The organism is Pseudomonas sp. SWRI68 (assembly GCF_014269165.1).
GTDB classification, from domain to species: domain Bacteria; phylum Pseudomonadota; class Gammaproteobacteria; order Pseudomonadales; family Pseudomonadaceae; genus Aquipseudomonas; species Aquipseudomonas capeferrum.
Genome location: NZ_JABWRU010000001.1, coordinates 399,312 through 795,868, shown reverse-complemented (window position 1 = coordinate 795,868; position 396,557 = coordinate 399,312). Strand labels below are relative to the sequence as shown.

The following is a 396,557-nucleotide window of genomic DNA, read 5'->3' as shown; positions in this document are numbered from 1 at the left end:
GTCGTGCTCTACCAACTGAGCTATTCCCGCAAATGGCGTCCCCTAGGGGACTCGAACCCCTGTTACCGCCGTGAAAGGGCGGTGTCCTAGGCCACTAGACGAAGGGGACACACAACACTTTTCAGTGCGCCAGGTATTGAACCTCACGATTCAGCCTGGGCTTTCTTTTCCTGCCCCGCCGTTAAGCGTTGCCGGAGAAACTGGAGCGGGAAACGAGACTCGAACTCGCGACCCCGACCTTGGCAAGGTCGTGCTCTACCAACTGAGCTATTCCCGCAAATGGCGTCCCCTAGGGGACTCGAACCCCTGTTACCGCCGTGAAAGGGCGGTGTCCTAGGCCACTAGACGAAGGGGACACGCTGCAAGCATTTACATGCTGCTTTCACTTCCTGCCGCGTTCCGCTGTGTGCTTTACGCTGCAAGTGGCGCGCATTCTATGGATGCGACGGGGAGCCGTCAACCCCTTTGTAGAAATTTATTTAAATCAATGACTTCGGTCCATCTGAGTGCCCCTGCCAAGGAGTACCCGAGGTTTGGCGTTGATTTTCTGACGGCACCTCGGCAAGCTCGGTATCAATGTGCCGGCATCCGGTAGCGCTATTGTAGTTATAGGGCACGTGGCCGATATAAAAAGAGATTTGCCTGCCAGGGCCTCTCGCGGGCAAGCCTGCTCCTACACTGATGCATAACTTCTTCATGAGGCATTAACGGTGACACCACTTCTGATCACCCTGCTCATCGTGGCGGGTATCGCGTTACTGATCGTGATCGGCTACCTCAACAATGTAGTCGAAAACAGCAAGCTCGAACGCGCGCGGCTGAAAGTCGAGCTGGCCGATCGCTTGCGTCGCTGTGGCGAAATCACCGAGACCTTTCCCGGCCAGTTCATGACCCCGGCGCTCAAACTGCTGCTGACCCGCCTGGAGCTGAACCTCAACCAGCGTCAGCTGGCGGTGGACAAGCACAACGCCGAGCTCAAGGCGCGAATTGCCGAACTCGAAGGCCTGATTGCCCTGGGCGAAAAGATCCCGGTGAACAACCCCCCCAACCCGATCCAGGCCGAGGCCAAGGCCAAGGACGTGCGTTTTCTGCTTGAAGCGTTGCACAACCAGGTAGCCCGCGCCGCCCAGGAAGGCTTCCTGCCCGCCAGCGAGGCCAAGCAATGGGTCAAGGAAGTCCGTCATATCCTGGTGCTGTTGCACATCGAGTTCTTCAACAACCTTGGCCAGCAGGCCCTGCAGAAGGGCCAGCCGGGCCAGGCGCGCCTGGCTTTCGAGCGTGGTGTGCAGTACCTGCGCAAGCAGCCGGAGCCGAAAGTGTATGAAGAGCAGTTGACCTACCTGGAGAAACTGCTGGCCCGCGCCAATGCGCAGGTGCTGGACCAGATGGAGCCGGCACAGAACGAGCAAAATGAATTGAATGAAGGTCTCAAGACCGATGAGGAAGAGACCTGGAAGAAAAAAGCAATGTACGACTGATTCGGTAATCCTGTACCGCTCCCACAGGGGCCGGTACAGGCAAACACACTCAGCAGTCGGTCAATTCCAGGAAGATCGCCACCAGGCGCTCCACACCTTGCTGATCACCCTCACTGAAACGCCCAAGCTTCGGGCTGTCCAGGTCCAGCACGCCAATCAACCGCCCCTCTTTCACCAACGGGATCACCAGCTCGCTGTTGGACGCACTGTCACAGGCAATGTGCCCCGGGAACGCGTGCACATCCTCGATCCGCTGGGTTTGCCGCGTAGCCGCCGCTGCACCGCACACACCCTTGCCGAACGGAATCCGCACACAGGCCACCTGCCCCTGGAACGGCCCGAGCACCAGCTCATCGTTACGGTTGAGGTAGAACCCCGCCCAGTTCAGGTCATCCACCTGGTTATACAAGAACGCCGAAAACTGCGCGGCGTTGGCGATGAAGTCACGCTCGTCGGCAAACAGCGCCTGCACTTGCGCAGCCAGCAGGCGGTAGCCGTCAAGGCCGGTACCACTGGCATTGAGGTCGATCATTTATTTCTGCTCCAGCAATTGCAGCCCGACCCAGTAGCGGGCGAACTGATAGGCACAACGGCCATTACGGTTGCCGCGGCCGGTGGCCCAACGCACGGCGAGGATGTCCAAGGCTTCGTCACGCTGCCAACTCAGCCCGGCAGGGCGCGCCAACTGGCCGATCCAGTGTTCGACCACGTTGAGGAAGTGGTCTTGGGTGAAGGGGTAGAACGACAGCCACAGGCCAAAACGGTCAGACAAGGCGATCTTGTCTTCCACCGCCTCGCTGGGGTGGAGCTCGCCATCGACCCGCTTCCAGTTCTCGTTGTCGCTCTCTTTCTCGGGCACCAGGTGGCGGCGGTTGGAGGTGGCGTACAACAGGACATTGTCCGGAGCCTGCTCCAGCGAGCCGTCGAGCACGCTCTTGAGCACCCGGTAGTCGCCCTCACCGGCTTCGAACGACAGGTCGTCGCAGAACAGGATGAAGCGTTGCGGCAGTTTCTGCAGTTGCTCGACTACCCGCGGCAGGTCGGCCAAATGGTCACGTTCGATTTCGATCAGGCGCAGGCCGGCACCTGCGTGCTCGGCCAGCAGGGCGCGCACCAGCGACGACTTGCCGGTGCCGCGCGAGCCCCACAGCAGCGCGTGGTTGGCCGGCAGGCCGTTGATGAACTGGTGGGTGTTACGGCCCAACTGGTCACGCTGCTGGTCGACACCAATCAGGTCGGACAGGCGAATGTCCAGGCTGACTTCCAGCGGCATCAGGTAACCGCTGCGGCCATCGCGCTGCCAGCGGGCGGCCAGAGTGGTGTGCCAGTCGATGTCCGGGCGCAGTGCCGGCAACAGGGGTTCGAGGCGCGCCAATACCGATTCGGCGCGGTCCAGGAAAGCAATCAAGCGGGCGTCCATGACGACTCCTACACATTCAGATTCGGGGCGGCAATAGCCGCCAGCAGCCGGGGTTGATCGGCTATGCTTGCGCAGCGCAAGGGACGAGAAACCGGCTCGGGACTCATGGATATAAAGTTCACCAATCGCCTGTCATACAAGCAAGCCCGGTTGACAGTCCTGGTCGGCTTCATCCTGGGAACATTGCTCAGTCTCATCCAGATCGGCATCGATTATGCCAGCGAAGACGCGTCCATCAACCGCGAAGTGCGTGCACTGCTGCAAATCAGCCACAACCCGGCTTCACGCATCGCCTACAACATCGATGCGGAACTGGCCCTGGAGCTGACCCGCGGCCTGCTGCAATCGCCGGCGGTGGTCCGCGCGCGGCTGATCGACAACAACGACACCGTGCTGGCCGACGTCGAGCGCCCGCGCCTGGAAGACCGCTACCGGCCGCTGAGCGACTTTCTGTTCGGCGAACAGCGCCAGCTGCAGGACCGCCTGTTCCTTGCCCACATGCCCGAAGAATACCTTGGCACCCTGTACCTGGATGTCGACACTTATGCCTTCGGCAGCCGCTTCCTCGACCGCGCCGGCGTCACCCTGCTCACCGGTTTTGCCCGCAGCCTGGTGCTGACCGGCATTCTGCTGGCGCTGTTCTACATGATGCTGACCAAGCCGCTGGTGAACGTAATCGGTGCGCTCAGCGCCAGCGACCCGCGCAAGCCACGGCAAACCCGGCTGGAATGCCCCCACGGCCACGAGCACGATGAAATCGGCGTGCTGGTCAAGGTCGCCAACCAGCAGTTCGTCAGCATGGCCACCGAGATCGAGCAGCGGCGCACCGCCGAGAACCGCCTGACCCAGTACCTCAACGAGCTGGAAGACATCGTTTCGGCGCGCACCGACCAGCTCAAGGCCAGCAACAGCAGCCTGAGCCAATCCAATCAAGAGCTCGAAGAAGCCCGCCGTCGCGCCCTCGACATGGCCCAGGCGCGGGCGGCCTTCCTGGCCAACATGAGCCATGAGATCCGCACCCCGCTCAACGGCATGCTCGGCATGATCGCACTGGCCCTGGACAGCCCGCTGCCCAACGAGCAGCGCCAGCAGATGACCATCGCCCACGACTCAGGCAAGGTGCTGGTGGAGCTGCTCAACGATATTCTCGACCTGTCCAAGTTCGATGCCGGCCAGCTGGAACTGGAGCGTATCGCCTTCGACATGGGCTCGATGGTCGAGGACACCGCCAACCTGCTGTCACAGAACACCGCACAAAGCGTCGAACTGACCTGCCTGATCGCCCGCGACTTCCCCAGCAGCGTGCTCGGCGACCCGACACGGGTGCGCCAGGTGGTCAGCAACTTGTTGTCCAACGCGCTCAAGTTCACCCGTTTCGGCCGCGTCGACATACGTTTGGCAAAGATCGTCGGCGGTGTGCGCCTGGAGGTGCGCGATACCGGCATAGGCATCCCGGAAGAGGCCCAGGCGCGGATCTTTCAGCCGTTCACCCAGGCAGGCGCCGGCATTACCCGCCAGTACGGCGGCACCGGCCTGGGCCTGGCCCTGACGCGCAACCTGTGCAAGGCCATGCACGGCCATCTGCATATTCAGTCCGAGCCGGGCTTTGGCAGCCGGTTCAGCGCAGAGTTGCCGCTGACCGCCCACACCGAGGCTATCCCGCCCGCGCCGCTGCAGGGGCGTGTGGTGGCCTTGAGCAATGCCGGAAGCGGGCTGCATGAACTGTTGCAAGACCTGTTACCCGCCTGGGGCCTGGCGTACCAGCGCCATGACAGCAACGCAGGCCTGGATGCCACGCAGATCGACCTGCTGATCACCGATGACCTGGAGCATCTGTTCGAGCTGCGCCCGGCGATGAAAACGCCGCTCCTGCTGGTGACCGCCTATGGTAATTTCCTCTCCAGCGAGCAGTCCGTCAGCCTGGCGCCTTTGCATCAACTGGCCCGGCCACTGGCCCGCAACGCCCTGTACCAGACCCTGCGGCGCACCCTTCAAGGCCATGAGCCCGAGCACCCGCTGGCCAACCCGAGCACGGCTGTGGAACAAGGCCGCGCGCGGATTCTGCTGGTGGAGGACAACCCGGTGAACCAGCTGGTGGCCAAGGGCATGCTGGCCAAGCTCGGCTGCCAGGTGCAAGTGGCCAGCCAGGGTGCCGAGGCCTTGGAATGCCTGGAGCAGGACGAGTTCGACCTGGTGCTGATGGATTGCAACATGCCGGTGATGGATGGCTACGAAGCCAGCCGACGCATTCGCCAGAGCGGCCGCTGGCCTGAGCTGCCGATCGTCGCGCTGACCGCCAATGCCATGCCCGAGGAGCGTGAGCGCTGCCGCGCCGCAGGCATGAACGACTACCTGGCCAAGCCGTTTCGCCGCGAAGAGCTACTGGCACTGGTCGATCACTGGGTGCCCGTCAGCGGCTGAGCAGGCGCTCGATATCCGCTTCCAGGGCCTGCGGCTTGGTGGTCGGCGCATAGCGCGTGACCTGGCCGCTGGCCGGGTCGAGCAGGAACTTGGTGAAGTTCCACTTGATCTTCTGGCTGCCCAGCAGGCCCGGGGCACGTTGCTTGAGCTCGACGAACAGCGGGTGCGCACCGGGCCCGTTGACCTCGACCTTGCGAAACAACGGGAAGCTCACGCCAAAATTGCGCTCGCAGAACTGCGCGATTTCCCTCGCTTCGCCCGGCTCCTGCTTGCCGAACTGGTTGCAGGGAAAGCCCAGTACCACCAGGCCACGCTCGCGATAGTGCTGCCACAGCTGCTCCAGGCCCTTGTATTGAGGGGTGAAGCCGCACTGGCTGGCGGTGTTGACCACCAGCAGGGCCTTGCCTGGGAAGTCACCGAGTTTCTTGTACTCGCCGCTCAATGTCACGCAGGGGATATCCAGCATCGATCCAGCCATGTTCGGGCTCCGGTCAGTCGCGCGGTTGCAGGTCGATGCACACCGAGTTGATGCAGTAACGCAGGCCGGTCGGCGGTGGGCCGTCGGGGAACACGTGGCCCAGGTGGGCATCACAGCGGGCGCAGGTGACTTCGGTGCGGATCATGCCGTGGGTAGTGTCGCGGATTTCGATCATCGCGCGGTCTTCGATCGGCGCGTAGAAGCTCGGCCAGCCGCAGCCGGAATCGAACTTGGTCTGGGCATCGAACAGCGGCAGGTTGCAGCAGATGCAGTGGTAGATGCCGTCGCGGCGCTCGCTGTTGTACTTGCCACTGAACGGGCGCTCGGTACCTTTCAGGCGGCACACCTGGTACTGCTCGGGGTCGAGCATCGACTGCCATTGTTCAAGTGTCTTGTCGATCTTTTGCATGTAGGGACCTCGGCAGGCTTAATTTCACCCCGCGCCGTCTTTTCCGTAACGCGGGTGGCACGTATATTAGTTGGCTTCGTGTGCCAGGCGTTCAGTCTGGCACCCGCGCCCTGCCCTTTCAAACCTTTCGACGGGGCGTTGCGCGTATTCTCAACCGGGACCCCATCATGCAGTTCAGCAAATCGAACAAGCTCGCCAATGTCTGCTACGACATTCGCGGCCCAGTGCTCAAGCACGCCAAACGCCTGGAGGAGGAAGGCCACCGCATCCTCAAGCTGAACATCGGCAACCCGGCGCCGTTTGGCTTCGAGGCGCCGGACGAAATCCTTCAGGATGTGATCCGCAACCTGCCCACCGCGCAGGGCTACAGCGACTCCAAGGGGTTGTTCAGCGCGCGCAAGGCGGTGATGCAGTACTGCCAGCAAAAAGAAATCGAAGGCGTCACCATCGAGGACATCTACCTGGGCAACGGTGTGTCCGAGCTGATCGTCATGTCGATGCAGGCACTGCTCAATAACGGCGACGAAGTGCTGATTCCGGCCCCGGACTACCCACTGTGGACCGCTGCGGTGAGCCTGGCTGGCGGCAAGCCGGTGCACTACCTGTGCGACGAGCAGGCCGACTGGTTCCCTGACCTTGAGGACATCAAGGCCAAGATCACGCCGAACACCAAGGCCCTGGTGATCATCAACCCGAACAACCCGACCGGCGCGGTTTACTCCAAAGAGCTGCTGCTGGGCATGCTGGAGCTGGCACGCCAGCACAACCTGGTGGTGTTCTCCGACGAGATCTACGACAAGATCCTCTACGACGAAGCCGTGCACATCAGCACCGCCTCGCTGGCGCCAGACCTGCTGTGCCTGACCTTCAACGGTCTGTCCAAGTCGTACCGGGTGGCGGGCTTCCGCTCCGGCTGGCTGATCATTTCCGGGCCTAAACACCACGCCCAGAGCTACATCGAAGGCATCGACATGCTGGCCAACATGCGCCTGTGCGCCAACGTGCCGGCCCAGCACGCCATCCAGACCGCCCTGGGCGGCTACCAGAGCATCAATGACCTGGTTCTGCCACAAGGCCGCCTGCTGGAGCAGCGCAACCGCACTTACGAGCTGCTCAATTCGATCCCCGGCGTGAGCTGCGTGAAGCCGATGGGCGCGCTGTATGCGTTCCCGAAGATCGACCCGAAAGTGTGCCCGATTCACAACGACGAGAAGTTCGTGCTCGACCTGCTGCTGTCAGAGAAGCTGCTGATCGTACAGGGCACGGCGTTCAACTGGCCGTGGCCGGACCACTTCCGTGTGGTGACCTTGCCACGGGTAGATGACCTGGAGCAGGCAATCGGGCGGATCGGGAACTTCCTAAAGGGTTATTCGCAGTAAATTCCGGCGCGTTCCGGGGCAAGCACGCTCCCACAGATGCAACCCCGTACCTGAGGGTTGTGGAATTACTGTGGGAGCGGCGGTGCGGCGATCCGACTTGCCCCGCGAATGGGCTGCAAAGCAGCCCCCGCAATCCCATATGATGTCTCTTACATCCTGCAACGCTCTGCCTCACAGCCCTAGCCTTTTCCTCTGCCATACTCCGCCGTACACAGTTTGAAATAGTCGCCCGATTGAATCGGCACGGCTTGCCCCTTATATACCCCGCAGTAAGCAACACACTCATCCGTCAGGAGAACGTAACAACCATGATGCGCATTCTGTTGTTTGTAGCCACCAACCTCGCGGTGGTGCTGGTTGCAAGCATTACCCTGAGCCTGTTCGGTTTCAACGGGTTCATGGCCGCCAACGGGGTCGACCTCAACCTCAGCAGCCTGCTGGTGTTCTGCGCCGTGTTCGGTTTTGCCGGCTCCCTCGTCTCGCTGTTCATCTCCAAGTGGATGGCGAAGATGAGCACCGGTACCCAGATCATCTCCCAGCCGCGCACCCGCCACGAGCAGTGGCTGTTGCAAACGGTCGAAGAGCTGTCGCGCGAGGCCGGCATCAAGATGCCCGAGGTGGGTATCTTCCCCGCGTACGAGGCCAATGCCTTTGCCACCGGCTGGAACCGTAACGACGCCCTAGTGGCCGTGTCCCAGGGCCTGCTCGAGCGCTTCTCGCCCGATGAGGTGCGTGCGGTGCTGGCCCACGAAATCGGCCACGTGGCCAACGGTGACATGGTCACCCTGGCACTGGTGCAGGGCGTGGTGAACACCTTCGTGATGTTCTTCGCCCGCATCATCGGCAACTTCGTCGACAAGGTCATCTTCAAGAACGAAGAAGGCCAGGGCATCGCCTACTACGTGGCGACCATCGTTGCCGAATTGATCCTGGGCATCCTGGCCAGCATGATCGTCATGTGGTTCTCGCGCCGCCGCGAGTACCGCGCCGACGAAGCCGGTGCGCAACTGGCCGGCACGGCCGCGATGATCGGCGCCCTGCAGCGCTTGCGCGTGGAGCAAGGCCTGCCGGTGCACATGCCGGACACCATGAAGGCCTTTGGCATCAATGGCGGCCTCAAGCACGGCCTGGCAGGCCTGCTGATGAGCCACCCGCCACTGGAAGACCGCATCGAGGCGCTGCGTCGCCGCGGTTGAGCCACCCGCTAAAAACAAAGGGCGACTTCGGTCGCCCTTTTTTTTACACGGCTACCCCATCAGAGCTGTATGCGATACACCCGCTCAAGCAGGCTCGTCGCACCCGCCTGAACGAACTTTTCGCTCTGCTCGATAATTTCCACGGCTTCCAGCGCCTGCACCTCGCCACACGCAAACCCCTGCCGAACCTCAGCGTCCGCCACTGAAAACGGCGGGCCGGGCAACAGCGCCTGGTCATAACCCAGCGTCACCAACAGCCCTTGACTACCCGACGGCAACCCTTCAGCCAGCAACTGCATGTACCGCAAGCGCATCTCGGGCGGCAAGGCAATCAACGCCGCGCGGTCATAGAACCCCGCGCAATCGGCCAGGTCCTGCACCTGCAAGGCAAAGAAATCGCCGCACCACACTTCTACCCCGCCACTGCGCCAAACCTCGAAGTCGCCCCTGTGCAGCACCTCGGGCTCAAGCCTGTGCTCACGGAAAAAGCCCTCTACCGCCCGCCGCGACAGCTCCACGCCCAGCACGCGATAGCCCTGCCCTGCCAACCAGGCCAGGTCCAGGCTCTTACCGCACAACGGCACCAGCACTTGGCTGCCAGGCGCCAACGCCAGCGCTGGCCAGTGCGCCTGCAAGTAGGGATTGACCTGCGCTTGATGGAAGCCGATCTGGTTGTCGGCCCACCGCTTGTGCCAGAACGCTGGCTCCATGACTGCTCCTATACTGATCGAGCGCTTCGATAGAAAGCGCAGAAAACTTGGTTTGGATTTCGATCGGTAACTGATCGAAGATGACAGCATCTTAACCCTCAGGACCTCACCATGCTGCCCAGCCTGTTCATTTCCCATGGTTCCCCCATGCTGGCCCTGCACCCGGGCGCCAGCGGGCCGGCGCTGACCGGGCTGGCCAATGCCTTGGCGCAGCCCAAGGCAATCGTGGTGGTGTCGGCGCACTGGGAAAGCCGCGAGCTGGTGGTGACCGGCAGCAAGCAGCCCGAGACCTGGCACGACTTCCACGGCTTCCCCCCGGCGCTGTACGCCGTGCAGTACCCAGCACCCGGCGAGCCTGCACTGGCCGAACAGGTGTGTGCGTTACTGGGCGCTGCTGGCCTGCCAGCACGTACCGATACGCACCGCCTCTTCGACCATGGCGCCTGGGTACCGCTGAGCTTGATGTACCCGAGCGCCAACATCCCAGTGATTCAGGTTTCGCTGCCCAGCCAACAGGGGCCTGCCTTGCAGTTACAGGTCGGCCAGGCGCTGGCCGAGATGCGCCAGCAGGGCGTGCTGCTGATTGGTTCGGGCAGTATCACTCACAACCTCGGCGAGTTGGACTGGCATGCCGGGCCGGACGCGATCGAGCCTTGGGCGTTGGCGTTTCGGGATTGGGTAGTGCAGCGGCTGGCCGAGGATGACCGTGCGGCGTTACTGGATTACCGACGCCAGGCGCCGTTTGCAGTGCGTAACCACCCCAGCGATGAGCATTTGTTGCCGCTGTTTTTTGCGCTGGGGGCTGGGGGCGGGTTCGGCGTGGTGCACCAGGGGTTCACCTTGGGCGCACTGGGGATGGATATCTATCGGTTCGACTGACGAGCCTCTTCGCGGGACAAGCCCGCACCCACAGATGGATAGTGCTTTCAAGCCCAATGCCATACCTGTGGGAGCGGGCTTGCCCCGCGAAGCAGCCGGCACAGGCAAAAAAAATCCCCAGCGCATGCCGGGGATTTTTTTATTACGCCAGGATCAATCCTCGCGGTAGCGACGCAGCTTCAGCTGCTTGCCAGCCACACGGGTATCCTTGAGCTTGGTCAGCAAACGCTCCAGGCCGTCTTCCGGCAGCTCGACCAGGCTGAAGCTGTCGCGTACCTGGATACGGCCGATAGCGTCACGGGCCAGGCCGCCTTCGTTGAGGATCGCACCCAACAGGTTCTTGGCAGCGATGCCGTCACGGGCACCCAGGGCAGTACGGCAACGCACGCGGCCTTCGGCCAGCGGCATTGGCGCGCGACGCTCACGGTCACCGCGGTCACCACGGTCACTGCGCTCGGCACGTTCACCGGTACGCTCACGCGGAGCACCAACGCCCGGTACCAGCGGCTGTTCACGCTCTACCGCAGCCAGGTCCAGCGCCTGACCATTGGTTGCTTTGCGCAGCAAGGCCGAAGCCAGGGCACGCGGGCTGCAACCCAGGTCGGCGGTCAGACGGTCGAGCAGGTCGCCATGAGTGGCTTCCGATTCGGCCACCAGCGGCGCCAGGCTCGAGGTCAGCTTCTTGATGCGTGCATCCAGAACGGCCTGGCCATTGGGCAGGCGAGCTTCGGCAACCTTCTGCCCGGTAACACGCTCGATCACCTGCAGCATGCGGCGCTCACGCGGGGTTACCAGCAGCAGCGCACGGCCTTCGCGACCGGCACGGCCAGTACGGCCGATACGGTGTACGTAGGACTCTGGGTCGTACGGCATGTCAACGTTGAACACGTGAGTGATGCGAGGTACGTCCAGGCCACGGGCAGCAACGTCGGTAGCGACGACGATGTCCAGGCGGCCATCCTTGAGCGAGTCGATGACGCGCTCACGCTGGTTCTGGGCGATGTCACCGTTCAGCGCAGCAGCCTTGTAGCCTTTGGCTTCCAGCGCGGCGGCCAGGTCCAGGGTGGCTTGCTTGGTACGCACGAAGGCGATCAGCGCGTCGAACTCTTCGACTTCCAGCAGACGCAGCACAGCCGGGATCTTCTGGTCGGCATGCACCATCAGGTGAGCCTGGTCGATCGCGGTAACGGTCTGGGTCTTGCTCTGGATCTTGACGTGCTTGGGTTCACGCAGGTGACGCTCGGCGATCGAACGGATCGACGACGGCAGGGTTGCGGAGAACAGTACGGTCTGACGGCTGGCCGGGATGGCATCGAAGATCACTTCGAGGTCGTCCATGAAGCCCAGCTTGAGCATCTCGTCGGCTTCGTCCAGTACCAGGTACTGTACGGTCGACAGGACTTTTTCGTCACGACGCAGGTGGTCGCACAGACGGCCCGGGGTAGCAACGACGATTTGTGCGCCGTTACGGATGGCACGCAGCTGTGGGCCCATCGGGGCACCACCGTAAACAGCGACCACGTTAACGCCCGGCATCTGCTTGGCGTAGGTTTCGAAAGCGGTAGCAACTTGCAGCGCCAACTCACGGGTTGGCGCCAGGATCAGGGCTTGCGGTTCGCGCTTGCTCACGTCGATCTTGTTGAGGATCGGCAGGGCGAAGGCAGCGGTCTTGCCGGTGCCAGTCTGCGCCTGGCCGATCATGTCGTGACCGGCGAGGATGATCGGGATCGACTGATGCTGGATGGCGGACGGCTCTTCATAGCCGGTAGCCAGCACAGCAGCAACAATATTCGGATTGAGTTCGAGAGCGGCGAATCCGCCGGTTTCCTGGGTCATGGGTCTGCCTCTAGGTGCATCCGCAAAGACCCATGCTCCAAAGCTGCACATGCCTTGAAAGACCAGAAGGTCACCCAGGCAGCTTTGGCGGCGGGGATTTGCGAAAACGATTGAAAAAGAAAAACTTGGGAAGGTCCGCCTAGCGGACGAACAGCCGAAGCTGGACTCGGAGGATTTGCACCACCTGATTTTGAGGTCCGCTAAAAGACCGGCGCGTACTATACCCGAATTAACGGGTTACGTGAGGAAAATTTTCGGGGGCAAGGGCCAGTATCGCGCCATCAGCCAACCGCAGGCTGAATCGATTCCCGCCTACCCTACGCTACCGGCCCTCAGGTCGCCGGCCGGATCTCACGGATCAGGCTGGCCAGGCTATACCCCAACTGCGGCGCCAGCGCCTCGGCCCGCGCCCGCAAACCGTCCAGGTCCAGCATCTGTTCCAAGTCCGCCGGCACCAGCAGGATCACATTACCCTCCTTCACCGGCAGCTCCCAGTAATGGCGGTGGTACAACCCGCGCAACAGCGCCGCGCCCAGCGGCTTGCCGTCATCGCTGGCCCATTGGTTGATCACCAGCCAACCGCCTGGGTTGAGCTGCTTCTGGCAGTTTTCCAGGAATGTCCAGGCCAAGTGCCCGACACCCGGGCCGTGGTCGGTATAGAGGTCGACGAAAACCAGGTCGGCCTTTTCGGCGCTGGGCAGCAGTTCGAGGGCATCTCCCACCCGCACGTAAAGGCGCGGGTCATCGTCCAGGCCCAGGTATTCCATGGCCAGGCGCGGCACGTCCGCGCGCAGCTCGATGGCCTCGATGTCCTCCAGCGGCAGGAACTTCATGCACGCCTGCGTCAGCGTACCCGCGCCAAGGCCCAGAAACAGCGCACTCTCTGGCTGCTCGTGGCACAGCGCACCGACCAGCATGGCGCGGGTGTAGTCATATTCCAGCCAGCTCGGGTCGGCGGTGAACACGCAGCTCTGCTCGATGGCATCGCCGAATTCGAGAAAACGGTAGTCGTCCACCTCGTACACGCTGATGACGCCAAAGGCATCTTCGACCCGTGCCAGTAGCCGCTCTTCCCGTTCCGCCGTCATGTTCGCCACTCGCCCGTGCAAAAACGCGCATTGTCCGCCAACACCCCCGATGCAACAAGCACGACGGCAGCTGTTACCATGGCCAAAAGCCTATAACCGACAACATCGAGCCCGAGATGAACGCACCGTGGAGCCCTGACAGCTGGCGTGCCCTGCCGATCCAGCAGCAACCGACCTACCCCGACGCCGCGCACTTGCTCAAGGTCGAGCAGACCCTGGCCAGCTACCCGCCACTGGTGTTCGCAGGCGAGGCGCGCGAGCTGCGCCGGCAGTTCGCCGAGGTGACCGAAGGCCGCGCCTTCCTGCTGCAGGGCGGCGACTGCGCCGAGAGCTTTGCCGAGTTTTCGGCGGCGAAGATCCGCGACACCTTCAAGGTGCTGCTGCAGATGGCCATTGTCATGACCTTTGCTGCCGGCTGCCCGGTAGTCAAGGTCGGGCGCATGGCCGGGCAATTTGCCAAGCCACGCTCATCGGGCGACGAAACCATTGGCAACGTCACCCTGCCCGCCTACCGTGGCGACATCGTCAACGGCATCGGTTTCGACGAAAAAAGCCGCATCCCCGACCCGGACCGCCTGCTGCAGGCCTACCACCAGGCCACCGCCAGCCTCAACCTGTTACGCGCCTTTGCCCAGGGCGGCTTTGCCGACCTGCACCAGGTGCACAAATGGAACCTGGACTTCATCGCCAACTCGGCGCTGGCCGACAAGTACCATCAGCTGGCCAACCGCATCGACGAGACCCTGGCCTTCATGCGGGCCTGCGGGCTGGACAGCGCGCCGCAACTGCGCGAGACCAGCTTCTTCACCGCCCACGAAGCGTTGCTGCTCAATTATGAGGAAGCGTTCGTGCGTCAGGACAGCCTGACCGGCGACTACTACGACTGCTCGGCGCACATGCTGTGGATCGGCGACCGCACGCGCCAGCTCGATGGCGCCCATGTGGAGTTCCTGCGTGGCGTGCATAACCCGATCGGGGTCAAGGTTGGCCCAAGCATGAACCCCGAGGAGTTGATCCGCCTGATCGACACCCTCAACCCAAGCAATGACCCTGGCCGCCTGAACCTGATCGTGCGCATGGGGGCCAACAAGGTTGGCGACCATCTGCCAGGGCTGATCCGCACCGTCGAGCGCGAAGGCCGCAAGGTGCTGTGGAGCTCCGACCCGATGCACGGCAACACCATCAAGGCCAGCAGCGGCTACAAGACTCGCGACTTTGCGCAGATTCTCGATGAGGTGAAGCAGTTCTTCCAGGTGCACCAGGCCGAAGGCAGCCATGCCGGCGGTATCCATATCGAAATGACCGGGCAGAACGTCACCGAGTGCATCGGTGGTGCCCGGCCGATTACCGAGGATGGCTTGTCGGACCGCTACCATACCCATTGCGATCCGCGGATGAACGCCGACCAGTCGTTGGAATTGGCGTTTCTGATTGCCGAAACCCTCAAGCAGGTTCGGCGCTGAGGTTCGGGCGCCGTCATTTACGCAGCGGATCATCCCAGAAATGCCGTTCGGCCTCTTGCTGGATATCCGCCCGGCTCAACCCCAGATCGTGCAATGTCGCATCGCTGAGCCGGGCCAGTTCCCGACGCTGACGGTACAGCTCGAGCCAGCGCGCCGGGCGCTGCAGCGCTGCATGCCACAGGTGGTTCAGTGAGACGACTGGTTGCTGAATGCTGCTGACATGACCTTTCATCGTGAAGCCCTCCGTGTTGATGGCTCCAGTCTCACGCCGGGCTTAAGATCAATCCAACGAATGTTTCTGATGCCATGCATCTCGGAGATTGATGCTATGTCCCAGTATCAAAGCCTCGATGCCGACGTGTTGCGCACTTTCGTCGCCATTGCCGAACAAGGCGGCTTCACGCGCGCCGGCGAGGTGGTCAACCGCACCCAGTCGGCGGTGAGCATGCAGATGAAACGCCTGGAGGAAGATATCCTGCAGCGCCAGCTGTTCGAGCGCGATGGTCGCCAGGTGCGCCTTACCGCCGAGGGGCAGGTACTGCTCGGCTACGCCAGGCGCATCCTCAAGCTGCACGGGGAAGTGTTCAATACCTTGCGCATGCCGCACATGGTCGGGGTAGTGCGCATCGGCACGCCGGACGACTACGCCATGCGCTTTCTGCCGACCATCCTGTCGAGTTTTGCCCAGGCCTACCCGCTGGTGCAGGTGGAGGTGCATTGCGACTCGTCGAAGCAGTTGATGCTGCGCCAGGACCTGGACCTGACCATCGTCACCCGCGAGCCGGGCAACGAAGTTGGCCAGTTGCTGCGCCAGGAGCGCCTGGTGTGGGCTGCGGCCGAAGGGTTTTGCCCACAGGAGCAACGGCCCATGCCGGTGGCGCTGTTCAATACCGACTGCTTTTGCCGCGCCTGGACCTGCAATGCGCTGGAGGCACAGGGCATCGACTACCGCATTGCCTATACCAGCCCCAGCCTGGCGGCGATCTTTGCCATCGTCACGGCCGGGCTGGCAGTAACGGCGCAGTTGCAGAGCCTGGTGGGCGGCAATATCCGGATTCTCGGCGATAACGATGGGTTGCCGCAGTTACCGGTGGCCAATGTGATGTTGGTGCGCAGTACGCAGAACCCTTCGCCGATCACCGATTGCATGGCCGACTACATCGTCGAAGGCTTCAAGTAGGAGCGGCCTTGCGTCGCGAAAGGGCCGCACCGCGGCCCCCAAAGCTCAAAGCTCAAAGCTCAAAGCTCAAACCCCAGCATCACCGCGCACACCACCAGAAACACACAAAACATCGCCCGCAACACTTTCTCTGGCAAGGCATGCGCCAACCTCACGCCCCAGCTGATGCTGAGCAACCCACCCACCGCCAAGGGTATCCCCACCGCCCAATCGACACTCTGGTGCACGCCATACGTCAGCAGAGTCACCGCCGTACTGGGCGCCGCCAATGCCAGCGAGAGCCCTTGCGCCACCACCTGCGTGGTGCCGAACACACTGGTCAGTATCGGCGTCGCAACCACCGCGCCTCCCACCCCGAACAGCCCACCCATGGTTCCGGCAAAGCTGCCCAGCACCCCCAGCCATGGCCAGGCATAGCGCATTTCAGGGCTTGGCGGCGCAACCCTCAAGAACATCCGCGCCACGTTCCAGATGGCCAGCGCCACCAGAAAACCGACAAACCCCAGGCGCATGGCCTGGGCATCGATGCCCACCGCCCAGATCGAACCCAGCCAGGCGCACAGCAAACTGCACAACGCCAACGGCAGCGCATGACGCAGTTCGATGCGATTGCGCTGGTGGTAGCGCCACAGCGCCAGCAACACATTCGGTACCACCATGACCAACGCAGTGCCCTGCGCCAGCTGTTGGTCCAGCCCGAACAACACGCCCAGCGCCGGGATGGCAATCAGCCCACCGCCGATGCCGAACAAACCGCCCATGGTGCCCAGGGCTGCGCCCAGCACGCTATACAACAACCACTCGATCATCAGGGCCTCTTGTGCCGTTCTTTAGCAATGGGCGCATGCTACCGAGTCGGGGCTGGTGGGGAAACGCACAGCAGCGCACAATGGCTGTGCGTTTTCTGCAAAGCCGAGCCGCCATGAGCCCTGACATCCTTACCGACCAACTCAGCCTGTTCCTCGATGTGCTGGAAACCGGCAGTTTTTCCGCCGCCGCTCGGCGCCACCCGCTGACGCCCTCGGCCGTGGCCCGGCGCATCGACAACCTGGAAAACGCGGTGGGCAGCCGCCTGTTCACCCGCAGCACTCACGCGGTGCGTGCCACACCGGCAGGCAATGCCTTTGCCGAGCGCGCACGGCGTATCATCGAGGAACTACGCCTGGCCCGCGCCGAAGCCGTGTCATTGAGCAGCGCCCCGGAAGGCTTGATCCGCATCGACGCCCCCGCCGCGTTCGGCCGCCGCCACCTGGCCCCGGCCATCGCCGACTTTCTGGTGGCGTACCCGGGGCTGGACGTGCACCTGCGTCTGATCGACAGCTTCGTCGACCTGCACGGCAGCCACCTGGGCGAGGTCGACCTGGTGTTGCGCGCAGGTCCCCTGGCCGACACCCGCCTGGTGGCCACGCCGCTGGCGTACATGGTGCGCATCGCCTGCGCCAGCCCAGCCTACTTGGCCAGCCGTGGCGTACCGGCGTGCCCCAGCGAACTGCCTGAACATGACGGCCTGGACTGGGACGGCCTGGCACCGCCTTTCGCCTGGCGCTTCAACGTGGCGGGCCAGGCCCGACTGTATCGGCCAACACGCATGCGCATGGCCGCCAACAACGCCGAAACCTTGCTGTTTGGCGCCCTGGCCGGTTTAGGCGTCGCCCACCTGCCCACCTGGCTGATCAGCGAATACCTGCTGCGCGGCGAACTGATTGCGCTGTTCTGCGACGGCGGCCTGCCGGCAGCAGAGAGCAGCGGTATTTATGCGCTGCGCCTTGCACATGAAACGAACTCTCGCAGCCGTTTGCTGCTCGAATTTCTCAAGAGCCGTTTCAGCCCCATTCCACCCTGGGACCTGGCGCTGCGCAGTGAACTGCGCTGGCAGTGAACGCACTGATGATCAGCGTGCTAGATTTTCCCATTGATGATTCCAAGGACCTGCATGAACGCCGACACCCAAGCCTCCTGTGACGAGCTGCTGCTGGACAACCAGGTCTGCTTCGCCCTGCATTCAACCTCGTTGCTGATGACCAAGGTCTACAAACCGCTGCTGCAGGCGCTGGGCCTGACCTACCCGCAATACTTGGCGATGCTGGTGCTATGGGAGCGGGACGGCCTGACCGTGGGCGAGATCAGCCAGCACCTGCTCACCGACCCTGGCTCGCTGACCCCGCTGCTCAAGCGCCTGGAAAGCGAAGGCCTGCTCAAGCGCACCCGCAGCCGCGAGGACGAACGGGTGGTATTGGTGCAGTTGACCGACAAGGGCCGCGACCTGCAGCAACAGGCCAAACAGGTGCCACCGTGCATCCTCAAGGCCAGCGGGCGCAGCTTGCAGCGCCTGCAACAGCTGCAAGCCGACCTGCTGGACCTGCGCGAAAACCTGCAGAAAAACCTCTGAGCGCTATGCTGTGAGATGGCCGTTCGGATGAGCGGTGAATATTTATCTTGCGCGCAAACTAATTGCGCGCTAATTTAAATCCCACACCCACCCAGCGCCACCTCACCCCAGGTCGCGCACAGCACGTTAGCGAGGCTCAAGATGCAAAAGGTCACTCCGCTGTACATCGCCGAAGCCACCTCCACCGGCGGGCGCGACGGCAAATCCCGCTCCAGCGACGGCAAGCTGGAGGTCAAGCTGAGCACCCCCAAGGAATTGGGCGGCGCGGGGGGTGAAGGCACCAACCCAGAGCAGATGTTCGCTGCCGGCTACTCGGCCTGCTTCATCGGTGCCCTGAAGTTTGTTGCCGGGCAAGAGAAGAAAGCCCTGCCAGCAGATGCCTCGATCACTGCCAAGGTGGGCATTGGCCAGATTGAGGGTGGTTTCGGCCTGGACATCGACCTGCACATCAACCTGCCAGGCCTGGCCCAGGCCGATGCCGAAGGGCTGGTGGAGAAGGCGCACAAGGTCTGCCCTTACTCCAATGCCACCCGCGGCAATGTGGATGTAAGGCTGCATGTGACGGTCTGAACACAGGTATAAAAAAACCCGGCCGAGGCCGGGTTTTTTGCTGCATCTCAAGAACACTTACTTCTTGGCGCGGCCTTTGTACGAACCGCCTTCGCGGGTATCGATCTCGATCAGGTCGCCGATTTCGATGAAGTCAGCAACGCTGAGCTCAGTACCGTTCTTCAGCTTGGCAGGTTTCATGACCTTGCCCGAAGTGTCGCCGCGAGCGGAACCTTCGGTGTAGTCAACCTGGCGCACGATGGTGGTCGGCAGTTCTACCGACACCAGGCGGCCTTCGAAGAAGACGGCTTCGCAGATGTCTTCCATGCCTTCTTCGATGAACGGCAGAACGGCTTCGATATCCTCGGCGTTCAGCTCGTACATGGAATAGTCGGTGGTGTCCATGAAGGTGTACGTGTCACCGCTGATGAACGACAGGGTCGCTTCTTTGCGATCCAGGATCACATCGTCCAGCTTGTCGTCCGCACCGTATACGGTTTCGGTCTTGTAGCCGGTCAGCAGGTTCTTCAGCTTGGTCTTCATGATCGCGCTGTTACGGCCCGATTTGGTGAACTCAGCTTTTTGCACCAGCCACGGGTCGTTGTCGATCCGCAGTACGGTACCGGGTTTCAGTTCTTTACCAGTTTTCATTGCGAAGTATCCGAATCTGGATGGATTTATAAAAATCGAGGCCGCATATCATAGCCAATTTCGGTAAAACTGTACCAGCGCCATGGCAAGGTCTGGCCGAGTGGCCTGACGGGCCGCCCAATCACGGGCATGCTGTTGCAGTTCTGGCCAGTGTTGCTGGGCCGCTTGCCACGCCTGGCCGACGTCACGGTCCATGTTCCAGGCACGCCACAATGCCACCAGGGCGGCAGAGGCATCGGCTGACAGGCCGTGTCGATAATGCTCAAGGAACGCTTCGAGCTTTTCCCAATGGGCGTTCTCGTCCTGCACGTAGATGTGCCACAGCATCGGGCGACCGGCCCATTGCGCGCGCACGAAGGAGTCTTCGCCGCGCACGGCATTGAAATCGCAGCTCCACAGCAACCGATCATAATCGTCCTGGCTGACGAACGGCAAAATCTGCACGGTCAGCGCCCCACGGACGCGCACATCACCCACCTCCAGCCGGACCAGGCCCAACCAGCTGCCGACGTCAGCCAGAATGCGCCCTTGCGGCACCAGCAGGTGGGTCGGCTGGCTATCTGCCGCCAACGCATCCAGCCAATTGCCCAGCTGGGTGTTTTCATAGGCGAACAGCGAGATCAGCCGCGTCTGCACCTCGGGGTACACACCAAGCCGTTGCAAGAACGCCTGGCGGGCCTCGGCGGACTGTTCGAAGGCCTGGCGCCGCGCCAGCAGCGTGGCCTCGCGCAACAGGCCGCCGGTCTTCTCGGTAAAGCCGGGGAAGAAGAACACCTTGCGCAAGCCGTTGGCCTGGGGGGACGGCAAGCCGTGGCAGCCTTCCACCCAGTGCTCGGCGCTGAGGTATTCGAGGTTCAGCCACAGCGGCGGCTTCGCCCGGGCGCGCATGGCCTCGACATAGTGCGCCGGCAACTGGCAGGCGAAGGCGCCGATCACCACATCTGCGGGCTCAATCGGCACCCATTCGGCCGGCCACTGGCGCACATCGACGCCCTGCTGCCACTGCTGCAACGCTGCGGCATCGGCCCCGGGGCACATCGGCACGAAGGCATTCAGGTCGTCCACCCACAGGCGCACTGCGATTTCGTGCTCGTCCACCAGTTGCCGCGCCAGGCGCCAGGTCACGCCGATATCGCCATAATTGTCGACGACGGTGCAAAAGATGTCCCAGGTGGCCTTCATGTGCCCTCCCCCTCATGGTGCGGAAAACCGCGGATTCTGCGGATAAATTGTCGTCGACAAAAGCACCTGCGGGTAAAATTCGCCAGCAGCGTGCGACAATGCACGCCGCCCCACCCTGCCAGGAGGCCGCCATGCCCCGCCACCGCGAGCTGAAGATCACCCTCAAGCCTTTGCAACTGAGCCTGTGCGTGGCCATTGGCCTGTGGCTGGGCGCCGTGGCCATCGCCGTGAGCCTATGGCTGGCAGTGCAACTGTGGCCCGAGCAGGTGCAGCCGGTTGCCCAGGCCCTGGCCCCTGCCCTCGGCCAACCCGCCGCGCCCCCGGTGGATGCGCAGGGTGAGATGTTCGAGCGCTACAAGGGCATCCTGCAACAACAGGAACGGCAACAGGCCGCCGAGGCCGCCCAGGGTAACCCGCGCAACCTCAACAGCCCCAAGTGCCAGTTCTGGCTGCAGCAGAACCGCACCGCACCTACCGATAAAAGCCAGGCCAATGTGCTGGAGTTCTGTTACTGAAGATGGACAAGCCCCTGCTTCTCACGCGCATCGTCGCGACCCTCGAACATGACGTGGACGTGCTGAGCCGCGCGGCGCAGACCGCGTACGAAGCTGCCACCGCCGAAGAGAACATCGCCGAGAACAAGTACGACACGCTAGGCCTGGAAGCCTCGTACCTCGCCACCGGCCAGGCGCGCCGCACGGCCGAGATCCGCCAGGCGCTGCAGATCTACCAGCAACTGCTACTGCGCGACTACGACCCGCTGCGGGGTATACAAGTGAGCAATCTGGTGACCCTTGAGGATGAGGATGGCCAGCAGCGCCGGCTGTTTCTCGGGCCCGAGGCGGCGGGGTTGAAGATTGGCGACGGCGACGAGCTGGTGACGGTGATTACACCACGCTCGCCGCTGGGGCAACAGCTGATGGGCAAGCGGGTCGATGATGAGGTGAGCCTGGGGGCACAGGTACTGTTCATTAGTGAGGTCGTCTGAGCTGGCCTCTTCGCGGGGCAAGCCCGCTCCCACAAGATCATCTTCACTTAACCCAAGACTTGTGCGGTACCTGTGGGCGCGGGCTTGCCCCGCGAAAAGGCCGGGCTAGGCAACATTCATCTAAAGGCGCTGCAACGCATCGAATTGCCCCGCCAACCCCTGCTGCGCAAACTGCTCCACGACAAAATCGATGAACGCCCGCGTCTTCCTCGGCAACAGTTTGTGCTCGGCGTAATACAAGCTGATATGCCCATCGTCCACATACCAGTCCGGCAACACCCGCTGCAGTCGCCCTGCCTGCAGGTAAGGTACCGCAAACGGCAAACTGACCAATGCGATGCCCAAACCCTGCTGCGCAACCGCACAAGCCGCATCCGAATCACTCATGGTCATCGCCTGACGCAGCAGCAACGGCTGCTGCTCCTGCCAGCGGCTGGTCAGCGGCCAGGAGCGCACCCGTCCGGTCTGGGGTGAGCGAATCAGGATTCCGTCATGGCGCTGCAACGCCTGCGGGCCATCGATGGGTGGGCGCTGGTCCAGATAGCCAGGCGCCGCCACCAGCACCCGATGGGCGGGGGTCAACTTGCGCGCCACCACGCCCAGTGGCAGCTCGAAACCACCCCCAATGGCCGCATCGAAACCCTGGCCGATCAAATCGACCTGGCGATTGTCGAAATGCCAGTCTGGGGTAATAGCGGGGTAACGACGCAAAAACTCCCCCAACAGCGGCAACACATAGAGCCGCCCGAACACCGTGCCCATGCTCACCCGCAGCAACCCGGCCGGCTGGCCTTCGGCACTGGCCAGGTTGGCCACGGCATACTGGATGGTGCGAAAGCTGTCACTCACCTCCCCCAGAAAGCGCTGGCCCGCTTCGGTCAGGGTCAGCTTGCGGGTACTACGCTGGAACAGGCGCACGCCCAACCGGGCCTCCAGTTGGGCCACATGCTTGCCGACTGCGGCAGGCGTGAGGCTCAGACGGCGGGCAGCCTCGGCAAAACTGCCAACCTCGGCGCTACGGATAAAGCACTCGAGGGCGTTGAAAGACTCCATGGCCATGATTCACAACCAAAGGTTTACTCTGCTGATAGTGATTGCCATCTTATCAGCAGGTAATTAGCCACCGATACTGCGCCCATCCAAGGCATTCGGCCTTGCTTCCCAGCAGGAGATCAGCATGTCCAAACAACTTCCCCTCGACGGTAAAGTAGCCCTGGTCCAAGGCGGTTCCCGTGGCATTGGCGCAGCCATCGTCCGCCGCCTGGCCCGCGAAGGCGCACGGGTTGCCTTCACCTACGTGAGCTCGGCCGGCCCGGCCGAACAGCTGGCCCAGGAAATCATCGGCAATGGCGGCCAGGCCCTGGCCCTGCGGGCCGACAGCGCCGACGCGGCAGCCGTGCAGTTGGCGGTGGATGACACCGCCAAGGCCTTCGGTGGGCTCGACATCTTGGTCAACAACGCCGGTGTGCTGACCGTGGCCCCGATTGCCGAGTTCGACCTGGCCGATTTCGACCGCATGCTGGCGGTGAACGTGCGCAGTGTGTTCGTCGCCAGCCAGGCAGCCGTGCGCTACATGGGCCAGGGTGGGCGCATCATCAATATCGGTAGCACCAACGCCGAGCGGATGCCGTTTGCCGGTGGCGCACCCTATGCCATGAGCAAGTCGGCACTGGTGGGGCTGACCCGGGGCATGGCCCGCGACCTTGGCCCGCAGGGCATTACCGTCAACAACGTGCAGCCCGGCCCGGTGGACACCGACATGAACCCGGCCAGCGGCGAGTTTGCCGAAAGCCTGATACCGCTGATGGCGATCGGGCGTTATGGGCAGGTGGATGAGATTGCCAGTTTTGTGGCTTACCTGGCGGGGCCGGAGGCGGGGTATATCACCGGGGCCAGTTTGACGGCCGATGGTGGCTTTGCGGCTTGATGTGGTGAAGGCGGCGGGGTGCAGGGCACTAAAACTCAACTGCCCTACCCCTACCGGCCCTAGAATAAAGCCCCCTGCCCTCGAGATTCCCATGAACACCCCAACCCTCAGTCGCGCCCTGATTCTGCTGATGGCCACCGCCACCGGCCTGGCCGTGGCCAGCAACTACTATGCCCAGCCGTTGCTGCACAGCATCGCCCAGCAATTCGGGCTGAGTACCGCCAGCGCCGGCAGCATCGTCATCGCCGCCCAGCTCAGCTACGGCGCCGGCCTGCTGTTGCTGGCACCGCTGGGCGACCTGTTCGAACAGCGCCGCCTGATCACTGTGATGACCGCCATCGCCACCCTCGGCCTGGTCATCAGCGCCTGCGCGCCGAACCTGCCGTGGTTGCTGCTAGGCACCGCGCTGACCGGCCTGTTCTCGGTGGTGGCGCAGATCCTGGTACCCATGGCCGCGACCTTGAGTGAGCCGCATCAGCGCGGGCGCGCGATCGGCACCCTGATGAGCGGCTTGTTGCTGGGTATCCTGCTGGCCCGCACGGCGGCCGGCTTCATGGCTGAACTGGGGGGCTGGCGCAGTATCTACGTACTGGCCGCCGTGCTGATGGCCATCACTGCCTTTGCCCTGTACCGCAGCTTGCCGCAGCATCACAACCCTGCCGGGCTGAAATACCCGGCGCTGATCGGCTCGGTATTCCGCCTGTTCTTCGAAGAACCGGTGCTGCGCCTGCGGGCGTTGCTCGGCCTGTTGGCGTTCAGCCTGTTCGCGCTGTTCTGGACACCGCTGGCATTTTTGCTGGCACAAGAGCCTTACTTTTACTCGGATGCGGTAATCGGCCTGTTCGGCCTGACCGGCGCGGCGGGGGCACTGTCGGCCAACTGGGCCGGGCGCCTGGCTGACCGCGGCAAGGGCTCGCTGGGCACCACGGTGGGGTTGGTGGTACTGCTGCTGTCGTGGGTGCCGCTGGGCTTTGCCGAATATTCGCTGCCGGCCCTGCTGCTGGGGGTGCTGATGCTCGACCTGGCAGTGCAACTGGTGCACGTCAGCAACCAGAATGCGGTGATCGCGCTGCGGCCTGAGGCACGCACGCGGCTCAATGCCGGCTACATCACCTGTTACTTCATCGGCGGTGCGCTGGGGTCGCTGCTGGGCACGCAACTGTTCCAGCGCCAAGGCTGGATCGGCATCGTCGTTGCCGGGCTGGTGATCGGTACAGTGGCGCTGCTGGCCTGGGCGCTGGCCGAGCGCAAGCGCTTGGGCCGCGACACTGCAACGCACTACCCTCCGTCGCTTGGCCGTTGACTTGCCAGGGCGGGCAGCGCTCAGTAGGCGCTGGACAATGCCCTTCTGACAGGACGACCCAATGACAAGACTCACGGTGCAATCCGGCGATTTCTTGCAAGGTGAAGGCGAGTATCGCAACGGATCGCTCACACTCAAGACCCCGCGCAGCCCTTCGCCGGGCGAGCGGATCTCCCTCACGCGCATCAGCGACCTCAGGTTGGCCAGCCTGGAGTCCAGCCGCAGCCTGGGCACTGCCCTCGGCTGGGGTGTGGCGGGCGCCCTGGTGGCCGGCCCGGTGGGGTTGCTGGCCGGGCTCTGGCTGGGCGGCAAGGAGCAAGAAGCCACCTTCCTTGCCACCTTCAAGGATGGGCGCAAACTGTTGGCCGTCACCGATGGCAAGACCTGGTCGAAGATCGACGACAGTTGGCGCCAGCACAAGCGCCCGGCCAGCAACCACTGAATATCGCGAGGCCCTGATCGTTTCAGGGTGAAGGCGGCTGTTAAGATGCCGCCTTTTTCACGGCCCGTACCGGCCTTCAGGAGCCCCGCATGCCCCCGCTTCGCCCCCGCCTGCCCCTGAGCTTGCTCAGCCTGGGCCTAGCCTTGCATTGCCCTCATGGTCTTGCCGAAGACAGCGTCATGCTGGAGCCACTGCGGGTTTCCGACCGCTATGGCGACGACGGCTACCAGGTACGCGAAGCGTCGGTAGCAGGCTTGCAGGCCGCGCCACTGCTCGACACCCCGGCCTCGGTCAGCGTGTTCAGCCAGCAACTGCTGGAGGACCGCCAGGTGCGCAAGCTCAGCGAAGTGCTGCAAAGCGATGCCTCGGTGGGTGAAAGCTATGCGCCCATCGGCTATTACGAAAACTTCAACGTACGCGGCTTCGCGCTCAATGCCGCCAGCAGCTACCGGATCAATGGCCAGACCCTCGCTGGCGAGCAGAACGTGGCCCTGGAAAACAAGCAGCAAGTGGAGCTGCTCAAGGGCTTGTCCGGCCTGCAGAGTGGCGTTTCGGAGCCTGGCGGGCTGATCAACTACGTGACCAAGCGCGCCGAAGACGTGCGTAGCGTGACGGTGTCGACCAACGAACAGGGCGAGCGCTACCTGGCCACCGACCTGGGCGGCTGGTTCGGCAGTGAGCGGCAGTTCGGCCTGCGCGCCAACCTGGCCCATGAGGACATCCGCAGCTATGTCGACCATGCCGACGGCAAGCGCGACTTCGCCTCGCTGGCCTTTGACTGGCAGATCAGCCCGGATGCTACCTTGCAGCTGGACGCCGAGTACCAGCACCGCGAGCAGCGCTCGGTTCCCGGTTACCAGTTGCTCGGCGGCACGCAGGTGCCCCACGGTATCGACCCGGATGATCGCCTGGCCTACCAACAGTGGGCCAAGCCGGTGCAGAACGATTCGCTGAACCTGGGTGGGCGCTTCGAATACCGCTTCAGCGAGACATGGACCGGGACGTTGAGTGCATCGCGCAGCAAGGTGGTGATCGACGATTACAGCGCGTTTGCGTGGGGCAGCGAAGATGGCTGGCAGTCACACTTCAGCCCAGAGGGTGATTACGACATCTACGACTTCCGCAGCCCCGACGATACGCGCCGCATAGATGAGGCACAGGCCACGCTCAATGGTCGTTTCGACACCATGGGGGTTAGTAATGAGCTGACACTGGGAACCAGCGCGCAACGACGGACACTCGATCAACGCAGTTACTACAACGAGTTGCTGGAACATCCTGGAAATATCTACAGCGGGTCGCCAGCTCAACCGCCATCAGACAAACCGATTGGCTCAAGCGAGCGTCGCCTCGACAGTCGCCAGTATGGCCTGTTCATCAGCGACCGCATCACGTTCAACGAACATTGGCAAACCGTGATTGGCGCCCGTGAGGTACGCCTCGACGAGAAAACATGGAAGGAGGACGGTGAAGCCGGGCGACATACTCAACAGTATCAATTGCTTCCTAACGCTGCGCTCATCTACAAACCAAGCCCGGACACCACGCTGTACGCAAGCTACTCAAAAGGCTTGTCGGCCGGTGGCACCGCCCCCTGGTTTGCCAGCAACGCTGCCGAGATCCTCGCCCCGACCTTGTCTCGCCAACTGGAGCTGGGCATCAAGCGTGACTGGCAGGGCTTAAGTTTCACTGCCGCGCTGTTCCAGATCCGCCAGGCGTACCAATACGCACGCCCGGATGGCGAGGGTAACTTCACCTACGTCCAGCAGGGCCAACAGAAGAACACCGGCCTGGAGCTGGGTGCCAGCGGCTGGGTGACCTCGAACCTGCAGGTTCAGGCCAGCGCCGCCGCCATCCGCGCGCGGGTAAAAAACAGCGGGACCGATGCTTACGAAGGCCACCAGGCCATCAACGTGCCCAAGCTGCGTGCGGCCCTGCAGGCCGAATACAGCCTGCCGGTACCGGGCCTGGCGTTACTCGGAGGTGCGCGCTACAGCGCCAGCAAATATGCCAGCCAGGCGGGCAATGTCGAGGTGGGAGGTTATACCGTCTTTGATGTGGGTAGCCGTTACCGCACGCGCATCGGGGGGTATGACACGGTGCTGCGGTTGACCGTGGATAACGTGTTCGATAAACGCTACTGGCGCGATGTGGGGGATTACCTGGGGGACAACTACCTGTTCCAGGGCGCGCCGCGCACGGCACGCTTGTCGGCATCCGTGAGCTTCTGATCAATCTTCTGTGGGGGCGGGGTTACTCGCCCCCACAGGGTGGCAAGGGGCCACGGAGCAGCGCCATTAGCGCTGTGAAAACAAAAAGCCCCCGAGCTTTTCAGCGCGGGGGCTTTTTGTAGAATGTGGCGGTGAAGAAGGGATTTGAACCCTTGATACGATTTCTCGTATACACACTTTCCAGGCGTGCTCCTTCGACCACTCGGACACTTCACCGTTTCTCTTCAAGCCTTTCAGCCTGTCGAGGCGCGCTAATTTAGTGGAAGAGCTTTTCTTTGGCAAGCATTTTTTTCAGAAATTTCATGCGTTTATGCAAATTCACTGAAAACCCGAGGTCGCCAAGGCAATGCTGCCATTCTCGCCTGCGCTTTTACCGCCTGCACAGGCCCTGCCCCGGCGCGCCAAGGCATGCCGGGCAAACGCTGACCGGCCAGTCAGCCTTGCTGCTTTACCTGGCAGGCAGTGCTGGGTAACGTCGCAAGCACGCCACCCAAAGGACTCTGCCATGAGCGAGCTGATTACCTACCACGCCGAAGACGGCATCGCCACCCTGACCCTGAACAACGGCAAGGTCAACGCCATCTCGCCGGATGTCATCATCGCCTTCAACGCCGCCCTCGACCGCGCCGAGCAGGAACGTGCAGTGGTCATCATCACCGGGCAGCCGGGCATACTCTCTGGCGGCTACGACCTCAAGGTCATGACCGCCGGCCCCAAAGAAGCGATCAGCCTGGTCACCGCCGGCTCCACCCTCGCCCGCCGCCTGTTGTCGCACCCGTTCCCGGTGATCGTCGCCTGCCCTGGCAATGCCGTGGCCAAAGGTGCCTTCCTGCTGCTGTCGGCCGACTACCGCATCGGCGTCGAAGGGCCGTACAAGGTGTGCCTGAACGAAGTGCAGATCGGCATGACCATGCACCATGCCGGCATCGAGCTGGCCCGTGACCGCCTGCGCCGCTCGGCCTTCCACCGCTCGGTGATCAATGCCGAGATCTTCGACCCGCAAGGGGCGCTGGACGCCGGCTTCCTCGACAAGGTGGTGCCGGCCGAGCAACTGCACGAAGCAGCGCTGGCCGCTGCCCGTGAATTGAAAAAGCTGAACATGCTCGCGCACAAGAACACCAAGCTCAAGGTGCGCAAGGGCCTGCTCGATGCCCTGGATAAAGCCATCGAGCTGGACCAGAACCCGATGGGTTAAGCCAAAGACCCACCCCGACATTTGCCTCTTCCAGTGTACAGTCGTACACTGGAATTCGACTGTCTGGTGTGAGTCTCGTCATGCTTTATTCGTTGCGCATGCTCCTGTTAGGCCTGCATTTTCTGCTGGTGGGCGGCATAGGCCTGGTGATCGGCCTGTGCCGCCCCTTCAACCCCGACAACAGCCGGCTCTTCGCCCGGCTCTATAGCGTGCCGGCCACCTGGCTGATGCGTATCCGGCTAAAGGCCGAAGTCGGCCCGCTGTTCGATCACCCTCCCGGGTGCGTCATCGTCGCCAACCACCAGTCCAATTTCGACCTGTTCGTCATTGGCCAGGTGGTGCCGAAGCGCACCGTGGCCATCGGCAAGAAGAGCCTGGGCTGGATCCCGTTGTTCGGCCAGCTGTTCTGGCTGGGCGGCAACGTATTGGTCGACCGCAAGAACCCCTACCAGGCGCGCAAGGCACTGCAAAAGACCACGCATGTTCTGCATAACGACACCTCGATCTGGATCTTCCCGGAGGGCACCCGCAACCCGGACGAGCACCTGCTGGCCTTCAAGAAAGGCGCCTTCCACATGGCCATCGAAGCCGGCGTGCCGATCGTGCCAGTGTGCGTCAGCCGTTATGCCCGGCGCCTGAGCCTGAACAGCTGGCGGCGGCGAACGGTGATCGTGCGCTCGCTGCCACCGATTGCCACGGCAGGCTTGAGCCAGCGGGACATCCCCGCACTGATCGAGCAGTGCCGCAGCCAGATGCAGCAGTGCATCGACCGCATGGAAGCTGAACTGGCGAGCCACTAGGTTGCCCTCAAGCGCCTTACAGCCCAAGCTGTAAACCGTGTTCAACCGAATAAGTGGACAACCATGGGTCGAGTCGTGGCATCGGCGGTGTACAGCGCCGGCAGAAAAGTCACCAATATCAGCATCGACGAAGGCAGCGAATGGGCGTGCAAGCCTGGCCACTTCGTCTGGATCGGCCTGGAGGAGCCCAACGCCGAGGAGCTGGCCACCCTGCAGCGCCAGTTCAACCTGCACGAGCTGGCCATCGAAGATGCCCTGGAAAAACACAGCCGGCCCAAGCTTGAAACTTTTGGCGACGCGCTGTTCATCGTCACCTATTCGCCGGTGCGTCATGAGGGCAAGCTGGAGTTCATCGAAACCCACATCTTCGCCGGCAATGGCTACATCATCACCTGTCGCAACGGCCACTCCAAATCCTATGCCCTGGTGCGCCAACGCTGCGAGGCGCGGCCTTTGCTGCTGGAACACGGCGAGGACTTCGTGCTGTACGCGCTATTGGATTTTGTGACCGAGAACTACCAACCGGTCAGCGAAGCCATTCATGGCGAGATCGAGGAGCTGGAGCAGAGCGTGCTCGGTGGCTCGCTGCAGGAAGATGACATCCGCCGCCTGCACAGCCTGCGCCGCGATATTCTGCGCTTACGCCGCTACGTGGCGCCGATGGTGGAGGTGAGCGAGGAACTGCAGCGTTTGAGCTTCCCGTTCATCGACAAGAACATGCGCCCTTACTTTCGCGACGTGCAAATTCACGTTACGCGGCAGATGGAGGACCTGGCTGGCATTCGCGATATCGCCAGCCAGACCATCGAGATCGGCATGTTGCTGGAGTCGTCGCGCCAGAGCATCGTGCAGCGCAAATTCGCGGCCTGGGCAGCGATACTGGCCTTCCCTACGGCGATTGCCGGGATCTATGGGATGAACTTTCAGAACATGCCCGAACTGGGGTGGCAGTACGGGTATTTTGGCGTGCTGGGGGTGATTGGGCTGGGGTGCACGGGGTTGTATGCCAGCTTCAAGAAATCGGGTTGGTTGTGAGATTGCCGGGGCCGCTTGACGACCCCAAACCCCTCACGCCAGATTACCCTTGTTCACCGGCTGCTCAATAAACCGCAACATCCACTCCCCCACCAGGTCGCCCTGATGCTCGGTGGCCAGGCTGGCCACGGCCTTGTGGTAAACCTCATCGCCCAGATACGCCTGGCGCGCATCCAGTAACGCTTTGGAGTAGTCGTGCACGAACTCCGGATGCCCCTGGAAGCACAGCACCTGGTCACCAATGTGGTAGGCGGCGTTTGGGCAGAAGTCGCTGGAGGCAATTACGGTAGCGCCTTGCGGCAACTCGGTCACCTGGTCCTGGTGGCTGATCAGCAAGGTCAGCTCGGACACCTGCGGGTCCATCCACGGCGCATGTGCCGCCAGTGAGTAACGGTGGATACCCACCCCCCAGCCCTGCTCCGCCCGTTCAGCCTTGCCACCCAGGGTCAGGGCCAGCAGTTGATGGCCGAAACAGACGCCCAGCAGCTTCTCGCCGCGTGCGTAAAGCTTCAACAGGTAGGCCTTGAGTTGCTGGATCCACGGATCGGCACCGAACGAATCGGCCTTGCTGCCAGTCACCAGATAGGCATCGAACACTTCATCGTCGGCGGGGTAGTCGCCGTTCATCACGTTGTACACACGAAACTCGGCGGCGATCGACTGACGCGAGAACAGCTGCTCGAACATCCTGCCATAGCCGTGGTACTGCGCCGTCAACTCCGGTCGCAGGACATCGGTTTCCAGGATGCAGATGCGTAACGACATAGGGATAGTCCTGAACGACATGGGTGGGAATCTGCTGTAGAGACTGCCGCGAAAGGCACGTACAAGCAAGTAGGCCGCACTGACGAACGGTCATATTTTGCCGGCGTATCGTTGGCGCCAACGCAGCGGTCTAGTGAGAGCATGCCAGCCAGCTGGCAATTGGCCTCATAACGCAATGAAATTAACTGACCTTACAATTAGAACAAAGGGTTCTCAAACATGGATGCCACACACCCTACTGTTGGTTGTATATGCACTTTCAAGAGGCAAGCAGACCAGGCGACAACAGTCGCCACTGCGATCGACCCGAGACGCGACAAGGAAGCCAACGGGTATTCAGGAATAACAACAAGAAGGCGGTCCGCCATGTTCAGACAATCAAAAATACGCCAAGCGGGGCTCATTGTCTTTGCCACGACTTTACTGCTGATCCTGCCGAACCTGACACGTTTGTTCGGCTGACGGCGGCTGTGGCGCCAACAGGCAACGCACAGGTAACCTGCCGGCCTTGATGGTCGGAGATTAACCATGCGCCAATGCCTTGCCCTACTCGCCTTGCTACTGAGCCTGCCACTGTCGGCGGCGCAGCTGCACCTGGAGGCGGGTGCACACTCGCGCCAGTGGAGCAGCGCTGAACTGCTTGGCCACCCGCAGGCCCAGGACATCCGCATCGAGCAGGACGTTTCCTATAAGCGCCCCATGCACTATCGGGCCGTACCCCTGGCTGCGTTGCTGCAGGGGGTAGGCGCCAGCGCCCACCTGCAAGCCGTGGCCCTGGATGGTTTTGCTGCCGAAATGCCCGCCGCCCCACTGCTGCAGGAAGGGCCGGCACGTGCCTGGCTGGCGATCGAAGACCCCGCCAAACCGTGGCCAGGGCTGGGCAAAGGCAAACCGAGTGCCGGGCCGTTCTATCTGGTATGGACGGCACCGCAAGCCAGTGGCATACGCCCGGAACAATGGCCGTTTCAGATCGCCACCATCCGCCGCCTGGCCTCGGTCGAGCAGCGTTTCCCCGCGCTATTGCCAGACCCGAAGCTGCCGGCCGAGCACCCGGTGCGCCAGGGCTTTGCGCTGTTCCAGCAGAACTGCCTGGCCTGCCACCGCCTCAATGGTGCAGGTGACGCCCAGCTGGGGCCGGACCTGAACCTGCCGCACAACCCTACCGAGTACTTCCAACCGGCGTTTCTGCGCCAGCTGATACGTGACCCACAGAGCCTGCGGCGCTGGCCACAGGCGAAGATGCCGGGGTTTACAGAGGGTGTGCTGAGCGACCAGGAGCTGGATGCGCTATTGGCTTATCTGGGGCATATGGCAGGGCGCAAGCCCTGAGATGCTGGGGCTGCTTGGCAGCCCCCGGTCCATGAGTGTCAGGCGCACAACCGCTCGTGCTTGACACCCCACCCTTCGACTTCGCCGCCGTAGGGTGACACGAGCTGCTCGAACGTATCTTCGAAGTCGCCAATCCCTCCATAAGTGGCATACATGACCTTGCTCAGTTCAAGGTACCAGGCGCCGTCTTTCATTTCGCGCACCTGGGCGTTGAGGGACTCGCCACGAAATTGCCCGGCTGCACGACGTGCGCCCGCTTCGTCTGGGAATACTGCGTAGAACTCGATGGGATGGATACGGGTGAAATCGAAACCGCCAGCTTTCATCTGGCGCAGGACATTGCTGCTGATATCGTCGTTCTGGCTGCTCATGAATCGTCCTCCTGCAAAGCAATGGATAGACTTTCCGGGCACTACGTACCTGCCGGCGGTGCCGGGCAGATCGAGTTGTATAGAGCTGATGCAAGACGCGAATTGAAAGGTGCCGGCCCGCAGAAAAGGCTGGCACCTGGCTCCAGCGTAGTGCCTGGGCAGGCACCACGTCAACGCACGGATCAGGGCGCTTCGTGAATATCGGTGATGGTCACGCCAGTTTGCTCCTTGAGCCAGCGTGCCGTGGGGGATACTGTGCGGTCCTGGAAGTCGTTGAGGTCCAGCTCATCCATGACCGGAAACAGCTGCGAGCGAATAGCACGGGCCGCGTCTTCTTCGCTGGGGCACTGCTCGGCCCGCAGCTTCAATGACGTCGGTTCGCCTTTCTGGTCGGCAAAGATGACTTCCCACTCTTTCATTGGACGAGCCCTCTCAATCAAACAACGCCGGGTGTGTGACGTCTGTATAGCTTGACCTTGGGCGGGGGCAATTGTTCAGTTGGCAGGACTCTGTGGTGGCGTTCGGGTCGCTTCCACACTTGCCGACGAGGGGCCGCACGGCGGCCCCTGTTGCAGCGTTACTTCGGTGTGCCGTGCACGACACCTGCGGTGTTTTCCAACAGGCTCTTGGTCGCGGTCTGGATGTACGCTTCAAGCTTTTTCAGCATTTCCGGCTGGTCCGGGCTTTCGATCAGCTCGGCCTTGAACTCGCTGCCCAGTTGGTAGCGGTACATGCGCGGGCTCATGTCCTTGGACTCGATGAGGATGCGGTCACCCTGCACCAGGCCAACGATCTGCTCGCTGCCCGACGGCTTGATCATGCCAACGCCCTGGTCGCCCTCAGGCAGGTTGAGCAGGTCGCGGCCCCAGCACTGATGGCGGGTCTGGCCACCCAGGCGGCCCATGATGGTCGGTACGATGTCGACCTGGGTACCGACGGTGTGGTCGACCGCACCGAACTTCTCCTGGATGCCCGGGGCAATCAGCAGCAGCGGCACGTTGAAGCGGCCTAGGTCCAGTTCGGTGACCTGCTGGTGGTTGCCGAAGCCGTGGTCACCGACGATGACGAACAGCGTCTCCTTGAAGTACGGCTGTTTGCGCGCCTTCTCGAAGAACTGGCCCAGGGCCCAGTCGGAGTAACGCATGGCGGTCAGGTGCTCGTCCAGGCGGCCCTGGCCGGTGACCGGCTCTACCGGCAGGTCCTTGGGCAGCGCGTACGGGGTGTGGTTGGACAGGGTCTGCAGCAGCGCATAGATCGGCTTCTTGCCGTCGTGCTTGGCCAGTTCCTCGGCGCCACGGTCGAACATGTCCTGGTCGGACACACCCCAGGTCGGGTCGGAGAACACCGGGTTGACGAAGTCGTTACGGCCAATGAAGGTGGTCATGCCCTGGTTGCCGAAGAAACCGGACTGGTTGTCCCAGGCGAAGTCACCGTTGTAGACGTACACATCGTCGTAGTCACGGGCGCTGAGCAGTGCCGGCAGGCCAGACAGCTTGTGGCCGCCTTCCGGGGTCTGCATCAGGTATTCGAAGCCTGGCAGGTTGGGGAAGCAAGCCATGGTGGCGAACATGCCCTGGTGGGTATGGGTGCCGTTGGAGAAGAAGCGGTCGAACAACAACCCTTCTTTGGCCAGCTTGTCAAAGTACGGGGTGATGTTGTTGGGGCTGCCCAGGGCGCCTACCGAGTGGCCGGCGAAGCTCTCCATGAGGATCACCACGACGTTCTTGATCGGCAGGGTGCGCTCGGCTGGCGGTACGAAGTCACGGCGGATCGCAGCCTCGTCGGCGTCGACCAGGGTATCGTGGGCGGTCAGCAGTTGCTCGCGCACGGTCTGCGTGGCCAGCGGCTGGTCCAGCACAGGCTTCCAGATATTGGCGCGGTCTTCGCCGAAGCGGCTCTTGGCTGCGTCGATCAGGGTCAGGGTGCCGTTCAGGCCAAGCTGGTTGACGAAGTTGGAGTCGGTGGTAAAGGCATCACCCCAACGCATCGGCGGGCCCTGGCGCAGGGTGCCACGGGCAGCAACCACGGCCACCAGCAGGATCACCATGAACACCGCCAGGCGGTTGTACCACTTTGCTGCAGGGCGCTGCAGGGTAGCGCCGGCCGACTGGCCGCCACGGGTCATGCGGTCGACGCCCTTGAACAGCAGGCTCAGTAGCCAGGTACCAACGACCCAGGCCAGCAGGTAGCGGACCACCGGGAAGCCGTACCAGAGCATGCTCATGACGGTCTTGGGGTCTTCCTTGATGTACTGGAACACCAGCCCGTTGAGGCGCTGGTGGAACTCGCGGTAGAAGTCCAGCTCCATCAGGCCGAGGAACATCACCACGCTCGAGGCGATGGTCAGCCACAGCCGGAACACGCCACGGCGGGCCATGGCCCAGGGGCTGAGAATGGCCAGCAGCAGCGGAATGCTGATGTACACCACCACCCGCAGGTCGAAGCGCAACCCGTTGAGGAAGCCTTCGGCGACGGTCGCATAGGGCGTATCGCCGATCATGTCGCTGTTGTAGACCAACAGCGCCAGGCGCACGAGGCTGAGCATCAGCATGATGACCAGGGCGCTGAGCAGCGTGTAGGCCAGGTGGGATTTCAGGGTCGGCGCGAACGACGCTCGCGCGCCCTGTCTCAAGGCATCCGTGTTAGCCATGAATGGGAAGGTCCTAGGATTGCGGGTTTGCGGAGATGGCGCTGGCTTATACCAACGCAGCATTGTGCGGGTGCGGATTCTGTTTAAACCAATGTGAAAATTTTGTCACGGCCGCATTTCTGCTTATTTCACAACCGTTGCCTGTGTGTGTGTGTGTAGGAGCGGCCTTGCGTCGCGAACGGGTCGCACAGCGGCCCCGGCGATTTTTGCTGCGCCACAGAACCTGGGGCCGCTGCGCAGCCCGTTCGCGACGCAAGGCCGCTCCTACACACAGGGCGTCAGATGCGGATATTGCCCCTGGGCCCGGCAATCGCCCAGATCACCAGCCCGATCACCGGCAGCAGCGCGATCAGTAAAATCCACAGCACCTTGACCCCCACTTCGCTGCCGCTCTTGATCACATTGAGGATCGCCCAGATATCCAGCGCCAGAATGATCAGCCCAACCAGGCCATTGAATGTGGACCCCATGCCCGTTACTCCCCTGCAAAGACGTTGCAGCACAGCATAGCCAGCTATCACGTCGATAGAAGGGAATCCTTGGCCGATTGCGCGGGTCCTTGCTTAGACTGCCTGTATTCACTGATTCGAGGTTCGCATGCCACCCGCCCATACCGAAACGGCCACTTCCCCTTCGTTGCTGAGCGCCTGGCGACAACAGGTGGTGAACACCCCCTGGCTCAGCGCCGGCCTGGGCTTGAGCCTGCTAGCGGTCGTCGTGCTGCTGGCGGCGAGCCTGTGGAACGCGGTCAGCGGTGACCATGCCGACAACCTGCACCTGGCGTTGCTGGGCGGCCTGTCCGGTTTTGCTGCCACCGCCCTGGGGGCAGTCCTGGCCGTGGTGCTGCGCGATGTCAGCGCGCGTACCCAGGATGTGATGCTCGGTTTTGCTGCGGGCATGATGCTGGCAGCCAGTTCATTCTCGCTGATTCTGCCGGGCCTGGACGCCGCCCGCGAGATCACCGGCAACGGCCCGGCGGCGGCCTTCACCGTGGTACTGGGCATGGGCCTGGGCGTGCTGCTGATGCTGGGCCTGGACCGCTTCACCCCGCACGAACATGAAAGCACCGGCCGATGCGGCCCAGAGGCAGAACGCATCAACCGGGTGTGGCTGTTCGTGCTGGCGATTACCCTGCACAACCTGCCCGAAGGCATGGCAATTGGTGTGAGCTTCGCCAATGGCGACATGAACATCGGCCTGCCGCTGACCAGCGCAATCGCCATCCAGGACATCCCAGAAGGCCTGGCCGTGGCGTTGGCGCTGCGTGCCACGGGGCTGTCGAACATGAAGGCGGCACTGGTGGCGATCGGTTCGGGCTTGATGGAGCCGCTGGGCGCAGTCATCGGCCTGGGCATTTCCACCGGCTTCGCCTTGGCCTACCCGATTAGCATGGGGTTGGCGGCGGGGGCGATGATCTTCGTGGTGTCCCACGAGGTGATTCCAGAAACCCACCGCAACGGCCACCAGACGGCGGCCACCCTGGGGTTGATGGGCGGGTTCGGGGTGATGATGTTCCTGGATACCGCGCTGGGCTAAAGAGGCCAGTGCAGCAACCGATCAGGTCAAACGTGAACCGCGACCTTCAGGGCTTCCAAAGCCGGCTCAACCTTGATCCCGACGTCGGCACCCAGCTCCAGCACCCGCGCCAGGTCGTGCTGACCCACCATCACCATCTGCAACTCATCATCCAGCAACTGGCTGAAATTGAGCAGCACATAACCACCAGCCTCCTTGTTCAAGGCCCCCATCTGCACCTGGATACGATTGAGTGCGGTCAACGGCTCGGTGCGCGCCAGCTGCTTGGCTTTGAGGGTGAATGGCACGCTCTTGTCGAACGAATCGGTGATGTTCTGGAACAGCTCTTGGTAGCTGTCTGCTTGGAACAACACGGTGTCCGGCAGGCTGCCGAGCACGACCCACTCACCCAAGGCAATGGGGAAGCTGTCGTCATAGTTGATGTCCGGATTGGCCGCCAGGAAGGCGGCTGGGTCGGCGTAGGCCTGGGCGGCCTCGTCGGCGATGCGCTCGATGTCTTCCTCGCGCATGCAACCGGCGCCAATGAGGGTGATGAGTTCGAGCAACTGGTTTTTCATGTAGGGGGCCTGCGGCGGGTGAAAAGTCGCCAAGGATAGCCGCAAACGCCCCCTCAGGGTTAGCCGGCCAGCGTTTGCAAGCGCGCTACCGCATCGACTGCGCCCATGGTTTGCGCGGCCATCAGCGCGGTGGCGCCACGGGCATCCTGGCGCGCCGGGTCGGCACCTTGGGCCAGTAAGTAGTCGATGATCTCGCGGCGGTTGAACATGGCCGCCAGCATCAGCGCGGTACGCCCGTCCTGGGCGACGGCATCCACCGGCACGCCGTGCTCCAGCAGCAGGCGGATCATCGCCAGGTCGCCTTTGAACGCAGCGCCGGCAATCGGCAGTTGCCCATTGTCATTGGCAAGCAGCGGGTCGGCGTTGTGCTCCAGCAGCACGCGAACCGCGTCGTGGTGGCCGTGATAGCTGGCCAACATCAGCAGGGTGTCACCCTTGTGATTGCGCAGGTTGGCCGGCAGACCGCTGGCAAGCAAGCGCCCGAGCATGTCGGCATCGCCTTGGCGGGCACGCTCGAAGACCTGCTCGGCAAAGGCCGCTGTTTCGTCATCGGTCATGGCGGCGGGCGCGGGTTGGGTGGACATGTTGAACCTCCTGGCAGAAATGATTGCCTAATTTTTTGTCAGGCAAGCCCGGCGGGTCAAAGGTTCAGATTCTATCGAGCCGATAGCTAACTCAGGGCTCGTGCAAAATGCACTGTGCAAAATGCACGACCATGCAGGTTGCACGAGGCAGCCTTGTAAAAATAAGATCAAACCATTGATTTTAAAGGACTTTTAGATAGAAAGTTTTTTGGCACGGTCGCTGCAACCATCAACTCACGTCTGCCACACAACAGTCAGGAGTTGATATGGACCTCATCCAGGAAAAGTTCGTCTCGGTGTTTTCGGCCTACCAGGTCGCTACCCAGCCCCGCCCCGATGGTGGTGTCTTGCTGACCCTGCGTGCCGCTGATGGCAAGGTTACCCGCCGCGTGTTGACCTACGGGCAACTGCACAGCGCCGAGCAGCTGTCCTGGGCGATCAGCGCCATTCGCCGTGACCTGGCCGAACAGGCGAGCGAACTGCCCGTCATTACCATGCTGCAGAGCCAGCAACGGTTTGCATTGCCGACCTATCGCTGATTCTTTTTACCGCTTTCTTCGCGGGGCAGACTTGCTCCGCGAAGAAACCGGTACACGTCTCACAGCTCGTCGATGCCCAAGAACGCTCGGGCAGTCTCGTCCCCGGTAAACCTCGCCTGCATCCCCTGCTCACTGCCAAACAACCGCAACGCCACACAGAACGGCGTCTCCCCCAGCTCTACCCAGCGCCGCGTGCCGGCCGGGACCACCAACTGGTCACCCTTCTCGCACAGCACCGAATACACGAACCCACCCAGGCGCAAGCCCACCTGCGCCCGCCCGCTGACGACCGCAAACACCTCTTCGGCGTCATGCACGTGTTCATCACGCACATCGGCCTGCAGCGGGTCCGCGCCGTCACGGTTGAGTACCGCGAAGACCGTACTGCCATGGCCGGTCATCAGTTCATCGAGATAGTCGCCGCACGCGGCCATGACCTCGTCTGCGGCGCTGCCGGGGCGAACCCGTAGCTCAAGCGGGCGGTGGACGAAACGCACGCCCTGCTCGGCCAGCGTGGCCTGTATATCGTCGTGGTGGGTCAGCAGCTTGTTCGGCAGCTCCGGGCTGGACGGGTGGAAAACGCTGAGGATACTCATCAGTGGCGGGTCCTGGTCGATTGCGAACAAAGGGCAATGATAACGGCTGCGGCCAAGGCTGCGGCACTGGCCATACCAAAGGTGAAGGCTGGCCCCAGCAGGTTCCAGCTGTAGCCCGAGTACAAGGCGCCGAGCGCACCGCCGGTGCCCGACAGTGCCGCGTACAACGCCTGGCCCTGGCCTTGCTGGCGCGCGCCGAAGCTGGCCTGGACGAACGCAATGCAAGCGGCATGAAAGCAACCGAAAGTAGCCGCGTGCATCACCTGGGCCAGCACGAGCACTGCCGGGTCATCCGCCAGGGTGCCAAGCAACAGCCAGCGCACGGCGGCCAACAGGAAGCTGGCCAGCAGCACCCGCTGCACGGAAAACCGCGCGAAGACCCGGCTCATGGCCATGAACACCAGCACCTCGGCCACCACCCCCAGCGCCCACAACAGGCCGATGGCGCCACGGCTGTAGCCCAGGTGCTCCAGGTGCAGGGTGAGGAAGGTGTAGTACGGCCCGTGACTGAGCTGCATCAGCGCCACGCACACATAGAACGCGATAACCCCAGGCGCCCGTAGCTGCTGCACGAAGCCCCCCGCGCCGCTGCGCTCGCCCTGCTCCACCGGCTGGGCATTGGGCACCCAAAGGCTGGCGGCGACGATACCGGCCATGATCGTGACGAGGGCTACCGGGTAGATGTCCAGGCTCAGCCACTCGAACAACCGGCCCAAGCCGACCACGGTCAGGATGAAACCGATCGAGCCCCACAGGCGTACCTGGCTGTAGCGGGACGTCTGCCCGTGCAGGTGGGCCAGGGTGATGACCTCGAACTGCGGCAGCACCGCGTGCCAGAAAAACGCATGCAAGGCCATGACCAGCGCCAGCCAGGCGTAGCTCTTGCCGAAGAAGATCAGGGCGAAGCTGGCCAAGGTGGACAACGCCCCCAGGCGCACGATCAGCAGGCGCTGGCCGGTGCGGTCGCCCAGCCAGCCCCACAGGTTGGGCGCGATGCAGCGCATCAGCATGGGGATGGCCACCAGCTCGCCGATGCGCGCCGGGGAGAAACCCAGGTGGTCGAAGTACAACGCCAGGAAGGGGGCGGTGGAGCCCAGCAGGGCGAAGTAGAAAAGGTAGAAGCTGGACAGGCGCCAGTAGGGAATCGGGGGCATGGTGGCTCAGCCAGTTTTGTTGTAGCCGGTACCGGCCTCCTCGCGGCTACACCCGCGAAGAGGCTGGTACCGACGAATCAGAGCTGGCCCAGCACCGGAGTACTGACCTTGACCTCGGCATTCTGCGCGCGGTGACGCAGCAGGTGGTCCATCAGCGCAATGGCCATCATCGCCTCGGCGATCGGCGTGGCGCGGATGCCGACACACGGGTCATGACGCCCCTTGGTGATCACTTCGACCGGATTACCATTCACATCGATCGAGCGGCCCGGCACCGTGATGCTCGACGTCGGTTTCAGCGCCAGGTGCGCAACGATAGGCTGCCCCGAGGAAATACCGCCAAGAATGCCGCCAGCGTTGTTGCTGAGGAAACCTTCCGGGGTCATTTCATCACGGTGCTCGGTACCGCGCTGGGCGACACTGGCAAAGCCCGCGCCGATTTCCACACCCTTGACCGCGTTGATGCTCATCAGCGCATGGGCAAGTTCCGCGTCGAGGCGGTCGAAGATGGGCTCGCCCAGGCCCGGCATCACCCCTTCGGCGACCACGGTGATCTTGGCCCCAACCGAATCCTGGTCGCGGCGCAGCTGGTCCATGTAGGCCTCGAGCTCCGGCACCTTGTCCGGGTCGGGGCTGAAGAAGGCGTTCTGCTCTACCGATGCCCAGGTCTTGAACGGGATCTCGATCGGGCCGAGCTGGCTCATGTAGCCGCGCACGGTGATGCCCTGGGTGGCCAGGTACTTCTTGGCGATGGCCCCCGCCGCCACGCGCATGGCGGTTTCGCGGGCCGAGCTGCGCCCGCCGCCGCGGTAATCACGTTCACCGTACTTGTGGTGGTAGGTGTAATCGGCGTGCGCCGGGCGGAACAGGTCCTTGATCGCCGAATAGTCCTTGGACTTCTGGTCGGTGTTACGGATCAGCAGGCCGATCGAGCAGCCCGTGGTGCGCCCTTCGAACACGCCGGAGAGGATTTCCACCTCGTCCGGCTCTTGGCGCTGGGTGGTGTGCCGGCTGGTGCCGGGCTTGCGCCGGTCGAGGTCATGCTGCAGGTCGGCCAGGGAGATCTCCAGGCCCGGTGGGCATCCATCGACAATGGCGACCAACGCCGGGCCATGGCTTTCGCCAGCGGTGGTGACAGTGAACAGCTTGCCGTAGGTATTGCCGGACATGGACGCTCCGCGAGTCTGCCTGAGATGAACGAAAGCGGCAGTATACGGAAAATTTCAACAGGAATGGTCGTCTGTACTGGCCTTGCGAACCTTCACGCAAACATTAGGTCATATTCATCACCTCCCCACCGTAGTACCCCATGATGCCGCGCCTCGTCGCCCTGCTTTTCATGCTCTGCGCCAGCCTCGCCCAGGCCGCCTCCCCCACCGTCCTGCAACGCCCCATCGACCTGGACACCGGCCAGGGGGTGCTGCACGGCAGCCTGCTGTTGCCGCAGCAGGCCACCCCACCCCCCGTGGTGTTGATCATCGCTGGTTCCGGCCCGACGGACCGCGACGGCAACAACCCGGCCTCGGGGCGTATCGACAACCTCAAGCGGCTGGCCCTGTTGCTGGCTGGCGACCACATTGCCAGCGTGCGCTTCGACAAACGTGGCGTGGCCGCCAGCCAACCGGCCACGCCCGATGAACGTGACCTCAGCGTCGAGCGCTATGTCGCCGATGTGGTGGCCTGGAGCCGCAAGCTCAAGGCCGATCCGCGTTTCGGCCCACTGATTCTGGTCGGCCACAGCGAAGGCGCGCTGATCGCCAGCCTGGCTGCCGAGCAGGCCGGCGCCAGCGCGGTGATCACCCTGGCCGGCAGCGGCCGGCCGCTGGCTGAGGTGCTGCGCGAACAGCTGGCCCAGCGCCTGCCGCCCGCCCAACTGGCCCGTGGCAGTGCCTTGCTCGACCGCCTGCAGGCTGGGCAGACCAGCCTGGACGTACCCGCTCCGCTGCGCCAGGTGTTCCGTCCCAGCGTGCAGCCCTACCTGATTTCGCTGTTCCGGCAGAACCCGGCGGCGGCGTTCGCGCAACTGCCGATGCCGGCGCTGATTGTCCAGGGCCGTAATGACGTGCAGGTAGACGTGACCGATGCCGAGCGCCTGAAGGCAGCTAAACCTGATGCGCAACTGGTCTTGATCGATGGCATGAACCACATGCTGCGCATCAGCCCCAAGGGCATGAGCCAGCAACGTGACAGCTACCTCAACCCAGAGCTGCCTCTGGCTCGCGAACTGGGAGAGCGAATCGTGACGTTCATCCAGCATTTGCCATCGGCCTGACCCTCAGGTCTTGAACGCCGCTGCCGATAACGTGGGTGGTGGCGAGAATCCGGGGCTGCTGCGCAGCCCTTTCGCGACGCAAGGCCGCTCCTACAAAAAAGCACGCGATGCCCTGTAGGGGTGGCCTTGCGTCGCGAAAGGGGCACGCAGTGCCCCCTCAGGCTGCCAGCACGTACATAAGGACAGCCCTGATGACCATTGCCCCTACCGCCGTAGACCCGGCCGAACAGCCACAACCCGAGGACGGCGCCACGCTGCCTTGGGCAGACCTTGCCGTCGAACACTTCCAGCTGTTGCGCCTGGCGCCCCTGCCCACCGACCGCGCCACGGGCGCCCGCCCGCTACGGTTCGTGCAGTTCGGCTATGCCGAGCGCCACGACAAGGCGCACAGCCTGCTGCGTATGGAAATCCAGCTGCCTGGGCAAAAAGTGCGCAAGGAGCAGAACCACCTGGATATCCGCGTCGACCACGCCGAGCGCCGGGTGCGCATTGGCAGCGAACAGGGCCTGCAACTGGAACCGCTGAACCGCGGCATCGGCCGCTTCATGCTGGCCCAGGCCGTGCAATGGTTGCAGCGCAAGTGGTCGCATTACCAGGTCGAAGGCATGGCACTGCCGAACAAGGATGCCCTGAGCGAGGATTCACGCCTGCGCCGCGACCAGTTCCTGCATGGGGTTGGCATCAAGGTCGAATATGAAGACCCTCAGCACCTGAAAGGCCGCACCGTGGAAATCACGGTGGGCCAGCTCAAGGCCGCCTGGAGCAACGAGCGGCTGCAGCGGGTCGAGATTCTCGACGCGGCCAACCTGCTGCAGCAGGCCGACCAGCAGTTGCAAGAGAAGGAAGGCCAACTGCGTGAGCGGGATGAGCGGGTGGCCAAGTACCGGCGCGAAGACGGCGGGTTGCGCTTTACCATCACCTGCCTGGTGGCCTTTGCGGTATTTCAGGCCGGGTTGCTGATCTGGATTGCAACCCGCTGAAAGGGTGGCTGCGGCCCCAAGTCAAACGCGGGCTTTGAACAGCTCCTGATGCTGGCGGCACTGCTCGGCCGTCAGCATGAACACCCCATGCCCGCCACGCTCGAACTCCAGCCAGGCAAAATCCACCTCGGGGTACAGCGACTCGACGTGCACCTGGCTGTTACCCACTTCGACGATCAGCAAACCCTTGTCGTTGAGGTGGTCTGCCGCCTCGGCAAGCATGCGCCGCACCAGGTCCAGGCCATCGTTACCGCAGGCCAGGCCCAGCTCGGGCTCGTGGTGATACTCGGCCGGCATGTCGTCGAAGTCTTCGGCGTCGACGTACGGCGGGTTGGACAGGATCAGGTCGAAACGCTGCCCTGGCAGGCCATCGAAGCCGTCGCCCTGCACGGTGTAGACGCGCATGTCCAGGCCGTGCCGTTCGATGTTCTGGTTCGCTACCTCAAGGGCATCGAACGACAGGTCACCCAGCACCACTTCGGCCTCGGGGAACACTTCGGCCGCCACGATGCCGATGCAACCGGAGCCTGTGCACAGGTCGAGAATGCGCGCAGGCTCTGACGCCAGCCACGGCTCGAAACGTTTTTCAATCAGCTCGCCAATGGGCGAACGGGGCACCAGCACCCGCTCGTCGACGATGAACGACATGCCGCAGAACCACGCCTCGCCCAACAAGTAGGCGGTGGGCACACGCTCTTCGATGCGCCGCTTCAACAGGTGCTGCAGGCGCACGCGCTCGTCGTCCTCGAGCATGCAGTCCAGGTAGCTGTCGGCCACCTCCCATGGCAGGTGCACGGCGCCCAGCACCAGCAAGCGGGCTTCGTCCCAGGCGTTGTCGGCACCGTGGCCGAAGAACAGCTCGCGCTCGTGGAAGCGGCTGACCGCCCAGCGGATATAGTCGCGCAGCGTGCGCAGACGGGATGTGATCACGGGGTACTCCTAATTCAGACCGTACAAAAGTCTAACAGCCCAACCCGCACAAATGTTCCTTCGGGTTGCCCAAAGGCTAGCCACAGGCCAGTAACTACGCCGCTTGTGATGTCAACCATTCCCATTGACGCCAAGGCAAGGGACAATAGGTATACAAAAGCCCTTCCAAGGAGCCCTTGATGTCCGTTCCAACCACGATGTTCCGCCTCACTGGCCGCGACTACCCGCCGGCCAAGTTGAGCCACGCCAGCCTGATCATCATCGATGCGCAGAAGGAGTACCTGAGTGGTCCCCTGGCGCTGTCGGGCATGGACGAGGCCGTGGCCAACATCGCCCGGTTGCTCGACGCTGCGCGCAAGAGCGGCCGCCCGATCATCCACGTCCGCCACTTGGGCACTGTCGGTGGCCGCTTCGACCCACAAGGCAGCGGCGGCCAGTTCATCCCCGGGCTGGAGCCGCACGATGGCGAAATCGTCATTGAAAAGCGCATGCCCAACGCGTTCAAGAACACCAAGCTGCACGATACTTTGCAGGAGCTTGGCCACCTGGACCTGATCGTCTGCGGTTTCATGAGCCATTCCAGCGTCAGCACCACCGTGCGCCGCGCCAAGGACTATGGTTATCGGTGCACCCTGGTGGAAGACGCCTCGGCGACCCGCGACTTGGCGTTCAAGGACGGGGTGATCCCGGCCGCGCAGATCCACCAGTGTGAAATGGCCGTGATGGCCGACAACTTCGCCTGTGTCGCCCCTACCACCAGCCTGATCTGATCCAATGGCCGGTAATTACCGCCCGGCAGCCGGGCGGAACCCAACGGGCGAGCGCAGGTCGAATTCCGGATATCCACAGAGGAAATCGGAATGAAGCTCAAAGGCAGTTTCGACGCCAAGCGCCTGCGCCCGCGCGAACCACGCAACTGGGGCGCTCGCCTGGCCGCCGGCCTGTCGGCCCTGCTGGCAACGCTGGGTGTACTGCTGGCCATGGCCGGCATCGCCGGCCTGCTGGGCAATTACCCGGCCCTGGCCGAACTCAATGCCAACCGGCCGCTGTCGGCCACCTTCACGGCAGGGGGGTTGTTATTGCTGTGGCTGGGCGTGAGGTTTTGGCGGCGTAGCCGCATTCGCCTGCGCCGTGGGCGTGAGTTGAACCTGTCGCCGCACTTGATGAAAAAGCACGACTGACGTTTCCACTGATGCCGCGAAGAAGCCCGCGCAGACTACACATGGCTGCACAGCCGCCCACAGTCGCGTAAACTACGCCGCCCACGTGGAGGCATCATGCAAGACAACGACTTTTCCCTGTTCCATGCCGAAGTGCGCGGCGTCAAGCCGATCAAGCACGACCGTGCCGAGGTCGGCAAACCCAAGGCCGACCGCAAGCAACTGGCCGGCCTGCGGCAGGCGGCCACCGTGCGCAGCGACAAGGCACTGGTGATCGATGGCATGTCCGACCAGTTCGTCATCGACGTCGGCGCCGAAGACGAGTTGATGTGGCGCCGTGACGGCGTGCAAGAAACCCAGCTGCGCAAACTCAAACTCGGCCAGATCGCCTTCGAGGGCAGCCTCGACCTGCACGGCATGACCGTCGAGAAAGCCCGTGAGACCCTCTGGGACTTCATCGCCGAGGCCACCAAGCTGGAAGTGCGCTGCGTGCGCGTCACCCACGGCAAGGCCGCACGCCTCGACGGCAAGCGCCCGATGATCAAGAGTCACGTCAACACCTGGCTGCGCCAGCACCCGCAAGTGCTCGGTTTTGCCTCGTGCAATGCGCGCCATGGGGGCACCGGCGCAGTCTACGTGATGCTCAAACGAACCATGCTTGAAGGACGCGACGAGTAACGCCGCGCTTGCAGCGCCGCCCTTGCCGCCGTACCCTTCGTTTTTGCGATTTTTCCCACAGGTAGATACATGTCCCTGGAACAGAACTACACCGAGATTCTCAGCCAGATCGGCGAGGACGTCTCCCGTGAGGGCCTGCTCGACACGCCCAAGCGGGCTGCAAAGGCCATGAAGTACCTTTGCCGCGGTTATGAGCAGACGCTGGAAGAAGTCACCAACGGCGCGCTGTTCACCTCCGATAACAGCGAGATGGTGCTGGTCCGGGACATCGAGCTGTACTCGATGTGCGAGCACCACATGCTGCCTTTCATCGGCAAGGCTCACGTTGCCTACCTGCCCAAGGGCAAGGTTCTGGGCCTGTCGAAAGTTGCCCGCATCGTCGACATGTACGCCCGTCGCCTGCAGATTCAGGAAAACCTCAGCCGCCAGGTCGCCGAAGCTGTCGAGAAGGTGACCGGCGCCGCTGGCGTGGCCGTGGTGATCGAAGCCAAGCACATGTGCATGATGATGCGCGGTGTCGAGAAGCAGAACTCGAGCATGATCACCTCGGTGATGCTGGGCGAGTTCCGCGAAAACGCGGCCACCCGCAGCGAGTTCCTCAGCCTGATCAAGTGATCGGCTGGTGATCCCGAGCCGACCCTGCGGGGTCGGCTTTTTCTTTTCAGGAGTTGCCCATGATCGTCAAAGCCCTGCGGGTTGGCCTCGGCCAGCTCATCGTGTTCGGCGACTGGATCAGCCGCCCGGCCAAGCGCAAGCGCGATGCCGCCGCCCAGGCGCGCGTCGAGCAAGCGGCCGGTAGCCTTGCGCTGTACCAGTTTCATGCCTGCCCATTCTGCGTCAAGACTCGCCGCACCCTGCACCGCCTGAATGTGCCGGTGGCGCTGCGTGACGCCAAAAACGACCCGGTGCATCGCCAGGCGCTGCTCGAAGGCGGAGGCAGGGTCAAGGTGCCGTGCCTGCGCATCGAGGAAGACGGCAAGGTGAGCTGGATGTACGAGTCCAAGGCGATCATTGCCTACCTGGACAAGCGCTTCGCCTGACCTCTAGGCACGGGCCGGCTCAGCTCACCATCGGCACATGCCGAGGGTGGCTGGCCACCCGTTCCAGCCAGGCCCTGACCGCCGGGTAGTCCGCCAGGTCGAACCCACCCTGCTGGGCCACATGGGTATAGGCATACAGCGCCACATCGGCAATCGAATAGCGGTCGCCGACCAGGTACGGCGTCATCTGCAACTGCCGCTCCATGACCTTGAGCGCCTTGTAGCCACCTTTATGCAGCTTGCGGTATTCCTCCAGCCGGTCATCCGGCAGCCCCAGGTAGAACTGAATGAACCGCGCCACGGCAATATAAGGCTCATGGCTGTACTGCTCGAAGAACTGCCACTGCAACACCTGCGTGCGCAAGCGCGGCTCGGTAGGCAGGAAGTCACTGCCGTCGGCAAGGAAGTTGAGGATGGCGTTGGACTCCCACAGGTACGTGCCGTCTTCCAGCTCCAGCACCGGCACCTTGCCATTGGGGTTCATCGCCAGGAACTCGGGGGTCTCGGTCTCCCCCTTGAGAATATCCACCGGGTGCCACTCATACGGCCGACCCAGCAGGCTCAACATCAGCTTGACCTTGTAGCAGTTGCCCGACTGGTAGTCCCCATAGACCTTGTACATCGCCCTCCCCTCCCATGCAGTTGTGCATTCGTGCCCAATAGTTGGCGACTGTACGGCTAAAAGCAATGGCCGCTGTATGGCAAGGATCAACCTTGCTCGCGTTAGTCTGAAAAAACTGCTTACACCTTTACAAGGATTTTTTCATGACCGATGCCACCTCCGCCCGCCTGCGGCCCCTGGCAGACAGCTCCCCGTCGGCGGTTGTCGCCGGCTTCATTGCCATGCTCACCGGCTATACCAGCTCACTGGTGCTGATGTTCCAGGCCGGCCAGGCGGCCGGGCTGACCAGCGCGCAGATTTCGTCCTGGATCTGGGCGCTGTCGATCGGCATGGCGGTGTGCAGCATTGGCCTGTCGCTGCGCTATCGCACGCCGATCACCGTGGCCTGGTCGACCCCCGGTGCCGCACTGCTGATCACAAGCCTGGGCGGGGTGAGTTATGGTGAGGCCATCGGCGCCTACATCACCTGCGCCGTGTTGGTGCTGATCTGCGGCCTGACTGGCAGTTTCGAGCGACTGGTCAAGCGTATTCCGGCCTCGTTGGCCTCGGCGCTGCTGGCCGGCATCCTGTTCAAGATCGGCAGCGAGATCTTCGTCGCTGCCCAGCACCGCACGCTGCTGGTGCTTGGCATGTTCTTCAGCTACCTGCTGGTCAAACGCCTGTCACCGCGCTACTGCGTGCTGGCTGCGCTGCTGGTCGGCACCGCGCTGTCCGGCGCCCTTGGCCTGCTGGACTTCAGCGGGTTCAGCCTGGAAGTGGCAACGCCGGTATGGACAACGCCGAGCTTCTCGCTGGCGGCGACCATCAGCATCGGTATTCCGCTGTTCGTGGTGGCCATGACCTCGCAGAACATGCCCGGCGTGGCCGTGCTGCGTGCCGACGGCTACCAGGTGCCCGCCTCGCCGCTGATCTCGGCTACCGGGTTTGCCTCGTTGCTGCTGGCACCGTTCGGCTCGCACGGGGTCAACCTGGCGGCGATCAGCGCGGCGATCTGCACCGGGCCGCACGCCCATGAAGACCCGAGCAAGCGCTATACCGCGGCAGTGTGGTGCGGGATTTTCTATGGCATTGCCGGGGTATTCGGGGCGACCTTAGCGGCATTGTTTGCCGCGCTGCCGAAAGAGCTGGTGCTGTCGATTGCGGCCTTGGCGTTGTTCGGCTCGATCATGAACGGGTTGACCGTGGCCATGGGTGAGGCGCGTGAGCGTGAGGCGGCATTGATCACCTTCATGGTCACGGCTTCAGGGTTTACGCTGTTCTCCATTGGCTCGGCGTTCTGGGGGATCGTGGCGGGGGTGTTGACCTTGCTGATCCTCAACCCACGTAGAGCCTGACGGTTTTTGTAGCTTGCCCCGCGAAGAGGCCAGTACAGGCAACAGAGATAGGGGCCAGGCTCACAACCTGAAATGCCCCACCATCCCTTTCAAATCAGTGCCCAACTGCGCCAGCTCGACACTCGACCTGGCGTTGTCCTGCATCGCCAACGCCGCCTGATCGGCACTGCCGCGGATCTGCGTGACGCTGCGGCTGATCTCTTCGGCTACCGAGCTCTGCTGCTCGGCCGCCGCCGCAATCTGCTGGTTCATCTGCTGAATCAATGAAACCGCCACGGCGATGCTGCCCAGCGCGCTTTCGGTCTGCAACGCATCGGCCACCGCCAGGCGCACCAGCTCGGTGCTGCCGCGGATCTGTGCCACCGACTGCTGGGCATTGCCGCGCAGACTGGCGACCAGGGTTTCGATCTGCTCGGTCGATTGCCGGGTACGTCGGGCCAGCGCCCGTACCTCGTCAGCCACTACCGCGAACCCACGCCCCTGCTCGCCGGCACGGGCCGCCTCGATCGCGGCATTGAGCGCCAGCAGGTTGGTCTGTTCAGCGACGCTCTTGATCACTTCGAGCACATCACCAATGGTGTGGATCTCTGCGCTGAGGCTGTCGATGCCGGCACTGGCCGCCTCTGCGGCTGTCGCCAACTGTTCGATGCGCTGCATGCTCTGACGCACCACCTGCTGCCCGGACTCGACCTTGTCGTCGGCCGACTGGGCCGCCTGCGCTGCCTCCTCGGCATTGCGCGCCACATCGTGCACAGTGGCAGTCATCTGCTGCATGGCGGTCGCCACCTGCTCGGTCTCCTCCTTCTGGCTGCCCACCTCGCGGTTGGTCTGCTCGGTCACCGCTGACAACGCCTGGGCGCTGCCGGCCAGTTGCTCGATGCCCTGCTGCAACCCGCTGACAATGCCCGACAGGCCGGCCGCCATCTGCTGCATGGCCTGCAGCAACTGCCCAACCTCATCGCTGCGCGGCGCTTCTGTCTCCAGGCCTAACTCGCCCGCAGCAATGCGCTGGGCGCGGGCGATGACGCGCTTGAGCGGGCCAACCACCGCGCGAGTGATCAGCCAGGCAGCCAGCACGCCGGCCAACAGTGCAAGCCCCGTGGCCAGGGCAATGGCCAGGGCATTGCGGGACAATTCGCCCTGCAAGGCCTGCTCCTGTCCCAGGTAGGCCTGGTCGACCCGGCCGGTGACCTGCTCGGCCCGCGCCTGCAACTCGGCCTTGAGGCCTTGCTCCTTGGCCAGCAGGTCGGTGTATTCGTTGAGCTTGTCGGAGAAGCTGCCGATGTGCCCGGCCACTTCACCCAGCACACTCTGGTAGCCGGCATCGCTGACGGCGCCCTTGAGCTGTTCGACCAGGTTCGCCGCTTCGAGGGTCTGGGCGATGCGCGCCTGGCCGACGCCCTCTTCACCCTTGCGGCTCTTTTCCAGGCGCACGCGGGCTTCGTCCATCGCCTGCAGCATCAGCCGTGAAACCTGCGCCACTTGCCCAGCCTGCTCAAGAAATTCACCGCCCTGCTGGCCCTGGGATTGTTTGAGGGTGTAGGTGCCGTCATCGGCCAGCCCGGCCTGCAGCACATCAAGGTTGTTGGCCACGCTGGACACTGACCAACTGGCCATGTCCAGCGCCAGCTCCTTGGCCTGCACCGCCTCGACAAAGGCCTCGAACGCCTGCCCGTAAGCGCCCAGCTCAGCCTCGGCCGCCGCCAGCGCCGGCAAGCCACGGGCGCGCTCGGCCAACCCCTGCAAACCGCTGCGCAACGCCTCGGCCTGCTTGATATCAGAGCTCAGGGCAAAGGTTTGTTCGTGTTGGCGCAACCTGAGCAGGTCGGTATTGAACTGGGCCAGCTGGCGCAAGCCGTCAAAGCGCTGGCCCACACTGTGCAACGCGGCGATGCCAATGACCGCCACCGCCAGGGTCAGCAACAGCACCAGGGTAAAGCCCAGGCCCAGTTTGCGGGCCATGCCCAGGTTGGCCAGAACACCGTGCTTGGTCGCACCCATCGCCGATTCCCCTTCACCTTGTCAGGTTTGCCGAAGGCCAAGCGTGGCAACGATGCCAGTCCACTCACAAGGGCCTGACGCCAGAATAGTGTCAAATAGCTATGAGCGTGTCGCTATCAGTGTGCTGGGGGTCGCCCTGCGTATTTCAAGAAGGCCTGGGCGCGAGAATCCTGCCCGTAAGCGACATTGATGCGCAGCCAGGCGCTGGCGGCGCCCTGGCAATCGAAGGCGCTGCCAGGGGTGAGCAGCACCGAATGCTCCAGGGCCAGTTGCTCGAGGCTGGCGAAGTCACGCCCCGGTACCCTGGCCCAGACGAACATGCCGCCATAGGGTTCACAGAACACCTCCCAGCCTGTTTGCTCCAGTTGCCCAAGCAACTTGGCCATGTGCTGACCCAGGCGCAACCGCAGGCGTTGCACGCTTTTTCGGTAACTGCCGTTGGCCAGCATCTGCCCGACCACCTGCTCGGCAAACCGCGACGTGCCGATGCCGCTGACCATTTTCAGTTCAGCCAGCCGCGCCAGCAACAAGGGCTCGGCAACCAGGTAGCCGACCCGCAACGAGCTGCTCAGGGTCTTGGAGAAACTGGCCATGTAGATCACCCGCTGTTCGCTGTCCAGTGTAGCCAGGCGCGTTGCCGGGCCCTCCTGGAAGTCGGCGTAGATGTCGTCTTCGATGATGCGCAGGTCGTGCTCGCGGGCCAGTTCCAGCAGGCGGTAGGCCACTTTGGGGGTGAGGCTGGTGCCCGTCGGGTTGTGGTACAGGCTGTTGATGAACAGGCATCGTGGGCGATGCTCGGCAAGCAAGCGCTCCAGCGCAGCCAGGTCTGGGCCCTCGGCCAGGCGCGGCACGGGCAACATGCGCACCTGGTGCTGGCGCAGCAGGTTGAACAGGTTGTAGTAACCGGGGTTTTCCACCAGCACCGTATCGCCTGGGCGCAGCAGCGTGCGTACCAACAGGTCGAGGCCATGGCTGGCGCCCTGGGTAGTGAGGATGCGCTCCGGGCCGGCGGCGATATCCAGGCGCGCCAGGCGCTTGTGCAGTTGCTGGCGCAAGCTGGCCAGGCCCAGGGGTGGGCAGTAGTCGAGCAGGTCTTGCGGGTTGCCGCGGCTGACCAGGCGTACGGCCTGGGCCAGCTCGGTGGTGGCACGCCAGCTGTTGGGCAACCAGCCACAACCGAGCTTGAGCAGTTCGTCATGGCCCTCGCGAAATTGCCGCCAGTGACCATCGCCGGCCTCGCCCCAGGGCTGGCCATCGTCGGCCCCGCCCCCTGGTTTGCGCTCGGCGACGAAGAAACCGGTGCCGTGCCGCGCCTCCAGCCAGCCGCTGGCGACCAGGCGATCATAGGCCTCGATCACACAAGACGCGCTGACCGCCTGGCTATGCGCCAGTGCACGGATCGACGGCAGGCGCGCCCCGGGGCGCAGGCGCTGCTGGTCGATCCAGGTTTGCAGGTGGTCGGTGAGTTGCTGCACCAGGGGGGTGCTGCTGGAGCGGTCCAGGGAGAAGTGCATGGTAAGTGTTCGCGGATTTTGAGCGAACAGTTAAGCATAAATGGGTGGTGGGTGTGTCTAGTTGCGGCGGCGGATAAAGGTCAGTGTGGGCAGGGCCTCTTCGCGGGGCAGATACCTAAACTTCAGGATCCCACCCATGCCCTGCGCCTCTACCCGATTAGCCTTCGCCCTGTGCCTGATCACTCTGGCGGTCAACCTCCAGGCCCCGCTCTATATCACCTACGCCGACCTCTCCGGGCAAGGCGCCGCCGCCACCGCAGTGGCCTTCTCCGGCTACGTGCTGGGCGTGCTGCCAGTGCTGCTGGCCCTAGGCGGGCTGGCCGACCGGGTCGGGCGCCGGCCGATGATAATCGCCGCGCTGCTGCTGTCGATGGTCGCCACCGTGCTCATGCTGCTGGCCCCCAGCCTGCAAACCCTCGGCCTGGCGCGGCTGTTCCTGGGCCTGGGCACCGGCCTGGCCTCGGCCACGGCCACCGCCTACATGAGCGAGCTGATGGGCAGCGACGGCAGCGGCCGCGCTGCCAACTGGGTTACCGCCAGTACCTCGCTGGGCTTTGGCCTGGGCGCGGCGCTTACCAGCCTGTTCCTGCTGCGCGGCCCAAGCCTGACCCCTGGCAGCTTCCACCTGCAACTGCTGCTGGCCGTCGTTGCCCTGGTGCTGGTGTGGCGCCTGCCCGACCCACGCCCGGCGCAACGCAGCGCCATGCTGCGCCTGCCGTACTACCCGCGTGGCAGCGTTGCCTATGGCCTGGCCATTCTGCTGGCCTGGGCCTGCGTGGGCCTGGTCATCGCCCTGCTGCCGGGGATCCTGCGCCAGCATGGCCTGAGCGCGTGGTCAGGGTTCTCGACCTTCTGTGTGATCAGTTGCGGCTTGTTGTTCCAGCCGATGGCCCGTCGCCTTTCGAGCCTGAAGGCCACACTGCTGGGGCTGGTGATTTTGCCGTGCAGCTACGCGGTGCTGGCCTGGGGTGCCGACAGCGGGCAACTGGCTGCGGTCTTGCTGGGCGCCGTGGCGGCCAGCAGTGCGTGTTATGGGTTTATCTACCTGGGCGGCCTGGCCGCGGTGAACCAACTGGCCGGCAGCGAGAAAACCCGGGCCAGTGCCGGGTTCTTCTTGCTGGCGTACCTGGGGTTCAGCTTGCCGGTGATCTTTACCGGGTTGCTCAGCGACCGGTTGGGCGCGCGGGTGGCCTTGCTGGTGTTTGGTGGGGTGCTGGTGCTGGGGTGTGTGCTGGTTGGCCTGGCACTTGTGGTGTCTGCCCGAGCAGCTTTGCCAGAAAAGCCGCTGGTGCAGGTACACCACTGATTGTAGGAGCGGCCTTGTGTCGCGAAAGGGGCGCGTAGCGGCCCCACGGTCTCAGCTTCGCCGCATAGATTGCTGGGGCCGCTACGCGCCCCTTTCGCGACGCAAGGCCGCTCCTACACCCACGCACACACCGCAAGTCAGATCGCCGTCGCTCCGCCGTCCACAGTCAGGCTATGCCCGGTGGTGAAAGCCGCGCCATCGCTACACAGGTACAGCACCGCACTGGCAACTTCCTCGACCTTGCCGATGCGCCCCACCGGGTGCATCGCCGCTGCGAACTCGGCCTTGCGCGGGTCCGCCTCATACGCACGGCGGAACATGTCGGTGTCGATAACCGCCGGGCACACCGCGTTCACCCGGATGCCTTTCTTGGCATATTCGATTGCCGCCGACTTGGTCAAGCCGATCACCGCGTGCTTTGACGCACTGTAGATGCTCATCTTCGGCGCCGCGCCCAACCCTGCCACCGATGCGGTATTGACGATCGCCCCACCGCCCTGGGCAACCAGCAGCGGCAGCTGGTACTTCATGCACAGCCACACACCCTTGACGTTGACGCCCATGATGGCGTCGAACTGCGCCTCGCTACCCTCAGCCAAACGGCCCTGCTCGATCTCGATGCCGGCATTGTTGTAGGCGTAGTCCAGCCGGCCATAGGCGGCTATCAGCCGTTCATGCAGCTGGCGCACATCGGCCTCCCGGGTCACGTCGCAGGCGATGAACATCGCATCGCCGCCCGCATCGTGGATCAGGCCCACCGTGGCTTCGCCGCCGACCGGGTCGAGGTCGGCCACCACCACTTTCAAGCCTTCATGGGCAAAAGCCAACGCCGTCGCCCGGCCAATACCCGCAGCGCCACCAGTGACCAGGGCTACCTGGCCGGAAAAGGTCATGCTCATCGTTTGCTCCTGACGCGGCCATTTGTGATATCGCAGCCAAGCATAGTCAGCGCCCAGCCAAGCTGGGCAGCATCATCAGGCCAACGGTTGGTCTACCATGCTTACCAGTGATGTTACCCACCTGGTTGCATCAGCAAGGTAGATTGAATGCACTTCACCCTTCACTGCCCACAAGGACCCGACATGACCCAGACCAACCGCCGCTTCCTGCTCGCCAAACGCCCCGTCGGCGCCGTGCGCCGTGACGACTTCAGCTTCGAGCAAGTGCCCGCCGAACAGCCCGGCGAAGGCCAGGTCCTGGTGCACAACGTGTACCTGTCCCTCGACCCCGCCATGCGCGGCTGGATGAACGAAGGCAAGTCCTACATTCCCCCAGTGGGCCTCGGCCAGGTAATGCGCGCCCTCGGCGTCGGCGAAGTGGTGGTCTCGAACCACCCCGACTACAAGCCCGGCGACCACGTCAGCGGCGCGCTCGGCGTACAGGACTACTTCACCGGCGAGCCCCAAGGCCTGCACAAGATTGACCCCAGCCTCGCGCCCCTGCCCCGCTACCTCTCGGCCTTGGGCATGACCGGCATGACCGCCTACTTCGCCCTGCTCGAAGTCGGCCAGCCCAAGGCTGGTGACACCGTGGTCATCTCGGGCGCCGCCGGTGCGGTGGGCAGCATCGTCGGGCAGATCGCCAAGCTCAAAGGCTGCCACGTAATCGGCATCGCCGGCGGCGCCGAAAAATGCCAATACCTCAAGGACGAGCTGGGCTTCGATGGTGTCATCGACTACAAGGCCGAAGACGTGCTCGCCGGCCTCAAGCGCGAATGCCCCAAAGGCGTAGACGTTTACTTCGACAACGTCGGTGGCGAGATCCTCGACGCCGTGCTCACCCGCATCAACCTCAAGGCCCGCATCGTCATCTGTGGCGCCATCAGCCAGTACAACAACAAGGAAGCCGTCAAAGGCCCGGCCAACTACCTGTCGCTGCTGGTGAACCGTGCACGCATGGAAGGCTTTGTGGTGTTCGACCATGCCAAGGACTATGGCAAGGCCGCGCAGGAGATCGCCGGCTGGCTGGCCAGTGGCAAGGTGAAGAGCAAGGAAGATGTGGTGGAAGGGTTGGATACCTTCCCAGAGACGCTGCTCAAGCTGTTCAGCGGGGAGAATTTTGGCAAGCTGGTGTTGAAGGTCTAACCCCTGTAGGCGGGGCCTTGCCGGGGCGCCGGAGCGGTCGGAAAGGGCTGCGCAGCAGCCCCGGTACTCTGGGCATCAGCCGGAAATGAAAAAGGCCAACACGCTCGTGTTGGCCTTTTTATCAACGCGGGCGTTTACCCTCGAATCTCCGCCACCACCGCAGCCAGCGCCTGCGCCGGGTCTGCGGCCTGGCTGATCGGCCGGCCAATCACCAGATAGTCCGAACCTGCATCCAGTGCCTGGCGCGGGGTGAGGATACGGCGCTGATCATCCTGGGCGCTGCCGGCCGGGCGGATACCCGGGGTCACCAGTTGCAGCAGCGGGTGCGCAGCCTTCAGCGCCGGCGCTTCCAGCGCGGAGCACACCAGGCCGTCCATACCCGCCTTCTCGGCCAGCGCCGCCAGGCGCAGTACCTGCTCTTGCGGGTCGACATCCAGGCCAATACCGGCCAGATCTTCACGTTCCATGCTGGTCAGCACGGTCACGCCAATCAGCAATGGCTGGGTGCCACTGCGCTTGGCCAACTCTTCACGGCAAGCCGACATCATGCGCAGGCCACCGGAGCAATGTACGTTGACCATCCACACCCCCATCTCGGCGGCGGCCTTGACCGCCATTGCCGTGGTGTTGGGGATATCGTGGAACTTGAGGTCGAGAAACACTTCGAAGCCCTTGGCACACAAGGTCTCGACGATGCCGGAGGCACTGCTGGTGAACAGTTCCTTGCCCACCTTTACCCGGCACAGCGCAGGGTCGAGCTGGTCAGCCAGCTTCAGAGCGGCCTCACGGGTAGGGAAATCGAGGGCGACGATCAGGGGCGTCTGGCAGGCGGACATGGTCAGGGTCTCTTGGCAAGTCGAAAACGGCGCGCATTGTAAACGAAGTGGCGCAGGCTTTGGGGGCCGCAGGTCATGGAATTGGCCCTGCGGTGCACGGCTCCTATAATTGAACCAAAGGATCCGCCAATTGCTCAACATGCGTACAAGCGCCGCCCACTGACGATCAAAGGAGAACGACAATGCCCTGGTATGCCTGGCTGATACTCATCTTAGCCCTCGGCTCGATTGTCGGTGGCTTGATGATGCTGCGAGATACAGCGAAAAAACTGCCGCTGACCGACGACCAGCTGCGCAAGGTGCACGAGCGCAATGCCGAGGCGGATGCCAAGGATTCCCAGGACCGCTAGCCACTGTTGCCAGCCCCAGCCCTCCCCTGGCGTGAGCACCTTGCTTGCCCCGCAATTAAGCAGGGCAAGCCCCCCTTCGCTTACTCCACCATCACCTTGTCGCGATTACGCTCCAACAACGCGCTACCGACACCCCTGATCTCCAAAAGCTCATCCACCGAAGCGAACGGACCATGGGTTTCCCGGTAGGCAACGATGGCCTCAGCCTTGGCCTTGCCAATCCCGTTGAGCTCTTTTTGCAGGGTAGCGGCATCAGCCTTGTTCAGATCCACCCGCAACGGCTGCGCCGCCACATGGCTGACCACTGGCACTGGGTCGGGTACCGCAGTGGTAGTCGCGGGAGCGGCGCTGAGGGTAAAGGACAGGCTGGCGAACAGCGGCAGCAGCAGGTAGGACAGTACGGTATTACGCATCATGAATATTCCTTGGGTTGGTCTAATCGAACAGCCGTTTTCCTGTGGCTGCGCAATCAACCCTAGCGGTTCGCCTGATTTCGCAACAGGCACTCACCCCGGCGAATCGTTACCGAATCGAACAGCAAGAAAACCAACTTCACGCCCCCAAAAATAATGGCGCAATGCCATATTTCGCGCTAACTTCATGAACTAGTTGAGATAGACGATGGCGTTTAGGTGAATTCCCGTTTAACCTGCGTTTCATTCAGACCAAACGCTGTTGCTTTTCCTACAAGCCTTGCCGGATATGGTCCCCACCCGCTCGTCGCAAACTCTCGCTACATCGTCTCTATTGGCATGATGCCTGAATAACATCAAACAATCGTTTTTGTTGATTGCTCCGAGAAAAATCGGATCCGATATTTCGATGTCAATAAGCATTTTCCCTGAATCAGGGGAAAAAAACGTGCCAGACGGGATGCCATTCTGATGACTAAGTGATAAATTTGCGGCCATTGGACAACCGCTGTGCTTGAAGGATCCGAGCAAGATGAATTTTTTTTCACACCCCCCACTGGAACCGCTCGCTTCCTCGTACGCGGTGCCAGCCAGGCCAACCCCCCCGGCCGACTTGCATAACCCCTGAGTTTCACAGCCCTAGCCCAGTAACAACCGCCTTCACTCAACACAAAGAAGACCGTCGCCGTGTCCCTCAAGACCCTCATCGTATTTGGCACCCGCCCAGAAGCCATCAAAATGGCACCTCTGGCCCTCAACCTTGACCAGGACGACCGTTTCGAGTCCCGTGTCTGCGTTACTGGCCAGCACCGCCAGATGCTTGACCAGGTACTGGAGCTGTTCGAGATCACGCCCGATTACGACCTGAACATCATGAAGCCAGGCCAGGACCTGACAGACGTGACCACGGCCATCCTGCAGGGCCTCAAGCCCGTACTGGCCGAGTTCAAGCCGGATGTGGTACTGGTCCACGGCGACACCGCAACGACCCTGGCGACCAGCCTGGCGGCTTACTACCAGCAAATTCCGATCGCCCACGTCGAAGCTGGCCTGCGCACCAACAACCTGTATTCGCCGTGGCCTGAAGAGGGCAACCGTCGCCTGACCGGCACGCTGGCAGCGCTGCACTTCGCGCCGACCTCGACCTCGCGTGACAACCTGCTCAAGGAAGGCACCGACGCCGCGACCATCTACACCACCGGCAACACCGTGATCGACGCGCTGCTGGAAGTGGTACGCAAGCTGGAAAGCCCAGCGCTGAAGAGCCACTTCGAAAGCCAGTTCGACTTCCTCGACGCCAACCGCCGCATGGTGCTGGTCACCGGCCACCGCCGCGAAAACTTCGGCGATGGCTTCGAGCGCATCTGCCAGGCCCTGGTGCAGACCGCTCGCCAGTTCCCGGATGTGGACGTGGTGTACCCGGTGCACCTCAACCCCAACGTGCGCGAGCCGGTGAACCGCCTGCTGGCCGGGGTCAGCAACATCCACCTGATCGAGCCGCTCGACTACCTGCCGTTCGTCTACCTGATGAGCCGCTCGTACCTGATCCTCACCGACTCCGGTGGCATCCAGGAAGAAGCCCCAGCCCTCGGCAAGCCGGTACTGGTCATGCGTGACACCACCGAGCGCCCGGAAGCGGTCGCGGCTGGCACCGTCAAACTGGTTGGCACCGACGTCGACTCGATCCAGCAACACCTGGTGCAACTGCTCACCGATGAAGCGACCTATCGCGAGATGAGCGTGGCCCACAACCCCTACGGCGACGGAAAAGCGTGCGCGCGAATCCTCGATGCCCTTTCCGTATTCTCTAACTCCAAGGACGCAGCATGAGCTTCAACAAGATTTCTGTCGTAGGTCTGGGCTATATCGGCCTGCCAACTGCCGCCGTTTTCGCCGCCCGCAAGAAGCAGGTCATCGGCATCGACGTCAACCAGCACGCGGTCGACACCATCAACCGCGGCGAAATCCACATCGTCGAGCCTGAGCTGGACATGGTCGTTCACGCTGCCGTGACCGAAGGTTTCCTGCGTGCCTCCACCGTTCCGGAAGCTGCCGACGCCTTCCTGATCGCCGTGCCGACCCCGTTCATGGACGACCACGAGCCGGACCTGAGCTACATCGAGTCCGCCAGCAAGGCCATCGCCCCTGTACTGAAAAAGGGCGACCTGGTCATTCTGGAATCGACCTCCCCGGTCGGCGCCACCGAGCAGATGGCCTTCTGGCTGGCCCAGGCGCGCCCGGACCTGAGCTTCCCGCAGACCCACGGTGAAGACTCCGACATCCGCATCGCCCACTGCCCTGAGCGCGTCCTGCCAGGCCACGTACTGCGTGAGCTGGTCGAAAACGACCGGATCATCGGCGGCATGACCAAGAAGTGCTCGGACGCTGCCGTACGCCTGTACCGCACCTTCGTCGAAGGCGAGTGCATCGTCACCAACGCCCGCACCGCCGAAATGTGCAAGCTGACCGAAAACAGCTTCCGTGACGTGAACATCGCGTTCGCCAACGAACTGTCGATCATCTGCGACAAGCTGGACATCGACGTCTGGGAACTGATCCGCCTGGCCAACCACCACCCGCGCGTCAACATCCTGCAGCCTGGCCCAGGCGTAGGCGGCCACTGCATCGCCGTCGACCCATGGTTCATCGTCAGCCAGACCCCAGAGCAGGCGCGCCTGATCCGTACCGCCCGTGTGGTCAACGACAGCAAGCCTGAGTGGGTGATCGACAAGGTCAAGATGGCCCTGGCCAACTTCCTGATCAAGAACCCGGGCAAATCGGCCCAGCAAGTCAAGATCGCCTGCTACGGCCTGGCCTTCAAAGCCGACATCGACGACCTGCGCGAAAGCCCGGCCCTGAGCATTGCCGAGCGCCTGGGCAACGAGCTGGAAGCCACCCTGCAACTGGTCGAGCCGAACATCGAAGCCCTGCCGCAGCGCCTGTCGCGCCACGAGCACGTGGAATTCGACTTCGCCCAGGACAGCGCCGACATTCACGTACTGCTGGTCAAGCACCGTGAATTCCGCGGCACCTTCACCGTCCGCGATGCTGCATTCGTGATCGACGCCGCAGGCGTTACCCAGGGTTGATGGAACAGTCCGCATGAACAACACCACGCTTGAGAAACCTACCGTGAACAATGAGCTGCCGTCACCTTTGGCCGATATTCATGACCGTGTGATGGAAGCCTATTACGGCAAGCTGGGTGATCAGTTCATGCGGGAAACCCAAGCCCGCATCCACTGGATCTGCGCCCAGGTCAAAGGGCGCCGGATCCTGGATGTCGGCTGCTCGCAGGGCATCGTGCCCCTGCTGCTGGCACGTGAAGGCTGCCAGGTCACCGGTGTGGACACCAGCCCGCAGGCCATCGAAGAGGCCAAGGGTTACCTGTCGACCGAGCCGGCCCACATCCAGCAAAACGTCACGTATATCAATTCTGACTTCCTCGCGCTGGACACGCTCGAGGTCGAACCCGACACCGTCGTCATCAGCGAAGTACTCGAACACCTGGTCCGCCCGGAGCTGTTCGTCGAAAAGGCCAACGAACTGCTCAAGCAGGGTGGCCGCCTGGTGATCACCGTGCCGTTCGGGGTCAATGACTTCATTGACCACAAGCACACGTTCTACCTGATGGAACCTTTCCGGCTGCTGGCCGAGCACTTGCAGATCATCGAGATCAAGATGCTGGGCAAGTGGCTGGGCATTGTCGCCGTTAAAAGCGAAACGCATAAACCCGGCATCATCGACTCGCTGACGGTCGAGCGCGTACGTGAGCTGGAAAAGGCGTTTGAGTCCATCGAGCGCACCCTGCGCGAGAACATCGGCGCGATCAGCAAACGTCTGGAAGAGGCGAACAAGAAGTATCGCGGCGCCACCGAGCAGATCGCCCAACTCAAGCCTGAGGCCCAGAAGGCCGAGGCATTGTCCAAGCAGTTGCAAACGCGCGACGCGGACATTGCAACCCTGCAGAAATCCAACCGTGAAATCCTCGATGCCAAGGCCCAGCGGGTCCAGGAGCTTGAGGAAATCAAACAGCGGCTGGAAGAAGCCAACAGGAAGTATCGCGTAGCGACCGAGCAGCTAGCCCTGCTTAAACCTGAAGCACAGAAGGCCGAGGCCCTCTCCCGTCAGCTCAAGGAACGTGAAGCGGATATCGCCTCGCTTGAACAGTCGAGCCGGGAGTCCCTTGAAGCCAGCGTTCGCAACGTTCAACAACTGAGCGAAGAACTCGACGCCGTCAAAGCGCAACTGGCCGAGGCAAACCAGAAGTGCATTACGGCTGCGGAGCAGTACGCCCTTCTGGAGCAACAGTTTGCAGCGCTCGAAGAAGCCAGCGTGCAGAGCCTTGCAGACGCAGAGCAACGATATGACACGCTGCTGAGCCAGCATGAAGACGCGCGCAAGCAATTGAGCGAAGCAAGCGACGAACTCGCTCAGCTGGCTCAAAGCAATCGCGCACTGCATGACAACCTGGCCACCTCGGCAGAGCAGCAGCGGGCCTTGGAAGAGCAACTGCAAAGCACTCAGGCTCAGTTGCAAGAGGCCCAGCAAAGTACCGACGCAAAAGCCGGCCACATCAGCCAGCTCAGCTCGGAACTCAGCCAGCGGGAAGCAGCGCTGGAGTCCTTGCAGCAGTTGCATCAATCCATCGAAGAGCAACTGCAGGCAACGGCACAGCAGCGAACTGCCGCTGAAGAGCGGGCAGCGCACAAGGCCGCAAGACTCGAAACATTGAGGGCGGAGCACGATGCGCTCGCAGTCCAGCTCGAACAGATGTCAGCACTGCGCGCCGAGGACCAGCGAGCAAACGCTACCTTGGGCGATAGCATCAGCGCGCTTCGTGAGCAGCACAGTGACCTGGAAAACCAGTTCCGCTCGGTAGCCGGACAATTGGCCGAGGCACAGCAGGTCAACGAGGGCCACGTTGCCACCATCACCGACTTGCGCGCCCACCAGACGGCACTGGAAGCCGAGCTGGAAAACCAACGGCAACAGTCGAACGACCTGTTGGCGCAGGCACAACAGACCAATGTCGAGCATATAGACACCATTACGGCGTTGCGCGCACATCAAGCGGCAGTCCAGGCCAAGCTTGAAGACCAGGCGCAAGCCATGAGCGAGTACCAAACTCAGGCTCAAGAGCAGGAAGCCGCCCACCTCGACACCATCGCTGCATTGCAGTCTGGCCATGCCGACCTGCAAGCCCAGCTGCAGCAGGCAGCCGAGCTACAGGGCCAGACCGACCTGGCCAACGCTGCCCACCTCGACACCATTGCAGCGTTGCAGTCGGGCCATGCCGACCTCGAAAGCCAACTGCAACAGGCCTTCGAACTGCAGGACCAAGCCAACGTAGCTCATCTCGAGACCATTGCAGTATTGCAGTCGGGCCATGCCGACCTCGAAAGCCAACTGCAACAGGCCGCCGAACTACAGGACCTGGCCAATCAGGCCAACGTAATGCACCTCGACACCATTGCAGCGCTGCAGTCGAGCCATGAACAGCTGGAAAACCAGCTGCTGGAGGCTGCCGAGCTACAGGAGAGAACCCATCAGGCCAATACAGCCCACATGGAAGACATTACTGCCTTGCAAGCACACCAGGCAGCACTGGAAGCCGAGCTGGAAAACCAGATTCAGGCAATGACCCGTCTGCAAACCCAAAGCAATCAGGATATTGCCGAGAAAGACGACACGATCACTACGCTGCGCATGCGCCAAGCGGAACTGGAAGCCGAACTTGAAAGCGAGTTGGAGTATATGAACGAATTGCAGGCCCAAACCCAACGGGCCGACGCTGCTCAGGCTGAGACCATCGCTCTGTTGAAAGCCCGTCAAGCTGAATTGGAAACAGAGCTGGCCGATCAGCGCCAGACCATGAACGAACTGCAGGTTCAGAACCAGCAGGCCAATGCCGTACACGCGACCACGATTACCGCATTGCAGAAACGTCAGACTGAGCTGGAAGTCCAGTTGCAGGTGATGAACGACGTTCAGGCACAAAGCCAGCGCGAGCATGCAGCACAAGTCAACTCCATCAATGCTTTGGTTGAACAACGTGCCGTGCTGGAAGACCGCTTGCAGGCGCTGACCCTCGCCAACACCCAGTCCGAAGAAGCCCGGGCCTCGCTGGCAGAGACCATTGCGTCGCTGAATCAAGCCAAGGACATGCTCGAAGAGCAACTCCAGCTGGAAAGCGTCAGCCGCCAAGCTGCCGAAGCCAGTCTCGCCGCCACCAACGAAGAATGGCAGGGCCTGCGTCAGCAACTGGAAGCCGAACTCAACTCGTCCAAGGCAGGCCTTGGCGCGGCAAACATGAAGTACCGCGCCCTCACCGGCGAACAGATTCCGCAGTTGAAGGCCAGCCTCAATCAGCTGCTGGAACGCAGCTCAGCTCAGCAACGCAAGATCGACGAGCTCAACGAAAACCTGGGCCGAGCCAACACCCAGCGTCACCTGGCTGAACAGCGCCTGGTCAAGACGCGTTCCAGCATGACCTACCAGCTCGGCTACCAGATCAAGAACAGCGCCAGCTCCCTGGGCGGCCTGGTCAAGTTGCCGGTGCGCCTGCTGCGGCTGTACCGCAAGGCCAACCAGCAACGCCAGCAAAACGAACAGAAACTGCTGGCCAACGAACCGCTCAAGGCACTGTTGCCGCCGCCACCTGTGGTGCAGGACGAGAACTACCTCAAGCTCCCAGCTGCCCTGGCAACCAGCGAGCAGAGCCGCACCACCCTGCTGCGCCAGGCCGACCAGCCCGTCAGCCGCCTGAAAGTGGCGTGCGTGATGGATGAGTTCACCTTCGGCTCGTACCGCTACGAATGCGACCTGATGCCACTCACGCCAGCCAACTGGAAAGTGGAAATCGAAGGCTTCGGTCCAGAACTGCTGTTCATCGAGTCCGCCTGGCGCGGCAAGGATGACCTGTGGGGCAGCAAGGTTGGCCACAACGGCCAGGAGCTGCAAGACATTCTCGCCTGGTGCCGCCAGAACAAAGTGCCTACCGTCTTCTGGAACAAGGAAGACCCGGTCCACTTCGAGACCTTCCTGACCACGGCCAAGCAGTTCGACCACGTGTTCACCACCGATATCGACTGCATCCACCGCTACAAGGGCGCACTCGGTCACGACCGCGTCTACCTGCTGCCGTTCGCTTGCCAGCCTGCGCTGCACAACCCGATCGAACTGTACGAACGCAAGGATGCCTTCTGCTTCGCCGGTGCCTACTACGCCCGTTACCCTGAGCGCACCCGCGACCTGGGCAACTTCGTCACCGAGCTGCCGAAGTTCCGCCCACTGGAAATCTTCGACCGTAACTTCGGCAAGAACGATGTCAACTATCAGTTCCCCGAGGAATACCAGCCGTACATCGTCGGCACCCTGCCCTTCGAGAAAATCGACACGGCATACAAAGGTTACCGCTACGCGATCAACCTCAACTCGATCAAACAGTCGCAATCGATGTTTGCCCGACGCGTCTTCGAACTGCTCGGCTGCAACACCCTGACCGTGAGCAACTTCTCGCGCGGTGTGCGCCTGCTGTTCGGCGACCTGGTCGTGACCACCGACAATGGCGAAGAGATGCTCCGTCGCCTGCAACTGCTGGCAGAAGACCCGCTGAACAGCGACAAGCTGAGGCTGGCCGCCCTGCGTAAAGTGATGCAGGAGCACACCTATACCCAGCGTCTGGAATACGTCATGAGCAAGGTCACCGGCACCTCGAAGGCCCAGCGCCTGCCGGAGATCGTGGTTGTCTGTGAGGCTCAGGATCGCCAGCAATTCGACATGCTGCGCGCTCACCTGAACCGTCAGACCTACAGCCAGGTGCGCATGGTCATCATCAGCGATGCCTACCAGAGCAGCATCGTGACTGACGACCCGCGAATCCTGGTGCTCAAGCCTGCCCAACTGAAGAAGAGTTCTCTCGGTGAGCTGGTCGGCAATACCCCTTGGGTTGCCGCCTTCGTGCCTGGCGACTACTACGGCCCCAACTACCTGCTCGACCTGGCACTGGCAACCCGCTACAGCCGTGCCCAGGTGATTGGTAAAGCTGCACACTTCACCTGCAAAGGCCAGCAAGCCGAACTGCTGTCCAACGAACAGGCCTACCGCCCGACGCAAACACTTGCCGCCCGCCGTTCGCTGGTGGCAACCGAGATCGTTGCCGCCCAACCCCTGCGCAGCTGGCTGAAGAACCTGCCATCACTGCAGTACACCCATGCTCAAGGGTTGGCCATTGATCCGTTCAACTACTGCGAGAACGGCGCGGCACAGCACGAGGCTGTCAGCACCAAGGTCAACGACCTCGAGCTGAACCTGGGCATGACCATCGATCAGCTGCAAGCCCGGGCACAGTCGATCGCGCCGCTGCAGGTCAGCCACGATGCGCCTGAGATCACTGGCCGCGGTTTGGCCGACATGTTTGGCGTCATTCGCAACAAGTTCGTGGACCTGATCGTCGACGGCGATAACTGGCGCGTGCACTCCAAGCTCGCGGACGGCAAGCACGAATACATCTACGCCCAACAGGAAGTCCGTGTGGATGAACTGGGTTGCGAAGAGGGCCGCCTGAAGCTGTTCCTCGACTGCACACCCGGCTTGAACCTGCAGTTGGTCGTGCTGTTCCTGGATGCCGACAAACAGCGCATCAGCCACGTCATGCAGTATCCGAACCGCAACCAGACCGCCGATGTTCCGCCAGAAGCTGTGTTCGTGCGTTTTGGCCTGCGCGCCTACGCGGCGGGCAGCACTGACCTGAAAGCACTGGTGCTGGGGCATCGCAACCTGCAGCCCTCTGAAATGATGGGCCGTGGCAAGCACCTGCTGCTGACCAATCACTACCCGACTTACTCCGACTTGTACCGCAACAAGTTCGTGCACACACGGGTAACGGCCTACCAGGAACACGGTATCGATGTAGACGTGTTCCGTTTGCGCCCCAATGAGACCGTGAGCTACCACGAGTTCCAGAACATCGATGTAGTCACAGGTTGCACATCGACCTTGACGAAGATGCTCGAGAAGAATCGCTACAAATCGATCCTCGTGCATTTCCTCGACGAGCAGATGTGGAATGTGCTGCGTCCATTCCTGAACAGCACACGCATCACTGTCTGGGTACACGGCGCGGATATTCAGCCTTGGTGGCGTCGTGAGTTCAACTTCGCGACCGACGAACAACTGCACCTGGGCAAGCTCGCCAGCGAAAAACGCATGACCTTCTGGCGTGGGCTGCTGCAACCCATGCACCCGAACCTCAAGCTGGTGTTCGTGTCTCGCTACTTCGCCGAAGAAGTCATGGAAGACCTCGGGTTCCGCCTGCCGGAAGCTCAGTACGAGATCATTCACAACCCGATCAACACCGACTTGTTCGACCATCGGGAAAAGTCGGCCGAGCAGCGCAAGAAGGTGCTCTCGATTCGTCCTTACACCTCGAAGACCTACGCCAACGACCTGACTGTCAAGGCAATCCAGAGCCTGACGAGCAAGCCCTGGTTCAATGACATGGAGTTCTGCCTGATCGGTGATGGCCCTCTGTTTGAAGAAACGCTGGCTCCGCTACGCAGCTACGCCAACGTGAAAATCCAGCAGGGCTTCCTCAACCACACGGAGATCGCTCAAACCCATAAGGACTACGGCATTTTCCTGTGCCCGAGCCGCATGGACACCCAAGGTGTATCCCGTGATGAGGCCATGTCGTCAGGCCTGGTACCGGTGACTACCGCCGTCGCGGCAGTACCCGAGTTCGTCGACAACCAATCCGGCTACGTGGTCGAGCCCGAAAGCCACGAGCAACTGGCGAAAGCGATCGAGGACATGTACCTCAATGGCAGCACCTTCGTCGTGAAGTCCAAAGCTGCAGCCAAGCGTGTTCGCGAGCAAAGCGCCAGCGTCAAGATGGCCGAGCGGGAAGTTGCTGTGATACAGAATCATTGAAGACGATGATGAAACCCGCTTTGAAGCATTTCGTTTTTACCAATTTTGGTATCGGCATCAAGGATGAACTGTGGCTGTCCTACAGGCTGGAGGTCTTTAGCAATACTGCCCTCCCGTCTTTGGCCAACCAGAGCAATCAGGGTTTCGAATGGATCATCTTCGTTGATGAAGCACTGCCGACACTGCACCGGACGCGACTGGAGACGTTGCTGTGTGGTTCTGGCCTGAATGCGCGCACGCTTCGGGTCAGCGACTATTCTATGGTCAGTCGCGAAATCCTGCGCCTGATCAAGGACGTTGACGAGGCGGTCCTGGTAACTTCGCGCATGGATGATGACGACTGCATTGATGAGCACGTCATCGACCTGATCCAGGCCGAGGCCACTTCCGAGCACAACATCTCGGAAGTGCTGCTGATATCGCTGAAAAACGGTATCGAATTCCTGCCTTCGGATGAATGCTATCGCCCGGTCGAATACGACACGCTGGCACTTGCACTGACCCTGGTGGACAAGACAGCAGGCCCCAAGTCGCACGCCATTACCCAGTATGCGCACCACCTGGTCGTCTCGACGCTGGAACAGCATCGGATTTCCGCCGAGCACATTCATCTGAGCAGAGCGGAACCGCTTTATCTGTATACCAAGCACCCGCTCAGCGATTCGTACTTCTTTGGCGCGCGCGCACGCATACTCAGCTCGCCAGAGTGTGTGAAAGGGTTTGATCCGGCGCTGTTTGCGCGGTTCGGCCTACAGACTGCCCAGCTTGAATACCTGCCCCAGCTGCTGCGAGAGTCTCCGCTGGGCATGCCGCACAAATACCTTGAAAAGCTAAATACGGTCCGTCAGCAAATCAAGGCTGAACAACAGAACGTCTTTGGTGCCGACCAAGAAGTATTGAACAAACTCCTGTCGCAAAAAGCTCGCCTTGAAGTGAAGGCCTCGCGCCCGAACCCCGTGAAAGCGAAGGCAGGGAAGATTCGCGTTGCCATTCTCGGTTCAAGTGCTTCGCACAATTTGTTCACGTTTCAACAAGAAGCCCTCGAACGCTTCGAGGTGTGTTTTTACATGTCTCAATCGTCGGTCATCTCTTACATGGCACCGCCCTGCCTTGATGCCCGGTTCAAGGTCGATACCGAAGACGCCGAGGCTAAACGTGTTCAGTGGGACGCCTCCAAAGACCACTGGAAACAGCTTGAGCAAGCTCGGCCCGACATCGTCATTGTCGATTTCTTTGACGAAAGCATCGGCATCGCAACGTTTGGAAGTTCCATCGTTTCGGCCAGCCCGCTTATGCTCAAAACCCTGTCGCGTTGCGGTATCGAGTTCAAGTTGCAGGCCCCCTGGAGTGAGGAGGCCAAGCAATTGCGCACCTGGGCGCTGCCCATGTTCCTTGAGCGCCTGGCTAGCCTGTGCCCGAACATTTTCGTGCACCAGGCCAACTGGGCGAGCCAGTACAAGAGCAAGGAAACCGTTGCAAGCTTCGCCGGGAGCACCTTCGAGAACCTCATCGACCTCAACAATGCAATCATTGACCCGATGCTGGAAGGCCTGGAGAACTCGACGATCCCAGTCGAGAGAATCGGCGGCAAGGACGCTGGCTTGATTGCAGGGGGGGCGCCTCGCTGGGCCTATTGCCCGTATCACTATGACAGCCCGTACTACAGAACCATCGCCAAACAAGTATTTGCCAAGATGGTGCAACACGTCTCAAAAAACGAGCACAAATGGGCGTTTTGCCCGTATTACTACCACGGCACCTATTACAGAACCCTCGCCAAACAATTGCTGGCGCGGATCATCAATTGAAGTGATCAGATCATGAAACCGTACCTCTTCCTTATTGCACTCCTGACGATGTTGGCCGGTTGTGATCAGCAACCGACAGGCGAGGTGATGCCAGCGGAAAAATCGGCCAACACCCTGCGCCTGAGTGACGCTACCTATGTGCTCCTCCGGGGTACACATCAGAAGTCGTACAAAAAGCCGAACAGTGCTGGGTTCCTGAGCATGCACGAATTTGTGTATCCCGGCGTTGACAAGATTGCCGAAAATGACGTTTACGCCGTGCTGAAAAATAATGGCTATACACGCAAGATCATTACCAACGACGCAACCCAATTCAAAGTGCAGTATTACAAAAAATCAGTGCCGCCAATCGGGGCAATATTTATTACTCGTGCTAAGGATGACGGGCACGAGACCCTCGCCAGTATCTATTGGCAGGAAAAATAATGAATGCTCGCAGCACCTTTGCTCATACGGTTTCAGTTTAGTATGAAACTCCAGCAGCAGATAAAAGCCACCATCGGCTGGTGTATTTCCCTGGGCGTGAAATTCGTCAAGGTGGTGCCGATCATTACCGGCCTGGTGCAAATCAGCACCTTGGCGAGCCAGATATTTCTTTTGCTGGCTTTCTTCCTGCCTCTTAAAGTCATCATTCTTCTAGGCTCAGACAAAACCCCTGCCTATTTTCCTTCGATCCTGCATACGCTCGAGAAGGATCATTTGATCTATGCATTGACGGCAGCGGCGGCCCTTTCCTATATCGCCTATCTGCTGGCGGAACTGGCGACCGCACTGCTGTGCCGTAAAGGCACCCAGACCCTCCTCGCTCGCACGTCCAAGCTCAATTTGTTCGAGAACCAGGAAAAAATTGCCACCAACGCCTACTCTCGCTTCAACCGAGCGATGGCAGGGGGGGCTTTTTTCGGCTTGAGCACGGTGGCGCTTGCCTTTGTATACCCGAGCCTGCTGCTGGCGATTTTCGCGTATCTGGCCGTAGCATCGACCGTTTGCGTGCTGGCCTACAACCACAGCAAGCGCATTCGCGATAGCTTCCACCAGCACTACAGCCCTATTCTGAATGCCTTGGCGGCAACAGGGTTCCTGCTCAGTTTCTTCGTCCTGGTGACTGACTTCCTGTATTTCCAGCACACCAAGATTTTCAACGCCGTCATCGCCGTTCTGATCATGCGCCAGGGCTTGCAGCGGCTGTCGAGCATGATGCTGGACGTTATCGGCCTGCGCATTCAGCATCGGCAGGTCAATGCGCTGTTTTATCAGTCTCAGCCGCTCATCGAACTGCGCCCGCAAAGCAATGGCTTGGACTATATCCTGCAGGCAGAAAACAGAGACAAATGGGTACGCGAGCTGCTTCAAAAACTGAAGGCTGAGGCGGTCGACAGCTATCAGATGCAATGGCATCAGGTGGGCTTTACCGACATCTACGCCTTCACCCTGCAGTTTGCCGATGACGCTGTTGAGCACAGCCTGCTGGTCAAAGTGTTTGGCAACAACATCTCATCCTCGGCGCTGCAGGAACGGGCGCTGCTGACGACGCAACGCGGCTTGCCAGTCTTGCCCTTTGTTGGTCATTACAAGGTCAGCAATATAGATTGCCATGTCTATCGATTTGAAGCGTCTGACAAGCTGGCCGGCCGGCAGATTGGCGAAGGCATACTTGGCGTGGCAAAGAGGCTGATACTGCTGGAGCCCGCTGCAGAGCTGATTGCCCAATTCACCCGCACGCGCTTGTACCTCGAACAACGTCTTGATGAAGCCACGATCAGCTCGCTCCGTCTGGCCTGTATCAATGATGACGACACTCAACGTGTCGAGCGCATCATCAACACCCTGCCGTGCATTACCCGGCAACTGGCCGAGCTTCCTCGCCAGATCGTGCCCCTGGATGTCACCAACAACACACTACTGGCGTCCCCCTCCTCCGGCTTTGTCCTCAGCCACTGGAGTAACTGGCGCATTGAAGCGATTGGCTGCAGTTGGCCAATCGCGCAAAAAGATGCGCTTTTCGAAACGCTCGGCTCTAGCGACCAGCGCCCGGCACTTGCTAACGCCGAGCAGCAAAAGGTCTGGCTGGCTGCACTGATGTACATGCTGGAAAGACATATTGTGCGTAAAGACTATTCGGCAGCCCTTGCATTGACACCTGACATCGTCAGCTGCATCGAGATTTTTGATACACCCACAGCTGTAGAGGGCGCGACGCAATGACGAAAGTCTCGATGATTGTATGGAATGAATTCCTCAACGACGCGCGCGTGATGAAGGAAGCTCAAACGCTGCAACGGGCCGGTTATCAAGTTCGCGTGTTCGCACTGCACACGCCAGGCGTCACCCAACAGCAGGCGGTGCTCGACGATGGCATAGAAGTTGTTCGAGTGGCCCGCTCGCCGCTTTGGAAACTGCGTAAGAAGAACCTGCAGCCTGCGGTGAAAGCCGGTGGCGAGTCTCAGCAGTCCGCGCCGGTGAAGCCCAGCCTGAAATTGCTCGTTCTAAGAGCTGTATCACGCGGGTGGACGCACCTCGCGCTGCTGTTCAAGATGCTTGAGTACCGGGCGACGGTCGTGCACTCGCATGACGTCAATACCCTGCCCACCGCCTGGCTGGCAGCAAAACTGTCACGCGCCAGGCTGGTGTACGACGCACACGAAATCAGTACCAGCCGAGAAGGCTACAAGAGCCTGCGGAAGGTCGTCGGGTTTGTAGAAAAACAGCTGATGCCCTCGGCAAATGGCACGATCACCACAACCGACGCACGGGCCAAGTACTTTGCTCGCGCCTATGGCGTGGAGCGGCCATTGGTTCTACAAAACCGACCCAGGCTGATTGAAAGCCCACCCTCGAACCGCATTCGAGAAGAGCTCGGCCTGGTCGAGCCGTGGCCGATCGTTCTTTATCAAGGTGGTTTACAGCAAGGCCGCGGGCTGGAAAAACTGGTCCGCACGGCGCAGCACGTGCCTGATTGTTACTTTGTGCTGATCGGCGGAGGCCGGTTGACCCAACCGCTCACGCAGTTGGCGCAAGAACTGAACCTGCAGCACAAAGTGCATTTCATTCCAACGGTGGCCCTGGCCGAACTGCCAAGCTATACGGCCTCTGCCGACGTGGGTGTGCAACCTATTGAAAACACCTGCCTCAATCATTACACCACGGATTCGAACAAACTCTTCGAGTATGTAATCGCCGGGCTACCGGTGATTGCCACTGACTTCCCTGAAATCCGCCGGATTGTCAGAAGCAATGACATCGGCCTGCTGGTACCGGCCAATAACGAGCAAGCCCTCAGCCGCACAATCATTCAATTGCTGGAAGACCCCGCGCTGCGCGCACGGTTCGCCAGCAACGCCAGGAAGACGGCGCAAAACTTGAATTGGGAAAGCCAGGAAAAGTGTTTAGTTGATCTCTACGAGCGGGTGCTGCTCACCCACGCTCACACCAGGTAACCCGGCCGTGAAGACACGCATTCTCTTTTTGAGTTTTTACTACCCGCCGGACCTGTCGGCAGGCTCCTTCCGTGCCGAGGCATTGGTAAAAGCACTCTTGGATAATGTCGGCGACCATGTGGAAATTGATGTCGTTACCACACAGCCCAACCGGTACCATACCTTCAAGACCACGGCCTCGAGCTTTGAGCAGTCGCCAAGCCTGACCGTAAGGCGACTGGCGGTGCCTGCCCATAAAAGTGGTTTCATTGACCAGGCGTTTTCATTCGGTTCGTTTGCCTACCAAGTATGCAAAGTAGCCAACAGCAAACAGTACGACCTGATCTTTGCCACCTCTTCGCGCTTGATGACAGCCTCGCTGGGCGCTTACATCTCCCGAAAAACAGGTACCAAGCTGTATCTGGACATTCGAGATATTTTTGTCGACACCTTGCAAGGGGTACTGCCACCTACCCTCGGCAAACTAGCTTCTGTTGTCTTTTCATCCATTGAAGCTAGCACGATCCGACAGGCTGACAAAGTTAATCTTATTTCACCTGGGTTTACGCCCTATTTTAACAAGCGCTACCCCGACAAGGTATTCACCTTGCATACCAACGGGATTGATGAGCTCTTCCTCACGCCGCCGCCGTTGCCGCCGGCACCGGTCGTCACGCAATACCTGCCTGCGCTACCGCGCCGATTGAAAATTGTGTACGCAGGCAATATTGGTACCGGGCAAGGCCTGCACCTCATTGTCCCGCAATTGGCCAAGCACCTCGAGGATGAAGCCGACTTTCATCTGATCGGATCTGGTGGGGCCATCGAGCGCTTGAAGAAAGCACTGGCTCGCGAGCAGGTGACGAACGTCTATCTCGCGCCCCCGATGAAACGTGACTCTTTATTGAAGCTTTATCGTGAAGCCGATGTACTGTTCTTGCACTTGAATGACATGAAGGCGTTCCGACGAGTATTGCCCTCCAAGCTGTTCGAGTACGCAGCAACTCAGAAACCTATTTTGGCAGGTTTGTCCGGGTACCCAGGTCGATTTGCAAGCAGACGCATTCACAATACGGCCGTATTCAGCCCCTGTGATCTCGAAGCCGCTATCAGATCATTCAGGAGCCTGGAACTGGGCCCCACAGCTCGAAATGATTTCATACAAAAATATTCGCGAACAGCTATCAAAAGGAGGATGGCCTTCGACTTGCTGACCACATCACCCAAGCATTCGGAGTTCGAGCAAACTGAATAGTCAAGGGTCGACAAGTTTGCTAGAATTCAGAGTTTAAATTTACATTAACAAACCCAAGGTCTAACGCTTAACATGAAAAAAATCACCTACGTCGCGGTTTTGTCCTGCCTGCTCGCTTTGGGCGGCTGCAATGAAGAAAAAGGGACTGACATCCAACTTCCTTCCGGCGAAAAGCTGACGCTCGAAGGTAACATGACAAAAAATGTTACCAAACCTATCGAAAACGGTACTTTCAAGACGTTCGATATCCAGTACAACTTGGCTCAAGCTGAAACCAAGGCAAAAGTCGACGAGCGCTTCCGCGCATTGGGGTATGTTGCTGCCGAGCAACCCAACGCTGAGTCCGCCTCAGTTAAAGTCCATTACATGAAGAAAAACTCGCCAACCATTGGTGTTTTGATCAATGATAAAAACCCAGCACTGGTGAGCATTTACTGGCAAGAAAAGCAGCAATAAGCTGCTTCGCTACCCACGCCGAACGACTAGATATTCCCACTACTGAGACGCCACAGTGGGAATATCTTTCAGAACTATCACTGACCTGCATTGCTCTCCGCACCCCTCTTGGTTCTGTTCCCCTCAACAGACTTATACCTGCATAAACGATAAATCAATACTCATAACAACCAGCACCCAGAACATCAATAACAATCAATCTGTCACCGCCCCAAACTCAGGCTAGGCTACACATGCATATTAACTACGAAGCACTCACCGACGACTGGTTCGACAAAGCCATGGGGACGGGCCCACACGGCGGCAAGTGGAAACCCAAGCATCACCTCGACCTCTTCAGACAATGGCCAGAGAAATACGTAGTTGATTACAGTCAACCCTTCAACCCTTTCGCCTTCGCTATTAATGCATGTGCACTGGCTATCACCTGCAAGGTTCAAGGCCCATCAAAAGTAGTATTCGACCAGATCGACTACCTGGATTTGGCGGCCTCCATCTACACTGACACACTGGGCAATCACAACTACATCAGAAACGACTTTTCATTCCCCATGTATTGGGCCACCATGAAAAGACCTTTCTATGGCGCATTCATGAATGCGTATACCGCCTATGGCTACATGCGAATATTTGAAGCCACCCATGATGAGAAACACTTAAACAAAGCATTGAAGCTCATCTCGACGATAACGTCCAACGATACCAAGCTCAAGTTGTCCGAGAAAGACACGCATGGCGACCTCTGGCTTTACGAGTATGTCTTCACCCCCCTAGAGACAGACGCAGAGCATTTCAAGAAACTGGGCACTGAACAACAGCCAGACGGCACGATGCGCTTCCGGATTTATAACGGACATATCGGCGCCTTGATTGCACTCCTTAAATTCAGAAAATTGACAGACATGGGCTTTGTCGATGAAACCATCGAACAAGCCATTATAACAATGTCGAAAAATCTGAGCGGCCAGCTTTTAGAAGGTCAGTTTTTCTCCTACTCGATTGAAGCCCCACAGCTTCCGGATTACGGACAAGCGAGAGCAGTCCATCTCGCCAAGCACCTGTCTGAAGCCACTGATGATGAGCAACTGAAACACACATATCAGGCTTTTGATAAATTCTACCGTGAGTCAATCAAAGATCGCGAAAAAGAGATCTATTCCGTGGGAAGAGCAACTGCACGGGAGTTGTACACCCCGCACAAATCGATGTGATCAATTGCGACGTGCAGCGCTACAGAAACCCAAGTGAGGCCAAAGGCGCCTCACAGGATTCCCCATCTAGAGCAGCGCCCAATCGGGGGGGCATCCTTAAGCGCCATGAACACAAAGCCGTCGCTTGATCCCGGATGTTATGCCCCCGATTCTTTCTGAAGCCCATCTGCCATGATGCGACCCGGCACAAAAGTCAGAAAAGTGTATGTGTACTCAAGAAAATCCATTGGCGATTTGGCTGCCTTGGTCGAGTTTGACATCAAAGTCGCGGTATTCAACCCGTGCTTTTCGCTTTCCTCAACAAGCCGCGTATTCGTGCGAAGATTTTTACTTGGGGCGCAACGGCTTGTGCCTTTGACTCAAGCGCCTAGAGTCTGAGCGGTTCAAAACATCCCCCGACGTGACGGACCAGACGACTACCTGACCGTCCAGAAGCTTAAGCGCTTACAACTCAATTAAGCTGACAGATCCGTATTTGAACTCGCACCTCCATTGACATATATTTAGTTTTTAGTAAAAATGCAACCATACACGACTAACACATCATCGTAGATTGAGCACCCACTATTTCAGCTCTATCTCGATCGATATATAAGCAGTTCTTATTCAATACAGGGATTTTCAGATTGTTCTCACTTGAAACCAAAATCGTCGGATCAGATATAAAATGTAAAATTGAGACAGACCACTGCACTGGCGATCAATTTTATTATTACCTAATGAAAGACGGCGCCATTATCGACCGCAGTGAATGGACGCCTGAGAACGAATACTCCAAAACTCTTGAGGAGCCTGGAAGCTATTATATTCAGGCCCACTTGAAGCGCGAAGGGACAAATACGCTAAAACGCTCCGGCAGCCTTTTTTTTAAAACCGAGTCTTGCTTGGATGAGTTAAGGGCACTTTGGGATAGCGGCACGTTACCAGATATTGAACCGCCCAATCTCTACACATTAAAAGAGCCATTTTCGAGCTTTTTAATACACTTTACAAGCTCTACGCACAAAACCTCTGCCATTCTTGCAACAGAGGTAGATACACAACTCATAAAAACACAGAACATCAAGTTCGCAAATGCATCTTTAAATATTTATCAGTTTTCAGAGACCCACCTACCCTGCAAAAGTATACTACTATTTTCAGGTACAGCCATCTGCAAATCCCAATTCATATTCGGAGACACAGATCTAACAGCAGACATGGCGGCTGAGGACCTTGGGGGCGCGATAGGAAACTTTGTCTCTGTCACTAAGCGCAGTGAGCGAGTTACAGTACAGACTGACTATTTCGGCTTCGGAAAAATCTTCTATTACAAAGATAATAACAACACATTCTTAAGCAACAGCTACCACCTCTTACTTAAATCACTAAAAGTGGCGGGAGTTGAACTAAGAATAGACTATGACATTGCTCTTTCCAAAATTAACTTCGTAGGCCTCCAGCCATTCTATCAAAACTTCTCACGCCGCATGGATGTTGCTGGCGTCATTTGTCTACCTGTCGACAAGTTGATCTACTTCGACAACGGCGGCATGCATATAAATGACAAACCTATCAGTAACGTTTTGCACGACGGCCGGAAAGTTTCAAAGGAAGAGTACAACGAGCTTTTAGAAAGCGCTAGGCAAGAGATAATATCAAACCTCAATATCGTAGCTAAGCATGAAAAATTTGAGCGCGTCATCGTCGATGTATCCGGCGGAATGGATTCGCGACTCGTATTCAGTGCGGCCACCAACCTCCCAGAGCACCGGGAAAAAATAGTAATTAACAGTCAAGATACTCGCGGCGCACCTGACGAACTAAACGTTGCATTGGCCATCGTTTCAAAATACGGGTACAAGCATGATACGACTGCGGAAACCATTGTCATGCCTCCGCCAAAAGAGCTGTACGATAATATATCTAGCTACTACATGGGCACCTATTACTCGTTTAACTATTCAAACCTTAAAACCCAAAGGCCTGGTACGATTCGCATTACAGGGTTCGGTGGAGAAATTGTAGCCCGTCCTTATTTCGCACGGCTGCACCTGAACGGCGAACTCGACACATATGAAGTAAGCGATTTCGCAGAGCGATACTTTGACAAGTTTGGCTATCTTTCTTTATTTGGCACCAACAGTAAACTTCACGCCTCCACCAAAGCCATTTTCTCAGAAGAATTGAATTTACTGCCCGGTACTGGCGCACTTGAAAAGTTTGATATCCACTACCTTTATTACCGCAACGGGCTTCATTGCAGCGAGAGCCTAAGAACAGATAACTCCGGGCCTGAGTTTGCCATCTTACAATCCAAGTCTGCATTCGCATTGAAAAAAAGATGCTTCACTGAACATAAAAGCGTGAAACTTCAGCTTGACCTTATGAATGCTCTCAATCCATTCATCTCTCAGTACCCATACGAAAGTGACATGGATAATGAGGCAAAGGCAACGCTATCTTCATCTTTAGTTCCAGTGCCGGCCTACTTGCGCGATCTCAAACTGGAGATTGATGGCAACAGAGATGACTGGGAAGCTACCCAACAGCAGAAGCGTTTGCTGCGTACCGTCGAGTGCGAGAATTACGACCTATACAAAAAACAGTTTACCACGATGCTCGACTCACGACTCGACAACATTCTTTCTGCGTTAAAAATAATTTGCGAAACAAACGAACATCTTATTGACAGCTTTGCAGTCCCTGTCTATTACTTCGCAAAAAATAATTTTAGAGGCCAAGCAAGCGGTACACAATTTCAAAACCTGCATACAAAAATTATATCAATCGCCAACCAAATACAATTAATCTCCTAAGCTAACACAGCCAGAGTGCCTCTTAGCATACGAGGCACTTACTTAATGAACCATATGCACGACAATACAAAACCAAACAATTGAAATACTGTCAATCATATTAATGCAACCCACGCTTTCACAGGCCCACTGCACCACAGACAATTATATAATTAGACCAAGGGATTATGTAGCAGACACATACCCTTAATAGAACTCATTAGGATCGAATCACGCCTTAACGCACAACAATGCCATTCACTTCGAATGATGGAGTGCTCCGCAATATAACGCTACGACATCTATGCCCCTCAGATGAGCGCAGTCGTCACTCGCAAAGCGGAAGGCAAGGAGACTATGAAGAATATGATTTTCTCCGAATGCTCTTGCGGCCAGGCTGACCCCCGTTTTCGTCTCTCCGCGACGCTGAGACAGATTAGCATCTGAGGCCAGCTAAAAGGCAGTCAATGCGTGCGCCACCAGCCATCCGCACTCATTCACACAGCCAGACTAGGAGGGGCTATGATGAATTCTGGCGAAGGTGATGAGTCCGTTGCATTTCTGCCATGGCCTATGGATAATGAATTCTCAATGACGTTCACATGCCATACAATAGAGCTTGCATATCTAACCATGGCTATCATGACAAAGGCTAAAACAGAGTGATCAAGAACTTATTAATTTACGGCAGCTGCGTATCTAGAGATATATTCAACCTAGAGGAGAGCCGTAACTTTAAGTTAACGGATTATTTCGCAAGATCATCCATGGCCACATTATGCAGCGCACCTTATGAGAACATCAAAGCGTTAGATCGTATACCTTCTGCTTTTCGGCGCCGCATGGTTGCCTATGACTTCTCGAAGCAGTTACTCACAGTACCGCACAAATTAAAAAAAGCCCACACAATACTGATCGACTTGATTGACGAGCGCTTCGACCTTATTGCGTTACCCTCGGGACAAATAATAACGAACTCAAGCGAACTGGCTGAAAGCAGGCTATTGGAAGACAGCAGCGTTAATGGATTTAGGTTGATCCGGCACGGCTCTGATGAGCGCCGTGAGCTGTGGTTGAAAGGTATGCATGCTTTTCTTGATCTCATGAAGCACCACAACAAGCTCGACCGCGTGATCGTAAATAAAGTATTTTGGGCCTCTAGATTCGAACGAGAGAGCGATACAGCTTTCCCTGTTAGTTTCGAGTCTATTAATCAAGCTAATCGCGAACTGGAGTGGATGTATGACAAGCTCAGTGACGAACTCGACCATAGTCAATTTCTAAATTTTGACTCTACACTTTTATCGGCCGATGAATTTCATCGCTGGGGCGCATCACCGTTTCACTACTGCGAGCGCTATTACAAAGAAGCACTAGCACAAATAAGTCTCAAGCAGAAGACTGAAAGCGAACCTGACACCTCAGAGAACAGCGCAATCGACACTGATTCACCTCCAATCTCTATGGGGGTGCGGCTTTCTGTTGCCGCATATAGCACTGACAGCGAAGTCTTTGCCCACTGCTCATTGATACTCAATGGCAGAATTTGCGAGAGTGGAAATTTCGCTTTCTATCTATACGTTGATGGAGATCGCCATGACATACGCTGGTACGACGCTTCAGAAAGTGCACGCTTTACCAAACCTAGTACACCTGGTGAATTAACAGTCTCGGCATTCTACAAAGACTATTTAGATCAGACAATCAGCTTAAAGTGCAACGTTACACCGCTGCCCTGACCTTAACTAGAACCAGCTTATGGTCCCTCCATAAGCCATGACTTCTTCATCCAGCCTAATGCTAGCTGATTTCTCGACGACCTTTACGAGCTCTGGCCAGCGCCGTATTGACGCTGGCAGACTTCATGTGGTTGACGGATTCGAAGAGTCAACAAGTCTGCAGACCGCGTTGACGTGCCGGCGCACACCCGAACCCCTGCCATTACATCATTCATTCACGGCTCCAACCGCCGCTGCTGATAGATCCAGTCCACAATCTCACCATCCGGCGCATACCCGATCACCGTCTCCCGCAACAGTTGCCGAACCCGCACAAAGTCGTCATGCGCCACCGCCGCCAACAGCTCCCGCAACGCATCCTTGAGCACGTCCCACGACATGAAATCTTCATTGGCACTCATGATCATTGGATGCCGGGTGGCAATCACGTTGTCACCAATCAGCAGCTCCTCGTAGAGCTTCTCCCCTGGCCGCAGGCCGGTGAACTGAATGGCGATGTCGCCCATCGGGTTTCGTTCGGAACGGACGCTGAACCCGGACAGGTGAATCATCTTCTCTGCCAGCTCGACAATCCGCACCGGCTCACCCATGTCGAGGACGAACACGTCACCGCCCTTGCCCATGGAGCCGGCCTGGATCACCAGCTGCGCGGCTTCGGGGATGGTCATGAAGTAGCGGGTGATTTTCGGGTGGGTAACGGTCAGTGGGCCGCCGGCCTTGATCTGTTTGTGGAACAGCGGGATCACAGAGCCCGAAGAACCCAGCACATTGCCGAAACGCACCATGGTGAAACGGGTCTTGTTGACCTGCGAGACTTTGCCGCTATCACCGAACAGCACCGGTGCCACTTCGCGGCTCAGGGCTTGCAGGGTCATTTCGGCAAGGCGTTTGGTGCTGCCCATCACATTGGTCGGGCGTACGGCCTTGTCGGTGGAGATCAGCACGAAGTTGGCTACCCCAGCCTGCAAGGCGGCCTGGGCTGTGTGCAAGGTGCCGATGACGTTGTTCAGCAAGCCTTCGGCAATATTGTGCTCGACCATCGGCACGTGCTTGTAGGCCGCGGCGTGGTAGACAGTTTCGACCCGCCAAGTCTTCATGATGTCGAGCAGTTGCGCCTGGTTGCGCACCGAACCGAGGATCGGGATCAGGCACACAGACAACGATTCGCGCGCAATGCGCTGCTCCAGCTCGGAGAGGATGCTGTAGAGATTGAACTCGCTGTGGTCGAACAGCAGCAGGGTTTTCGGCGACTGGCCGAGAATCTGCCGGCAAAGCTCAGAGCCGATCGAACCACCGGCGCCGGTGACCATGACAGTCTGTTCGACGATGCAGCGTTCCAGCAGGTCGGCCTGCGCTGGCACGGTGTCACGGCCCAGCAGGTCGGCAATGTCCACTTCCTGGATGTCGTCGACTTTGACCTTGCCGCTGGCCAGGTCGACGAAGCTCGGAATACTGCGCACGTGCAGCGGATAACCTTCAAGGAAGTTGAGGATTTCGCGGCGTCGGGTGCGGGTGGATGACGGGATGGCCAGGAGGATTTCCTGGGCGCCGGTGGCGTCGATCATTTCCTGCAATTGTTCGGGGCGGTAAACCTGCAGGCCGGCGATTACCCGATCGGTGATGCTGGTGTCATCGTCGATGAACGCTACTGGGCGTAATGTCTTGTCGGTGCGCAAGGCGGCGACCAGCTGGTTGCCGGCACCGCCAGCACCATAAATGGCAACCCTGGGCAGGCCGTTGTCACGACTGGCGAAAGGCACGTGCTGCACGGCGGCTGCAAACCAGTCGCCGAGGAAGTACTGGCGCATGGCCAGGCGCAGCCCGCCGATCATGATCAGGCTCAGCCACCAGTAGTTGAAGGTGATGGACCGGGGTACGACGTTCTGATGGTTGCTGGCCCAGTAGATGATAAAGCCCAGGATCAGCGACGACAGGGTCACGGCCTTGATGATGGCAATCAGCGCGTCGTTGCCGAAGTAGCGCATCACCGCGCGGTACAGGCCAAAGCGGATGAACAGGGGGATGGCTACCACCGGTGCGGTGAGGAACAGCCAGCCGTGGTCGATGATGGGGTTGGCCAGCTCATCGATGCCAAGGCGAACCACAAAGGCCAGCCACAGGGCGGCCCAGATCAGCACGATGTCGGTCAACACCTGCAGCAAGCGTTTATGCCTACGAGGTAGAGCAAGCAGTTTAGCGCGCACCTTATCCATCGCTCCTCTGAAACGTTTCCAGAAATTCCCTGACATCGAGTTGCTCACATTACCTTAGTGTCAATCTTCACATTCGCCTGCGTGGAAGCGGACCGCCAACACAATCAATGGGATATAGGCCAGCACCACGCCCACGGCGCCATCCAGGCCAAGCTTTGCAACACAGAACGCGATCGGCAGCAGCCAGCACAGGTTCAGCACGGCAACCGCGAGTGTGACCGGCAGATGCTTGCCGAATTCCCTGGAAGCAAACTGATAGGCATGGCTGCGATGAGCCTCATAGACCTTGTCGCCGCGCAACAAGCGCCTGACGAGGGTGTAGGTCGCATCGACAATGAACACGCCGAGCAGAATCAGCCAGCACCAGAGCATCGGCGGTGAAACCCAGGCAGCTTGCAGCGACAGGCCGCCGAGGACGATACCGAGGAAACCGCTGCCTGCGTCGCCCATGAAAATTTTTGCTGGGGGGAAGTTCCAGAACAGGAACCCGGCGACAGCAGCGGCCAGCAGCAAGGGCAGAACGGCATGGCTGCCCAGGCCCGTCAGAGAGTATAGCGACGCCGCGCCCAGGCACACGGTAATGGCCTCGATACTGGCGATGCCGTCGATGCCGTCCATGAAATTGTAGAGGTTGAGCAACCAGACCAGGTATACGGCAGCGAGCACACCGCCCAGCCACCCCAGGTCCAGCACCCAGCCGAACAGTGTCAGCGGTGGCAACCCGCCCATCCACGCCAGCATCCAGGTTGCGGCGACGAAATGCCCGAGCAGGCGCCAGCGTGCGGCAATGTGGCCGTGGTCATCCATGAAGCCGATGATCGCGATCAGGGCACCCCCACCACCCAGCGCGACGAGCGAGTGGATGCCCTCGGCGCCGGTCAGCATGAGCCCGACGATGGCCAGCAGGAAGGTCAGGACAATGGCGACACCACCGCCACGGGGCGTCGGTACGGTATGCGAGCTGCGGGCATTGGGCACGTCGATGACGCTGCGTGCCAAGGCGTAGCGGCGCAGGCCTGCGGTCATCAACAAGGACAGCACCAGTACAGCGGGCAGAGACCACAAAAGCATCATTTCTTGTCGTTTTCCTGATAGTGCCTGGCAGTTGCCAGAAGTGCCGCATCCACGCTCACAGGTGGTTGCCAACCGAGTAATTCGCGGGTCTTGCCGATGTCCACCTGCAATGAGCCACACAGGCGCTGCGACAACGCGGCCTTGCCCAACGCTTTGGCAGCGCTGCTCAGCACCCAGGCCGGCACCGGCAGCAAACGTGCCGGCTTGCCCAGCGCCTGGGCCATGCGCCCGAGCAGTTGGGTGGTGGACAGGTCTTCGCCGTCGCTCACCAGAAACACTTGGTCAGCGGCTGCCGGGTGGTCGATGCAGGTCAGCACCAGGTCGACCAGGTTGCCCAGCGCCACCAGGCTGCGGCGGTTGTGGATGGCACCGAAGGGCAAGGGCACACCACGGTCGAGCCAGCGCATCATGCTGAGGAAATTGGCCTTCACACCCGGGCCATACACCAGCACAGGGCGAATGATGACGATCTGCATGCCGGTCTGTGCGCCGAGCGCCAGCAAGCCCTGCTCTGCCTCGTGCTTGGAGACGCCGTATGGGTCGACCGGACGTGGCAGGTCGTCTGCGGTGTACGCCTTGCCGGGTTCGGTCTGCTCGCCATTGACCTTGATCGAACTGACGAAGACGAAACGTCGGGCACCAGCAGCACTCGCCGCACGGGCTAACGCCAGGGTGCCGTTGACGTTGATCCGGCGAAATTCGGCCAACGGGTCGACGGCGGTATCCGACATGACATGCACCCGCGATGCGCAATGCACGACAACCTCGGGCTTGTGCGCCTGCAATTCGGCTGTCTGGTCGTCTGTGAGATCGCCAATGGGGTAAGTGATGACCCCGGCAGGCACATGGCGCAGGGGTGAACGCAAAGGTATGACGGTTTCGACATTTGCGTTGCGACTGAGCGCCTGCAGCACCGCTGCGCCCACAAAGCCGGACGCGCCAGTCAAAAGTACTCTCATTCTCACCTGATCGCTTTTTTTGGTTTATTGGCTATTACTATCGGATAGATCGCATGACAACGGAAGGCATCTGCATCACGCGATGAAATTTCCGACAAAAACCAGCCTTGAACGACGACACAATAGCCTATTGCGCGTCATCAAACTGACTCAATGCACACGACCCTAAAGAATCTGAAAGAAAACTACAAATCGGCTAATCGATATCAAAGTGCCCTAAGCTCGCTGCTTGCAGACCATGGACAGGGTTTGCAAAACAAAACAGAATCCCTGCTCCCATTCAAGTGCCAATAAGAACTCATGTCCAAAGGGAAAGTCACCAACGCGCTCTCCTCCCCGATTGCCGCGAGTATTGCCGCTATATTTGGCCGTTTTCTGCTTCTTGGGGCGGGAGCCCTGACCGGCATCATCATTCCGCTGACCATGCCGCAGGCTTCGGTAGGCGTGTTTTTTCTGGCCCAATCGCTGATCGCTGCCCTCGCCACCGTGGGGCAACTGGGCTTGAGCATCACCGCACCAGCCTGTATTTCCGCAGCCCAAGGGCACCGCGATAGCGGGCAGGTGAAGCAGGTAATCCGCCGTACACTGCTGATTGCCGTACTCTCCACCCTGGCACTGGCGATCGGCTTCAACCTCTTCATGCAGGTGTTTTCGCGCTATGAAGGCGCCGACTTGCTGCGTCTGCTTCACGCCATTGCCCCCCTGGTCTCGATCAGCATGGTCCTGGCCGCGATGACCACCATCCTGTCCGAGCAGCACCGGGCGCTTGGCCATTTCGTACAGGCCAGCTTCCTCACCACCGGGGCTAGTGTGGCCAGTGCGGCGACCGTCATCCTTGCCTGGCGGGGCGAACTGCAACTCAACCTCGACATGCTGGTCCTGGCGGGCGCAGTGGGGGCCAGTTGTACCGCGCTGCTGGGTGCCTACAGCCTCAGGCGCTGGTATCGGGCGCAAGCCGCCAGCAAGCCCGCGACAGACATCGGTTATGCCACCCTGCTACGGGAAACCCGTCCCAACCTCACCACCACCGTGGTGCTGTTCGTGATGTCGCAGGCCGACTTGTGGATCATCGCCTGGTTTGGCGATGCCGAAGGGCTGGCCATCTATGGCCTGGCCACGCGCCTGGCGGCGCTGGTACTGATACCGCTGGCAGTGATCAACACCGTGGTAGCACCATCGATCGGGCGCATCTGGGTGCGTGGCAAGAAGCGCTACCTGCAACGCGTGCTGGGGGTCGGTGCCGGCGCTGCGACGCTGCTCGGCCTGGTGGGTTATCTGCTGTTCATTGCGTGCGGCCAGTTCTTGCTGACCCACGTATGGTCCAGCGACTATGCCGATGCTTACTATATTTTCGCCATATTGGGCATGTCGCAACTGGCGCAGACCTACGCAGGCACTGCCGGATTCGTACTGATGATGCTGCAGAAGCAACATGTCGCCATGCGCATTTCGGTAGTCAGTGGCGCGTGCATGATCGCCGCCGGGCTACTGGCGATGTGGCTGTATGGAATCATCGGATTAGCCGTGGTATACAGCCTCGGCGGGGTCTGCCAGTCACTGGCGCAAATCTATTGCGTCAAGCGGATATTCAATCTGAACACCACTGCGGATTACACTTCATTGCGCCGCTTCGTGCGCCTTTATTACCGTCGAAAGGTCTCTCATGGTCGCCAGTAACATACAGCCCAAGGTTTCGATCGTCATTCCTACCTACAATACTGGGCGTTATGTGCTGGATGCGATCGACAGTGTGCTTGCGCAGACCTATCCGCATGTCGAGCTGATCGTCGTCGACGACGGTTCGAGCGACGAGACCCCTGCCCTGCTCGAGCAGCACCCGGGCAATTTCATTCGTTATCGGCAGGCCAACGCCGGGCAGAGCGCAGCGATGAACTTTGGCTGGCAACAGAGCAGCGGTGAGCTGCTGGGCTACCTCAGCGCTGATGATCGGCTGCATCCGGGCGCGGTCGAGGCCATTGTCGCCGCCATGGCCCAAGCGCCCGAGGCGGTGCTGGCCTACCCGGACTTCTGCGTCATAGACGAAGACTCCAAACCTGTACGCACCGTGCACACCCCTGATTATGAAGAGCGCCTGCTGATCGCCAACTTCCAGTGCCTGCCTGGGCCGGGGGCGTTGTTCCGCCGTTCGGTATGGGAGCAAGTGGGCGGCTGGAACACTGGCCTGCGCAACATCCCCGACATGGACTTCTTCCTGCGTCTTTGCCAACACGGGCCTTTTACCCGCGTGCCGACACCGCTTGCAGATTTTCGCATCCATTCCGGCTCGACCACTTACAACCCTTGCAACGCCGAACGCTCCGACGAGCCGCTGCGGGTAATCAACAGCCTGTACCAGACGCGCGGGCTGTCGCCCTCCATCCTGGGCTGGAAGCGCAAGGCGCTGGCCAATGCCCTGATGCTGTCTGGCTTCATGCACGGCTTCTCTGGCCGCTATACGCTGTTCCTGGCGCGCATGGGCAAGGCGGCCCTGCTCGACCCTTCTTCGCTCCTGTCGCGCAAGATGGTCAGCTATGTATTGACTATCGTCAGGCCTAAATCCAAAGCCTGAACCTTGGCCAGGGCAGCGTCAGCGCAACACTCAACTGAACAGCAACACCGGGGTGCGTCAATGATTCAAGCTGTCCAAGGGCACTTGCTGGGCAATCGCTACCTGCAAGTCACGGCGATGATGGTCGTGGCCATCGCCACGGTCGCGGCAGCCTTGAATTATCCAGCCTCGCTGCTGCCGCTGTTGCTCAATGGCGCGCTGGCAGCGCTGCTGGTGCGCAGCGTGCTGAACAACCGCACCAGCTTCTTTTCGTTCTTCCTGCTGGCCTTTCTGATCCTTGGCTGCTGGGCAAAGCTGGTGCTGCACTTCATCCTGGATACCCAGTTCATCGAACCGATAGGCGCCTTCGACGACTCACCGCAGTTGTGGGACGCCGCGCTGATGGCGCTGAACATCACCTTCGCCACACTGCTGGTCTGCCAAACCATCGCCTCACGCCAGCGGCCCCCGGTGGCCATCTCTGTCGACAAGCCCCGGGCACTGCTGGTACCCGCCCTGTGGCTGGCGTTGGCGCTAACTGGCCTGCTGCTGGCACTCAACTTCAAGTACGCCATTCTCAAGGTAGGCACCGAACCCGCCCTCAAGCTGCCCAGCGTCGTTTATGTGCTGGTATCGTTCATGATCGCCTGGGGCAACCTGATCCTCCTGGCCACCCTGGGTTACTGGCTGGTGCAGGCACGCAGGATGAAGCTGGAGGTGCTGTTCTACATCCTCATTCTGGAAGGCGCGATAACGGCGGTTTCCATGGGTAGCCGGGCGCAAATGATCCTCCACGTTGCGGCTCCGTTCGTGGTCTACCTTACCCACAGCCGTGAGCTGGTCACGGCGTTACGCGTGGTCCAGTGGGCCAGGATCCTGGCCGTCACCGCAGCGCTGTTCGTGGCCTCGCTGCTGCTGGTTTCCGCCGATCGCCTGCATTCGTTCGCCCAGGCCAGGCCGGTCGGGGCACCGGTTGCCGTCAGCAGCCAGCTACTGGCCAGCGCTGCCAACCAAACCAGCGCCCAACCGAACCTCGCGCTCGGCGGCATGACCCTGGTCCCCGCCGACGCCGCCCAAGCCGTCACGGCCATGCTCGCCCCCGCCATGCCGTTGTTGCGCATCGCCACCCAGGCAGTACCGCTGCCCGTGATGCCACCCGAAGAAACAGCACAGATCAAGCGCGAACGCTGGAAAGGCATGCTCATGGAACTGAGCAAGCTGGTGGTGGACCGTTGGGTAGGCCTGGAAGGCGTACTGGCGGTCGTCAGCCACGAGGACACCGGCTGGCCGCTGTTTGTCCGCAGCCTCGCCGAGCGCCCGGAAAGCGGCACCCAGGCAATTTACCAGCGGATGTCGGATGCGCAGTACCAGACCTTCGAAAACTTCACCTTCATGACCATTCCGGGCCCGATTGCCATCCTGCTCTACAGCGGTAATCTTGCGTTGTTGGCAGGGGGCCTGGCGTTGTTGTTCCTGGTCGGCACCCTGGCCGAACGGCTGGCCAGCCAGCTGGTCGGCAATATCTTCACCCAAGCCACCATAGGCGTAGCGTTGGCGTATCTGGTGGTGCAAACCAACTTCCCTCGCGTGCAGTTCTTCTTCCTGATCGAACTGCTGGGTTTCATCGCAGGGTTATATCTGGCACGCATCCTGGTGATTGCGCCACGGCCAGGTCAGGCATCCCTCATAGCGACCCCTTAGCCCCTGTCGCAGTTGTAAGAAAATTCCGACGAACGTCGTGTTTTGTAGCGCACACTTTCGCTCAACTTTTGTCACAGTTAGGTCAACCCTCATTATTACAGACCAGGCACATGCCGCTGCTGAACCCAGCAAGCGGCATGCCCAGGTGTGATCAGGCAGATCCCCTACGATGACAGCAGCTATCAGGACTTACAGCGCGACCCCGTCCCTCGATGCATGCGTAGCGCCGCTTTTTGCGCTGTGTGCGTGGGTGACGCTGAACCCGTATTTTCTCTGGTATTCGTTGCGCCATATGGCGGTTGCAGGGCTGCTCTCGGGTTGCCTGGCCGTCGCTGCATTCCTGCTCGGTGATCGGCCACGCCGGCGCGAGCTGCCAGGGTTCATCCTGATCTGCCTGTTCGTGGTCTATATCAGCATGCTACCCAAGATCGACGGCACCACCACGCGCTGGTATTTCGTACTCCCAACGCTGATGGCATTGTGTGTATTTTCCGACCAGCGACGCGGCAAGGTGCTGCAGTGGTTTGGCTGGATCTTCGCTATCAGCCTGATCCCTGGCATCGTTGTATCCCTGTGTGCCATCGCCAACATCCCCATTACGCTGGACCGCGTGCCCCTGCTCAACCCGACAATGGCCGAAGCGGGCGGGTACTACTTGCATGCCCCGGGCGCGTTGCTGTTGTCGGGCAACAACCTGTCGCTTCCCTGGGGAGGCGAACTGTACCGGCTGTGCGCGATGTACGATGAACCTGGCATGGTCGGCACCCTCGCCGCCTTCCTGTTGGCGGGCAACCGGTTCCGCCTAAAGCCCTTCCCGTTTCTGATCATCTTCGTCGGCGGCGTACTGTCGTTCTCGCTGGCATTTATCGTCATGGCATCGCTGGGCTTCCTGTTCCGCCTGGTACAGGCCCGTTCACCGATCACGTTGCTGCCCTTGGCCGTGCTTGGCCTGTTCGGCCTGCTGGTGCTGGGCATCATCAAGCCCAGCGCACCGCCGCCACCACCTGTCGCGCAGGCAGCCGCGCAGGCAGCGGATGAAAAAGCAGTAACTCAGAGTGGGGATCTACTGTTCTCACCCGCCGCCGACTCCGCCAACGGGTCAGCCAGTGATGCTGCGACAACGCCGCAAGTGCCGGCAACCCAGCAGCCAGAGCAGCACCTTCGCCAGACTCAGTACCTCAATAACCGGTCGCTGCCGGAAATGGACAAACTGTTGGCGCGCTATTTCGATGCTGACACCAAGACCTTGCTGTTCGGCATGGGCGCTGACTCCAGCGTGGTGTATGGCGGGGTGTCCCAGGTTGTCACGCGATTGCTCACGGACTTCGGCCTGATAGGGGCGCTGTTGTTCGCCCTGAGCATGATCAGCCTGACCTTGGCCATTACGCATAATGCCAAGCGCCGGTTGTGGGTGCTGCTGTTCTTCGCGCTGTTCGCACTGAGTATTTACCAGCGGCCCATCGTCTGGATGCCCTATGCCTTCACCATGTTCATCTGCAGCTCGACGCTGGCCGGGCGCCGCAAGTCTGCATCGAACCTCCAGCAGCCAGCTACCTGAAGCCGCTGGCGCCGTGCACGTAGCCCATGCTACGGGCACGGCGCCACCTCAATCCTTCATCGACCCACTGCGCAGCAGTTGGGTGAAGCGACGCAGCATGACCTGAACCGTCGCCGACCAGGTGTAATGCCCAAGGATGAAGGCTTTGAGCCGCGCGCCCTTGGCCTTGAGCTCAGCCTCATCTTCCAGCATCCGTTGCAGCCCCGAAGCGATGCCGTCAGCGCTGGCTGGAACCACCATGCCGCCCTGTACATCCTCGACCTGGTTGAACCCGCAGGTGTCGGTCAGCAGTACCGGCAGCCCGACCACGCCTGCCTCCAGTGCAACCAGCGACATGGCTTCCGAGCGCGACGGAATGACCAGCAGCATCGCCTGGCGATAGACCTGGGTGCGTTGCGCCTCATTCAGAAAACCGATGAAGTGGATCCGCTCGGCCAACCCTGACGCGCCCACCTGTGCCTGCAGTGCTTGTTGCATGCCAAAATCCGGCCCGGCCATCACCAGCGGGTACCGCTGCGCGGCTGGCGTATCGAGGTAGGCCTGAATCAGATAATCCGGCCCCTTGACCGGGGCTAGCCGCCCCATGAACAGAATGAAGGGTTCGTCGGGAACAACGACGGTGGGTGCCTGTTGCTGCTCGCCTGGCTCGGCCACGGCATTGCCGATCACCGGCACACTGGCCTGAGGGACGTCAGCTACCTGCGCAATCACGCCCTGCTCCAGGTCGGTAATCGCGATGAAGCCCGAGGCGCCTTTGATCAGCCAGCGCCCGACGCTCAAGTGGAAGGCTTTCTTGATCGTTGATGGCGCCCCTACCGAAGCGAATTCCCCTGCCGGGCACAAAACGTAGGGGCGCCTTGCGAACAGCGCGAGCAGGCCCATGGCCACGCTCAGCAGGTTCCAGTAACCCATGATGTGCAGCACATCGGCATTGCGCACCAGGCGCCAGGCACGCCAGGGGTTGAGCAACGGGATGGGAAAGTGCTGGCCGATGCGGCCGGTGATGTAGCTTTGCACGCCGTGCTCATCGAACTCGCGCTGCCAGGAGTTGCCGGTCATGGCGATGGCTGCACAACCGCTCCCCGCCTTTGCCAGATGGGTGGCCAGGTGGCGGGTACGCTCGGCCGTGCCACCGCCCAGCTTGGCATCGAGTGAAATGTTGACCAGCAGTACCTTCATGCCGACTCCTTGAGCACTGCAATGTAGCGGTGCAGTTGTTGCTTGAAGTCTGCCGTCGGGGGCTGCCGCCATTCGGCAAGCCGGGCTTCGCTGAACCGTCGCATGGGGTTGGCATTGCTGACATTGCGCAGGCGTAGCAGCAGCCGTAACAGGGCCTGGGGCACATGCGGCAGGTAGCTGATCGATGGCCGCCCGAATGCCTTCAGCAGGGCATCCTGCAGGTAGCCGAAGTTGTTCTCGGCCGCCGCATCATCGGTCACCAGCACCACCTCGCCTTGACGTATCTCGGGCACTTGCGCCACGAACACCAACGTCTGCACCACCTTTTCGACACTGACCAGGTGCATACGCCGCGGCCCGTACAGCACCCGGCGCAAGCCCAGCTTCCAGGCCGGGGCACTGGAAACTTCACGCACGAACGACACGATGTTCAACCCACCATCGCCAAACACCGCACCCAGGCGCAGCACCAGTACTTCAAAACGGCTGGCCGCCACCGCCCGCACCAAGGTCTCGGCAGCGGCATGCTCGCGCTCGTAGGGGGTTCGGGGCTGGATCGGGGTAGCGGCATCGACCACCGGGTCCGGGGCAGCGCCGAAGACATCGATACTGGATACATGCACATAGCGCTTCACCGGCACTTGCTCACAGGCTTTCAGCACATTGACGATGGCAGGTTCGAACCAGCCGCTGCCATCTGGCCTTAGCAGGTTGATCACGGTACAACCGGGCGCCAGGATGACCGCCAGCGATTCGGGGTCATTCACATCGAACCGTTCGATGCGCACGTTGGCGGCGCGCAACCAGTCAGGTTCGGTACGGTGAATCGCATAGACGACTTCGGTGTCACGAAGTGCACTGCATAAATCCAGGAAGTGCCGGCCGACAAAGCCGCTTCCCCCAATAACCACCAGCTTGTTCATGTGCTGTTCAATCCTCCATGCGGCCTGTTTCGGCAGTCGCCTTTGCCCCACTCGGTCGCACCACCGGGCCTCGCGTAACAGAGGGGCAGGCATTGCTGGGGTCGGTGGGCGGCACGCCGGGGCATGCCGGTGCTGGGCACGGTAGAGATGCAGGGCTGCCCGAGATCAACCGACGGGCAGCCTTGGCGAGGTGCTTTACTTGGACCAGACCGTGCGGTTGATGTAGTCCGTGTAGCTGTAGACGATACGCACGACCTGCTTGGACACCGGGCCGCCGAGGTAGTCCTGCACCACCGGTATCACCCGATGGGTGCGGTCATGCTGGCTGATCACCACGCGAACGGCATCCAGTACGCGATCCGGCGTGAGGCCGCACATAATCAGCGTACCTTCGTCCATGCCTTCGGGCCGCTCATGGGCATTACGAATGGTCACTGCTGGAAGATTGAGCAGCGAAGCCTCTTCGGTAATGGTCCCGCTGTCGGAGAGCACGCACAACGCACCCATTTGCAGGCGGATGTAGTCCAGCAGGCCGTAAGGTTTGACGAAGCGGATCAGCGGGTGATCGAGGCTCTCACCCAGGTCTTCGAGGCGTTTGCGGGTGCGTGGGTGGGTCGAGACGATGATCGGATGGCCATAGGCATCGGCAAGCGCGCGCAACGAGGCAAGCAGGTCGCGCAAGTTCTGCGGCGTATCGACGTTCTCTTCGCGGTGCGTGCTGACGATGAAGTACTTGCCCTCCTCCAGCGCCTCACGCTCCAGCACCGTCGAGGCATCGATTCGCGGCCGGTAGTAGTCGAGCACTTCCTGCATGTGCGAGCCGGTCTTGATGATGGTTTCCGGGCGAATACCTTCATCCAACAGGTAACGCCGTGCATGCTCGGTCAGTACCATGTTGATGTCGCTGAGGTGGTCGAGCACCTTGCGGTTGAGCTCCTCCGGCACGCGCTGATCGAAACAGCGGTTACCCGCTTCCATATGGAAAACAGGAATCTTGCGACGCTTGGCGGCGATCACCGCCAGGCAGGTATTGGTATCGCCGTAAAGCAGCAGCGCGTCGGGCTTTTCCAGCTCGAAGATTTCATCCGACTTGGCAATCACTTCGGCGATCGTACCGGCCGCCGTCGTACCCACGGCGCCCAGGAAGTGGTCCGGCTTGCGAATACCCAGGTCGTCGAAGAACACCTGGTTGAGCTCGTAATCGTAGTTCTGCCCGGAGTGCACCAGGATGTGGTTAGCCTGCTCATCGAGTTCAGCGATGACGCGGCTCATCTTGATCAGTTCGGGCCGAGTACCGACCAGGGTCATGACCTTAAGCATTGAGTTCTTCCTGGATGTAGTCGAGTTTCAGCAGCAGGGCCTTGATGCCCTCGATATCAAGCCGCTCGGTATTGTGAGAGGTGTAGTCATCCAGCTCGGAGATATGCTGCTCGCCTTCGACAAAGTACTTCTTGTAGTTCAGGTCGCGGTTATCGGCAGGGATACGGTAGTAACGGCCCATGTCATCGGCCTTGGCCATCTCTTCTCTGGAAATCAGCGACTCATAGAGCTTCTCGCCATGGCGGGTGCCGATCACTTTTACCGGGTTTTCCCGCTTGAACAGCTGCTTGAGTGCTTCTGCCAGGTCTGCGACGGTCGACGCTGGCGCTTTCTGCACGAAGATATCGCCCTGCTCGGCATTTTCGAATGCGTGCAGCACCAGGTCGACGGAGTCTTCCAGCGACATGAGGAAGCGCGTCATGTTCGGGTCGGTCACCGTCAGCTCGTTACCGGCCTTGAGCTGGTCGACGAACAGCGGTATCACCGAGCCACGCGAAGCCATCACGTTGCCGTAACGGGTCGCACAAATCACCGGGCCTTGCTGAGGGATCATCCGCGACTTGGCGACCATGAGCTTTTCGGCCATGGCCTTGGAAATGCCCATTGCATTGATCGGGTACACCGCCTTGTCGGTACTGAGTACCACCACGCGCTTCACGCCGTTGGCAATGGCCGCGTTCAACACGTTCTCGGTGCCGATGACATTGGTCTTGACCGCTTCCATGGGGTAGAACTCGCAGGACGGTACTTGCTTGAGCGCTGCAGCATGGAAGATGTAGTCGACCCCGACCATCGCCTCGGCAACACTTTGATAGTCGCGCACGTCGCCGATGTAGAACTTCACCTTGTCATTACCCAGGGCGATACGCATGTCTTCCTGCTTCTTCTCGTCACGGCTGAAGACGCGGATTTCCTTGACCCTGGTGTTTAAAAAACGCTTGAGTACCGTATTGCCGAAAGAGCCGGTACCACCGGTGATCATTAGAATTTTGTTATCGAACACGTGTGCGCTCCTTGTAATACGTTATTGACGCTGTGCGTGCATGAATTCTATGAGCGCCGGCCAGGTTGGCGGCTGGTAGCCGGCATCGGCGCGAAAGCGCGAGGAGTCCAGCGAGCGGTCGATGACCAGCTTGTCATCCGGCACGATCTGGATGTCCTTGCCGTATACCTGAGCCACTTGCTTGAGCAGCTCATATTTGTCGATAGGCTCGGCCGAGACGTGATAAAGCCCCTTCAAGGTGGGGTTTGGAATCACGTACTCCAGCATGACCCGGGCCAGCTCGGCAGTCGGCAGCCCAGAGAAGATCGCTTTGTTGAAACCTTTGACACTGCCTTGCTGGGACAGGAACCAGTCAACCAGCGAGGCGTTGCTCTGCAACTCATGGCCGATAATCGAAGTGCGCAGCGTCACCGCATCGTCCAGGTCATGCAGTTCGCCGATGAACTTGGATTTACCGTACAGGTCGGTGCAATCAGACTCATCCTGCTCACGGTACATGCCCTTGGTACCTGAAAACACACAGTCGGTGCTGACATGGATCAGGCGCGCGCCCGCTACCCGGCACAAGGTTGCCAGCCGATGAGGCAGCATGGCGTTGATGGGCAAGGCGGTCAGCGGGTCCTTGGCATCGGCCAGTTGCTTGATCAGGCCCACGCAGTTGATCACCACGTCGGGGCGCGCTTTGGCAAACGCCGCCATCAGCGCGTCGGCATCGAGCACGTCGACCCCGGTCAACAGGCACTCTGACTGTTGCGGCGTGAAATACCTGAGCGCGGACGAGGACCGCAGGGTGCCCAATACACGATGTTGCGAATTCGCCGAGAAATACCGGAAGACGGCGCTCCCCAACATGCCCGAGACACCCAATACCAATATGTTCATCGCGTCGTCTTGTCCTGTTCAATCCGTTGTTCGAACATTCGCACCAGTGTCTTGCACTGCGCCCTGAGTTCGAAATGTTTCAAGAAGTAGGCACGTGCCTTGGCGCCCATCTGCTCGCGCCGCTCCATGGACATCGTCTGCATCGACTGTATGCAGGCTGCGAGCCCGGCACCGTCTTGCGCCGGGCAGGTTATACCGGCGCCAGCGTCGTTGATCACGCGGGCACCCTCACCGTCCAGGCAACCAATGATCGGCCGGCCGGCTGCCAGATAAGCCTGCACCTTGCTTGGAATTGTAAAACTGAAAATCTCATCACGCTTGAGTGTAACCAGCAACGCCGAACTGAGCGCGAAGAGCTCCGCCATTGCCGACCGCGGGTAGGCCCCGGTGATGATCAGATTATCCAGCCCCCACTTGTGTTTTTCTTCGCTCAGCCATACGGCCTTGCTACCCGTGCCTACCATCACGATTCTGGCTTGCGACTGCTCGGCCTGCAGGGTACGTGCGGCTTCGATGACGGTTGACAACCCCTGAGCACTGCCCAGGTTGCCGGCAAAGACGACGCAGAAATGCGCTCGCAGCAGCGCCGTCAGCGATTCGGGCAAGGGGCTGACTTCGCCAGACTCGTCTTGCTGCAGGTAAGAATTGGGGTAATAGTTGATCTTGTCTGCCCGCGCATAGCGCTTGACCGGCTCGATGAACGCCCGCGACTGCACTAATAACACATCGACCGCCCAGTACAGCCCGCGCACCAGCAGCCCGACAATGGACAGCAGGAACCTGTTACGCACGAAGCCGGTAGCTTCCAGGCTTTCTGGCCACAGATCCTGAACCCACAGAAAAACCGGCGCGCGGTGTACGCGTTTCATGGCGAGGGCAGGGATGACGGAAATGATCGGTGACGGCGCAAAGACGAAATAGATATCGAACTTGCTACGCTTTGCGTGGCGTCTGAAATACTTGACACCATTGGCAACAAACGACAGGTAATTAAGGATGAGGTTTTTCGCGCCACCGTGCTTGCGCGGCCGCAGGGGCGCACGGTGAACTGTAACCGTGTCGGCGAAGCGATCTTCGACAGGATCATTGGCGGTATAACCTGGGAAAACCTCTCCACCTGGATAGTTAGGTTTGCCCGTGAACACTTCGACATGCACGCCCAGCGCACTCAACTCCCGAACGATATCATTGATGATGAAGTTCTCAGGGTAGAAATACTGGCTGACCACAGCAATTTTCAAAGGGGCTTGCGTCACACTGACTTATCCTTCTGGGCGTGGCGGTATCGGTGCTGCATGAAGTGCCCTGAACCCTCGCGGTAGCGGGCGCGAAAGCTATCAGATGGCAAGCGCTGGCCTGCGGAATACAGTCATTGCGCCATCACCACTAATCCACTGCCATTCCACGACCGCCGGAATACCAGAAGACAAGCAACCCACTACTATTGCCCTAGCCACTTCCCGATGTTGACGCATGTTATTGTAGTTACCCAAGGATCGCCATCCTTTGGCCATCAATTAATAAACTGTAGCTTGCTAAAGTTTTGCTGCAACCCATGCCAACACACGGCCATCAAGCTACTACCCTGCGCCAGCGGCTTCAACCCCTTGGCGCAACACCCACGGTAAGTCTCTCATTTGCGATTGCAAGTTCCACACACACGCGAAAAAAAGCCGCCATCCATCGGATAGTACGTAGCATTTCATCGCATAGCGTGGAGATAGATCCCCATTTGGCGAAATTGCCAACCAGCCTCTGCATGGATCGGCCGCTCAAGGAACGCTGACCGTTACCATATATCCCTGCTGTTTGAATTGCGCTTCAATAGCCTTGCCCAAGGTTTTTTTTGCCGCCTGCTCACCGTGAACCAGCACCACATGGCTGGCCGGCTGCGCGCCTTGCGAAGCGAACCGCACCAGCCCCGCCTGGTCGGCATGCCCCGAGTAGCCTTCGACGGTCATCACCTTCGCACGTATCTCATACCCCTGCCCGTCCAGATCAATCTGCACCAAGCCCTGTTTGCCTTCGCTTGCCTGTATGGCGGCGCCAGGCGTGCCTTTTGCTTGATAGCCTACAAAAAGCACCTCATGCCGCGGGTCTTCCAGCATCGCCTTCAGGTAGTTGACGATACGGCCGCCCGAGCACATGCCATTACCCGCAAGCACGATCGCTGGACGGCCCGTACTTTTGAGGTAATTGACCACCTGTTGGTGCCGGGCATGGGTATCAACGGCAACGAGTTGGTCGAACCCCAGCGGATTGCGCCCCTCACCCACTCGCCCCCTGGCCTCGGCGCTCCAGTAATCGTGCAGTTCACGGTAGGCAATGGTGATGCGCTGCGCCAGGGGCGAGTCGAGAATGACGGGCAACTGCGACCAATCGAGGCCATCACGCGCGGATGCTGCCGTATCAGACAGCAATGACTTGTGATGCAGGATGTCCTCGATTTCGTACAGCAATTCCTGGGTCCGGCCGAGACTGAATGCGGGGATAAGCAGGGTTCCGCGGTCTGCCAGCGCATGATCGATGGCGGCTTCCAACTGGCGCCGGCGATTGCTGCGCTGCGGGTGCAGACGGTCACCATAGGTGCTTTCGAGTACGAGCACGTCGGCACGTTCTGGCGGCTGCACAGGGCGCAACATGGGATTACGACCGCTGCCCAGATCCCCCGAGAACACCCAACGACTATCACCCTCAACCAAGCGCACATCGCACTCTACATAGGCAGAGCCCAGCAGGTGGCCAGCACGCTGCAAGCGGATGCGGCATTCGACACCAGCGCGAACGGCAACATCATGCCAATGCCCGAACGGCACCGATATGATCAGCTCATCGAGGATGTCGAGATAATGTGCCACGTGTACCGGTTCACGACTGATGCTCAATTTGTACGCATCCTCCAATACCAGCGGAAGAAGCTTTGCAGAAGGTTCGCTACAGAGAATGGGGCCTCGGTAGCCGGCTGCCAGTAGCGCCGGAATACGGCCAACATGATCGATGTGCACGTGGGTGAGGATCAGCGCCTGAACGCTACCCACGTCGAAACCAAGGGGTGCGGACTCTGCGCCCGGCGATGCATCGGCACCTTGCTCCAGACCACAATCGATCAGCAGGCTGACACTGTGGTCAAGGTGAAGCTGGTGACAAGACCCGGTGACACCTCGGGTGCCGCCATGATGAGAAAGGACGGGGAATTCCATGCTGCCGCGTACTCGCCTGGGCCGACAATGAAGTCCGCTATTACTTCACGACAGCCGTTTCAGGCATAGAGGAAACGCCCCAAGTATGCGTAAGAGATTTCCTTAGTTACCGCTTAGCGCCGCCTCACGGGCAGAAGCGCGAATCTTGCGCTTGCTGCGCTGTACGCCGTAGGCGCCCAGCAATGGCCCAACCGCCAAACCAATGACAAGGGCCGCCAGCACCAGCACCGCAACCGGCACGGCCGGTGCCGCCCAGCCGAACAGGACCAGCGAGACCGCCTGCTGATTCTCCAGCACGAAGAACAGCACCACAGCCGCCAACAACAGCACGAACACCGCCGCGAGGGCGCGCTTGAGGTTCCGCATCAGATTGCTCCTTGGTTGATCAGGCTTCAGCCTCGTCTTCTTCATTGACCCGATCACGCAGCTCTTTGCCGGGCTTGAAGTGCGGCACAAATTTGCCTTCGAGGCTGACCGACTGGCCGGTCTTGGGGTTGCGGCCGACACGGGGCGCACGATAGTGCAGCGAGAAGCTGCCGAATCCGCGAATCTCGATGCGATCGCCTGTGGCCAGGCATTGTGACATCTGCTCAAGCATGGTCTTGATGGCTAGCTCCACATCCTTCGAGGAGAGCAGCCCCTGATGGGTGACAATACGTTCGATCAGCTCCGACTTCGTCATATTTTTCCCTTCGTTATCAAGCAGCTAGATCATTGCTTAACCAGTTTGTAGCACGCCGGGAAGGATTTGAACAGGGTGGTTCTTGACTTAATAAAAAAATTCAAGATTGAAGTTATACAAGAATGGGCTAATCACGCTGCTACAGGGGCAGTCTGTACCTGGAAAAAACAGGCATAAAAAAAGGGCGACCCGAGGGTCGCCCTTTTTACCGATCAAACAGAACTTAGTTCTGCTTAGCCATTGCTTCGCGCAGCAGCGCAGCCATGGTGGTGTCGGCAGCCGCTTCCGGAGCGTTTTTCAGGCTCTGGATGGCTTCACGCTCTTCAGCGTCGTCTTTCGATTTGATCGACAGGCTGATAACGCGGGACTTGCGGTCAACGCTGATGATCTTGGCTTCGATCTCTTCGCCTTCTTTCAGAACGTTACGCGCGTCTTCAACGCGGTCACGGCTGATTTCGGAAGCTTTCAGAGTGGCTTCGATGTCGTCGGCCAGGGTGACGATGGCGCCTTTGGCGTCAACTTCTTTCACGATGCCCTTGACGATAGCGCCCTTGTCATTGACAGCAACGAAGTTGGAGAACGGATCGTCTTCCAGCTGCTTGATGCCCAGGGAGATGCGTTCGCGCTCTGGGTCGACCGACAGGATGACGGTTTCCAGCTCGTCGCCCTTCTTGAAACGACGTACGGCTTCTTCGCCGGTTTCGTTCCAGGAGATGTCGGACAGGTGAACCAGGCCGTCGATGCCGCCGTCCAGACCAATGAAGATACCGAAGTCGGTGATCGACTTGATGGTACCGGTGATCTTGTCACCCTTGTTGAACTGGCCGGAGAAGTCTTCCCATGGGTTGGACTTGCACTGTTTGATGCCCAGGGAGATACGACGACGCTCTTCGTCGATGTCCAGAACCATGACTTCCACTTCGTCGCCAACCTGAACGACTTTCGACGGGTGGATGTTCTTGTTGGTCCAGTCCATTTCGGAAACGTGTACCAGACCTTCAACGCCTTCTTCCAGCTCAGCGAAGCAGCCGTAGTCAGTCAGGTTGGTAACGCGAGCTTGTACGCGAGTACCTTCTGGGTAGCGGGCAGTGATAGCAACCCACGGATCTTCGCCCATCTGCTTCAGACCCAGCGAAACGCGATTGCGCTCACGGTCGAACTTCAGAACGCGAACGTCGACTTCGTCGCCAACGTTAACGATTTCGGAAGGATGCTTGATGCGCTTCCAGGCCATGTCGGTGATGTGCAGCAGGCCGTCGATACCGCCCAGGTCCACGAAGGCGCCGTAGTCGGTGAGGTTCTTGACGATACCTTTGACTTGTTGGCCTTCCTGCAGGGTCTCCAGCAGGGCTTCGCGCTCGGCGCTGTTCTCGGCTTCCAGCACGCTGCGACGGGAAACGACAACGTTGTTGCGCTTCTGGTCCAGCTTGATGACCTTGAATTCCAGCTCTTTGCCTTCCAGGTGGGTGGTGTCGCGCACAGGGCGGACATCAACCAGGGAGCCCGGCAGGAACGCACGGATGCCGTTAACGTCGACAGTGAAGCCGCCCTTAACCTTACCGTTGATAACGCCCTTGACCACTTCTTCGGCGGCGAAAGCTGCTTCCAGAACAATCCAGCACTCGGCGCGCTTGGCTTTTTCACGGGACAGTTTGGTTTCGCCAAAGCCGTCTTCGACCGCGTCCAGCGCAACGTGAACTTCGTCACCGACCTTGATGGTCAGCTCGCCAGCTTCGTTGTAGAACTGCTCGAGCGGGATGACGCCCTCGGACTTCAGGCCAGCGTGTACGGTAACCCAGTCGCCGTCGATGTCGACAACGATACCGGTGATGATCGCACCCGGCTGAAGATTGAGGGTTTTCAGGCTTTCTTCAAAGAGTTCTGCAAAGCTTTCGCTCATTTTAATTCCTGTAGATTCGGGCGAAACAGACGCCCATCGCCACATTCCAGACAATGTGGGTTTCGTTATTTAAAAGGAAAGCGGGCAGGACGTTGACTGGTGCACCTGCCTGCTCTCCTGGCTATCAGTGAAGGTCGCGTAGTGCGATCTCACTCCTGATACGTTGCAACACCTGCTCGATGGACAACTCGGTGGAGTCCAACTGAATGGCATCGGCCGCTGGTTTCAGCGGGGCCACTGCACGTTGGGTGTCACGCTCATCGCGTGCACGAATCTCATCCAGCAGACTCGACAGACTAACATCTTCGCCCTTGCCCTTCAACTGCAGGTAACGGCGACGTGCCCTCTCCTCCGCGCTGGCGGTGAGAAAGACCTTCAATGGCGCATCCGGGAACACCACGGTGCCCATGTCACGCCCGTCGGCAATCAGGCCCGGAGCCTCCAGAAATGCGCGCTGACGCATCAGCAAGGCATCGCGCACGGCGGGCAGCGAAGCTACCATCGAGGCGCCCGCACCGACGGTTTCGGTGCGGATGACGTTACTGACGTCCTCACCCTCGAGGATGATCTGTTGCAGCTTACCGGGCTCGGCCGCGATGAACTGCACATCCAGATGGGCGGCAAGCTGCTTGAGCAGCTCTTCGTTGGTCAGGTCGACACCGTGGTTGCTGGCGTTGAAGGCCAGCAGACGGTACAGCGCGCCGGAGTCCAGCAGCCGCCAGCCCAGCTCGCGGGCCAGCAGCCCGGCAACTGTGCCTTTCCCCGAACCGCTTGGCCCGTCGATGGTGATGACTGGCGCCTGGGTGTTCACGACTTGCCCTCTTCAGCCACACGAATGCCGACTTCGGCACACAGCGCCAGGAAGTTGGGGAACGAGGTGGCGACGTTGGCGCAGTCATGGATACGGATCGGCGCACTGGCGCGCAGCGAGGCAACGCTGAAGGCCATGGCGATACGGTGGTCACCGTGGCCGTGCACTTCACCGCCGCCAATCTGGCCGCCGTCGATGATGATGCCATCCGGGGTCGGCTCGCACTTCACGCCCAGGCTGATCAGGCCGTCGGCCATCACCTGGATACGGTCGGATTCCTTGACCCGCAGCTCTTCGGCACCGCGCAGTACGGTGCGCCCTTCGGCGCAGGCCGCGGCAACGAACAACACCGGGAACTCGTCGATGGCCAATGGCACCAGGTTTTCAGGGATGTCGATACCTTTCAGCTGGGCGCCGCGCACGCGCAGGTCGGCCACCGGCTCGCCGCCGACTTCACGCTGGTTCTCCAGGGTGATATCGCCACCCATCAGGCGCAGGATGTCGATTACACCGGTACGGGTCGGGTTGATGCCGACATGCTCGAGCACCAGCTCCGAGCCCTGGGCGATCGAGGCCGCGACCAGGAAGAACGCCGCCGACGAGATATCGGCAGGCACTTCGATGCGGGTTGCAGTGAGCTTGCCGCCGGACTGCAGCGACGCCACCGGGCCATTGGTCTGCACCGCATAACCAAAGCCACGCAGCATGCGCTCGGTGTGGTCACGGGTCGGCGCAGGCTCGGTGACGGTGGTCTTGCCTTCGGCGTACAAGCCGGCCAGCAGCAGGCACGATTTAACCTGCGCACTGGCCATCGGCAGCGTGTAGGTGAGCGCCTTGAGCTTGTGGCCACCACGAATGGTCAGCGGTGGGCGGCCTTCGGGGCCGGTCTCGACCACTGCGCCCATTTCACGCAGGGGGTTGGCCACCCGGTTCATCGGGCGCTTGGACAGCGAGGCGTCACCGGTCATGGTCACGTCGAACGCCTGGCCGGCCAGCAGGCCGGACAACAGGCGCATCGAGGTGCCGGAGTTGCCCACGTAGATTGGCCCAGGTGGCGCCTTGAGGCCGTGCAGGCCGACGCCGTGGATGGTCACGCGACCCTGGTTCGGGCCTTCGATGACCACACCCATGTCACGGAAGGCCTGCAAGGTCGCCAGCGCATCCTCACCTTCGAGGAAGCCTTCGACCTCGGTCGTGCCTTCGGCCAGCGAGCCGAGCATGATCGAGCGGTGGGAAATCGACTTGTCGCCCGGTACGCGGATTCGCCCGGACAGGCGGCCACCCGGTTGGGCCAGGAAAATCAGATCGTTGGCGTTCATAGCGTCCACATAGGCCCGGCGGGCCAGGATTTTACTGAAATGCTCGCGGGCAACACGTGCGCGGGTGAATACACCCAGCAACTGATGCCCGTCCCCTGCATCGATCGCGTCGCGCAAGGCGTCGAGATCGCTGCGATATGTATCAAGCGTGCGCAGGACAGCTTCGCGGTTGGCGAGGAAGATGTCGTGCCACATGGTCGGGTCGCTGCCTGCGATTCTCGTGAAATCGCGAAAGCCCCCTGCAGCGTACCGGAAGATCTCGAGGTTTTCATTGCGCTTGGCCAGCGAATCGACCAGGCCGAAGGCCAGCAGGTGCGGCAGATGGCTGGTGGCAGCCAGCACTTCGTCATGGCGCTCGACCGGCATGTGTTCGACATCGGCATCCAGTGCGCGCCACAGGCGGTCGACCTTGGCCAGGGCGTCCGGGTCGGTTTCCGGCAGCGGCGTGAGGATGACTTTGTGGCGGCGGAACAGGGTGGCATTGGAGGCTTCTACCCCGCTTTGCTCGGACCCAGCGATCGGGTGGCCGGGGACGAAGCGCGACAGCCGCCCACCCAGCACCTGGCGCGCGGCGCGAACCACATTGCCCTTGGCGCTGCCGACGTCAGTGATCACCGCGTTGCCAAGGTCGAGCGGGGCCAGGCGCGCGAGGAGCTTTTCCATGGCCAGGATGGGGACTGCCAACTGGATGACGTCGGCGCCGACACAAGCGGCGGCGAGGTCTTCTTCGCAGCGGTCGACCACGCCCAGGGCCACGGCCTGCTTGCGCGAGGGGGCATCCAGGTCGACGCCGACCACTTCGCGACACAGGCCGCTTTCGCGCAGGCCCTTGGCGAAGGAGCCGCCGATCAGGCCCAGGCCTACGACGACCAGGCGCCCGATGATTGGCGCGGGTTTGTTTGTTACGGCATCTACCACGAGTGCGAACCCTGTTTAGAAATCAAGACAGTCTGCGGGGCCACTGGGGCTGCTGTGCAGCCCCAAGGCCATCAATCAAAGCACCGCCTTCGGATACGACCCCAGCACCTTCAGCCCCACAGCCTCCTGGCTGATCTGCTCCAGCACCGCCTTGATCAGCGGGTCACGGTGGTGGCCGACGAAGTCGATGAAGAACACGTAGGTCCACTTGCCGCTGCGCGACGGACGAGTCTCGATGCGGGTCAGGTCGATACCGTTCTGATGGAACGGCACCAGCAGCTCGTGCAGGGCACCTGGCTTGTTGCTCATCGAAACGATGATCGAGGTCTTGTCGTCGCCGGTCGGCGGCACTTCCTGGTTGCCGATCATCAGGAAGCGCGTCGAGTTGTCCGGACGGTCTTCGATCTTCTCGGCCAGGCGGGTCAGGCCATACAGGTTCGCCGCCATGTCGCCGGCGATCGCTGCCGAATTCCACTCACCCTTGACCCGCTTGGCTGCCTCGGCATTGCTCGAGACCGCCACGCGCTCAACGTTCGGGTAATGCGCATCCAGCCACTTGCGGCACTGGGCCAGGGACTGGGCGTGGGAGTAGATGCGGGTGATGCTGTCGGTCTTCGTGCTCTCGCCCACCAGCAAGTGGTGGTGGATGCGCAGCTCGACCTCACCACAGATCACCATGTCGTGCTCAAGGAAGCTGTCCAGGGTATGGCTGACCGCACCCTCGGTGGAGTTTTCCACCGGCACCACGCCGAAGTTGACGGCGCCAGCCGCCACTTCGCGGAACACTTCGTCGATGGCCGCCATCGGGCGGCTGATCACGGCATGGCCGAAGTGCTTCATCGCCGCGGCCTGAGTGAAGGTGCCTTCAGGGCCCAGGTAGGCGATTTTCAGCGGCTCTTCCAGGGCCAGGCAGGACGACATGATCTCGCGGAACAGCCGCGCCATCTCTTCATTGCCCAGCGGCCCCTTGTTGCGTTCCATGACCCGTTTGAGCACAGCTGCTTCGCGCTCAGGGCGGTAGAACACCGGCTTTTCGCCCTCGGCGAGCGTGGCGGTCTTGACCCTGGCCACTTCCTGGGCACAACGGGCGCGCTCACTGATCAGCTCGAGGATCTTCTCGTCGAGGCTGTCGATGCGAACACGCAGCGCCTTCAACTCGTGTTCGGACATCAGCCGTGCTCCTTCTCGAATTCGGCCATGTAGCCAACCAGCGCTTCTACCGCTTCCAGGCCCAGGGCGTTGTAGATCGAGGCGCGCATGCCGCCGACCGAACGATGGCCCTTGAGGTTGAGCAGGCCACGGGCGTCGGCACCGGCCAGGAACGCTTTATCCAGGCGCTCGTCGGCCAGACGGAACGGCACGTTCATCCACGAACGGGCATTGATGCTGATCGGGTTGGTGTAGAAGTCGCTGGCGTCGATGAAGCCGTACAGGCGGTCTTTCTTGGCGCGGTTGCGCTGCTCCATCGCTTCGACACCACCCTGCTCCTTGAGCCACTCGAAGACCAGGCCCGAGAGGTACCAGGAATACGTGGCCGGGGTGTTGTACATCGAGCCGTTGTCGGCCGAGACCTTGTAGTCGAGCATGGTCGGGCAGCTGCTGCGGGCCCGGCCCAGCAAGTCTTCGCGAACGATCACCACCACCAGGCCGCTTGGGCCGATGTTTTTCTGCGCGCCGGCGTAGATCAGGCCGAACTGCGACACATCGATCGGGCGGGAGAGGATATCGGACGACATGTCGACCACCAGCGGAACGTCGCCGGTCTCGGGAACCCAGTCAAACTGCAGGCCACCAATGGTCTCGTTGGACGCATAGTGGACGTAAGCTGCGTTCTTGGTCAGGCTCCAGTCGTTCTGCCCCGGGATAGCCAGGTAATCGTAGGGCTTGGCGCTGGCGGCGACATTGATGTTGCCGAAACGGCGCCCTTCCTCGATGGCCTTCTTCGACCAGATGCCGGTTTCAACATAGTCGGCGGTACCGTTTTCCGGCAGCAGGTTCAGTGGGATTTCGGCGAACTGCTGGCTGGCACCACCCTGCAGGAACAGGACCTTGTAGTTGGAGGGGATGGACAGCAGGTCACGCAGGTCCTGCTCGGCCTTCTCGGCGATGGCCACGTAATCGTCGCTGCGATGGCTCATTTCCATCACCGACAAGCCCTTGCCATGCCAGTCCAGCATTTCGGCCTGGGCGCGCTGCAGGACAGCGTCAGGAAGCGCAGCAGGGCCTGCGCAGAAGTTAAAGGCTCGTTTGCTCACATCCACTCTCGCTCTGCCAAAATAGAACAAATCGTCACTTGCTGGCCCCGCCCCTGTAGGAGCGGCCTGCTCAATCAGTCAAACGGGGCGACCTTGGTCGCCCCGTTCGGGTTGTTGCGTGTGCTTACTCTTGCGGTGCCTCTTCGGCGCCCGCGCCGTCATCATCGACAGCCTCCGGCGCGTCACCTTCCGGGCCCGCCTCGACCAACTCGTCGAGCTCTTCCTCGGATGGCTCCTGGATACGCTCCAGGCCGACCAGCGTTTCGTCCGCCGCCAGCTTGATCAGCGTCACACCCTGGGTGTTACGGCTCAGGCTGGACACCTCGCCAACCCGTGTCCGCACCAAGGTGCCCTGGTCGGAGATGAGCATGATCTCTTCGCCTTCCTGGACCTGAATGGCACCGATCAACAGACCGTTGCGCCCCTTGGTGCCCATGGCGATCACGCCCTGGCCACCACGGCCGCGACGCGGGAACTTGGACAACGGCGTACGCTTGCCGAAGCCACGCTCGGAGGCGGTGAGGATCTGCGCGCCGGACTCAGGGATCAGCATCGAAATGATCTGCTGCCCCTTGCCCAGCTTCATGCCGCGCACACCACGGGCGGTACGGCCCATTTCGCGCACCACGCTCTCGGCGAAGCGGATCACCTTGCCGGCGTCGGAGAACATCATGACTTCCTTGGCACCATCGGTGATGGCCGCGGCAATCAGGGTGTCGCCTTCTTTAAGCTTCAGGGCGATCAGGCCGTTGGAGCGCGGACGGGCGAACTGCACCAGCGGGGTTTTCTTGACAGTACCCGAAGCGGTTGCCATGAAGATGTACGCGCCCGTCGGCTCAGCCACCCACTCAAGGGTGTCGCCGTCTTCTTCGTCGATTTCTTCCGCCTCGACCACTTCGCCTTCGATCACGCTGTCGTCGCCGTCTTCCAGCTCTTCATCCGGGTCGGCGCTTTGCTGCAGGGCTTCGAGGTCAATCTGCAGCATGGCGGTGATGCGTTCACCTTCTTCCAACGGCAGCAGGTTGACCAGCGGGCGGCCACGGGCAGCGCGGGAGGCCTCCGGGATCTCGTAGGTCTTCTTCCAGTACACCTTGCCCTTGCTGGAGAACAGCAACAGGGTGGCATGGCTGTTGGCGACCAACAGGTGTTCGATGTAGTCCTCGTCCTTCACACCGGTCGCCGACTTGCCTTTGCCGCCACGGCGCTGGGCCTGGTAGGCGGACAGCGGCTGGGTCTTGGCATAGCCACCGTGGGAGATGGTCACCACGCGCTCTTCTTCCGGGATCATGTCGCCGTAGTTGAGGTCGTGGCTGGCGTTGAGAATTTCGGTGCGGCGGGCATCGCCGTATTCGGCACGGATCGCTTCCAGCTCTTCGCGGATCACTTCCATCAGGCGCTCGGCGCTGCTGAGGATGCGGATCAGTTCGCCGATCTGCTCGAGGATTTCCTGGTACTCGGCCAGCAGCTTCTCGTGCTCAAGGCCAGTCAGGCGGTGCAGGCGCAGGTCGAGGATCGCCTGGGCCTGTTCCGGCGACAGGTAATACTTGCCTTCGCGCAGGCCGAATTGCTCTGGCAGGTCTTCAGGGCGGCAGGAGTCGGCGCCGGCGCGCTCGACCATCACCTGCACCGCGCTGGACTCCCAGGCAGTGGCAATCAGCGCTTCCTTGGCTTCCGACGGCGTCGGCGAAGCCTTGATCAGGGCGATGACCGGGTCGATGTTGGACAGCGCAACCGCCTGGCCTTCAAGGATGTGGCCACGCTCGCGGGCTTTGCGCAGCTCGAACACGGTACGGCGCGTGACCACTTCACGGCGGTGGCGGACGAACGCTTCGAGCAGGTCCTTGAGGTTGAGCAGGCGCGGGCGACCGTCGATCAATGCCACGACGTTGATGCCGAACACGCTCTGCAGCTGGGTCTGCTGATAGAGGTTGTTGAGCACTACCTCCGGCACCTCGCCGCGACGCAGCTCGATGACGATGCGCATGCCGTCCTTGTCGGACTCGTCGCGCAGCTCGGTGATGCCTTCGATCTTCTTCTCTTTGACCAGCTCGGCGATCTTCTCGATCAGGCGCGCCTTGTTCAGCTGGTACGGCAGCTCGGTGACGACGATCTGCTGGCGGCCACCGACCTTGTCGATGTCCTCGACCTCGGAGCGGGCACGCATGTAGATGCGGCCACGGCCGGTGCGGTAGGCCTCGATGATGCCCTGACGGCCGTTGATGATGCCGGCAGTCGGGAAGTCCGGGCCCGGGATGAACTGCATCAGCTCATCGATGGTGATTTCTGCGTTGTCGATCAGCGCCAGGCAGCCGTCGATGACCTCGCCGAGGTTGTGCGGCGGGATGTTGGTCGCCATGCCCACGGCAATACCGCTGGAGCCGTTGACCAGCAGGTTGGGGATCCGGGTCGGCATGACCGCAGGGATCTGCTCGGTGCCGTCATAGTTAGGCACCCAGTCGACAGTCTCTTTGTGCAGGTCGGCCAGCAGCTCGTGGGCCAGCTTGGCCATGCGCACTTCGGTGTATCGCATGGCTGCAGCGTTGTCGCCGTCCACCGAACCGAAGTTGCCCTGGCCGTCGACCAGCAGGTAGCGCAGCGAGAACGGCTGGGCCATACGCACGATGGTGTCGTAGACCGCAGTGTCGCCGTGTGGGTGGTACTTACCGATCACGTCACCGACCACACGGGCGGACTTCTTGTACGGTTTGTTCCAGTCGTTGCCCAGTTCGCTCATCGCATAGAGAACGCGACGATGCACGGGCTTCAAGCCGTCACGTGCATCGGGCAGCGCTCGCCCGACAATCACGCTCATCGCGTAGTCGAGGTAAGACTGTCTCAGTTCGTCTTCGATATTGACCGGGAGGATTTCTTTGGCCAGTTCGCCCATGAGAAGCCTGATTCCTTTTTCTGGTGAAACTTCGCAGCTCCATCAAGGGCCGAACGAAGCTCGCCGCCGCGACGCGCAGTGGTGCGACGACTTACGACAAATCAATGAGTTGTGCCATGGATCTGCGCAAATTTGGCCGCCGTGATGGGCGGTCTTGGAAACTGCCGGATGTTATCACAAAGGCGGTGCTGGTGGGGAGATGTGTAGCCGTGACGTTGCGTCGCGAAAGGGGCTTGCAGCGGCCCTACTTTTTTTGTGATGCGGCAGGGATGGCCGGGGCTGCTGCGCAGCCCCCACCCGGATCAGTGCAGGCGCTTGCGGCACATCAATTGAGCCAGCTTGACGGTATCCGGGCGCTCGACCATGCCACGCTCGGTCACGATCACGTCGATCAGGTCCGCCGGGGTCACATCGAATACCGGGTTGAACACCTCGACATCCGGTGCCACGCGAGTGCCAGCGTAATCCAGCAACTCGTCGGCATCGCGCTCTTCGAGCGGGATATCCTCGCCCGTGGCCAGGTTCAGGTCGATGCTGGTGCTCGGCGCCACCACCATGAAGCGCACACCGTGGTGCATGGCACTGACCGCCAATTGATAGGTGCCGATCTTGCTCGCCACATCGCCATTGGCGGCAATGCAGTCGGCACCGACCACCACCCAGGTAATGCCCTTGGTCTTCATCAGGTGGGCCAGGGCCGAATCGGCGCACAACGTGACCGGGATGCCTTCGTTGGCCAGCTCCCAGGCAGTCAGCCGCGAGCCTTGCAGCCAGGGGCGGGTCTCGCCGGCGTAGACCCGCTCGACCATGCCTTCCAGGTACCCCGCACGGATCACCCCCAGCGCGGTGCCGAAACCACCGCTGGCCAGGGCGCCGGCATTGCCGTAGGTGAGCAGGGTCTGGGCATTGCCCTGATGACGGCGAATCAGCTCGATGCCGTGCTGGGCCATGGTCAGGTTGGCTTCGCGATCGCTTTCATGGATCGCCACTGCTTCGGCCTCCAGCACCGCCAGCACGTCGTCTTCCGGGCGCAGGCGCTGCAGGCGCTCGCGCATGCGGTTCAGCGCCCAGAACAGGTTGGCAGCGGTGGGGCGCGCTTCAGCCAGGCTGAGGAAGTCCTCTTCCAGGTCGAGCTCCCAGTCGCCGCCCTCGGCCAGCCGTTCTTCCAGGGCCAGGACCAGGCCGTAGGCCGCAGCAATACCGATGGCCGATGCGCCGCGCACGGCCATGTCACGGATCGCTGCCACCACCTGCGCGACATTGTCGCAGGCCAGCCAGCATTCCTGCGACGGCAGCAAGCGCTGGTCGAGCAGATGCAGAACGCCGCCTTGCCAGCGGATCGCGGTCACCTTCTCCGCCGCCAAAAGTCGCTCGCGCATCGCCTCTCCCCGTCGTTCGGATATCAAAAGCCGGCGATTATAGCGACCCTCGGCCTTGAGCGCTCGGGTATACTCCAGCCCAATTTAGCGAAGTTTCAGAGGACTCTTAAATGAGCAACGTCGACCACGCCGAAATTGCCAAGTTCGAAGCCTTGGCCCACCGCTGGTGGGACCGTGAAAGCGAGTTCAAGCCGCTGCATGAAATCAACCCGTTGCGCGTCAACTGGATCGACGAGCGGGTCGGCCTGGCTGGCAAGAAGGTGCTGGACGTGGGCTGCGGTGGCGGCATTCTCAGCGAATCCATGGCCCTGCGTGGCGCCAAGGTAACCGGCATCGACATGGGCGAGGCACCGTTGGCGGTGGCCCAACTGCACCAGCTGGAATCCGGTGTCGAGGTGGAGTATCGGCAGATCACCGCCGAGGCGCTGGCCGAAGAAATGCCAGAGCAGTTCGACGTGGTCACCTGCCTGGAGATGCTCGAGCACGTCCCCGACCCTTCGTCGGTGATCCGCGCCTGCTACCGCATGGTCAAGCCCGGCGGCCAGGTGTTCTTCTCCACCATCAACCGCAACCCCAAGGCCTACCTGCTGGCCATCGTCGGCGCCGAGTACGTGCTGAAGATGCTGCCGCGCGGCACCCACGACTTCAAGAAGTTCATCCGCCCCTCGGAGCTTGGCGCCTGGAGCCGCGCTGCCGGCCTTGAGGTCAAGGACATCATCGGCCTGACCTACAACCCGCTGACCAAGCACTACAAGCTGTGCGGCGATGTGGACGTCAACTACATGATCCAGACCCTGCGCGAGGAATGAGCATGCGTTTGCGAGCGGTACTCTTCGACATGGACGGCACCCTGCTCGACACGGCGCCGGACTTCATCGCCATCTGCCAGGCCATGCTCGCCGAACGCGGTTTGCCGGCGGTGGACGACAACCTGATCCGCGGGGTGATTTCCGGTGGCGCCCGCGCCATGGTCGCCACCACCTTCGCCATGGACCCGGAGGCCGAAGGTTTCGAGGCACTGCGCCTGGAATTCCTCGAGCGCTACCAGCGCGACTGCGCGGTGCACAGCAAGCTGTTCGACGGCATGAGCGAGCTGCTGGCCGACATCGAAAAAGGCAACCTGCTGTGGGGCGTGGTCACCAACAAACCGGTGCGCTTCGCCGAACCGATCATGCAACGCCTGGGCCTGGCCGAGCGCTCGGCGCTGCTGATCTGCCCGGACCACGTGAAAAACAGCAAGCCCGACCCCGAACCGCTGATCCTGGCCTGCAAGACCCTGAACCTGGACCCGGCCAGCGTTCTGTTCGTCGGCGATGACCTGCGCGATATCGAGTCTGGCCGCGATGCCGGCACCCGCACGGCGGCGGTGCGCTACGGCTATATTCATCCAGAAGACAACCCCAACAACTGGGGTGCCGACGTGGTGGTGGACCACCCGCTGGAACTGCGCAAGGTGATCGACAGCGCGCTGTGCGGCTGCTGAGCGTCAAGCGCCAGCACCGCCCATAGAAATAGGGAATAGACAATGTTCGACTACACCGCCCGCCCCGACCTGCTCAAAGGCCGGGTCATCCTGGTTACCGGTGCCGGCCGCGGCATCGGCGCCGCTGCCGCCAAGGCTTATGCCGCACTGGGCGCCACCACGCTGCTGCTGGGCAAGACCGAAGCCAACCTCAACGAGGTCTACGACCAGATCGAGGCCGCCGGGCACCCGCAACCGGTGGTGATTCCGTTCAACCTGGAAACCGCCCTGCCCCACCAGTACGACGAGCTGGCGGTCATGATCGAAGACCAGTTCGGGCGCCTCGACGGCCTGCTCAACAACGCCTCGATCATCGGCCCGCGCACGCCACTGGAGCAGTTGTCGGGTGACAACTTCATGCGCGTGATGCACATCAACGTCGATGCCACCTTCATGCTCACCAGCACCCTGTTGCCACTGCTCAAGCTGTCGGAGGACGCCTCGGTGGTGTTCACCTCCAGCAGCGTCGGGCGCAAAGGCCGGGCTTACTGGGGCGCTTACGGGGTGTCGAAGTTCGCCACCGAAGGCCTGATGCAGACCTTGGCCGACGAACTGGAAGGGGTTGCACCCGTGCGCTCCAACAGCATCAACCCAGGCGCCACGCGCACGGCGATGCGGGCCCAGGCCTACCCGAGCGAGAACCCGCAGAACAACCCGCTGCCGGAAGAGATCATGCCGGTGTACCTGTACCTGATGGGGCCGGACAGCACCGGGGTGAATGGGCAGGCGTTCAACGCCCAGTGATTTGTGGGCTGTCTGTGCTGGCCTCTTTGTCGCTAAGCCCGCGAAGAGGCCAGCACAGGCAGACGATCAGCCTGCCGCCAAGGCCGGCCGCACCCGCCCCTGCTGACGCCCTTCCAGCTGCATGCAGTGCTCCAGGAACAGGTACATGCAGTCGTAGCTCTTGCAGATCGCCCGGCGCAATTCGGTACGCAACCCCAGCGTCGGGTTCTCCCCCGCCAAGGTGCAGATGATTTCCAGCGCTTCCCACGGGTGCGCATCGTCGTACTGCGCATGCATCTTCAGCCACTTCATGGCGCGCTTGCGCTGGTCCTCGGGGAAGCCCATGGCATAGGTGTCATTGGCGCACACCACCGCTGACCACTCCCCGGTCGCGCCCTCGATGGCATAGTTGGTCGCCGCCATGGAAATCGCCAGGTTTTCGGTGGCACACACCCGCCAGCACCAGTCGTTTAGCCCGTTCAATTCAGGCGGTACTTCCTGGGCCTGCAGCTCATGCAGGTGAACGCCATGGGCATGGCACCAGTGCACCCAATAGTCGGCATGGTTGAGTTCGACCCGGATGTTGCGCATCAACCAGCGCCGCGCCATGTCTTCGCCAGGGTGGCGGCCATAGCGGGTCTTGGTCAGGTTATGGGCCATGTACAGCGAAAACTGCTCGACCACCGGCCAGCCGCCGATCAGGTACTGACGGATGGTCGATGGCTTCAGCCGACCATCGCGCAGGCGCTCGTACAGTTCATGCTCGACCACCCGGCGCTTGCTTTCGCGGCACTCTTCTATGAGTTGCTGAGCCCATTGGGGGTAACTGGCGGGGTCCATCAGTGGCCCGATACGAACGAATGCATCAATCACTTTCAGCTCCTTGATCCATGTGATTTTTCGGACGTCTTGTGTCAGCGAAAGCCGCTGTCTAGCTAGCGAAATGTGCCAGGTGCCCGCTGCAACAGAGGCCTGGCGGCGATCCGTTGGCGTTGCAGACTGTCACAGGTGAACACCTGGGGGCGTTCGATCAGGTAGCCCTGGGCGTAATCCACGCCGATTTCCTGCAGGGCCTGCTCGATCAAGGGGGTTTCGACGAACTCGGCAATGGTCCGCTTGCCCATCACATGACCGATGTGGTTGATGACCTCCACCATGGCTCGATTGACCGGGTCGTCGAGCATGTCTTTGACGAAACTGCCGTCTATCTTCAGAAAATCCACGGGCAAATGCTTCAAATAGGCGAACGACGACATCCCGGCACAGAAGTCGTCGAGCGAGAACCTGCAGCCTAGCCCTTTCAGTTCGTTGATGAAGCGAATGGCACTGCCAAGGTTGGCAATCGCACTGGTTTCGGTGATCTCGAAGCAGATCATGCGCGGCGGAATGGCGTACTCGACGAACAACCGCTGCAGGTACTCGAGAAACTTGTCGTCACCAATGCTCGACCCCGACAAGTTGATCGCGCAGATGGACAATGGCCCTTCGCGGCCTTCATCCAGGCACTGGCGGATGACCTGAAACACATTACGCACCACCCAGCGGTCAAGAGCGGTCATCAGGCCGTAACGTTCGGCCGCCGGGATGAAGCTGCTGGGCAGGATGGTACGGCCACTCTCATCATGCAGGCGCAGCAGGATCTCGATATGCCCAGGGCCATCGATGGCCTTCAACGCGGCGATTTCCTGGGCATACAGGCAGAAGCGGTTTTCTTCCAGGGCCACGTGCAAGCGCTGTATCCAGGCCATCTCGCCAAAGCGCATGGACAGCTCGCTGTCGTCGGCGTGGTACACCTGGACCCGGTTGCGACCCTTTTCCTTAGCCATGTAGCAGGCCATGTCGGCGGCGCGCAGCAAGGTTTCCAGGGTGCCGGGTGCCTGCGCCATGTTCACCAGGCCAATGCTCACCGTGGTGACGAACGGCCGCCCCTTCCACACAAAATGCAGGCTCTGGACCATCTGGCGCAACTGCTCGGCAATGCGCTCGGCCTGGTCCGGCGGGCAGTTTTCCAGCAGCACGCCGAACTCGTCACCGCCCAGCCGGGCCAGGGTGTCGCCTTCACGCAGGCCGGACTGCAACACGGCGCAGATATGCCGCAACAGCTCGTCACCCGCAGCATGGCCACAGGTATCGTTGACCAGCTTGAACTGGTCCAGGTCGAGAAACATCAGCGAATGCCGCCCCGCCTGGCGCGCCAGGCCGTTGAGCGCCAGCTCCAGGCGGTATTCGAACTCGCGGCGGTTGGCCAGGCCGGTCAAGGCGTCATGGGTCGCCTGCCAGGACAGGTTGGCGATGTACTGGCGCTCCTGGGTCATGTCGTGCAGTACCAGCACGATGCCACTGACCTGCCCGTCGCTGACAATGGGCGAACCCACCAGGTTGATCGACACGGTGCTGCCATCCAGGCGCTGGATCAGCCTGGCATGCTCGGCGCCACCCCTGAGGCTGCCGCTGAGTACCTGCTCGACCAGGCTGCGGCCATCTTCCTCGGCCTGTTCGTCCACCAGGCTGAACAACGCCGAAAGCGGCAAGCCCTGAGCCTGCCCGGCCTGCCAGTGGGTAAGCTGTTCGGCGGCGGGGTTCATGTAGCCGATGCTGCCTTCGACGTCGGTGGTAATGACTGCATCGCCAATGGCCTGCAGGGTAATCTGCGCCCGCTCCTTTTCTGCTTGCAAGGCACTGGCGAATGCCTGGCGCTGGGCCAGCAACTTGCTGGAACGGCGCCAGGCGATGGTGATGAGGACCAGCGCGGTGAGCAAGTTGGTGATCAGCAACACATGCAGCAGCATGCGCGACCCCTCCCCCAGCGCGTCGCTGAAGGCCCTGGCGGCCGGGGTGACCCCTTCGTTGATGGCGACGATACGGGCCTTCCAGTCGCTGATGGTGCGGGCATCGACCGGGCCGTCGGCAAACCCTTTGCGCATTTCGCTGGCAAGCACATCCAGCTGGCCCAGGTAGCGGTCGCCGATGTCCCAGTAGTCGATGGCCGTCTGCATGTAGCTGATGTTGCGGAAGTTGCGATAGAACCAGATGATGCGCTCGACATCGTTGGCGTGGTTGCCACCCTGCAGCACAGCTTGGCGCGCAGCGTTCAGGTCTGGGTTGGGCTGATCGAGTACCTTACGCAGTTGGTGGTCGCCTTGGGGCACCGTGATGGCCTGGCGATAGCGCTGGTACGTGCCCTCATCCCGGTTGTCCGCATACAGGTTGAGGTAATAGATGGCGTCTTTCTGAGCCTTGGACCACAAGCTCTCGCCCGCTACATAGGCGCGCACCGCCGAGAGCGTGTAAAGGCTGATACTGCCCAGCGCCGCCTGGAAAACCACGACGGCGATGAAGGGCCAGATGATACCGAGCAACTTCGGCGCTTCTAGAGTGCGATGTCCCTTCATGGAGTCCCTGTCACAGAGCAGATAAGGCTCGAATCAACCCAGACAAGCACAGCGTAGGCCATTTGCCATCTGCGTGGAGGGGATTTTTATGCCAGCCTGGCAGCCTATTCAGCCTGTTGGGGGGCTCAGGTTTGCTGAAGGTGCCCGTATAGCTTGGCGTACAACCCACCGTCGGCAATCAGTTGCTGATGGTCGCCATCTTCGGCCACATGCCCGCCATCGAACACCAGCACCCGATCAGCCTGCTTCACTGCCGACAGGCGGTGGGCGATGATCAGTGTGGTACGGCCATCGAGGAAACGTGCCAGGGCCTGGTGCAGGTTGTACTCGGTGGCGGCATCCAGCGCCGAGGTGGCTTCGTCGAGGATCACCACCTTGGGTTCGGCCAGCACCATCCGGGCAATGGCCAGCCGTTGCCGCTGCCCCCCGGACAGGCGCACGCCAGAGCGCCCGACCACGCTATCCAGGCCTTGCGGCAAAGCCGCGATGGTGGCGTCGAGCTGGGCAATGCGCAGCGCCTGCCAGCAGGCGTCGTCACTGCAGTCGCGACCCATGGTCAGGTTGGCGCGTACGCTGTCGTTGAACAGCGAAGGGTGCTGCAGCACCACCGCGACGTTTTCGCGCAGGGTCTCCAGGCCGATCTCCTGCAGGCTGGCACCGCCAAAGCGGATGGTCCCCGCCTGGGCGCTGTACAGGCCAAGCAGCAGTTGCACCAAGGTGCTCTTGCCGCCGCCACTGGCCCCCACGATGGCCACCTTCTCGCCCGGGGCGATGGACAGGTCGAGGTGGTCGAGCACTGGCTCCTCGGCATAGGCAAAGCGCAGGTCGCGAACCTCGATGCCCACCGTCTCGCGACCCGCAAACGGGTCAGTGGCGGCCGGGTACTGCGGCTCGTCGGCACGCGCCAGCAACTCGTTGAGCCGGCTCAGGGCACCGCCAGCGGCATAGTAGGCGTATTGCAGGTTGAGCAGTTGCTCCACCGGGCCGATCATGAACCACAGGTAGCTGAACACGGCCAGCATCTGGCCGATCGACAGGTCGGAAAACAGCACCGTTAGCATCGCCGCAGCGCGGAAGATGTCGATGCCGAACTGGAACAACAAACCACTGGCGCGGCCACTGGCGTCGCTTTTCCATTGCGAGTCCACGGCGTAGTCGCGCACTTCCCGCGCACGCAGGCCAAGCCGACCGAGGAAGTAGCCCTGGCGGTTGCCGGCACGGATCTCCTGGATGGCGTCGAGGGTTTCCGACAGCGCCTGGGTAAAGCGCGCGGTGCTGTCGTTTTCAAGCTTCTTCAGGTGCTTGACCCGTTTGCCCAGCTGCACGGTGAAGTAGATCACCAGGGGGTTGAACAACAGGATCAGCAGCGCCAGCTGCCAGTGCATCCAGATCAGTATCGCCGCCGTACCGGTCAGGGTCAGCATGGCCACCAGGAAGCGGCTGAGGGTCTCGCCGACGAACTTGTCGAGGGTGTCCAGGTCGGTGACCAAGTGAGTGGTCACAGTGCCACTGCCCAGGCTTTCGTATTCCTTGAGGGAAATCCGCTTGAGCCGCTCGATCAGGCGGATGCGCAGGCGGTAGACGATGTCCTTGGCCAACCCGGCGAACAGCTTGGCCTGCACCACGTTGAAGGCCAGGGCCGCCAGGCGCAGGCAAAGCGTCAGCGCCAGCATCAGGCCGATATAGCCAGCGGCCACCTGCCAGTTGGCCGGCAGCACCTGGTTCATCCACTTCAGCGCAGCATCGCCGTTGCCAAGCAGCACTTCGTCCACCAGCAGCGGTAGCAGCAAAGGGATCGGCACGCTGCAACAGGCCGCCAGTACGGCAATCAGGTTGGCGGACCAGAGGTTTTTCTTGTGATGCAGGGCCAGGCGGCGGATTTCCGCCCAGCTCAGGCGATCGGCCGCACTGTGAGGCTTCCCAGGCACAGGGTCGGGTGACCCAGGCACATCAAGCACAGGCAGCCTGCTGCAGCCAGCGGCCGAGCAAGGGTTGCAGGCGCTCCAGCGGCTGGTAGCCGTTGGTCAGCAACGCCAGCTGGCCGTTGCGCTCGGCCAGCAGGGTGGGGAAACCGGCGATACCGAGGTCCTGCGCCCAGGTGAAATCAGCGGCGGTGGCCACACGGGTGTCGGCGCGGGCGAAGGCCTCGGCGAACGCCGCACGGTCAAAGCCTGCCTGTTCGGCCAGTTCGACCAGTTGCGGCGCGGTGGTGACGTCGACGCCGGCCGCGTAGAACGAGCCCTGGATCAGCGCCAGCAGTGGCCAGACGCGCTCGGCGTCCAGCTCGCGGGCAGTGACCAGGGCGCGGCAGGCAGGCTCGGTGTCGTAGACGAACCCATCGGGCATGGCGCCCTCGAAACGAAACGGCTGACCGGTGGCTTCGGCCACCGCCTGCCAATGTTCGAGGATGTACTTGCGGGTCGAGGCATCCAGGGCGCTGCCGCCCGTGCGCAGGCCGCCTGGCACCACGCGGGTCGGCACGCCGGCATCACGTGCCTGGGCGATCAGGGCCGCAGCCACCGGCGCGAAGCCCCAGCACCAGGAGCACATCGGGTCCATCACATAAAGCAGGCGTGCAGACATGCATCAGGCCTCGGCTTTGTAGTTGTAACCGATCGGGTGCGGCAGGTTGCGCGCCTTGGCCAGCTCGATCTGCTTCTGCCGGTCGATGGCGCTGCGGCGAGTCTTCTCGCTCAGGCTGTCCCAGCAGTGCGGGCAGCTCACACCTGGCGAGTAGTGCTCGGACGCGCGTTCCTCTGCATTGATCGGATGGCGGCAGGCATGGCACTGGTCATATTCGCCCTCGCTCAGGTCATGACGCACCGTGACGCGGTTGTCGAAGACGAAGCAATCGCCGTCCCACAGGCTTTCTTCCTGAGGCACTTCTTCGAAGTACTTCAGGACGCCACCTTTAAGATGATAGACCGCCTCGAAGCCTTCACCGAGCATGTAGCTGGAGGCTTTTTCGCAACGGATGCCACCGGTGCAGAACATCGCCACCTTCTTGTGCTTGCTCGGGTCGAAGTTGGCCTTGATGTAGTCGGGGAACTCGCGGAAGGTTTCGGTCTTGGGGTCGACGGCGCCCTTGAACGTGCCAATGGCCACTTCGTAGTCGTTGCGGGTATCGATCAGCAGCACTTCAGGGTCGCTGATCAGGGCGTTCCAGTCCTTGGGCTCGACGTAGGTCCCCACCTGCTGGTTGGGGTCAACGCCCGGTACGCCGAGGGTGACGATCTCTTTCTTGAGCTTGACCTTGGTGCGGTAGAACGGCTGCTCGTCGCAGTACGATTCCTTGTGGTCGACATCCACCAGGCGCGGGTCATTGCGCAGCCAGGCGAGCAGGCCGTCGATGCCTTCGCGGGTGGCCGACACGGTGCCGTTGATGCCTTCGTTGGCCAGCAGCAGGGTGCCTTTGACGTCATTGTCGAGCATGGCCTTGAGCAGTGGCTCGCGCAGTTCGACGTAGTCTTGCAGGGTGACGAACTTGTACAGCGCCGCGACGACGATCGGTTGTGACATGAAACTGAATCTCCTGGTGGTTGCCCTCGTAAGGGGCGGACCGGGTTGGACAAAAAGCAGGGGGCCGCAAAGCGGCCCCCGGATGGTGCAGATTCTACCAGATCAACAAAAAGGATTCAGTGCCCACCGCCTGCACACACCGGCGAGGCCGGTGCAACACCCACCTTGGCCCACTCCTCGGCAGTGTACGTGTGGATGGCCAGGGCATGAATCTCGCCCATCAGCTCACCCATGGTGGCGTAGACCTTTTGGTGGCGCTTGACGCTGTTCAGCCCGGCAAACTGCTCGCTGACGATCACTGCCTTGTAGTGGGTCTCCTGACCACGACTGTGCATGTGACTTTCATTGAGCACTTCCAGGTGTTGCGGCGCCAGCGTTGCCAGTTGTTGCTCGATGCGGTGCTGCATGCTCATCACGCGTTACTCACTTCTTGGCGGGGACGGCAGCCTTGCCAGCGTTCGGGTCAAGCTCTTTGGTCATGTCTTCGAGCAGCTTGTTGACCACCGGCACTGCTGGTTCCAGGCTCTGCTGGGTGAGCTGCGCCGACTGCTGGGTAACCTTTGGCATTTCGCGCAACACTTTCTTGCCCAGCGGCGACTCGTAGAACTTGACCAGGTCCTTGAGCTCGGTCTCGGTGAAGGTCGCGGTGTACAGGTCGACCATTTTCGGCTTCAGCTTGTTCCAGCCGATGGCGTTGTCCAGGGCGGCATTGGCCTTGGCCTGGTAGCTTTCCAGTACCGGCTGCTTCGACGAAGGCGCTTTGGTCTGGGCAAAGCGCTGGGCGAACATCTGTTGGACCTGCATATAGACCGGAGTGCCCAGCTTGTCGGCGTTGGCCAGGGTCAGGAATTTCTCGGCGGCAGCGTTGTGACTGGCGGTGGCAGCGAGTACCTGGCCGCTGGCACAGGCCAGGGCGACGGCGGCACAGAGGACACGGAGACGGGTCATTGCATTTCCTTCAAAAGAGGGAGGCGGGTACCTCAGAGATGAGCATTCTGCGCTGTGGTGGCGATGTGCTCAAGTGGGGACGACGAGCGATGGAACCGCTCTGTCGAATCAGGGCCTAAACTGCGATTTCGAACCACAAAGGAGTGAGCGCAGAATGAGCCGTATCGAGACAGACAGCCTGGGCCCGGTCGAAGTTCCTGAGGACGCCTACTGGGGTGCGCAGACCCAGCGTTCGCTGATCAACTTCGCCATTGGCAAGGAACGCATGCCCCTCGCGGTGCTGCACGCCCTGGCGCTGATCAAGAAGGCTGCAGCACGGGTCAACGATCGCAACGGTGACCTGCCGGCCGAAATCGCCCGGCTGATCGAGCAAGCCGCCGACGAAGTGCTCGACGGTCAGCATGACGATCAGTTCCCGCTGGTGGTCTGGCAGACCGGCAGCGGCACCCAGAGCAACATGAACGTCAACGAAGTCATCGCCGGCCGTGCCAACGAACTGGCCGGCAAGGGCCGCGGCGGCAAGACGCCGGTGCACCCCAACGACCACGTCAACCGCTCGCAGAGTTCCAACGACTGCTTCCCTACGGCCATGCACATTGCCGCAGCCCAGGCGGTGCATGAACAGCTGCTGCCGGCGATCGCCGAGCTGTCGGCAGGGCTGGCCGAGCTGTCGGCGCGCCACCAGAAGCTGGTCAAGACCGGCCGCACGCACATGATGGACGCCACGCCGATCACCTTCGGCCAGGAGGTTTCCGCCTTCGTCGCCCAGCTCGACTATGCCCAGCGCGCCATCCGCGCCACCCTGCCCCCGGTCTGTGAGCTGGCCCAGGGCGGCACGGCCGTGGGAACAGGCCTGAACGCGCCACACGGCTTCGCCGAAGCCATCGCCGCAGAGCTGGCCGCGCTGTCCGGCTTGCCGTTCGTCACCGCGCCCAACAAGTTTGCGGCGCTGGCCGGCCATGAACCGCTGACCAGCCTGGCCGGGGCCTTGAAGACCCTGGCCGTGGCATTGATGAAAATCGCCAACGACCTGCGCCTGCTCGGCTCCGGCCCGCGTGCAGGGCTTGCCGAAGTGCGCCTGCCAGCCAACGAGCCGGGCAGCTCGATCATGCCTGGCAAGGTCAATCCGACCCAGTGCGAGGCGCTGTCGATGCTGGCCTGCCAGGTGCTGGGCAACGACGCGGCGATCGGTTTTGCCGCCAGTCAGGGCCACTTGCAGTTGAACGTGTTCAAACCGGTGATCATCCACAACCTGCTGCAGTCGGTGGAACTGCTGGCCGACGGCTGCCGCAACTTCCAGCGACACTGCGTGGCCGGCATCGAGCCCGACGCCGAGCAGATGGCGGCGCACCTAGAGCGCGGTTTGATGCTGGTGACCGCGCTGAACCCGCACATCGGCTATGACAAGGCAGCGGAGATTGCCAAGAAGGCGTATGGCGAGGGCAAGACCTTGCGCGAGGCGGCACTGGAGTTGAAGTACCTGACCAATGAGCAGTTCGATCAGTGGGTGCGGCCGGAGAACATGCTGGCACCGGGCGGCAAGGGCTGATTCAGCGGCTGCCGCTACTGGCCCTTAGCGGCGCAGGTTATAGATGCACCTGCGCCAGGCGGGCCTTTCTCGCCCGCCAGCCAGCGACCAACGAAGGCCCCAGCGCCACCAACGCCGACCCCAGCACCACCGTCACCGCGCCCAGATACCCCAGGGCATTGATGTCCTCGGCATGCACATACGCCGGCCACATCCAGGCCGCAATAGCCACTGCCACAAAAGTCACCAGCGGCGTCAACGCCAACGTCGCACTCACCCGCGAAGCCTCCCAATGCGCCAGGGCTTCGGCGAAGGCACCATACGCCACCAGGGTATTCAGGCAGCAGGCCAGCAACAGCCAGCCCTGCAGCGGCGACAGTTGCAACGCTTCCAGCGGATGCACCCAAGGCGTGAGCAGCGCGGCGCAAAACAGGTAGATCACCATCATCACCTGCTGTGAGTGCCATACCGTCAGCAGCTGCTTCTGGCTCAGGGCGTAAAACACCCAGATGCTGGTCGCCAGCAAAATGGTCAACACGCCTGTGGTGTATGCGCCGAGCGAGGTCAGCAGTTCTTCCAGGCGCTGGTTGAAGAACAGGCCGAACCCCCCGATCAGAATCAGCAGGCCCACCCCCTGCCCCAGGCTGAACCGCTCTTTGAACACGAACACGCTGGCCACCAGCAACAGTACCGGGCCGACCTGTACAACCAGTTGTGCGGTGCCAGGACTGAGCAGCTTGAGGCCGATCAGGTACAGCACGTAGTTGCCCATCAGGCCGAGCACGGCCACAGCCACCAGCCCTTTGCCCTTGCGCCCGAGCTTGCTGAACGCTGGCAGCCGGCGATTGGCCCCCAGCCAGGCGAACAACAGCCCACCGGAAACCAGCAGGCGGTACCAGGTGACGGTGACCGGGTCCATCACCAGCAGCACCTGCTTGAGCTTGATCGGCAGGATGCCCCACAGCAGCGCGGTCAGAAGTGCCAGGAACAGGCCATAGACCCTGCGTCCGGAAGTGGTGTGCATAAAGCCCTCGTTCAAGCCCGTGGTGGGGGTGGTTGGATTCTACGGGCTTGACGGGTGGCAGCGGGGCAAACAGCCGTGAAAAGAATTCATCAGGTCATTCCGCCGCGGCATGGCTGAACCCCCACTGGGGCTATTTTTTGTCTTTGGCAAATGCCGCTTCCAGCGCCTCGTTGATAGTGCGCAATACCTTCACCCGTGCCCAGCGTTTGTCGTTGGCTTCGACTAGCGTCCACGGTGCGATCTCGCTGCTGGTGCGGTCTACCATGTCGCCCACCGCCTCGGTATACAGGTCCCACTTTTCGCGGTTGCGCCAGTCGTCCTCGGTGATCTTGTAGCGCTTGAACGGGATCTGCTCGCGTTCCTCGAAGCGCTCCAGCTGGGTCTGCTGGTCGATCGCCAGCCAGAACTTGACCACCACCACGCCCGCATTCACCAACTGCTCTTCGAAATCATTGATCTCGCTGTAGGCGCGCATCCAGTCGGCCGGGGTGCAGAAACCCTCGACCCGCTCCACCAGCACCCGGCCATACCAGGACCGGTCGAAGATGGTGAACTTGCCCCGCGCCGGAATCTGCCGCCAGAACCGCCACAGGTACGGCTGCGCCCGCTCGTCTTCGCTGGGCGCGGCAATCGGCACGATACGGTACTGGCGTGGGTCCAGCGCGGCTGCCACCCGGCGGATCGCGCCGCCCTTGCCGGCCGCATCGTTACCTTCGAACACCGCCACCAAGGCATGCCGGCGCATGTGTTTGTGGCGCAGCAGGCCGGCCAGGCGCGCCTGCTCGGTCACCAGTTGCTCCTGGTAATCCTGCTTGTCCAGGCGCAGGGTCATGTCCAGGGCGCCGATCAGGCTGCGCTGGTCGATGCTGCGGCCCAACGGCGCGACGTTGCCGTGGTGCTTGCCCTTGGGGTTGTTGGCCAGTGCGGCTTGCAGGCTCTCCAGTAAAATGCGCCCCACCGCCAGGCTGCGATAGTAAGGGTCGACCCCCTCGACCACGTGCCAGGGCGCGTAGTCACGGCTGGTACGGCGCAGTACGCGCTCGCCAAACCGCACGAAGCGGTCGTAGGTCTCGGATTGCTGCCAGTCCAGCGGGCTGATCCGCCAGCTGTGCAGCGGATCGTCCTTGAGCGCCTTGAGGCGGGCTTTCATCTGTTTCTTGGAGAGGTGGAACCAGAACTTGATGATCAGCGCGCCTTCGTCGCACAGCATCTGTTCCAGCCGTTCGGCGCCGGTGATGGCCTGGTCAAGTACCGCGTCCTTGAATACCCCGTGCACACGCCCCTGAAGCATCTGGCTGTACCAGTTGCCAAAGAACACCCCCATCCGCCCCTTCGGCGGCAGCGCCCGCCAGTAGCGCCAGGCCGGTGGCCGGGCCAGTTCCTCGTCGGTCTGCTGGTCGAAGGTGAGCACATCGATCATGCGCGGGTCCATCCACTCGTTGAGCAGCTTGACCGTCTCGCCCTTGCCAGCCCCTTCGATGCCGTTGATCAGCACAATCACCGGGAACCGCGCCTGCTGCTTGAGCTCGTACTGGGCTTCGAGCAGCGCTTCGCGCAGGGCAGGCACTTCGGCGTCGTAGGTTTCCTTGTCGATGCTGTGACCGATTTCGGCGGATTCGAACATGCAGTGGCTCCTTCAATGGATAAACAAGACTAGCGGATTTGTGCTGTGGCTGTGCCGCTGCAACCTGCGCAAAGAGCGTAGATGGCATAAAATCCCGGCATCCGCTGCAACCGAGCCCACCATGTCCACCCTCCTCCAGCATGCCCAGATCGACTGGGACGACCAGGGCCGCCCCCATTCGCGGCAGTACGACGATGTGTACTTCGCGGTCAACGAAGGCATCGAAGAAACCAAACATGTCTTCCTCGGCCAGACGCGCCTGGGCGAACGCTTCACCGACCTGGCGCCGCACGCCTGCCTGGTGATCGGCGAAACCGGGTTTGGCACCGGCATGAATTTTTTCTGCGCCTGGCAGTTGTTTGACGAACACGCCCATGCCGACGCCCGCCTGCATTTCGTCAGTGTCGAAAAGTACCCGCTCGGCCACGCCGACATGGCCAGGGCAGTACGCCTATGGCCAGAGCTGGCTGCTTTTACCGAGCCATTGCTTGAGCAGTACGTGGCGGTGCACCCGGGGTTCCAGCAGTTCACCTTCGACAACGGTCGGGTCACCCTGACGCTGTTGATCGGTGATGTGCTCGAACAACTGCCGCAGCTCGATGCACACATCGATGTGTGGTTCCTCGATGGCTTCGCCCCGGCCAAGAACCCCGACATGTGGACCCCTGAACTGTTCGCGCAACTGGCGCGGCTGTCACACGCGGGCACCGTACTGGGCACCTTCACCACCACTGGCTGGGTGCGGCGCAGCCTGGTCGAAGCCGGCTTCGCCATGAAGAAAGTGCCGGGGATCGGCAAGAAGTGGGAGGTGATGAGCGGCGCCTACACTGGGCCGACAGCCACCCGTCAGTACGTGCCCTGGTATGGCCGCCCGCACAGTGTCGAAGGGCCGCGCGAAGCCTTGGTGATCGGGGCCGGGCTGGCGGGCAGTGCCACTGCCGCCAGCCTGGCCAGGCGTGGCTGGCAGGTTACGGTACTGGAACGTCACGACGCCCCCGCCCGGGAAGCGTCCGGCAACCCGCAAGGGGTGCTGTACCTCAAGCTGTCCGCCCATGGCACCGCCCTTTCGCAGATGATCCTGGCCGGTTTCGGCTATACCAGGCGCCAGCTCGAAAGCCTGCAGCGTGGCCGCGATTGGGATGCCTGTGGGGTGCTGCAGCTGGCGTTCGACAACAAGGAAGCCGAACGCCAGGGCAAGCTGGCCGCAGCCTTCGACCCTGACCTGTTGCGCGCGCTGGGCCGTGAAGAAGCCGAGGCGCTTGCCGGGGTGGCCCTGCCGGCAGGCGGCCTGTTCTACCCGCAAGGCGGCTGGGTACACCCGCCGGCCCTGTGCCTGGCGCAGTTGCAGCACCCCGGGGTTCGGCTGCTGGTGCACCATGAGGCGGTCGCGCTGCGCAAGGTCGATGACCTGTGGCAGGCCTGGGATGGCGAGCGCCTGCTGGCCAGCGCCCCCCTGGTGGTGCTGGCAGGTGCCGCCGATGTACGGCGTTTCGAGCCCTGCGCACAGTTGCCGCTCAAGCGCATCCGCGGGCAGATCACCCGCCTGCCGGCGACCGACAGCAGCCGTGCCCTGCGCACGGTGGTGTGCGCAGACGGCTATGTAGCGCCCCCGCGGGAGGGCGAACATACGCTGGGCGCCAGCTTCGACTTCCACAGTGAAGACTTGGCGCCGACCGTTGCCGAACATAAAGGCAACCTGGCATTGCTGGATGAGATCTCCGCCGACCTGGCACAGCGACTGGATATTGCCTCGCTCGACGCCGAGCAGTTGCAGGGCCGTGCAGCGTTCAGGTGCACCAGCCCCGATTACCTGCCGATCGTCGGGCCGATGGCCGACCCGCAGGTGTTCGCCGAAACCTTTGCCGTGCTGGCCAGGGATGCGCGGCAGGTGCCGGAAGTGGACTGCCCCTGGCTCGACGGGCTGTATGTGAACAGTGGGCACGGGTCACGGGGGTTGATCACCGCGCCGCTGTCGGGCGAATTGATTGCTGCATGGGTGTGTAGCGAGCCGTTGCCGGTGCCTCGTGCTGTGGCTGAAGCGTGCCATCCGAACCGGTTTGCCTTGCGCAGGTTGATTCGCGGTAAGTGAAAGGGTTGGGGCATGGCTGGAGATCAGTTGCGCCTGTGAGATCGAGCGCCGCGCGGGCGGCGCTCGATCTCACAGGCGCAACACCCCCCAAGCCAAGCCCCCAGCAGCCCACCCATATAACAGATTGATCTAAAACTCCTGCAAACCTCCCCGGTCAGTTCCTTAAGGCGCCTGCTTCCGGGCGCCGCCTCCCCAACGGAAAAACCGGTAAGGACTTATGTGCGGATTAGCAGGAGAGTTACGTTTTACCCCCATCGACCAAGCCCCACGCCCGGCCGACCTGGCCGCTGTGGAGCGCATCACTCACCACCTGGCGCCTCGCGGCCCGGACGCCTGGGGCTTTCATAGCCAAGGCCCTATCGCCCTCGGCCACCGCCGGCTGAAAATCATGGATTTGTCCGACGGCTCGGCGCAGCCGATGGTCGACAATACCCTGGGCCTGTCGCTGGCCTTCAACGGTGCCATCTACAACTTCCCCGAGCTGCGCCAGGAGCTGCAGGACCTGGGCTACACCTTCTGGTCCGACGGCGACACCGAAGTGCTGCTCAAGGGCTACCACGCCTGGGGCGCAGCCCTGCTGCCCAAGCTCAACGGCATGTTCGCCCTGGCCATCTGGGAGCGCGATAACCAACGCCTGTTCCTGGCCCGCGACCGCCTCGGCGTCAAACCCCTCTACCTGTCGCGCAACGGCGAGCGCCTGCGTTTCGCCTCGACGCTGCCTGCACTGCTGAAGGGCGGCGACATCGACCCGGTCATCGACCCGGTGGCGCTCAACCACTACCTCAACTTCCACGCCGTGGTGCCGGCGCCGCGCACCTTGCTGGCCAATGTGCAAAAGCTCGAGCCCGGCACCTGGATGCGCGTCGACCGTCACGGCGAAGTCGAACGCCAGACCTGGTGGCAACTGCAATACGGCGCCCACCCCGACGAGCGTGAGCTCGACCTGGAAGGCTGGACCACCCGCGTGCTCGACGCCACGCGTGATGCCGTGGCGATCCGCCAGCGCGCTGCGGTGGATGTCGGGGTGCTGCTGTCCGGCGGTGTCGACTCCAGCTTGCTGGTCGGCCTGCTGCGCGAGGCCGGCGTAGACGACCTGTCGACCTTCTCCATCGGCTTCGAAGATGCCGGCGGCGAACGCGGCGACGAGTTCCAGTATTCCGACCTGATCGCCCGCCACTACGGCACCCGCCACCACCAGTTGCGCATCGCCGAACACGAGATCATCGACCAGTTGCCGGCCGCGTTCCGCGCCATGAGCGAGCCGATGGTCAGCCATGACTGCATCGCCTTCTACCTGCTGTCGCGGGAAGTGGCCAAGCACTGCAAGGGCGTGCAAAGCGGCCAGGGCGCGGACGAGCTGTTCGCCGGTTACCATTGGTACCCACAAGTCGACGGCGCAGAGGATGCCTTCGGCGCCTACCGCGACGCATTCTTTGACCGCAGCCACGCCGAGTACCGTGACACCGTGCAAGCGCCCTGGCTGCTGGAAAGCGACGCCGCAGGCGATTTTGTCCGCGAACACTTCGCCCGCCCCGGCGCCCGCGACCCGGTAGACAAGGCCCTGCGCCTGGACAGCACGGTGATGCTGGTCGATGACCCGGTCAAACGGGTCGACAACATGACCATGGCCTGGGGCCTGGAAGCCCGTACGCCGTTCCTCGACTACCGTTTGGTGGAGCTGTCGGCACGCATCCCGGCGCGCTTCAAGCTGCCCGATGGCGGCAAGCAGGTGCTCAAACAGGCCGCCCGACGGGTGATCCCGCATGAAGTGATCGACCGCAAGAAGGGTTACTTCCCGGTCCCTGGCCTCAAGCACCTGGAAGGCGCAACGCTGGGTTGGGTGCGCGAGCTGCTGACCGACCCCAGCCAGGACCGTGGGCTGTTCAACCCGGCCATGATCGACCGCCTGCTGAGCAACCCGCACGGCCAGTTGACCCCTTTGCGTGGCTCCAAGCTGTGGCAGCTGGCGGCGCTCAACCTGTGGCTGAGCGAACAAGGAATCTGATCGATGAAAGCCCACGAAATCGCCTACGGCCAGCGCCTGCTGCGCGGCCAGGCACCGTCCTACGAGCGCTTGCAGGCGCGCCTGGCCGGCGATGGCAGCGAGCCCCACGACCAGCCACGTGCCTTGCACTGCGGCTGGGGCCGGCTGCTGATCGGCCACACCTACCCGGACCCGGCCAGCCTGGCCGAGGCGCTGCAGGCAGAGCGCCCCGGCGAGCGCGACATCGCCCTGTACGTGGCGGCGCCGCAGCAGCTGCTGGCCCAGGCGCCACAACAGCTGTTTCTCGACCCGTCCGACACCCTGCGCCTGTGGTTCACCGATTACCGCCAGGCGCAACGGGTGTTCCGCGGCTTTCGCATCCGCCGGGCACAGAGTGACGCCGACTGGCAGGCGATCAACGGCCTGTACCAGGCCCGTGGCATGCTGCCGGTGCAGCCCGAACTGCTGACCCCACGCCACCTCGGCGGGCCGGTGTATTGGCTGGCCGAAGACGAAGACACCCACGCGGTGATCGGCAGCGTCATGGGCCTGAACCACAGCAAGGCCTTTGACGACCCCGAGCACGGCAGCAGCCTGTGGTGCCTGGCCGTCGACCCGCACTGCACCCGCCCTGGCGTGGGTGAGGTGCTGGTGCGCCACCTGATCGAGCACTTCATGAGCCGAGGCCTGGCCTACCTGGACCTGTCGGTGCTGCATGACAACCGCCAGGCCAAGCGCCTGTACGACAAGCTCGGCTTTCGCAACCTGCCGACCTTCGCGGTCAAGCGCAAAAACGGCATCAACCAGCAATTGTTCCTCGGCCCAGGCCCTGAAGCCGGGCTCAATCCCTATGCGCGGATCATCGTCGACGAGGCCTATCGGCGTGGCATCGAGGTGCAGGTGGACGATGCCGCAGGCGGGCTGTTCACCCTCAGCCTCGGCGGGCGCCGGGTGCGTTGCCGCGAATCGCTGAGCGACCTGACCAGCGCGGTCAGCATGACCCTCTGCCAGGACAAACGGCTGACCCAGCAGACCCTGCACAACGCCGGCCTGCACGTGCCGGTGCAGCAACTGGCCGGCAATGCCGACGACAACCTGGCGTTTCTCGACGAGCACGGCGCCGTGGTGGTCAAGCCGGTGGATGGCGAACAAGGCCAGGGCGTGGCGGTCAACCTGACCACCTATGACGACGTCAGCCAGGCCATCGAACACGCCCGGCGTTTCGACAGCCGTGTGCTGCTGGAAAGCTTCCACCCCGGCCAGGACCTGCGCATCCTGGTGATCGGTCACGAAGTGGTAGCGGCCGCCATTCGCCACCCGGCGCAGGTAATAGGTGACGGCAAGCACAGCATCAAGGCGCTGATCGAAGCCCAGAGCCGTCGCCGGCAAGCCGCGACCAGTGGCGAAAGCCGCATACCGCTGGACGATGAGACCGAACGCACCGTACGTGCCGCCGGCCTCGACTACGGCAGCGTGCTGCCTGCCGGCCAGCGCCTGGCCGTGCGCCGTACCGCCAACCTGCACACCGGCGGCACGCTGGAGGACGTGACCGAGCGCTTGCACCCGGTGCTGGCGGATGCCGCCGTGCGGGCTGCACGGGCGCTGGATATTCCAGTGGTGGGCATGGACCTGATGGTGCGTGATGCCGAGCACCCGGATTACGTGATCATCGAAGCCAACGAGCGGGCCGGGTTGGCCAACCATGAACCGCAGCCAACAGCCGAGCGCTTTGTCGACCTGCTGTTCCCGCATAGCCGGGCGTTGGCGTGAATCAATGACGGCCTCTTCGCGGGGCAGGCCCGCGCCCACAGGTTATCGCTGCGGTGAACCTGCGAAGAGGCCGGTAAGGAGTGCATATGCCTGAACATCACCACCCCGAACCCGATCTGGACTACCTCAAACGCGTCCTGCTGGAGATGCTCGCCATCCCCAGCCCCACCGGCTTCACCGACACCATCGTGCGCTACGTAGCCGAACGCCTGGACGAACTGGGCATCCCCTTCGAGCTGACCCGCCGTGGCACCATCCGCGCCACCCTCAAAGGCCGGCAAAGCTCGCCCGACCGGGCCGTGTCCGCCCACCTGGACACCATCGGTGCCAGCGTGCGGCAGGTGCAGGACAACGGCCGCCTGGCCCTGGCCCCGGTAGGCTGCTGGTCGAGCCGTTTTGCCGAGGGCAGCCGGGTCAGTGTGTTCACCGACACTGGCGTGTTCCGCGGCAGCGTGTTGCCGCTGATGGCCAGCGGGCATGCCTTCAACACCGCCATCGACCAGATGCCCGTGAGCTGGGACCACGTCGAAGTGCGCCTGGACGCCTATTGCGCCACCCGCGCCGACTGTGAAGCCCTGGGGGTATCGATTGGCGACTTCGTGGCGTTCGACCCCTTGCCCGAGTTCACCGACAGCGGCCACATCAGTGCCCGTCACCTGGACGACAAGGCCGGGGTAGCCGCCTTGCTGGCGGCGCTTAAGGCGGTGGTGGAAAGTGGCCAGCAGCCGCTGATCGACTGCCACCCGCTGTTCACCATCACCGAAGAAACCGGCTCTGGCGCGGCAGGCGCCCTGCCCTGGGACGTCAGCGAATTCGTCGGTATCGACATTGCCCCGGTAGCGCCAGGGCAGGCCTCCAGCGAGCATGCAGTGAGCGTGGCCATGCAGGACTCTTCAGGGCCTTACGACTACCACCTGTCCCGCCACCTGCTGAAACTGGCGGGCGACCATGAGCTGCCGGTCAGGCGTGACCTGTTCCGCTACTACTTCAGCGATGCCCACTCGGCGGTAACGGCAGGGCATGACATCCGTACCGCGCTGGTGGCGTTCGGTTGCGATGCCACCCACGGTTATGAGCGCACCCACATCGACAGTCTGGCGGCGCTCAGCCGGTTGTTGTCAGCGTACCTGTTGAGCCCACCGGTATTCGCCAGCGACTCGCAGCCGGCCAATGCCTCGCTCGAACGCTTCAGCCACCAGCTGGAGCACGATGCGCAGATGGAGAGCGATACCCGGGTACCGGCGGTGGACAGCCTGGTTGGTAATAAAGGCTGAGCCCCTGGGGCCGCACAGCGGCCCCAAACCCTCGTACTTTTCGCGTAGCATGCCCACACACTTAATTCCCCAGAATCGCCCCTGCCCATGCTGATCCCCTACGACCAACTGCAAGCCGAAACCCTGACCCTGCTGATCGAGGACTTCGTCACCCGCGATGGCACCGACAATGGCGACGATACCCCCCTGGAAACCCGCGTGCTGCGCGTGCGCCAGGCGTTGGCCAAGGGCCAGGCGTTCATCCTGTTCGACCCGGAAAGCCAGCAATGCCAGTTACTGGCCAAACACGATGTGCCACGCGAACTGCTGGACTGACCTTCAGGCAATACGAGCCTTGCGCGCCTCACCCTCCTTGATGCGCTTGTACACTTCGGCGCGGTGCACTGGCACCTCGCGCGGTGCACTGATCCCGAAACGCACCATCCCGTCTCGCGTCTCCACCACCATGATGCGGATGTCATCGCCGATAGTGATGACTTCGCCCACTTCGCGCCCTATTACCAGCATGATCCGATCCTCCTGCGACAGGGAAAACCGGAGCCTGCCTCGGGTACAGATGGCTACACAATGGCTCCAGGGCAATTCAGAACAGACCTACATTCATAGGTAAATCCCCCTACAGACGGATCATCGCGCCGGGGCTTTGGCGCGCATTTTCACCGCCACTTCGGCCATCTCGTCATACAGTCGCGCGGGCGCCTCGCACTTGAGCTGCCAGGCTTGACGTCCAGCCTCGTGCGGCAGGATCAGGAACTCGCCGGCGGCGACTTGCCGGTGGATATACGCGGCAATATCGACCGCGCTGATCGGGGAGCCTTCCAGCAGTTTGCCGACCTGGGCTTTCATGGCCGGGTTCGGGCCACGGAACGAATCGAGCAGGTTGGTCTGGAAGAACGACGGGCACACCACGTGCACCGCCACCTGCAACTGGCGCAACTCGACCAGCAGGCTCTCCGACAACGCCAGCACGCCAGCCTTGGCCACGTTGTAGTTGCTCATGCCCGGGCCCTGCATCAGCGCGGCCATCGAGGCGATGTTGATGATTCGGCCCTTGCTGCGCTCCAGCAACGGCAGGAATGCCTTGCAGCCCTTGACCACGCCCATCAGGTTGACCGCGATCTGCCAGTCCCAGTCTTCCAGCGACAGCTCCGCGAAAAAGCCGCCCGAGGCGACGCCGGCATTGTTGACGATCACATCGATGCCGCCAAAGCGCTCTTCACACACCTGGGCCAGGGCGGTGAGCTGGCTGTAGTCGCGTACATCACAGCGCTGCACGAAGCCCTCGCCACCGGCCTCACGGGCCAGCGCCAGTGTTTCGCGCAGGCCTGCCTCATTGACGTCGGCCAACGCCAGGCGCCAGCCCTCGTGTGCCCAGCGCAGGGCGATCTCGCGACCCAGGCCGGACCCGGCGCCAGTAATCATGATGCGGTTTTGCATGGTGGCAGGCCTTGTTCTGATGGGTTGTCAGGCGAGTCTAATCAAGGCATTGGCATCCGGCAGGATCCATCAGGGTAGTGAATGGGCGGGCATGACCAAGCGGTCAGTGCCGAGCAAATGGAATCTTTCACAAGCGGCACCGGTCCGAATTAACAAGAGGCCAGCAGTCCGAGGCCCTTGACCCCTAACCACGCAAGGACTCCGCCATGACCACGATCCTCATCATCATCCTGATCCTGCTGCTGATCGGTGGCTTACCCGTCTTCCCACACTCACGCAGCTGGGGCTACGGCCCATCCGGCATCGTCGGCGTAGTGCTGGTGATTCTGCTGGTGCTGTTGTTGCTAGGCATGATCTAGCCGGCCATGAATGAAAAAACCGCGATACGGGCATCACCCGTATCGCGGTTTTTTATGACCTCAACGATCAGTGCGAGACAGCACCGGAAGCGCCCAGGCCAGTCTGCGAACGCACGAACTGCGGGAAGAACAGCGCACGTTCGTTTTCAGCTGCCTTGGACTTGTCGGTGACCGAGAAGAACCAGATACCAACGAAGGCAATCAGCATCGAGAACAGCGCCGGGTACTCGTACGGGTAGATCGCCTTCTCGTGGCCGAGGATCTGCACCCAGATGGTCGGGCCAAGCACCATCAGGCCCACTGCACTCACCAGGCCCAGCCAGCCACCGATCATGGCGCCGCGGGTGGTCAGTTTCTTCCAGTACATCGAAAGCAGCAGTACCGGGAAGTTGCAGCTGGCGGCAATCGAGAACGCCAGGCCGACCATGAAGGCGATGTTCTGCTTCTCGAACAGGATACCCAGGCCGATCGCCAGCACGCCCAGGGCGATGGTGGTGATCTTCGACACGCGGATCTCGTCCTTGTCGTTGGCCTTGCCCTTGCGCCATACGCTGGCGTACAGGTCATGGGACACCGCCGAGGCACCGGCCAGGGTCAGGCCCGCTACCACCGCCAGGATGGTGGCAAAGGCCACCGCCGAGATGAAGCCGAGGAACACGCTGCCACCCACGGCATTGGCCAGGTGCACCGCTGCCATGTTGTTGCCACCCAGCAGGGCGCCTGCGGCGTCCTTGAAGTCCGGGTTGGTGCTGACCAGCAAGATCGCGCCGAAGCCGATGATGAAGGTGAGGATGTAGAAGTAGCCGATGAAGCCTGTGGCGTAGAGCACGCTCTTGCGCGCTTCCTTGGCGTCGCTGACGGTGAAGAAGCGCATCAGGATATGCGGCAGGCCGGCGGTACCGAACATCAGCGCAAGGCCCAGGGAGAACGCCGAGATCGGGTCCTTGACCAGGCCGCCAGGGCTCATGATCGCCTCACCTTTGGCGTGCACCTTGATCGCTTCGGAGAACAGGGTGTTGAAGTCGAAGTTGACGTGCTTCATCACCATCAGCGCCATGAAGCTGGCACCGGACAGCAGCAGCACGGCCTTGATGATCTGTACCCAGGTGGTGGCCAGCATGCCGCCGAACAGTACGTACAGGCACATCAGGATGCCAACCAGGATCACCGCCACGTGGTAGTCGAGGCCGAACAGCAGCTCGATCAGCTTGCCGGCGCCGACCATCTGCGCGATCAGGTAGAACGCCACCACCACCAGCGAGCCGGAGGCCGACAAGGTACGGATTTCCTTCTGCCCGAGGCGGTACGAGGCCACGTCGGCGAAGGTGTACTTGCCCAGGTTGCGCAGGCGTTCGGCGATCAGGAAGAGGATGATCGGCCAGCCGACCAGGAAGCCGATCGAGTAGATCAGGCCGTCGTAGCCAGAAGTGAACACCAAGGCAGAAATACCCAGGAACGAGGCCGCCGACATGTAGTCACCGGCAATCGCCAGGCCGTTCTGGAAACCGGTGATCTTGCCACCGGCAGCATAGTAGTCCGCCGCCGACTTGTTGCGCTTGGAGGCCCAGTAGGTGATGCCAAGGGTAAAGGCGACGAAGGCCACGAACATGGCGATCGCGGAAACGTTCAGCGGCTGTTTCTGCACCTCGCCGGTCAGGGCATCGGCGGCCCACACGGCGGGTGCGAAAACGCCGCAGGCCAGAACGGCCAGGGCTTTGGCGTGGCGAATCATTGTTGCGCCTCCTTCAGGATAGCCTTGTTCAGCTCATCGAACTCGCCGTTGGCGCGGCGTACGTAGATGGCGGTCAGCACGAATGCCGAAAGGATCAGGCCGACGCCCAGGGGAATGCCCCAGGTAATCGACGACTCAGGGCTGAGCTTGGCGCCCAGAATCTGAGGACCATAGGCGATCAGGAGGATGAAGGCGCAGTAGAGTCCGAGCATGATCGCCGAGAGAATCCAGGCGAACCGTTCGCGTTTGGTGACCAGCTCCTTGAAGCGCGGGCTGTTTTGTATCGAGAGGTAAATGCTGTCGTTCATTGTTTTTATCCTAGCAGCACAGATCAGGGAGAACCCACCTTCACTTTATGCTGCCGTTGGACGCCAACCAGACGACCTTAGTCTTAGATGCAACAGTGTTTTGCGATATGTGTAACAAAGCTTGGGGCCGCTGCGCAGCCCCAAGATCAACAATCCTAGCGCTTACTTACCGGTCCACTCCTTGACCCGATCCGGGTGCTTGGCCACCCAATCCTTGGCTGCCGCTTCAGGCTTGGCACCTTCCTGAATCGCCAGCATCACCTCGCCGATCTCGTCCTTGGACTGCCAGCTGAACTTCTTGAGGAACTCGGCCACTTCCGGCGCCTTGGTCGCCAGCTCTTTGCTACCGATGCTATTGACGGTTTCAGCAGCGCCATAAACACCCTTCGGGTCTTCCAGGAACTTGAGCTTCCACTTGGCGAACATCCAGTGCGGCACCCAACCAGTCACTGCAATCGACTGCTGCTTGGAGTAGGCACGGCCCAGTTCAGCCGTCATGGCTGCGCCAGAGCTTGCCTGCAGCTTGTAACCCGTCAGGTCGTAGTCCTTGATGGCCTGGTCGGTCTTGATCATCACGCCGGAGCCAGCGTCGATGCCGACAATCTTCTGCTTGAAGCTTTCGTCGGTCTTGAGGTCGGCGATACTCTTCGCCTTCACGTACTCAGGGACGATCAGGCCGATCTTGGCATCCTTGAAGTTGGCACCGTAGTCGACCACGTTGTCCTTGTTCTTGGCCCAGTACTCGCCGTGGGTCACCGGCAGCCAGGCCGACAACATCGCATCGAGCTTGCCGGTGGCCACGCCCTGCCACATGATGCCGGTGGCCACGGCCTGCAACTTCACGTCGTAGCCCAGTTGCTGCTTGATCACTACGGCGGCAACGTTGGTGGTCGCCACGCTGTCGGCCCAACCATCCACGTAACCGATGCTTACTTCTTTAGCCATTGCCTGCGCAGCGCTCATGGCCAATACCAGGGCGGTGCCCGCCCCCAGGAAACGTCGCACTGTCTTCAAAGTCGCCATCAAAGCATCCCCTCGTCAGGTCTCGGAGATTGCATCATCTTCCTGCAACAAAGAGCAACCTGCTCCGTGAACGACATCCAACCGCCCCATATGCGACAGCACTGTGCCATTAGCGGCATCGGCTCACGCCAGCCTGCGCGATCCTTGCATGCCAAAGGTTTGGCGCCGGGCTACTATCTACCCTTTTGCGCCTGACGATGGACCGCCCGATGCCCAGCCCTACCCGCCTGCACCTGCCGCTCTACCTGTTTGCCTGCCTGCTTGCCCTGATCGGGCTGGGGGCGCTCTGGTACGGGCTTGGCAAGCCGGTACAGCTGCCCGATGCGGCCAGCCCCACGCATAAGCTGCAGTGTGCTTCGTATACGCCGTTCGACAAGGATCAGTCACCCTTCGACCAGCCGTTTCGCCTGCGCCCGGCGCGCATGGACGCCGACCTGGCCTTGCTGGCCGAGCGTTTCCAGTGCATCCGCACGTACTCGATGACCGGCCTTGAGGCAATCCCGCTGCTGGCGCGCAAACATGGCCTGAAGGTGATGCTCGGCGCCTGGGTCAACGCCAACCCGGTGGACACCGAAAAGGAAGTGGACCTGCTGATTGCCACGGCCAACGCCTACCCCGACGTGGTCAGCGCGGTGATCGTCGGCAACGAGGCGCTGCTGCGCAAGGAGGTCACCGGCGCGCGCCTGGCCGAGTTGATCGCCAAAGTGAAGCGCCAGGTCACGGTACCGGTGACCTATGCCGATGTCTGGGAATTCTGGCTGCAGCATCCGCAGGTGGCCCCTGCCGTGGACTTTCTGACCATTCACCTGCTGCCCTACTGGGAAGACGACCCGCGCGGCATCGACGATGCCCTGGCCCATGTCGCCGAGGTGCGCCGGGTATTCGGTACGCGCTTTGCGCCCAAGGGCATCCTGATCGGCGAGACCGGCTGGCCCAGCGAAGGCCGCCAGCGCGAAACCGCAGTACCCAGCCGGGTCAACGAGGCGCGCTTCATCCGCGGCTTCGTCAGCCTGGCCGAACAGCATGGCTGGCAGTACAACCTGATCGAAGCCTTCGACCAACCGTGGAAGCGTGCCAGCGAAGGCGCCGTGGGCGGCTATTGGGGGCTTTACGATGCCGACCGGCAGGACAAGGGCGTGCTCGAAGGGCCGGTCAGCAACCTGCCCTACTGGCCGCAGTGGCTGGTGGCCAGTGCGGTGTTGATGTTGACCGTGCTGCTGGCCGGGCGCCCCGCGACAACCGCCGGGGCCGTGCTGTTGCCGTTGTTGGCAGCGTTTGGCGCGGGTTGCCTGGGGTTGTGGGGCGAGCTGATGCGCAGCCATGCGCGCTTTGCCGGGGAATGGCTGTGGGCCGCGCTGCTGGTGGGGCTCAACCTGCTGGTGCTGGCCCATGCGGCATTGGCGTTGGTGCGTGCTGAAGGGTGGCGTGCGCGCCTGTTCGCCTGGTTCGAGGCCCGTGCGGGCTGGCTGTTGCTCGCCGCAGGCTTTGCGGCGGCGGTGAGCATGCTGGCGCTGGTGTTCGACCCGCGTTATCGCAGTTTCCCCAGCGCTGCATTGGCATTGCCGGCGGTGGTTTACCTGCTGCGGCCGGTGCTGGCGCGGCGGGCCGAGGCCGCGTTGCTGGCGTTTATCGTAGGGGCGGGGGTGGCGCCGCAGTTGTACCTCGAAGGCCTGCAGAACCAGCAGGCCTGGGGCTGGGCGGTAGTGAGCGTGCTGATGACAGCGGCCTTGTGGCGCAGTTTGCGACTGCGCAGGGCCGAGTGACCACAACGCCCCGTCAGCGGGGTTGGCGCACCAGCCGCAACCCCGCCAGCACCACGGCAAACACCGCAATGCTCGCGGTATACAGCACCAGCGCCGGGATCGCGAACACCAGCGCAGCGCCTGCCAGCCACCTGCCGGCCCGCCCGGCGACCACCTGCGCGATCAGCGCCAGGCCGAGCCCACTCCAGGCGATTACCTGAAAATGGATGCCCAGCCCCAGCAGCGAACGCACCTGGCACTGCCAGAACGCACCGGGCGCGGCACACAGCCCCACCCACTGCGCATCTTCCATCAGCCCATAACGTACGCCATAGCTGGCGGCCAGCCACAACGGCAGGAACAACAGCAGGGCAACGATCGGCAACGAACGAGACATCCAGTTCTCCAATAGCAGTAATCGAAATCGTGCATGATCGCCCAAGCCCTGTTGTAAGGCAAAATCACCATCCAGCAGCTATGTTGCAGATAACGAGCACACCAATGGCCACCGCACTTGGCAACTTTGCCCATGCCGCCGTGGTCCTAGCCTGCACATTGCACCACCTTGCGTCTTTTTGGGGGATTACATGCTTCGAACTTTGCGCCTCGCTGCCTTGCTCGGCGGCCTGCTCATGGCTGCGGCCGCTTCGGCGCGGGACATCGACGCCGCGAGCTATGGCTACCCCTTGACCAACCCGTTCGAGGCAACCATCGCCACCACGCCGCCCGAGCAGCGCCCGACCTTGCCCAGCGACGATGAGATCGACCAGGCCGACTACAGCCTCAACCTGCGCCCCGAGCGAGAATTCACCTTGCCCGACAACTTCTGGTCGGTGAAAAAACTCAAGTACCGCCTGGCCCGTCAAGACCGCGAAGCACCGCTGATCTTCGTCATCGCCGGCACCGGTGCGCCCTATTCGAGCAGCATCAACGAATACCTGAAAAAACTGTTCTACCAGGCCGGCTTCCACGTGGTGCAACTGTCCTCGCCCACCAGCTACGACTTCATGAGTGCGGCCTCGCGCTTCGCCACCCCCGGTATCAGCCAGGAAGACGCCGAAGACATGTACCGGGTCATGCAGGCCGTGCGGGCCCAGCATCCGCGCCTGCCGGTCAGCGACTTCTACCTCACCGGCTACAGCCTCGGTGCCCTGGACGCGGCGTTCGTCAGCCACCTGGACGAAACCCGGCGCAGCTTCAACTTCAAGCGCGTGCTGCTGCTCAACCCGCCGGTCAACCTGTACACCTCGATCAACAACCTCGACAAACTGGTGCAGACCCAGGTCAAGGGCATCGACCGCAGCACCACCTTCTACGAACTGATGCTGACCAAGCTGACCCGTTACTTCCAGGACAAAGGCTACATCGACCTCAACGAGGCCCTGCTGTACGACTTCCAGCAGTCACGCCAGCACCTGTCCAACGAGCAGATGGCGATGCTGATCGGCACTTCGTTCCGTTTTTCGGCAGCGGACATCGCCTTTACCTCCGACCTGATCAACCGCCGCGGCCTGATCATTCCGCCGAAGTTTCCGATCACCGAGGGCAGTAGCCTTACGCCGTTCTTCAAACGTGCCCTGCAGTGCGATTTCGACTGCTACATGACCGAGCAGGTGATCCCCATGTGGCGCGCCCGCACCGACGGCAACAGCATCCTGCAACTGGTCAACCAGGTCAGCCTGTACGCGCTGGAAGACTACTTGCGCGACAGCCCGAAGATTGCCGTGATGCACAACGCCGACGACGTCATCCTCGGCCCCGGCGATATCGGCTTCTTGCGCAAGGTGTTCGGCGACCGCCTGACCCTTTACCCCCATGGCGGCCATTGCGGCAACCTCAACTACCGCGTCAACAGCGACGCCATGCTGGAGTTCTTCCGTGGTTAACAAACTCCTCTTCGCCACTGCCCTGCTTGTCGCCGGCAACGCCCTGGCCGCAGAGACCGCACCGCGGGCCAGCGTGATCGAGGCCGACCCGCCGATTACCGGCGCCTCGCTGGCACCTGAATCCGATGGTTTTATCGACCCGCTGCGCGAGCTCAAATTCAACCCCGGGCTCGACCAGCGCGAGTTCGAGCGCTCCACGCTGGAGGCGCTGAACGTCTACGACCCGCTGGAGTCGATGAACCGGCGCATCTATCACTTCAACTACCGCCTCGACCAATGGGTGCTGCTGCCGGTGGTGAGCGGCTATCAATACGTCACCCCGCGCTTCGTGCGCACCGGGGTGAGCAACTTCTTCAACAATCTGGGCGATGTGCCGAACCTGTTCAACAGCGTGCTGCAACTCAAGGCCAAGCGTTCGGCCGAAATTACCGCACGGCTGATGTTCAACACCCTGATCGGGGTGGGTGGGCTGTGGGACCCGGCGACCAAGATGGGCTTGCCCCGACAGAGTGAAGACTTCGGCCAGACGCTGGGCTTTTATGGCGTGCCGGACGGGCCGTTCCTGATGCTGCCGGTGCTGGGCCCTTCAAACCTGCGCGATACCACCGGGCTGGTGGTGGACTATGCCGGCGAGCAGGCGGTGAATTACCTGAACGTGGCCGAGGCCAGCACCGACCACCCGGAAATCTTTGCCCTGCGCGTGGTGGACAAGCGTTACACCACCAACTTCCGCTATGGGCAGCTCAACTCGCCGTTCGAGTATGAGAAGGTTCGGTATGTGTATACCCAGGCGCGCAAGTTGCAAATTGCCGAGTAAGTAGTTGTCGGCCCCTTCGCGGGGCAAGCCCGCTCCCACAGGATCTTCACTCCCTTGGGGTTGTATCCAAACCTGTGGAAGCGGGCTTGCCCCGCGAAGAGGCCAGCACTGCCTCCATCAAATCCCCAGAAACTGCTCCAGCTCGCGCCGCTTGACCAAGGCATCGCGCCGCCCCAGCTCGATCAGCTCACTGCAGTAGCTGGCCTCGAACAGCAGGTAGCTCAACACCCCCGCCCCGCTGGTACGCGTCGCCCCCGGCCCACGCAGGAACAGCCGCAACGGCGCTGGCAGCTCGCGCCGGTGGCGTGCCGCGATTTCGTCCAGCGGCTGGCTGGGCGCCACCACCAGAACCTCCACCGGCGCCAGCCCCAGGCGCCGTGCATCGAGGTGGGCAGGCAGCAGGTGGCTCAGGTGATTGAGGCGCTGGAGCAGTTCGATGTCGTCTTCCAGGCTGTCGATGAAGGTGCTGTTGAGCATGTGCCCGCCAATCTGCGCCAGGCTCGGTTGCTGACCACTGAACACGCGCTGGGTAGGCAGCGGCGGCGACGGCCGCTGCGGGTTGCCGCTGACCCCGACCACCAGCACCCGGCTGGCCCCCAAGTGCAAGGCCGGGCTGATTGGCGCCGACTGACGAACCGCGCCATCACCGTAATACTCATCCCCCAGCCTGACCGGCGCGAACAACAGCGGGATCGCCGCACTGGCCAGCAGGTGATCGATGCTCAACGCTGTCGGTACGCCGATACGCCGGTGGCGCAACCAGGCATCAATGGTGCCCCGCCCTTGGTAGAAGGTCACCGCCTGGCCGGACTCGTAGCCGAATGCAGTCACCGCGACGGCGCGTAGCTGTTCGCTGGCCAGGGCATGGCCGATGCCGTCCAGGTTCAGCTGCGCCTGCAACAGGGCACGCAGTGGGCTGCTGTCGAGCAGCGCCACCGGCGCCTGGCCGCCCAGGCCCAGCAGGCTGTGGCCGACGAAGCGGCTGGCCTGGCGGACCACCCCCGGCCAGTCGCTGCGCAGCACCCGGTGGCTGCGCAAGTTCTGCCAGAACGCGGTGAGGTTTTGCACGGTGTCGGTAAAGCGGGTGGCGCCGCTGGCCAGGGTGACCGCATTGATGGCGCCGGCCGAAGTGCCGACGATGACCGGGAAGGGATTGGGCGCGCCGGGTGGCAACAGTTCGGCGATGCCGGCCAGTACGCCGACCTGATAGGCGGCGCGGGCGCCGCCGCCTGAGAGGATCAGGCCGGTGGTTGGGGACATCGATGCCTCACTGACCGCTCAACGATCAACGCTTTTTCTTGTCGTACAGCCGGGGCGCCCCTTCGGGCCGCGACTTGAAGCGCCGGTGCGCCCACAGGTACTGCTCGGGGCACTCGCGCAATACACCTTCGATCCACTGGTTGATGCGCAGGCAGTCCGCCTCTTCGCTTTCCCCAGGGAAATCTGCCAGAGGCGGGTGAATCACCAAACGATAGCCGCTGCCGTCTTCGAGGCGCTTCTGGGTAAACGGGATGACCTGCGCCTTGCCCAAACGGGCGAACTTGGTAGTGGCGGTCACGGTCGCTGCCGGGATGCCGAACAGCGGCACGAACAGGCTCTGCTTGGCACCGTAGTCCTGGTCTGGCGCGTACCAGATCGCCCGGCCGGAACGCAGCAGCTTGAGCATGCCGCGCACATCCTCACGCTCCACCGCCAGCGAGTCGAGGTTATGCCGCTCACGGCCGCTGCGCTGGATGAAGTCGAACAGCGGGTTACCGTGCTCACGGTACATGCCATCGATGGTGTGTTGCTGGCCCAGCAGCGCGGCGCCGATTTCCAGGGTGGTGAAGTGCACGGCCATCAGAATCGCGCCCTGCCCTGCCTGCTGGGCTGCCTGCAGGTGCTCGAGGCCTTCGATATGGGCCAGGCGCGCAAGCCTGGCCTTGGGCCACCACCAACTCATGGCCATTTCGAAGAAGGCGATGCCGGTGGAGGCGAAATTGGCCTTCAACAAACGCCGCCGTTCGTCGACAGACAGCTCCGGGAAGCACAGCTCCAGGTTGCGCGCGGCAATGCGTCGACGCTCACCGGCCACCCGGTACATCAGCGCGCCCAGGGCGCTTCCGAGCCAGAGCAAGGCCCGGTACGGCAACTGGACTACCAGCCACAGCAGGCCCAGGCCCAGCCACAGGCCCCAGAATCGTGGGTGGAGGAAATAGGGACGAAAACGCGGGCGTTCCATTGAAGCTTCCGGAAAGACAAAGGCCGCGCATTCTACAACGGATCAGCGCATGTTGCGGGCAACGGGTGTTCTCGTTATAAGTCAGGGCACTTTTTTCGCAACAAGCCGTCTATGCAGACCATGAGCCTAAACCAGACCCCCGACACCGCCTCCGTGTTCCAGCTCAAGGGCAGCATGCTCGCCATCACAGTGCTGGAACTGGCGCGCAATGACCTTGAAGCCCTTGACCGCCAACTGGCGGCCAAAGTCGCCCAGGCGCCCAACTTCTTCAGCAACACGCCGCTGGTGCTGGCCCTGGACAAACTGCCGGCCAGCGAAGGCGCGATCGACCTGCCCGGCCTGATGCGTATCTGCCGCCATCATGGCCTGCGCACCCTGGCGATCCGCGCCAACCGCATCGAAGACATCGCAGCAGCGATCGCCATCGACCTGCCGGTACTGCCGCCGTCCGGTGCCCGCGAGCGGCCGCTGGAGCCAGAGCCCGAGGTGAAGCAGCCCGAGCCAGCCCCGGCGCCTGCGGTCGAGCCACAGGTGCGCCCGACGCGCATCATCACGGCGCCCGTGCGTGGCGGCCAGCAGATCTACGCTCAGGGTGGTGACCTGGTGGTGACCGGTTCGGTCAGCCCGGGTGCGGAACTTCTGGCCGATGGCAACATCCATGTGTACGGCGCCATGCGCGGGCGCGCCCTGGCGGGCATCAAGGGCAACACCAAAGCGCGCATCTTCTGCCAGCAGATGACTGCCGAAATGGTCTCGATCGCGGGCCAGTACAAGGTCTGCGAAGACCTGCGCCGCGACCCGCTGTGGGGCTCCGGCGTGCAAGTCAGCCTGTCCGGTGACGTGTTGAACATCACCCGTCTTTAACGGATACTTGCCGTCATTTTTAGAGCAACTTTTTTACCTGTTGCCGTTTTTTGCATATTGCTGGGACACCTGTCCCAACTTATTTAGGGGTGAAACACCTTGGCCAAGATTCTCGTCGTTACTTCCGGCAAGGGGGGTGTGGGCAAGACCACCACCAGCGCCGCCATCGGCACCGGCCTCGCACTGCGCGGCCACAAGACGGTCATCGTCGACTTCGACGTCGGCCTGCGTAACCTCGACCTGATCATGGGCTGCGAGCGCCGCGTGGTGTATGACTTCGTCAACGTGGTCAACGGCGAAGCCAACCTGCAGCAGGCCCTGATCAAGGACAAGCGCCTCGAGAATCTGTACGTGCTGGCCGCCAGCCAGACCCGTGACAAGGACGCGCTGACCCAGGAAGGCGTCGAGAAAGTGCTGATGGAGCTCAAGAAAGACTTCGAGTACGTCATCTGCGACTCCCCGGCCGGTATCGAAAAAGGCGCACACCTGGCGATGTATTTCGCCGACGAAGCCATTGTCGTGACCAACCCTGAGGTTTCCTCGGTACGTGACTCGGACCGCATGCTGGGCATTCTGTCGAGCAAGTCGCGCCGCTCCGAAAACGGCGAAGAGCCGATCAAGGAACACCTGCTGATCACCCGCTACCACCCCGAGCGCGTCGAAAAAGGCGAAATGCTGAGCATCGACGACGTTACCGACATCCTGGCGATCAAACTCAAGGGCGTGATCCCCGAGTCCCAGGCAGTGCTCAAGGCTTCCAACCAGGGCATTCCGGTCATCCTCGACGACCAGAGCGATGCCGGCCAGGCCTATAGCGACACCGTCGACCGCTTGCTGGGCAAAGAAAAGCCCCTGCGGTTCATCGAAGTGCCGAAGCAAGGATTCTTCGCGCGCCTGTTTGGAGGCAAGTAAACCATGAACCTTTTTGACTTCTTTCGTGGCAGACAGAAACAGACCAGCGCGTCGGTGGCGAAAGAGCGTCTACAGATCATCGTGGCGCATGAGCGCGGCCAACGCAGCGAACCGGACTACCTGCCGGCCCTGCAGAAAGAACTGCTCGAAGTGATCCGCAAATATGTGAACATCGGCAACGATGATGTGCACATCGAGCTGGAGAACCAGGGCAGCTGCTCGATTCTGGAGCTGAACATTACCCTGCCGGATCGCTGATCTGGCTGAAAGCTGGGGCTGCTTTGCACCCCATTCGCGGCACAAGGCCGCTCCTACAAGGGCTCCCGTTCCCCTGTAGGAGCGGCCTTGTGCCGCGAATGGGCCGCAAAGCGGCCCCGCTTTTTTCCCCTGATTCAACCGAGACCACGCAATGCCGCTGTCAAACGTCCAGATCCTCCACGAAGACGCCGCCATCCTGGTGGTCAACAAGCCAACCCTGCTGCTGTCGGTACCCGGCCGTGCCGATGACAACAAGGACTGCCTGATCACCCGCCTGCAGCAAAACGGCTACCCCGATGCGCTGATCGTGCACCGTCTGGACTGGGAAACCTCGGGCATCATCCTGCTGGCCCGCGATGCCGACAGCCACCGCGAGCTGTCGCGCCAGTTCCACGACCGCGAGACCGAGAAGGCCTATACCGCCCTGTGCTGGGGCCAGCCGGCGCTGGACAGCGGCAGCATCGACCTGCCCCTGCGCTACGACCCGCCGACCAAGCCTCGGCATGTAGTGGACCACGAGCAGGGCAAGCATGCCCTGACCTTCTGGCGCATCCTGGAACGCTGCGGCGATTACTGCCGGGTCGAGCTGACCCCGATTACCGGGCGTTCGCACCAGTTGCGCGTGCACATGCTGTCGATCGGCCACCCGCTGCTGGGCGACCGCTTGTACGCCAACCCTGAGGCCCTGGCAGCGCATGAGCGCTTGTGCCTGCATGCCGCGATGTTGAGCTTTACCCACCCGGTTTCCGGGGAACGGTTGAAGTTCGAGTGCCCGGCACCCTTCTGATGACCTTCGCGGGCTTGCCCGCGACTGGCCCGACACAATTTGTGATCTATCTGCGTTAAACTCGCGCCACTGCTGTCTGGAGTGAGTTATGCGCGAAGCACTGAACACTGGCCTGATCGATTTCCTCAAGGCCTCCCCCACGCCCTTCCACGCCACTGCCAGCCTGGCCCTGCGCCTCGAGGCTGCCGGCTACCAGCGCCTGGACGAGCGCGACAGCTGGGCCACGGTGCCTGGCGGTCGGTATTACGTCACCCGCAACGACTCCTCGATCATCGCCATCAAACTGGGCAAGCAAGCGCCCCTGCTGAGCGGTATCCGCATGGTCGGCGCCCACACCGACAGCCCGTGCCTGCGGGTCAAGCCGCAACCCGAACTGCAGCGCCAAGGCTTCCTGCAACTGGGCGTAGAGGTGTACGGCGGTGCGCTGTTGGCGCCCTGGTTCGACCGCGACCTGTCCCTGGCCGGGCGGGTCACGTTCCGCCGTGACGGCAAGGTCGAGAGCCAACTGATCGACTTCAAGCTGCCCATCGCGGTCATCCCCAACCTGGCGATCCACCTCAACCGCACCGCCAACGAAGGCTGGCAGATCAACCCGCAGAACGAACTGCCACCGATCCTGGCCCAGGTCGCCGGCGATGAGCGCATCGACTTCCGCGCCCTGCTCACCGAGCAGTTGGCCCGCGAGCACGAGCTCAATGCCGACGTGGTGCTGGACTACGAGCTGAGTTTCTACGACACCCAGGATGCCGCGCTGATCGGCATCAACCGTGACTTCATCGCCGGTGCCCGCCTGGACAACCTGCTGTCATGCTATGCCGGCCTGCAGGCACTGCTGGCCGCCGACAGCGACGAGACCTGCGTGCTGGTGTGCAACGACCACGAAGAGGTCGGCTCGTGCTCGGCCTGCGGCGCCGACGGCCCGATGCTGGAGCAGACCCTGCAACGCCTGCTGCCCGAAGGCGACACCTACGTGCGCACCATTCAGCGCTCGTTGATGGTCTCGGCCGACAACGCCCACGGCGTGCACCCCAACTACGCCGACCGGCACGACGGCAACCACGGGCCCAAGCTCAACGCAGGGCCGGTGATCAAGGTCAACAACAACCAGCGCTACGCCACCAACAGCGAAACCGCCGGGTTCTTCCGCCACCTGTGCATGGCCGAGGAAGTGCCGGTGCAGAGCTTCGTGGTGCGCAGCGACATGGGCTGCGGCTCGACCATCGGTCCGATCACCGCCAGCCACCTGGGCGTGCGCACGGTCGATATCGGCTTGCCGACCTTTGCCATGCACTCGATCCGCGAGTTGTGCGGCAGCCACGACCTGGCGCACCTGGTGAAGGTGCTGACCGCGTTCTATCGCAGCCGCGAGCTGCCCTGAGTGTAAGGGTGTAACTGACGGCTTCTTCACAGCACACGCCTGCGAAGAAGCCGAAACAGGTCCTGCTACTGCCTCGGATCAACCCGCTTCGCCTGCTAACCGCTATGCTTGTTACATGGCCCCACTGCAAAAGGATTGCTGTCCATGTCCCCCTTCCTGTCCCTGTTCGTGCCGGTGTTCCTGTTCCTGCTGCTGCTGACCATCGGCTTCAGCCTGCGCGAGCGCAACATCGGTGTGCTGATGATGTGGATCGGCACGCTGGGCATCTTCGGCCTCACCTGCTGGAAGATCCTGGAGAAACTGCCCACATAAACCTCTACACTCGGTCAATCGTTTGACCTGAGGTAGATTTCCCGGTGCCTGCCCTCCTGCGTTACCTGTCCCTGCTGCTGTTTCTGCTCATCTCCCCGGTTCAGGCCGCCGGCCTGCCGAGCCTGCTCGGCGCCGGTACGCCTGCCCAGCCTGCGGCCACCGAGCCGCTGGGCAAGTCGCTGGACGAGGTGATCAAGAACCTGGAAAACGACCAGCAGCGTGCCAAGCTGCTGGCCGACCTGAAAAAACTGCGCGACGCCACCCAGCAATCGCAACCCACCGTCGAACAAGGCGTATTAGGCCTGATCGGCGGTGCGCTGCATGATTTCGAACGGCAGTTCAGCGGCGACGCCAGCCCCTTCCACCGCTGGTCGATGGAAATCGACCAAGCCCAGACGGAACTGACCGAACTGATGGTGCCGGTGCACCAATGGCCGGCGATCCTGTTCGGTTTTGCCGCGATCATCGCCGTGTGGAGCCTGCTGGCGTATGCCTTCAACTGGGTCGGCCACCGGGTACGGCTACGCTTCGGCCTCACCGAAGAACTGCCCCAGCACCCCCGGACCTGGGACTTGGTGCGTTTTGCCCTGCGCAAACTCGGGCCATGGCTGGTGGCCCTGGTGTTCACCGTGTACTTGAGCTTTGCCCTGCCCTCCTCGCTGGGCAAGTCCATGGCCATGGTGCTGGCGTACGCGCTGGTGGTGGGCACCTGCTTCTCAGCCATCTGCGTGATCGCCTTCTCGCTGCTCGACGGCCCCCACCGCCACCGCGCCCTGCACATCCTGCGGCACCAGGCTTTCCGCCCGCTGTGGCTGATCGGCAGCTTTGCAGCCTTCGGCGAAGCCATGAGTGACCCGCGCATGACCGTCGCCCTCGGCACCCACCTGGCACACGCCCTGGCAACCCTGGCCAATGTCATCGCAGCGATCTGCACCGGGCTGTTCATTCTGCGGTTCCGCCGCCCGATCGCCCACCTGATCCGCAACCAACCGTTGGACCGGCGCCTGACCCGGCGCACCCTGAGCGACACCATCGAGATTCTCGGCAGCTTCTGGTTCGTACCGGCGATGATCCTGGTAGCCATTTCGCTGTTCGCCACCTTCATCTCGGCCGGCGACACCAGCACCGCCCTGCGCCAGTCGCTGATGTGCACGGTACTGGTGGTGGTGTGCATGGTGCTCAATGGCCTGGTGCGCCGCCACGCCGCCAACCCCAAGCGCGCCAACAAGCGCCAGGCGGTGTACACCGAGCGCCTGCGCAACTTCGCCTACGCCCTGGTGCACCTGTTCATCTGGCTGCTGTTCATCGAACTGGGGCTGCGCGTGTGGGGCCTGTCGATGATCAGCTTCGCCGAGGGCGACGGCCATGAAGTGAGCCTGCGCCTGCTGGGCCTGGCCGGCACATTGATTGCCGCCTGGCTGGTGTGGATCTTGGCCGACACGGCCGTGCACCATGCGCTGGTGCGCTCGCGCCGCGGCCTGGCCAACGCCCGCGCGCAAACCATGATGCCGCTGATTCGCAACGTGATGTTCGTGGCCATCTTCATCATCGCGGTGATCGTCGCCCTGGCCAACATGGGCATGAACGTCACCCCGCTGCTGGCCGGTGCCGGTGTGATCGGCCTGGCCATCGGTTTTGGCGCGCAGTCACTGGTGGCCGACCTGATCACCGGGTTGTTCATCATCATCGAGGATTCGCTGGCCATCGACGACTACGTAGATGTCGGCGGGCACCTGGGCACGGTCGAGGGCCTGACCATCCGCACCGTGCGCCTGCGCGACATCGACGGCATCGTGCACACCATCCCGTTCAGCGAGATCAAGAGCATCAAGAACTACTCGCGGGAGTTCGGCTACGCGATCTTCCGCGTGGCGATTCCGCACAGCATGAACATCGACCAGGCGATCACACTGATCCGCGAGGTGGGGCAGAAGCTGCGTAACGACCCGTTGATGCGCCGCAATATCTGGTCGCCGCTGGAGCTGCAGGGGGTAGAGAGCTTCGAGTCGGGCTCGGCGATCTTGCGGGCACGCTTCAAGACCGCGCCGATCAAGCAGTGGGAAGTGTCACGGGCGTTCAACCTGGCGTTGAAGCGCCAGCTGGATGAGGCCGGGCTGGACCTGGCAACGCCGCGGTTGTCGGTGCAGGTGGTGACGGCGGGTGGTGGCGGCATGAGCGAAGCCGGTTCCTCCAGCTAGCGTCCCCCCTCAACCGGCCTGGGCACGAATGCGGATCGCATCATGCCGCCAATACTCGAGGTCACAGTCGATCAGATGCCCATGCTGGTCACTGTTGACCCGGGTGATATGCAGCCCAGGGCTGCCAACCGACACCTTCAGCGCTGCTGCTGCGTCCACCGGTAACGCCGTGGGCAAGATCTCGAAACACACCTGCCCGTAACCAATGCCATAGACGCGACCGTAGATCTCAGTCAGTGACTGGGCCAGGTCCTGCTCGAGAATCCCGGGGAAGTACGCGGGGTTGAGGTAATGCTCGGCATACAGCACCGCCCGCCCATCGATACGCCGCAACCGGCAGATACGCACCACACTGGACAACGCCGGCATATGCAGCCGTGCGCAGACAATGGCCGAGGCAGGCTGCAGCCGCGCCGACAGCAACTCGGTACTCGGTACCCGCCCCTGATCACGCACCATGGCATGAAAGTGGCTACGCTCGATCAGGTCATAGGTCAGCCGCTGGGGCGCGACGAACCAGCCACGGCGCTCTTCCCGATAGATCAGCCCCTGGGCTTCCAGCTGCGCCAAGGCCTCGCGCAGGGTGATGCGGGTGGTGTCGAACACCTCGCTGAGCTTGCGTTCGGCCGGCAGCTTGCCCCCCGGCGCCAGCAGGCCGTGTTCGATCTGCTCCTGCAGGGCGTGGCAGATGGCTGTTACCGCACGCGGTGGCATTGGCTGCATCAAAGGTTACCTATCTGGACTAGTCCAGCCCCATGACAGGGCATCTGGAGCGTAGTGCAAGCCTAGGCAGGGCTGATGAACATCCTGTGACAAAGGCGCCATAAGGGCTTTGCCAGAATCGGGCCAAGCCAGGCAAATCAGGGCTTGGGATCTGGTCTACGCTGTATTTTCAGGCAACCGGAGCCACCGCTTCAGGCCTCTCCCTACATCAAACTGTCACGCAAGCGACCTACCTTGGCTCAAGGTTTGCTGACCTAGACCAAAGGTCGCCGGCAACAGCTTCATTCATGACAACAATCGCAAACGGCACCCACCCAAGGAGCTTCGGATGAAAAAGTTCTTCATGGCGTCACTGCTCGGTTCGGCCATCGCCTTGTGTACCACGGCCATGGCCGCCGGCACCGACCTCAAGGCCCTGGAAGACGCCGCCCGCAAGGAAGGCACCGTCAACAGCGTGGGCATGCCCGATGCCTGGGCCAACTGGAAAGGCACCTGGGAAGACCTGGCCAGCAAGTATGGCCTCAAGCACAGCGACACCGACATGAGCTCGGCCCAGGAGCTCGCCAAGTTCGCTGCCGAGAAGGACAACGCCAGCGCCGACATCGGCGACGTTGGCGCCGCCTTCGGGCCGATTGCGGTGACCCAGGGCGTGAGCCAGCCGTACAAGCCGAGCACCTGGGACCAGGTGCCGGAGTGGGCCAAGGACAAGGACGGGCACTGGGCGCTGGCCTATACCGGCACCATCGCGTTCATCATCAACAAAGACCTGGTGAAGGAAGAGGAACGCCCGAAAACCTGGCATGACCTGGAAAAAGGCAAGTACAAAGTCGCCATCGGCGACGTCGGCACCGCTGCCCAGGCCGCTAACGGCGTACTCGCCGCTGCCATCGCCTACAAGGGTGACGAAGCCAATATCGCGCCGGGCCTGCAGCTGTTCACCAAACTGGCCCAGCAGAAGCGCCTGTCACTGGCCAACCCGACCATCCAAACCCTGGAGAAGGGCGAAGTGGAGGTCGGCGTGGTGTGGGACTTCAATGGCCTGAGCTACCGTGATCAGATCGACCCCAAACGCTTCGAGGTGCTGATCCCCTCGGACGGCTCGGTCACGTCGGGCTATACCACCATCATCAACAAGTACGCCAAGCACCCGAACGCGGCCAAGCTTGCGCGTGAGTACATCTTCAGTGATGCAGGGCAGACCAACCTGGCCATCGGCCACGCCCGGCCGATCCGCGCCGAGCACCTGAAGTTGCCGGCTGATGTGCAGGCCAAGCTGCTGCCCAACGACCAGTACGGGGCTGCGCAGCCGATCAAGGATGCCGCAGTCTGGGAAGCGACCTCGAAGAAGCTGCCGCAGATGTGGAACGAGCAAGTGATCATCGAGATGGAGTAAGGGGGTAGCTGTCTAGCGCCTCCACCGACCCTTTCGCGGGGCAAGCCCGCTCCCACAGAGTCACCACAACCTTGAGCCCTGTGGTGCACCTGTGGGTGCGGGCTTGCCCCGCGAAGCAGGCAACACGGTTATTGACTGGAGCCACCATGCAACACAACGTCATCCTGGTCCTGCTCGACGGCCTCAACCACCAGGTCGCCCACCATGCCATGGGCCACCTGCATGCCTACGTCGAGGCCGATCGCGCCGCGCTGTACCGCGTCGAATGCGAGCTGCCATCACTGTCGCGCCCGCTGTACGAGTGCATTCTCACCGGCGTATCGCCGATCGACAGCGGTATCGTGCACAACAACGTCAACCGCTTGTCCAACCAGCGCAGCGTGTTCCACTACGCCCGCGAAGCGGGGCTGGGCACGGCGGCTGCGGCCTATCACTGGATGAGCGAGCTATACAACCGTTCGCCCTTCGACGCCCAGCGCGACCGCCACACCCATGCGCCCAAGCTGCCGATCCAGCATGGGCTGTTCTACTGGGACGACCGTTACCCCGATTCGCACTTGCTGGCCGACGCCGAATACCTGCGCCGCCGTCACGCACCGAATTTTCTGCTGGTGCACCCGATGAGCATCGACGATGTCGGCCACCGCCATGGCCTGGACAGCAGCCAGTACCGCAACGCGGCGCGCAGTGCCGATATCCTATTGGCCGACTACCTGCCGCGCTGGCTCGAAGAGGGCTACCAGGTGCTGGTCACCGCCGACCACGGCATGAACAACGACCGCTCGCACAACGGCCTGCTGGCCGAGGAACGCGAGGTCCCGCTGTTCGTCTTTGGCGACGGGTTCAGCCTCGACCCTGCAGCCAAACCGCTGCAAACCGAGTTGTGTGGGACCCTCTGCGAACTGCTCGGCGTGGCCCACGACAAATCGGTGTGCCGGGAGCTGCTCAAGTGAATGCCAGCCATCGCGGCCGTTACCTTGCCCTGCTCTGCCTGCTGCCGTTCGCCGTGTTCTTCGTCATCTTCCAGATCGCCCCGCTGGCCTGGGTGGCAATCAACAGCGTGCAGTCGGAAGCGGGCTGGGGTGTAGAGAACTTCAGCAAGGTGTTCGCCTCGAAGTTCTACCTGCAGGCCCTGCAACGCAGCCTTGAGATCAGCTTCTGGTCGAGCCTGTTCGGCATCGTCATCGCCACTCTCGGCGCCTACTCGCTACGCCAGGTGGATTCACGCCTGCGCGACTTCGTCAGTGCCTTCGCCAACATGACCAGCAACTTCAGCGGCGTGCCGCTGGCGTTTGCATTCATCATTCTGCTCGGTTTCAACGGCGCCCTGACCTTGCTGCTCAAGCAGATCGGCCTGCTGGAAGACTTCAGCATCTACTCCAAGACCGGGCTTATCCTGGTCTACACCTACTTCCAGATCCCGTTGGGCGTGCTGTTGCTGTACCCCGCTTTCGACGCTTTGCGTGAAGACTGGCGTGAATCGGCCGCGCTGCTTGGCGCCAGCCACTGGCAATACTGGCGGCATATCGGCCTCCCCGTGCTGACCCCGGCGCTGCTCGGCACCTTCGTCATCCTGCTGGCCAATGCCTTGGGTGCCTACGCCACCGTCTATGCGCTGACCACCGGCAACTTCAACGTGCTGACGATCCGCATCGCCGGCCTGGTGGCCGGTGACATCAGCCTCGACCCCAACCTGGCCAGCGCCCTGGCCATGGTGCTGGTGGCGCTGATGACGCTGGTCACGGTGGTTCATCAATGGCTGCTGAAAAGGAGCTACCATGCGCGCTGATGCCCATTCCAACCTCTACCACCGCATGGTGGTGTACCTGCTGTTCATGATCATGCTGCTGCCACTGGCCGGCACCCTGCTTTACTCCCTGGCCACCAGTTGGTCGGCCAGCCTGCTGCCCAGCGGGCTGACCCTGAAGTGGTACGTGGCGTTGTGGAGCGAGCCGCGCTTCCTGGCCGCCTTTGGCCAGTCGCTGCTGGTGTGCGTGGGGGCGCTGCTGCTGTCGGTGGTTTTGATCCTGCCGTTGTTGTTCGTGGTGCACTACCACTTCCCCAAACTCGACGCGCTGATGAACGTCCTCATCCTGCTGCCCTTCGCGGTGCCGCCGGTGGTGTCATCGGTGGGCCTGCTGCAGTTGTACGGCAGCGGGCCGATGGCCATGGTCGGCACGCCGTGGATCCTGATCGGTTGCTACTTCACCATCGCCCTGCCATTCATGTACCGGGCGATCACCAACAACCTGCAGGCGATCAACCTGCGCGACCTGATGGACGCCGCCCAACTGCTCGGGGCCAGCACCTGGCAGGCGGCGTTCCTGGTGGTGCTGCCGAACCTGCGCAAAGGCCTGATGGTGGCCCTGTTGCTGTCGTTCTCGTTTCTGTTCGGCGAGTTCGTCTTCGCCAACCTGCTGGTTGGCACCCGCTATGAGACCTTGCAGGTGTACCTGAACAACATGCGCAACAGCAGCGGCCACTTCAACAGCGCGCTGGTGATCTCGTACTTCGCCTTCGTGCTGGTACTCACCTGGGTCGCCAACCGCCTGAACAAGGACAAGACCTGACATGAGCTTCGTCAGCGTACAGCAACTGCACAAACGCTATGCCGGCACCCCGGTGTTCGAGAATATCGACTGCCAGATCGAACGCGGCGAATTCGTCACCCTGCTCGGCCCCTCCGGGTGCGGCAAATCCACCCTGCTGCGCTGCATCGCCGGGCTGACCCCGGTGGACAGCGGGCGCATACTGCTCGATGGCCAGGACATCGTGCCCCTGAGCCCGCAAAAGCGCGGCATCGGCATGGTCTTCCAGAGCTACGCGCTGTTCCCCAACATGACCGTGGAGCAGAACGTCGCCTTTGGCCTGCGCATGCAAAAGGTCAAAGCCGACGAAAGCCTTGCCCGGGTGCGTGAGGTGCTGGATCTGGTGGAGCTGGGCAGCTTCGCCGGGCGCTACCCGCACCAGTTGTCCGGTGGCCAGTGCCAGCGCGTGGCGCTGGCCCGTTCGCTGGTGACCCGCCCGCGCCTGCTGCTGCTCGACGAACCGCTGTCAGCGCTGGATGCGCGCATCCGCAAGCACCTACGCGAACAAATCCGCGCCATCCAGCGTGAACTGGGGCTGACCACCATTTTCGTCACCCATGACCAGGAAGAAGCGCTGACCATGTCTGACCGCATCTTCCTGATGAACCAAGGCCGCATCGTTCAGAGCGGCGATGCCGAAACCCTCTATACCGCGCCCGTGGACCTGTTCGCCGCGGGCTTTATCGGCAACTACAACCTGCTCGACCCAGACAGCGCCAGCCGCCTGCTGCAACGCCCGGTGGCCAACCGCCTGGCCATCCGCCCGGAATCCATCACGTTGGGCCTGAATGGCGAGCTGGACGGTGAAGTGCGCAGCCATAGCCTGCTGGGCAACGTCATCCGTTACCGGGTGCGGGTGCGCGACGTGGAACTGGTGGTCGATGTGCTCAACCGCTCGTCCGCCGACCTGCATGTGGACGGCCAGCGGGTATCCTTGTCGATCGACCCCACGGCGCTACGTGAAGTGGCCTAGGAGACAGCAACAATGGCACTGGCAATTTTCGATCTGGATGAAACCTTGATCCACGGTGACTGCGCCTCGCTGTGGAGCGAGCAGATGGCCCGCTTGGGCTGGGTCGACGGCAAGGCATTCCTGCGCCGCGACCATGAGCTGATGGAGGCCTATGGCAAGGGCCACCTGCAGATGGAGGACTACATGGCCTTCAGCCTGGAGCCCATTGCCGGGCGCACCCTGGAAGAGGTTGAACACCTGGTGCAGCCGTGGGTGGAAGACGTCATCGAACCGATCATTTTCGGCGACGCCTGCCGCTGCATCGCCGAGCATCGCAAGCGTGGCGACCGTGTCCTGATCATCTCCGCCTCGGGCACGCACCTGGTTGGGCCGATTGCGGCGCGGCTGGGGGTGGACGAGTACCTGGCGATCGAGCTGGAGGCGGTGAACGGGGTGTACACCGGCAAGACCCACGGCGTGCTGACCTACCGTGAGGGCAAGATCACCCGCTTGCTGGAATGGCTGGATCAGGAACAGGAGAACCTGGAGGGGGCGAGTTTCTATTCTGATTCGCGCAACGATTTGCCGCTGTTGTTGAAGGTGGACCACCCACATGTGGTGAACCCGGATGCGGTGTTGCGCGAACATGCCCAGCTCAATGGGTGGCCTATCTTGAGCTGGGCTTGAGGATCATGGGGGCTGCTTTGCAGCCCCCAGCAATCTCAAACCAGACTCGGGTCGATCACCATCACCAGCTTGCCCGACACCTGGTTGCTCTCCAGCTCGGCATAGGCCGCCTGGGCAAATTCCACCGGGTAGGTGTCCACCAACTGCGGCGACAAACGCCCTTCGGCGAACAACGGCCACACCTGCTGCAGCAACTCGCGCAGCAACTCGGCCTTGAAGCCATCATCACGGTTACGCAGCGTCGAACCGGTGATCTCCAGGCGCTTGCCCAGCACCAGCGCCAGGTCGAGGTCGAACGTGCGCCCGCCCATCAGGCCGATGATCACCCAGCGCCCGTCACGCGCCAGCAACTTGAGGTTGAGCGGCCCGTAACTGGCGCCGACCGGGTCGAGAATCACGTCGAATGGCCCCAGACCTTCCAGCGCTTCGAGGTTCTCGTTACGCACCACGCCGCCGGCAGCGCCCAGGGCCTGGCAATAAGCCAGGCGGTCCTGCGAGCCAACGCTGACATACACCGGGTTGCCAAACGCCTTGCACAGCTGGATAGCCGCCGAGCCAACGCCACTGGCACCGGCGTGCACCAGCACCTTCTCGCCCGCCTTGACAGCACCCAACTGGAAGATGTTCAACCATGCCGTGGCGTACACCTCGGGCAGCGCCGCCGCTTCCTGCAGGCTCAGGCCTTCGGGCACCGGCAGCACATGGCGGGCATCCACCACCACTTCCTCGGCCATCGCGCCGCTGGCCAGCAGCGCACACACCCGGTCGCCTATGCGCCAGTCGGCGCCCGGGCCCACTTCCTCGATCACCCCGGCGCACTCCAGGCCCATGTACGGGCTGGCGCCAGGCGGTGGCGGGTACAGGCCCTTCATCTGCAACAGGTCGGCGCGGTTAAGCCCCGCAGCCGCCACGCGAATGCGTACTTGGCCGGCGTCAAGGGCCGGGCGTTCGGCCTCGACCCACTCCACATGTCCGTCAACGCCTTGCAATGCCTTCACAGTGCCTCCATAGTTGAATCATGACTGGGCCTGGGGACGCTTACCCCAGGCTTTTTGCAGTATTTGCCCGGCTCCATGGAACCGGCAACGGAAAAGACGGCCTACTATGCGTGATCAATTGCCTCCACGTCGAATCAGCATGAAGCATTTCCTACCCAGCACCGCCCTGGCCCTGATGATCGGCCTGGGCAGCCTCACGCTCGGCGGCAATGCGGCGGCCGCCAACAAGTGGGACAGCCTGCAGCCGGACCGCGACGAAATCGTCGCCAGCCTCAACGTGGTTGAGCTGCTCAAGCGCCATCACTACAGCAAGCCACCGCTCGATGACGCCCGCTCGGTGATCATCTACGACAGCTACATCAAGCTGCTGGACCCGGCGCGCAGCTACTTCACCGCAGCCGACATCGCCGAATTCGACAAGTGGAAGACGCAGTTCGACGACTTCCTCAAAAGCGGCAACCTCGACCCTGGCTTCACCATCTACAAACGTTACCTCGACCGCGTCAAGCAGCGCCTGGACTTTGCCCTGGCCGAGCTGAACAAGGGCGTCGACAAGATCGACTTCACCGCCAAGGAAACCTTGCTGATCGACCGCAAGGACGCCCCGTGGTTGAAGAACCAGGCCGAGCTCGACGACCTGTGGCGCAAACGCGTGAAAGACGAAGTACTGCGCCAGAAGATCGCCGGCAAAGAGCCCAAGCAGATCCAGGAAACCCTGACCAAGCGCTACAAGAACCAGCTTGCGCGCCTGGACCAGACCCGTGCCGAAGACATCTTCCAGGCTTACATCAACACCTTCGCCCAGTCCTACGACCCGCACACCAATTACCTGTCGCCAGACAACGCGGAAAACTTCGACATCAACATGAGCCTGTCGCTCGAAGGCATCGGCGCGGTGCTGCAAAGCGACAACGACCAGGTCAAGATCGTGCGCCTGGTGCCGGCAGGCCCTGCGGCCAAGACCAAGCAGGTAGCCCCGGCCGACAAGATCATCGGCGTGGCCCAGGGCAACAAGGAAATGGTCGACGTGGTCGGCTGGCGCCTGGACGAAGTGGTCAAGCTGATCCGCGGCCCCAAGGGCTCGGTGGTACGCCTGGAGGTTATCCCGGCAAGCAATGCCCCGAGCGACCAGACCAGCAAGATCGTTTCGATCACCCGCGAGGCGGTCAAGCTTGAAGAGCAGGCGGCGAAAAAGTCGGTGCTCAAGCTCAAGCAGGATGGCCGTGACTACAAGCTGGGCATTATCGAGATCCCGGCCTTCTACCTGGACTTCAAGGCCTACCGTGCCGGGGATCCGGAGTACAAGAGCACCACGCGCGACGTGAAGAAACTGCTCACCGAACTGCAGAAAGAGAAAGTCGACGGCGTGGTCATCGACCTGCGCAACAACGGCGGCGGCTCCCTGCAGGAAGCCACCGAGCTGACCAGCCTGTTCATCGACAAGGGCCCGACGGTGCTGGTTCGCAACAGCGACGGCCGCGTCGACGTGCTCGAGGACGAAAACCCGGGCGCCTTCTACAAAGGCCCGCTGGCACTGCTGGTCAACCGCCTCTCGGCTTCGGCCTCGGAGATCTTCGCCGGCGCCATGCAGGACTACCACCGCGCACTGATCATCGGTGGCCAGACCTTCGGCAAAGGCACCGTGCAGACCATTCAGCCGCTCAACCATGGTGAACTGAAACTGACCCTGGCCAAGTTCTACCGGGTTTCCGGGCAGAGCACCCAGCACCAGGGCGTACTGCCGGACATCGACTACCCGTCGATCATCGACACCAAGGAAATCGGCGAGAGCGCCCTGCCCGAGGCCATGCCGTGGGACACCATCCGCCCGGTGGTCAAGCCTGCGGCCGACCCGTTCAAGCCGTACCTGGCCCAGCTCAAGGCGCAGCATGAAGCGCGCAGCGTCAAGGATGCCGAGTTCACCTACATCCGCGACCGCTTGGCCCTGGCTCAGAAGCTGATGAGCGAGAAAACCGTCAGCCTCAACGAACAGGACCGCCGTGCCCGCCACGATGAGATCGAGGGCAAGCAACTGGCCCTGGAGAACATCCGCCGCAAGGCCAAGGGCGAAGAGCCGCTCAAGGAGCTGAAGAAGGAAGACGAGGACGCGCTGCCGGCCGAGGATGAAACCACCAAGCCGGAAGACGACGCCTACCTGTCCGAAACGGGGCGCATCCTGCTCGACTACCTGAGCGCCAGCTCGCAGGTGGCCAAGCACTGATGTGCTGCGCTGTTTAACAAAAAGGGCCGGGTGTGAAAACACCCGGCCCTTTTTGTAGGAGCGGTGGCTGTCAGGCGGTTTCCGGATAGGGGTACTCAAATACCCTGACGACTTCCGAGGCATGCCACGACGCCGCCTCCATGCCATCAACCGGCCCGGCAAAACGGCCCAGCCGCTCGACGCACTCGAAAAACCCGGTACGCGGCAGGCGGCTGGCGCCCTGGCTGATGACCAGCGAACTGCGCAACGGCTGCTCGGCGCGCGCATCGATCACGGCCAGGTACTCCAACGCGGCGGTCAGGGTCTGCATGGCCGGGCTGGGCAATTGCAAGCGCTCGATGAGCGCGCGATACGTCAGCAAATGACGTTGACGACGGGCCAGGTCAAGCTCGTCCAGCAGGTTCTGCCAGTGCTGGCGGCTGATCCTGACCTGGCTCATGATGGCTCGCTCCAACCCGCCACACCCAGGTGCCAGGCCAGGGCGCGGCGGATAGCGGCGTCCGGCTGTCGCTCGCCTGATTCGATCATGGCCAGATAGGCCGGGCTGACACCGACGTTGCGCGCCAGTAGCTCAGGGGCAATGCCCTTCGCCTCACGTATCTGCGCCACCTCGCTGAAAGCCGGCAAGGGCGCACTGGCGGCACTGACCGGCGTTTCACTGGCGCTTGCCTCGGCAGGCGCCTGCCCTGCTGCCTTCAACAGTGCCTGGTACTGCTCCCAGGGAACGACTGCGTACTCGGGCTGACCGTCCCGGCTAATAACCTGAATACCCATTACAACCCCCTTACGTGGGATTACGGCATGTAATCCATAGGCATAATCCTTATGCCAATTATATTACCAAGTACGGGAGTGTGTGCAGCTCAGGCTGATTTCACTGCGTATTACGTTCCAGGCGCAAGGCTTCGGGGGAGTTCGGCAAGCGCTCCACCACCCGCAACCGCTCTGGCGCCTGGCTGTCGCGCCAGGCTTTGAAACGCCCCAGCTCATCCGCGACGGTTTTCAGCACCCAGCCCAGCACGGCAATATCGTCGAGGAACCCGACCCCCAGCAACCAGTCGGGGATGGCATCGATAGGGCTGACGAAGTACAGCAGGCCGGCAACGATGGTCACCAGTGCCTTGGGGCTGATGGCGCGGTACTCACCCCGCCACCAGGCCAGGCACAGTGACTGCAGCAGCTTTACATCCTCGCGCAGCTGACCGATCCGTGGGCCTTTGCGGGCCACAGCGAACAGCAGGGCCGGTAACCGCCCGCGGCTGAGCAGGCGCTCGGCCAGCGGCAGGAAACGGGCGAAATTCCAGGGTGCGCTCATGGAGCCTCCGAGAGGGAGGTTATCCACATTTATTGTGGATAACCTTGTGAACAGGGCGAAGTTTCTGACGTCAGGTGCCCACTAGGCAAGGGTCCCGGTCAGATCGGGCGTTTTTTACACAGTCGTTTCAGTTGCGCAAACGATTTGCGTCAGAAGCATCCTACTTCATCACGCTGCTATTGCTCGGACAGTATCAGCCGACAGAGGTTCTTCCAAGCGTCTACCGCCGAAACGAAAACGCCCCGTCAAGACGGGGCGTTTTCTGCAAAAGCAGCCAGTATTACTTGGCTGGTTCTTCTGCTGGTGCTTCGGCAGGCGCTTGCGCCGGTGCTTCGGCTTCCGGCTCTGCACCTTGCAGTTGTGCCGGGTCCTTGATGGCGATCAGCTCAAGGTCGAATACCAGTACCGAGTTGGCTGGGATCAGCGGGCTCGGGCTCTGGGCGCCGTAAGCCAGTTCGGCCGGGATGAACAGCTTGTACTTCTCGCCGACGTGCATCAGTTGCAGGCCTTCGACCCAACCTGGGATGACGCCGCTGACCGGCAGGTCGATCGGGCTACCGCGCTCGACGGAGCTGTCGAACACCTTGCCATCGGTCAACTTGCCTTCGTAATGAACGGTGACCACGTCAGTCGGCTTGGGCTGCGGGCCGTCGGCCTTCTTGATCACTTCATACTGCAGGCCCGAAGCGGTGGTGACCACGCCTGGCTTCTTGGCGTTGTCTTCGAGGAACTTCTTGCCGGCGGAAGCGGCTTCTTCGCTGGCCTTGGCCAGACGCTCTTCGGCGCGCTTCTGCAGCGAGGTGAAGGCCTCTACCAGCTCTTCGTCCTTGATGCGCTGCTCTTTCTTGCTGACCGCGTCTTCGATGCCCAGCGCGACCGCTTTGGAGTCAAGGTCTTCCATGCCTTCCTGAGCCAGGCTTTTGCCCATGTTCAGGCCGATACCGTAGGAGGCTTTCTGTGCCGGCGTCTTCAGCTCGGGGCTGCTGGCCTGTTGGTCGCAGCCAGCCAATACGAGGCCTACCAGGGCAACCGCAGCCGCCAAACGATGCTGTTTCATGCTATTTCCTTGTTCATGCGCCATAAGGGCAATCAGGGTAAAGCCGCGAGCTTAGCAGGCGGCCGTGACCAATGGCTACCGGCATAGGAGCGGGTAAACACTGATTAGTTCAACAGCCTTGCATGCATCAGAAAAGCCTTAATTAGTGCAAAAGATCATTCGTTACGCTTTGTATCGACCAAGATATACCATAACGCTATCATCTGCCGCTTTCAGGATGCTGGCCCGGGCGCGGCCAGGCTTTCTAGAACGGGCTTCAGGGATGCACAATGAGATGGGACGGAGCAGTAACTTTCGGTGATTACTGGCTGGGCTACACCGGCAAGACCGACCAAACCGCAGCCCACGCCCACGTCGCCATCCAGCTGTGCATCGGCCTGCGCTACGACATCACCGTGGAGTTCGGTAACCATACCCTCAGTGCACCGGGGGTACTGATCGGGCCCTCCGTCGACCATCGCTCGTTGCCCAACGCCGACCGCGTTGCCTTCCTTTACTTCTACCCGGACGCGCCGCTTGGCCGCGCATTGAAAGCCCTGCTCGACGAGAGCGGCAAGGCAGCGGTCAGCCCTGACATCGTCGATTGCGTGCGCCAGGCGGCCAACTTCGATGAGGTAGTCGCAGCCCTGGAACTCAAGCTGGTGCCCCCCGACAGCTTCGACCCACGCCTGTCCAATGCCCTGCACCTGCTGCGCCAGGACTGGGCGGGCATCGGCGCGGTGTCGCGCGCGGCCAGCGCGGTAGGCCTGTCCAGCCCACGCCTGCGCTTTTTCGCCACGCACCAGATGGGCGTGCCACTGTCGCAATGGATCATCTGGCGCAAGCTCGAACGTGCCTGCCATGCCCTCGCCCACGACGCCAGCCTCAGCGATGCCGCCATCGCCGGCGGCTTCGCTGACCAAGCCCACCTCACCCGCATGATGCGGCGCATGGTCGGCATGTCGCCCAGCCGCGTCGCCGTGGTACTGCGCAATACAAGCGATTCGTTCAAGAATCAGCAGTTCTAAATCGCCATCATCCCCTCCAGCCCGCGCCGATCGGGGTCTCCACCCAGGCGCAGGGCCGCTTGCCGGCCGTTGCCACTGAAACACAGGCACACAGGTCGGCTTTTTTAATCGCTCCGGTTCCTTGGCCCCCTTGCGGCTGCCAGGCAGACGGGCCACTTCATCAACCTAGCGAGCAAGGAGTGCTAGTCCATGTCTGGACAAACGCGGCTGACCGTTTTCCTTACCGGCGGAGCCGGTGTACTGGGCGATACCCTGATCGACCAACTGGCCGAGCGCTATCACCTGGTCTGCCTGACCCGGCGCAGCAGCATTCGCCACCCTGGGGTCGAAACCCTGCGCGGTGACATCTGCCAACCGCACATGGGCCTGTCCCACGCGGACTACCTGGCGCTGACCAAACGGGTCGACTGGGTCATCCACTGCGCGGCCATTACCCGCCTGGATGGCCATGCCGAAGCGGTGTTCTCGGTCAATTACCAAGGCACCGAGCAGGTGCTGCAGTTTGTCCGCGATGCCGACGTACCGCTGTACCACATCAGCACTGCCTTCACCCACCCCTGTGACTACCACCCAGGGGTGATGCCCTCGACCCCGTACGAAGTGGTCAAGCGCCAAGCCGAGACCCTGGTGCGTGAGGCCGGCGTACCGGTTTCGATCTTTCGCCCGTCGATCATCATCGGCGACAGCCACAGCGGCCACATGCCCATGCTGCAGGGCTTTCACCTGACCATGGGGCTGATGATGTCGGGCTACCTGCCGATCATCCCCTGCCCTGAGGGCGGCCGTGTCGATGTCATCGCCCGCGACGTGGCAGCTGCCGGCATCGCCAGTGCCCTGGATCAGCGCCTGATCGGTGACGACTACTTCCTCACCAACGGCCCACAGGCGCTGGATATCCGCACCCTGCTCGACCTCATGTGCGAACAAATGCAAGACCAGAGCACACCCTTCCAGCGCCCGCGCTGCATGAACCCGGACATCTACGAACGCCTGGTACGCCCGGTGTTCCTGCCGGCCCTCGAAGAGAACATCCGCGCAGCCCTCGGCCGGGCGACCCAACTGTGCCGCTACGCCAGCCTGCTGCAGCCGCTGCCCAGCTCCCTGGAGCAACTGTTGCCGGCCCAGCGCCTGGCCCAGCGCTCACCGCGCCAGGAGTTGGCGCTTACCTTGGCATGCCTGGCGCCCAAGCTTTCGGCCATGCAACGCATGCTGAAGATTCCGGCAGCGGGCGAGCGCCGTGGCGAACTGGCCATGGAGGCCTGAACGATGAACAGCTTCACCCCCCTGCCCGAAGGGCTTGATGCCGAGCGCGTGCGCGCGCAGTACCGTGACCATGTCAATGCGGGTTATGCCCGCCTGGCCTCGATGATGAACCTGCCTATCGAGGTGGGTGCCGAAGGCGTCTATCTGTTCGACATGGACGGCCATCGCTACCTGGATGCCGGTGGCTATGGCGTGTTCCTGCTCGGGCATTCGCACCCGCAGGTCGTCGAGCAAGTCAGCCGCCAGTTGCACAGCCATCCGATGGCCAGCAAGCTGATGCTCAACCCGTTCCAGGCCCAGGCCGCTGCGGCCCTGGCTGCGGTATGCCCTGACCCGCTGCAGTATGTGTACTTCTGCAACTCCGGCACCGAAGCCACCGAGGCGGCGCTCAAGCTGGCCTGGCTCAATGGCTGCCAGCACGTGATCTCTACCCAGGGTGGTTACCACGGCAAGACCCTTGGCGCACTGGCGGTCACCGGCAGGGCTCTGTATCGCACACCGTTCGCCGACCGCCTGGGCGACAGCCATTTCGTGCCCTTTGGCGATGCCGAGGCGCTACGCCTGCAGTTGCAGGCACAACCCGAACGCACCTGCGTGATCCTTGAGCCGGTACAGGCCGAAGCCGGGGTGATCGTGCCTGCGGCCGGCTACCTGCAGCAGGTGCGCAAACTGTGCGACCAGTACGGCGCAATCCTGATTGCCGATGAAATCCAGTCTGGCCTGGGCCGCACCGGTCGCTGGTGGGCCTGCGACCACGAGGCAGTGGTGCCCGACATCCTGCTGGTCGGCAAAAGCCTGTCCGGTGGCTGCGTGCCGGTCAGCGCCATGGTCTGCAACGCCGACATGCAGGCGCCGCTCAACCGCAACCCGTTGATGCACACCTCCACCTTCGGCGCCAACCCGCTGGCCATGGCCGCAGTGATGGCGACCCTCGACGTGATGCAGCGCGAACAGCTGGTGGAGCGCGCCGCAGCCCTGGGCCAACGCCTGCAGCTGGGCCTGCAGACCGTGCTGCGGCAACACCCGCGCGGCGCACAGGTGCAGCTGCGTTGCGCCGGCCTGCTGCTCGGCCTCGAGTTCGTCGACGCCGGGCTGGCGGCAAACATGGTCATGCACCTGATCGACCAACGCATCGTGGTCAACCATTCGCTCAACGATCACCGGGTAATCCGCCTGACACCGCCAGCCCTGTACAGCGACAGCGACGTTGAATGGCTGCTTGGCGGTTTCGCCCGCGCCCTTGCCCGCACCTTCGAATAGGACACCGAAATGAAAGAAGTCAGCCTGACCGCCCATGTTCCCAGCCAGAGTGCCGAACAGGTCTACGCCGCCATCAGCAACTTCAGCCTCTACCCCCAGCTGTGCGAATCGGTGCGCAACATCGAGATCGAATCGATCCATGAGCACGAGGTGCTGAGCAACTGGGAGGTGAACTTCCACAGCGGCATTCTCAAGTGGCAGGAACGCGATGTCTTCGACCCCGACAACCTGCATATCCACTTCCGCCAGACCGCAGGCGACATCGACCACTTCTCCGGCTCCTGGCAAGTCAGCGAAACCGCCGAGGGCGCCAGCATTGCCTTCCGCTCGTGCTTCGACCTGGGCCTGCCGATGCTTGCCGACATGCTCGACCCGGTAGCGCGGCAAGCCATCCACGACAACATCAGCGCCATCATCAGTGGCCTGTTCCCGAACAGCCAGATCAAGGATTGATGCCATGCCGTTGCCACTCCTGCAAAACGCCAGGCAAACCCTGAACCGCTTTGCCCCAGGCTTCGCCGACCTGCTGACAGAACTGCCATTCGAGCAGCGCGAGGCGGCAGGCAGCCCGGTGGTGGACTGGTTCAAGCAGAACGGGCCGGTTGCCTTGCTGGTGCCCGGGGCTGGCGGTGGCCTGGGGGCCAGCGCGCGCGAAGCGCTGCATGTGCAGCTTGCCCTCGGCGCCTTGTCGCCCTCGCTGGCCGTGGCCAGCACCATGCATCAGTTTTCCGTGGCCAGCCTGGTCGCGGTTGCCGCCAAGGGCACAGGCGCCGAAGGCCTGCTGTTGTCAGCCATCGCCCGGCAGCGCCTGCTGCTGGCGTCCGGCTTCGCTGAGGGCGTGCCCGGTGGCGGCATCCTCGATGCCGGCATGGAAGCCTTGCAACTGGCCGACGGCGTACGCCTGAGCGGCAGCAAGCAACCGTGCAGCCTGACCCGCTCGATGGACCTGCTGACCGCCAGCTTCAGCCGTGCCAGCGAGCACGGCGAAGAGCTGATGATCGCCCTCATCCCCGCGTCCGCACCGGGCATCAGCCACCACCCGTTCTGGGGCAACAGCGCCTTGGCCGGTGCACAGAGCCTGGAGCTGCGCCTGGAGGATGTGTACGTCAGCGAGAAGATGATCTTCTCCGCCGGGTTGAAGTCGCAGCTGGGCGATGTACAGACCATCGGTTTCATCTGGTTCGAGCTGCTGATCAGCGCCAGTTACCTGGGGGCCTGCATGGGCCTGGTGGAACGGGCAATCGACGAGCGCCGCTGGAGCGACCAGCAGCGGGTGCAACTGGCCTGCCAACTGCAATTGTGCCTGAGCGCCCTGGAGGGCCTGGCGCATGAGGTCGATCAGCTGCAAGGCGACGCCGATGACTTGCTCGCGCGCCTGCTGCTGACCCGCTACGGCATCGAACAGCAACTGGCCAGCGCCTCCGACCTGGCCCACCAGATGCTCGGTGGCCTGGCCTTCATCCGCTCGAACCTGAGTTGCGACTGGCTGGCCAGCACCCGTGGCCTGCAGTTCCACCCTCCCGGGCGTTTCAGCATGACGGCCAACCTCGACCGCTACCTGCATGGCGCTACCTTCAGCATTGCCAATGGAGTCACCCTGTGAAACTGCTCAACAAGATCGTCGTCATCACCGGCGCGGCACGCGGCCTAGGCCTGGAAACCGCACGCAAGCTCAAGCAGCAAGGTGCAACCGTGATCGGCATCGACCGGCTCGAACCGCACACTGCCCTCAACTTCGATGCCTACTACCTGCTCGACCTGTGCGACCGCGAGCGCCTGGACGAAGCCGCCGCCTCGATCCTGGAGCGCTTCGGCGACATCGACATCCTGGTCAACAATGCCGGGGTGCTGACCTTGGAGCGCGGCGAGACGGGGGTTAACGACGACGTGCGCCGCGCCCTGGAAATCAACCTGCTGGCCCCCTGGCAGTTGACCTCGCGGTTCTTGCCGGCGCTGCTGCGCACGCAGGGCAAGGTGGTCAACGTGTCATCGCTGTTTGCCCTGGTGAACGCGCCCTACGTCGCCGCCTATGCCACCAGCAAACGGGCCATGAGTGCCTATTCGGATGTACTGCGTATGCAGTACCCCGGGCAACTGGACGTGGTAACGGTGTTCCCTGGGTTCATCGACACGGCCATTCACGACCCGGCCGAACGGGTCGGCCTGTCGGTCAAGCGCCTGGTCAGCTTCAAGCGCGGCGAGCGCGTGCTGCTGTCGCTGGAAGAAAAACTCGATGACGCCAGCAATGGCCTGGTACGTGCCTGCACCCAGCGTGGCTTGCGCAACCGTGGCCTGACCTTCCTCGGCAGCGTGGCCATGTACACCGCCCGCTGGCTGCCGAGCGTGGTCGACGCGTTCATCAGCCTGCGCCTGCGCCGCCTGAGCAACGCCGGGCAGCTGTCGCTCAAGCCCGAACTGATCGACTGAGGACAGGCCGATGACGCAACTGGCACTGGACAAGCCCACGCTACGCCCGGACCGCAGCCTGCTCAAGCCGTCGGCGCTGGAAACCACCTGGGTGGTCGGCTATGCGTTGCTGCTGTTCGCCGTCCCGTTGGCAGTACTGGTGGAGACCCTCAGCCAGCTGCCGCAGGCATGGCCGCTGGCCCTTCCACTGCTGCTGCCGGCGGGTTACGGCCTGTTTCTGCAGGGCATCCTGGGCCACGAGGGCTTCCACTTCAACCTTAGCGAAAACCGCCTGTACAGCTGCATGCTGGCGGTGTTGCTGAGCTCGATGCTGACCGGCTTCTGCGTCACCGGCTACTTCGTCGACCACTGGCAGCACCATCGCCATAACGGCGGCCCCAAGGACCCGGACTGGCGCCTGTTGCGGCGCTATCGCCTGGCCGTGACCCGGCTGCTGGTGTCACGCCTGCATGCCACCGCCTGGTACCTGCTGCAGACCGTGCGCCTGGCCCTGCCCGGCGCCAAGGTCGAAGGCACGCTGCCGCTTCCGGACAAGCAGATCCGCTTGCTGGCCAGGGTCAATCTGGCCTGCCAACTGCTGTGGCCGGCGCTGTGGCTGGCGCTGGCGACGAAGTGGCCGGTGCTGCTGCCGGCGATGGCTGGGTGCCTGTTGCTGGCCTTGTTGATTTCCGCGCTCAACGCCTATCAGGAGCATGCCTTCGAGGCCTGCGTCGACCGGCCGGTGGCACGCTCGCGCACCGCCTGGCTGAGCACCCTGCTGCACCTGGGTTCGAACTATCACCTGGAGCACCACCTGTACCCACGGGTGCCGTGCTGGCGCCTGCCACGGCTGCACCGCCAACTGCTCGCCAGCGGTTGGTACGAAGGCCGCCAGGCGCTGCTCGAACCGCGTTTCTTCGGCGCCTTGCGCTACTGCAAGGCACGTTTCCCCTATGCCGGCGCCTGGCAAGCAATGCCACCGCCAGGCCGCCCCGGGCAGTAATTAGCGCCCGGTACACCGCCCCCACACTCAAGGAGCCGAGTATGTCTTTTGATGTTGATGCAATGATCGAAAATGAACGCCGCACCCTGCTGGCACACCCCCTGTTCGCCAGGATCAGCTCGCTGGATGACGTGCGCCTGCTGATGGAGAACCACGTGTTCGCCGTGTGGGATTTCATGACCCTGCTCAAGCGTATCCAGCGCGACCTGACCTGCGTCAGCCTGCCCTGGCTGCCGCCGCGGCACATCATTGCCGCGCGGCTGATCAACGAGATCGTCACCGGCGAAGAAACCGACGAGCACCCTGGCGGCGGCTTCATCAGCCACCTGGACCTGTACCTCAGCGCCATGGACGAGATTGGCGCCGACACTGGCCCGTTCCGTCAATTCCAGGCCCTGCTGCAAGCAGGCGTGCCATTGGCCCAGGCGTTGACCAACGTCGACATCCCGCTGCCGGCCAAGGTATTCGTCAGCAAGACCCTCGACGTTGCCCTTCACGGCTCGACCGAGCAGGTACTGGCGTACTTCTTCTTCGGCCGCGAGGACATCATCCCCGACATGTTCGGCGGCCTGCTGCAGCGCTGGGCGATCGAGGAAGCCAGCGTGCCGATGCTGACCTACTACCTCAAGCGCCACATCGAGATGGACGGTGACGATCACGGCCCGGCGGCCAAACGCATCATCGCCGAGATCGTCAGCGAACCCGCGCAGCAACAAGCGCTGGCCAAGAGTGCAGCCGATGCGCTGGTGGCCCGTACCGTGCTGTGGGACGGCGTGTTCGAACTGCTCAACCAGCGCGCCACCGCGACTGCGCAAGCCACTTGCGTGGCGGCAGCCAGCTGAGCATTGCCCCTTGCCTGCGCAGGCCGCAGGCAAGGGGCAATGGCCTTAAACGACAAGGACGAGAGCGTGTGACATGGTGAAAGGCAAGTACACCAAGTTGGCAGTATCGGTGCTGGTCATCGCAGGCCTGGCCGTACTGGGGCTGCAACGCTGGCAATACGCAAAGCAGTACGTCAGCACTGACAACGCCGAAGTGGAAGGCGTGATCATCCCTATTCGGGCCAGGCTGAGCGGCGTGGTGGTACAAGTGCCAGTGCACGAGAACACCCGGGTGAAGCAGGGAGACCTGCTGTTCCAGGTGCGTGAGGACGAATACCAGCAGCGGCTCGAACAGGCCCGAGCCAATTATCTGGGCGCGCTGGTCGCCACAGGCCAGGGCGGCATGCCTGGCCTGATGGACAGCCAGGTGCGCAGTGCCGCCGCACGCAGCCAGGCAGCACAGGCCACCATCGGACAACTGGTGGCCAACGCCGAGCAGGCCCGCAGCGACTATCGGCGTACGCAACGGCTGGCCGAGCAGGGGGTGGTCAGCACCCAGGACCTGGAAGCCGCGCGCGCGCGCTTCGATGCCCTGAACCATCAATTGCAGGCTGCCCGGAACAACTCCACCGCCGCCCGTGAAGGCACCTTGGCCAACCAGGCGGCACTGAAGGTGGAAGAGTACCGGATCAAGGCAGCCGAATCGGCCTTGGCCCTGGCCCGTATCGAGCTGCAGGATACCCGGCAGGCCTCGCCACGGGCCGGGGTCATCGTGCACAAGGATGTGCAGCCTGGGCAATTCGTGGTGGCCGGGCAAAAGCTGCTGAGCCTGGTCAGCACCGAGCGCATGTGGGTGGTGGCCAACTTCAAGGAAACCCAGATCGGCCGAGTACGGGTCGGCCAACCGGCACGCATCAGCGTCGACGCCTTTCCCGGGCAGCAGTTCGAGGGTGTGGTGCACAGCCTGGTACCGGCCACCGGTGCGCGGTTCTCGCTGCTGCCGCAGGAGAACGCCACCGGCAACTTCACCAAGGTGGTGCAGCGCATCCAGGCACGGATCGAGTTCCGGCAACTGCCCACGGCCATGCAACAGGCACTTAGCCAAGGCATGAGCGTGTTCGTCGAGGTCGATACCCGCGACAGCGGGCAGGTACTATGAAGTCGCCCTGGCTGGTGGCCGTGACGGTTACCTTGATCTCGATGATGGAGCTGCTCGACGTGACCATCGTCAACGTCGCCATTCCAAGCCTGATGGGCAGCTTTGGCGCGTCGGTGGACGAAATCTCCTGGATCTCTACCGGTTACATCGTGGCCAATGTGGTGATCCTGCCAGCCAGCGGCTGGCTGTCTGCCTGGTTTGGCCGGCGCCGCTACTACCTGGTGTCGTCGGCGCTGTTCGTGCTGGCGTCGCTCGGTTGTGCCGTGTCCCAGGAGCTCTGGCAGCTGGTGCTGTGGCGCGTGATACAAGGCCTGGCCGGGGGCGGCCTGCTGGGCATCTCGCAGGCGATCATCTATGACGTGTTCCCCAAGGAGAAGGTCAGCTCAGGCATGGCCTTGTATGGCGTCGGGGTGATGATGGGGCCGACCCTCGGCCCGTCGGTGGGGGGCTACCTGATCGATGAGTTCTCCTGGCACTGGATCTTCCTGATCAACCTGCCCATTGGTGCGCTGGCCCTGCTGCTGGCCTGGCTGTGCGTGGGCGACTCGCCCAACGAGCGACGCCCGCAGAGCATCGACTACCTGGGTTTCCTGTTGCTTGCCGTCGGTGTCGGCAGCTTGCAGATCCTGCTGGAGCGCGGCGAGCACTGGGACTGGCTGGAGTCGGACCTGAGCCTGCTGTGCCTGGCCCTGGCGCTGCTTGGGCTGGTGGGCTTCTGCTACTGGGAGCGGCGGGTGAGCAACCCGATCGTCAACCTGGCGCTGTTCAACAACCGCGAGTTCCTGCTGGGTTCGGTGTGCGCCTTCTGCGTCGGTTTCGGCCTGTACAGCACGCTGTTCATGGTGCCCCTGCTGCTGCAGACGCTGCTCGAACAAAGTGCCTACCAGAGCGGCCTGGTGATCTTCCCTGGGGCCCTGGCCAGCGCGGTCAGCACCTTGGTGATCGGCAAGCTGTCGCAGGAAAACCGCATCGATGAGCGCTACTTCATCTGCGTGGGCATCCTGGTCTACGGCTACGCCATGTACCTGCATACCCAGTTCACCCTGCAGAGCAACCCCGACACACTGTACTGGCCGCTGATCATCCGGGGGTTCGGCCTGGGCATGATCTTCGTGCCGCTGACCAACCTGGCCATGCGCCAACTGCCGGTACAGCTGATCTCGGTAGGTTCGGGCGTGCTCAACCTGATGCGCCAGCTCGGTGGCAGCGTCGGTATCGCCATCGCCGCCACCCTGCTCACGCGTTTTTCCTGGGCGCGCTACCGGCAGCTCGCCGAGCATGTCGACGAAAACCGCCTGGTCACCAGCGGCTGGGACCTGGCCAGCCTCGACCCGCGGCGGCTCTCCACCGAGCTGCTCGGCGCTGACCAGGCCAACGCCCTGCTGGCCTTCGTCCAGGCCCGGGAGCAGGCGCAGATGCTCGGTTTCAGCATGCTCTTCGGCCTGCTCGGTGCGGTGATGCTGATCGGCGTCCCGATGGTGCTACTGATGCGCAACCCCCGCCAACACAAGCCCTCACTTGCAAAGGAGTCCGCGACGTGCTCGGACAATGCACACGAATCCGCCTAGCGGTGCTGATACTGGCGCTGGTCTGCGCCAGCCCCGTACAGGCCCGCGACCTGTACCAGACCTACCAGCAGGCCCTGGGGCATGACATGGCCTATGCCGCCGCCCAGCAACGCCAGCTGGCGGCCGCGCAAAAGGCCCCGCAGGGGCTGGCCACGTTGCTGCCGCACCTGTCCCTGGAAAGCGGCGCAGCCTGGGTCGACCGCGAACACAGCGGGGCGGCCAGCCGCAACCGCGACCACTCCAATGCCTACGCGCTGGTATTGATCCAGCCCCTGCTACGCTGGCAGAACGTCATCGGCCATGAACAGGGCAAGGCCCTGGCAACGGCGGGCGAAATCGACCTGCTGGCCGCACGCCAGGACCTGATACTGCGCGTGGCCGACGCCTACTTCGAGCTGTTGCTTGCCGAAGACCAACTGGGCACCAGCCGCCAGCAAATGCAGACCCTTGGCCAGCAGCTGGACAAGGCACAGCGCTTTCGGCGCGAGGGCTCGGGGACCGAAAACGAAGTGCAGCGCATCCAGGCCCGCTACGACCTGGCGCAGGCCGAACAGATTGCCGCCGGCAATGCCTTGCGCCTCAACCAGCAGGCATTGGCGAGGCTGACCGGCAGCACGCCGGGCGAGTTGGCCAGGCTCGACGACGAGGTGGCGTTCAGTGGCCCGCAACCGGCCCGGCTGGATGCCTGGACCGACCAGGCACGCCAGCACAACCTGAAGGTGCAGGCCGCCGAGGTGCGCCAACTGATCGCCGAGCAGGAAGTGGAAAAACAACGAGCCGGCCACCTGCCAACCCTCGACCTGGTGGCCGCGCATGGCCGTTTTGCCTCGGTCGGTGGCAGCCTTTACGACGTCACCGTACCCGAGGAGAAATACACCCAGACGGTGGTTGGCGTGCAACTGAGCGTGCCGCTGTATGCCGGTGGCGGTACTCAGAGCCGTACCCGCGAGGCGCGTGCCCTGCAGGGCGCGGCCGAAGATGAGCTGGAAGATGCACGGCGCGAAGCTGATTTCATGGCGCGCCAGGCCTACCTCAACCTGACGGGCGGCATCAGCCAGTACCAGGCCCTGCAACAGGCCCTGCGCTCCAGCCAGAGTGACCTGCGGATCACCACGCACGCCTTCGAGGCAGGCGCGCGCATCAGCAGCGACGTGCTGGATGCCGAGCAGCAGCTAACCCGCACCCGCCTGCAACTGGCCCGCCAGCGCTATGCCATCTTGCAGGCGCAGCTACGCCTGATGGCGGCCAGCGGCAGCCTGAGCGATGACAACCTCAAGGCGCTCAGTGCCCTGCTGACAGCACGGGTTCAAGGGTAGCTACCCTCGCGGTACTGCCCCGCCACCTCGCGCAGCACCTCGCACACCCACTGCCCCGGCAGGCTCTGCGGCAAGGCGGCATTGCGACAGATGCCGACCGAGCCGCCCGGCTCGCGCACGCCCAGGTCGAGTTCGACCAGTTCGCCACGGCCAAGGTCGATCAGCACGGCGTCGCGCGGTGCCACCCACACGGCATCACTGCCCAGCAGATAGCGGCGGCTCAAGGCCAACGACAAGGTCTCCAAGCGCTGCGCCGGCAGCTGCACACCACATTGAACGAACAGGCTGTCGGCGTGCTGGCGAATGGTGGTGCCGGGGGGTGGCAAGACCAGCGGATAGCGCCCTACCTGCGCCCGCTCCACTGGCGTAGTTGCCAGCAGCGGGTGCCCCGGCCGCACGACCAGGCTCATCGACTCGCTGTACAGGTGCTCGAACGACAGGCCTTGAATCTGCGGGCTGTCGGTCATGCGCCCGACCACCAGCTCCAGCTCACCTAGGCGCAACTGCCCGAGCAACTGCGCACTGGCCCCGGTCACCACGCTGATCAGCAACGCCTCATGACGCTGATGCAGGCGGCACAGCACTTCGGGCATCAACAAGCCCTCGACGGTAGAGAGCACGCCAATGCGCACTTGCGACGGCGCCCGTGCTTCGCCGCGCAGGCTGCTCACGCCATCGCGCAGGGCCTGTACGCTGGGCCCGGCGTAGCGCATGAAGCGAGTGCCGGCCGGGGTCAGTTCGACGCCGTGCCGGCTGCGTTCGAACAGGCGTGCTTCCAGCAGCTCTTCGAGTTCCTTGAGGGTCTTGGAAATCGCTGGCTGGCTGATCGCGAGGCTGTCTGCAGCCCTGGCCAGGCTGCCCTGCCGGGCGATCTCCAGGAAGCACAGCAGGTGGCGGTACTTGATGCGGGTGTCGAGGTTCATGGCCTGAAGCTTACCGCATTGGGGGGAGTGGGCAGCTTTTATAGTGCTCGCCGCAGCGTTTTTGTCGCCAGGGAGATCGAGCGCCGCGCGGGCGGCGCTCGATCTCCCATATGGCGAAAATCCAACGGCGAACAGCGTCCGGGGCTTCAACAATTCATCACGCCACCGCCAGCTCCACCGCTTCACCATTGATCCGCACCGGCCACACCCGCAGCCGCTGCGCGGCATCCTCCAGGCAATGCCCGCTGTGCAGGCTGAAATGCTGCTTGTAGAGCGGCGCCGCCACCACCAGCTGGCCCTGCACACTCCCCACCAGCCCACGGCCGATGATGTTGGCCCCCGAGCGCGGGTCACGGTTGTCCAGCGCATACAACGCCTGCTCCTGCCCTGGCAGATAGAACAGCGCCACCTGGGCACCCTCGTGCCACACCACCACGCCGGAATCGGCAACCAGGTCGCGGGCCTGGCAGACCGTTTGCCAGTTGGGTTGGTGCGCTACAGCAGTATTTGACAGGTTCATCAGACAGCCTCCTCGACAGTGGGGATCAGGTGCAACGCTGCAGCAGGGCGGCGTTGTTCGCGCTCGCGGACGAAGTGCACGTCCGGGTCGGCGCGGTGGTCGTTGACGAAGGTGCGGAAGCGCTTGAGCTTTTCCGGGTCGTTGAGGGCGTTGGCCCATTCGCATTCATAGTGATCGACCACATGCTGCATCTGTGCTTCCAGCTCGGTTGCCAGGCCCAGGCTGTCGTCGAGGATCACCTGCTTGAGGTAGGCCAACCCGCCCTCCAGGTTTTCGCGCCATACCGAGGTGCGTTGCAGCTTGTCGGCGGTGCGGATGTAGAACATCAGCACGCGGTCGATCAGGCGTACCAAGGTGTCGTCGTCCAGGTCGGTGGCGAACAGCTCGGCGTGGCGCGGGCGCATGCCGCCGTTGCCGCAGACGTAGAGATTCCAGCCCTTGTCGGTGGCGATCACGCCGATGTCCTTGCTCTGCGCTTCGGCGCATTCGCGGGTGCAGCCGGATACCGCGAACTTGAGCTTGTGCGGGCTGCGCAGGCCCTTGTAGCGGTCCTCCAGGCGCAGGGCCATGGCCACGCTGTCCTGCACGCCATAACGGCACCAGGTGCTGCCCACGCATGACTTCACCGTGCGGGTCGACTTGCCGTAGGCATGGCCCGTCTCGAAGCCGGCCTCGATCAACTCGCCCCAGATCAGCGGCAGTTCGTGCAACTGGGCCCCAAACAGGTCGATGCGCTGGCCGCCGGTAATCTTGGTGTACAAGTCGTACTTCTTGGCCACCTGGCCAATGACGATGAGCTTGTCGGGGGTGATTTCACCGCCCGGTATGCGCGGCACCACCGAGTAAGTGCCGTTTTTCTGCATGTTGGCCATGAACGTGTCGTTGGTGTCCTGCAGCGGTACCAGCGCCGGGTCCATGATCGGCTGGTTCCAGCACGAAGCAAGGATATTGCCCACCGCCGGCTTGCAGATAGCGCAGCCGACATGGCCTTTGCCATGGCGCACGAGCAGATCATGGAAAGTGCGGATACCGCCAACCCGTACCAGCCCGTAAAGCTCCTGGCGGGTGTAGGCAAAGTGTTCGCAGAGGCTCTTGTCGACCGTCACGCCGCGGGCCGTGAGTTCGTGCTCGAACACCTGCTTGAGCAAGGCCGCGCAGCCGCCGCAACCGCTGGCCGCCTTGGTGCAGCCCTTGACCGAGGCAAGGTCGCTGCAGCCGCTGTCGATGGCGGCGCAGACCGCGCCCTTGCTGACGTTGTGGCACGAGCAGATGGTCGCGCTGTCGGGCAGGGCATCGGCACCCAGGGCCGGCGCGCCGCCCGTTTGTGGCAGGATCAACGCGGCCGGGTCGGCAGGCAGGGCTATACCGTTCTGCGCGTACTGCAACAGGGTGTCGTAGTAGCTGTTGTCACCCACCAGCACCGCGCCCAGCACATGCTTGCCGCTGGCATCCACCACCAGCCGGCGGTAGGCGGCGTTGGCTTCGTCGATGAAGCGGTAGCTGCGCGAGCCCGGCGTGGCGCCATGGGCATCGCCGATCGAGCCGACATCCACGCCCAGCAGCTTGAGCTTGGTCGACATGTCGGCACCGGTGAAGGCGACCGCAGCATCCCCCGCCAGCAGCGCCGCCAGGTTACGGGCCATGCTGTAGCCCGGCGCAACCAGGCCGAACACGCTGCCGTTCCACGAGGCGCACTCGCCGATGGCGAAGATGCGCGCATCGCTGGTGCGACAGTGGTTGTCGACTACCACCCCGCCTCGCGCGGCAATGTCCAACCCGCATGCGCGGGCCAGGGCGTCCTGCGGGCGGATGCCGGCGGAGAACACGATCAGGTCGGTTTCCAGGTGTTCGCCGCCGTCGAAGTTCATGCGGTAGCGATAGCCCTCACCGGCACTGATCGACTGGGTGGCGCGGGACAAGTGCACGCCCACGCCCAGGGCCTCGATCTGTGCCTTGAGCGCCGCACCGCCCTCGCTGTCCAGCTGCACCGGCATCAAGCGTGGGGCAAACTCCACCACATGCGCTTCCAGGCCCAGGGACTTGAGTGCATTGGCCGCCTCCAGGCCCAGCAGGCCGCCACCCACCACCACGCCACGCTGGGCATTGCTGGCGGCGGCGCGGATTGCATCGAGATCGTCGAGGGTGCGGTAGACCAGGCGAGCGTTGCCGCTGGACCCTTCGATCGGCGGGACGAACGGGTAGGAGCCGGTGGCCAGTATCAACTGGTCGTACGCGTAGCGGCCTTGGGGGGTAACCACCTCGCGGCGCGTGCGGTCGATCTCCACCACCGCTTCGCCCAGGTGCAGGTGCACGCCTTGGCTGGGGTAGAAACCCTGCTCGCACATCGCCAGGGTCTCGGCGCAGCTGCCGCCGAAGTATTCGGAGAGGTGCACACGGTCGTAGGCACGCTGGCGTTCTTCACCGAACACTCGCACCTCGAAGTGCTGCAAGGCGCCACGCTCGATCAATTGCTCGACGCAGTGGTGGCCGACCATGCCGTTGCCGACAATCACCAGTTGCTCTCGTTGCCTGCCGTTCGCTGTTGCCGTCATAGCCGATCCTCGATCAAAAAAAAACGCCTGGAGCGGAAGCTCCAGGCGCCTTTGCCTGTACTCATCAGGGTGTGCCCCTGGTTGATCGCCGTTGATCAGTGGGGCGTGTTGTGAACGTGATAAAGCAGGGAATGTGCCAAATGCTGTATCGCCTGTTCAAACGCGACAGGGCCAGAAAAGTCATCGGACATTCCAGAAAAAACCGCACAGCCAAGGTGCACCCATCCCCATCCCGGTGCACTCAATACACATCGCGCCGATAACGCTTGGCCTTGCTCAACCCTTCAACATACGCATCCGCCGCGGCCTCACTCATGCCGCCGTGCTCGGCGACGACCCTGCGCAGCGCGCTGTCCACATCCTTGGCCATGCGCTGGGCATCACCGCACACATAAAAGTACGCACCCGCCTCCAGCCAGCGCCAAAGGTCGGCGCCTTGCTCGTGCAGGCGCTGCTGCACATAGATTTTCTCGGCCTGGTCGCGGGAGAACGCGGTATCCAGACGCAAGTGGCCTGTCGCTTGCCATGCCTGCAACTGTGCCTGGTAATAGAAGTCGCTGGCCGCATACTGCTCGCCGAAAAACAGCCAGTTGCCCCCGCGTGCCCCGCGCGCTTCTCGTTCTTCAAGAAACGCCCGAAACGGCGCGATGCCGGTGCCCGGCCCAACCATGATCACCGGCACGTTATCGTCCTCGGGCAGGCGAAAATGCTTCGAGGCCTGCGGGAAGATCGCCACCTTGATGCCGTGCGCGCGGTCGGCGAGGAAGGTCGAGCAAGCGCCCTTGCGCTGCCCGTAACGCACCGTCGAGACGGTCAGGTGAACTTGGCCAGGGTGCGCCAACGGGCTGGAGCTGATCGAGTACAGGCGCGGCTGCAAGGGTTTTAACAGGTCGAGCCAGGTGGCCAAGGGCAGGTCCTGGGGGAACTCGCGCAGCACATCCGCCAACTGCCGCCCCCACAACCAGTTTTGCAGCTCGGCCTTGTGCTCGGGCTGGAGCAACCGGCGCAGGGCCTCGGCGCTCTGGCTGAACACCTGCAACTGCGCCGGGGTGACCTTGGCGATTTCCAGGTGCGCCTCCATGGCATCGGCCAGCGGCAGTGCGGCCTGGCCTTTGACCTCGACCAGGGCCTGGCCATCGAGCCGCATCAGCGCCAGCAGCTCTTCGACCAGCGCCGGGCAGTTGCGCGGCCATACGCCCAGGGCGTCGCCGGCCTGGTAGCTGAAGGTGCTGCCAGCCAGGTCGAACACCAACTGGCGCGTCTCCTTACGGGCACCCGGGGCATTGAGCACGCGGTTCTCCAGCAAGGTGGCCGACCATGGCTGCTGCTTGCTGCAGGCCTGCGCAGGCGAAGGCGCGCCACTGGCCTGGGGCGCGGCGGCGTCAGCCAACTGCGCCAACAAGGCGTCGAGCCAGGTGGCGAATGCCTCATCGTAATCCGGCTCGCAATCCACCCGTTGCAGCAGGCGCCGCCCACCCAGCTCGGCCAGGCGCTGATCGAGCTTGCGGCCAAACCCGCAGAACTGGTCGTAACTGGAATCGCCCAGGGCCAATACGGCATAGGGCACATCGGCGCAGTGGCCGCCCTCCTCGCCTTGCAGTGCCTGCCAGAACAGCGCCGCACTGTCGGGCGCGTCGCCATCGCCGAAGGTACTGGCGATCAGCACCACACTGGCAGCACCGCGCAACTGCTGCGGGCTGAGTGTATCCATGCAATTCAGGCGCACCGCCAAGCCAGCACCACGCAGGCGCTCGGCACAGCGCTCGGCCAGCGCTTCGCCGTTACCGGTCTGCGAGGCCCACAGCACCTGGTGCTGCGGCGCCTCCAGCGCCCGGCTGGGCAGCGCCGAAGGCTGCGCGAACACGCCCGCCAGCAGGCCGTCAACGAACCACCGTCGGTTAGCGGCCATTGGCGCGCTAGCCGGCAGGCTTGGCACACCCTCGACGCGGGCCTGCTCCAAGCCAAGCAAGAAGCCCTGCAGGTAATGGCGCTCTTGCTCGGCCAGCGCCGGGGCCGGCAGGTTGTCCAGGCCAAGCAGACGAGACAGGGTGGCGGTCGGCATGTGGGCAGACTCCGGGTGGGCAGTGGCGCCGCTCAGGTCGAGGGCGTCGATACGTTCGCCGGCAACCCGCTCAAGGGCCACGGCGCAGTGTTTGAAGGCGGGCTGCAGCGACAGTGGGTCGACCGCATCACAGGTGACGGCATTGATGGCCAACTGCTCGCCGACCAGGTCGTTCCAGTGAAACGGCGCGAAGCAGTTACCTGGAATCACCCGGTCGCTGATGCGCGCCGGCAGCACGGCCTGACCACGGCGCGAGCGAATGGCCACCTGGTCCTTTTCGGCGATGCCAAGCCGTGCGGCGTCCTCGGGATGGATTTCGATGAAAGGGCCAGGCTCCAGCTTGTTCAGCGCCGGCACCTTGCCGGTCTTGGTCAGGGTGTGCCACTGGTGCTGCACGCGGCCTGTGTTGAGCACCAGGGGGTAGGCGTCATCCGGCAACTCCGCTGCCGGCAACCAGGGCCGAGCGAAAAAGCGGGCCTTGCCGCTGGCGGTGGGGAACGCCAGCGCCGGGCGCTGGCCCTGGGCGTCGTGCAGCAGCGTCTGGCTGCTGCCATCGTTCAGGTAGCGCAATGGGCTGCGGTCGCTGTCACGCCCTGGTGCGCATGGCCACTGGCGCGGCTGCGCACGCAGGTCGGTGTAGCCGATGCCACGCAGGTCGTAGCCGGTAGCGGGGTTATGGAAGCGGCGAATCTCGTCGTACACCGCTTCGGCATCAGCGTAATCGAACGCGTCGGCATAGCCCATCGCGCAGGCCACCCGGGCGATGATCTGCCAGTCCGGCAGGCTCTGGCCAGGAGGCGCCACGGCGCGTGGCATCAAGGTGAGGTTGCGCTCGCTGTTGATCATCACGCCCTCACCTTCGGCCCACAGTGCCGCAGGCAGGAGGATATCGGCGTAGCGGTTGGTCTCGGTGTCGAGAAACGCATCCTGGGAGATCACCAGCTCGGCCCGGCGCAGGCCGTCGATCACCTGCTGGCGGTTGGCGACGCTGGCCACCGGGTTGCTGCAGATGATCCAGCAGGCTTTCACGTCCCCTGCTTTCAGCTGTTCGAACAGCGCCACCGTACCCTCGCCGCCTTCGCTGCGCAGGCTGCCTGGTGGCAGTTGCCACTGCTGTTCGACGAACGCGCGGTCGCCTTCCAGCAGCGCCGAGCGCTGGCCTGGCAGGCCGGGCCCCATGTAGCCCATCTCGCGACCGCCCATGGCGTTGGGTTGGCCGGTCAGCGAGAAAGGCCCGCTACCGGGGCGGCAGATAGCGCCGGTGGCCAGGTGCAGGTTGCACAGGGCGTTACTGTGCCAAGTACCGTGGATGCTCTGGTTCAGGCCCATGGTCCAGCAGCTCATCCAGTCGTTGGCACGGCCGATCCATTCGGCGGCCTTGATGATGTCGGCCTCGGCCAGCCCGGTGATGGCGGCCACGCGCTCGGGGCTGTAGTCGTCGAGGAAGGCTGGCAGTTCGTCCCAGCCGTCGGTGTGGCGAGCGATGAAGTCGGGGTGGGTGTGGCCGTTGCGGTGCAGCAGATGCAACAGGCCGTTGAGCAAGGCCATGTCGCTGCCGGGGCGTACCTGCAGGAACAGGTCGGCCTTGTCGGCGGTGGCGCTGCGCCGCGGGTCGACGACGATCAGCTTGGCGCCGGCCTTGACCCGGTCCAGCAGACGCAGGAACAAAATCGGGTGGCAGTCGGCCATGTTGGCGCCGATGACCAGGAATACGTCGGCGTGCTCGAAGTCCTGGTAACTGCCAGGTGGGCCATCGGCACCGAGCGACAGTTTGTAGCCACTGCCGGCGCTGGCCATGCACAGGCGCGAGTTGGACTCGATATGGCGGGTGCGGATAAAGCCCTTGGCCAGTTTGTTGGCCAGGTACTGGGCCTCCAGCGACATCTGCCCGGACACATACAGCGCCACGGCATCCGGGCCGTGCTGGTCAACGATGCCGCGCAGGCGCGCGGCGGTGGCGGCAATGGCCTGGTCCATGCTGGCGCGCACCGGCGGCTGGCTGCGCTGCTGACGCAGGTAGGCATCCTCCATGCGCCCGGCGGCGGTCAGCGGCACGTGCGCGGTCAGGCCCTTGGTGCACAGGCGGCCAAAGTTGCTGGGGTGCTGCTTGTCGCCGCTGATCTTGCTGACCTTGCCATCGGCAACGCGCATGACGATGCCGCAGCCGACGCCGCAATACGGGCAGACACTGCGTACTTCGCTGCTGCTCATGGGCCGGTCTCCTTGGGGAAACGCAAAAGGCGCCGGCTGCCCCGGCTTGCATGGCAAGCGGGGCAACACGGCGCCTTTGTCGTGAAGAGGTGCGGGCAATCGGCATTGATTGCCCTGGGTAGGGGTCAGTCAGCAATTAGCGGGCCAGCTGTGCGGGCCTCTTCGCTGGCAAGGCAGCGCGCCCGTGCGGGGACGGCTTGCCGCACCATGCGGTGGCACCGCGAAGGCCCATGGCGCTATGCTGGGGCACATTTTTGCCAGAGTTACTGCCTTCTCCCCATGTCCCAGGTGATCCTCAAAACCCCCGCCCAACTCGACCTGATGCGCAACGCCGGCCGGTTGCTGGCCCAAGTGTTCGCTGAACTCGATGGCTTCATACGCCCCGGCGTGACCACGATGCAGATCAACGACCACGCCGAACGCTATATCGTCGAAACGCTCAAGGCTCGGCCAGCAAGCAAGGGCCAGTACGGTTTCCCTTACGCCCTGAATACCTCGGTGGACCACGTGGTGTGCCACGGCATGCCGAAGGCGGATGAGGTGCTCAACGAGGGGTCGATCATCAATGTCGACATCACCCTTGAACAAGGCGGCTACATCGCCGATTCGTCGAAGATGTACTGCATTGGCCCGATCAACGACGAGGCACGTCGGCTGGTCGAAACGACCTACGACGCGCTATGGAAAGGCATCGAGCAGGTGCGCCCCGGGGCGACGCTTGGCGACATTGGCCATGCCATCCAGGTACATGCCGAGGCAGCCGGCTATAGCGTGGTGCGCGAGTATTGCGGCCACGGCATTGGCCAGCAGATGCACGAAGGGCCCGAGGTGCTGCATTTTGGCCAGCGCGGCATGGGCATGAAGCTCAAGCCCGGGATGGTGTTTACCATCGAGCCGATGATCAACCAAGGCGGGCGTGGCACTCGGACCTTGAAGGATGGCTGGACGGTGATTACCCGCGACCATGCGCTGTCGGCGCAGTGGGAACATACGGTGGCGGTGACCGAAGCAGGGGTTGAAGTGCTGACGTTGCGCGAGGAAGAACGCATGCGTTGATGCGGCCTTGCACCGCCAACGCCGGCCCGCTACCACAGGGGCCGTGCTGAACCGCAGAACGCCTCAAAAAGCACAAACAAAAAAAGCGACCCTAAGGTCGCTTTTCCTGTAACTTCCGGGTGTTCAGTGGGCCCTGGAAGTTGAATATGGCGCAGCGGACGGGACTCGAACCCGCGACCCCCGGCGTGACAGGCCGGTATTCTAACCGACTGAACTACCGCTGCGCTATACATCGAGTGGTGGGTGATGACGGGATCGAACCGCCGACCCTCTGCTTGTAAGGCAGATGCTCTCCCGGCTGAGCTAATCACCCTTTCGTCTCGGTGTGGCGCGCATTCTACGGATGAGCCCCCACCCTGGCAAGCATTTTTTTCGACTTTTTTAAAAAAATTTTCGAAGCCTTTCAAAGACCTAGCAACGCTGGTCTTTTCTTCTTCTATATATAGGTGCTGGCCCTCTGACAGGGTTGGACGGGAACCACTGCTCGGAGAATAATGCCCGCCTTATGCATTAAGGAGAGATTGCCCCTCATGTGGTTCAAGAACCTGCTGACCTACCGCCTGACCCAGGATGTTCCATTCGACGCCGAAGCGCTGGAAACCGCCCTGGCCAGCAAGCCGGCCCGTCCCTGCGCCAGCCAGGAGCTGAACACCTATGGCTTCGTCGCGCCGTTCGGCAAGGGCGAAGACGCTCCCCTGGTGCACGTCAGCGGCGAGTTCCTGCTGATCGCCGCGCGCAAGGAAGAACGTATCCTTCCAAGCAGCGTGGTCAATGACGCCGTCAAGGAAAAGGTCGAAGAGATCGAGACCGAGCAGATGCGCAAGGTCTACAAGAAGGAACGCGACCAGATCAAGGACGAGATCATCCAGGCCTTCCTGCCGCGCGCCTTCATTCGTCGTTCGATGATCTTCGCCGCCATCGCGCCGCGCCTGGGCATGATCCTGGTCAACTCGGCCAGCGCCAAGCGTGCCGAAGACCTGCTGTCGACCCTGCGTGAAGTGATGGGCTCGCTGCCGGTACGCCCGGCAACCGTGAAGATCGCACCCGTTGCCACCATGACCGACTGGGTCAAGTCGCAGCAAGCCGCCGAAGGCTTCTGTGTACTGGACGAGTGCGAGCTGCGCGACACCGCCGAAGACGGTGGCATCGTGCGCTGCAAGCGCCAGGACCTGACCAGCGAAGAAATCCAGCTGCACCTGAGCACCGGCAAGGTGGTCACCCAGCTGGCCCTGGCCTGGCAGGACAAACTGTCGTTCGTGCTGGACGACAAAATGGTCATCAAGCGCCTGAAGTTCGAGGAGCTGCTGCAAGAGCAGGCAGAACAGGATGGCGGCGATGAAGCCCAGCAGCAGTTCGATGCCAGCTTCCTGCTGATGATGATGACCTTTACCGAATTCCTGCCGGTGCTGTTCGAGGCGTTGGGTGGGGAGGAGATTCCGCAAGGGGTCTGAGTGGCATGAAATGTCGGGGCTGGGCTGGGACGTATTCTCAGCCAGTACCGGCCTCTTCGCGGGGCGAGCCCGCTCCCACAGGTACCCCGCTGAGCTTGAAATCAAGCGGGGTACCTGTGGGAGCGGGCTCGCCCCGCGAAGAGGCTCTCGAAAACTGCATCTCTATAAGTACAAGGACCTGCCCATGCGTGCCCTCGCCGCCCTCAGCCGCTTCGTCGGCAATACCTTTGCCCTCTGGGTGCTGGTGTTCGCCGTGCTGGCCTTCCTGCAACCGCAATGGTTCATCGCCCTGAAAGTGGCCATCGTACCGTTGCTGGGCCTGGTGATGTTCGGCATGGGCCTGACCCTCAAGCTCGATGACTTCGCCGCCCTCGCCCGCCAGCCCTGGCGGGTGATGCTAGGGGTGGTGGCGCACTTCGTGATCATGCCGGGCATGGCCTGGCTGCTGTGCCAGCTGTTCCACCTGCCGCCCGAGATTGCCGTGGGCGTGATCCTGGTCGGCTGCTGCCCTAGCGGCACGGCTTCGAACGTGATGGTCTGGCTGTCCAAGGGCGACCTGGCGCTGGCGGTGGCGATTGCCGCCGTCACCACCCTGCTCGCCCCGCTGCTGACCCCGGCGTTGATCTGGTTCCTGGCCTCGGCCTGGCTGCCGGTCTCGTTCATGGACATGTTCTGGTCGATCCTGCAGCTGGTCATGCTGCCGATCGTGCTCGGCGTGCTGGCCCAGCGCCTGCTGGGCGCGCGGGTACAGGCGGCGGTGCAGGTGTTGCCACTGGTGTCAGTGGTGAGCATCGTCATGATCGTCTGTGCGGTGGTGGCGGCCAGCCAGGCGAAAATCGCCGAGTCGGGCCTGCTGATCATGGCCGTGGTGATGCTGCACAACAGCTTCGGCTACCTGCTGGGTTACCTCACCGGCAAGCTCTGCAAACTGCCACTGGCCCAGCGCAAGTCGCTGGCACTGGAGGTGGGCATGCAGAACTCAGGGTTGGGGGCAGCCTTGGCGGCGGCGCATTTCTCGCCATTGGCGGCGGTGCCGAGCGCGCTGTTCAGCGTTTGGCACAATATTTCGGGGGCGCTGCTGTCGACCTGGTTCCGCCGTATGGAAGCGCCTTTGCCGGTAGATGAACGTGGCGAGCCTGCCAGGCACTGACTTGCCCAGCCATCAGAAAATGTGCACCCTATTGCCCACTGTGGGGACGGCCTCACGACGCACCGCGTGACCATTCCGGGGACGGCCCCATCGTTGGCAACAATGGAGGCACCTATGTCCTGGATCATCCTGTTTTTCGCCGGCCTGTTCGAAGTCGGCTGGGCGGTAGGCCTGAAGTACACCGACGGCTTCAGCCGCCCGCTCCCCACCGTGCTTACCGTCGGCGCCATGGTCATCAGCCTGGGCTTGCTGGGCCTGGCCATGAAAGAACTGCCGCTGGGCACCGCCTACGCCATCTGGACCGGCGTTGGCGCCGTGGGCACGGTGATCGCCGGGATCATCCTGTTCGGTGAGTCCATGGCCCTGGTACGGCTGGTCAGTGTGGCGCTGATCATCTGTGGCCTGATCGGCCTGAAAGTCAGCGCCAGCTGACCATGCCCGCTTAACGCAGGTCGCCGCGCAAGCGGCTGACCTGCTCGCGCAACAACTCAGGCTGCGCAGCCTCCACCGGCACCGCAGCGCCGGCCACGATGGTCACCCGCGACCACAAGCGCTTGAAAAACCCCTTGCCCGGATCACGGCTGAAAAAGCTGCCCCACAGCCCCTGCAACGCCAGGGGAATCACCGGCACCGGGGTTTCACCGAGAATGCGGCTGACCCCACCCTTGAACGCATCGATCTCGCCGTCACCGGTCAACTTGCCCTCCGGGAAGATGCACACCAGCTCACCCGCCGCCAGGTATTCGGCGATGCGCGCAAAGGCGCGCTCGTACGTGGCCTCATCCTCGCTGCGCCCGGCAATCGGGATGGCGCCTGCGGTGCGGAAGACGAAGTTGAGCACCGGCAGGTTGTAGATTTTGTAGTACATGACGAAGCGGATCGGACGGCGGATCGCGCCGCCGAGCAGCAGGGCGTCGACGAACGAGACATGGTTGCACACCAGCAGCGCTGCGCCTTCGTCGGGGATGCGTTCGAGGTCGCGGTGCTCCACGCGGTACATCGAATGGCTGAGCAGCCAGATCAAAAAGCGCATGGTGAACTCGGGCACGATGCTGAAGATGTAGGCGTTGACCGCGATGTTGAGTAACGACACCACCAGGAACAGCTGCGGGATGCTCAACTCGGCCAGCCCCAGCAGCACGATGGTGAGCACCGCCGACACCACCATGAACAAGGCATTGAGGATGTTGTTGGCAGCGATTACCCGAGCCCGCTGGTCCTCGGCCGTGCGCGCCTGGATCAGCGCATACAGCGGCACGATATAGAAGCCGCCGAACACCCCGAGCCCCACGATCGACAACAGAATCCACCAGGCTTGGCTCATGCCCAGTAGCGTCAACCAGTCGTGCGGCACAGGCGCAGCCGGCACATCGCCGGAATGCCACCACCAGAGCAGGCCGAACAGGGTCAGGCCAAACGAGCCGAACGGCACCAGGCCGATCTCCACCTTGCGCCCGCTCAGCCGCTCGCACAGCAGCGAACCGAGGGCGATGCCCACCGAGAACAGGGTCAGCACCAGGGTGACCACCGTGCCGTCGCCGTGCAGCCAGTCCTTGGCATACGCCGGGATCTGGGTCAGGTAGATGGCGCCGACGAACCAGAACCAGGAGTTGCCGACGATCGAGCGCGACACCGCAGGCGTCTGCCCCAGGCCCATGCGCAGGATTACCCAGGACTGCTTGAAGATGTTCCAGTCCAGTTGCATCTGCGGCGACACGGCGGCCGCCCGCGGGATCCAGCGGCTGGCCAGGTAGCCCAGCACGGCCGTGCCGACCACGCCACCCGCCACCACCGTGGCATAGCTGCCCGACGACATCATCACACCCGCGCCGATGGTGCCGGCCAGGATAGCCAGGAAGGTGCCCATCTCCACCAGCCCGTTGCCACCCACCAGCTCTTCTTCACGCAGGGCCTGGGGCAGGATCGAGTACTTCACCGGCCCGAACAGCGCCGAATGGGTGCCCATGCCAAACAGGGCTACCAACATCAGCGCCAGGTGGTTGGTGATAAAGCCCAGTGCGCCAATGGCCATGATGCCGATCTCGGCCAGCTTGATCGCACGGATCAGCGCGTCCTTGGCGAACTTCTCGCCAAACTGCCCACCCAGTGCAGAGAACAGAAAGAACGGCAGGATGAACAGCAAGGCGCACAGGTTGACCCAGATCGAACGGTCACCGTCGCCCAGGCTGAGCTTGAACAGGATCGCCAGGATCAGCGACTGCTTGAACAGGTTGTCGTTGAACGCACCCAGCGACTGGGTGATGAAAAACGGCAGGAAGCGCCGCTTGCCGAGCAAGGTGAATTGCGAGGGATGACTCATCGTCCTTGTTCCTGAGGGGCTTTTAGCGTTGGAGGCGCGCCGGGCGCAGAAAGCCACAAATCTGCAGGGTAAAAGCTGCTGCTGGCAAGCCCTCTGCTGCCTTATGCTGATACCCGGCAGACCCGTACGACAAGGACATGGCAATGCTCGCCGCCGTCAAGCACTACCCAGCGGCCGCACGCCGTGATACTGGCGGCAGTGTTCTACTGGATGGGCACCCGCAGGCATTGATGTTGGCGCTGCCGCTTGAGCAACGCCCTGCGACGACTCGCCACTGCGACCATCGTCTGCGCTGACGAACCGCCGCCTGCGTGCCAGACTGGTTGATCGGGACCGCGTTATTTTTTTTGCTCCGGAGTTTTCATGTCGTTGTCCAGCGGGCTGATCGCCGTGGTCGCCCTGGCCTATATGGCCATCATGTTCGCCATCGCCTTCTATGGCGACCGCCGCAGCACACCGTTGCCGCCGAAGCTGCGTGCCTGGGTGTACAGCCTGTCGCTGGCCGTGTACTGCACCAGCTGGACCTTCTTTGGCGCGGTCGGCCAGGCCGCCGAACAGCTTTGGGCATTTCTGCCGATCTACCTGGGCCCAGTGCTGCTGATGATCTTCGCACCCTGGGTACTGCAGAAGATGGTGCTGATCAGCAAGCAGCAGAACATCACCTCGATCGCCGACTTCATCGCCGCGCGCTACGGCAAATCGCAGACCCTGGCGGTGGTGGTGGCGCTGATCTGCCTGGTCGGCGTGCTGCCCTATATCGCCTTGCAGCTCAAAGGCATCGTGCTGGGCGTCAACCTGCTAATCGGTGCCAATGCCGATGCCACCGGCACCCGGGTGCAAGACACCGCACTGGTGGTGTCGCTGGTGCTGGCGCTGTTCGCCATCGTGTTCGGCACGCGCAGCCTGGATGTGACCGAGCACCACCGCGGCATGGTGCTGGCGATCGCCTTCGAGTCGCTGATCAAGCTGCTGGCCTTTCTCGCCGTGGGCATCTTCGTGGTGTTCAACCTGTACGACGGCTTCGACGACCTGTTCAGCCAGGCACGCCAGTCGATCCAGCTGGAAAGCTATTGGCAGGAGACCATCAACTGGCCCTCGATGGTGGTGCAGACCGCAGTGGCCATGATGGCGATCATCTGCCTGCCGCGGCAGTTCCATGTCACCGTGGTGGAGAACATCGAACCGCAGGACATGCGCCTGGCCCGCTGGGTGTTCCCGATGTACCTGGCCCTGGCCGCGCTGTTCGTGGTGCCGATCGCCCTGGCCGGGCAGATGCTGTTGCCCGGTACGGTGATGTCCGACTCGTTCGTGATCAGCCTGCCCCTGGCCGAAGCCCACCCGAGCCTGGCCCTGCTGGCCTTCATCGGCGGTGCCTCGGCCGCCACCGGCATGGTCATCGTCGAGGCCGTGGCCCTGTCGACCATGGTTTCCAACGACATGCTGCTGCCCTGGCTGCTGCGCCGCAATAATGCCGAGCGGCCATTCGAAGCCTTCCGCCACTGGATGCTCTCGGTACGCCGGGTGACCATCGTGGTCATCCTGCTGCTGGCGTATGTCAGCTACCGCCTGCTGGGCTCCACCGCAAGCCTGGCGACCATCGGCCAGATCGCCTTCGCCGCCGTGACCCAGCTCACCCCGGCCATGCTCGGCGCGCTGTACTGGAAGCAGGCTAACCGGCGCGGCGTGTTCGCAGGCCTGGCCGCCGGCATCTTCCTGTGGTTCTACACCCTGGTGCTGCCCATTGCCGCCCATAGCGTGGGCTGGTCGCTGGCGCTGTTCCCGGGCCTGGCGTGGCTGCATGGCAACCCGCTGAACCTGCCGATCAGCCCGCTGACCCAAGGCGTGGTGCTGTCGCTGGCGGGTAACTTCACGCTGTTCGCCTGGGTTTCGGTGCTGTCGCGCACGCGGGTGTCGGAACACTGGCAGGCCGGGCGCTTCATCGGCCAGCAGACCAGCGCCCGGCCCAGCAGCAAACCGCTGCTGGCCGTGCAGATCGACGACCTGCTGACCCTGGCCTCGCGCTTCGTCGGCGAAGAACGTGCCCGGCAGAGCTTCATCCGCTTCGCCTACCGCCAGGGCAAAGGCTTCAACCCCAACCAGAACGCCGACGGCGACTGGATCGAACACACCGAACGCCTGCTCGCCGGCGTGCTTGGCACCTCGTCGACCCGCGCCGTGGTCAAGGCCGCCATCGAAGGCCGCGACATGCAGCTCGAAGACGTGGTGCGCATCGCCGACGAAGCCAGCGAGGTGCTGCAGTTCAACCGCGCGCTGCTGCAAGGCGCTATCGAAAACATCAACCAGGGCATCAGCGTGGTCGACCAGAACCTGCACCTGGTGGCCTGGAACCGCCGTTACCTGGAACTGTTCAACTACCCTGACGGGCTGATCAGCGTGGGCCGCCCGATTGCCGACATCATCCGCTACAACGCCGAGCGCGGCCTGTGCGGCCCAGGCGAGGCGCAGGTGCACGTGGCCCGGCGCCTGCACTGGATGCGCCAGGGTCGTGCGCATTCTTCCGAGCGGTTGTTCCCCAACGGCCGGGTCATCGAACTGATCGGCAACCCGATGCCCGGCGGCGGCTTTGTCATGAGCTTCACCGACATCACCCCGTTCCGCGAAGCCGAACAGGCGCTGCGCGATGCCAACGAGGGCCTGGAGCAACGGGTGGCGGAACGCACCCATGAGCTGTCGCAGCTCAACCAGGCGTTGTCCGAAGCCAAGAGCCAGGCCGAAGCCGTGAGCAAGTCCAAGACCCGCTTCCTGGCCGCGGTCAGCCACGACCTGATGCAACCGCTGAACGCCGCGCGGCTGTTCTCGGCCGCCCTGTCGCAGCAGGCCGAAGGCATGAATGACGAGGCCCAGCAACTGGTGCAGCACATGGACAGCTCGCTACGCTCGGCCGAAGAACTGATCAGTGACCTGCTGGACATCTCGCGCCTGGAGAACGGCAAGATCACCCCGGACGCCAAGCCGTTCGCCCTCAATGAGCTGTTCGACACCCTGGGTGCCGAGTTCAAGGTACTGGCCGCCGAAAAAGGGTTGGAGTTCCGCCTGCGCGGCAGCCGCCTGCGGGTCGACAGCGACATCAAACTGCTGCGCCGGGTGCTGCAGAACTTCCTGACCAACGCCCTGCGCTATGGCAAAAGCCCGATTCTGCTCGGTGCCCGTCGCCAGGGTGAGCGCCTGTGGCTGGAAGTCTGGGACCGTGGCCCCGGCATCGCCGACAACAAGCTGCAGGAGATTTTCCAGGAATTCAAACGCCTGGACAGCCACCAGACCCGCGCCGAGAAAGGCCTGGGCCTGGGCCTGGCGATCGCCGATGGCCTGTGCCGGGTGCTCGGCCATTCGCTCGAAGTGCGCTCGTGGCCCGGCAAAGGCACGGTGTTCCGCGTCAGCGTGCCGATTGCCCGCCAGGCGGCACCCGCACCGAGTGCGCCGGTGGAACAGTCTGGCCAGCCGCTGGCCGGGCTGAACGTGCTGTGCATCGACAATGAAGACAGCATCCTGATCGGCATGAACAGCCTGCTCAGCCGTTGGGGCTGCCAGGTCTGGACCGCGCGCAACCGCGCCGAATGCGAGGCTTTGCTGACCAAGGGCATGCGCCCGCACCTGGCCCTGGTGGACTACCACCTGGACGACGGCGAAACCGGCACCGAACTGATGGGCTGGCTACGCGCACGGCTGGGCGAGCCGGTGCCTGGGGTGGTGATCAGCGCCGACGGCAGTAAAGAGACCATCGCCCTGGTGCATGCGTCAGGCCTGGATTACCTGGCCAAGCCGGTCAAGCCGGCCGCCTTGCGCGCCCTGCTCAATCGGCATCTGAGCCTGGTTCAGTAAGCGCTTCGCCCGCCGGGGTTTCATCGGACAGCGCCCGTTCCAGCAGGTCTGCCGGCAGGCTCTTGCTGGCACGGGCGCCAAGCAACTTCAGCTGCTCGGAGCGGCTGACCAGGTTGCCACGCCCCTCGCACAGTTTGTTGCGCGCTGCGGCATAGGCCTTGTCTACCTGCTGCAAGCGGCTGCCCAGTTCGTCCAGGTCCTGGATGAACAGCACGAACTTGTCGTACAGCCAACCGGCGCGCTCGGCAATCTCGCGGGCGTTCTGGCCTTGGCGTTCCTGCTTCCACAGGCTGTCGATCACCCGCAGGGTGGCGAGCAGCGTGGTCGGGCTGACAATCACGATGTGCCGGTCGAAGGCTTCCTGGAACAGGTTGGGCTCGGCCTGCAGGGCTGCCGAGAAGGCGGCCTCGATGGGCACGAACAGCAGCACGAAATCCAGGCTGTGCAAGCCTTCGAGGCGGCTATAGTCCTTGCTCGAAAGGCCTTTGACGTGGCTGCGCAACGACTGCACGTGCTGCTTGAGCGCGGCCTCGTCGTTGCTGCCGACGAACTGCTGGTACGCCGTGAGGCTGACCTTGGCGTCCACCACCACCTGCTTGTCGCCGGGCAACATGATCAGCACATCGGGCTGGAAGCGTTCGCCATCGGCGCTCTTGAGGCTGACTTGGGTCTGGTACTCGCGGCCCTTCTCAAGGCCGGCGTGCTCCAGTACCCGCTCAAGGATCATCTCGCCCCAGTTGCCCTGGGTTTTCTGGCCTTTCAGGGCCTGGGTGAGGTTGGTGGCTTCATCGGACAGGCGCTGGTTGAGCTGCTGCAAGCGCTCCAACTCTTTGCCCAGCGAGAAACGCTCGCGTGCTTCCTGCTGGTAGCTTTCCTCGACGCGCTTCTCAAAGGCCTGGATGCGTTCCTTGAGCGGGTCGAGCATTTGCCCCAGGTGCTGCTGGCTGGCCTGGGCAAAGCGTTGCTCGCGCTCGTCGAAGATTTTCGTGGCCAGGTCGGAGAACTGCGCACGCAGGGTATCGCGGGCCTCTTGCAGGTCTTCGAGACGCTGTTGGTGGCTCTCCTGCTGCTCGCGCAGTTCGGCGCCCAGCCGTGCGGCCTGGGCTTCCAGGCGCCGTAGCTCGGCTTCACGGTTGGCGCGTTCAAGGCTCCAGGCGTGGGCGGCATCGCGGGCGTTGTCGCGGTCGATCTGCAACAGCTCCAGTTCACGGCCCTGGGCTGCCAGCTGGGCTTGCTTGACGGTGTTGGCTTCGCTGAGGTCGCTGATCTCGTCGCGACCGGCCTCCAGTTGCGCCTGCAGCCCGGCCAGGGACAGTTGGGCGGCGTTGAGGCGCTCTTCGAGCAGGGCCTGTTCACCCTGCCGGGCCCCATGGCGACGCTGCACCTGCATGAGCCAACCCAGGCAGGGCACTGCACCCACCACCAAGCCCAGCAGAATGCTGGCCAGATCCACTGTCATGGTTACCCCGATCGAACCTTGATGAATGCTGCGCAGCTTATCAGCCTGGGAGGCAGGTTGCCTGCGCCCGCATAAGGGCCGCTAGTAGCCAAGCAGCGCTCAGCCTGAAAACCACTGCCCCAGCAACCGCCGCGCTTCCTGCGAGCCCTGCGCCGCCGCCAGTTCCAGCCAGTAGCGGGCCTGCTCGGGCGCGTTGGTTTGGCATAACCTTGCATACTCCAGCTGTGCGCGCCGATCACCGGCACGGGCGGCTTGACGCAGCAGTTCGTGGCCGATGCGCCGGTCACGGGCGTTGCCGCAATCACGGCACAGCATCTGCCCCAACCGGCTCTGGGCTACCACGACGCCCTGGCGTGCCGGCTGTTTCAGCAGGCGACCAGCCAGATGCTTGACCTGAGGCTTGTCACCCAAGCGCGGGCTGTCGAGCAGCCATAGGGCCACTTTCAGGGAAAAGCGTTTGGGTGGGGGCACTGACGACGTGTCAGCCGGGTTGGCGAGGTGTTTACCGCGAAACTTCATGAGCAACAGGAAAGGTAACTCGAAAGGCGCGCCACTCTACTCCATTTTTCCGGGCATGGCCTGTCGATTTATGGAGGATTGAAGAATAATTTCGATGATCTTTTCTTGACGTTTTCAAGTGGATGACCAACCGGCCTACGGGCGCCCGAAGATTGTCAGACAGTTCCCTGGTTTGCTGGCACGCCCGTCCTAGAGCAAGCGCTCGGGACAATCCACAGTTCCTGTGGATAACTCGGTGGACAACCCCCTTCGGTGCCCCCAAAACCCCCGTAAACTGGGGGCTCCAGTCAAACTGACGATTTTTTCACCAGCAAAAATTAGTGTTTTTTTTCATTGACTTAGCTTCCCAGTCAAGTCATTGGCGAGGCGCTTGGAACCTGTTGCCGCCGTGTTACAGCCTGCGCGCCAAATGTGCACAAGTGCACCACAAGCCTTCGTTTGAATGCACAAAATGAGTACATCCACGCCAATGCCAGCCATTTACCCCTCTTCACAGCCTGCGAAAGAAGCGCCATACTGCTCGGCTAACCTGCACCCTTGCAGAAGCACTTGCCAAACCGTTTTTTTTTCGGTAAGGTGCACCTCGTTAGTACCAAGCTGAAAGTCAATTGGCCTTAAGCGTCCTTGCAGAATCGCTCCCCCAACAGCGAAGCCTGCTGAAACCAGGACCGGCCCACTCGATGATTCCTTCGCCAGCCATACGCTGCCCAAGCTCGAATCACCTAGCAGATTGATCAGGATCCCACCCCGATGGCCTAGAACCTTGGCCCCGGTGTGCTGCCTGCCCTCTGAAGTACCTACCAGTCAGCCCAAGCGCCCACTATTTGATTGCGCTCCCTCTGGCTGCTTTGTTCCAGTCAGGTTCGTTCGTCCCTTAATAAAGGCGTCACTGGAACGTTTCTATCATGCACGGATCATATCCTCCGTGTTTAAAGCAGGAACCTCCAATAATATGCAAACTCATCCGCACATTCAGGCTGCCATTGGCACCCTCTCCCAGGCCTTCTCGCCGTTGAAGTGCCTTATCGTTGCCCCTCGCAAGGGCAGCTTCAGCTTTACCCTGGTGGACGAACACGGCGTCGCCTGCCATACCGAACGCCTGTACGCCGATCAGTACAGCCGCAAGGAACCCCTGCAGGCGGTAATCGCCCGGACGCGTCAGTCGCTCACTGCGTGAGCGGCGAATACCTCGCTATTCAAGCGCTGAATCGCTGTTTCGACACCCTGCCCGATCGTTCTTGGCGTAATTGCCGCACGGCATATAGCCAAGGACGTCAGGCAGCAATCGATTTAAAAACAGCTCTTTACACCACGATTATCACACTACACTTCAACTCGAGCGGTGCTAACCGCTTCCGGCGGGCCTGATCATTCACCAGCTGCCAAGCTCCAGCGCCCGTCCGGCCCTTACTTGCTCGAGGGCATTATGGGTATCGCTGCGAATGAATTGTGTCTGTATGTGATCCGGCCAACCCTGGTCTACCTGAACCGTCACTGCCCTAGCGCCGAAGCGTTGTTACTGGGCATTGCCGCCAGCCAGTCGGCACTCGGCTCAGCCTTGCACGACCGACGTGGCCATGGCCTCTACCGCATCGGCGAAACCCGCCACCAGGCGCTCTGGGACGAGTATCTCGCCCGCGATCCGGACCTCGCCAGCCTGGTCCGTGGCCTGGCCAGCCAACACGCCTTTCTCGGCGGCCCCCACCTTGAACTCACGGTAAACCTGCGCTACTCCACCGCCATTGCCTGGATGCTTGTCGAAGCCCAAGCCACGGCGCTACCGGCGGCTGACGACCTGCTGGGCCTGGCGCGTATCTGGCGGCAGGTTTTCCACCCCCAGGGTCGCCTGCGCGACTTCACTCAAGCCTGGCACACCTGCATAGATCAGAGATTGCCTCAGGCATCTTAGGAAACGCCCTACAGCATTACTGGAAAAAATGGAATTTTGGTCGGATTGTCCTACAAAACCGCTCTATCTCCTGTGATTGAGGCTATAGCGCGGCGCGCGATTTGTTGGTAGCTTTTCGCCCCGGAGATCCCAAGGAGTTTCTAATAATGAAAAAAGTAATGCTCAAAACCTCCCTCGGCGTAGCCGTTGCGCTTGCTTCCAGCCAACTGCTCGCCAGCGGCTTTGCCCTGAACGAACAGAGCATCAGCAGCATGGGGACAGGTTTCGCGGGACGTTCTTCTTCTGCCGATGATGCCAGCACCGTGTTTGGCAACCCGGCCGGCATGTCCCGCCTCAAACGCGAACAGATCACCGTGGGCGGCGCCGCCGTCATCGCCAAGTCCGATATCTCGGGCCGTGGCAGTAACCTCGGGGGGGAAACCGACGGTGACATGGTGCCGCTGGTCGGCGTACCGATGGGGTACTACGTCAAGCCGATCGATGATCACTGGAGCGTCGGTTTCGGCGTGTACGTGCCCTTTGGCCTGGTGACCGACTACGGCAGCGACGATGCCGCCCGTTACTGGGGCAAAAAGAGCCACGTCGAGGTCGTGACCTTCCAGCCAACCATCAGCTACGCCTTCAACGACAAGGTCTCGATCGGTTTCGGCCCAACCATCAACCGCATCAAGGGTGAACTGGGTTCGAGCCTGATCAACCCCTTCACCCCTGGCCGCAACGATGGTGAAGTGAAGATCAAAGGCGACGACACCGCCGTGGGTTACAACATCGGTATCCTGGTCCAGGCCACCGACAGCACCCGCGTCGGCCTGACCTACCACTCGATGGTCGACTACAAGCTCGAAGGCAAGACCCGCGTCAGCACCCCGCTGATCGGGCCGTTCAACGGTAACAAGTTCGACGCCACCCTGAAGATCAAGACGCCAGAGTCCGTCGACCTTTCGGTCACCCACGAACTCGACGACCAGTGGACCCTGTACGCAGGCAGCACCTGGACCCGCTGGAGCCGCCTGAAAGACATCACCGTGCAAAACGATGTGCCAGCGCCGCTGGCCGGTTCCGCGTTCCAGACCATCACCGAAGAGCAGAACTGGCACGACACCTGGGCACACGCCATCGGCGCGTCCTACAAGGTCAACAAGGAGTGGGTGCTGCGTACCGGCTTCACCGTCGACCAGTCGCCAACCAACAACCACGACCGTTCACCGCGCATCCCGACTGGCGATCGCAAGGTGTTCAGCCTGGGTGCGGGTTGGAGCCCGAACGAAGACATGACCATCGACGTGGCCTACTCCTACCTGTGGGAGGAAGACACCAAGGTCAACCAGGTCAGCGCGAGCAAAGGCAGCTACCAGGCCAAGTACGAGAACAGCGCTCATGGCGTCGGTGCCTCCCTTACCTACCGCTTCTGAGTCATCCCGCGCATGGAGAAACCGCCCTTGTGGCGGTTTTTTCATGCCTGGACCTGCCAGCTGTCACCCAGGCATTCGCGCAGGTAGTCCGTGAAGGCACGTACCTTGGCGGTCATGGCGAAACGATCGGCCAGGCACAGGTAGATATCCATCGGCTCGGTCTGGGCATAGGCCTGGCCGCTGTCGCTGTATTCGAACAAAGGCACCAGTTCGCCCGTGGCCAGGTAAGGCTGAACGATGAAGGCTGCCAGCCGGGTGATCCCGCCGTCGTGAAGCGCCATCTGGGTCAGGGCATCGATATCGTCGCTGATCAGCACGGTGCCGAACTCCGCCTCGAAACGCATGCCGTCGCGCATGAAGCCCCACCGCAGGAAGCGGCCATCCACCGGGTAACGGAACACCAGGCAGCGGTGCTCGCGCAGGGCTTCGGGCGCGGCAGGTACACCGGCGCTGGCCAAGTAACCGGGCGAGGCGCAGCAAATGAAGGGGATACGCGCGATGTGCCTGGCCAGCAGTTGGTCTTCCAATTGCGGGGCGATGCGCAGGCTGACATCCACATCTTCGCGCGCATGGTTGACCCGCCGATCAGTCGTTACCAACTCTATCGAAAGCTGCGGATAACGGGCACTGAATGCCGGAATCAACGGCGCCAGCACATGGCGACCGAAGGCCGAGGTCGACGCAATGCACAGGCGGCCCTGGGGCTCACTGTCGGGCGTGGTGACGGCCAGCTCGGCCTGGGCCAGATCACGCTCTACCTGCCTGACCCGCTCGTAATAGAGCGTACCCGCCGGCGTCAGCGCCATGCTGCGCGTGGTACGGCTGAGCAAGCGTACCTGCAGATGCGCTTCAAGCCGCGCCAGGTTCTGGCTCACTGCCGCCGGGCTTAGCCCCAGGTTGCGTGCACCTGCAGCGATGCTACCGGCTTCGACCACCTTGATGAAGCTGCGAATGGCATTGAGCAGGTCCATGTTGCGCCCTTTGGATTCGTAAGAATCTCTTTATAAAGAACTCAACCACGGTGGTCTACAAACCCTGCAGAGGTGATTGCTAACCTGCGCCCTCACTTACTGTTCTGGAGTTCGCATGAACAACCTGTCCCCGACACGCAGCCGGCGCAAACTGCGCCCCAGCGCCACACCCTACGTTTTCGCGTTCTACATGTCATCGATCATGGCGCTGTTGATGTGCTTTGTGATCACGGCCGCCAATGCGGGGGTGAATCCGCAGTACCTGGGCAATGTGCTGAAGGCTTACCAACTGGCCATGCCGGTGGCGTTTGTCTGCGTGTTGATGGTCAGGCCGCTGGTGGTGCGGCTGGTGGCGATCACTGTTCACCCTCATTGAATCGAAGGAATAGCACTACGGCTGCGATGCGATGGCCTTCTCGATCGCAGCCCTGAAGGCAGGGTCATCCGGCTTGGTCAGGCTGGAAAAATTGCCGATCACCTTGCCCTTGCGGTCCACCACATACTTGTAGAAGTTCCACTTCGGCGCACTGCTCTGGTTTGCCAGCTCGCTGAACAGCGGTATCGCATCCTTGCCGCGTACCGCCTGGGCCTTGGTCATGGTGAAGGTCACGCCATAATTGGCGTAGCAGACGTTGGCAATTTTTTCGCTATCGGGGTCTTCCTGCTTGAAGTCATTGGACGGTACACCGAGCATCTCCAGCCCCTGCTCGTGGTACGCCTTGTACGTTGCCTCCAACCCCTCGAACTGCGGCGCGAACCCGCAATAGCTGGCCGTATTGACCACCACCAGCGGCTTGCCGGCAAAGCGCTGGCACAGGTCGACCTGCCCCTTGCCACGCAACTCCGGCAGGCTGCCCTGCAACAAGGCGGGGCAATCCGCAGCCCAGCTCGACGTGGCGGCAAGCAGGCCCAGCACAGGCACCATCAACCAATGTGCACGCATCGTTCGTTTCTCCGGCAAGACAATCCATGAACTTGCAGGGTAGCGCTTAACAAACGCTCATGCCCAGTTGCATCAACGCCAGCCCACCCTTGTGCCAGCCCCACCCTACCAGCGCCAGCAGAGCGACAGCGGCGGCGGCCAGCAGCCCTTGGACCAAGTAGCGGTTCATGCGGCCTGGGCCTGCAGGCGGGCGACCGGGCGCTCACGTACCGGCCAACTGAGCGCCGCAGCCAGCAGGCTGAGCAGTACCGAAATCTGCCAGACCAGGTCGTAGTTGCCCGTGCGGTCATACACCACCCCGCCCAGCCAGCCACCCAGGAAGGCGCCCAACTGGTGGAACAGGAACACGATACCGCCCAGCATCGACAGGTTGCGCACGCCAAACAACGTCGCCACTGTGCCATTGGTCAGCGGTACGGTAGACAACCACAGCAAGCCCATGGCGATGCCGAACAGGTAGGCACTGGCCTGGGTCACAGGCGCCCAGAGGAACAACACGATCACCACCGCGCGCAGTAGATACAACCCAGTGAGCAGGCGCGGCTTGGACATGCGCCCACCCAGCCAGCCGGCGGTGAAGGTGCCGACGATGTTGAACAGGCCAACCAGGGCCAGCACCGTTGTGCCCGTGGTGGCTGCCAGGTGCTGATCGACCAGATAGGCTGGCAGGTGCACCCCGATGAACACCACCTGGAAGCCGCAAACGAAGAAACCCAGCGCCAGCAACCAGAACCCCGAATGCGAGCAGGCCTCACGCAGGGCCTGGCCCAGGGTCTGCTCAGCACCATGGCTAGGCAACGGGCGGTCGCGCAACATGCCGACCAGCGGCACGATCAATGCCACCAGCAGGCCCAACACCAGCAGCGCAGCAGACCAGCCCAACCACTCAATCAGGCCAAGCGTGCCTGGCAACATGGCGAACTGGCCGAATGAACCGGCAGCACTGGCAATCCCCATCGCCATGCTGCGTTTCTCGGCAGGCACGGCGCGCCCGACCACCCCCAGGATGACCGAGAACGAGGTGCCGGAAAGGCCGATGCCGATCAGCAGCCCCGCACTCAACGACAACGACCAGGGCGAATCGGCCATGCCCATCAGGATCAACCCGACGGCGTACAGGATGCCGCCGATGATCACCACCCGCGCCGCTCCCAGGCGGTCGGCCAAGGCACCGGCGAACGGCTGCGCCACCCCCCAAACCAGGTTCTGCAAGGCGATGGCGAAGGCGAACACCCCACGCCCCCAGCCAAAGTCGGCGCTCATCGGCCCCAGAAACAGGCCAAAACCGTGTCGCACACCCAAGGACAGCGCCAGAATCAGCGCTGCCCCCATCAGTACCCACCCGCTGGTTCGCCACACCGAAGTCATTGTCGTTATCTCCAGCACATCGCAAGGTTTACGGGTATATACCCGCTTATAGTCGTATCACTTCAGGCCAACTGTTCCAGCAGACGTACCAACTCATCGCGCTGCCCAACACCGAGGCGCTCGACCAGCAGCTCCTGAGCCTGCTCCCAGGCCGGGTAAGCCGCCTGCAACAGCGCCTTGCCTGGTTCGGTCAGCAGCACCACACGGTTGCGCTGGTCGTCGCCGCCTGCCAAGGCCACCAGGCCATCGGCTTCCAGCACCCGCAGGTTGCGCCCCAAGGTGCTGCGCTCAAGGCCCATGGCCTCGGCCAAGCTGGTAATGCTGGGGCGGTCGAGGCGCTGCAAGTGGCGCAACAGGGAAAACTGGGCGACATTGACGCCGAAGCCGGCAAGGGCCTCGTCATAATGCCGGCTCACCCCACGGGCGGCTCGACGTAAATGGGTGCAGATGCATTCACTGGTCAACATGGATACGTGTATATACCCGCGTCATGAGTGTTGCAAGAAATTTCAACTATCAGCGAAAGGTCATTCAGGCTTCAGGCGTTTGCTGATCGGCTCGAATTCCGCCGTAGCCTTGCGTGCCAGAGGGTCCGGCGCGCCCTGATCAATGGCTTGCCAGTAGCGCCACGGCACCTTGGCACTGCCCAGCTCGTAGTCCATGCCATCCCAACTGTCTTCACGGAAGCTGTAGAACGCCCAGTGCAACTGATTGCTGTCCAGCACTGTAAGAACGTCTTCCAGGTAGCGCTGGCAGCCTGGCAACCGGCGCATGCAACCGAACTCCCCCACCACCAGGCGTGAGCGTGGCACGTGCATCGCTTCGCTCCAGGCCAGCGGTTGTTGCAGGTATTGCTGCACACGCTGGCCATCCCACTGCTGCGTCTGCCCGGCGAACGGTACAGGGCCGGGGTAGGCAAAGGGTTGCTTGCGCGTCATGTTCGGCGCACTGGTGGCGGAATAGGGTTCGTACATGTGTACGCTGTACAGCACCCGGCTGTCTGTCAGCGGCGCGGGCCAGTAACCAAAAGCATCGGCGGCGGCATACCAGCCTGCATCGACCATGATCGGTGTGTCTGGGTCCTGTTCACGGATCGCCGCCACCAACTGCTCATACAGCGCTGGCAAGTCACGGGCGGTACCTTGCGCTTGTGCATACCAGCGCTTCATCTGCTCAGGGGCAGCATGTTCGGCCAGACCGCCCTGTTTTTCAGGCGCAGGTTCATTGATCAGGTTGTAGGCCGCGATGGCGGGATGGTCCTTCAATTCACGCGCCAGGTCCCGCCAGAACGCAGCGGCCTGCGACCAGTAGCGTTTGTCTTGCCAGAGGCGGTCGTCGAACTGGCCCTGGTTGTTCTGCGACCAACGCATGCCAGGCAGGGAAAGGGGGGCAATGACGACCTTGAGCCCGGCCAGATGAGCACGGTCGAGCACAGCCCGCAGCTGCACCAGATCGGTTGCGGCCAGGCCTTGATAGTCATCAGCGCTACCCAGCAGGAAGTCGCGCTGCGCCGGCTGCCACTTGTCATAAGACAGCCGAACCCAGGTAGCGCCATAGGCACGCAAGGCATTGAAGTAGGCTTGGTCGGGGGCCAGCCGATTGAAACTGTTGCCGCCGTGGCGGGGCGTATCCCAGAAGCTGATCAGATCAGCAGCGGTGACGGGCAAGGCGAGAAAAGCAAACAGGCTGGCAAAAATCCAATGGCGCACAAGGGGCCTCCCTGGCCGCGTGAATGGGAGGCCGATGATAAACCCAAGTCCATGATGGGCGTGGCTGCGGTTACGTTGCTGGAAATTTCTTCGCCCTGCTGCAGTCGCTCAGAGAGCGAGTGCCAGCCCCACCACCACGGTCAGCTCCAGCAACTCCAGCATCGCCCCGGCGGTATCGCCGGTCGTGCCACCCAGACGCCGGCACATGACGTGCCGCAGCCAGGCGAACACGCCCAGCACCGCCACCAGCACCCAGATCACGGGCCAACCACCAACGGCAAGGCACAAGACGGCGCTACCCAACAAGACCCACCCGGCAGCAGTACGTGGCAAATGCTCGGCCAGCGCCTGCCCCAACCCCCCGGGCCTTACGTAAGGCGTGCAGAGGAACAAGCCAAGCATCGCCGCCCGGCCAACCACCGGCGCCAGGATCAGTTCCACCCCCACCCCATGCTCGACCAATGCCCACAAGGCGCAGAATTTCAACAGCAGCACCAGCACCAGGGTCACCACGGCTATCGGTCCGCTGCGGGGGTCCTTCATGATCTGCAGCGTGCGTTCACGGTCACCGAAACCACCGAGCCAGGCATCGGCGCTGTCGGCCAAGCCGTCCAGGTGCAGTGCGCCACTGAGCAACACCCAGAGCGTCAGCAGCAGCGCTGCATGCAGGGCCGTGGGCGCGCTGTGCAGAAGATCGCTGGCCAGCCACAGCAGCAGGCCGAACAGCAACCCTACCAGGGGGTAGCACAACAGCGAGCGGCCCACCTGGCGTGGCTCGGGCATACCGGGCAAGCGCACCGGCAGGCTGCTGAGGAACTGCAAGGCAATCCAGAACGCCAGCATGTCAGTGCGCCTCGGCCCATTGGCCGTCGTCACGCAGCACCAGGCGGACCAATGCGCTGTGGGCAACTTCCACCTGCAGCAAGTGTTCCCTGGGCATGCCACGCGCCCGGGCCAGCAACAGGCGCATCACGCCGCCGTGGGTGACCAGCAGCACACGCTTGCCGCCATGCTGCTGGCCCAGCCGCTCGACGCCAGCCAGAACGCGCTCGGCAAACGCCTCGACCGGCTCACCGTTGGGCGGCGTACACGCGTAAGGATCCGCCCAGAAACGCCCCAGGGCGTCGGCCTGGTCTTCCATGATCTGCGCCGCGCTGCGCCCTTCCCAATCACCGAAATGCAGCTCCTGCAGACACGCCTCGCGCTGTACCGGCAGGTGTAGCCGTGCCCCCAACTCGTCGGCAAACCGTGCACAACGCTGCAAGGGCGAGCTGACCAGCACTTGCCATGGGCCAGCCTCGGCGACGGCGTCACGCATCTGCGCCCAGCCCTTTTCGGTCAGGGCATCGTCAAGGCTGCCACGCAGGCCACCTTGCTCCGTTTCGCCGTGGCGCAGCAGGTCGAGGATCATGCCGGGCGGTCCGCCACGGCGGCCTCGGCAAACGTCGCCATCTGCCCGTGCAGTGCGCAGGCCAGGCGCAACAAAGGCACCGCCAGGGCGGCACCGCTGCCCTCACCCAGGCGCAGGCCCAGCGCCAGCAGCGGTTCGGCCTGCAGTGCTTCGAGCAGGGCCTTGTGCCCTGGCTCCGCGCCCTGGTGGGCAAACAGCAGCCATGCCCGGCACTGCGGGTTGAGGCGCACCGCCACCAGTGCGGCGACACTGCAGATGAAGCCGTCCACCAGCACCGCGATACCCTCTTGCGCGCAGGCGATGTAGGCGCCGGCCAAGGCGGCGATCTCGAAACCGCCAACGCATGCCAGCGCCTGCAGCGGGTCGTCCGCGCGCAGACCATGCAGGATCAGCGCACGCTCGATGACTTCGGCCTTGTGCCGCACACCGACGGTGTCCAGGCCAGTGCCCGGGCCGCTCAGCTCACGGGCTGGGCAACCCAGCAGGTTGCTGGCCAGGGCGGCGGCGGCGGTGGTGTTGCCGATGCCCATTTCGCCGCCGATGAACAACTGCGCACCCTGTGCGGCCGCCCGCAGGGCGCTGTCACGGCCCGCCTCAAGCGCGGCCTGCAACTGGCGCTCGGTCATCGCGGGCTGGCGGGCGAAGTTGGCCGTGCCGGCGCCCAGGCGCAAATGCCTCACGCCGGGCAGCTCCAGCGCAGGGTCGATGGTACCGAGGTCGACCACGTCCAGGCTGGCGTGCAGTTGGCGGGCCAGCACGCTGATCGCCGCGCCACCGCCGACGAAGTTGCGCAGCATCTGCCCGGTCACCGCTTGCGGGTAGGCTGAAATGCCTTCCTCGACCACGCCGTGGTCACCGGCGAAAATGGTGATGGCCAGCTGGTCCAGTGTGGGTCGCTCACGGCCTTGCAGGCCCGCCAGGTGCACAGCCAGACCTTCCAGCTGGCCGAGCGAACCGGCAGGTTTGGTCAGCTGTTGCTGACGGGCGCGGGCCTGGTCCATGGCGGCGTTATCGAGGGGTTGGCAGGCGTCACGCCACCAGGCTTGAGTCATAGTGCAGGTCCTTTGAGCATAAGGGGCAGGCCAGCCACGGTCAGTACCACGCGCTGACAGCGCTCGGCAACGGCCTGGTGCAACCAGCCGGCCTGGTCGACATAGCGCCGGGTCAGTTCGCCCATGGGCACCACACCCAGGCCGGTTTCGTTGCTGACCAGAATGAGGGTACCCGGCAACTGCTCAAGGCAGTCGAGCAGCGCATCACGCTCCTCGGCCAGGCGCTGGTCGTCGTCGAGCATCAGCAGGTTGGTCAGCCACAGGGTCAGGCAATCCACCAGCAGGCAACGCCCTGCGGCTGCTTCGCGGCGCAGCACGGCAGCCAGCGCCAGGGGCTCTTCAATCAGCCCCCAGTCGGCAGGCCGGCGCTGGCGGTGCAGGCGCACGCGTTCGTTCATTTCGCCGTCCAGCGGCTCGCTGGTGGCGATGTAGGTCACCGGCAGGCCGCTGTCGCTGGCCAACTGTTCGGCCAGGCGGCTCTTGCCGGAGCGCGCGCCACCAAGGATCAGGTTGCGCATTTCAGGCGACTCCACACAGTGTGCGCAGGTGCGCAGTGTCCAGGTGCTTTTCCACCAGGTCCGCCAGGCGCTCGATGTCACGTTCGCGCAGGGCCTGGTAGTCGATGGTCTGTGCGTCCGCCAGCCCGGCCCAGCGCAACAGCGCGGCGCACGACTCGCTGCCTTCGAACAGGCCATGCAGGTACGTAGCGAGGACCTGCCCGTCGGCGCTGATGGCACCGTCGCAGCGCCCGTCACCAAGCTGCACGGCAGGCTGTTCCAAGGCCGCGCCTTGGGTAACGCCGGCATGGATTTCGTAGCCGGACACCGGCGCCTGTTCCAGGTTCAAGGTACCGGTGACGTTGCGCAGTTGCTTGTCGGCCTCCAGCACCGTGGCGTATTCGAGCAGCCCCAGCCCTGGGCTGGAGCCCGCCGGCCCTTCCAGCCCCAGCGGGTCGTGCACCTGCGTCCCGAGCATCTGCAAACCGCCGCAGATACCAATCAGCTTGCCGCCGTAGCGCAAGTGGCGGGCAATGGCGGTATCCCAGCCGCGCTCGCGCAGCTGCGCCAGGTCGCCACGCACGCTTTTCGAGCCGGGCAGGATGATCAGGTCCGCAGGCGGTATCGGTTGGCCTGGCCCGATGAATTGCAGGTCGACCTGTGGGTGCAGGCGCAGCGGGTCGAAGTCGGTGTGGTTGCTGATGCGCGGCAACACCGGCACGATCACCTTCAATACACGCTCATGCTTGGCTGCCTGGCGTACATCTATGCCGTCCTCGGCCTCCAAGTGCAGGTCGGTGACATACGGCAACACGCCCAGCACCGGCTTGCCGGTGCGCGCTTCCAGCCAGTCCAGGCCCGGCTGAAGCAGGGCGATATCTCCGCGAAAGCGGTTGATGACAAAGCCCTTGACCCGTGCCTGCTCACTCGGCGACAGCAATTCGAGGGTGCCTACAAGGTGCGCGAAGACCCCGCCGCGATTGATGTCGGCCACCAGAATCACTGGGCAGTCCACCGCTTCGGCAAAGCCCATGTTGGCGATGTCGCCGGCACGCAGGTTGATCTCCGCAGGCGAGCCTGCGCCTTCGACCATGACCACCGGGTACGCAGCGCTCAGGCGCTGGTGCGAGGCCAGCACGGCCTGCATGGCGATGGCCTTGTAGTCGTGATAGGCCACTGCATTCATGCTGGTGACCGCGCGCCCGTGGATGATCACCTGGGCGCCGGTGTCGCTGTTGGGCTTGAGCAGCACCGGGTTCATGTCAGTGTGCGGCGCCAGCCGGCAAGCCTGGGCCTGCACGGCCTGGGCCCGGCCAATCTCGCCACCGTCGGCGGTCACCGCGCTGTTGAGCGCCATGTTCTGCGGCTTGAACGGCACCACGCCGACGCCCTGGCGCAGCAGCCAGCGGCACAACGCGGTCACCAGCGTGCTCTTGCCGGCATCGGAGGTGGTGCCTTGCACCATGAGCGTGGTCATGCCGTTTCCTTTTGATAGTCGGCCAGGGCCTGGGCCAGGCGTTGTTCGTCGGCAGCGCAGGCAGGCAAGCCCAGGCGCACGGCGGCTGGCAGCGCGAACAGGCGAACCAGGATGCCGCGCCGGGCGAGAAAGTCATGCAGGTGCGCAGCACGTTCGCTGCGCACGTACTGGAACAGGTCGCAGCCACCGCTCGGGGCCAGGCCGGTGCTGCGCAACAAGGCCGCGAGGCGCTGGCTGCTGGCGGCGCAGCGGTCGATCTGCAACAGGTGGGCCGTGTGGTCGGCAAAACAGGCCTGGGCCAGCACCCGCGTCGGGCCACTGACAGTCCAAGGGCCGAGCAGCTCTGCCAGGCGCTGCAGCAGGCTTGCTTGAGCCGCCACGAAGCCCAGCCGGACACCGGCCAAGCCAAAGAACTTGCCAAACGAACGCAGCACGATCAGGCCTGGCCGCTCGGCGCAGTCGACCACGCTATGAGCGGGGGTGTTGTCCATGAACGCTTCGTCGACCACAAGCCAGCCTCCGCGGGCTGCCAGGCGGCCATGCCAGTCGAGCAGGCGCTCGCGGCTGACCTGGCGGCCGGTCGGGTTGTTGGGGTTGACCAGCACCAGCACATCGAGGCTGTCGAGCGCGCCCTCGACTTCGGCTTCATCCAGCTCCAGCAACTGATGCCCTGCCCGCTGCCAGGCGTGCGGATGCTCGGCGTAGCAAGGGGTCAGCACGCCGACCCGGCCAGCCGGGCGCAACAGCGGCAAGGCCTGGATCGCGGCCTGCGAGCCGGCTACCGGCAGTAGCTGGCGAGTGCCGTAATACTGCCGCGCGGCCTCTTCCAGGCCGTCTTCGGTTTCCGGCAGGCGCGCCCAGGCGTCGAGGGGGATCGGCGGGATCGGGTAAGTCCAAGGGGCGATGCCGCTGGACAGGTCGAGCCAATGTTCACGCGCGATGCCGTATTGATGCACCGCACGCAGCAGACGACCACCGTGTTCAAGCATTCCAGTAAGCCCCCAGGCAAATCACCAGTACCCACAGCCACACACCCCGCTGCACCAGGCTCCAGCCGCGCTCGATGGCGTCGGCATCGGCCATCGGCCCTTCGCCCAGGCGCGGCCGCTCGTGCAGCTCACCGTGGTACACCGCCGGGCCGCCAAGTTCGACCGCCAGCGCGCCGGCACCGGCTGCCATCACCGGGCCTGCGTTGGGGCTGTCCCACAGTGGCCCCTGGTTGCGCCAGCAGGCCAGGGCCAGGCGGGTCTTGCCGAGCAGCGCGTAGGTCAGCGCCACCAGCCTTGCGGGAATATAGTTGAGCACATCGTCGATACGCGCCGCGCACCAGCCAAACCGCTCGAAGCGCTCGTTGCGATAGCCCCACATGGCATCCAGGGTATTGCTCAGCCGGTACAACACCACACCGGGCGCGCCGGCCAGCACAAACCAGAACAGTGCGGCAAAAACGGCATCGCTGCCGTTCTCCAGCACCGACTCGGTGGCTGCCCGGGCCACGGCGGGCTCGTCCAGCTCGCGGGTTTCGCGGCTGACCAGGTAGCCGACCCGCCGCCGTGCCTCTTCCAGGTCGCCCTGGCGCAACGCGTTGGCCACCGGCAACACATGCTCGCCAAGGCTGCGCAGCCCCAGGGCGCAATACAGCGCCAGCACGTCCACCAGCCAGCCGATGTACGGCAACCAGGACAGGATCAGTGCGACCAGGGTCAGCGGCACCACGGCAATGAACCAGGCGCTCACCCCGTGGCTGCGCCAACCGCGCCCGCCAGCGTTCAGGCGGCGCTCCAGGTTGGCGGCCATGTTGCCGAACGCCACCAGTGGGTGACGCCGTTGCGGCTCGCCCAGCAAGGCATCCAGGGCCACCCCGGCCACGGTCAGCAAAGCAACGCTCATGGCCGCTCTCCCCATTGGTTGTGATAAAGCATGTCACTCAAAGGGCGTTGTTCGGCCCAGTTTTCCTGCACCAGCATTGGCGCCGGATAGAATTCGGTCACAGGCCCCAGGCACAGCACGGCCACCGGCTTGGCGCCGGCAGGCATGGCCAGCAGCTCGGCCAGGGCCAGCGGGTCGAACAACGACACCCAGCCCATCCCCAGGCCTTCGGCTCGCGCCGCCAGCCACAGGTTCTGGATGGCGCAGGCCAGCGAGGCGAGGTCCATTTCCGGCAAGGTGCGACGGCCAAAGATGTGCGGCTCGCGCTGGTCCATCAAGGCGGCCACCAGCAGCTCAGCACAATCGTTGATGCCTTCGACCTTGAGGGCCATGAACGCATCGGCCCGTTCACCCAGGGCATCGGCGGTGCGTACCCGCTCCTCCTCGACCAGCGCCTGGATGCGCTCGCGCAGGCCACGCTGGGTGATACGGATGAACCGCCAGGGCTGCATCAGCCCGACGCTGGGGGCCTGATGCGCCGCGGCCAACAGGCGACCAAGCAGCGCCGGGGCCACCTCGCCACCGGCAAAATGACGCATGTCGCGGCGCTCGCCGATGGCCCGGTACACGGCGGCGCGCTCGGCGTCGCTGAAAGCGTGTTGGCTCATGGTCGCAGCAGCGCCGCCGCCGCGTCAGGGTTGGAGGGGAAGTAGAAGTGCACGTAGGATGCCGTCAGGCGTCCCAGGCGATACACCGCCTCGTTGCCACGCCCGCCGTTGGGGCTCAGGCCACGGGCGATCGGTGTCAGCTCGGTGCTGGTCAGGGAATGGTGGTAGGTATGCCCGCGCAGGGTACCTTCCGGCAGCTCCACGGCCTGCAAGGCCAGGGCTGCAAGGCGTTTCTGCATGGTCGCCTCGCCCGCCAGCAAGCCGAGCAGTTCGGCACGCTCCCCCGCCACATCGGTCAGTGCGTCGAGCAGGTAGAGCATGCCGCCGCATTCGGCCAACAGGGGCTTGCCCTGTACATGATGGTCACGGATCGCCGCGCACATGGCGGTGTTGGCCGCCAACGCGTGGTGGTGCAGTTCGGGGTAGCCGCCCGGCAGGTAAAGGCTGTCCACGGTTGGCAGTTCACGGTCATGCAGTGGCGAGAAAAACACCAGTTGCGCGCCCAGGTTGCGCAGCAGGTCGAGGTTGGCACCGTAGGTGAAGGCAAACGCCTCGTCCCGGGCCACGCCAATGCGCACACCGGCCAATGACGCGGCGGCCGGCTGTGGCTCGGGCTCGGCAAACGCCACCGGCGGGGGTAAAGCAGCATCGCAACTGGCACCCAGCGCCTCGGCCGCAGCATCCAGGCGGGCATCCAGGTCGTTCAGTTCGCTGGCCTGGACCAACCCCAGGTGACGGCTGGGCAGTTCGATACCGCGCTCACGCGACAGGCCGCCATACCAGCGCAACCCCTCGGTCAGGCTGCCTTCGAGCAGCTGCGCATGGCGCAGGCTGCCGACCCGGTTGGCCAGCACACCGGCAAACGGCAGGTCGGTCTGGTAACGCGCCAGCCCCAGGGCCAGGGCGCCAAAGGTCTGGGCCATGGCCGTGCCGTCGATTACCGCCAGCACCGGCACGCCGAAGTGGCGCGCCAGGTCCGCGCTCGACGGCGTACCGTCGAACAGCCCCATGACCCCTTCGATCAGGATCAGGTCGGCCTCCCCGGCTGCGTCCCACAGCAGGCGGCGGCTTTCCTGGGCGCCGATCATCCACAGGTCGAGCTGGTAGACCGGCGCGCCGCTGGCGCGTTCGAGGATCATCGGGTCGAGAAAGTCGGGCCCGCATTTGAACACCCGGACCTTGCGCCCAAGGTTACGGTGCAGGCGGGCCAAGGCGGCGGTGACGGTGGTCTTGCCCTGGCCGGAAGCCGGCGCTGCAATCAATACCGCCGGGCAGTGTCGCATCTGAGTCACAGTTCGACGCCTTTCTGCGCACGGATACCCGCCTGGAAGGCGTGCTTGAGCATGCCCATCTCGGTGACGGTGTCGGCCAGCTCGATCATTTCAGGCTTGGCCGCGCGACCGGTGACGATCACGTGCTGCATCGGCGGACGGGCCTGGATGTCGGACAGCACCTGGTCGAGGTCGAGGTAACCATGCTTGAGGGCGATATTGAGTTCATCGAGCACCACGAACTGCACGGTCGGGTCCTGCAGCAGCTGGCGCGACACCGCCCAAGCGGCCTCAGCGGCGGCGATGTCACGCTGGCGGTCCTGGGTCTCCCAGGTAAAGCCTTCGCCCATCACGTGATAACGCACCTGCTCGGGAAAACGCCGGAAGAACAGCTCTTCGCCAGTGCTGTTGCGGCCTTTGATGAACTGCACCACGCCGCACTGCATGCCATGGCCCAGGGCACGGGCGAGCATGCCGAAAGCTGAGCTGCTCTTGCCCTTGCCATTACCCGTCAGCACCAGCAGCAGGCCGCATTCGTTGGGGGAATTGGCGATACGCTCGTCGATGATCGCCTTTTTGCGCTGCATGCGCGCCAAGTGGCGTTCGTCGCGTTCGGTGGGTTCGCTCATCAGGGGTCTCCGCAGGCTGACGCCACGCGAAAGGCGGCGACAGGTCGATAGGCAGGCAGACACAGAGCGCGCAGGAGCAGTGGCCGTAGGCCACGGTGCACCGCGCATCACCCTCCGTGATGCCGTTGGCTGTATCAGGCCGGTCTCCGGGCTTGCGAGCGGGCCTTGGCCCGGGCCTGCGCGCCTTCCCGGATGCTGGCATCCAGTGGCTGTGCGCGACCTTTGACTCACCTACCGTTGCGGGGGCAGCGCCGGAATCGCGCCTTTGCTGGCGCCCACCGGCTTCCCAGTTTCACCCTGCTCAGTCGAGGCTGGCAGGGCACCTGAAACACGCCGCGAAGGTTAGAGGGTTGGGGCGGGAGCGTCAATCGAACGGGGCGCAGGAACGAAGATAACCACTGAGCATGGCCTTGCGCAGCCGGGTGTTGTTCGCCCCGGGGCTGAACCAGTCATGCTGCGCCATGCTCTGAATAATGAAAGATCATCTCCTGAGGGCATTGAACATGCGCCACATCGGCTACGTCTTACCCTGGGCGAGCAGTGCCTGCCTGGTAGGCTGCGGCGACCAGCGCTGTTGAACGTCAGCGAAGGCAGTGGCCCCTCGCCGCAGTTGCCAGAACCCCATGCAACGCTGATTCCGACTATCAACATCGCCCCTGCCATCGGCTGGCCGGACGGCGGCAAGCCCAAGGCTGCAACGGGCACGCAGGTAGCGGCCTTCGCCGACAAACTCGACCACCCACGCTGGCTCTATGTACTGCCCAACGGTGACGTGCTGGTAGCCGAAACCAATGCGCCGCCAAAACCCGAAGACGGCAAAGGCCTGCGTGGCGGGGCCATGGGCAGGCCAGTGGGCGTGATCAACGATCAGCGCGGTGGGGTGCTGGTGGCGGATGACGTGGGCAATATGATCTGGCGGGTGAGCGCTGCGCGGTAACGGTGAGTCAAGGCGGCCTTGCCGGGCCGCCTTCAGGCGATCAGGGGTTCTGCGCCAGATGCCCCTGGGGAATCACCCGCTTGGCCTGCAGGTAAGCCTTGGCCCAGTAACTGTTGGACAGGTAGTCCAGACGCACCGTGCCACCGGTGGACGGTGCGTGCACGAAACGCCCCTCCCCCACGTAGATGCCGGCATGGCTGACCTGCGACCCGCCGCTGGTGGCAAAGAACACCAGGTCACCTGACTGCAGCGCCTTCGCATCCACGGTCGGCGCACGCATGACGATCATCTCCCGCGTCGAGCGCGGCAAGCTGATGCCAGCGGCATCCCGATAGACATACTTGATCAGGCCACTGCAATCGAACCCGGAGTCAGGCGTATTGCCGCCCCATCGGTAAGGCGTGCCCACCAGCCCGATCGCGCGGATCAACACGTCGTCGGCAATCGGCGAAGCATCAGGCAGTTGGCTGTAGGAGACCTGCGGCTTGACCACAGGGGCCGGCGCAGGCGCGCGGCTGGAGCAGGCAGCAAGCAATGCCACCAGGGAGAGGAATGCGAAGCGCGCCATCATTACCATGGCCAGAACATCCTGTCTGAGACCGCTGGACCGCAGCCGAAAAGTGTTGAGAATTTAGATTAGACGCTTTCTGTAAATGCGCACGGCGGCGAGCTTTTTTTAAAGCATCGCCGCCGTGGCACGGTACATCATCGGGGTATCAGTTGCGCGCGATGTTGGTCGGCGCCATCGCCAAGGCTCGCTTGGCTTCGATGAAGGTCTTGCTCCAGTAGCGATCACCGAGGCTGTCGATGCGCACACCACCGCTGCGGCGGCTGCTGGAGTGGATGAACTGGTTGTCACCCAAGTAGATGCCGGCATGGCTGACCCGGCCGCGGCCATTGGTGCTGAAGAACAGCAGGTCGCCTGGCTTGAGCTTGTTACGGGCCACTTTCGGGGCATCGACGTTGATCATTTCACGCGTCGAACGCGGCAAGGTCATGCCGGCTTCTTCGCGGAACAGGTAACCGATGAAGCCGCTGCAATCGAAGCCTGACTTCTCCGAGGTACCACCGAAGCGGTAGCGTGTGCCGATCAACGCCATGCCGCGCTCGAGAATGCTGTCAGCCAGAACCGGCAGCTGATAAGGCTTGCTGTTGCTGGAGAAGGCCGCCAGATCATCTTCGGTGGCCAGCTCTTCCGGTTCGCCGAATACGGACGAAGGCGAGGCTTTGGCCTTGAACGCCGATTGGGCGTCGATCGGGGTGTGATCCTGGGGCTGGGATACCGGGCCTTGGGCCGCGCAGCCGAAAAGCAGGGTCACGAGTGCGAGGGGCACGAGGGGTGCGAAGCGCTTTAGCATGGGCACGACCGTGTCTGTAATCCTTTAGAAGGAGGAAACTATGCCCTCTATCATGGCCATTTGCAAATTTTATCGAAAAAGATGTGACTTTTTCGTTTTGCCGCTCTAGCCCAGGATTTTCAGGGGCTTACCAGCCCAGGGTTTCTTTCAGGAAAGGGATGGTCAGCTTGCGCTGCGCCTGCAGCGATGCCTGGTCGAGGCGTTCGAGCAGATCGAACAGTGCGCTCATGCTGCGGGTACCGCGGGTAAGGATGAAATGCCCGACCTCATCGGTGAGGTGCAGGCCACGGCGCGAGGCACGCAACTGCAAGGCACGCAGCTTGTCTTCATCGGACATGCCACGCATCTGGAAGATCAGTGCCAGGGTCAGCCGCGACTTGAGGTCGGCCAGCTTGATGGGCAGCTCGCGCGGCGAGCTGGAGGCCGCCAGCAGCAAACGACGGCCACTGTCACGCAGGCGATTGAACAGGTGGAACATGGCCTCTTCCCAGTCGGCCTTGCCGGCAATTACATGCAGGTCGTCAATGCACACCAGCTCGTACTGTTCGAGGTGATCGAGCAACTCGACACCGCGCTCGAGCAGTTGCGCCAACGGCAGGTAAACGGCGGGTTCGCCCAACTGCTGGAAGCGGTGGGTGGCGGCCTGCAACAGGTGGGTGCGGCCGACACCCTGCTTGCCCCACAGGTAGATGAGGCTCTCGGTCCAGCCGGCGTCGGCTTCGCATAGGCGCTCGACGTAGCCCAATGCCGCAGCATTGGCGCCCGGATAGTAGTTGATGAAGGTGGCGTCATCGCGCAGGCGCACACCCAGGGGCAACTGGATCGGTGGTTTCATGCTCGCGGGCGGTCGCTGGGACCACAGGGGGCCTTTGGTGGACAGTGTGCAAAGTCTATACCCGCAACGCGGACGGCACAATCAGGGAGCAGAAGAGCACAAGCAAAATCAAAGGCTTGCGACCTGCTCTGCTCGGTCTGACTGGGTAATTTACAACTGCGGATCGACATCGGCGTCATACATGTCCGAATCTTTGTACAGATCATGTACATGACGTAGCAGCACCATGATCACTGCCGCCACCGGCAGCGCCAGCAGCACACCGGTGAAGCCGAACAACTCGCCACCGGCAAGAATGGCGAAGATCACTGCCACCGGGTGCAAGCCGATACGGTCGCCCACCAGCAACGGCGTCAGCACCATGCCTTCCAGCGCCTGGCCGACCATGAACACCGCAACGATGCCCAGCATCGGATACAGGTCGCCACCGAACTGGAACAGGCCGGCGACCAACGCCGCACCAATACCGATGATGAAGCCCATGTACGGCACGATGGCTGCCAACCCCGCCAGCATGCCGATCAACAGGCCGAGTTCGAGCCCCACCAGCATCAGCCCTGCCGAGTAGATGACGCCCAGCGCGAGCATCACCATCAATTGGCCGCGGACGAACGCGCCCAGGACTTCATGGCACTCTTGCGCCAACCCCACTATTTGCGACTCGCGCTGGCGCGGCAGCAGGCTGCGCAACTTGGCCATCATCAGGTCCCAGTCACGCAGCAGGTAGAACCCCACCACCGGGATCAGCACCAGATTGGCCAGCCAGGCCATCAAGGCCAGGCTCGAAGCCGTCGCCTGGGACAACACGATGCCGACGATGTCGGTGGTCTGGCCCATGTGCTCGCCAATGGCTGCCTTGATCTTGTCGAACTTCCAGAAGCCATCGGCCAGGCCAAGGCGGTGTTGCACCCAAGGCAACGCCTGATGCTGCAACCAGTCGAGCATCTGCGGCGCCAGCTCGTACAGGCGCAGCAGCTGCTTGGCCAGCATCGGCACCAGCACCAGCAGCAGGGCCATGAACAGCAGGGTGAAGAGGCTGAACACCACCACCACGCCCCAGGTGCGTGACAGCCCCAGGCGCTCCAGGCGGTCAACCAGAGGGTCTGCCAGATAAGCCAGCAGAATACCGATCAGAAAGGGGGCAAGAATGTTGTGCAAGCTATATAGCAGCACGGCGAACAGCAGTGCCGCACCCAGCCAGATCCAGCGGCGCATATCGGTCACGATCGCTACTCCTTACCAGCGAAAACGCAGGCCGTCGAACGGCTTGGGCACTGCGGGCTGCTCTGCGGCAGCGCCAGGTGCAGGCGCGGGGACCGCGGGTGCAGCGGGGGCCTGCTCGGCCGGCACTTCCTGCAGCTTGGCCAGCCCCAGTTGGGCACGCAATTGTTCGCGGTTGGCGGTGACACCGTAGGTCAGCGTGCTGCCTTCGGCCATCTTCAGTCGCGCGCCATACGGTTCGAGCACCCGGCTCAATTCGGCATAGCGCTGCAGGTTCATCCCCTGCACCTGGAGCTGCAACTGGCTGCTGGCACCAGGGCGGGTCACATAGCGCGGCGCCAGGCGGCTGCTCACCGCCAGCATCACCGCGTCGGCCAAGGCCGCCTGGTCGGCGCCCTCGGCATTACCCTGCTCGCGCTGGTCACCCACCCACAACTGCCATTTGCCTTGCCATTTGCCATCCGCTTCATGGGCGTGGACCGCCAGCAGTGCATCGGCCGCGTAGCGCTCGGACGCTTCGCGCAGCGGCGCTGGGTCACTGGCCTCGATTTGCTTGGCGTTGGCCACCAGTTGCTCCTGCAGGTCGGCCAGCGGCAAGCGCAATGGCAAGCCTCGGTGCTGGGCCGCACGGCGCAGTGGCTGGGCAGTGGCCTGGCCGTCGCCGACCAGGTTGCTACCTTCGACGCTGTCGTTGAGCCACCAGCCGATGATCGATGGCCGGTTGCTGCCCCACAGGGCCAGGCCGGCCTTGCGCAAGGCACGTTCGGTACTGCCGGGGTCGAACTCGACCAGCACCGATTCGGGCGGGCCGGCTTCGGTACCGACCTGGTTGATGATTTGCTGCGGGTCCTTGCGCAACTCCGCCAAAGCCGGGTTTTGCGCCGCTTTCGGGTCGCCGGTCAGGCGCAGAATCAAGGTATCGAGGGCCTTGCCGGTTGCCTGGGTACGGGCTTCGGCGCCCTGCCCTGCAAGCGGCTCACGCACTTGGTAGAGCCCGGAGACGGTTTCGGCCTGGGCGGCGACAGCCACCAGGGCAAGGCATCCCGCTGCCAGATTTTTGAGAAGATGCATGAAGGATTCCTGTCCAGAAACTAGGTGAAACGGGCCGTTAACGTGCAGGTTGTGACCGCGGTGGAACGAAAAATGCTCCTCTATGGCTACACCTTATACAGGGGGGCGCGTGACTGCCAGGCGCAGGCCGTGGGAATTTGTAGAGCACACAAACCTCAAACCCTACCTCTGCTCCCAAAAAAACCAAGCAAGCCCCCTCCCCCCATCACCTTTTTAACGCTTTCGAGCCCTGCCCGTCGGCCTGAGGATGGCCGCTGCACGGCAACCCTGATAAAATCGCGCGCCTTCGCAGACCTCTGACGTTTCAGGCAGCCGCCGCTTACACAGCCGGCCTTGGCCGTCATGGTCGTTTTTAAGAATCCCTCCCTCCTAAAGGCCTGGATCAATGAGCAAGCAACCCTCCCTGAGCTACAAGGACGCCGGTGTAGACATCGACGCCGGCGAAGCACTGGTCGAACGCATCAAGGGCGTGGCAAAACGCACCGCACGCCCTGAAGTCATGGGTGGCCTGGGCGGCTTCGGCGCCCTCTGCGAGATCCCGGCCGGCTACAAGCAGCCGGTTCTGGTCTCCGGCACCGACGGCGTCGGCACCAAGCTGCGCCTTGCCCTGAACCTGAACAAGCACGACAGCATCGGCCAGGACCTGGTCGCCATGTGCGTCAACGACCTGGTGGTATGCGGTGCCGAGCCGCTGTTCTTCCTCGACTACTACGCCACTGGCAAGCTCAACGTCGACGTCGCCGCCACCGTAGTCACCGGCATCGGTGCCGGCTGTGAACTGGCCGGTTGCTCGCTGGTCGGTGGCGAAACCGCCGAGATGCCTGGCATGTACGAAGGCGAAGACTACGACCTGGCCGGCTTCTGCGTCGGCGTCGTGGAAAAGGCCGAGATCATCGACGGCTCCAAGGTTGCCACCGGTGACGCGCTGATCGCCCTGCCGTCTTCCGGTCCGCACTCCAACGGCTACTCGCTGATCCGCAAGATCCTCGAAGTGTCCGGCACCGACATCGAAAACACCCAGCTCGACGGCCAGCCACTGACCGACCTGCTGATGGCGCCGACCCGCATCTACGTCAAACCGCTGCTGCAATTGATCAAGCAGACCGGCGCAGTCAAGGCCATGGCCCACATCACCGGTGGCGGCCTGCTGGACAACATCCCGCGCGTACTGCCAAAGAACGCCCAGGCCGTGGTCGACGTGGCCAGCTGGCAGCGCCCGGCGGTATTCGACTTCCTGCAGGCACAAGGCAACGTTGACGAGCATGAAATGCACCGCGTACTGAACTGCGGCGTCGGCATGGTCATCTGCGTGGCCCAGGACCAGGTCGAAAACGCCCTGAACGTGCTGCGTGCAGAAGGCGAACAGCCTTGGGTCATCGGCCGCATCGAGCAGGCCGCCGAAGGCGCCGCCCAGGTCGAGCTGCAGAACCTCAAGGCACACTGATGCCGAGCAAGACCTGCAATGTAGTGGTACTGCTGTCGGGTTCCGGCAGCAACCTGCAAGCCCTGATCGACAGCTGCCGCAGTGAAGACAGCCCGGTGCGCATCCGTGCGGTGGTTTCCAACCGCGCCGACGCCTACGGCCTGCAGCGCGCTGCAGCCGCTGGCATCGATACCGCCGTAGTGGACCACACCGGCTTCGACGGCCGCGAAGCCTTCGATGCGGCGCTGATGGCACGCATCGACGGCTTTGCGCCCGACCTGGTGGTGCTGGCCGGTTTCATGCGCATCCTCAGTGGCGGTTTCGTGCGCCACTATCAGGGCCGCCTGCTCAATATCCACCCGTCGCTGCTGCCCAAGTACAAGGGCTTGCATACCCATCGCCGGGCCCTGGAGGCAGGCGACGCCGAGCATGGCTGCAGCGTACACTTCGTCACCGAGGAACTCGATGGCGGCCCACTGGTCGTACAGGCTGTGGTACCGGTGACGTCGGACGACACCGCTGAAAGCCTGGCCCAGCGGGTTCACCACCAGGAACACCAGATCTACCCGCTGGCGGTGCACTGGTTCGCCGAAGGACGCTTGCGTCTGGGTGAACACGGTGCGTTACTGGATGGCCAGCCTCTGGCGGCCAGCGGTCACTTGATTCGACCCTAGGAGAATTTATGCGTCGCGCCCTGCTTTTGGCTCTCGCCGTGCTCGCCCTGCCCCTCCAGGCAGCTGATCTGAAGCCTTTCTCGGCCAGTTACACCGCCGACTGGAAGCAGCTGCCCATGAGCGGCACCGCCGAACGCAGCCTGGTCAAGAATGCCAATGGTACCTGGGACCTCAATTTCCGGGCTTCCATGATGATCGCCAGCCTGACCGAGCAAAGCACCCTGCGCCTGGAAAACGACACCCTGCTGCCGCAGAAGTATCACTTCGAACGTGGCGGCCTGGGCAAGGCGAAGAAGGTCGACCTGAACTTCGACTGGAACAGCAAGAAAGTCACCGGTAGCGACCGTGGCGATGCCGTCAGCCTGCCGCTCAACCGCGGCGTGCTGGACAAGTCGTCCTACCAGTTGGCGCTGCAGCATGACGTGGCCGCCGGCAAGAAGAGCATGACCTACCAGGTGGTCGATGGTGACGAGATCGACACCTACGACTTCCGCGTACTGGGCACCGAGAAGGTCACCACCAAGACCGGCCAGGTCGATGCGGTCAAGGTCGAGCGCGTGCGCGACCCGAGCCAAAGCAAGCGCATCACCGAGCTGTGGTTCGCCAAGAACTGGGACTACCTGCTGGTGCAACTGCGCCAGGTCGAAACCGATGGCAAGGAGTATGTGATCGTGCTGCAGGATGGCACGGTCGATGGCAAGCCGGTGAAGGGTAACTGATCAACCGCAGCCTGAAGCACCTGCAGCCCCGCCTTGTGCGGGGCTTCTTTTTGCCTGGCCACCCTTACATGAAACTTGTTTCATGCCCGTTTTATTTACTTAGGCTGCTAACAAACTCTATAAAGAAGACCTGCGACACAGTGCCGCAGCCAACTGAAAAGTGGAGTTTACCGATGACAGTCCAAGTAACCGAACGCGACGAATCGAAAATGTCCCACGAAGGCCTGGCCGCTGGCGTGCGGATCTGGGATGTGCACCAGCAGGGCCAACTGGTCGGAATGTTCCACAACGAACATGAAGCCCACCAGTATCGGGTAGAGCTCGAAGACCTGGAAAACCTGCGCGCCACGCAATGACACCGCCTTCAAAAAAAACCCCGCCTAGGCGGGGTTTGTCATGCTTACCACATCAGGTCGTCAGGGATCTTGTAAGCCGCATAAGGGTCATCCTCGTTGGCCTCTTCGACGTGGGTGTTGAGCAGCAGCACGCGATGCGGGTCGCGCTCCTGGATCTTCACCGCCGCCTCACGCGGAATCACCTCGTAGCCGCCAGCGAAGGAGACCACCGCCAGCGAGCCATTGCTCAGCTTGCTGCGCATCAGGGCATTGACGGCAATGCGCTTGACCTTTTTGTCGTCAACGAAGTTGTAGTAGTCCTCGCTGTTGAGCTTGGGCAGGCGAGTCGCTTCGATCAACTGCTTGACCTGCGCGGCGCGGGCCTTTTGCTCGGCCTTTTCCTGCTGCTGGCGGTTCAGCTCCTGGTCACGCTTGGCCTTGTCAGCCATGGCTTCCTTGGCGAGGCGCTGCTGGGTGTCATCCACCTCGACCTGGCCTTTGTGCTCCAGGCGCTTTTGTTTCTTTTCGGCTTTGTTGGTCTGCGAGACCTGTTTCTGGTTGACCAGACCGGCTTTGAGCAATTGGTCGCGAAGGGAAAGGCTCATGAATTCACTCACTTATGCAACAGCTCAGCCGCAGCTGGGCAGGTTCTTTTCCTGACGTTTGGCTTCACCCCAAAGGGCATCCAGCGCGTCAAGGCTACAATCTTCGATGGGCCGACCGCTGTCGCGCAATGCCTGTTCGATAAAGCGGAAACGTCGCTCGAACTTGCGGTTGGCGCGGCGCAGGGCATGCTCCGGGTCTTGCTTGAGGTGGCGGGCCAGGTTGACGGTGGCGAACAGCAGATCGCCGACCTCGTCTTGTAGCGCATCGGCATCACCGTCGGCCATGGCCTGCAGGACTTCATCCAGCTCCTCGCGGACCTTGTCCAGCACCGGCAATGCGTCAGGCCAGTCGAAACCGACCGTGGCCGCACGCTTCTGCAGTTTGGCTGCCCGCGACAGCGCCGGCAATGCCGCAGGCACATCATCGAGCAGCGACAGCTGTTCAGGCTCGCTCTTTTCGGCGCGCTCTTCGGCCTTGATCTGTTCCCAGCGCAACTTGACCTCGGCCTCGCTCAGGCTGGGCGTGCCCACCGGTGCGTACAGCTCGCCGGTGGGGAATACGTGCGGGTGGCGGCGGATCAGCTTGCGGGTGATGCTGTCGACCACCCCGTCAAAGGCGAAACGCCCCTCTTCCCGGGCCAGTTGGCTGTAGTAGACCACCTGGAACAACAGGTCGCCGAGCTCGCCCTGCAAGTGCTCGAAATCGCCGCGCTCGATGGTGTCGGCGACCTCGTAGGCTTCTTCGAGGGTGTGCGGGACGATGCTGGCGTAGTCCTGCTGCAAATCCCACGGGCAGCCATGTTGCGGGTCACGCAGGCGGGCCATGAGGTGCAGCAGGTCTTCGAGGGTGTAGGTCATTAAGGTCCTCCGGTGGTGGCTGCTCGCGGGTGAACCCGCGAAGCTGCCACCCCAGTCTCAAGGCGTACGATTACGCCGCGTCTCGATGATGTTCGGCAACTGCGAGATCCGCCCCAGCAAGCGCCCAAGCGCATCCAGGCCTGGAATCTCGATGGTCAGCGACATCAACGCCGTGTTGTCTTCCTTGTTCGAGCGGGTGTTGACCGCCAGCACGTTGATCTTCTCGTTGAGCAGTACCTGCGACACGTCACGCAGCAAGCCTGGGCGGTCGTAGGCACGGATGACGATGTCGACCGGGTAGGTCTGCACCGGGATCGGCCCCCAACTGACCTGGATCATCCGCTCTGGCTCCTTGCCTGCCAGTTGCAGCACCGAAGCGCAGTCCTGGCGGTGGATGCTCACACCCCGGCCCTGGGTGATATAGCCGACGATGGCATCGCCTGGCAGCGGCTGGCAGCAGCCGGCCATCTGCGTCAGCAGGTTGCCGACACCCTGGATCTGGATATCGCCGCGCTTGCCGGTACGCGGCCCGGTGGGCTTGCGTTGCACCAGCTCGATCTGCTCGATGCGCTCGGGCTCGAGCAATTGCTGGGCGGCGTTGACCAGGTGCGCCAGGCGCAGATCACCGGCACCCAGCGAGGCGAACATGTCTTCGGCGGTCTTGACATTGGTCTTCTCGGCCAGGCGCTCGAAGTCCACCTGGGGCAGGCCCAGGCGGCTGAGTTCACGTTCGAGCAAGGTCTTGCCGGCCGCCACGTTCTGGTCGCGTGCCTGCAGTTTGAACCAATGGACAATCTTCGCCCGCGCCCGCGAGGTGGTGACGTAACCCAGGTTGGAGTTCAACCAGTCACGGCTGGGGTTGCCGTGTTTGCTGGTGATGATCTCGACCTGCTCGCCCGTCTGCAGGCTGTAGTTGAGCGGCACGATACGCCCGTTGATCTTGGCGCCGCGGCAGTTGTGACCGATTTCGGTGTGCACGCGGTAGGCGAAGTCCAGCGGTGTGGCGCCCTTGGGCAGGTCGATGGCATGGCCGTCGGGGGTGAACACATAGACCCGGTCAGGCTCGATGTCGACCCGCAGCTGTTCGGCCAGGCCGCCGATGTCACCCAGCTCTTCATGCCACTCGAGCACCTGGCGCAGCCAGGAAATCTTCTCTTCGTAGTGATTGGAGCTGGGCTTGACGTCGGTGCCCTTGTAGCGCCAGTGCGCGCACACGCCCAGTTCGGCTTCCTCGTGCATGCCATGGGTACGGATCTGCACCTCCAGCACCTTGCCCTCGGGGCCGATCACCGCCGTGTGCAACGAGCGGTAGCCGTTCTCCTTGGGGTTGGCGATGTAGTCGTCGAACTCCTTGGGGATGTGCCGCCACAGCGTATGAACGATGCCCAATGCGGTGTAGCAGTCGCGGATCTCCGGCACCAGCACGCGCACTGCGCGCACATCGTAGATCTGGCTGAATTCCAGGCCTTTGCGCTGCATCTTGCGCCAGATCGAATAGATGTGTTTTGCCCGGCCACTGATATCGGCATTCACGCCGGTGGCCAGCAGTTCGTTCTGCAACTGGTTCATCACGTCGCTGATGAAGCGCTCGCGGTCCAGCCGGCGCTCGTGCAGGAGCTTGGCGATCTGTTTGTACTGGTCGGGTTCGAGGTAACGGAAAGACAGGTCTTCCAGCTCCCACTTGATGTGACCGATACCCAGGCGGTGAGCCAGTGGTGCATAGATGTCGAACACTTCGCGCGCGACACGCAGGCGTTTATCGTCGTCGGCAGCCTTGACCGCGCGGATTGCACAGGTGCGCTCGGCCAGCTTGATCAGCGCCACGCGCACATCGTCGACCATGGCCACGAGCATCTTGCGCAGGTTCTCGACCTGCGCCTGGGAGCCCAGCACCAACGATTGGCGCGGGCTGAGACTGGCACTGATGGCCGCCATGCGCAGCACGCCGTCGATCAATTTGGACACCACCGGCCCAAAGCGCTGACTGACTTCGGCCAAGGTCACTTTGCCTTCGCGCACCGAGCGATAGATGACGGCCGCTACCAGCGAATCCTGGTCGAGCTTGAGGTCGGCGAGAATTTCGGCGATCTCCAGGCCCGCCTGGAAGCTGGACGTACCGTCGGCCCAGGAATGCTTGGCAGGGTTACCCTTTCTCTCGACTTCGTGAGCGAACTCGCAGGCTTCTTTGAGTTCCGCGCGATTCAGGGCCGAATCGACGCTTACCACATGATCCAGCCATGCTTCGAGATTGATACTGCCGTCGGTGTTGACCGGCTGGTGCACTCTCACCTGTACCATCTTTGTTTTACCTTTCCATACAGCGCACCACGCGGGTACGCAGGCTTCCACTGTGCGGCCGCCATTCCCTGGCAACCCCACCAACGGGCCAGTCTGCTAGCCCGCCTCGAATAACGCCATGGCCTCGACATGCGCCGTCTGAGGAAACATGTCGAGAATCCCGGCCCTTTTTAACCGGTACCCCTGACCGACCAGCACCTGGGCGTCTCGCGCCAGCGTGGCCGGGTTGCACGATACGTAGACCAGCCGCTTGGCCTTGAGGCGGGCGATATCTCGCACCACCTCGAAAGCACCGTCGCGCGGTGGATCCAAGAGTACCGCAGAAAAGCCTTCGGCGGCCCATTCGGCACCTGCCAAAGGCTGCGATAAATCGGCCTGAAAAAACCGTGCGTTATGCACATTGTTGTTTCGGGCATTGGCCGCAGCCCGATCGACCATGGCCTGTACACCTTCCACCGCCACCACTTCACGGGCCTGGCGGGCCAGCGGCAGGGCAAAGTTGCCCAGGCCGCAGAACAGGTCCAGCACACGCTCGTCGGCCGTGGGTGCGAGCCAGGCCAGGGCCTGCTCGATCATCGCCGTGTTGACCTGCGCGTTGACCTGCACGAAGTCGCCGGGGCGCCAGGCCAGTTCCAACTGCCAGGGCTCAAGGGCAAAGCCCAGTTTCGCGGCCGTATCCACGGGCGCCGGCTCACCTTCACCCTGCAGCCAGAGCTGCGCCCCGGCCTCGCTGCAAAATGCCTGCAGGCGTGCCAGGTCATCTTCCGCCAGCGGCGCGACATGGCGTACCAGCACGGCTTCGGCAGTGCCGCTGAACAGCTCGACATGGCCGATTACCTGCGGTTTGCTCAACGCACGCAAGGCGGTCGGCAAGTGACGCAGAATCGACTGCAAGGGCTGTACCAGCACCGCGCATTCGTCGATGGAAATGATCTCCTGACTGGCTTCGGCACGGAAGCCGACTTCCAGCTGACGCGCCTTGATGTCCCAGCGCACGGCTACCCGCGCCCGGCGTCGGTAGCCGAATTCCGGCCCGCTCAGCGGGGCGGCCCATGCTTCGGGTTGTAGGCCGGCAACCCGCTGCAGTTGCTCGGCCAGCGTGCGCTGCTTGAGCGCCAGTTGCCCTTCGTGGGGCAAATGCTGCAGGTTGCAGCCACCACAGCGGGCATAGTGCCGGCACGGCGCCTCGCGCCGTTCGGGGCTGGCCTGCAGCACGCGTTCCAGGCGCGCCTCCACCACCTTGCCGCGGGCATTGAGCACGCGGGCCTCGACGGCCTCACCGGCCAACGCGCCGCTGACGAACCAGGTACGCCCTTCATGGAATGCGATGCCACGGCCGTCACCGGCCAGGCGCTCGATATCCAGGCGCTGTTTCTTGCCCACGGGAACCTGAGGGCTACGGTTGCCACCGGCTGGCTGGAAGCGCAGGCCGCTGTTGCTTTTCTTCTTGGACATTTAGCTCGGGTCAAACAGGCCAGTGGACAGGTATCGGTCACCACGGTCGCAGATGATTGCGACCATTACCGCGTTTTCCACCTCGCGAGACAGGCGCAGCATCGCCGCGACCGCACCGCCGGAAGACACGCCGCAGAAAATGCCCTCTTCACGGGCAAGGCGGCGGGTGATGTCTTCGGCTTCCTGCTGCGACATGTCAACCACGCGGTCCACGCGGCTGGCGTCGAAGATTTTCGGCAGGTATTGCTCCGGCCACCGACGGATGCCCGGGATAGCCGAGCCTTCCATCGGCTGCAGGCCGATGATCTGCACCGCCGGGTTCTGCTCCTTGAGGTACTGCGAGCAGCCCATGATGGTGCCGGTGGTACCCATGGAACTGACGAAATGGGTGATGTTGCCCTGGGTCTGCTGCCAGATCTCCGGGCCGGTGCTGTTGTAGTGGGCGATCGGGTTGTCGCCATTGGCGAACTGGTCGAGCACCAGGCCGCGGCCTTCGGCCTGCAGCTTCTCGGCGAGGTCACGGGCACCTTCCATGCCCTCCTCCTTGGTCACCAGGATCAACTCGGCGCCGTAGGCCGTCATGGCGGCCTTGCGTTCGGCGGTGGAGTTGTCCGGCATGATCAGGATCATCTTGTAACCCTTGATCGCTGCCGCCATCGCCAGGGCGATGCCGGTGTTGCCCGAGGTGGCCTCGATCAGCGTGTCGCCAGGTTTGATCTGGCCGCGCAGTTCGGCGCGGGAGATCATCGACAGCGCCGGGCGGTCCTTGACCGAGCCGGCGGGATTGTTGCCTTCGAGCTTGAGCAGAAGCGTGTTGCTGGTCTCTCCGGCAATGCGCTGCAGGCGAACCAGGGGCGTATTGCCGACGCAATCGGCGATGGTTGGGTACTGCAAGGTCATGGCGTATTTCACAATCCGGACGGCAGGGGCGCCTATCATACCGGCAAACCTTTCCCGGCCATATCACGCAATCTGTGATGCATATAGCTACACGCTATAAGCGGTGCGCTGCGGCCGCTTGTCGTCCTGTTCGCGGCCAACGGGTTCATGCGCGGGCAGGCGCATCCACAAGCGCAGGCCCCGCTTGCCATTCTCCGCCCACAAGGTCCCGCCCTGGCGCTGGATGGCGCTGCGGGCAATGCTCAACCCCAAGCCGAACCCGCCGTCGCCGGGGCGCGAACCATCCAGCCGGGAAAACGGCGCGAAGATCCGTTCCAGGTCCTCCTCGGCCACGCCCCGGCCTTCATCCTCCAGCCACAGCCACCAGTGGTTGCCCTCGCGCTGCCCGCCGAGGCGCACCTGGCCGTCGGCCGGCGAGTGACGGATGGCATTGCGCAGCAGGTTTTCCAGCGCCTGGGCCAGGTAATTGAGGTTGCCTTGCACCCAGCAACTGGCGGGCAGTTCGCAGCGCAGCCGCGCGGGTGACCAGCCGCTTTCGTAACTGGCATCTTCGGCGAGCAGGTCCCACAGCGCCTGGACCTGGATCGGCTCCAGGTTCATCGGCGCGCGCTCGGCGTCTTGCCAGGCCAGCTGCAAGGTGCCCTCGACCAGTTGCTGCATGCAGTCCACCTCACGCGCCAGCCGCTCGCGCAGGCCCTGCAGGTCGGTTTCGCCGTCACAGGCCACACGCAGCCGGCTAAGCGGCGTGCGCATTTCGTGGGACAGGTCGCGCAACATCTGCTGCTGCAGGGCCACGGTGCCCTGTAGCCGGTCGGCCATCTGGTCGAACGCCCGGGCCAGCTCGCCAAGCTCGTCATGCCGGGCGATGGTGCGCGGGTCGAGGCGCGCCGACAGTTGGTCGGCGCGCCAGGCATTGGCCTGCTCACGCAACTGGTTGAGCGGCACGATCAGCATGCGGTACAGGCCCACGCACAGCAGCAGGGTGAACAGGCCAGGGATGATGCCGTTGGTCACCACCCGCCACAGTACGCGGTACTGGCCGGGGTTGAGGCGTTCGGGCAGCTCGATCACCAGCATGCCCTGCTCCGGCGCCCCCGGGAATGGAATGCGCAGCCAAGGTTGGTCGACACTGCGCCGGCTCATGGGCCAGTCGACGCTGCGCAGGCGCGTCAGCCTTTGCATGATATCGGGGCGCAGGGTGGCGCTGTCGAGCGGCCGCAGGTTGCTGTCGAGCACGCCGACCCAGCCGCGCTCGCGCTGGTGCATCTCGCCCACCCACTGGTCCAGCCCTGCTCGCCCGCCGCTGCGCCAGGCCCGTTCGGCCTCGGCCGCGTAGCCGCGCAGCAACTGCCGCGCCGGCTCGGAAAGGAAGGCGTTCTGGGTTTCCATGTGCCGGCCCCAGGTGTAGCTCAGGCCGATCATCAGCAGGCAGAAGCCCACCAACAGAATGGCCAGCTTCCAGAACAGTGAATGGCGGTCGAGCATGGCCTACTCCATTTCGCTGGCGCTGAGCACGTAGCCCTTGCCCCAGACGGTGCGGATCTGCCGCTCCTGGTAGCCGATGCCCTTGAGCTTGCGGCGAATCTGGCTGACGTGCATGTCCAGGCTGCGATCATGCCGCGAGTAACCCCGCTGCAGAACCTGCTGATAAAGGAAGGGTTTGCTCAGCACCTCATCCAGGTTGCGGTTGAGGATCTCGAGCAGCCGGTATTCGCTCGGGGTGAGGCCGGCCAGGCGCCCTTCGAGCCGTACATCGCTGAGCGCTTCGTCAAACTGCAAACCGCCTGAAACGGCTTCCTGCTGCGGCTGATGACGCCGCTCCAGGGCCACACGCCGCAGGATCGCCTCGATGCGCACCTGCAGTTCGGCCATGCTGAAGGGCTTGGGCAGGTAGTCGTCGGCGCCCCGCTGAAAACCGCTGATACGATCGGCCTCGGCGCCCAGCGCCGACATCAGAATTACCGGCGTGGCGCTGCGCAGGCGCAACTGGGCCAGTGCATCCAGGCCGTTGAGCCCAGGCAGCAGGATGTCCATGAGCACCACATCGAAGGCCTGACGGCCTGCCGTTTCAAGGCCTTCGAGGCCATTGCGGCACCAGGTCACCTGGAAACCACCCCGCTGCAGCTCTTCGTGCAGATAGGCGCCCAGCACCGGGTCATCCTCGATCGCGAGGATGTTGGAGGTGTGAATAGCTACGGGATTCATTAGCAACTGCCATGCATTCTCAATTGCGCAATTATTGAGCATCCGCTCGGCTGTAAGCAACCGCCCTGCGACCAATGCCTTGCCAAGGCCACGAAAAGACAGACAAATGAGTGCAATACCGGAACAGGCGGAGTAACTTCCCGGCTTGGTCCGTCACGCGGTTGACGGCGTCCAGGCACATGACAGGAGGCAAGTGTGCTCGATCGTTTGGGAATCAGAAGCCGGGTCCTGTTGTTGGCCCTGCTGCCTGCCGGCCTGATGGCGCTGGTACTGGGCAGTTATTTCACCTGGTTGCAGCAAAGCGATTTGCGCACCCAGCTGCTGCAACGCGGCAAGATGATCGCCGAGCAACTGGCGCCACTGGCTGCGCCCGCCATGGCCCGCCTGGCGCCCGCGCAACTGGAGCGGATTGCCGCACAGACCCTGGAGCAAGCCGATGTGCGCGCCGTTGCCTTCCTTGCCCCGGACCGCACGCGCCTGGCCCATGCCGGCCCGAGCATGCTCAACCAGCCGCCAAGCGGCGGCACCGGCACCCAGTTGCTGCAACGCACCGGCAATGATGCCACCCGCTACCTGATGCCGGTCTTCGGCCACCACCGCGACCTGGCCACCGATGCGGTGCCAGCCGAGGCCGAACGCCTGCTGGGCTGGGTCGAAATCGAACTGTCGCATGACGGCACCCTGCTGCGGGGCTACCGCAACCTGTTCACCAGCCTGTTGCTGATCCTCGCCTGCCTGGCCCTCAGTGGCCTGCTGGCCCTGCGCATGAGCCGCACCATCAACGACCCGATCAAACGCATCAAGCACACGGTCAATCAGCTCAAGGACGGCCACCTCGACGAACGCCTGCCGGCCATGGGCAGCCATGAGCTGGACGAGCTGGCCCGCGGCATCAACCGCATGGCCGAGACCCTGCACAGTGCCCATGAAGAGTTGCAGCACAGCATCGACCAGGCCACCGAGGACGTGCGCCAGAACCTGGAAACCATCGAGATCCAGAACATCGAGCTGGACATGGCCCGCAAGGAAGCCCTGGAGGCCAGCCGGATCAAGTCGGAGTTCCTGGCCAACATGAGCCACGAGATCCGCACCCCGCTCAACGGCATCCTCGGTTTCACCCACCTGCTGCAGAAAAGCGAACTGACGCCGCGCCAGCTGGATTACCTGAGCACCATCGAGAAGTCCGCCGACAACCTGCTGGGGATCATCAACGAGATCCTCAACTTCTCCAAGATCGAGGCCGGCAAGCTGGTGCTCGACAGCATTCCGTTCAACCTGCGCGACCTGGTCCAGGACACCCTCACCATCCTCGCCCCTGCCGCCCACGCCAAGCAGCTCGAACTGCTCAGCCTGATCTACCGTGACACCCCGTCTTCACTGGTCGGCGACCCACTGCGCCTCAAGCAGATCCTCACCAACCTGGTGAGCAACGCCATCAAGTTCACCCGCGAAGGCACGATCGTCGTGCGCGCCATGCTCGAGGACGAACGCGAAGACAGCGCACAGCTTCGCATCAGCGTGCAGGACACCGGTATCGGCTTGTCTCCGCAGGATGTGCGCACCCTGTTCCAGGCCTTCAGCCAGGCCGACAACTCGCTGGCTCGCCAGCCCGGTGGCACCGGCCTGGGCCTGGTGATTTCCAAGCGCCTGATCGAGCAGATGGGCGGCGAGATCGGCGTCGACAGCACGCCGGGTGAAGGCTCGCAGTTCTGGATCAGCCTCAACCTGCCCAAGGCCCACGACGATGCCGAAGACCTGCCGCTGCAACCGCTGCTGGGGCGGCGCGCGGCCATCGTCGACAGCCATGAGCTGGCGCGCCAGGCACTGGAGCACCAGCTTGAGGACTGCGGCCTGAGCGTCAGCCTGTTCGCTTCTTTCGATCAACTGCTGCATGCCGTGCAGGCCGCCCATCAAGCTGGCCACCCGTTCGACTTCGCAGTGCTCGGCGCCAACCTGGGCAACCTCACCCCAGAGCAGCTCGGGGAATATCACCTGCACCTTGAGCGCTACCAATGCCAATGCGTGGTGTTGTGCCCGACCACCGAGCAGGCGCTGTATCACCCCTACCTGCCCAATGGGCATGGCCAGTTGCTGTCCAAACCGACCTGTACGCGCAAGTTGCGCCGGCTGCTGCTGGAGCTGGTGCAGCCACGTCGCCCGCTCGGCGAGCCAAACGTCCACAGCGGCCAGCGCCAGCCGAAGATCCTCTGCGTTGATGACAATGCGGCCAACTTGCTGCTGGTGCAGACCCTGCTCGAAGACCTCGGTGCCGAGGTACTGGCGGTGGACAATGGCTACGCGGCGGTGCAGGCAGTACAGGACGAGCCGTTCGACCTGGTGCTGATGGACGTGCAGATGCCCGGCATGGATGGCCGCGCCTGTACCGAGCAGATCCGCCTGTGGGAAAACGCCCAGAACGGCAGCCCGCTGCCGATCGTCGCCCTCACCGCGCATGCCATGGCCAACGAGAAACGCGCCCTGCTGCATGCTGGCATGGATGACTACCTGACCAAGCCGATCAGCGAGCGGCAGTTGGCCCAGGTGGTGATGAAGTGGACCGGCCTGAGCCTTGGCATGCCACAGCAGGAACGCCTGGCAGAACAACTGGCCAACAGTGACGAACTGAAGGTGCTGGACCCCGAGGAGGGCTTGCGCCTGGCAGCCGGCAAGCCCGACCTGGCGGCCGACATGCTGGCCATGCTGCTGGCGTCGCTGGAATCCGATCGCGAGGCGATACGCGCTGCGCGTGAAGCGCACGATCACACCACGCTGATCGAGCAGGTACACCGCCTCAACGGCGCTTCGCGTTATTGCGGCGTGCCGCAACTACGGGCGGCATGCCAGCGCAGCGAGACCTTGCTCAAACAGGAGCATCCGCTTGCACAGCAGGCACTGGATGAGCTGGACAGCGCGATCAATCGGCTGGCCTGTCAGGCTCACCTGAATGCCTGACAGGCCAGGCGGCTACAATACCCAGCCCCTCGCAAAGGAAGCCCGACCATGCGCGCCCTGTTGTTCAGCAGCCAGCACTACGACCAGGAGAGTTTTACCCAGGCCGCCGCCGGCACTTTACTGGACCTGCACTTCCAGCCTGCCCGCCTGACCCTGGACACCGCGCCCCTCGCCGATGGCTACGAGGTGGTCTGCGCCTTCATCAACGATGAACTCGACGCCCAGGTGCTGGCGCGCCTGGCTGCGGGCGGCACGCGCCTGATCGCCCTGCGCTCGGCGGGCTACAACCATGTCGACCTGAACGCCGCCCAACGCCTGGGTCTGGCCGTGGTACGGGTACCGGCCTACTCGCCACACGCCGTGGCCGAGCACGCCGTGGCCCTGATCCTCGCCCTCAACCGGCGGCTGCACCGGGCCTACAACCGCACCCGCGAAGGCGACTTCACTTTGCACGGCCTGACCGGCTTCGACCTGCACGGCAAGACCGTCGGGGTGGTCGGCACCGGCCAGATCGGCGTTGCCTTCGCCCGCATCATGGCCGGCTTCGGCTGCCAGTTGCTGGCCTACGACCCCTACCCCAACCCGGAGCTGCTGGCCCTCGGCGCCCGCTACCTGGCACTGCCCGAGTTGCTGCGCGAAGCGCGCATCATCAGCCTGCATTGCCCGCTGACCGAGCACACCCGGCACCTGATCAACGCGCAGAGCCTCGCGCAGTTGCAACCCGGGGCGATGCTGATCAACACCGGCCGAGGAGCCCTGGTCGACACCCCGGCCCTGATCGACGCGCTCAAGCGCGGCCAGCTCGGCTACCTTGGCCTGGATGTGTACGAGGAAGAGGCCCAGCTGTTTTTCGAAGACCGCTCCGACCTGCCACTGCAAGACGACGTGCTGGCCCGGCTGCTGACCTTCCCCAACGTGATCGTCACCGCCCACCAGGCCTTCCTGACCCGCGAAGCCCTGGACGCCATCGCCACCACCACGCTGGACAACATCAACTGCTGGATGGCAGGCAATCCACAGAATCTGGTATTGGGTTAATGCTAGGATACGCGGCATTTCTGGAGGACCCATGGTCGAGCACGATTTCCGCTACACCCTATTCAACCCGCAACACACCCTGATCGAGTGCCGCTCCCTGGTACCCGGCCGCTATCAGGTGACCGGCAACGGCGGTTCGATGCACAAGGGCGACACTTTGCTGGTCACCCTCAAGGGCAGCAAGGACTTGTCCATGCGCCTGTCCGTGGAAAGCGTGCGACACCTGATCAACCCGCGCGGCCAGTGGGTCGCCGTGGCCAGCGGCCCGGTGTTCAACGAACTGGAAATCCTCAACTGGCAGGTCGCGTGCGACCAGTGCGACGCACTGCTGGATTTCGAGTTCGCGGTGGACGCCAAGCTGGGCAAGAAAGCCCGCCAACCGGCTGCCAGCACACGTATCGCTGAGCTGGGCTGGGCCAGCCGTGGCGAAAAGCACCTGTGCCCGCGTTGCCAGGAGAGCGCTGCGTGAAAAATCTGCTGACCGGCGTGCTGATTGCCACCAGCCTGCTCGGCTGCGCCGCGCAACCGTCGAAGCTGCAGCAGGAGCGCAGCTATGTGCTGGAGTGGATCGGCGAGCGCCCGCTGATTGACTACAGCCACCTCACCCTGACCCTGGCCAGTGATGGTCGCGCGTATGGCAATGGTGGCTGCAACCACTGGTTTGCACCTTATACGCTGGACGGCGAGCAGCTGAGCTTCGGCAAGGTCGGCAAAACCCGCAAACTGTGCGCACCGGCGCTGATGGAGCAGGAAAAACGCTTCTTGCAGGCGCTGGAGACCGTACAGCGCTGGGATGTGTCGCCGGTGGAGCAGTTGCGCTTCTGGCCGGCCGAGGGCAAGCCATTGCGGTTCTGGCCTGAGGAAGGCTGAAGGTAATGGGGCTGCTGTGCAGCCCCATTTACATCAAGCGCCCTTCAGCGCCTTGATCTTGGCCTGCAGCCCTTCCAGGGTCTGCTCACCCATCAGTTGCTCACGCACCTTGCCCTTGTCATCGATGATGTAGGTCACCGGCAGCGCCTCGCTGCGTGGCAGCTCATAACGCTCGGCCGGGTCCTGCGCCAGCACGGTAAAGCCGATGCCCAAGGTGTCGGCAGCCTGCTTCAGGTCCTGGCCCTGCAAGCCATCGAAGTTCACCCCAACCACCTTGATACCGTCCGCTGCCCATTGCTTGGCCGCCGCGTTCAGTTCAGGGATTTCGGTACGGCACGGGCCGCACCATTCGGCCCAGTAGTTGAGCACCAGCCAGTGCCCCTCGATCTGCTCGGCCTTTACCGTGTTGCCGTGTTGGTCCACGCCGTAGTCGGCACCGCAACCACCGAGCAAAAGGCTCGCGGTGATGGCCAGTACTGCTGCCAAACGCCTTGCCATGGGTCAATCCTTCTCGAAGTTTCAAGCAAATGGTTCAGTCGCTGCGGTTAGAATAGCCGCCACACCCAGCTGGATGCGACCCGACATGACTGACCTGACGCTCTATCATAACCCGCGCTGCTCTAAATCCCGCGGCGCGCTGGAACTGCTCGAAGCCCGTGGCCTGACGCCAACCATCGTGCGCTACCTCGAGACACCGCCGGACACCGCCACCCTGGCAGCCCTGCTCGGCAAGCTGGGGATCGCCCCGCGCCAGCTGCTGCGCACCGGCGAAGACGAATACAAGGACCTGAACCTGGCCAACCCAGCCCTGACCGACGCGCAACTGATCGACGCCATGGCTCAGCACCCTAAGCTGATCGAGCGGCCGATCCTGGTGGCCGGCGACCGTGCCGTGATCGGCCGCCCGCCGGAGAAGGTGCTGGAGATCCTGCCGTGAGCCAGCCCTTCATCCTGGTGTTGTATTACAGCCGCCATGGCTCCACCAGCGAGATGGCCCGGCACATCGCCCGCGGTATCGAAATGGCCGGTATGGAGGCACGCCTGCGCACGGTGCCGGCGATTTCTACCGAATGCGAAGCCGTGGCCCCGGACATCCCGGCCAGCGGCGCGCTGTACGCCACCCTCGACGACCTGCGCCATTGCGCCGGCCTGGTGCTGGGCAGCCCGACCCGCTTCGGCAACATGGCCGCGCCGCTGAAGTACTTCCTCGACGGCACCAGCAGCCTGTGGCTGGGCGGTGAGCTAGTCGGCAAGCCGGCTGGGGTGTTCACCTCCACCGCCAGCCTGCACGGTGGCCAGGAAACCACCCTGCTGTCGATGATGCTGCCGCTGATGCACCACGGCATGCTGGTGATGGGCCTGCCCTACAGCGAGTCGGCATTGCTCGAAACGCGTGGCGGCGGTACACCGTACGGCGCCAGCCACCATGCCGGTGCCGACGGCAAGCGTGAGCTCGATCAGCACGAAATCACCCTGTGCCGCGCCCTCGGCCAACGCCTGGCAACCACGGCCAAGGCCCTGGAGGCCGCGCGTGGCTAGAAAGCCCAAGGTGTTGCCGCCGCTGGACTGGCTGGCACCGCGCCTGCGCCTGACGCGGGCGTTGAGCCTGGCCTGCTTTTTTGGGCTGATCGCGTTGCTGGTGGCGAACAACCTGTGGTTCGCCAACTTGCACGGGGCACGGGTCGAGGTAATTCTGGCGGTCGAGCTGGTGCCGCTGCTGTTGCTGCTGCCGGGTATGCTCACGGGCAGTGCCCGGGCGCATGCCTGGACCTGCTTTGTGGTGAACATCTACTTCATCAAGGGGGTGCTGGCGGCGTTCGACCCGGCGCGGGCGGTGTTTGGCTGGATTGAGGTGATCGTGAGCCTGGGGCTGTTCGTCAGCGCGTTGCTGTTCGTGCGCTGGAAGTTCCAGCATGAGCGGCGCCTGGCGGGCGAAGGGGCTTGAGTTCAGGGCTGCTTTGCAGCCCCCGCAATTTCAGTGGTTGACGGTATGCGCCAGCATCACCGACAACTGGCACAACGGCCGCCCGCTCTCTTCGTGCCACTGGTTGAACGCCTGCTGCACCAAGGCCAGGTCTCGCTGGCTGGTCGGTTGCTTGTCGATCACCTTCTGCGCAATCAGCGCGGCGGCCATGTCGTCGGTAGGGATAAACGTATCCTTGCCGACCATGCGCAAGAAGCGCGGTGCCGACAAGCCGCCCAACTGGTTGCCCTGCTTGGCCAGGTACTTCCACAAGCCGACGATGTCGGTCACCGGCCAGTCGGCGATGAACGCGCCGAAACTGCCCTTCTCCTTTGCCACATCAAGCACCATCTGCGCATTGCGCGGCACGCTCTTGAGCTTGCCCAGGTGGCGGATGATGCGCTCGTCCTGCATCAACCGCTCCAGGTGCTCGGCGCCCATCAGCACCACCTTGTTCGGATCGAAGCCAAAGAACACTTGCTCGAATGCCGGCCACTTGGCATCCACCAGGCTGTGCTTGAGCCCGGCGCGGAACACGCGCAGGGCCAAGGTCGACAGGTAGCGATCGTCACTGATGCCACGCAGTTGCGCAGGCGTGCGTGGCTGCGGCAGAAAGGCCTCAAGGGCCTGGGCCGAGCCGAAGCGGTTCAGGCAGTACTCATGCAGCCACTGGTAATCGCGCATGGGGTCAGATATTCAGCACGTCGAGAAAACGCGGCGTGGCGCTTTCGTCGATCTTCAGGCTGGTGAAGTCGAACAGGTTGCGGTCCGCCAACTGTGACGGCGCGACGTTCTGCATGGCGCGGAAGATGCTCTCGGTACGGCCCGGGTGCTTGCGCTCCCACTCCACCAGCATGTCCTTGACCACTTGGCGTTGCAGGTTTTCCTGCGAGCCGCACAGGTTGCACGGGATGATCGGGAATTCGCGCATGTCCGAGTAGGCCTGGATGTCCTTCTCGCTGCAGTAGGCCAGCGGGCGGATCACCACGTTACGGCCATCGTCGGCACGCAGCTTGGGTGGCATGCCCTTGAGCGAGCCATTGAAGAACATGTTGAGGAAGAACGTCTCGACCATGTCGTCGCGATGGTGCCCCAGCGCCATCTTGGTCGCGCCGATTTCGTCGGCGAAGGTGTACAAGGTGCCACGGCGCAGGCGCGAGCACAGCGAGCAGGTGGTCTTGCCTTCGGGGATCAGTTCCTTGACCACCGAGTAGGTGTCTTTCTCGACGATGTGGTACTCGACGCCCAGGGTCTTGAGGTAGGCCGGCAGCACATGCTCGGGGAAGCCGGGCTGCTTCTGGTCCATGTTCACCGCCACGATCTCGAACGAGATCGGCGCCACCTTTTGCAGGTGCAACAGAACGTCGAGCATGGTGTAGCTGTCCTTGCCGCCGGACAGGCAGACCATGACCTTGTCGCCATCCTCGATCATGTTGTAGTCGGTGATGGCTTCGCCAGCGAGACGACGCAGGCGTTTTTGCAGTTTGTTCTGGTTGACCGAGAGGGTGCCCATAGCGCTTGGATCCGCGAGGTGTGACAAAAGCCGGCTATTTTACGCACAAACCGCGCGGCGCTGTAGGCATTCCGATAAAGACTTCAAGGTAATCAGCAGGCGGTCTTACAGCGCAATTTGCTCTAAAAAGCGCGGTTTGTGCAGGTAACGGCTTCCTATACTGCGACATAAGGCCACATTACCGCTTGCATTGGTGTTCGGGCCTCGGGCCGCTTGCGCTCCATCTGGGGGGCGTTTGGCAACATTGAGAGGAGTGATCGGCATGATTCATCACGTTGTGGGGCTGTTTACCCATCCCGATCAGGAATGGCGGGAAATTCGTGGCGAAGAAGAATCCATCAGCCACATGTACCTGACGCACACCTTGATCCTGGCGGCGATCCCTGCCGTTTCCGCATTCATCGGTACCACCCAGGTCGGCTGGGTGATTGGCGACCGGCCGGCAGTGATGCTGACCATGGAAAGCGCTATCTGGATGAGCATCATGTCCTACCTGGCGATGCTCGCCGGGGTGGCGGTAATGGGCGCGTTCATCCACTGGATGGCGCGCACCTACGATGCCAACCCGTCCATGGCGCAGTGCATTGCCTTCGCCACCTACACCGCCACGCCGTTGTTCCTCGGCGGCCTGGCGGCGCTCTACCCGCACCTGTGGCTGGGCATGCTGCTCGGCACTGCAGCCATCTGCTACACCGTGTACCTGTTGTATGTCGGCTTGCCGACGTTCATGAACATTCCATCCGATGAAGGCTTCCTGTTTTCCAGCTCGGTGCTGGCGGTAGGCCTTGTGGTACTGGTGGCGATCATGGCCGCGACCGTGATCATCTGGGGACTGGGCGTGGGGCCCGTCTACACCAACTAGAGCAACCCAACGAGATCCAACCAACACTGGGGCATCAACCAGAGGCCGCCGCAAGGCGGCCTCTGGCTGTGCGCTGACCGGTGGCTCGGCAAGCCGCCAAGGCTTGCGGCATAATGCCCGGCAAGGAGAATTACCCCGCCATGCCAGAGCTGCTCAGACAACGCGTCGAAACCTGTTACCAGCAAGCCGAAACCTTCTTCAAACGCCCCTTCCCGCGCCCGGAAGTCAGCTTCAAACTGCGCGGCCAGAAGGCCGGCGTTGCCCACCTGCACGAGAACCTGCTGCGCTTCAACCTGCAGCTGTACCGCGAAAACCACGAAGACTTCCTGCGCCAGACCGTCGCCCACGAGGTGGCGCACCTGGTGGCTCACCAGCTGTTTGGCGAGCGCATCCAGGCCCATGGCGAAGAGTGGCAACTGATCATGCGTGGGGTGTATGAGCTGCCACCCAACCGTTGCCACAACTATGAAGTGCAACGGCGCGTGGTAACCCGCTACATCTATCGCTGCCCGTGCCCACAAGGTGATTTCCCGTTTACCGCACAGCGGCACAAGCTGGTGCGCCAGGGGCGACGGTACCTGTGCAAGCGCTGCCGGGAGATTCTGGTGTACAGCGGCGAGACGCGCGTCGAATAGCCCGCACCGACCTCCCCCGCAAACAGCACCTCCCTCAGCAGCAAAAAAAAGGCGACCCGAGGGTCGCCTTTTTCGTACCAGCCTGCGCCTTACTTCTCGACGAAGGCACGCTCGATCAGGTAGTCACCCGGCTCACGCATACGGGCGGAGACTTTCAGGCCGAAGCTGTCCAGCACTTCGCTGGTCTCATCCAGCATGCTTGGGCTGCCGCAGATCATCGCGCGGTCGTCCTGCGGGTTGATCGGCGGCAGGCCGATGTCGCTGAACAGTTTGCCGCTGCGCATCAGGTCGGTCAGTCGGCCCTGGTTCTCGAACGGCTCGCGGGTCACGGTCGGGTAGTAGATCAGCTTGTCGCGTACCGACTCACCGAAGAACTCGTTCTGCGGCAGGTGCTCGGTGATGAACTCGCGGTAGGCCACCTCGTTCACGTAACGCACGCCGTGAACCAGGATCACCTTCTCGAAGCGCTCGTAGGTTTCCGGGTCCTGGATGACGCTCATGAAAGGGGCCAGGCCAGTGCCGGTGCTCAGCAGGTAGAGGTGCTTGCCCGGGTTCAGGTCGTCGAGGACCAAGGTACCGGTAGGCTTCTTGCTGATGATGATCTCGTCGCCTTCCTTCAAGTGCTGCAACTGGGAAGTCAGCGGGCCGTCCGGCACCTTGATGCTGAAGAACTCCAGGTGCTCTTCCCAGTTCGGCGAGGCGATGGAATAGGCGCGCATGAGCGGGCGACCGGTTTCCTGCTGCAGGCCGATCATCACGAACTGACCGTTCTCGAAGCGCAGGCCCGGGTCACGGGTGCACTTGAAGCTGAACAGAGTGTCGTTCCAGTGGTGCACACTGAGGACACGTTCGTGGTTCATGTTGCTCATCGATGGGGCTCCTGAAGAAAGACGCAGCGCGCGCAAAACGCGCAGTTGCGCGATAGTTTAGGGGCAGCGACAATATCTGTTAACTGAATTATCAAGATATGTGTTATCGGTTATATAGATATGCGATTCACACTCCGTCAGCTTCAAGTCTTCGTCGCCGTGGCCCAGCATCAAAGCGTCTCTCGAGCCGCCGGCCTGCTGTCGCTGTCGCAGTCGGCTGCCAGCACCTCCATCACCGAGCTTGAGCGCCAATCCAGCTGTCAGCTGTTCGATCGCGCCGGCAAACGCCTGAGCCTCAACGCCCTGGGCCATCAACTGCTGCCGCAGGCCGTGGCCCTGCTCGACCAGGCCAAGGAAATCGAAGACCTGCTCAATGGCAAGTCCGCCTTCGGTTCGCTGGCGGTCGGCGCCACACTGACCATCGGCAACTACCTGGCGACCCTGCTGATCGGCAGCTTCATGCAGGTGCACCCGGAAAGCCAGGTCAAGCTGCACGTGCAGAACACTGCGCATATCGTGCACCAGGTCGCCCACTACGAAATTGATCTGGGTCTGATCGAAGGCGATTGCAACCACCCTGACCTTGAAGTTCAGCCTTGGGTCGAGGACGAGCTGGTAGTGTTCTGCGCGCCACAACACCCCTTGGCGACGCTAGGCCACGCGGATATCCAGACATTGTCCCAGGAAGCCTGGATTCTTCGCGAGCAGGGCTCCGGTACACGCCTGACCTTTGACCAGGCCATGCGCCATCATCGCGCCAACCTCAACATCCGCCTGGAACTGGAACATACCGAGGCCATCAAGCGCGCGGTGGAATCAGGCCTGGGCATCGGCTGCATCTCGCGCCTGGCCCTGCGCGATGCGTTCCGCCGCGGCAGCCTGGTACCGGTGGAAACGCCGGAGCTGGACTTGATGCGCCAGTTCTACTTCATCTGGCACAAGCAGAAGTACCAGACGTCGGCCATGCGCGAGTTTCTTGAGTTGTGCCGCAACTTCACCGCGGGCTTTACCCGCAGTGACGAGATCGTGCTGCCACCAATCGCCTAGAGCAGAATCACACCCCAGACCAGGGCAACCATGGTCAGCGCCACCAGTTGCGCGGCGCTGCCCATGTCCTTGGCGTTTTTCGACAAGGGGTGGCGCTCAAGCGAAATACGGTCGATGGCGGCTTCCACCGCCGAGTTGAACAGCTCGACGATCAGGCCCAGCAGGCACACCGCGATCATGATCGCCCGCTCTGCGCGGCTGACCGGCAGCCAGAAGGCCGTCGGGATCAGCAGCACGTTGAGCAGGACCAGCTGACGGAACGCGGCCTCGCCCTTGAAGGCAGCGCGCAAGCCGTCCAGCGAATAGCCGGCGGCGTTGAAGATGCGTTTGAGGCCGGTCTGGCCTTTGAATGGCGACATGTGCGTCACTTCACCGATAAAAGGCCGGCAGACTAATCCAGCGTGGGTCAAAAAAGCGTGAAGAGGCAGGCAGTTAGTGGCTGGCAACCGATTCAAGTTGTTGCAGCAACAAGGCCGCCTGGGTGCGAGTACGCACGCCCAGCTTGCGGAAGATCGCCGTCACGTGGGCCTTGATGGTGGCCTCCGAGACGCTGAGCTCGTAGGCGATCTGCTTGTTCAGCAAACCTTCACAAACCATGGTCAGTACGCGGAACTGCTGCGGCGTGAGGCTGGCCAGCCCTTCGCTGGCGGCCTTGGCCTCAGCCGAAACGTCGACTTTCTCGAACGCCTGCGGTGGCCACCAGACCTCGCCGTCCAGCACCTTGCGCACGGCGTCCTGAATCACTTCCAGCGGGCTGGACTTGGGGATGAAGCCACTGGCGCCAAATTCGCGCGACTTGACCACAACCGCTGCTTCTTCCTGCGCCGATACCATCACCACGGGGATCTGCGGGTATTGCCCACGCAACAGGACCAGCCCGGAGAAGCCATAGGCGCCCGGCATGTTGAGGTCCAACAGCACCAAATCCCAGTCGGCTTTCTCGCTCAGGCGGGTTTCCAGTTCGGCAATGCTCGCAACTTCAACCAGGCGTACATCGGCGCCAAGGCCCAGGGTAACAGCCTGGCGCAGGGCGCCACGAAACAGCGGGTGGTCATCGGCAATCAGGATTTCGTAAGTGGCCATCGATCTAAGGATCCTGTTCTGTGCCAGGCGCGTGCGGGGTAGTCAGGGCGCTTGGCGGAAAGGCACGGCAAAGTCCGGGGTAACAGCATTTTCGGCGTGCCCGAATCGGCGCCAAGGATGCCGAGCACGGTCGGGGTGGTCAAGACAATTGCCCTGCCGTCCTCGCCCACCCTGGCTGCCAGCCCCGTCATTATGAACCAATCCGGCATCACTGCCCCTTGGACTATAGGAAGGTATGCAAACGCTGATGCGCGTCGTCCTGCTCGTCCAGCGGCAAATGCCGCTTGGCGCTCAGGTAGTGCAGGCTGAACACGTCCAGGTAGGCGTCCAGGGCCTGCGAGGCACGCTGATCGCCAGCCAGTTCCAGGCACATGGCGGCCACTTCCGCCGTGCAGAAGTGGTCGTCACGCTTGGAACGGCGCAAGCGGTAGCGCGACATCTGTTCGGCTTCAAGGCTCAGCACCGGGAAACGGTCCAGGTAGGGGCTCTTGCGAAACATCTTGCGCGCCTCGGTCCAAGTGGCGTCGAGCAGTATGAACAACGGCCGTTTACCGGGCTCGCGCACCACCTGGTTGACTACCCGCTCTTGGGCAACGAACTCGCCGGGGAAGACGATATAGGGCTGCCATTGAGGCTGTTCGAGCAGCGCCAGCAGGTTGTCATCGACTGCAGTGCGCTGCCAGCCGAAGGCCGAGGTGTCCTCGACCAGGTCGGCAATCAGCCAACCGGTGTTGGTCGGTTTGAGTGGCTCAGTGTCGTGCATCAACAGGCACACACCCGACTCCGCCGGCACCCGGGGCTTCCAGGCACACAGGCAATGGCTGGCAATGACCCGGCATTGCGGGCAACGGACGGCCCGAGAACCCCGGGCAATGAACGGCTTGTTGCTGCGGGCCAGGCGTTCGGCGCGCAGGCGCGCTACCGCGTGGCTCATGCTGGCAGGCCTTTGGAAAGGTTGAAGATGGACACTGCGAGGGCTCGGAAACTCAAAACGCAAGTCTACCAGAGCGGGCGTCATTTGCCGTGCAGCGGGACTGGCCGGCCCCTTATAATCGACACTTTGGCGCACCCGACCAGCCGTCAAGCGACCCTCAGGGAACGCCACCTGCCGGCGCATGTCAAACCGCCAGTCAATGAACCAGGAGAGATACATGCTGCGCCTTATCGTCCCGACCTTGAGCCTTTTGCTCACCCTGCCTCTGGCGGCCCAGGCGGCGTCCAAGCAGGACTACGATCTGAACAAGATGCTGCAAAAGGTCGCCAAAGAGAGCAGCGTCGGCACGCCCCGCGCCGTCAACGAAGACATCCTCGACCAAGGCTACACCGTCGAAGGCAAGGCCCTGGTCAACCACCTGAGCGTGCGCCAAAGCCATGCCGAGCGCATGCAGGGCAACCCGGAACAAGTCCGCAGCCAACTGGGAGACAGCGTTTGCCGTAACAGCGGTTACCGTAACCTGATGTCCAAGGGCGCTGTGATGGTCTATCGCTTCACGGTGTACAAGACCAACCAACCAGTCATGGACCAGGCATTCGATGCCGCCAGCTGCGTTGCGGGCAACAAAAAGAAGTAAACCGATGACCTAGACCACCCGCTGGTCATCAGGCGCGCGCCACTGCTCTTCTTCGGCATCGGCGCGCAATTCTGCCAGAAGCGCCTGTAGATAGCGTGACTGGCACTCCAGCTCCGAAAGCCTGCGACGACACTCTGCCTCAAGGCTCAGGTGGTGCACCTGCGCCGCATTTTCCAGCTGCTGATAGAGCTGCTGGTCCACCTCGATGATCAAGCGATGCATACCGCCACCTCCTGCATCGATACGTTTCGCTTCCCCAGTTAACCAAACCCTCAGCGCCATTGGGTGCGCGCCGACCAGCGGCGGCTGCAATGACTGCGGCACGATCAGGCGCGAGGGTCTAGATTGATATCGAGTACACCCGAATCGACGAGATGGATTGATTGCTACTGCACCCTGGCCGTGAAGGCCTACTGCAACGCTCGAACTGCACACTCGAGCATCAGCAGCCAGCGACGCATGCAGTGTCGCGGCCGGGACACCCCATCGACCCGGTCAGAGGTTTTGCTGCAGAAGGAGACGTTGAATGCCTTACCAACCCAATGAGCTGTTGTTCAATCATTTCAGGGACAACAACATCGACCTGAGCAAGATCGACGAACAACTGCAACTCGTTGCACCGAACAGCCCCAATCTGCCCCTGTACCGCGACATGATGCTGACCATCCTGCGCATGGCCCACGACGACACCGATCGCTGGAGTGCCAAGATCACCCTGCAGGCGTTGCGCGAGCTGGACCACTCGTTCCGCGCCCTGGAACGCTACAAGGGCCGACGCAAGGTGACAGTATTCGGCTCGGCCCGAACGCCACTGGAACACCCGATGTACGCCCTGGCCCGCGAGCTGGGCGCCACCCTGGCCCGCTCCGACCTGATGGTCATTACTGGCGCCGGTGGTGGCATCATGGCTGCAGCCCACGAAGGGGCCGGCAGCGAACACAGCCTGGGCTTCAACATCACCCTGCCCTTCGAGCAACATGCCAACCCCACGGTGGACGGCACCGACAAACTGTTGCCCTTCCACTTCTTCTTCATTCGCAAGCTGTTTTTCGTCAAGGAAGCCGATGGCCTGGTGCTCTGCCCGGGCGGGTTCGGCACGCTGGATGAAGCACTCGAAGTGCTCACCCTGATCCAGACCGGCAAGAGCCCTTTGGTGCCGGTGGTGTTGCTCGACTCACCCGGTGGCAGCTTCTGGCGCGATTGCCTGGCCTTCATCAGCCGCCAGCTCGAAGAGAACCGCTACATCCTGCCCAGCGACCTCAAGTTGGTGCGCCTGGTGCACAGCGCCGATGAGGCGGTGGAGGAAATCAACCAGTTCTACAGCAACTACCACTCCAGCCGCTGGCTGAAGAACCAGTTCGTGATCCGCATGCATCACCCGCTCAGCGAGGCTGCGCTGTATGACATTCAGGAAGGTTTCGCCGATTTGCGCCTGAGTGGCAAGTACCACCAGCACGCCGACAGCGGCGCGGAGCATGAGGTAGGTAACTTCAGCCACCTGACCCGGCTGTCGTTCGCCTTCAACGGCCGCGACCAGGGCCGGCTGCGCGAGCTGGTGGACTTCATCAACCTGCCGGAGAACTGGGCCAAGCCGCAGCCCATGCACACGACCCAGCGGGCCAGGGAGGCGTTGAAGGTCAATTGAACCACCCACCGCCGGGTAGGGGTAAATCGGCCTCTGCGAATATCGCGGCCTCTGTAGGAGCGGCCTTGCGTCGCGAAAGGGCTGCGCAGCGGCCCCTCTGCAACGACACAGAACCTGGGGCCGCTACGCGCCCCTTTCCGACCGGTCCGGCGCCCCGGCAAGGCCGCTCCAGGAAACCGTGAGGTTTCAGTAATCGTCGAGGTCGCGAAAGGGCTGCGTAGCGGCCCCTCTGCAACGACACAGAACCTGGGGCCGCTACGCGCCCCTTTCGCGACGCAAGGCCGCTCCTACAGGGAACCGTGAGGTTTCAGTAATCGTCGAGGTCGCGACCACTAAGCAACCGGCTGATCATCTCCATGGAGAAACCACGGTAGGCCAGAAAGCGGGTCTGCTGACCACGGCTGCGGGGGTCATGGGGGCGCTGGCCGGCAAACTTGCGCTGCCAGACATCCATCAGCCGCTGCGCCCAGTCCACACCGCTTTCACGCAATGCCTGATCGATATCGCCACGCGCCAGGCCGCGCTGGCCAAGCTCTTCGCGTATACGCGCAGGGCCATAGCCGGAATTGGAGCGATACCGGATGAAGCTTTCGAGGTAGCGGGCTTCGCTGAGCAGCCCTTCTTCGGCGAGCCGGTCGAGCTCGGGCTCGATCAACTCATCCGAAGCGCCGCGCTGACGCAACTTGCGCGTCAGCTCGACGCGACCATGCTCACGTCGCGCGAGCAGGTCCATGGCTGTCCGCCGAATGGCGACGGGGGTGTCGAGTACGGCGGACATAATCGGCTAACTACAACCGCTATCAATAACCGGCTTCGGCATCAGCCACGTCGTCGGCCTTGGCCTCGACTGCGGCAGCCTTGCCTGCTTCGGCGGCAGCACCAGCCTTGAGCAGCTTCTCGCGGATCTGCTTCTCGATCTCGGCGCCAATGGCCGGGTTCTCAGCCAGGTACTTGGCGGCGTTGGCTTTACCTTGGCCGATCTTGTTGCCCTGGTAGGCGTACCAGGCACCGGATTTCTCCACCAGCCCCTGAGAAACACCCAGGTCGATGATCTCGCCGTTGCGGTAGATGCCCTTGCCGTAGAGGATCTGGAACTCGGCCTGACGGAACGGCGGCGAGACCTTGTTCTTGACGATCTTGACGCGGGTTTCGCTGCCGACCACTTCGTCGCCTTCCTTGACCGCGCCGGTACGGCGGATGTCCAGGCGCACGGAGGCGTAGAACTTCAGGGCGTTACCACCGGTGGTGGTTTCCGGGCTGCCGAACATCACGCCGATCTTCATACGGATCTGGTTGATGAAGATGACCAGGCAGTTGGCGTTCTTGATGTTACCGGTGATCTTGCGCAGCGCCTGCGACATCAGACGGGCCTGCAGACCCACGTGCATGTCACCCATCTCGCCTTCGATCTCGGCCTTGGGGACCAGAGCAGCCACGGAGTCGACGATGATCACGTCAACCGCGTTGGAACGCACCAGCATGTCGGTGATTTCCAGGGCCTGCTCGCCAGTGTCCGGCTGCGAAACCAGCAGGTCGTCGACGTTGACACCCAGCTTGCCGGCGTATTCCGGGTCGAGGGCGTGCTCGGCGTCGACGAAGGCGCAGGTGGCGCCGTTCTTCTGGGCTTCGGCGATGACCGACAGGGTCAGGGTGGTTTTACCCGAGGACTCCGGGCCGTAGATTTCGACGATACGGCCTTTTGGCAGGCCGCCGATACCGAGGGCAATGTCCAGGCCCAGGGAACCGGTGGAGATGGCCGGGATGCCAGTGCGCTCGTGGTCGCCCATGCGCATGACCGCGCCCTTGCCGAATTGGCGTTCGATCTGACCCAGGGCCGCAGCCAAGGCGCGTTTCTTGTTGTCGTCCATTGAAATCCTCACGTGTTCGACTTGGCCCTGATGGCCGGAATACCTGTATAAGTAGCCAGTATTATTCCACAGCGAAGCGCGCGAGCAAACCCCTGTCGTCGATTTACTCGGCACCAAGCTGTAACAAGCCGTCTAGCGCGGCGATCACCGTTTGTCGGCGCACCGCATCGCGGTCGCCGTCAAACTGGCGGCGTTCGCTGAAGACATGGCTGCCATCGGCCCAGGCCAGCCACACGGTGCCCACCGGTTTGGCCGGCGAGCCACCGTCTGGCCCAGCCACCCCGCTCACCGCCACCGCAAACCGTGCGCCGCTGGCGGCTTGCGCCCCCCGGGCCATGGCTTCGACCACTTCCTGGCTGACCGCACCCACCTGGCCGAACAGCGCCTCGGGCACCCGCAGCTGGCGGGTTTTCTGGGTATTGGAGTAGGTCACGTAGCCGGCTTCGAACCAGGCCGAACTGCCGGGAATGCGGGTGATGGCCTCGGCGATGCCGCCGCCGGTGCAGGATTCGGCAGTGGTCACCTGGGCGTTGAAGCGGCGCAGGTGTTCGCCCAGGCGGGCGGCAAGCGTGGTGATCGGGTCCATGTCAGGCTCCTTGAAGACTGGGCACTACCCTACCACCCCATGACCAGTACAGCCTCAGGAAACCTTCAGGCTGTCCCGGGCAATCGCACTGAACGCAAGCTCGTCGCGCGGCCCAAGGCGAGGCAGCCCGGCTGGCCACTCCTGGGTCCAATCCAGGCCGCCCAGCTTGCGCATGTCCTCGATCGCCGAACGCCACCAGATCACCTTGCAAGCACGCTGGTAATCGTCACGGCCGATGACACTGCCATAAAGAAGCTTGCGGCCGATACCGCGCAGCTCTGGTGGCACGCGCTTGAGGCTCCACTTGACCGATAGCCGGTTGAGCCAGGACGGCACCGGGCGATGCGCCGGCACCTTCAAGGCCAGGCCAGGCATCTTGGCTGCAAAATGTTCACCGTGACGGGCGAAGAAGATCTCGAGGATGGCGTGGATGTATTGCTTCATTGCAAAGTAGTGGCTGATCACGCCACGCGCCTGGTTGATCTGCGCACCGTGCAACTCGAACGAGAAAGCGATCTGCTCGATGGTGTGCAACGCTTGCGCGTAGGGTGTCCATGCATCGATACGCTGGATCGCACGCTCGGCGATACCGGCGTTGTCACGGGTAAAGCCCATGACGCCGCTGTTGCACAGCAGCAGCTCGTCGGCCGGCGCAGCGCCATCACGGGCAAGCCCTGTGGTGAAGCCCCGGTAGTAGTCACTGCGTGACGCCTCGGCCCAGCTCATCTCGATTTCGTCCACCAGGTACTGCCCGACATCTACTTGGCTGAACAGCTTCTGCGGCGTTTGCAGGAAGACCGTGTCGGTATCGATGAACACCGTCTTGTCCGCCCATTGCCCGGCATAGGCAATGGCGCAGGCCTTGCGCCGATGCGTGTAGCCACCGTCCCCGGTCCAGGCGTGCAGCGTCTGCTCATCCAGCGCGATCACCTCGACGGGCCACCCTGCGAAGGCCTGCGGCTGGTCGGTCAGCACACGGATCACCGGCAGCTCGGCCGGCTTGCAGCGAGCCAGGGCTGTGAGGATGCTGAACTTGGCCTCCAGCTGATAAATCCGGCGCTCACCATAAAGGAGGTAGATCAGCTGTTGCTTTACATAAGGGACACTGCTGGACAGGTTCATCTACGTCACGGCTGGGGGCAGGCAAAAAGGCCGAGCATTCTAGTGGAGTAATCGGCGAAGCTCCATCACTGCCCGCCGAACTGCGCGCACATGCCCTACCGCAGCCGCCTGCATCTGGATGAAAAAGCCTGTACCATTGCCGGTTTTACCATCGCCAACCAGATCACCCGCTGTAAGGCCCTGAATGTCTGATCTCTCCGCACACACCCCGATGATGCAGCAGTACTGGAAGCTGAAGCACCAGCACCCGGACCAGCTGATGTTCTACCGCATGGGCGACTTTTACGAGATCTTCTACGAAGATGCGAAGAAAGCCGCGAAACTGCTGGATATCACGCTGACCGCGCGCGGTCAGTCGGCGGGCCAGTCCATCCCCATGTGCGGCATTCCCTTCCATTCGCTCGAAGGTTACCTGGCCAAACTGGTGAAGCTCGGCGAATCGGTGGTGATCTGCGAGCAGATTGGCGACCCAGCCACCAGCAAGGGCCCGGTGGAACGCCAGGTGGTGCGCATCATCACCCCCGGCACGGTCAGCGACGAAGCGCTGCTCGACGAGCGCCGCGACAACCTGATCGCCGCGCTGCTGGGCGATGAGCGCCTGTTTGGCCTGGCGGTGCTGGATATCACCAGTGGCAACTTCAGCGTGCAGGAGATCAAGGGCTGGGAAAACCTGCTGGCCGAGCTCGAACGCATCAACCCGGTCGAGCTGCTGATCCCCGACGACTGGCCGCGCGACCTGCCCGCTGAGAAGCGCCCCGGCGCGCGCCGCCGTGCGCCTTGGGACTTCGACCGCGACTCGGCACGCAAGGCGTTGTGCCAGCAGTTCGCAACCAAAGACCTCAAGGGCTTTGGCTGCGACAAGCTGACCCTGGCCATTGGCGCTGCCGGCTGCCTGCTGACCTACGCCAAGGAAACCCAGCGTACTGCCCTGCCGCACCTGCGCAGCCTGCGCCACGAACGCCTGGACGACACGGTGATCCTCGACGGCGCCAGCCGCCGCAACCTGGAGCTGGACATCAACCTGGCGGGCGGGCGCGACAACACCCTGCAGTCGGTGATCGACCGCTGCCAAACCGCCATGGCCAGCCGCTTGCTGAGCCGCTGGCTGAACCGCCCGCTGCGTGACCTCAAGGTGCTGCAGGCGCGCCAGGACTCTATCCGCTGCCTGCTCGACGGCTACCGCTTCGAAAAGCTGCAGCCGCAGCTCAAGGAAATCGGCGACATCGAGCGGATCCTCGCCCGTATCGGCCTGCGCAATGCCCGCCCACGCGACCTCGCCCGTCTGCGTGATGCCCTCGGCGCCCTGCCCGAGCTGCAGAACGCCATGGCCGAACTGGAAGCGCCGCACCTGGCGCGCCTGGCGGCCATCACCGGCACCTACCCGGAGCTGGCCAGCCTGCTGGAGCGGGCAGTGGTCGACAACCCGCCGGCGGTGATCCGTGACGGCGGCGTGCTCAAGGCCGGCTACGACAATGAGCTGGACGAGCTGCTGGCGATCAGCGAGAACGCTGGCCAGTTCCTGATCGACCTGGAAGCCCGCGAGAAGGCCCGTACCGGCCTTGCCAACCTCAAGGTCGGCTACAACCGCGTGCACGGCTACTTCATCGAACTGCCGACCAAGCAGGCCGAACAGGCTCCGGGCGACTACATTCGCCGCCAGACCCTCAAGGGCGCAGAGCGCTTCATCACGCCGGAGCTCAAGGCGTTCGAGGACAAGGCACTGTCGGCCAAGAGCCGCGCCCTGGCCCGCGAGAAGATGCTCTACGATGCCTTGCTCGAAACCCTGATCAGCCACCTGGCACCGCTGCAGGACAGCGCCGCCGCCCTGGCCGAGCTGGACGTGCTGAGCAACCTCGCCGAGCGCGCACTGAACCTTGACCTGAACTGCCCCCGCTTCGTCGACGAGCCGTGCCTGCGCATCGAACAGGGCCGGCATCCGGTGGTCGAGCAAGTGTTGACCACGCCGTTCGTGGCCAACGACCTGGGCCTGGACAACAGCACCCGCATGCTGATCATCACCGGCCCGAACATGGGCGGTAAGTCCACCTACATGCGCCAGACCGCACTGATCGTGCTGATGGCGCACATCGGCAGCTTCGTACCGGCAGCCCAGTGCGAGCTGTCGCTGGTGGACCGTATCTTCACCCGTATCGGCTCCAGTGATGACCTGGCCGGCGGGCGCTCGACCTTCATGGTCGAGATGAGTGAAACCGCCAATATTCTGCACAACGCCACCGACCGCAGCCTGGTGCTGATGGACGAAGTAGGCCGCGGCACCAGCACCTTCGACGGCCTGTCGCTGGCCTGGGCCGCCGCCGAGCGCCTGGCCCAGCTGCGCGCCTACACGCTGTTCGCCACGCACTACTTCGAACTCACGGTACTACCGGAGAGCGAACCGCTGGTGGCCAACGTGCACTTGAATGCCACCGAGCACAACGAGCGAATCGTCTTCCTGCACCACGTACTGCCAGGCCCTGCCAGCCAAAGCTATGGCCTGGCCGTGGCCCAACTGGCCGGGGTGCCCACTGCCGTGATCCAGCGTGCCCGCGAGCACCTGGGCCGCCTGGAAACGGCGAGCCTGCCGCACGAGCAGCCGCACAGCACAAAGGCCAAGGACGCGCTACACGTCCCGCACCAGAGCGATCTGTTCGCCAGCCTGCCACACCCGGCCATCGAGAAGCTGGGCAAGCTGGACCTGGACGACATGACCCCGCGCCAAGCTATCGAAATGCTATATCAACTAAAGAACCTGTTATAACGGCGCCCACTACAAGCTGGTAGAATCCGCCGCGGTTTGCTGGTGCTGCAGGTTATTAGCCTGGCCTGCAGCCACATACCCGTAAACCGCGCGGCCCTGAGAGGAAGGGCCGCCGCCGTCGCCTGAGGAGAGAACTAGAAATGACCTTCGTCGTCACCGACAACTGCATCAAATGCAAATACACCGACTGCGTGGAAGTCTGTCCGGTGGACTGCTTCTACGAAGGCCCGAACTTCCTGGTCATCCACCCGGACGAGTGCATCGACTGCGCACTGTGCGAGCCGGAATGCCCAGCGCAAGCCATCTTCTCGGAAGACGAAGTGCCATCGGGCATGGAGAACTTCATCGAGCTGAACGCCGAACTGGCGGAAATCTGGCCAAACATCACCGAGCGTAAGGACGCCCTGCCCGACGCTGAAGAATGGGATGGCAAGACTGGCAAGATTGCAGACCTGGAGCGCTGATAGCGCCCGGAAACGAAAAAGGCCCATGCGGGCCTTTTTTCATTTTCAGCAGGCAAAAAAAAGGGGCGGTTTGACCCGCCCACATTTTTTCCGTAGTCCCTGATTGTCCCAAACATCGTCCTGATGAAATCGCTTCTTGCGATGTCCTTGGCCTTCTCCCTGAAAGCCTGTGCATGTCCGTGTGCACAGTTCGAATACTAGCGATTTCAGGGGGGCAGACAACCGCAGAACCTCACAGGATATTGCCGTGGACACATTTCCTCGCATCCAAATAAATCATGTTTTTCAATGAGTTAAGATTAAACCGGATCTGAAAACGACAATGATTTACTGATGGTTGCATAGATTGCTTACACAACAAGTAAGCAATCGCTTACACGCAATGTTACTGGGGTGGCGCATTACACAATGCCGGCTGGCAGATACGGTGCAGCAGTGCTGTTGCGCGCATACAAAAACGCCCCGAACTATCGGGGCGTCTTGTGCTTGCGAACAGCGTGTTACTGGAACAACGACTCGCTGGACAGACCGTTCTTCTCGAGGATCTCGCGCAGACGCTTGAGCCCCTCTACCTGGATCTGCCGTACACGCTCACGGGTCAGGCCGATCTCCAGGCCAACATCCTCCAAGGTGCTACTCTCGTGCCCGCGCAGACCAAAGCGACGCACTACCACCTCGCGCTGCTTGTCGGTCAGCTCTCCCAACCACTGATCGATGCTCTGCGACAGGTCGTCATCCTGCAGCAGCTCACACGGGTCGGTCGGGCGGTCATCGGTGAGGGTATCGAGCAGCGTCTTGTCCGAGTCTGGGCCAAGGGAAACGTCCACCGACGAAACCCGCTCATTGAGCCCCAGCATGCGCTTGACCTCAGCGACAGGCTTCTCCAGCAAGGTGGCGATTTCTTCTGGCGAAGGCTCGTGGTCGAGCTTCTGGGTCAGCTCCCGCGCGGCACGCAGGTAAACGTTGAGTTCCTTGACCACATGGATCGGCAGGCGAATGGTGCGGGTCTGGTTCATGATCGCCCGCTCGATGGTCTGGCGAATCCACCAGGTCGCATAGGTCGAGAAACGGAAACCACGCTCCGGGTCGAACTTCTCGACCGCGCGGATCAGCCCCAGGTTGCCTTCCTCGATCAGGTCGAGCAACGACAGGCCGCGATTCACGTAACGACGGGCAATTTTGACAACCAGGCGCAGGTTGCTTTCGATCATGCGCTTGCGGCCGGCGGGGTCGCCTTTTTGCGACAGGCGCGCAAAATGCACTTCCTCCTCCGGCGACAGCAGAGGCGAGAAGCCGATTTCGTTGAGGTACAACTGGGTAGCATCAAGTGCCCGAGTGTAATCGATGTACTTGTGCTGCTTGAGCGAAGAGCCGGACTTGGCCCTGGTCCGAACCGAAGGTACAGCAGGTTCGTCTGACACCACATCCGTTTCCAAAACGATGCCCGTCTCCATTAGGAGGACGTCATCGTCGATGTCAAACTCCGGCGCTTCTTTATTGAGAGCCATTGTTATAGTCCTTTGCTGAGTTCGAACTCAGACTCGAGCGGCACCTGTATCCCTGGCAGCGCTGGAGCCTGTCCCCTCTACATCACAGGAACAGGCCGGGTACAACAATCAACGGCGTGGCAGGAACTGGAGTGGATCGACGGGTTTGCCCTGGCGGCGAATCTCGAAATGCAGCTTCACCCGATCAGTGCCCGTGGACCCCATTTCAGCAATCGACTGCCCAGCCTTGACCTGCTGCCCCTCCCGAACCAAAAGCCTGCGGTTGTGACCGTAGGCACTGACGTAGGTATCGCTGTGCTTGATGATGATCAGCTCGCCGTAGCCCCGCAAGCCACTCCCGGCGTAGACCACTGCACCACCAGACGCAGCAAAAACAGGCTGTCCCAAATCACCGGCGATATCAATGCCTTTATTCAAACTACCGTTTGAAGCAAATTTTCCAATCAGCACGCCGTTGGCCGGCCAGGTCCAGCCCCCTACCGCACGCTCTGCAGCCGGCACGGTAGCCACCACCGGCGCAGGGGTTGTCGGGGCCGTGGTTGCCGGCTTGGTGGTACTGGCAGGTGCGCTGCCGGCGCTGCCAACAGGCCGACGGATGACCGTGGTCTTGCTCGAGGACGACGGGCTGGACACCACCGTGGTGCTGCCCGTGGAACCACTGCTGAATCGAATCGGCTGGCCGGGGCGAATGGTATACGGCGCCGGGATGCCGTTACGGGCAGCCAGCTCCTTGTAGTCCCAGCCATAACGGAAGGCGATGGAGAACAGCGTATCGCCCGGCTTGACGATGTATTGCCCGGAGGTCACCGTCGGCCGCTTGGGCGCTGCATTGTTACGGTCGACCACCCGCGCACTCGTCGAGCTGGTGCTGGAGCAACCCGCCAGCAAGGTGCCCATGGCCAGTGCAAGCACCAGAAGCTTGAAACCCGCCCAATCCTTGCGCTGCCGAATGCCTGTGTGCCCCACCCGCGCTCCCCTCATGGTGCCGAATACCGAAATAACGATAAGAAATGCAATATTGTTGCAATTATAACCGAGCCCACCTGCATTAGGTGGGCGGCTGCAAAAGCCCGCTACCGGCAGCGCCATAGCGAATCACCCCGCCAGATAGACAGGGCGATAGCGCAAGAATTCGTCGCTGCCGTAAATATTCCGTGGTTCAGGCCAGCGGACCATTGAGCAACGGCACGAAGCGCACGGCCCCGAGGACACGCCGGGAGAACCCGTGTTCCTCGCGCACGATCAGCATCAACTGCTGCGCCTCGCCTGCCGGGCCCACCGGAATCACCATGCGCCCGCCTGGCGCCAACTGGTCGAGCAGTGCTTGTGGCACTTCGGGCGCCACTGCGGTGACGATGATGCCATTGTAGGGTGCCAACGCCTGCCAGCCCTCGCAACCATCCCCCCAGCGGAACACCACGTTACGCAGGTTCAGCTCCACCAGGCGCTCCTTGGCGCGATCCTGCAGCACCTTGATGCGCTCCACCGAGAACACCCGCTCGACCAGTTGGGCAAGTATCGCCGTCTGGTAACCCGAGCCAGTGCCGATCTCCAGCACCTTGTCCAGCGGCCCTGCCTCTAGCAGCAGTTCGCTCATGTGCGCCACCATGAACGGCTGCGAGATGGTCTGGTTGTGGCCGATAGGCAGTGCGGTGTCTTCGTAGGCGCGATGCGCCAAGGCCTCGTCGACGAACAGGTGGCGCGGGGTACGGCGGATCGCGTCGAGCACCTTGGTGTTCGACACGCCCTCTTCGCACAGGCGCTGTATCAGCCGCTCCCGGGTGCGCTGGGAGGTCATGCCGATACCCCGGCGCAGCATATCGTCCTCGCGCATCAGAGCAGGTCCTCCAGCCAACCGTCGAGCTGTTCGAAAGCATCGTTGAAGGTGCGGTCGAGTTGCAGCGGGGTGATCGATACGTAGCCTTGCATCACCGCGTGGAAGTCCGTGCCAGGGCCACCGTCCTCCGCATCACCAGCCACGGCAATCCAGTAACCTTCCTTGCCGCGCGGGTTGACCACCTTGGTCGGTGCCGCCGCCCGCGCCCGGTGACCGAGGCGGGTGAGCTGGATGCCACGGATATGCTCCAGCGGCAGGTTGGGAATGTTGACGTTGAGCACGGTACGCGGCGGCAACTGCAGGCGCGACTGCGCCTCCACCAGGCGCCGGGCGATGTAGGCTGCGGTGGGCAGGTTGTCGGGCTGGCGCGACAGCAACGAAAACGCCAGCGACGTGTTGCCCAGGAAGCGGCCTTCCAGCGCGGCGGCGACCGTGCCCGAATACAGCACGTCGTCGCCCAGGTTGGCCCCCAGGTTGATCCCCGACACCACCATGTCCGGCGTCTGCGCCAACAGCCCGTTGAGCCCCAGGTGCACGCAGTCGGTCGGCGTGCCGTTGAGGCTGATGAAGCCGTTGGCCAGGGTCTGCGGATGCAGCGGCCGGTCCAGCGTCAGCGAACTGCTGGCGCCGCTCTTGTCTTGATCCGGGGCAATTACCACGCACTCGGCGTAATCCACCAGCGCAGCATGCAGCGCGGCGAGGCCTGGTGCGGTAACACCGTCGTCGTTCGAAATCAGAATACGCATGGGCTGTCCGTCTGCCCTGCCGGCACCAGATCCACGACTTCGCGCACTACTACAGTGGCGAAGCATCCGGCCGGAAGGACGAATTCCAGTTGCAGGATATCAGGCTCCGGATAATGCCACGTCAGGCCGCCAATAGGGAGCCGCAGAATGCGCCGTTCGTGATCCATGCCCGCTTGGGCCAGCCAATGGCAAAGTGCCGGCTGCCGTGCCGCAATTGCCGCTTCCAACTCGCCAGTGGCGCCTGCGGCGGGCGTTTCGCCCTCGCCCCACAACGCACCGGTGGGATGCAGATCGAGAATATCCAGCCGCGGATCTGAACATTCCTGCTCTGTAGCAGGAAAGAAACTACGGCTAGTGGTGAATGCCAGGAGGTCACCGACCTGCGCACGTGCCCAGCTACCGTCTGCAACACGGGCCGCGAGGATCTGGTTGAACAGGTAGCTGCGCCCCGCCGAGAGCAGGCGCGAACGCACGTTGCGCTGCTCGGGCAGGGCTTTGCGTGCGGCCCAGTCGAGCGCGTCGTGGACATTGCCACCAGCATGGCCGAAGCGCTGGCTGCCGAAGTAGTTCGGCACACCGTGCTGCTTGAGCGCTTCCAGGCGCGCGTCCAGCGCCTGATGATCGGCGGCAAGGCCGGTCAGGCGCAGGGTGAAGCCGTTGGCCGAATGCGCGCCACGCTGCAGCTTGCGCTGGTGGCGTACCTGTTTGAGCACGCGCAGGCTGGCATCCTCGGCACGCGACAGGTCGGGGTCGGCCTTGCCGGGCAGGTGCAGGCTGAACCACTGGCGGGTCAGGGCCTGGCGGTCCTTGAGCCCGGCATAGCTGATCGAACGGGCCGGTACGCCAGCGGCGCGAGCCAGTCGGCGGGCGGCTTCTTCGGTGTTGAGGTCGCGTTTTTCAACCCACAGCCACAGGTGCTCACCTTGGCCGGACAACGGAATGTCCAGCACCTCGTCGACCTGGAAGTCTTCAGCCACGGCCTTGAGTACCGCAGTCCCCAGGGGTTCGCCCGATGCGCGCGGGCCCAGCAGTTCCAGTTCGGTCATGCTGGCAGCAGCAGGGCCACCGCGTGCACGGCGATACCCTCCTCACGGCCGGTGAAGCCCAGCTTCTCGGTGGTGGTGGCCTTGACGTTGACTTGGTCGAGTTCCACCTGCAGGTCCTCGGCGATCAACTGGCGCATGGTCTCGATGTGCGGCGCCATTTTCGGTGCCTGGGCGACGATGGTGGCGTCGACGTTGCCCACCTTCCAGCCCTTGCCCTGGACGATGCCGACCACATGGCGCAACAAGGCACGGCTGTCGGCGCCCTTGAACTGCGGGTCGGTATCGGGGAAGTGCTTGCCAATGTCACCCAACGCAGCGGCACCGAGCAAGGCATCGCTGAGGGCGTGCAGCAGCACGTCACCGTCGGAGTGGGCCAGAAGGCCATGTTTGTGGGGGATACGGACCCCGCCCAGGGTAATGAAATCACCGTCACAGAAACGGTGCACATCGTAGCCATGGCCAATACGCATAGAAAAACGCCCTGATTGAGTCAGGGCGTGATTCTACCTGCTTTGTGCCGTATTGGGGCTGCGCTTATACCCGCCCCAGTGCCGCCGCGTGATGGCGCAAGTGCGCGTCGATGAAGCTGGCGATGAAGTAGTAGCTGTGGTCATAGCCAGGCTGCAGACGCAGGGTCAGCTCATGCCCACCTTTGCGCGCCGCTTGCTCCAGCGCCTCGGGCTTGAGCTGCTTCTCGAGGAAGTCGTCACGGTCGCCCTGATCCACCAGCAACGGTGGGCAGCTGCCTGCAGGCGTTTCCGCCAGCAGCACACTGGCATCCCACTCGCGCCAGCGTGCACGATCGTCACCCAGGAAGCGGCTGAAGGCCTTTTCGCCCCACGGGCAATCCATCGGGTTGCTGATGGGCGAAAACGCCGATACCGAGCGGTAGCGCCCCGGGTTGCGCAAGGCACACACCAATGCGCCATGCCCCCCCATCGAGTGGCCACTGATGCTGCGCTGGTCGGACGCCGGGAAGTGCGCCTCGATCAGGGCTGGCAGCTCCTCCACCACGTAGTCATGCATGCGGTAATGCTGCGCCCAGGGTTGCTGGGTGGCATTGAGGTAGAAGCCGGCCCCCAGGCCAAAGTCCCACGCGCCGTCGGGGTCGCCGGGCACCTGCTCGCCACGCGGGCTGGTGTCGGGTGCGACGATGATGAGCCCAAGCTCGGCAGCCAGGCGCTGGGCGCCGGCCTTCTGCATGAAGTTCTCGTCGGTGCAGGTCAGGCCGCTGAGCCAGTACAGCACCGGCAGCTTCGCGCCCTGTTCGGCCTGTGGCGGCAGGTACACGGCAAACACCATGTCGCAGCCGAGCACCTTGGAGTGATGACGGTACCGCTTGTGCCAGCCGCCGAAGCTCTTCTGGCAAGAGATGTTGTCCAGGCTCATGGCAGACCTCAGAAGTGGATCACGCTACGGATGCTCTTGCCTTCATGCATCAGGTCGAAGGCCTTGTTGATGTCTTCCAGGCCCATGGTGTGGGTGATGAACGTATCCAGCGGGATCTCGCCCTTCTCGGCCATGTCGACGTAGCTTGGCAGCTCGCTGCGCCCGCGCACGCCACCGAACGCCGAACCGCGCCAGACGCGACCGGTGACCAGCTGGAACGGACGGGTGGCGATTTCCTGGCCGGCACCGGCAACACCGATAATGACCGACTCGCCCCAGCCCTTGTGGCAGCACTCCAGGGCCGCGCGCATCAGTTGCACATTACCGATGCACTCGAAGGAGAAGTCCACGCCGCCGTCGGTGAGGTCGACGATCACTTCCTGGATGGGGCGGTCGTACTCTTTCGGGTTGATGCAGTCGGTGGCACCCAACTGGCGGGCGATTTCGAACTTGGCCGGGTTGATGTCGATGGCGATGATGCGCGAGGCCTTGGCCTTGACTGCGCCAATGATCGCCGACAGGCCGATGCCGCCGAGGCCGAAGATGGCCACGGTATCACCGGGCTTGACCTTGGCGGTATTGAGCACGGCACCGATACCGGTGGTGACGCCGCAACCGAGCAGGCAGACCTTCTCCAGCGGGGCTTCCTTCTGGATCTTGGCCACGGAAATTTCCGGCAGCACGGTGTACTCGGAGAAGGTCGACGTGCCCATGTAGTGGAACAGCTGCTGGCCTTTGTAGGAGAAGCGCGTGGTGCCGTCGGGCATCAGGCCCTTGCCCTGGGTGGCGCGAATGGCTTGGCACAGGTTGGTCTTGCCCGAACGGCAGAATTTGCACTGGCCGCACTCCGGGGTGTAGAGCGGAATGACATGATCGCCCACGGCCACCGAGGTCACGCCCTCGCCCACCGCCTCGACGATCGCGCCACCTTCGTGGCCAAGGATCGAGGGGAAGATCCCTTCCGGGTCAGCACCGGACAGGGTGTAGGCGTCGGTGTGGCAGACACCGCTGGCAACCACGCGCAGCAGCACTTCGCCAGCCTTGGGCATGGCCACGTCCACTTCGACGATTTCCAGGGGTTTCTTGGCTTCGAAGGCTACGGCAGCACGGGACTTGATCATCAAAGGTCTCCAGACAGAAGGTCAGTTCAGTCTCGCAGTGTAATTCATGCTTTTTTGATGAATAATCCAGGCAAAGACAAAACATTATTGCCAAGCAGGGATAATCAATGAGCAGCCGCTGGGAAGGCATCGACGAATTCGTTGCGGTGGCCGAGTCTGGTCAGTTCACCGCCGCAGCTGAGCGCCTGGGTGTGTCGTCCTCGCATATCAGCCGTCAGATCGCGCGGCTGGAGGAGCGCCTGCAGACGCGCCTGCTGTACCGCAGCACCCGGCGCGTCACCTTGAGCGAAGCCGGGCAGACGTTCCTGCAGCACTGCCAACGCCTGCAGGATGGCCGTGAAGAAGCCCTGCGCGCGATGGGCGACCTGGCCAGCGAGCCCAAGGGCTTGCTGCGCATGACCTGTGCAGTGGCCTATGGCGAGCGCTTCATCGTGCCACTGGTGACGCGCTTCATGGCGCAGTACCCGCAACTGCGGGTTGAAGTGGAACTGAGCAACCGCACGCTGGACCTGCTGCATGAAGGCATGGACCTGGCCATTCGCCTTGGCCGGCTGGCCGACTCCAGGCTGGTTGCCGCCCGCCTGGCACCGCGGCGCATGTTCCTGTGCGCCTCGCCGGCTTACCTGGAGCGCTACGGTCGGCCGCACAGCCTGTCGGAACTGGCCCGGCACAACTGCCTGATTGGCAGTTCGGACCTGTGGGCGCTGCTGCAGGACGGCCGCGAGATCAGCCAGCGGGTGCAGGGCAACTGGCGCTGCAACAGCGGGCAAGCCGTGCTGGACGCGGCTTTGCTGGGGATGGGCCTGTGCCAGTTGCCGGACTATTACGTGCTGGAGCACCTCAACAGTGGTGCGCTGGTATCCCTGCTGGAGGCGCATCAGCCACCGAATACGGCAGTGTGGGCGCTGTACCCACAGCAACGGCATCTGTCGCCGAAGGTTCGGCGGTTGGTGGATTACCTGAAAGAAGGGCTGGCGGGGTTGCCGGAGTATCGACTGGGCTGACTTCAGCGCCGCCCAGCCCAGCGCTGGCGTAACCACTCCAAATCTTCCGGCCGGGTCACCTTGATGTTGTCGCTGCGGCCCTCGACCAGCCGCGGCGCCTGGCCGGACCATTCGATGGCTGACGCCTCGTCAGTGACCACCACATCGGAAACCAGGCACTCGGCCAGCGCTCGGTGCAAGGCGCCGAGGCGGAACATCTGCGGTGTATAGGCCTGCCAGATGGTGCTGCGGTCTACGGTGGCCGTGACCCGGCCCGTAGCATCGGCACGCTTCAATGTATCGCGCGCCGGTACTGCCAACAGGCCGCCAACAGGGTCATTGGCCAACGCTGACAACAGTTTGTCCAGGTCGGTACGCGCAAGGTTCGGTCGCGCAGCATCGTGCACCAGTACCCAGTCGTTGTCCGAAGCCCCTTGCGCATGCAGCAGCAGCAAGGCGTTGAGCACCGAGTCGGCGCGCTCGCGGCCACCCGCCGCGCGCTGGATGCGCGGGTCGCTGGCGCAGCGCAGGCCAGGCCAGTACGGGTCATCTTCGGCAATGCTGACCACCATGCCCTTGAGCGTGGGGTGGCCAAGAAAACAGTCGAGGCTGTGCTCGAGAATAGTCTGCCCGGCCAGCTCCAGGTACTGCTTGGGGCGGTCGGCAGCCATGCGGGCACCAACGCCCGCAGCAGGAATCACGGCCCAGAAGGCCGGTAATGTATCAGTCATTTTTGCGGCAACTGGAAGAGGGTTTCGCCCTCTTTGACCATCCCCAATTCATGACGAGCCCGTTCTTCCACGGTCTCCATACCTTTCTTCAACTCCAGGACTTCTGCGTCAAGCACGCGGTTACGTTCAAGCAGACGCTCGTTTTCGGCATGCTGCTCGGCGATCTGCTGCTTGAGCTCGGTCACTTGCGCCAGGCTGCCGTTGCCCACCCAAAGGCGGTACTGCAGGCCACCCAACAGCAGAAGCAGAACGAGGAACAACCAATAGGGACTGCGCATCAAGGTATCCAGGTTAAAAAGACCGCCGCGTACTGTTCACTTCGGGGCCTCGAATAGCACGAAGCCTGGCCGAGGCCAGGCTTCGTCGACAGAAACCCGTTGGAAGTGTAGGAACATTCAGTACGAATGTTCCTACAGCTCCGGCTGCTGTCTTTTTACCATCTCTTGCTTAACCGCGAAACTCGGTACGACCACGGTAAACCGCCTTGGCACCCAGTTGCTCTTCGATGCGCAGCAGTTGGTTGTACTTCGAAACGCGGTCGGAACGGCACAGCGAACCGGTCTTGATCTGGCCAGCAGCAGTACCCACGGCCAGGTCGGCGATGGTCGAGTCTTCGGTTTCACCGGAACGGTGCGAGATCACCGCGGTGTAGCCGGCAGCCTTGGCCATCTGGATGGCTTCCAGGGTTTCGGTCAGCGAACCGATCTGGTTGAACTTGATCAGGATCGAGTTACCGATGCCCTTTTCGATGCCTTCCTTGAGGATCTTGGTGTTGGTCACGAACAGGTCGTCACCGACCAGTTGCACCTTCTCGCCGATCTTGTCGGTGAGGATCTTCCAGCCAGCCCAGTCGGACTCGTCCAGGCCGTCTTCGATCGAGATGATCGGGAAGCGCTCGGTCAGGCCTTTCAGGTAGTCGGCAAAGCCTTCGGCGTCGAACGACTTGCCTTCGCCGGACAGGTTGTACTTGCCGTCTTCGTAGAATTCGGAAGCCGCGCAGTCCAGGGCCAGGGTCACGTCGGTACCCAGCTTGTAGCCTGCTTTTTCCACGGCTTCAGCGATGGCGGCCAGGGCGTCTTCGTTGGAAGCCAGGTTCGGCGCGAAGCCGCCTTCGTCACCAACGGCAGTGTTCAGGCCGCGAGCCTTCAGTACCGCCTTGAGGTGATGGAAGATTTCGGTGCCCATGCGCAGGCCGTCGGAGAAGGTCTTGGCGCCAACCGGCTGCACCATGAACTCCTGGATATCGACGTTGTTGTCGGCGTGCTCGCCGCCGTTGATGATGTTCATCATCGGAACCGGCATCGAGTACTGGCCCGGGGTGCCGTTCAGGTTGGCGATGTGCGCGTACAGCGGCAGGTCCTGGTCCTGGGCAGCGGCCTTGGCGGCAGCCAGGGAAACAGCCAGGATGGCGTTGGCGCCCAGCTTGGCTTTGTTCTCGGTACCGTCCAGGTCGATCATGGCGCGGTCCAGAGCCTTCTGGTCGGAAGGGTCCTTGCCCAGCAGCAGGTCGCGGATCGGGCCGTTGATGTTGGCGACGGCCTTCAGCACGCCCTTGCCCAGGTAACGGCTCTTGTCGCCATCACGCAGCTCCAGCGCTTCGCGCGAGCCGGTGGAAGCACCGGACGGCGCGCAAGCGCTACCGATGATGCCGTTGTCGAGCAGTACATCGGCTTCCACGGTGGGGTTGCCACGCGAATCGAGAACTTCACGACCTTTGATGTCGACGATTTTTGCCATTGTTGTAAGCACTCCAGAATTGACGAAAACAACGCAGCTTAGGAAATCCTTGCACTTCACCAGGCGGGGTATGCAGCAGGCAGGCCTGATAAAAGCACTCCCTGACCAAACGGTCAGGGAGAGAACGGGCGGTACTTTACCCGAGAAATGAGCTTTACGCGGTTTCTACCGTCGGAAAACTTTTCACCAGGTCGTCCAATTGCTTGAGCTGGGCCAGGAACGGCTCCAGCTTGTCCAGGCGCAGGGCGCATGGACCATCGCACTTGGCGTTGTCCGGATCGGGGTGGGCCTCGAGGAACAGACCAGCCAGGCCCTGGCTCATGCCGGCCTTGGCCAGGTCGGTGACCTGCGCGCGGCGGCCACCGGCAGAGTCCGAGCGGCCGCCCGGCATTTGCAGGGCGTGGGTCACATCGAAGAATACCGGGTACTCGAACTGCTTCATGACGCCGAAGCCGAGCATGTCCACTACCAGGTTGTTGTAGCCGAAGCTCGAACCCCGCTCGCAGAGGATCAACTGATCGTTACCGGCCTCTTCGCACTTGGCCAGGATGTGTTTCATCTCCTGGGGTGCGAGGAACTGGGCCTTCTTGATGTTGATCACCGCGCCGGTCTTGGCCATGGCCACCACCAGGTCGGTTTGGCGCGACAGGAAGGCCGGCAACTGGATGATGTCGCAGACCTTGGCCACCGGCTCGGCCTGGTAGGGCTCGTGCACGTCGGTGATTACCGGCACATTGAAGGTGCGTTTGATCTCTTCGAAGATCTTCAGCCCCTCTTCCATGCCCGGGCCACGGTAGGACGCCACAGACGAACGGTTGGCCTTGTCGAAGCTGGCCTTGAACACGTACGGAATACCGAGCTTCTCGGTCACCCGCACGTACTCTTCGCAGACCTTCAGGGCCAGGTCACGGGACTCCAGAACGTTCATGCCGCCGAACAGGACGAACGGCTTGTCGTTGGCGATCTCGATGTTACCGACACGAATGATCTTCTGGGTCATTGATCAGGCCTTGTTCTTCTGAGCCAGGGCTGCCTTGACGAAGCCACTGAACAGCGGGTGGCCGTCACGCGGGGTCGAGGTGAACTCCGGGTGGAACTGGCAGGCGACGAACCATGGGTGGTCCTTGGACTCGACCACTTCCACCAGCGCGCCGTCTTCGGAACGACCGGAGACCACCAGGCCGGCGTCGAGCAGCTGTGGCAGCAGGTTGTTGTTCACTTCGTAGCGGTGACGGTGACGCTCGGTAATCACGTCCTTGCCGTAGCAGTCGTGAACCTTGGAACCCGAGACGATCTGGCAATCCTGTGCGCCCAGGCGCATGGTGCCGCCAAGGTCGGACGCTTCGGTGCGAGTCTCGACGGCACCGGTGGCATCGGCCCACTCGGTGATCAGGCCGACGACCGGGTGGCCGCTGTTGCGGTCGAACTCGGTGGAGTTGGCGTCTTTCCAGCCCATCACGTTACGGGCGAACTCGATCACGGCAACCTGCATGCCCAGGCAGATACCCAGGTACGGCACCTTGTTCTCACGGGCGTATTGCACCGCAGTGATCTTGCCTTCGACACCGCGCAGGCCGAAACCGCCCGGTACCAGGATGGCATCGGCGCCTTCGAGCAGGCTGGTGCCCTGGTTCTCGATGTCTTCGGAGTCGATGTAGCGCAGGTTGACCTTGGTGCGATTGGTGATGCCGGCGTGGCTCATCGCTTCGATCAGCGACTTGTACGCATCCAGCAGCTCCATGTACTTGCCGACCATGGCGATGGTCACTTCGTGCTCTGGGTTGAGCTTGGCGTCGACCACTTTGTCCCACTCGGACAGGTCGGCGCTGTTGCACTGCAGGCCGAAGCGCTCGGTGACGAAATCATCCAGGCCCTGAGCATGCAGGATGCCCGGGATCTTGTAGATGGTATCGGCGTCTTCCAGCGCAATCACCGCACGCTCTTCAACGTTGGTGAACTGGGCGATCTTGCGACGCGACGAGCTGTCGATCGGGTGATCGGAGCGGCATACCAGCACGTCAGGCTGCAGGCCGATGGAGCGCAGCTCCTTGACCGAGTGCTGGGTAGGCTTGGTCTTGGTCTCGCCAGCAGTGGCGATGTACGGAACCAGCGTCAGGTGCATCAGCATCGCGCGCTTGGCGCCGACTTCGAAACGCAACTGGCGGATGGCCTCGAGGAACGGCTGCGACTCGATGTCGCCGACGGTACCGCCGATTTCCACCAGGGCCACGTCGGCATCGCCGGCACCCTTGATGATGCGACGCTTGATCTCGTCGGTGATGTGCGGGATGACCTGGATGGTCGCGCCCAGGTAGTCACCACGACGCTCTTTGCGCAGCACGTGCTCGTAGATGCGGCCAGTGGTGAAGTTGTTGTTCTGGGTCATGGTCGTGCGGATGAACCGCTCGTAGTGGCCCAGGTCAAGGTCAGTCTCGGCGCCATCATGGGTGACGAAGACTTCACCGTGCTGGAACGGACTCATGGTGCCAGGATCGACGTTGATGTACGGATCCAGCTTGAGCATGGTGACCTTGAGCCCCCGCGCTTCCAGGATGGCCGCCAGGGAAGCCGAGGCAATGCCTTTCCCCAATGAAGAAACAACACCGCCCGTGACGAATATGTAGCGCGTCATGAAAAACCCTAGAAGTCTGCGTTAAGGCGGCCAGCGCCGCCGGAGAAAGCGAAGGAAGGCCGAAGCCCCCGATCACCTGCGTCAATCACAGTGCATCTCGAAAAACTGCCGCGTCTGTACAAACCAGGGTATCCCCGGCATGGAGCTCGCTCGTCATTTCCAGAATCAGCCCAGCAAAAAACTGCGTGGTAATCGGCAACTGCTGTGTTTTCGAGGAACGCACAGAAGTTGTATCAAGAAGGGAGGGTAGTCTACCGGAATGTACCCTTCAGCTCAAACCTTGCGCGTTCGTCGGAGACAGCCAATGCAGCTGGCAATCCGCCTGACCGAGTTCGGGCAGATTGGCCACTGCCAGCAAGCGCTCGCCCTGATAGAGCAACGGCAGGCGCGCACGCACGAAATACGGCACCTGCAGCGCGTTGAGCAAACGCTTCAAGTCGCGCCGGCCGCGCCCTGCAAGTTCAAGCACTTCACCGCCCTGGCGATAGCGGATGCACAGCCCGGCCAGGGGCAGGGGCGTGGTCAACCGCACACTGCCGTTGCCTGGCAATGTCAGCACCTCAGAGGGCTCGGGCCAGGCGAACTCGCCTTGCGGTGCCTGCAACCAGTCACCGCTCAACCACCAGATACGGCCGTTGCTGCGCAGCAACCGGCCGTCGGCCAGGCGCCAGACCGGCTGGGCGTCGGCTGCGGCATCACGCAGATCGGCCCAGCCAGCCCAGTGACGCGCGTCGGGCAACCGGGTGCGAACGCTGAGCCAGTATTGCAGGGCATTGCGCTGACGAGCGGGCGTCAGCGCCGTGAGCACTGCAAGGTCGAGGGAATCCAGCCGCGCCCAGGGCGCAGCAGCGCCCTCCCCGGCCTTGGCCAGATCGGCCTGGGCCACTTCATCCAGCAGCCCCAGCGCTTCACCCAGGTGCTCGGCGCAACGGGCCAGGTTCTGGCTGGCCTGCGGCCAACGCTGCTGCAGCACGGGGAACACTTTGCCGCGCAAATAGTTGCGGGCAAAGGCGGTGTCGCTGTTAGAGGGGTCTTCAATCCAGCTTAACCCCTGGATTTGGGCATACGCCTGCAACTGTTGGCGCGCAATCCCGAGCAATGGCCTGGCCAGGGTGCCCTGCCCCAGCGCCCGCTGGGCCGGCATCGCGGCCAAACCGCGCAGGCCGCTGCCGCGCAACAGACGAAAGAGCAAGGTTTCTGCCTGGTCTTCGCGATGTTGCCCGGTGAATAGCACTTCACCGGGGCCGAGCCGTTGCTTGAATGCCGCGTAACGGGCATCGCGGGCAGCCTGCTCGAGGCTGGCACCGGGCGCGACCTGGACGTGTATCACGCTGAGCGGGATGCCTAGCGTGGCGCAGACATGCGTGCAGTGCGCAGGCCAGGCGTCAGCCGCAGGCTGTAGGCCATGATGGATATGGATGGCGTGCAGAGGAGGCGCTGGGTGAGTACGGGCGTAATCGGCCAGCAGGTGCAGGAGGACGGTGGAGTCGAGGCCGCCGGAGAAAGCGATGTGCCAGGCGGGGGCTTGAAGCCAGGGGGTGAGGTTGAGCATGAGGGCCTCACACGGCTTGGAATCGCTGGGGCCGCAAAGCGGCCCCAGTGATGCATCAGAGGCCGTAGCTCATCAGACGCTCGTAGCGACGGGCCAACAGCGCGTCATTATCGAGCTTGCCAAGCATGTCCAACTGCTGCACCAGGTCGGCACGAATGCTTTCCGCCATCTGCGCCGGGTCACGGTGGGCGCCGCCCAGCGGCTCCTGAATCACCTTGTCGACGATGTTCAGGCTCTTCAAGCGCTCGGCCGTGATGCCCATGGCCTCGGCGGCATCGGCAGCCTTGTCGGCGGTCTTCCACAGGATCGAAGCGCAACCTTCTGGCGAGATCACCGAGTAGGTGGAGTACTGCAGCATGTTCAGCTGATCGCACACACCAATGGCCAGCGCACCGCCAGAACCACCCTCACCGATCACGGTGGCGATGATTGGCGTCTTCAGGCGCGCCATGACGCGCAGGTTCCAGGCGATCGCTTCGCTCTGGTTGCGCTCTTCGGCGTCGATGCCCGGGTAGGCGCCCGGTGTGTCGATGAAGGTCAGGATCGGCATCTTGAAGCGCTCGGCCATTTCCATCAGGCGGCACGCCTTGCGGTAGCCCTCTGGGCGTGGCATGCCGAAGTTGCGGCGCACTTTCTCACGCACTTCACGGCCCTTCTGGTGGCCGATGACCATCACCGCCTGGCCATCCAGGCGCGCGGTGCCGCCCACGATCGCGGCGTCGTCGGAGAAGTGGCGGTCACCGTGCAGTTCTTCGAATTCGGTGAAGATGTGCTGCAGGTAGTCCAGGGTGTATGGACGACGCGGGTGACGGGCCAGGCGGGCGATCTGCCAGCTGGTCAGGTTGCCGAAGATGCTTTCGGTCAGGGTATTGCTCTTGTCTTGCAGACGGGCAATTTCATCGCTGATGTTCAGCGAGTTGTCGTTACCCACCAGGCGCAGCCCTTCGATCTTGGCTTGCAGGTCGGCAATCGGCTGTTCGAAATCGAGGAAATTCGGGTTCATAGGCATCCGTCTTGGGTCTACGGCCAGGCGGCCGGCCGGTTGATCCGTTTGGCGCCCTACCTTAAGGGATCGGGCGCATTCAGGTCGAGATTAAAATTCGTCGATTCAACGATATTGCAGGAAGACGTTCTCACGCCCGAACTGGTCACGCAGCGCCTGAATCAGGCCGTCGGCCGGGTCGATCGACCATTCATCGGCGAACTGCAGCATGGCCTTGGCGTCACTGCCGGTGTACTCCAGGGTGATCGGGCAGCCGCCGCGGTGCCGGGTGATCAGCTCACCCAGCCAGTTCAGGCGGTCGCCCTTGAGCGCGTCATGGGCGACTTTCAGGCGCAGGCTTTCGGCCAGACGCGTGCGGGCATCTTCCATGGTCATCACCTGCTTGACCCGCAGGCGCAGGCCACCGGAGAAGTCATCGTTGCTGACCTCGCCTTCGACCACGACCATGGCATCGTTCTGCAACAGTGACTGGGCAGCCATGAAGGAGTCGGCAAACAGCGACGCCTCGATACGCCCAGAGCGGTCATCAAGCGTGACGAAACCCATCTTGTCACCCTTCTTGTTCTTCATTACCCGCAGGGCAATGATCATGCCGGCGATCGTCTGCGACTCACGGGACGGCTTCAGGTCGATGATGCGCTGGCGGGCGAAACGGCGAATCTCGCTTTCGTACTCATCAATCGGGTGGCCGGTGAGGTACAGGCCAAGCGTGTCCTTCTCGCCTTTGAGGCGCTCTTTGAGGGTGAGTTCGCGGACCTTGCGGTGGTTGGCATAGACGTCCGAATCGGCCTCCACGAACAACCCGCCGAACAGGTCGACATGGCCACTGTCGGCGGTACGTGCGGTCTGCTCGGCAGACTTGACCGCCTCTTCCAGCGCCGCCAGCAAGGTTGCGCGGTTGCGGTCGATGTTGGCCTGGTAGGCCTTGATTTCGTCATGGAAATACGGGCCGAGGCGGTCCAGTGCACCACTGCGGATCAGCGCATCGAGGGTGCGCTTGTTGACGCGCTTAAGGTCCACGCGCTCACAGAAATCGAACAGGTCCTTGAACGGCCCGCCCTGCGCACGCACTTCGACGATGGCTTCGACCGGCCCCTCGCCCACACCCTTGATCGCGCCCAGGCCATAGACGATACGGCCATCGTCGTTGACGGTGAACTTGAAGTCGGAGGTGTTCACATCGGGCGCGTCGAGGCGCAGCTTCATGCTGCGCACTTCCTCGATCAGCACCACCACCTTGTCGGTGTTGTGCATATCCGCCGACAACACCGCCGCCATGAACGGCGCCGGGTAGTGGGTCTTGAGCCAGGCGGTCTGGTACGACACCAGGCCATAGGCGGCAGAGTGAGATTTGTTGAAACCGTAACCGGCGAACTTCTCTACCAGGTCGAAGATGTTACCTGCCAGGTCACCATCAATGCCGTTATTGGCGCAACCTTCGATGAAACCGCCGCGCTGCTTGGCCATTTCCTCGGGCTTTTTCTTACCCATGGCACGACGCAGCATGTCGGCACCGCCCAGGGTATAGCCGGCCATGACCTGGGCAATCTGCATCACTTGTTCTTGATACAGGATGATGCCGTAGGTCGGCGCCAGTACCGGCTGCAGGCCGTCATACTGGTAATCCGGGTGCGGGTAGGCCAGCTCGGCGCGGCCGTGCTTGCGGTTGATGAAGTCGTCCACCATGCCCGACTGCAGCGGGCCCGGGCGGAACAGCGCCACCAGTGCGATAAGGTCTTCCAGGCAGTCCGGCTTGAGCTTCTTGATCAGCTCCTTCATGCCGCGCGATTCGAGCTGGAACACCGCCGTGGTCTCGGCTTTTTGCAGCAGCTCGTAGGTCTTGCGGTCATCCAGCGGAATGAAGTCGATGTTCAGGTCCGGCAGGTCCTGCTTGGCCTGCTCACGGTTGATCGTCTCCATCGCCCACTTGATGATGGTCAGTGTGCGCAGGCCGAGGAAGTCGAACTTGACCAGCCCGGCGGCCTCGACATCGTCCTTGTCGAACTGGGTCACCAGGCCGCCGCCTTCTTCGTCACAGGCGATCGGCGAGAAGTCGGTGAGTTTGGTCGGGGCGATTACCACGCCACCGGCGTGTTTGCCGGTACCACGGGTGACGCCCTCGAGCTTGAGGGCCATGTCCCAGATCTCGCGGGCATCTTCGTCGCCCTTGAGGAAGTCACGCAGGATTTCTTCCTGCTCGTAGGCCTTCTCCAGGGTCATGCCGACTTCGAAGGGGATCATCTTCGACAGGCGGTCGGCCAGGCCGTAGGACTTGCCCTGCACCCGCGCCACGTCGCGCACCACCGCCTTGGCGGCCATGGTACCGAAGGTGATGATCTGGCTGACCGCGTTACGCCCGTAGGCATCAGCCACATATTCAATGACCCGGTCGCGGCCATCCATGCAGAAGTCGACGTCGAAGTCGGGCATGGATACACGTTCAGGGTTGAGGAAGCGCTCGAACAGCAGGTCGTAGGCCAGCGGGTCGAGGTCGGTGATCTTCAGCACGTAGGCGACCAGCGAACCGGCACCCGAACCCCGGCCCGGGCCCACCGGCACACCGTTGTTCTTGGCCCACTTGATGAAGTCCATAACGATCAGGAAGTAGCCCGGGAAGCCCATCTGGATGATGATATCCAGCTCGAACTTCAGGCGGTCCAGGTAGACCTGGCGCTTTTCTTCATAGTCTGGCGTGGTCTCCTTGGGCCAGAGCACCGCCAGGCGCTCCTCCAGGCCTTCATGGGAGACATGGCGCAGATAATCGTCGATGCCCATGCCGTTGGGCGTGGGGAAGTCGGGCAGGAAGTGCTTGCCCAACTGCACCTGGATGTTGCAACGCTTGGCGATTTCGACGGTGTTGGCGATGGCGTCGGGCAGGTCGCTGAACAGCTCGGCCATTTCGTCCGAGCTCTTGAGGTACTGCTGGTCGCTGTAGTTACGCGGGCGACGCGGGTCGTCCAGGGTCCAGCCCTCACCGATGCAGACACGGGTTTCGTGGGCATCGTAGTCGGCCTGCTTGATAAAGCGCACATCGTTGGTCGCCACCAGCGGTGCGCCAACCTTGTCGGCCAGAGCCACGGCGGCGTGCACGTATTCTTCGTCGCGCGCGCGGTTGGTGCGCTGCACTTCGACGTAGAAGCGCTCGGGGAACATGCCCAGCCAATCGCGCAGCAGCGCTTCGGCCTCTTCAACCCTGCCACCCAGCAGCGCCGCGCCGATGTCACCTTCCTTGCCGGCGGACAAGGCGATCAGGCCCTCGCTGGCGGGGGCGATCCATTCACGCTGCAGAATCACCAGGCCATTGCGCTGGCCTTCGACCCAGCCCCGCGAAATCAGCTCGGTGAGGTTGCGGTAGCCCGTGGGGTTCATCGCCAGGAAGCAGATGCGCGACAACGGTGCTTCCGGGTCGGCCCCGGCCAGCCACAGGTCGGCACCACAGATCGGCTTGATCCCGGCGCCCATGGCGGTCTTGTAGAACTTCACCAGCGAGCACATGTTGCTCTGGTCGGTGATCGCCACCGCCGGCATGTTCATCCCCGCCAGCGCCTTGGCCAGCGGTTTGATCCGCACCAGACCGTCGACCAGCGAGAATTCGGAGTGCACGCGAAGGTGAACGAAGGGAACCGACATGGATGATCCTGTAGCAGAACGACAAGGGCGGGATTGTAGCGTAAAAGCGAGGGTATTTTGGGGCTACTGTGCAGCCCCGCGAAGGGCCGCGCAGCGGCACTGACAGGCTAAATCAAGGAATCGACAACGCCTTCACGCGCTTCCCAGGCCGCCCGCACAGGCGCGAAGGAACGCCGATGAATGGGCGTCGGCCCAAGCCGCGCCAGGGCCTCAAGGTGCACCGGCGTCGGGTAGCCCTTGTGCCCACCGATGCCATAACCGGGGTAGATCAGCTCGAACGCGCTCATCTCCCGGTCACGTGTCACCTTGGCCAGGATCGACGCCGCCGCGATCGCCGGCACCTGGCTATCGCCCTTGATCACCGGCGCCGCAGGCACTGCGAGTTTCGGGCAACGGTTGCCGTCGATCAGTGCCAGCTTGGGCGTAACGTGCAGGCCCTCGACCGCGCGCTGCATCGCCAGCATGGTGGCCTGAAGGATGTTCAGGCGGTCGATTTCGTCGACCTCGGCGCGGGCAATGCAAAAGCTCAGTGCCTTTTCGCAGATTTCGTCGAACAACGCTTCGCGCTTGGCTTCGGTGAGCTTCTTCGAATCATTCAGGCCCAGAATCGGCCGTGCCGGATCGAGGATCACGGCAGCGGTGACCACCGCCCCGCACAGCGGGCCACGGCCGACTTCATCGACACCGGCGACCAGGTCTTCGACCAGGTTGAAATCCAGTCCTATTTGCATGTCAGCGGTCCTTGAGCAAAGCCAGCACCGCCTCGGCCGCCTGGTTGGAGGCGTCCCGGCGCAGGGTGCGGTGAATCTCGTCGAAACGTTCGGTCTGCTGGCTGCCGTCGGCCACCAAGGGGGCCAAGGTCTGCGCCAGGGCTTCGCTGGTGGCGTCATCCTGCAGCAGCTCAGGCACAAGCGCACGCTGGGCCAGCAGGTTGGGCAACGACACGTAGGGGCTTTTCACCAGGCGCTTGAGAATCCAGTAGGTCAGCGGCGCCAGGCGGTAGGCCACCACCATGGGCCGCTTGTACAGCAGGGCCTCCAGGGTGGCGGTACCTGACGCAATCAGCACCGCATCACAGGCCGCCAAGGCCTGGTGCGACTGGCCGTCGAGCAGGGTCAGCGGCAGCTCGCGCCCTTCGAGCATCTGCTCGACCTGGGCGCGCCGCGCGGCATTGGCACACGGCAGCACGAAGCGCACACCTGGCACCCGCTCGCGCAAGCGCTCGGCCGCTTCGAGGAAAAGCGCCCCCAGGCGCCCGACCTCACCACCACGGCTGCCTGGCATCAATGCAACCACCGGGCCATGGCCCAGGCCAAGCTCACTGCGCGCCGCCTGCCGATCCGCTTCGAGGGGGATGGTGTCGGCCAGCGGGTGGCCGACAAAGCGCACCGGCACACCCTGCTCTTCGTAGAACCGCGCCTCAAACGGCAGCAGTGTCAGCATCAGGTCGCAGCCTTCACGGATCTTCAGTACGCGCTTCTGCCGCCAGGCCCACACGGAAGGGCTGACGTAGTGCACGGTCTTGATGCCGGCCTGACGCAATTTCAATTCGATATTGAGGGTGAAATCCGGGGCGTCGATGCCGATAAACACATCGGGCTTTTCGGCGATCAGCGTCTGGATCAGCAGTTTACGGCGCTTGAGCAGCTCGCGCAGGCGCCCCAGCACTTCGACCAGGCCCATCACGGCCAGGCGTTCCATGGGGAAGTAGGACTGCAGGCCTTCGGCTTCCATCAAGGGGCCGCCAACGCCGATGAACCGTACGTCGGGATGGCGGGCCTTGAGGGCGCGCATCAAGCCGGAACCGAGAATATCGCCGCTGGCCTCACCCGCGACCAGGGCTACGCAAAGCTGGGCCATGTCAGCGCGTGATGCCGCGTGCGGAATTCAGGATCGACTGACGGAACAGCTCGACCTCGGGGTGCTGGGCTGCCGGCTCGTCCAGCGCCTTGATTGCATCTTCGACGGTCAGGCCCTGGCGATAGACGATCTTGTAGCAACGCCGCAGGGTATGAATGACCTCGTCGCTGAAACCCCGGCGGCGCATGCCTTCGAAGTTCATGCTTCGGGCTTCGGCCGGGCTGCCGAACACCGTGACGAAGGCCGGCACGTCCTTGCCGATCGCCGTACCCATGCCAGAAAACGCATGAGCACCGATATGGCAGTACTGGTGCACCAGGGTGTACCCGGACAGAATCGCCCAGTCGCCGACGTGCACATGCCCGGCCAACGCGGTGTTGTTCACCAGAATGCAATGATTGCCGATGACACTGTCGTGACCGATGTGCGCATAGGCCATGATCAGGTTGTGATCGCCCAGGGTGGTTTCGGCACGGTCCTGAACGGTACCGCGGTGAATGGTCACGCCCTCGCGGATCACATTGTGATCGCCAATCACCAGACGGGTCGGCTCACCCTTGTACTTGAGGTCAGGGGTGTCTTCGCCGATCGAGGAAAACTGGTAGATACGGTTGTGCTTGCCGATACGGGTCGGCCCTTTGAGCACCACATGCGGGCCAATGATGGTGCCCTCCCCGATTTCGACATCGGGGCCTACGATCGACCACGGGCCCACCTCGACACCATCGGCCAGCTTGGCCGATGGGTCGATGATGGCCCGTGGATCAATCGAATTCATAGGGAGCGTTCCGCGCAGGTGATCTGTGCCGAGCATACAGGCTTGCCGTCGACCAGGGCGCGGCATTCGAATTTCCAGATCATGCTCTTGCGGCTGAGGAACTTGGCTTCCAGCACAAGCTGGTCACCCGGCAATACCGGCTGACGGAAACGCAGTTTGTCGGAACCGACAAAGTAGTACAGGGTGCCGTCAGCCGGCTTGGCATCAAGCATCTTGAAACCGAGAATACCGGCCGCCTGGGCCATGGCCTCGATGATCAGAACGCCCGGCATGATCGGGTGGGCCGGGAAATGGCCATTGAAGAACGGCTCGTTGATGCTGACATTCTTGTAGGCACGAATGCTCTGGGCCTCGAAGTCCAGATCCGTCACGCGGTCCACCAGCAGGAACGGGTAACGGTGAGGCAGGTATTCGCGAATCTCGTTGATGTCCATCATTTCGGGGGGAAGCCTGTAATAAGAATAGGGAGCGCAGGTGCTGACCACGCGCTCCTTTTGCAGTCCAAAGAGGAGCCAGCTAGCGTCTGTTCACTCTTGCTCAGGGAATGGTATCAGCCTTCTGATGCCGGCTGGCCACCTGAGGTCACGGTATCGATGCGCTTTTCCACCTGCTGGAGACGCTTGGCCATGTCGTCCAGGTGGCGGATACGCGCGGCGCTCTTGCGCCAGTCAGCCAATGGCTGCATGGCTGTGCCGGAAGAATAGGCACCCGGTTCGGTGATCGATCGGGTCACCATGGTCATGCCAGACACGAAAACGTTATCACAGACGTCAATATGGCCCACCATGCCGACACCGCCCGCAATGGTGCAGTGCTTACCGATGCGGGTGCTGCCGGAAATACCAACACAGGCCGCCATGGCCGTGTGCTCGCCGATCTGGACGTTATGGGCGATCTGGATCTGGTTGTCGAGTTTGACCCCGTCGGCAATGCGCGTGTCCGACAGCGCACCACGGTCAATGGCTGTATTGACGCCGATTTCCACATCATCGCCGATGGTCACGCCGCCAATCTGGGCAATCTTGCGCCACACGCCCTTCTCGTTGGCGAAGCCGAAGCCTTCGCCACCGATCACCGCACCCGACTGGATGACGACACGCTTGCCGATGGTCACGTCATGGTACAGGGTGACCCGTGGCGCCAGCCAACCACCCTCGCCGATGACGCAGCGGGCACCGACCACGCAATGAGCACCGATGCTGACATTGGCCGCAATCCGCGCACCGCTCTCGACGACCGCAAAGGGGCCGATGCTGGCACTGGCATCCACCTGCGCATCTTCAGCTACCACGGCGCTGGGATGAACTCCCGCCACAGCCTTGGGCTTGGGATCGAACAGATGGGAAATGCGTGCATAGGCCAGGTACGGATCAGCGACGATCAGTGCGTTGCCGGCAAAGCCTTCAGCATCCGCAGCCTTCAGCAGTACCGCTGCCGCCTGGCTGTTATCCAGGAATTTGCGGTACTGCGGGTTGGCGAGGAAGCTCAATTGACCGGGCCCGGCCTCCTGCAAGGTGGCCAGCCCGGTAATCTGCAGCGCCTCGGGCCCCTTGAGGGTGGCCCCGAGGGCTTCGGCCAGCTGGCCAAGCGTCATGGTCAAGGTCATATCAACGGGCTTGGTTCATGCGCTCGATGACTTGGCGGGTGATGTCGTACTGAGGTTTGACATCGATGACCGCGCCACGCTCGAGGACCAGGTCGAAACCGCCCTTCTTGATCACTTCCTCGACAGCGCCGTCCAGCTTGGGCTTGAGCTGCTTGAGCATGTCGCGATCAGCAACGGCCTTGGCTTCGTTCAGTTCCTTGGACTGGAACTGGAAGTCGCGGGCCTTTTGCTTGAACTCGAGCTCCAGGCGCTCACGCTCCTGCTGCTGCATCTTGTCGCCGCCTTTGATCAGGCGGTCCTGGATGCCCTTGGCGCTGCTTTCCAGGCTCTTGAGCTTGGTCAGTTGCGGGCCGAATTTTTTCTCGGCATCGACCGCGTACTTCTTGGCGGCATCCGATTCAAGCAGGGCCATCTGATAGTTCAGGACGGCAACCTTCATTTCGGCGAAAGCCGGGGTGGCGACCAGCGCCGCGGCCAAGATGGCCAGTTGAGTCAACTTACGCACGATGCACTCCTGGATAAACCGTTGTCGTTATGCAAGGGCCGACCTTAGAAGGTCTGGCCCAGAGAGAATTGGAACACCTGGGTATCGGCGTCGTCCGGTTTCTTGATCGGCATCGCCAGGCTGAAGCTCAACGGGCCCAGCGCAGTAATCCAGGTCACACCCAGGCCCACGGAGCTGGCCATGTCCGAGAAACCGACCTTGGCGCAATCAGGCTTGGAACCGCAATTGGTGTCGAACACGTTACCCACGTCCCAGAACACGGAAGTGCGCAGCGAACGTTGGTCTTTGACGAACGGCAGCGGGAACAGCAGTTCTACACCACCCTGGACCAGCACGTTGCCACCGAACGGCAGCGGGTCCTGATCCGGGTCTTCGATAGTGCCCGGGTTGGTACCTTTACTCGGCGTGCTGCGCGGGCCAAGGCTGCTGTCCTTGAAACCACGGACGGAGTTGAAGCCACCCGCGTAGTAGTTCTCGTAGAACGGCAGGCCGGAAGTGCCACCGAAACCATCACCATAGCCCAGTTCAGTGTGCAGGCGCAGGGTGTAGTCGTTATTGATCGGCTTGAACAGCTGGCCACGGTAGTCGAGCTTGTAGAACGACAGGTCGCTGCCCGGAATGGTGGATTCCAGGGTCAAACTTTGGGAGTGACCACGGGTAGCCAACACGCCTTTGTTCAAGGTCGACTCGGACCAGCCGATCGACGCTTTGAAGTTGAGGAAGCTATCGCCCTCTTCTTCGAGGAAATTGAAGATCTCGTCAACGGTGTATTTGCCGGTCTTGATCTTGTCCTGCTGCACGCTCAGGCCGTAGGTCAGGCGCGAGGTCTCGCTGATCGGGTAACCCAGGCTGACGCCGGCGCCAAGGCTGTCGACCGCATAGCTGGCAACGTCGACATCGAGGTCGTCGTAGTCGGTGCTGCGGTAGAAGGCGTTGTAGCCCAGGCTGACGCCGTCGGCAGTGAAGTAGGGGTCGACGAAGCCGAAGTTGTATCGCGTCTGGTACTCGGAACGGGTCAGGCCGATGGACACCTTGTTACCGGTACCCAGGAAGTTGCTCTGGCTGATCGAGCCGCCGAGGATCAGGCCGGCGCTCTGGGCGAAACCGACGCTGGCGGTGATCGAGCCGGAGGCTTGTTCTTCGACGCTGTAGTTGACGTCGACCTGGTCATCGGTGCCAGGCACCGGTGGCGTTTCGACGTTGACTTCCTTGAAGAAGCCCAGACGCTCAAGACGGGTCTTGGACTGGTCGATCAGGTAGGTCGAAGCCCAGCCGCCTTCCATCTGGCGCATCTCGCGACGCAGCACTTCGTCTTCGGTCTTGGTGTTGCCGCGGTAGTTGATGCGGTTGACGTAGGCACGCTTGCCCGGGTCGACCACGAACATGATATCGACGGTGTGGTCTTCATCGTTGGGCTGCGGCACGCCGTTGACGTTGGCGAAGGTATAGCCTTCGTTACCCAGGCGACGGGTGATCAGCTCGGACGTGGTGGTCATCACCTTGCGCGAGAATACCTGGCCCGGCTGCACCAGCAGCAGCGACTTGACCTGGTCTTCAGGGACCTTGAGGTCACCGGAGAGCTTCACGTCACGGACGGTGTACTTCTCGCCTTCGTTGATGTTGACGGTGATGTAGACGTGCTTCTTGTCTGGCGTGATGGATACCTGGGTAGAGGCGATATCCATGTTGATGTAGCCGCGGTCCAGGTAGTAGGAACGCAGACGCTCCAGGTCACCGGACAGTTTTTCACGGGCGTACTTGTCGTCGTTCTTGAAGAACGACAGCCAGTTGGTAGTTTTCAGCTCGAACAGCTGCGACAGCTCTTCGTCGTCGAAGACGTTGTTGCCCACCACGTTGATGTGCTGGATGGCGGCGACGGTGCCTTCGTTGATCTTGATTTTCAGCGCGACGCGGTTGCGCGGCTGCGGCACGACTTCGGCGTCGACCTCGGCCGAGTAGCGGCCCTGGGCCACGTACTGGCGCTGCAGCTCGTTACGCACACCTTCGAGGGTGGCGCGCTGGAAGATTTCACCTTCGGCCAGGCCCGACTGCTTCAGGCCCTTCATCAGGTCTTCGGTGCTGATCGCCTTGTTGCCTTCGATCTCGATGCTCGACACCGACGGGCGCTCGACCACGTTGATGATCAGGACATTGCCATCGCGGTTCAGCTGGATGTCCTGGAAGAAACCGGTCTTGAACAGGGAACGGGTCGAGTCCACGAGGCGCCGATCGTCGGCCTGGTCGCCCACGTTCAGGGGCAAGGCACCGAAGACGCTGCCGGCGGATACCCGCTGCAGGCCGTTGACACGAATATCGGAGATGGTGAAGGACTCGGCGTGAACTTCAGCGATCATCAGTGCGGAGAGGACCGCAGTTAGCAGCAGACGTTTCATGAAGTCCTTTTATTCCAACTGGCAATAAACAACCCGCCGCGAAAAGACGGCGGGTTCGCAATTGAGCGAAGCTTTTAAAGTCGACCCAGATCGTTGATCAGGGCGAGCAACATCACCCCTATGACCAAACTGATACCGATCTGGACCCCCCAACCTTGTACCCGGTCCGACAGCGGACGACCGCGCGCCCACTCAACCAGGTAAAACAGCAAATGCCCCCCATCCAGTACTGGAATGGGCAGCAGGTTAAGAACCCCCAGGCTTATGCTCAGGTAGGCCAGGAAATTCAGGAAATCCCCCACGCCGGACTGGGCTGAAGCGCCCGCCACTTTAGCAATGGTTATCGGTCCGCTCAAGTTTTTTACCGAGAGCTCTCCGAACAGCATTTTCTTCAGCGACTCGAGGGTCAGGACACTCATGGTCCAGGTGCGCGACAAGCCCTCGCCTACCGCTTCCAGCGGGCCATAGCTGACTTCGCGAAGCATGTTGGCAGGCCATTCGCCACCTTTTACCCCTGCCCCCAGGTAGCCGCCCGAGGCCTTGCCCTCACCCCGCTGCGCCAGGGTTACCGGCACATCCAGGGCAGCGCCGTCGCGCTCGACACGTACCACCACCTTGGCATGCGGGCGGGCGCGTACGGCATCGACCACCTGCTGCCATTCGGTGACGACCACACCGTCGATGGCCAGCAACTTGTCACCCGTCTTCAGGCCCGCCGCTGCGGCCGGCCCTTTCGATTCGATTTCGGCCAACACCGGCACGATCACCGGGCGCCAGGGGCGCAAGCCCAGGGACTGGATAGGGTCCGGTTCGTCAGCGCCTTTCAGCCAGTGGTCCAGCTTGATCTGCAGTTGACGCTCGGCGCTGGCGCCTTCATCGCGCACGCCCACCTGCAGGGTGCCGCTCTCGCCCAGGCGGCGCACCAGTTGCAGGTTGACCGCTGACCAACCGCTGGTCGGTTTGCCATCGATGGATACGATTTCCTGACCGGCGGCCAGGCCTGCCGAGGCTGCCAGGCTGTCTACCTCGACCCCACCGATGACCGGGCGGATCTGCTGGGTGCCGAGCATGGCCAGCAGCCAGAAGAACACGATGGCCAAGAGGAAATTGGCAATCGGCCCTGCTGCGACGATGGCAATGCGCTGACGCACGGTTTTGCGGTTGAACGACTGGTCGGCCAGCGCAGGCGGTACATCGCCTTCGCGCTCATCGAGCATCTTGACGTAGCCACCCAGCGGGATCGCTGCCACCACGAACTCGGTACCCTGCCGATCATGCCAGCGCAGCAGCGGCGTGCCGAAGCCTACCGAAAAACGCAGCACCTTGACGCCGCAGCGTCGGGCCACCCAGAAGTGGCCGAATTCGTGAAACGTGACCAGAACACCCAACGCCACCAGGGTGCCGACAATCATGTAGAGCGCAGTCATATCTTTCTCCAGATGACGTTCAGCAGAACGACGTTTCGCACAAGCCCTGGCAGGCCTGCATCAGTGACCGTGACGCCTCAACCACTCGCGGGACAACTCCCGGGCACGCTGGTCGGCGGCAAATACCGCGTCCAACGATGCCAGTGGCACTACGGGCTCCTGATCGAGCACCTGTTCGATCATACCCGCGATCTCCGGGAAGCGGATACGCCGCTGCAGAAATGCCTCGACCGCCACTTCATTGGCCGCGTTGAGCACTGCGGGCGCGCTGTTGCCGGCCTCGGCAGCCTGCCGCGCCAGGCGCAGGCAAGGGAAGCGCTGTTCGTCAGGGGCCTGGAAATCCAGACGCGCGATGGCGAACAAGTCCAGCGGGGCAACCCCGGAATCAATACGCTCTGGCCAGGCCAGCGCGTTGGCGATAGGCGTGCGCATGTCGGGGTTACCCAACTGGGCGAGGACCGAACCGTCCACGTAATCCACCAGCGAGTGGATCACGCTCTGCGGGTGCACCACCACCTCGACCTTGGCGGGCGAGGCATCGAACAACCAGCACGCCTCGATCAACTCCAGGCCCTTGTTCATCATACTGGCCGAATCCACGGAAATCTTGCGCCCCATGGACCAGTTGGGATGGGCGCAGGCCTGTTCCGGAGTGACATCGGCAAGCGCCGCATGCGGTGTTTCGCGGAACGGGCCGCCCGACGCGGTGAGCAGGATGCGGCGCACACCCACCTGGCTCAGGCCACGGGCATAGTCACCCGGCAGGCACTGGAAGATCGCATTGTGCTCGCTGTCGATCGGCAACAGCACGGCACCACTGCGCCGCACCGCCTCCATGAACAGCGCGCCAGACATCACCAGCGCCTCCTTGTTGGCCAGCAGCACCTTCTTGCCCGCCTCGACGGCCGCCAAGGTCGGTCGCAGCCCGGCCGCGCCCACGATGGCCGCCATGACCGCATCCACTTCCGCCGCCGCAGCCACCTGGCACAGCCCCGCCTCGCCTTCCAGCACCTGCGTGGCACAACCCGCTGCCGCCAGGCCGTCACGTAAACGTGCAGCCCCCTCGGCACTTGGCACCACCGCAAACTCGGGACGATGGCGCACGCACAACGCCAGCAGCTCATCGATGCGCGAGTAACCGCTCAATGCGAAAACCGAGTAACGCTCGGGGTGACGCGCGATCACATCCAGCGTGCTCAGGCCAATGGAGCCTGTGGCGCCAAGCACGGTGATGCGTTGCACCGCACTCACATCACACCCCATTCGGCAGCCCACAGCAGCACCGCAAACAGCGGGATGGCTGCGGTCAGGCTGTCGATGCGGTCAAGTACGCCACCATGGCCGGGCAGCAGGTTACTGCTGTCCTTGATGCCGGAACGGCGCTTGAACATACTTTCGGTCAGGTCACCGATCACCGAGGCCATGACCACCAGCGCGGCGCCCAGCAGACCCAGCAAAATCTGGCCGATGCCCCAGTCGCGGCTGATACCGACTGCCAGGGTGATGACCAGGCTGACGGCCAGGCCACCATAGACGCCTTCCCAGCTCTTGCCCGGGCTGACCTGCGGCGCCAGCTTGCGCTTGCCGAAGGCCCGACCGGAGAAATACGCACCGATGTCGGCGGCCCATACCAGCACCATCACCGACAGGATCAGCCAGTTGCCCAGCGGCCAGTGCTTGAGCAGCACCAGGCCCTGCCACGCCGGTAGCAATACCAGCAGGCCGATCAGCAGGCGACAGGCCGCACTGGCCCACAGTTCGCTGCTGCGCGGGTAGGTCAGCACCAGCCAGGTAGCCAGTGCCCACCAGATCACCGACGCACCGAGCACCCAGGGCGCCAGGTCAGGCATCAGGTGCAGCAGCATCAGCGCACCGCCGACGACGGCGGCATAGGCAATGCGCAGCGGCTGGGCCATCAAACCGGCCAGGCGCGCCCACTCCCAGGCCCCGAGGGTGACCACGAAGCCGATGAACAGGGCGAAATCCCCACCATTGAGCAGGAAGAAGCCACCCAGCGCGACCGGCAACAGGATCAGCGCGGTAATGATGCGTTGTTTAAGCATTAAGCACGAGCTCCAGCCTCGACCTGCTCGCTGGTCTTACCGAAGCGGCGCTGGCGCGAAGCGAAATCGGCCAGGGCATTGCGCATGGCCTCGTGTTTGAAGTCCGGCCAGTACAGGTCGGAGAAATACAGCTCGGCATAGGCCAGCTGCCACAGCAGGAAATTGCTGATGCGCCGCTCGCCACCGGTACGGATACACAAGTCGGGCAGCGGCAACTCGCCCGTGGACAGGCAGGTTTGCAGCAGACCCGGCGTAATGTCGTCCGGGCGCAGATGGCCGGCCTGTACTTCCCGCGCCAGGCGCTGGGCAGCCTGGGCAATGTCCCACTGGCCGCCGTAGTTGGCCGCGATCTGCAGGATGAAGCGCTTGTTGCCGGCGGTCAGCGCTTCCGCCTCACGCATGGCAGCCTGCAGCTCGGGATGGAAGCGTGAGCGATCGCCGATGATGCGCAAGCAGATGTTGTTCTCGTTGAGGCGGCGAGCCTCACGGCGCAGGGCCGAGAAGAACAACTCCATCAGCGCACCGACCTCTTCGGCGGGGCGTTGCCAGTTCTCGCTGGAGAAGGCGAACAGGGTCAGGACCTCGACCCCCGATTCGGCACAGACTTCGATGACCGCGCGAACGGCATCGACGCCAGCCTTGTGCCCGGCAACACCGGGCAACAGGCGCTTCTTCGCCCAACGGTTGTTGCCATCCATGATGATCGCGACGTGTCGCGGCACCGAGGACGGCGCCGCTGGCTTGGTCTTTTCCATTAAAAAACCTCGGCCTTAAACGGCCAACAGGTCCTTTTCCTTGGCTTTGAACGCCGCGTCGATGTCAGCGACGAACTTGTCGGTGAGCTTCTGGATCTCGTCAGCAGCGCGACGTTCTTCGTCTTCGCTGATTTCCTTGTCCTTGGTCAGCTTCTTCAGGTCGGCGAGGGCATCGCGGCGCACGTTACGCACGGCAACCTTGGCATCTTCGGCAACGCCGCTGGCCTGCTTGGTGTAACCCTTGCGGGTTTCCTCGGTCAGGGCCGGCATCGGTACGCGGATGGTGGTACCGGCGCTGGACGGGTTCAGGCCCAGGTCGGAAGTCAGGATGGCTTTTTCAATGGCTGCGCTGAGGTTCTTGTCGTGGGCGACAATTTTCAGGGTGCGGGCGTCTTCGACGGAAATCGCAGCCACCTGGTTCAGCGGCATCTCGCTACCCCAGGCAGTCACCTTGACGCTGTCCAGGATGCTTGGGTGGGCGCGACCGGTGCGGATAGCTGCCAGGTGGCGACCCAGCGCCTCGATGGACTTGCCCATGCGGTCCTGGGCGTCTTTCTTGATAGCGTTGATCATTTTTGAACTTCCTCGATCAGAGTTCCTTCCGCGCCGCCATGCACGATGTTCAGCAAGGCGCCGGGTTTGTTCATGTTGAAGACGCGCAACGGCATCTTGTGGTCGCGGCACAGACAGATTGCCGTCAGATCCATCACACCCAGCTTGCGATCCAGCACTTCATCGTAGGTCAGATGATCGAACTTCTCGGCATGCGGGTCCTTGAATGGATCTGCAGTGTATACACCATCGACCTTGGTTGCCTTCAATACCACGTCGGCATCGATTTCGATGGCGCGCAGGCAAGCGGCGGAGTCGGTGGTAAAGAACGGGTTGCCGGTACCGGCAGCGAAGATCACGACCTCTTTGGCATTGAGGTGGCGCATGGCTTTGCGGCGATCATAGTGATCGGTTACGCCAACCATGGAAATGGCCGACATGACGATGGCGGTAATGTTTGCCCGCTCCAGCGCGTCGCGCATGGCCAGGGCGTTCATCACGGTCGCCAGCATGCCCATGTGGTCACCGGTGACGCGGTCCATGCCGGCTGCACTGAGCGCCGCACCACGGAACAGGTTGCCACCGCCGATTACCAGACCTACCTGAACACCGATGCCGACCAGCTGGCCGACCTCCAGCGCCATGCGATCCAGGACCTTGGGGTCGATCCCGAACTCTTCCGAGCCCATCAGGGCCTCGCCGCTAAGTTTGAGTAGAATGCGTTTATAGCGAGCCTGATAACCACTGCCCTGCTGAGCCATTGCGAATCTCTCCTGCGGCGTTTGTAAAATTCTGCGGGCTGTTTGAGCCTGCGTGTAACTCTAACGTGACGCAGCGACTGCGTCAGCGAGGAACGGTTCTGAAAACCACTCCCGCTTTGACAAAGAGGCTGCGCGCGTGAGCGGGCAGCCTCTTTGGGGCGACAGACGGGTCTGTCTTACTGCTTGGCAGCAGCCAGCTGAGCAGCAACTTCTTCAGCGAAGTTGTCGACCGGCTTCTCGATGCCTTCGCCTACTTTGAAGTAGGTGAAGGAAACGATTTCAGCGCCGGCTTTCTTGGCCAGTTCGCCGACTTTGATTTCCGGGTTCATGACGAAGGCCTGTTCAACCAGGCTGGCTTCGGCCAGGAACTTGGAAATACGGCCTTTGATCATGTTCTCGACGATGTTCTCAGGCTTGCCTTTGATCTTGTCTTCGTTCAGTTGCAGGAAGACCGCCTTCTCACGCTCGATAGCCTCAGCCGAGACTTCCGATGGCAGCAGGAACTCTGGGTTGCTGGCAGCCACGTGCATGGCGATTTCTTTGGCCAGTTGAACGTCGCCGCCCTTCAGCACAACAGCAACACCGATCTTGTTGCCGTGCAGGTAGGTACCGACAACGTCACCTTCAACGCGCACCAGGCGACGGATGTTGACGTTCTCGCCAACCTTGGCAACCAGGGCTTCGCGAGCCGCTTCACGGGAAGCGATCAGCGGAGCGGCATCGGTCAGCTTCTCGGCGAAGGCTTGCTCGACGCTTTCAGCAACGAAGTTCTTGAAGTCGTCTTGCAGGGCCAGGAAGTCGGTCTGCGAGTTCACTTCCAGCAGAACGGCGGACTTTTCGTCGGCCTTGATGGCGATAGCGCCTTCAGCAGCAACGTTGCCAGCCTTTTTGGCAGCCTTGATGGCGCCGGAGGCACGCATGTCGTCAATGGCTTTTTCGATGTCGCCGCCGGCCTTGGTCAGCGCCTTCTTGCAATCCATCATGCCTTCGCCGGTACGCTCGCGCAGTTCTTTGACCAGCGCCGCAGTAATCTCTGCCATTTCAAAATCCTCTTGGAAAGTTTTTCAACCATTCCACCCGCTCGTCACGGGCGTTCAATTCTGCAAATCCGCTGTTTTCGTCTCAGCAGGCCCATAGTGCGGGGCCGTTGCTGACAGCAGGATTTCAAGGTGGCAAAAAGGGGGCAGAGCCCCCTTTTTGCGTGCCAAGTAGACGCCAGGCGTCAATTACTCAGCAGCAGGTGCAGCCGCTTCTTCAGCGTAGACTTCGGTGCCGCCAGCAACGTTGTTGCGGCCGCGGATGATGGCGTCAGCCATCGAAGTCATGTACAGCTCGATAGCGCGAATGGCGTCATCGTTACCTGGGATGATGTAGTCAACACCTTCCGGGCTGCTGTTGGTATCGACAACGCCGATAACCGGGATGCCCAGCTTGTTGGCTTCGGTGATAGCAATGCGCTCGTGGTCAACGTCGATCACGAACAGGGCATCAGGCAGGCCGCCCATGTCCTTGATACCACCCAGGCTGCGGTCCAGCTTTTCCAGATCGCGCGAACGCATCAGGGCTTCTTTCTTGGTCAGCTTGGCAAAGGTGCCATCTTCGGCCTGAGTTTCCAGGTCGCGCAGACGCTTGATCGAAGCACGGATGGTTTTGTAGTTGGTCAGCATGCCGCCCAACCAGCGGTGGTCAACGTATGGCGAACCGGCACGAGCAGCTTGCTCGGCGACGATCTTGCCGGCGGAACGCTTGGTGCCGACGAACATGATCTTGTTCTTGCCCTGGGCCAGGCGCTCTACGAAGGCCAGAGCCTCGTTGAACATCGGCAGGGTTTTTTCCAGGTTGATGATGTGGATCTTGTTACGCGCGCCGAAAATGTACTTGCCCATTTTCGGGTTCCAGTAACGGGTCTGGTGACCGAAGTGCACACCGGCCTTCAGCATATCGCGCATGTTGACTTGGGACATGATAGTTCCTTGGTAAGTCGGGTTGGGCCTCCACGCATCCCAATGACCAACCCGCAAATTCTGCAATTCGGGGCACCCAGGTCATCGTGTCGACACGTGTGTGGGTTTAAGGCTAACGGGGTCTACCCCGAAAGCGGCGCATTTTATACCACAGACCGCGAGCGAACGGAACCCGAATACTGTTGCGTCCGTCAGCGGCTTTTGCAGCACCCAGGCTTTCAGGCCAGAATGCCCTCTATAGACAGCAGCTTGGCCGCCTTTATCCCGACCGATTGCCGCCCTGCTCTGCTAGAATCCGGCCTTTCCCGTTTGTTCGCGCCGTGCACGGCGCCGTAGAGAGCCTGTAATGACCGTCACCATCAAGACCGCAGAAGACATCGAGAAGATGCGCATCGCCGGCCGCCTGGCCGCCGACGTGCTGGAAATGATCGAAGCGCACGTCAAGCCCGGTGTCACCACCGAAGAACTGGACCGCCTGTGCCACGACTACATCGTCAACGTCCAGCAGGCCATCCCGGCGCCGCTCAACTACAAGGGCTACCCCAAGTCGATCTGCACCTCGATCAACCATGTGGTCTGCCACGGCATCCCCAACGACAAGCCACTAAAGGACGGTGACACGCTGAACATCGACGTCACCGTGATCAAGGACGGCTATCACGGCGACACCAGCCGCATGTTCCACGTCGGCAAGGTACCCGTGTGGGCCGAGCGCCTGTCCCAGGTCACCCAGGAATGCATGTACAAGGCCATCGAACTGGTCAAGCCTGGCTGCCGCCTGGGCGACATCGGCGAAGTGATCCAGAAGCACGCTGAAAAGAACGGCTTCTCGGTGGTGCGCGAATTCTGTGGCCATGGCATCGGCAAGGTGTTCCACGAAGAACCGCAAATTCTTCACTACGGCCGCGCCGGCACCGGCATGGAACTCAAAGAAGGCATGACCTTCACCATCGAGCCGATGATCAACCAGGGCAAGGCCGACACCAAGGTGCTGGGCGACGGCTGGACCGCCATCACCAAGGACCGCAAGCTCTCGGCCCAGTGGGAGCACACCCTGGTGGTGACCGCTACCGGCTACGAGATCTTTACCCTGCGCAAGGACGACACCATCGCGCGCACCTCGGCCTGAGTCCGCGCCAGGCACCCCACGACAGGAACGCGACGCAATGCCCCAGGTGGATCCCGAGCTGTTCGACCGCGGCCAGTTCCAGGCGGAACTGGCCCTCAAGGCGAGCCCTATCACCGCCTTCAAGAAAGCCATCCGCCAGGCTGGCGAGGTGCTCGACAAGCGTTTTCGCGATGGCCGCGAGATCCGCCGGCTGATCGAGGACCGCGCCTGGCTCGTCGACAACATCCTGCAGCAGGCCTGGAACCAGTTCGACTGGGGCGACCAGCACGGTATCGCCCTGGTCGCAGTGGGCGGCTACGGGCGCGGTGAACTGCACCCGCACTCGGACATCGACCTGCTGATCCTGCTGGGCGCCGCCGAGCACGAGCAGTACCGCGAGGCCATCGAGCGCTTCCTTACCCTGCTGTGGGACATCGGCCTGGAAGTGGGCCAGAGCGTGCGCACCGTCGACGAATGTGCCGAACAGGCGCGTGCGGACCTCACGGTCATCACCAACATGATGGAAAGCCGCACGATTGCCGGCCCCGAAGCCTTGCGCCAGCGCATGCTCGAAGTTACCAGCACCGAGCACATGTGGCCGAGCAAGGAGTTCTTCCTGGCCAAGCGTGCCGAGCTCAAGGCCCGCCACCACAAGTACAACGACACCGAGTACAACCTTGAGCCCAACGTCAAGGGTTCACCCGGTGGCCTGCGCGACATCCAGACCGTGCTGTGGGTGGCCCGCCGCCAATACGGCACCCTGAACCTGCACGCACTGGCAGGCGAAGGCTTCTTGCTGGAAAGCGAGAACGAACTGCTGGCCTCGTCCCAGGACTTCCTGTGGAAAGTGCGCTATGCCCTGCACATGCTGGCCGGGCGCGCCGAAGACCGCTTGCTGTTCGATCACCAGCGCAGCATCGCCGCGCTGCTGGGCTACAGCGACGAAAACCCCAAGCGCGCGATTGAACAGTTCATGCAGCAGTACTACCGGGTGGTGATGAGCATCAGCCAGTTGTGCGACCTGATCATCCAGCACTTCGAGGAAGTCATCCTCGCCGACGAGGACAGTGGCACTACTCAGCCGCTGAATGCGCGCTTCCGCCTGCACGACGGCTATATAGAAGCGACCAAGCCGAACGTGTTCAAGCGCACACCATTCGCCATGCTGGAAATTTTCGTGCTGATGGCCCAGCACCCGGAGATCAAAGGGGTACGTGCCGACACCGTGCGCCTGCTGCGCGAACACCGCCACCTGATCGACGAAACGTTCCGCCACGATATCCGCAACACCAGCCTGTTCATCGAGCTGTTCAAGTGCGAGATCGGCATCCACCGCAACCTGCGGCGGATGAACCGCTACGGCATTCTTGGCCGCTACCTGCCGGAGTTCGGCCTGATCGTCGGGCAAATGCAGCATGACCTGTTCCACATTTATACGGTCGATGCGCACACGCTCAACCTGATCAAGCACCTGCGCAAACTGCAGTACACGCCGGTTTCCGAAAAATTCCCGCTGGCCAGCAAGCTCATGGGCCGCCTGCCCAAACCCGAGCTTATCTACCTGGCCGGGCTTTACCACGACATCGGCAAGGGCCGCCAGGGTGACCATTCGGAGCTGGGCGCGGTGGACGCGCAAGCGTTCTGCGAGCGCCACCAGTTGCCCGCCTGGGACAGCCGCCTGATCGTCTGGCTGGTGCTGAACCACCTGGTGATGTCCACCACCGCCCAGCGCAAGGACCTGTCCGACCCGCAGGTGATCAACGATTTCGCCTTGCACGTGGGTGACGAAACCCGCCTGGACTACCTCTACGTGCTGACCGTGGCCGACATCAACGCCACCAACCCGAGCCTGTGGAACTCCTGGCGTGCCAGCCTGCTGCGCCAGCTCTACACCGAAACCAAGCGCGCGCTGCGCCGTGGGTTGGAAAACCCGCTGGACCGTGAAGAGCAGATTCGCCAGACCCAGAGCGCGGCACTGGACATCCTGATCCGCGAGGGCACCGACCCGGACGACGTGGAGCAGCTCTGGTCGCAACTGGGTGACGACTACTTCCTCAAGCACACCGCTGCCGACGTGGCCTGGCACAGTGACGCCATCCTCCAGCAGCCCGCTGACGGTGGGCCACTGGTGCTGATCAAGGAAACCACCTCGCGCGAGTTCGAGGGCGGCACGCAGATCTTCATCTATGCCCCCGACCAACACGACTTCTTCGCCGTGACCGTGGCGGCCATGTCGCAGCTCAACCTGAACATCCATGACGCGCGGATCATCACCTCGAGCAGCCAGTTCACCCTCGACACCTATATCGTGCTCGACAACGACGGTGGCTCGATCGGCGACAACCCGCAGCGGGTCAAACAGATTCGCGACGGCCTGACCGAAGCGCTGCGCAACCCCGAGGACTATCCGACGATCATTCAGCGCCGGGTGCCGCGCCAGCTCAAGCACTTCAACTTCCCGCCGCAGGTCACTATCCTCAACGATGCCCAGCGGCCGGTGACCATCCTCGAGATCACCGCCCCCGACCGCCCGGGCCTGCTGGCCAGGATCGGGCGCATCTTCCTGGAGTTTGATCTGTCGCTGCAGAACGCCAAGATCGCCACCCTTGGCGAGCGCGTGGAAGACGTGTTCTTCATCACCGACGCCGACAACCAGCCGCTGTCCGACCCGCAGCTGTGCAGCCGCCTGCAGGAGGCTATCGTGCAGCAGCTGCAGGCCGGCCAGGCGAGCGATGCCAGCCCTACCCGCGTGACCTTTTAACGATTGACGAGACCTTGCGCCGATGAACCATGCCCTGACCCAGCTTCAGCCCTACCCGTTCGAGAAACTCCGTGCCCTGCTGGGCAGCGTAAAGCCTGCGGCGGACAAACGCGCCATCGCCCTGTCGATCGGCGAGCCCAAGCACGCCTCGCCAGCGTTCGTCGCCCAGGCCATGACCGACAACCTCGACAAGCTGGCGGTGTACCCCAGCACCCTCGGCCTGCCAGCCTTGCGCCAGGCCATCGGCCAGTGGTGCGAACGTCGTTTCGGCGTGCCGGCCGGCTGGCTGGATGCCGACCGCCACATCCTGCCGGTCAACGGCACCCGTGAAGCGCTGTTCGCCTTCACCCAGGCCGTGGTCAACCGCGCCGATGATGGCCTGGTGGTCAGCCCGAACCCGTTCTACCAGATCTACGAAGGCGCGGCCCTGCTGGCAGGTGCCACCCCGCATTACCTGCCGTGCCTTGAAAACAACGGTTTCAACCCGGACTTCGATGCCGTGCCAGCGGATGTCTGGCAGCGTTGCCAGATCCTGTTCCTGTGCTCGCCGGGCAACCCCACTGGCGCGCTGGTGCCGATGGACACCCTGAAGAAACTGATCGCTTTGGCCGACGAGCACGATTTCGTGATTGCCGCCGACGAGTGCTACAGCGAGCTGTACTTCGACGAAGACGCGCCACCCCCGGGCCTGCTCAGCGCCTGCGCCGAGCTTGGCCGCAGCGACTTCAAGCGTTGCGTGGTGTTCCACAGCCTGTCCAAGCGCTCCAACCTGCCTGGCCTGCGCTCGGGCTTCGTGGCAGGTGATGCCGAAATCATCAAACCCTTCCTGCTGTACCGCACCTACCACGGCTGCGCCATGCCCGTGCAAACCCAGCTGGCCAGCATCGCGGCCTGGCAGGATGAGGCGCATGTGCGCGACAACCGTGACCAGTACCGGGCCAAGTACGCTGCCGTGCTGGATATCCTGCAGCCGGTGATGGATGTGCAGCGGCCCGATGGCAGCTTCTACCTGTGGGCCAAGGTACCGGGCTGCGATGCTGCGTTCACCCGCGACCTGTTCGAAGCCGAGCATGTGACCGTGGTACCCGGGTCGTACCTGTCGCGTGAAGTGGATGGCGTCAACCCAGGCGCTGGCCGGGTGCGCATGGCGCTGGTTGCGCCGTTGGCCGAATGCATCGAGGCGGCTGAGCGAATTCGCGCGTTCCTGCAGAATCGCTGATTGAGCTGAAGGGGGCGCTTGGCGCCCCTTTCGCTACCTACCTGATGGCCCCCAGGTTCGCCTCGCTCATATCCAACTCCCCCAGCACCTGCCGCACCACCTCATCGCCCACCAGGTGCTGGCGATGCAGGTTGTACAACTCCAGACGCTGCGCCCGCAGCGCACGCAAGCGCAAACGCCGCTCAAGCAAGTCCATCTGCTCAGCCAGGGCCCGCGCCTCGGCCGTGTCGTTGTAACTGTTCAGCTCGTCGCGGTACTCCGCCATCAGCCGCGCCTTGAGCTCGGTTGCCAAGGTCGCCTGGGCCGCATCCTGCGGTGCATTGGCGTCGATTACCTCCTCCGCCTCCAGCGCATGAATCGCAGCCTCTGCGGTACGTCGCCAGGCTTCCAGTACTTCCTGATGCAGGCGCTCGTCGGGGCTTTTGGTCACACCGCGCAGCAAGATCGGCAAGGCGATACAGGCACTGATCAGCGACAACAGGATCACCCCGGCCGCAATGAAAATCAGCAGGTCACGCTCGGGGAAGGCCTTGCCCGCCCCCATCAGCAGCGGCACCGACATCACACCGGCCAAGGTGACCGCACCGCGTACGCCACCAAGGGTCAGCAACCAGCAGGAACGCGCCGTTGGCATCAGCACCAACGCCGGCTTGCCGCGCCAACGGCGCACCACCCCGATGGCCCGCCAGATGCTCTGCACCCAGATGAACCGCAGCAGGATCAACGCGGCAAAGATCGCCAGCACATCCAGGCAGCGCCAGGCCAGGGTCGGCCACACGGTGGGCTCGTGGCTCACCACGGCCTTGATGATGTCCGGCAACTGCAAGCCGAGCAGCAGGAAGATCAAGCCATTAAAGGCAAACTCCAGCAACGACCACACGCTGCGGTTGAGCAGGCGGGTGCTGGTCTGGCGTGGCAGCAGGTCGAGCCAGCTCTGCATCATGCCGGCAGCTACCGCCGAGAGGATGCCGGACACACCCAGGCGCTCGGCCAGTACGTAAGCGGCAAAGGGCAGCAGCAGCATGAACACCACGTGCGTAGCCGGGTCGTCCCAGCCCCGCGCGATCATCCAGGTGCGCAGCCGGCCGATCAGCCAGCTCAGCGCAACGCCGACCGCCAGGCCGCCGAGGGCAACCAGGACGAAACTGAAGCTGGCATCGGCCAACGAGAACACCCCGGTAATCGCTGCGGCCAGGGCAAACTTGAACGTCACCAGGCCCGAGGCATCGTTCATCAACGCTTCGCCCTGCAGCATGTGCATCAGCGGTGTCGGCAAGCGGTCCTGGGCGATGGCCGAGACCGCCACGGCATCGGTCGGCGACAGCACGGCCGCCAGGGCGAAGGCGACTGCCAGCGGGATGCTGGGCAGCAGCCAGTGAATGAAGTAACCAGCGCCCACCACGGTGAACAGCACCAGGCCCACGGCCAGCGCCACCACTGGGCCACGAATGCGCCACAGCTCGCGCTTGGGAATGCGCCAGCCGTCGGCAAACAGCAGCGGTGGCAGGAACAGGAAAAGGAACAGTTCAGGGTCAAGGGCCACGTGCAGGCCCAGGGTCGGCCAGGCTAACAAGGCACCGGCGGCGATCTGCACCAAGGGCAGCGGCAGCGGAATGATTCGGCCGACCAGTTTTGACACGCTTACCAGCGTCAGCAGGATGAGGACGGTATAGGCTGACTGCATCCGTTAAAGCTTCCTTTGTGAACCAGAACTCAAACAAGGCGAAACATCGCCACGAAACACTATGTTAGCGGGGACTGCTGAAACGAGGCCGCTGCACGATAGTCGCAGGTAGCGGCTGAATATGTAACATGATGATACTTGGCTATCGTATCGATGCCGATGCGCGCCCGCAGACTTGAAATGATGCCGTATAAACGTATACTCATGCATAACGAATAACGTTAAGCATTAAGCCCGATGATTCGAAGCTTCAGTTGTGCTGACACGGAAGCACTCTTTACCACTGGAAAGACGCAGCGATGGTCGGATATCAAGTCTGTTGTGGAGCGCAAACTCGCCATGCTCGATGCCGCAGCAGCGCTGCGGGACCTTCGCTCGCCACCTGGCAACCGTCTCGATCCGTTGAGCGGCAATCGGGACGGCCAGCACAGTATTCGCGTCAATGACCAGTGGCGCTTGTGCTTTATCTGGACCGAAAACGGTCCGGTTAACGTTGAAATAGTCGATTACCATTGAGGTGCATCATGCTCAAGAACGGTATGCGTCCAATACATCCCGGTGAAGTCCTGCGTGAGGACTTTCAGAAAGAAATGGGCTTCAGTGCTGCCGCGTTGGCAAGGGCGCTGGGCGTCGCCACGCCAACTGTCAACAATATCCTGCGCGAACGGGGCGGCGTGTCTGCCGACATGGCGCTGCGTCTTTCCATCTGCCTGGATACCACCCCTGAATTCTGGCTCAACCTGCAGAGTACTTTTGATCTGCGAACTGCCGAACAGCGACATGGCGACGAGATCATCGGGTCGGTACAGCGCCTGGTCGCTTGAGACACACCCTGATCAGGGGCGCCACGGGCGTGGCGCCGCGAGGATCGTTCACGCATAATCCCGCGACTGACATTCGAAAATGGAGAGATTGGGGCAGCCTGTGGCCTCAATGTACACAATGACCTACACGCTCTACGGCATCAAAGCCTGCGACACCATGAAAAAGGCGCGCACCTGGCTCGAAGACAAAGCCATCGGCTACGAATTCCACGACTACAAGACCCAAGGCATCGACCGTGACAGCCTGAACCGCTGGTGCGACGAACACGGCTGGGAAGTCATCCTCAACCGTGCCGGCACCACCTTCCGCAAGCTCGACGACGCCAGCAAGGCCGACATTGACCAAGCCAAGGCCGTCGAACTGATGCTGGCCCAGCCGTCGATGATCAAGCGTCCGGTACTCGACCTTGGCACGCGCACATTGGTCGGCTTCAAGCCGGACCTGTACGCCGCCGCACTGGCCTGAGCCCGTCACCGCTCAATACCCTATTTCGCACGAGGTAATCACATGTCCAATACTCTGTTCAGCCTGGCCTTCGGTGTCGGCTCCCAGAACCGCCAGGGTACCTGGCTGGAAGTCTTCTACGCCCAACCTCTGGTCAACCCAAGCGCCGACCTGATCGCCGCCGTTGCCCCGATCCTGGGCTACGAAGGCGGTAACCAGGCCATTGCGTTCAGCAACGGGCAAGCGGCGCAACTGGCCGAAGCCGTGAAAGGTGTCGATGCCGCCCAGGCCGCCCTGCTGACCCGCCTGGCCGAAAGCCACAAGCCGCTGGTCGCCACCTTGCTGGCCGAAGACACAGCGCTGACCTCGACCCCAGAGGCCTACCTCAAGCTGCACCTGCTGTCGCACCGCCTGGTCAAGCCGCACGGCGTGAGCCTGGCCGGCATCTTCCCGCTGCTGCCGAACGTTGCCTGGACCAACCTGGGCGCCGTCGACCTGGCCGAGCTGGCCCAACTGCAACTGGAAGCGCGCCTGAAGGGCGAGCTGCTGGAAGTGTTCTCGGTAGACAAGTTCCCGAAAATGACCGACTACGTGGTCCCGGCCGGCGTGCGCATCGCCGACACCGCCCGTGTGCGCCTGGGCGCCTACATCGGCGAAGGCACCACCATCATGCACGAAGGCTTCGTCAACTTTAACGCCGGCACCGAAGGCCCGGGCATGATCGAAGGCCGCGTGTCGGCAGGCGTGTTCGTCGGCAAGGGTTCGGACCTGGGCGGCGGCTGCTCGACCATGGGCACCCTGTCCGGCGGCGGCAACATCGTCATCAAGGTTGGCGAAGGCTGCCTGATCGGCGCCAACGCCGGTATCGGCATCCCGCTGGGCGACCGCAACACCGTCGAAGCCGGCCTGTACATCACTGCCGGCACCAAGGTGAACCTGCTGGACGAGCACAACGAGCTGGTCAAAGTGGTCAAGGCCCGCGACCTGGCCGGCCAGACCGACCTGCTGTTCCGCCGCAACTCGCTGAACGGCGCTGTGGAGTGCAAGACCCACAAGTCGGCCATCGAGCTGAACGAGGCGCTGCACGCCCATAACTGAGAACCTTCCACGGTTTGAAGTGATAAGATCGGGTCTGGCGTAATGCCAGACCCGTTTTTCATTCCAGGCCCCGCGAACATGTTCCAGCCCTCCCCCTGGCGTGCCGATTTCCCCGCCATCGACGCCCTGCAACGGCAGCACCAGACCTACCTGGACAGCGCCGCCACCAGCCAGAAACCGCAAGCCCTGCTCGATGCCCTGAGCCATTACTACGGCCATGGCGCGGCGAACGTGCACCGTGCCCAGCACTTGCCCGGCGCACTGGCGACCCAAGCGTTCGAAACCAGCCGCGACAAGGTTGCCGCCTGGCTCAATGCCGCCGACTCGCAGCAGATCATCTTCACCCACGGCGCCACCTCGGCCTTGAACCTGCTGGCCTACGGCCTGGAACACCGCTTCGAAGCCGGCGACGAAATCGCCGTCAGCGCCCTGGAGCACCATGCCAACCTGCTGCCCTGGCAACAGCTGGCCCGGCGACGCAACCTGCGCCTGGTGATTCTGCCGCTGGACGTGCAGGGCCGTATCGACCTCGACCAGGCACTGCAACTGATCGGGCCACGCACGCGGGTACTGGCGGTCAGCCAGCTGTCCAACGTGCTCGGCACCTGGCAACCGCTGCCAGCCTTGCTGGCCCACGCCCGGGCCCAAGGCACGCTGACCGTGGTCGATGGCGCCCAAGGCGTGGTGCACGGCCGTCATGATGTGCAGCAGTTGGCCTGCGATTACTACGTGTTTTCCAGCCACAAGCTGTACGGCCCGGAAGGTGTCGGCGTGCTCTACGGCCGCAGCCAGGCGCTGGCGTTGCTGCGTCACTGGCAATTTGGCGGTGAAATGGTGCAACTGGCCGAGTACCAGAGTGCCAGCTTCCGCCCCGCGCCACTGGGGTTTGAAGCCGGAACCCCGCCCATCGCAGGTGTTATCGGCCTGGGCGCGACACTCGATTACCTGGCCAGCCTCGATGCCCATGCGGTCGAACGGCATGAGTCCAGCTTGCACCAGCACTTGCTGCGTGGCCTGGCCGACCGCGATGGCATCCGGGTGCTCGGTGCACCGCAGACGGCGTTGGCCAGCTTCGTCATCGAGGGGGTGCATAACGCAGACATCGCCCACCTGCTGACCGAACAAGGCATCGCCGTACGTGCCGGCCATCATTGCGCTATGCCGCTGCTCAAGGGGCTGGGGCTGGAGGGGGCGATTCGAGTGTCGCTGGGGCTGTATAACGACAGCGATGACCTGCAGCGCTTCTTCGAGGCGCTGGATCAAGGGCTGGAGTTGTTGCGATGAATGTGCCGACACCTGCCCGCGAAGCACTGGAACAGTTCGAACAGGCCCGTGGCTGGGAACAACGTGCACGGCTGCTGATGCAGTGGGGTGATCGGCTTGAGCCGCTGAGCGATGCGGACAAATGCGAGCGCAACCGCGTGCATGGCTGTGAAAGCCTGGTGTGGCTGGTGGCTGAGCAGCATGACGGCCAGTGGCAGTTCAAGGCCAGCAGCGATGCACGGTTGTTGCGCGGGCTGCTGGCGTTGCTGCTGGTGCGGGTGCAGGGCTTGGCCAGCAGCGAGCTGGCTGACCTGGATCTGCGGGCCTGGTTCAACCAGCTAGGGCTAGAACGGCAGCTGTCACCCTCGCGCAGCAATGGGCTACATGCGGTGTTGCAGCGCATGGCCGAGCTGGTTTCTGTCAGTTGAATCGGCGTCGGATGCTTCGCGGGGCAAGCCCGCTCCCACAAGAACCCGCTCGTCAATGAGTTAACGGGCGAAAAATGCTGCACAGATCGTGCGCCTTACTCGGGCTTGACCCGCTCCGAAGGCCGCCGGGCACCTGCCACCAGCTTTTCCACGGCCTTGCTCGCCGCCACCATGGCAAAGGTCGCAGTCACCATCATCACCGCGCCAAACCCGCCCGAGCAGTCCAGGCGCACGCCTTCACCGACGAAGCTCTTCTGCAGGCAAACGCTGCCATCCCCCTTGGGGTAGCGCAGCTGCTCGCTGGAAAACACACAGGGCACACCGTAGTTGCGGCTGACATTGCGCGAGAAGTTGTAGTCGCGGCGCAAGGTCGAGCGTACCCGCGAGGCCAGCGGGTCGTTGAAGGTCTTGTTGAGGTCTCCGACCTGGATCTGCGTCGGGTCGATCTGCCCACCTGCGCCACCGGTGGTGACAATGGCGATCTTGCGGCGCTTGCACCAGGCGATCAGTGCGGCCTTGGCCATGACACTGTCGATACAGTCGATGACACAGTCGAGCCCTTCGGTGATGTACTCGGCCATGGTTTCGCGGGTCACGAAGTCAGCTACCGCATGCACCGTACACGCCGGGTTGATCGCCCGCAGGCGCTCGGCCATGACTTCGACCTTGGGCCGGCCCACCTGCCCTTCCAGGGCATGGGCCTGGCGGTTGGTATTGCTGACGCAGACATCGTCGAGGTCGAACAGGGTGATTTCGCCCACGCCACTGCGGGCCAATGCTTCGGCCGCCCAAGAGCCGACCCCGCCGATACCGACGACAGCTACATGGGCCAACTTCAGCCGTTGCAGGCCATCGTCGCCGTACAACCGGGCAACGCCGGCGAAGCGTGGATCTTCTGTGCTCATCTTGCTACCCCGAAGCTCATACCCCAAAAAACGGCGCGCATTATATGCCAATGGCGCCCGTAGCCTCCATCGTTAGGAAAGTGCCTACCAATCCTGCTTTAATATTCACTCAATTCGACAGACTTGGACGACAATGTCATCACGCAAATTCGGCCTCAACCTGGTCGTGGTCCTGGCCATCGCTGCGCTATTTACCGGGTTCTGGGCGCTGATCAACCGCCCGGTGTCCGCGCCTGCCTGGCCGGAACAGATCTCCGGCTTCTCGTATTCGCCGTTCCGTCTGGGCGAAAGCCCGCAAAAGGGCCAATACCCCAACGACGACGAGATGCGCCAGGACCTGGAGCAGATGAGCAAGCTGACCGACAGCATCCGCATCTATACCGTAGAGGGCACCCAGGCCGATATCCCGCGCCTGGCCGAAGAATTCGGCCTGCGGGTGACCTTGGGTATCTGGATCAGCCCGGACCTTGAGCGCAACGAGCGCGAAATCGCCAGCGCCATTGAACTGGCCAACACCTCGCGCAGTGTGGTGCGGGTAGTGGTGGGCAACGAGGCGCTGTTCCGCGAAGAAGTCACCCCACAAGCCTTGATCCAGTACCTGGACCGGGTACGCGCGGCGGTCAAGGTGCCGGTCACCACCAGTGAGCAATGGCATATCTGGAAGGAAAACCCGGAGCTGGCCAAGCACGTCGACCTGATCGCCGCGCACATCCTGCCTTACTGGGAATTCGTGCCGATGAAGGACTCGGTGGAATTCGTGCTCGACCGCGCCCGCGAGCTCAAGCAGCAGTTCCCACGCAAGCCACTGCTGCTGTCGGAAGTCGGCTGGCCAAGCAACGGCCGTATGCGCGGCGGCGCCGATGCCACCCAGGCCGACCAGGCCATCTACCTGCGCACCTTGGTCAACACCCTCAACCGCCGTGGCTACAACTACTTTGTCATCGAGGCCTACGACCAGCCCTGGAAAGCCAGTGACGAAGGCTCGGTAGGCGCCTACTGGGGCGTGTTCAACGCCGAACGCCAGCAGAAGTTCAACTTCGATGGCCCCGTGGTCGCCATCCCGCAGTGGCGGGCCCTGGCCGTGGCGTCGGTGGTACTGGCGATGATTGCCCTGGCCGTGCTGCTGATCGACGGTTCGGCCTTGCGCCAGCGTGGCCGCACCTTCCTGACCTTCATCACCTTCCTGTGTGGGTCGGTGCTGGTGTGGATCGCCTACGACTACAGCCAGCAATACAGCACCTGGTTCAGCCTGACCGTCGGCGTGCTGCTGGCGCTGGGGGCCTTGGGCGTGTTCATCGTGCTGATGACCGAGGCCCACGAACTGGCGGAGGCGGTATGGATTCACAAGCGACGGCGCGAGTTCCTGCCGGTGCAGGCCGACAGCGCCTACCGGCCCAAGGTGTCGGTGCATGTACCGTGCTACAACGAGCCGCCCGAGATGGTCAAGCAGACCCTCGATGCCCTGGCCGCGCTGGATTACCCCGACTACGAAGTGCTGGTGATCGACAACAACACCAAGGACCCGGCCGTGTGGGAGCCGCTCAAGGCGCACTGCGAGAAGCTTGGCGAGCGCTTCAAGTTCTTCCACGTCGCGCCGTTGGCCGGTTTCAAGGGCGGCGCACTCAACTACCTGCTCCCGCACACCGCCAAGGACGCCGAAGTGATCGCGGTGATCGACTCGGACTACTGCGTCGACCGCAACTGGCTCAAGCACATGGTGCCGCATTTCGCCGACCCGAAGATCGCCGTGGTGCAGTCGCCGCAGGACTATCGCGACCAGCACGAAAGCGCCTTCAAGAAGCTGTGCTACAGCGAATACAAGGGCTTTTTCCACATCGGCATGGTGACCCGCAACGACCGTGACGCGATCATCCAGCACGGCACCATGACCATGACCCGCCGCACAGTCCTGGAAGAACTCGGCTGGGCCGAATGGTGCATCTGCGAGGATGCCGAACTGGGCCTGCGGGTATTCGAGAAAGGCCTGTCGGCCGCCTACGCCCACAACAGCTACGGCAAGGGCCTGATGCCCGACACCTTCATCGACTTCAAGAAGCAGCGCTTCCGCTGGGCCTATGGCGCCATCCAGATCATCAAGCACCATGCCGGCGCCCTGCTGCGCGGCAAGGGCAGCGAGCTGACCCGTGGCCAGCGCTACCACTTCCTGGCCGGCTGGCTGCCGTGGGTGGCCGACGGCATGAACATCTTCTTCACCGTCGGCGCATTGCTGTGGTCGGCGGCGATGATCATCGTCCCGCACCGGGTCGACCCGCCGCTGATGATTTTCGCCATCCCGCCCCTGGCGCTGTTCTTCTTCAAGGTCGGCAAGATCATCTTCCTGTACCGCCGGGCGGTCGGGGTCAACCTCAAGGATGCCTTCGCCGCGGCGCTGGCGGGGCTGGCGTTGTCGCACACCATCGCCAAGGCGGTGTTGTACGGGTTCTTCACCAGCAGCATGCCGTTCTTCCGCACGCCGAAGAACGCCGACAGCCACGGGGTGTTGGTGGCCCTCTCCGAAGCGCGTGAAGAGCTGTTCATCATGTTGCTGCTTTGGGGCGCGGCACTGGGCATCTTCCTGGTGCAAGGGCTGCCAAGCTCGGACATGCGCTTCTGGGTGGCGATGTTGCTGGTGCAATCGTTGCCGTATCTGGCGGCGTTGGTGATGGCGTTGCTGTCTTCGCTGCCAAAGCCTGCGGACAAGGTTGCGCAGCCACAGCAGGCCTGAAAATCCGGGGGCGCTTTGCGCCCCATCGGCCTGCTTGTTTGATATAAGATAACGCCCCTCGTTTTTCCGCCTTGCCTTGCCCCGGAGTTCCCCATGACGGCCCCTGCCGAGCTCTCGCCTACCCTTCAACTGGCCTGCGACCTGATCCGTCGCCCCTCGGTCACCCCCGTCGATGCCGACTGCCAGGCACAAATGATGAGTCGCCTGGGCGCCGTGGGCTTCACCCTCGAACCCATGCGCATCGAGGACGTCGACAACTTCTGGGCCACCCATGGCAACCAGGAAGGCCCGGTGCTGTGCTTCGCCGGCCACACCGACGTGGTGCCGACCGGCCCGGTGCAGCAGTGGCAGCATGAGCCGTTCGAAGCGCTGATCGACGCCGACGGCATGCTCTGCGGCCGTGGCGCCGCCGACATGAAAGGCAGCCTGGCCTCGATGGTGGTGGCCAGCGAGCGTTTCGTGCGTGACTACCCGGGCCACCGCGGCAAGGTCGCCTTCCTGATCACCAGCGACGAAGAAGGCCCGGCCCACCACGGCACCAAGGCCGTGGTCGAGCGCCTGAAAGCGCGCAACGAGCGCCTGGACTGGTGCATCGTCGGCGAGCCTTCGAGCACCAACCTGCTCGGCGACGTGGTCAAGAACGGCCGCCGCGGCTCGCTGGGCGCGAAGCTGACCGTACGTGGCAAGCAAGGCCATGTGGCCTACCCGCACCTGGCGCGCAACCCGATTCACCTCGCCGCCCCCGCCTTGGCAGAACTGGCGGCCGAACACTGGGACGAAGGCAACGCCTTCTTCCCGCCGACCAGCTTCCAGATCTCCAACCTCAACTCCGGCACTGGCGCCACCAATGTGGTACCCGGCGAACTGACCGCGCTGTTCAACTTCCGCTTCTCCACCGAGTCGACCGTCGAAGGCCTGCAACAGCGGGTAGCGGCGATCCTCGACAAGCATCAGCTTGAGTGGAGCGTCGAGTGGGCGCTGTCTGGCCTGCCGTTCCTCACCGAACCGGGCGAGTTGCTCGATGCCGTGTCGGCCAGCATCAAGGCCGTCACCGACCGTGATACCCACCCCTCCACCAGTGGCGGCACCTCGGACGGCCGCTTCATCGCCACCATGGGCACCCAGGTGGTCGAACTCGGCCCGGTCAACGCCACCATTCACCAGGTCGATGAGCGGATCCTGGCCAGCGACCTCGACTTGCTGACCGAGATCTACTACCAGACCCTGGTCCGGTTGCTCGCCTGATGCTCGCCTGCCCCCTCTGCCAGGCAGCCCTGACACCGCTCGACAACGGCGTGGTGTGCCCTGCGGGCCACCGCTTCGACCGTGCGCGCCAGGGTTACCTGAACCTGCTGCCGGTGCAGCACAAGAACAGCCGTGACCCCGGTGACAACCAGGCCATGGTCGAAGCCCGTCGCGACTTCCTCGACGCCGGCCACTATGCCCCGGTGGCCCGCCGCCTGGCCGAGCTGGCCGCCGAGCGCCAGCCCGGTGCCTGGCTGGACATCGGTTGCGGTGAAGGCTATTACACCGCGCAGCTCGCCAACGCCCTGCCCGATGCCGACGGCTATGCCCTGGACATCTCGCGCGAGGCGGTCAAGCGCGCCTGCCGGCGTGATCCAGCGGTTACCTGGATGGTCGCCAGCATGGCCCGCGTGCCCCTGGCAGATGCCAGCTGCCAGTTCATCGCCAGCGTGTTCAGCCCGCTGGACTGGGCCGAAGCCAAACGCCTGCTCAGCCCCGGTGGCGGCTTGATGCGGGTCGGCCCGACCAGCGGCCACCTGATGGAGCTGCGCGAAGTGCTCTACGATGAAGTGCGTCCGTATGCCGATGACAAGCACCTGGCCCTGGTGCCGGAGGGCATGGCTCACGCGCACAGCGAAACCCTCGAGTTCCGCCTGAGCCTCGCGGCGCCCAAGGCACGCGCCGACCTGCTGGCCATGACCCCGCACGGCTGGCGCGCCAGCGCCGAAAAACGGGCACAGGTGATCGACCAGCCCGAGCCGTTCGAGGTCACGGTTTCCATGCGTTATGACTATTTCGTGCGCCAAGACTGAGCACACCCGGAGCCCTTATGCGCCAACCTGATATCGAGATTTACCTGAAGGACGCCGACGTCGACCACAAGCAGATTGCCGACTGGCTGGCCCAGGCCGTGGGCCCGTGCAGCGAGTGGCAGCAGAAAGGCCAGACCTTCAAGTGCAAGGCCGGTAACATTCCAGTCACCTGGTTACCCAAGGCTGTGGGGAAATGGAACAGCCTCTACCTGGAAAGCGACCAGACCCCGTGGGCTGATGACATCGCCTGCGCCCGCGCGGCGCACGCCGCACTCGGCGTCGAAGTCCGCTGCGCACCGGGTGGCTGGGTCGAGGAAGACGGTGAAGAAGATGCCGATCGCTGGGTCCGCATCAGCGCCGACGGTGAAGAGGAAATCACCTGGCGCACTTCTTGAACTGCAAGCTTTAAGCTGCAAGCGCCAAGCCGGATCGCATCAGGCTGCAAGTACACGGTCACTTGCAGCTTGAGGCTTACAGCTTGAGGCTCAGAGCCCTACTACGTCCTCGGCTTGCAGGCCTTTCTGGCCCTGCACGCAGGCGTACTCGACCTGCTGCCCTTCGACCAGGGTACGATGCCCCTCACCGCGGATCGCGCGATAGTGGACGAACACATCCGCACCACCTTCGCGTTGAATGAAGCCATAGCCCTTGGCATCGTTGAACCACTTTACATTCCCAGTCTCACGAGACGACATCTGAACTACTCCGGATTTTTATTGTGAAGATCGCCTTGTAGGCACGCAGTCATCACCACGTGCCGACGCCGCTTGCCGAAATATCCTGCAAGTGGCAGGCCGAGTATATGACACAGATTAAAAAAAATTGATGACGCCTCCACTTTTTGCCGATTTTTGCTGAACTTACGCACATACGGCAGACTAAATGGCTGGATACTCACCTGAAAATCATTCCCAGGGCACACACCCCATGACCCGTTCCCCCCTGCGCCGCCTGATCTTCGGCGCCCTGCGTCGCCTGTTGTACCTGTGGGTGCGCTCCGAGACCATCAACCAGTCGTCGCTGACGCTCAAGCTCGACCGCAGCCGCCCGGTGTTCTATGCCCTGCCTTCGCCCTCACTGACTGACCTGGCAGTCCTCGACCGCGAATGCATCAAAGCGGGGCTGCCACGCCCGGTGCTACCGGTGGCCGTCGGCACATTGCAGGAACCGGCGGCGTTCTTCTACCTGACACCCGACCCCGACTGGCTGGGCCGCCAGGACAAGAGCGGCGCCCCGCCCACCCTCGAACGCCTGGTCGCAGCGGTAAGCCAGCATGCCGAGGAAGATGCGCAGATCATCCCGGTGAGCGTGTTCTGGGGCCAAACCCCCGCCAGTGAGTCCAGCCCATGGAAGCTGCTGTTCGCCGACAGCTGGGCGGTCACCGGGCGCCTGCGCCGGCTGCTGACCGTGCTGATACTGGGGCGCAAGACCCGCGTGCAGTTCTCTGCCCCGATCCACCTGCGCGAACTGGTGCAGCACAACAAAGGCCATGAACGCACCGTGCGCATGGCCCAGCGCCTGATGCGCGTGCACTTTCGCAACCTCAAGACGGCAGTCATCGGCCCGGACATCTCGCACCGACGCAACCTGGTCAAAGGCCTGGTCCATGCCCCGCAGGTGCGCCAGGCCATCAGCGATGAGGCCGAGCGTGAGGGCATCCCGCTGGCCAAGGCCGAAGCCCAGGCACTGCGCTATGGCAACGAGATCGCCTCGGACTACACCTACACCGCGATCCGCTTCCTTGAAGTGGTACTGAGCTGGTTCTGGAACAAGATCTACGACGGCATCAAGGTCAACCACATCGAGCAGGTGCAGGGCATCGCCCCTGGCCACGAAGTCGTCTACGTGCCCTGCCACCGCAGCCACATCGACTACCTGCTGCTGTCCTACCTGCTGTTCAAAAACGGCCTCACCCCACCGCACGTGGCGGCCGGCATCAACCTCAACATGCCGGTGGTCGGTAGCCTGCTGCGCCGTGGCGGGGCCTTTTTCATGCGCCGTACCTTCAAGGGCAACCCGCTTTATACCGCTGTGTTCAACGAGTACCTGCACACGCTGTTCAGCAAGGGCTTCCCGGTGGAGTACTTCGTCGAAGGCGGCCGTTCGCGCACCGGGCGCATGCTGCAGCCGCGCACCGGCATGCTGGCGATCACCCTGCGCAGCTTCCTGCGCTCTTCGCGCACGCCGATCGTCTTCGTGCCGGTGTACATCGGCTACGAGCGCGTGCTCGAAGGCCGCACCTACCTGGGCGAGTTGCGCGGCGCCAGCAAGAAGAAGGAATCGATCTTCGACATCTTCAAGGTGTTCAGCGCGCTCAAGCAGCGTTTTGGCCAGGTCTATGTCAACTTTGGCGAGCCGATCCGTTTGGCCGGCTTTCTCGATGCACAGCAACCCGGCTGGCGCGAGCAGGAGCATGGCCCGCAGTTCCGCCCAGCCTGGTTGAATGAAACCACCACACGCCTGGGTGAAACCGTAGCCCGCCACCTCAATGGGGCTGCGGCGATCAACCCGGTCAACCTGGTGGCCCTGGCGCTTCTGTCCACCAGCCGTCACGCCCTCGACGAACGCGCCCTGTGCCGCGTGCTCGACCTGTACCTGGCGCTGTTGCGCCAAGTACCGTATTCGCCCCACACCACCTTGCCCGAAGGCGACGGCATGGCGCTGATCGAGCACGTGAAGGGCATGAAGCTGCTGGCTGAGCAGAAGGACGCCTTGGGCCGCATCCTGTACCTGGATGAAGCCGATGCGGTGCTGATGACCTATTACCGCAACAACGTCCTGCATATCTTCGCCCTGCCGGCGCTGCTGGCGAGCTTCTTCCTCAGCAGCTCGCGGATGAGCCGTGAACTGCTTGGCCAGTATGTCAAAGCGCTGTACCCATACCTGCAGGCCGAGCTGTTCCTGCGCTGGGCACCCGAGCAACTGGACGAGGTGATCGACCAATGGCTAGCGGCGCTGGTCGCGCAAGGGCTGCTGCGCCAGGAAAACGATGTATACCTGCGCCCGGCCCCCAGCTCGCGCCCGTTCGTGTTGCTGACCTTGCTGGCCCGCAACATCACCCAGACCCTGCAGCGCTTCTACATGGCCACCTCGCTGCTGCTCAACAGCGGCCAACATAGCCTGAGCGCCGAAGCACTGGAAGACCTCTGCGTGATGATGGCCCAGCGCCTGTCGATCCTGCATGGCCTGAATGCCCCGGAGTTCTTCGACAAGAGCCTGTTCCGCCACTTCATCCAGACGTTGATCGAGCAAGGGGTGCTGCAAGCGGACGCGCAAGGCAAGCTGGGCTATCACGACAAGCTCGCCGAGCTGGCCGAAGGGGTCGCCAAGCGTGTGCTGTCGGCAGAGCTGCGGCTGTCGATCCGCCAGGTAGCCTTGCATCGCGACGATGCCCTGGAAACTTCGGCCCTCTAAGGCTTCATCTACCGCGCAAATCCGTTAAAGTCCTTGGCGTTGGCCACAAGCCAACGCCACGGACAACGGAGATTCCATGAAAAAGCTCGTAATGCTGTGTTGTGCATCCCTGCTCGCAGCCTGCTCCAGCCACACCCCGTCGCCCCAGGCGAGCCTTGAGGGTGAAGTCTTCTACCTGCAGCGCATCGCCCTGCCGCCCACCGCCACCCTCAGCGTGGAGCTGCAGGATGTGTCGCTGATGGACGCCCCTGCCGTCACCCTGGCGCGCCAGGCCGGCCCGGTCAAAGGCAACGTGCCACTGCCGTTCCACCTCACCTACGACCCGGCCCAGGTCAAGCCTGGCCACCGCTATGCGGTGAGTGCCCGTATCGAACTGGACGGCAAGCTGCTGTTCATCAACACCGAGCATCACGGCGTCACGCTGGATGGCAGCGACGTGCAGCCAGTACGGGTCAAAGTCGACCCCGTGCGCTGATACCCGCCTATTTCTGTTCAAAAGGAAAGCTTCATGATTCGCTCATCCCTGCGTTTCACCGCCCTGTGCGCCGGCCTGTTGCTGTCGGCCAGCGCGCTGGCCCTGTCGCTTGGCGACCTGACCCAGAAGGACGCCAGCGGTGGCCTGAAAGACGCCCTGACCCAGGGCGCGCAGATTGCCGTCAAGCAGCTGAGTGCCCCCGGTGGCTTCAGCAACAACCCGGACGTGCGCATCGAGTTGCCGGGCAACCTCGGCAAGGCCGCCAAGGCCATGAAGATGTTCGGCAAGGGTGACCAGGTTACAGCCCTGGAAGACAGCATGAACAAGGCCGCAGAGGCGGCGGTACCGCAAGCCCAGGCAATCCTGGTGGATGCGGTGAAGAACATGAGCGTGACCGATGCCAAGGGCATCCTCAGCGGTGGCGACGACTCTGCCACCCAGTACCTGAACAAGAGCAGCCGCGAGCAGATCCGCGCCAAGTTCCTGCCGATCGTCAAGGCAGCGACCGACAAGGTTGGCGTGGTTCAGCAATACAACAACTTTGCCGGTCAAGCTTCAGCCCTGGGGCTGGGCAGTGCCAAGAGCGCCAATGTCGAGAGCTACGTGACCGAAAAGGCCCTGGATGGCCTGTTTGAAATGATCGCCAAGCAGGAGCAGAGCATTCGCCAGAACCCGGCCGAGGCCGCTACCAGCCTGGCCAAAAAGGTATTTGGCGCACTGTGATGCCAAGACGACAAGGCCGCTCCTGCGCAGGAGCGGCCTTGTGTCGCGAAAGGAGGGCAAAGCCCTCCCAGCGGCCTCAGCCCTTCCGGACCCTGAACCACGCCGCATACAACGCCGGCAAGAACAGCAACGTCAACGCCGTCGCAACGATCAACCCGCCCATGATCGCCACCGCCATCGGCCCATAGAACACGCTACGCGACAACGGGATCATCGCCAGCACCGCCGCCAGTGCCGTCAGCACGATCGGCCGGAAGCGCCGTACCGTAGCCTCGATGATCGCCTGCCAACGCTCCATCCCCGAGGCGATGTCCTGTTCGATCTGATCCACCAGGATCACCGAGTTGCGCATGATCATCCCGGCCAGGGCAATGGTGCCGAGCATGGCCACGAAGCCGAACGGCTGGCGGAACACCAGCAGGAACAAGGTCACGCCAATCAGCCCCAGGGGCGCGGTAAGGAACACCATCACCGTGCGCGAGAAACTGCGCAACTGGATCATCAACAGGCTCAACACCACCACGATGAACAGCGGCATACCGGCATTCACCGATTTCTGCCCGCGCTCGGAATCTTCCACGGTACCGCCCACCTCGAGCAGGTAGCCATCCGGCAGTTTGGCCTTGACGTCGCTTAACGTCGGCTCGATCTGTCGCACCAGGGTCGCCGGCTGCTCCTTATCGTAGATATCGGCACGCACGGTCACCGTTGGCAGGCGGTTGCGGTGCCAGATGATGCCTTCTTCGAAGCCGTACTCCAGGGTCGCTACCTGCGACAGCGCCACGCTCTGGCCGTTGTCGGTGGGCAGCGCCAGGCTGCCCAGGTTAGCCAGGTCGCCACGCTCTTTCTGCGTGCCGCGCAGCAGGATCTCGATCAGTTCGTTGTCCTCGCGGTACTGGCTGACCGTGGTGCCGGTCAGCGAGCTGCGCAAGAAGCTCGACAGGTGCGCGGTGCTCACGCCAAGGGCGCGGGCGCGGTCCTGATCGATGGCCAGGAACACCGCCTTGCTTGGCTCCTCCCAGTCCAGGTGCACGTTTACCACGTGCGGGTTCTCGCGCACCTTGTCGGCCACTTCGCGGGCCAGGGCGCGCACCTTCTCGATATGCTCGCCGGTCACCCGGAACTGCACCGGGTAACCCACGGGTGGGCCGTTTTCCAGGCGCGTGACGCGGGCGCGCAAGTCGGGGAACTGCTGGTCGACGGTATCGATCAGCCAACTGCGCAGCCGTTCGCGCTCTTCCATCGATTTGGCCAGCACGACGAACTGGGCAAAGCTGGCAGCCGGCAGCTGCTGGTCCAGCGGCAGGTAAAAGCGCGGCGACCCGGTGCCCACATAGGCCACATAGTTGTCGATGCCGTCCTGCTGCTTGAGCAGCACCTCCAGTTGTTTGACCCGCTCGGCGGTATTGGCCAGCGACGCGCCCTCGGCCAGCTTCAGGTCGACCATCAGCTCTGGGCGCCCGGACGCCGGAAAGAACTGCTGCGGCACGAAGCGGAACAGCAGGATGCTGCCGACGAACGCTGCGAGGGTCAGCAGAATGACGGTCTTGCGACGCCGCACGCACCACTCGACCACACGCCGTACGCGCTGATAGAACGGCGTGGCGTAAGGGTCCGGCGCATGCCCATCGCTGCCATGACGGGCAGCATGCAGCTTGGCCAGGTCCGGCAGCAGGCGTTCGCCCAGATAAGGGACAAACACCACCGCCGCAACCCAGGAGGTCAGCAGCGCGATGGTCACGACCTGGAAGATCGAACGGGTGTACTCGCCCGTGCTCGACGCCGCCGTGGCAATCGGCAAGAAGCCGGCAGCGGTAATCAAGGTACCGGTCAGCATGGGGAAGGCCGTGCTCGTCCAGGCATAGCTGGCCGCCTTGAACCGGTCGTAGCCCTGCTCCATCTTGATCGCCATCATCTCCACGGCAATGATCGCGTCGTCCACCAGCAAGCCCAGCGCCAACACCAGCGCACCGAGCGAAATCTTGTGCAAGCCGATGCCGAAGTAGTGCATGGCGGCAAAGGTCATGGCCAGTACCAACGGAATGGCCAATGCCACCACCAGCCCGGTGCGCAAGCCCAAAGAGAAGAAGCTCACCAGCAGGACGATGACCAGCGCCTCGACCAGTACCTGGACGAACTCACCGACGCCGGCCTTGACTGCAGCCGGCTGGTCAGAGACCTTGCGCAGCTCCATACCGGCCGGCAGGTTGCGCGCCAGGCGCTCGAACTCACCCTCCAGGGCTTTGCCCAGCACCAGGATGTCGCCGCCGTCCTTCATCGACACGGCCAGGCCGATGGCGTCTTCACCCATGAAGCGCATGCGCGGCGCGGGTGGGTCGTTGAAGCCGCGGTGCACCTCGGCTACGTCACCAATGCGGAAGGTGCGATCGCCCACCCGAATCGGGAACTGACGAATCTGCTCGACACTGTCGAAGCGGCCGCTGACCCGCAGTTGCAGGCGCTCGCTGGGCGTCTCGAAGAAGCCCGCCGTGCTGACCGCGTTCTGCTCCTGGAGGGCCTGCTGGACGGCTTCCAGTGGCACGCCGAGGGTCGCCAGCTTGAGGTTGGACAGCTCGATCCAGACCTTCTCGTCCTGCAGCCCGACCAACTCGACCTTGCCCACATCCTTGACCCGCTGCAGCTGGATCTGGATGCGGTCGGCGTAGTCCTTGAGCACCGCATAGTCGAAGCCCGTGCCGGTCAGCGCGTAGATATTGCCGAACGTGGTGCCGAATTCGTCATTGAAGAACGGGCCCTGGATTTCCGGCGGCAAGGTGTGGCGGATGTCCGCGACTTTCTTGCGGATCTGGTACCACAGCTCCGGGATATCCTTGGAATGCAGCGAGTCGCGGGCCATGAAGGTCACCTGCGACTCGCCCGGGCGGGAGAACGAGACGATCTTCTCGTACTCGCCGGTCTCCATCAGCTTCTTCTCGATGCGCTCGGTGACCTGGCGCGACACTTCCTCGGCGGTGGCGCCGGGCCACACGGTGCGCACGACCATGGCCTTGAAGGTGAACGGCGGGTCCTCGCTCTGGCCCAGCTTGGTGTAGGACATGGCGCCAATGGCAGCCAGCAGGATCATCAGGAACAGTACGATCTGGCGATTGCGCAGCGCCCAGGCGGAAAGGTTGAAACCCATCGGGACTTACTCCTTGGCCGTCAGGTTCACTACACGGTTGGTGCGATCCACGGGGCGCACCTCCTGCCCCTCGCGCAACACATGGCCCCCGGCGGCGACCACCCAGTCGCCCGGTTTCAAGCCTTCGAGCACCGGTACACTGTCAGAGCCATACGGCCCCAGGCGCACCACCGTGCGCTCCAGGCGGCGGTCCTGGCCGACCCGCCAGACATAGGCCTGGCCGTTTTCTGCAGTGACCGCCGACAACGGCACTGCCAGTGGGATCAGCCCTTCATGGGCGATGAAAACACGTGCGCTCTGGCCCAGCTCGGCGGGCGCCTTGGCCGAGGTGAAGGCGATGCGTGCGGCGAAGGTTCGCGAACGTGGGTCGGCTGCCGGCGAGAGTTCACGGATACGCCCGTCGAAGCGCTCGCCTGGGTGCGACCACAGCTCCACGCTGACGCCTTGGCCCACGGCAAAACGGGAAAATTGCTGCTCCGGCAGGCCGATGACCACCTCACGCTCGCCGTCTGCGGCCAAGGTGAACACGGTCTGCCCGGCCGCGACCACCTGGCCGACTTCGACCTGGCGCTTGGCGATGACACCGGCCTGCGGCGCACGCAGCACTGCGTACTCGGCCTGGTTGCCGGCCACATCGAACTCGGCCTTGGCTTGTTTCAGGCGGGCCATGCCAGCGCGGTACAGGTTTTCGGCATTGTCGTACTGGGAGTGGCTGACCATCTGCCGATCCAGCAGCTTCTGGTAGCGATCACGCTCGGCGCGCACCAGCGACAGGTTGGCCTCGGCGGCGGCCAGCTGGGCACGATTGGCTTCCAGTTGCAGGCGCACATCCTGTGGGTCCAGCTCGGCCAGCGGCTGCTCGGCCTTGACCCGCTGGCCCTCTTCGACCAGGCGTTTGCTGACTTTGCCGGTAATGCGGAAGGCCAGCTCCGGTTCGAAGCGCGCGCGCACTTCGCCGGGGTAGCTGTCGGCAGCTGCTTCGGCCGGCTGTGGTTGAATCACCAGTGCCGGGCGCGGCGCGGCAGGTGGCGCGGCTTCCTGGCCGCACGCCGCAAGGAGCAGCGCGACGGCAGTGGGCAGAGCGATGGACAAGGCATGGCGCAACATGATGAATCCTTTCGCGAAGAGCACATCGAATATTTATACTGACGGGTATATTAAATCAGGGAATCGGCGCCGGGAAGGGTGTCTGTGGTGGTTTTTGCAAGGTGGGGCTTGAGGCCTCTGGCGCCTGTGAGATCGAGCGCCGCGCGGGCGGCGCTCGATCTCAAAAGCGCTATAAATCCCCCGCCAAACACCTCCCGCCCCAACACAACTGTCCAGTGACAGACAGCACGTATTGCATGGACACTTTCACCGAAAGGCGTCCGACCCGCTAAGATGGGCGACTCTTCAACAAGATGCAGACTCCAATGCCCAACGACGCACCCATCGGACCAGGCCGGCCCAAGGACCTGGCCAAACGCGAGGCGATCCTCGAAGCGGCCAAGACACTGTTCCTCAGCCTTGGCTATGCCAACACCAGCATGGATGCGGTCGCTGCGGCGGCAGGTGTTTCAAAACTCACGGTGTACAGCCACTTCACCGACAAGCAGACGCTGTTCTGCTCGGCGGTCATGGCAACCTGCCAGATCCAGCTACCGGACCTGCTGTTCGAGTACCCCGAGGGGGCACCGGTGGACGAGGTGCTGCTGACCATTGCCCGTAACTTCCAGGCGCTGATCAGCAGTGACGAAGCCGTTAAGCTCAGCCGCCTGATCATGGCCCAAGGCAGCCTGGACCCAAGCTTTGGCGAGTACTTCTACGAAGCTGGGCCCAAGCGCGTGCTGGCGGGAATGGAAGCGCTGCTGCGCGGGGCGGATGAGCGCGGGTTACTGCGCATCGACAACCCGTTGCGCGCGGCGGAGCACTTCTTCTGCCTGGTCAAGGGCGCACCGGATTATCGGTTGCTGCTCGGCTGCGCCGGGCCGCTGGAAGGGGATGAAGCCGAGGCGCATGTGCGGGAGGTGGTGGGGGTGTTCATACGCGCCTTCCACCCCTGATTGGCCGACAACACACGAATCGGCATGCATTCCGGTCAGGCCTTCAGGGCCTTCTTCGGGTAAATGTCATACCGGCTCGACTTGCCCTCCAGGCTGTGGCTTGGCTTCGGCCCGTCGATGATCGGCGCCTTGCGTGGCCGTTTCACCACCACCCGGTGGCTGGCAAGCGCCAAAGCGGCTTCTAGCAAGGCCGGGGCATCCAGGTCATCACCGACCAGTGGCCGGAATACGCGCATCTCCTTCTTCACCAGCGCGCTTTTGTCCCGGTGCGGGAACATCGGGTCGAGGTAGATCACCTGCGGCGGCTCCCCTTCCCAGGCACGCATGCGCTCGATGGCGTTGCCGGTCAGCAGGCACATGCGCCCAACGATCGGGCCCACCTCGTCATCCGCCCGCGCCCGCGCCAGGCCGTCTTCCAATAATGCGGCAATCAGCGGCTGGCGTTCGATCAGGGTCATCTGGCACCCCAGGCTGGCCAGCACAAATGCATCCTTGCCCAGCCCTGCCGTGGCATCGAGCACCTGCGGTCGTACACCCTGGGCGATGCCCACTGCCTTGGCGATCATCTGGCCGTTGCCACCGCCAAACTGGCGCCGATGCGCGGCCTGGCCTTCGACGAAGTCCACCCGCACCGGCCCAGGCGCCTGCGGGCCCAGTTGCTGGATCTGCAAGCCTTCAGCGCCCACCTGCACGGCGAAACCCGCGGCATCGTCCTGCAGCGGCAGGCCCAGGCGCTCGGCCCACGCCGTAGCCTGTTGCGCATACTCTGCCGACATCGCTTCGACCCTGATACCCGTGCCTTGCTCTTCCATCGTCCACACCTAAAAAATCAAACCACGCCCTTATGAATCGGCAACCACGGCCGATACAGGCAATATCCCGCTATTCTGCCAGAGCACAACGCGCGCGACTGCCATGACAGATACTCTTCCCATCGGTTTGACCTACCTGTCGCCTGTCGGCCACTACGGTCAACAGAATACCCAGACACTCGGGGGCGTCAGCCACCTGTGGCAGGATTTCTTTGCCCGCGCCATGGCCGAGCAACAGGCAGAGGAAGCGGACAGCGTCAGCCAGTCGTTCGTCCAGTACGATCAGCACAGCGGCGAGCCGGTCGGCGGTGCCAGGGCGCTGGCGCTGATCGATGCCCAGCGTGCGCTGCCGGTGCACGACACCGAAATCGCACCGCCCGAGCCACTGTTCCTGCCCAAGGCCGAACTGGAAGCCAACCTGCTGGAGCCCGCCGCCGAGCCGTTCAGCGCCATCGAGCTGATAGAGCAGCAGCGTGAACTCGACCTGAGCAACAGCTGGTTGCGCCCGGTGGTCATGAGCCAGGGTCACCCGCTTGCCGAGCCCGGCCCAGGCCCCTCCCCGCGCCCGCTGTTCCTGCCTATCGCCGAGTTCGAGACGAACCTGCTGGACCCGGCCCCCGAGCCTTTCGACGAAACCACGCTGGCCAAGCAGCAGAATGACCTGGCGTTCGACATCCACTGGGCGCGCCCGGTGGTGCTGAACAACGTTCGCGTTCACGCCTGAGGTTGCGCAAGCTCAGCGGCAGATCTGCCAGCGGCCCATATCGAGGTGGAAGTGATTGTGGTGCGCGGCGTTGTAGTCTGGCCCCAGCACGGTACTGAAGCGTTCACAGGCCACCTGCTGCACCTGACGTAGGAAATCAGCTTTCTGCCCCCCCGCTTGCCAGTCCCGAGCCAGTACGATGCGCTGCCCGTCCTGCAAGCGAAAACCACTGATGTCCAGGGCATTGGCGGTGGCGTGCTGACTGAGCCGGCCTTGTTTGCGGTGATAGACATTGCGGCAGGCAAAACTGCCCAGGTGGTCGACCTGCGTCACCCGCTGCCCCAATACCCGCTGCGCCACCGGTTGCAGCCCATGCTGCTCGAACAGCGCGTAAGCCACCGCCAACGGGCAACTGGCCAGGAAGCTGCTGCTGAGCCGCGCCTGACCGCCCTCGATGCGCCATACGTTGCGCAGCGGGCAATTGGCCGAGGCCGGGCTGTCGGCTTGCGCCCGGTACCGCAGATCGCTGGTTTCCAGTGCCTGACGGCATAGCGCGGGGTCATCGCGCAGGCGCGACAGCTTGAAGGTGGTGAGCAGGTTCGGCGGCTGGCGCACGTCCAGCGGCGCCCAGGGGTTCCAGGCAGCCGGCAGGCGCCAGCCAAAATGCCAGGCCAGGCCTGCCAGCAGTGACAGGCCCAGCAACAGTACCAGCAAGGCACGCATGGCGATTCAGCGGCGGAACAGGTCGTTGAGCTGGGCAAAGGGCAGCGCCTGTTCACCGTAGCCGAACGTACCCTCGTCACGAATCTCCAACGCGGCCCGGTGGAAAGCCCCCAGCGCCGCACGGGCCAGCGACGAGCCGACACTGATGCGGCGCACCCCAAGGTCTTGCAACTGGTTGACGCTCAGGGTCACGCCCGCCAGCCCCATCAGCACATTGACCGGCTTGGGCGCCACCGCCTGCACCACCGCGCGAATTTCTTCGACGGTGCGCAGCCCTGGCGCGTAGAGCACATCGGCCCCGGCCTCGGCATAAGCTTGCAGGCGCAGGATGGTGTCATCCAGGTCCAGGCGCCCGTGCAGCAGGTTTTCTGCACGGGCGCACAGGGTGAACGGAAACGGCAGGCTACGCGCTGCCTGAACCGCCGCGCGGACGCGTTCTACAGCCAGGCCATGGTCATAGATAGGGGCTTCACTGCGCCCGCTGGCGTCTTCGATGGAACCCCCTACAAGACCCGCCTCGGCGGCCCGCAGGATGCTCTGTGCGCAGTCTTCGGGCAGGTCGCCGAAGCCGTTCTCCAGGTCGGCGGCTACCGGCAAGGCCGTGGCATCGACAATAGCCCCGGCGTTATCCAGGGTTTCGTCCAGGCTCAAGGCACCTTCGGCATCCGGTCGGCCCAGGCTGAACGCCAGGCCCGCGCTGGTCGTGGCAAGCGCCTCGAAGCCCAGGCTGGCGAGCAGCTTGGCGGAGCCGGCATCCCACGGGTTGGGGATGACGAAGGCCCTGTCGCGTTCGTGCAGTGCCTTGAAGGCTTCGGCTCGCAGGGTTTGCACATCCATGGTCTCAACCTCAGGCAGTCAGGAGTGGTCAGAGTAGTCCCAGTTGTTCGACCTCAGGGGCGCGTGGCAATTCCGGCAAAGGTGCAAGGCCAGGCAGGCGCTGCATCAGACGTTGATGAAAACGCTGGGCCAACGCCGCGGCCAGGCGGTTATCCGAGGTGTGCAGGAAGATGTAGGGGCTACGACCTTCCTCGACCCAACTGGCCACCTTGGCCACCCAGGGCGTCAGGAAGGCTTCGTTGGCTTCAAGCTGCGGATGGCCAATAAAACGTACCTGCGGATGCTGGCTGAAGGCGGCCGGGCGTGGCGGCACCTTGGGTTTCTTGGCCTGGGCATGCAGCACGGCGGGCTCGCGCGAGGTGCAACTGAACAACGCCCGCGGGTCGAGGCAGATGCGCTCGACACCACGCTCGAGCAACAGCCGGTTGAGCTGCCGCTCCTCTTCACCGCGCGCAAAAAAAGCCTCGTTGCGCACTTCGACGGCCAACGGCACACCCACTTGATCCAGAAAATGGCTCAACTCTGCCAGGCGCGAAGGCCCGAATAACGCAGGCAACTGCAGCCAGTAAGGCGATACCCGTTCACCCAGCGGTGCCATCAAACGGGTGAAGGCAGCGGCCGCGTCCAGCTGATCGCGCAGGTCTCCCCCATGGCTGACCTCGCGGGGGAATTTGGCGGTGAAACGAAAGTGCGCCGGCATCGTCTGCGCCCAGCGTGCCACGGTGGCGGGTGCGGGGCTGGCGTAGAAGGTGGTATTGCCTTCGACCGCGTTGAACACCTGGCTGTACAGGCCAAGGTACTCAGCGGCTCGGGCATCGGCGGGGTACAGGTAGTCGCGCCAGGCGTTTTCGCTCCATGACGGACAACCCAGAAAATAAGGCAGAAGAGAAGGAATCATCCCTCAAATGTACAGGTCGAGCCCCAGTACTTCCATGTCCCAATCGGTAAAACCGGCCGTGCTCAGGTAGCTCGCCAACGCAGTGGCGGTACGCCGGTCACGGGCGCGAGGGAAGATCATGTCTTGCTGACGGGCTGGCAGGCCACCGCTGCGACGGCGAACGGCCGCCTCTTGGGCCAGCTCACCCTGCTCGCTGCTGTCGATGATGTCGGCATCTTCGATGGCCTCATCGCGCACCGACGCTTTGCGCGGTGTGCGCTTGATCGGGTAGGACTGCGATGAGAAACCGTCGATACGCATGGCGTGAACACTCAGAACCGATGATGGCAATTTAGCAGCATCAGAGTTACGTCGCTAATGCTTGAGTGATAACTGGACCACAGTTCGCGAGAAAGGTTTTAGCGTCATCGGCGATAACCGACGAACAACACTCAGCGCTTCTTGGGTGTCGCTACATTATCGCGCAAGTACACAGGTTGCGCCTGCTCGGCGCCGATCGCTTCGCCGCGCGCCCAGGCAAAGCTGGCCAGGCTGAGGATATCCAGGGCATTGGGCAACGCCGCCGCATTGCTGGCGGCGACGTGCACAGCCAGGCGCTCGGCATAGCCCCAACCGGTACCGGCACCGAACCACTCGGCGGTGCTGGCGTCGGGCAGCGCCACGCGCTCGGGCGGCAGTACCGCTTCCTGGCCGACCAGGCGCATTTCGCCAGCGCTGGCCTGGTAGCAGCCCCAGTACACCTCGTCCATGCGCGCATCGATGGCGGCCGCCACGTGCTGCGCACCCTGCTCGCGCAACGCACCTTGCGCCAGCGCGGCCAGGTTGGACACCGGCAGCACCGGGCGCTCGAGGGCGAACGCCAGGCCCTGGACCACACCGATGGCGATCCGCACGCCGGTGAAGGCCCCCGGGCCACGGCCGAACGCGATGGCGTCCAGCGCATTCAAGGCCACACCCGAGTCAGCCAGCAGCTGTTTGATCATCGGCAGCAACTTCTGCGCGTGCTGACGTGGGATCACCTCGTAATGGCTGGTTACCTTGCCGTCATGCAACAAGGCGACGGAACAGGCTTCGGTGGCGGTATCCAGGGCCAGCAGGGTGGTCATCGAACGGGTTTCCAGGTGCAGGGAAAAGAGCGCCAGTATAAACGACAACGGCCCGCAAGCGGGCCGTTGTGATGCAAGGCGATGGATCAGCTCAGGGCTGCCAGTACCTTGGCGGTGATGGCGTCGACCGAACCGACACCTTCAATGTGGCTGTACTTCGGCTTGCCAGCATTTGCAGCCGACAGCTTCTGGTAGAACTCGACCAGCGGCTTGGTCTGGGTGTGGTAGACCGACAGGCGATGACGCACGGTTTCTTCCTTGTCGTCGTCGCGCTGGATCAGGTCTTCGCCGGTCTCGTCGTCCTTGCCTGCCACTTTCGGCGGGTTGTACTGAATGTGGTAGGTGCGGCCCGAGGCCAGGTGCACACGGCGACCGGCCATACGGCCAACGATTTCTTCATCGTCAACGGCGATTTCGACCACGGCGTCGATGTCGACACCGGCGGCGACCATGGCTTCGGCTTGCGGAATGGTCCGTGGGAAGCCGTCGAACAGGCAGCCGTTGGCGCAATCCGGCTGGGCGATGCGCTCCTTTACCAGGCTGATGATCAGATCGTCGGAGACCAGCTGGCCGGCATCCATGACTTTCTTCAGTTCCAGGCCCAGCGGGGTACCGGCCTTGACGGCGGCACGCAGCATGTCACCGGTGGAGATCTGTGGAATACCGAACTTCTCGGTGATGAACTTTGCCTGAGTACCTTTACCGGCCCCGGGAGCTCCCAGCAGAATTACGCGCATCTCGTGCTCCTCAAATTTTTTTATGAAATTCAATGGATTCGGCAACCAGGGCCAAGTCCGGAAAATCGGGTATGACCATAAATCGGTCAGAAGGCTGCTCAAGATACACAGCGCCCGGCAGCCAGACAAGCGTCCCAAAGTTGCAGGAATGCGCCACTTGCGACCTGCCCGGCAAGCGGTTGCGCTCGGCGCAACCGCCCTCCCCATTCCTGATGGCCTCCCTCCTCACACCTGCGCCTGGCAAACCAGACGCGGCCTCAGCCGGTGTTGCGCAGGCCCGCGGCGATGCCCGCCACGGTGACCAGCAAGGCCTGCTCCAGCGGGCTGTCCAGAGCGGCTTCGCGCCTGCGCGAACGCGCCAGCAGCTCGGCCTGAAGGCGGTGCAGCGGGTCCAGGTAAGTGTTGCGCAGGCTGATGAATTCCAGGGTTTCGGGGCTGTGCGCCAGTAGCACCGGCTGCCCGGTCAAGCCCAGTACCACCTGGCAGGACTGCGACAATAGGTCGCGCAGGTGCACACCTAAAGGAAGCAGGTCCGGTTGCACCAGACGTTCGTCGTAGGCCTCGGCGATTTGAGCATCGGCCTTGGCCAGCACCATCTCCAGCATGTCGATACGGGTGCGGAAAAACGGCCATTGCTCGCGCATCTGCGCCAACAGTTCGCCCTGGCCGCGTTGCAAGGCATTGTTCAAGGCGGTTTCCCAGCCCAGCCAGGCTGGCAGCATCAGGCGCGTCTGGGTCCAGCCGAAGATCCACGGGATGGCCCGCAGGCTCTCGATGCCGCCGGCGCGGCGCTTGGCCGGGCGGCTGCCCAAAGGCAGGCGCCCCAACTCCTGCTCCGGCGTCGACTGGCGGAAATACTCGACAAAATCGGGGTTGTCGCGCACCACGCTGCGATACGCCTGCACCCCATCAGCAGCCAGTTGGTCCATCACCTCACGCCAGGCAGGCTGCGGCGGGGGTGGCGGTAACAAGGTGGCCTCCAGCACGGCCGCCAGGTACAGGTTGAGGTTTTGTTCGGCAATGCCAGGCAAACCGAACTTGAAGCGGATCATCTCGCCTTGCTCGGTGGTGCGGAACCGCCCAGCCACCGAGCCCGGTGGCTGCGACAGGATCGCCGCGTGCGCCGGGCCGCCGCCACGGCCAACGGTGCCGCCACGGCCGTGGAACAACAGCAACTCGACTTGATGCTCGCGGCAGATGCGCACCAGGTTTTCCTGGGCCCGGTACTGTGCCCAGGCGGCTGCCGTGGTGCCGGCGTCCTTGGCGGAGTCGGAATAGCCGATCATCACTTCCTGCGGGCCGCGCAGGCCGGCGCGATAGCCCGGCAGGCCAAGCAGGCGCTGCATCACCGGGCCGGCGTTGTCCAGGTCGGCCAAGGTCTCGAACAGCGGTACCACACGCATCGGGCGGGTCAGCCCGGCTTCCTTGAGCAGCAGTTGCACCGCCAGCACATCCGACGCGGCACCGGCCATGGAGATGACATAGGAGCCCAACGAAGCGGCCGGCGCCGCCGCAATTTCCCGGCAGGTGGCCAGCACCTCGGCGGTTTCCGCCTGGGGCTGGAAGTGCGCCGGCAGCAGCGGCCGGCGGTTTTTCAGTTCGGCCAGGAGGAACGCGATACGTTGCTCTTCATCCCAGTCGGCGTAGCGCCCCAAGCCCAGGTAATCGGTGATCTCGGTCAGGGCATCGCGGTGCCGGGCAGCGTCCTGGCGCACGTCCAGGCGCCCCAGGTACAGGCCAAAGGTCACGGCACGGCGCAGGCAGTCGAGCAGCGGCCCTTCGGCGATCACGCCCATGCCGCATTCATGCAGCGATTGATAGCACAGCTCCAGCGGCGCGATCAGGTCGCGGTTGTCCACCAGCACTCCGGCACTGGCGGGCTGGCTGCTGGTCAAGGCGGCATGCGCCCAGGCGCGGGTCGCCCGCAGGCGCTCACGCAATTGCTTGAGCACGGCGCGGTAAGGTTCGGCGCTGTCGCCGACCCGCTCACGCAGCGCGCTGCTGGCGTGTTGCATGGACAATTCTGCAGCCAAGGCGTCGATATCGCGCAGGAACAGGTCGGCCGCCATCCAGCGCGCCAGCAACAGCACTTCGCGGGTGACTGCGGCCGTGACATTGGGGTTGCCGTCGCGGTCGCCGCCCATCCAGGAGGCGAAGCGGATCGGTGCGGCCTCCAGCGGCAGGCGCAGCCCGGTGGCATCGTGCAGCGCCTTGTCGACCTTGCGCAGGTGGTTGGGGATGGCCTGCCACAAGGAATGTTCGATCACCGCAAAGCCCCACTTGGCCTCGTCCACCGGGGTGGGCCGGGTACGGCGGATCTCTTCGGTGTGCCAGGCTTCGGCGATCAGCCGGCGCAGGCGCTCGCGCACCTGCTGGCGCTCGCCAGGGGTCAGGTCGCGATGGTCCTGGGCTGCCAACTGAGCGGCGATGGCATCGTACTTCTGGATCAAGGTGCGGCGCGCGACCTCGGTGGGGTGGGCCGTCAGCACCAGCTGGATATCGAGCTTGGCCAACTGCCGGGCCAAGGCGTCGTTGCCATGCCCGGCCTGCTTCAGGCGTGCCAGCAGCTCGGGCAGCACCCGCGCTTCGAATGGCTCTGGCTGGTCGGCATCGCGACGGCGGATCAACTGGTACTGCTCGGCCATGTTGGCCAGGTTGAGAAACTGGTTGAACGCCCGGGCCACTGGCAGCAAGTCTTCATCGGCCAGGTCCGCCAGGGTCGAGCTCAATTGCTCGCCAGCCACCCGGCGGTCGGCCTTGGCGCTGTGACGAATGGCTTCGATCTTCTGCAAAAACGCATCCCCGTGCTGCTGACGAATGGTTTCGCCGAGCAACTCCCCCAACACATGGACATCTTCACGCAAACGCACATCGATATCGGTCATTGGCCCTCTCTGTGGCGCAGCCTTGGCGCACTCGTTCAGGAAACAGCACTGGGCCAAGAGTGCCCACAGCCAAGCGTCGATGGCAAGCGCCCCAGCCAAGCCGCGATCGGCAAAGCAAACTAAAGTGCAAGCAGAGCACTCCGATGCAATGCAGCCTTTCGAGGCGTTGACAGAGGTCATCATGAAAATCCGTGAACTCGCCCAGCACTGGGAACAGAATGCCGCAGGTACCCTGAGCCGTACCGGCCATGTACTGCATCTGGACCTGGAGTCGGAGGCGCGCCTGGCCGCGCTGATCGACATGTACCCCAAACGTACCGCCGAAGAACTGCTCGGCGAATTGGTGGCGGCAGCCCTTGAGGAACTGGAAGCCAGCTTCCCTTATGTACAGGGGCGCCAGGTTATCGCCACCGATGAAGAAGGTGACCCACTGTTCGAAGACATCGGCCCTACCCCGCGTTTTCTGTCGTTGTCTCGCCGTCACCTGCAGGAACTCAGCAGCACTGCTGATGACAGCGAAACATAACCACCCCCCCTGTTTCCGGGCCTGCAAGGCCCGGAATACCGCCCATGGCGCTGAAAGTTCCAGGTAAACCTCACTGACCAATCAGTCAGAAAAAGTTATCCGTGAACGGCACTTTTTTCTGAACTATTCGAAAAACGCCCGAGTCCGAGCAAATAGCCATCACGCTAAAACCCTGCACACTGCCCTCGTGCACCGTTCAGCTGAAGTACACGGCAACTGTCAGGGAATAAGCGATGGACTGCTACGGACATCGTCGTTATCAGGAGTGATCCAATGGAGCTGACCACCATGAAGACCCGCACTTTCAAACCCTCATCCACTCATGTGCGCGGGTTCAAGCTGGCCGCGCTGGCCCTGGGCAGTAGCCTGGTCCTGGCCGGCTGTGCGGGCAACCCGCCCACCGAGCAGTATGCCGTTACCCAGTCCGCCGTGAACTCTGCCGTCAGTGCCGGCGGTACCGAGTTCGCCGCCGTTGAAATGAAAGCGGCCCAGGACAAGTTCAAGCAGGCTGAAATCGCCATGCATGACAAGAACTACGACGACGCCAAGCGTCTGGCCGAACAAGCCGAATGGGACGCCCGCCTCGCCGAACGCAAGGCTCAGGCGGCCAAGGCCCAGAAGGCCGTGCAGGATGCCCGCCAGGGCGTTCAGGACGTACGTGAGGAAGGCCTGCGCAGCGCTCAGTGAGCCCTGCCCGACTTCCCTTAGCCTTCGCACTCGATCAAAGGATGAACACTATGCGCAAACACGTCATGATTCCCGCCCTGCTGGCCCTGAGCGTCGGTCTTGCTGCCTGCTCGCACGACCCGAACGCCAACCTTGAGTCGGCCCGCACCAACTTCTCCGCGCTGCAGAGCGACCCGCAGTCGAGCAAGGTCGCGGCGCTGGAAACCAAGGATGCCCAGGACTGGCTGAACAAAGCCGACAAGGCCTACATGGATCGCGAGGACCAGAAAAAGGTCGACCAACTCGCCTATCTGACCAACCAGCGGGTCGAGGTCGCCAAGCAGACCATCGCCCTGCGCACCGCCGAAGGCGAACTGAAAAACGCCTCCGCCCAACGCGCCCAGGCCAAACTGGATGCCCGCGATGCGCAGATCGCCAAGCTGCAGGACAGCCTCAATGCCAAGCAGACCGACCGCGGTACGCTGGTCACCTTCGGCGACGTGCTGTTCGACTTCAACAAGGCCGTGCTCAAGAGCAACGCCTACCCCAACGTGACCAAACTGGCCCAGTTCCTTCAGGAAAACCCGGAGCGCAAGGTGATCGTAGAGGGCTACACCGACAGCGTCGGTTCGGCCAACTACAACCAGACCCTCTCCGAGCGCCGCGCCGCTGCCGTGCGCATGGCGCTGGTACGTGCAGGCGTAGACCCGGCACGCATCGTCGCTCAGGGCTACGGCAAGGAGTACCCGGTGGCTGACAACGGCAGCAACTCGGGCCGTGCACAGAACCGTCGGGTAGAGGTGACCATCTCCAACGACAACCAGCCGGTGGCACCGCGCTCCGTGAGCCAGGCGCAGTAAGGCTGGCTAGTTGAAAGAAAAAACCCCGCCTTGATGGCGGGGTTTTTCGTTTTTCATTGGTCTGCCCGCGAAAGGTCAGGTGCAGCAACGCAGATTGCAGCTCACTGCACCTGCTGCGGTGTGTCCTCACCCATGCAGCGCACCGCACGCTTGCGGTCGTCGACCAGCACGCCGGTCAGGCCTTTCTGTTGGGTATCGAACAGCACCAGCACACCGTCCACGCACTGGGCCACCTGTGGGGCCGGGTCGAGCGAGACTTTGTAATCCTCGCCTGGCAGGGTCTTGAGCATGGTGAAATCCTGCAGCAACAGGGCGTCTTCAGGCTTGGCGAAATGCAGGTAACCGTAGTACCAGAGGGCCCCCACCGTCACGATGATGCTGCCGACGCCGGTCAGGATCAGCGGGATGGCGTTGCGTTCTTCACTCATTGCTTGTTCTTCTCGTCAGGGTAATTGGGCACTTCGGCAAGCCGCCGTAGGCCGTTGAAATGACTCGGGTCGTCCAGAAAGCGCAGCATTACCTGGCGCCACACCGGGTCAGCGAAGGTCTGCACATGGCCGCCACGGGTCAGTTGCAGTACCCGCGGCGGTGGCGCGTGCTGGTACAGGCGGATGCCGTTGTCCATCGGCACCAGGTGGTCGTCGATACTGTGGAAGAACAGCTTCGGCGGGCCGTCCAGGCGCTCGACCGAACGGATCGCACTGTCACTGTCGGGCACCAGCCACGACAGCGGCACCTGCAACGGCCAGGTCATCCACGACGTACTCAGGGCAAACCGCCCGACCGCACGGTAGCTGGCCGGCACGCCATCGAACACCAGCGCGCTGAAGCGCTGGCGCTGTTCGGGGTGGGCCGCTAGGTAGTGGATGGCCATGGCGCCGCCCAGGCTCTGCCCCAGCAGCACCAGTGGCTTGCCCTTGACCTCGGGCGCCTGGTCCAGCCAGCCCATGGCCGCCGCAATGTCCTGGTAGACCTCCGGCAAACCCGGTTTGCCCTGAGACAGCCCATAACCCCGGTAGTCGACCATCAGTACCTGGTAGCCCTGCTCCGGCAGCCAGTAGCTGCCCCCCAGATGGCCGGCCAGGTTGCCGCCGTTGCCATGCAGGTGCAACACCGTGCCCTTGACCTCGACACCGGCCTTGGCCGGCAGCCACCAGCCATGCAGGCGCAAACCGTCGGCGGTGGTCAGAGTAACGTCACGGTATTCCAGCTTGGCCCGTTCCGGCGTGAACGGTTGGCCCGGCTCGGGGTAGAACAGCAGGCTGCTGCACCCGCTCAGGCCCAGCAGGAGCACACCGAGTACCAGCAGGCGGCAGCGCTCAGAGAATGTTCGCGTAGTCGGCTTCAATGCGATCCAGGCTCAGGTGGTTGAGGAAGTTGGAGAAGCACATCCAGGCCGACAGCGCGTTGAGGTCACGGAACTGTTCGGGCAAGTACTTGGGCGGTTCCACCAGCCCTTCCTCGACCAGTTGGCGCAGGGTGCGCATGTCTTCCAGGGTGGTCTTGCCACAGAACAGCAGCGGGATCTGCTCGAGCTTGCCCTTCTTCACGGCCAACTGAATGTAGTTGTAAACCATGATGAAGCCCTTTAGGTAGGACAAGTCCTTGGTGAATGGCAGCCCATTGGGCACCGAGCCGCGGAACACCCGGCTGGCGTTGCTGTAGCTCTGCGCCATTTCAAAGCCCTGGGCGCGGAAAAACTCGAATACCTGGAGGAAATCGGCGCCTTCCTCGACCATGTGGATGGCGCGCGTGCGGTTGGTGAGCTTGCGCAGGCGGCTGGGGTAAGAGGCGAAGGCAATCACCTCCATGAGAATCGCCAGCCCTTCCTGGGTCACCGTCGACGAGGGTGGCCCTTTGGCCAGGAAGGTGCAGATCGGCTGGTTGAGGCCGTTGAGCGTGGTGCCGACATGCACCAGCCCCTCGTGCACCTCCAGCGCACGCACGTCGCGGCTGTTGAACATGGCGTCGGCGCGCACCTTGATGTAGTCGGCCCCCGCCGCTGCGTCGGCGACGATGCCGTCGGACTCGAACACACGGATAGTTTCTTCGGCCTCGCCGAACACCTTGTTCAGGCGGCGCTGGAGGATGTCCACGGCCTCCTTGGCGGTCAGGTTCTTCGGCTCGTCCTTGAGGTCGCCACGGCCATCGATGTTGTTCAGGTAGTCCGAAAGCATCAGGCCCAGGTCGGCCAGGGTCGGGTCACCGGCATGGAAGGCGTCGGAGGCGGCGCCGTAGAGCTCCTGCGAGATCAGCCCGAAGTCTTCGGTGCCACGCGCCTCGAGCATGCGCACCACCATGCGGTACTCCTTGCACATGCGCCGCATGATCTGCCCGACCGGGTTGAACTGGCCCAGCCGGCGGGTGATGTCGCGCTCGATGCTCTGGAACTCGGCCTTGACCGCACTGGAGTCGAACGACAACGGGCGCGACTGGTAATAGGCGCGGTCTACGGCAGGTGGCTCTTTGCCCTTGGCCTTGAGGAAGCCGTGGCGGATGTTGTCGTCCCACTTCACCGCGTCGAGCACACGAATGGGGGTCTGCGCCGCGACGATGCGGTCGGACAGTGCACGGATGGTCTGTTGGTACTCGTCCACTGAGGACTCCTTGCTAGAGGGCAGTACAGGCAACTACTTGCCGCTGCGCTGGAAGCGCGCCACCTCGACGAACAGGTCGGAGTTGGCCGGGTCGTCCAGATAGGCCAGCACCCGCGCCGATGGGCTGTCGATCAGCACGCCCTCACCATTGTCTTCCGGCACCTCGGTGCTGCGCCCAGTCAGTTCTTTCTTCTCGACAGCCTGCTGCACCTGCTCGACATCGAGGTTGTACACCACCAGTTCCTTGCCATCGATGACTTCGAAACCGCCAATCAGGAAATTACCGCCCAGGCGCTTGGGCACGCCGGCCGAGAGGTACCAGCGATTGCCGTGGCGCGACACGGTGAACACATACGCTTCGGGGGCCTTGCCCTTGGCCGTGGCCACGGCCTTGTAGGCATCGCCGCCACTGCGGCTGATCGCAAGTTTCAGCGGCTCGCCCCAGGCGTCCTTGCTGCTCCATTTGCCGAGCAGAGCCTTGGGCGCGGCCTGGTTGCTCGGCAACGGCTCGTCAAAGGTCACCAGACAACCGCCTAGCAGCAGGAATGACAGAGTCAACAACACCACACGCCAGGCTTTCATCAGGTTCTCCTTGAAAATTCAGGTCTGTGCTCAGGCCAATGCCAACACCAGGTGCAGGTAACGGGTAAGCATAGCGAGCATCTGCCCATCGGCTTGCGCGTTCGCATCCTTGAGCAGGCCCTGATATTCCATCTGCTCGATAATCGCCGTCAACATCTGGGCGTCCTGTTCCGGTTGCCGCGACCCGACCACCTGCAGCAACTGTCGGGTACCGTGCAGAAGGATCTGCTCGTGGGCGCACACCAGTTCGGCCAGACGTGGGCACAGCAGCGCCTCCTGGCGGAACGCCTGCTCGGCCATGAGGAAGTCGCGGCGATTGAGCAACTGGCGGGACACATAGTCAGCGGTCATGCGCGCCACTTCGTCGGCCAGCCGCGCCCTCGCCTGCGGGCTGCCATCACCCTGGGCCAGCATCTGGCGCAGCACTACCTCAGTGTTGGCCCAGAGCTTGGCCATGTAGGCGGCGCTGCGCTCGACGTACTGGGCGAAGGTATCGGTGAGCAGGTCCTCGATGTCCTTGAAGTAATAGGTGGTGGCCGACAATGGCACACCTGCCTCGGCGGCCACCGCGCGGTGGCGCACACCACGTACACCATCGCGCACGACGATGCGCATGGCGGCGTCGAGGATCAGTTGGCGGCGCTGCTCGCTGCCTTGGCGGGCAGTCTTGCGGCCTTGGTATTGCACGCTTTCGGCGACGGCGGTGGCGATGCCGGCGGCGCCTTGCGGGGCGATTACGGGGGACACGGGGTTACCTCACGGACGGTGTGCTGGCTGCGACGGCCCTTGCGCAGGTTTACCCGCGAAAAAGCGCGCACTGACAACATAAAGCTTCAGGCACGAAAAAGCCGCCCCTAGAGGCGGCTTTCTCAGATCACTCAGGCCTGCGGACGCATATGTGGGAACAGGATCACATCGCGAATCGACGGCGAGTTGGTCAGCAGCATCACCAGGCGGTCGATGCCGATGCCTTCACCGGCGGTCGGCGGCATGCCGTACTCCAGGGCACGGACGAAGTCGGCATCGTAGTGCATGGCTTCGTCGTCACCGGCATCTTTCTCGGCCACCTGGGCCAGGAAGCGCTCGGCCTGGTCTTCGGCATCGTTGAGCTCGGAGTAGGCGTTGGCGATCTCGCGGCCACCGATGAACAGCTCGAAGCGGTCGGTCACGGCCGGGTTGTCGTCGTTGCGACGGGCCAGCGGCGAGACTTCGAACGGGTATTCGGTAATGAAGTGCGGCTGCTCCAGTTTGTGCTCGACCAGCTCTTCGAAAATCATCACCTGCAACTTGCCCAGGCCTTCATGGCCGAGCACCTTGGCACCGGCTTTCTTGGCGATGTCACGGGCCTTGTCGACGTCCTGCAGGTCGGCGGCGGTCAGCTCGGGGTTGTACTTGAGGATCGAGTCGAACACCGACAGGCGCACGAACGGCTCGCCAAAGTGGAACACCTTGTCGCCGTACGGTACGTCGGTGCTGCCCAGCACCAGCTGCGCCAGCTCGCGGAACAGTTCCTCGGTGAGGTCCATGTTGTCGTTGTAGTCGGCGTAGGCCTGGTAGAACTCGAGCATGGTGAACTCGGGGTTATGCCGGGTTGAAACGCCTTCGTTACGGAAGTTGCGATTGATCTCGAAGACTTTCTCGAAGCCACCGACCACCAGGCGCTTGAGGTACAGCTCCGGCGCGATGCGCAGGAACATGGCCATGTCCAGGGCGTTGTGGTGGGTTTCGAACGGCTTGGCCGCGGCGCCGCCGGGGATGGTCTGCAACATCGGCGTTTCGACTTCGAGGAAGTCGCGCTCGATCAGGAACTTGCGGATGTGCGAGATCACCTGCGAGCGAACGCGGAAGGTGTGGCGGGTTTCTTCGTTGACCATCAGGTCGACGTAACGCTGACGGTAGCGCTGTTCGGTGTCGGTCAGGCCGTGGTGCTTGTCGGGCAGCGGACGCAGCGACTTGGTCAGCAGGCGCACGTTGGTCATCTCGACGTACAGGTCGCCCTTGCCGGAACGGGCCAGGGTGCCTTCGGCGCTGATGATGTCGCCCAGGTCCCAGGTCTTGACGGCGGCCAGGGTTTCTTCTGGCAGGGTCTTGCGGTTGACGTAGACCTGGATACGGCCGGTCATGTCCTGGATGACCATGAACGAGCCACGGTTGAGCATGATGCGCCCGGCAACCTTGACCGGAATCGCTGCAGCTTCCAGTTCTTCCTTGGTCTTGTCGGCGTACTGCTTCTGCAGGTCGTTGCAGTAGCTGTCGCGACGGAAGTCATTGGGGAAGGCATTGCCCTTGGCGCGCTCTGCGGCAAGTTTTTCCTTGCGCAGGGCGATCAGGGCGTTTTCTTCCTGTTGCAGGTCTTGCGGTGCGCTATTGAGGTCGCTCATGTGGTCACATCTTCCATCAGGGAATTCATTGCCCTCGCCCGCAGGCGAGGGTCTTCTCAGCAGGAGTGAAGCTTACAGGCCCTGTTTCAGGCTGGCTTCGAGGTATTCGTCGATGTCGCCGTCGAGCACCTTGTTGCAGTCGCTGCGCTCAACGTTGGTGCGCAGGTCCTTGATCCGCGACGCGTCGAGCACGTACGAGCGGATCTGGTGGCCCCAACCGATGTCCGACTTGCTGTCTTCCAGGGCTTGGGAAGCGGCGCTGCGCTTCTGCATTTCCAGCTCGTACAACTTGGCCCGCAGCATTTTCATGGCGGTGTCTTTGTTGGCGTGCTGGGAGCGTTCGTTCTGGCAGCTGACCACGGTGTTGGTCGGCACGTGGGTGATACGCACCGCCGAGTCGGTGGTGTTGACGTGCTGGCCACCGGCACCGGAGGAGCGGTAGGTGTCGATGCGCAGGTCGGACGGGTTGATCTCGATCTCGACCTTGTCGTCGATTTCAGGCGATACGAACACGGCCGAAAACGAGGTGTGGCGACGAGCGCCGGAGTCGAACGGGCTCTTGCGCACCAGGCGGTGCACGCCGATTTCGGTACGCAGCCAGCCGAAGGCGTATTCGCCCTTGATGTGCACGGTAGCGCCCTTGATGCCGGCGACTTCACCTTCGGACAGTTCCATGATGGTGGCATCGAAGCCGCGCTTGTCCGCCCAGCGCAGGTACATGCGCAGCAGGATGTTGGCCCAGTCCTGGGCTTCGGTACCGCCGGAACCGGCCTGGATGTCCAGGTAGGCGTTGTTCATGTCCATCTCGCCGCTGAACATGCGGCGGAATTCCAGCTGGGCGAGGGATTCTTCCAGGCGCTGCAGCTCGGCGACCACGTCGTCGACGGCGCCTTCGTCGTTCTCTTCGACGGCCATGTCCAGCAGGTCGCGGCAATCGCTCAGGCCACCGGCGAGTTCATCCAGTGTGCCGACGATGGTTTTCAGCGACGCAAGCTCACGGCCCAGTTCCTGGGCGTACTCAGGCTTGTTCCAGACGCTGGGGTCTTCCAGCTCGCGGTTGACTTCGATCAGGCGGTCATGCTTGTGATCGTAGTCAAAGATACCCCCGAATGGACTGGGAACGCTCGGTGAGGTCCTTGATGGTGTTCAGGATCGGTTGGATTTCCATGGGGGGAGGCTCTCGTGCGAATTCGGTGAAAAGCCTGCGAGTATAACTGACTCAGACGCGGGGCGGCAGACCCGCCGGGCGGTAGGTTTGGGGGATTTACGATGTGTTGGGCTATAGGCTTTCGGCGCCTGGGAGATCGAGCGCCGCGCGGGCGGCGCTCGATCTCGCCCTCAGGCAACCCCCACCTGATTACGCCCGCTGTTCTTGGCCTGGTACAAGCCCTTGTCCGCCGCCGAAATCAGCTGCCGGCAATGCCCGCCAACCGCCGGCGTCTGCGTCGCCAGGCCAATGCTCACGGTCAACCGCGCATCAGCCGCTGGCGCCGTATGGGCAATACCCAACCCCACCACGGTCTGGCGCAATTTCTCGGCAATCAGCCGCGCGCCCCCCGGGGATGTATTGGGCAGCACCAGGGCAAACTCCTCGCCCCCATAGCGCGCCGGCAGATCGGTCGGCCGCGAACACGAGCCGCGAATCGCTTCGGCCACCTGGCGCAACGCCTCGTCACCGGCCAGGTGACCGAAGTTATCGTTGTAGGCCTTGAAGTAGTCGACGTCGATCATCAGCAACGACAACTGCTGCTGCTCGCGCATGGCCCGGCGCCATTCCAGCTCCAGGTACTCGTCGAAATGGCGCCGGTTGGAAAGCCCGGTCAGGCCATCGGAATTCATCAGCCGCTGCAGCATCAGGTTGGAATCGAGCAACTGTTGCTGGCTCACACGCAGGGCGCGGTAGGCTTCGTCACGCTGGAGCAAGGTCAGGTAGGAGCGTGAGTGGTAGCGAATACGCGCCACCAGCTCGATGTTGTCTGGCAACTTGACCAGGTAGTCGTTGGCCCCCGCAGCAAACGCCGCGCTCTTGACCAGCGGGTCTTCCTTGGTCGACAGCACGATGATCGGGATATCCTGGGTAACCGGGTTGTTGCGGTACTCGCGCACCAGGGTCAGCCCATCCAGGCCCGGCATGATCAGGTCCTGCAGGATGACCGTCGGCTTGATGCGCATGGCCTGTGCCACGGCCTGGTGCGGGTCGGCGCAGAAGTGGAAGTCGATGTTGTCTTCGTGGGCCAGGCCACGACGCACCGCTTCGCCGATCATCGCCTGATCGTCGACCAACAGGACCATCGCCGAATTTTCGTTGGCGGTCGCGAAACCTTCGATCGGTAGATCATTCATCCCTATTCACCTGATCACTGCCGGCCAGGCGGCGTGATTCAATACATATCGTCATTTTGCAAAGAATTCCATCAAGCGCCCGGCTATTCGCTCCAGCGGGCGGATTTCCACCGCCGCGTCGATCGCTGCGGCGGCCTTGGGCATGCCGTACACGGCACTGCTGGCCTGGTCCTGGGCGATGGTCAGGAAACCTTGCTGGCGCATCAGTTTCAGGCCCTGGGCACCATCGCGGCCCATGCCCGTGAGTAGCACACCTACGGCATCGCCGCTCCAGTAGCGCGCCACACTCTCGAAGAACACATCGATCGAGGGCCGGTAGATTTCGTTGACCGGTTCGGCAGTGTAGGCCAGCTGGCCGTTTTTCAGCAGGCGGATATGGTGGTTGGTGCCCGCCAGCAACACCTGCCCCGGTTGCGGCGGCTCGCCCTCGCAGGCCAGGCGCACCGGCAGGCCTGCTGCGCTGCTGAGCCATTCGGCCATGCCGGCGGCAAACACCTGGTCGACATGCTGGACCAGCACGATGGCCGCCGGAAATGCAGGGGGCAAGCCCTTGAGCAGCACCTCCAGGGCAGCCGGGCCGCCCGCCGACGAGCCAATGGCTACCAGCCCCCGGCGCTGTGATGCTTCGCGCAAGGGCGTGGCAACCGGGCGCGCGGCCGGGCTGCGCTGCTGGCCGATCAGCCAACTGATGTTGAGGATCTTGCGCAGCAACGGCGCCGCCGCCTCTCGGGCATCGCCCGCCCCCAGGGCCGGGGTATCGACCACATCCAGGGCGCCATGGCCCATGGCCTCGAATACCCGGTGCACGTTCTGTTTGCGGTCGACCGTGACGATCACGATGGCACAGGGGGTTTCGCCCATGATCCGCCGCGTCGCCTCCACCCCATCCATCACCGGCATGATCAGGTCCATGAGGATCAGGTCAGGCAACTGCTCGGCGCAGCGCTGCACCGCCTCGGCGCCGTTGCCCGCCACCCAGATCACCTGGTGCGCAGGCTCGAAGGCCAGCGCCCGGCGTAACGCCTCGACCGCCATGGGCATGTCATTGACGATGGCGATCTTCACCCCTGGGCACCTCCGATCAACTCCACCACAGCATCCAGCAACGCATCGTCGTGGAAACTGGCCTTTGCCAAATAGTAGTCGGCGCCAGCATCCAGGCCTCGCCGTCGGTCTTCCTCACGGTCCTTGTACGACACCACCATCACCGGCAGCGATTGCAAGCGCTGGTCCCGGCGCACCAGGGTGACCAGCTCGATGCCATCCATGCGCGGCATGTCGATATCGGTGATCAACAAGTCGAAGTCGTCGCCGCGCAACGCGTTCCAGCCGTCCATGCCATCTACCGCCACCGCCACGTCGTAACCGCGGTTGCCCAGCAGCTTGCGCTGCAGCTCGCGCACGGTGAGCGAGTCGTCGACCACCAGAATGCGCTTGCGCGCTGCGCCACGGGCGCCACTGCTGCCCCGCTCGATGCGCTCCAGGCTGCCGGTACTGAGCAGTTTTTCCACCGAGCGCAGCAAGTCTTCGACGTCGATGATCAACACCACCGAGCCGTCGTCGAGCAAGGCACCGGAGGAGATGTCCTGGACCTTGCCCAGGCGCGGGTCGAGGGGCATCACCACCAGCACCCGCTCGCCGATCAAGCGTTCTACGGCAACCCCGTAGAGTTGCTCGCGCTCGCGGATCACCACCACCCGCAGGCTGCGCTCATCGTCCTGCCCTGCCGGGCGGTTGAGCAACTGGCTTGCCGCCACCAGGCCGATGTGTCGCCCTTCGTGCCAGAAGTGCTGGCGCCCTTCGATCTGCACGATCTGTTCGGCGGTCACCTCCAAGGTGCGTTCGATATGCGCAAGCGGGAAGGCATACGCTTCGCCGCCCACCTCCACCACCAGGCTGCGCACCACCGACAGGGTCAGCGGCACCTGCAGGTGGAAGCGGCAGCCCTGCCCCGCCAATTGCGTCAACTCGATCGAGCCGCGCAGCTCGCGGATCATGTGCTGCACGGCATCCAGGCCAACCCCGCGCCCCGACACCTCGGTCACGGTGTCGCGCAGGCTGAAACCGGGCAGGAACAGGAACGTCATCAGCTCCGCCTCGCTCATCCGGGCCACCGTGTCGGCCGGCGACATGGCACGCTCGACGATAGCGCTGCGCAGGCGCTCAAGGTCGATACCGGCGCCATCGTCGATCAGCTCTAGGCTGAGCATGCCGGCCTGGTGCGAGGCGCGCAGGCGAATCACGCCCTCCTGCGCCTTGCCTGCCAGCAGGCGCCGCTCGGGCAGTTCGATGCCGTGGTCGACCGCATTGCGCAGCAGGTGGGTCAGCGGTGCTTCGAGTTTTTCCAGCACATCGCGGTCGACCTGGGTCTTTTCGCCTTCGATGACCAGGCGCACCGGCTTGCCCAGGGAGCGCCCAAGGTCACGGACCATGCGGCTCTGCCCGGCCAGTACGTCAGCGAAAGGCCGCATCCGGCAGGCCAGGGCGGTGTCATAGAGCAATTGTGCGCGCTGGCTGGCCTGCCAGCCGAATTCGTCAAGGTCGGCGGCCTGCTGCTGCAAAATCTGCTGGGTTTCGGCCAACAGGCGCTGGGTCTGGGCCAGGGCTTCGAGCACTTCGCTGCTCTGGCCACTGTCTTCCAGTTGCATGCGCAAGCCATCGAGGGCCTGCATGCCTTGGCCATGCATGCGCTTGAGGCGCTGCAAGGTGGCCAGGTAAGGCTTGAGCCGCTGGGTTTCCACCAGCGACTTGCTGGACAGGTCGAGCAGGCTGTTGAGGCGGTCGGCGGTGACCCGCAGCACCCGCTCTGCGCCTTCGCCAGCGCGTTTGCCAGCCTTGCGCCGGGGCACGGGTTCAAGCTCGAACTCCGCCTCTATGGGCTCCGCCAAGGGCTCGATGGGCGTTGCTCGTACAGACACTGTCGGCAGGGCCGCTGGCCTATGCGCTGGCGCGGCGCCTGGGTCCAGCAAGCTGGCCATCTGTGCGAGAAACACCGGCAGCGTCGCTTGCGCGGCGGTGTCGCCTGGCGTGGCGATGCGCATCAACAGGTCGGTACCCTGCAGCAGCGCATCGATATGCTCGGCACCCAGCCGCAAGCGGCCTTCCTGGGCAGCCACCAGGCAATCTTCCATTACATGGGCAACGCTGACGCCAGCGTCTACCCCGACAATGCGCGCGGCCCCCTTCAGGGAGTGGGCCGCGCGCATGCAGGCTTCCAACTGGTCGGCCTGGGTGGGGTTGCGCTCCAGGGCCATCAGGCCGGCGCTGAGTACCTGGGTCTGCGCCTCGGCCTCCAGGCTGAACAGCTCGAGCAACGATGCATCGCGCATTTGCTCTGGGGTCATGACAGGCTCCGCTGCACGGCAGACAGTAATTGTTGATCGTCCAGCACGCGCACGCTGCGGCCACGCCACTGCAGCACCGCTGCGGTGAAGCGCGTGGTGTCCTGGCCGCTGTCCAGCAACGCCGGGTCAAGCCGATGAATGCCGTCGATCTCTTCGACTGCCATCACCACCGGCCCACCTTCGGCGGCCAGGATCAGCATGCGCGGCATCTCGCGGCCGCTGCGCTGTTGCCCGGCAGTCGGTTGCACCCCCAGCAGGTCAGCCAACGAAAGGCACGGCACCAACGCGCCCCGCACGTTGGCGACGCCTTGCAATACCCGCGAACGCTGGTGCGGTAGCGAGTGCACCGCCTGCAAGGGCGCGATCTCTGCCAGGCAGGCGGTCGCCAGGGCCAGCCATTCTTCGCCGAGCCTGAACAACAGCAGGGAGTGGCCGACAGATTGCTCGGCGGCTTGCGCCGCAACGGCCTGGTCATCCTGCAGCAGGGCGTAACGGTCGAGCAGGCGCGTGGCGGCAGCGGCATAGACGTCGCAGTTGCGGCAATGGATGTGCTGCTCCAGCAGCGGGCACTGTTTGTCACCGTGCACGCCGATGCGGTTCCAGCAGTCGTCGATGCGCTCGTCGGCCTGGGCAAGCAGTTGCATCGCGGATTCCCCCCTCATCGTTCAGACTCCCGACCGACCCGTGCGGCACGCGCCTGCAAACGCTGCGCGCCGGCCAGGTCGCCTTGGGCCGCGAGCAACGCCGCCAGGTGTACCAGGGCTTCGGGGTGCTGCGGTTCGAGGTACAGGGCCTTGCGATAATGGGTAAGCGCCTGGCCGGCATCGCCTTCGGTATCGCTGAGCAACCCCAGCCAGTAGTAAACCTGCGCGGTCGGCGCGAACTGGCTCAAGTAACGCTGGCAAGCGGCGCGCGCCTGCGCGCTGGCACCGGCGTTGGCATGCCGGGCAATGCTGGCCAGCAGTTCGGCCTCGCTCTCGCCCATGCTGTCGTGCGGCAGCGGCGCCTTGGCAGCGGCCACAAGGGGCCGCAACGGCCGCGTCAGTGACGGGGTGGGCGGCGGGTACACGGGCATGGCCAAAGGCGGCAGCGTGCGCCTGGCGGGTGGCGCGCTCGGCGTGGCGACCGGCGCGCTGTCGCCCTCCTGGCGCACGTAGGCGAACGACTGCGCAATGCCCAACGGGCGCATCCCCAGCCGCGCCAGCAAGCTGCCTTCGGCAGGCCCGATGAACAGCACGCCCTGCGCGTGAGTCAGGCGCTTGAGCACCTCGAACACCCGCTGCTGCGTGGGCACGTCGAAATAGATCAACAGGTTGCGGCAGAACACGAAATCGTACAGGCCATCGCGGCTGGCCAGTGCCGGATCCAGCACATTGCCTACCTGCAGGCTGACCTGCTGGCGCACCCGGCCTTGCAAGCGGTGGCCGTCATCGAGCGCATCGAAAAAGCGCTCGCGAAAACCCAGGTCGCTGCCGCGAAAGGCATTGCGCCCATAAACCGCCTGTTCGCCCTTGGCCACCGAAATGGGGCTGATATCGATGCCGTCGATCATGAACGAGCCAGGGCTCATGCCGCCATCCAGCAGCGCCATGGCCAGTGAATAGGGTTCTTCGCCGGTCGAGCACGGCAGACTGAGCAGCCGCACCGGGCGTGCGCCGGCCAGCTGGGCCAGGCGTTTATGGGCAAGCCCGACCAGGGCCGTGAACGATTCGGGGTATCGGAAGAACCAGGTCTCGGGGACGATGACCGCCTCGATCAATGCCTGTTGCTCGTCCGCCGATTGCTGCAGGCGCAGCCAGTAATCGTCCAGGTCTGCCGCGTTCACGGCAACGCAGCGCTGGCGCAAGGCGCGCTCGACCATGGACGCCCCCACCGACTCCACATCCAGGCCGATGCGCTCGCGCAGGTAGCGGAAGAAACGCTGTTCAGTCATGTCGGCACTCCTTGCCCTGGTGCACCGCTGTGATCGGCAAACACCAGCTCGCGCACGGCGTCCGTCAGCAGGTCATCGACTTCGATGAGTTGCAACAGGCCCAGGTGGTCCTGGCGCACCGGGCCCAGGTAGGGAGCGTCGGCATTGTCCAGGCCATACGGCTGGAATTCTTCGCGGCGGCAGCGCAAGGTTTCGGTCGCCTGCTCAAGGATCAGCCCGAGTTGCAGGTTGCCCCGGTAACGCACCAGCACCAGACGCGTGCTGGTACGTTGCGCTGCTGCCTGGCCAAAGCTCAGCGCCGACAGGTCGACCACCGGCACCAGCGCGCCGCGGTGCGCGAGAATACCTGCGACCCACGCCGGCGCCTGGGCGATCGGCTTCAGCGGCCGACGCGGCAGCACCTCGACCACCTCGTGCACGTCCAGGGCAAAGCGCTGATCAGCGATACGAAACAGCAGGTACAACGTGCCCTTGGCGTCGCTCGCCCGAGCAGCGTGGGGTTGCAAGTCGTTCATCGCCGTCAGACTTTGAAGCGCGACACGCCGCCGCGCAGGCCTGCGGCCACCTGGCTGAGCTCGTCAATGGCAAAACTGGCCTGGCGCAGCGACTCGACCGTCTGGGTACTGGCATCGCTGAGCTGGGCCAGTGCCTGGTTGATCTGCTCGGCGCCGGTGGCCTGGGCCTGCATGCCTTCGTTGACCATCAACACACGCGGCGCCAGGGCCTGCACCTGATGGATGATCTGGCTGAGCTGCTCGCCCACCTGCTGGACCTCGAACATGCCGCGGCGCACTTCTTCGGAAAACTTGTCCATGCCCATTACCCCGGCCGAGACAGCCGACTGGATCTCGCGCACCATCTGCTCGATGTCGTAGGTGGCCACGGCAGTCTGGTCGGCCAGGCGGCGCACTTCAGTGGCCACCACGGCGAAGCCACGACCGTACTCGCCGGCTTTTTCAGCCTCGATGGCGGCATTGAGCGACAACAGGTTGGTCTGGTCGGCCACCTTGACGATGGTCACTACCATCTGGGTGATATTGCTGGCCTTCTCATTGAGGATGCCGAGCTTGGCATTGACCAGGTCGGCGGCGCCCATCACCTGGTGCATGGTCTCTTCCATGCGGGCCAAGCCTTGCTGGCCGGAGCCGGCCAGGCTCGAAGCCTGATCGGCGGCAGAGGTGACCTCGGTCATGGTGCGTACCAGGTCACGCGAGGTGGCGGCGATTTCCCGCGAGGTGGCGCCGATTTCAGTAGTGGTCGCGGCGGTCTCGGTCGCGGTGGCCTGCTGCTGCTTGGAGGTGGCGGCGATCTCGGTCACCGAGGTGGTCACCTGCACCGATGAACGCTGGGCCTGGGACACCAGGTTGGCCAGCGCCTCGGCCATCTCGTTGAAACCGCTTTCGATGGCGCCGAACTCGTCCTTGCGGTCCAGGCTCAAGCGCATGCTCAGGTCACCCGAGCGCAGCCGGTCGAGGGCGTGGACGATGCGCTGCATGGGCGCACTGATGGCGCGCATCAGCAGCAGCCCACAGATGCCGGCGGCAACGATTGCCAGCAGCAGCGAAATCATCATGCTGCCCTTGGCCGTGCTCACGGCGCTGACGATGTCGTGGGTGGCGGCTTCGGCCGAGGCCCGGTTGTTCTCGATCACATCGTTCAGGTGCTGGCGGCCATCGACCCAGGCCGGGGTGAGCACCTCGTTGATCAGCCGTTCGGCTTCGACATAATTGCGCTGGCGGTAGGTGTCCAGCACCTGGCCGACGATCTTGATGTAGTTTTCTTCCAGCTGCACGAAGCTATCGAAACGCGTCTGGTCATCGCGGTCCTGAATGGTCTCCTGGTAGCTGGCCATATGTTGCTTGAGGCGATCCTCGAAGCTCTTGAACAGCTCCAAGTCCGCCGACGTGATTTCGCGATGGTTGGACAAACCCACCAGCTGCTGGCTGGTGACGTAGCTGTCGACCCAGGCACTGCGAATCATCGAGCTGTAGTAGACCCCGGGGATGCTGTCGGTGCCCACTGCCTGCTCGGCACTTTCGATCGCCACCAACCGCGAGTAGGCGGCGACGATCATCAGCAGCATGATGGCGATGATCACGGCGAAACTTGCCAGGATCCGTTGGCGCAACGTCCAGTTCTTCACATTCAGCCCTCAGGAATTCACAACGAGCGGGGAAAATCGCCGAAGTATAGCCCAGGCATCCTACGCTTTTGCGGCTGAAATGCGGGGTATTCAGGCATCCTTGCCTGATGGACAAGCCAAGCCGTGTGCTATTGGCCTGCGCCAAGCCGTACCTGGTTCTCCAGTTCCTGGCGCAAGGCTGGGTCCAGGCGCAACTGGCGGGCCAGTTCGTCCAGGTAGGCACGTTCCATGAAATGCTCCTGGTCGACCATCATCACGCTGGCCAGGTACATCTCGGCGGCCATTTCCGGCGTTTGCGCGGCACGCGCCACCTCGGCCGGGTCCAGCGGTTTGTTCAGCTCGGCGTGCAGCCATTGCTGCAGTTCGCCGTCCGTGTCCAGGCGGGTGAATTCGCCTTCGATCAAGGCCCGCTCGCGCTCGTCGATATGGCCATCGGACTTGGCCGCTGCCACCAGCGCCCGCAGCACCGCCTGGCTGTGCTGCTCGGCTTGGGCCGGCGGCAGGCGGTCGAGGGTCTGCGGCTCGGGCGCTTGACCTGCCCCCTGCTGGCGCGCCTGCCAGTTGCCATAGGCCTTGTAGGCCAACACCCCGAGTGCAGCGAGGCCACCGTACGTCAGGGCCTTGCCGCCGTATTTGCGGGCCTTCTTGTTACCCAGCAACAGGCCCAGCGCCCCTGCCCCCAAAGCGCCGCCGCCGACACCGGACAACAGGCTGCCGAGGCCGCCGGCGCCCGCGCCTGGCTTGCCTGAGCCCGCTTTGCCGGCCTGGCTGTCGAGCAGTTGCTGGCCAGACTTGAGCAGTTGATCGAGCAGTCCGCGGGTGTTCATTGAAGTGCCTCCAGACGTTGCAAAAGGACAGCCAGATTAAGCCCTGCCCGAGCGATCGCCACGGGGGGATTTGCTTCCGGATGTTGCATTGGCCAGCAAAAAGCCAACTAGACTCGATATCGCCAATACCTCGCACAATCGCACTACGCTTATAACAAGCGTTTCACGGCTTGCTTGATGACTGCCCCGACCAAGATCTCCAATAAGAGGGAACACCATGTCAGCGCACAACACCGCATTGCTCGGCGCCCTGACCGGCGCGTTGCTGGCCAGCGCCAGCCTGCAGGCCGCCGAACCGCTCAAGGCCCTGGGGGCCGGCGAGGGGCGCCTGGATATCGTCGCCTGGCCCGGTTACATCGAGCGCGGTGAAAGCGACAAAGCCTACGATTGGGTCACCGGCTTTGAAAAGGAAACCGGCTGCAAGGTCAGCGTCAAGACGGCCGCCACCTCTGATGAAATGGTCAGCCTGATGACCAAGGGCGGCTACGACCTGGTCACGGCCTCGGGCGATGCGTCGCTGCGGCTGATCGCCGGCAAGCGGGTGCAACCGATCAACACTGCGCTGATCCCCAACTGGAAGAACATCGACCCGCGCCTGCAAAACGGTGGCTGGTACGTGGTCGACAAGCAAGCCTACGGCACCCCATACCAGTGGGGGCCGAATGTGCTGCTGTACAGCACGCAGGTGTTCAAGCAGGCGCCAACCAGCTGGGGGGTGGTCTTCGAGCCGCAGGACCTGCCCGATGGCAAGCCGAACAAAGGCCGCGTGCAAGCCTACGACGGGCCGATCTACATCGCCGATGCGGCGCTGTACCTGAAGTCGGCCAAGCCGGAACTGGGTATCCAGGACCCCTACGAACTGAACGAAACCCAGTACAAGGCCGTGCTCGAACTGTTGCGCCAGCAACAGCCGCTGATCCACCGCTACTGGCATGACGCCACGGTGCAGATGAGCGATGTGAAGAACGAAGGCGTGGCCGCCTCCAGCTCCTGGGGCTACATGGTCAACGGCCTGAAAGCAGAGAACCAGCCGGTGGCCTCTACCATACCCAAGGAGGGCGCCACGGGCTGGGCCGACACCACCATGTTGCACAGCGAGGCCAAACACCCCAACTGCGCCTACAAGTGGATGGACTGGTCATTGCAACCGAAGGTGCAGGGTGATGTGGCCGCCTGGTTCGGCTCATTGCCAGCGGTGCCAGCGGCCTGCACCGGCAGCGAACTGCTGGGCGCCGAAGGCTGCAAGACCAATGGTTTCGACAACTTCGACAAGATCGCCTTCTGGAAGACGCCGCAGGCGCAGGGCGGCAAGTTCGTGCCTTATAGCCGCTGGACGCAGGACTACATCGCGATCATGGGCGGGCGCTGAGGTCGATTGAGCCTGTACCGGCCTATTCGCGCTGCAGCCCCGCGAAAGATCCGGTACAGGCAACACAGCAACAACTGAGTACCGGCCATGCCCCTAGCAGTCCAGTTCACCCAGGTTTCCCGCACCTTCGGCGAGGTCAAGGCCGTCGACCAGGTCAGCATCGACATCATGGATGGCGAGTTCTTCTCCATGCTCGGCCCCTCCGGGTCGGGCAAGACCACCTGCCTGCGCCTGATCGCAGGCTTCGAGCACCCCGACAACGGTTCGATTCGCATCCATGGCGTGGAAGCCGCCGGGGTGCCGCCCTACCAACGCGACGTCAATACCGTGTTCCAGGACTATGCGCTGTTCCCGCACATGAACGTGCGCGACAACATCGCCTATGGCCTCAAGGTCAAAGGCGTGGCCAAGGCCGAACGGCATGCCCGCGCCGACGAGGCCCTGGCCATGGTGGCGCTGACCGGTTACGGTGCGCGCAAACCGGCGCAGCTGTCCGGCGGCCAGCGCCAGCGCGTCGCCCTCGCCCGCGCCTTGGTCAACCGCCCACGGGTGCTGCTGCTCGACGAACCGCTGGGGGCGCTGGACTTGAAGCTGCGCGAACAGATGCAGGGCGAACTGAAAAAGCTGCAGCGCCAGCTGGGCATCACCTTCATCTTCGTCACCCACGACCAGACCGAAGCCCTGTCGATGTCCGACCGCGTGGCGGTGTTCAACCGCGGCCGCATCGAACAGGTCGACACCCCGCGCAACCTGTACATGCAGCCGGCTACTACCTTCGTCGCCGAATTCGTCGGCACCTCGAATGTGGTGCGTGGCGAGCTGGCCGAGCAGCTCAACGGCAGCCCTGCGCCGTTTTCCATCCGCCCCGAGCATATCCGCCTGGGTGAACAAGCCGCCGACAGCCATGAGGTGCAGGTCAGCGGCCTGCTGCACGATGTGCAGTACCAGGGCAGCGCCACCCGCTTCGAACTGCAGTTGGACAGCGGCCAGCTGTTGACGGTGAGCCAGGCCAACGACCGCTGGCAGGCCCACGCGCAAACCTGGCAGGCCGGCCAGCGGGTGCAGGCGCGCTGGCCCCGTGAAGCGATGACGGCACTGCTGGAAACCGTGCTCGACGAGGGCCGCTGAGATGAACGCGCGTCTTGCCAACCCAGGCCCGTTGCGCCGCTTTGCCAACCTGCTGTACCGGCGGCCCAACCTCTACCTGACGCTGCTGCTGATCCCGCCGTTGACCTGGTTCGGGGCGATCTACCTGGGCTCGTTGCTGAACCTGCTGTGGCAAGGCTTCTATACCTTCGACGACTTCACCATGGCGGTGACCCCGGACCTGACCCTGGGCAACTTCGCTGCGCTGTTCAACCCGTCGAACTTCGACATCATCCTGCGCACCCTGGGCATGGCCGTGGCGGTGTCGCTGGCCAGCGCGGTACTGGCCTTCCCCATTGCCTATTACATGGCGCGCTACACCAGCGGCAAAACCAAGGCATTTTTCTACATCGCTGTGATGATGCCGATGTGGGCCAGCTACATCGTCAAGACCTATGCCTGGACCCTGCTGCTGGCCAAGGGCGGCGTGGCCCAGTGGTTCGTCCAGTTGCTGCACCTGGATGGCCTGCTACAGGCGCTGTTGACGGTGCCAGGCATTGGCGGCAGCACCCTGTCGACATCACACCTGGGGCGTTTCATGGTGTTCGTGTACATCTGGCTGCCGTTCATGATCCTGCCGATCCAGGCCTCGCTGGAGCGTCTGCCGCCATCGTTGCTACAGGCCTCGGCAGACCTGGGGGCAAGGCCCGGGCAAACCTTCTGGCAGGTGACCCTGCCGCTGTCGATCCCCGGTATTGCCGCAGGCTCGATCTTCACCTTCTCGCTGACCCTGGGCGACTTCATCGTGCCGCAGCTGGTCGGCCCGCCCGGCTACTTCATCGGCAGCATGGTCTACGCCCAGCAAGGGGCGATCGGCAACATGCCGATGGCCGCCGCGTTCACCCTGGTGCCCATCGTGCTGATTGCGCTGTACCTCTCCATCGTCAAGCGCCTGGGGGCATTCGATGCACTCTGAACATGCATCAATGGGTTTGCGCCTGGCGGCCTGGGGCGGGTTGCTGTTCCTGCACTTCCCGATCCTGATCATCGTCCTCTACGCCTTCAACACCGAAGACGCAGCGTTCAGCTTCCCACCCAAGGGGTTCACCCTGAAGTGGTTCACCGTGGCCTTCGCCCGCCCCGACGTGCTCGAAGCCATCAAGCTGTCGCTGCAGGTCGCCTGCCTGGCCACGTTGATCGCTCTGGTGCTCGGCACCCTGGCCTCGGCAGCGCTGTACCGGCGCAGTTTTTTTGGCAAGGAAGGTATTTCGCTGATGCTGATCCTGCCGATTGCCCTGCCTGGCATCATCACCGGTATCGCCCTGCTCTCGGCGTTCAAGCGCCTGGGCATCGAGCCTGGCCTGTTCACCATCGTGGTCGGCCACGCCACCTTCTGTGTGGTGATCGTCTACAACAACGTCATCGCCCGCCTGCGGCGGACCTCGCAAAGCTTGATCGAGGCCTCGATGGACCTTGGCGCAGACGGCTGGCAAACCTTCCGCTACATCATCCTGCCCAACCTCGGCTCGGCGCTGCTGGCAGGCGGCATGCTGGCCTTCGCGTTGTCGTTCGACGAAATCATCGTTACCACCTTCACCGCCGGCCACGAACGCACCCTGCCGATCTGGTTGCTCAACCAGCTCAGCCGCCCACGCGACGTGCCGGTGACCAACGTGGTCGCCATGCTGGTGATGCTGGTGACCATGCTGCCGATCCTTGGCGCCTATTACCTGACCCGCGGCGGCGAAAGCGTGGCGGGCAGCGGCAAATGACCCTGGAGGAGTCCCTCATGCAAACGCACATGCTGATCAACGGTCGCCTGGTAGCTGGCGACGGGCCGGCCTGGACCGTGCTCAACCCCGCCCTGGGCAGCGCCCTGGCGCAGATCAACGAGGCCACCGAGGCCCAGGTCGACAGCGCCGTGCGTGCCGCCGACCTGGCCTTCGACAGCTGGTCGCAGGCCAGCCCCAAAGACCGTTCCCTGGCGCTGCTGGCGCTGGCTGACACCATCGAGCAGCATGGCGAAGAACTGGCCCGGCTCGAATCGCAGAATTGCGGCAAGCCTTTCAGCGCGGCACTGAATGACGAAATACCGGCGATCGCCGATGTCTTCCGTTTTTTTGCCGGCGCAGCGCGCTGCCTGGGCGGCTCGGCGGCCGGTGAGTACCTGCCGGGGCACACATCGATGATCCGCCGCGACCCGCTGGGCGTGGTCGCCTCGATCGCGCCGTGGAACTACCCGCTGATGATGCTGGCCTGGAAGGTCGCACCGGCACTGGCCGCCGGTAACACGGTGGTAATCAAACCGTCCGAACTGACGCCGCTGACCGCGCTGCGCCTGGGCGAACTGGCCCAGGGCCTGCTGCCGCCCGGCGTGCTCAACATTCTCTTCGGCCGCGGCCAGACAGTCGGCACGCCACTGGTTACCCATCCGAAAGTGCGCATGGTGTCACTGACCGGCTCGATCCCTACCGGCGCGCACATCATCAGCGCCACGGCCGACAGCGTGAAACGCATGCACATGGAGCTGGGCGGCAAAGCGCCGGTGCTGGTGTTCGACGATGCCGACATTGACGCCGCCATCGACGGTATCCGCACGTTCGGCTTCTACAACGCCGGCCAGGACTGCACTGCAGCCTGCCGCCTGTATGTGCAGGAGGGTATTTACGAGCAGTTCGTGCAGCGCCTGGGCGACGCCGTCGCCAGCCTCAAGCACGGTTTGCAGGATGCCGAGGACACCGAGCTGGGGCCACTGATCAGCGCCCAACACCGCGACAAGGTTGCCGGGCTGGTGCAGCGTGCCATTGCCCAGCCACATATCCGCCTGGTGACCGGCGGCAAGGCGATTGACGGCGACGGCTTCTTTTTCGAGCCGACCGTACTGGCCGATGCCCTGCAGGATGACGAGATCGTGCGCAACGAAGTGTTCGGCCCAGTGGTGTCGGTGACCCGTTTTACTGACGAGGCCCAAGCGCTGGAATGGGCCAATGACTCCAATTATGGCCTGGCATCATCGGTGTGGACCAGCGACACCGGCCGCGCTCATCGCCTGGCGGCGCGGCTGCAGTATGGCTGCACGTGGGTGAATACCCATTTCATGCTGGTCAGCGAAATGCCCCATGGCGGGCAGAAGCATTCGGGTTATGGGAAGGATATGTCGGTGTATGGGCTGGAGGACTACACCTGCGTGCGGCATGTGATGATCAAGCATTGAGACCACCGCGGCGTTAGCAGGAGCCTGTGGGAGAGGGCTTGCTCCGCGAAGCAAGCACCGCGAAGGATGGCACGGGCTTCGCCCGTGTTCGCGGGGCAAGCCCGCTGCCACGGGGGTCATTATCAGTCCCGTAAATCCGACTCATGGATCGGGTTGGCCCGGCTGGTAGCCCGTTGATACTGCGCCGGCCAGGTGGCCTTGTTGCCCCCCAGGTCATCATCGGCATGCAGCGGCCAATAGGGGTCACGCAACAATTCGCGCGCCAGGAAGATGACATCGGCCTGCCCGGTGCGCAGGATATGCTCGGCCTGCGCCGGTTCGGTGATCATGCCCACCGTGCCAGTGGCAATCTCCGATTCCTTGCGCACACGCTCGGCAAAGCGGGTCTGGTAGCCAGGCCCCGTAGGGATCTCGGCGTTGACCGACGTGCCGCCGGAGGAAACATCGATCAGGTCCACCCCCAGCGCCCGCAGACGACGGGCCAGCTCTACGGTTTCGTCCGGGTTCCAGCCGTCTTCGACCCAGTCGGTCGCTGATACCCGCACGAACACGGGCAGCTCGGCAGGCCAGACGTCCCTCACCGCCTGGGTGACTTCGAGGGTCAGGCGGATACGGTTTTCAAAGCAACTGCCATAGTCGTCACGCCGCTGGTTGCTCAGCGGAGAGAGAAACTGATGCAGCAGGTAGCCGTGCGCCGCATGCACCTCGACCACCTTGAACCCCGCTGTCAGGGCGCGCCGGGCGGCGTCGGCGAACGCCTGCACGATGCCGGCGATCTCCCCTGGCGACAGCTCGTGAGGCACCGCATGTTCAGGGTCGAAGGCGATCTTCGACGGCCCGACCGGCTGCCAGCCGCCCTCTTCGACTTTTACGCTGCCATGCTTGCCCAACCAGGGCCGATGGGTGCTGGCCTTGCGCCCGGCGTGGGCCAGTTGCAGGCCTGGCACGGCGCCCTGGGCGGTGATGAAACGGGTGATGCGCTGCAGTGGGGCTATCTGCTCGTCATTCCACAGGCCGAGGTCTTCGGCGGTGATACGCCCGTCAGGGGTTACCGCTGTGGCTTCGGCAATGATCAGGCCGGCGCCACCGACGGCGCGGCTGCCCAGGTGGACAAGATGCCAGTCGTTTGCCAGGCCATCGACGGCGGAATACTGGCACATCGGCGAGACCGCGATGCGGTTGGGCAGCGTCAGCTGACGCAGGGTGTAAGGCTCGAGCAGCAAGCTCATGAGGGCACCTCCCAAGGACTCCAATGGTGATCCGGCCCGGGCACTCAATTACACGTCCGTGGCCCGGGTCCGGTCTATGTTCAGACTAGACCAGATTGGGTGGGGGGGAGGTTCCGTGGGATTTGCTGTGAGGTGACTGAGGCATGGCTTTGGAGGGCAAGCACCTTGCCGTCAACGCGGCTCCATGTGGGCAATCATCAGTTGCACACTTTCATTGCCACGAAACTCGTTCACATCCAGCTTGTACGCCAGCTCCACCCAGCGCACCGTCGGGTTCGGCCACACCTCGCGGTCGACGCCGAAGGCAATGCCATCGAGCCGCACCGAACCGCACTCGCTCTTGAGCACCACCTTCAGGTGCCGCTCACCCACTACGCGCTGCTCGACCAACTGGAACACACCATGGAACAGCGGCTCCGGGAAGTGCTGGCCCCAAGGCCCGGCATGGCGCAGGGCCTTGGCCAGGTCGAGGTGGAATTCCTCCACCGCCAGGCTGCCATCGGACAGCAATCGGCCAGTGAGGTCGTCTTCGCACAGCTGGCGCCGTACTTCTTCGTCGAATGCCTCGGCAAAGGCCGGGAAGTTGCCCTCAGGCAGCGACAACCCCGCTGCCATGGCATGGCCGCCGAACTTGCTGATAAGCTGCGGATGACGCGCCGCCACCGCATCCAGCGCATCGCGGATATGAAAGCCGGGCACCGAGCGCGCCGAACCCTTGAGCATGCCGTCGCCAGCATCGGCAAAGGCGATGGTCGGCCGGTGATAGCGCTCCTTCAGGCGCGAGGCGAGAATCCCGATCACGCCCTGGTGCCAGTCGGCGTCGAACAGGCACAGGCCATACGGCATGGACTCGACCGGCAAATCCTTCAGCTGGGCCAGCGCCTCACGCTGCATGCCTTGCTCGATGAACTTGCGGTCCTGGTTGAGATCGTCCAGCTGCTGGGCCATGTCCTGGGCCAAGGCCGCGTCTTCGCACAGCAGGCACTCGATGCCTAGGCTCATGTCGTCCAGGCGCCCGGCCGCGTTCAAACGCGGGCCAAGGATGAACCCCAGGTCAGTCGAAGTGATGCGCCGGTGGTCACGGCGGGCCACTTCCAGAATCGCCTTGAGCCCCGGCCGTGCGCGGCCGGCACGAATGCGCTCGAGGCCCTGGTGCACCAGAATGCGGTTGTTGGCGTCCAGCGGCACCACGTCGGCGACACTGCCCAGCGCCACCAGGTCGAGCAGCTCGCCGATGTTCGGCTGTGCTTGGTTCTGGTAGCGCCCCAGGCTGCGCAAGCGTGCGCGCAAGGCCATGAGCACATAGAAGATTACCCCGACCCCGGCCAACGACTTGCTCGGGAAGTCGCAGCCCGGCTGGTTCGGGTTGATGATCGCATCGGCGTCGGGCAACTGCTCGCCCGGCAAGTGGTGATCGGTGACCAGCACCTTGAGCCCCGCTGCCTTGGCTGCCGCCACGCCGTCGACACTGGAGATACCGTTGTCGACAGTGATCAGCAATTGCGGTTGGCGTTGCAGCGCGACCTCAACGATCTCCGGGGTCAGGCCATAGCCGAATTCGAAGCGGTTGGGCACCAGGTAGTCGACGTGGGCCGCGCCCAGCAAGCGCAGGCCCAGCACACCCACGGTACTGGCGGTGGCGCCGTCGGCATCGAAGTCGCCAACGATGAGGATGCGCTGGCGCTGGTCGAGCGCTTCGACCAGCAGGTCTACCCCCGCCTCGATGCCTTTGAGCTGCTGGTACGGCAGCAGCCGCGCCAGGCTCTTGTCCAGCTCGGCCTCGCTCTGCACGCCGCGGGCGGCATACAGGCGGGTCAGCAAGGGTGGCAGGTTACCCAGAAATGGCAGGGTCGACGGCAGGGGGCGAGGTTCGATACGCATAAGGGCTTCGGCTCAGCCGCGCTCGCCAAGCAGCCACTGCAGCTGCACTTCGTGCTGGCCACGGTCATCGGTGACGAACACTGTGCCTTCGCTGATCATTACGTCCCACTTGATGCTGCGCGGCATGTCGGTGGCCAGGGTCTCCAGCACCTCTTGCGGCACAGCGGCAATGTTCAGGTTCTTCAGGTTCTTGACCGCAGGTACCACTTTGCTCTCCCACACTCGCAGGCTACCGTAGGCCAGCAGGCTGGTGCGCTCGGTGCGGCGGGAACACCAGGTCAGGCGGTCCGCGTCCGGCTGGCCGACTTCGATCCAGTGCAAAACGCGATCGTCCAGGCTCTTTTCCCACAATGCCGGCTCATCGACATCCGACAGGCCGCGACCAAACGACAGCTGCTCGTTGTACCAGAGCGCATAAGCCAGCAGACGCACCGCCATACGCTCTTCGGTTTCCGACGGGTGACGAGCAATGGTCTGCTTGACGCTTTCGTACACGCTGCGATCGAGGTCGGTCAGATTCAGTTCGAATTTGTAGGTGGTGGACGGCTGGGCCATGGTCGACGGGCTTCTTGCGCAAAGAAAAGTGACACAGTCTAACCGATCCTGCCCTTCGTTGCGCCGCGGCAGTATCTGCGGCTTCGGAGCTATGATAAAACCACGGCTCTGCCCAGTTGCCACGGATGCCCCATGCCTACGCCCAGCAAACCCCTCGCCGGCCTTAAAGTCATCGAACTCGGGACCCTTATCGCTGGCCCGTTCGCCTCGCGTATCTGTGCCGAGTTCGGCGCCGAGGTGATCAAGGTCGAGTCCCCCGATGGCGGCGATCCGCTGCGCAAATGGCGCAAGATGTACGAAGGCACGTCGCTGTGGTGGTTCGTGCAGGCGCGCAACAAACAGTCGCTGACCCTCAACCTCAAGCACCCGGAAGGCCTCGATATCCTCAAACGCCTGTTGGCCGACGCCGACATCCTGATCGAAAACTTCCGCCCCGGCGTGCTGGAAAAACTCGGCCTGGGCTGGGACGTGCTGCACACGCTCAACCCGCGCCTGGTCATGGTGCGCCTGTCCGGTTTCGGCCAGACCGGGCCGATGAAAGACCAGCCGGGCTTTGGCGCCGTGGGCGAGTCCATGGGCGGCCTGCGCTACATCACCGGCTTCGATGACCGCCCGCCGGTGCGCACAGGTATTTCCATCGGTGACTCGATTGCCGCCTTGTGGGGAGTGATCGGCGCGTTGATGGCCTTGCGTCACCAGGAAGTCAACGGCGGCCAGGGCCAGGTAGTGGACGTGGCGCTGTACGAGGCGATCTTCGCCATGATGGAAAGCATGGTCCCGGAATTCGACGTCTTTGGTTTCATCCGTGAGCGCACCGGCAATATCATGCCGGGCATCACCCCCTCCTCCATCCATACCAGTGCCGATGGCAAGCATGTGCAGATCGGCGCCAACGGCGATGCGATCTTCAAGCGCTTCATGCAGGCCATCGGCCGCGCCGACCTGGCCGATGACCCCACGCTGGCCACCAACGATGGCCGCGACCTGCGCCGGGACGAGCTGTACGGGGTAATCGACCGCTGGGCCAACAGCCAGCCGCTGGACCAGCTCATGCAGGTGCTCACCACCGCCGAAGTGCCAGCCAGCCGCATCTATTCCGCCGAAGACATGTTCAATGACCCGCAATACCTGGCACGGGAGATGTTTCTGCAGGCACGCCTGCCAGACGGCAAACCCTTCAAGATGCCAGGCATCGTGCCCAAGCTTTCGGAAACGCCCGGCTCCACCGAATGGGTCGGGCCGGCGCTGGGTGAACACACCGAACTACTGCTCGCTGCCCTGGGCTACGACGCAGCCGCCATCGCCGGCCTGCGCGCAGCAGGCGCGGTCTGACCTCTGCTGCCGCCGATGCGAGTTGCCCGCTGGTTGCGCCCCCTGCTCCTGCTGTGCGGGCTACTGCCCGCACTGGCCATACTGCCCGCCGCGGCCAAGGAGCGTATCTGGTGGCTGGTTCGAGACCTGCCGCCGTTCACCATTTTCGAAGGCCCGGAGAAAGGCCAGGGGGTGGTTGATCGCCTGCTGCCGCAGTTGATCGCGCAGATGCCCGAATACGATCACAGCATCGTCCGGGTCAACCGCGCGCGGGGTATCCAGATGCTTCAGGACGCCAGCAGCTTCACCTGCGACCCGACCCTGCTGTGGACGCAGGAACGTGCCGGATACGTGCATTTTTCCATGCCGTTACTGGGTGTAATGAGCGGCGGGCTGGTGGTCCGCAAGGAAGACGAGGCACTGCTTGCGCCGTTTCTCACAGGCCACGAAGTCGATTTGCAAGGGCTGTTGAACCAGACCTCGTTGAAGCTCGGTATCGTCGCCGAGCGCAGCTATGGCACGCAGATCGATGAGGTTTTGCGTCAGCTGCCAGACGCGTCGCTCAGCCGCCACTATGGCAACGATGCCACTGCCAACCAACTGCAGATGCAGCGACTGGGCCGTCTGCACATGGTGATGGGGTACTGGCCAGAGGTGCGTTACCTGATCCAGCAGCAAGGCGGGTTACTGGCGGATTACCACTTCCACCCTGTGCAAGGCGTGAACCCTTACCAGTTTCTGCATGTGGGTTGCTCGAACTCGCCACTGGGGCGCGAGGCCATTGCGCACATCGACCAGCTGCTGCCCACGCTGCGTCGGGACACGTTGCCGGGGCTGTATGCACGGTGGCTGGACCCGCAGTTGCAGAAGGACTACCTGGAGCAGAGCAAGCAGTTTTTCAAAGGCGAATAGGCCTTTGCCCATGCCGGCGTGAATCACGCAAAAAAAAGAAACCCCGGACGCTGGGGAGGACGCCCGGGGCCAATCGAAAGTCCTTGGAGACTTCCCGGAACAGCCTGCCAACACCGGAGCAAAGCGCTGGCTGGCTGCCCTTACTGTGTCTGAAAGCCGGGTCAGGCAAAGGTTCCCTGAGGTTGCTGACGCTGTTGCAACGCAGCAATGACACAAGGCTGCAATCGCCCTTCGGCAATCTGCAGATCACGGTGCAGACCATCCACCACGTCAATCAGCAGGCGCTGCTCCTGCAACTGGCGCAGGCTTACCGTGCGCTGCAGGGTGATGCCTGCAAGGCTGTCAAACACGGTCAATTGACGATTGCCATTGGCATCGGCGATGCCCAGGTGGGTTTGATAAGGGGTCAGGGCTTCGTTGAGCAGTCTGCAGATTCTTTCCATCCGGATCACTCGCTGCGTGGTGGGCTATAGAGAAACTGACCAACAAGCGCAGCCTAAAGTTCGAGACGCCGGCGCTGTTTCAGTGAGCATGCGGTGCAGACGTGACAGTTTGAGTACGCCTGCCCAGACACTGAAGCGCACGCTGCAGGTGCGTCATGGACAGCGGCCAGGGCAGCTCGGCAACCACCCAAAGCCCCCGTCGCTTGGCCTCCAGGGCAAGATTGTGCTGGTCGGGTGCTGCCTGCCCCACGAACATCAAGGCGCGCAACGCAGGCATGCCGGCGAGGCGTTTCAATACGGCATGCACTGCCTTTGTGGGCATCGCGTGGTCAAGTATCAGCAAGTCAGGGCAGCGGCCAGCGGACAGGCAGGCGCGCAGGTCGCCCGCGTCCTCGATGATGCGCACGTCGAATATGCCTTGGGCGTTGAAGGCCTGATGCAGAAGAATCTGGTGGGAAGGGCGTGCCTGGTGAATCAGCACGTAAGGCCTGGACATGAGCCGCTCCTGAAGGAAGGACCCACAAATCTAGGCAAGACGTCGAGCGGTTTAAATAGGAAAAGTCTGAAACAGCGCAAGGAGACAGCCGCAGAACGATGCTGCTGCGCGACCTATCGCCGGCTTGCCGGCGATAGGTTATGTGGCGGCCCTGGCGTTAAAGCGGCTTGCCGCGGTTACCGTGCTGGCTGACAAAGCCCTGAACGGCCTTCAGGTCATTGGCCAGCACCGTGCAGCGCTCTTCGCGGCTGAACAGGTCGACCAGGTGCGCAGGCAACTCCAGCGCCTTGCCCACACCGGCCTTCTCTACCGCTTCCGGGAACTTGACCGGGTGCGCAGTACCCAGCACCACCATTGGCGTGTCCAGGCTGCGGCGGCACTCACGGGCGGCCTTGACGCCGATCGCGGTATGCGGGTCGAGCACTTCACCGGTGCTGGCGAACACCTCGGCGATGGTCTCGCAGGTTTGCTCGTCACTGACGGCCAGCGAGTCGAACAGCTTGCGCGCCTCGGTCCAGCGGTCTTCGTCGACGCTGAAGCCGCCACCCTGCTTGAAGTTTGCCATCAGCTCGGCAATGGCAGCGCCATTGCGGCCATGCAGGTCGAACAGCAGGCGCTCGAAGTTGGACGACACCATGATGTCCATCGACGGCGACAAGGTCGCGTGCAGGGTTTCCTTGACGTACTGATTGCCGCTCATGAAGCGGTGCAGGATGTCGTTACGGTTGGTGGCCACCACCAGCTGGCTGATCGGCAGGCCCATGTTGCGCGCCAGGTAACCGGCGAAGATGTCGCCGAAGTTACCGGTAGGCACCGAGAACGCCACCGAGCGGGCTGGCCCGCCCAACTGCAGGGCTGCGTGGAAGTAGTAGACGATCTGGGCCATGATCCGCGCCCAGTTGATCGAGTTGACTGCCACCAGGCGGGTGCCCTTGAGGAACGACTGGTCGGCGAAGCTGGCCTTGACCATCTCCTGGCAGTCGTCGAAGTTGCCTTCGATGGCGATGTTGTGGATGTTGTCGCCGAAGATCGTGGTCATCTGCCGACGCTGTACTTCCGACACACGCTGGTGCGGGTGCAGGATGAAGATGTCGACGTTGTCGCAACGGCGGCAACCTTCGATGGCGGCAGAACCGGTATCACCGCTGGTGGCGCCAACGATCACCACACGCTCGCCGCGCTTGACCAGCACGTGGTCGAGCAGGCGGCCGAGCAACTGCAGGGCAAAGTCCTTGAAGGCCAGGGTCGGGCCGTGGAACAGCTCCATGACCCACTCGTTCGAATTCAACTGGCGCAGCGGCGCCACGGCGGCGTGAGCGAACGCGCCGTAGGTTTCTTCGAGGATCTTCTTGAAGTCGGCATCGGCGATGCTGCCGGCAACGAACGGGCGCATCACACGGAAGGCCAGTTCGTGGTAAGGCAGGCCAGCCCAGGAGGCGATCTCTTCCTGGGTGAAGCGTGGCAGGTTTTCAGGGACGTACAGGCCGCCGTCGCTGGCAAGGCCAGCCAGCAGCACATCTTCAAAATTCAGGGCCGGTGCCTGGCCGCGGGTGCTGATATAGCGCATGGTGCAAACCTTCGAGACTGGGGCCGGGGCCGCTGGCGCGGCCCGTCGGCACTCTTCGTTAATTAAGCTGTTCGACGCGGATGCGCACGACCTTGCCAACCACATCCTGCAGGGCTTCCAGAGCGACGATGGCGTCGTTGATGCCTTGCTCGACCACGCGGTGGGTCAGCAGGATCATCGGCACCAGGCCATCCTGTTCTTCGGCTTCCTTCTGCATGATCGATTCGATGTTGATGCCACGCTCCGACAGGATGCTGGCCACCTGGGCCAAAACACCGGGGTGATCCTTGGCCTGGATGCGCAGGTAGTAGGCACTTTCGCAGGCCTCGATCGGCAGGATCGGGTGCGACGACAACGAATCGGGCTGGAAGGCCAGGTGCGGCACGCGGTTTTCCGGGTCGGAGGTCATGGCGCGGACCACGTCGACCAGGTCGGCCACCACCGACGAAGCGGTCGGCTCCATACCGGCACCGGCGCCGTAGTACAGGGTCGAGCCAGCGGCGTCGCCGTTGACCATGACTGCGTTCATGACGCCATTGACGTTGGCGATAAGGCGGTCGCTCGGGATCAGCGTCGGGTGCACGCGCAGCTCGATACCTTCGGCCGTGCGGCGTGCCACACCCAGGTGCTTGATGCGATAGCCCAGGGCCTCGGCGTAGTTCACGTCAGCGGTGGTTAGCTGGGTGATGCCCTCGGTGTAGGCCTTGTCGAACTGCAGCGGGATACCAAAGGCAATGGAGGCCAGGATGGTCAGCTTGTGCGCAGCATCGATGCCTTCGACGTCGAAGGTCGGGTCGGCTTCGGCATAGCCCAGGGCCTGGGCTTCAGCCAGTACGTCCGGGAAGGCACGGCCCTTCTCGCGCATTTCGGTGAGGATGAAGTTGCCAGTGCCGTTGATGATGCCGGCCAGCCAGTTGATATGGTTGGCCGACAAGCCTTCACGGATGGCCTTGATCACCGGGATGCCGCCGGCAACCGCCGCTTCGAAGGCGACGATCACGCCCTTCTCGCGGGCCTTGGCGAAGATTTCGTTGCCGTGCACGGCGATCAGCGCCTTGTTGGCGGTGACCACGTGCTTGCCGTTTTCGATGGCCTTGAGTACCAGGTCACGGGCGATGGTATAGCCACCGATCAGCTCGATGACAATGTCGATCTCCGGGTTGCTCGCAACGTCGAACACATCAGCGGTAATGGGGGTACCGGTAATCTGGCAGTTCGGGTTCGGCGAGCGCATGGCGATCTGGGCCACTTCAATACCGCGCCCGGCACGGCGGGCAATCTCCTCGGCGTTGCGCTGAAGTACATTGAAGGTTCCGCCACCGACGGTCCCCAACCCACAGATGCCTACTTTGACCGGTTTCACTGTGAACTCCCCATTGAACGGCCGGCACCTGCGCCGACCGTGAAACATGCCGTCACCCCATGACGACGGCGTACTGAACTGATTACTTGGCTGCTTGCTGCTGGCCGGCCAGGGCCAACTTGGCCACTTGCGGCGCCGGCTGGTAGCCCGGGATCACCTGGCCGCTTTCAAGGACGATCGCCGGCGTGCCGTTGACGCCGATCGACTGGCCCAGCTGGAACTGTTTGCTGACCGGGTTGGCGCACTTGGCCGCCTTGATTTCCTTGCCATCGACCATCTTGTCCAGCGCCGCGCGGCGGTCGCTGGAACACCAGACTGCCTGCAACTGCTCGTCACCCGGCGAACCGAGGCCCTGACGCGGGAAGGCGACATAGCGCACTTCGATACCGCGACGGTTCAGCTCCGGCACTTCGGCGTGCAGCTTGTGGCAATACGGGCAGGTGGTATCGGTGAACACGGTGATGTGCGACTTGGTCTCGCCTTTGGCAGGATAAACCACCATCTCGGCGGCTGGAATGCCATTGATGAGCTTGGCGACACCTTGACGCTCGGTCTTCTCGGTCAGGTTGACCGGCTTGCCGTCCTGGATCTGGTACAGGTAGCCCTGCATGACGAACTGGCCGTCAGCGCTGGCGTACAGCACACGGCCGCCCTGCAGCTTGACTTCATACAGGCCGTTGAGCGGGCTGCTGGCAACGCTTTCTACGGGCACTTCCAGTTCGAGGTTCTGCAACGACTTGCGGATGGCCTGCTCGGCACCGGCATTGCTGTCGGTTGCCGCGGCAACGGCAAAGGTACTGGCCAGCGCCAACGCGGCGGCGGCGAAAATCTGGGTCAAACGCATGGGAACTCCTGAAGGCGGACAGGGGCCGGAGGGCGTCACCTGCAAAAAAACACGGTGACCGTGCGGCCCTTGGTGCAAACCGCTCAAGCCTACCACATCACACCACCGTTGAAGGGGTCTGCGGATACCGGCCGGCGGAACATGAAAATCATTCATCCACGCGGGTGATGCTGGGCGTGCAGCTGCTGCAAACGGGCCTTGGCCACGTGGGTGTAGATCTGCGTGGTCGACAGGTCGCTGTGGCCCAGCAGCATCTGCACCACGCGCAGGTCGGCACCGTGGTTGAGCAGATGGGTCGCGAAGGCATGGCGCAAGGTGTGGGGTGACAACGCCTTGTCGATACCGGCAACCCGTGCGTGGTGCTTGATTCGGTGCCAGAAGGTCTGGCGGGTCATCTGCTCGCCGCGCAGGCTGGGGAACAGCACATCACTGGGGCGGCCGTTCAACAGCTCGCTGCGGCCATCGCGCAGGTAGCGCTCCAGCCACACCACTGCCTCTTCACCCATCGGTACCAGCCGCTCCTTGCTGCCCTTGCCCATGACCCGCAATACGCCTTGGCGCAGGTTGACCTGGTCGAGGGTCAGGCTGACCAGTTCGGTAACCCGCAGGCCGCAGGCATACAGAACTTCGAGCATGGCGCGGTCGCGCTGGCCGATGGCTTCGCCGAGGTCCGGCGCTTGCAGCAGTGCTTCGACGTCGGCTTCGGACAAGGATTTCGGCAAAGGCCGGCCCAACTGCGGCATCTCCACCTGCAAGGTGGGGTCAATCGCCACCAGCTTTTCGCGCAGCAGGTAGCGAAAGAAGCCACGCAGGCCAGAGAGAAAGCGTGCGGTGGAGCGCGGTTTGTAGCCTTGGTCGAGGCGCCAGGCCAGGTGATCGAGGATCAGCTCGCGACCGGCGTCGGGCAAGGCCACGGTGTGTTCCTGGAGCCAGCCGTTGAACAGCGCCAGGTCGCTGCGATAGGAGACCCGGGTGTTGTCCGACAGGCCTTTTTCCAGCCACAGGGCATCAAGAAACTGGTCAATAAGGGGGTGGTCTAGGGCGGGCATGAAAACTCGGTGGCAAACGACGAAATGACGCTTAGTCTTTCATAACAGCGCCAGCATAGGGAGCCCGCATGAACGAACAGCAGATCCTTCTCAGCATCGGTGGCATCGGCGCCGCCGCCCTGGCCAGCCAGTGGCTCGCCTGGCGCCTGAAACTGCCGGCCATCCTCTTTCTGCTGCTGACCGGCATCACTGTCGGCCCGCTGCTCGGCTGGCTCGACCCGCAGGCGTTGTTCGGCCCGTTGCTGATGCCGCTGGTGTCCCTGGCCGTGGCGCTGATCCTGTTCGAGGGCAGCCTCACCCTGCACGTGTCGCAGTGGCGCGATATCGGCAGCGTGGTGCACCGCCTGGTCACCGTTGGCGCGCTGTCGACCTGGCTGGTGATCGCGCTGGCGACCCACTGGCTGCTGGGGTTCGACTGGCCGCTGGCGATCCTGTTCGGCACCTTGACCCTGGTCACCGGGCCGACAGTGATCGTGCCCATGCTGCGGGTAGTGCGGCCAAAGGCGACAATCGCCAATATCCTGCGCTGGGAAGGCATCGTCATCGACCCGATTGGCGCGCTGCTGGCCGTGGTGGTGTACAGCTTCATCATTGCCAGTGCCGATGGCAATGGCCTGATCCAGAGCCTGGGTACCTTTGCCGGGGTGATCTTCTGCGGCACTGCACTGGGCGCTGCCGGCGGCTGGTTGCTGGGCCGGGTCATGCGCGAACAGTGGCTGCCGGAGTACCTGCACAACCTGGCGTCGCTGGCAGCGGTGCTGGGCATCTTCATCGCCGCCAACCAGATCGTGCACGAATCAGGGCTGCTGGCGGTGACGCTGATGGGCATGTGGCTGGCCAACATGCGCGGGGTGGATGTGCGGCAGATCCTGCACTTCAAGGAGAACCTCAGCGTGCTGCTGATCTCCGGCCTGTTCATCTTGCTGGCCGCGCGCCTCGACCTGCACGCCTTGCTCGGGCTGGGCCCGGCGGTGCTGGCGCTGCTGCTGGTGATCCAGTTGCTGGCACGGCCGCTGAACGTCTTCGTGTCGACGCTGGGCTCCTCGCTGAACTGGCGCGAGCGGGCCTTGCTGGCCTGGATCGCCCCGCGCGGCATCGTCGCCGCCGCGGTATCGGCGATCTTCGCGATCCGCCTGCACGAGGCCGGCCATCAGGATGCGCTGTTGCTGGTGCCCCTGACCTTCGCCGTGATCATCGGCACCGTGGTGCTGCAGAGCGCCACGGCAAGGCCGCTGGCGCGCCTGCTCAAGGTCGCCGAGCCCGCCCCCAGCGGCTTTCTCATCGTCGGCGCCAACGGGCCTGCGCGCACCCTTGGCAAAGCCCTGCAGCAATTGGGTTGCCGTGTACTGCTGACCGATTCGAGCTGGGAAAACATCCGCGCCGCGCGCATGGACGGCTTGCCGACCTACTTTGGCAACCCCGCCTCGCAGCATGCCGATGCACACCTGGACCTGGTCGGCCTCGGCCACCTGTTGGGGCTGTCGCCGGCCGGCGAGATCAACGCCTTGGCCTGCGCCCGCTTTCGCCATGATTTCGGCCACAGCCGCCTGTTCGTACTCGCCAGCGGCCTGGAGAAACAGCGCAGTGACAAGCACCGGGCCAGCGAGGAGCACCGCGGCCACCTGCTCGGTTCAAGCGCGATGACCTACCAGCAACTGGCGAATCACTTGCACCGCGGCGCCGAGCTGTATAGCACCCACCTGACCGAGGGCTTCGACTGGGAAAATTATCAGGCACTGCATGGCGACCGCGCGCACCTGCTGTTCGCCCGTGACACCAATGGTTGGGTGCATGTAGCGAGCCCGGACAACCCACTCACGCCGCAGTCGGGCTGGACCTTGGTCGCCCTGGTCGAGCCGCTGCCGGTCGCCGACGCTGCAACCACGCCAGGTTGAGCGTCAGGCCTGGGGCAGCACCGGCACCGGCCGCTTGTCTTCGTCGATGGCGACAAAGCTGAACACACCATGGATCGCCCGTTCGCGGCCATCCAGGTACATGTTCTCGACGAACACATCCACTTGCACCTGCAAGCTGGTGTTGCCCACCTTGATCACCGTGCCCACCAGCTCGACGATCGAACCCGCCGGGATCGGGTGCTTGAAGTCGATGCGGTCGGTCGAAACCGTCACCAATGGCAAGCGGCAGAAGCGTGTGGCGGCGATGAACGACACTTCGTCCATCCAGGCCAGCGCGGTGCCGCCAAACAGGGTGTTGTGATGGTTGGTAGTGTTGGGGAATACCGCCTTGGTCACGCGGGTTACCGAAAGCTCGGTGCGGCGCTGGATTTCCTGGTCTCGGGTAGTCATGTCTGGTCACATCGCTTTCTTAAGTTTCAAAACGCAAAAAAGCAGCCCGAAGGCTGCTTTTTTTCTCGCTAGGCGGCCATGGCCACCGGGCAAACTGTACTCAGGACAGTTTTTCCTTGATGCGAGCGGCTTTGCCGGACAGGTCGCGCAGGTAGTACAGCTTGGCTTTACGCACGTCACCACGACGTTTCACGGCCAGGCTGTCGATTTGCGGGCTGTAGGTCTGGAAGGTACGCTCAACACCAACGCCGCTCGAGATCTTGCGCACGGTGAAGGCGCTGTTCAGACCACGGTTACGCTTGGCGATAACAACGCCTTCGAACGCCTGCAGACGGGAACGCTCACCTTCCTTCACTTTAACCTGGACGACAATGGTGTCGCCTGGTGCGAAGGTCGGGATTTCCTTGCTCATCTGCTCTGCTTCGAGCTGCTGGATGATTTTGTTAGTCATGCTGTGCTCCTAAGGTGGACAAACGTGATCCACCATCGATACGTTAACTATCGTTCCGCTCGCGGAGGTATTCCTCGAGCAGCTTTTTCTCTTCTCCAGAAAGTGAGCGACTTTCCAGAAGATCGGCGCGTCGTTCGAAGGTCCTACCAAGGGACTGCTTCATCCGCCATCGCCGGATATGTGCATGGTTGCCACTTAGCAACACGTCGGGTACACGCTGATCCGCATACACCTCAGGTCGGGTGTAGTGCGGGCAATCCAGCAAGCCATCGGTGAAGGAATCTTCCTCCGCCGAGCCTACATGCCCTAAAGCTCCGGGCAGCAGCCGCGTAACCGCATCGATCAGTACCATGGCCGGTAGCTCACCACCGGAAAGCACATAGTCACCAATCGACCACTCTTCATCGACATGAGCATCAATAAAACGCTCGTCAATGCCTTCATAACGGCCGGCGATCAGGATCAGAGATTCCTGTTCGGCCAAGCCTTTGACCGCTTGCTGATCCAGCTTGCGGCCTTGTGGCGAAAGGTAGATCACCTTTGCCGCTGCTCCGGTCGCTTGCCTGGCACTGGCCAGTGCATCTTCCAGAGGCTTGATCTTCATCACCATCCCCGGACCACCGCCAAAAGGCCGATCATCCACCGTGTGGTGGCGATCACTGGTGTAGTCCCGCGGATTCCAGCAAGTGACTTGCAACAAGCCCTGCTTCACCGCGCGGCTGGTAATGCCGTACTCCGTAATGGCCGAGAACATCTCGGGGAACAACGTGATGACTTCTACGCGAAGGTTACCCATCAGTTAGAAATCCGCGTCCCATTCGACCCGCATCACACCGGCTTCAAGGTCGACTGCCAGCACACATTGCGCCGTATAGGGCAACAAGCGCTCACGGTCATCCAGGCTGCCTGCGCAAGGCTTGACCACCACTACATCGTTCGCGCCGGTCTCCAACAGGTGATCAACCGTGCCGAACAGCTGTTCGTCCTGGTTGATGACTTTCAGACCGACCAACTGGTACCAGTAGTACTCGTCGTCCGTCAGGTTGGGCAAAAGGCTGCGCGAGATGCAAATCTCGTAACCGCTCAGAAGACGCGCTTCGTCACGATCGTCGAGCCCTTTGAGCTTGGCGACCAGCTCCTTTTTATTGGAACGGCCACTGACCAGCTCTACCTGCTTGACCGACCCTTCGCGCCGAAGCGTCCAGTTACGGTAATCCAACAGGTTTTCAATCGGATCGGTAAAGGAATACACCTTCACCTCGCCGCGAACGCCGTGAACCGAAAAAATCTTGCCAACGACGATGAGGTCGTCAGCCTTTTCTGGCGTCGCGTTCATACAGTTCAGGCAGCAGCCTTGGCAGCTTCCTTCAGCAGCTGAGCAACACGCTCAGACGGCTGTGCGCCGATGCTCAGCCAGTGAGCAACGCGGTCTTGTTTAACGGACAGACGAACTTCCTGACCACGAGCGATCGGGTTGAAGAAGCCAACCTGTTCGATGTGGGAGCCGTCACGCGGGTTACGCGAGTCGGTTACGGTCAGTTGGTAAAACGGGCGCTTTTTGGAGCCGCCACGGGCAAGACGAATGGTAAGCATTGAACATCGTTCCTGTAGTCGGTGCTGCAAATCATGATGCACAGCGGGCACACGGGTGCCCGAAAGGCCGCACATTCTCAAGGAATATCCGGACATTTGCAAATGCCTTTTTACTTCAAACAAAAAGGCCAGCCTGCTGATCTGCTATTTAGCCGCCTGCTCATGAGGCGACAGTGTTCCCGCCGAAGCGGGTTCCGGCCAGCGGCGGGCTTGCCGCCACTGGCCTGAATCGGTTTTACAGCTTGGGCATGCCGCCGCCAGGCATCATGCCGCCCAAGCCGCGCATCATCTTGGCCATGCCGCCCTTGGCAGAGAATTTCTTCATCATCTTCTGCATCTGCTTGTGCTGCTTGATCAGCCGGCCGACGTCCTGCACCTGGGTGCCGGAGCCGATGGCGATGCGGCGCTTGCGCGAACCGCTGAGCAGTTCAGGGTCACGGCGCTCGGCCGGGGTCATGGAGTTGATGATCGCTTCCATCTGCTTGAACTGCTTCTCGGCCGCGCCCTGGGCGTTGCCCATCTGCGACAGGTTGACCCCGCCAATGCTCGGCAGCTTGTCCATCAGGCCGCCCAGGCCGCCCATGTTCTTCATCTGCTGCAGCTGGTCGCGGAAGTCTTCGAGGTCGAAGCCCTTGCCCTTCTTCAGCTTCTTGGCGAGTTTGTCAGCCTTGGCCTTGTCGATGGTCTGCTCGGCCTGCTCGATCAGGCTGAGCACATCGCCCATGCCGAGGATGCGCGACGCGACGCGGTCGGGGTGGAACGGCTCGAGGGCCTCGGTCTTCTCACCCATACCGATGAACTTGATCGGCTTGCCGGTAATGGCCCGCACCGACAGTGCGGCACCGCCACGGGCATCACCGTCGACCTTGGTCAGCACCACGCCGGTCAGCGGCAGGGCTTCACCAAAGGCCTTGGCGGTATTGGCGGCGTCCTGGCCGGTCATGGCGTCGACCACGAACAAGGTCTCGACCGGCTTGACCGCGGCATGCAGCGCCTTGATCTCGTCCATCATGTCGGCGTCGATGTGCAGACGGCCGGCGGTGTCGACGATGACCACGTCGATGAACTTGAGCTTGGCTTCGCGAATCGCCGCTTCAGCGATGGCGACAGGCTTCTGGCTGATGTCGGACGGGAAGAAGGTCACGCCGATGTCGTTGGCCAGGGTTTCCAGCTGCTTGATCGCCGCCGGGCGATAGACGTCGGCCGACACCACCATCACGCTCTTCTTCTTGCGCTCCTTGAGGAAGCGCGCGAGCTTGCCGGCGGTGGTGGTCTTACCCGCACCCTGCAAGCCAGCCATCAGCACTACGGCCGGTGGTGCGGCGTTCAGCGCGAGGTCTTCGTTGGCCGCGCCCATCAGGCTTTCCAGCTCGGCCTGGACAATCTTCACGAAGGCCTGGCCCGGGGTCAGGCTGCGCGACACTTCGGTACCGACCGCACGCTCCTTGACGCTGTTGACGAAATCCTTGACCACCGGCAAGGCAACGTCGGCCTCGAGCAACGCCATGCGTACTTCGCGCAGCGTGTCCTTGATGTTGTCTTCAGTCAGCTTGGCCTTGCCGGTGACATGGCGCAGCGTCTGTGACAGGCGGTCGGTCAGGTTTTCGAACATGGTGATCCTTTCTGGCCCAGTAAAAGCCGAGGTTTGTCAGGCGCCGAGGGGGAAATGCACACCCCCAGGGCACAGCAAGGCGGCGATTATAGCGAAGTGTAACGGCGACGCACACCTTGGCTTCCGAGCGGCAAGCTCAAAGCTGCAAGCCACAAGGAAAAGCGCCCAGCCTGCACATCAGCCCTTGCTTGTAGCTTACGGCTTCCAGCTTGCAGCTCACTATGCCAAACTCCGTCTCTTTAAGGCTCGCCAACCAGGACTTATGTTCTCCTCACCCAGCCTCATCCCCAACCTGATCGCCGCCGGCCTTTATATAGCTGCGACCCTCTACCAGGGTTCGCACCTGGCCCAGGGCCGCAAGTCCGACAAACGGCTGCTGGGCTTGCTCGGTGCCCTTGCTGTGATCGCCCAGAGCGGCGCCCTGTTCTTCCAGCTGATCACCCCGCTGGGCCTGAGCCTCGACTTCTTCAGCGCCGCCAGCCTGATCGCCGTGGCGGTCATCACCCTGACCCTGCTGGCGTGCCTGCGCATCCCGGTGGAAAACCTGCTGGTGCTGCTGTTCCCGCTGGGTGCGGTCACGGCGCTATTGGCCCAGTTCGCGCCACCGGGCACCGTGCCGCTGATCAACGAAGAGCCCGGCATCCTCGCGCATATCCTGCTGTCGATCCTGGCCTACGGCCTGTTCACCATTGCCGTATTCCAGTCGCTGCTGCTGTTGCTGCAGGACCGCCAGTTGAAAAACAAACACCCGTCCGGGCTGATCCGCAACTTCCCGCCGCTGCAAACCATGGAAAGCCTGCTGTTCGGCTTCCTCTGGGCCGGCTGGTGTCTGCTCTCGCTGTCGCTGATTTCCGGCTGGCTGTTCCTCGACAACCTGTTCGCCCAGCACCTGGTGCACAAGACCTTGCTGGCCTGCGTCGCCTGGGTGGTGTTCAGTGTTCTGCTGTGGGGCCGCACCCGCCTGGGTTGGCGTGGCCACAAAGCGATCCGCTGGACGCTGGCCGGTTTCTGCCTGCTGATGCTGGCCTATTTCGGCAGCAAGCTGGTCCGCGAATTCATCTTGCATATCTGACGGCCGCCCATGGACACCCTGCCGTACGCCCCGCTATTCGGCACCCTGGCACTGTCGCTGCTGTGGTCGGCGCTGTTCAGCGCCGTGGATGCCGCACGCCTGCAACTCAATGGTTCGCTGCGCAATGGCGACGACGGGCAAGCCCCCCTGCCCGCCCAGGCACTAGTGCTGTGCGCCAGCCTGGGCAAGCTGCTGGTACTGGGCCTGGCCTGCCTGATCGGCCAGCGCTACAGCGGCGAACACGGTTTCTGGCTGGCCGGCCTGGGCGCCACCCTGGCTTTGCTGGTGTTTGCCGAGTTCCTGCCGCGGCGCCTGGCGCGGCGTAACCCACAGGCGTTCGTCAGCCTGGGTGCCAACCTGCTGAAGGTGCCGTTGGCTATCCTCCAGCCACTGGCCTGCCTGCTCGATGGTTGCGCCAAGCTGATCCTGCGCCCGTTCCGTGCGCAGCCTACGGCGGTGGCCCTGCACCCACAGCAAGATGACGACTTCGACGAAGACGAAGCGCACGAGCCAGTGCGCCACGGGCTGCTCGATGGTTTGCAGTCGCTGGACAAAGTCACCGTCAACGACATCCTGGTGCCGCGCAACGAAGTCGATGGTATCAATCTGGACGAGCCGATCGAACGCATCATCGAGCAGTTGATCGTCAGCCGGCACACCCGGCTGCCGGTCTATCACAACGATATCAACCAGGTTGAAGCGATCCTCAATACCAAGCTGATCAGCCACCTGCTGCCCAGGGCAGAGCTGACCCTGGAGAAGCTGCACGGCGCCTGCTACGAACCCTACTTCGTTCCGGAAAGCACACCCCTGCAGATGCAGTTGCTGAACTTCCACAAGCAGCAACGCCGCCTGGGCGTCGTGGTGGACGAATACGGCGAGGTGCTGGGCATCGTCACCCTGGAAGACATCCTCGAAGAAATCGTTGGCGAATTCGAAGACGAACAGGGGCTGGACAACCCGCACGTACACCCCCAGGCCGACGGCACCTTCGTCATCGAAGGCACCGCCTCGCTGCGCGAGATCAACCGCACCCTGGGCTGGCACCTGCCTTGCGATGGCGGGCCGAAAACCCTCAACGGGTTGGTCACCGAAGCGCTTGAAAGCATCCCGGAAAGTGCGGTTTGCCTGAAGATCGGCCGATATCGCCTGGAAATCCTCGAAACAGAGGACAATTGCGCCAGCAAGGTACTGGTGTGGACCGTGACCCGCTAGCTATACTCGGGTCACGCTTACCCAGCCCCGCCGTCCCGCCTGCTACCCGCACCCGGCGGCCCACGGCCAGTCCGCACCACTGACACGCCCTGCGGCCCTGCTTCAATACCCCGAACAGTACCCGCGCCCGCCCCTACCCCCCCTGGGCTATCGTCAGTCGAGCGAGCAAAAGAACAATACGCTTCGGCGTCCGTGCAACGGTGCCTGCCCATTGAGGCAGCACGCACCCTCGCGGATCAAGCCCGTGGCGCACGACCAGACTGTTAGGGACCTACTTAATGACCACCAGCAGCACCTATGCCCAAGCGCCTGCCGCGCCGGTCAACTCGCCCACGCGGGTGGCCACCGCCAGCTTCATTGGCACTGCCATCGAGTTCTACGACTTCTACGTTTACGCCACTGCCGCCGCGCTGGTGATCGGCCCGGTGTTCTTCCCCTCCGGGTCGGGCACCGCGCAGATGCTCGCGGCCTTTCTTACCTTCGGCATCGCCTTCCTCGCACGCCCGCTGGGTTCGGCATTGTTCGGCCACTTTGGCGACCGTATCGGCCGCAAATCGACCCTGGTGGCGTCGCTGCTGTTGATGGGCGTCTCCACCACCGCCATCGGCGTGCTGCCCGGCTATGACAGCATTGGCGTGTGGGCGCCGATCCTGCTTTGCCTGCTGCGCTTCGGCCAAGGCCTGGGCCTGGGTGGCGAATGGGGCGGCGCGGCGCTGCTGGCGACCGAAAACGCACCACCGGGCAAGCGCGCCTGGTTCGGCATGTTCCCGCAGCTGGGCCCTTCAATCGGCTTTTTGGCTGCCAACGGCTTGTTCCTGACTCTGGCCCTGGTGCTCAGTGACGAGCAATTCCGTGAATGGGGCTGGCGCATTCCGTTCCTGCTCAGCGCCGCCTTGGTACTGGTGGGCCTGTATGTGCGCCTCAAGCTCGAAGAGAGCCCGGTGTTCGCCAAAGCCATTGCCCAGCATGAGCGCGTGAAGATGCCGGTGGTCGACTTGTTCGCCAAGCACTGGGTGCCAACCCTGCTGGGTGCTGCGGCGATGGTGGTGTGCTACGCGCTGTTCTACATCTCGACGGTGTTCTCGCTCAGCTACGGCGTGTCCACGCTGGGTTACAGCCGTGAGACGTTCCTTGGCCTGCTGTGCTTTGCGGTGGTCTTCATGGCCCTGGCCACGCCACTGTCGGCCTGGCTCAGCGACCGCTACGGGCGCAAACCGGTACTGATCGTCGGCGGCCTGCTGGCGGTGGCTTCGGGCTTTACCATGGAACCGCTGCTGACCTCGGGCTCGACCACAGGTGTGGCGCTGTTCCTGGCCATCGAGCTGTTCCTGATGGGGGTGACCTTCGCGCCAATGGGGGCGTTGCTGCCCGAGCTGTTCCCGACCCACGTACGTTATACCGGCGCGTCGGCGGCGTATAACCTGGGTGGCATCGTGGGGGCTTCGGCGGCGCCGTTCTTTGCCCAGAAGCTGGTGAGCATGGGCGGCTTGAGCTGGGTGGGCGGGTATGTTTCGGTGGCGGCGGTGATCAGTCTGATTGCTGTGCTGTGCCTTAAAGAGACCCGGCATACCGAACTGTGAAGACGCTGGGGGCGCTTTGCGCCCCCAGCCATTTCAGATCAGAACTCGACCTTGACCGCCTGCGAAGCACGGGTCGCCTTGGCCCGCGCCGCTTCGATCGATTCGTCACGCGCCAGGCACACGCCCATACGGCGCTGGCCGTTGATTTCCGGCTTGCCGAACAGGCGAATGGCCGTATCCGGCTCGCTCAGCGCAGCACCAAGGTTGGCGAAGCTGGTCTGCTGCGATTGCCCCTGCGGCAGAATCACCGCCGACGCCGACGGCCCGAACTGGCGCACCACCGGGATCGGCAGGCCGAGAATGGCGCGGGCGTGCAAGGCGAACTGCGACAGGTCCTGGGAGATCAAGGTCACCAGGCCAGTGTCGTGCGGGCGCGGCGACACTTCGCTGAACCACACCTGGTCGCCTTTGACGAACAGCTCCACGCCGAACAGGCCACGCCCGCCCAGTGCATCGGTGACCGCCTTGGCCACTCGCTGCGACTCGGCAAGGGCCTTCGGGCTCATGGCTTGGGGCTGCCACGATTCCTGATAGTCACCTTTCTCCTGACGATGGCCGACAGGCTCGAGGAAGGTGGTGCCGCCGACATGACGCACGGTCAGCAGGGTAATTTCGTAATCGAAGTCGATGAAGCCCTCGATGATCACCCGGCCCTTGCCGGCACGCCCGCCTTCCTGGGCGTAGTCCCAGGACTGCTGCAGGTCGGCATCGCTGCGCAGCAGGCTCTGGCCCTTGCCCGATGAGCTCATCACCGGTTTGACCACGCACGGGTAGCCGACATCGGCCACGGCCTTGGCGTAGTCTTCGTAGGTATCGGCAAAGTGGTACGGCGAGGTCGGCAGGTCCAGCTCTTCGGCAGCCAGGCGCCGGATGCCTTCACGGTTCATGGTCAGCTGGGTGGCACGGGCGGTGGGCACCACGGTGAAGCCTTCGCTCTCCAGTTCGACCAGGGTCGCGGTGGCGATGGCTTCGATCTCGGGGACGATGTAGTGCGGTTTCTCGGCCTCGATCACCGCGCGCAGGGCGACGCCATCGAGCATGTTGACCACATGGCTGCGGTGCGCCACCTGCATGGCCGGCGCGTTGGCGTAGCGGTCCACGGCGATCACTTCGACGCCCAGGCGCTGCAGCTCGATCACCACTTCCTTGCCCAGCTCACCGCAGCCGCAGAGCAGTACACGGGTCGCGGTGGGCGACAATGGGGTTCCGATACGGGTCATTTCAGGTCCTCGAAGGCGTCCGGGGCTGCGCCAGGCTAAGCGCCGCCCGCTGAAAAAGGACCCGTATTCTACACCATCAACCGACCGCGGCAGCCCGCCGGGCGCGAAATGCCATGGCCAGCCACACGGCGGTGACACCGGCGAACTTCGAGGCCATGGCCGTGCCGATCACGGCAGGGGTCAGCGCGCCGATCATGCCGAAGAAAATGAAGGTATCGACCGGAATGCTCAACGCCGAGCTCAGCCACAGGCGGTCACGCAGGGGCCGACGGGTGATGCTGAACACCAGCCAGTCGATCAGCTCGGAAACGAAAAACGCCGTGGCGCTGGCCAGGGCGATGGCAGGCTCCGAGGTGATGTAGGACAACACCAGGGCCACCAGCATGGCGACCAGGGCGCCATGCCCGAAGCGGGTCTGCACCATGTCGCGCAGGATGAACACCAGGCCACCCCAGGCGGACCAGATGATGTCCAGGTGCGGGGCGCTGGAGAAGGCGTAGTTGATCAGCACTACGCTGCTGATATAGGCGATGAGATAGAACATGGCGGGTAATCTGTGGGCAAGCCGTACAGATTACCGCTGGCTGCTTCGCGGGTAAACCTGCGAGGCAGCCAGCGCCGAATCATTGCCCCATGATCAACCCAGCGGCCACCGCCCGCTCATGGCACAGTTTCAGTACGGCGCGACGCTCGGTGTTATCCATCCGCCCCCAGCGACCGATTTCGGCCACGGTACGCTGGCAGCCGGTGCAGATATCCTGCTCGTCCAGCGCGCAGATGCTGACGCAAGGCGAAGCGACCGGGCGCTCGACGGCAATGACCTCACTCATCGTCAGCTACCAGCTCGCGCGCATAGCGCTGGGCATTGTGCACATAGTGCGCGGCACCGGCCTCGATCATGCGCATCTGCTGCTCGCTCAGTTCACGCACCACCTTGCCCGGCGAGCCCATCACCAGCGAACCGTCAGGGATCTCCTTGCCCTCGGGGATGAGCGCATTGGCGCCGATGATGCAGTGCTTGCCGATGCGGGCTCCGTTGAGGATCACCGCATTGATGCCGACCAGGCTGTAATCGCCGACCGTGCAGCCATGCAGCATGGCGTTATGGCCAACCGTCACGCCCTTGCCCAGGGTCAGCGGCGAACCCATGTCGGTATGCATCACGGTGCCGTCCTGGACATTGCTGTCCTCGCCGATGTCGATCAGTTCGTTGTCACCGCGCAATACAGCGCCAAACCACACGCTGGCACGGGCCTGCAGGCGCACATTGCCGATCACGGTGGCGTTGGGCGCGATCCAGCTGGTGGGGTGGCTGTCGACCCGCAGGTCGCCCAGGCGATATTTCATGCTCGCTCCTCAGGATAAACGGCGGCGGTTTGTAGCAGACGGCGGGGTGGGCCCCGCTCAGATCTCGATGTAACGCTCCGGGGGTTGATGCAGGCTGATGCCGGCGTCATACAGCAGGTTGACCAGCTCGACGATCATGATCGCCGACAACCCCCAGATCTTGTATTCGCCGTAGCGGTAACTGGGCACATACCAACTGCGGCCCTGGTAATCGATACGGTGAGTATGGTCACGCGGGTCCTGGCGGAAGAATTCCAGCGGCACGGTGAATACTGCCGCGATCTCGGCATCGTTGGCGCGATACTCGACGAAATCGGGAATAAGCCCGACGAATGGCGTCACTTTCAGGCCGTGCAGCGAGATCAGCGGGCTGAGCGGGCCAATCACTTCCACCAGCCCAGGGGGCAGGCCGATTTCTTCTTCGGCTTCGCGCAGGGCGGTAAACACCAGGTCCGGGTCTTCAGGGTCGCGCCGGCCACCCGGGAAGGCGACTTCGCCACCGTGGGTCGACAAGCCCTTGGCGCGCAGGGTCAAGACCAGTTCGGGCGCTTCGCTGCGGGTAATGGGCAAGAGTACCGCCGCTTCGGGAAACCGTCGGTCGGTTTCCAGTGATGCGGGTTCATGGTTGCTCATTCGGCGAAGTAGCTCGTCCAGCATTGCGCACTCTCGTATCCAAGGCCTGTCTTGCATGATGCACCAAAGCCGAGAAGCACCCAAGCCCTGTGCGCTTGCGGCCGCCCGGCTGCCACGCCAAGATAGCCCTGTCATAAGGGAAGATAAGCATGAAATTCTGCAGCGCGTGCGGCCAGCCGGTCATTCAGCGGATACCCGAGGGCGATAGCCGCCTGCGGTATGTCTGCGAGTATTGCCAGACCATTCACTACCAGAACCCCAACATCGTGGCGGGGGTCCTGCCCACTTGGGGTAGCCAGGTGCTGCTGTGCCGGCGCGCCATCGAGCCACGCCGTGGCTACTGGACCTTACCGGCCGGGTTCATGGAGAACGGCGAGACCCTCGACCAGGCCGCCCGTCGTGAAACCGTCGAGGAAGCCTGCGCCCAGGTCGGGCCCATGAACCTGTACCAGCTGTTCGACCTGCCGCACATCAACCAGGTGCATGTATTCTTCCGCGCCGAACTGGCCGACCTGCGCTTCGATGTGGGTATCGAGAGCCTGGAAGTGCGGCTGTTCGAGGAGCATGAGATACCGTGGGACGCGCTGGCTTTCCGCACCGTCACACGCACACTAGAATGCTACTATCGCGACCGCATCGGGCAGCACTACCCCATAGGCCATGAGTACCTGCCACCGATGAATGTCACGTCCACCACCTAACGTCATCAGGGATACCGTTTCATGCGCTGGTTGCTCGCCCTTTTCTGCCTTTGCGTTACCTCGGTGTCCCAGGCGGCCTTCACCGAGACCATCGTGCGCAAGCCCCTGCCGGCAGCGCAAACATCGTCGCCCTCGCAGCAGGCCATGCAACCGCTGATCGACAAGGTGCTGGTGATCAAGTCCGAGCGCCGCCTGCAACTGATCAGCCGCGGCGAACCGCTCAAGACCTACCGCATTTCCCTGGGCAAGCAGCCCAAGGGCGCGAAGGAACGCGAAGGTGACCGCAAGACCCCCGAGGGCCTCTATTGGCTGGACTGGCGCAAGCAGAGCGACCGCTTCAACCTGGCCATGCACATCTCCTACCCCAACATCAAAGATGCCGCACGCGCCACCCGCGAAGGCGTGAGTGCCGGCAGCATGATCATGATCCACGGCACACCGGTCAATGATGACTACCCCGAGTGGTACTTCCACACACTGGACTGGACAGAAGGTTGCATCGCCATGCGCAACCACGACATGCAGGAAGTCTGGGAGCTGGTCAAGGACGGTACATTGATCGAGATTCGTCCCTGACACGTCCTGCATGCCGACTCATCCTGTAGGAGCTTTCGCACCCTAAACGAGAACCCGCCTGACAGCCGCTTAGGCAGGGTACTGCATCCAAGCCAATCACTTAATTCTTAGCATCCACGCAGACGAATACGAGATCCGTACGTCCTCTGCGGGGTGCTTGAATGCCGTACCGAATTCTCATCATTGCCTGCAGGCTGCTGGTCTGCTGCCTGACCGGGGTGATGACCAGCGCCCAGGCATTGGCCGACGACCTGGCCAGCCAACAGTTGCGCGATCAGCAGCAAACGCTGCGGCAACTGGAACAGCAACAACGCCTTGAGCGCTGGCAACGGGTGCCTGCTGCGCAAGGTAATCAGCACAGTCAGAGTGCACAGACTGGCGACAGCCACTGCTGGGCGGTGAGCGGCGTGCGCCTGGCCGGCCATCGACACGTGTCGGGGACAGCACTGGAGGCGACCGTGGTGCCGCTGATGCAACCTTGCATGGGCATCGCCGATATCAACCGCCTGCTCAAGGCGATTACCCAGCGCTATGTCCAGGCCGGCTACCCGACCAGCCGCCCCTACTTGCGCCAGCCCCCCGAAGATGACGCCCCGCTGGATATCGTCATCAGCGAAGGTTTTGTCGAGTCGATCGAGCTCGGCGCCGACCTGCCCCTTTCCTTGCGCGGTGCTTTTCCTGGCGTACTGGGGCAGCCGCTGTACCTCCCGGACCTGGAGCAAGGTCTCGACCAGCTTAACCGCCTGCGTGCCTACGACTTGAGTGCCGACTTGCTCCCCGGCGAACTGCAAGGCGGCACCCGCGTGCGCGTTCAGCCCCACAAAGTCGCCTCGCGCTGGCATCTGGACGGCCGCCTGGACAACCGCGGCAGTGAACTGACCGGCCGCCATCGCCTGAACCTCGGGGTCGGCCTGGACAGCCCGCTGGGCCTAAACGACGACCTGCGCCTGTGGCTGGCCAGCACCGTCTTCGATGCGCCGGGCACCAGCACGGGCATCACGGTGTACTACAGCATCCCCTACGGTCCGTGGACATTCGCCTTTAACGCCAGCCAACTGCGTTACAACGCCCCCATCCCGCACGGGCAACAGACCAGCAGTGGCCGCAGCCGCTTCCAGGGCGTGAGCGCCGAGCGCGTGCTGTGGCGCAATCAGCAGGGCATGCTCAGCGCCAGTACTCGGGTGGACCGCAAGCAGATGGTCAACCGCACCGGCGGCGTTGTCGTCGACTTGCAGAGCCCTACCCTCACCAGCGTCGAGGCCGGCCTGCAGTGGCTCTGGCTCGAGAATGGGCTGTGGAACGGGTATGTGGGGGTCGCCCACGGCCTCAAGGGGTTGTCCAAGGACAACCCGGCCATGCGCAGCAACGGGCTGCGCAGCGATTTCGTCAAATACCGCGCCACCTTTCTGCACCTTCGCCAAGGCGCAGCGCCTCAGCCCTGGCGCTGGCAAAGCGAACTCGGCCTGCAGTACAGCCCCGACCCACTGCCCGCCGTCGAACAACTGCTGGCCAGCGACGACTCGGCGGTACGCGGCTTCCGCCTGCACACCTACGCCGGCGCCACTGGCGCGGCCTGGCGCAACACCTTGAGCCGCCCGCTGAGCCCCGCCTGGGCGGCACCGTTGCAAGTGCGCCCCTACGTCGGCCTCGACCTTGGCTGGACCCAGCTCGCCAGCGACAGCCCCGTCCTGCGCCTGGCCGGTGCTGCGGCCGGCATCGAAGTGAGCCTGCCCGACAGTCGCCTGCGCCTCGATTATCAACGCGCCCTGTACACCAGCGACCGGCCCCGCACGCTTCTGGAGCCGGGCTTCTGGGTACTGGAGTGGCACCTGAACATCTGATTCACCCACAACAAAGAGAACGAGAACATGCAAACACTCTCGCAACTGACGTCTACCCACCCCAATACCTTGCGTTGGGCCATCTTCCTCGCCCTGCTCGGCTCCAGCACCGCGCAAGCCTCGGGCGGCCTGGAAGCTGCCAGCGGCCCTGCAGGCACCCCGCTCATCAACAACGGCCATGGCGTCCCGGTCATCGACATCGTTGCACCCAACGCTGGCGGCCTGTCGCACAACCAGTTCCTCGATTACAACGTCGGCAACCCCGGCGTAGTGCTGAACAACGCCACGCAGGCGGGCCAGTCGCAACTGGCCGGCGCCCTTGCAGCCAACCCGCAGTTCCAGGGCCAGGCCGCCTCGACCATCCTCAATGAGGTGATCAGCCGCAACGCTTCGCTGATCGAGGGGCCGCAGGAAATCTTCGGCCGCCCGGCCGACTACATCCTGGCCAACCCCAATGGCATCACCCTCAACGGCGGCAGCTTCATCAACACCACCCGCGCAGGCTTCGTGGTCGGCACCCCGGAATTCGAGGACCAGCAACTCAAATACCTCGACACCCTCAACGCCAGTGGCTCCCTGCAGGTACTCGACGACGGCCAGAGCAACAGCACCGGTGCCCTTGATCTGATCGCGCCGCGAATAGACAGCAAAGGCTTGCTCATGGCTGCCAATGAATTGAACGTCACGGTTGGCCGCAACCGCATCGATCACGCCAGCGGGCAGGTGGTCGAACACCTGCCCGGCGAACAGGGCAGTGTCGATGCCACCCTGTTCGGTGCCATGCGTGCCGGGCGTATCCGTGTGCTGAGCACCGCTGACGGCGCGGGGGTGCGCATGGGGCCGGCAAAGGTGCATGCCGGCGACGGTATCGACATCCATTCGGCCGGCGCCCTGCACATCAGCGGCAAGGCGGACAACCCCAGCGAACTGCACAGCGAACGGGGCGCACTGAACCTCAGCGCCGCGCATGACCTGACCCTGCGGGCCGTCGATGGGAAGGCGCAACAGGTGGTGGTCAAGGCCGGCCAGTCACTCACCCTGGATGCCGACAGCCTGGCAAACACCGAACACGACCGCGAAAACTGGAAGAAGAAGTTTCTCTTCGTCACCCGCGAAACCTACAACCGCGAGCGCACCACCACCCAAAACCAGCAGCACGGCACGCAGTTGCACGGCCAAGACAGCGTAATGCTGCAATCGGGCGCTGACATGCGCCTGGTAGCCGCCGACGTGAAGGCGGGCGGCGAATTGAACGTCGACAGTGGCGGCAAACTGGACATCGTGGCAGGCATCGACAGCCAGCACATCAAACAACAGGTACGTCACCGCAAGGACTTGTGGCGCGGTGACCGCGACACCGAGCAAACCCGGGAAACAGCCCGGGGCAGCACGTTGAATGCCGAGCGCATGGCCCTCACTGCGGCCGATACCCTCACGGTTCAAGGCAGCACGCTGCACAGCAACAGCGACATGCAGATCAAGGCGCGGCAAGTCGAGATCGGCACCACTGCATTGCAGGACAGCGGCACACAGCGCAACTACCGCGGCGACCTGGTCTCCGGGACTTTCTTCCGTGATCGCAAGGGTAATGACACGCAAGGGCAGACGGTGGTTGGCAGCAGTGTGACGGCAGACGGCAAGCTGAACATGACGGCTGACCAGGTCACCATCAAAGGTAGCAAGGTGCACGGCAAGGAAGATTCGGTGCTGTACAGCGAAAAGGGCCTGCTGGCGATCGAGGCCGACCACGGCAGCAGCACGTCGACTGACCATCAGGGCAACAGCAAACTGTTCGGCCTGATCGGCAGCGATCGCAAGGACACCACACGCAAGGACCAGGTACTGCTCAGCGACGTTTCGTCCAGCAGCAACCTGCGCCTGGCCAGCGCCGAGGAGCTACGCATCCACGGGGCAAGAATCGAAGCCGGCAAGCACCTGCAGGTGCAGGCCAAGGGCGACCTGACGATCGACAGCGCGCAGTCGCGCAGCGAAACACAAACCGATCAACAGCAACGCGGCTTCAGTGCCGGCGCCCGGCAGACCCAGGAGGCACAGGACGGCAAACCGCAATCACGCCAGTACGAAGCCAGCGTGGGCTACCAGGTCGCCAACACGACGGGCAAGGTGCAGGAAACAACGCAGGTCGCCAGCGAACTGAAAGGCGCTTCGGTCGATCTGCAAAGCGATGCCGACCTGCAGGTCAATGGCTCCAAGGTCGTGGCAAGCACTGGCGACCTCACTGTGGCCGCCAAACAGGTCAGCCTTGGCGCAACCCGCAATGAACGCGAGTCCGTCAGCAACGACAGCCAGAGTGGAGGCAGCTTGAAAGTGACAGGGGGTATCGATCGACTGGGCAGCGCTTTCGCAGGCCATCACAACACCCAAAGCCAGCTCGAACGCGACAGCACCGTCCAACGCAGCGAGTTGCAGGCCAGTGGGGACGTGAAGCTGGACGCCGAGCGTTTGCTTACCGAAGCCGCGCGCGTCGAAGCTGGCCAGCAACTGAACGTAACCGCCAAGCACATCGAGAACCGTGCCGTGCACAATACCCAAGAGCGTGAAAGCGTCACCAACAACGGGGCAGGCAGCCTGGGCGCCAGCGTCGAATACCGTGACCTCACCCGCCCCATCGAACGGCTGGTGCTGGGCGAAGAGGCGGCGCGCTTCCAGCAGGGCGCGCCTGAAGACGCGATGGTGGCGCCAAGCGCCGGTGCCGACATGACCATAGACCACCTCAAGCGCCTGGAAAACCAACGCCGCGGCTTTGCCCAGGTGAGTGAGCTGTCGGGGGCTGCAGTCGAGGTCAAGGCCGATGTCATCGATGACCAGGGTACCGCGTGGAAGGCCAACACCGGCAAGCTCTTGATCGATGCCACGCAGCACCACCTGAGCGCCGCCGAAAACACCCAGGCCGATACCGTGCAGCGCCTGGCCTATGGCGGCGATGCCCGCGTAGACACCAGCACCGGTAACGATCTCAATGTACGCATTGCCGGTAAAGGCGGCTCGCTGGATAAACACGACCTGGCCAGTACCGCCGTGCCCGGCAGCCTCTATGGCCAACAGGGTATCCAGGTGCAGTTGGGCAGCGATGGCAAGTACGAGGGCACGCGCATCGACGGTGGCGACGGCGCTGTGGTGATGCGTAGCGGCGGCACGCTGTCGTTACCGCAGGCCACTGACCGTAACAGCCAGGCCTCAAAGCAGCTTGACGGTAATGCCTGGGCCAAGGTCGGCAACCGCCCCGGCAGCACCGGCGTCGACACCCGTGGCTACCTGGATCACAACCAGCAGAACAGCGCGCAGACCAAGGCGCAGGTGGCGCAGATCGATGCCAAGGGCGCTGTGCATCTGAGCAGTGAGGCAGACCTTGTATTGGAAGGCACGCGTATCGGCAGCCGTGAAGCCAAGGTCGGCGATACCTTGCTGGAGAGTGGTGGCCGTTTGCAGGTCACTGCGGCCAGCAATACTCAGCAGGCCAAGGGCGGCAGCCTGGGTGGCGGCCTGGAGCTGGCAGCCAAGACTGGCGCGACCAAGGGTGGCGCTGTCGGCGGCCACTTCAACCATGGCAAGCAGAACGAAGACGCCAGCCAGGCCGTCAATGCCAGCTTCGAAAGCGCGGGCAAGCTCACCCTCAGCAGCCGTGCCCGGGAGGACATTGCCTTGCACCTTGAGGGCCTGCAAGCCTCGGCCGAACAAATCGAGCTCAACGCCGCAGGCGGCGGCATGCTGATCGAAGCTTCAAGCGACCGCGAGCAACGCGACAACCTCGACATCACGGCCGGGGCCGGCTTCAACATGGCCAAGGGCGCTACCGATACCCTCGGCCTGCATGGCCGCGCCCAGGTAGCGCTGGACAAGCGTGACAACCACACGTGGAATGCCAGCCAACTGCGCGCCGAAAAAATCCAGTGGCAAAGCCGTGGCGACACGCGCATCGAAGGTGCCAGCCTGGAAGCCGGGCGCATAAACGGTGATGTTGGCGGCGACCTGCGTGTTGCCAGCCGCAAGGACCGCGTCGACAGCTTGAGCGTGAAAGGCGACCTGCGCCTGAGCCAGGAGAAGAACCCGCAGGGCTACACCAACGCCGCCAACGCGCTGGCTGGGCCGCTGAGTGACAAAATCGGCAAAAAAGCCGGCGCTGCCTTGAGCAAAGCCGATCCTGGTTTTTCCCCGACCTTGCGCCTGGAGGTCTCACACCAACAGCGCGACACCGTGACCAGGCAGGCCACGCTCAAGGGCAGTGAAGGGCTTGACCTCAAGGTCGGTGGCGATGCCCACCTGGTGGGCGCCCGGCTGCAATCGGGCAAAGGCGCTGTCGAGTTGAACGCCAATGCCGTTACCCGTGAAACCCTGAATGGCAGCGACTACCGCCGCGATGTGTCGATCGATGCGTCCAACTCGCCGGTGGACCTGGGCACTGCCGTGGCCGAGTTCACCAAAGGCAAGGGCGCTGCAGACGGTGAGAATGCGCTTGACCTGGGGCTATTGCGCACCAGCGGGCACAACCGCAGCGAGCAGTGGGTATCGAGCGTGCAAGGCAAGGCGCAGTAACCGTTGCCCGTCGACGCTTTCATGAACCCACCCATGATGTGGTGACTTGGCCGACCCCACAGATAAACCTTACAAATCAGTAAGATAGCGATCTATCAATGGCCGCGACCTCACTCAAGTGATTACCACCTGATCAGCCGCTGCCCCGCTGTCGCCTCTGGCCCCAGCCATTGCGCACCGCGCAGCAGCGGCGTCAGGGCGGCATCGGGCTGCAACGCGAGGGTGACCTGGGCCTGTCGCCCCAGCAGGTGCGCATCCACCTGCAACTGATGCTGCCCCTGCTGCGCCAACTGCCCCAGCACATGCCAACCACCTCGGCACTGCACCTCGAGCCATCCCTGCCCTAACCCCAACGACCAGGGCTCACTCAGCGCCAGGTCCGTGACACTGATACGCCCCTCGGCAGCCTGGCATCGCCGCCCCGCACCGTGCACCCGCAGCGTACCCTGCCATTGCCCAACCAGGCGATAGGCCGCAGGCACAGTCACCTGCGCCGCTGTGGGCTGAACGTCAAGGCGCCAACGCCAAGGCCAGCCTTCAACCCGCACCTGCCAGGCCTGCCCCTGAAAGCCCAATGCCCCTTGGCCCTGCAAACGCCAGGGCTGCACGGCCCACTGCAATGGCCCGAACGGCCCAAGCTGTGTCGCCTGCCCCTGCCACAAGCTGCCGCTCACTCCCGTTGCCGGCAGGCCGAACCCACGCACCAGCCAACTGGCCGGCAGCTCCACCAGCAAGGTCAGGACAAACACCCACAGCAGCCACGCCACGCTGCCCCGGCTCATGGCCGCAGCACCAGGTCAAAACGCAGGCCGTTGGGGGCTTGCTCCAACCCCCACTGCAACGGTTGCGCGCCCTCGCTCTGCAGCGAAACGACCCAGCCCAGCAGGGCCTGCTCATCGGCCACCTGCCCCTGCATGTGCCAGGTCTCACCCTGTGCGACCACCTCCTGCAACTCGATGCGCCGCGCTTGCGCCGACTGGTGCAGACGCTCCAAGCTCAGCGGCGCGCCCCCCTGCAAACCTGCCGCCGCCTGCGCCAACCCCCGCCATTGGCCAAGCGCGTGCCATTGCGCCAGTCCTTCGCGTACAACCAGCACGCTCGACAGCAGCGCAATCAGCCCCCCGGCCAGTGCCAGGCGATGGCGCTGAACCCAGTCCCGGTTCATGTCGCCACCTCCAGGTCGAAAACCACACGGGTCGACGATGCATCCCCGTTCACTTGCACCTGTGCCCCAACAGCACTGGCCATCTCGCCCCAGGGCGGTGCGGCCCCCTCCCCCTCCACGCGCACATGCCAGCGCTGGCCGTCGAAGCGCACGGCTTGCAGGCGCCAGCCGGGATGCGCTTGCAACCAGGCCTGCAAGCGCCCCTGCAAGTCTGCCAACTGACGCACACGCAATTGCTGTTGCAGTTCGGCTTCGCGCAGGCGCTTGAGCACCTGCGCCGCCTGCCGCGGCCCTGCCTGCTCGCCGGTCACGGCAAGCACCTGGGCTTGCCAGAGCTGCACCTGGCGCCATTGCTGGGCCAACCACAGGCCGCCCCAGGTGCAGGCCAGCAGCAGGCAGGCGGCAAGCAGCTGACGCTGTGCTCGCGAGGGGCCAACAAAGGTGCGAGTTCGCCGCTGCTCGAACAGGCCAGGCAGGCTGTCGAGCGGCGCCAACTCGTCGGGCCAGCGCCCCTCGAGCGGCACCCTGCGCAGTTGCGGCCAGGGTTCGACCCGCACATCGCCCAGCGCATCAGGCCAGGCCAGCCAGCGTTCGCCCGCGCCTTCGCTCAGCCCCTTCATCAAGCTGAACCCGCCCGGCTTCTGCCAACACCAGGCCACACCCGCCTCAGGAACAGGCAGCAACTGAAATTCGGCCCAGCAACACTCGACCGACACCCCCCATTCCACACACTGCCCGCGCCAGCCCTCCAGATGCTGACGTGCCACGGTCAGTAGCCGCACCTGCCCGGCTTCACGGCCCAAACATCCACACACCACCTCATCCGCGCTCTGCAGCAAGCGGTCTTCAAGCAACAATGGCCATTCTTCACGCCTGAGCCCCGGCGGTGCGGGCAACTGGAAGTGGCTGCAGTGCTCGGCAGGCACGATCAACGCCACCCGCGCCTGCAGGTTCTCCGGGGGCTCGCCCTGCCCCTGGCGCTGCGCGATACCGCCCTCGACCAGCAGCCAGTCCCAAGGGCTGCCTGGGCGCAACAACAGCCAAGGCCGGGCCGGCGAACGTCGACGCCAATCAACCTTCATGAACGCCCCCAGGGAATAACGAAAGTGCAGACATACGGTGCTCCATCACGCTGCAGCTCCAGGCGCACACCACGGCCGGGGTGCGCCGGTTGATCGGAAGGCCAGGGTTGCCAGCGGCCGCCCTGGTGATACAAAACGTTCACCTTGCTCACCCCTTCAAGTTGCTCGCGCAACACCCAGCGCGCAGCAGTCGCGGCATACAGGTCGGCCGAACTCTCCAGCAACACACGCTGCTCGCGCGCCTCGAAGCGCAAGCGCTGGCGCTGTAGGCGCGACCCGCCTTCAGCTTCAGGCAGGCCGGTGGCAGCCACCCACAGCAGTTGGCCGTTCGCGGGTTGCCAATCGAACCAGCGGCTGGCCAAGGGCAGACGCTGTTCGTACACCCGGCGCAGCACCGGGCTGTCGAGGCGCCGCTCCAGCGCCAGGCAAAAATCCAGCACCGAGGTTTGCTGGCTGCTCACCTGCAACCGCTCACGCACCTTCAGCCAGCCGTTGACCAATGCCGCCAGCATGATGCCGAGCAGCGCGGTCAGGGCCAGCGCGACCATCAGTTCGATCAGGGTAAGGCCTGCCTGATGCCGCTTCATGGGCGCTCCAGAAAAACACTGTATTGGCCAAGCGGCAGCCGCTGGTCGCGGTCGCCGAACACCTGCAGTTCGCCCCGGCGCAGGTCACGCACGCCGGTGCGGCGCAATCGCATCTGCCAATGGCACAGCTGGCCGCCCTGGCTCAGTTGGCCGCCCACCTGGTTGCTGGTCGGCCAGTACTGTTCGACGACGAAACGGGCTTGCAGCTCGCGCGCGCACAGCAGGCCAAGGCGGTGCTGCTGCAGGTTGTCCTGCACCGCCAGGCGCTGGCGCAGGACCTGGCTGGTGATCACCGCCAGCACGGCGGCAATCGCCAGGGCCACGGTCACTTCCAGCAGAGTGAAACCGCGCTGCTGGCGCTTCATGGCAGTGGCGCCAGCTGTAGCTTGCCATCGCTGCGCCAGGCCCATTGCTGGCTGCCTTTGGCCCAGTGCCAGCGCACCGAGCCCGGCTGAGCCCAGCCTTGCGGCGTGAACAGAAGATGCGGCTGCGCGCTGGCGGGCCAGTCCGGGCGCAGGCCCTTGGGCCAGTCGCCGAGCGCGACGGTCTCGACCACCCAGGCGTCGTCCTCGCGGCGGACAAACTCCGGCCGCTGGCCAGTCCAGCGCAACCCGCGCAACTGCCCGGCATGGCGGGCCAGGGCCGCCTGGGTCCGGGTTTCGGCCGCCAGGCGTTGCAGGGCTTGGTCGACATTCGTCTTGCCGCTGTCGAGCCAGGCCACGGCCAGGCTGGACATCAACCCGGCGATGGCCAGCACCACCAGCAATTCGATCAGGCTGAAGCCTTGTTCACGGCGCACCCTTACAGCGCCCAGTTACCCAGGTCGGCATCCTGCCCTTCGCCGCCAGGCACACCATCGGCACCCAGCGAATAGACATCAACGCGCCCATGCTCGCCAGGCATGCGGTACTGGTACGGCGTCCCCCATGGGTCTTGCGGCAGGCGGCGCACATAGCCATCGCTGCGCCAGGCACGCGGCAGCGGCGCCTGCTCGGGCTTTTTCACCAGCGCAGCCAAGCCTTGCTCGTTACTGGGAAAACGCAGGTTATCCAGCCGGTACATGTCCAGCGCCTGTTCGAGTGTGGCCAGGTCTGCCATGACCTTCTGCCGCATGGCCTTGTCCTGGTTGCCCAGCACACTGGGTGCGACCACGGCGATCAACAGGCCGATGATGAAGATCACCACCATGATCTCCATGAGGGTGAAGCCACGCTGACGGTTACGACGATGCTGCATGGAAGTACTCCTTGTGTTCACAATTGCAGGCCCTGGTTGAGTTGCATGATCGGCAGCAGCACCGCCAGCACGATGAACAGCACCACGGCGCCCATCACCAGGATCATCAGCGGTTCGAAAAGCGCCATGGCGGTGTCCACCTGGCGGGCGAAACCGCGCTCCTGGTCGTCCGCCACCCGTTCCAGCATGTCGGCCAGGGTGCCGCTGGCCTCGCCGCTGCCGACCATGTTCACCAGCAACGGCGGAAACTGTTGGCAGGCATCCAGCGCGCGGTGCAGGCTGGTGCCGCCCTGCACCTGCTGGCGCACCTGCTCCATGGCCAGGCGGATGCGCCGGTTGGAAACTGTCTCGGTGGCCACCTGCAGGGCTTCGAGCAGGGCCACGCCGCTGCTGCTGAGAATCGCCAGGCTACGTGCCAGCCGCGCGCTTTCCAGCACCTGCAACAGGCCGCCCACACGCGGCAGGCGCAACAGCAACTCATCACGGCGCAGGCACCAGTGCGGCTTGCGCAGCAGCCAGCCACCGAGCAGCGTCAGCAGCATCGCCAGGCCCAGCAACCAGGGCCCGGCGTGCACCAGCCCCTGGCTCAGGCCGATCAGCAAGGCGGTTATCAACGGCAGGCTCTGCCCGGCGTGGGCAAACTGCTCGGTGAGCTTGGGCACCACGAAGGTCATCAGGCCGATCACCACGGCAAGCGACACCCCCATCAGCACACAGGGGTAGATCAATGCAGTACGCGCCTTGTGCTGCTGGCGTTGCACCTGCTCCAGGTGATCGGCCAGGCGCGTGAGCACCTGGGCCAGGCGCCCGGAGCGCTCACCGGCCTCGACCAGCGCACAGTACAGGCCGCTGAACGGCGCCCCCTGGCGGGCCAGGCTGCGCGCCAGCCCCAGGCCTTCGGCGAGCGAACCGCGCAAGGCCACCAGCACGCTGTGCAAGGCAGGCTGGCGCAATTGCCGTTCGAGGGTGGCCAGGGCGTCGACCAAGGGGATCCCCGCGCCGGTCAAGGTCGCCAACTGGCGGGTCAGTTCGCACAGTTGCGCACGGCTCAGGCGCTGGCGGCGGGGTTGCCGCACGCCTGCCTCGTGGCGCTGCAACTGGCGGGCGAACAGGCCCTGGTCACGCAACAGCTGGCGCGCATGGCGCTCGCTGTCGGCCTGCAGGCAGGCCTTGTGGGTCTTGCCGGCCAGGTCGACGGCTTGATAACGATAGGTCGGCATGGCTCAGCCCTGCACCACGCGCAACACTTCGGCCAGGCTGGTCTCGCCACGCGCCAGGCAATCGCTGGCCATGGCTACCAGGCTGCGCCGACGGTCGGCCAGGTAATCCTGCATGGCTTGCTCACTGGCGCCGTCGTACAGCAGCGCGATCAGGCCGGCGTCCAGCTCGATGAACTCGTACAGGCCCAGGCGCCCGACATAGCCACTGCCCTGGCAGTGCTCGCAACCGACGGCGTGGTAACTGCTGCCCAGCGCACACAGCTCGGGCCACAAGTCACGTTCGGCGGTTTGCAGCGGCTGCGCCACCGCACACTGGCACAGCCGCCGCACCAGGCGCTGCGCCAGCACACCGCGCAGGCACGACGCGATCAGAAAGGGTTCGATGCCCATGTCACGCAGGCGGGTCACTGCCCCCACTGCGCTGTTGGTGTGCAGGGTCGAGAGCACCAGGTGGCCGGTGAGGCTGGCTTGCACAGCTATCTGTGCGGTTTCCTGGTCACGGATTTCGCCGAGCATGATCACATCCGGGTCCTGGCGCAGGATTGCGCGCAGGCCACTGGCAAAGGTCAGCCCGGCGCGTGGGTTGATGGCCGTCTGGCCGATGCCGGCGATGGCGTACTCCACCGGGTCTTCGACGGTGAGGATGTTGCGGCTGCCATCGTTGAGGCTGTTGAGGCTGGCGTACAGCGTGGTGGTCTTGCCCGAGCCGGTGGGGCCGGTGGACAGCACGATGCCATTGGGCCGCGCCAGGCAACTGCGCAGACCTTGCAGCACGGCGGCCGGCATGCCCAGGTTGTCCAGCGCCAGCAGGCTGGCCTGCTTGTCGAGCACGCGCATCACCACCCGTTCACCGTGAATGCCCGGCAGCGTCGAGACCCGCACATCGACCTCGCGCCCTGCCGCCCGCAAGGTGATGCGGCCATCCTGGGGTTGGCGTTTCTCGGCGATGTCCAGCCGCGCCATGACCTTGATGCGTGACACCAGCATCGCCGACAGCGCCCGCGGCGGGCGCAGCACCTCGCGCAGGTGGCCGTCGACCCGCAGGCGCACCACCAGGCTCTGTTCGAAGGTCTCGATATGGATATCCGAGGCACGCAGGCGCAAGGCCTGGCCGAACAGCCCGTTTATCAGGCGGATCACCGGCGCCTCGTCATCGCTTTCGAGCAAGTCCTCGATGCGCGGCATCTCGCTCATCAGGCTGTCCAGGTCGACCTGGTCGCCGATACCTTCGATCAGCGCTGCGGTGGCCGCATCGCCGCCCTGATACAGCTGTGCCAGTTGTTCGTCGAATGCTGCGGGCTCCAGGTAGGCCAGCGCACCGGGCTGGCCATGCACCCGCAGCAGCTCCTGCAACACCTCGCTGTCAGCGTCGCGGCGCAGCCACAATTGCCAGCCGTCTTGCGCGGGGGTCATGGCCAGGCCTGCCTGGCGTGCCAGCCGATAGGGCAGCATCACCAGTTACCGCCGTCCAGGCGCGCCCGGCTGGCGGGGAACACCTGCAGCAGCGGCGTGGCGCCTTCAGCACCGGCAAGGTCCGGCAACTGCAGCGGGGTGGTCTGCTGCAGGGTGCGGTACTTGCCTTCGCTGAGCCCGGCCAGGCTCGGCCCATCGCGCAGGATGCGCGGGCGAATGAAGACCATCAGGTTCTGTTTGGTGTTCTTGCTGGCGTCGGAACGGAACAGGCGGCCCAGGTAGGGGATGTCACCCAGCAGCGGTACGCGCTGGTTGCTGGTACTCAGCTCGTCGCTGATCAGGCCGCCCAGAATCACCAGGCCGTTGTCTTCGACCATGACCTTGGTCTTGATCTCACGCTTGTTGGTGATCACATCGCTGGCAGCGCTGGAGTCGGCAATCGACGAGACCTCCTGGACGATGTCCAGGCGCACGCTGTTGTCGATGTTGATCTGCGGTTTGATCCGCAGCTTGACCCCGACCTCCTTGCGCTCGATGGTCTGGTAGGGGTTGGCGTTGTTCTGCGTCACCGAGCCAGTGACGAAGGGCACTTCCTGGCCAACCAGGATCGACGCCTCGGCGTTGTCCAGGGTCAGCAAGGTTGGCGTGGACAGCAAGTTGAAGCCGCTCTTGCCCTTGAGCGCATTGACCAGCATGGCGAAGTTGAAACCGCCGCCGAAGTGGCCGATGCCGGCAGTGGCCCCGGCGGTGGCAGACAACAGCTTGCCCAGTGCCTCGGTGTCTTCGCTGGCGGCAGCACCGGCGATGTTGGCGATGTTCACCCCGTTGCTGCCGAAGTTGACGATACCGGCACCGAACTTCTCGTCGGCGAACAGCCACTGCACACCCAGCTCCTGGGCACTGCTGTCGGACACCTCGGCGATGATCGCCTCGACCACCACCTGGGCACGGCGGATATCCAGCTGCTCGACGATGGCACGGTAGGCGGCCAGCTCGCTGTCGGGGCCGACCATGACTACAGCGTTGGTGCCCTCTTCGTATTCCAGGCGAATGCCCGAGCCACCGGGGGCGGCCATCACCGGCCGGTCCTTGGCTTCGCCCTCGGCCACGCCTTCTGCCGGCGCCATGCCTTCCTGGCTGAGCCCGCGCAGCACCTTGACCACTTCACTGGCCGTGGCGTGCCGCAGGTAGATGACTTGGGTACTGCTGCTGCCCGCCGTCTCGCTGGGGCGGTCGAGCTGATGCAGCAGGCTGGCGATGCGTTCGAGGTTGCTGCGCCAGTCGGTGACGACCAACTGGTGCGCCGCCGGGTACGGGGTGATCACCCCAACCCGTGGGTCGATCAATGGCTTGAGTATGCCAAGCACCTGCTCGGTGGCGGCGTTGCGCACATTGAATACGCGGGTCGCCACGCTGTCGCTGCCTTCGCCCTGCTGCCCGGCAGGCTCCACCGGCACCGGCTCCAGGCGCGCCGCCTGGTCGGGGACGATCTTCACGCTGCCATTGGGCAGGTCGACGGTGGCGTAGCCCTGGGCGCGCAGTTGGGCGAGGAAGATGTCATAGATGGCATCGGCGTCGTGCAGGTCGACGGTGCGCACGGTGACCTTGCCCTTGACCCGCGGGTCGACGATGAACGTGGTACCGGTGATGCGCGACACGCTGTCGATGAATTCACCCAGCTCGGTGTCGACGAAGTTCACCTCGTACATCGGCGTGCCGTCGTCATCGAACACCGGCTCCTCGGCGCTCGCAACCGGCAGGCCCACGGCCAAGGCCAGGCTCAGTGCAGCCGCCATGCAGTATTTAACAGGCATCGTTCATCCTTGCCGCTTGAGGCCGGTCACGGCGGGGCGTGGCGGCCAGGGCAGGCGTTCACGCCGCCCTTGGTTATTGAAAATCAGGCCATCGCTGTCGATGTCCTGCAGCACGATCCCCGGTGCCAGGCGCTGGCCGCGGGCCAGGGTGCGCACCTGTTGTTCGTAGCGCAGCACCACCACGCTGGCCGACAACGGCTGGGCCTTGAGGCCACCGAGGTAGTGCAAGGGCAAACGGGTGATGACGATCGCGCCGTCGTCGACGGGTGCCTGCCAGTGGCCGACCATCAACCCCGGCAGTTGCGTCTCGGTGGCCGGCGAGCGGCTGGCCGGTTGTGGCTGGCGGCCCAGTTGCAACACGCACTGTGCAGCGAGCCAGCCGGCCAGGGTCAGGCAGCCACCAGTGATCAGCCGCGAAGCGAAGCTCACGAAGCCATCTGCCGGGGGTGCCAGCCTGGGTGGCCCTGCACATAGCGCACTTCGGGCCATTGCAGCGCTGTCAGTTGCCAGTCAGGCGCCTGCCGTGCCAGCCAGGCCTCTACCCGCTGCCAGAGCGGCTCGCCGGCCTGCGACGCGAACTGCAGGCCAAACGTGCGGCACAACCCCTCGCTCGGCTGCAGGCCGCTGATGCGTTTGCCCTGGGGGCTGTAGCTGACTTGCCAGGCCTGGCCCTGCCAGCGCGGCAGGTCCTGGCTGTTGTCCAGCAGCAACGGGTCGCCAAACAGCTGTTCCGCGGCATTTTCCAGCACTTGCTCGACCTGCCGGGCCGGAGCCTCGACCACCGGGGCCGGGTAACCGCCGGTCAGGCTGATCAGGTGCTCACGGGTAATCGCTGTACCTGCCGCCAACGGGCAGTCGTAACGCAGGCCCGGCAGCAACACCGGCAGGCTGCCGTCATCGGCCAAAGCCTGATGCAGCAGGCGGTCCCAGCTGCCGCCACGGGTGTCACGCCGCCACAGCGCCTGGGGCGCGCGGGCCAGCGGTTGATCGAGCCACGCCGCGTGGCCGGCGCGCTGTTGGTTCAACTGCGCCCGCAATTGCCCGGCACGCACCTGTGCTGCCGGTGAAAGCGTCTGTTCGAACGTCGGGAAGAAGCGCCCCTCGAACTGCCATTGCCCCGCCACCTGCTGGCAGCGCAAGCGAAACGCACCGCTGCCCCGGCAGCCGGCAAACAGCACCGGCACGCGGCGGCCGCTGGCCTGGGTGGCCTGCACCGGTGTTGGCCACAGGTCCTGGCCACGTGCGCACAGCAACAGGTCGATGGCCGGCAGCCGTTCAGCCAGCCACAGCCCCGGCCCGGTACCGACATCGGCCAGGGCCACCACCAGGTCGGCCTCGCGCCGGGCCTGTTGGAAAACCGGCAGCAAGGCCTGATACCACTGTTTGAGGGAGGCTTTCTGGTCTTGCGCGTAAGGGTCGGTGACACCGACCACGGCAATGCGCGCGCCGCCCCGTTCGAACAGCTGCAGGGGTTCGAGCCCAAGGGCCTGGCGTTGTTCGTCAGCGAGCCCGGCGCCAAGCGTAGTGGCGGACGCCTGGCGGTAGAGTGCTGCGCTGCGCTGTGGCCAGAGCACGCGCTCGTCACTGCTGACCCGCGCTTCGCTGCCCAGCAGTTGGCTGCCTTGCACGCCACTTTCACCCTGGGTCAGGTAGGCCAGGCCGCTGCCATTCCAACCTTGGCCGTTCTCCAGGGTCAAGCTGTTGCCTGCACCGGCCTCGCCACGCAGTTGCTCCAGCAATGCGCCGAGTACGGCATAGCCACCCAGGTTGGCCTCGTCGGCCCGGCCGGCATCGAGCAGTGGCGCCAGTTGCGGAAAGGCGATGCTGGCGCTGGCACCGGTCATCCACGGCGCACGCCCGAGGTGGCTGACCGGCCCCAGGCGCGTCGCCGGGACCACAGCCCGGCCGGGTTGGCGGGCATCGAGGGTGTCGGCGACATAGAGCAAGTCCAGGCGGGCATTGCCACCGCGCGGCCCCGGCAAGGCGGAACAGGCGCCGAGCAACGGTGCCAAGGCACCGACACCCATCCAACTGATCACTTCGCGCCTGTTAACACTGCTTGCCATCGAACCCGCCATCCTTATCCACGTTCACGTTGGGCCCGGATGTTGCGGCGTTCGCATGACAGTTTGATGGCAGAAATCCGACAGCAATTCCAAATTGATCTGTCGGACACATATCTAAGAACCGACAGTTTTAAGCACTCGTTAACATTTCTGCCAAGGAATCATCACACTTGCGCTCTAAAGTCGCGGTTTCCTTCAACTCAGCCAAACATAAGGACACCCTGATGAGTCGAGATACCGGCGACAACCTGGACCGGAACCACAGCGGCAATATGCCGATGGCCAACGTCATGGACGCCTACCTCAGCCGCCGCAGCATCATGCGTGGCAGCCTGGGCGCCGCCATCGCCATGATCGCCGGTACCGGCCTGACAGGCTGCTTCGACGGTGGTGGTTCCGATCACGATGATCCTGTCACCGAGCCACCGGTGACGGAGCCACCTGTTACCGAACCGGAAGTCCCGAAATTGGCACTGGGCTTCCAGTCCATCCCAGGTTCGCGCACCGATGCCTGTGTCGTCGCCGCAGGCTACAGCGCCTACGTGCTGGCGCCCTGGGGCACGCCGCTGAACAGCAATGCCAGCCCGTGGAAGTCCGATGGCAGCAACACCTCGGCCGACCAGGCCAATGCCATGGGCATGCACCACGACGGCATGCACTTCTTCCCGATCAATGGCAGCTCCGAAGACGGCCTGCTGGCGATCAACTTCGAGTACATCGATGCTGCCGCCTTGCACCCAGCTGGCCCCACCCTAGATGCCAACGGCAAGCGCCCGGCCGAAGAGATCCGCAAAGAGATCAACGCCCACGGCGCTGGCGTGGTGCGCCTGCAGAAGGTCAGCGGGCGCTGGCAGGTGGTCGACAACGACCCGCTGAACCGCCGCTTCACCACCGCCTCGCGCATGGAAATCACTGGCCCGCTGCGCGGCACCGACCACGTCAAGACCAAGTATTCCAGCGCCGGCACCCACTGCCGCGGCACCAACAACAACTGCGGCAACGGCTACACCCCATGGGGCACCTACCTGACCTGTGAAGAGAACTGGCCGGGCATCTTCGTCAACAAGGGCACCCGCCCCGAAGACCAGCGCCGCATCGGCGTGGGCACCTCCAGCGGCCAGTACAAATGGGAAAGCGCTGCCGGTGACAGCACCGAAGTAGCCGACGAATTCACCCGTTTCGACGTCACCGTCAAAGGCGCCAGCGCCACCGACGACTACCGCAACGAAGCCAGCACCTACGGCTACATCGTCGAAATCGACCCGTACAACAGCGCCACCCTGGCGACTAAGCGGACGGCACTGGGGCGCTTCCGTCACGAAGGCTGCTGCCCGGGCCTGCCGGTGGCTGGCAAACCGCTGGTGTGGTACATGGGCGACGACTCGAACAACGAGTACCTGTACAAGTTCGTCTCCACCGCCGTGTGGGACGCCGCCGACGCAAGCCCGGCCGACCGCCTGGCCACCGGGGCCAAGTACATGGACCAAGGCAAGCTCTACGTGGCCCGCTTCAATGCCGACGGCACAGGCGTGTGGCTGCTGCTCGACGTGGCCACTGCCACCACCGGCGGCAGCACCCTTGGCGCGCTGTACAGTGACCTGCCGGGTATCATCCTCAACACTCGCGGTGCGGGCGATGCCGTGGGCGCGACCCCAATGGACCGCCCGGAATGGACCACAGTCAACCCGCTCAATGGCGATGTCTACCTGACCCTGACCAACAACAGCGCGCGCACCCCGGAAAAAGTCGACGCCGCCAACCCGCGTGGCCCGAACCGTCACGGCCACATCATCCGCTGGCACGACAGCGACGATCAGCTGAGCTTCACCTGGGACATTTTCGTGTTTGGCGCCAACGCTGCCGGCACCGCCGACATCAACCGCTCCGGGCTGACCGAGCTGAACCAGTTCGCCAGCCCCGATGGCATGAGTTTCGATAGCCGTGGCGTGTTGTGGTTCGAGACCGACAACGGTGAGAGCACCCTGACCGATTACACCAACGACCAGTTGCTGGCGGTGATCCCGACGGACCTGGTGGATGCCACGGGCAAACAGGTGCCAGTCAACGCGCAGAACCAGGTGGACCTGCGGCGTTTCTTCGTTGGGCCGAACGGCTGCGAGGTGACGGGGATTGCCTTCAGCCCGGACAACAAATCGATGTTCGTGAACATCCAGCATCCGGAGAACTGGCCGTATACCGACAAGGCTACCGATGCTACCCCGGCGGGGGCTACGGTAAGGCCGCGGGCTTCGACCGTGGTGATTCAGCGTGATGATGGCGGGGAGATCGGCACCGCCTGACCAGGCGCCGGGCCGTCAGCCTCGCGCTGGCTGTACCGGCCTCTTCGCGGGGCAAGCCCGCGAAGAGGCCGGCGAGGTTTACCAGAGTATCGGCTCACGACTCTTCACCCGCACCTGCTGCGCCGGCACCCGCGCATGCCACTGCACCACCCCCAGCGCCTCGACCTGAAACGCGCTGCGCATCACCCGCCCCTCTTCCTCGAACGACAGCTGCAACACAAAGTGCCCACTGTTGAGCAGCAACCCTTCGCTCAACCGTTCGAACGTCTCATCATCCACCGCCCCCAACGCCTGGCGCAGCGCCGCCGCATCCACATAGCCTGATGCCGGCCGGCCACTGACGATGCGGCTGAGCAGCGAACGCGGATACCGCCCCTCATACAGGGCATCGAGCAACGGCAGATGCTCCAACCCCAGGGCATTGGCGTTCAAGCGCCAGCCCGTGGTCTGCGGCAGGGCGCACAGCATCGGGTAGCGGCGCTGGCGCGTGGCGTCCGGCTCCAGCAGCAGGTTCAGCTCGCTGGTGTCGAGCATCGCTTGATTGGCCGCCAGGCGCGGGGGTTGCTGGCGCAGGTACTGGGCACTCTCGGCCCCCTGCAAACGCGCATCGCTGTCACTGTCGAGCCAGTCGGCCAGGCCGTCGACCAGGCGCTCGGCCGCCATGTCATCGCCCAGCAGGCGGCGCAACTGGCGCTCGGCACGTTCACCGTCGGCACCGAGCAAAGCGTTTACGTTGAAGCAGGCGTGCTGGTCGCGTACCTGCAATTGCGCCTGGCCTGCGCCAAAGTCGTAGTTCAGCGGCTGCCCACGCAACGCCTGCCAGAACAACGGACTAAGCCGCCAGGCCGGGTCGCGCAGCGCCTGCTCGGCATAGGCCAGGCCGGCCTGTTCCATCGCCCGCACCTGCACCCGCTGGTGCAACAGGCGCACTTCATCAACCTGGCGCCGGCCATCCTCCACCAGCCAGGCCATACCTGCCGCGAGCATCGCCAACACCACCATTACCATCAGCAGGGCCGCGCCCTGCTGTCGTCTGCCGCCCATCCGCGTGCGCCTCTCATGGCCCGTAAAAGCGCCAGTCAACACGCCAGTTGTTGCAGGTAGATGGCAATCGCCCTTCCGTCATGTTCGCGTCATCTACGCGAGGCAGGATTACCCTTCCTTTTCATGGCCTTACAGGAGTGGTCGCAATGGGTGGCATTGGCATCTGGCAACTGGTGATCGTACTGATGATCGTATTCCTGCTGTTTGGTACCAAGCGCCTCAAGGGCTTGGGCAGCGATGTTGGCGAAGCCATACAAGGGTTTCGCAAGTCCATGGGCGGTGACAACGAAGCCAACCCATCCGGCCCGGCTCAGGTGCAGCAGCAGGCACCGCTGGCCGGCCAGGCTACGGCGCAGTCGCAAACGGACCGTCAGGCCTGATGTTCGAGGTAGGCTTCAGCGAGTTGTTGCTGGTTGGCATCGTCGCACTGCTGGTGCTCGGGCCCGAGCGGCTGCCGGTTGCGGCACGTACGCTCGGGCGCGGCCTGGGCCAGGCACGCAGGGCCATGCAGGGCCTGCGCGCACAGATGGAACGGGAGATCGAGTTGCCCAACTTCGACAGCGAGCCCCTGCAGCGCCTTGAGCAGGACATTCGCCAGGGCATCAGCCTTGCCGCACAACCGGCCAATGACCCGGCAACCGTCCCAGTGCCCAGGGAGAATGCCTCATGAGCCTCGCCATGGACCCTGCGGCAGCTATGCCGCTGACCGAGCACCTGCGCGAGCTGCGCAAGCGCCTGGTGCGCTGCCTGGCAGTGGTCGCGTTGGTATTCGCAGGGCTGTTCCCCTTCGCCCAGCCCCTCTACACACTGATCTCCGAACCGCTGCGCCGCTTCCTGCCGGAAGGCGCCAGCATGATCGCGACCAGTGTCACCTCACCCTTTCTGACCCCTTTCAAGCTGACCGCAATGTGCGCGCTGTTCGTCGCCATGCCGCTGTTGCTGCACCAGGCGTGGGGGTTTCTGGCGCCGGGCCTGTACCGCCGCGAACGGCGCATTGCCCTGCCGCTGCTGGTGTCGAGCATTTTGCTGTTCTATGCCGGCATGGCGTTTGCGTTCTTTCTGGTGTTCCCGATGATGTTCGGCTTTTTCGCCAGCGTGACGCCCGATGGCGTGGCGATGATGACCGACATCAGCCAGTACCTGGACTTCATCATGGCGCTGTTCCTGGCGTTCGGGCTGGCCTTCGAGATCCCGGTGGCGACGTTCATTGTGGTGTGGGTGGGGCTAGCGGATGTCGCAACGCTCAGGCGCAGCAGGCCCTACGTGATCGTCGGCTGTTTTGTGGTGGGGATGATTCTGACGCCGCCGGACGTGTTTTCGCAGACGATGCTGGCGGTGCCGATGTGGGTGCTGTTCGAGGTGGGGTTGTTGGCGTGCGGGGCATTGCACAAGCCCGCTGCCCACCCCTGAGCGAGGCGCTGATGCCCCGCGGCCCCGGAGTCACTTCCCGCTGCTCGCCTGAATAACAGCGATGCACCATGGCCATTTCCGACAGCAACGAGAATGGCCATGAGCACAAACGACACCCACTTCACGCCGAGCTTCCAGAGCACTTACGCGCTGGAGCAATTGAAAAGATTTGCCCGCGCTTCGAATGAGTTGCTGTTCTACCAGGTACTGTTACCGGTATTCGACGCGAACATCCCCGTTGCACGCCTGGAAGCATTGAGGGCTGCGCTGGCCGACGACACCGTGACCAACCCAGCGTTTAACATGGTCGACCAGGGCGAGTCGGTGGCGGTCTACGACTACCAGCGCCGGGTGATCGATGTGGACACGGGGGCGATCGAAAAAGCCCTCGCGCAACCGGAAACAACACCCACCCTGCTGATCGCGCTGATCGAAGCATTCGCCTTGCACATCGATAATCTGCTGCGCAATGACCTGGCCGATAGCACTCAAGCTGACACCGCTGCCGTGCTGCTGGAGGCGCCCGAAGGGTTGGCGACTCACTACGCCGCCATGCTGACGTACTTCGACCAGATCCCCGGCGACGGCGTGAGTTTTGCCCATTACACCAGCGCCGCCTACGACGGCCCGATCCAGTTGACCTTGCCGGCCCTTGAAGCAGCACCCGACGAACCGGAAAGGGGCACCCGACACAAGCGCTTCGCTGCCGAAATAGAAGACCATGGCGACGCAACGCATGCGCACGAGACCATCGAAAAGGTGGCCCTGACCCGCGTGGGCTTTACTGCTGAGCAGTGCCAGGCAATCTACTTTGGCAACTGGCTGCGTGATCATTCACAACTGATCGACCCCAAGATCGTCCGCGCGCCGGGTGCAGAAGCGAAATTCCCGGCCATGTTCACCCGACAGACACTGACCAAGCTGGTGGATTTTCTCGCGTTGAAAAAATTCCACGCCTTGCAGAACACCCCGCAAGGCCGCGAGGCCTATACCGTCACGCCTGCCTTGCTTGGGGTGTACCGGCCCTCGGAGCACATCGACAACCCCATTAACCTCGACGAAGCGCCGATCGACCCTCGCACCATTGACCCCGAGTTCGAAGCACTGGTGCGGCGCGATAATCCGCTCAATGTGCCGCACCCCAAGTATTCGGTAATGATGTATTTCAAGACTTCACTGCGCTATATGAGCAAAAAGCTCGACGCTGCAAAAGCCGAAGGGAAGACAGCCACCGGCATGCGCAACCTCGGCGAAGCACTGCATGTGCTCGAAGACTTGTTCGCCCACTCCAACTACGTCGAACTGTGCTTGCGCAAGATTGGCCATGCCGATGTTGCCGCGTGGTCCACCGACCTTATCGGGGCAAAACACCCGTGCCCGGTGGTAACCGGCCGGTTCAGCGGCTTGGACGTCATCGGCAGTGTGGCCGAGCCGTTGGCCAGGATCCTCTTCCCGACCAATTCCCTTGCCTTCAGGCCGATCGAGGCGGGGGAGCGCAGCGACAATGAACAAGCGTTGTCGATCTTGCTTGAGGGTAGCGATTATCCCGAGATGAAAGAGGCCTATGAATTGACCCTGCGCCAACGTGACATCGCCGCGCGCAACCCGCTGTTGCGCCTAGTACAAGGTGTCCGGTGGGCCCGGGACCTGCCACTGAATTCGGTCAACTTTGCAAAGAATTGGCTCATGCAGAAGCTGGCGACATGGGCAGGCGACAGCATCGGCCCCCTGCAGACCGCCTTCAACAGCGACCCGAATACCGACAGTGAGGCCATCGTTTCGCACTCGCAGCTGGCCAAGGACCACGCTACCCACCCCCTTCACGAGCTGGCAGCGTTGCTGGCGCAAGATGCCGTCGAGCGGGTAGCAAGAGCGATGAAAGAGGCATGGGAGGGTAATGCCCAGCGCCAACCCGCCTATCTGGCCAGCAGCTACTTCAGCCACCCGGGTGACAATACCTGGTACGAGAAAATGGCCAGAGACTGGGCCGCCGCCAACCCCGAAAAAATCGAAGAAGCCTGTAACCCTACCCGCCTGATACAGCGTCGCCAGCAAGAAATGCAAGCGTCACTCGAACGCTTGAAAAAGCTCGGTAACGACGACAACTATTCCCTGCAGCATTACTACGAAACGCTCAGGATTGCGTTCCCCATCTAACGCAATCCCAATGAAAAGGCCCGGCAGTTGCCTGCCGGGCCTTTTCATTGCACATCCTGCCACGTGACTGCTCAGAAGGCAGCCAATGGCCAGACTTCGTAGGCAGGCGTCTGATAAGGGTGACTTTGCTTGAGCGCGGCGACGACCTGGGTAATCAGGTCATCGGCCACCACCAGCTCCACCTTCCACTCCTCCACCACCTCGACCTGCCCGGCTTGCCCGAGAAATGGCTGGCTGCCATCCAACGGGCGAAACTGGCCTTGGCCCAGGGTTTGCCAGGCACAGTGGTCATAGTCGCCGATGCGTCCGCCGCCAGCGGCAAACACAGCGGCCTTGACCACCTCGACGTGGCTGGCCGGGACGAAGAAGGCGAGCTTGTACACGCCTTAGTTCACCCACACCCGCGCGTTGCGGAACATACGCATCAGCGCGGCATCTTCCTGCCACTCATCCGGGCGCCAGGAGTTCTGCACGGCGCGGAACATACGCTCCGGGTGCGGCATCATGATGGTCACACGGCCGTCGCGGCTGGTCAGGCCGGTGATACCACGCGGCGAACCGTTCGGGTTGGCCGGGTAGGTTTCGGTGACCTTGCCGTGGTTGTCGACGTAGCGCAGGGCCACGCAACCGGACACGTCGGCTTCCAGCAATGCTGCTTCGTTGGCGAACTCGGCGTGGCCTTCGCCGTGGGCGATGGCGATCGGCATGCGCGAACCGGCCATGCCCTGCAGGAAGATCGAGTTGGACTTCTGCACCTCGACCATGGCCACACGGGCTTCGAACTGCTCCGAGCGGTTACGCACGAAGTGCGGCCAGAACTCGGTGCCAGGGATCAGCTCGTGCAGGTTGGACATCATCTGGCAACCGTTGCACACGCCCAGGGCGAAGCTGTCGGTACGCTCGAAGAAGGCCTGGAAGGCATCGCGGGCACGGGCGTTGAACAGCGCCGACTTGGCCCAGCCTTCACCGGCACCCAGCACGTCGCCGTACGAGAAACCACCGCAGGCAACCAGGCCCTTGAAGGCTTCGAAGTCGACACGGCCAGCCAGGATGTCGCTCATGTGCACGTCGATGGCGGCGAAGCCGGCGCGGTCGAAGGCGGCAGCCATCTCGACCTGGCCGTTGACGCCCTGCTCACGCAGGATCGCCACTTGCGGGCGCACGCCTTTCTTGATGTACGGCGCTGCGATGTCATCGTTGACGTCAAAGCCCAGCTTGACCGACAGGCCCGGGTTGTCTTCTTCGAGCAGCGCGTCGAATTCCTGGTCGGCGCATTCGGCGTTGTCACGCAGGCGCTGAACCTGGTAGCTGGTCTCGGCCCACTGGCGTTGCAGCAGGCGACGGTCACCCTTGAA

General features: G+C 62.9%; 368 protein-coding genes, 6 tRNA genes, 2 pseudogenes and 1 riboswitch (1 of these 377 only partly in view). Of the genes and pseudogenes, 158 read left to right on the top strand and 218 right to left on the bottom strand.

The genetic code is table 11. The annotated features are described in order from the left end of the window. Window positions 1-33: 33 nt before the first annotated feature. The 3 genes from HU770_RS03625 to HU770_RS03615 form a co-directional block, all read right to left on the bottom strand. A tRNA-Glu gene (locus HU770_RS03625) sits at window positions 34-109 on the bottom strand. Window positions 110-201: 92 nt separating this feature from the next. Beyond that, a tRNA-Gly gene (locus tag HU770_RS03620) sits at window positions 202-277 on the bottom strand. A 3-nt stretch (window positions 278-280) separates the two neighbouring features. Then, window positions 281-356: transfer RNA gene (locus HU770_RS03615), tRNA-Glu, on the bottom strand. Window positions 357-710: 354 nt separating this feature from the next. Here HU770_RS03615 and HU770_RS03610 point away from each other — a divergent pair. After that, window positions 711-1,478, top strand: a complete 768-nt coding sequence (locus HU770_RS03610; protein ID WP_033700600.1) for a hypothetical protein — start codon at window positions 711-713, stop codon at window positions 1,476-1,478. Between the two features lie 49 nt (window positions 1,479-1,527). Here HU770_RS03610 and HU770_RS03605 read toward each other — a convergent pair whose 3' ends face one another. Together HU770_RS03605 and HU770_RS03600 are read right to left on the bottom strand one after the other, a co-directional pair. Continuing rightward, window positions 1,528-2,010, bottom strand: coding sequence for a GAF domain-containing protein (locus tag HU770_RS03605; protein ID WP_186663044.1), 483 nt, complete (start codon window positions 2,008-2,010; stop codon window positions 1,528-1,530). After that, the gene (locus tag HU770_RS03600; protein ID WP_033700604.1) at window positions 2,011-2,898 is read right to left on the bottom strand and encodes an ATP-binding protein; all 888 of its coding nucleotides are present in this window, start codon (window positions 2,896-2,898) and stop codon (window positions 2,011-2,013) included. Between the two features lie 63 nt (window positions 2,899-2,961). Between HU770_RS03600 and HU770_RS03595 the strand changes: the two genes are divergently transcribed. Then, on the top strand, window positions 2,962-5,319 hold the full coding sequence (locus tag HU770_RS03595) for a response regulator (RefSeq protein WP_186663043.1): 2,358 nt from the start codon (window positions 2,962-2,964) through the stop codon (window positions 5,317-5,319). Here the strand turns inward: HU770_RS03595 and HU770_RS03590 are convergent. Together HU770_RS03590 and msrB are read right to left on the bottom strand one after the other, a co-directional pair. Beyond that, the gene (locus tag HU770_RS03590) at window positions 5,309-5,797 is read right to left on the bottom strand and encodes a glutathione peroxidase (RefSeq protein ID WP_186659397.1); all 489 of its coding nucleotides are present in this window, start codon (window positions 5,795-5,797) and stop codon (window positions 5,309-5,311) included. The genes HU770_RS03595 and HU770_RS03590 overlap by 11 nt on opposite strands. A gap of 13 nt (window positions 5,798-5,810) precedes the next feature. Further along, window positions 5,811-6,206 carry a peptide-methionine (R)-S-oxide reductase MsrB gene (msrB, locus tag HU770_RS03585; RefSeq protein WP_033700607.1) on the bottom strand — a complete coding sequence of 132 codons (396 nt, stop codon included), beginning with the start codon at window positions 6,204-6,206 and terminating at the stop codon, window positions 5,811-5,813. 167 nt (window positions 6,207-6,373) lie between these two features. Between msrB and HU770_RS03580 the strand changes: the two genes are divergently transcribed. Then, window positions 6,374-7,585 carry a pyridoxal phosphate-dependent aminotransferase gene (locus HU770_RS03580; protein WP_033700608.1) on the top strand — a complete coding sequence of 404 codons (1,212 nt, stop codon included), beginning with the start codon at window positions 6,374-6,376 and terminating at the stop codon, window positions 7,583-7,585. Between the two features lie 308 nt (window positions 7,586-7,893). Further along, window positions 7,894-8,781 carry a protease HtpX gene (gene htpX / locus HU770_RS03575; protein WP_016715101.1) on the top strand — a complete coding sequence of 296 codons (888 nt, stop codon included), beginning with the start codon at window positions 7,894-7,896 and terminating at the stop codon, window positions 8,779-8,781. Between the two features lie 59 nt (window positions 8,782-8,840). Here htpX and HU770_RS03570 read toward each other — a convergent pair whose 3' ends face one another. Beyond that, a complete protein-coding gene (locus HU770_RS03570; protein ID WP_186663042.1) occupies window positions 8,841-9,491 on the bottom strand; it encodes a thiopurine S-methyltransferase in 651 nt (216 codons plus the stop codon). A 111-nt stretch (window positions 9,492-9,602) separates the two neighbouring features. Between HU770_RS03570 and HU770_RS03565 the strand changes: the two genes are divergently transcribed. After that, complete coding sequence (locus tag HU770_RS03565) at window positions 9,603-10,370, top strand: class III extradiol ring-cleavage dioxygenase (protein ID WP_186663041.1); 768 nt, start codon at window positions 9,603-9,605, stop codon at window positions 10,368-10,370. A gap of 153 nt (window positions 10,371-10,523) precedes the next feature. On the opposite strand, the pseudogene HU770_RS03560 reads toward HU770_RS03565, so the two are convergent. Beyond that, window positions 10,524-12,240: pseudogene (locus HU770_RS03560) on the bottom strand (DEAD/DEAH box helicase). Between the two features lie 298 nt (window positions 12,241-12,538). Next, window positions 12,539-13,294 carry a spermidine synthase gene (locus HU770_RS03555; RefSeq protein WP_186659396.1) on the bottom strand — a complete coding sequence of 252 codons (756 nt, stop codon included), beginning with the start codon at window positions 13,292-13,294 and terminating at the stop codon, window positions 12,539-12,541. A gap of 116 nt (window positions 13,295-13,410) precedes the next feature. On the opposite strand from HU770_RS03555, the gene HU770_RS03550 reads away from it, so the two are divergent. Then, on the top strand, window positions 13,411-14,757 hold the full coding sequence (locus HU770_RS03550) for a 3-deoxy-7-phosphoheptulonate synthase class II (protein WP_033700615.1): 1,347 nt from the start codon (window positions 13,411-13,413) through the stop codon (window positions 14,755-14,757). Between the two features lie 13 nt (window positions 14,758-14,770). Here HU770_RS03550 and HU770_RS03545 read toward each other — a convergent pair whose 3' ends face one another. After that, entirely contained in the window at window positions 14,771-14,989 is a 219-nt protein-coding gene (locus tag HU770_RS03545; RefSeq protein ID WP_033700617.1) for a DUF1127 domain-containing protein, read from the bottom strand. 96 nt (window positions 14,990-15,085) lie between these two features. Here HU770_RS03545 and HU770_RS03540 point away from each other — a divergent pair, with 96 nt between their 5' ends. Beyond that, window positions 15,086-15,937, top strand: coding sequence for a LysR substrate-binding domain-containing protein (locus HU770_RS03540; RefSeq protein WP_186659394.1), 852 nt, complete (start codon window positions 15,086-15,088; stop codon window positions 15,935-15,937). 59 nt (window positions 15,938-15,996) lie between these two features. Here the strand turns inward: HU770_RS03540 and HU770_RS03535 are convergent, their stop codons facing one another. After that, complete coding sequence (locus HU770_RS03535) at window positions 15,997-16,746, bottom strand: sulfite exporter TauE/SafE family protein (protein WP_186659388.1); 750 nt, start codon at window positions 16,744-16,746, stop codon at window positions 15,997-15,999. A 113-nt stretch (window positions 16,747-16,859) separates the two neighbouring features. On the opposite strand from HU770_RS03535, the gene HU770_RS03530 reads away from it, so the two are divergent. The 3 genes from HU770_RS03530 (at window position 16,860) to HU770_RS03520 (ending at window position 18,896) form a co-directional block, all read left to right on the top strand. Beyond that, the gene (locus tag HU770_RS03530; RefSeq protein WP_033700619.1) at window positions 16,860-17,816 is read left to right on the top strand and encodes a LysR family transcriptional regulator; all 957 of its coding nucleotides are present in this window, start codon (window positions 16,860-16,862) and stop codon (window positions 17,814-17,816) included. Between the two features lie 54 nt (window positions 17,817-17,870). Beyond that, on the top strand, window positions 17,871-18,326 hold the full coding sequence (locus HU770_RS03525) for a MarR family transcriptional regulator (protein ID WP_033700620.1): 456 nt from the start codon (window positions 17,871-17,873) through the stop codon (window positions 18,324-18,326). Window positions 18,327-18,467: 141 nt separating this feature from the next. Then, on the top strand, window positions 18,468-18,896 hold the full coding sequence (locus tag HU770_RS03520) for an organic hydroperoxide resistance protein (protein ID WP_033700621.1): 429 nt from the start codon (window positions 18,468-18,470) through the stop codon (window positions 18,894-18,896). Window positions 18,897-18,953: 57 nt separating this feature from the next. Here HU770_RS03520 and HU770_RS03515 read toward each other — a convergent pair whose 3' ends face one another. Beyond that, window positions 18,954-19,526: an elongation factor P gene (locus HU770_RS03515; RefSeq protein ID WP_033700622.1), complete on the bottom strand. Its 573-nt coding sequence runs from the start codon at window positions 19,524-19,526 to the stop codon at window positions 18,954-18,956. A 48-nt stretch (window positions 19,527-19,574) separates the two neighbouring features. Then, the gene (earP, locus tag HU770_RS03510) at window positions 19,575-20,708 is read right to left on the bottom strand and encodes an elongation factor P maturation arginine rhamnosyltransferase EarP (RefSeq protein WP_186659385.1); all 1,134 of its coding nucleotides are present in this window, start codon (window positions 20,706-20,708) and stop codon (window positions 19,575-19,577) included. Between the two features lie 131 nt (window positions 20,709-20,839). On the opposite strand from earP, the gene HU770_RS03505 reads away from it, so the two are divergent. Together HU770_RS03505 and HU770_RS03500 are read left to right on the top strand one after the other, a co-directional pair. Beyond that, on the top strand, window positions 20,840-21,223 hold the full coding sequence (locus HU770_RS03505) for a hypothetical protein (RefSeq protein ID WP_186663040.1): 384 nt from the start codon (window positions 20,840-20,842) through the stop codon (window positions 21,221-21,223). A 2-nt stretch (window positions 21,224-21,225) separates the two neighbouring features. Beyond that, entirely contained in the window at window positions 21,226-21,696 is a 471-nt protein-coding gene (locus HU770_RS03500; RefSeq protein ID WP_095064146.1) for a GreA/GreB family elongation factor, read from the top strand. Between the two features lie 120 nt (window positions 21,697-21,816). Here HU770_RS03500 and HU770_RS03495 read toward each other — a convergent pair whose 3' ends face one another. Further along, window positions 21,817-22,755: a LysR family transcriptional regulator gene (locus HU770_RS03495; RefSeq protein WP_047583830.1), complete on the bottom strand. Its 939-nt coding sequence runs from the start codon at window positions 22,753-22,755 to the stop codon at window positions 21,817-21,819. Between the two features lie 118 nt (window positions 22,756-22,873). On the opposite strand from HU770_RS03495, the gene HU770_RS03490 reads away from it, so the two are divergent. From HU770_RS03490 to HU770_RS03475, 4 genes are all read left to right on the top strand, one after another. Further along, window positions 22,874-23,623: a 3-oxoacyl-ACP reductase family protein gene (locus tag HU770_RS03490; protein WP_033700627.1), complete on the top strand. Its 750-nt coding sequence runs from the start codon at window positions 22,874-22,876 to the stop codon at window positions 23,621-23,623. 91 nt (window positions 23,624-23,714) lie between these two features. Next, window positions 23,715-24,926 carry an MFS transporter gene (locus HU770_RS03485; protein ID WP_186663039.1) on the top strand — a complete coding sequence of 404 codons (1,212 nt, stop codon included), beginning with the start codon at window positions 23,715-23,717 and terminating at the stop codon, window positions 24,924-24,926. Window positions 24,927-24,987: 61 nt separating this feature from the next. After that, window positions 24,988-25,368: a hypothetical protein gene (locus tag HU770_RS03480; protein ID WP_033700629.1), complete on the top strand. Its 381-nt coding sequence runs from the start codon at window positions 24,988-24,990 to the stop codon at window positions 25,366-25,368. Window positions 25,369-25,457: 89 nt separating this feature from the next. After that, complete coding sequence (locus HU770_RS03475) at window positions 25,458-27,599, top strand: TonB-dependent siderophore receptor (RefSeq protein WP_186663038.1); 2,142 nt, start codon at window positions 25,458-25,460, stop codon at window positions 27,597-27,599. A gap of 126 nt (window positions 27,600-27,725) precedes the next feature. Here HU770_RS03475 and HU770_RS03470 read toward each other — a convergent pair. Next, window positions 27,726-27,815: transfer RNA gene (locus HU770_RS03470), tRNA-Ser, on the bottom strand. A gap of 289 nt (window positions 27,816-28,104) precedes the next feature. Between HU770_RS03470 and HU770_RS03465 the strand changes: the two genes are divergently transcribed. From HU770_RS03465 to HU770_RS03455, 3 genes are all read left to right on the top strand, one after another. Continuing rightward, window positions 28,105-28,794 carry a crotonase/enoyl-CoA hydratase family protein gene (locus HU770_RS03465; protein WP_047583832.1) on the top strand — a complete coding sequence of 230 codons (690 nt, stop codon included), beginning with the start codon at window positions 28,105-28,107 and terminating at the stop codon, window positions 28,792-28,794. 80 nt (window positions 28,795-28,874) lie between these two features. Further along, window positions 28,875-29,594 carry a lysophospholipid acyltransferase family protein gene (locus tag HU770_RS03460; RefSeq protein ID WP_033700632.1) on the top strand — a complete coding sequence of 240 codons (720 nt, stop codon included), beginning with the start codon at window positions 28,875-28,877 and terminating at the stop codon, window positions 29,592-29,594. Between the two features lie 63 nt (window positions 29,595-29,657). Continuing rightward, a complete protein-coding gene (locus HU770_RS03455) occupies window positions 29,658-30,629 on the top strand; it encodes a magnesium and cobalt transport protein CorA (RefSeq protein ID WP_033700634.1) in 972 nt (323 codons plus the stop codon). Window positions 30,630-30,662: 33 nt separating this feature from the next. Here HU770_RS03455 and HU770_RS03450 read toward each other — a convergent pair whose 3' ends face one another. Further along, the gene (locus tag HU770_RS03450; RefSeq protein WP_186663037.1) at window positions 30,663-31,394 is read right to left on the bottom strand and encodes an amidotransferase; all 732 of its coding nucleotides are present in this window, start codon (window positions 31,392-31,394) and stop codon (window positions 30,663-30,665) included. Window positions 31,395-31,922: 528 nt separating this feature from the next. Here HU770_RS03450 and HU770_RS03445 point away from each other — a divergent pair. After that, window positions 31,923-32,723 (top strand): c-type cytochrome, encoded by an 801-nt coding sequence (locus HU770_RS03445; RefSeq protein WP_186663036.1) that lies wholly within the window; start codon window positions 31,923-31,925, stop codon window positions 32,721-32,723. A 38-nt stretch (window positions 32,724-32,761) separates the two neighbouring features. On the opposite strand, the gene HU770_RS03440 is transcribed toward HU770_RS03445, so the two are convergent. The 4 genes from HU770_RS03440 to HU770_RS03425 all read right to left on the bottom strand — a co-directional run bounded on the left by HU770_RS03440 (window position 32,762) and on the right by HU770_RS03425 (window position 36,214). After that, window positions 32,762-33,094: a ribonuclease E inhibitor RraB gene (locus HU770_RS03440; protein ID WP_033700638.1), complete on the bottom strand. Its 333-nt coding sequence runs from the start codon at window positions 33,092-33,094 to the stop codon at window positions 32,762-32,764. Window positions 33,095-33,276: 182 nt separating this feature from the next. Continuing rightward, on the bottom strand, window positions 33,277-33,513 hold the full coding sequence (locus HU770_RS03435; protein WP_033700639.1) for a hypothetical protein: 237 nt from the start codon (window positions 33,511-33,513) through the stop codon (window positions 33,277-33,279). 158 nt (window positions 33,514-33,671) lie between these two features. Further along, window positions 33,672-35,744, bottom strand: coding sequence for an LTA synthase family protein (locus HU770_RS03430; protein WP_186663035.1), 2,073 nt, complete (start codon window positions 35,742-35,744; stop codon window positions 33,672-33,674). A gap of 278 nt (window positions 35,745-36,022) precedes the next feature. Further along, window positions 36,023-36,214 (bottom strand): PLD nuclease N-terminal domain-containing protein, encoded by a 192-nt coding sequence (locus HU770_RS03425; protein ID WP_033700642.1) that lies wholly within the window; start codon window positions 36,212-36,214, stop codon window positions 36,023-36,025. Window positions 36,215-36,341: 127 nt separating this feature from the next. On the opposite strand from HU770_RS03425, the gene HU770_RS03420 reads away from it, so the two are divergent. Further along, window positions 36,342-37,280, top strand: a complete 939-nt coding sequence (locus HU770_RS03420; RefSeq protein WP_033700643.1) for a ZIP family metal transporter — start codon at window positions 36,342-36,344, stop codon at window positions 37,278-37,280. Between the two features lie 26 nt (window positions 37,281-37,306). Here the strand turns inward: HU770_RS03420 and HU770_RS03415 are convergent, their stop codons facing one another. Together HU770_RS03415 and HU770_RS03410 are read right to left on the bottom strand one after the other, a co-directional pair. Continuing rightward, window positions 37,307-37,837: a hypothetical protein gene (locus tag HU770_RS03415; RefSeq protein ID WP_186659362.1), complete on the bottom strand. Its 531-nt coding sequence runs from the start codon at window positions 37,835-37,837 to the stop codon at window positions 37,307-37,309. A 59-nt stretch (window positions 37,838-37,896) separates the two neighbouring features. Further along, window positions 37,897-38,421 carry an ankyrin repeat domain-containing protein gene (locus HU770_RS03410; RefSeq protein WP_186663034.1) on the bottom strand — a complete coding sequence of 175 codons (525 nt, stop codon included), beginning with the start codon at window positions 38,419-38,421 and terminating at the stop codon, window positions 37,897-37,899. A 266-nt stretch (window positions 38,422-38,687) separates the two neighbouring features. Between HU770_RS03410 and HU770_RS03405 the strand changes: the two genes are divergently transcribed. After that, window positions 38,688-38,960 (top strand): DUF3509 domain-containing protein, encoded by a 273-nt coding sequence (locus HU770_RS03405; RefSeq protein WP_033700646.1) that lies wholly within the window; start codon window positions 38,688-38,690, stop codon window positions 38,958-38,960. A gap of 59 nt (window positions 38,961-39,019) precedes the next feature. Here HU770_RS03405 and HU770_RS03400 read toward each other — a convergent pair whose 3' ends face one another. The 3 genes from HU770_RS03400 to aroC form a co-directional block, all read right to left on the bottom strand. Further along, the gene (locus HU770_RS03400; protein ID WP_186663033.1) at window positions 39,020-39,556 is read right to left on the bottom strand and encodes an oxidase; all 537 of its coding nucleotides are present in this window, start codon (window positions 39,554-39,556) and stop codon (window positions 39,020-39,022) included. Continuing rightward, window positions 39,556-40,710, bottom strand: a complete 1,155-nt coding sequence (locus HU770_RS03395; protein WP_186663032.1) for an MFS transporter — start codon at window positions 40,708-40,710, stop codon at window positions 39,556-39,558. The genes HU770_RS03400 and HU770_RS03395 overlap by 1 nt, the downstream gene beginning before the upstream one ends. A gap of 77 nt (window positions 40,711-40,787) precedes the next feature. Further along, window positions 40,788-41,879: a chorismate synthase gene (gene aroC / locus HU770_RS03390; RefSeq protein ID WP_033700649.1), complete on the bottom strand. Its 1,092-nt coding sequence runs from the start codon at window positions 41,877-41,879 to the stop codon at window positions 40,788-40,790. Window positions 41,880-42,019: 140 nt separating this feature from the next. On the opposite strand from aroC, the gene HU770_RS03385 reads away from it, so the two are divergent. Both HU770_RS03385 and HU770_RS03380 read left to right on the top strand, forming a co-directional pair. Further along, window positions 42,020-42,982 (top strand): alpha/beta fold hydrolase, encoded by a 963-nt coding sequence (locus tag HU770_RS03385; RefSeq protein WP_033700650.1) that lies wholly within the window; start codon window positions 42,020-42,022, stop codon window positions 42,980-42,982. Window positions 42,983-43,173: 191 nt separating this feature from the next. Next, window positions 43,174-43,962 (top strand): hypothetical protein, encoded by a 789-nt coding sequence (locus HU770_RS03380; RefSeq protein ID WP_186659354.1) that lies wholly within the window; start codon window positions 43,174-43,176, stop codon window positions 43,960-43,962. 21 nt (window positions 43,963-43,983) lie between these two features. Here the strand turns inward: HU770_RS03380 and prmB are convergent, their stop codons facing one another. Then, window positions 43,984-44,892, bottom strand: a complete 909-nt coding sequence (gene prmB / locus HU770_RS03375) for a 50S ribosomal protein L3 N(5)-glutamine methyltransferase (RefSeq protein WP_033700652.1) — start codon at window positions 44,890-44,892, stop codon at window positions 43,984-43,986. Between the two features lie 179 nt (window positions 44,893-45,071). Here prmB and HU770_RS03370 point away from each other — a divergent pair, with 179 nt between their 5' ends. The 5 genes from HU770_RS03370 (at window position 45,072) to HU770_RS03350 (ending at window position 47,770) form a co-directional block, all read left to right on the top strand. Beyond that, the gene (locus tag HU770_RS03370) at window positions 45,072-45,662 is read left to right on the top strand and encodes a cysteine hydrolase family protein (protein WP_186659352.1); all 591 of its coding nucleotides are present in this window, start codon (window positions 45,072-45,074) and stop codon (window positions 45,660-45,662) included. A 90-nt stretch (window positions 45,663-45,752) separates the two neighbouring features. Next, the gene (locus HU770_RS03365; protein WP_186659350.1) at window positions 45,753-46,073 is read left to right on the top strand and encodes a hypothetical protein; all 321 of its coding nucleotides are present in this window, start codon (window positions 45,753-45,755) and stop codon (window positions 46,071-46,073) included. A gap of 96 nt (window positions 46,074-46,169) precedes the next feature. Further along, window positions 46,170-46,730: a Smr/MutS family protein gene (locus HU770_RS03360; RefSeq protein ID WP_033700655.1), complete on the top strand. Its 561-nt coding sequence runs from the start codon at window positions 46,170-46,172 to the stop codon at window positions 46,728-46,730. Window positions 46,731-46,799: 69 nt separating this feature from the next. After that, a complete protein-coding gene (folE, locus tag HU770_RS03355; protein WP_033700657.1) occupies window positions 46,800-47,345 on the top strand; it encodes a GTP cyclohydrolase I FolE in 546 nt (181 codons plus the stop codon). Between the two features lie 59 nt (window positions 47,346-47,404). Then, complete coding sequence (locus HU770_RS03350) at window positions 47,405-47,770, top strand: glutaredoxin domain-containing protein (RefSeq protein ID WP_186663031.1); 366 nt, start codon at window positions 47,405-47,407, stop codon at window positions 47,768-47,770. 19 nt (window positions 47,771-47,789) lie between these two features. Here HU770_RS03350 and HU770_RS03345 read toward each other — a convergent pair whose 3' ends face one another. Continuing rightward, window positions 47,790-48,392 (bottom strand): glutathione S-transferase family protein, encoded by a 603-nt coding sequence (locus HU770_RS03345; protein WP_186663030.1) that lies wholly within the window; start codon window positions 48,390-48,392, stop codon window positions 47,790-47,792. 143 nt (window positions 48,393-48,535) lie between these two features. On the opposite strand from HU770_RS03345, the gene HU770_RS03340 reads away from it, so the two are divergent. Next, window positions 48,536-49,726 carry a benzoate/H(+) symporter BenE family transporter gene (locus HU770_RS03340; RefSeq protein ID WP_186659344.1) on the top strand — a complete coding sequence of 397 codons (1,191 nt, stop codon included), beginning with the start codon at window positions 48,536-48,538 and terminating at the stop codon, window positions 49,724-49,726. Between the two features lie 60 nt (window positions 49,727-49,786). On the opposite strand, the gene HU770_RS03335 is transcribed toward HU770_RS03340, so the two are convergent. Together HU770_RS03335 and HU770_RS03330 are read right to left on the bottom strand one after the other, a co-directional pair. After that, window positions 49,787-51,727, bottom strand: a complete 1,941-nt coding sequence (locus HU770_RS03335; protein WP_186663029.1) for a methyl-accepting chemotaxis protein — start codon at window positions 51,725-51,727, stop codon at window positions 49,787-49,789. 116 nt (window positions 51,728-51,843) lie between these two features. Beyond that, entirely contained in the window at window positions 51,844-53,241 is a 1,398-nt protein-coding gene (locus HU770_RS03330; protein ID WP_186659340.1) for a PLP-dependent aminotransferase family protein, read from the bottom strand. A 136-nt stretch (window positions 53,242-53,377) separates the two neighbouring features. Here HU770_RS03330 and HU770_RS03325 point away from each other — a divergent pair, with 136 nt between their 5' ends. Next, entirely contained in the window at window positions 53,378-54,547 is a 1,170-nt protein-coding gene (locus HU770_RS03325; RefSeq protein WP_186663028.1) for an MFS transporter, read from the top strand. A 137-nt stretch (window positions 54,548-54,684) separates the two neighbouring features. On the opposite strand, the gene HU770_RS03320 is transcribed toward HU770_RS03325, so the two are convergent. Continuing rightward, window positions 54,685-55,446 carry an SDR family oxidoreductase gene (locus tag HU770_RS03320; protein ID WP_186663027.1) on the bottom strand — a complete coding sequence of 254 codons (762 nt, stop codon included), beginning with the start codon at window positions 55,444-55,446 and terminating at the stop codon, window positions 54,685-54,687. A gap of 183 nt (window positions 55,447-55,629) precedes the next feature. On the opposite strand from HU770_RS03320, the gene HU770_RS03315 reads away from it, so the two are divergent. Then, on the top strand, window positions 55,630-56,631 hold the full coding sequence (locus HU770_RS03315; RefSeq protein ID WP_186663026.1) for an NADP-dependent oxidoreductase: 1,002 nt from the start codon (window positions 55,630-55,632) through the stop codon (window positions 56,629-56,631). A 134-nt stretch (window positions 56,632-56,765) separates the two neighbouring features. Here the strand turns inward: HU770_RS03315 and pyrF are convergent, their stop codons facing one another. Continuing rightward, complete coding sequence (gene pyrF / locus HU770_RS03310; protein WP_047581794.1) at window positions 56,766-57,467, bottom strand: orotidine-5'-phosphate decarboxylase; 702 nt, start codon at window positions 57,465-57,467, stop codon at window positions 56,766-56,768. Between the two features lie 182 nt (window positions 57,468-57,649). Here pyrF and HU770_RS03305 point away from each other — a divergent pair, with 182 nt between their 5' ends. Further along, on the top strand, window positions 57,650-57,817 hold the full coding sequence (locus tag HU770_RS03305) for a DUF2897 family protein (protein ID WP_077068581.1): 168 nt from the start codon (window positions 57,650-57,652) through the stop codon (window positions 57,815-57,817). Between the two features lie 80 nt (window positions 57,818-57,897). Here HU770_RS03305 and HU770_RS03300 read toward each other — a convergent pair whose 3' ends face one another. Continuing rightward, window positions 57,898-58,230, bottom strand: coding sequence for a ComEA family DNA-binding protein (locus HU770_RS03300; protein ID WP_033701499.1), 333 nt, complete (start codon window positions 58,228-58,230; stop codon window positions 57,898-57,900). A gap of 687 nt (window positions 58,231-58,917) precedes the next feature. On the opposite strand from HU770_RS03300, the gene wecB (HU770_RS03295) reads away from it, so the two are divergent. The 12 genes from wecB (HU770_RS03295) to HU770_RS03240 all read left to right on the top strand — a co-directional run bounded on the left by wecB (HU770_RS03295) (window position 58,918) and on the right by HU770_RS03240 (window position 80,825). After that, window positions 58,918-60,060, top strand: coding sequence for a UDP-N-acetylglucosamine 2-epimerase (non-hydrolyzing) (gene wecB / locus HU770_RS03295; RefSeq protein WP_033700669.1), 1,143 nt, complete (start codon window positions 58,918-58,920; stop codon window positions 60,058-60,060). Continuing rightward, the gene (gene wecC, locus HU770_RS03290) at window positions 60,057-61,319 is read left to right on the top strand and encodes a UDP-N-acetyl-D-mannosamine dehydrogenase (protein ID WP_033700671.1); all 1,263 of its coding nucleotides are present in this window, start codon (window positions 60,057-60,059) and stop codon (window positions 61,317-61,319) included. Before wecB (HU770_RS03295) ends, wecC begins: the two co-directional genes overlap by 4 nt. 13 nt (window positions 61,320-61,332) lie before the next feature. Continuing rightward, window positions 61,333-68,163, top strand: coding sequence for a methyltransferase domain-containing protein (locus tag HU770_RS03285; protein WP_186663025.1), 6,831 nt, complete (start codon window positions 61,333-61,335; stop codon window positions 68,161-68,163). Window positions 68,164-68,171: 8 nt separating this feature from the next. After that, window positions 68,172-69,971: a DUF6270 domain-containing protein gene (locus HU770_RS03280; RefSeq protein WP_186663024.1), complete on the top strand. Its 1,800-nt coding sequence runs from the start codon at window positions 68,172-68,174 to the stop codon at window positions 69,969-69,971. A gap of 12 nt (window positions 69,972-69,983) precedes the next feature. Continuing rightward, on the top strand, window positions 69,984-70,397 hold the full coding sequence (locus HU770_RS03275) for a hypothetical protein (protein ID WP_186663023.1): 414 nt from the start codon (window positions 69,984-69,986) through the stop codon (window positions 70,395-70,397). Between the two features lie 3 nt (window positions 70,398-70,400). After that, complete coding sequence (locus tag HU770_RS03270) at window positions 70,401-72,176, top strand: hypothetical protein (RefSeq protein ID WP_186663022.1); 1,776 nt, start codon at window positions 70,401-70,403, stop codon at window positions 72,174-72,176. Then, complete coding sequence (locus HU770_RS03265; protein WP_095064130.1) at window positions 72,173-73,408, top strand: glycosyltransferase family 4 protein; 1,236 nt, start codon at window positions 72,173-72,175, stop codon at window positions 73,406-73,408. Before HU770_RS03270 ends, HU770_RS03265 begins: the two co-directional genes overlap by 4 nt. 7 nt (window positions 73,409-73,415) lie before the next feature. Continuing rightward, the gene (locus HU770_RS03260; RefSeq protein ID WP_033700675.1) at window positions 73,416-74,642 is read left to right on the top strand and encodes a glycosyltransferase family 4 protein; all 1,227 of its coding nucleotides are present in this window, start codon (window positions 73,416-73,418) and stop codon (window positions 74,640-74,642) included. 72 nt (window positions 74,643-74,714) lie between these two features. Further along, the gene (locus HU770_RS03255; RefSeq protein WP_095064128.1) at window positions 74,715-75,098 is read left to right on the top strand and encodes a hypothetical protein; all 384 of its coding nucleotides are present in this window, start codon (window positions 74,715-74,717) and stop codon (window positions 75,096-75,098) included. Window positions 75,099-75,331: 233 nt separating this feature from the next. Next, entirely contained in the window at window positions 75,332-76,309 is a 978-nt protein-coding gene (locus HU770_RS03250) for a D-glucuronyl C5-epimerase family protein (RefSeq protein WP_186663021.1), read from the top strand. A 626-nt stretch (window positions 76,310-76,935) separates the two neighbouring features. Next, a complete protein-coding gene (locus tag HU770_RS03245) occupies window positions 76,936-79,107 on the top strand; it encodes a hypothetical protein (protein ID WP_186663020.1) in 2,172 nt (723 codons plus the stop codon). Between the two features lie 641 nt (window positions 79,108-79,748). Beyond that, a complete protein-coding gene (locus tag HU770_RS03240) occupies window positions 79,749-80,825 on the top strand; it encodes a DUF6270 domain-containing protein (RefSeq protein ID WP_186663019.1) in 1,077 nt (358 codons plus the stop codon). A gap of 215 nt (window positions 80,826-81,040) precedes the next feature. Here the strand turns inward: HU770_RS03240 and HU770_RS03235 are convergent, their stop codons facing one another. The 3 genes from HU770_RS03235 to HU770_RS03225 are packed head-to-tail and all read right to left on the bottom strand — an operon-like array spanning window position 81,041 to window position 85,077. After that, a complete protein-coding gene (locus HU770_RS03235) occupies window positions 81,041-83,038 on the bottom strand; it encodes a nucleoside-diphosphate sugar epimerase/dehydratase (protein ID WP_033700679.1) in 1,998 nt (665 codons plus the stop codon). Window positions 83,039-83,098: 60 nt separating this feature from the next. Then, window positions 83,099-84,112, bottom strand: coding sequence for a glycosyltransferase family 4 protein (locus HU770_RS03230; protein WP_033700680.1), 1,014 nt, complete (start codon window positions 84,110-84,112; stop codon window positions 83,099-83,101). Then, window positions 84,109-85,077, bottom strand: coding sequence for an NAD-dependent epimerase/dehydratase family protein (locus HU770_RS03225; RefSeq protein WP_346014120.1), 969 nt, complete (start codon window positions 85,075-85,077; stop codon window positions 84,109-84,111). The genes HU770_RS03230 and HU770_RS03225 overlap by 4 nt, the downstream gene beginning before the upstream one ends. A gap of 294 nt (window positions 85,078-85,371) precedes the next feature. On the opposite strand from HU770_RS03225, the gene HU770_RS03220 reads away from it, so the two are divergent. The 4 genes from HU770_RS03220 (at window position 85,372) to HU770_RS03205 (ending at window position 90,878) form a co-directional block, all read left to right on the top strand. Then, on the top strand, window positions 85,372-86,748 hold the full coding sequence (locus tag HU770_RS03220; protein ID WP_186659318.1) for an MATE family efflux transporter: 1,377 nt from the start codon (window positions 85,372-85,374) through the stop codon (window positions 86,746-86,748). Further along, window positions 86,735-87,640 carry a glycosyltransferase gene (locus HU770_RS03215; protein ID WP_033700682.1) on the top strand — a complete coding sequence of 302 codons (906 nt, stop codon included), beginning with the start codon at window positions 86,735-86,737 and terminating at the stop codon, window positions 87,638-87,640. The genes HU770_RS03220 and HU770_RS03215 overlap by 14 nt, the downstream gene beginning before the upstream one ends. A 60-nt stretch (window positions 87,641-87,700) precedes the next feature. After that, on the top strand, window positions 87,701-89,320 hold the full coding sequence (locus HU770_RS03210) for a hypothetical protein (RefSeq protein WP_186663017.1): 1,620 nt from the start codon (window positions 87,701-87,703) through the stop codon (window positions 89,318-89,320). A 169-nt stretch (window positions 89,321-89,489) separates the two neighbouring features. Further along, a complete protein-coding gene (locus tag HU770_RS03205; RefSeq protein WP_186659312.1) occupies window positions 89,490-90,878 on the top strand; it encodes a hypothetical protein in 1,389 nt (462 codons plus the stop codon). 48 nt (window positions 90,879-90,926) lie between these two features. On the opposite strand, the gene HU770_RS03200 is transcribed toward HU770_RS03205, so the two are convergent. The 16 genes from HU770_RS03200 to mtnA form a co-directional block, all read right to left on the bottom strand. After that, window positions 90,927-92,057 (bottom strand): glycosyltransferase family 4 protein, encoded by a 1,131-nt coding sequence (locus tag HU770_RS03200; RefSeq protein ID WP_186659310.1) that lies wholly within the window; start codon window positions 92,055-92,057, stop codon window positions 90,927-90,929. Beyond that, window positions 92,054-92,980 carry an NAD(P)-dependent oxidoreductase gene (locus HU770_RS03195; RefSeq protein ID WP_186663016.1) on the bottom strand — a complete coding sequence of 309 codons (927 nt, stop codon included), beginning with the start codon at window positions 92,978-92,980 and terminating at the stop codon, window positions 92,054-92,056. Before HU770_RS03195 ends, HU770_RS03200 begins: the two co-directional genes overlap by 4 nt. A gap of 195 nt (window positions 92,981-93,175) precedes the next feature. After that, window positions 93,176-94,300 (bottom strand): UDP-N-acetylglucosamine 2-epimerase (non-hydrolyzing), encoded by a 1,125-nt coding sequence (gene wecB, locus HU770_RS03190; protein WP_156310840.1) that lies wholly within the window; start codon window positions 94,298-94,300, stop codon window positions 93,176-93,178. Next, window positions 94,293-95,303, bottom strand: a complete 1,011-nt coding sequence (locus HU770_RS03185; RefSeq protein ID WP_033700690.1) for a polysaccharide biosynthesis protein — start codon at window positions 95,301-95,303, stop codon at window positions 94,293-94,295. Before HU770_RS03185 ends, wecB (HU770_RS03190) begins: the two co-directional genes overlap by 8 nt. 21 nt (window positions 95,304-95,324) lie before the next feature. Further along, window positions 95,325-96,185 (bottom strand): SDR family oxidoreductase, encoded by an 861-nt coding sequence (locus HU770_RS03180; RefSeq protein WP_186659305.1) that lies wholly within the window; start codon window positions 96,183-96,185, stop codon window positions 95,325-95,327. Continuing rightward, window positions 96,182-97,441 carry a glycosyltransferase family 4 protein gene (locus tag HU770_RS03175; RefSeq protein WP_346014119.1) on the bottom strand — a complete coding sequence of 420 codons (1,260 nt, stop codon included), beginning with the start codon at window positions 97,439-97,441 and terminating at the stop codon, window positions 96,182-96,184. Before HU770_RS03175 ends, HU770_RS03180 begins: the two co-directional genes overlap by 4 nt. A 516-nt stretch (window positions 97,442-97,957) precedes the next feature. Then, the gene (locus HU770_RS03170) at window positions 97,958-99,385 is read right to left on the bottom strand and encodes an MBL fold metallo-hydrolase (protein WP_186663015.1); all 1,428 of its coding nucleotides are present in this window, start codon (window positions 99,383-99,385) and stop codon (window positions 97,958-97,960) included. A 102-nt stretch (window positions 99,386-99,487) separates the two neighbouring features. Then, on the bottom strand, window positions 99,488-99,751 hold the full coding sequence (locus HU770_RS03165; RefSeq protein ID WP_033700693.1) for a lipopolysaccharide assembly protein LapA domain-containing protein: 264 nt from the start codon (window positions 99,749-99,751) through the stop codon (window positions 99,488-99,490). Between the two features lie 19 nt (window positions 99,752-99,770). Continuing rightward, window positions 99,771-100,067 carry an integration host factor subunit beta gene (ihfB, locus tag HU770_RS03160; protein WP_003252675.1) on the bottom strand — a complete coding sequence of 99 codons (297 nt, stop codon included), beginning with the start codon at window positions 100,065-100,067 and terminating at the stop codon, window positions 99,771-99,773. 223 nt (window positions 100,068-100,290) lie between these two features. Next, on the bottom strand, window positions 100,291-101,967 hold the full coding sequence (rpsA, locus tag HU770_RS03155; protein WP_003252673.1) for a 30S ribosomal protein S1: 1,677 nt from the start codon (window positions 101,965-101,967) through the stop codon (window positions 100,291-100,293). 124 nt (window positions 101,968-102,091) lie between these two features. After that, window positions 102,092-102,778, bottom strand: a complete 687-nt coding sequence (cmk, locus tag HU770_RS03150) for a (d)CMP kinase (protein ID WP_186663014.1) — start codon at window positions 102,776-102,778, stop codon at window positions 102,092-102,094. Continuing rightward, window positions 102,775-104,982, bottom strand: a complete 2,208-nt coding sequence (locus tag HU770_RS03145; protein WP_033701506.1) for a bifunctional prephenate dehydrogenase/3-phosphoshikimate 1-carboxyvinyltransferase — start codon at window positions 104,980-104,982, stop codon at window positions 102,775-102,777. Before HU770_RS03145 ends, cmk begins: the two co-directional genes overlap by 4 nt. A gap of 108 nt (window positions 104,983-105,090) precedes the next feature. Then, window positions 105,091-106,185 (bottom strand): prephenate dehydratase, encoded by a 1,095-nt coding sequence (gene pheA / locus HU770_RS03140; RefSeq protein ID WP_033700696.1) that lies wholly within the window; start codon window positions 106,183-106,185, stop codon window positions 105,091-105,093. Continuing rightward, complete coding sequence (gene serC, locus HU770_RS03135; protein WP_186659296.1) at window positions 106,185-107,270, bottom strand: 3-phosphoserine/phosphohydroxythreonine transaminase; 1,086 nt, start codon at window positions 107,268-107,270, stop codon at window positions 106,185-106,187. The genes pheA and serC overlap by 1 nt, the downstream gene beginning before the upstream one ends. Before the next feature lie 124 nt (window positions 107,271-107,394). Continuing rightward, window positions 107,395-110,157: a DNA gyrase subunit A gene (gene gyrA / locus HU770_RS03130; RefSeq protein WP_186659293.1), complete on the bottom strand. Its 2,763-nt coding sequence runs from the start codon at window positions 110,155-110,157 to the stop codon at window positions 107,395-107,397. 302 nt (window positions 110,158-110,459) lie between these two features. Continuing rightward, window positions 110,460-111,536, bottom strand: a complete 1,077-nt coding sequence (gene mtnA, locus HU770_RS03125) for an S-methyl-5-thioribose-1-phosphate isomerase (protein ID WP_186659291.1) — start codon at window positions 111,534-111,536, stop codon at window positions 110,460-110,462. 110 nt (window positions 111,537-111,646) lie between these two features. Here mtnA and ubiG point away from each other — a divergent pair, with 110 nt between their 5' ends. From ubiG to HU770_RS03110, 3 genes are read left to right on the top strand one after another with little or no spacing between them, the layout of a single operon-like run. Then, window positions 111,647-112,345 (top strand): bifunctional 2-polyprenyl-6-hydroxyphenol methylase/3-demethylubiquinol 3-O-methyltransferase UbiG, encoded by a 699-nt coding sequence (gene ubiG / locus HU770_RS03120; RefSeq protein ID WP_033700701.1) that lies wholly within the window; start codon window positions 111,647-111,649, stop codon window positions 112,343-112,345. A gap of 2 nt (window positions 112,346-112,347) precedes the next feature. Continuing rightward, the gene (gene mupP / locus HU770_RS03115; protein ID WP_186659278.1) at window positions 112,348-113,019 is read left to right on the top strand and encodes an N-acetylmuramic acid 6-phosphate phosphatase MupP; all 672 of its coding nucleotides are present in this window, start codon (window positions 112,348-112,350) and stop codon (window positions 113,017-113,019) included. A 42-nt stretch (window positions 113,020-113,061) separates the two neighbouring features. Next, window positions 113,062-113,802, top strand: a complete 741-nt coding sequence (locus HU770_RS03110; protein WP_186659275.1) for a YciK family oxidoreductase — start codon at window positions 113,062-113,064, stop codon at window positions 113,800-113,802. 66 nt (window positions 113,803-113,868) lie between these two features. Here HU770_RS03110 and HU770_RS03105 read toward each other — a convergent pair whose 3' ends face one another. The 7 genes from HU770_RS03105 to HU770_RS03075 form a co-directional block, all read right to left on the bottom strand. Beyond that, window positions 113,869-114,654 carry an iron-containing redox enzyme family protein gene (locus HU770_RS03105; RefSeq protein ID WP_186663013.1) on the bottom strand — a complete coding sequence of 262 codons (786 nt, stop codon included), beginning with the start codon at window positions 114,652-114,654 and terminating at the stop codon, window positions 113,869-113,871. Between the two features lie 62 nt (window positions 114,655-114,716). Further along, the gene (locus HU770_RS03100; protein ID WP_186663012.1) at window positions 114,717-117,173 is read right to left on the bottom strand and encodes an EAL domain-containing protein; all 2,457 of its coding nucleotides are present in this window, start codon (window positions 117,171-117,173) and stop codon (window positions 114,717-114,719) included. A 125-nt stretch (window positions 117,174-117,298) separates the two neighbouring features. Beyond that, window positions 117,299-119,131, bottom strand: a complete 1,833-nt coding sequence (locus HU770_RS03095; RefSeq protein ID WP_033700706.1) for an ABC transporter ATP-binding protein — start codon at window positions 119,129-119,131, stop codon at window positions 117,299-117,301. After that, complete coding sequence (locus HU770_RS03090) at window positions 119,124-119,756, bottom strand: DsbA family protein (RefSeq protein WP_033700707.1); 633 nt, start codon at window positions 119,754-119,756, stop codon at window positions 119,124-119,126. The genes HU770_RS03095 and HU770_RS03090 overlap by 8 nt, the downstream gene beginning before the upstream one ends. A 3-nt stretch (window positions 119,757-119,759) precedes the next feature. Further along, window positions 119,760-120,692 carry a rhodanese-related sulfurtransferase gene (locus tag HU770_RS03085; RefSeq protein WP_186659271.1) on the bottom strand — a complete coding sequence of 311 codons (933 nt, stop codon included), beginning with the start codon at window positions 120,690-120,692 and terminating at the stop codon, window positions 119,760-119,762. 116 nt (window positions 120,693-120,808) lie between these two features. Then, window positions 120,809-121,105 carry a BolA family protein gene (locus tag HU770_RS03080; protein ID WP_033700710.1) on the bottom strand — a complete coding sequence of 99 codons (297 nt, stop codon included), beginning with the start codon at window positions 121,103-121,105 and terminating at the stop codon, window positions 120,809-120,811. Between the two features lie 10 nt (window positions 121,106-121,115). Next, window positions 121,116-121,640 (bottom strand): DUF2059 domain-containing protein, encoded by a 525-nt coding sequence (locus tag HU770_RS03075; RefSeq protein WP_033700711.1) that lies wholly within the window; start codon window positions 121,638-121,640, stop codon window positions 121,116-121,118. Between the two features lie 154 nt (window positions 121,641-121,794). Here HU770_RS03075 and HU770_RS03070 point away from each other — a divergent pair, with 154 nt between their 5' ends. Beyond that, window positions 121,795-123,189: a class II fumarate hydratase gene (locus HU770_RS03070; protein ID WP_186659270.1), complete on the top strand. Its 1,395-nt coding sequence runs from the start codon at window positions 121,795-121,797 to the stop codon at window positions 123,187-123,189. 37 nt (window positions 123,190-123,226) lie between these two features. On the opposite strand, the gene HU770_RS03065 is transcribed toward HU770_RS03070, so the two are convergent. Further along, a complete protein-coding gene (locus tag HU770_RS03065; RefSeq protein WP_186663011.1) occupies window positions 123,227-124,192 on the bottom strand; it encodes a DMT family transporter in 966 nt (321 codons plus the stop codon). A gap of 130 nt (window positions 124,193-124,322) precedes the next feature. After that, window positions 124,323-125,816, bottom strand: a complete 1,494-nt coding sequence (gene pap / locus HU770_RS03060; RefSeq protein WP_047581747.1) for a polyphosphate:AMP phosphotransferase — start codon at window positions 125,814-125,816, stop codon at window positions 124,323-124,325. A 121-nt stretch (window positions 125,817-125,937) separates the two neighbouring features. On the opposite strand from pap, the gene mnmC reads away from it, so the two are divergent. The 5 genes from mnmC to HU770_RS03035 all read left to right on the top strand — a co-directional run bounded on the left by mnmC (window position 125,938) and on the right by HU770_RS03035 (window position 133,248). Beyond that, window positions 125,938-127,905, top strand: a complete 1,968-nt coding sequence (gene mnmC, locus HU770_RS03055; protein ID WP_186663010.1) for a bifunctional tRNA (5-methylaminomethyl-2-thiouridine)(34)-methyltransferase MnmD/FAD-dependent 5-carboxymethylaminomethyl-2-thiouridine(34) oxidoreductase MnmC — start codon at window positions 125,938-125,940, stop codon at window positions 127,903-127,905. 217 nt (window positions 127,906-128,122) lie between these two features. After that, entirely contained in the window at window positions 128,123-129,910 is a 1,788-nt protein-coding gene (locus tag HU770_RS03050) for an N-acetylglutaminylglutamine amidotransferase (protein ID WP_033700718.1), read from the top strand. Between the two features lie 3 nt (window positions 129,911-129,913). Further along, window positions 129,914-131,659 (top strand): N-acetylglutaminylglutamine synthetase, encoded by a 1,746-nt coding sequence (gene ngg, locus HU770_RS03045; protein WP_186654672.1) that lies wholly within the window; start codon window positions 129,914-129,916, stop codon window positions 131,657-131,659. A gap of 86 nt (window positions 131,660-131,745) precedes the next feature. Beyond that, window positions 131,746-132,933: an osmoprotectant NAGGN system M42 family peptidase gene (locus tag HU770_RS03040; protein WP_186654670.1), complete on the top strand. Its 1,188-nt coding sequence runs from the start codon at window positions 131,746-131,748 to the stop codon at window positions 132,931-132,933. An 87-nt stretch (window positions 132,934-133,020) separates the two neighbouring features. Continuing rightward, window positions 133,021-133,248 (top strand): YheU family protein, encoded by a 228-nt coding sequence (locus HU770_RS03035; RefSeq protein ID WP_016501031.1) that lies wholly within the window; start codon window positions 133,021-133,023, stop codon window positions 133,246-133,248. A gap of 3 nt (window positions 133,249-133,251) precedes the next feature. Here the strand turns inward: HU770_RS03035 and csrA are convergent, their stop codons facing one another. Beyond that, complete coding sequence (gene csrA, locus HU770_RS03030) at window positions 133,252-133,440, bottom strand: carbon storage regulator CsrA (protein WP_033700722.1); 189 nt, start codon at window positions 133,438-133,440, stop codon at window positions 133,252-133,254. 120 nt (window positions 133,441-133,560) lie between these two features. Beyond that, window positions 133,561-134,370 (bottom strand): SDR family oxidoreductase, encoded by an 810-nt coding sequence (locus HU770_RS03025; protein WP_186663009.1) that lies wholly within the window; start codon window positions 134,368-134,370, stop codon window positions 133,561-133,563. Between the two features lie 206 nt (window positions 134,371-134,576). Between HU770_RS03025 and HU770_RS03020 the strand changes: the two genes are divergently transcribed. Next, window positions 134,577-134,729 (top strand): DUF3309 family protein, encoded by a 153-nt coding sequence (locus HU770_RS03020; protein ID WP_012271016.1) that lies wholly within the window; start codon window positions 134,577-134,579, stop codon window positions 134,727-134,729. 67 nt (window positions 134,730-134,796) lie between these two features. Here the strand turns inward: HU770_RS03020 and HU770_RS03015 are convergent, their stop codons facing one another. The 3 genes from HU770_RS03015 to HU770_RS03005 all read right to left on the bottom strand — a co-directional run bounded on the left by HU770_RS03015 (window position 134,797) and on the right by HU770_RS03005 (window position 137,792). Beyond that, on the bottom strand, window positions 134,797-136,461 hold the full coding sequence (locus HU770_RS03015) for a cation acetate symporter (protein WP_033700724.1): 1,665 nt from the start codon (window positions 136,459-136,461) through the stop codon (window positions 134,797-134,799). Continuing rightward, window positions 136,458-136,769, bottom strand: a complete 312-nt coding sequence (locus HU770_RS03010) for a DUF485 domain-containing protein (protein ID WP_033700725.1) — start codon at window positions 136,767-136,769, stop codon at window positions 136,458-136,460. The genes HU770_RS03015 and HU770_RS03010 overlap by 4 nt, the downstream gene beginning before the upstream one ends. A gap of 162 nt (window positions 136,770-136,931) precedes the next feature. Then, on the bottom strand, window positions 136,932-137,792 hold the full coding sequence (locus HU770_RS03005) for a glycine betaine ABC transporter substrate-binding protein (protein WP_033700726.1): 861 nt from the start codon (window positions 137,790-137,792) through the stop codon (window positions 136,932-136,934). A gap of 197 nt (window positions 137,793-137,989) precedes the next feature. Here HU770_RS03005 and HU770_RS03000 point away from each other — a divergent pair, with 197 nt between their 5' ends. Further along, window positions 137,990-139,555 (top strand): beta (1-6) glucans synthase, encoded by a 1,566-nt coding sequence (locus tag HU770_RS03000; RefSeq protein WP_186663008.1) that lies wholly within the window; start codon window positions 137,990-137,992, stop codon window positions 139,553-139,555. A gap of 13 nt (window positions 139,556-139,568) precedes the next feature. On the opposite strand, the gene HU770_RS02995 is transcribed toward HU770_RS03000, so the two are convergent. Continuing rightward, window positions 139,569-139,931, bottom strand: a complete 363-nt coding sequence (locus HU770_RS02995; RefSeq protein WP_033700728.1) for a hypothetical protein — start codon at window positions 139,929-139,931, stop codon at window positions 139,569-139,571. Between the two features lie 190 nt (window positions 139,932-140,121). On the opposite strand from HU770_RS02995, the gene HU770_RS02990 reads away from it, so the two are divergent. Together HU770_RS02990 and HU770_RS02985 are read left to right on the top strand one after the other, a co-directional pair. Beyond that, window positions 140,122-141,420: a serine/threonine protein kinase gene (locus HU770_RS02990; protein WP_033700729.1), complete on the top strand. Its 1,299-nt coding sequence runs from the start codon at window positions 140,122-140,124 to the stop codon at window positions 141,418-141,420. Further along, window positions 141,413-142,237 carry a VacJ family lipoprotein gene (locus HU770_RS02985; protein ID WP_186654639.1) on the top strand — a complete coding sequence of 275 codons (825 nt, stop codon included), beginning with the start codon at window positions 141,413-141,415 and terminating at the stop codon, window positions 142,235-142,237. The genes HU770_RS02990 and HU770_RS02985 overlap by 8 nt, the downstream gene beginning before the upstream one ends. Window positions 142,238-142,354: 117 nt before the next feature. On the opposite strand, the gene HU770_RS02980 is transcribed toward HU770_RS02985, so the two are convergent. Then, window positions 142,355-143,497, bottom strand: coding sequence for a patatin-like phospholipase family protein (locus HU770_RS02980; RefSeq protein ID WP_186654636.1), 1,143 nt, complete (start codon window positions 143,495-143,497; stop codon window positions 142,355-142,357). A gap of 25 nt (window positions 143,498-143,522) precedes the next feature. Next, entirely contained in the window at window positions 143,523-144,458 is a 936-nt protein-coding gene (locus HU770_RS02975) for a lipid A biosynthesis lauroyl acyltransferase (protein WP_186654633.1), read from the bottom strand. 111 nt (window positions 144,459-144,569) lie between these two features. On the opposite strand from HU770_RS02975, the gene minC reads away from it, so the two are divergent. From minC to HU770_RS02940, 7 genes are all read left to right on the top strand, one after another. Continuing rightward, on the top strand, window positions 144,570-145,322 hold the full coding sequence (minC, locus tag HU770_RS02970; protein WP_186654631.1) for a septum site-determining protein MinC: 753 nt from the start codon (window positions 144,570-144,572) through the stop codon (window positions 145,320-145,322). A gap of 99 nt (window positions 145,323-145,421) precedes the next feature. Then, window positions 145,422-146,234 carry a septum site-determining protein MinD gene (minD, locus tag HU770_RS02965; protein WP_033700734.1) on the top strand — a complete coding sequence of 271 codons (813 nt, stop codon included), beginning with the start codon at window positions 145,422-145,424 and terminating at the stop codon, window positions 146,232-146,234. Between the two features lie 3 nt (window positions 146,235-146,237). Beyond that, the gene (minE, locus tag HU770_RS02960; RefSeq protein ID WP_003252572.1) at window positions 146,238-146,492 is read left to right on the top strand and encodes a cell division topological specificity factor MinE; all 255 of its coding nucleotides are present in this window, start codon (window positions 146,238-146,240) and stop codon (window positions 146,490-146,492) included. 151 nt (window positions 146,493-146,643) lie between these two features. Further along, window positions 146,644-147,279 carry an RluA family pseudouridine synthase gene (locus tag HU770_RS02955; protein ID WP_033700735.1) on the top strand — a complete coding sequence of 212 codons (636 nt, stop codon included), beginning with the start codon at window positions 146,644-146,646 and terminating at the stop codon, window positions 147,277-147,279. An 88-nt stretch (window positions 147,280-147,367) separates the two neighbouring features. Next, complete coding sequence (locus HU770_RS02950; protein WP_033700736.1) at window positions 147,368-148,657, top strand: M18 family aminopeptidase; 1,290 nt, start codon at window positions 147,368-147,370, stop codon at window positions 148,655-148,657. Between the two features lie 144 nt (window positions 148,658-148,801). Further along, window positions 148,802-148,969, top strand: a complete 168-nt coding sequence (locus HU770_RS02945) for a hypothetical protein (RefSeq protein WP_167334464.1) — start codon at window positions 148,802-148,804, stop codon at window positions 148,967-148,969. Between the two features lie 44 nt (window positions 148,970-149,013). Continuing rightward, window positions 149,014-151,167 carry a mechanosensitive ion channel domain-containing protein gene (locus HU770_RS02940; protein WP_033700737.1) on the top strand — a complete coding sequence of 718 codons (2,154 nt, stop codon included), beginning with the start codon at window positions 149,014-149,016 and terminating at the stop codon, window positions 151,165-151,167. A 9-nt stretch (window positions 151,168-151,176) separates the two neighbouring features. Here HU770_RS02940 and HU770_RS02935 read toward each other — a convergent pair whose 3' ends face one another. Beyond that, the gene (locus HU770_RS02935; protein ID WP_186654624.1) at window positions 151,177-151,890 is read right to left on the bottom strand and encodes a UTRA domain-containing protein; all 714 of its coding nucleotides are present in this window, start codon (window positions 151,888-151,890) and stop codon (window positions 151,177-151,179) included. A gap of 328 nt (window positions 151,891-152,218) precedes the next feature. Here HU770_RS02935 and HU770_RS02930 point away from each other — a divergent pair, with 328 nt between their 5' ends. The 6 genes from HU770_RS02930 (at window position 152,219) to HU770_RS02905 (ending at window position 157,510) form a co-directional block, all read left to right on the top strand. Further along, a complete protein-coding gene (locus tag HU770_RS02930) occupies window positions 152,219-153,283 on the top strand; it encodes an ABC transporter substrate-binding protein (protein WP_033700740.1) in 1,065 nt (354 codons plus the stop codon). A gap of 146 nt (window positions 153,284-153,429) precedes the next feature. Further along, window positions 153,430-154,236 (top strand): alkaline phosphatase family protein, encoded by an 807-nt coding sequence (locus HU770_RS02925; protein ID WP_033700741.1) that lies wholly within the window; start codon window positions 153,430-153,432, stop codon window positions 154,234-154,236. Further along, window positions 154,233-155,072, top strand: coding sequence for an ABC transporter permease subunit (locus tag HU770_RS02920; protein WP_186654622.1), 840 nt, complete (start codon window positions 154,233-154,235; stop codon window positions 155,070-155,072). The genes HU770_RS02925 and HU770_RS02920 overlap by 4 nt, the downstream gene beginning before the upstream one ends. After that, entirely contained in the window at window positions 155,062-155,853 is a 792-nt protein-coding gene (locus HU770_RS02915) for an ABC transporter permease (protein ID WP_186654619.1), read from the top strand. Before HU770_RS02920 ends, HU770_RS02915 begins: the two co-directional genes overlap by 11 nt. 1 nt (window position 155,854) lies before the next feature. Beyond that, window positions 155,855-156,844 carry an ABC transporter ATP-binding protein gene (locus HU770_RS02910; RefSeq protein ID WP_186654617.1) on the top strand — a complete coding sequence of 330 codons (990 nt, stop codon included), beginning with the start codon at window positions 155,855-155,857 and terminating at the stop codon, window positions 156,842-156,844. Window positions 156,845-156,856: 12 nt separating this feature from the next. Beyond that, the gene (locus tag HU770_RS02905) at window positions 156,857-157,510 is read left to right on the top strand and encodes an HAD family hydrolase (protein WP_186663007.1); all 654 of its coding nucleotides are present in this window, start codon (window positions 156,857-156,859) and stop codon (window positions 157,508-157,510) included. Between the two features lie 35 nt (window positions 157,511-157,545). Here the strand turns inward: HU770_RS02905 and HU770_RS02900 are convergent, their stop codons facing one another. Then, on the bottom strand, window positions 157,546-158,508 hold the full coding sequence (locus HU770_RS02900) for an NAD(P)H-quinone oxidoreductase (protein ID WP_033700747.1): 963 nt from the start codon (window positions 158,506-158,508) through the stop codon (window positions 157,546-157,548). A 139-nt stretch (window positions 158,509-158,647) separates the two neighbouring features. Between HU770_RS02900 and HU770_RS02895 the strand changes: the two genes are divergently transcribed. Further along, window positions 158,648-160,729 carry a carboxy terminal-processing peptidase gene (locus tag HU770_RS02895; RefSeq protein WP_186663006.1) on the top strand — a complete coding sequence of 694 codons (2,082 nt, stop codon included), beginning with the start codon at window positions 158,648-158,650 and terminating at the stop codon, window positions 160,727-160,729. Window positions 160,730-160,799: 70 nt separating this feature from the next. Here the strand turns inward: HU770_RS02895 and HU770_RS02890 are convergent, their stop codons facing one another. The 4 genes from HU770_RS02890 to HU770_RS02875 form a co-directional block, all read right to left on the bottom strand. Beyond that, on the bottom strand, window positions 160,800-161,168 hold the full coding sequence (locus HU770_RS02890) for a hypothetical protein (protein WP_033700749.1): 369 nt from the start codon (window positions 161,166-161,168) through the stop codon (window positions 160,800-160,802). Next, window positions 161,165-161,503 carry a helix-turn-helix transcriptional regulator gene (locus tag HU770_RS02885; RefSeq protein WP_033700751.1) on the bottom strand — a complete coding sequence of 113 codons (339 nt, stop codon included), beginning with the start codon at window positions 161,501-161,503 and terminating at the stop codon, window positions 161,165-161,167. Before HU770_RS02885 ends, HU770_RS02890 begins: the two co-directional genes overlap by 4 nt. Window positions 161,504-161,603: 100 nt before the next feature. Continuing rightward, window positions 161,604-162,044 carry a YkvA family protein gene (locus HU770_RS02880; RefSeq protein ID WP_033700753.1) on the bottom strand — a complete coding sequence of 147 codons (441 nt, stop codon included), beginning with the start codon at window positions 162,042-162,044 and terminating at the stop codon, window positions 161,604-161,606. 280 nt (window positions 162,045-162,324) lie between these two features. After that, window positions 162,325-163,101: an FKBP-type peptidyl-prolyl cis-trans isomerase gene (locus HU770_RS02875; protein WP_047581718.1), complete on the bottom strand. Its 777-nt coding sequence runs from the start codon at window positions 163,099-163,101 to the stop codon at window positions 162,325-162,327. A 269-nt stretch (window positions 163,102-163,370) separates the two neighbouring features. Here HU770_RS02875 and HU770_RS02870 point away from each other — a divergent pair, with 269 nt between their 5' ends. The 11 genes from HU770_RS02870 (at window position 163,371) to HU770_RS02820 (ending at window position 174,904) form a co-directional block, all read left to right on the top strand. Then, window positions 163,371-164,108, top strand: coding sequence for an AraC family transcriptional regulator (locus HU770_RS02870; RefSeq protein ID WP_033700755.1), 738 nt, complete (start codon window positions 163,371-163,373; stop codon window positions 164,106-164,108). Window positions 164,109-164,297: 189 nt separating this feature from the next. Next, window positions 164,298-165,371, top strand: a complete 1,074-nt coding sequence (locus HU770_RS02865) for an SDR family oxidoreductase (RefSeq protein WP_033700757.1) — start codon at window positions 164,298-164,300, stop codon at window positions 165,369-165,371. Window positions 165,372-165,374: 3 nt separating this feature from the next. Then, window positions 165,375-166,631, top strand: coding sequence for an aminotransferase class III-fold pyridoxal phosphate-dependent enzyme (locus tag HU770_RS02860; RefSeq protein ID WP_186654610.1), 1,257 nt, complete (start codon window positions 165,375-165,377; stop codon window positions 166,629-166,631). A gap of 9 nt (window positions 166,632-166,640) precedes the next feature. After that, window positions 166,641-167,084, top strand: a complete 444-nt coding sequence (locus HU770_RS02855; RefSeq protein WP_047581713.1) for an SRPBCC family protein — start codon at window positions 166,641-166,643, stop codon at window positions 167,082-167,084. Window positions 167,085-167,088: 4 nt separating this feature from the next. After that, window positions 167,089-168,234, top strand: coding sequence for an isobutylamine N-hydroxylase (locus HU770_RS02850; RefSeq protein ID WP_047581711.1), 1,146 nt, complete (start codon window positions 167,089-167,091; stop codon window positions 168,232-168,234). Then, entirely contained in the window at window positions 168,231-169,058 is an 828-nt protein-coding gene (locus tag HU770_RS02845) for an SDR family NAD(P)-dependent oxidoreductase (protein WP_033700762.1), read from the top strand. The genes HU770_RS02850 and HU770_RS02845 overlap by 4 nt, the downstream gene beginning before the upstream one ends. Before the next feature lie 10 nt (window positions 169,059-169,068). Beyond that, complete coding sequence (locus HU770_RS02840) at window positions 169,069-170,040, top strand: fatty acid desaturase (protein WP_186663005.1); 972 nt, start codon at window positions 169,069-169,071, stop codon at window positions 170,038-170,040. A 41-nt stretch (window positions 170,041-170,081) separates the two neighbouring features. After that, on the top strand, window positions 170,082-170,882 hold the full coding sequence (locus tag HU770_RS02835) for a DUF3050 domain-containing protein (RefSeq protein WP_186654604.1): 801 nt from the start codon (window positions 170,082-170,084) through the stop codon (window positions 170,880-170,882). Between the two features lie 73 nt (window positions 170,883-170,955). Then, window positions 170,956-172,020, top strand: coding sequence for an HlyD family secretion protein (locus HU770_RS02830; protein ID WP_186663004.1), 1,065 nt, complete (start codon window positions 170,956-170,958; stop codon window positions 172,018-172,020). Further along, a complete protein-coding gene (locus HU770_RS02825) occupies window positions 172,017-173,588 on the top strand; it encodes a DHA2 family efflux MFS transporter permease subunit (RefSeq protein WP_033700768.1) in 1,572 nt (523 codons plus the stop codon). The genes HU770_RS02830 and HU770_RS02825 overlap by 4 nt, the downstream gene beginning before the upstream one ends. After that, window positions 173,558-174,904 (top strand): TolC family outer membrane protein, encoded by a 1,347-nt coding sequence (locus HU770_RS02820; protein WP_186663003.1) that lies wholly within the window; start codon window positions 173,558-173,560, stop codon window positions 174,902-174,904. The genes HU770_RS02825 and HU770_RS02820 overlap by 31 nt, the downstream gene beginning before the upstream one ends. Here the strand turns inward: HU770_RS02820 and pcaQ are convergent. The 4 genes from pcaQ to HU770_RS02800 form a co-directional block, all read right to left on the bottom strand. Then, window positions 174,895-175,827, bottom strand: coding sequence for a pca operon transcription factor PcaQ (gene pcaQ, locus HU770_RS02815; RefSeq protein ID WP_033700770.1), 933 nt, complete (start codon window positions 175,825-175,827; stop codon window positions 174,895-174,897). The two genes, HU770_RS02820 and pcaQ, sit on opposite strands and share 10 nt — an antisense overlap. A 157-nt stretch (window positions 175,828-175,984) precedes the next feature. Next, on the bottom strand, window positions 175,985-176,347 hold the full coding sequence (gene nirD, locus HU770_RS02810; protein WP_033700771.1) for a nitrite reductase small subunit NirD: 363 nt from the start codon (window positions 176,345-176,347) through the stop codon (window positions 175,985-175,987). Beyond that, a complete protein-coding gene (gene nirB / locus HU770_RS02805; protein WP_186663002.1) occupies window positions 176,347-178,899 on the bottom strand; it encodes a nitrite reductase large subunit NirB in 2,553 nt (850 codons plus the stop codon). Before nirB ends, nirD begins: the two co-directional genes overlap by 1 nt. Before the next feature lie 241 nt (window positions 178,900-179,140). After that, entirely contained in the window at window positions 179,141-183,172 is a 4,032-nt protein-coding gene (locus tag HU770_RS02800; protein ID WP_186663001.1) for a bifunctional nitrate reductase/sulfite reductase flavoprotein subunit alpha, read from the bottom strand. A gap of 279 nt (window positions 183,173-183,451) precedes the next feature. On the opposite strand from HU770_RS02800, the gene map (HU770_RS02795) reads away from it, so the two are divergent. Beyond that, a complete protein-coding gene (gene map, locus HU770_RS02795) occupies window positions 183,452-184,228 on the top strand; it encodes a type I methionyl aminopeptidase (protein WP_186654591.1) in 777 nt (258 codons plus the stop codon). Window positions 184,229-184,375: 147 nt separating this feature from the next. Here the strand turns inward: map (HU770_RS02795) and HU770_RS02790 are convergent. Next, a tRNA-Asp gene (locus HU770_RS02790) sits at window positions 184,376-184,452 on the bottom strand. Window positions 184,453-184,465: 13 nt separating this feature from the next. Further along, a tRNA-Val gene (locus HU770_RS02785) sits at window positions 184,466-184,541 on the bottom strand. 217 nt (window positions 184,542-184,758) lie between these two features. Between HU770_RS02785 and rdgC the strand changes: the two genes are divergently transcribed. From rdgC to sugE, 3 genes are all read left to right on the top strand, one after another. After that, on the top strand, window positions 184,759-185,679 hold the full coding sequence (gene rdgC / locus HU770_RS02780) for a recombination-associated protein RdgC (protein ID WP_186663000.1): 921 nt from the start codon (window positions 184,759-184,761) through the stop codon (window positions 185,677-185,679). Window positions 185,680-185,863: 184 nt separating this feature from the next. Continuing rightward, window positions 185,864-186,829, top strand: a complete 966-nt coding sequence (locus tag HU770_RS02775) for a bile acid:sodium symporter family protein (protein WP_033700778.1) — start codon at window positions 185,864-185,866, stop codon at window positions 186,827-186,829. Window positions 186,830-186,943: 114 nt separating this feature from the next. Beyond that, window positions 186,944-187,261: a quaternary ammonium compound efflux SMR transporter SugE gene (gene sugE, locus HU770_RS02770; RefSeq protein WP_033700779.1), complete on the top strand. Its 318-nt coding sequence runs from the start codon at window positions 186,944-186,946 to the stop codon at window positions 187,259-187,261. Window positions 187,262-187,271: 10 nt separating this feature from the next. Here the strand turns inward: sugE and HU770_RS02765 are convergent, their stop codons facing one another. After that, complete coding sequence (locus HU770_RS02765; protein ID WP_186654588.1) at window positions 187,272-189,149, bottom strand: MFS transporter; 1,878 nt, start codon at window positions 189,147-189,149, stop codon at window positions 187,272-187,274. A gap of 143 nt (window positions 189,150-189,292) precedes the next feature. On the opposite strand from HU770_RS02765, the gene HU770_RS02760 reads away from it, so the two are divergent. Together HU770_RS02760 and HU770_RS02755 are read left to right on the top strand one after the other, a co-directional pair. Beyond that, window positions 189,293-189,445 (top strand): hypothetical protein, encoded by a 153-nt coding sequence (locus HU770_RS02760; protein ID WP_186662999.1) that lies wholly within the window; start codon window positions 189,293-189,295, stop codon window positions 189,443-189,445. 67 nt (window positions 189,446-189,512) lie between these two features. Then, window positions 189,513-192,989, top strand: coding sequence for a hybrid sensor histidine kinase/response regulator (locus HU770_RS02755; protein ID WP_033700781.1), 3,477 nt, complete (start codon window positions 189,513-189,515; stop codon window positions 192,987-192,989). Here the strand turns inward: HU770_RS02755 and rmuC are convergent. Next, entirely contained in the window at window positions 192,961-194,334 is a 1,374-nt protein-coding gene (gene rmuC, locus HU770_RS02750) for a DNA recombination protein RmuC (RefSeq protein ID WP_186663050.1), read from the bottom strand. The two genes, HU770_RS02755 and rmuC, sit on opposite strands and share 29 nt — an antisense overlap. Window positions 194,335-194,547: 213 nt before the next feature. Next, window positions 194,548-194,967, bottom strand: a complete 420-nt coding sequence (locus HU770_RS02745) for an SEL1-like repeat protein (protein ID WP_186662998.1) — start codon at window positions 194,965-194,967, stop codon at window positions 194,548-194,550. A gap of 952 nt (window positions 194,968-195,919) precedes the next feature. Here HU770_RS02745 and HU770_RS02740 point away from each other — a divergent pair. The 3 genes from HU770_RS02740 (at window position 195,920) to HU770_RS02730 (ending at window position 198,288) form a co-directional block, all read left to right on the top strand. After that, window positions 195,920-196,144, top strand: coding sequence for a hypothetical protein (locus HU770_RS02740; RefSeq protein ID WP_033700783.1), 225 nt, complete (start codon window positions 195,920-195,922; stop codon window positions 196,142-196,144). Between the two features lie 249 nt (window positions 196,145-196,393). Next, complete coding sequence (locus HU770_RS02735; protein ID WP_047581696.1) at window positions 196,394-196,876, top strand: hypothetical protein; 483 nt, start codon at window positions 196,394-196,396, stop codon at window positions 196,874-196,876. Between the two features lie 146 nt (window positions 196,877-197,022). Beyond that, window positions 197,023-198,288: an outer membrane protein transport protein gene (locus HU770_RS02730; protein ID WP_186662997.1), complete on the top strand. Its 1,266-nt coding sequence runs from the start codon at window positions 197,023-197,025 to the stop codon at window positions 198,286-198,288. A 41-nt stretch (window positions 198,289-198,329) separates the two neighbouring features. On the opposite strand, the gene HU770_RS02725 is transcribed toward HU770_RS02730, so the two are convergent. Beyond that, window positions 198,330-199,259 carry a LysR family transcriptional regulator gene (locus HU770_RS02725; RefSeq protein ID WP_186662996.1) on the bottom strand — a complete coding sequence of 310 codons (930 nt, stop codon included), beginning with the start codon at window positions 199,257-199,259 and terminating at the stop codon, window positions 198,330-198,332. 115 nt (window positions 199,260-199,374) lie between these two features. Between HU770_RS02725 and HU770_RS02720 the strand changes: the two genes are divergently transcribed. Then, entirely contained in the window at window positions 199,375-199,635 is a 261-nt protein-coding gene (locus HU770_RS02720; protein ID WP_186654582.1) for a DUF2798 domain-containing protein, read from the top strand. Between the two features lie 15 nt (window positions 199,636-199,650). On the opposite strand, the gene HU770_RS02715 is transcribed toward HU770_RS02720, so the two are convergent. The 15 genes from HU770_RS02715 to cobO all read right to left on the bottom strand — a co-directional run bounded on the left by HU770_RS02715 (window position 199,651) and on the right by cobO (window position 212,153). Further along, window positions 199,651-200,202 (bottom strand): glutathione peroxidase, encoded by a 552-nt coding sequence (locus HU770_RS02715; RefSeq protein ID WP_033700789.1) that lies wholly within the window; start codon window positions 200,200-200,202, stop codon window positions 199,651-199,653. A 46-nt stretch (window positions 200,203-200,248) separates the two neighbouring features. Beyond that, on the bottom strand, window positions 200,249-200,371 hold the full coding sequence (locus HU770_RS27245) for a hypothetical protein (RefSeq protein ID WP_258714486.1): 123 nt from the start codon (window positions 200,369-200,371) through the stop codon (window positions 200,249-200,251). Next, window positions 200,368-201,561: an MFS transporter gene (locus HU770_RS02710; protein ID WP_186654685.1), complete on the bottom strand. Its 1,194-nt coding sequence runs from the start codon at window positions 201,559-201,561 to the stop codon at window positions 200,368-200,370. The genes HU770_RS27245 and HU770_RS02710 overlap by 4 nt, the downstream gene beginning before the upstream one ends. Before the next feature lie 71 nt (window positions 201,562-201,632). Continuing rightward, entirely contained in the window at window positions 201,633-202,037 is a 405-nt protein-coding gene (locus HU770_RS02705; protein WP_047581691.1) for a MarR family transcriptional regulator, read from the bottom strand. A 60-nt stretch (window positions 202,038-202,097) separates the two neighbouring features. After that, window positions 202,098-203,213: a cellulase family glycosylhydrolase gene (locus HU770_RS02700; protein ID WP_346014121.1), complete on the bottom strand. Its 1,116-nt coding sequence runs from the start codon at window positions 203,211-203,213 to the stop codon at window positions 202,098-202,100. Window positions 203,214-203,387: 174 nt separating this feature from the next. Further along, entirely contained in the window at window positions 203,388-204,122 is a 735-nt protein-coding gene (locus tag HU770_RS02695; protein WP_186662994.1) for an adenosylcobinamide-GDP ribazoletransferase, read from the bottom strand. Window position 204,123: 1 nt separating this feature from the next. Beyond that, window positions 204,124-204,690, bottom strand: a complete 567-nt coding sequence (gene cobC / locus HU770_RS02690) for an alpha-ribazole phosphatase family protein (protein ID WP_186662993.1) — start codon at window positions 204,688-204,690, stop codon at window positions 204,124-204,126. Further along, complete coding sequence (cobT, locus tag HU770_RS02685) at window positions 204,687-205,742, bottom strand: nicotinate-nucleotide--dimethylbenzimidazole phosphoribosyltransferase (protein WP_186662992.1); 1,056 nt, start codon at window positions 205,740-205,742, stop codon at window positions 204,687-204,689. Before cobT ends, cobC begins: the two co-directional genes overlap by 4 nt. Beyond that, window positions 205,739-206,260: a bifunctional adenosylcobinamide kinase/adenosylcobinamide-phosphate guanylyltransferase gene (gene cobU / locus HU770_RS02680; protein WP_033700796.1), complete on the bottom strand. Its 522-nt coding sequence runs from the start codon at window positions 206,258-206,260 to the stop codon at window positions 205,739-205,741. Before cobU ends, cobT begins: the two co-directional genes overlap by 4 nt. Window position 206,261: 1 nt before the next feature. Continuing rightward, the gene (locus HU770_RS02675) at window positions 206,262-207,716 is read right to left on the bottom strand and encodes a cobyric acid synthase (RefSeq protein WP_186654572.1); all 1,455 of its coding nucleotides are present in this window, start codon (window positions 207,714-207,716) and stop codon (window positions 206,262-206,264) included. Further along, window positions 207,713-208,705, bottom strand: a complete 993-nt coding sequence (gene cobD, locus HU770_RS02670) for a threonine-phosphate decarboxylase CobD (RefSeq protein ID WP_186662991.1) — start codon at window positions 208,703-208,705, stop codon at window positions 207,713-207,715. The genes HU770_RS02675 and cobD overlap by 4 nt, the downstream gene beginning before the upstream one ends. Continuing rightward, complete coding sequence (cbiB, locus tag HU770_RS02665; RefSeq protein WP_033700800.1) at window positions 208,698-209,606, bottom strand: adenosylcobinamide-phosphate synthase CbiB; 909 nt, start codon at window positions 209,604-209,606, stop codon at window positions 208,698-208,700. Before cbiB ends, cobD begins: the two co-directional genes overlap by 8 nt. After that, window positions 209,603-210,253 (bottom strand): 5,6-dimethylbenzimidazole synthase, encoded by a 651-nt coding sequence (gene bluB, locus HU770_RS02660; protein ID WP_186662990.1) that lies wholly within the window; start codon window positions 210,251-210,253, stop codon window positions 209,603-209,605. Before bluB ends, cbiB begins: the two co-directional genes overlap by 4 nt. Further along, complete coding sequence (locus tag HU770_RS02655; protein WP_186654559.1) at window positions 210,250-211,545, bottom strand: cobyrinate a,c-diamide synthase; 1,296 nt, start codon at window positions 211,543-211,545, stop codon at window positions 210,250-210,252. The genes bluB and HU770_RS02655 overlap by 4 nt, the downstream gene beginning before the upstream one ends. Beyond that, complete coding sequence (gene cobO, locus HU770_RS02650) at window positions 211,542-212,153, bottom strand: cob(I)yrinic acid a,c-diamide adenosyltransferase (protein ID WP_095064096.1); 612 nt, start codon at window positions 212,151-212,153, stop codon at window positions 211,542-211,544. Before cobO ends, HU770_RS02655 begins: the two co-directional genes overlap by 4 nt. A gap of 119 nt (window positions 212,154-212,272) precedes the next feature. Then, window positions 212,273-212,495, bottom strand: a riboswitch (cobalamin riboswitch). A 232-nt stretch (window positions 212,496-212,727) separates the two neighbouring features. Between cobO and HU770_RS02645 the strand changes: the two are divergent. Beyond that, window positions 212,728-212,985 (top strand): annotated as a pseudogene (locus tag HU770_RS02645) (sorbosone dehydrogenase family protein); the annotation flags it as partial. Between the two features lie 145 nt (window positions 212,986-213,130). Here the strand turns inward: HU770_RS02645 and HU770_RS02640 are convergent. From HU770_RS02640 to HU770_RS02620, 5 genes are all read right to left on the bottom strand, one after another. After that, on the bottom strand, window positions 213,131-213,667 hold the full coding sequence (locus HU770_RS02640; RefSeq protein ID WP_033700806.1) for an NlpC/P60 family protein: 537 nt from the start codon (window positions 213,665-213,667) through the stop codon (window positions 213,131-213,133). Between the two features lie 139 nt (window positions 213,668-213,806). Then, window positions 213,807-214,448, bottom strand: a complete 642-nt coding sequence (locus HU770_RS02635; RefSeq protein ID WP_033700807.1) for an NlpC/P60 family protein — start codon at window positions 214,446-214,448, stop codon at window positions 213,807-213,809. Window positions 214,449-214,575: 127 nt separating this feature from the next. Continuing rightward, the gene (gene hda / locus HU770_RS02630) at window positions 214,576-215,283 is read right to left on the bottom strand and encodes a DnaA regulatory inactivator Hda (RefSeq protein ID WP_027595859.1); all 708 of its coding nucleotides are present in this window, start codon (window positions 215,281-215,283) and stop codon (window positions 214,576-214,578) included. 150 nt (window positions 215,284-215,433) lie between these two features. After that, on the bottom strand, window positions 215,434-216,507 hold the full coding sequence (locus HU770_RS02625; protein ID WP_186654558.1) for an AI-2E family transporter: 1,074 nt from the start codon (window positions 216,505-216,507) through the stop codon (window positions 215,434-215,436). Between the two features lie 12 nt (window positions 216,508-216,519). Then, the gene (locus tag HU770_RS02620; RefSeq protein WP_186662989.1) at window positions 216,520-217,575 is read right to left on the bottom strand and encodes a DUF2066 domain-containing protein; all 1,056 of its coding nucleotides are present in this window, start codon (window positions 217,573-217,575) and stop codon (window positions 216,520-216,522) included. A gap of 385 nt (window positions 217,576-217,960) precedes the next feature. Here HU770_RS02620 and purM point away from each other — a divergent pair, with 385 nt between their 5' ends. From purM to HU770_RS02600, 4 genes are all read left to right on the top strand, one after another. Beyond that, the gene (gene purM / locus HU770_RS02615; RefSeq protein ID WP_033700811.1) at window positions 217,961-219,019 is read left to right on the top strand and encodes a phosphoribosylformylglycinamidine cyclo-ligase; all 1,059 of its coding nucleotides are present in this window, start codon (window positions 217,961-217,963) and stop codon (window positions 219,017-219,019) included. Then, window positions 219,019-219,672, top strand: coding sequence for a phosphoribosylglycinamide formyltransferase (gene purN, locus HU770_RS02610; protein ID WP_186654555.1), 654 nt, complete (start codon window positions 219,019-219,021; stop codon window positions 219,670-219,672). Before purM ends, purN begins: the two co-directional genes overlap by 1 nt. An 8-nt stretch (window positions 219,673-219,680) precedes the next feature. Further along, on the top strand, window positions 219,681-220,391 hold the full coding sequence (locus HU770_RS02605) for a DUF3108 domain-containing protein (protein ID WP_186654554.1): 711 nt from the start codon (window positions 219,681-219,683) through the stop codon (window positions 220,389-220,391). 173 nt (window positions 220,392-220,564) lie between these two features. Then, window positions 220,565-220,747, top strand: a complete 183-nt coding sequence (locus HU770_RS02600; RefSeq protein WP_033700816.1) for a hypothetical protein — start codon at window positions 220,565-220,567, stop codon at window positions 220,745-220,747. A gap of 44 nt (window positions 220,748-220,791) precedes the next feature. Here HU770_RS02600 and HU770_RS02595 read toward each other — a convergent pair whose 3' ends face one another. The 7 genes from HU770_RS02595 to HU770_RS02565 all read right to left on the bottom strand — a co-directional run bounded on the left by HU770_RS02595 (window position 220,792) and on the right by HU770_RS02565 (window position 229,047). Then, window positions 220,792-221,331, bottom strand: coding sequence for a DUF2058 domain-containing protein (locus HU770_RS02595; RefSeq protein ID WP_033700817.1), 540 nt, complete (start codon window positions 221,329-221,331; stop codon window positions 220,792-220,794). Between the two features lie 24 nt (window positions 221,332-221,355). Then, window positions 221,356-222,189 (bottom strand): nucleoside triphosphate pyrophosphohydrolase, encoded by an 834-nt coding sequence (gene mazG, locus HU770_RS02590; protein ID WP_095064094.1) that lies wholly within the window; start codon window positions 222,187-222,189, stop codon window positions 221,356-221,358. Window positions 222,190-222,246: 57 nt separating this feature from the next. Further along, complete coding sequence (gene relA / locus HU770_RS02585; protein WP_033700819.1) at window positions 222,247-224,487, bottom strand: GTP diphosphokinase; 2,241 nt, start codon at window positions 224,485-224,487, stop codon at window positions 222,247-222,249. Window positions 224,488-224,583: 96 nt separating this feature from the next. Then, window positions 224,584-225,942: a 23S rRNA (uracil(1939)-C(5))-methyltransferase RlmD gene (gene rlmD / locus HU770_RS02580; protein ID WP_186662988.1), complete on the bottom strand. Its 1,359-nt coding sequence runs from the start codon at window positions 225,940-225,942 to the stop codon at window positions 224,584-224,586. Further along, complete coding sequence (gene cysM / locus HU770_RS02575) at window positions 225,943-226,842, bottom strand: cysteine synthase CysM (RefSeq protein ID WP_186662987.1); 900 nt, start codon at window positions 226,840-226,842, stop codon at window positions 225,943-225,945. It lies immediately after the preceding gene. An 87-nt stretch (window positions 226,843-226,929) separates the two neighbouring features. Further along, window positions 226,930-228,327, bottom strand: coding sequence for a sensor histidine kinase (locus HU770_RS02570; protein WP_186662986.1), 1,398 nt, complete (start codon window positions 228,325-228,327; stop codon window positions 226,930-226,932). A 3-nt stretch (window positions 228,328-228,330) separates the two neighbouring features. Next, window positions 228,331-229,047 (bottom strand): response regulator transcription factor, encoded by a 717-nt coding sequence (locus HU770_RS02565; protein WP_186662985.1) that lies wholly within the window; start codon window positions 229,045-229,047, stop codon window positions 228,331-228,333. A gap of 195 nt (window positions 229,048-229,242) precedes the next feature. Between HU770_RS02565 and HU770_RS02560 the strand changes: the two genes are divergently transcribed. From HU770_RS02560 to HU770_RS02545, 4 genes are read left to right on the top strand one after another with little or no spacing between them, the layout of a single operon-like run. Then, window positions 229,243-231,999, top strand: a complete 2,757-nt coding sequence (locus HU770_RS02560) for a response regulator (RefSeq protein ID WP_186662984.1) — start codon at window positions 229,243-229,245, stop codon at window positions 231,997-231,999. A 48-nt stretch (window positions 232,000-232,047) separates the two neighbouring features. Further along, a complete protein-coding gene (locus HU770_RS02555) occupies window positions 232,048-233,037 on the top strand; it encodes a 2-hydroxyacid dehydrogenase (protein WP_186654546.1) in 990 nt (329 codons plus the stop codon). A gap of 31 nt (window positions 233,038-233,068) precedes the next feature. Continuing rightward, a complete protein-coding gene (locus HU770_RS02550) occupies window positions 233,069-233,506 on the top strand; it encodes a hypothetical protein (RefSeq protein ID WP_186662983.1) in 438 nt (145 codons plus the stop codon). Beyond that, a complete protein-coding gene (locus HU770_RS02545; RefSeq protein ID WP_186654544.1) occupies window positions 233,503-233,907 on the top strand; it encodes an META domain-containing protein in 405 nt (134 codons plus the stop codon). The genes HU770_RS02550 and HU770_RS02545 overlap by 4 nt, the downstream gene beginning before the upstream one ends. A gap of 33 nt (window positions 233,908-233,940) precedes the next feature. Here the strand turns inward: HU770_RS02545 and HU770_RS02540 are convergent, their stop codons facing one another. Beyond that, the gene (locus HU770_RS02540; protein ID WP_033700831.1) at window positions 233,941-234,405 is read right to left on the bottom strand and encodes a TlpA disulfide reductase family protein; all 465 of its coding nucleotides are present in this window, start codon (window positions 234,403-234,405) and stop codon (window positions 233,941-233,943) included. A gap of 85 nt (window positions 234,406-234,490) precedes the next feature. On the opposite strand from HU770_RS02540, the gene arsC reads away from it, so the two are divergent. The 3 genes from arsC to HU770_RS02525 are packed head-to-tail and all read left to right on the top strand — an operon-like array spanning window position 234,491 to window position 235,852. After that, entirely contained in the window at window positions 234,491-234,844 is a 354-nt protein-coding gene (gene arsC / locus HU770_RS02535; protein ID WP_033700832.1) for an arsenate reductase (glutaredoxin), read from the top strand. Next, complete coding sequence (gene wrbA, locus HU770_RS02530; RefSeq protein ID WP_033700833.1) at window positions 234,841-235,446, top strand: NAD(P)H:quinone oxidoreductase; 606 nt, start codon at window positions 234,841-234,843, stop codon at window positions 235,444-235,446. Before arsC ends, wrbA begins: the two co-directional genes overlap by 4 nt. After that, complete coding sequence (locus HU770_RS02525; RefSeq protein WP_186654529.1) at window positions 235,439-235,852, top strand: DUF2069 domain-containing protein; 414 nt, start codon at window positions 235,439-235,441, stop codon at window positions 235,850-235,852. The genes wrbA and HU770_RS02525 overlap by 8 nt, the downstream gene beginning before the upstream one ends. 30 nt (window positions 235,853-235,882) lie before the next feature. Here HU770_RS02525 and HU770_RS02520 read toward each other — a convergent pair whose 3' ends face one another. Continuing rightward, window positions 235,883-236,554: a DNA-3-methyladenine glycosylase I gene (locus HU770_RS02520; RefSeq protein WP_186662982.1), complete on the bottom strand. Its 672-nt coding sequence runs from the start codon at window positions 236,552-236,554 to the stop codon at window positions 235,883-235,885. Window positions 236,555-236,558: 4 nt separating this feature from the next. After that, entirely contained in the window at window positions 236,559-237,383 is an 825-nt protein-coding gene (gene ttcA, locus HU770_RS02515) for a tRNA 2-thiocytidine(32) synthetase TtcA (RefSeq protein ID WP_033700837.1), read from the bottom strand. 262 nt (window positions 237,384-237,645) lie between these two features. Between ttcA and HU770_RS02510 the strand changes: the two genes are divergently transcribed. Together HU770_RS02510 and HU770_RS02505 are read left to right on the top strand one after the other, a co-directional pair. Next, window positions 237,646-238,245: a Yip1 family protein gene (locus tag HU770_RS02510; RefSeq protein WP_033700838.1), complete on the top strand. Its 600-nt coding sequence runs from the start codon at window positions 237,646-237,648 to the stop codon at window positions 238,243-238,245. A 140-nt stretch (window positions 238,246-238,385) separates the two neighbouring features. Continuing rightward, window positions 238,386-238,880 carry a SprT family zinc-dependent metalloprotease gene (locus HU770_RS02505; RefSeq protein ID WP_186654522.1) on the top strand — a complete coding sequence of 165 codons (495 nt, stop codon included), beginning with the start codon at window positions 238,386-238,388 and terminating at the stop codon, window positions 238,878-238,880. A gap of 89 nt (window positions 238,881-238,969) precedes the next feature. Here the strand turns inward: HU770_RS02505 and fpr are convergent, their stop codons facing one another. Next, window positions 238,970-239,749: a ferredoxin-NADP reductase gene (fpr, locus tag HU770_RS02500; protein WP_033700840.1), complete on the bottom strand. Its 780-nt coding sequence runs from the start codon at window positions 239,747-239,749 to the stop codon at window positions 238,970-238,972. Between the two features lie 120 nt (window positions 239,750-239,869). On the opposite strand from fpr, the gene finR reads away from it, so the two are divergent. After that, entirely contained in the window at window positions 239,870-240,796 is a 927-nt protein-coding gene (gene finR / locus HU770_RS02495) for a LysR family transcriptional regulator FinR (protein WP_033700841.1), read from the top strand. On the opposite strand, the gene HU770_RS02490 is transcribed toward finR, so the two are convergent. The 3 genes from HU770_RS02490 to HU770_RS02480 form a co-directional block, all read right to left on the bottom strand. Beyond that, window positions 240,793-241,155 (bottom strand): diacylglycerol kinase, encoded by a 363-nt coding sequence (locus HU770_RS02490; protein ID WP_027595832.1) that lies wholly within the window; start codon window positions 241,153-241,155, stop codon window positions 240,793-240,795. The genes finR and HU770_RS02490 overlap by 4 nt on opposite strands. A gap of 73 nt (window positions 241,156-241,228) precedes the next feature. Further along, complete coding sequence (gene erdR, locus HU770_RS02485; RefSeq protein WP_027595831.1) at window positions 241,229-241,879, bottom strand: response regulator transcription factor ErdR; 651 nt, start codon at window positions 241,877-241,879, stop codon at window positions 241,229-241,231. A 223-nt stretch (window positions 241,880-242,102) separates the two neighbouring features. Beyond that, window positions 242,103-242,813, bottom strand: a complete 711-nt coding sequence (locus tag HU770_RS02480) for a tRNA-uridine aminocarboxypropyltransferase (protein WP_033700842.1) — start codon at window positions 242,811-242,813, stop codon at window positions 242,103-242,105. Between the two features lie 217 nt (window positions 242,814-243,030). Between HU770_RS02480 and HU770_RS02475 the strand changes: the two genes are divergently transcribed. After that, window positions 243,031-243,450, top strand: a complete 420-nt coding sequence (locus HU770_RS02475) for a quorum-sensing-regulated virulence factor family protein (RefSeq protein ID WP_033700844.1) — start codon at window positions 243,031-243,033, stop codon at window positions 243,448-243,450. A gap of 9 nt (window positions 243,451-243,459) precedes the next feature. Here the strand turns inward: HU770_RS02475 and HU770_RS02470 are convergent, their stop codons facing one another. Beyond that, entirely contained in the window at window positions 243,460-243,672 is a 213-nt protein-coding gene (locus HU770_RS02470) for a hypothetical protein (protein ID WP_033700845.1), read from the bottom strand. A 304-nt stretch (window positions 243,673-243,976) separates the two neighbouring features. Here HU770_RS02470 and HU770_RS02465 point away from each other — a divergent pair, with 304 nt between their 5' ends. Continuing rightward, entirely contained in the window at window positions 243,977-245,095 is a 1,119-nt protein-coding gene (locus tag HU770_RS02465) for an LOG family protein (RefSeq protein ID WP_033700846.1), read from the top strand. A gap of 307 nt (window positions 245,096-245,402) precedes the next feature. Here HU770_RS02465 and recX read toward each other — a convergent pair whose 3' ends face one another. The 4 genes from recX to HU770_RS02445 form a co-directional block, all read right to left on the bottom strand. Next, window positions 245,403-245,873 carry a recombination regulator RecX gene (recX, locus tag HU770_RS02460; RefSeq protein ID WP_186662981.1) on the bottom strand — a complete coding sequence of 157 codons (471 nt, stop codon included), beginning with the start codon at window positions 245,871-245,873 and terminating at the stop codon, window positions 245,403-245,405. Window positions 245,874-245,895: 22 nt separating this feature from the next. Next, window positions 245,896-246,963, bottom strand: coding sequence for a recombinase RecA (gene recA / locus HU770_RS02455; RefSeq protein WP_033700849.1), 1,068 nt, complete (start codon window positions 246,961-246,963; stop codon window positions 245,896-245,898). Between the two features lie 103 nt (window positions 246,964-247,066). After that, window positions 247,067-247,549 carry a CinA family protein gene (locus HU770_RS02450; protein WP_186662980.1) on the bottom strand — a complete coding sequence of 161 codons (483 nt, stop codon included), beginning with the start codon at window positions 247,547-247,549 and terminating at the stop codon, window positions 247,067-247,069. Between the two features lie 54 nt (window positions 247,550-247,603). Next, complete coding sequence (locus HU770_RS02445) at window positions 247,604-248,671, bottom strand: hypothetical protein (RefSeq protein WP_186662979.1); 1,068 nt, start codon at window positions 248,669-248,671, stop codon at window positions 247,604-247,606. A gap of 184 nt (window positions 248,672-248,855) precedes the next feature. On the opposite strand from HU770_RS02445, the gene mutS reads away from it, so the two are divergent. Next, window positions 248,856-251,429 carry a DNA mismatch repair protein MutS gene (gene mutS, locus HU770_RS02440; RefSeq protein WP_033700852.1) on the top strand — a complete coding sequence of 858 codons (2,574 nt, stop codon included), beginning with the start codon at window positions 248,856-248,858 and terminating at the stop codon, window positions 251,427-251,429. Between the two features lie 140 nt (window positions 251,430-251,569). Then, a complete protein-coding gene (gene fdxA, locus HU770_RS02435) occupies window positions 251,570-251,893 on the top strand; it encodes a ferredoxin FdxA (RefSeq protein WP_027595821.1) in 324 nt (107 codons plus the stop codon). 500 nt (window positions 251,894-252,393) lie between these two features. Here fdxA and rpoS read toward each other — a convergent pair whose 3' ends face one another. From rpoS to HU770_RS02395, 8 genes are all read right to left on the bottom strand, one after another. Next, window positions 252,394-253,401, bottom strand: a complete 1,008-nt coding sequence (rpoS, locus tag HU770_RS02430; protein WP_033700853.1) for an RNA polymerase sigma factor RpoS — start codon at window positions 253,399-253,401, stop codon at window positions 252,394-252,396. Between the two features lie 108 nt (window positions 253,402-253,509). Beyond that, a complete protein-coding gene (locus HU770_RS02425; RefSeq protein ID WP_047581647.1) occupies window positions 253,510-254,367 on the bottom strand; it encodes a peptidoglycan DD-metalloendopeptidase family protein in 858 nt (285 codons plus the stop codon). 193 nt (window positions 254,368-254,560) lie between these two features. Beyond that, window positions 254,561-255,199 (bottom strand): protein-L-isoaspartate(D-aspartate) O-methyltransferase, encoded by a 639-nt coding sequence (locus HU770_RS02420; protein WP_186654682.1) that lies wholly within the window; start codon window positions 255,197-255,199, stop codon window positions 254,561-254,563. 35 nt (window positions 255,200-255,234) lie between these two features. After that, window positions 255,235-255,984 carry a 5'/3'-nucleotidase SurE gene (gene surE, locus HU770_RS02415; RefSeq protein WP_186662978.1) on the bottom strand — a complete coding sequence of 250 codons (750 nt, stop codon included), beginning with the start codon at window positions 255,982-255,984 and terminating at the stop codon, window positions 255,235-255,237. Then, window positions 255,972-257,030 (bottom strand): tRNA pseudouridine(13) synthase TruD, encoded by a 1,059-nt coding sequence (gene truD / locus HU770_RS02410; protein WP_047581644.1) that lies wholly within the window; start codon window positions 257,028-257,030, stop codon window positions 255,972-255,974. The genes surE and truD overlap by 13 nt, the downstream gene beginning before the upstream one ends. Beyond that, a complete protein-coding gene (ispF, locus tag HU770_RS02405; protein WP_033700858.1) occupies window positions 257,027-257,500 on the bottom strand; it encodes a 2-C-methyl-D-erythritol 2,4-cyclodiphosphate synthase in 474 nt (157 codons plus the stop codon). Before ispF ends, truD begins: the two co-directional genes overlap by 4 nt. 64 nt (window positions 257,501-257,564) lie before the next feature. Continuing rightward, a complete protein-coding gene (gene fghA, locus HU770_RS02400) occupies window positions 257,565-258,419 on the bottom strand; it encodes an S-formylglutathione hydrolase (protein ID WP_186654505.1) in 855 nt (284 codons plus the stop codon). Between the two features lie 8 nt (window positions 258,420-258,427). Then, window positions 258,428-259,540, bottom strand: coding sequence for an S-(hydroxymethyl)glutathione dehydrogenase/class III alcohol dehydrogenase (locus HU770_RS02395; RefSeq protein ID WP_033700860.1), 1,113 nt, complete (start codon window positions 259,538-259,540; stop codon window positions 258,428-258,430). A gap of 107 nt (window positions 259,541-259,647) precedes the next feature. Between HU770_RS02395 and HU770_RS02390 the strand changes: the two genes are divergently transcribed. Further along, window positions 259,648-260,544, top strand: coding sequence for a LysR substrate-binding domain-containing protein (locus HU770_RS02390; protein ID WP_186654503.1), 897 nt, complete (start codon window positions 259,648-259,650; stop codon window positions 260,542-260,544). Window positions 260,545-260,546: 2 nt separating this feature from the next. Here HU770_RS02390 and ispD read toward each other — a convergent pair whose 3' ends face one another. The 23 genes from ispD to rpsB form a co-directional block, all read right to left on the bottom strand. Next, a complete protein-coding gene (gene ispD / locus HU770_RS02385) occupies window positions 260,547-261,254 on the bottom strand; it encodes a 2-C-methyl-D-erythritol 4-phosphate cytidylyltransferase (protein ID WP_186654500.1) in 708 nt (235 codons plus the stop codon). After that, window positions 261,251-261,532 carry a cell division protein FtsB gene (gene ftsB, locus HU770_RS02380; RefSeq protein WP_004375443.1) on the bottom strand — a complete coding sequence of 94 codons (282 nt, stop codon included), beginning with the start codon at window positions 261,530-261,532 and terminating at the stop codon, window positions 261,251-261,253. Before ftsB ends, ispD begins: the two co-directional genes overlap by 4 nt. 169 nt (window positions 261,533-261,701) lie before the next feature. Further along, window positions 261,702-262,991, bottom strand: coding sequence for a phosphopyruvate hydratase (gene eno, locus HU770_RS02375; protein ID WP_033700863.1), 1,290 nt, complete (start codon window positions 262,989-262,991; stop codon window positions 261,702-261,704). A 154-nt stretch (window positions 262,992-263,145) separates the two neighbouring features. After that, complete coding sequence (gene kdsA / locus HU770_RS02370; protein ID WP_033700864.1) at window positions 263,146-263,991, bottom strand: 3-deoxy-8-phosphooctulonate synthase; 846 nt, start codon at window positions 263,989-263,991, stop codon at window positions 263,146-263,148. 3 nt (window positions 263,992-263,994) lie between these two features. Then, window positions 263,995-265,623, bottom strand: coding sequence for a CTP synthase (locus tag HU770_RS02365; protein WP_033700866.1), 1,629 nt, complete (start codon window positions 265,621-265,623; stop codon window positions 263,995-263,997). A 268-nt stretch (window positions 265,624-265,891) separates the two neighbouring features. Next, window positions 265,892-267,175 carry a tRNA lysidine(34) synthetase TilS gene (gene tilS, locus HU770_RS02360; protein ID WP_186662977.1) on the bottom strand — a complete coding sequence of 428 codons (1,284 nt, stop codon included), beginning with the start codon at window positions 267,173-267,175 and terminating at the stop codon, window positions 265,892-265,894. A gap of 55 nt (window positions 267,176-267,230) precedes the next feature. Continuing rightward, window positions 267,231-268,178 carry an acetyl-CoA carboxylase carboxyltransferase subunit alpha gene (locus tag HU770_RS02355; RefSeq protein ID WP_033700869.1) on the bottom strand — a complete coding sequence of 316 codons (948 nt, stop codon included), beginning with the start codon at window positions 268,176-268,178 and terminating at the stop codon, window positions 267,231-267,233. Between the two features lie 105 nt (window positions 268,179-268,283). Then, window positions 268,284-271,808, bottom strand: coding sequence for a DNA polymerase III subunit alpha (dnaE, locus tag HU770_RS02350; protein ID WP_186654489.1), 3,525 nt, complete (start codon window positions 271,806-271,808; stop codon window positions 268,284-268,286). A 107-nt stretch (window positions 271,809-271,915) separates the two neighbouring features. Beyond that, complete coding sequence (rnhB, locus tag HU770_RS02345; protein ID WP_033700872.1) at window positions 271,916-272,539, bottom strand: ribonuclease HII; 624 nt, start codon at window positions 272,537-272,539, stop codon at window positions 271,916-271,918. A gap of 1 nt (window position 272,540) precedes the next feature. Next, window positions 272,541-273,668, bottom strand: coding sequence for a lipid-A-disaccharide synthase (lpxB, locus tag HU770_RS02340; protein ID WP_186662976.1), 1,128 nt, complete (start codon window positions 273,666-273,668; stop codon window positions 272,541-272,543). A gap of 1 nt (window position 273,669) precedes the next feature. Further along, complete coding sequence (gene lpxA, locus HU770_RS02335) at window positions 273,670-274,446, bottom strand: acyl-ACP--UDP-N-acetylglucosamine O-acyltransferase (protein WP_033700874.1); 777 nt, start codon at window positions 274,444-274,446, stop codon at window positions 273,670-273,672. Beyond that, complete coding sequence (gene fabZ / locus HU770_RS02330) at window positions 274,443-274,883, bottom strand: 3-hydroxyacyl-ACP dehydratase FabZ (protein ID WP_008094893.1); 441 nt, start codon at window positions 274,881-274,883, stop codon at window positions 274,443-274,445. The genes lpxA and fabZ overlap by 4 nt, the downstream gene beginning before the upstream one ends. Before the next feature lie 113 nt (window positions 274,884-274,996). Continuing rightward, window positions 274,997-276,052 (bottom strand): UDP-3-O-(3-hydroxymyristoyl)glucosamine N-acyltransferase, encoded by a 1,056-nt coding sequence (lpxD, locus tag HU770_RS02325; RefSeq protein WP_033700876.1) that lies wholly within the window; start codon window positions 276,050-276,052, stop codon window positions 274,997-274,999. Between the two features lies 1 nt (window position 276,053). After that, a complete protein-coding gene (locus HU770_RS02320) occupies window positions 276,054-276,557 on the bottom strand; it encodes an OmpH family outer membrane protein (protein ID WP_027595800.1) in 504 nt (167 codons plus the stop codon). Between the two features lie 44 nt (window positions 276,558-276,601). Further along, window positions 276,602-278,950, bottom strand: coding sequence for an outer membrane protein assembly factor BamA (gene bamA, locus HU770_RS02315; RefSeq protein WP_186654487.1), 2,349 nt, complete (start codon window positions 278,948-278,950; stop codon window positions 276,602-276,604). A gap of 74 nt (window positions 278,951-279,024) precedes the next feature. Then, window positions 279,025-280,377, bottom strand: a complete 1,353-nt coding sequence (rseP, locus tag HU770_RS02310) for an RIP metalloprotease RseP (protein ID WP_186662975.1) — start codon at window positions 280,375-280,377, stop codon at window positions 279,025-279,027. 60 nt (window positions 280,378-280,437) lie between these two features. Then, window positions 280,438-281,628, bottom strand: a complete 1,191-nt coding sequence (gene ispC, locus HU770_RS02305; protein WP_033700880.1) for a 1-deoxy-D-xylulose-5-phosphate reductoisomerase — start codon at window positions 281,626-281,628, stop codon at window positions 280,438-280,440. Then, window positions 281,625-282,440 carry a phosphatidate cytidylyltransferase gene (locus tag HU770_RS02300; protein WP_186654483.1) on the bottom strand — a complete coding sequence of 272 codons (816 nt, stop codon included), beginning with the start codon at window positions 282,438-282,440 and terminating at the stop codon, window positions 281,625-281,627. Before HU770_RS02300 ends, ispC begins: the two co-directional genes overlap by 4 nt. Further along, complete coding sequence (uppS, locus tag HU770_RS02295; RefSeq protein WP_186654481.1) at window positions 282,440-283,195, bottom strand: polyprenyl diphosphate synthase; 756 nt, start codon at window positions 283,193-283,195, stop codon at window positions 282,440-282,442. Before uppS ends, HU770_RS02300 begins: the two co-directional genes overlap by 1 nt. 15 nt (window positions 283,196-283,210) lie before the next feature. Further along, entirely contained in the window at window positions 283,211-283,768 is a 558-nt protein-coding gene (frr, locus tag HU770_RS02290; protein ID WP_186654479.1) for a ribosome recycling factor, read from the bottom strand. Continuing rightward, window positions 283,765-284,508, bottom strand: coding sequence for a UMP kinase (gene pyrH / locus HU770_RS02285; RefSeq protein ID WP_016392310.1), 744 nt, complete (start codon window positions 284,506-284,508; stop codon window positions 283,765-283,767). The genes frr and pyrH overlap by 4 nt, the downstream gene beginning before the upstream one ends. 176 nt (window positions 284,509-284,684) lie before the next feature. After that, a complete protein-coding gene (gene tsf / locus HU770_RS02280; protein WP_033700885.1) occupies window positions 284,685-285,548 on the bottom strand; it encodes a translation elongation factor Ts in 864 nt (287 codons plus the stop codon). Between the two features lie 186 nt (window positions 285,549-285,734). After that, on the bottom strand, window positions 285,735-286,472 hold the full coding sequence (gene rpsB, locus HU770_RS02275; protein WP_027595792.1) for a 30S ribosomal protein S2: 738 nt from the start codon (window positions 286,470-286,472) through the stop codon (window positions 285,735-285,737). Window positions 286,473-286,818: 346 nt separating this feature from the next. Between rpsB and map (HU770_RS02270) the strand changes: the two genes are divergently transcribed. From map (HU770_RS02270) to dapC, 3 genes are read left to right on the top strand one after another with little or no spacing between them, the layout of a single operon-like run. After that, window positions 286,819-287,601, top strand: a complete 783-nt coding sequence (gene map / locus HU770_RS02270; protein WP_033700886.1) for a type I methionyl aminopeptidase — start codon at window positions 286,819-286,821, stop codon at window positions 287,599-287,601. A 37-nt stretch (window positions 287,602-287,638) separates the two neighbouring features. Beyond that, complete coding sequence (locus HU770_RS02265; RefSeq protein ID WP_033700887.1) at window positions 287,639-290,341, top strand: [protein-PII] uridylyltransferase; 2,703 nt, start codon at window positions 287,639-287,641, stop codon at window positions 290,339-290,341. 22 nt (window positions 290,342-290,363) lie between these two features. After that, entirely contained in the window at window positions 290,364-291,560 is a 1,197-nt protein-coding gene (dapC, locus tag HU770_RS02260; RefSeq protein WP_033700888.1) for a succinyldiaminopimelate transaminase, read from the top strand. Window positions 291,561-291,597: 37 nt separating this feature from the next. On the opposite strand, the gene HU770_RS02255 is transcribed toward dapC, so the two are convergent. Then, a complete protein-coding gene (locus HU770_RS02255; RefSeq protein WP_186662974.1) occupies window positions 291,598-293,244 on the bottom strand; it encodes a Na+/H+ antiporter in 1,647 nt (548 codons plus the stop codon). A gap of 237 nt (window positions 293,245-293,481) precedes the next feature. Here HU770_RS02255 and HU770_RS02250 point away from each other — a divergent pair, with 237 nt between their 5' ends. The 6 genes from HU770_RS02250 to HU770_RS02225 all read left to right on the top strand — a co-directional run bounded on the left by HU770_RS02250 (window position 293,482) and on the right by HU770_RS02225 (window position 297,302). After that, window positions 293,482-293,760, top strand: coding sequence for a type II toxin-antitoxin system RelE/ParE family toxin (locus HU770_RS02250; RefSeq protein ID WP_186662973.1), 279 nt, complete (start codon window positions 293,482-293,484; stop codon window positions 293,758-293,760). Window positions 293,761-293,768: 8 nt separating this feature from the next. Further along, window positions 293,769-294,068, top strand: coding sequence for a type II toxin-antitoxin system antitoxin GraA (gene graA / locus HU770_RS02245; RefSeq protein ID WP_186662972.1), 300 nt, complete (start codon window positions 293,769-293,771; stop codon window positions 294,066-294,068). Window positions 294,069-294,186: 118 nt separating this feature from the next. Next, entirely contained in the window at window positions 294,187-294,534 is a 348-nt protein-coding gene (locus HU770_RS02240; RefSeq protein ID WP_077068598.1) for an ArsC family reductase, read from the top strand. A gap of 42 nt (window positions 294,535-294,576) precedes the next feature. Beyond that, entirely contained in the window at window positions 294,577-295,611 is a 1,035-nt protein-coding gene (dapD, locus tag HU770_RS02235) for a 2,3,4,5-tetrahydropyridine-2,6-dicarboxylate N-succinyltransferase (protein ID WP_186654464.1), read from the top strand. A gap of 78 nt (window positions 295,612-295,689) precedes the next feature. Next, entirely contained in the window at window positions 295,690-296,895 is a 1,206-nt protein-coding gene (locus tag HU770_RS02230) for a cysteine desulfurase (RefSeq protein WP_186662971.1), read from the top strand. Next, window positions 296,892-297,302 (top strand): SufE family protein, encoded by a 411-nt coding sequence (locus tag HU770_RS02225; RefSeq protein WP_186662970.1) that lies wholly within the window; start codon window positions 296,892-296,894, stop codon window positions 297,300-297,302. The genes HU770_RS02230 and HU770_RS02225 overlap by 4 nt, the downstream gene beginning before the upstream one ends. Window positions 297,303-297,397: 95 nt before the next feature. Here HU770_RS02225 and tcdA read toward each other — a convergent pair whose 3' ends face one another. Next, entirely contained in the window at window positions 297,398-298,207 is an 810-nt protein-coding gene (tcdA, locus tag HU770_RS02220) for a tRNA cyclic N6-threonylcarbamoyladenosine(37) synthase TcdA (protein ID WP_095064085.1), read from the bottom strand. Between the two features lie 133 nt (window positions 298,208-298,340). Between tcdA and HU770_RS02215 the strand changes: the two genes are divergently transcribed. From HU770_RS02215 to HU770_RS02200, 4 genes are all read left to right on the top strand, one after another. After that, complete coding sequence (locus tag HU770_RS02215; protein WP_033700895.1) at window positions 298,341-300,932, top strand: glycosyltransferase; 2,592 nt, start codon at window positions 298,341-298,343, stop codon at window positions 300,930-300,932. A gap of 93 nt (window positions 300,933-301,025) precedes the next feature. Then, window positions 301,026-302,177 carry a succinyl-diaminopimelate desuccinylase gene (gene dapE, locus HU770_RS02210; protein ID WP_186662969.1) on the top strand — a complete coding sequence of 384 codons (1,152 nt, stop codon included), beginning with the start codon at window positions 301,026-301,028 and terminating at the stop codon, window positions 302,175-302,177. Then, a complete protein-coding gene (locus HU770_RS02205; RefSeq protein ID WP_186662968.1) occupies window positions 302,177-302,989 on the top strand; it encodes a putative RNA methyltransferase in 813 nt (270 codons plus the stop codon). Before dapE ends, HU770_RS02205 begins: the two co-directional genes overlap by 1 nt. Before the next feature lie 17 nt (window positions 302,990-303,006). After that, the gene (locus HU770_RS02200; RefSeq protein WP_033700900.1) at window positions 303,007-303,384 is read left to right on the top strand and encodes a hypothetical protein; all 378 of its coding nucleotides are present in this window, start codon (window positions 303,007-303,009) and stop codon (window positions 303,382-303,384) included. Window positions 303,385-303,474: 90 nt separating this feature from the next. Here HU770_RS02200 and HU770_RS02195 read toward each other — a convergent pair whose 3' ends face one another. Continuing rightward, complete coding sequence (locus tag HU770_RS02195) at window positions 303,475-303,684, bottom strand: cold-shock protein (RefSeq protein WP_027595776.1); 210 nt, start codon at window positions 303,682-303,684, stop codon at window positions 303,475-303,477. Window positions 303,685-303,916: 232 nt separating this feature from the next. Here HU770_RS02195 and plsB point away from each other — a divergent pair, with 232 nt between their 5' ends. The 3 genes from plsB to HU770_RS02180 all read left to right on the top strand — a co-directional run bounded on the left by plsB (window position 303,917) and on the right by HU770_RS02180 (window position 307,601). Next, window positions 303,917-306,403 (top strand): glycerol-3-phosphate 1-O-acyltransferase PlsB, encoded by a 2,487-nt coding sequence (gene plsB, locus HU770_RS02190; protein WP_186662967.1) that lies wholly within the window; start codon window positions 303,917-303,919, stop codon window positions 306,401-306,403. A 76-nt stretch (window positions 306,404-306,479) separates the two neighbouring features. Further along, window positions 306,480-306,878, top strand: coding sequence for a YbaY family lipoprotein (locus HU770_RS02185; RefSeq protein WP_033700902.1), 399 nt, complete (start codon window positions 306,480-306,482; stop codon window positions 306,876-306,878). Between the two features lie 33 nt (window positions 306,879-306,911). Beyond that, the gene (locus HU770_RS02180; protein ID WP_033700903.1) at window positions 306,912-307,601 is read left to right on the top strand and encodes a DUF4197 domain-containing protein; all 690 of its coding nucleotides are present in this window, start codon (window positions 306,912-306,914) and stop codon (window positions 307,599-307,601) included. A 76-nt stretch (window positions 307,602-307,677) separates the two neighbouring features. Here HU770_RS02180 and HU770_RS02175 read toward each other — a convergent pair whose 3' ends face one another. Further along, complete coding sequence (locus tag HU770_RS02175) at window positions 307,678-310,743, bottom strand: efflux RND transporter permease subunit (RefSeq protein WP_186654428.1); 3,066 nt, start codon at window positions 310,741-310,743, stop codon at window positions 307,678-307,680. A gap of 6 nt (window positions 310,744-310,749) precedes the next feature. Then, window positions 310,750-311,850: an efflux RND transporter periplasmic adaptor subunit gene (locus tag HU770_RS02170; protein ID WP_186654426.1), complete on the bottom strand. Its 1,101-nt coding sequence runs from the start codon at window positions 311,848-311,850 to the stop codon at window positions 310,750-310,752. 293 nt (window positions 311,851-312,143) lie between these two features. Between HU770_RS02170 and HU770_RS02165 the strand changes: the two genes are divergently transcribed. Further along, window positions 312,144-312,785, top strand: coding sequence for a TetR/AcrR family transcriptional regulator (locus HU770_RS02165; RefSeq protein ID WP_186654423.1), 642 nt, complete (start codon window positions 312,144-312,146; stop codon window positions 312,783-312,785). Window positions 312,786-312,820: 35 nt separating this feature from the next. Here HU770_RS02165 and HU770_RS02160 read toward each other — a convergent pair whose 3' ends face one another. Further along, on the bottom strand, window positions 312,821-313,597 hold the full coding sequence (locus HU770_RS02160) for a class I SAM-dependent methyltransferase (RefSeq protein WP_033700908.1): 777 nt from the start codon (window positions 313,595-313,597) through the stop codon (window positions 312,821-312,823). 103 nt (window positions 313,598-313,700) lie between these two features. On the opposite strand from HU770_RS02160, the gene HU770_RS02155 reads away from it, so the two are divergent. Continuing rightward, window positions 313,701-314,321 carry a hypothetical protein gene (locus HU770_RS02155; RefSeq protein ID WP_033700909.1) on the top strand — a complete coding sequence of 207 codons (621 nt, stop codon included), beginning with the start codon at window positions 313,701-313,703 and terminating at the stop codon, window positions 314,319-314,321. Window positions 314,322-314,333: 12 nt separating this feature from the next. Here the strand turns inward: HU770_RS02155 and HU770_RS02150 are convergent, their stop codons facing one another. The 7 genes from HU770_RS02150 to ppc all read right to left on the bottom strand — a co-directional run bounded on the left by HU770_RS02150 (window position 314,334) and on the right by ppc (window position 321,486). After that, window positions 314,334-315,023 carry an extensin family protein gene (locus tag HU770_RS02150; RefSeq protein ID WP_186662966.1) on the bottom strand — a complete coding sequence of 230 codons (690 nt, stop codon included), beginning with the start codon at window positions 315,021-315,023 and terminating at the stop codon, window positions 314,334-314,336. Window positions 315,024-315,029: 6 nt separating this feature from the next. Continuing rightward, a complete protein-coding gene (locus HU770_RS02145) occupies window positions 315,030-315,860 on the bottom strand; it encodes an isocitrate lyase/phosphoenolpyruvate mutase family protein (protein WP_186662965.1) in 831 nt (276 codons plus the stop codon). 28 nt (window positions 315,861-315,888) lie between these two features. Beyond that, window positions 315,889-316,758, bottom strand: a complete 870-nt coding sequence (locus HU770_RS02140; RefSeq protein WP_033700913.1) for a DUF72 domain-containing protein — start codon at window positions 316,756-316,758, stop codon at window positions 315,889-315,891. A gap of 3 nt (window positions 316,759-316,761) precedes the next feature. Next, window positions 316,762-317,058: a hypothetical protein gene (locus HU770_RS02135; RefSeq protein WP_186662964.1), complete on the bottom strand. Its 297-nt coding sequence runs from the start codon at window positions 317,056-317,058 to the stop codon at window positions 316,762-316,764. A gap of 131 nt (window positions 317,059-317,189) precedes the next feature. Beyond that, on the bottom strand, window positions 317,190-317,864 hold the full coding sequence (gene tsaB, locus HU770_RS02130) for a tRNA (adenosine(37)-N6)-threonylcarbamoyltransferase complex dimerization subunit type 1 TsaB (protein WP_033700915.1): 675 nt from the start codon (window positions 317,862-317,864) through the stop codon (window positions 317,190-317,192). Between the two features lie 86 nt (window positions 317,865-317,950). Continuing rightward, window positions 317,951-318,601, bottom strand: coding sequence for an adenylate kinase (adk, locus tag HU770_RS02125; protein WP_186654400.1), 651 nt, complete (start codon window positions 318,599-318,601; stop codon window positions 317,951-317,953). 257 nt (window positions 318,602-318,858) lie between these two features. Beyond that, window positions 318,859-321,486: a phosphoenolpyruvate carboxylase gene (ppc, locus tag HU770_RS02120; RefSeq protein ID WP_186662963.1), complete on the bottom strand. Its 2,628-nt coding sequence runs from the start codon at window positions 321,484-321,486 to the stop codon at window positions 318,859-318,861. A 181-nt stretch (window positions 321,487-321,667) separates the two neighbouring features. Here ppc and HU770_RS02115 point away from each other — a divergent pair, with 181 nt between their 5' ends. From HU770_RS02115 to HU770_RS02105, 3 genes are all read left to right on the top strand, one after another. Beyond that, entirely contained in the window at window positions 321,668-322,012 is a 345-nt protein-coding gene (locus HU770_RS02115; RefSeq protein ID WP_186654394.1) for a pilin assembly protein, read from the top strand. A gap of 273 nt (window positions 322,013-322,285) precedes the next feature. After that, the gene (locus tag HU770_RS02110; RefSeq protein WP_186654392.1) at window positions 322,286-322,699 is read left to right on the top strand and encodes a DUF4398 domain-containing protein; all 414 of its coding nucleotides are present in this window, start codon (window positions 322,286-322,288) and stop codon (window positions 322,697-322,699) included. Window positions 322,700-322,749: 50 nt separating this feature from the next. Next, a complete protein-coding gene (locus HU770_RS02105) occupies window positions 322,750-323,538 on the top strand; it encodes an OmpA family protein (protein ID WP_033700919.1) in 789 nt (262 codons plus the stop codon). Window positions 323,539-323,639: 101 nt separating this feature from the next. On the opposite strand, the gene HU770_RS02100 is transcribed toward HU770_RS02105, so the two are convergent. From HU770_RS02100 to HU770_RS02030, 15 genes are all read right to left on the bottom strand, one after another. Further along, window positions 323,640-323,966: a hypothetical protein gene (locus HU770_RS02100; RefSeq protein WP_033700920.1), complete on the bottom strand. Its 327-nt coding sequence runs from the start codon at window positions 323,964-323,966 to the stop codon at window positions 323,640-323,642. Then, the gene (locus HU770_RS02095; RefSeq protein ID WP_047581562.1) at window positions 323,963-324,886 is read right to left on the bottom strand and encodes an alpha/beta hydrolase; all 924 of its coding nucleotides are present in this window, start codon (window positions 324,884-324,886) and stop codon (window positions 323,963-323,965) included. The genes HU770_RS02100 and HU770_RS02095 overlap by 4 nt, the downstream gene beginning before the upstream one ends. Next, window positions 324,858-326,135: a flavohemoglobin expression-modulating QEGLA motif protein gene (locus HU770_RS02090; protein ID WP_033700922.1), complete on the bottom strand. Its 1,278-nt coding sequence runs from the start codon at window positions 326,133-326,135 to the stop codon at window positions 324,858-324,860. The genes HU770_RS02095 and HU770_RS02090 overlap by 29 nt, the downstream gene beginning before the upstream one ends. Window positions 326,136-326,168: 33 nt before the next feature. Then, window positions 326,169-326,717, bottom strand: a complete 549-nt coding sequence (locus HU770_RS02085; protein WP_186654390.1) for a hypothetical protein — start codon at window positions 326,715-326,717, stop codon at window positions 326,169-326,171. A gap of 30 nt (window positions 326,718-326,747) precedes the next feature. After that, a complete protein-coding gene (locus HU770_RS02080; protein ID WP_186654680.1) occupies window positions 326,748-327,452 on the bottom strand; it encodes a TetR family transcriptional regulator in 705 nt (234 codons plus the stop codon). 143 nt (window positions 327,453-327,595) lie between these two features. Then, window positions 327,596-329,098, bottom strand: coding sequence for a lysine--tRNA ligase (lysS, locus tag HU770_RS02075; protein ID WP_033700926.1), 1,503 nt, complete (start codon window positions 329,096-329,098; stop codon window positions 327,596-327,598). 72 nt (window positions 329,099-329,170) lie between these two features. Beyond that, a protein-coding gene (gene prfB, locus HU770_RS02070; RefSeq protein ID WP_143500723.1) for a peptide chain release factor 2 occupies window positions 329,171-330,266 on the bottom strand; the annotation gives its coding sequence in 2 pieces (ribosomal slippage) (window positions 329,171-330,193 and window positions 330,195-330,266; 1,095 coding nt in all). 170 nt (window positions 330,267-330,436) lie between these two features. Then, window positions 330,437-331,441: a Wsp signal transduction system regulator diguanylate cyclase WspR gene (gene wspR, locus HU770_RS02065; RefSeq protein ID WP_186654387.1), complete on the bottom strand. Its 1,005-nt coding sequence runs from the start codon at window positions 331,439-331,441 to the stop codon at window positions 330,437-330,439. Between the two features lie 51 nt (window positions 331,442-331,492). Continuing rightward, the gene (gene wspF / locus HU770_RS02060) at window positions 331,493-332,506 is read right to left on the bottom strand and encodes a Wsp signal transduction system protein-glutamate methylesterase WspF (protein WP_186654384.1); all 1,014 of its coding nucleotides are present in this window, start codon (window positions 332,504-332,506) and stop codon (window positions 331,493-331,495) included. After that, on the bottom strand, window positions 332,503-334,785 hold the full coding sequence (locus HU770_RS02055) for a hybrid sensor histidine kinase/response regulator (protein WP_186662962.1): 2,283 nt from the start codon (window positions 334,783-334,785) through the stop codon (window positions 332,503-332,505). Before HU770_RS02055 ends, wspF begins: the two co-directional genes overlap by 4 nt. Next, window positions 334,782-335,447, bottom strand: coding sequence for a chemotaxis protein CheW (locus tag HU770_RS02050; protein WP_186662961.1), 666 nt, complete (start codon window positions 335,445-335,447; stop codon window positions 334,782-334,784). The genes HU770_RS02055 and HU770_RS02050 overlap by 4 nt, the downstream gene beginning before the upstream one ends. Beyond that, the gene (locus HU770_RS02045; protein WP_186654377.1) at window positions 335,444-336,718 is read right to left on the bottom strand and encodes a CheR family methyltransferase; all 1,275 of its coding nucleotides are present in this window, start codon (window positions 336,716-336,718) and stop codon (window positions 335,444-335,446) included. Before HU770_RS02045 ends, HU770_RS02050 begins: the two co-directional genes overlap by 4 nt. Beyond that, window positions 336,715-337,233, bottom strand: coding sequence for a chemotaxis protein CheW (locus HU770_RS02040; RefSeq protein ID WP_047581546.1), 519 nt, complete (start codon window positions 337,231-337,233; stop codon window positions 336,715-336,717). The genes HU770_RS02045 and HU770_RS02040 overlap by 4 nt, the downstream gene beginning before the upstream one ends. A 5-nt stretch (window positions 337,234-337,238) precedes the next feature. Continuing rightward, window positions 337,239-338,861 (bottom strand): methyl-accepting chemotaxis protein, encoded by a 1,623-nt coding sequence (locus HU770_RS02035; protein ID WP_186654373.1) that lies wholly within the window; start codon window positions 338,859-338,861, stop codon window positions 337,239-337,241. A 128-nt stretch (window positions 338,862-338,989) separates the two neighbouring features. Then, a complete protein-coding gene (locus tag HU770_RS02030; RefSeq protein ID WP_186654369.1) occupies window positions 338,990-339,688 on the bottom strand; it encodes a tellurite resistance TerB family protein in 699 nt (232 codons plus the stop codon). A gap of 217 nt (window positions 339,689-339,905) precedes the next feature. Between HU770_RS02030 and ydcS the strand changes: the two genes are divergently transcribed. The 5 genes from ydcS to HU770_RS02005 all read left to right on the top strand — a co-directional run bounded on the left by ydcS (window position 339,906) and on the right by HU770_RS02005 (window position 345,357). Continuing rightward, window positions 339,906-341,057 (top strand): putative ABC transporter substrate-binding protein YdcS, encoded by a 1,152-nt coding sequence (ydcS, locus tag HU770_RS02025; protein WP_186654365.1) that lies wholly within the window; start codon window positions 339,906-339,908, stop codon window positions 341,055-341,057. 87 nt (window positions 341,058-341,144) lie between these two features. Then, on the top strand, window positions 341,145-342,185 hold the full coding sequence (locus tag HU770_RS02020; protein ID WP_186654363.1) for an ABC transporter ATP-binding protein: 1,041 nt from the start codon (window positions 341,145-341,147) through the stop codon (window positions 342,183-342,185). A gap of 1 nt (window position 342,186) precedes the next feature. Beyond that, window positions 342,187-343,119, top strand: coding sequence for an ABC transporter permease (locus HU770_RS02015; RefSeq protein ID WP_095064075.1), 933 nt, complete (start codon window positions 342,187-342,189; stop codon window positions 343,117-343,119). Further along, window positions 343,109-343,915, top strand: a complete 807-nt coding sequence (locus HU770_RS02010) for an ABC transporter permease (protein WP_033700942.1) — start codon at window positions 343,109-343,111, stop codon at window positions 343,913-343,915. The genes HU770_RS02015 and HU770_RS02010 overlap by 11 nt, the downstream gene beginning before the upstream one ends. Window positions 343,916-343,932: 17 nt before the next feature. Further along, window positions 343,933-345,357: a gamma-aminobutyraldehyde dehydrogenase gene (locus HU770_RS02005; RefSeq protein ID WP_186654361.1), complete on the top strand. Its 1,425-nt coding sequence runs from the start codon at window positions 343,933-343,935 to the stop codon at window positions 345,355-345,357. 122 nt (window positions 345,358-345,479) lie between these two features. Here HU770_RS02005 and HU770_RS02000 read toward each other — a convergent pair whose 3' ends face one another. The 3 genes from HU770_RS02000 to HU770_RS01990 form a co-directional block, all read right to left on the bottom strand. Beyond that, a complete protein-coding gene (locus tag HU770_RS02000) occupies window positions 345,480-346,586 on the bottom strand; it encodes an NADH:flavin oxidoreductase/NADH oxidase (RefSeq protein WP_186654358.1) in 1,107 nt (368 codons plus the stop codon). Between the two features lie 171 nt (window positions 346,587-346,757). After that, window positions 346,758-348,467 (bottom strand): single-stranded-DNA-specific exonuclease RecJ, encoded by a 1,710-nt coding sequence (recJ, locus tag HU770_RS01995; RefSeq protein WP_186662960.1) that lies wholly within the window; start codon window positions 348,465-348,467, stop codon window positions 346,758-346,760. A 12-nt stretch (window positions 348,468-348,479) separates the two neighbouring features. Beyond that, window positions 348,480-349,022, bottom strand: coding sequence for a YaeQ family protein (locus tag HU770_RS01990; RefSeq protein ID WP_186654353.1), 543 nt, complete (start codon window positions 349,020-349,022; stop codon window positions 348,480-348,482). 132 nt (window positions 349,023-349,154) lie between these two features. On the opposite strand from HU770_RS01990, the gene HU770_RS01985 reads away from it, so the two are divergent. Beyond that, complete coding sequence (locus HU770_RS01985; RefSeq protein ID WP_186662959.1) at window positions 349,155-350,354, top strand: CaiB/BaiF CoA-transferase family protein; 1,200 nt, start codon at window positions 349,155-349,157, stop codon at window positions 350,352-350,354. Between the two features lie 15 nt (window positions 350,355-350,369). Next, the gene (locus HU770_RS01980) at window positions 350,370-351,245 is read left to right on the top strand and encodes a TIGR02285 family protein (protein ID WP_186662958.1); all 876 of its coding nucleotides are present in this window, start codon (window positions 350,370-350,372) and stop codon (window positions 351,243-351,245) included. 161 nt (window positions 351,246-351,406) lie between these two features. On the opposite strand, the gene HU770_RS01975 is transcribed toward HU770_RS01980, so the two are convergent. The 6 genes from HU770_RS01975 to xerD form a co-directional block, all read right to left on the bottom strand. Continuing rightward, the gene (locus HU770_RS01975) at window positions 351,407-351,688 is read right to left on the bottom strand and encodes a DUF3509 domain-containing protein (RefSeq protein ID WP_033700949.1); all 282 of its coding nucleotides are present in this window, start codon (window positions 351,686-351,688) and stop codon (window positions 351,407-351,409) included. A gap of 79 nt (window positions 351,689-351,767) precedes the next feature. Beyond that, the gene (locus HU770_RS01970) at window positions 351,768-352,184 is read right to left on the bottom strand and encodes a histidine kinase (RefSeq protein WP_186662957.1); all 417 of its coding nucleotides are present in this window, start codon (window positions 352,182-352,184) and stop codon (window positions 351,768-351,770) included. 157 nt (window positions 352,185-352,341) lie between these two features. Beyond that, window positions 352,342-353,751, bottom strand: a complete 1,410-nt coding sequence (gene thrC, locus HU770_RS01965) for a threonine synthase (protein ID WP_033700952.1) — start codon at window positions 353,749-353,751, stop codon at window positions 352,342-352,344. 58 nt (window positions 353,752-353,809) lie between these two features. Next, window positions 353,810-355,114, bottom strand: coding sequence for a homoserine dehydrogenase (locus HU770_RS01960; RefSeq protein WP_033700953.1), 1,305 nt, complete (start codon window positions 355,112-355,114; stop codon window positions 353,810-353,812). 82 nt (window positions 355,115-355,196) lie between these two features. Further along, window positions 355,197-355,958, bottom strand: a complete 762-nt coding sequence (locus tag HU770_RS01955; RefSeq protein WP_033700954.1) for a thioredoxin fold domain-containing protein — start codon at window positions 355,956-355,958, stop codon at window positions 355,197-355,199. Window positions 355,959-356,110: 152 nt separating this feature from the next. After that, window positions 356,111-357,007, bottom strand: a complete 897-nt coding sequence (xerD, locus tag HU770_RS01950; RefSeq protein WP_186654342.1) for a site-specific tyrosine recombinase XerD — start codon at window positions 357,005-357,007, stop codon at window positions 356,111-356,113. A 68-nt stretch (window positions 357,008-357,075) separates the two neighbouring features. Between xerD and HU770_RS01945 the strand changes: the two genes are divergently transcribed. Further along, a complete protein-coding gene (locus HU770_RS01945) occupies window positions 357,076-358,902 on the top strand; it encodes a sodium:proton antiporter (protein ID WP_186662956.1) in 1,827 nt (608 codons plus the stop codon). A 3-nt stretch (window positions 358,903-358,905) separates the two neighbouring features. On the opposite strand, the gene HU770_RS01940 is transcribed toward HU770_RS01945, so the two are convergent. From HU770_RS01940 to ffh, 6 genes are all read right to left on the bottom strand, one after another. Beyond that, the gene (locus tag HU770_RS01940; protein ID WP_009683444.1) at window positions 358,906-359,313 is read right to left on the bottom strand and encodes an acyl-CoA thioesterase; all 408 of its coding nucleotides are present in this window, start codon (window positions 359,311-359,313) and stop codon (window positions 358,906-358,908) included. Between the two features lie 100 nt (window positions 359,314-359,413). Further along, window positions 359,414-359,764 carry a 50S ribosomal protein L19 gene (rplS, locus tag HU770_RS01935; protein ID WP_008094487.1) on the bottom strand — a complete coding sequence of 117 codons (351 nt, stop codon included), beginning with the start codon at window positions 359,762-359,764 and terminating at the stop codon, window positions 359,414-359,416. Window positions 359,765-359,807: 43 nt separating this feature from the next. Further along, window positions 359,808-360,560 (bottom strand): tRNA (guanosine(37)-N1)-methyltransferase TrmD, encoded by a 753-nt coding sequence (gene trmD, locus HU770_RS01930; RefSeq protein ID WP_033700958.1) that lies wholly within the window; start codon window positions 360,558-360,560, stop codon window positions 359,808-359,810. Window positions 360,561-360,563: 3 nt separating this feature from the next. Beyond that, window positions 360,564-361,100 carry a ribosome maturation factor RimM gene (rimM, locus tag HU770_RS01925; protein WP_033700959.1) on the bottom strand — a complete coding sequence of 179 codons (537 nt, stop codon included), beginning with the start codon at window positions 361,098-361,100 and terminating at the stop codon, window positions 360,564-360,566. A gap of 5 nt (window positions 361,101-361,105) precedes the next feature. After that, a complete protein-coding gene (gene rpsP, locus HU770_RS01920; protein WP_016501232.1) occupies window positions 361,106-361,357 on the bottom strand; it encodes a 30S ribosomal protein S16 in 252 nt (83 codons plus the stop codon). 235 nt (window positions 361,358-361,592) lie between these two features. Beyond that, complete coding sequence (ffh, locus tag HU770_RS01915; protein ID WP_033700960.1) at window positions 361,593-362,969, bottom strand: signal recognition particle protein; 1,377 nt, start codon at window positions 362,967-362,969, stop codon at window positions 361,593-361,595. Window positions 362,970-363,231: 262 nt separating this feature from the next. Here ffh and HU770_RS01910 point away from each other — a divergent pair, with 262 nt between their 5' ends. The 3 genes from HU770_RS01910 to HU770_RS01900 all read left to right on the top strand — a co-directional run bounded on the left by HU770_RS01910 (window position 363,232) and on the right by HU770_RS01900 (window position 366,836). After that, window positions 363,232-364,041, top strand: coding sequence for an inner membrane protein YpjD (locus HU770_RS01910; protein WP_033700961.1), 810 nt, complete (start codon window positions 363,232-363,234; stop codon window positions 364,039-364,041). A gap of 9 nt (window positions 364,042-364,050) precedes the next feature. Next, on the top strand, window positions 364,051-365,256 hold the full coding sequence (locus tag HU770_RS01905; protein ID WP_186654336.1) for a transporter associated domain-containing protein: 1,206 nt from the start codon (window positions 364,051-364,053) through the stop codon (window positions 365,254-365,256). Window positions 365,257-365,534: 278 nt separating this feature from the next. Then, complete coding sequence (locus HU770_RS01900; protein ID WP_186662955.1) at window positions 365,535-366,836, top strand: MFS transporter; 1,302 nt, start codon at window positions 365,535-365,537, stop codon at window positions 366,834-366,836. Between the two features lie 38 nt (window positions 366,837-366,874). Here the strand turns inward: HU770_RS01900 and purT are convergent, their stop codons facing one another. From purT to HU770_RS01875, 5 genes are all read right to left on the bottom strand, one after another. After that, the gene (purT, locus tag HU770_RS01895; protein WP_047581517.1) at window positions 366,875-368,056 is read right to left on the bottom strand and encodes a formate-dependent phosphoribosylglycinamide formyltransferase; all 1,182 of its coding nucleotides are present in this window, start codon (window positions 368,054-368,056) and stop codon (window positions 366,875-366,877) included. A 76-nt stretch (window positions 368,057-368,132) separates the two neighbouring features. Continuing rightward, window positions 368,133-368,600, bottom strand: coding sequence for a VUT family protein (locus HU770_RS01890; RefSeq protein WP_033700966.1), 468 nt, complete (start codon window positions 368,598-368,600; stop codon window positions 368,133-368,135). 79 nt (window positions 368,601-368,679) lie between these two features. Next, complete coding sequence (locus HU770_RS01885; RefSeq protein WP_033700967.1) at window positions 368,680-368,886, bottom strand: DUF1289 domain-containing protein; 207 nt, start codon at window positions 368,884-368,886, stop codon at window positions 368,680-368,682. Then, window positions 368,879-369,403 (bottom strand): gamma carbonic anhydrase family protein, encoded by a 525-nt coding sequence (locus tag HU770_RS01880; RefSeq protein WP_033700968.1) that lies wholly within the window; start codon window positions 369,401-369,403, stop codon window positions 368,879-368,881. Before HU770_RS01880 ends, HU770_RS01885 begins: the two co-directional genes overlap by 8 nt. Window positions 369,404-369,460: 57 nt before the next feature. Further along, window positions 369,461-370,060: a CoA pyrophosphatase gene (locus HU770_RS01875; RefSeq protein ID WP_033700969.1), complete on the bottom strand. Its 600-nt coding sequence runs from the start codon at window positions 370,058-370,060 to the stop codon at window positions 369,461-369,463. Window positions 370,061-370,185: 125 nt separating this feature from the next. Between HU770_RS01875 and HU770_RS01870 the strand changes: the two genes are divergently transcribed. The 4 genes from HU770_RS01870 (at window position 370,186) to HU770_RS01855 (ending at window position 377,708) form a co-directional block, all read left to right on the top strand. Further along, complete coding sequence (locus HU770_RS01870; protein ID WP_033700970.1) at window positions 370,186-370,737, top strand: NUDIX hydrolase; 552 nt, start codon at window positions 370,186-370,188, stop codon at window positions 370,735-370,737. Between the two features lie 21 nt (window positions 370,738-370,758). Further along, window positions 370,759-371,313, top strand: a complete 555-nt coding sequence (locus tag HU770_RS01865; protein ID WP_033700971.1) for a L,D-transpeptidase family protein — start codon at window positions 370,759-370,761, stop codon at window positions 371,311-371,313. A gap of 161 nt (window positions 371,314-371,474) precedes the next feature. Then, window positions 371,475-373,154, top strand: coding sequence for a ShlB/FhaC/HecB family hemolysin secretion/activation protein (locus HU770_RS01860; protein WP_186662954.1), 1,680 nt, complete (start codon window positions 371,475-371,477; stop codon window positions 373,152-373,154). A 27-nt stretch (window positions 373,155-373,181) separates the two neighbouring features. After that, on the top strand, window positions 373,182-377,708 hold the full coding sequence (locus HU770_RS01855) for a hemagglutinin repeat-containing protein (protein WP_186662953.1): 4,527 nt from the start codon (window positions 373,182-373,184) through the stop codon (window positions 377,706-377,708). Between the two features lie 122 nt (window positions 377,709-377,830). Here HU770_RS01855 and HU770_RS01850 read toward each other — a convergent pair whose 3' ends face one another. Genes HU770_RS01850 through HU770_RS01795 form a run of 12 tightly spaced genes read right to left on the bottom strand, consistent with a single transcriptional unit; the run spans window position 377,831 to window position 388,291 of the window. Then, window positions 377,831-378,490 carry a general secretion pathway protein GspN gene (locus HU770_RS01850; protein WP_186654316.1) on the bottom strand — a complete coding sequence of 220 codons (660 nt, stop codon included), beginning with the start codon at window positions 378,488-378,490 and terminating at the stop codon, window positions 377,831-377,833. Next, a complete protein-coding gene (gene gspM, locus HU770_RS01845; protein WP_186662952.1) occupies window positions 378,487-378,873 on the bottom strand; it encodes a type II secretion system protein GspM in 387 nt (128 codons plus the stop codon). Before gspM ends, HU770_RS01850 begins: the two co-directional genes overlap by 4 nt. Then, window positions 378,870-379,955 carry a type II secretion system protein GspL gene (gene gspL / locus HU770_RS01840; protein ID WP_186662951.1) on the bottom strand — a complete coding sequence of 362 codons (1,086 nt, stop codon included), beginning with the start codon at window positions 379,953-379,955 and terminating at the stop codon, window positions 378,870-378,872. Before gspL ends, gspM begins: the two co-directional genes overlap by 4 nt. After that, entirely contained in the window at window positions 379,952-380,542 is a 591-nt protein-coding gene (locus HU770_RS01835; protein ID WP_186654307.1) for a prepilin-type N-terminal cleavage/methylation domain-containing protein, read from the bottom strand. The genes gspL and HU770_RS01835 overlap by 4 nt, the downstream gene beginning before the upstream one ends. After that, complete coding sequence (locus HU770_RS01830; RefSeq protein WP_186654303.1) at window positions 380,539-380,907, bottom strand: type II secretion system protein GspI; 369 nt, start codon at window positions 380,905-380,907, stop codon at window positions 380,539-380,541. The genes HU770_RS01835 and HU770_RS01830 overlap by 4 nt, the downstream gene beginning before the upstream one ends. Further along, a complete protein-coding gene (gene gspH / locus HU770_RS01825) occupies window positions 380,904-381,341 on the bottom strand; it encodes a type II secretion system minor pseudopilin GspH (RefSeq protein ID WP_186662950.1) in 438 nt (145 codons plus the stop codon). Before gspH ends, HU770_RS01830 begins: the two co-directional genes overlap by 4 nt. Before the next feature lie 2 nt (window positions 381,342-381,343). After that, on the bottom strand, window positions 381,344-381,778 hold the full coding sequence (gene gspG / locus HU770_RS01820; RefSeq protein WP_033700983.1) for a type II secretion system major pseudopilin GspG: 435 nt from the start codon (window positions 381,776-381,778) through the stop codon (window positions 381,344-381,346). 17 nt (window positions 381,779-381,795) lie between these two features. After that, window positions 381,796-382,998 carry a type II secretion system inner membrane protein GspF gene (gene gspF, locus HU770_RS01815; RefSeq protein ID WP_186662949.1) on the bottom strand — a complete coding sequence of 401 codons (1,203 nt, stop codon included), beginning with the start codon at window positions 382,996-382,998 and terminating at the stop codon, window positions 381,796-381,798. Window positions 382,999-383,001: 3 nt separating this feature from the next. Continuing rightward, the gene (locus HU770_RS01810) at window positions 383,002-384,450 is read right to left on the bottom strand and encodes an ATPase, T2SS/T4P/T4SS family (protein ID WP_186654287.1); all 1,449 of its coding nucleotides are present in this window, start codon (window positions 384,448-384,450) and stop codon (window positions 383,002-383,004) included. Then, window positions 384,450-386,207, bottom strand: coding sequence for a type II secretion system secretin GspD (gene gspD / locus HU770_RS01805; protein WP_186663049.1), 1,758 nt, complete (start codon window positions 386,205-386,207; stop codon window positions 384,450-384,452). The genes HU770_RS01810 and gspD overlap by 1 nt, the downstream gene beginning before the upstream one ends. 21 nt (window positions 386,208-386,228) lie before the next feature. After that, entirely contained in the window at window positions 386,229-386,654 is a 426-nt protein-coding gene (locus tag HU770_RS01800; RefSeq protein ID WP_095064066.1) for a pilus assembly protein PilZ, read from the bottom strand. Then, window positions 386,651-388,291, bottom strand: coding sequence for a lipoprotein UxpA (locus HU770_RS01795; protein WP_186662948.1), 1,641 nt, complete (start codon window positions 388,289-388,291; stop codon window positions 386,651-386,653). Before HU770_RS01795 ends, HU770_RS01800 begins: the two co-directional genes overlap by 4 nt. Window positions 388,292-388,515: 224 nt before the next feature. On the opposite strand from HU770_RS01795, the gene HU770_RS01790 reads away from it, so the two are divergent. Continuing rightward, on the top strand, window positions 388,516-390,591 hold the full coding sequence (locus HU770_RS01790; RefSeq protein WP_186662947.1) for a PhoX family phosphatase: 2,076 nt from the start codon (window positions 388,516-388,518) through the stop codon (window positions 390,589-390,591). A gap of 78 nt (window positions 390,592-390,669) precedes the next feature. Here the strand turns inward: HU770_RS01790 and gspK are convergent, their stop codons facing one another. Beyond that, window positions 390,670-391,635 carry a type II secretion system minor pseudopilin GspK gene (gene gspK / locus HU770_RS01785; protein ID WP_186662946.1) on the bottom strand — a complete coding sequence of 322 codons (966 nt, stop codon included), beginning with the start codon at window positions 391,633-391,635 and terminating at the stop codon, window positions 390,670-390,672. A gap of 146 nt (window positions 391,636-391,781) precedes the next feature. Here gspK and tatA point away from each other — a divergent pair, with 146 nt between their 5' ends. The 4 genes from tatA to HU770_RS01765 all read left to right on the top strand — a co-directional run bounded on the left by tatA (window position 391,782) and on the right by HU770_RS01765 (window position 395,202). Continuing rightward, complete coding sequence (gene tatA / locus HU770_RS01780; protein WP_033700993.1) at window positions 391,782-392,015, top strand: twin-arginine translocase TatA/TatE family subunit; 234 nt, start codon at window positions 391,782-391,784, stop codon at window positions 392,013-392,015. Next, entirely contained in the window at window positions 392,015-392,305 is a 291-nt protein-coding gene (tatB, locus tag HU770_RS01775) for a Sec-independent protein translocase protein TatB (RefSeq protein WP_186654266.1), read from the top strand. The genes tatA and tatB overlap by 1 nt, the downstream gene beginning before the upstream one ends. Further along, window positions 392,302-393,045 carry a twin-arginine translocase subunit TatC gene (tatC, locus tag HU770_RS01770; RefSeq protein WP_186654264.1) on the top strand — a complete coding sequence of 248 codons (744 nt, stop codon included), beginning with the start codon at window positions 392,302-392,304 and terminating at the stop codon, window positions 393,043-393,045. The genes tatB and tatC overlap by 4 nt, the downstream gene beginning before the upstream one ends. 99 nt (window positions 393,046-393,144) lie before the next feature. Next, window positions 393,145-395,202, top strand: a complete 2,058-nt coding sequence (locus HU770_RS01765; RefSeq protein ID WP_186662945.1) for an HET-C-related protein — start codon at window positions 393,145-393,147, stop codon at window positions 395,200-395,202. Window positions 395,203-395,273: 71 nt separating this feature from the next. On the opposite strand, the gene HU770_RS01760 is transcribed toward HU770_RS01765, so the two are convergent. Together HU770_RS01760 and purL are read right to left on the bottom strand one after the other, a co-directional pair. Further along, window positions 395,274-395,585 (bottom strand): NGG1p interacting factor 3 protein, NIF3, encoded by a 312-nt coding sequence (locus tag HU770_RS01760; protein WP_033700996.1) that lies wholly within the window; start codon window positions 395,583-395,585, stop codon window positions 395,274-395,276. A gap of 3 nt (window positions 395,586-395,588) precedes the next feature. Next, window positions 395,589-396,557, bottom strand: the end of a protein-coding gene (purL, locus tag HU770_RS01755; protein ID WP_033700999.1) for a phosphoribosylformylglycinamidine synthase. It continues 2,931 nt past the right edge of the window; only the last 969 of its 3,900 coding nucleotides appear in the window; the start codon falls outside the window, past its right edge; the stop codon is at window positions 395,589-395,591.

Bases quoted from the DNA above. Each gene is read 5' to 3' on its own strand.
- HU770_RS03605 (WP_186663044.1), bottom strand. From the start codon at position 2,010: ATGATCGACCTCAATGCCAGTGGTACCGGCCTTGACGGCTACCGCCTG.
- HU770_RS03600 (WP_033700604.1), bottom strand. From the start codon at position 2,898: ATGGACGCCCGCTTGATTGCTTTCCTGGACCGCGCCGAATCGGTATTG.
- HU770_RS03595 (WP_186663043.1), top strand. From the start codon at position 2,962: ATGCTTGCGCAGCGCAAGGGACGAGAAACCGGCTCGGGACTCATGGAT.
- HU770_RS03590 (WP_186659397.1), bottom strand. From the start codon at position 5,797: ATGGCTGGATCGATGCTGGATATCCCCTGCGTGACATTGAGCGGCGAG.
- msrB (WP_033700607.1), bottom strand. From the start codon at position 6,206: ATGCAAAAGATCGACAAGACACTTGAACAATGGCAGTCGATGCTCGAC.
- HU770_RS03580 (WP_033700608.1), top strand. From the start codon at position 6,374: ATGCAGTTCAGCAAATCGAACAAGCTCGCCAATGTCTGCTACGACATT.
- htpX (WP_016715101.1), top strand. From the start codon at position 7,894: ATGATGCGCATTCTGTTGTTTGTAGCCACCAACCTCGCGGTGGTGCTG.
- HU770_RS03570 (WP_186663042.1), bottom strand. From the start codon at position 9,491: ATGGAGCCAGCGTTCTGGCACAAGCGGTGGGCCGACAACCAGATCGGC.
- HU770_RS03565 (WP_186663041.1), top strand. From the start codon at position 9,603: ATGCTGCCCAGCCTGTTCATTTCCCATGGTTCCCCCATGCTGGCCCTG.
- HU770_RS03555 (WP_186659396.1), bottom strand. From the start codon at position 13,294: ATGACGGCGGAACGGGAAGAGCGGCTACTGGCACGGGTCGAAGATGCC.
- HU770_RS03550 (WP_033700615.1), top strand. From the start codon at position 13,411: ATGAACGCACCGTGGAGCCCTGACAGCTGGCGTGCCCTGCCGATCCAG.
- HU770_RS03545 (WP_033700617.1), bottom strand. From the start codon at position 14,989: ATGAAAGGTCATGTCAGCAGCATTCAGCAACCAGTCGTCTCACTGAAC.
- HU770_RS03540 (WP_186659394.1), top strand. From the start codon at position 15,086: ATGTCCCAGTATCAAAGCCTCGATGCCGACGTGTTGCGCACTTTCGTC.
- HU770_RS03535 (WP_186659388.1), bottom strand. From the start codon at position 16,746: ATGATCGAGTGGTTGTTGTATAGCGTGCTGGGCGCAGCCCTGGGCACC.
- HU770_RS03530 (WP_033700619.1), top strand. From the start codon at position 16,860: ATGAGCCCTGACATCCTTACCGACCAACTCAGCCTGTTCCTCGATGTG.
- HU770_RS03525 (WP_033700620.1), top strand. From the start codon at position 17,871: ATGAACGCCGACACCCAAGCCTCCTGTGACGAGCTGCTGCTGGACAAC.
- HU770_RS03520 (WP_033700621.1), top strand. From the start codon at position 18,468: ATGCAAAAGGTCACTCCGCTGTACATCGCCGAAGCCACCTCCACCGGC.
- HU770_RS03515 (WP_033700622.1), bottom strand. From the start codon at position 19,526: ATGAAAACTGGTAAAGAACTGAAACCCGGTACCGTACTGCGGATCGAC.
- earP (WP_186659385.1), bottom strand. From the start codon at position 20,708: ATGAAGGCCACCTGGGACATCTTTTGCACCGTCGTCGACAATTATGGC.
- HU770_RS03505 (WP_186663040.1), top strand. From the start codon at position 20,840: ATGCCCCGCCACCGCGAGCTGAAGATCACCCTCAAGCCTTTGCAACTG.
- HU770_RS03500 (WP_095064146.1), top strand. From the start codon at position 21,226: ATGGACAAGCCCCTGCTTCTCACGCGCATCGTCGCGACCCTCGAACAT.
- HU770_RS03495 (WP_047583830.1), bottom strand. From the start codon at position 22,755: ATGGCCATGGAGTCTTTCAACGCCCTCGAGTGCTTTATCCGTAGCGCC.
- HU770_RS03490 (WP_033700627.1), top strand. From the start codon at position 22,874: ATGTCCAAACAACTTCCCCTCGACGGTAAAGTAGCCCTGGTCCAAGGC.
- HU770_RS03485 (WP_186663039.1), top strand. From the start codon at position 23,715: ATGAACACCCCAACCCTCAGTCGCGCCCTGATTCTGCTGATGGCCACC.
- HU770_RS03480 (WP_033700629.1), top strand. From the start codon at position 24,988: ATGACAAGACTCACGGTGCAATCCGGCGATTTCTTGCAAGGTGAAGGC.
- HU770_RS03475 (WP_186663038.1), top strand. From the start codon at position 25,458: ATGCCCCCGCTTCGCCCCCGCCTGCCCCTGAGCTTGCTCAGCCTGGGC.
- HU770_RS03465 (WP_047583832.1), top strand. From the start codon at position 28,105: ATGAGCGAGCTGATTACCTACCACGCCGAAGACGGCATCGCCACCCTG.
- HU770_RS03460 (WP_033700632.1), top strand. From the start codon at position 28,875: ATGCTTTATTCGTTGCGCATGCTCCTGTTAGGCCTGCATTTTCTGCTG.
- HU770_RS03455 (WP_033700634.1), top strand. From the start codon at position 29,658: ATGGGTCGAGTCGTGGCATCGGCGGTGTACAGCGCCGGCAGAAAAGTC.
- HU770_RS03450 (WP_186663037.1), bottom strand. From the start codon at position 31,394: ATGTCGTTACGCATCTGCATCCTGGAAACCGATGTCCTGCGACCGGAG.
- HU770_RS03445 (WP_186663036.1), top strand. From the start codon at position 31,923: ATGCGCCAATGCCTTGCCCTACTCGCCTTGCTACTGAGCCTGCCACTG.
- HU770_RS03440 (WP_033700638.1), bottom strand. From the start codon at position 33,094: ATGAGCAGCCAGAACGACGATATCAGCAGCAATGTCCTGCGCCAGATG.
- HU770_RS03435 (WP_033700639.1), bottom strand. From the start codon at position 33,513: ATGAAAGAGTGGGAAGTCATCTTTGCCGACCAGAAAGGCGAACCGACG.
- HU770_RS03430 (WP_186663035.1), bottom strand. From the start codon at position 35,744: ATGGCTAACACGGATGCCTTGAGACAGGGCGCGCGAGCGTCGTTCGCG.
- HU770_RS03425 (WP_033700642.1), bottom strand. From the start codon at position 36,214: ATGGGGTCCACATTCAATGGCCTGGTTGGGCTGATCATTCTGGCGCTG.
- HU770_RS03420 (WP_033700643.1), top strand. From the start codon at position 36,342: ATGCCACCCGCCCATACCGAAACGGCCACTTCCCCTTCGTTGCTGAGC.
- HU770_RS03415 (WP_186659362.1), bottom strand. From the start codon at position 37,837: ATGAAAAACCAGTTGCTCGAACTCATCACCCTCATTGGCGCCGGTTGC.
- HU770_RS03410 (WP_186663034.1), bottom strand. From the start codon at position 38,421: ATGTCCACCCAACCCGCGCCCGCCGCCATGACCGATGACGAAACAGCG.
- HU770_RS03405 (WP_033700646.1), top strand. From the start codon at position 38,688: ATGGACCTCATCCAGGAAAAGTTCGTCTCGGTGTTTTCGGCCTACCAG.
- HU770_RS03400 (WP_186663033.1), bottom strand. From the start codon at position 39,556: ATGAGTATCCTCAGCGTTTTCCACCCGTCCAGCCCGGAGCTGCCGAAC.
- HU770_RS03395 (WP_186663032.1), bottom strand. From the start codon at position 40,710: ATGCCCCCGATTCCCTACTGGCGCCTGTCCAGCTTCTACCTTTTCTAC.
- aroC (WP_033700649.1), bottom strand. From the start codon at position 41,879: ATGTCCGGCAATACCTACGGCAAGCTGTTCACTGTCACCACCGCTGGC.
- HU770_RS03385 (WP_033700650.1), top strand. From the start codon at position 42,020: ATGATGCCGCGCCTCGTCGCCCTGCTTTTCATGCTCTGCGCCAGCCTC.
- HU770_RS03380 (WP_186659354.1), top strand. From the start codon at position 43,174: ATGACCATTGCCCCTACCGCCGTAGACCCGGCCGAACAGCCACAACCC.
- HU770_RS03370 (WP_186659352.1), top strand. From the start codon at position 45,072: ATGTCCGTTCCAACCACGATGTTCCGCCTCACTGGCCGCGACTACCCG.
- HU770_RS03365 (WP_186659350.1), top strand. From the start codon at position 45,753: ATGAAGCTCAAAGGCAGTTTCGACGCCAAGCGCCTGCGCCCGCGCGAA.
- HU770_RS03360 (WP_033700655.1), top strand. From the start codon at position 46,170: ATGCAAGACAACGACTTTTCCCTGTTCCATGCCGAAGTGCGCGGCGTC.
- folE (WP_033700657.1), top strand. From the start codon at position 46,800: ATGTCCCTGGAACAGAACTACACCGAGATTCTCAGCCAGATCGGCGAG.
- HU770_RS03350 (WP_186663031.1), top strand. From the start codon at position 47,405: ATGATCGTCAAAGCCCTGCGGGTTGGCCTCGGCCAGCTCATCGTGTTC.
- HU770_RS03345 (WP_186663030.1), bottom strand. From the start codon at position 48,392: ATGTACAAGGTCTATGGGGACTACCAGTCGGGCAACTGCTACAAGGTC.
- HU770_RS03340 (WP_186659344.1), top strand. From the start codon at position 48,536: ATGACCGATGCCACCTCCGCCCGCCTGCGGCCCCTGGCAGACAGCTCC.
- HU770_RS03335 (WP_186663029.1), bottom strand. From the start codon at position 51,727: ATGGGTGCGACCAAGCACGGTGTTCTGGCCAACCTGGGCATGGCCCGC.
- HU770_RS03330 (WP_186659340.1), bottom strand. From the start codon at position 53,241: ATGCACTTCTCCCTGGACCGCTCCAGCAGCACCCCCCTGGTGCAGCAA.
- HU770_RS03325 (WP_186663028.1), top strand. From the start codon at position 53,378: ATGCCCTGCGCCTCTACCCGATTAGCCTTCGCCCTGTGCCTGATCACT.
- HU770_RS03320 (WP_186663027.1), bottom strand. From the start codon at position 55,446: ATGAGCATGACCTTTTCCGGCCAGGTAGCCCTGGTCACTGGTGGCGCT.
- HU770_RS03315 (WP_186663026.1), top strand. From the start codon at position 55,630: ATGACCCAGACCAACCGCCGCTTCCTGCTCGCCAAACGCCCCGTCGGC.
- pyrF (WP_047581794.1), bottom strand. From the start codon at position 57,467: ATGTCCGCCTGCCAGACGCCCCTGATCGTCGCCCTCGATTTCCCTACC.
- HU770_RS03305 (WP_077068581.1), top strand. From the start codon at position 57,650: ATGCCCTGGTATGCCTGGCTGATACTCATCTTAGCCCTCGGCTCGATT.
- HU770_RS03300 (WP_033701499.1), bottom strand. From the start codon at position 58,230: ATGCGTAATACCGTACTGTCCTACCTGCTGCTGCCGCTGTTCGCCAGC.
- wecC (WP_033700671.1), top strand. From the start codon at position 60,057: ATGAGCTTCAACAAGATTTCTGTCGTAGGTCTGGGCTATATCGGCCTG.
- HU770_RS03285 (WP_186663025.1), top strand. From the start codon at position 61,333: ATGAACAACACCACGCTTGAGAAACCTACCGTGAACAATGAGCTGCCG.
- HU770_RS03280 (WP_186663024.1), top strand. From the start codon at position 68,172: ATGAAACCCGCTTTGAAGCATTTCGTTTTTACCAATTTTGGTATCGGC.
- HU770_RS03275 (WP_186663023.1), top strand. From the start codon at position 69,984: ATGAAACCGTACCTCTTCCTTATTGCACTCCTGACGATGTTGGCCGGT.
- HU770_RS03270 (WP_186663022.1), top strand. From the start codon at position 70,401: ATGCTCGCAGCACCTTTGCTCATACGGTTTCAGTTTAGTATGAAACTC.
- HU770_RS03265 (WP_095064130.1), top strand. From the start codon at position 72,173: ATGACGAAAGTCTCGATGATTGTATGGAATGAATTCCTCAACGACGCG.
- HU770_RS03255 (WP_095064128.1), top strand. From the start codon at position 74,715: ATGAAAAAAATCACCTACGTCGCGGTTTTGTCCTGCCTGCTCGCTTTG.
- HU770_RS03250 (WP_186663021.1), top strand. From the start codon at position 75,332: ATGCATATTAACTACGAAGCACTCACCGACGACTGGTTCGACAAAGCC.
- HU770_RS03235 (WP_033700679.1), bottom strand. From the start codon at position 83,038: ATGGATAAGGTGCGCGCTAAACTGCTTGCTCTACCTCGTAGGCATAAA.
- HU770_RS03230 (WP_033700680.1), bottom strand. From the start codon at position 84,112: ATGATGCTTTTGTGGTCTCTGCCCGCTGTACTGGTGCTGTCCTTGTTG.
- HU770_RS03220 (WP_186659318.1), top strand. From the start codon at position 85,372: ATGTCCAAAGGGAAAGTCACCAACGCGCTCTCCTCCCCGATTGCCGCG.
- HU770_RS03215 (WP_033700682.1), top strand. From the start codon at position 86,735: ATGGTCGCCAGTAACATACAGCCCAAGGTTTCGATCGTCATTCCTACC.
- HU770_RS03210 (WP_186663017.1), top strand. From the start codon at position 87,701: ATGATTCAAGCTGTCCAAGGGCACTTGCTGGGCAATCGCTACCTGCAA.
- HU770_RS03205 (WP_186659312.1), top strand. From the start codon at position 89,490: ATGACAGCAGCTATCAGGACTTACAGCGCGACCCCGTCCCTCGATGCA.
- HU770_RS03200 (WP_186659310.1), bottom strand. From the start codon at position 92,057: ATGAAGGTACTGCTGGTCAACATTTCACTCGATGCCAAGCTGGGCGGT.
- HU770_RS03195 (WP_186663016.1), bottom strand. From the start codon at position 92,980: ATGAACAAGCTGGTGGTTATTGGGGGAAGCGGCTTTGTCGGCCGGCAC.
- wecB (WP_156310840.1), bottom strand. From the start codon at position 94,300: ATGCTTAAGGTCATGACCCTGGTCGGTACTCGGCCCGAACTGATCAAG.
- HU770_RS03180 (WP_186659305.1), bottom strand. From the start codon at position 96,185: ATGAACATATTGGTATTGGGTGTCTCGGGCATGTTGGGGAGCGCCGTC.
- HU770_RS03170 (WP_186663015.1), bottom strand. From the start codon at position 99,385: ATGGAATTCCCCGTCCTTTCTCATCATGGCGGCACCCGAGGTGTCACC.
- HU770_RS03165 (WP_033700693.1), bottom strand. From the start codon at position 99,751: ATGCGGAACCTCAAGCGCGCCCTCGCGGCGGTGTTCGTGCTGTTGTTG.
- ihfB (WP_003252675.1), bottom strand. From the start codon at position 100,067: ATGACGAAGTCGGAGCTGATCGAACGTATTGTCACCCATCAGGGGCTG.
- rpsA (WP_003252673.1), bottom strand. From the start codon at position 101,967: ATGAGCGAAAGCTTTGCAGAACTCTTTGAAGAAAGCCTGAAAACCCTC.
- pheA (WP_033700696.1), bottom strand. From the start codon at position 106,185: ATGTCCGAACACGAGTTGAAGGCGCTGCGTGTTCGCATCGACAGCCTC.
- gyrA (WP_186659293.1), bottom strand. From the start codon at position 110,157: ATGGGCGAACTGGCCAAAGAAATCCTCCCGGTCAATATCGAAGACGAA.
- mtnA (WP_186659291.1), bottom strand. From the start codon at position 111,536: ATGCGCGAGCGACTTTTGGCGGCGGAGAAGGTGACCGCGATCCGCTGG.
- ubiG (WP_033700701.1), top strand. From the start codon at position 111,647: ATGAGCAACGTCGACCACGCCGAAATTGCCAAGTTCGAAGCCTTGGCC.
- mupP (WP_186659278.1), top strand. From the start codon at position 112,348: ATGCGTTTGCGAGCGGTACTCTTCGACATGGACGGCACCCTGCTCGAC.
- HU770_RS03110 (WP_186659275.1), top strand. From the start codon at position 113,062: ATGTTCGACTACACCGCCCGCCCCGACCTGCTCAAAGGCCGGGTCATC.
- HU770_RS03100 (WP_186663012.1), bottom strand. From the start codon at position 117,173: ATGAAGGGACATCGCACTCTAGAAGCGCCGAAGTTGCTCGGTATCATC.
- HU770_RS03090 (WP_033700707.1), bottom strand. From the start codon at position 119,756: ATGTCTGCACGCCTGCTTTATGTGATGGACCCGATGTGCTCCTGGTGC.
- HU770_RS03085 (WP_186659271.1), bottom strand. From the start codon at position 120,692: ATGTCACAACCGATCGTCGTCGCGGCGCTGTACAAGTTCGTCACCCTG.
- HU770_RS03080 (WP_033700710.1), bottom strand. From the start codon at position 121,105: ATGAGCATGCAGCACCGCATCGAGCAACAACTGGCAACGCTGGCGCCG.
- HU770_RS03075 (WP_033700711.1), bottom strand. From the start codon at position 121,640: ATGACCCGTCTCCGTGTCCTCTGTGCCGCCGTCGCCCTGGCCTGTGCC.
- HU770_RS03070 (WP_186659270.1), top strand. From the start codon at position 121,795: ATGAGCCGTATCGAGACAGACAGCCTGGGCCCGGTCGAAGTTCCTGAG.
- HU770_RS03065 (WP_186663011.1), bottom strand. From the start codon at position 124,192: ATGCACACCACTTCCGGACGCAGGGTCTATGGCCTGTTCCTGGCACTT.
- pap (WP_047581747.1), bottom strand. From the start codon at position 125,816: ATGTTCGAATCCGCCGAAATCGGTCACAGCATCGACAAGGAAACCTAC.
- mnmC (WP_186663010.1), top strand. From the start codon at position 125,938: ATGTCCACCCTCCTCCAGCATGCCCAGATCGACTGGGACGACCAGGGC.
- HU770_RS03050 (WP_033700718.1), top strand. From the start codon at position 128,123: ATGTGCGGATTAGCAGGAGAGTTACGTTTTACCCCCATCGACCAAGCC.
- ngg (WP_186654672.1), top strand. From the start codon at position 129,914: ATGAAAGCCCACGAAATCGCCTACGGCCAGCGCCTGCTGCGCGGCCAG.
- HU770_RS03040 (WP_186654670.1), top strand. From the start codon at position 131,746: ATGCCTGAACATCACCACCCCGAACCCGATCTGGACTACCTCAAACGC.
- HU770_RS03035 (WP_016501031.1), top strand. From the start codon at position 133,021: ATGCTGATCCCCTACGACCAACTGCAAGCCGAAACCCTGACCCTGCTG.
- csrA (WP_033700722.1), bottom strand. From the start codon at position 133,440: ATGCTGGTAATAGGGCGCGAAGTGGGCGAAGTCATCACTATCGGCGAT.
- HU770_RS03025 (WP_186663009.1), bottom strand. From the start codon at position 134,370: ATGCAAAACCGCATCATGATTACTGGCGCCGGGTCCGGCCTGGGTCGC.
- HU770_RS03020 (WP_012271016.1), top strand. From the start codon at position 134,577: ATGACCACGATCCTCATCATCATCCTGATCCTGCTGCTGATCGGTGGC.
- HU770_RS03015 (WP_033700724.1), bottom strand. From the start codon at position 136,461: ATGATTCGCCACGCCAAAGCCCTGGCCGTTCTGGCCTGCGGCGTTTTC.
- HU770_RS03010 (WP_033700725.1), bottom strand. From the start codon at position 136,769: ATGAACGACAGCATTTACCTCTCGATACAAAACAGCCCGCGCTTCAAG.
- HU770_RS03005 (WP_033700726.1), bottom strand. From the start codon at position 137,792: ATGGCGACTTTGAAGACAGTGCGACGTTTCCTGGGGGCGGGCACCGCC.
- HU770_RS03000 (WP_186663008.1), top strand. From the start codon at position 137,990: ATGGACCGCCCGATGCCCAGCCCTACCCGCCTGCACCTGCCGCTCTAC.
- HU770_RS02995 (WP_033700728.1), bottom strand. From the start codon at position 139,931: ATGTCTCGTTCGTTGCCGATCGTTGCCCTGCTGTTGTTCCTGCCGTTG.
- HU770_RS02990 (WP_033700729.1), top strand. From the start codon at position 140,122: ATGCTTCGAACTTTGCGCCTCGCTGCCTTGCTCGGCGGCCTGCTCATG.
- HU770_RS02980 (WP_186654636.1), bottom strand. From the start codon at position 143,497: ATGTCCCCAACCACCGGCCTGATCCTCTCAGGCGGCGGCGCCCGCGCC.
- HU770_RS02975 (WP_186654633.1), bottom strand. From the start codon at position 144,458: ATGGAACGCCCGCGTTTTCGTCCCTATTTCCTCCACCCACGATTCTGG.
- minC (WP_186654631.1), top strand. From the start codon at position 144,570: ATGCAGACCATGAGCCTAAACCAGACCCCCGACACCGCCTCCGTGTTC.
- minE (WP_003252572.1), top strand. From the start codon at position 146,238: ATGAACCTTTTTGACTTCTTTCGTGGCAGACAGAAACAGACCAGCGCG.
- HU770_RS02955 (WP_033700735.1), top strand. From the start codon at position 146,644: ATGCCGCTGTCAAACGTCCAGATCCTCCACGAAGACGCCGCCATCCTG.
- HU770_RS02950 (WP_033700736.1), top strand. From the start codon at position 147,368: ATGCGCGAAGCACTGAACACTGGCCTGATCGATTTCCTCAAGGCCTCC.
- HU770_RS02945 (WP_167334464.1), top strand. From the start codon at position 148,802: ATGTCCCCCTTCCTGTCCCTGTTCGTGCCGGTGTTCCTGTTCCTGCTG.
- HU770_RS02935 (WP_186654624.1), bottom strand. From the start codon at position 151,890: ATGCAGCCAATGCCACCGCGTGCGGTAACAGCCATCTGCCACGCCCTG.
- HU770_RS02930 (WP_033700740.1), top strand. From the start codon at position 152,219: ATGAAAAAGTTCTTCATGGCGTCACTGCTCGGTTCGGCCATCGCCTTG.
- HU770_RS02925 (WP_033700741.1), top strand. From the start codon at position 153,430: ATGCAACACAACGTCATCCTGGTCCTGCTCGACGGCCTCAACCACCAG.
- HU770_RS02915 (WP_186654619.1), top strand. From the start codon at position 155,062: ATGCGCGCTGATGCCCATTCCAACCTCTACCACCGCATGGTGGTGTAC.
- HU770_RS02910 (WP_186654617.1), top strand. From the start codon at position 155,855: ATGAGCTTCGTCAGCGTACAGCAACTGCACAAACGCTATGCCGGCACC.
- HU770_RS02905 (WP_186663007.1), top strand. From the start codon at position 156,857: ATGGCACTGGCAATTTTCGATCTGGATGAAACCTTGATCCACGGTGAC.
- HU770_RS02895 (WP_186663006.1), top strand. From the start codon at position 158,648: ATGAAGCATTTCCTACCCAGCACCGCCCTGGCCCTGATGATCGGCCTG.
- HU770_RS02890 (WP_033700749.1), bottom strand. From the start codon at position 161,168: ATGAGCCAGGTCAGGATCAGCCGCCAGCACTGGCAGAACCTGCTGGAC.
- HU770_RS02885 (WP_033700751.1), bottom strand. From the start codon at position 161,503: ATGGGTATTCAGGTTATTAGCCGGGACGGTCAGCCCGAGTACGCAGTC.
- HU770_RS02880 (WP_033700753.1), bottom strand. From the start codon at position 162,044: ATGAGCGCACCCTGGAATTTCGCCCGTTTCCTGCCGCTGGCCGAGCGC.
- HU770_RS02875 (WP_047581718.1), bottom strand. From the start codon at position 163,101: ATGAAACAGCATCGTTTGGCGGCTGCGGTTGCCCTGGTAGGCCTCGTA.
- HU770_RS02870 (WP_033700755.1), top strand. From the start codon at position 163,371: ATGAGATGGGACGGAGCAGTAACTTTCGGTGATTACTGGCTGGGCTAC.
- HU770_RS02865 (WP_033700757.1), top strand. From the start codon at position 164,298: ATGTCTGGACAAACGCGGCTGACCGTTTTCCTTACCGGCGGAGCCGGT.
- HU770_RS02860 (WP_186654610.1), top strand. From the start codon at position 165,375: ATGAACAGCTTCACCCCCCTGCCCGAAGGGCTTGATGCCGAGCGCGTG.
- HU770_RS02855 (WP_047581713.1), top strand. From the start codon at position 166,641: ATGAAAGAAGTCAGCCTGACCGCCCATGTTCCCAGCCAGAGTGCCGAA.
- HU770_RS02850 (WP_047581711.1), top strand. From the start codon at position 167,089: ATGCCGTTGCCACTCCTGCAAAACGCCAGGCAAACCCTGAACCGCTTT.
- HU770_RS02840 (WP_186663005.1), top strand. From the start codon at position 169,069: ATGACGCAACTGGCACTGGACAAGCCCACGCTACGCCCGGACCGCAGC.
- HU770_RS02835 (WP_186654604.1), top strand. From the start codon at position 170,082: ATGTCTTTTGATGTTGATGCAATGATCGAAAATGAACGCCGCACCCTG.
- HU770_RS02830 (WP_186663004.1), top strand. From the start codon at position 170,956: ATGGTGAAAGGCAAGTACACCAAGTTGGCAGTATCGGTGCTGGTCATC.
- HU770_RS02825 (WP_033700768.1), top strand. From the start codon at position 172,017: ATGAAGTCGCCCTGGCTGGTGGCCGTGACGGTTACCTTGATCTCGATG.
- pcaQ (WP_033700770.1), bottom strand. From the start codon at position 175,827: ATGAACCTCGACACCCGCATCAAGTACCGCCACCTGCTGTGCTTCCTG.
- nirD (WP_033700771.1), bottom strand. From the start codon at position 176,347: ATGAACCTGTCAAATACTGCTGTAGCGCACCAACCCAACTGGCAAACG.
- nirB (WP_186663002.1), bottom strand. From the start codon at position 178,899: ATGACGGCAACAGCGAACGGCAGGCAACGAGAGCAACTGGTGATTGTC.
- HU770_RS02800 (WP_186663001.1), bottom strand. From the start codon at position 183,172: ATGAGCAGCAGCGAAGTACGCAGTGTCTGCCCGTATTGCGGCGTCGGC.
- map (WP_186654591.1), top strand. From the start codon at position 183,452: ATGTCCCAGGTGATCCTCAAAACCCCCGCCCAACTCGACCTGATGCGC.
- rdgC (WP_186663000.1), top strand. From the start codon at position 184,759: ATGTGGTTCAAGAACCTGCTGACCTACCGCCTGACCCAGGATGTTCCA.
- HU770_RS02775 (WP_033700778.1), top strand. From the start codon at position 185,864: ATGCGTGCCCTCGCCGCCCTCAGCCGCTTCGTCGGCAATACCTTTGCC.
- sugE (WP_033700779.1), top strand. From the start codon at position 186,944: ATGTCCTGGATCATCCTGTTTTTCGCCGGCCTGTTCGAAGTCGGCTGG.
- HU770_RS02765 (WP_186654588.1), bottom strand. From the start codon at position 189,149: ATGAGTCATCCCTCGCAATTCACCTTGCTCGGCAAGCGGCGCTTCCTG.
- HU770_RS02760 (WP_186662999.1), top strand. From the start codon at position 189,293: ATGCTCGCCGCCGTCAAGCACTACCCAGCGGCCGCACGCCGTGATACT.
- HU770_RS02755 (WP_033700781.1), top strand. From the start codon at position 189,513: ATGTCGTTGTCCAGCGGGCTGATCGCCGTGGTCGCCCTGGCCTATATG.
- HU770_RS02745 (WP_186662998.1), bottom strand. From the start codon at position 194,967: ATGAAGTTTCGCGGTAAACACCTCGCCAACCCGGCTGACACGTCGTCA.
- HU770_RS02740 (WP_033700783.1), top strand. From the start codon at position 195,920: ATGCAAACTCATCCGCACATTCAGGCTGCCATTGGCACCCTCTCCCAG.
- HU770_RS02735 (WP_047581696.1), top strand. From the start codon at position 196,394: ATGGGTATCGCTGCGAATGAATTGTGTCTGTATGTGATCCGGCCAACC.
- HU770_RS02730 (WP_186662997.1), top strand. From the start codon at position 197,023: ATGAAAAAAGTAATGCTCAAAACCTCCCTCGGCGTAGCCGTTGCGCTT.
- HU770_RS02725 (WP_186662996.1), bottom strand. From the start codon at position 199,259: ATGGACCTGCTCAATGCCATTCGCAGCTTCATCAAGGTGGTCGAAGCC.
- HU770_RS02720 (WP_186654582.1), top strand. From the start codon at position 199,375: ATGAACAACCTGTCCCCGACACGCAGCCGGCGCAAACTGCGCCCCAGC.
- HU770_RS02715 (WP_033700789.1), bottom strand. From the start codon at position 200,202: ATGCGTGCACATTGGTTGATGGTGCCTGTGCTGGGCCTGCTTGCCGCC.
- HU770_RS27245 (WP_258714486.1), bottom strand. From the start codon at position 200,371: ATGAACCGCTACTTGGTCCAAGGGCTGCTGGCCGCCGCCGCTGTCGCT.
- HU770_RS02705 (WP_047581691.1), bottom strand. From the start codon at position 202,037: ATGTTGACCAGTGAATGCATCTGCACCCATTTACGTCGAGCCGCCCGT.
- HU770_RS02695 (WP_186662994.1), bottom strand. From the start codon at position 204,122: ATGCTGGCGTTCTGGATTGCCTTGCAGTTCCTCAGCAGCCTGCCGGTG.
- cobC (WP_186662993.1), bottom strand. From the start codon at position 204,690: ATGATCCTCGACCTGCTGCGCCACGGCGAAACGGAGCAAGGTGGCCTG.
- cobT (WP_186662992.1), bottom strand. From the start codon at position 205,742: ATGACTCAAGCCTGGTGGCGTGACGCCTGCCAACCCCTCGATAACGCC.
- cobU (WP_033700796.1), bottom strand. From the start codon at position 206,260: ATGCGCAACCTGATCCTTGGTGGCGCGCGCTCCGGCAAGAGCCGCCTG.
- HU770_RS02675 (WP_186654572.1), bottom strand. From the start codon at position 207,716: ATGACCACGCTCATGGTGCAAGGCACCACCTCCGATGCCGGCAAGAGC.
- cobD (WP_186662991.1), bottom strand. From the start codon at position 208,705: ATGCTTGAACACGGTGGTCGTCTGCTGCGTGCGGTGCATCAATACGGC.
- cbiB (WP_033700800.1), bottom strand. From the start codon at position 209,606: ATGAGCGTTGCTTTGCTGACCGTGGCCGGGGTGGCCCTGGATGCCTTG.
- bluB (WP_186662990.1), bottom strand. From the start codon at position 210,253: ATGAGCCAACACGCTTTCAGCGACGCCGAGCGCGCCGCCGTGTACCGG.
- cobO (WP_095064096.1), bottom strand. From the start codon at position 212,153: ATGAGCGAACCCACCGAACGCGACGAACGCCACTTGGCGCGCATGCAG.
- HU770_RS02640 (WP_033700806.1), bottom strand. From the start codon at position 213,667: ATGGTAATGATGGCGCGCTTCGCATTCCTCTCCCTGGTGGCATTGCTT.
- HU770_RS02635 (WP_033700807.1), bottom strand. From the start codon at position 214,448: ATGCTAAAGCGCTTCGCACCCCTCGTGCCCCTCGCACTCGTGACCCTG.
- hda (WP_027595859.1), bottom strand. From the start codon at position 215,283: ATGAAACCACCGATCCAGTTGCCCCTGGGTGTGCGCCTGCGCGATGAC.
- HU770_RS02620 (WP_186662989.1), bottom strand. From the start codon at position 217,575: ATGCATCTTCTCAAAAATCTGGCAGCGGGATGCCTTGCCCTGGTGGCT.
- purM (WP_033700811.1), top strand. From the start codon at position 217,961: ATGAGCAAGCAACCCTCCCTGAGCTACAAGGACGCCGGTGTAGACATC.
- purN (WP_186654555.1), top strand. From the start codon at position 219,019: ATGCCGAGCAAGACCTGCAATGTAGTGGTACTGCTGTCGGGTTCCGGC.
- HU770_RS02605 (WP_186654554.1), top strand. From the start codon at position 219,681: ATGCGTCGCGCCCTGCTTTTGGCTCTCGCCGTGCTCGCCCTGCCCCTC.
- HU770_RS02600 (WP_033700816.1), top strand. From the start codon at position 220,565: ATGACAGTCCAAGTAACCGAACGCGACGAATCGAAAATGTCCCACGAA.
- HU770_RS02595 (WP_033700817.1), bottom strand. From the start codon at position 221,331: ATGAGCCTTTCCCTTCGCGACCAATTGCTCAAAGCCGGTCTGGTCAAC.
- mazG (WP_095064094.1), bottom strand. From the start codon at position 222,189: ATGACCTACACCCTCGAAGACCTGCTGCACCTCATGGCCCGCCTGCGT.
- relA (WP_033700819.1), bottom strand. From the start codon at position 224,487: ATGGTACAGGTGAGAGTGCACCAGCCGGTCAACACCGACGGCAGTATC.
- rlmD (WP_186662988.1), bottom strand. From the start codon at position 225,942: ATGTCCAAGAAGAAAAGCAACAGCGGCCTGCGCTTCCAGCCAGCCGGT.
- cysM (WP_186662987.1), bottom strand. From the start codon at position 226,842: ATGACCTTGCAGTACCCAACCATCGCCGATTGCGTCGGCAATACGCCC.
- HU770_RS02570 (WP_186662986.1), bottom strand. From the start codon at position 228,327: ATGCTCGACCGCCATTCACTGTTCTGGAAGCTGGCCATTCTGTTGGTG.
- HU770_RS02565 (WP_186662985.1), bottom strand. From the start codon at position 229,047: ATGAATCCCGTAGCTATTCACACCTCCAACATCCTCGCGATCGAGGAT.
- HU770_RS02555 (WP_186654546.1), top strand. From the start codon at position 232,048: ATGCGCGCCCTGTTGTTCAGCAGCCAGCACTACGACCAGGAGAGTTTT.
- HU770_RS02550 (WP_186662983.1), top strand. From the start codon at position 233,069: ATGGTCGAGCACGATTTCCGCTACACCCTATTCAACCCGCAACACACC.
- HU770_RS02540 (WP_033700831.1), bottom strand. From the start codon at position 234,405: ATGGCAAGGCGTTTGGCAGCAGTACTGGCCATCACCGCGAGCCTTTTG.
- arsC (WP_033700832.1), top strand. From the start codon at position 234,491: ATGACTGACCTGACGCTCTATCATAACCCGCGCTGCTCTAAATCCCGC.
- HU770_RS02520 (WP_186662982.1), bottom strand. From the start codon at position 236,554: ATGCGCGATTACCAGTGGCTGCATGAGTACTGCCTGAACCGCTTCGGC.
- ttcA (WP_033700837.1), bottom strand. From the start codon at position 237,383: ATGGGCACCCTCTCGGTCAACCAGAACAAACTGCAAAAACGCCTGCGT.
- HU770_RS02510 (WP_033700838.1), top strand. From the start codon at position 237,646: ATGATTCATCACGTTGTGGGGCTGTTTACCCATCCCGATCAGGAATGG.
- HU770_RS02505 (WP_186654522.1), top strand. From the start codon at position 238,386: ATGCCAGAGCTGCTCAGACAACGCGTCGAAACCTGTTACCAGCAAGCC.
- fpr (WP_033700840.1), bottom strand. From the start codon at position 239,749: ATGAGCAACATGAACCACGAACGTGTCCTCAGTGTGCACCACTGGAAC.
- finR (WP_033700841.1), top strand. From the start codon at position 239,870: ATGCGATTCACACTCCGTCAGCTTCAAGTCTTCGTCGCCGTGGCCCAG.
- HU770_RS02490 (WP_027595832.1), bottom strand. From the start codon at position 241,155: ATGTCGCCATTCAAAGGCCAGACCGGCCTCAAACGCATCTTCAACGCC.
- erdR (WP_027595831.1), bottom strand. From the start codon at position 241,879: ATGGCCACTTACGAAATCCTGATTGCCGATGACCACCCGCTGTTTCGT.
- HU770_RS02480 (WP_033700842.1), bottom strand. From the start codon at position 242,813: ATGAGCCACGCGGTAGCGCGCCTGCGCGCCGAACGCCTGGCCCGCAGC.
- HU770_RS02475 (WP_033700844.1), top strand. From the start codon at position 243,031: ATGCTGCGCCTTATCGTCCCGACCTTGAGCCTTTTGCTCACCCTGCCT.
- HU770_RS02470 (WP_033700845.1), bottom strand. From the start codon at position 243,672: ATGCATCGCTTGATCATCGAGGTGGACCAGCAGCTCTATCAGCAGCTG.
- HU770_RS02465 (WP_033700846.1), top strand. From the start codon at position 243,977: ATGCCTTACCAACCCAATGAGCTGTTGTTCAATCATTTCAGGGACAAC.
- recX (WP_186662981.1), bottom strand. From the start codon at position 245,873: ATGTCCGCCGTACTCGACACCCCCGTCGCCATTCGGCGGACAGCCATG.
- recA (WP_033700849.1), bottom strand. From the start codon at position 246,963: ATGGACGACAACAAGAAACGCGCCTTGGCTGCGGCCCTGGGTCAGATC.
- HU770_RS02450 (WP_186662980.1), bottom strand. From the start codon at position 247,549: ATGGACCCGATCACCACGCTTGCCGCCCGCCTGGGCGAACACCTGCGC.
- HU770_RS02445 (WP_186662979.1), bottom strand. From the start codon at position 248,671: ATGAACCTGTCCAGCAGTGTCCCTTATGTAAAGCAACAGCTGATCTAC.
- mutS (WP_033700852.1), top strand. From the start codon at position 248,856: ATGTCTGATCTCTCCGCACACACCCCGATGATGCAGCAGTACTGGAAG.
- fdxA (WP_027595821.1), top strand. From the start codon at position 251,570: ATGACCTTCGTCGTCACCGACAACTGCATCAAATGCAAATACACCGAC.
- rpoS (WP_033700853.1), bottom strand. From the start codon at position 253,401: ATGGCTCTCAATAAAGAAGCGCCGGAGTTTGACATCGACGATGACGTC.
- HU770_RS02420 (WP_186654682.1), bottom strand. From the start codon at position 255,199: ATGACCTCCCAGCGCACCCGGGAGCGGCTGATACAGCGCCTGTGCGAA.
- surE (WP_186662978.1), bottom strand. From the start codon at position 255,984: ATGCGTATTCTGATTTCGAACGACGACGGTGTTACCGCACCAGGCCTC.
- truD (WP_047581644.1), bottom strand. From the start codon at position 257,030: ATGACCGAACTGGAACTGCTGGGCCCGCGCGCATCGGGCGAACCCCTG.
- ispF (WP_033700858.1), bottom strand. From the start codon at position 257,500: ATGCGTATTGGCCATGGCTACGATGTGCACCGTTTCTGTGACGGTGAT.
- fghA (WP_186654505.1), bottom strand. From the start codon at position 258,419: ATGAGCCTGGACAACATCTCTTGCCAGAAGAGCTTCGGCGGCTGGCAC.
- HU770_RS02395 (WP_033700860.1), bottom strand. From the start codon at position 259,540: ATGATCAAGTCCCGTGCTGCCGTAGCCTTCGAAGCCAAGAAACCCCTG.
- HU770_RS02390 (WP_186654503.1), top strand. From the start codon at position 259,648: ATGAGCAGCCGCTGGGAAGGCATCGACGAATTCGTTGCGGTGGCCGAG.
- ispD (WP_186654500.1), bottom strand. From the start codon at position 261,254: ATGACTGATACATTACCGGCCTTCTGGGCCGTGATTCCTGCTGCGGGC.
- ftsB (WP_004375443.1), bottom strand. From the start codon at position 261,532: ATGCGCAGTCCCTATTGGTTGTTCCTCGTTCTGCTTCTGCTGTTGGGT.
- eno (WP_033700863.1), bottom strand. From the start codon at position 262,991: ATGGCAAAAATCGTCGACATCAAAGGTCGTGAAGTTCTCGATTCGCGT.
- kdsA (WP_033700864.1), bottom strand. From the start codon at position 263,991: ATGACCCAGAAGATCATTCGTGTCGGTAACATCGAGATCGCCAACGAC.
- HU770_RS02365 (WP_033700866.1), bottom strand. From the start codon at position 265,623: ATGACGCGCTACATATTCGTCACGGGCGGTGTTGTTTCTTCATTGGGG.
- tilS (WP_186662977.1), bottom strand. From the start codon at position 267,175: ATGCTCAACCTCACCCCCTGGCTTCAAGCCCCCGCCTGGCACATCGCT.
- HU770_RS02355 (WP_033700869.1), bottom strand. From the start codon at position 268,178: ATGAACCCGAATTTCCTCGATTTCGAACAGCCGATTGCCGACCTGCAA.
- dnaE (WP_186654489.1), bottom strand. From the start codon at position 271,808: ATGTCGGTTCCCTTCGTTCACCTTCGCGTGCACTCCGAATTCTCGCTG.
- rnhB (WP_033700872.1), bottom strand. From the start codon at position 272,539: ATGCAAATAGGACTGGATTTCAACCTGGTCGAAGACCTGGTCGCCGGT.
- lpxB (WP_186662976.1), bottom strand. From the start codon at position 273,668: ATGGCCCAGCTTTGCGTAGCCCTGGTCGCGGGTGAGGCCAGCGGCGAT.
- lpxA (WP_033700874.1), bottom strand. From the start codon at position 274,446: ATGAATTCGATTGATCCACGGGCCATCATCGACCCATCGGCCAAGCTG.
- fabZ (WP_008094893.1), bottom strand. From the start codon at position 274,883: ATGATGGACATCAACGAGATTCGCGAATACCTGCCTCACCGTTACCCG.
- lpxD (WP_033700876.1), bottom strand. From the start codon at position 276,052: ATGACCTTGACCATGACGCTTGGCCAGCTGGCCGAAGCCCTCGGGGCC.
- bamA (WP_186654487.1), bottom strand. From the start codon at position 278,950: ATGAAACGTCTGCTGCTAACTGCGGTCCTCTCCGCACTGATGATCGCT.
- rseP (WP_186662975.1), bottom strand. From the start codon at position 280,377: ATGACTGCGCTCTACATGATTGTCGGCACCCTGGTGGCGTTGGGTGTT.
- HU770_RS02300 (WP_186654483.1), bottom strand. From the start codon at position 282,440: ATGCTTAAACAACGCATCATTACCGCGCTGATCCTGTTGCCGGTCGCG.
- uppS (WP_186654481.1), bottom strand. From the start codon at position 283,195: ATGGAAAAGACCAAGCCAGCGGCGCCGTCCTCGGTGCCGCGACACGTC.
- frr (WP_186654479.1), bottom strand. From the start codon at position 283,768: ATGATCAACGCTATCAAGAAAGACGCCCAGGACCGCATGGGCAAGTCC.
- pyrH (WP_016392310.1), bottom strand. From the start codon at position 284,508: ATGGCTCAGCAGGGCAGTGGTTATCAGGCTCGCTATAAACGCATTCTA.
- tsf (WP_033700885.1), bottom strand. From the start codon at position 285,548: ATGGCAGAGATTACTGCGGCGCTGGTCAAAGAACTGCGCGAGCGTACC.
- rpsB (WP_027595792.1), bottom strand. From the start codon at position 286,472: ATGTCCCAAGTCAACATGCGCGATATGCTGAAGGCCGGTGTGCACTTC.
- map (WP_033700886.1), top strand. From the start codon at position 286,819: ATGACCGTCACCATCAAGACCGCAGAAGACATCGAGAAGATGCGCATC.
- HU770_RS02265 (WP_033700887.1), top strand. From the start codon at position 287,639: ATGCCCCAGGTGGATCCCGAGCTGTTCGACCGCGGCCAGTTCCAGGCG.
- dapC (WP_033700888.1), top strand. From the start codon at position 290,364: ATGAACCATGCCCTGACCCAGCTTCAGCCCTACCCGTTCGAGAAACTC.
- HU770_RS02255 (WP_186662974.1), bottom strand. From the start codon at position 293,244: ATGCAGTCAGCCTATACCGTCCTCATCCTGCTGACGCTGGTAAGCGTG.
- HU770_RS02250 (WP_186662973.1), top strand. From the start codon at position 293,482: ATGATTCGAAGCTTCAGTTGTGCTGACACGGAAGCACTCTTTACCACT.
- graA (WP_186662972.1), top strand. From the start codon at position 293,769: ATGCTCAAGAACGGTATGCGTCCAATACATCCCGGTGAAGTCCTGCGT.
- HU770_RS02240 (WP_077068598.1), top strand. From the start codon at position 294,187: ATGACCTACACGCTCTACGGCATCAAAGCCTGCGACACCATGAAAAAG.
- dapD (WP_186654464.1), top strand. From the start codon at position 294,577: ATGTCCAATACTCTGTTCAGCCTGGCCTTCGGTGTCGGCTCCCAGAAC.
- HU770_RS02230 (WP_186662971.1), top strand. From the start codon at position 295,690: ATGTTCCAGCCCTCCCCCTGGCGTGCCGATTTCCCCGCCATCGACGCC.
- HU770_RS02225 (WP_186662970.1), top strand. From the start codon at position 296,892: ATGAATGTGCCGACACCTGCCCGCGAAGCACTGGAACAGTTCGAACAG.
- tcdA (WP_095064085.1), bottom strand. From the start codon at position 298,207: ATGAGCACAGAAGATCCACGCTTCGCCGGCGTTGCCCGGTTGTACGGC.
- HU770_RS02215 (WP_033700895.1), top strand. From the start codon at position 298,341: ATGTCATCACGCAAATTCGGCCTCAACCTGGTCGTGGTCCTGGCCATC.
- dapE (WP_186662969.1), top strand. From the start codon at position 301,026: ATGACGGCCCCTGCCGAGCTCTCGCCTACCCTTCAACTGGCCTGCGAC.
- HU770_RS02205 (WP_186662968.1), top strand. From the start codon at position 302,177: ATGCTCGCCTGCCCCCTCTGCCAGGCAGCCCTGACACCGCTCGACAAC.
- HU770_RS02200 (WP_033700900.1), top strand. From the start codon at position 303,007: ATGCGCCAACCTGATATCGAGATTTACCTGAAGGACGCCGACGTCGAC.
- HU770_RS02195 (WP_027595776.1), bottom strand. From the start codon at position 303,684: ATGTCGTCTCGTGAGACTGGGAATGTAAAGTGGTTCAACGATGCCAAG.
- plsB (WP_186662967.1), top strand. From the start codon at position 303,917: ATGACCCGTTCCCCCCTGCGCCGCCTGATCTTCGGCGCCCTGCGTCGC.
- HU770_RS02185 (WP_033700902.1), top strand. From the start codon at position 306,480: ATGAAAAAGCTCGTAATGCTGTGTTGTGCATCCCTGCTCGCAGCCTGC.
- HU770_RS02180 (WP_033700903.1), top strand. From the start codon at position 306,912: ATGATTCGCTCATCCCTGCGTTTCACCGCCCTGTGCGCCGGCCTGTTG.
- HU770_RS02175 (WP_186654428.1), bottom strand. From the start codon at position 310,743: ATGGGTTTCAACCTTTCCGCCTGGGCGCTGCGCAATCGCCAGATCGTA.
- HU770_RS02170 (WP_186654426.1), bottom strand. From the start codon at position 311,850: ATGTTGCGCCATGCCTTGTCCATCGCTCTGCCCACTGCCGTCGCGCTG.
- HU770_RS02165 (WP_186654423.1), top strand. From the start codon at position 312,144: ATGCAGACTCCAATGCCCAACGACGCACCCATCGGACCAGGCCGGCCC.
- HU770_RS02160 (WP_033700908.1), bottom strand. From the start codon at position 313,597: ATGGAAGAGCAAGGCACGGGTATCAGGGTCGAAGCGATGTCGGCAGAG.
- HU770_RS02155 (WP_033700909.1), top strand. From the start codon at position 313,701: ATGACAGATACTCTTCCCATCGGTTTGACCTACCTGTCGCCTGTCGGC.
- HU770_RS02150 (WP_186662966.1), bottom strand. From the start codon at position 315,023: ATGCGTGCCTTGCTGGTACTGTTGCTGGGCCTGTCACTGCTGGCAGGC.
- HU770_RS02145 (WP_186662965.1), bottom strand. From the start codon at position 315,860: ATGGATGTGCAAACCCTGCGAGCCGAAGCCTTCAAGGCACTGCACGAA.
- HU770_RS02140 (WP_033700913.1), bottom strand. From the start codon at position 316,758: ATGATTCCTTCTCTTCTGCCTTATTTTCTGGGTTGTCCGTCATGGAGC.
- HU770_RS02135 (WP_186662964.1), bottom strand. From the start codon at position 317,058: ATGCGTATCGACGGTTTCTCATCGCAGTCCTACCCGATCAAGCGCACA.
- tsaB (WP_033700915.1), bottom strand. From the start codon at position 317,864: ATGACCACCCTGCTGGCCCTGGATACCGCCACCGAAGCCTGTTCCGTC.
- adk (WP_186654400.1), bottom strand. From the start codon at position 318,601: ATGCGCGTAATTCTGCTGGGAGCTCCCGGGGCCGGTAAAGGTACTCAG.
- ppc (WP_186662963.1), bottom strand. From the start codon at position 321,486: ATGACCGATATCGATGTGCGTTTGCGTGAAGATGTCCATGTGTTGGGG.
- HU770_RS02115 (WP_186654394.1), top strand. From the start codon at position 321,668: ATGAAAATCCGTGAACTCGCCCAGCACTGGGAACAGAATGCCGCAGGT.
- HU770_RS02110 (WP_186654392.1), top strand. From the start codon at position 322,286: ATGGAGCTGACCACCATGAAGACCCGCACTTTCAAACCCTCATCCACT.
- HU770_RS02105 (WP_033700919.1), top strand. From the start codon at position 322,750: ATGCGCAAACACGTCATGATTCCCGCCCTGCTGGCCCTGAGCGTCGGT.
- HU770_RS02100 (WP_033700920.1), bottom strand. From the start codon at position 323,966: ATGAGTGAAGAACGCAACGCCATCCCGCTGATCCTGACCGGCGTCGGC.
- HU770_RS02085 (WP_186654390.1), bottom strand. From the start codon at position 326,717: ATGAAAGCCTGGCGTGTGGTGTTGTTGACTCTGTCATTCCTGCTGCTA.
- lysS (WP_033700926.1), bottom strand. From the start codon at position 329,098: ATGAGCGACCTCAATAGCGCACCGCAAGACCTGCAACAGGAAGAAAAC.
- wspR (WP_186654387.1), bottom strand. From the start codon at position 331,441: ATGAATGATCTACCGATCGAAGGTTTCGCGACCGCCAACGAAAATTCG.
- HU770_RS02055 (WP_186662962.1), bottom strand. From the start codon at position 334,785: ATGACCCCAGAGCAAATGCGCGATGCATCGTTGCTCGAGCTGTTCAGC.
- HU770_RS02050 (WP_186662961.1), bottom strand. From the start codon at position 335,447: ATGAGGGGGGAATCCGCGATGCAACTGCTTGCCCAGGCCGACGAGCGC.
- HU770_RS02045 (WP_186654377.1), bottom strand. From the start codon at position 336,718: ATGACTGAACAGCGTTTCTTCCGCTACCTGCGCGAGCGCATCGGCCTG.
- HU770_RS02040 (WP_047581546.1), bottom strand. From the start codon at position 337,233: ATGAACGACTTGCAACCCCACGCTGCTCGGGCGAGCGACGCCAAGGGC.
- HU770_RS02030 (WP_186654369.1), bottom strand. From the start codon at position 339,688: ATGAACACCCGCGGACTGCTCGATCAACTGCTCAAGTCTGGCCAGCAA.
- ydcS (WP_186654365.1), top strand. From the start codon at position 339,906: ATGTCAGCGCACAACACCGCATTGCTCGGCGCCCTGACCGGCGCGTTG.
- HU770_RS02020 (WP_186654363.1), top strand. From the start codon at position 341,145: ATGCCCCTAGCAGTCCAGTTCACCCAGGTTTCCCGCACCTTCGGCGAG.
- HU770_RS02015 (WP_095064075.1), top strand. From the start codon at position 342,187: ATGAACGCGCGTCTTGCCAACCCAGGCCCGTTGCGCCGCTTTGCCAAC.
- HU770_RS02010 (WP_033700942.1), top strand. From the start codon at position 343,109: ATGCACTCTGAACATGCATCAATGGGTTTGCGCCTGGCGGCCTGGGGC.
- HU770_RS02005 (WP_186654361.1), top strand. From the start codon at position 343,933: ATGCAAACGCACATGCTGATCAACGGTCGCCTGGTAGCTGGCGACGGG.
- HU770_RS02000 (WP_186654358.1), bottom strand. From the start codon at position 346,586: ATGAGCTTGCTGCTCGAGCCTTACACCCTGCGTCAGCTGACGCTGCCC.
- recJ (WP_186662960.1), bottom strand. From the start codon at position 348,467: ATGCGTATCGAACCTCGCCCCCTGCCGTCGACCCTGCCATTTCTGGGT.
- HU770_RS01990 (WP_186654353.1), bottom strand. From the start codon at position 349,022: ATGGCCCAGCCGTCCACCACCTACAAATTCGAACTGAATCTGACCGAC.
- HU770_RS01985 (WP_186662959.1), top strand. From the start codon at position 349,155: ATGCCTACGCCCAGCAAACCCCTCGCCGGCCTTAAAGTCATCGAACTC.
- HU770_RS01980 (WP_186662958.1), top strand. From the start codon at position 350,370: ATGCGAGTTGCCCGCTGGTTGCGCCCCCTGCTCCTGCTGTGCGGGCTA.
- HU770_RS01975 (WP_033700949.1), bottom strand. From the start codon at position 351,688: ATGGAAAGAATCTGCAGACTGCTCAACGAAGCCCTGACCCCTTATCAA.
- HU770_RS01970 (WP_186662957.1), bottom strand. From the start codon at position 352,184: ATGTCCAGGCCTTACGTGCTGATTCACCAGGCACGCCCTTCCCACCAG.
- thrC (WP_033700952.1), bottom strand. From the start codon at position 353,751: ATGCGCTATATCAGCACCCGCGGCCAGGCACCGGCCCTGAATTTTGAA.
- HU770_RS01955 (WP_033700954.1), bottom strand. From the start codon at position 355,958: ATGCGTTTGACCCAGATTTTCGCCGCCGCCGCGTTGGCGCTGGCCAGT.
- xerD (WP_186654342.1), bottom strand. From the start codon at position 357,007: ATGCCCGCCCTAGACCACCCCCTTATTGACCAGTTTCTTGATGCCCTG.
- HU770_RS01945 (WP_186662956.1), top strand. From the start codon at position 357,076: ATGAACGAACAGCAGATCCTTCTCAGCATCGGTGGCATCGGCGCCGCC.
- HU770_RS01940 (WP_009683444.1), bottom strand. From the start codon at position 359,313: ATGACTACCCGAGACCAGGAAATCCAGCGCCGCACCGAGCTTTCGGTA.
- rplS (WP_008094487.1), bottom strand. From the start codon at position 359,764: ATGACTAACAAAATCATCCAGCAGCTCGAAGCAGAGCAGATGAGCAAG.
- trmD (WP_033700958.1), bottom strand. From the start codon at position 360,560: ATGGGTAACCTTCGCGTAGAAGTCATCACGTTGTTCCCCGAGATGTTC.
- rimM (WP_033700959.1), bottom strand. From the start codon at position 361,100: ATGAACGCGACGCCAGAAAAGGCTGACGACCTCATCGTCGTTGGCAAG.
- rpsP (WP_016501232.1), bottom strand. From the start codon at position 361,357: ATGCTTACCATTCGTCTTGCCCGTGGCGGCTCCAAAAAGCGCCCGTTT.
- ffh (WP_033700960.1), bottom strand. From the start codon at position 362,969: ATGTTCGAAAACCTGACCGACCGCCTGTCACAGACGCTGCGCCATGTC.
- HU770_RS01910 (WP_033700961.1), top strand. From the start codon at position 363,232: ATGTTCTCCTCACCCAGCCTCATCCCCAACCTGATCGCCGCCGGCCTT.
- HU770_RS01905 (WP_186654336.1), top strand. From the start codon at position 364,051: ATGGACACCCTGCCGTACGCCCCGCTATTCGGCACCCTGGCACTGTCG.
- HU770_RS01900 (WP_186662955.1), top strand. From the start codon at position 365,535: ATGACCACCAGCAGCACCTATGCCCAAGCGCCTGCCGCGCCGGTCAAC.
- purT (WP_047581517.1), bottom strand. From the start codon at position 368,056: ATGACCCGTATCGGAACCCCATTGTCGCCCACCGCGACCCGTGTACTG.
- HU770_RS01890 (WP_033700966.1), bottom strand. From the start codon at position 368,600: ATGTTCTATCTCATCGCCTATATCAGCAGCGTAGTGCTGATCAACTAC.
- HU770_RS01885 (WP_033700967.1), bottom strand. From the start codon at position 368,886: ATGAGTGAGGTCATTGCCGTCGAGCGCCCGGTCGCTTCGCCTTGCGTC.
- HU770_RS01880 (WP_033700968.1), bottom strand. From the start codon at position 369,403: ATGAAATATCGCCTGGGCGACCTGCGGGTCGACAGCCACCCCACCAGC.
- HU770_RS01875 (WP_033700969.1), bottom strand. From the start codon at position 370,060: ATGCTGGACGAGCTACTTCGCCGAATGAGCAACCATGAACCCGCATCA.
- HU770_RS01870 (WP_033700970.1), top strand. From the start codon at position 370,186: ATGAAATTCTGCAGCGCGTGCGGCCAGCCGGTCATTCAGCGGATACCC.
- HU770_RS01865 (WP_033700971.1), top strand. From the start codon at position 370,759: ATGCGCTGGTTGCTCGCCCTTTTCTGCCTTTGCGTTACCTCGGTGTCC.
- HU770_RS01860 (WP_186662954.1), top strand. From the start codon at position 371,475: ATGCCGTACCGAATTCTCATCATTGCCTGCAGGCTGCTGGTCTGCTGC.
- HU770_RS01855 (WP_186662953.1), top strand. From the start codon at position 373,182: ATGCAAACACTCTCGCAACTGACGTCTACCCACCCCAATACCTTGCGT.
- HU770_RS01850 (WP_186654316.1), bottom strand. From the start codon at position 378,490: ATGAGCCGGGGCAGCGTGGCGTGGCTGCTGTGGGTGTTTGTCCTGACC.
- gspM (WP_186662952.1), bottom strand. From the start codon at position 378,873: ATGAACCGGGACTGGGTTCAGCGCCATCGCCTGGCACTGGCCGGGGGG.
- gspL (WP_186662951.1), bottom strand. From the start codon at position 379,955: ATGAAGGTTGATTGGCGTCGACGTTCGCCGGCCCGGCCTTGGCTGTTG.
- HU770_RS01835 (WP_186654307.1), bottom strand. From the start codon at position 380,542: ATGAAGCGGCATCAGGCAGGCCTTACCCTGATCGAACTGATGGTCGCG.
- HU770_RS01830 (WP_186654303.1), bottom strand. From the start codon at position 380,907: ATGAAGCGCCAGCAGCGCGGTTTCACTCTGCTGGAAGTGACCGTGGCC.
- gspG (WP_033700983.1), bottom strand. From the start codon at position 381,778: ATGCAGCATCGTCGTAACCGTCAGCGTGGCTTCACCCTCATGGAGATC.
- gspF (WP_186662949.1), bottom strand. From the start codon at position 382,998: ATGCCGACCTATCGTTATCAAGCCGTCGACCTGGCCGGCAAGACCCAC.
- HU770_RS01810 (WP_186654287.1), bottom strand. From the start codon at position 384,450: ATGCTGCCCTATCGGCTGGCACGCCAGGCAGGCCTGGCCATGACCCCC.
- gspD (WP_186663049.1), bottom strand. From the start codon at position 386,207: ATGGCGGCTGCACTGAGCCTGGCCTTGGCCGTGGGCCTGCCGGTTGCG.
- HU770_RS01795 (WP_186662948.1), bottom strand. From the start codon at position 388,291: ATGGCAAGCAGTGTTAACAGGCGCGAAGTGATCAGTTGGATGGGTGTC.
- HU770_RS01790 (WP_186662947.1), top strand. From the start codon at position 388,516: ATGAGTCGAGATACCGGCGACAACCTGGACCGGAACCACAGCGGCAAT.
- gspK (WP_186662946.1), bottom strand. From the start codon at position 391,635: ATGGGCGGCAGACGACAGCAGGGCGCGGCCCTGCTGATGGTAATGGTG.
- tatA (WP_033700993.1), top strand. From the start codon at position 391,782: ATGGGTGGCATTGGCATCTGGCAACTGGTGATCGTACTGATGATCGTA.
- tatB (WP_186654266.1), top strand. From the start codon at position 392,015: ATGTTCGAGGTAGGCTTCAGCGAGTTGTTGCTGGTTGGCATCGTCGCA.
- tatC (WP_186654264.1), top strand. From the start codon at position 392,302: ATGAGCCTCGCCATGGACCCTGCGGCAGCTATGCCGCTGACCGAGCAC.
- HU770_RS01765 (WP_186662945.1), top strand. From the start codon at position 393,145: ATGAGCACAAACGACACCCACTTCACGCCGAGCTTCCAGAGCACTTAC.